353 protein-coding genes, 4 tRNA genes, 1 other RNA gene, 3 pseudogenes and 1 riboswitch are annotated in these 382,844 nt (G+C 40.3%); of the genes and pseudogenes, 157 read left to right on the forward strand and 204 right to left on the reverse strand.

The window, feature by feature from the left end; all coding sequences use genetic code 11:
* Together K0S23_RS08580 and K0S23_RS08585 are read left to right on the forward strand one after the other, a co-directional pair.
* Window positions 1–699 (forward strand): annotated as a pseudogene (locus tag K0S23_RS08580) (T9SS C-terminal target domain-containing protein); the annotation flags it as partial.
* On the forward strand, window positions 696–1,061 hold the full coding sequence (locus K0S23_RS08585) for a T9SS type A sorting domain-containing protein (RefSeq protein ID WP_300356207.1): 366 nt from the start codon (window positions 696–698) through the stop codon (window positions 1,059–1,061). The pseudogene K0S23_RS08580 and the gene K0S23_RS08585, both read left to right, overlap by 4 nt.
* Here K0S23_RS08585 and K0S23_RS08590 read toward each other — a convergent pair.
* From K0S23_RS08590 to K0S23_RS08615, 6 genes are all read right to left on the reverse strand, one after another.
* Complete coding sequence (locus K0S23_RS08590) at window positions 1,058–1,264, reverse strand: hypothetical protein (RefSeq protein WP_300356209.1); 207 nt, start codon at window positions 1,262–1,264, stop codon at window positions 1,058–1,060. The two genes, K0S23_RS08585 and K0S23_RS08590, sit on opposite strands and share 4 nt — an antisense overlap.
* On the reverse strand, window positions 1,261–1,824 hold the full coding sequence (locus K0S23_RS08595; RefSeq protein WP_300356211.1) for a sigma-70 family RNA polymerase sigma factor: 564 nt from the start codon (window positions 1,822–1,824) through the stop codon (window positions 1,261–1,263). The genes K0S23_RS08590 and K0S23_RS08595 overlap by 4 nt, the downstream gene beginning before the upstream one ends.
* Window positions 1,825–1,896: 72 nt before the next feature.
* Entirely contained in the window at window positions 1,897–2,574 is a 678-nt protein-coding gene (locus tag K0S23_RS08600; protein WP_300356213.1) for a DNA alkylation repair protein, read from the reverse strand.
* Window positions 2,575–2,577: 3 nt separating this feature from the next.
* The gene (locus K0S23_RS08605; protein WP_300356215.1) at window positions 2,578–3,204 is read right to left on the reverse strand and encodes a carbonic anhydrase; all 627 of its coding nucleotides are present in this window, start codon (window positions 3,202–3,204) and stop codon (window positions 2,578–2,580) included.
* Window positions 3,188–4,714 carry a SulP family inorganic anion transporter gene (locus tag K0S23_RS08610; RefSeq protein WP_300356217.1) on the reverse strand — a complete coding sequence of 509 codons (1,527 nt, stop codon included), beginning with the start codon at window positions 4,712–4,714 and terminating at the stop codon, window positions 3,188–3,190. Before K0S23_RS08610 ends, K0S23_RS08605 begins: the two co-directional genes overlap by 17 nt.
* Before the next feature lie 34 nt (window positions 4,715–4,748).
* Window positions 4,749–5,024 carry a hypothetical protein gene (locus K0S23_RS08615; RefSeq protein WP_300356219.1) on the reverse strand — a complete coding sequence of 92 codons (276 nt, stop codon included), beginning with the start codon at window positions 5,022–5,024 and terminating at the stop codon, window positions 4,749–4,751.
* Window positions 5,025–5,371: 347 nt separating this feature from the next.
* Here K0S23_RS08615 and K0S23_RS08620 point away from each other — a divergent pair, with 347 nt between their 5' ends.
* On the forward strand, window positions 5,372–5,938 hold the full coding sequence (locus tag K0S23_RS08620) for a 5-formyltetrahydrofolate cyclo-ligase (RefSeq protein WP_300356221.1): 567 nt from the start codon (window positions 5,372–5,374) through the stop codon (window positions 5,936–5,938).
* Between the two features lie 116 nt (window positions 5,939–6,054).
* Window positions 6,055–6,615, forward strand: a complete 561-nt coding sequence (locus K0S23_RS08625; RefSeq protein WP_300356223.1) for a hypothetical protein — start codon at window positions 6,055–6,057, stop codon at window positions 6,613–6,615.
* Window positions 6,616–6,667: 52 nt separating this feature from the next.
* Here K0S23_RS08625 and K0S23_RS08630 read toward each other — a convergent pair whose 3' ends face one another.
* The 3 genes from K0S23_RS08630 to K0S23_RS08640 form a co-directional block, all read right to left on the reverse strand.
* Window positions 6,668–8,557: a cellulose synthase family protein gene (locus K0S23_RS08630; RefSeq protein ID WP_366944302.1), complete on the reverse strand. Its 1,890-nt coding sequence runs from the start codon at window positions 8,555–8,557 to the stop codon at window positions 6,668–6,670.
* A gap of 227 nt (window positions 8,558–8,784) precedes the next feature.
* Window positions 8,785–9,975 carry a glycine C-acetyltransferase gene (kbl, locus tag K0S23_RS08635; protein ID WP_300356225.1) on the reverse strand — a complete coding sequence of 397 codons (1,191 nt, stop codon included), beginning with the start codon at window positions 9,973–9,975 and terminating at the stop codon, window positions 8,785–8,787.
* 120 nt (window positions 9,976–10,095) lie between these two features.
* Complete coding sequence (locus K0S23_RS08640; protein ID WP_300356227.1) at window positions 10,096–11,118, reverse strand: radical SAM/SPASM domain-containing protein; 1,023 nt, start codon at window positions 11,116–11,118, stop codon at window positions 10,096–10,098.
* A gap of 104 nt (window positions 11,119–11,222) precedes the next feature.
* Here K0S23_RS08640 and K0S23_RS08645 point away from each other — a divergent pair, with 104 nt between their 5' ends.
* Window positions 11,223–13,619 (forward strand): DUF5686 family protein, encoded by a 2,397-nt coding sequence (locus K0S23_RS08645; RefSeq protein WP_300356229.1) that lies wholly within the window; start codon window positions 11,223–11,225, stop codon window positions 13,617–13,619.
* On the opposite strand, the gene K0S23_RS08650 is transcribed toward K0S23_RS08645, so the two are convergent.
* From K0S23_RS08650 to K0S23_RS08695, 10 genes are all read right to left on the reverse strand, one after another.
* A complete protein-coding gene (locus K0S23_RS08650) occupies window positions 13,616–14,416 on the reverse strand; it encodes a sulfite exporter TauE/SafE family protein (protein WP_300356231.1) in 801 nt (266 codons plus the stop codon). The two genes, K0S23_RS08645 and K0S23_RS08650, sit on opposite strands and share 4 nt — an antisense overlap.
* A 12-nt stretch (window positions 14,417–14,428) precedes the next feature.
* Window positions 14,429–15,256, reverse strand: coding sequence for a glutamate racemase (murI, locus tag K0S23_RS08655; protein WP_300356233.1), 828 nt, complete (start codon window positions 15,254–15,256; stop codon window positions 14,429–14,431).
* 27 nt (window positions 15,257–15,283) lie between these two features.
* Window positions 15,284–16,162, reverse strand: coding sequence for a 4,5-DOPA dioxygenase extradiol (ygiD, locus tag K0S23_RS08660; RefSeq protein ID WP_300356235.1), 879 nt, complete (start codon window positions 16,160–16,162; stop codon window positions 15,284–15,286).
* Window positions 16,163–16,266: 104 nt separating this feature from the next.
* Window positions 16,267–16,791, reverse strand: coding sequence for an OmpH family outer membrane protein (locus K0S23_RS08665; protein ID WP_300356237.1), 525 nt, complete (start codon window positions 16,789–16,791; stop codon window positions 16,267–16,269).
* Between the two features lie 85 nt (window positions 16,792–16,876).
* Entirely contained in the window at window positions 16,877–17,395 is a 519-nt protein-coding gene (locus K0S23_RS08670) for an OmpH family outer membrane protein (RefSeq protein WP_300356239.1), read from the reverse strand.
* 42 nt (window positions 17,396–17,437) lie between these two features.
* A complete protein-coding gene (gene bamA / locus K0S23_RS08675; RefSeq protein ID WP_300356241.1) occupies window positions 17,438–20,044 on the reverse strand; it encodes an outer membrane protein assembly factor BamA in 2,607 nt (868 codons plus the stop codon).
* An 8-nt stretch (window positions 20,045–20,052) separates the two neighbouring features.
* The gene (locus K0S23_RS08680) at window positions 20,053–20,790 is read right to left on the reverse strand and encodes an isoprenyl transferase (protein WP_300356243.1); all 738 of its coding nucleotides are present in this window, start codon (window positions 20,788–20,790) and stop codon (window positions 20,053–20,055) included.
* A gap of 122 nt (window positions 20,791–20,912) precedes the next feature.
* Window positions 20,913–21,200, reverse strand: coding sequence for a F0F1 ATP synthase subunit epsilon (locus tag K0S23_RS08685; RefSeq protein ID WP_300356244.1), 288 nt, complete (start codon window positions 21,198–21,200; stop codon window positions 20,913–20,915).
* A 108-nt stretch (window positions 21,201–21,308) separates the two neighbouring features.
* A complete protein-coding gene (atpD, locus tag K0S23_RS08690) occupies window positions 21,309–22,811 on the reverse strand; it encodes a F0F1 ATP synthase subunit beta (RefSeq protein WP_300356246.1) in 1,503 nt (500 codons plus the stop codon).
* Between the two features lie 187 nt (window positions 22,812–22,998).
* Window positions 22,999–23,865, reverse strand: a complete 867-nt coding sequence (locus tag K0S23_RS08695) for an energy transducer TonB (RefSeq protein WP_300356247.1) — start codon at window positions 23,863–23,865, stop codon at window positions 22,999–23,001.
* A 274-nt stretch (window positions 23,866–24,139) separates the two neighbouring features.
* On the opposite strand from K0S23_RS08695, the gene K0S23_RS08700 reads away from it, so the two are divergent.
* Window positions 24,140–24,946 carry a hypothetical protein gene (locus tag K0S23_RS08700; RefSeq protein ID WP_300356249.1) on the forward strand — a complete coding sequence of 269 codons (807 nt, stop codon included), beginning with the start codon at window positions 24,140–24,142 and terminating at the stop codon, window positions 24,944–24,946.
* A gap of 357 nt (window positions 24,947–25,303) precedes the next feature.
* On the opposite strand, the gene K0S23_RS08705 is transcribed toward K0S23_RS08700, so the two are convergent.
* From K0S23_RS08705 to K0S23_RS08735, 7 genes are all read right to left on the reverse strand, one after another.
* On the reverse strand, window positions 25,304–26,917 hold the full coding sequence (locus K0S23_RS08705) for a tetratricopeptide repeat protein (RefSeq protein ID WP_300356251.1): 1,614 nt from the start codon (window positions 26,915–26,917) through the stop codon (window positions 25,304–25,306).
* A 185-nt stretch (window positions 26,918–27,102) separates the two neighbouring features.
* Window positions 27,103–28,005: a substrate-binding domain-containing protein gene (locus K0S23_RS08710; RefSeq protein ID WP_300356252.1), complete on the reverse strand. Its 903-nt coding sequence runs from the start codon at window positions 28,003–28,005 to the stop codon at window positions 27,103–27,105.
* A 4-nt stretch (window positions 28,006–28,009) separates the two neighbouring features.
* Entirely contained in the window at window positions 28,010–28,216 is a 207-nt protein-coding gene (locus K0S23_RS08715) for a hypothetical protein (RefSeq protein ID WP_300356254.1), read from the reverse strand.
* Between the two features lie 58 nt (window positions 28,217–28,274).
* On the reverse strand, window positions 28,275–29,135 hold the full coding sequence (locus tag K0S23_RS08720; RefSeq protein WP_300356256.1) for an energy transducer TonB: 861 nt from the start codon (window positions 29,133–29,135) through the stop codon (window positions 28,275–28,277).
* 2 nt (window positions 29,136–29,137) lie between these two features.
* Complete coding sequence (locus tag K0S23_RS08725; protein WP_300356258.1) at window positions 29,138–29,785, reverse strand: biopolymer transporter ExbD; 648 nt, start codon at window positions 29,783–29,785, stop codon at window positions 29,138–29,140.
* A gap of 14 nt (window positions 29,786–29,799) precedes the next feature.
* The gene (locus K0S23_RS08730) at window positions 29,800–30,486 is read right to left on the reverse strand and encodes a biopolymer transporter ExbD (RefSeq protein ID WP_300356260.1); all 687 of its coding nucleotides are present in this window, start codon (window positions 30,484–30,486) and stop codon (window positions 29,800–29,802) included.
* Window positions 30,487–30,517: 31 nt separating this feature from the next.
* Window positions 30,518–31,321, reverse strand: a complete 804-nt coding sequence (locus K0S23_RS08735) for a MotA/TolQ/ExbB proton channel family protein (protein ID WP_300356261.1) — start codon at window positions 31,319–31,321, stop codon at window positions 30,518–30,520.
* 351 nt (window positions 31,322–31,672) lie between these two features.
* Here K0S23_RS08735 and paaZ point away from each other — a divergent pair, with 351 nt between their 5' ends.
* The 5 genes from paaZ to K0S23_RS08760 all read left to right on the forward strand — a co-directional run bounded on the left by paaZ (window position 31,673) and on the right by K0S23_RS08760 (window position 38,510).
* On the forward strand, window positions 31,673–33,745 hold the full coding sequence (paaZ, locus tag K0S23_RS08740) for a phenylacetic acid degradation bifunctional protein PaaZ (RefSeq protein WP_300356262.1): 2,073 nt from the start codon (window positions 31,673–31,675) through the stop codon (window positions 33,743–33,745).
* Between the two features lie 83 nt (window positions 33,746–33,828).
* On the forward strand, window positions 33,829–34,992 hold the full coding sequence (locus K0S23_RS08745) for an energy transducer TonB (protein WP_300356264.1): 1,164 nt from the start codon (window positions 33,829–33,831) through the stop codon (window positions 34,990–34,992).
* Window positions 34,993–34,994: 2 nt separating this feature from the next.
* Complete coding sequence (locus tag K0S23_RS08750) at window positions 34,995–36,137, forward strand: energy transducer TonB (RefSeq protein ID WP_300356266.1); 1,143 nt, start codon at window positions 34,995–34,997, stop codon at window positions 36,135–36,137.
* Window positions 36,138–36,141: 4 nt separating this feature from the next.
* Window positions 36,142–37,260: a hypothetical protein gene (locus K0S23_RS08755; RefSeq protein WP_300356268.1), complete on the forward strand. Its 1,119-nt coding sequence runs from the start codon at window positions 36,142–36,144 to the stop codon at window positions 37,258–37,260.
* Window positions 37,261–37,283: 23 nt separating this feature from the next.
* Window positions 37,284–38,510, forward strand: a complete 1,227-nt coding sequence (locus K0S23_RS08760; RefSeq protein ID WP_300356270.1) for an energy transducer TonB — start codon at window positions 37,284–37,286, stop codon at window positions 38,508–38,510.
* A 372-nt stretch (window positions 38,511–38,882) separates the two neighbouring features.
* Here the strand turns inward: K0S23_RS08760 and K0S23_RS08765 are convergent, their stop codons facing one another.
* Together K0S23_RS08765 and K0S23_RS08770 are read right to left on the reverse strand one after the other, a co-directional pair.
* Complete coding sequence (locus K0S23_RS08765) at window positions 38,883–39,644, reverse strand: alpha/beta fold hydrolase (RefSeq protein WP_300356272.1); 762 nt, start codon at window positions 39,642–39,644, stop codon at window positions 38,883–38,885.
* A 28-nt stretch (window positions 39,645–39,672) separates the two neighbouring features.
* On the reverse strand, window positions 39,673–40,185 hold the full coding sequence (locus tag K0S23_RS08770; RefSeq protein WP_300356274.1) for a heavy-metal-associated domain-containing protein: 513 nt from the start codon (window positions 40,183–40,185) through the stop codon (window positions 39,673–39,675).
* 135 nt (window positions 40,186–40,320) lie between these two features.
* On the opposite strand from K0S23_RS08770, the gene K0S23_RS08775 reads away from it, so the two are divergent.
* On the forward strand, window positions 40,321–40,836 hold the full coding sequence (locus K0S23_RS08775; RefSeq protein ID WP_300356276.1) for a DUF2480 family protein: 516 nt from the start codon (window positions 40,321–40,323) through the stop codon (window positions 40,834–40,836).
* On the opposite strand, the gene K0S23_RS08780 is transcribed toward K0S23_RS08775, so the two are convergent.
* Together K0S23_RS08780 and K0S23_RS08785 are read right to left on the reverse strand one after the other, a co-directional pair.
* Window positions 40,823–41,434, reverse strand: coding sequence for a polysaccharide deacetylase family protein (locus K0S23_RS08780; protein ID WP_300356278.1), 612 nt, complete (start codon window positions 41,432–41,434; stop codon window positions 40,823–40,825). The two genes, K0S23_RS08775 and K0S23_RS08780, sit on opposite strands and share 14 nt — an antisense overlap.
* Before the next feature lie 9 nt (window positions 41,435–41,443).
* A complete protein-coding gene (locus tag K0S23_RS08785) occupies window positions 41,444–45,607 on the reverse strand; it encodes a DUF2723 domain-containing protein (RefSeq protein ID WP_300356280.1) in 4,164 nt (1,387 codons plus the stop codon).
* Window positions 45,608–45,790: 183 nt separating this feature from the next.
* Between K0S23_RS08785 and K0S23_RS08790 the strand changes: the two genes are divergently transcribed.
* The 4 genes and pseudogenes from K0S23_RS08790 to K0S23_RS08805 all read left to right on the forward strand — a co-directional run bounded on the left by K0S23_RS08790 (window position 45,791) and on the right by K0S23_RS08805 (window position 47,739).
* Window positions 45,791–45,863: transfer RNA gene (locus K0S23_RS08790), tRNA-Gln, on the forward strand.
* Window positions 45,864–46,245: 382 nt separating this feature from the next.
* The gene (locus tag K0S23_RS08795; RefSeq protein WP_300356281.1) at window positions 46,246–46,617 is read left to right on the forward strand and encodes a hypothetical protein; all 372 of its coding nucleotides are present in this window, start codon (window positions 46,246–46,248) and stop codon (window positions 46,615–46,617) included.
* A 15-nt stretch (window positions 46,618–46,632) separates the two neighbouring features.
* A pseudogene (locus K0S23_RS08800) lies at window positions 46,633–47,115 on the forward strand (DUF2971 domain-containing protein); the annotation flags it as partial.
* Between the two features lie 204 nt (window positions 47,116–47,319).
* Window positions 47,320–47,739 (forward strand): hypothetical protein, encoded by a 420-nt coding sequence (locus tag K0S23_RS08805; RefSeq protein ID WP_300356283.1) that lies wholly within the window; start codon window positions 47,320–47,322, stop codon window positions 47,737–47,739.
* Window positions 47,740–48,022: 283 nt separating this feature from the next.
* Here the strand turns inward: K0S23_RS08805 and K0S23_RS08810 are convergent, their stop codons facing one another.
* Window positions 48,023–49,591, reverse strand: coding sequence for a PQQ-dependent sugar dehydrogenase (locus K0S23_RS08810; protein ID WP_300356285.1), 1,569 nt, complete (start codon window positions 49,589–49,591; stop codon window positions 48,023–48,025).
* A 112-nt stretch (window positions 49,592–49,703) separates the two neighbouring features.
* On the opposite strand from K0S23_RS08810, the gene thiL reads away from it, so the two are divergent.
* Window positions 49,704–50,744 carry a thiamine-phosphate kinase gene (thiL, locus tag K0S23_RS08815; protein WP_300356287.1) on the forward strand — a complete coding sequence of 347 codons (1,041 nt, stop codon included), beginning with the start codon at window positions 49,704–49,706 and terminating at the stop codon, window positions 50,742–50,744.
* A gap of 52 nt (window positions 50,745–50,796) precedes the next feature.
* Here the strand turns inward: thiL and K0S23_RS08820 are convergent, their stop codons facing one another.
* The 5 genes from K0S23_RS08820 to K0S23_RS08840 form a co-directional block, all read right to left on the reverse strand.
* Window positions 50,797–51,060, reverse strand: coding sequence for a hypothetical protein (locus K0S23_RS08820; RefSeq protein WP_300356288.1), 264 nt, complete (start codon window positions 51,058–51,060; stop codon window positions 50,797–50,799).
* Between the two features lie 35 nt (window positions 51,061–51,095).
* Complete coding sequence (locus tag K0S23_RS08825; protein WP_300356290.1) at window positions 51,096–54,011, reverse strand: two-component regulator propeller domain-containing protein; 2,916 nt, start codon at window positions 54,009–54,011, stop codon at window positions 51,096–51,098.
* Complete coding sequence (locus K0S23_RS08830) at window positions 54,008–54,793, reverse strand: response regulator (RefSeq protein WP_300356292.1); 786 nt, start codon at window positions 54,791–54,793, stop codon at window positions 54,008–54,010. The genes K0S23_RS08825 and K0S23_RS08830 overlap by 4 nt, the downstream gene beginning before the upstream one ends.
* Before the next feature lie 464 nt (window positions 54,794–55,257).
* Entirely contained in the window at window positions 55,258–56,007 is a 750-nt protein-coding gene (locus K0S23_RS08835; protein ID WP_300356294.1) for an alpha/beta hydrolase, read from the reverse strand.
* Window positions 56,007–57,302 carry an aminopeptidase P N-terminal domain-containing protein gene (locus K0S23_RS08840; protein WP_300356296.1) on the reverse strand — a complete coding sequence of 432 codons (1,296 nt, stop codon included), beginning with the start codon at window positions 57,300–57,302 and terminating at the stop codon, window positions 56,007–56,009. Before K0S23_RS08840 ends, K0S23_RS08835 begins: the two co-directional genes overlap by 1 nt.
* A 239-nt stretch (window positions 57,303–57,541) precedes the next feature.
* Between K0S23_RS08840 and K0S23_RS08845 the strand changes: the two genes are divergently transcribed.
* The 3 genes from K0S23_RS08845 to K0S23_RS08855 all read left to right on the forward strand — a co-directional run bounded on the left by K0S23_RS08845 (window position 57,542) and on the right by K0S23_RS08855 (window position 59,330).
* A complete protein-coding gene (locus K0S23_RS08845; protein WP_300356298.1) occupies window positions 57,542–57,862 on the forward strand; it encodes a hypothetical protein in 321 nt (106 codons plus the stop codon).
* Window positions 57,863–57,959: 97 nt separating this feature from the next.
* Window positions 57,960–58,601: a hypothetical protein gene (locus tag K0S23_RS08850; protein ID WP_300356300.1), complete on the forward strand. Its 642-nt coding sequence runs from the start codon at window positions 57,960–57,962 to the stop codon at window positions 58,599–58,601.
* A 57-nt stretch (window positions 58,602–58,658) separates the two neighbouring features.
* The gene (locus K0S23_RS08855) at window positions 58,659–59,330 is read left to right on the forward strand and encodes a hypothetical protein (RefSeq protein WP_300356302.1); all 672 of its coding nucleotides are present in this window, start codon (window positions 58,659–58,661) and stop codon (window positions 59,328–59,330) included.
* Here the strand turns inward: K0S23_RS08855 and rnhA are convergent.
* The 9 genes from rnhA to K0S23_RS08900 all read right to left on the reverse strand — a co-directional run bounded on the left by rnhA (window position 59,327) and on the right by K0S23_RS08900 (window position 73,635).
* On the reverse strand, window positions 59,327–59,800 hold the full coding sequence (gene rnhA / locus K0S23_RS08860; RefSeq protein ID WP_300356304.1) for a ribonuclease HI: 474 nt from the start codon (window positions 59,798–59,800) through the stop codon (window positions 59,327–59,329). The two genes, K0S23_RS08855 and rnhA, sit on opposite strands and share 4 nt — an antisense overlap.
* Before the next feature lie 413 nt (window positions 59,801–60,213).
* Window positions 60,214–63,930 (reverse strand): PKD domain-containing protein, encoded by a 3,717-nt coding sequence (locus tag K0S23_RS08865; protein ID WP_300356306.1) that lies wholly within the window; start codon window positions 63,928–63,930, stop codon window positions 60,214–60,216.
* A gap of 108 nt (window positions 63,931–64,038) precedes the next feature.
* Window positions 64,039–66,705 (reverse strand): methionine synthase, encoded by a 2,667-nt coding sequence (gene metH / locus K0S23_RS08870; RefSeq protein WP_300356308.1) that lies wholly within the window; start codon window positions 66,703–66,705, stop codon window positions 64,039–64,041.
* Window positions 66,702–67,709, reverse strand: coding sequence for a homocysteine S-methyltransferase family protein (locus K0S23_RS08875; protein ID WP_300356310.1), 1,008 nt, complete (start codon window positions 67,707–67,709; stop codon window positions 66,702–66,704). The genes metH and K0S23_RS08875 overlap by 4 nt, the downstream gene beginning before the upstream one ends.
* Before the next feature lie 63 nt (window positions 67,710–67,772).
* A riboswitch (SAM riboswitch) is annotated at window positions 67,773–67,898 on the reverse strand.
* Window positions 67,899–68,093: 195 nt separating this feature from the next.
* On the reverse strand, window positions 68,094–70,571 hold the full coding sequence (locus tag K0S23_RS08880) for a DUF5686 family protein (RefSeq protein WP_300356311.1): 2,478 nt from the start codon (window positions 70,569–70,571) through the stop codon (window positions 68,094–68,096).
* Between the two features lie 94 nt (window positions 70,572–70,665).
* Window positions 70,666–70,884 carry a hypothetical protein gene (locus tag K0S23_RS08885; RefSeq protein WP_300356313.1) on the reverse strand — a complete coding sequence of 73 codons (219 nt, stop codon included), beginning with the start codon at window positions 70,882–70,884 and terminating at the stop codon, window positions 70,666–70,668.
* Window positions 70,885–71,012: 128 nt separating this feature from the next.
* Window positions 71,013–71,561 carry an LPS export ABC transporter periplasmic protein LptC gene (gene lptC, locus K0S23_RS08890; RefSeq protein WP_300356315.1) on the reverse strand — a complete coding sequence of 183 codons (549 nt, stop codon included), beginning with the start codon at window positions 71,559–71,561 and terminating at the stop codon, window positions 71,013–71,015.
* Window positions 71,562–72,917, reverse strand: coding sequence for a hypothetical protein (locus K0S23_RS08895; RefSeq protein ID WP_300356317.1), 1,356 nt, complete (start codon window positions 72,915–72,917; stop codon window positions 71,562–71,564). It lies immediately after the preceding gene.
* A complete protein-coding gene (locus K0S23_RS08900) occupies window positions 72,886–73,635 on the reverse strand; it encodes a type III pantothenate kinase (RefSeq protein ID WP_300356319.1) in 750 nt (249 codons plus the stop codon). The genes K0S23_RS08895 and K0S23_RS08900 overlap by 32 nt, the downstream gene beginning before the upstream one ends.
* 92 nt (window positions 73,636–73,727) lie before the next feature.
* Between K0S23_RS08900 and K0S23_RS08905 the strand changes: the two genes are divergently transcribed.
* The 4 genes from K0S23_RS08905 to K0S23_RS08920 all read left to right on the forward strand — a co-directional run bounded on the left by K0S23_RS08905 (window position 73,728) and on the right by K0S23_RS08920 (window position 77,514).
* A tRNA-Phe gene (locus K0S23_RS08905) sits at window positions 73,728–73,800 on the forward strand.
* A 548-nt stretch (window positions 73,801–74,348) separates the two neighbouring features.
* Window positions 74,349–75,167, forward strand: a complete 819-nt coding sequence (locus tag K0S23_RS08910) for an AraC family transcriptional regulator (RefSeq protein WP_300356321.1) — start codon at window positions 74,349–74,351, stop codon at window positions 75,165–75,167.
* 74 nt (window positions 75,168–75,241) lie between these two features.
* A complete protein-coding gene (locus K0S23_RS08915) occupies window positions 75,242–76,543 on the forward strand; it encodes a serine hydrolase (RefSeq protein WP_300356323.1) in 1,302 nt (433 codons plus the stop codon).
* Between the two features lie 107 nt (window positions 76,544–76,650).
* Window positions 76,651–77,514 (forward strand): alpha/beta hydrolase-fold protein, encoded by an 864-nt coding sequence (locus tag K0S23_RS08920; protein WP_300356325.1) that lies wholly within the window; start codon window positions 76,651–76,653, stop codon window positions 77,512–77,514.
* A 99-nt stretch (window positions 77,515–77,613) separates the two neighbouring features.
* Here the strand turns inward: K0S23_RS08920 and K0S23_RS08925 are convergent, their stop codons facing one another.
* Window positions 77,614–79,002, reverse strand: coding sequence for a T9SS type A sorting domain-containing protein (locus tag K0S23_RS08925; RefSeq protein WP_300356327.1), 1,389 nt, complete (start codon window positions 79,000–79,002; stop codon window positions 77,614–77,616).
* Between the two features lie 256 nt (window positions 79,003–79,258).
* Here K0S23_RS08925 and K0S23_RS08930 point away from each other — a divergent pair, with 256 nt between their 5' ends.
* Window positions 79,259–79,702 carry a nuclear transport factor 2 family protein gene (locus K0S23_RS08930; RefSeq protein ID WP_300356329.1) on the forward strand — a complete coding sequence of 148 codons (444 nt, stop codon included), beginning with the start codon at window positions 79,259–79,261 and terminating at the stop codon, window positions 79,700–79,702.
* A 171-nt stretch (window positions 79,703–79,873) separates the two neighbouring features.
* Window positions 79,874–80,467: a hypothetical protein gene (locus K0S23_RS08935; RefSeq protein ID WP_300356331.1), complete on the forward strand. Its 594-nt coding sequence runs from the start codon at window positions 79,874–79,876 to the stop codon at window positions 80,465–80,467.
* A gap of 321 nt (window positions 80,468–80,788) precedes the next feature.
* On the opposite strand, the gene K0S23_RS08940 is transcribed toward K0S23_RS08935, so the two are convergent.
* The gene (locus K0S23_RS08940) at window positions 80,789–82,276 is read right to left on the reverse strand and encodes a hypothetical protein (protein WP_300356333.1); all 1,488 of its coding nucleotides are present in this window, start codon (window positions 82,274–82,276) and stop codon (window positions 80,789–80,791) included.
* Between the two features lie 94 nt (window positions 82,277–82,370).
* Between K0S23_RS08940 and K0S23_RS08945 the strand changes: the two genes are divergently transcribed.
* Window positions 82,371–83,183: a rhomboid family intramembrane serine protease gene (locus tag K0S23_RS08945; protein WP_300356335.1), complete on the forward strand. Its 813-nt coding sequence runs from the start codon at window positions 82,371–82,373 to the stop codon at window positions 83,181–83,183.
* Here K0S23_RS08945 and K0S23_RS08950 read toward each other — a convergent pair.
* Complete coding sequence (locus K0S23_RS08950) at window positions 83,131–83,637, reverse strand: histidine phosphatase family protein (RefSeq protein WP_300356337.1); 507 nt, start codon at window positions 83,635–83,637, stop codon at window positions 83,131–83,133. The two genes, K0S23_RS08945 and K0S23_RS08950, sit on opposite strands and share 53 nt — an antisense overlap.
* A gap of 107 nt (window positions 83,638–83,744) precedes the next feature.
* On the opposite strand from K0S23_RS08950, the gene K0S23_RS08955 reads away from it, so the two are divergent.
* The 4 genes from K0S23_RS08955 to rnpB all read left to right on the forward strand — a co-directional run bounded on the left by K0S23_RS08955 (window position 83,745) and on the right by rnpB (window position 87,094).
* On the forward strand, window positions 83,745–84,320 hold the full coding sequence (locus K0S23_RS08955) for an RNA polymerase sigma factor (RefSeq protein WP_300356339.1): 576 nt from the start codon (window positions 83,745–83,747) through the stop codon (window positions 84,318–84,320).
* Complete coding sequence (locus tag K0S23_RS08960; RefSeq protein WP_300356341.1) at window positions 84,317–85,534, forward strand: outer membrane beta-barrel protein; 1,218 nt, start codon at window positions 84,317–84,319, stop codon at window positions 85,532–85,534. The genes K0S23_RS08955 and K0S23_RS08960 overlap by 4 nt, the downstream gene beginning before the upstream one ends.
* Before the next feature lie 40 nt (window positions 85,535–85,574).
* A complete protein-coding gene (locus K0S23_RS08965; protein WP_300356343.1) occupies window positions 85,575–86,651 on the forward strand; it encodes a T9SS type A sorting domain-containing protein in 1,077 nt (358 codons plus the stop codon).
* A 14-nt stretch (window positions 86,652–86,665) separates the two neighbouring features.
* An RNA gene (gene rnpB, locus K0S23_RS08970) (RNase P RNA component class A) lies at window positions 86,666–87,094 on the forward strand.
* Between the two features lie 552 nt (window positions 87,095–87,646).
* Here rnpB and K0S23_RS08975 read toward each other — a convergent pair.
* A complete protein-coding gene (locus K0S23_RS08975) occupies window positions 87,647–88,504 on the reverse strand; it encodes a hypothetical protein (RefSeq protein ID WP_300356345.1) in 858 nt (285 codons plus the stop codon).
* A gap of 50 nt (window positions 88,505–88,554) precedes the next feature.
* Between K0S23_RS08975 and K0S23_RS08980 the strand changes: the two genes are divergently transcribed.
* Window positions 88,555–89,133 (forward strand): hypothetical protein, encoded by a 579-nt coding sequence (locus tag K0S23_RS08980; protein WP_300356347.1) that lies wholly within the window; start codon window positions 88,555–88,557, stop codon window positions 89,131–89,133.
* Here K0S23_RS08980 and K0S23_RS08985 read toward each other — a convergent pair.
* The 10 genes from K0S23_RS08985 to K0S23_RS09030 form a co-directional block, all read right to left on the reverse strand.
* Window positions 89,125–89,739 (reverse strand): deoxynucleoside kinase, encoded by a 615-nt coding sequence (locus tag K0S23_RS08985; protein ID WP_300356349.1) that lies wholly within the window; start codon window positions 89,737–89,739, stop codon window positions 89,125–89,127. The two genes, K0S23_RS08980 and K0S23_RS08985, sit on opposite strands and share 9 nt — an antisense overlap.
* 272 nt (window positions 89,740–90,011) lie before the next feature.
* Window positions 90,012–90,827 carry a hypothetical protein gene (locus tag K0S23_RS08990; protein WP_300356351.1) on the reverse strand — a complete coding sequence of 272 codons (816 nt, stop codon included), beginning with the start codon at window positions 90,825–90,827 and terminating at the stop codon, window positions 90,012–90,014.
* A complete protein-coding gene (locus K0S23_RS08995) occupies window positions 90,820–92,352 on the reverse strand; it encodes a GH3 auxin-responsive promoter family protein (protein WP_300356353.1) in 1,533 nt (510 codons plus the stop codon). The genes K0S23_RS08990 and K0S23_RS08995 overlap by 8 nt, the downstream gene beginning before the upstream one ends.
* A 56-nt stretch (window positions 92,353–92,408) precedes the next feature.
* Window positions 92,409–92,537, reverse strand: a complete 129-nt coding sequence (locus K0S23_RS09000; protein ID WP_300356355.1) for a hypothetical protein — start codon at window positions 92,535–92,537, stop codon at window positions 92,409–92,411.
* A gap of 50 nt (window positions 92,538–92,587) precedes the next feature.
* Window positions 92,588–93,298 carry a zinc metallopeptidase gene (locus K0S23_RS09005; RefSeq protein ID WP_300356356.1) on the reverse strand — a complete coding sequence of 237 codons (711 nt, stop codon included), beginning with the start codon at window positions 93,296–93,298 and terminating at the stop codon, window positions 92,588–92,590.
* A gap of 93 nt (window positions 93,299–93,391) precedes the next feature.
* Window positions 93,392–94,120, reverse strand: coding sequence for a Bax inhibitor-1/YccA family protein (locus tag K0S23_RS09010; protein WP_300356358.1), 729 nt, complete (start codon window positions 94,118–94,120; stop codon window positions 93,392–93,394).
* A 39-nt stretch (window positions 94,121–94,159) separates the two neighbouring features.
* Window positions 94,160–96,061, reverse strand: a complete 1,902-nt coding sequence (locus K0S23_RS09015) for a DUF3857 domain-containing protein (RefSeq protein WP_300356360.1) — start codon at window positions 96,059–96,061, stop codon at window positions 94,160–94,162.
* Complete coding sequence (locus K0S23_RS09020) at window positions 96,058–97,722, reverse strand: hypothetical protein (RefSeq protein WP_300356362.1); 1,665 nt, start codon at window positions 97,720–97,722, stop codon at window positions 96,058–96,060. The genes K0S23_RS09015 and K0S23_RS09020 overlap by 4 nt, the downstream gene beginning before the upstream one ends.
* A 25-nt stretch (window positions 97,723–97,747) precedes the next feature.
* Window positions 97,748–98,338: a GTP cyclohydrolase I FolE gene (gene folE / locus K0S23_RS09025; protein WP_300356364.1), complete on the reverse strand. Its 591-nt coding sequence runs from the start codon at window positions 98,336–98,338 to the stop codon at window positions 97,748–97,750.
* Between the two features lie 32 nt (window positions 98,339–98,370).
* A complete protein-coding gene (locus K0S23_RS09030) occupies window positions 98,371–98,802 on the reverse strand; it encodes a 6-carboxytetrahydropterin synthase (protein ID WP_300356366.1) in 432 nt (143 codons plus the stop codon).
* 259 nt (window positions 98,803–99,061) lie between these two features.
* On the opposite strand from K0S23_RS09030, the gene rfaD reads away from it, so the two are divergent.
* Together rfaD and K0S23_RS09040 are read left to right on the forward strand one after the other, a co-directional pair.
* The gene (rfaD, locus tag K0S23_RS09035) at window positions 99,062–100,027 is read left to right on the forward strand and encodes an ADP-glyceromanno-heptose 6-epimerase (RefSeq protein WP_300356368.1); all 966 of its coding nucleotides are present in this window, start codon (window positions 99,062–99,064) and stop codon (window positions 100,025–100,027) included.
* Window positions 100,028–100,030: 3 nt separating this feature from the next.
* Window positions 100,031–100,423, forward strand: a complete 393-nt coding sequence (locus tag K0S23_RS09040; protein WP_300356370.1) for a VOC family protein — start codon at window positions 100,031–100,033, stop codon at window positions 100,421–100,423.
* A 78-nt stretch (window positions 100,424–100,501) separates the two neighbouring features.
* Here K0S23_RS09040 and K0S23_RS09045 read toward each other — a convergent pair whose 3' ends face one another.
* Window positions 100,502–100,939 (reverse strand): hypothetical protein, encoded by a 438-nt coding sequence (locus tag K0S23_RS09045; RefSeq protein ID WP_300356372.1) that lies wholly within the window; start codon window positions 100,937–100,939, stop codon window positions 100,502–100,504.
* Window positions 100,940–101,156: 217 nt separating this feature from the next.
* Between K0S23_RS09045 and K0S23_RS09050 the strand changes: the two genes are divergently transcribed.
* The 3 genes from K0S23_RS09050 (at window position 101,157) to K0S23_RS09060 (ending at window position 104,216) form a co-directional block, all read left to right on the forward strand.
* A complete protein-coding gene (locus K0S23_RS09050; RefSeq protein ID WP_300356374.1) occupies window positions 101,157–102,902 on the forward strand; it encodes a tetratricopeptide repeat protein in 1,746 nt (581 codons plus the stop codon).
* Window positions 102,895–103,629 carry a LytTR family transcriptional regulator DNA-binding domain-containing protein gene (locus K0S23_RS09055; RefSeq protein WP_300356376.1) on the forward strand — a complete coding sequence of 245 codons (735 nt, stop codon included), beginning with the start codon at window positions 102,895–102,897 and terminating at the stop codon, window positions 103,627–103,629. The genes K0S23_RS09050 and K0S23_RS09055 overlap by 8 nt, the downstream gene beginning before the upstream one ends.
* A 71-nt stretch (window positions 103,630–103,700) precedes the next feature.
* Window positions 103,701–104,216: an SRPBCC family protein gene (locus K0S23_RS09060; RefSeq protein ID WP_300356378.1), complete on the forward strand. Its 516-nt coding sequence runs from the start codon at window positions 103,701–103,703 to the stop codon at window positions 104,214–104,216.
* Here K0S23_RS09060 and K0S23_RS09065 read toward each other — a convergent pair.
* Window positions 104,213–104,722 carry a YciI family protein gene (locus K0S23_RS09065; RefSeq protein WP_300356380.1) on the reverse strand — a complete coding sequence of 170 codons (510 nt, stop codon included), beginning with the start codon at window positions 104,720–104,722 and terminating at the stop codon, window positions 104,213–104,215. The genes K0S23_RS09060 and K0S23_RS09065 overlap by 4 nt on opposite strands.
* Window positions 104,709–105,179, reverse strand: a complete 471-nt coding sequence (locus tag K0S23_RS09070; protein WP_300356382.1) for a peroxiredoxin — start codon at window positions 105,177–105,179, stop codon at window positions 104,709–104,711. Before K0S23_RS09070 ends, K0S23_RS09065 begins: the two co-directional genes overlap by 14 nt.
* Window positions 105,180–105,566: 387 nt before the next feature.
* On the opposite strand from K0S23_RS09070, the gene K0S23_RS09075 reads away from it, so the two are divergent.
* Both K0S23_RS09075 and K0S23_RS09080 read left to right on the forward strand, forming a co-directional pair.
* Window positions 105,567–106,193, forward strand: coding sequence for a hypothetical protein (locus tag K0S23_RS09075; RefSeq protein WP_300356384.1), 627 nt, complete (start codon window positions 105,567–105,569; stop codon window positions 106,191–106,193).
* A gap of 55 nt (window positions 106,194–106,248) precedes the next feature.
* Window positions 106,249–107,466, forward strand: a complete 1,218-nt coding sequence (locus tag K0S23_RS09080; RefSeq protein ID WP_300356386.1) for a TlpA disulfide reductase family protein — start codon at window positions 106,249–106,251, stop codon at window positions 107,464–107,466.
* 117 nt (window positions 107,467–107,583) lie between these two features.
* Here the strand turns inward: K0S23_RS09080 and rplI are convergent, their stop codons facing one another.
* The 4 genes from rplI to K0S23_RS09100 all read right to left on the reverse strand — a co-directional run bounded on the left by rplI (window position 107,584) and on the right by K0S23_RS09100 (window position 109,725).
* Window positions 107,584–108,030, reverse strand: coding sequence for a 50S ribosomal protein L9 (gene rplI / locus K0S23_RS09085; RefSeq protein ID WP_300356388.1), 447 nt, complete (start codon window positions 108,028–108,030; stop codon window positions 107,584–107,586).
* A 32-nt stretch (window positions 108,031–108,062) separates the two neighbouring features.
* Window positions 108,063–108,326 (reverse strand): 30S ribosomal protein S18, encoded by a 264-nt coding sequence (gene rpsR, locus K0S23_RS09090; protein WP_013685774.1) that lies wholly within the window; start codon window positions 108,324–108,326, stop codon window positions 108,063–108,065.
* 26 nt (window positions 108,327–108,352) lie between these two features.
* Window positions 108,353–108,700, reverse strand: coding sequence for a 30S ribosomal protein S6 (gene rpsF / locus K0S23_RS09095; protein WP_013685773.1), 348 nt, complete (start codon window positions 108,698–108,700; stop codon window positions 108,353–108,355).
* A 122-nt stretch (window positions 108,701–108,822) separates the two neighbouring features.
* Window positions 108,823–109,725: a hypothetical protein gene (locus tag K0S23_RS09100; protein WP_300356391.1), complete on the reverse strand. Its 903-nt coding sequence runs from the start codon at window positions 109,723–109,725 to the stop codon at window positions 108,823–108,825.
* A 219-nt stretch (window positions 109,726–109,944) separates the two neighbouring features.
* Here K0S23_RS09100 and K0S23_RS09105 point away from each other — a divergent pair, with 219 nt between their 5' ends.
* Complete coding sequence (locus tag K0S23_RS09105; protein WP_300356393.1) at window positions 109,945–112,716, forward strand: bifunctional aconitate hydratase 2/2-methylisocitrate dehydratase; 2,772 nt, start codon at window positions 109,945–109,947, stop codon at window positions 112,714–112,716.
* A gap of 142 nt (window positions 112,717–112,858) precedes the next feature.
* Here K0S23_RS09105 and K0S23_RS09110 read toward each other — a convergent pair whose 3' ends face one another.
* The 3 genes from K0S23_RS09110 to K0S23_RS09120 all read right to left on the reverse strand — a co-directional run bounded on the left by K0S23_RS09110 (window position 112,859) and on the right by K0S23_RS09120 (window position 115,882).
* Complete coding sequence (locus K0S23_RS09110; protein ID WP_300356395.1) at window positions 112,859–113,770, reverse strand: hypothetical protein; 912 nt, start codon at window positions 113,768–113,770, stop codon at window positions 112,859–112,861.
* Between the two features lie 87 nt (window positions 113,771–113,857).
* On the reverse strand, window positions 113,858–114,397 hold the full coding sequence (locus K0S23_RS09115) for a helix-turn-helix domain-containing protein (RefSeq protein WP_300356397.1): 540 nt from the start codon (window positions 114,395–114,397) through the stop codon (window positions 113,858–113,860).
* Between the two features lie 180 nt (window positions 114,398–114,577).
* The gene (locus tag K0S23_RS09120) at window positions 114,578–115,882 is read right to left on the reverse strand and encodes a T9SS type A sorting domain-containing protein (RefSeq protein ID WP_300356399.1); all 1,305 of its coding nucleotides are present in this window, start codon (window positions 115,880–115,882) and stop codon (window positions 114,578–114,580) included.
* Window positions 115,883–116,102: 220 nt separating this feature from the next.
* On the opposite strand from K0S23_RS09120, the gene K0S23_RS09125 reads away from it, so the two are divergent.
* Entirely contained in the window at window positions 116,103–118,379 is a 2,277-nt protein-coding gene (locus K0S23_RS09125) for an aconitate hydratase (protein ID WP_300356401.1), read from the forward strand.
* Between the two features lie 262 nt (window positions 118,380–118,641).
* Complete coding sequence (locus tag K0S23_RS09130) at window positions 118,642–119,592, forward strand: hypothetical protein (protein ID WP_300356403.1); 951 nt, start codon at window positions 118,642–118,644, stop codon at window positions 119,590–119,592.
* A gap of 36 nt (window positions 119,593–119,628) precedes the next feature.
* On the opposite strand, the gene K0S23_RS09135 is transcribed toward K0S23_RS09130, so the two are convergent.
* Window positions 119,629–120,447, reverse strand: coding sequence for a 2,3,4,5-tetrahydropyridine-2,6-dicarboxylate N-succinyltransferase (locus K0S23_RS09135; RefSeq protein WP_300356890.1), 819 nt, complete (start codon window positions 120,445–120,447; stop codon window positions 119,629–119,631).
* 170 nt (window positions 120,448–120,617) lie between these two features.
* Here K0S23_RS09135 and ruvX point away from each other — a divergent pair, with 170 nt between their 5' ends.
* The 7 genes from ruvX to dnaE all read left to right on the forward strand — a co-directional run bounded on the left by ruvX (window position 120,618) and on the right by dnaE (window position 128,328).
* On the forward strand, window positions 120,618–121,034 hold the full coding sequence (ruvX, locus tag K0S23_RS09140) for a Holliday junction resolvase RuvX (protein ID WP_300356405.1): 417 nt from the start codon (window positions 120,618–120,620) through the stop codon (window positions 121,032–121,034).
* A gap of 52 nt (window positions 121,035–121,086) precedes the next feature.
* Window positions 121,087–121,686: a peptide deformylase gene (gene def, locus K0S23_RS09145; protein WP_300356407.1), complete on the forward strand. Its 600-nt coding sequence runs from the start codon at window positions 121,087–121,089 to the stop codon at window positions 121,684–121,686.
* The gene (locus K0S23_RS09150; RefSeq protein WP_300356409.1) at window positions 121,686–122,249 is read left to right on the forward strand and encodes a hypothetical protein; all 564 of its coding nucleotides are present in this window, start codon (window positions 121,686–121,688) and stop codon (window positions 122,247–122,249) included. The genes def and K0S23_RS09150 overlap by 1 nt, the downstream gene beginning before the upstream one ends.
* 90 nt (window positions 122,250–122,339) lie before the next feature.
* Window positions 122,340–122,786 (forward strand): DUF1573 domain-containing protein, encoded by a 447-nt coding sequence (locus K0S23_RS09155; protein WP_300356411.1) that lies wholly within the window; start codon window positions 122,340–122,342, stop codon window positions 122,784–122,786.
* Between the two features lie 11 nt (window positions 122,787–122,797).
* Window positions 122,798–123,172, forward strand: a complete 375-nt coding sequence (locus K0S23_RS09160) for a DUF1573 domain-containing protein (protein WP_300356413.1) — start codon at window positions 122,798–122,800, stop codon at window positions 123,170–123,172.
* 166 nt (window positions 123,173–123,338) lie between these two features.
* Window positions 123,339–123,776: a DUF1573 domain-containing protein gene (locus K0S23_RS09165; protein WP_300356415.1), complete on the forward strand. Its 438-nt coding sequence runs from the start codon at window positions 123,339–123,341 to the stop codon at window positions 123,774–123,776.
* Window positions 123,777–123,942: 166 nt separating this feature from the next.
* Entirely contained in the window at window positions 123,943–128,328 is a 4,386-nt protein-coding gene (dnaE, locus tag K0S23_RS09170; RefSeq protein WP_300356417.1) for a DNA polymerase III subunit alpha, read from the forward strand.
* Between the two features lie 125 nt (window positions 128,329–128,453).
* On the opposite strand, the gene K0S23_RS09175 is transcribed toward dnaE, so the two are convergent.
* The 10 genes from K0S23_RS09175 to K0S23_RS09220 all read right to left on the reverse strand — a co-directional run bounded on the left by K0S23_RS09175 (window position 128,454) and on the right by K0S23_RS09220 (window position 136,162).
* Window positions 128,454–128,642 carry a hypothetical protein gene (locus K0S23_RS09175; RefSeq protein ID WP_300356419.1) on the reverse strand — a complete coding sequence of 63 codons (189 nt, stop codon included), beginning with the start codon at window positions 128,640–128,642 and terminating at the stop codon, window positions 128,454–128,456.
* 88 nt (window positions 128,643–128,730) lie between these two features.
* Complete coding sequence (locus K0S23_RS09180) at window positions 128,731–128,970, reverse strand: Ada metal-binding domain-containing protein (RefSeq protein ID WP_300356421.1); 240 nt, start codon at window positions 128,968–128,970, stop codon at window positions 128,731–128,733.
* A gap of 286 nt (window positions 128,971–129,256) precedes the next feature.
* Complete coding sequence (locus K0S23_RS09185) at window positions 129,257–130,009, reverse strand: SDR family oxidoreductase (protein WP_300356423.1); 753 nt, start codon at window positions 130,007–130,009, stop codon at window positions 129,257–129,259.
* Between the two features lie 65 nt (window positions 130,010–130,074).
* Window positions 130,075–130,926 (reverse strand): methylated-DNA--[protein]-cysteine S-methyltransferase, encoded by an 852-nt coding sequence (locus K0S23_RS09190; protein ID WP_300356425.1) that lies wholly within the window; start codon window positions 130,924–130,926, stop codon window positions 130,075–130,077.
* A 77-nt stretch (window positions 130,927–131,003) separates the two neighbouring features.
* Window positions 131,004–131,375 (reverse strand): hypothetical protein, encoded by a 372-nt coding sequence (locus K0S23_RS09195; RefSeq protein WP_300356427.1) that lies wholly within the window; start codon window positions 131,373–131,375, stop codon window positions 131,004–131,006.
* A 115-nt stretch (window positions 131,376–131,490) separates the two neighbouring features.
* Entirely contained in the window at window positions 131,491–131,970 is a 480-nt protein-coding gene (locus K0S23_RS09200; protein WP_300356429.1) for a group II truncated hemoglobin, read from the reverse strand.
* Window positions 131,971–132,055: 85 nt separating this feature from the next.
* On the reverse strand, window positions 132,056–133,507 hold the full coding sequence (locus tag K0S23_RS09205; protein WP_300356431.1) for a S41 family peptidase: 1,452 nt from the start codon (window positions 133,505–133,507) through the stop codon (window positions 132,056–132,058).
* A 44-nt stretch (window positions 133,508–133,551) separates the two neighbouring features.
* Window positions 133,552–134,346: an AraC family transcriptional regulator gene (locus K0S23_RS09210; protein ID WP_300356433.1), complete on the reverse strand. Its 795-nt coding sequence runs from the start codon at window positions 134,344–134,346 to the stop codon at window positions 133,552–133,554.
* Between the two features lie 70 nt (window positions 134,347–134,416).
* Window positions 134,417–135,238: a hypothetical protein gene (locus tag K0S23_RS09215; RefSeq protein WP_300356435.1), complete on the reverse strand. Its 822-nt coding sequence runs from the start codon at window positions 135,236–135,238 to the stop codon at window positions 134,417–134,419.
* A gap of 48 nt (window positions 135,239–135,286) precedes the next feature.
* Entirely contained in the window at window positions 135,287–136,162 is an 876-nt protein-coding gene (locus tag K0S23_RS09220; RefSeq protein WP_300356437.1) for a transglutaminase-like domain-containing protein, read from the reverse strand.
* A gap of 241 nt (window positions 136,163–136,403) precedes the next feature.
* Between K0S23_RS09220 and K0S23_RS09225 the strand changes: the two genes are divergently transcribed.
* Window positions 136,404–137,252 carry a hypothetical protein gene (locus K0S23_RS09225; RefSeq protein WP_300356439.1) on the forward strand — a complete coding sequence of 283 codons (849 nt, stop codon included), beginning with the start codon at window positions 136,404–136,406 and terminating at the stop codon, window positions 137,250–137,252.
* A 135-nt stretch (window positions 137,253–137,387) separates the two neighbouring features.
* Here K0S23_RS09225 and K0S23_RS09230 read toward each other — a convergent pair whose 3' ends face one another.
* The 4 genes from K0S23_RS09230 to guaB all read right to left on the reverse strand — a co-directional run bounded on the left by K0S23_RS09230 (window position 137,388) and on the right by guaB (window position 143,685).
* Window positions 137,388–138,344: an AAA family ATPase gene (locus K0S23_RS09230; protein ID WP_300356441.1), complete on the reverse strand. Its 957-nt coding sequence runs from the start codon at window positions 138,342–138,344 to the stop codon at window positions 137,388–137,390.
* Between the two features lie 17 nt (window positions 138,345–138,361).
* Window positions 138,362–139,741 carry a peptidylprolyl isomerase gene (locus tag K0S23_RS09235; RefSeq protein ID WP_300356443.1) on the reverse strand — a complete coding sequence of 460 codons (1,380 nt, stop codon included), beginning with the start codon at window positions 139,739–139,741 and terminating at the stop codon, window positions 138,362–138,364.
* A 141-nt stretch (window positions 139,742–139,882) separates the two neighbouring features.
* Window positions 139,883–141,838: a peptidylprolyl isomerase gene (locus K0S23_RS09240; RefSeq protein WP_300356445.1), complete on the reverse strand. Its 1,956-nt coding sequence runs from the start codon at window positions 141,836–141,838 to the stop codon at window positions 139,883–139,885.
* A gap of 374 nt (window positions 141,839–142,212) precedes the next feature.
* Entirely contained in the window at window positions 142,213–143,685 is a 1,473-nt protein-coding gene (gene guaB, locus K0S23_RS09245) for an IMP dehydrogenase (RefSeq protein ID WP_300356446.1), read from the reverse strand.
* Window positions 143,686–143,851: 166 nt separating this feature from the next.
* On the opposite strand from guaB, the gene K0S23_RS09250 reads away from it, so the two are divergent.
* Entirely contained in the window at window positions 143,852–144,484 is a 633-nt protein-coding gene (locus K0S23_RS09250) for a carboxypeptidase-like regulatory domain-containing protein (protein WP_300356448.1), read from the forward strand.
* A 57-nt stretch (window positions 144,485–144,541) separates the two neighbouring features.
* Here the strand turns inward: K0S23_RS09250 and K0S23_RS09255 are convergent, their stop codons facing one another.
* The 7 genes from K0S23_RS09255 to K0S23_RS09285 form a co-directional block, all read right to left on the reverse strand.
* The gene (locus K0S23_RS09255) at window positions 144,542–145,846 is read right to left on the reverse strand and encodes a deoxyribodipyrimidine photo-lyase (protein ID WP_300356449.1); all 1,305 of its coding nucleotides are present in this window, start codon (window positions 145,844–145,846) and stop codon (window positions 144,542–144,544) included.
* A gap of 40 nt (window positions 145,847–145,886) precedes the next feature.
* Complete coding sequence (locus K0S23_RS09260; RefSeq protein WP_300356451.1) at window positions 145,887–146,207, reverse strand: hypothetical protein; 321 nt, start codon at window positions 146,205–146,207, stop codon at window positions 145,887–145,889.
* A 39-nt stretch (window positions 146,208–146,246) separates the two neighbouring features.
* Window positions 146,247–146,651 carry a 6-carboxytetrahydropterin synthase gene (locus K0S23_RS09265; protein ID WP_300356453.1) on the reverse strand — a complete coding sequence of 135 codons (405 nt, stop codon included), beginning with the start codon at window positions 146,649–146,651 and terminating at the stop codon, window positions 146,247–146,249.
* Window positions 146,648–147,169: an isopentenyl-diphosphate Delta-isomerase gene (idi, locus tag K0S23_RS09270; RefSeq protein WP_300356455.1), complete on the reverse strand. Its 522-nt coding sequence runs from the start codon at window positions 147,167–147,169 to the stop codon at window positions 146,648–146,650. Before idi ends, K0S23_RS09265 begins: the two co-directional genes overlap by 4 nt.
* A 2-nt stretch (window positions 147,170–147,171) precedes the next feature.
* Complete coding sequence (locus K0S23_RS09275) at window positions 147,172–148,008, reverse strand: phytoene/squalene synthase family protein (RefSeq protein WP_300356457.1); 837 nt, start codon at window positions 148,006–148,008, stop codon at window positions 147,172–147,174.
* A gap of 9 nt (window positions 148,009–148,017) precedes the next feature.
* Complete coding sequence (gene crtI, locus K0S23_RS09280) at window positions 148,018–149,499, reverse strand: NAD(P)/FAD-dependent oxidoreductase (RefSeq protein ID WP_300356459.1); 1,482 nt, start codon at window positions 149,497–149,499, stop codon at window positions 148,018–148,020.
* A gap of 139 nt (window positions 149,500–149,638) precedes the next feature.
* Window positions 149,639–150,505: a MerR family transcriptional regulator gene (locus K0S23_RS09285; protein WP_300356461.1), complete on the reverse strand. Its 867-nt coding sequence runs from the start codon at window positions 150,503–150,505 to the stop codon at window positions 149,639–149,641.
* Window positions 150,506–150,665: 160 nt separating this feature from the next.
* Here K0S23_RS09285 and K0S23_RS09290 point away from each other — a divergent pair, with 160 nt between their 5' ends.
* Window positions 150,666–151,247 carry a hypothetical protein gene (locus K0S23_RS09290; RefSeq protein WP_300356463.1) on the forward strand — a complete coding sequence of 194 codons (582 nt, stop codon included), beginning with the start codon at window positions 150,666–150,668 and terminating at the stop codon, window positions 151,245–151,247.
* A gap of 42 nt (window positions 151,248–151,289) precedes the next feature.
* Here K0S23_RS09290 and K0S23_RS09295 read toward each other — a convergent pair whose 3' ends face one another.
* From K0S23_RS09295 to K0S23_RS09305, 3 genes are all read right to left on the reverse strand, one after another.
* The gene (locus K0S23_RS09295) at window positions 151,290–152,054 is read right to left on the reverse strand and encodes an OmpA family protein (RefSeq protein WP_300356465.1); all 765 of its coding nucleotides are present in this window, start codon (window positions 152,052–152,054) and stop codon (window positions 151,290–151,292) included.
* Between the two features lie 78 nt (window positions 152,055–152,132).
* Window positions 152,133–153,404, reverse strand: a complete 1,272-nt coding sequence (locus tag K0S23_RS09300) for an aspartate kinase (protein WP_300356467.1) — start codon at window positions 153,402–153,404, stop codon at window positions 152,133–152,135.
* A 201-nt stretch (window positions 153,405–153,605) separates the two neighbouring features.
* Window positions 153,606–154,229, reverse strand: coding sequence for a YceI family protein (locus tag K0S23_RS09305; protein ID WP_300356469.1), 624 nt, complete (start codon window positions 154,227–154,229; stop codon window positions 153,606–153,608).
* Window positions 154,230–154,380: 151 nt separating this feature from the next.
* Here K0S23_RS09305 and K0S23_RS09310 point away from each other — a divergent pair, with 151 nt between their 5' ends.
* The 6 genes from K0S23_RS09310 to K0S23_RS09335 all read left to right on the forward strand — a co-directional run bounded on the left by K0S23_RS09310 (window position 154,381) and on the right by K0S23_RS09335 (window position 159,328).
* A complete protein-coding gene (locus K0S23_RS09310) occupies window positions 154,381–155,271 on the forward strand; it encodes a permease-like cell division protein FtsX (protein WP_300356471.1) in 891 nt (296 codons plus the stop codon).
* 24 nt (window positions 155,272–155,295) lie between these two features.
* Window positions 155,296–155,544, forward strand: coding sequence for a DUF3098 domain-containing protein (locus K0S23_RS09315; protein ID WP_300356473.1), 249 nt, complete (start codon window positions 155,296–155,298; stop codon window positions 155,542–155,544).
* A gap of 3 nt (window positions 155,545–155,547) precedes the next feature.
* Window positions 155,548–156,360, forward strand: coding sequence for an undecaprenyl-diphosphate phosphatase (locus K0S23_RS09320; RefSeq protein ID WP_300356475.1), 813 nt, complete (start codon window positions 155,548–155,550; stop codon window positions 156,358–156,360).
* A gap of 1 nt (window position 156,361) precedes the next feature.
* Window positions 156,362–157,057 (forward strand): tRNA pseudouridine(55) synthase TruB, encoded by a 696-nt coding sequence (gene truB / locus K0S23_RS09325; protein ID WP_300356477.1) that lies wholly within the window; start codon window positions 156,362–156,364, stop codon window positions 157,055–157,057.
* A gap of 68 nt (window positions 157,058–157,125) precedes the next feature.
* On the forward strand, window positions 157,126–158,175 hold the full coding sequence (gene queA, locus K0S23_RS09330) for a tRNA preQ1(34) S-adenosylmethionine ribosyltransferase-isomerase QueA (protein WP_300356892.1): 1,050 nt from the start codon (window positions 157,126–157,128) through the stop codon (window positions 158,173–158,175).
* 79 nt (window positions 158,176–158,254) lie between these two features.
* The gene (locus tag K0S23_RS09335; RefSeq protein WP_300356479.1) at window positions 158,255–159,328 is read left to right on the forward strand and encodes a Fic family protein; all 1,074 of its coding nucleotides are present in this window, start codon (window positions 158,255–158,257) and stop codon (window positions 159,326–159,328) included.
* A 54-nt stretch (window positions 159,329–159,382) separates the two neighbouring features.
* Here K0S23_RS09335 and K0S23_RS09340 read toward each other — a convergent pair whose 3' ends face one another.
* The 4 genes from K0S23_RS09340 to K0S23_RS09355 form a co-directional block, all read right to left on the reverse strand.
* The gene (locus K0S23_RS09340; RefSeq protein WP_300356481.1) at window positions 159,383–159,742 is read right to left on the reverse strand and encodes a CoA-binding protein; all 360 of its coding nucleotides are present in this window, start codon (window positions 159,740–159,742) and stop codon (window positions 159,383–159,385) included.
* Window positions 159,743–159,851: 109 nt separating this feature from the next.
* On the reverse strand, window positions 159,852–160,817 hold the full coding sequence (locus tag K0S23_RS09345; protein WP_300356483.1) for an OmpA family protein: 966 nt from the start codon (window positions 160,815–160,817) through the stop codon (window positions 159,852–159,854).
* 97 nt (window positions 160,818–160,914) lie between these two features.
* Entirely contained in the window at window positions 160,915–161,841 is a 927-nt protein-coding gene (locus tag K0S23_RS09350; RefSeq protein WP_300356485.1) for a PorP/SprF family type IX secretion system membrane protein, read from the reverse strand.
* Window positions 161,841–163,130, reverse strand: a complete 1,290-nt coding sequence (locus tag K0S23_RS09355) for a gliding motility-associated C-terminal domain-containing protein (protein WP_300356487.1) — start codon at window positions 163,128–163,130, stop codon at window positions 161,841–161,843. Before K0S23_RS09355 ends, K0S23_RS09350 begins: the two co-directional genes overlap by 1 nt.
* A 158-nt stretch (window positions 163,131–163,288) precedes the next feature.
* Here K0S23_RS09355 and K0S23_RS09360 point away from each other — a divergent pair, with 158 nt between their 5' ends.
* The 4 genes from K0S23_RS09360 to K0S23_RS09375 all read left to right on the forward strand — a co-directional run bounded on the left by K0S23_RS09360 (window position 163,289) and on the right by K0S23_RS09375 (window position 171,253).
* Window positions 163,289–168,088 (forward strand): Ig-like domain-containing protein, encoded by a 4,800-nt coding sequence (locus K0S23_RS09360; protein ID WP_300356489.1) that lies wholly within the window; start codon window positions 163,289–163,291, stop codon window positions 168,086–168,088.
* 113 nt (window positions 168,089–168,201) lie between these two features.
* Entirely contained in the window at window positions 168,202–169,296 is a 1,095-nt protein-coding gene (locus K0S23_RS09365) for an Mrp/NBP35 family ATP-binding protein (RefSeq protein ID WP_300356491.1), read from the forward strand.
* Window positions 169,283–169,528, forward strand: coding sequence for a NifU family protein (locus K0S23_RS09370; RefSeq protein ID WP_300356493.1), 246 nt, complete (start codon window positions 169,283–169,285; stop codon window positions 169,526–169,528). The genes K0S23_RS09365 and K0S23_RS09370 overlap by 14 nt, the downstream gene beginning before the upstream one ends.
* 84 nt (window positions 169,529–169,612) lie before the next feature.
* Window positions 169,613–171,253, forward strand: coding sequence for a choice-of-anchor L domain-containing protein (locus K0S23_RS09375; RefSeq protein WP_300356495.1), 1,641 nt, complete (start codon window positions 169,613–169,615; stop codon window positions 171,251–171,253).
* An 89-nt stretch (window positions 171,254–171,342) separates the two neighbouring features.
* On the opposite strand, the gene K0S23_RS09380 is transcribed toward K0S23_RS09375, so the two are convergent.
* The 4 genes from K0S23_RS09380 to K0S23_RS09395 form a co-directional block, all read right to left on the reverse strand.
* The gene (locus K0S23_RS09380) at window positions 171,343–171,942 is read right to left on the reverse strand and encodes a superoxide dismutase (RefSeq protein WP_300356497.1); all 600 of its coding nucleotides are present in this window, start codon (window positions 171,940–171,942) and stop codon (window positions 171,343–171,345) included.
* 145 nt (window positions 171,943–172,087) lie between these two features.
* Window positions 172,088–172,531 carry an SUKH-3 domain-containing protein gene (locus tag K0S23_RS09385; RefSeq protein ID WP_300356499.1) on the reverse strand — a complete coding sequence of 148 codons (444 nt, stop codon included), beginning with the start codon at window positions 172,529–172,531 and terminating at the stop codon, window positions 172,088–172,090.
* Between the two features lie 27 nt (window positions 172,532–172,558).
* On the reverse strand, window positions 172,559–173,833 hold the full coding sequence (locus K0S23_RS09390) for an amidohydrolase family protein (RefSeq protein WP_300356501.1): 1,275 nt from the start codon (window positions 173,831–173,833) through the stop codon (window positions 172,559–172,561).
* An 18-nt stretch (window positions 173,834–173,851) separates the two neighbouring features.
* Window positions 173,852–176,887, reverse strand: coding sequence for an amidohydrolase family protein (locus K0S23_RS09395; RefSeq protein WP_300356503.1), 3,036 nt, complete (start codon window positions 176,885–176,887; stop codon window positions 173,852–173,854).
* Between the two features lie 115 nt (window positions 176,888–177,002).
* Here K0S23_RS09395 and K0S23_RS09400 point away from each other — a divergent pair, with 115 nt between their 5' ends.
* The 7 genes from K0S23_RS09400 to K0S23_RS09430 all read left to right on the forward strand — a co-directional run bounded on the left by K0S23_RS09400 (window position 177,003) and on the right by K0S23_RS09430 (window position 183,424).
* On the forward strand, window positions 177,003–177,440 hold the full coding sequence (locus tag K0S23_RS09400; protein ID WP_300356505.1) for a hypothetical protein: 438 nt from the start codon (window positions 177,003–177,005) through the stop codon (window positions 177,438–177,440).
* Entirely contained in the window at window positions 177,431–177,775 is a 345-nt protein-coding gene (locus K0S23_RS09405) for a cytochrome c (RefSeq protein WP_300356507.1), read from the forward strand. Before K0S23_RS09400 ends, K0S23_RS09405 begins: the two co-directional genes overlap by 10 nt.
* Window positions 177,776–177,778: 3 nt before the next feature.
* Window positions 177,779–178,960 carry a GTPase HflX gene (gene hflX, locus K0S23_RS09410; protein ID WP_300356509.1) on the forward strand — a complete coding sequence of 394 codons (1,182 nt, stop codon included), beginning with the start codon at window positions 177,779–177,781 and terminating at the stop codon, window positions 178,958–178,960.
* A gap of 455 nt (window positions 178,961–179,415) precedes the next feature.
* Entirely contained in the window at window positions 179,416–181,617 is a 2,202-nt protein-coding gene (locus tag K0S23_RS09415; RefSeq protein WP_300356511.1) for a tetratricopeptide repeat protein, read from the forward strand.
* Between the two features lie 3 nt (window positions 181,618–181,620).
* Window positions 181,621–182,247 (forward strand): carotenoid biosynthesis protein, encoded by a 627-nt coding sequence (locus K0S23_RS09420; RefSeq protein ID WP_300356513.1) that lies wholly within the window; start codon window positions 181,621–181,623, stop codon window positions 182,245–182,247.
* On the forward strand, window positions 182,244–182,729 hold the full coding sequence (locus tag K0S23_RS09425; protein ID WP_300356515.1) for a sterol desaturase family protein: 486 nt from the start codon (window positions 182,244–182,246) through the stop codon (window positions 182,727–182,729). Before K0S23_RS09420 ends, K0S23_RS09425 begins: the two co-directional genes overlap by 4 nt.
* Window positions 182,726–183,424, forward strand: a complete 699-nt coding sequence (locus tag K0S23_RS09430; protein ID WP_300356517.1) for a lycopene cyclase domain-containing protein — start codon at window positions 182,726–182,728, stop codon at window positions 183,422–183,424. Before K0S23_RS09425 ends, K0S23_RS09430 begins: the two co-directional genes overlap by 4 nt.
* A 485-nt stretch (window positions 183,425–183,909) precedes the next feature.
* Here K0S23_RS09430 and K0S23_RS09435 read toward each other — a convergent pair whose 3' ends face one another.
* The 4 genes from K0S23_RS09435 to K0S23_RS09450 all read right to left on the reverse strand — a co-directional run bounded on the left by K0S23_RS09435 (window position 183,910) and on the right by K0S23_RS09450 (window position 190,568).
* A complete protein-coding gene (locus tag K0S23_RS09435; RefSeq protein ID WP_300356519.1) occupies window positions 183,910–184,878 on the reverse strand; it encodes a polyprenyl synthetase family protein in 969 nt (322 codons plus the stop codon).
* Window positions 184,878–185,741 (reverse strand): glucose-1-phosphate thymidylyltransferase RfbA, encoded by an 864-nt coding sequence (rfbA, locus tag K0S23_RS09440; protein ID WP_300356521.1) that lies wholly within the window; start codon window positions 185,739–185,741, stop codon window positions 184,878–184,880. The genes K0S23_RS09435 and rfbA overlap by 1 nt, the downstream gene beginning before the upstream one ends.
* A 6-nt stretch (window positions 185,742–185,747) precedes the next feature.
* A complete protein-coding gene (locus K0S23_RS09445; protein WP_300356523.1) occupies window positions 185,748–188,429 on the reverse strand; it encodes an MMPL family transporter in 2,682 nt (893 codons plus the stop codon).
* A 108-nt stretch (window positions 188,430–188,537) separates the two neighbouring features.
* Window positions 188,538–190,568: a S9 family peptidase gene (locus tag K0S23_RS09450; protein ID WP_300356525.1), complete on the reverse strand. Its 2,031-nt coding sequence runs from the start codon at window positions 190,566–190,568 to the stop codon at window positions 188,538–188,540.
* A 407-nt stretch (window positions 190,569–190,975) separates the two neighbouring features.
* Here K0S23_RS09450 and K0S23_RS09455 point away from each other — a divergent pair, with 407 nt between their 5' ends.
* The 4 genes from K0S23_RS09455 (at window position 190,976) to K0S23_RS09470 (ending at window position 193,871) form a co-directional block, all read left to right on the forward strand.
* Complete coding sequence (locus K0S23_RS09455) at window positions 190,976–191,827, forward strand: hypothetical protein (RefSeq protein ID WP_300356527.1); 852 nt, start codon at window positions 190,976–190,978, stop codon at window positions 191,825–191,827.
* A 9-nt stretch (window positions 191,828–191,836) separates the two neighbouring features.
* Window positions 191,837–192,367 (forward strand): hypothetical protein, encoded by a 531-nt coding sequence (locus tag K0S23_RS09460; protein ID WP_300356528.1) that lies wholly within the window; start codon window positions 191,837–191,839, stop codon window positions 192,365–192,367.
* 94 nt (window positions 192,368–192,461) lie between these two features.
* Complete coding sequence (locus tag K0S23_RS09465) at window positions 192,462–193,163, forward strand: hypothetical protein (RefSeq protein WP_300356530.1); 702 nt, start codon at window positions 192,462–192,464, stop codon at window positions 193,161–193,163.
* Between the two features lie 12 nt (window positions 193,164–193,175).
* On the forward strand, window positions 193,176–193,871 hold the full coding sequence (locus K0S23_RS09470; protein ID WP_300356532.1) for a hypothetical protein: 696 nt from the start codon (window positions 193,176–193,178) through the stop codon (window positions 193,869–193,871).
* A gap of 80 nt (window positions 193,872–193,951) precedes the next feature.
* On the opposite strand, the gene K0S23_RS09475 is transcribed toward K0S23_RS09470, so the two are convergent.
* The 4 genes from K0S23_RS09475 to K0S23_RS09490 form a co-directional block, all read right to left on the reverse strand.
* Window positions 193,952–195,352, reverse strand: coding sequence for a P-loop NTPase fold protein (locus tag K0S23_RS09475; RefSeq protein ID WP_300356534.1), 1,401 nt, complete (start codon window positions 195,350–195,352; stop codon window positions 193,952–193,954).
* A gap of 75 nt (window positions 195,353–195,427) precedes the next feature.
* Window positions 195,428–197,272, reverse strand: coding sequence for a glutamine--fructose-6-phosphate transaminase (isomerizing) (gene glmS / locus K0S23_RS09480; protein ID WP_300356536.1), 1,845 nt, complete (start codon window positions 197,270–197,272; stop codon window positions 195,428–195,430).
* A 2-nt stretch (window positions 197,273–197,274) separates the two neighbouring features.
* Window positions 197,275–198,621: a DUF4270 family protein gene (locus K0S23_RS09485; protein ID WP_300356538.1), complete on the reverse strand. Its 1,347-nt coding sequence runs from the start codon at window positions 198,619–198,621 to the stop codon at window positions 197,275–197,277.
* On the reverse strand, window positions 198,618–199,448 hold the full coding sequence (locus tag K0S23_RS09490) for a glycogen/starch synthase (protein ID WP_300356540.1): 831 nt from the start codon (window positions 199,446–199,448) through the stop codon (window positions 198,618–198,620). The genes K0S23_RS09485 and K0S23_RS09490 overlap by 4 nt, the downstream gene beginning before the upstream one ends.
* A gap of 115 nt (window positions 199,449–199,563) precedes the next feature.
* Between K0S23_RS09490 and panC the strand changes: the two genes are divergently transcribed.
* From panC to rfaE2, 4 genes are all read left to right on the forward strand, one after another.
* On the forward strand, window positions 199,564–200,412 hold the full coding sequence (gene panC, locus K0S23_RS09495) for a pantoate--beta-alanine ligase (RefSeq protein WP_300356542.1): 849 nt from the start codon (window positions 199,564–199,566) through the stop codon (window positions 200,410–200,412).
* A 369-nt stretch (window positions 200,413–200,781) separates the two neighbouring features.
* Window positions 200,782–201,132, forward strand: a complete 351-nt coding sequence (gene panD / locus K0S23_RS09500) for an aspartate 1-decarboxylase (RefSeq protein ID WP_294858925.1) — start codon at window positions 200,782–200,784, stop codon at window positions 201,130–201,132.
* On the forward strand, window positions 201,132–202,148 hold the full coding sequence (locus K0S23_RS09505) for a lysylphosphatidylglycerol synthase transmembrane domain-containing protein (protein WP_300356564.1): 1,017 nt from the start codon (window positions 201,132–201,134) through the stop codon (window positions 202,146–202,148). The genes panD and K0S23_RS09505 overlap by 1 nt, the downstream gene beginning before the upstream one ends.
* Window positions 202,120–202,635 carry a D-glycero-beta-D-manno-heptose 1-phosphate adenylyltransferase gene (rfaE2, locus tag K0S23_RS09510; RefSeq protein ID WP_300356566.1) on the forward strand — a complete coding sequence of 172 codons (516 nt, stop codon included), beginning with the start codon at window positions 202,120–202,122 and terminating at the stop codon, window positions 202,633–202,635. The genes K0S23_RS09505 and rfaE2 overlap by 29 nt, the downstream gene beginning before the upstream one ends.
* Before the next feature lie 51 nt (window positions 202,636–202,686).
* Here rfaE2 and K0S23_RS09515 read toward each other — a convergent pair whose 3' ends face one another.
* From K0S23_RS09515 to K0S23_RS09585, 15 genes are all read right to left on the reverse strand, one after another.
* Window positions 202,687–203,358 (reverse strand): hypothetical protein, encoded by a 672-nt coding sequence (locus K0S23_RS09515; protein ID WP_300356568.1) that lies wholly within the window; start codon window positions 203,356–203,358, stop codon window positions 202,687–202,689.
* Complete coding sequence (locus tag K0S23_RS09520) at window positions 203,351–204,259, reverse strand: Stk1 family PASTA domain-containing Ser/Thr kinase (RefSeq protein WP_300356570.1); 909 nt, start codon at window positions 204,257–204,259, stop codon at window positions 203,351–203,353. The genes K0S23_RS09515 and K0S23_RS09520 overlap by 8 nt, the downstream gene beginning before the upstream one ends.
* Window positions 204,256–204,966, reverse strand: coding sequence for a hypothetical protein (locus K0S23_RS09525; protein WP_300356572.1), 711 nt, complete (start codon window positions 204,964–204,966; stop codon window positions 204,256–204,258). The genes K0S23_RS09520 and K0S23_RS09525 overlap by 4 nt, the downstream gene beginning before the upstream one ends.
* Before the next feature lies 1 nt (window position 204,967).
* Entirely contained in the window at window positions 204,968–206,041 is a 1,074-nt protein-coding gene (locus tag K0S23_RS09530) for a hypothetical protein (RefSeq protein ID WP_300356574.1), read from the reverse strand.
* Window positions 206,042–206,075: 34 nt separating this feature from the next.
* Window positions 206,076–206,633 (reverse strand): hypothetical protein, encoded by a 558-nt coding sequence (locus K0S23_RS09535; protein ID WP_300356576.1) that lies wholly within the window; start codon window positions 206,631–206,633, stop codon window positions 206,076–206,078.
* 58 nt (window positions 206,634–206,691) lie between these two features.
* Window positions 206,692–207,558 carry a hypothetical protein gene (locus K0S23_RS09540; protein WP_300356578.1) on the reverse strand — a complete coding sequence of 289 codons (867 nt, stop codon included), beginning with the start codon at window positions 207,556–207,558 and terminating at the stop codon, window positions 206,692–206,694.
* A gap of 25 nt (window positions 207,559–207,583) precedes the next feature.
* A complete protein-coding gene (locus tag K0S23_RS09545) occupies window positions 207,584–208,045 on the reverse strand; it encodes a hypothetical protein (protein WP_300356580.1) in 462 nt (153 codons plus the stop codon).
* A 24-nt stretch (window positions 208,046–208,069) separates the two neighbouring features.
* Window positions 208,070–209,923 carry a hypothetical protein gene (locus K0S23_RS09550; RefSeq protein WP_300356582.1) on the reverse strand — a complete coding sequence of 618 codons (1,854 nt, stop codon included), beginning with the start codon at window positions 209,921–209,923 and terminating at the stop codon, window positions 208,070–208,072.
* Between the two features lie 170 nt (window positions 209,924–210,093).
* The gene (locus K0S23_RS09555) at window positions 210,094–210,651 is read right to left on the reverse strand and encodes a hypothetical protein (protein ID WP_300356584.1); all 558 of its coding nucleotides are present in this window, start codon (window positions 210,649–210,651) and stop codon (window positions 210,094–210,096) included.
* Between the two features lie 5 nt (window positions 210,652–210,656).
* A complete protein-coding gene (locus K0S23_RS09560; protein ID WP_300356586.1) occupies window positions 210,657–211,715 on the reverse strand; it encodes a hypothetical protein in 1,059 nt (352 codons plus the stop codon).
* Between the two features lie 311 nt (window positions 211,716–212,026).
* The gene (locus tag K0S23_RS09565) at window positions 212,027–212,752 is read right to left on the reverse strand and encodes a LytTR family transcriptional regulator DNA-binding domain-containing protein (RefSeq protein ID WP_300356588.1); all 726 of its coding nucleotides are present in this window, start codon (window positions 212,750–212,752) and stop codon (window positions 212,027–212,029) included.
* Window positions 212,749–213,774 carry a histidine kinase gene (locus K0S23_RS09570; RefSeq protein WP_300356590.1) on the reverse strand — a complete coding sequence of 342 codons (1,026 nt, stop codon included), beginning with the start codon at window positions 213,772–213,774 and terminating at the stop codon, window positions 212,749–212,751. Before K0S23_RS09570 ends, K0S23_RS09565 begins: the two co-directional genes overlap by 4 nt.
* A gap of 5 nt (window positions 213,775–213,779) precedes the next feature.
* Window positions 213,780–214,586: a LiaF domain-containing protein gene (locus K0S23_RS09575; RefSeq protein WP_300356592.1), complete on the reverse strand. Its 807-nt coding sequence runs from the start codon at window positions 214,584–214,586 to the stop codon at window positions 213,780–213,782.
* Window positions 214,587–214,669: 83 nt separating this feature from the next.
* The gene (locus K0S23_RS09580) at window positions 214,670–215,284 is read right to left on the reverse strand and encodes a YdeI family protein (RefSeq protein ID WP_300356594.1); all 615 of its coding nucleotides are present in this window, start codon (window positions 215,282–215,284) and stop codon (window positions 214,670–214,672) included.
* Entirely contained in the window at window positions 215,268–215,687 is a 420-nt protein-coding gene (locus K0S23_RS09585) for a hypothetical protein (RefSeq protein WP_300356596.1), read from the reverse strand. The genes K0S23_RS09580 and K0S23_RS09585 overlap by 17 nt, the downstream gene beginning before the upstream one ends.
* A 383-nt stretch (window positions 215,688–216,070) precedes the next feature.
* Between K0S23_RS09585 and K0S23_RS09590 the strand changes: the two genes are divergently transcribed.
* Window positions 216,071–216,715 carry a murein L,D-transpeptidase catalytic domain family protein gene (locus K0S23_RS09590; RefSeq protein WP_300356598.1) on the forward strand — a complete coding sequence of 215 codons (645 nt, stop codon included), beginning with the start codon at window positions 216,071–216,073 and terminating at the stop codon, window positions 216,713–216,715.
* A 17-nt stretch (window positions 216,716–216,732) separates the two neighbouring features.
* Here the strand turns inward: K0S23_RS09590 and K0S23_RS09595 are convergent, their stop codons facing one another.
* A complete protein-coding gene (locus K0S23_RS09595) occupies window positions 216,733–217,494 on the reverse strand; it encodes an ATP-binding cassette domain-containing protein (RefSeq protein ID WP_300356600.1) in 762 nt (253 codons plus the stop codon).
* Window positions 217,494–218,132: an ABC transporter permease gene (locus K0S23_RS09600; protein WP_366944303.1), complete on the reverse strand. Its 639-nt coding sequence runs from the start codon at window positions 218,130–218,132 to the stop codon at window positions 217,494–217,496. The genes K0S23_RS09595 and K0S23_RS09600 overlap by 1 nt, the downstream gene beginning before the upstream one ends.
* Window positions 218,133–218,395: 263 nt before the next feature.
* On the opposite strand from K0S23_RS09600, the gene K0S23_RS09605 reads away from it, so the two are divergent.
* Both K0S23_RS09605 and K0S23_RS09610 read left to right on the forward strand, forming a co-directional pair.
* A complete protein-coding gene (locus tag K0S23_RS09605; RefSeq protein ID WP_300356604.1) occupies window positions 218,396–219,031 on the forward strand; it encodes a sprT domain-containing protein in 636 nt (211 codons plus the stop codon).
* The gene (locus K0S23_RS09610) at window positions 219,021–220,109 is read left to right on the forward strand and encodes a mannose-1-phosphate guanylyltransferase (protein ID WP_300356606.1); all 1,089 of its coding nucleotides are present in this window, start codon (window positions 219,021–219,023) and stop codon (window positions 220,107–220,109) included. The genes K0S23_RS09605 and K0S23_RS09610 overlap by 11 nt, the downstream gene beginning before the upstream one ends.
* A 66-nt stretch (window positions 220,110–220,175) precedes the next feature.
* On the opposite strand, the gene K0S23_RS09615 is transcribed toward K0S23_RS09610, so the two are convergent.
* The 4 genes from K0S23_RS09615 to K0S23_RS09630 form a co-directional block, all read right to left on the reverse strand.
* The gene (locus K0S23_RS09615; RefSeq protein ID WP_300356608.1) at window positions 220,176–220,889 is read right to left on the reverse strand and encodes a carboxypeptidase-like regulatory domain-containing protein; all 714 of its coding nucleotides are present in this window, start codon (window positions 220,887–220,889) and stop codon (window positions 220,176–220,178) included.
* A gap of 142 nt (window positions 220,890–221,031) precedes the next feature.
* Complete coding sequence (locus tag K0S23_RS09620) at window positions 221,032–221,634, reverse strand: NifU family protein (RefSeq protein WP_300356610.1); 603 nt, start codon at window positions 221,632–221,634, stop codon at window positions 221,032–221,034.
* 146 nt (window positions 221,635–221,780) lie between these two features.
* A complete protein-coding gene (locus K0S23_RS09625; RefSeq protein WP_300356612.1) occupies window positions 221,781–222,653 on the reverse strand; it encodes a cation diffusion facilitator family transporter in 873 nt (290 codons plus the stop codon).
* Window positions 222,650–223,090: a transcriptional repressor gene (locus K0S23_RS09630; protein ID WP_300356614.1), complete on the reverse strand. Its 441-nt coding sequence runs from the start codon at window positions 223,088–223,090 to the stop codon at window positions 222,650–222,652. Before K0S23_RS09630 ends, K0S23_RS09625 begins: the two co-directional genes overlap by 4 nt.
* Window positions 223,091–223,150: 60 nt before the next feature.
* Here K0S23_RS09630 and K0S23_RS09635 point away from each other — a divergent pair, with 60 nt between their 5' ends.
* The 3 genes from K0S23_RS09635 to K0S23_RS09645 are packed head-to-tail and all read left to right on the forward strand — an operon-like array spanning window position 223,151 to window position 226,271.
* Complete coding sequence (locus tag K0S23_RS09635) at window positions 223,151–223,594, forward strand: hypothetical protein (RefSeq protein ID WP_300356616.1); 444 nt, start codon at window positions 223,151–223,153, stop codon at window positions 223,592–223,594.
* Window positions 223,595–223,645: 51 nt separating this feature from the next.
* On the forward strand, window positions 223,646–225,862 hold the full coding sequence (locus K0S23_RS09640; RefSeq protein WP_300356617.1) for a TonB-dependent receptor plug domain-containing protein: 2,217 nt from the start codon (window positions 223,646–223,648) through the stop codon (window positions 225,860–225,862).
* A gap of 43 nt (window positions 225,863–225,905) precedes the next feature.
* Window positions 225,906–226,271, forward strand: coding sequence for a heavy-metal-associated domain-containing protein (locus K0S23_RS09645; RefSeq protein ID WP_300356619.1), 366 nt, complete (start codon window positions 225,906–225,908; stop codon window positions 226,269–226,271).
* Window positions 226,272–226,380: 109 nt separating this feature from the next.
* On the opposite strand, the gene K0S23_RS09650 is transcribed toward K0S23_RS09645, so the two are convergent.
* Complete coding sequence (locus K0S23_RS09650) at window positions 226,381–226,749, reverse strand: hypothetical protein (RefSeq protein ID WP_300356621.1); 369 nt, start codon at window positions 226,747–226,749, stop codon at window positions 226,381–226,383.
* 82 nt (window positions 226,750–226,831) lie between these two features.
* Here K0S23_RS09650 and K0S23_RS09655 point away from each other — a divergent pair, with 82 nt between their 5' ends.
* A complete protein-coding gene (locus K0S23_RS09655; RefSeq protein WP_300356623.1) occupies window positions 226,832–227,167 on the forward strand; it encodes an MmcQ/YjbR family DNA-binding protein in 336 nt (111 codons plus the stop codon).
* A gap of 9 nt (window positions 227,168–227,176) precedes the next feature.
* On the opposite strand, the gene K0S23_RS09660 is transcribed toward K0S23_RS09655, so the two are convergent.
* Together K0S23_RS09660 and K0S23_RS09665 are read right to left on the reverse strand one after the other, a co-directional pair.
* Window positions 227,177–227,821 (reverse strand): DUF4919 domain-containing protein, encoded by a 645-nt coding sequence (locus tag K0S23_RS09660; protein WP_300356625.1) that lies wholly within the window; start codon window positions 227,819–227,821, stop codon window positions 227,177–227,179.
* Between the two features lie 44 nt (window positions 227,822–227,865).
* Window positions 227,866–230,046: a cation:proton antiporter gene (locus K0S23_RS09665; RefSeq protein ID WP_300356627.1), complete on the reverse strand. Its 2,181-nt coding sequence runs from the start codon at window positions 230,044–230,046 to the stop codon at window positions 227,866–227,868.
* 237 nt (window positions 230,047–230,283) lie between these two features.
* Between K0S23_RS09665 and K0S23_RS09670 the strand changes: the two genes are divergently transcribed.
* Window positions 230,284–231,243: a DUF4476 domain-containing protein gene (locus tag K0S23_RS09670; protein ID WP_300356629.1), complete on the forward strand. Its 960-nt coding sequence runs from the start codon at window positions 230,284–230,286 to the stop codon at window positions 231,241–231,243.
* 114 nt (window positions 231,244–231,357) lie between these two features.
* Here the strand turns inward: K0S23_RS09670 and K0S23_RS09675 are convergent, their stop codons facing one another.
* The 5 genes from K0S23_RS09675 to K0S23_RS09695 all read right to left on the reverse strand — a co-directional run bounded on the left by K0S23_RS09675 (window position 231,358) and on the right by K0S23_RS09695 (window position 236,350).
* Window positions 231,358–233,637, reverse strand: coding sequence for a cation:proton antiporter (locus K0S23_RS09675; RefSeq protein ID WP_300356631.1), 2,280 nt, complete (start codon window positions 233,635–233,637; stop codon window positions 231,358–231,360).
* 102 nt (window positions 233,638–233,739) lie between these two features.
* A complete protein-coding gene (locus tag K0S23_RS09680; protein ID WP_300356633.1) occupies window positions 233,740–234,459 on the reverse strand; it encodes a LytTR family DNA-binding domain-containing protein in 720 nt (239 codons plus the stop codon).
* Complete coding sequence (locus tag K0S23_RS09685) at window positions 234,452–235,180, reverse strand: histidine kinase (protein ID WP_300356635.1); 729 nt, start codon at window positions 235,178–235,180, stop codon at window positions 234,452–234,454. Before K0S23_RS09685 ends, K0S23_RS09680 begins: the two co-directional genes overlap by 8 nt.
* Before the next feature lie 52 nt (window positions 235,181–235,232).
* Window positions 235,233–235,754: a 3'-5' exoribonuclease gene (locus K0S23_RS09690; protein ID WP_300356636.1), complete on the reverse strand. Its 522-nt coding sequence runs from the start codon at window positions 235,752–235,754 to the stop codon at window positions 235,233–235,235.
* A complete protein-coding gene (locus K0S23_RS09695) occupies window positions 235,751–236,350 on the reverse strand; it encodes an HD family hydrolase (RefSeq protein ID WP_300356637.1) in 600 nt (199 codons plus the stop codon). Before K0S23_RS09695 ends, K0S23_RS09690 begins: the two co-directional genes overlap by 4 nt.
* 199 nt (window positions 236,351–236,549) lie before the next feature.
* Here K0S23_RS09695 and metK point away from each other — a divergent pair, with 199 nt between their 5' ends.
* Entirely contained in the window at window positions 236,550–237,830 is a 1,281-nt protein-coding gene (gene metK / locus K0S23_RS09700; RefSeq protein WP_300356639.1) for a methionine adenosyltransferase, read from the forward strand.
* A gap of 265 nt (window positions 237,831–238,095) precedes the next feature.
* On the opposite strand, the gene K0S23_RS09705 is transcribed toward metK, so the two are convergent.
* The 5 genes from K0S23_RS09705 to K0S23_RS09725 all read right to left on the reverse strand — a co-directional run bounded on the left by K0S23_RS09705 (window position 238,096) and on the right by K0S23_RS09725 (window position 246,345).
* On the reverse strand, window positions 238,096–240,399 hold the full coding sequence (locus K0S23_RS09705; protein WP_300356641.1) for a helix-turn-helix domain-containing protein: 2,304 nt from the start codon (window positions 240,397–240,399) through the stop codon (window positions 238,096–238,098).
* 53 nt (window positions 240,400–240,452) lie between these two features.
* Window positions 240,453–241,793: a carboxypeptidase-like regulatory domain-containing protein gene (locus K0S23_RS09710; protein ID WP_300356643.1), complete on the reverse strand. Its 1,341-nt coding sequence runs from the start codon at window positions 241,791–241,793 to the stop codon at window positions 240,453–240,455.
* A gap of 51 nt (window positions 241,794–241,844) precedes the next feature.
* Window positions 241,845–243,146 carry a carboxypeptidase-like regulatory domain-containing protein gene (locus K0S23_RS09715; RefSeq protein WP_300356645.1) on the reverse strand — a complete coding sequence of 434 codons (1,302 nt, stop codon included), beginning with the start codon at window positions 243,144–243,146 and terminating at the stop codon, window positions 241,845–241,847.
* Between the two features lie 19 nt (window positions 243,147–243,165).
* Window positions 243,166–244,440: a hypothetical protein gene (locus K0S23_RS09720; protein WP_300356647.1), complete on the reverse strand. Its 1,275-nt coding sequence runs from the start codon at window positions 244,438–244,440 to the stop codon at window positions 243,166–243,168.
* 192 nt (window positions 244,441–244,632) lie between these two features.
* Window positions 244,633–246,345, reverse strand: a complete 1,713-nt coding sequence (locus tag K0S23_RS09725; protein ID WP_300356649.1) for a hypothetical protein — start codon at window positions 246,343–246,345, stop codon at window positions 244,633–244,635.
* Window positions 246,346–246,453: 108 nt separating this feature from the next.
* On the opposite strand from K0S23_RS09725, the gene K0S23_RS09730 reads away from it, so the two are divergent.
* Both K0S23_RS09730 and K0S23_RS09735 read left to right on the forward strand, forming a co-directional pair.
* Window positions 246,454–246,591, forward strand: a complete 138-nt coding sequence (locus K0S23_RS09730) for a hypothetical protein (protein ID WP_300356651.1) — start codon at window positions 246,454–246,456, stop codon at window positions 246,589–246,591.
* A 219-nt stretch (window positions 246,592–246,810) separates the two neighbouring features.
* Window positions 246,811–246,948 (forward strand): hypothetical protein, encoded by a 138-nt coding sequence (locus K0S23_RS09735; protein WP_300356653.1) that lies wholly within the window; start codon window positions 246,811–246,813, stop codon window positions 246,946–246,948.
* A gap of 44 nt (window positions 246,949–246,992) precedes the next feature.
* Here K0S23_RS09735 and lptB read toward each other — a convergent pair whose 3' ends face one another.
* The 4 genes from lptB to tatC are packed head-to-tail and all read right to left on the reverse strand — an operon-like array spanning window position 246,993 to window position 251,829.
* The gene (lptB, locus tag K0S23_RS09740; RefSeq protein ID WP_300356655.1) at window positions 246,993–247,727 is read right to left on the reverse strand and encodes an LPS export ABC transporter ATP-binding protein; all 735 of its coding nucleotides are present in this window, start codon (window positions 247,725–247,727) and stop codon (window positions 246,993–246,995) included.
* A gap of 34 nt (window positions 247,728–247,761) precedes the next feature.
* Window positions 247,762–248,529: a PLDc N-terminal domain-containing protein gene (locus K0S23_RS09745; protein WP_300356657.1), complete on the reverse strand. Its 768-nt coding sequence runs from the start codon at window positions 248,527–248,529 to the stop codon at window positions 247,762–247,764.
* 14 nt (window positions 248,530–248,543) lie between these two features.
* A complete protein-coding gene (locus tag K0S23_RS09750) occupies window positions 248,544–251,003 on the reverse strand; it encodes a DUF5686 family protein (protein ID WP_300356659.1) in 2,460 nt (819 codons plus the stop codon).
* 55 nt (window positions 251,004–251,058) lie between these two features.
* Window positions 251,059–251,829: a twin-arginine translocase subunit TatC gene (gene tatC / locus K0S23_RS09755; RefSeq protein ID WP_300356661.1), complete on the reverse strand. Its 771-nt coding sequence runs from the start codon at window positions 251,827–251,829 to the stop codon at window positions 251,059–251,061.
* Window positions 251,830–252,023: 194 nt separating this feature from the next.
* On the opposite strand from tatC, the gene recQ reads away from it, so the two are divergent.
* A complete protein-coding gene (gene recQ, locus K0S23_RS09760) occupies window positions 252,024–254,204 on the forward strand; it encodes a DNA helicase RecQ (protein WP_300356663.1) in 2,181 nt (726 codons plus the stop codon).
* A gap of 102 nt (window positions 254,205–254,306) precedes the next feature.
* On the opposite strand, the gene K0S23_RS09765 is transcribed toward recQ, so the two are convergent.
* Window positions 254,307–255,101 (reverse strand): thymidylate synthase, encoded by a 795-nt coding sequence (locus tag K0S23_RS09765; RefSeq protein WP_300356665.1) that lies wholly within the window; start codon window positions 255,099–255,101, stop codon window positions 254,307–254,309.
* A 129-nt stretch (window positions 255,102–255,230) separates the two neighbouring features.
* Between K0S23_RS09765 and K0S23_RS09770 the strand changes: the two genes are divergently transcribed.
* The gene (locus K0S23_RS09770) at window positions 255,231–255,608 is read left to right on the forward strand and encodes a hypothetical protein (RefSeq protein ID WP_300356667.1); all 378 of its coding nucleotides are present in this window, start codon (window positions 255,231–255,233) and stop codon (window positions 255,606–255,608) included.
* A gap of 177 nt (window positions 255,609–255,785) precedes the next feature.
* On the opposite strand, the gene K0S23_RS09775 is transcribed toward K0S23_RS09770, so the two are convergent.
* The 5 genes from K0S23_RS09775 to K0S23_RS09795 all read right to left on the reverse strand — a co-directional run bounded on the left by K0S23_RS09775 (window position 255,786) and on the right by K0S23_RS09795 (window position 261,567).
* Window positions 255,786–257,843 carry a CotH kinase family protein gene (locus tag K0S23_RS09775; RefSeq protein WP_300356669.1) on the reverse strand — a complete coding sequence of 686 codons (2,058 nt, stop codon included), beginning with the start codon at window positions 257,841–257,843 and terminating at the stop codon, window positions 255,786–255,788.
* Between the two features lie 49 nt (window positions 257,844–257,892).
* Window positions 257,893–259,158 carry a nucleoside permease gene (locus tag K0S23_RS09780; protein WP_300356671.1) on the reverse strand — a complete coding sequence of 422 codons (1,266 nt, stop codon included), beginning with the start codon at window positions 259,156–259,158 and terminating at the stop codon, window positions 257,893–257,895.
* 23 nt (window positions 259,159–259,181) lie between these two features.
* Window positions 259,182–259,757 (reverse strand): bifunctional nuclease family protein, encoded by a 576-nt coding sequence (locus K0S23_RS09785; RefSeq protein ID WP_300356673.1) that lies wholly within the window; start codon window positions 259,755–259,757, stop codon window positions 259,182–259,184.
* Window positions 259,758–259,859: 102 nt separating this feature from the next.
* The gene (locus tag K0S23_RS09790) at window positions 259,860–260,810 is read right to left on the reverse strand and encodes an electron transfer flavoprotein subunit alpha/FixB family protein (RefSeq protein WP_300356675.1); all 951 of its coding nucleotides are present in this window, start codon (window positions 260,808–260,810) and stop codon (window positions 259,860–259,862) included.
* Window positions 260,811–260,826: 16 nt separating this feature from the next.
* Window positions 260,827–261,567, reverse strand: coding sequence for an electron transfer flavoprotein subunit beta/FixA family protein (locus K0S23_RS09795; RefSeq protein ID WP_300356677.1), 741 nt, complete (start codon window positions 261,565–261,567; stop codon window positions 260,827–260,829).
* Window positions 261,568–261,825: 258 nt separating this feature from the next.
* Here K0S23_RS09795 and K0S23_RS09800 point away from each other — a divergent pair, with 258 nt between their 5' ends.
* On the forward strand, window positions 261,826–262,806 hold the full coding sequence (locus K0S23_RS09800) for a pyruvate dehydrogenase complex E1 component subunit beta (RefSeq protein WP_300356679.1): 981 nt from the start codon (window positions 261,826–261,828) through the stop codon (window positions 262,804–262,806).
* A 117-nt stretch (window positions 262,807–262,923) separates the two neighbouring features.
* On the opposite strand, the gene fabD is transcribed toward K0S23_RS09800, so the two are convergent.
* From fabD to K0S23_RS09835, 7 genes are all read right to left on the reverse strand, one after another.
* Window positions 262,924–263,805 (reverse strand): ACP S-malonyltransferase, encoded by an 882-nt coding sequence (fabD, locus tag K0S23_RS09805; RefSeq protein WP_300356682.1) that lies wholly within the window; start codon window positions 263,803–263,805, stop codon window positions 262,924–262,926.
* Window positions 263,806–264,105: 300 nt separating this feature from the next.
* Window positions 264,106–265,896, reverse strand: a complete 1,791-nt coding sequence (locus K0S23_RS09810) for a T9SS type A sorting domain-containing protein (RefSeq protein WP_300356684.1) — start codon at window positions 265,894–265,896, stop codon at window positions 264,106–264,108.
* 207 nt (window positions 265,897–266,103) lie between these two features.
* A complete protein-coding gene (locus tag K0S23_RS09815) occupies window positions 266,104–266,730 on the reverse strand; it encodes a hypothetical protein (RefSeq protein WP_300356686.1) in 627 nt (208 codons plus the stop codon).
* Between the two features lie 207 nt (window positions 266,731–266,937).
* Window positions 266,938–267,021, reverse strand: a tRNA-Leu gene (locus K0S23_RS09820).
* 48 nt (window positions 267,022–267,069) lie between these two features.
* Window positions 267,070–267,142: transfer RNA gene (locus tag K0S23_RS09825), tRNA-Gly, on the reverse strand.
* A 133-nt stretch (window positions 267,143–267,275) separates the two neighbouring features.
* Window positions 267,276–269,900 (reverse strand): DNA mismatch repair protein MutS, encoded by a 2,625-nt coding sequence (gene mutS / locus K0S23_RS09830; RefSeq protein WP_300356688.1) that lies wholly within the window; start codon window positions 269,898–269,900, stop codon window positions 267,276–267,278.
* Window positions 269,901–270,047: 147 nt separating this feature from the next.
* Window positions 270,048–270,602, reverse strand: a complete 555-nt coding sequence (locus K0S23_RS09835) for a T9SS type A sorting domain-containing protein (protein WP_300356690.1) — start codon at window positions 270,600–270,602, stop codon at window positions 270,048–270,050.
* Between the two features lie 53 nt (window positions 270,603–270,655).
* Between K0S23_RS09835 and K0S23_RS09840 the strand changes: the two genes are divergently transcribed.
* Window positions 270,656–271,189: an RNA methyltransferase gene (locus K0S23_RS09840; RefSeq protein WP_300356692.1), complete on the forward strand. Its 534-nt coding sequence runs from the start codon at window positions 270,656–270,658 to the stop codon at window positions 271,187–271,189.
* A gap of 297 nt (window positions 271,190–271,486) precedes the next feature.
* Here the strand turns inward: K0S23_RS09840 and K0S23_RS09845 are convergent, their stop codons facing one another.
* Both K0S23_RS09845 and K0S23_RS09850 read right to left on the reverse strand, forming a co-directional pair.
* On the reverse strand, window positions 271,487–273,415 hold the full coding sequence (locus K0S23_RS09845; protein ID WP_300356694.1) for a glycosyltransferase family 39 protein: 1,929 nt from the start codon (window positions 273,413–273,415) through the stop codon (window positions 271,487–271,489).
* Window positions 273,416–273,591: 176 nt separating this feature from the next.
* Complete coding sequence (locus tag K0S23_RS09850) at window positions 273,592–274,020, reverse strand: hypothetical protein (protein WP_300356696.1); 429 nt, start codon at window positions 274,018–274,020, stop codon at window positions 273,592–273,594.
* Window positions 274,021–274,251: 231 nt separating this feature from the next.
* Here K0S23_RS09850 and K0S23_RS09855 point away from each other — a divergent pair, with 231 nt between their 5' ends.
* The 10 genes from K0S23_RS09855 to K0S23_RS09900 all read left to right on the forward strand — a co-directional run bounded on the left by K0S23_RS09855 (window position 274,252) and on the right by K0S23_RS09900 (window position 283,604).
* On the forward strand, window positions 274,252–275,262 hold the full coding sequence (locus K0S23_RS09855; RefSeq protein WP_300356698.1) for an NAD(P)/FAD-dependent oxidoreductase: 1,011 nt from the start codon (window positions 274,252–274,254) through the stop codon (window positions 275,260–275,262).
* A gap of 199 nt (window positions 275,263–275,461) precedes the next feature.
* On the forward strand, window positions 275,462–276,187 hold the full coding sequence (locus tag K0S23_RS09860; RefSeq protein ID WP_300356700.1) for a DUF4197 domain-containing protein: 726 nt from the start codon (window positions 275,462–275,464) through the stop codon (window positions 276,185–276,187).
* A gap of 161 nt (window positions 276,188–276,348) precedes the next feature.
* Entirely contained in the window at window positions 276,349–276,666 is a 318-nt protein-coding gene (locus K0S23_RS09865) for a rhodanese-like domain-containing protein (RefSeq protein ID WP_300356702.1), read from the forward strand.
* Window positions 276,667–276,742: 76 nt separating this feature from the next.
* Window positions 276,743–278,086, forward strand: a complete 1,344-nt coding sequence (locus tag K0S23_RS09870; RefSeq protein ID WP_300356704.1) for a HAMP domain-containing sensor histidine kinase — start codon at window positions 276,743–276,745, stop codon at window positions 278,084–278,086.
* Window positions 278,087–278,252: 166 nt separating this feature from the next.
* The gene (locus tag K0S23_RS09875) at window positions 278,253–279,227 is read left to right on the forward strand and encodes an acyl transferase (RefSeq protein ID WP_300356705.1); all 975 of its coding nucleotides are present in this window, start codon (window positions 278,253–278,255) and stop codon (window positions 279,225–279,227) included.
* Window positions 279,228–279,344: 117 nt separating this feature from the next.
* Window positions 279,345–280,535: a M20 family metallopeptidase gene (locus tag K0S23_RS09880; protein WP_300356707.1), complete on the forward strand. Its 1,191-nt coding sequence runs from the start codon at window positions 279,345–279,347 to the stop codon at window positions 280,533–280,535.
* Between the two features lie 5 nt (window positions 280,536–280,540).
* Window positions 280,541–281,116, forward strand: a complete 576-nt coding sequence (locus tag K0S23_RS09885) for a DUF4230 domain-containing protein (RefSeq protein WP_300356709.1) — start codon at window positions 280,541–280,543, stop codon at window positions 281,114–281,116.
* Window positions 281,073–281,732: a DUF4230 domain-containing protein gene (locus tag K0S23_RS09890; protein WP_300356711.1), complete on the forward strand. Its 660-nt coding sequence runs from the start codon at window positions 281,073–281,075 to the stop codon at window positions 281,730–281,732. The genes K0S23_RS09885 and K0S23_RS09890 overlap by 44 nt, the downstream gene beginning before the upstream one ends.
* Window position 281,733: 1 nt before the next feature.
* Complete coding sequence (locus K0S23_RS09895; protein WP_300356713.1) at window positions 281,734–283,101, forward strand: CapA family protein; 1,368 nt, start codon at window positions 281,734–281,736, stop codon at window positions 283,099–283,101.
* Window positions 283,098–283,604 carry a dihydrofolate reductase gene (locus K0S23_RS09900; protein ID WP_300356715.1) on the forward strand — a complete coding sequence of 169 codons (507 nt, stop codon included), beginning with the start codon at window positions 283,098–283,100 and terminating at the stop codon, window positions 283,602–283,604. Before K0S23_RS09895 ends, K0S23_RS09900 begins: the two co-directional genes overlap by 4 nt.
* Before the next feature lie 124 nt (window positions 283,605–283,728).
* On the opposite strand, the gene K0S23_RS09905 is transcribed toward K0S23_RS09900, so the two are convergent.
* Window positions 283,729–285,393, reverse strand: a complete 1,665-nt coding sequence (locus K0S23_RS09905) for a T9SS type A sorting domain-containing protein (protein ID WP_300356717.1) — start codon at window positions 285,391–285,393, stop codon at window positions 283,729–283,731.
* Window positions 285,394–285,483: 90 nt separating this feature from the next.
* On the opposite strand from K0S23_RS09905, the gene K0S23_RS09910 reads away from it, so the two are divergent.
* Window positions 285,484–287,628, forward strand: a complete 2,145-nt coding sequence (locus K0S23_RS09910) for a type IA DNA topoisomerase (protein ID WP_300356719.1) — start codon at window positions 285,484–285,486, stop codon at window positions 287,626–287,628.
* Here K0S23_RS09910 and K0S23_RS09915 read toward each other — a convergent pair.
* Genes K0S23_RS09915 through K0S23_RS09935 form a run of 5 tightly spaced genes read right to left on the reverse strand, consistent with a single transcriptional unit; the run spans window position 287,625 to window position 292,976 of the window.
* Entirely contained in the window at window positions 287,625–288,362 is a 738-nt protein-coding gene (locus K0S23_RS09915; protein ID WP_300356721.1) for a LytTR family DNA-binding domain-containing protein, read from the reverse strand. The two genes, K0S23_RS09910 and K0S23_RS09915, sit on opposite strands and share 4 nt — an antisense overlap.
* A gap of 12 nt (window positions 288,363–288,374) precedes the next feature.
* The gene (locus K0S23_RS09920) at window positions 288,375–291,377 is read right to left on the reverse strand and encodes a sensor histidine kinase (protein ID WP_300356723.1); all 3,003 of its coding nucleotides are present in this window, start codon (window positions 291,375–291,377) and stop codon (window positions 288,375–288,377) included.
* A 42-nt stretch (window positions 291,378–291,419) separates the two neighbouring features.
* Complete coding sequence (locus K0S23_RS09925) at window positions 291,420–292,043, reverse strand: NAD(P)H-binding protein (protein ID WP_300356725.1); 624 nt, start codon at window positions 292,041–292,043, stop codon at window positions 291,420–291,422.
* Between the two features lie 8 nt (window positions 292,044–292,051).
* Window positions 292,052–292,507, reverse strand: a complete 456-nt coding sequence (locus K0S23_RS09930; RefSeq protein WP_300356726.1) for a GyrI-like domain-containing protein — start codon at window positions 292,505–292,507, stop codon at window positions 292,052–292,054.
* A 28-nt stretch (window positions 292,508–292,535) separates the two neighbouring features.
* A complete protein-coding gene (locus K0S23_RS09935) occupies window positions 292,536–292,976 on the reverse strand; it encodes a hypothetical protein (protein WP_300356728.1) in 441 nt (146 codons plus the stop codon).
* Window positions 292,977–293,438: 462 nt separating this feature from the next.
* On the opposite strand from K0S23_RS09935, the gene ssb (K0S23_RS09940) reads away from it, so the two are divergent.
* The 5 genes from ssb (K0S23_RS09940) to K0S23_RS09960 all read left to right on the forward strand — a co-directional run bounded on the left by ssb (K0S23_RS09940) (window position 293,439) and on the right by K0S23_RS09960 (window position 298,118).
* Complete coding sequence (ssb, locus tag K0S23_RS09940) at window positions 293,439–293,789, forward strand: single-stranded DNA-binding protein (RefSeq protein ID WP_300356730.1); 351 nt, start codon at window positions 293,439–293,441, stop codon at window positions 293,787–293,789.
* 11 nt (window positions 293,790–293,800) lie between these two features.
* Window positions 293,801–294,151 carry a single-stranded DNA-binding protein gene (gene ssb, locus K0S23_RS09945; RefSeq protein WP_300356732.1) on the forward strand — a complete coding sequence of 117 codons (351 nt, stop codon included), beginning with the start codon at window positions 293,801–293,803 and terminating at the stop codon, window positions 294,149–294,151.
* Between the two features lies 1 nt (window position 294,152).
* Window positions 294,153–294,464, forward strand: a complete 312-nt coding sequence (locus K0S23_RS09950) for a single-stranded DNA-binding protein (RefSeq protein ID WP_300356734.1) — start codon at window positions 294,153–294,155, stop codon at window positions 294,462–294,464.
* A 179-nt stretch (window positions 294,465–294,643) separates the two neighbouring features.
* Window positions 294,644–297,403 carry an outer membrane beta-barrel protein gene (locus K0S23_RS09955; protein ID WP_300356736.1) on the forward strand — a complete coding sequence of 920 codons (2,760 nt, stop codon included), beginning with the start codon at window positions 294,644–294,646 and terminating at the stop codon, window positions 297,401–297,403.
* Window positions 297,390–298,118, forward strand: coding sequence for a GLPGLI family protein (locus tag K0S23_RS09960; protein ID WP_300356738.1), 729 nt, complete (start codon window positions 297,390–297,392; stop codon window positions 298,116–298,118). The genes K0S23_RS09955 and K0S23_RS09960 overlap by 14 nt, the downstream gene beginning before the upstream one ends.
* Window positions 298,119–298,171: 53 nt before the next feature.
* On the opposite strand, the gene K0S23_RS09965 is transcribed toward K0S23_RS09960, so the two are convergent.
* Window positions 298,172–300,484 carry an ATP-dependent helicase gene (locus K0S23_RS09965; RefSeq protein WP_300356740.1) on the reverse strand — a complete coding sequence of 771 codons (2,313 nt, stop codon included), beginning with the start codon at window positions 300,482–300,484 and terminating at the stop codon, window positions 298,172–298,174.
* Between the two features lie 498 nt (window positions 300,485–300,982).
* Between K0S23_RS09965 and K0S23_RS09970 the strand changes: the two genes are divergently transcribed.
* A complete protein-coding gene (locus K0S23_RS09970) occupies window positions 300,983–302,422 on the forward strand; it encodes an alpha-L-fucosidase (RefSeq protein WP_300356742.1) in 1,440 nt (479 codons plus the stop codon).
* Here K0S23_RS09970 and K0S23_RS09975 read toward each other — a convergent pair.
* Window positions 302,412–305,048, reverse strand: a complete 2,637-nt coding sequence (locus K0S23_RS09975) for a glycoside hydrolase family 3 protein (protein WP_300356744.1) — start codon at window positions 305,046–305,048, stop codon at window positions 302,412–302,414. The two genes, K0S23_RS09970 and K0S23_RS09975, sit on opposite strands and share 11 nt — an antisense overlap.
* A 142-nt stretch (window positions 305,049–305,190) precedes the next feature.
* On the opposite strand from K0S23_RS09975, the gene K0S23_RS09980 reads away from it, so the two are divergent.
* From K0S23_RS09980 to K0S23_RS10180, 41 genes are all read left to right on the forward strand, one after another.
* The gene (locus tag K0S23_RS09980; protein WP_300356746.1) at window positions 305,191–306,111 is read left to right on the forward strand and encodes a T9SS type A sorting domain-containing protein; all 921 of its coding nucleotides are present in this window, start codon (window positions 305,191–305,193) and stop codon (window positions 306,109–306,111) included.
* Between the two features lie 311 nt (window positions 306,112–306,422).
* The gene (locus K0S23_RS09985) at window positions 306,423–307,484 is read left to right on the forward strand and encodes a 3-oxoacyl-ACP synthase III family protein (protein ID WP_300356748.1); all 1,062 of its coding nucleotides are present in this window, start codon (window positions 306,423–306,425) and stop codon (window positions 307,482–307,484) included.
* A 56-nt stretch (window positions 307,485–307,540) separates the two neighbouring features.
* Window positions 307,541–308,464, forward strand: coding sequence for a T9SS type A sorting domain-containing protein (locus K0S23_RS09990; RefSeq protein ID WP_300356750.1), 924 nt, complete (start codon window positions 307,541–307,543; stop codon window positions 308,462–308,464).
* Window positions 308,465–308,680: 216 nt separating this feature from the next.
* Complete coding sequence (rpsL, locus tag K0S23_RS09995; RefSeq protein WP_300356752.1) at window positions 308,681–309,064, forward strand: 30S ribosomal protein S12; 384 nt, start codon at window positions 308,681–308,683, stop codon at window positions 309,062–309,064.
* 15 nt (window positions 309,065–309,079) lie between these two features.
* Window positions 309,080–309,550, forward strand: a complete 471-nt coding sequence (rpsG, locus tag K0S23_RS10000) for a 30S ribosomal protein S7 (RefSeq protein WP_013685558.1) — start codon at window positions 309,080–309,082, stop codon at window positions 309,548–309,550.
* Window positions 309,551–309,553: 3 nt separating this feature from the next.
* Window positions 309,554–311,659, forward strand: a complete 2,106-nt coding sequence (gene fusA / locus K0S23_RS10005) for an elongation factor G (protein WP_300356755.1) — start codon at window positions 309,554–309,556, stop codon at window positions 311,657–311,659.
* 12 nt (window positions 311,660–311,671) lie between these two features.
* Entirely contained in the window at window positions 311,672–311,977 is a 306-nt protein-coding gene (gene rpsJ, locus K0S23_RS10010) for a 30S ribosomal protein S10 (RefSeq protein ID WP_013685556.1), read from the forward strand.
* A gap of 84 nt (window positions 311,978–312,061) precedes the next feature.
* Window positions 312,062–312,676 (forward strand): 50S ribosomal protein L3, encoded by a 615-nt coding sequence (rplC, locus tag K0S23_RS10015; protein WP_300356758.1) that lies wholly within the window; start codon window positions 312,062–312,064, stop codon window positions 312,674–312,676.
* Window positions 312,676–313,302: a 50S ribosomal protein L4 gene (rplD, locus tag K0S23_RS10020; RefSeq protein WP_300356760.1), complete on the forward strand. Its 627-nt coding sequence runs from the start codon at window positions 312,676–312,678 to the stop codon at window positions 313,300–313,302. The genes rplC and rplD overlap by 1 nt, the downstream gene beginning before the upstream one ends.
* 6 nt (window positions 313,303–313,308) lie before the next feature.
* Entirely contained in the window at window positions 313,309–313,602 is a 294-nt protein-coding gene (gene rplW, locus K0S23_RS10025) for a 50S ribosomal protein L23 (RefSeq protein ID WP_300356762.1), read from the forward strand.
* Window positions 313,603–313,612: 10 nt separating this feature from the next.
* Window positions 313,613–314,437, forward strand: coding sequence for a 50S ribosomal protein L2 (rplB, locus tag K0S23_RS10030; protein WP_300356764.1), 825 nt, complete (start codon window positions 313,613–313,615; stop codon window positions 314,435–314,437).
* A gap of 3 nt (window positions 314,438–314,440) precedes the next feature.
* Window positions 314,441–314,719, forward strand: a complete 279-nt coding sequence (gene rpsS, locus K0S23_RS10035; RefSeq protein ID WP_300356766.1) for a 30S ribosomal protein S19 — start codon at window positions 314,441–314,443, stop codon at window positions 314,717–314,719.
* 17 nt (window positions 314,720–314,736) lie between these two features.
* On the forward strand, window positions 314,737–315,132 hold the full coding sequence (gene rplV / locus K0S23_RS10040) for a 50S ribosomal protein L22 (protein WP_300356768.1): 396 nt from the start codon (window positions 314,737–314,739) through the stop codon (window positions 315,130–315,132).
* 10 nt (window positions 315,133–315,142) lie between these two features.
* Complete coding sequence (gene rpsC, locus K0S23_RS10045; RefSeq protein WP_300356770.1) at window positions 315,143–315,892, forward strand: 30S ribosomal protein S3; 750 nt, start codon at window positions 315,143–315,145, stop codon at window positions 315,890–315,892.
* Between the two features lie 24 nt (window positions 315,893–315,916).
* Entirely contained in the window at window positions 315,917–316,345 is a 429-nt protein-coding gene (rplP, locus tag K0S23_RS10050) for a 50S ribosomal protein L16 (RefSeq protein WP_300356772.1), read from the forward strand.
* 6 nt (window positions 316,346–316,351) lie between these two features.
* On the forward strand, window positions 316,352–316,546 hold the full coding sequence (gene rpmC / locus K0S23_RS10055) for a 50S ribosomal protein L29 (protein WP_300356774.1): 195 nt from the start codon (window positions 316,352–316,354) through the stop codon (window positions 316,544–316,546).
* Between the two features lie 26 nt (window positions 316,547–316,572).
* Window positions 316,573–316,830, forward strand: a complete 258-nt coding sequence (gene rpsQ / locus K0S23_RS10060) for a 30S ribosomal protein S17 (protein WP_124747812.1) — start codon at window positions 316,573–316,575, stop codon at window positions 316,828–316,830.
* Between the two features lie 12 nt (window positions 316,831–316,842).
* Entirely contained in the window at window positions 316,843–317,211 is a 369-nt protein-coding gene (rplN, locus tag K0S23_RS10065) for a 50S ribosomal protein L14 (protein ID WP_013685545.1), read from the forward strand.
* Between the two features lie 11 nt (window positions 317,212–317,222).
* On the forward strand, window positions 317,223–317,540 hold the full coding sequence (rplX, locus tag K0S23_RS10070) for a 50S ribosomal protein L24 (RefSeq protein WP_300356776.1): 318 nt from the start codon (window positions 317,223–317,225) through the stop codon (window positions 317,538–317,540).
* The gene (rplE, locus tag K0S23_RS10075; protein WP_300356778.1) at window positions 317,540–318,091 is read left to right on the forward strand and encodes a 50S ribosomal protein L5; all 552 of its coding nucleotides are present in this window, start codon (window positions 317,540–317,542) and stop codon (window positions 318,089–318,091) included. The genes rplX and rplE overlap by 1 nt, the downstream gene beginning before the upstream one ends.
* 4 nt (window positions 318,092–318,095) lie before the next feature.
* A complete protein-coding gene (gene rpsN / locus K0S23_RS10080) occupies window positions 318,096–318,365 on the forward strand; it encodes a 30S ribosomal protein S14 (protein ID WP_013685542.1) in 270 nt (89 codons plus the stop codon).
* Window positions 318,366–318,424: 59 nt separating this feature from the next.
* Entirely contained in the window at window positions 318,425–318,823 is a 399-nt protein-coding gene (gene rpsH / locus K0S23_RS10085; protein WP_300356780.1) for a 30S ribosomal protein S8, read from the forward strand.
* A gap of 66 nt (window positions 318,824–318,889) precedes the next feature.
* Complete coding sequence (rplF, locus tag K0S23_RS10090; protein ID WP_300356782.1) at window positions 318,890–319,444, forward strand: 50S ribosomal protein L6; 555 nt, start codon at window positions 318,890–318,892, stop codon at window positions 319,442–319,444.
* 11 nt (window positions 319,445–319,455) lie between these two features.
* Entirely contained in the window at window positions 319,456–319,809 is a 354-nt protein-coding gene (gene rplR, locus K0S23_RS10095; protein WP_300356784.1) for a 50S ribosomal protein L18, read from the forward strand.
* A 5-nt stretch (window positions 319,810–319,814) separates the two neighbouring features.
* Window positions 319,815–320,333, forward strand: coding sequence for a 30S ribosomal protein S5 (gene rpsE, locus K0S23_RS10100; RefSeq protein ID WP_294861411.1), 519 nt, complete (start codon window positions 319,815–319,817; stop codon window positions 320,331–320,333).
* Window positions 320,334–320,344: 11 nt separating this feature from the next.
* Complete coding sequence (rpmD, locus tag K0S23_RS10105) at window positions 320,345–320,521, forward strand: 50S ribosomal protein L30 (RefSeq protein WP_300356786.1); 177 nt, start codon at window positions 320,345–320,347, stop codon at window positions 320,519–320,521.
* A 20-nt stretch (window positions 320,522–320,541) separates the two neighbouring features.
* Window positions 320,542–320,988, forward strand: a complete 447-nt coding sequence (gene rplO / locus K0S23_RS10110) for a 50S ribosomal protein L15 (RefSeq protein WP_300356788.1) — start codon at window positions 320,542–320,544, stop codon at window positions 320,986–320,988.
* A 23-nt stretch (window positions 320,989–321,011) separates the two neighbouring features.
* Window positions 321,012–322,364: a preprotein translocase subunit SecY gene (gene secY / locus K0S23_RS10115; protein ID WP_300356790.1), complete on the forward strand. Its 1,353-nt coding sequence runs from the start codon at window positions 321,012–321,014 to the stop codon at window positions 322,362–322,364.
* Between the two features lie 3 nt (window positions 322,365–322,367).
* Window positions 322,368–322,586 carry a translation initiation factor IF-1 gene (gene infA, locus K0S23_RS10120; RefSeq protein ID WP_013685534.1) on the forward strand — a complete coding sequence of 73 codons (219 nt, stop codon included), beginning with the start codon at window positions 322,368–322,370 and terminating at the stop codon, window positions 322,584–322,586.
* 34 nt (window positions 322,587–322,620) lie between these two features.
* Window positions 322,621–322,737 (forward strand): 50S ribosomal protein L36, encoded by a 117-nt coding sequence (gene rpmJ / locus K0S23_RS10125; protein WP_013685533.1) that lies wholly within the window; start codon window positions 322,621–322,623, stop codon window positions 322,735–322,737.
* Between the two features lie 2 nt (window positions 322,738–322,739).
* Window positions 322,740–323,114 (forward strand): 30S ribosomal protein S13, encoded by a 375-nt coding sequence (rpsM, locus tag K0S23_RS10130; RefSeq protein WP_124744439.1) that lies wholly within the window; start codon window positions 322,740–322,742, stop codon window positions 323,112–323,114.
* A 9-nt stretch (window positions 323,115–323,123) separates the two neighbouring features.
* Window positions 323,124–323,510: a 30S ribosomal protein S11 gene (gene rpsK, locus K0S23_RS10135; RefSeq protein WP_300356795.1), complete on the forward strand. Its 387-nt coding sequence runs from the start codon at window positions 323,124–323,126 to the stop codon at window positions 323,508–323,510.
* An 84-nt stretch (window positions 323,511–323,594) separates the two neighbouring features.
* The gene (gene rpsD, locus K0S23_RS10140; protein ID WP_300356797.1) at window positions 323,595–324,206 is read left to right on the forward strand and encodes a 30S ribosomal protein S4; all 612 of its coding nucleotides are present in this window, start codon (window positions 323,595–323,597) and stop codon (window positions 324,204–324,206) included.
* Window positions 324,207–324,297: 91 nt separating this feature from the next.
* Window positions 324,298–325,290, forward strand: coding sequence for a DNA-directed RNA polymerase subunit alpha (locus tag K0S23_RS10145; RefSeq protein ID WP_300356799.1), 993 nt, complete (start codon window positions 324,298–324,300; stop codon window positions 325,288–325,290).
* 93 nt (window positions 325,291–325,383) lie between these two features.
* The gene (gene rplQ, locus K0S23_RS10150; protein ID WP_300356801.1) at window positions 325,384–325,962 is read left to right on the forward strand and encodes a 50S ribosomal protein L17; all 579 of its coding nucleotides are present in this window, start codon (window positions 325,384–325,386) and stop codon (window positions 325,960–325,962) included.
* Window positions 325,963–326,048: 86 nt separating this feature from the next.
* Window positions 326,049–327,722: a T9SS type A sorting domain-containing protein gene (locus tag K0S23_RS10155; protein WP_300356803.1), complete on the forward strand. Its 1,674-nt coding sequence runs from the start codon at window positions 326,049–326,051 to the stop codon at window positions 327,720–327,722.
* 180 nt (window positions 327,723–327,902) lie between these two features.
* Window positions 327,903–329,027, forward strand: coding sequence for a glutamine-hydrolyzing carbamoyl-phosphate synthase small subunit (gene carA / locus K0S23_RS10160; RefSeq protein WP_300356805.1), 1,125 nt, complete (start codon window positions 327,903–327,905; stop codon window positions 329,025–329,027).
* A 40-nt stretch (window positions 329,028–329,067) separates the two neighbouring features.
* The gene (gene eno / locus K0S23_RS10165) at window positions 329,068–330,351 is read left to right on the forward strand and encodes a phosphopyruvate hydratase (RefSeq protein WP_300356807.1); all 1,284 of its coding nucleotides are present in this window, start codon (window positions 329,068–329,070) and stop codon (window positions 330,349–330,351) included.
* A 157-nt stretch (window positions 330,352–330,508) separates the two neighbouring features.
* A complete protein-coding gene (locus K0S23_RS10170) occupies window positions 330,509–330,871 on the forward strand; it encodes a hypothetical protein (RefSeq protein ID WP_300356808.1) in 363 nt (120 codons plus the stop codon).
* Window positions 330,872–330,875: 4 nt separating this feature from the next.
* Window positions 330,876–333,491: a gliding motility-associated C-terminal domain-containing protein gene (locus tag K0S23_RS10175; protein ID WP_300356809.1), complete on the forward strand. Its 2,616-nt coding sequence runs from the start codon at window positions 330,876–330,878 to the stop codon at window positions 333,489–333,491.
* A gap of 152 nt (window positions 333,492–333,643) precedes the next feature.
* Window positions 333,644–335,644 (forward strand): urocanate hydratase, encoded by a 2,001-nt coding sequence (locus K0S23_RS10180; protein ID WP_300356810.1) that lies wholly within the window; start codon window positions 333,644–333,646, stop codon window positions 335,642–335,644.
* An 80-nt stretch (window positions 335,645–335,724) separates the two neighbouring features.
* On the opposite strand, the gene K0S23_RS10185 is transcribed toward K0S23_RS10180, so the two are convergent.
* Complete coding sequence (locus K0S23_RS10185) at window positions 335,725–336,900, reverse strand: OmpA family protein (protein ID WP_300356812.1); 1,176 nt, start codon at window positions 336,898–336,900, stop codon at window positions 335,725–335,727.
* Window positions 336,901–336,996: 96 nt separating this feature from the next.
* A complete protein-coding gene (locus tag K0S23_RS10190; RefSeq protein ID WP_300356814.1) occupies window positions 336,997–338,400 on the reverse strand; it encodes a DUF4403 family protein in 1,404 nt (467 codons plus the stop codon).
* A 502-nt stretch (window positions 338,401–338,902) separates the two neighbouring features.
* On the opposite strand from K0S23_RS10190, the gene K0S23_RS10195 reads away from it, so the two are divergent.
* Window positions 338,903–339,094: a hypothetical protein gene (locus K0S23_RS10195; protein WP_300356816.1), complete on the forward strand. Its 192-nt coding sequence runs from the start codon at window positions 338,903–338,905 to the stop codon at window positions 339,092–339,094.
* A gap of 164 nt (window positions 339,095–339,258) precedes the next feature.
* Here K0S23_RS10195 and K0S23_RS10200 read toward each other — a convergent pair whose 3' ends face one another.
* From K0S23_RS10200 to asnB, 8 genes are all read right to left on the reverse strand, one after another.
* Window positions 339,259–341,487, reverse strand: a complete 2,229-nt coding sequence (locus K0S23_RS10200) for an NADP-dependent isocitrate dehydrogenase (RefSeq protein ID WP_300356818.1) — start codon at window positions 341,485–341,487, stop codon at window positions 339,259–339,261.
* Window positions 341,488–341,686: 199 nt separating this feature from the next.
* Window positions 341,687–342,265, reverse strand: a complete 579-nt coding sequence (gene rdgB, locus K0S23_RS10205; protein WP_300356820.1) for an RdgB/HAM1 family non-canonical purine NTP pyrophosphatase — start codon at window positions 342,263–342,265, stop codon at window positions 341,687–341,689.
* 57 nt (window positions 342,266–342,322) lie between these two features.
* Window positions 342,323–343,354: a hypothetical protein gene (locus K0S23_RS10210; RefSeq protein ID WP_300356822.1), complete on the reverse strand. Its 1,032-nt coding sequence runs from the start codon at window positions 343,352–343,354 to the stop codon at window positions 342,323–342,325.
* A gap of 20 nt (window positions 343,355–343,374) precedes the next feature.
* Entirely contained in the window at window positions 343,375–344,181 is an 807-nt protein-coding gene (locus tag K0S23_RS10215) for an AraC family transcriptional regulator (RefSeq protein ID WP_300356824.1), read from the reverse strand.
* Window positions 344,181–344,996 (reverse strand): oxidoreductase, encoded by an 816-nt coding sequence (locus K0S23_RS10220; RefSeq protein WP_300356826.1) that lies wholly within the window; start codon window positions 344,994–344,996, stop codon window positions 344,181–344,183. The genes K0S23_RS10215 and K0S23_RS10220 overlap by 1 nt, the downstream gene beginning before the upstream one ends.
* A gap of 150 nt (window positions 344,997–345,146) precedes the next feature.
* On the reverse strand, window positions 345,147–345,581 hold the full coding sequence (locus K0S23_RS10225; protein ID WP_300356828.1) for a VOC family protein: 435 nt from the start codon (window positions 345,579–345,581) through the stop codon (window positions 345,147–345,149).
* Window positions 345,582–345,587: 6 nt separating this feature from the next.
* On the reverse strand, window positions 345,588–346,460 hold the full coding sequence (locus K0S23_RS10230) for an SRPBCC family protein (RefSeq protein WP_300356830.1): 873 nt from the start codon (window positions 346,458–346,460) through the stop codon (window positions 345,588–345,590).
* Between the two features lie 72 nt (window positions 346,461–346,532).
* Window positions 346,533–348,431 carry an asparagine synthase (glutamine-hydrolyzing) gene (asnB, locus tag K0S23_RS10235; protein WP_300356832.1) on the reverse strand — a complete coding sequence of 633 codons (1,899 nt, stop codon included), beginning with the start codon at window positions 348,429–348,431 and terminating at the stop codon, window positions 346,533–346,535.
* A 237-nt stretch (window positions 348,432–348,668) separates the two neighbouring features.
* On the opposite strand from asnB, the gene K0S23_RS10240 reads away from it, so the two are divergent.
* Entirely contained in the window at window positions 348,669–348,839 is a 171-nt protein-coding gene (locus K0S23_RS10240) for a hypothetical protein (protein WP_013685511.1), read from the forward strand.
* Between the two features lie 60 nt (window positions 348,840–348,899).
* Here the strand turns inward: K0S23_RS10240 and K0S23_RS10245 are convergent, their stop codons facing one another.
* The 6 genes from K0S23_RS10245 to K0S23_RS10270 form a co-directional block, all read right to left on the reverse strand.
* Complete coding sequence (locus K0S23_RS10245) at window positions 348,900–349,979, reverse strand: DUF418 domain-containing protein (RefSeq protein ID WP_300356835.1); 1,080 nt, start codon at window positions 349,977–349,979, stop codon at window positions 348,900–348,902.
* A gap of 12 nt (window positions 349,980–349,991) precedes the next feature.
* The gene (locus K0S23_RS10250; protein WP_300356837.1) at window positions 349,992–351,065 is read right to left on the reverse strand and encodes a glycosyltransferase family 4 protein; all 1,074 of its coding nucleotides are present in this window, start codon (window positions 351,063–351,065) and stop codon (window positions 349,992–349,994) included.
* Window positions 351,066–351,109: 44 nt separating this feature from the next.
* Complete coding sequence (locus K0S23_RS10255; RefSeq protein ID WP_300356839.1) at window positions 351,110–352,327, reverse strand: glycosyltransferase; 1,218 nt, start codon at window positions 352,325–352,327, stop codon at window positions 351,110–351,112.
* A 57-nt stretch (window positions 352,328–352,384) separates the two neighbouring features.
* Entirely contained in the window at window positions 352,385–353,317 is a 933-nt protein-coding gene (locus K0S23_RS10260) for an NAD-dependent epimerase/dehydratase family protein (RefSeq protein ID WP_300356841.1), read from the reverse strand.
* 2 nt (window positions 353,318–353,319) lie between these two features.
* Entirely contained in the window at window positions 353,320–354,441 is a 1,122-nt protein-coding gene (locus tag K0S23_RS10265; RefSeq protein ID WP_300356843.1) for an N-acetyl sugar amidotransferase, read from the reverse strand.
* Window positions 354,442–354,552: 111 nt separating this feature from the next.
* Entirely contained in the window at window positions 354,553–355,440 is an 888-nt protein-coding gene (locus tag K0S23_RS10270; RefSeq protein WP_300356845.1) for a glycosyltransferase, read from the reverse strand.
* 169 nt (window positions 355,441–355,609) lie between these two features.
* Here K0S23_RS10270 and K0S23_RS10275 point away from each other — a divergent pair, with 169 nt between their 5' ends.
* Complete coding sequence (locus tag K0S23_RS10275; protein ID WP_300356847.1) at window positions 355,610–356,722, forward strand: acyltransferase; 1,113 nt, start codon at window positions 355,610–355,612, stop codon at window positions 356,720–356,722.
* Here K0S23_RS10275 and K0S23_RS10280 read toward each other — a convergent pair.
* The 10 genes from K0S23_RS10280 to rlmH form a co-directional block, all read right to left on the reverse strand.
* Entirely contained in the window at window positions 356,694–357,614 is a 921-nt protein-coding gene (locus K0S23_RS10280; RefSeq protein WP_300356849.1) for a class I SAM-dependent methyltransferase, read from the reverse strand. The genes K0S23_RS10275 and K0S23_RS10280 overlap by 29 nt on opposite strands.
* Entirely contained in the window at window positions 357,614–358,732 is a 1,119-nt protein-coding gene (locus K0S23_RS10285; RefSeq protein WP_300356851.1) for a glycosyltransferase family 4 protein, read from the reverse strand. The genes K0S23_RS10280 and K0S23_RS10285 overlap by 1 nt, the downstream gene beginning before the upstream one ends.
* Before the next feature lie 24 nt (window positions 358,733–358,756).
* On the reverse strand, window positions 358,757–359,659 hold the full coding sequence (locus tag K0S23_RS10290) for an NAD-dependent epimerase/dehydratase family protein (protein ID WP_300356853.1): 903 nt from the start codon (window positions 359,657–359,659) through the stop codon (window positions 358,757–358,759).
* Entirely contained in the window at window positions 359,646–360,722 is a 1,077-nt protein-coding gene (locus K0S23_RS10295) for a glycosyltransferase family 4 protein (protein ID WP_300356855.1), read from the reverse strand. Before K0S23_RS10295 ends, K0S23_RS10290 begins: the two co-directional genes overlap by 14 nt.
* Entirely contained in the window at window positions 360,719–361,615 is an 897-nt protein-coding gene (locus tag K0S23_RS10300) for a class I SAM-dependent methyltransferase (RefSeq protein ID WP_300356856.1), read from the reverse strand. Before K0S23_RS10300 ends, K0S23_RS10295 begins: the two co-directional genes overlap by 4 nt.
* Window positions 361,602–362,729 carry a glycosyltransferase gene (locus tag K0S23_RS10305; protein WP_300356858.1) on the reverse strand — a complete coding sequence of 376 codons (1,128 nt, stop codon included), beginning with the start codon at window positions 362,727–362,729 and terminating at the stop codon, window positions 361,602–361,604. Before K0S23_RS10305 ends, K0S23_RS10300 begins: the two co-directional genes overlap by 14 nt.
* Window positions 362,719–364,449: an ABC transporter ATP-binding protein gene (locus K0S23_RS10310; protein ID WP_300356860.1), complete on the reverse strand. Its 1,731-nt coding sequence runs from the start codon at window positions 364,447–364,449 to the stop codon at window positions 362,719–362,721. The genes K0S23_RS10305 and K0S23_RS10310 overlap by 11 nt, the downstream gene beginning before the upstream one ends.
* Window positions 364,450–364,521: 72 nt before the next feature.
* Window positions 364,522–365,364, reverse strand: coding sequence for an FkbM family methyltransferase (locus K0S23_RS10315; protein WP_300356862.1), 843 nt, complete (start codon window positions 365,362–365,364; stop codon window positions 364,522–364,524).
* Window positions 365,365–366,699, reverse strand: coding sequence for a hypothetical protein (locus K0S23_RS10320; protein WP_300356864.1), 1,335 nt, complete (start codon window positions 366,697–366,699; stop codon window positions 365,365–365,367).
* Window positions 366,700–366,702: 3 nt separating this feature from the next.
* On the reverse strand, window positions 366,703–367,176 hold the full coding sequence (gene rlmH, locus K0S23_RS10325; protein WP_300356866.1) for a 23S rRNA (pseudouridine(1915)-N(3))-methyltransferase RlmH: 474 nt from the start codon (window positions 367,174–367,176) through the stop codon (window positions 366,703–366,705).
* A gap of 172 nt (window positions 367,177–367,348) precedes the next feature.
* Here rlmH and K0S23_RS10330 point away from each other — a divergent pair, with 172 nt between their 5' ends.
* Both K0S23_RS10330 and nadC read left to right on the forward strand, forming a co-directional pair.
* The gene (locus tag K0S23_RS10330) at window positions 367,349–367,726 is read left to right on the forward strand and encodes a DUF4783 domain-containing protein (RefSeq protein ID WP_300356868.1); all 378 of its coding nucleotides are present in this window, start codon (window positions 367,349–367,351) and stop codon (window positions 367,724–367,726) included.
* Window positions 367,727–367,826: 100 nt separating this feature from the next.
* Window positions 367,827–368,660, forward strand: coding sequence for a carboxylating nicotinate-nucleotide diphosphorylase (gene nadC, locus K0S23_RS10335; protein ID WP_300356870.1), 834 nt, complete (start codon window positions 367,827–367,829; stop codon window positions 368,658–368,660).
* Here the strand turns inward: nadC and K0S23_RS10340 are convergent.
* From K0S23_RS10340 to K0S23_RS10370, 7 genes are all read right to left on the reverse strand, one after another.
* Window positions 368,657–370,726, reverse strand: a complete 2,070-nt coding sequence (locus tag K0S23_RS10340) for a 7TM diverse intracellular signaling domain-containing protein (protein ID WP_300356872.1) — start codon at window positions 370,724–370,726, stop codon at window positions 368,657–368,659. The two genes, nadC and K0S23_RS10340, sit on opposite strands and share 4 nt — an antisense overlap.
* Window positions 370,727–370,827: 101 nt before the next feature.
* Complete coding sequence (locus tag K0S23_RS10345) at window positions 370,828–371,202, reverse strand: hypothetical protein (protein WP_300356874.1); 375 nt, start codon at window positions 371,200–371,202, stop codon at window positions 370,828–370,830.
* 4 nt (window positions 371,203–371,206) lie between these two features.
* The gene (locus K0S23_RS10350) at window positions 371,207–371,818 is read right to left on the reverse strand and encodes a DEAD/DEAH box helicase (RefSeq protein ID WP_300356876.1); all 612 of its coding nucleotides are present in this window, start codon (window positions 371,816–371,818) and stop codon (window positions 371,207–371,209) included.
* 18 nt (window positions 371,819–371,836) lie between these two features.
* The gene (locus K0S23_RS10355) at window positions 371,837–372,274 is read right to left on the reverse strand and encodes a hypothetical protein (protein WP_300356878.1); all 438 of its coding nucleotides are present in this window, start codon (window positions 372,272–372,274) and stop codon (window positions 371,837–371,839) included.
* A gap of 100 nt (window positions 372,275–372,374) precedes the next feature.
* The gene (locus K0S23_RS10360; RefSeq protein WP_300356880.1) at window positions 372,375–374,573 is read right to left on the reverse strand and encodes a M43 family zinc metalloprotease; all 2,199 of its coding nucleotides are present in this window, start codon (window positions 374,571–374,573) and stop codon (window positions 372,375–372,377) included.
* Between the two features lie 282 nt (window positions 374,574–374,855).
* Window positions 374,856–375,596, reverse strand: coding sequence for a geranylgeranylglyceryl/heptaprenylglyceryl phosphate synthase (locus K0S23_RS10365; RefSeq protein ID WP_300356882.1), 741 nt, complete (start codon window positions 375,594–375,596; stop codon window positions 374,856–374,858).
* Entirely contained in the window at window positions 375,580–376,215 is a 636-nt protein-coding gene (locus tag K0S23_RS10370; RefSeq protein WP_300356884.1) for a 4'-phosphopantetheinyl transferase superfamily protein, read from the reverse strand. Before K0S23_RS10370 ends, K0S23_RS10365 begins: the two co-directional genes overlap by 17 nt.
* Window positions 376,216–376,443: 228 nt before the next feature.
* Between K0S23_RS10370 and K0S23_RS10375 the strand changes: the two genes are divergently transcribed.
* Entirely contained in the window at window positions 376,444–380,217 is a 3,774-nt protein-coding gene (locus K0S23_RS10375) for a carboxypeptidase regulatory-like domain-containing protein (protein ID WP_300356886.1), read from the forward strand.
* Window positions 380,218–380,236: 19 nt separating this feature from the next.
* Window positions 380,237–382,844: pseudogene (locus K0S23_RS10380) on the forward strand (T9SS C-terminal target domain-containing protein); the annotation flags it as partial.

The raw sequence follows: 382,844 nt of genomic DNA on the forward strand, positions 1-382,844 counted from the left end.
AAGAACTGGTTGAGAACAGGAACCTACAATCCGGATCAGGCTACCGAGTGTGATCCATGGGCAGGCCCTGCCTATTTGAACCCATGTTGTTTCCCTGATGAAGTTGGACGTGATCCGAAAGAACAATACAACAAATTATTGGGCGGTGGAATTGGTCCGCACAAACTGACAGGATATCAGTGTGATTTCATGCCGCTTGCTTACCCTTCCAATTATACGGGAGCTGCAGTAGCGCGTTTGAATGCATCGATCAAATACTTGCCAAGTGTGGATATCGTAATGACACCGGATAAGTCCAAATGGACGCGTTGTGTGGTTGTTGAATTGGGTCGTGATGCCAACCTGAACCAGGGAGGCGGACAACCGGGAAGACTTCGTGCAGCACCATCGGTGAACAAAGAAGGAAATCCGGATGGATCAGGAACAACAGGTATGGGCTGGTTCCCAGGATACGCCATTGACTTGGAGACAGGAGCACGTTTGCACATGGCTTTCGGAGAGAATTCATTCCTTGGAGGTGACAATGGAGCAGACATGGTTTGGAATCCATCAGACAGAGAATTTGATGCGAATGGTCTTCCGGTATTCGGAGGTAACCAACCGATCTGGGTATTTGGAGTAAACATCAATAACGAAGGTTGTCCTTATTACGATGGGGTTAACACGTGGGTTTATGACCAATTCCAGACAGCTCTATGAATGACTTACAGACAACAACAGCAAGCAGAGATGTATTGGCATCAGCATTGGATCTGATCAATGTGGTACCGAATCCATACTATGCGTTCTCAGAATATGAGCGGAATAAGGTAGACAAACGCGTTAAGTTTGTAAACCTGCCGGAAGTGTGTACGGTTACAATTTATACGATGTCGGGTAAAATGGTGAATCAATTCAAGAAAGATAATGCTCTGACTTTTATGGACTGGACACTGGCAAATAAGGCAGGAATCCCTGTTGCCTCGGGAGTATATTTAGTGCACGTGGAAGTGCCCGGAATAGGTGAGAAGGTTCTCAAATCGTTTGTTGCAATGCGGGAACTGGATATCGAAGGATTTTAAGATTCCAGAAATACCAGCAAGAACATTAATCCTAAGATCAATAGGAGTAAAAACAACTTCGGATCTCTGTATAAGGGTTTCTTGGGACGTTTTGCCAAACGCTCATATTTATGAGAAAGCGAGGCAAAATCCTTGTAACGCACCATTTGTTCTTTGGTGGGTTCCTTTGATTTTTCGTTCGTTATTCTTTGAAATTTTCTCATGATTCGCGTTTCCAATTGGTGTTGATTTTTTCCAGTAAGCGATAAATTCTCATTTTTGCATTTGCTTCGCTAATTTGGTAGATATCTGCAATCTCTTTGAAACTGAGTTCCTGGAAAAACCGTAATTCTATTAAATCTGTTTGAGTTTCATCTAAGTTATTGATTATTTCAATCAGTTGATCTAAATCTTCCTGTCGAACAGTGCTTTCACCACCTTCTTCCAGGATGGAATAAAGCTGTCGGTCACTTATTTCAACCGAGTAATTCTTCTTCTCGGATCGGAAGAACATGTTTACTTCGTTTTGAGCAATCCGGTAAAGCCAGGCACTGAAAGGAAGCCCTCTGTCTTCGTATTTGACAATGTTTGCCATCGCCTTCATAAAACATTGCTGCACCAAGTCTCCGGCTACTTCTTCGTTCCCTCCAAGTCGTTTGAAAATGAAACGGAAGATTTGTTCGAAATACCGTTCGTACAATGGCCCGAAATGACGATGGTCTTTTTGAGCGAGTTCAATTTGCTGGGCTTCGTTAAATGCAGTATATGTTTTCTTTTTAAACAAAGTCTGGGTTTTGATAGAGAATGTAGTGTTTTGGAAAAGTAACAAGAAAAATTACGAATGCCTAATTCGTAATTAATCCAAGTATTTACTCGCTTCTCTAAGGGCAAGGCCTTTAATCGGATTGTTGGCAAGGATCCGCACCACTTCCTGCGGTTTGTATTTTGATAATTGTCTGAGTGACCAGCCGATAGCTTTTTGAATAAAAAACTCCTTATTTACATTCATTTGCCGGATCAAACTTTCCAGGTAGTCGATGTCAACCTGGTCTTTGTATTTTAACTGATAGATCAAGCAAGAACGCTGTAACCAAAAGGAGTCATGGTGACGCCATTTTTCAAAAGTTTCCCTTGCCTTTTCAGGAAACATCAAAGCCCACTTTCCAAGGTAATTGGAAGCAATGGCATCTACACTGTCCCACCAGGATTTTTCATTAAGCATCCATTCCAGTTCGACAGCATCTTCTTCTGAATAGCATTTTTTCGGCCAGGAGTTCAAGAAGTCTATTGCCACATAATGGTAATCGCGCTCTTCTTTATCCCAAAGAGCGCGAATAATTAACCATCTAAGCTTTCTATCTTCTAAAGTTTTGAGTGAATCGATCCAGCTTTTCTGAGCGCCCCTTCGAATTTCGGTTTTCATCCCAATGAATGAAAACTGGTCTCTCATGTATGCACTGGCTGTTTGAGCACGCCCGGCATTACGGAAAGGTTCGAAAAGTTCTTCCAGCTGGCGGATCGTCTCCTCAATCATACATTAAAACTGGTAAAACTGGAAAACAGGTTTCAGATCAGTTGCACTGTTGATGGATGTATTCAGGTCTCTTAATTTACCATCATTCAAACTGTAAACCAGCGCATGAATTTCCAACGGATTTCCTTGGCTCCATTCTTCCTGGATAAAAGAGATCTTAGCCATGTTGACAGATTGCTGAATCGCATTTAATTCAACCAGACGATCTGTGCGGTCATCCATATCGGAAATAGCTTCCAGTTCTGCTTGGTTCTTTAAATAAACGTTCTTGATACTTACCAGCCAGTTGTCCAGGAAACCGAAACTATTGTTGCTCATTGCAGCAGCAACGCCACCGCAGCCATAATGGCCTACAACTAAAATGTGTTTTACTTTCAGATACTTTACCGCGTAGTAAACCACGCTCAATAGGTTCATGTCCGAATTAATAACCTGGTTGGCAATGTTTCGTTGTACAAAAATACTTCCCGGGGGAAGATTTACGATTTCATTTGCAGGAACACGGCTGTCGGAACAACCAATCCATAAATATTCAGGTGTTTGTCCTTTAGACAAGTTGTCAAAAAAAGCAGGGTCTTTAGCAAGTGTATCTTCTACCCATTTTTTATTTCCTTCAAATATCTCTTTCATCTTCTAATTCTATTGGTTTAATAATTTCAATTTCAATGTTTTTGTCTTTTGCTCGTATTTTAAAGTCTTCGATAGACTCGATGATATCGTTTGACACGAATTTGGCTTCACTTTGGTCGATAATTACCGTCACACCATTCGGAATCTTCAACAGAGTCTCAATCAATGATGCTTTATTCAGGAAAGTCATGTGTTCCGTTAGGCGTACATGATAAATTTCTCCTTCTACGGAAAGGTAATGAGATAATTTATAATTGTAATACAGGATCACCAAAAATGAAACCGCCAGTCCAATCCCGATTCCGTAAAGTAAATTGGTAAACAGAATTCCACCGATGGTTGCTATGAACGGAATAAACTGAAGCCAGCCTTCCTTGAAAACCTTTTTAAATAAAGCTGGTTTTGCCAGTTTGAATCCAACCATGATGAGTATCGCTGCAAGAGATGCATACGGAACAAAGTTGAATACACTTGGAATGGTAAGAACTGTTACGGCGATCAGAAGACCGTGAAAAATGGTTGCCAGTTTGTTGGTTCCTCCTGAATTGACGTTGGCAGATGTTCGAACGACAACTTGGGTCACGGGAAGTCCGCCAATAAGTCCTGAAGCCATATTTCCGATTCCCTGCGCTACGAGTTCCCGGTCAACGGGCGTGATTCGTTTCTTCGGGTCCAGTTTATCCGAGGCATCCACACTCAAAAGTGATTCGAGGCTGGCTACAATTGCCAGGGTGGCTGCTGTCAGGTAAATTTTGTAGTTTCCTAAATGGCTGAAATCCGGAAATGTAAATAATTCACCAAAAGATTTTCCGTCGATTCCCAGATCCACCCGGTGGTTCGGAATTAATTCCCAGGAAGTCCCTTGAAGTGAAATAGTGGCAACAATCCCGATCAGTACAACGATCAGCGGGCCGGGAATAAATTTCAGAAAAGTGTTTTGAATACGTTTGTTATCCCATAAAATCAGCACAGCAATTGAAACTACGCAAATAAGAATTGCAGGAAGAGAGATGTAATTCAAACTGTAAAAAAGTTCCGAAAATGTATTGTGTCCGTCGGCTTGAAAGAATGATTCGTCTCCTTCAAAATCAGCGTCATAACCAACAGCATGCGGGATTTGCTTGAAAATGATCAGAAGTCCTATTGCCGCTAACATTCCTTTGATTACTACGTTAGGAAAATAGTAGGAAATAAATCCTGCTTTGACAATCCCGAGTATGATCTGAAAGACTCCGGCAAATACCACTGCGGAAAGGAATATCTCGTAAGAACCCAAATCGCCGATGGCGGTCGCTACAATGGCTGTTAATCCTGCTGCAGGACCGGCAACTCCGATAGCGGACCCGGAAATACTTCCAACAACAATCCCTCCTATAATCCCTGCAATCAATCCTGAAAATACAGGAGCCTCAGAGGCTAAGGCAATCCCTAAACAAAGCGGGACCGCAACTAAAAATACAACCAAGCCGGCAGGAATATCCTGCTTCCAGGTTTGAAATAAATTTTTCATGAAAAATTAATAATGAATAACTAAATAATTGGTGTTAGCTCAATTCAAAATCAATTTCTGGAGGATTGTCCAAGGGGGCTTTCTTGGAACCATTGGTTTTATCGGTGATAACCGAAAAATTGCTTTTCTGAATCCGTTTCAGATCGAAGTCGAAGCCAAAAAGTGAGGTGTGTTCTGCCAAATGAAGCTCTTCTTCCAAAAGATTGATGGCTCTTTTACTGCTTCCGTTGTTGTTTTCATCCGGATCGGAATCTCGCTCTTCACTATCATCCTCTTCGGAAGACAGGGCGATTGATTCTTTATTGTCCATATATGTCCAGACGAAATTTCCCACTAAATTGCTTGTTAGTGACAAAAAACAAATAAGAGAAATTAAACGTAATCTTCTAAACACGGTGTAAATATAATTACTAAAAGAAAGTTGCGGCAAAGCGCTTATACTTTTTTTGTTAAAAAAACAGTACGAGATAATTCCCCCACTTTTGTTTAATTACTGTCTTTCAACTAATTTAGCCGAAAAATTAGTAGATTGACAGACCTTGGTTTGTTAATCTAACCGAATGGTTTGAAATATTCACCGGTAAAACAGCAGAATTCTCCCAATAGAAATGAATCAGCTGAGGCTGGTAATCAGATGATTGGTTCAAAAGAACAAGTATGACAAAAGCAGATTTGCGTCAAAAATATAAAGAAAAGAGACTTCAACTTTCTCCGGGTGAGATTGAGCGGCTTTCGGAAACGATTGTCGAACAGGCATTGACTCATTTCCAACTTTCTGAAAAAACGATTTCTTTATTTCTTCCCATCGAAAGACAACGAGAAGTAAATACTTACATCCTTTTGGAAAGAGCTATGGGAATCGGAGCAACGGTGGCCGTCCCGAAAACGAATTTGGAAACCATGGAAATGCGCCATTATCTTTTTGAATCCACGGATCAACTGGAGGTGAATCAAAGAGGGATTCCGGAACCTAAAAAAGGAAAAGTAATTGCTGCTGACCGCTTCGACATTGTTTTTGTCCCTCTTTTGGCTGCCGACGTGAAAGGTAATCGGGTAGGCTACGGGAAAGGATTCTATGACCGTTTCCTTCGTAAATGCGCACCGAATTGCATCTTTGTCGGCTTACATTACTTTGATCCGGAACCTAAAATCGAAGATGTTTTGCCAACTGATATCCGTTTGAATGCTTTGGTTACTCCAACTAAAGTGATTCGTTTCGATTAAAATTAAACAGTTTTTTTCAGAATTTATTCGGTACCTATTTTGCAATTGGTTCACAATGAATTAAATTGTTTGTCCAGATAAGAAACAAATTTATCAAAACGCGCGTTTAAGGAAGTGTGAAATACGGTTTACTGATCATATGGCTTCTTCTTTCTGTTTCATTTTCCGAAGTGAAGCAGACCTCTTTTAAATATGTTTTTGGTGCACGTATATCGATAGGTGTAAATTCAAGTACGGTAAGTTTTGTAGCCATGAAGTACTCCGATGACGGGATTCTCAGAGCAAAACGATATTATACCAGCAGGGATGAATTTATTAAGGTTCTGAGTGGTTACTGGCCAAGTCCCTTCAACCCGGATAAAATTGACTATTTCAAGGCAAACAGGATAATAGGGGGTGTTTTTGTAAACGATACTATTCGGGTAGAAGTAGGCTATTGTCCTGCATTGGACAGTCTGTGGAAGATTCGCTTTTCAGATTGGCCATATCACGGAAGAAATGAAGCCGGTTGGAGCCTGAACAAAGCACGTCCGAGTTTGAAACAGGAAGAATATCTGGCTAAAAGATACAATATCAAACAATTGGATTTTGATTATATAGTAGATACCAATTTCTGGAAGCTGTTATATGATGTTACCGATTCAACCTGGATCGAGAACTACAAATTTATTCAATAAAAACGTAGAGGCGCGATTAATCGCGCCTCTACGTTTTTATATTTGATTGATTTTATCCTCTTCTCAATTCTTTTATTGAATTGAAGAATATAATTCCGTATCCGATTGTAAGCATTAAATGGAAGGGAACCATTCCCAAATCTCCGTAAATGGATCTGTTCACAACGGTAAATCCGAATACGCACATTAAAATTCCTTCTCCGATCGTGATCAGGGAAATACTTTTCTTATCGTATTTATTTCCTTTGAATTCATTTTTCTTGCTAACGTTGAATTTAGGCGTTCTGACGAACGAACTCTTAATTCCCATAAATCCTTCCAGTACTGCAATTGTATTGGCTAAGGACAGCCCCAGGGAGACTGTAAGGAATAAGAAGAAACGCCCGATGAAACGAAAGAATGAAGTGACCTTGTTTGCTGTTTTGTCACGGTATGCAAGCCAGTAATAATACATCAGGAACACCGTACTCAGGATAAACACCGAACCGTATTGGATTACGTAGTTCAAATCGGAGAAGCTGTCTTTAATTTGTAGAACCACCAAACTCAGTAATGACATGATCAAAATGAACATGAATACAGATGAGTTGAACAAATGTGCCATTCCATGAACCCGGTCGGAAAGCCGTACATTTTTAAATGTCAGGATCGTTTTCCACATTTTAACGAAACATTCAGCTCCGCCTTTCATCCAGCGATGCTGTTGTGCTTTCAATGCGGACATGGTAATCGGTAATTCGGCTGGAGCTACTACGTCTTCCAGGTACTTGAATTTCCATCCTCTTAATTGGGCACGGTAACTCAAATCCAAATCTTCAGTCAGGGTGTCGTGTTCCCAGCCACCTGCACTTTCAATACACTTTTTGCGCCAAATACCACCGGTACCGTTAAAGTTGATGAAATGTCCTGCTGCATTACGTCCTCCCTGCTCAGCAGCAAAGTGACCGTTCAAACCAAATGCCTGCAATTCGGTAAGCATGGAATATGTCTTGTTTAAATGTCCCCAGCGTGTCTGTACAACTCCGATGTTATCATCTTCAAAATAAGGCATGGTGCGTTGTAACCAGTCGCTTTCCGGAACGAAATCGGCATCAAAGATCGCGATAAACTCACCTTGTACTTTGTTCATCGCTGAATCCAAAGCTCCGGCCTTGTACCCGGTTCTGTCCACGCGGTGTATGTGTTCTATCCGGATTCCGCGGGCAGCTACTTCAGCTACTTTTTTAGCAATCAGGTCTTTGGTCTCGTCCGTTGAATCATCCAGTACCTGGATGTCGAATTTGTCTCTTGGGTAATCAAATGCTGCTGCTGCTTCAATGATCCGGTCGGCAACATACATTTCATTGTACATCGGTAACTGAATAGTAACTGTTTTGGCAGTGTCCGGGTTATAAACCGGTTTGACTTCCTCTGACTTGCGTTTTTTGCTTTTTGCATATGCAATAGACAGCGAAAGTTGTAGCAAGGAATAAATGAATACCAGAACCAAACAAAACCCGTAAATCACCAATACTGCTTTTGCTGTGAAGTGTGACCAATAATTTTCTGTTCCGTTCCAATCTCCCCAGTTAAACATCCACGTTACTTTCGTAGAAGTTTTAAACGGGTTTTTCGGATCCATTTTATATTCACCCGTATGATCAGAGTCTATTTTAATGGTGAATATTTCCTGCTTGTATTTTTTGTTTGACACAGATAGTTCAAAAACGGTCGTATCTGTATTTGCCAGCAATTCAACATTCTGAAACAAGAACTTACCATCTTCATTCGTAATGGCCTGATAGGTTTTACCTGTTTTTTGGTTGACTAATTGAACGGGAACATCTTCAGAAGGTCCTTTTGTCCTGTAATCCTGGTAGTAACCAGAAACATCGCGTGTGATTTGTCCGAAGACAGAAAGCGTGAATACCGCGCAAAATAAAACAAGTAAAGACCTTGTCATAGATTTTCTTTGTTAATTGTTCGATTACTAATACAAACCGGAACGTATTAGATTTTTAGCGCACAAAGATAGTTTTTATTCCATTGAACAGATGGTTTTTTTTGCGGAGTTTTGAAAGCGGGCAACTTACCTGGAAATGTTAGTTTTCAGGACAAACCAGGACAGGGATAAATGTTTAGGGCTGCGATTAATCGCAGCCCTAAACCTAATTTTATTTCTTTGGAACCTTATTTAATCACTTTCAATTCTTTCCCGACTTTAATAAAGGCAGCAATTGCTTTATCCAAATCTTCGATACTGTGAGCAGCTGATATTTGTGTTCTGATTCGCGCAGCACCTTTCGCTACTACAGGGTAAAAGAACCCGATTGCATAAACGCCTTCCTGCAATAATTTGTCTGCAAACTGTTGAGACAAAGCAGCATCGTATAACATAATCGGAACGATTGGGGAATCTCCCGGTTTGATATCAAATCCTGCTGCAATGATTTTCTCTTTGAAGTATTTGGTGTTGGATTCCAATTTATCGCGAAGCTCTGTTGAACTTCCCAGGATATCGAATACGGCATTGGAGGCTCCTACAATTGAAGGCGCCAGAGAGTTTGAGAATAAATAGGGTCTTGAACGCTGACGCAGCATTTCAATGATTTCCTTTTTTCCGGTTGTATAACCTCCCATTGCTCCGCCTAAAGCTTTGCCCAACGTTCCCGTGATAATATCTACACGATCCTGGCAGTTGTGGTATTCCGGAACTCCACGACCTGTTTTCCCAATAAATCCTGCACTGTGACATTCATCTGTCATTACCAGTGCGTCGTATTTGTCAGCCAAGTCACAAATTTCGTTCATTTTAGCAATATCACCATCCATGGAAAATACTCCGTCAGTAACAATGATTCGATGACGTTGTGCCTGTGCTTTTTTTAATTGTTCTTCCAGGTCAGCCATATCCGAATGCTTGTAACGGTAACGCTGTGCCTTGCATAAACGGATTCCGTCAATAATGGAAGCGTGATTCAGTTCGTCGGAAATAATTGCATCCTCCTCACCGAACAATGGTTCGAAAACCCCGCCGTTTGCATCAAAGGCAGCAGCATATAAAATAGTGTCTTCGGTACCGTAAAACTTAGCAATCTTTGCTTCCAGTTCTTTATGAATATCCTGAGTTCCGCAAATGAAACGAACAGATGACATTCCGAAACCATGTGTATCCAAAGCATCTTTTGCAGCCTTGATTACGGAAGGGTGGGAGGAAAGTCCGAGATAATTGTTTGCACACATGATGACTACTTCGTCACCCGAGCTCACATGTACTTTTGCTCCTTGCGGAGATGTAATAATGCGCTCTCTCTTAAATATTCCACCTTCCTTGATTGTATTTAATTCTTCGGAAAGGTATTCTTTCATTTTTCCGTACATGGTCTTATCGTTTTTTTTGTAAAGATAATAGAATTGCGAATTGCGTTCGTTAGCTGACAAAGCGAATATGCTTGTTCATCAATAATTCGTAACTCGTAATTCGGCATTAGGAATTCGAAATTAATCAATCCACACTTTTGCTCCTTCTGAACAATTGGTGCAGATCTCGATAGAGTTCCTGTCTTGCAGAACCGAATTTCGAAACGAACGGTAAGCAGGACTTTTCCAGATCGTTTCGAATGTTTGTTCCTGAAGACTTCCCAAAGTATGATGTGCATCCTTGTCAAAACAACAGGGAACAACTTGTCCGTCCCAGGTTAGAACACTCGAGGACCACATTCTCCAACAGCTGTTCCCGCCTTTGTATTTGAACCGGTAGGTTCCATCTTTCTGTTTTACATACCGGGAATAAGCCTCGTTGTCGGGAATTAACTCATTTCCATGTTCATAATCATAAACCTGGGCTGTTTTGAAACGCACTTCATCGATCCCTATTTCGGTGGCAAGTTCCTGTACTTCCGCAATTTGATGCTCGTTCGCTTTTACGACCAAAAACTGGAAGATCAGATGAGGCGTAGCACTTTGAGCTGTTTGTTTTGCCTGTACCAGTGCCTTGGAACCGGCGATCACTTTTTCCAGGTTCCCGTGTACCCGGTATGATTCATACGTTTCCTGGGTCAGACCATCAATTGAAATGATTAAACGGTCCAAACCGGATTCAACGATTTCCTGTGCTTTTTTCTCATCAATAAAATGAGCATTCGTTGAAGTAGCAGTATAGATTTTTTTGCGCTTCGCCTCCCGGATTAAATCCAGGAATTGAGGATGAAGGAAGGGTTCTCCCTGGAAATAATAATTGATATAAAAAACTGAATTTGCAACTTGGGAAAGCCAGTTTTGATGATTCACCAAATCAATTTTCCCCGTTGGGCGGCTAAATGCTTTCAAACCACTCGGACAAGCCGGGCAGCCTAAGTTGCAGGCCGTTGTTGGTTCGATACTCAGAGCAAATGGTTTACCCCAATTTTTTTGGATCTTAAAAAGCCGGGCCAACCCATATGAAAAGCGGAGCATAACAATATTCCAAACACGTTGAATGTTAAGATGTTTGATAATATTTCGCTGGTCCTTAAAAGTGCTCATTCTACTTTACGAATTTACGGAACTGCAATGAAACTTCTTGTTTTTTTTGAATAACTGTAACTTTTTTTGACTTAGTTTGTCTTACCGATAAGACAATGACTATTATGAAATATATTTTACTTAGCTTATTTACACTTCTTTTAACACACACATTCGCTCAACAAATTCAGATACAGGAAGATATATCACATGCTCCGATCCCATTCGTAAAGGTTTATCCCAAAACGGGAAAACCGTTTTTATCTGATTTGGATGGTCGTTTTGAAAATCCTCCCGGAAACACACACGTTACTTTGAAGATGACAAGCTTCCGGGACACCACAATTGAAATTACGGGCGATATGATTGTTTTCATGAAAGAACAAGCCAGTGAAATTGATGAGGTAGTGATTCTGCCGGGGGTGAATCCTGCGGAGCGGATTATGGAATTAGCCATTGAGAACAGGAAAAAAAATCACCCGAAATCGGATGTTGCGTTTAAATATGACAGTTACAGCAAGTTTATATTTACGATCAATCAGGATGCATTGGCGCAGATCTCTGATACTACTGCCGATACCAACCTTATTGACCTGAGAAAATTCTTTGATCAGCAGCATATCTTCTTATTGGAAAGTACTTCGACTAAGTACTTCAAACCGCCTTTTAAGGAAAAGGAAGTAATCAGTGCGTACCGGGTATCAGGTTTTTCAGATCCCATGTTTTCCACTTTTGCAAATGAACTGCAGTCATTCAATTTTTACGATAATCAATTCGACATTTTAGGAAGGTCTTACCTGAATCCTTTAGCTTTAGGATCAATTCGCCGCTATTTGTTTATCCTGGAAGATACTACCATTACGGCTCCGGGAGATACAACGTATACCATTCGTTTTCAGCCTAGGAGAGATAAGAATTTTGAAGGGATGAAAGGAACATTGTATATCAATACACGAGGATATGCAGTTGAGAAGGTGAACGCGGAACCTGCTGAAAGTAAAGGTGGAGTTCATCCCCACATCATCCAGGAATACACACTTGTAGATGGAAAAAAATGGTTCCCGTATAAACTGTCTACGGAATTAGTGGCTCCCGGATTATTATTGAGTTCAAAAATTAAGGACGCCTACCTGGTAGGAAAGGGAAATACGTATATTGATCATGTTGTCCTCGATGCGGATCTCAAGGATGAACGGTTCAATGCGGTTTTTGTGGAAACAGCACGGGACGCCAATGCGAAGGATAGTACGCACTGGGAAGCAAAACGAAAATACGACCTGGATAACAAAGATTTGAGAACGTATGAGTTCGTGGACAGTCTTTCGGAAAAAGAAAACCTGGATGGGAAATTGAAAACACTTCAATCCCTTTTACAGGGAAAAATTCCTTTGGGATATTTGCAGGCTGATATTTTGCGATTAGTCAATTTCAGGGATTACGAAGGTTTCCGTTTGGGAATAGGCTTGGAAACCAGTGATAAGTTATCTACGCGTTTCCGTGTCGGCGGTTACTTTGCATATGGGTTCAAAGATAAGATGTGGAAATACGGAGGCTATGGAAGAGTAACACTGATTCCGAAATATTTCCTCGATTTTGAAGCACGTTACCAGGAAGATATTGTGGAACGCGGGGGGACGGGCCTGACATCCGAACCGGTTATTACCCAGTTAAATTCTTTCTACCGAAATATTTATATCCGACAAATGGATAAACAGCGGATCGGTGAAATCGCCTTTTCAGGTTATATTTTCCCCCGCATGAAATTCAGACTTTCGGGTTCATACCAGCGAATCGGTTTTACGGAAGGTTACCGCTACCAATGGTCAAAACCGGAAATGGGTTCAATTGATCAGTATGATATTGCTGAAAGCTCTTTGGAATTGACCTGGGCAATCCGCGACAAAGTCATGTCTTTAGGAACAAAACGTGTTTCTTTGGGTTCCAAATGGCCGATACTAACATTGAAAGCTACAAAAAGCCTTCCTGGAGTTACTGCAGCTAAAATTGATTATACACGTGTCACCGGAGCTGTTCAGCAAATTGTTCCGATTCGTGCAGTGGGTAAGTTGACATATGTTTTAATGGGAACGGTAGTTGATGGTGATGCACCTTTACTGTTGCAGCAGGTCGGACAAGGTACGGGAGGAATGTGGAAGCTGTCTGCCGCAAATTCTTTTGAAACGATGATCGCTAGTACGTATTATTCTTCACGGATGACAGCCTTGTTTACGCGCTTCGATTTCAAAGCTGTTAAGACGAATAAAAGGTGGACAAAACCGCAATTTGCAATTCATCATGCGGTTGGGTACGGAAGCAAAGAAGATGCAAGTCGTCATTCGATTACTTTTAATTCACTGGATAAAGGATACGCAGAAACGGGCTTGCTTGCAAATAGTTTACTGGTGTTTAATGGAATTGGTTTTGGGATTGGTGGTTTTTATCATTATGCGGGAGGTGTTATTTCTCCAAAAGTTGAAGATAATATCACTGCTAAGTTCAGCTTGAATATCTCTTTATTCTAACGGATAGAGATAATTTCAGTAACGATAATTGAAATTCCTATCAGAAGGACAAAGATCCCGAACCCTTTCTTGAGGTTGGCGGATTGAATTTTGTGATTGAGCTTTAAGCCAATGATCAAACCTGCTGTTGCAATCAATGTAAATCCTAAGAGGATTACCCAGTTCAGTTCCAGGCCTGGCCTGAATAATTCTGCTGTGAAACCGCTAAGTGAATTAATAGCTATGATCACAATAGATGTGGCAATGGCATTCTTGATGGGAACTTTCATGAAAATAGAAAGGGAAGGGATGATCATAAATCCGCCTCCGGCTCCAACCAAACCGCTGATAAATCCGATAATGGCTCCGAAGATAACCAGGATAACAGGCCTGTTCTTTTTCAGGGAAGGATGCTCTTTTTGGCCTCTTATCATGGGAATGGATGCAAGGATCATCAGGATTGCAAACAAAGACATGATAAAGGTGTTTTTTTCAAAGACAATGTGCTCTCCCAAACGAATAACAGGTGGAAGTGCGGGAACAACCAGCAAGCGTGTAAGTGAAATACTGATCACTGCCGGAATCCCGAAGAGCAAGGTGTTCTTTGGATTGATCAGTTTGGATTTAAAATGCTGAATGGCCCCGAATAAAGAGGTCACTCCTACGATAAACAGGGAATAAAGTGTTGCGTTTTGTGGTTCCATTTGGAAGAAGACTACCAAAATTGGTACAGCAAGTATGGATCCGCCACCACCAAGTGTTCCCAGTACCAAGCCTACAAAAAGGGCTAAAAAATATCCGATTATTTCTAAAGTCAATGGATCTGTGATTTAATGTAAGGTTAGATGTTCGGCTTCAATCTGATCATTCATTAGCAAAGATGCTTTTTCACTGAATGCCTGGGCACTTTCGGTAGTCAGGTATCTGACGGAACCTCCTTTTGAACACTTCGCATCCATTTCAGGATGACGGATCAAATAATCTGCTAAGCTTTCTGCTACAATCTTCCCTTGTGCCAATACTTCAATATGTTCAGGAAGCAAACGCTGCAATTGATCCAATAAGATAGGGTAGTGCGTACAAGCCAATAAAATTGTATCGATCTTGGGATCCTTTTCAAGGATTGACACCAAATCATTCTGAATGAAGTAAACACCTCCGGGTGTATCGAATTGATTGTTCTCAATCAGTGGAACCCACATGGGACAAGCGTGTTGATTTACAACCAGGTCAGGCGCAAACTTCGCAAGTTCTATTTGGTAACTGTTGGAACGGATGGTTCCTTCTGTTGCTAAAACACCCACGTGTTTTGTTTTGGTGTGTTTATCCAATTCTTCGGTACTTGGTCTGATCACACCTAATACCCGTTTATCCGGATGCAATTCCGGTAATTTGATTCGCTGGATATTGCGCAATGCTTTCGCAGATGCTGTATTACATGCCAATATGACCAGGGAGCAATCCCTGTCGAATAAGGCCTGAACCGCTTGCCAGGTATATTGATAAATGACATCAAAGCTTCTGGAACCGTATGGAGCGCGTGCATTGTCTCCCAGATAAAGGAAATCGTATTCAGGTAACTTCTCACGCATTTCCTTCAAAACGGTCAAACCGCCGTATCCGGAATCAAAAACACCAATTGGACCTTTCACTGACATGGCCCAAAAGTACACAACGTTTCCGTTTTACCCAAATCGAACCGAAGTCATATTCAAAGAACCTGCAACCAATTCATTGTTGAATATTGCAATCTCATCTTTGTCGTTCGACAAGCCTAAACTATAAATAAGCGGGTAATAATGATCGGGAGTCGGAATGGCTAATTGAGCGAATTGTCCCAGTTTTTGGTAATCAATCAAAGCCTGGTGGTTCCGATCGATAATGAGTTTGTTAAAGGTCTCGTTTGCTTCAATAGCCCAGTCATATCCGTAGTTGGAAGTGTTTAATTTATCCCAGGCCACCATTCGCAGATTGTGAACCATGTTTCCGCTTCCGATAATTAGCACTCCTTTTTTGCGAAGTTCTTTTAATTCACGGGCCAAAGCATAATGGTAGGCTGCAGGTTTATTGTAATCGATCGAAAGCTGGATAACCGGGATATCCGCATCCGGGTACATGTGACGAACCACTGTCCATGTTCCGTGATCCAATCCCCATTCGTGATCCAATTCAACACTGGTACTTTTTACCAGGTCTTTTGTCTGCTTTGCCCATTCGGGGCTTCCGGGTGCTGGGTACTGAACTGCAAATAATTCATCCGGGAAACCGCCAAAGTCATGAATGGTTTGTGGTTTTTCCATTGCGGTAACATAGGTTCCGTTTGTCAACCAATGTGCTGAAACAACCAGGACCAATTTAGGATCCGGTAAGTGGTCGATCTCACTTTTCCATTGTTTGGAGAAATGATTGTCTTCTATTCCGTTCATCGGCGATCCATGCCCAATGAAGAAAACCGGGTAAGTATAATCTTCTTCATTTAATAATTTCCTAAGTGAACTAACGGAAGTCAATCCACCAAGTGCTGCAAATCCTAACATACCTTTTACAAATGATTGGCGTTTCATGCTATAAAGGTACATCTTTATTATTTACCATGGTAATTAAAGTGTGTTAAATAAAAAAGGTGCCCGAACGAAGTCGAAAGCACCTTTCAAATATATTGGAAATATTACTTACCTGTTTTCTTAGCTTCTGCTTCCAGTTTCATTAACTCAACGATTACTTCGTTAGTCACATCCACTCCTCCTACAGAATAAAGCGTTGTGCTTTCGTCAATGATGTAGTTGAACTTTTTAGCTGTTGCTACGATATTCACTGCTTTTTTAACACGGTCAAGAATTACATTGTTCATTTCCTGTGTCATCATTTGCAATTGCTGGTCGATTTGTTGTTGACGCTCTTCCAGGTTTTGTTGCATGCGGCGAATACGGTTTTCTTCATATTGTTTTACCGTTTCAGACATGGTATTCATCTTTTTCTGATATTCCATATAAGTGATCTGGATAACGCTGTCCGCTTCTTTTAACTCTTTCAAACCTGCATTTTCAATTTCTTTGATTTCTTTGATTGCAGCTTTTCGGGAAGGCATCGTATCTAATAATGCTTGAGATCTCACATGCCCGATTTTCGATTGAGCTTGAGTAGTTGCGATTGCACATACTGTTAGTGCTAGGGCAAATAGGATTTTTTTCATTTTTGGTTTTTGTTTCGTTGTTTTTGTTTACTGCACCGAGTCTGACATTGGGATCGATCCCATCTATCAAAAGCGATGCTTTTTCTTATTTGGTGCTAACACCCATTTCTCTCAGAACCTCGTCACTGATATCAAATTTACTATCGGCGTATACCAGGTTGCTTTGGTTTGACTTGTCAAAGATAAAACTATAATTTCGTTTTGAGGCAACAGTTTGCATTGCTTCGTAAACCCGGTCTTGTATCGGTTTAATTAATTCTTGTCGTTTTTGGAAATAATCTCCGGAAACTCCGAAGCGGGTCTGCTGCATTTGCATTGCTTCAGATTCCAATGTTTTGATTTCCTCTTCGCGTTTTGTTTTCTCTTCGGCAGGCAATAAACTTTCTTCTCTCAGAAAATTTTCCTTCTTCTTTTTGATCATCTCATAACGCTCTTCGATTTCTTTAGTCCAACGTTCGGCTAATTTATCTAAACGTTCCTTAGCCTCTTTATATTCCGGCATCTTCCCTAGAATAAATTCCGAGTCGATATAACCGTACTTCTGAGCTGAACTGACAAAGGTCATGCCAAAGACCATTAAGAAACATAAAACAAGAGTTTTCATAGGCGAAATCTGAAAGAACGACGAAGATAACATTTTTATTGTTTAAAGCTCACCAAGATTCATACCGATGGTGAATGTGAATTTAGGGAAATAACCTTTTGAATCGATTGATTGGTCAATTGACCCTCCGTAACCGGAAGAGTGTTTATCCAATTTGTCGAAGCCCCAGCCATAATCCAATCCGAGCATACCAAACATTGGCAGGAAGATTCTCACACCTGCACCAACACTTCGTTTTACATTAAACGGATTGAAGGTTTTGAAACTTGTAAAGGTATTTCCGGCTTCCGCGAATGCAAGTACGAAGAAAGTCGCTTGTGGATTTAAGGAGATCGGGTAGCGTAATTCCATGGTATATTTTGCAAGGATCGGATCTCCTCCGCTTGAAGACAAGGCATTGTCATCGTATCCTCTTAGCGCAATGATCTCACGACCTCCAAATTGATTTACCCCGGAAAGACCACTACCTCCCATGCTGAATCGTTCGAATGGAGTTAAGCCTTTAGCTGCATTGTATGCACCCATGTAACCAAAACCGATTCGTGGCATCAATACCAGTTTTTTATCCGGTGAAAGCGGTAAATAGTATTCAAATGTGAATTTCAATTTATAATATTCCAGGTATTTGAATGTTTCCTGGGCAGACATGGTGCTGAAATCTTTTTTCCCATCCATTAGAGAGTAGGGAAGTGTTCCTTTTGCCGTAAATGAAATTTTAGATCCTTCTGTCGGATAGATCGGTGAGTTGATCGAGTTTCTCTGCAAAGAATATTTCAAACTGATATCGTTTGCATACCCATCGTTAAAGCTTGGGAACAAAGAAGAGTAATTTCGAACATCGTAGTATTGGTAAGCCAACTCATAGTATGCACTGAAATAATCATCCGGGAATTTTTTACGTCTTCCCAAACCGACACCCATTCCTGTGATTCCGACACCTGAATAACTTGGATCGCGTTTCTTCAAAGTCAAGCTTGAAGAAAAGGAAGTGTGATTCAAATAAAAAGTAAAGGAATTCGGTTTCTTTCCACCTAACCACGGTTCTGTGAAAGAGAAGTTATATCCCTGGTAAATTCGGCCATTCGTTTGTGCACGAATCGAAAGTCTTTGTCCGTCACCTGTTGGAAGCGGACTCCATGAATTCGGTTTGAAAATGTTTTTAACAGAGAAGTTACTGAAGGTAAGTCCCAGGGTTCCGATCACTCGTCCTGCACCATAACCACCCGAAAGCTCGATTTGATCCGCTGATTTTTCTTCTACAATGTATTCGATATCCACTGTTCCGTCCTGGGGATTTGGAATCGGGTTTACCTGGAATCCTTGCTCATTGAAATATCCCAGCTGTGCCAACTCACGCTGTGTACGGATAATATCGTTTCGGCTAAACAGATCACCTGGTTTTGTGCGGATTTCACGACGGATAACGTGCTCGTTTGTTTTATAGTTTCCTTTGATGATGACATTCTTAACGCGTGCCTCTTTGCCCTCAATAATCCGCATTTCGTAATTGATGTGATTGTCTTTAACTCCGGTTTCTACAGGCTCCACACGGAAGAATAAATATCCTCTGTCCATGTAAAGGGAGGTAATGTCTCTGTTGTCAGGACTTTGAAATAAACGCTGATCTAATAAAGGTTTATCATAAATATCCCCGTATTTGATACCTAGAATCGTATCTAAAACACCGGAACTGAATTTGGTATTTCCAATCCATGTAATGTCTCCGAAATAGTATTTCTGGCCTTCTTCTACTTTTAAGTAGATTCCCAGGTTTCGGCTGTTTATTTTGTAAACGGAGTCAACTGAGAAACGAACATCTCTAAGCCCGACAGCTCTGAATTTATCCAAAACAGCCTCTTTGTCCCTGATGTAAGCCGTAGAATTGAATTTTGAACGTTTGAAAATCCGCATGATGGACCTTCTCTTCGTATCTTTCATCGCTCTGCGCAGCTTCCATGGCTTAACGGAAGTGTTTCCGTCAAAGATGATATGTTTGATCTTAACTTTTTTTCCCTTGTCAATGTCAATGAAGAAAATTTCGGAATTGTTGATCAACGTATCCTGAACCTGGGTAATGTTTACCTGTACGTTGTTAAATCCTTTTTCAAGAAAATAACCTCTGATCTTATTTTTGGTCTTGAATAATAGGTTCTCAGTGATTGTTTGCCCGGATGACAGGTCCACTTCTTCACGGATCTTATCAACTTCTCTTTTCGAAACACCTGTAAATCTGAAACGTGAAAGTTTTGGACGTGGCGTCAGTTTAATAACAAGGTAAATGACTCCGGCAACTTCTTTCTCGGCTTCAATGGCAATCTGAGAGAATAGCCCTTCATTCCAAAGGTTTTTAATCGCGTTACTGATTTTGTCTGAAGGAATTGTGATACTTTCTCCCTGTCTCAAACCGGCAATTAATTTAATGGCTTGTGGGTCGAAATTGTCTGCACCTTCTATTCGGATAGGACCTAATATGTATTTTTCTGTTTTGGAGTAATTAAAATCCAATCCGCCGCCGATTGTGGTAGCGGTTGATTTGATCGAATCAGTTTTATCTTTTGGTTGAGTTACGGCTGTTGTATCTGACGGATCAACTTGTCCGAAAGACGAAAGAGCACACGTAAGAAATAAAATTGATAGGATGTTTTTCATAGAATTTTTTATAATTGCTCGGATACCATTCCGAAGCGTCTTTCTCTTGACTGATAATCAAGAACTGCTTTATACAGGTCTTCCTCCCGGAAATCCGGCCATAAAACAGGTGTGAAGTGAAATTCACTGTAAGCCGCCTGCCAAAGGAGGAAGTTGCTTAAACGTTGTTCACCACTTGTTCGGATTAGTAATTCGGGGTCGGGGATATTTTTGGTTGATAAGGTAGCAGAAATTAATTCGGGTGTTAAGTCTGAAACTTCAATTTTACCCTCCTTTACCTGGGTGGCAAGTTCCTTGAAGCTTTCTGTAATTTCCCACCTGGAGCTATAATTTAGTGCGATAACAAGATTTACCCCGGTGTTGTTTTTAGTTGACTCGATTGCGTTGTGTAATTCATTCTGGCAATCTTCCGGCAATCCGGCAGTATCACCGATGCTTAATAAGCGAACGTTTTGTGAATTCAGTTCTGTGACTTCGTTTGCAATCGTGTAAACGAGCAGGTTCATTAGTCCTTCTACTTCATCCTGGGGTCTGCTCCAGTTTTCTGTAGAGAAAGCGTACATGGTGACATATTTGACACCAATATTTTTACATGCCGTCAGGGAAGCACGAACTGAGTCAACTCCGAAGGAATGACCGTATAGGCGCTCTTGCCCCTGTTTTTTGGCCCATCGTCCATTCCCATCCATAATGATGGCAATGTGCTTGGGAACGTTTGTCAAATCTATTTGATCCTGTAGATTCATGATTACAGAACGAAAATAATTAAAGAATCTTATGTGCTAGTGCAAAAATACGTTTTTATAACAGACCTTAACAAAAAAGGACCCGCCGCGGCGAGCCCCTCTTATCGGTTTATTACTACGTATTATTCAGCTAACACGATAATTTTGTTGTTTTGCATTTCCACAACACCACCTTTGATCGCAACATGGATGATTTTCCCGTTGTTTTCAGCTGTAATGTTAGGGTTAGTCTTCGCAGTAACTTTAAAAGCCTCTGTCAGATCCGCTTTAATTGTTCCGGCACTTAATCCGGAGATAATCGGAGCGTGATTGTTCAATACCTGGAATGATCCGTCTAATCCGGGAAATTGAACCGCAGTCGCTTCACCTTTGAAGATTAAAGTTTCCGGAGTTATAATTTCTAATTGCATCTTCTTTTGATTTTAAGACTTCAGGATTTTAGGATGTTAAGACTTTTCAGTTCTCGGAAGTTCTAAAAAGTCTTAATATCTTAATGTCTTAAAGTCCTGATGTCTTAATTATGCTTCAGCCAACATTTTCTCACCTGCAATTTTCACATCTTCGATGCTTCCTTTCAAGTTGAATGCTGCTTCCGGGTATTTGTCCATTTCACCGTCCAGGATCATGTTGAAACCTTTGATAGTTTCCTGAATGTCAACCAAACAACCTGGGATTCCTGTAAATTGCTCAGCAACGTGGAAAGGTTGAGACAAGAAACGTTGAACACGGCGTGCGCGGTGAACGATCATTTTATCTTCTTCAGACAACTCATCCATACCAAGGATTGCGATGATATCTTGTAACTCTTTGTAACGTTGTAAAGTGATTTTTACACGGGAAGCGGTGTTGTAATGCTCTTCACCTAAAATAGTCGGAGTAAGGATACGTGATGTAGAATCCAAAGGATCCACAGCAGGGTAGATACCTAACTCGGAAATTTTACGTGACAATACTGTTGTTGCATCCAAGTGAGCAAATGTATTTGCCGGTGCCGGATCCGTTAAGTCATCTGCAGGTACGTAAACCGCTTGTACAGATGTAATAGATCCTCTTTTTGTTGAAGTAATACGCTCTTGCATCGCACCCATCTCAGTTGCCAATGTTGGTTGGTAACCTACTGCCGAAGGCATACGACCAAGTAGTGCGGATACTTCAGAACCAGCTTGAGTGAATCGGAAGATATTGTCAACGAAGAACAAGATATCTTTTCCTTGGCCTTCACCATCACCGTCACGGTAATATTCTGCCATTGTTAGTCCGGAAAGCGCAACACGTGCACGAGCTCCTGGAGGCTCATTCATCTGACCGAATACGAAAGTAGCTTTAGACTCTTTCATTTCGTTCAAATCAACTTTGGATAAGTCCCATCCACCTTCTTCCATAGAATGAAGGAATCCTTCTCCGTATTTGATAATCCCTGATTCCAACATCTCACGTAGTAAGTCGTTACCCTCACGAGTACGCTCACCTACACCAGCGAATACGGATAAACCTCCGTGTCCTTTAGCGATGTTGTTAATCAATTCCTGGATCAATACTGTTTTACCTACACCGGCACCACCGAATAGACCAATTTTACCTCCTTTTGCGTAAGGCTCGATCAAGTCGATTACTTTGATACCTGTAAATAACACTTCAGTTGCAGTTGATAAATCCTCAAATCTTGGTGCTTCACGGTGAATTGGTAAACCATTTGAATTGTCAACAGCTCCGATTCCATCAATCGCCTCTCCAACTACGTTGAACAAACGACCTTTGATCTGATCTCCAATTGGCATTTTAATAGCGCTTCCAGTTGAAGTAACTTCCATCCCGCGACGGAATCCGTCAGTGGAGTCCATAGAGATCGCACGTACTGAATTCTCTCCAACGTGTGATTGTACCTCTAGTACTACTTTTGTTCCATCTGTTTTGAACACTTCTAATGCGTCATAGATGTTTGGAAGTGACATGCCTTTGTCGAATGTTACATCGACAACCGGTCCGATAACCTGTGATATTTTTCCTTGAATTTTGGACATTTTGTTGCCTTTTAAGTGTATTCCTTAATTTGGGCGCAAAGTTACGTTTTTTATTTTTTTATCCAATTTTTATTGAACAAAACTTCCTAAAAATTTAGAATTAAGCCAGTTCTAAGTTCTTCAAACAAAAAAAGGCGGGCAGCCGAAGCATACCCACCCTTTTTGACTATGAAAAAGAAATTTTTATTTATTGGATATTAATTGGAAGTCTGTAATAACTTTTAACCGCTTCACCGTTCACTTTTCCGGGAGTCCATTTCGGCATGGATTTCACCACTTTAATTGCCGCCTTTTCACATGACTTGCAATCGTCGGTTGTTTTAGTGACGATTACAGAAGAGATACTTCCATCCGTGTCCACTACAAATTTCAAAGAAACTTTAGCTGTTCCATCAATGGAATTAATATCGATGTTTTCCGCTATGAAAGCACGCAAAGCATCCATCCCGCCCGGAAACTGCGCTGGTTCATCAACCACATCAACCGGTTCTTTGATTTTTGGAATCTCAATTGTTGTTCCTCCACCTGTTCCTTTACCCGGAGGTACAATTACAGGATTATCCCAAATGGATTTACCATCTCCCTTTTGTTGTTCAAGACCAATGTTCTTGTCCGGCTCCGGAGGAGTGATTTTATTATCTATTTCCTTGTCGCTAACAACCGGTTCACGGAATGCGATGATTTCCTGCATGGACGGAGCTTCAGGTTGTTCAACTTCCGGCTCGGGAATTTCCGGCTCCTTCACATCATCTTTATACAACTCGGTAGTCCAGTTTTGTGTTACTATTATAGGATCTTTTCTTTGTTCGAGCGGTTTGAACAGGTTGGATGCTCCCCATAATCCACCGATTCCAAGTGTGACTCCCAGGAAGATCAGGATAATCCGTTTGTCGTAATCTTTCCGGATTTTGTATGCGCCATATTCCTTGTTGCGGTTTTCGAATACGGTTTCATTGCGTTCTCTTGAAGTAACCATTTGCCAGGATCTGGAAGAGAAATAATCATACAGCGAGAATGCTACGATGATTAACATGATTGAAAGTGTAAGTACCATGATTTGGTTTTTTTAAGTTTATTATCTAGCTAAACGTAATTCCAATAGGCCTTTTTGGTTTTACTATATTCTAATCTAATCACTAATTGAATACCTTTTTTTAAAAGAATTTTATCTGTCGAAATGCCTTACTTAACGGTAGCTTGCAGAGATTTAAAGAATATAGGAGTTTGTTTTTAAGCTGATTAACGGTAATTTATCCGTAAGCAAACCTTAAATGAAAGTGGATTGGCACGAATTTGGTAAGTTTGGCGAAAATTTAAATTTATAACCTATGAAAGTATTAATGATGGCTGGTTTCCTGGGAACAATGGCTCTTTCGGGAACTGTTTTTGGCCAGTATGAAAAAGTGTACTATAATGACACCACATTCGAAACGGATAATTACAAAGTAGAGATCGATAATATTGTGGCACTCGCAAAGGAGGTCAAGTTCAGAATGACGATCATCAATAAAACGAATGACTGGGTCTTGTATCTTCCCGAAGAGGGGAAATTCGAACTTGGAGGAAAGCCATTGGATTTCAAAGAGGATAAATTATTAATCCCGCCTTACGACAACAAGAAAAGAATTCTGCGTGCAACAGGAACAGGATTAAACGATGCCCGCGCTTTCAATTTTGTATGTGATGGGTTCTATAAAGTGCGCTTAAAAGATGCGTCAAAGTCTCCGGAATTCAAACTGCCTATTTCATCCAATGAATTTGTTGCTGAAAACTTTAAGGTGACTTTGGTTAATTCCTCTAAAACATCGGCAAGAACGGATGTGAAATTCAACGTGACTTACAACGGAGAAGGAATTGGTTTTGTTTCACCGGCAAAAATTTCGATGAGAATGCCTGACGGAAATGTCTATGCTACCGCAAAAACTAAAGCAGATGTAGTTGCCATTGAGAAAGGAAAAACAGAATCCATTACAGCTGTCTGGACTAAAATGGAAGGTGGTTCCAAGAATGATATGCAAATGGTTGAAATGTGGCTTTTGTTTAACGGGGTGTTCCAGGAAAGCACACAAGTGAAGCTCGAGAAAACAATTGTTCCTTTGAGATGGAATGAAGCAATGACTATCGGGAAAAAGTAATTTTACTTTAATAATAATTGATAGGTCCGGGCAATACGTCCGGACTTTTTTTTACCACATAGTTACAACACTTACGCAGAAGCTTGTGCCATCGCTATGCGCCTATGCTGAAGCTCCGGCGTAAGCATAAGCTATTGGCGACATGTGATCAGCGAAGGCGCATAGGTCAGATAGCATTTTAGTGTCTCCAAAAAGAACAAGAAATGTTATTCACCCGTCTTTCCTTCCTATGTTTTCTATGTGCACTACTGTGGTTTTAATTGAGTACCTATATAGCTCTATAAAACTTTTGAATTGGATCAAACAAAAATCCCTTCCACATAAGTGAAAGGGATTCGATTATCTATTCTTTCAGATTTACTTTTTAAAGTATGCTTTAGCTTGTGCGTCGTTCGGGTCTAGCTCCAGAACTTTGTTCCACATAGCGTCTGCTTTTGCTTTATCCTTCATCGGGGAGTTTACATAGTAATCTCCAAGATACTTGGAAGCTTCAATGATGTAAGACTTATAAGAACCTGTAGCAATATCCTCAGGAGTAAGTGCAGCTAAGAAGCTTTCATATTGAGGCTGTGCCAAATACTTTTTAGGCTTATTCGTAAGATCCAGCTGAACACGTGCACGTGCCTGCCAGAAATGTCCTCCGGGGAATGTAGGTGATGTTTCCACCAAACGTCCGAAGATCGAATCTGCCATTTTGTAGTCTTTTGGACCGAAATAGTAAGCTCTACCAAAATCGTAATATTCGATAGCCTGCATTTTAGCCGGGTACTGATTCATTTTCTTTGTATATACTTCTATCAGTTTCGGATAGTTTTTCTTTTCAGCATACAACTTCGCAATATCAGTAAGGTATTCGGAAGCTTTTGCAGTATCTATTGCAGCAGCTAAATAATATTGTTCGACCGTTTTGTCTTCCTGACCTAATTTGTCGTAGATCATTCCACGGTATTTATAGTCGGATGAAATGATCTTTTCTTTAGGAACGATTTTCAGGAAATTTTCGCTTTCATTCAAAGCCTGAACATATCGCAAGCTGTCAGCGGATTCATTGCATTCGTACAAAGAATAGTATAACATACGTTTCGTATACAAATTCACGAAACCATGTTTTTCAATTTGCTCGATTTGAGATAAAGCGTTACAATATTGCTTTGCTCCGAACAATGAACTTGCGTAACGGTAACGTGCTTCATCCGTGTCGTTCAATTTCAAATACTTTTCCCACGATTCGATCGCAGCGGCATATTGGTCGAACAGGATGTTCAACTCTGCATTTTCTCTGTATGCAGGTGCATAGTTCGGGTCGGCAGCCTGTGCTTTTTTGTATTCTTCGTTCGCCAGCTTGTAATTTTGAACGCGCTGATAAATTTGTGCTTTGCGTACAATCACTCTTGCTGAATTCGGGTCAATAGCCAATGCATTATTGTATTGTTCTGTTGCAGCAGTTGCGTTGGCATTGCTTTGAGCTAACAAAACATCTCCCAATAAAACGTATGCATCCAGGTTTTTCGGGTCTAAACGAACAGCATCACGCAAATAAGCTTCTGCCACCTTCAGGTTTTTCACTGGCCCTGTTGCATAAGTCTCGGCAATACGGTGAAGAACTACCGGGTTTTTGCGCTTTGTTTTTTTGATGATTTCACAGAATTGCTGACCTGCAGTTGTAGTGTCACCTTGAAAGTAAAGTGCTTTTGCAGCGGAGACCATTCCTAATTTGTCTTCCAGGTTGATTGTTCCTGCTTTTCTCCACATGGTAATAGCCGAATCTTTTTCTCCGATGATTGCATAGAAATTCCCAAAAAAGAATGCGTTCTCCACACTGTTCGGATCAGCCTGAATTAATTTTTGATATTCTTTACGCGCTAAATCATAACGCTCATTTTCCGTTTTTTTGTTTGCGTCCTGCAATGTTTGAGCCTGTGCGGCTGTTCCTAAACTCAGTGCAAAAACGAATAGTTTTAACTTGTTCATGTTATTTTGTCTTTTCAACGTATTGGTGCATTATACAATTCCTTTGCCAAATTAGTACAAACTGATTAAATCGTATGCTTTCTTAACGATTATTTCATTTTAATCGACTCGTATGTATTCCTGATTGAGCGAAATGAAGCAGGGAGGAATTGAATGATAATTTTCTAAAAACCAGGTGGATATCGCTATTCTGTGGTGAAATTGATTTCCCGTGGAGTTCCTCTTCCGGGTCCGAGCTCACATTTTTCCAATAGAAGCTGACCTTGGCGCGAATTCAGGAAAGTTACAAATCCGGTGTTTAATCCGTCGGGTGCCCCGGAGTTAATTGCCCAGATAGGTCTCCAAAACGGGTATTTTTTCTCCGTTATGTTTGCTTTTGATGGTCTCCAGTAAGATTTTTCATTTCCCTGGATTCCCACAACAATGAATTTTTTGAGCCTGGCTCTTACATCTGCATCGTCAAAATCACTAATAAAATTGTACCCGATCACACCCAATGTGTTTGGATGTTCCTGAACGTATTGGATTACATCTTCCGTGTTTTTGGCAGCATGAACCTGTTTTCCGAAATCTGTTCCGATCCAGTTTAGCATGTAGTTGAAGTTTGCCGACTGAACCCGGTCAAATACGATTTCTATCGGTTTTTGAGATCCGGGCCAGGTAGTGCTTTTTCCTGATAAAAATTCACGAAGCTGCTTCTGGGTAAGCAGGGTGTCTGTATTTCCAAGGTTAACAATGAAGGTGATTGCATCATGGGCAATGATCTCGGATGTAACTGTAATGTTTCGGGATCTCAGGTATTTTCTTTCTTCGTCGGTGTAGTCTCTTCCGGTGAAGATTGTTCGTGCGGTTCCTTCGGATAATGCTTTCATGGCATCGGATTCGCTGGTGTATACCAGGTTCAGTTCAGCATCCGGATAGATTCCTGAGAATACATCTGATGCGGTTTTGATAAGTGGTTTGAATGATTCATCCAGATACATTGTTTTCTTACCACGACGAGGGGTGTCATCAACCTGTTGATTGGTATTACACCCGAACTGAACTCCCAAAACAAGGATCAGACTTAAAATAACCAGTTTTTTCATAGTCCTATTTTTCTTCTCTGTCTTTTTTGATTGTCGTATATAAACGAAATGCTCTGTACGCGGCATAACCGAGCAGCAGAACAATAAATGCATTGCGTTTGAACCCGTAGATTTTTTCGATAAACAAATCTGTGAATAGCAGGTAATAAGTCATGACTAAACACATGATGATCATGAAACCTGCAACAATATGTGTGATGTTTTTATACATGTTAATGCGAAAAATCCCCCTCGGCATAGCTGAGGGGGACTATTTAAGAATAATGAAATTAATTCAATTTGAATGTTACCGGAAGGGAGAAGATACTGTTCACCGGTTTTCCGTTGTTCTTTCCTGGTGACCATTTCGGCATTCCTTTTACAACACGGATTGCTTCTGCGTCACATTCAGGACAGTCAGTTACACCTTTTTTCAATTTTACGTTGGAGATATAACCATTCTCACTTACGACAAACTGGATGTAACATTTTCCCTGGATTCCCATTTCCTGGGCAACCTGCGGGTAGTGAATGTTTTCACTCAGGTACTTCAAAAGAGCTGCACGACCTCCGGGGAAATCTGCCGGTTCATCTACGAATTCGTAAATTACTTCCTCTTTTTTCTCTACCTTTTCCTCTTTCGGTTTTGGAGGAGTCGGATCTACCTTTGCAAACGGATCGCCTTCGTTCTCATTGGTCTCAGTTGAAGCCTTCGTGTCCTCCACATCCGTTTGAGTTACCGGAGGAGTATCGACTTCGTCATCTGTTACCACAGGAGGTAGGAACTGAACGGTTTTTTCCATTGGCGGGATTTCCGGCTCAAGAGGTTCAATGATTTCCTCTTCCAAAGGAGCATCAACAGCAAATGCTGTTAAATCCAAAGGAACTTCTTTTGGTTTTTCTTCCGGAAGGTTCATAATTAACTTATAAATTCCGAAAGTCGTTCCAATGAACAGGATCACACCGGCCATAACAAGTATCAGGTTGCGGCTGTAATTCGTTCGGATCTGGTACGCACCGTATTCGTGGTTGCGGTCCTCAAAAACGATCTCATTACGCTCGTCAGATGTTACTTGCTGCCAGGTTTTAGAGCTGAAGTACTCGTATAACGAAATACCTGCTACTAATAGAATTACGATTGTTATTAACATATCTATTTATTTAATGCTTTGTCTAACAATGCCTGTTCGCTGTTCATGATATCTACCGGAGCAATTACCCCGACAGATGCAATATACAACTCATCAATTACATCAATAAAGTTTCTCGTCTTGGCCTTCATATCCGTTTTTACCAAAACTTTCAGCGCTCTCTTATCTTTTTTTGCCTCATTCAAATTTCTCTTGTAAATTGAATCTGCAATTTGATTACGCTGCAGTTTTCCGTCCAGTTCTACTTTCTTCATCAGAACAAATTTATTCTCTTCTACAAGAAGTTTTCTAAGACCAGTCGGACCAAAATCCGTTTCGGTCAACTGTGTAGGAGGTTCACCGTCCTTGTTTCCCTCTGGGTGAAACTCGCCTTTGTAGTAAAACAAACGATCATCAGATACGATAAATGTAATCGCGTTATTTACTAAACGAGATGGATCCTTTGGATCAGGCGGTTCCTGCTCTTTAGCTGGGTATACCAGGCTCATTACCTTTGGTTTCGCAAATGTTGAAGTCAATACGAAGAAAGTCAACAACAGGAAACCTAAATCCACCATGGGAGTCATATCGATACGCGCAGGTGCTTTCTTAGGACGTTTTTTACCACCTCCTTTTTTGCCTCCTCCGTCATCTTGTGCTAATTCTGCCATCTTTTCCTGTTATTTTATTTAACTACTGCTGATGCTTCTTGCGAAGTAATGAAGTTCAAGTTGTTCAGGTTCAGATCACGGAAGGTTTCGATAGCGCTTTTAACACGCACGTACTCCGCATCCATTGCTGCTTTCAATACAAACTTCGGTTTATAATCCTCTGCCTTTAAGGGCTCCTGACCTTTACCTTGTTTCGAACTTTCTTCTTCGAACATTTTCTTTCCGTAATCAAGCATTTCGCGGTTCGCGAAATTGATCCAGTCTTTCAATTCATTGTGCAAACTGTCAGAAGGAATCCCGACCTCAGTAGGGAATGCCTTTCTTCCTGCACCGTCCAATGAAAGATATTGGGGAAGTTGATTCATAGAACAGCCAATACTCGTAATTCTTACGAATTCCTTCATATTGTCTTCGCTCAATGGAACTTTGTACTTAGCAGCCATTTGGGTAAGCACTTTTCTACGCACCTCTTCTCCTGTACAGGAAAAGAAAATACGACCTCCTTTATCAACAGTCACTAATATCAACGTCTTTTCGGGAATATCTTTTTCTCCGATGGACGATGGAATAGAAACATCAACTGGTTCATCTGTACGGAATGTTGCTGCAAGCATGAAGAAAGTAACCAAGAGGAAAGCCAAATCCACCATCGGCGTCATGTCGATGGATGGGGATCCTTTGGATGTTTTAATTTCTGCCATTCCTTAATATTTTATACCGTTTAAACGGATATTAGTTGTTATTTGCATTGAAGTTCTGAACGATAGCAAATCCAGCCTCATCCATTGCGTGTGTCATTTGATCGATCTTCGTGTTGAAGAAGTTGTAAAGGATAGTTGCAATGGTAGATGCGAAGATACCTAAGAACGTATTGATCAAGGCTTCAGAGATACCAATCGATAATTTTGTAGTATCCGGAGTACCTTGTCCCATTGCAGAGAACGAACGGATCATCCCGATTACTGTTCCGATCAAACCGATCAATGTACCAACTGATACACACGTTGAAATAATTACAAGGTTTTTGGATAACATTGGTAACTCCAACGCGATTGCCTCGTCGATTTCTTGTTTGATGATTTCTGATTTTTCTTCTTTAGTCAAAGAAGGATCGCTTTTAACAGATTCGTATTTTTCCAAACCAGATCTGATAACGTTAGCCAAAGATCCTTTTTGTTTATCACACTCTTCGATAGCGCCTTCTAAATCGTTAGCATCCAATAAAGATTTGATGTTTTCTACAAATTTGTTGATGTTTCCACGTCCTTTTGTTTTTGAAATGCTGATGAAACGCTCAACAGAGAAAATAATCACGATAAGGTTTACCGCCATTAGGAAAGGTACGATAATACCACCTTTGTAAACAATTCCTAATACATTTCCTTCAATCGGATGTTCATTTGGATCGTTATTCACGAAGTTTGACGGATCTCCTAAAATGAAATAATAGATAAGAAATCCAATTCCTAATGCAATTGCAATAGATAATGAGGCAACTAATGATGAAAAACCTCCTCCTGTTTTTGTCTTGCTCATAATTTAGTCTTTATTGAAACTTTTTACATGTTTAAGCCTCAAACATACTAAAAAGGTTTTAATTAGTTTCAATCCTTTTAGTGAAATGAGTTGCCTTTTTTATCAAAATGTTTCAAAACACGTTTTAAGTACCTGAATTATCAATTAAACGAAAGAAATGATTGATTCTATGGAATGTTACGCTAAAATAAAGCCTGCATTAACCCCAAATGAACTTTTCAATTCTCAGGATTCTGTACAAGCAAGCTTATATTTGGTTCAATCGGAAGATTATTTGGAAAGAAATTACACTGTTTTGCAACCGTCCTGATTGAGCGTTGTATATTTGAAATGAAATTTCATAGGGATAAAATGATACAAGTAAAGAATTATATATGCGGCCAGTGGGTTGCCGGTGAAGGTGAGGAACAAAAGATCTACAATGCGATTACCGGTGATCAGATCGGTTCTGTTTCGAGCGCCGGATTGGATTATGAAGCTGTGCTTAATTACGGGAGAACTGTTGGTGGGAAGGTCCTGCGCAAAATGACTTTCCAGGAGCGTGGGCGCATGCTGAAAGCATTGGCTCTTTTCTTAATGGAACGCAAGAAAACATATTATGAGGTCTCCGCCTGGACCGGAGCAACAAAGGTGGATTCCTGGATCGATATCGAAGGTGGGATCGGGAATTTATTTGCGAACGCTTCTTTGAGAAGACAATTTCCGGACTTACCGTATTACGTGGATGGAACAGCGGCTCCAATGTCTAAAAACGGTTCGTTTATCGGGCACCATATCCAGGTTCCGAAACAGGGAGTAGCAATTCATATCAATGCGTTTAACTTCCCGATCTGGGGAATGCTGGAGAAAATTGCGGTGAACCTGATGGCAGGTGTTCCTGCGATCGTGAAACCTTCTGAGTTTACGAGTTATCTCACCGAGGTAATGGTGAAGGATATCATTGATTCAAAAATTCTTCCGGAAGGAGCATTACAGTTGGTTTCGGGTTTTGGCCGCGGAATTATCGATCACGTCATAAGTCAGGATGTGGTAAGTTTTACCGGAAGTGCATTTACCGGGCGCAAATTAAAGGCACACCCGAGATTATTGGAGGAATCGGTTCCGTTTAACCTGGAGGCAGATTCCCTGAATGCAATGATTTTGGGGCAGAAAGCTGCACCGGGAACGGAAGAGTTTGACATTTTTGTGAAGGAGGTCACACGAGAGATCACGATCAAAGCCGGGCAGAAATGTACGGCTGTTCGTAGGATCCTGGTTCCTGAAGATTTTGTTGAAGAGGTTCAGAAAGGAGTTTCGGCTCGTTTGGCATCTACAACGATCGGTGATCCGAAAGTGGAGGGTGTACGAATGGGATCTTTGGTGAACAGAACACAGGTTGACCGCGTGCGCGAAAATGTGGAATTGCTTGCGAAATCACAGCAAATCGTTTACGGTAACATGGATCAGTTTGATGTACTTGGGGCGGATAAGGATAAAGGAGCTTTCTTTTCCCCGATCCTGTTCCTGAATGATTCGCCTTTTGACAAACAGGACGTTCACAACATAGAAGCTTTCGGGCCGGTATCCACGATTATGCCTTACAAAGACCTGGATCAGGCAATTGAATTAACTAAATTAGGAAAAGGTTCACTGGTAACATCGATTGTGACCGCCGACGATAAAGAAGCACGCGAGTTTGTGGTTGAAGCAGCTTGTGTGAACGGACGAATCCTGGTTCTGAATAAAGATTGTGCAAAGGAAAGTACCGGACACGGATCTCCGATGCCGTTGTTAACACATGGCGGACCGGGACGAGCAGGTGGCGGTGAAGAAATGGGCGGAAAGCGCGGAGTGATGCATTATATGCAGCGCACGGCGATCCAGGGACATCCAACGACCATTACGGAGATTACACAGGTTTTCCAGCAAGGTGCAAAGGGAAATCTAAGTTCCGTTCATCCCTTCAAGAAGCATTATGAAGAATTGGTTGTGGGAGATCAGCTGATTACCGACAGCCGCTTAATTACTGCTGAAGATATTGATGCATTTGCTGCTTTGAGTGGAGACAATTTCTACGCTCACAAAAGGGAGACAAATTTTACAGGAACCATGTTTGATGAGCAGGTGGCGCATGGATACCTGATCATGAGTATTTCAGCAGGATTGTTTGTGGATAGTTACGAGATTAATCCGGTGTTGCTGAACTATGGTATTGATGAATTGCGTTTTACGAAACCGGTTTATGCGGGAGCAAACATCCACATTCGATTTACCTGTAAAGAGAAAATCAGTACGGATGTCACTCCGAATGATGAAGATCCGAAGACGCATATTCAACGCGGAGTAGTAAAATGGCTGGTTGAAATGCTGGATGATACGGATGAACCATTGGTAGGGATTGCTACTATCCTGACTATGGTTAAAAAACTAGATCAGAGTAAATAAATCTGTTCGTTTAATCAAGGAAGGGGAGACTGGAAATAGTCTTCCCTTTGTTTTTTATATCTTAGCAGGGTCAATCAATTTAAATGTCTAAATTTCAAGGAATCACCATGCGTATCTCAATCAATATAAGCCTGTTTTTAGTCCTCTTTACGTCACTGCCTGCAGGTGCTCAATCTGCAAAGGAATTGAATAAGCAGTTGCGTGCTGAACTGGCTGTGGAGCAGCAGAAACAGGATTCCTGCCATTCGGTTTTCCTTCGATCGTACCGGGAACTGGACAGTGTGAAAGAAAGCGTGTACATTAAACTGCAAAAATTGTCTGAAGCGGCAAGATCGATCAGGGAAACCTACAGTTCTGTTTCCTCCTCACTGAATACGTTAAAGAGCCTGGGCAGGTATCCGGATATGGATTTCAAAGAGTTGAATGCACTGAAGGATTACTCTGATTTTATAAAACCGATCAAGGGCTCGCTGAAAACAAAAGAACGCTTTGAGGTGGTTTTAAATAACGAAAATCTTGAAAAAGCTAAAACAAAGGAGCAAAATCAATTGTGGGGGCAGAAGCTTGTGGAGTACCGGGATAAGGCGGCGTTGAACGCATCCGGTTTCAGGAAAAATGAAGCAGCACGGATACAATTGCAAAGCTTTTCTCCGCAACTGGACTCAATTCTGATAGGATATCAGTATGTCACTGAAGATCTGCTGCCAAGAAAAGCGCAGTTGGAGAAGGAACTTGATGTACTTCGTGAGAATTACCGCTTGAAAGGTCCGGAAGGATTCTCGTTCGCGTATAGAGAAGCTTTTCCGGATATTCATCCGCTTCCTCCAAGGGAGAATGGTGATATTGTAATGGATGGAACAATCGAAAGTGAAGGCGATTATGATGCTGTACCGGTGCAGAAAGAGTCAAGTATCCCTGTTCAGGAACCTGAGATTTACGAAATCGTTGACGAACCGGCAATATTTCCGGGAGGTTATGATGCTTTGAAGAAATACCTGGCAGAGAATATTGTTTATCCTTCGTTTGCCAAAGAAGCCGGGATTTCCGGAAAAGTATTTCTGAAATTTGTTGTTTCAGATAAAGGGAGGATTTCAAATGTGAAAATCATGCGGGGAATCCCCGATTGTCCGGAATGTGATAAGGAAGCAATTCGCGTTGTAAAAGGAATGCCTGCCTGGATTCCGGGTAAGGTCAAGGGCAAAGCGGTGAACTCCGTTTTCAATCTCCCTGTTCAATTTAAACTATAGCTATGAAAAATCTACTATTTCTGCTTGTAATTATAATTTATTCGTTTAGTTACGGGCAATCCGCAAAGAAATTGAATAAGCGACTCTTGGCTGAGTTCGCTTCGGAACAACAAAAACAAGATTCCGCTTTTGCTGTTTTCTCGCAAACAAAGCGGGAATTTGATTCGCTCAAAAGAGTGACAAATGGAAAGATGGATTTGTTGTCCAACGAAGAACGGCGGGCTGTGAAATCAGTTGACAAAACTATTGAATTCATCAGTCAGTTGGAAGAGCTGGGATTTAATCCTTATGCTATAATCCCGAAGGATGATCCCAATAGAAAAGAATTCCCAAGGTACCGGGAATTTATCAGGCCGCTTAAGGAAATAATGAGAACAGAGGTGAAATTTGATAAGGTATCAAACAGGCTTTATTTGGAGGGCCTCAAACGAAAGGAGCAAAATGTCATGCTGACCGAAAAAATCAGCGAATATAAAACGCATTCGAAGGACAACGCTATCCACCAGGAGAACTTGGAGTCGAATATGGAAAAATTACTTGCCTTTTTTCCGAAAATGGATTCCTTGTCTCGTTACTATAAAGCGGTAACGGATGAATTCAAAATCAAAGGAGCTAAGTTGGAAAGTAAACTCGACGCATTGCGGGCAGAATATATCGAAAAAGGACCGCGTGGATTCTCTGATGCCTACAAAAAAGTCTTCTATGATGCATTTCCACCTTCGCCGGAAGAAATGATCCAGGAAGTTGAAATGACTAAAGCAGGATGGGGTGATGGTACTTACGATATGGTAATAGCTCCGCCGGTCGAGCCAAAAGATCAGGAGGTAGTATATGATTATGTGGAGGAACCCGCAAGTTTTCCGGGTGGGAGCGAAGCTTTGAAAACGTTTATTTCCAAAAACTTGCGTTACCCTGAATCAATGAAAGAAGCCGGAGTACAGGGGAAAGTGTATTTGAAATTCGTGGTTTCTGAAACGGGGGAGATTTCTGATGTTAAAATTGCAAGAGGTATTCCCGGTTGTAAAGAGTGCGATACGGAGGCAATCCGTATGGCCAAAACAATGCCGCTTTGGATTCCCGGTAAGAATAATGGGAAAGCGGTGAAGTCTTATTTTATTTTGCCAGTTAAATTTCAATTGGAATGATTTTATGAATAAGATTGTTATCGCAGTATCGTTCTTTTTGCTGAGCCAGTTGGTTTTGGGACAATCTGACCGGAAAATCAATAGTCAGTTAAAGGCAGATCTTTTGCGTTGCTGGGAAAAGCAGGATTCAGTTACGCAATTATTTAAGACCAAAGAGTATCCATTAGCCTTACTCAAGGGGGAAACAATGTATCACCTTTCCATTTTGGGCGGGGAGAAGAATTCAACAGAAGAGCTGATTCTGGTAAACACGCAATTGAAGGAGAACCTGGAAATGTTGGGTGTGGATTTGAAATCTTTGATCTCAACGGACAAAACTCCTGTCTTACCTGAGTACAAATTGTTAACGGATCCGATGCAAGAAATAATAAAAACGCATTTGGATATTGGTTTGCCGCCTGTTAAGGCCTATTATGACCATCTTCCGTTGGAAGAGCAGAACGAAATGTTGCGGAAAGAGATTAGTAAGAATGAATATTATTTAAATTACATTTCTTCCGAATTTAATCAGATAGAACCTCATAAAACACAGCTTGAGCAGCTTACCCCCAAACTGGATTCGATGCAAATCGGTTATCAATTAATGAGGAAAGAATTGCTTGCTGTGAAGAAAATATTGGAGGGAAAACTGAAAGAGATGCGAGAGAATTATGTCACCAAAGGACCAAATGGTTTTTCAGAGGCCTATAAAAAAGTTTTTCCAGAGATTGGAAGGACTGTAAGCATTGAAAAACGAATTTTTGAAATGCTTGAATCGGAACCTGAGCCTGATATGGGGCCTGGTAAAAGACAGGAACCAATTGTTTATGAGTTTACGGATGAACCGGCGATGTTCCCGGAAGGAAATTCAGCTATGTTGAAATATTTGACGGAAAATATCCGTTATCCGGAAGTAGCTGTTGAGATTGGAATTCCAAGTTCGAAGTGGTATGTTCAGTTCATAGTGAGTGAAAGAGGGTCAATTTCCAACGTTCAGGTAAAAGGTGGTATAACTGATTGTCCGGAATGCAATGCAGAAGTAAAGCGGGTAGTAAAATCAATGCCGCTTTGGATTCCTGCAAAAATTAATGGGAAATCAGTAAACTCATGGTTTATTCTGCCGGTTACAATTGGTTTGCGCTGAATAGAATGGTAAAATTATTTTTCATGAAACTCTTTATTTTATTCCTTTTATTTCTGTTCTCAGCAGCTTCAATTTTTGCCCAATCCAAAAAGAAGATCAATGACCAGTTGAATACTGAATTGGCAGCGGTTAAAACGAAGGTTGATTCCATTACTGTTTTAGTTTCACAAAAAGCATCTCAACTTCTGATCAAACAACAGGATTTTGAATCTGCGCAGTTGAGAAATACACAGCGGCAGGCAACAGATCTGAAGGATGCACTTAAAAGCGTGGAAAAATCCTATAATCAATTGATCCGTTTGGAAAAAGATCCCGCCAAACTCGTTAATTTGAATGCTTTGAAAGCAGAGATAGATCGTTTTCAGGAAAAGCAGTCGGCAACAGAGCTCCCAAAGGAGATTATGGAGCCTAAGGAACTTATTCTGATTAAAGATACCATACTTGAAAAAAAACGCAGCCGGAAAGCACAAAACGAGTGGCTGCGTGGAGAATTGGTTCGGTATTCATTGGTTATAGAAGAGAATAGGACTAAACTGAACCAAATAAATAACTATTCTGCGACCATTGACCGGATGCGCCCTGAATTGGATTCGGTTTACCTGAGTTACGAAGAAGTATTGTATAATTTGGCAATTGGAGAAGCTAACTTACGGGATAGTATTCATAAACTTCGGGAGTTTAGTCTTAAAAATTGGCCAAAGAATTTCTCACCGGTATTTGAACGGGAATTCGGAAAACCGGAGAGGAACGAAATTTCACAACCTACAGGCGAAGGATGGAGCACAAATGTGTGGTATGCTTATAATGAACCGGTTGAATTGGCAGTAGATTTTATCAGGTACGCCAACTCCATTCCGATTAATGAATTTAGTGTGGAAAGGATGAAAAGTCAGGGAAGTGTAATTCGTCGCTTTGATCCGGATCCTGCGATGATTTATTCCCACGTGGATGAAGAAGCAGAATTTCCGGGTGGTCGAAGTGCACTGATGAAATTTTTAGCTGAAAATTTTCAGGTTCCCGAAGTGCTTAAGGAAATGGGAATGTCGTTTAAGCTACGGATGAAGTTTGTTGTGCTGGAGGATGGAACACTTTCAGATGTTACGGTCTACAAAGGAATGCCCGGATGCCCGGAATGCGACAGGGAAGCAATTCGCGTCTTCAAAATTATGCCGAAATGGATACCCGCAAAGTTGCATGGAAAAACAGTGAAATCCCAGTACAACCTGCCGATCAATATTCATTTGAATTAATTGGATCGGATATCAAATCCAAAGGACAACTGATTGATACCCTAAGGAAGGGCGACTGGTAAGCGCCCTTTAAAATCTGTGCATTTGTGGTAAAAAAAAGGTCAATTGCGATTCATTCTCAACGCTTCGCGTCCCTGTCTTATCCTTATCTCAACAAAAACTCCAAAACTGCATGGAAAAACAGTGAAATCCCAGTACAACCTGCCGATCAATATTCATTTGAATTAATTGGATCGGATATCAAATTCAGGATAACTGGTTAATACCTTAAGGAAGGGCGACTGGTAAGCGCCCTTTAAAATCTGTGCATTTGTGGTAAAAAAAAAGGTCAATTGCGATTCATTCTCAGCGCTTCGCGTCCCTGTCTTATCCTTATCTCAACAAAAACTCCAAAACTGCATTCATGAATTCTTCCGGTTGTTCTGCATGAACCCAATGACCTGCATTTTCAATACTCACAAAGGAAGAATCCGGGAATTGATTTTCAATATCCGGAATATCTTTGTCCGGGATGTAATTGGAAAGTGATCCTTTGATAAACAGGGTTTGAACCAAAACTTCTTCTTCCGGGATGGCTTTCAGGATGTTTTCCATTTCTTTTTCAAGGACTTTGACATTCATCCGCCAGGCCAGTTTCCCCTTTTCGATCCAATACAGGTTCTTCATAAGGAATTGCCTTGTTCCGTTTTCGGGAACAAATGGAAGGAGGATTTCTTCGGCAGCTGAACGCGAATCCATTGCTGAGGCATTCACCGCAGCAATCCCTTTTAAAATTTCCTGGTGGTGCGGAGGATAGCTTTTAACTCCCATATCCACCACGATTAATTTTTCAATGCTGTCGGGATAGAGCTGTGCATAACGCATAACTGTCTTCCCGCCCATGGAATGCCCCAGGAGATTGACTTTTTCCAGTCCAAGATCGGTAATTAATTCATGAAGATCTTCTGCAAGAAGGTCGTAATCAAATTCTTCGCTCCAGTCTGTATGACCGTGATTGCGCTGATCGACTAAAATGACCTGGAAATACTCGGAGAAACGTTTGGCATGAGTTTGCCAGTTGTCTGAAGAACCGAAAAGTCCGTGAAGAATAACTAAGGGTTTTCCTTCTCCGATAATACGATGTTGCAGTTTCATCCTGCAAAACTACAAATAGGGATTGTTTTTAATTAACCAAATGAGAAAAAAACTCGAAAATATTGGGCATCTCCCAATCAGCTTCAGGAACTTCTACATTGATCTTGGTCGATTTCGTTTCGCTGACCACAGTAGTTGACGGACTGCTGGATTTTGTTTCACCGGCTAGATCCGTAGAACTGGATTTCCCTGTTGTGAATTGCTTTTCATTGATGGTTTCAATAATGGAAGCAATTTTGTCGGCAGAGATCTTTGATTTATCAAATGTAATGTATGCTGTGTTGGTCTTTCTTCCGGCTTCAAAATCATAGGAAACACGGTCAACCGCTCCGGTTTCTTTTAATGCCATCCGGATTGAGCCTCCGCAGGCATGCTCACAAGTCATTCCCGAAACTTCGATTGCCAGTTTACGATTAGCCTGAACCGGGTCTAATTTTTTATAGATCACTTTCTTTTCAACGGAAATAATCTTTTTCTCATTGGATGAACAGGATGCAAGAACTAGTCCGGTGGCAAGACTTAAAATAATGGCGTGTTTCATGGTTTAACTTTTATGGGCATAAATGTAAGGCAAACAAAACACGTGTTTCACTAATTTTTGTTAAAATGCCTGTCGTGGAAACTGAATTTAACATCTCCGGATTTCCGAAGAAGAGAAATCCGTAAATTTACATCCATGTCTGAGATCGTAAATAAAGTAGCACAAAGTGGATTGATTGCAATTGACCTGGCTGAATATTGTCCGAAGGATTCTGAGTTTGCAGGCTTTGATTTTGAACCTTCTTTATGGCAGGGATTGGTGTTGAAGGAAAAAGACTTCCGTGATTATGTGAAGAGTTTCGACTGGAACCAATTTCAGGGAAAACATGCTTACCTGTTTTGTTCTGTTGATGCTATTTTGCCTTCATGGGCTTTTATGCTGGTAAGTTCTAAACTGGTTGGTCTTGCGAACTCTGTTACGATCGGAAATTTAGCTGATGCGAAACAAAAAGCATTGGAGCTGAGTATCGAACAACTGGATATTGATCAGTTTACCGACGGGAAATTAATCGTGAAAGGGTGTTCTGACATCCCGAATCCGGAAGCGGCAATGTCGCAGTTCCTGGTGAAAGTACAGCCGGTTTGCTCCAGTGTTATGTACGGGGAACCTTGTTCTACCGTTCCGATTTACAAAAAGCCTAAGCAGAAATAACTTCGGAATGAAATCCCTTTGCTTTCAATAAGCGGAAGAGTTGGGGAAGCAATTGCTTTTGCCGTTCGGTGATCTTTGCATTGTCGTGCAAAACCAGGATATCTCCTTTTTTGATTCGCTTCGCTTCCGAAAGGATGCGTTCGTTACTGACATTCAGATCGTAATCGTATGACAACCAGGACCACATGATGATCCGGTGTGTTTTTCCTATTTCCTTCGCTACACTTGGTTTGATTCTTCCGTAAGGTGGTCTGAAGAGTTTCGTCTGAACCGTTTTTTCAAATTCCCGGAATGATTCCAGGTACAATGCATTTTCTGTCCTGATCGAATTCAGGTGCTTCATGGTGTGATTACCGATGGTATGTCCTTCCGAAACAATTCGCTGAAACAATTCGGGATGCCTGATGATATTTTGTCCTACGCAGAAAAAGGTTGCTTTCCACTTGTATTCTTTCAGCAGGTCCAGGACAAAGGGCGTGATCTCGGGATTCGGCCCGTCATCGAAGGTGATAAAAACGGTTGGCTCGGAAATGGAAAACCTCCACCTTAACTTTGGGAAAACCCAATTAGTCAAGCGTGGAGGTTTAAATAATTTCATTTTGAATGTTTATTGAATCATCGACTCACTGTCGGAAGCTGCAGCTTTACTTAGTACATCTTCGTTTAAAACAGCTTCATTTGGGATTCCATCCTGAGCTGGCGGTTGCGGAGCACTTGGAACTTGTGTTCCCGTCAATTGAAAAGTAAAATCAATGGCGTTCATTGTTCCTTGCAAACGTGCTTTTTTCGAAGCAAAGTTTCCATCGGTTCTGCTTTCACCGTTCTCCAAAGAAAGCTGATCCAGTTCAGTATAAATACGTCTCAAATCCTGGTTGTAAAGTGCTTCCAGGCCTTTTGTCGTTCGGCTGGCCAGGACTCCGTTCGGATTCCCGATTTGCGGATCACCTGCAAATTTGTGAAGCGTCGCATAATTAATTACTGCAGAGATATAATCGATATCATTGGATGCAGCAAATTCCGCCGGGCTGTTTTTGAAATAACCCAGGATACTTTCCAACTGGCGTGCTACTTCAGCTCCTAGTTTTTCCGCTCCTTGTTTGTCATTTGCCCTGTAAAGGAAGCCCACATAATCCTGCAGTACTCCGTCCTGGTATTGTGCATACTCTGCACCATTTGCATCCTTGATACCACCAGAAGGAGATGGCCTTTCACCGTAATCAAGTACAATGTTTGCCGGCATTACTTCCAGTGACTTGTAAATGACAGTGGCAGCTTTTTTACGTAATTGTGCCGGAGTCAGACCCATAGATCCTTTGAATGAATTCTCCAGTGAATCGGCAACTCTCGCCTGACCTGTAGCGCGAAGATTTTTGATCATCGGACCGTATTGTTCCTTGCTCATCTCCATTTGTTCTGCTTCGGTAATGTAATGTTCTGCCAATTGAGCAAACATCGTTCTGAATTGAACCGTTTGTCTTCTTGCATAGTAATCAGTTAACACATCAGGATCATTCATTTTACCGTAATGATATGTTTCCATCAGATGTTTATACATCAGTTTTTCATTGATTGGAGTTCTTCCCTGAGCCAAGATCGGTGTAATCTCCCAAGCCATACCATTCGTGCGTAAATGCCCGCTTTGATACATTGCCGTTGAAATTTCCGTGTTGCCCGGAGAAGTGAAATACATCGGTCTTTTCCAGTCGTTGTTTGCAAGCATATCCAGGATCATAATGTCTGACTTCGTGATTGCCTGAACGGATCTGGAATTAAAACGGAAACGGATTTCATCTTCGCAATTTGCCAATTCCTCTTTGGAAATGATCTTGGATGCCAACGCATTTTTCTTGTTAACCGGTAGAATGAAACCTGTACTTGGAATAACTCTTAAATATGCAGTTCCGTACTTGATCATGTTATCGTCGTCCTGCATAAAAGAGATTACCTCTTTGATTGGCAGGAATGACCATGCGTCTTCCCATGAACCGATCATTTCCTGCAATGCTTCCAATCCTTTCACATCAGCCTCAAGCATGTGGTTTCTGTATCCTTCAAAAATTTCAAGAATACCGTTTTCCATGCTTTCAACCACGTCAATTGTAACTGAATCTGGGTTTGCATTGCTGAATAATTGGCGAATCTCATTGATTCTTGGATCGTACGCAACGTCTTTTGCTTTTACGGTTGAAAGAACAGAAGTAGTTGTATTTACAAAGCTCGTGAAAGATTGTTTAAACTCTCTCGGGCTGTTCTTTAATTTCATATTGAACAATTTCTCCAGTGTTTCACGGTTGATTCCCTGGTTCAGCATTTGAGTTGTTGACATGAAGAAAGCCTGATCCGTTCCTCCTGCCCACTGAAGAATTTGATCTTCTCGGAAAGTAATAGGAAGTGGTTCTGACTTGTACATCTTCATTTTCATCTGGTTGGTATACCAGTCGGTATCGAATAGACTCGTGTTACAAACGCGTACATCTGTTCGTTCTCCTTCAACTTCCTGTAAGTACCACAAAGGGAATGTGTCGTTGTCACCAACTGAGAAAATGATCCCGTTTTCAGCACATGACTGCAGGTAATTGTATGCCAGGTCATGAGCAGATGTTTTTTGTGAACGGTCGTGATCGTCCCAACCCTGTTCGCCCATCAGATACGGAACAAACAATGTCAAAATAGTAAATAAGGAAGCCGCAATGGTTTGATTTGGCAATGCTTTCCTCAGTCCATAGGCTAAGCCGAGCAGGATTAGTCCGATAATTGCAATTACCAGCCATGTTTTTAATATGAAACCACCGCCTGCAATTGCAAAGATCAAAATGAACCCGGTAAGTGCACCATATCCGTACAACATGTTTTTCCAATCAGCCTTATTGAAGTTTTTATAGGCATCGTATAAGGCCAGGACGCTTAACCCGATCCAGAATGCAAAGGCATAGAAGGAGGCGGCATAAGCATAATCCCGCTCACGAGGCTCGAATGGTTTCTGATTCAGGTAAATGACAATTGCAATTCCTGTAAAGAAGAACGTTAAGAATACAATGAATGCGTCTTTAGGAGCTCTGTAGAAATGGAAGATCACCCCGATTACTCCCAGAATAATTGGAAGAAGCCAGAAATTATTGTGTGCCGGATTTTCCAAAGTGTAGTATGGAGCATGCTCCTGGTTACCTAAACGTTCGTCATCGATAAATGAGAAGCCTGAAATCCAGTTTCCGCGCATTTCATCACCATGTCCCTGGAAATCGTTCTGACGACCTGAGAAATTCCACATGAAATAACGCCAGTACATCCAGTTCATTTGGTATCGGAACATGTAATTCATGTTTTCACCGAAACGTGGCAGTCTTAAACCATCTGCTCCGTTTTCATCCGAATCCCTTACATCTGTCGGATCATAACCTGACCAGTATTTATATTGAACAATCTTAGGGTCGTTCGGATTATTCGATGTGTAGTACATGCGTGGCAGGAAAGTGTTTTGTGAATAGACCTGTTTGCTTTGCTTTCTTACACTTTCGTTACTGGAGAAGTACTTTTCCTTTACCGAATAGTTTCTGCCTTTTGATTTTGCCCAGGCACTGGCTTCTTTCTCAGTTTTAAATGCTTTTGCATCCATTCCTGTCTGATCGTTTTCAACAACAAAACGACGCAGGTAGAATGGACTTCCGTCCTTGAATTCACTTTGATCCGCCAAAGTAGAGTTCCAGTAATTACCGTTTAAGATAGGCCATGAACCGTATTGCTCGCGTTTCAGGTAAGCGTGAAGTGTTACCAGGTTTTCAGGGTCATTTTCATCCAATGGCGTGTTTGCATTGGAACGGATAACAATGACAGCGAATGATCCGTAACCGATCAATAGGAATGCTAAACTCCACAATGCGGTATTCAGGATAGGTTTTGCTTTTCTCTTAGCATATCGGAATGCCCACATAAAGACACCGATCAATAATAGGAAGAAGAAAATAGTTCCCGAGAAGAATGGTAAACCGAATGAATTGACAAACGTAACCTCAAAAGAGGAAGCTACGGCAACGGTTCCGGGGATAATTCCTTCCTGCACAAAGGCAAGAACCACTACCGAGATCAAACCGGTCAGGATGATTCCTTTCAGGTTTGTTTTCTCCCAAAGGTTGAAATAAATAACATATGCAATAGCCGGAACAGCAAGTAGCCCCAATAAATGGACCCCGATTGCCAATCCGAACATAAACCAAATCAGGATCATCCAACGCATAGGAGATCGTTTGTCAGTGATTTCACCGTGCTTGATACCGATCATTTCGGAATCCCATTTCAGGATCATCCAGAAGATTGCTGCAGTAAATAGGGATGACATGGCGTAAACCTCTCCCTCAACGGCAGAGAACCAGAATGAATCAGAGAATGTGTATGCCAAAGCACCTACAATTCCAGCTCCGAGAGTTGCAATTTGATCACCTCTCGACCAGTCTCTTTCTTTGCGCTGCATGATCTTTTTACCGAACATGGTAATCGACCAGTAAAGGAATAAAATAGTAAATGAACTACATAAAGCTGAAAGACGGTTGATCCATACTGCCACCATTTCAGGCTCGGCAAAGAAGGAGAACAAACGTCCCAGTACCATGAACAACGGCGCGCCCGGAGGGTGACCAACTTCTAATTTATTTGCTGCTGTGATATATTCCCCGCAATCCCAAAGTGAAACGGTATCTTCAATGGTTAGGAAATAAACAATCGTTGCGATTAAAAAAACAAACCAGCCTGTAAGGTTATTCAGTTTATTGTAATTCATGATTTACTTTGAAAGTTTGACTCGCGAAGTTATAAATATATTGCGACGATTCCTCATTGAAATGCTGAAAAATGCTAAATGGATGAATTTCAATGTTTTTTCTTCTTTTTGTTTGAAAAACTGAAGTTTTTTTATTGGTTTTCTTGTGTGAAAAGAATTTAGTATTAACTTTGCCCTCGCAATTGACCCATGGTGTAACTGGCAACACGTCTGGTTTTGGTCCAGAAGAGTCTAGGTTCGAGCCCTAGTGGGTCAACAATAAAAGCCTCATCGAAAGATGAGGCTTTTTTGTTTTCCACCCACTTAGGTGAGAAGTTTATCCCGGACATCCGCATGAGCGGATCGTCGGGGAGCCCTAGTGTTTCTCCAAACTCACACTCCCGCTCATACTTTTTAGCATGTTTTTTGAGTGTGAGAATTAGAGCGGGGGCAGCATTTTTCTGTTTCCCCCTTTGGAGGGGGATTAAGGGGGAGGACATTTTTAGTAATTTTTCTTTTTGTTTGATGTTGTGCAGTTTAGAAATAAGCTCCTTTTTTTGTGCTCATTGGTTTTGTGGTTGAATGGTGGAAATGTAGTTTTGTCAGTGGGGGCGGGATTTGGTATAGAATTGCTATATTGAACCATCTAATTGTTACAAATGAATAGCAATAATATTCCTAAGGTGTTTACAGATCAGGACACCATTTATCATTATACTTCTTTAAATATTGCAATAGAGCATATTCTTTTTGAAAAGCAACTCCGATTTTCACCAAGAATTCATTCAAATGATCCAATTGAATTTCTCAAATCTATGACAGGAAAAGGAGGTCAATATAGAGATCTGGAGCACATGCTAGAAGTTGAGGGGAGAACAGCAGACGATTCAAATAAAATTTCTCTAGGATTAAAGGAAAAGTTTAATCAAGTAAAACAATTGTGTTTTTGTCGGAATGAATCATTGGAAAAAACTCAAGGACAATCCAGTTTTTATGAGGAATATTATGGGTTTTTAAAACCAAGAATGTAGGATCAGTATGGGGATAAGTATAATGGAGTGTGCCTTTCGTTTTCAAAGTCTAAATTACTTGAAGTTCATAAAGATGAGAAGCGAGATGTTAATTACCTGCCTTACAGATGGTTATTTAAGGATAATTCTATTAGACTTAACGAGTTAGATAATTTAGGTTATCAGCAATACAGCAAGTTAGCTTTCGAAAATATGGTACGGGATTTATCAAAAAAACATATTGATTATTCAGGAGAATGTGAATTTAGGTTATACTCCTTTAATGAGAAGGAATACGAATACCCTGATGTCTCAAATGCAATCAATGGGATTATTGTACCAAGAAGAAATTTGTCAAAGTTTGCAGAGCAACAATTGATTCAATTTTCTAAGAATATGAAGATTGAAATGCTTTATTTAGAATGGAGGAGTGATGGAATATCAATAACGACATTAGAAGAAGATGAAAAGGTTTACAATATAATAATGAATAATTTGGAAACTGATAAATTGCAATAACGATGAAAGGTATTGTTATAAAGTAATATTAATCATCAGAAAAATCTGCGCCTTCTGCGAAATCCGCGGGAACCATAAAAATCACTGCAGTCTTATAATTTTCCTTACTTTCATCCCATGCATCCGATCAGACTTTCCCTTGTACTTATGATCTTCTTCTTCGCTTTCATGTGGATCATATTCCCTTTTTTAAACGATTTGCTGATGAAGCAACTAACCGGTTTATCAGGATCAATGGTATTCACCTCAACTTCTATGGGTGGTAAATCGAACCTGGCCTTAAAAACTGCGCTTTCATTCGGAATCCTTCCTTTACTTTCCCTGGGAGTTTTCCAGCTCGTTAAACGCTTCAAAAATCCGGGTTACCCGTCTCGTAAACTGATAATGATCTTATCCCTTGTTTGTGTAAGTTACCTTATCGGGTTCTTTTGTAAGGTTATCTTTATTTTGATTTCATTGGATGTGATTATCTCCGAACCAATTTCTCCCAATGTGAAGATGGATGTTCCTTTGAACCAGCTTTACTTTTATGACTATGCCTTGGTTTTTAGCATAATTGCCGGTTTGTTAGTATTCCTTTTTGCAAGAAAAAGGACTGATTCACAGGCTGGCTATATCGGCTAAGTTATTTTTTGTCCGAAAATTCTTTTTCCTTACCTTAGAGAGTACCGTAAAAGCAGGATCATGAAAAAGTATTATTATCGCGCAGAGGAAGGCTCGGTTTGCCCAGTCTGCAGTACTCCGATTCCCGACGGGGAACAAAAATGTCCCAACCCGGGATGTCCGTCAAATACAACGCCTCCGGTCCATTAATTCCATTTTTGGAAAGAGTTTTTCTTAGATCAGACATGCTATGTGACCTATGTATCTATGTGGTTATTTGATCACAATTGTTATGTAGTTTTTCTTACTCCTTCACAAAATTCTGGATGCGTTCCATGCTTTCCGATTCATATTTAAACCAGTAGAATCCTGCTGAGAAGGAAGAGAAATCCAGGTTGATGGTTTCGGTTTCTCCCTTTATTTCCTGCAGTTTGGCTCCACGGGAATCAAAAATTTGGATGGTATAGGGTTTCTCTTCGGGAACGAGGATCTGGATCATTCCGGAAGATGGATTGGGAGTGATCTTCAACCCGATTTCGGGATAGGGAGGGTTTTCTGGTTCTACATAAGTGTAAACAGTGATTTTGTCAAAATTTAAAGTTCCGCCGCCGTTGTTGATCAGGTAAATTTTCTTCCCATCAGGGGAAAAGGTAATATCACGCAATCGGCCGTTTAGTTGCTGATCTTCGACAAAATATTTTTTAGGATTTGGGTTCTGCGGAGTGGAAGCTTCAATTGTTCCTTGTGCATTTAGACGGAATTGATACAATTCCATGTTTGTAGCCTCGCCCTTTTTTAAAGTTACCAGGAGAATACTGTTTGTCCATTCCGGGATTCCTTGACTATTATAATAAATCCCATCGGATGGAGCAATTGTACACCAGGAGCTTCCGTTTCCGGTAAGGGGCATTTGAACTGTACAAATGGAATAAATGGGTTCTACTAAATGATCATTTTGGATCAGGGGGTGGGGAACATAGTTGCTTGCGTAGTTTGTTTCGCCGGGGAAATTGTTGTCGTTATGATAGCCGTGGATATTTTTCCATCCGTAATTCATTCCCTTTTCCAGAATATTGATCTCATCGTCAGTACGGTCCCCGTGTTCAATGGAATAAAGAATATCCAGATCGTTGTTGTAAACCAATCCCTGCGGGTTGCGGTGGCCTCTTGTGAAAAATGAGTTCCCTGCTATTGGATTATCTGAAGGAATGCTCCCGTCCATGTTGAACCGGTGAATTTTTCCGTTATCTGTAGTCGGATCCTGTGCAAAATTATTCGGATTGTCGGATTGGGGATTGTAACATTGCGGGTTATTGGTCTCAGAAGAGCCATGATCACCTATCGAAACAAACAGGTACGAAATATTACTTCGTTTAATAGCGAGTAATCTTCCTCCCCAATGATCATAGCCATTTGAAATTCCTGTTACGATATCCTGGTAGCCGCTTACTTGCTCTGTACTCGGATTCCATTTCAATCTGCGGATTTTATATCGGGTGTCCGGACTGCCGGACGTTCCTGAATTATAAGCATACATGAAATAAATGAACGCAGAATCGGGGTGAATAAAGTCAGGATGTAATGCCAGGCCCAGTGTGCCTCCTCCAATTGTAAGATTCGGACACAAAACAGAATTCTCCAGGGGGCTTCCGCCGAAATAATCGGCTGCTGCATGAATAATGGTTTTGCTTCCGCTCACAGGGTCGATTCTTGAAACTCTGCCGTTGCTTTCTGTTACCCAAAGCATGGAATCCGGTCCGTAAATGATTTCCCATGGACTTGAAACCTGCGTTGGGAGCTCTGTTCGGATAAATGTTTGTGAAATACCAGATAAGGAGTTCAGGGTGATAAGGAGGAAGAGAAATTGCTTCATGATGGGCGGAGTTGTGCAATAAATGTAATTATTTCTTAAATAACTTAGGGTTTTTACTTCCCGATACAGCTTCTTTTGAGTAAAGTGTATCTTTGTACCATATATTTAGCACATGTCGGAAGAAAAAAGAACGGATCTGGAATCCCTGGGAGAATTCGGAACCATTGAGTTATTGACTAAGAATTTTCTGATTACAAGAGAATCAACTGCTTTCGGGATCGGAGATGATGCAGCTGTACTGGAAAGAAATGAGGAGCAATTTACCTTGATTTCAACGGATATGCTGGTGGAAGGTGTTCATTTCAACCTGATGTATGTTCCTTTCAAGCATTTGGGATATAAGGCTGTTGCTGTAAATGTATCGGATATCGCTGCAATGAACGGAACTCCCGAACAAATTACTGTTTCGATAGCTGTTTCAAACAGGTTTCCCTTGGAAGCTTTGGAAGAATTATATGCCGGAATCCGTTTGGCCTGCCAGCATTATAAGGTGGATTTGATTGGTGGCGACACTACTTCATCCCGCTCAGGATTGGTTATATCGGTTACGGCCGTCGGTGTGGTAGATAAATCGAAGGTGGTTTACAGATCGGGGGCAGGAACCAATGACCTGTTGGTTGTTTCCGGAGATCTGGGTGCTGCTTATGTAGGTTTGCAGGTGCTTGAACGCGAAAAAAGTGTCTTCGAAAGCAATCCGGACATTCAGCCGGATCTCGACGGAAAAGATTACATTATTGAACGACAACTGAAACCTGAAGCTCGTGTAGATATCCTGAATTATTTGAAGGAATTGGAAGTAGTTCCAACATCCATGATCGATGTGTCGGATGGTTTGGCTTCTGAAGTACTGCATATCTGTAAAGCCAGCAATAAAGGGGTAATGATATACAATTCAAAACTTCCTATTGATTCCCTGACTTCGACTACAGCAATAGATTTTAATCTGGATCCTGTAACTTGCGTGTTGAACGGGGGAGAGGATTATGAGTTGTTATTCACGATTGCGCAAAGTGATTTCGATAAGATCAAGGGAAATCCGCATATGACGGTAATTGGTTATATGACGGATGCAAGCGAAGGAACTTATTTGGTGGATACCAATGAATCATTAATTCCCTTGCGTGCCCAGGGATGGAATCATTTTCAGAAATAGATAACGAATAAATAGAACAAAAAAAATCCCGATTCATTGAATCGGGATTTTTTTATTTATTGTCTTTCTGATCTTTCTTTCTTAATGGATCGGTAATATCTCCTCCGTTTGGATCCGGAGTATTCGGATCAACTGAAGAATCTGAACCTCCTCCTAAGGTGTTCGGATTTCCGCTGTTTGGATTCGGAGTATCTTGAGAAGAATTGCTTTTCAATTCCTGTGAAGAAGCCGGAGAAACAGTTCTCGGACGGATATCAGCTTTTTGACAAGCTGTAAACACGATTAATAATGATGCTATGAGTGTAATCTTTTTCATATTGTAAAACACATACAGAAACAAATATAAACTATTTAATCATTCATTTCCAAATTTTCATAAGGAATTTTGATTAAAACGCGTGTTCCCTTGATTGAACGGTCAGGATTCGTCATTTGAAAGGGACCGATCAGCTCGTAATCCTTGTTCCACATCTCACGAATCAGATCAATTCGCTTGGAAGTAATCTCCATTCCCTGCGATTTGTGATCGCCTTTGAATTTGGCTTTCTTGTTCAAACTGTAATCAATTCCGATTCCGTTATCGTCAATGCAAATTTCCAATTGATCTCCGAGCGCTTTGATCGTTACTAAAATTTCACCTTTTTTGGTTTCGTCGGGTAAAATTCCATGAATAATACTGTTTTCCACAAAAGGCTGAAGAAGCATGGCGGGAACAGTTACCTGTTCCAGGTCAATGTTCTGGTTGTCTATTCGGTACACAAACCGGTCTTTGAAACGCATTGCTTCCAGTGACAGGTACAATTCAAGGCGTTCGAGTTCCTGGTGAAGTGTCACCACATTATCGCCTTCCGAAGCACTGTCCAGGTTCTTCCGGATCAACTTGGCAAAACTGGTTAAATACCTGTTCGCAGATACGCGATCCTGGGTGTTGATGAAATATTGGATGGAATTCAGCGAGTTAAAAATGAAGTGCCTGTTCATACTTGCATTCAACGATTGTTGTTCCAATGCCAGCAAGCGCGACTTGTTCTCCAGGTTGATCTTATAGTTGCGATCTCTTTCGCGTTTGATTTGCAGCCTGAAATAATACCGGATTCCAAATGCAATAGCGATAAAAACAAGAATATAGAACCACCAGGTTCTCCAGAAAGGTGGTGTAATGGTAATTGCGAAGGAACTGATTTCTGAAATTTTCTTGGTTCCTGAAATAGCGCGGATATGCAGCGTGTAATTACCTGCATCCAGGTTCGAAAGAATAATGGTTGGGTTTAGGGTTGGTGGAGACCATTTGTCGGATTCACCATCAAGCCAGTATTGGAAAGTGACTGATTCCGGATCTTCCATTGAAATCCCGTCCAGGTCGATAATGAGGTTGTTTTTGGAATAATTGAGTTTTAATCCGCTGTAAATTTCAGAAGGATTGATCTCCCGGTAATTCACTAAAACACGTGCAATATTCAGTTTTGGAGGAAAATCCGAGAATACTTCACTTGAACCGATATGCAGTTTTGCAAGTCCGTCACTCGTGCCGAACCAAAAGTTCCCGTCTTCAAACAGCGAAGAGTTAATGTTGGATTCCAGGTTGATCAGTCCGTTATTGGTTCCGATATGTTTTATGAGGTCCTGTGAACCTTCATTGTTGTCAAATACATATAATCCGTCGTTGGTTCCTATGAAAATATTGCTTTCTACCCGGTGGATAAAATTGATGAAACGCGCACCGCTTTTTGAACTGTACGAAACATCTTTGTAATTGATGCCGTCAAAGATCACCAAGCCGTTTTCTGTTCCGATCCAGATCCTGTTTTCAACATCGATTTCTATGGAGGCGATACTTGCTTTAAAGTTCCGGAGAAGTTTTTGAGTGTTTTTGGAAAGATTTAATTCGTATAATCCTTTTGAGGTGGCAACAAGAATGTTTGAATAGTAAAATGCTATATCGCGGATGTTTCCGTTTTTACTCGGGTTGAATTTAAAATTGGAATAATGATGAAGCGTATTGTTTTCAATGTAGCCGATGCTTTCTTCGCTGGCTACAATCAGCCTGTTTCTGAATGGTTTAAGAACTCTGAATGTTTTTGTACGGCCTTTGAAATAGTAATTTATCGGCTCGGATTTGAAATCCCAGCTAAAAATCCCCATATCTGTAGCAAACCAGGCGAGTCCGTTGAAGTATTCGATATCCCAGATGGTGGTTGCCGGAATGGGAATTTTCTCACAAACTCCCTGGAGATTCATCTTAAATGCTCCCTTATCGTATGAACCGAACAAATATGTTCCGCTTTTTAGCTTGGTTCCGGACAAGATCAGATCGGAAGGCATCCCGGTCTTGGTGGAGTAAATTTGTAAGTTTTGATTTGCGAAGCGGATGAGTCCTTTTCCGTCACTTCCGAACCAAATATTTCCTTCTTTATCCTGGAAAGAACAATTGATCGTATTTACCGGGAGACCGTTTGTTTCGTTTAAATTGAGTTGCTTCATTTGAGAAGACAAACGGATAACGCCTTCCGGTGAAGAAAGCCAAAGCTGGTTGGATTTGTCGCTGTTGATCTTGCCGATATACAGATCCTCTGATTGAACCGGGATCGAATCGAACTTTTTGAAATTGAGATCTGATTTGAATAAGCCCTCAAAAGACGTTGAAATGAAAACGTGGGTCTTCGTTAAGGCAATTCCGGAAATACGACGATCTTTAAATGCTTCGACATGATTGAAATTGGTTAGGTCTTTGGTGAAATACAAACCGTCTCTGGTCCCGATGTATAATTTTCCGTTCACTACCTCAAGATCCCTGCACGTTGATGCATCTGCGTTTTTCAGGGTAACTTTTGAAATGTGATTGTTCGAAATAATATACAAGCCGCTTCCCTCGGTGGAGGCAATGATTTTCCCTTGGTATTGAATGAAATCGGTTACAATTACAGTTCGGTCATCATCCCCCAATGAATAGCTTTGTGCTCTGTTATTGGTAATTTGTGTAATTCCACCCTCGTGTCCGACCCAAATCGTTTTTTGAATGTGTTGCAGGCAGGAGATCCGGTTATTGAACAGTCCTTGTTCAAGCGGGAATGTCGTGAAGTTCTTCCCGTTAAATTTGGCCAGTCCACCCAATGTTCCTACCCAGAGATAACCGTCGTCGTCCTGGGTGATACATTGCACCTGCGACTGAGGCAGTCCCTGTCCGTTGGAATAGGTAATGAAAGAATAGTCCTGAGCCATTCCAAGGGTCGAAATGGCTGCGAAAACTATCAATGCGAATAATCTCATCCTTCTTTCAGCATTTTTACAAAATCAGTTACGCGATTTCTGGCAACCGGGATCCGCAATCCATTCTTCAGAACGGCGAAATGACCATCCTCGTTAATGTATTCGGCCAGGTTGTTGAGATTGATAATATGAGATTTATGGACCCTGAAAAACTTGGCTGGGTTCAGGATGTTTTCATAGATTTTTAATGTGCGGGTGTCGAGATAACGCGTGCCGTCATTGAAATAAATGGTCGTACAGTTTCCACTTGCTTCCAGGTGGGAAATGGTGTTGTCTTCCACTATTTTTAATCCTTTGGTATGACTGATCGCAATGCGGTTGTTCGGCTTGTTGCGAAGCAGCTGATCGGATAGGTTACGCAAACTTCTGAAGTAGGTCACATAATTTTCCGGGTCTTGCCCGAAAACATTATTGGCCTCAACGAGCTTCTCTACTGCAACACGCAAATCGTCAATGTCGATTGGTTTCAGCAGGTAGTAAACAGCACTCGCATTGAATGCGCGGATGGCATAATCCTTAAAAGCGGTTACGAAAACGACCAGGAAATTCTTTTCCTCAACTTCTTCCAGGAGTTCGAATCCTTCAGCACCACTAGGCATTCGGATGTCTAAGAAAACTACATCCGGCTTACTGGCTGTTATTAAAGCTTTGGCCTGATCTTTTCCGGAAGCTTCACCGATCACTTCAATCTCCGGACAGAAGTCGTCCAGCATCATTATTAAATTTTTGCGTGCGTATTCCTCATCATCAATGACTAAAGCGCGAAGTCTTTTCGGTTCCATAATGTAGTTTGTTATTTGTTCTTACCGAAATTTACGGGATTTAATAAACTGAGTGCTTGTTTTGAAACAGGACACACCCCGATTTTAACCGTTAAAAAATGCTGGTAAGGTTTATAATCAAAAGTTAATACCGTTAAAATTATTTATTTTTTGCTGAATATCCTTTAAAAAAAAGTTGTCTGCAAGAACCAAATGTTAATTAGTTGAAATTACGGAGATAGTTAACAATTAAATCTATCGAAGAGTATTTCATAGTTTAAGTACGGATAGAGCGACTTTACTCCCAGTATAAAGCATGGATACAGTATAGATACCCCACCTTGAGACGTAGCGACTGTAAAGTTTGCTACTGTCTCCTTTTACACTGCGAAACTTTAGTGCTGAAAGCCCTTACCGTAGCGTCAATGGAAGTAGTTTTACACATACGAAGTTCTCAGCAAAGAAGTAGATTTCTTCAGTGTCTCTTAAAAAACAGTATTCAGAATATGGATCACTTCTTCCCGGTTTTCTTCATGCGCCATGTGCCCCACATTCGGAAGGAGAATAGATGAGATTTTGTTCTGCTTGCAAAAGACATCCAAAAGACCAACCTGGATAAGTTTGTCATTTTCACCGCTGATCACCGTGAATTTCTCTGGGTTCTTCTCCATTAAATAGGCCAGGTCAAAACGGTTTTTCATGGCTAAAGATGCCCAGCCGATAGCTTTCGGGTCCATTTGTTCAGCAATTCGGATGTAATGTTCAATGGCATTTTGCATGCGTGCCGGGTCGTGAAATAAATTCGGAATAGCTTCCCGGATAAACACGGGAGCTTTGGTCAGGACCATGTTGGCTACCCGCTCACGGTCTCTTTTTTTATCTTCGGAATCACTCCATGGGTGGGAATGAAACAGGATCAGGTGTTCCAAGCCCGGAATGAGTTTCATTAATTCCAAACCAACATAACCACCCATTGAATGTCCCACGATCAAAGCATCTTTGAGCTTTTCCCGGACAATTATTTTTTCCACTTCTTTTGCCATAGACAAAATGGAAGGTGTTGCATTGAAATCGACCGGGCTTAAACCATGACCGGGTAGATCAACGCAAATAGCTTTCACAGGAAGGTGGGGAAGTAATTCATCCCACATGCTGTGATCTTCCATAAAACCGTGAAGAAAAACAACAGGATTTCCATTTCCGGAAATCCTGTAATTCAAAAGTTGTTCACTCATTATTTTTGATTCATCAATGTTTCTATTTCATCTGCCTCGATCGGGATGTTTCTCATCAGGTTGAACGGTTGCCCCGATGCCTGAATGACTAAATTGTCTTCGATACGGATTCCCAAACCTTCCTCCGGGATGTAAATCCCCGGCTCGCAGGTAAATACCATATTCGCCTCGATCGGAACATTCCACAAACCTACATCGTGGGTATCAAGTCCCAGGTAATGCGAGGTACCGTGCATGAAGTATTTCTTGTATGCCGGCCAGTTCGGATCCTGGTTTTTAATATCGGTTTGATCGAGAAGTTTTAAGCCCAGTAATTCGGATTCCATTAACCTGCCCACTTCTTTTTGATACTCGGCAAGCATGGTCCCCGGAATCAGCATTTTTTCCGCTTGGGTTTTTACGTTCAGAACAGCATTGTAAACTTCTTTTTGTCTTGGAGTAAAGCGTCCGTTTACAGGAATACTTCTCGACATATCAGATGAGTAATTGGCATATTCGGCACCTACGTCCAATAGAATTACATCGCCGTCCTGGCATTGCATGTTGTTTTCAATGTAGTGAAGAACACAGGCATTTTTCCCGGATGCTACGATCGGAGTATAAGCCCAGCCTTTTGATCTGTTCCGAAGAAACTCATGTGAAAATTCAGCTTCGATTTCGTATTCCCAGACACCTGGTTTTACGAAGCCGAGGATTCGGCGGAATCCCTTTTCTGTAATATTACAGGCTGTTTGCATCAGTTCCAATTCGATTTTTTCTTTAACAGAACGGATTTGATGCATGATCGGCGCACTTTTGTGAACCTGGTGTGCCGGGTAATCCTGTTTTACCTGGATAATGAAACGGTCTTCGCGCGTTTGAACCGTTGTGTCGGCACGCAGATGTTCATTGGTGTTCAGGTAAATTCCTTCCGCTTCTGCCATTAACTGTTTGAAGATCGTGGGAAATTGCTGCAGCCAGTAAACAGTTTTGATGCCCGCCGTTTCGAATGCCTGGTCTTTATTCAGTTTAGCACCTTCCCAAACTGCAATATGTTCGTTTGTTTCCTTTAAGAAAAGAACTTCCCTGTGTGCTTCGTTACTCGCATTGGGAAATAAAACCAGAATACTTTCTTCCTGGTCAACACCGGATAAGTAAAAGATGTCCCTGTGTTGTGTAAAAGGTAAGGTCCCGTCAGCACTTACCGGGTAAATATCATTCGAATTGAAAACAGCAAGCGTGTTTTTTACCATTTTTGCCGTAAATTTCTTACGGTTTTCAATAAAGAGATTTTTGTCTATTTGGAAATACTTCATGTTTCATTATGTAAGTTGTGGTGAAATTACAAAAATGCTTAGAGAAAATAATTCATAATTCATAATTCATAATTCATAATTCATAATTCATAATTCATAATTCATAATTCATAATTCATAATTCATAATTCATAATTCATAATTTTTTAAATGCCTTTGAATTTTTTTCGAACTGTTAGTAGATCGTAAGTAGTTTACGAACTACGGGGTGCAAATTTGTATCATCAAAGTCAAACAGTATGAAAACATTATTCGACAGCATCTTATTAAATCGTATTCAATTCGAAAGTTCATCAACAGAAGTTCAGTTGGATTGTTGTGTCTATGAAAACGGAAGTTCTTATGAAAGCCAGATTTTCATTAGTATGAGTGCATTTAATCAGCTGATGTGCGAATTGAGTGTAAGGGGAATTGACCTGGATATGGATGAGCATTTGGATACGATAGTGATCTCTGAAAATGAGATTATTTATTCAATGGATTTGACCGGCGAAACCGAGAAACCGGTTTTCTTGCCTTACTACTGTTTCCCTGAACAAAATAAGTTATTGAGAGCCTAGATGTGTGAGATTTTTAGAAATATCTTTGGCATAAGAAAAAAAGTTGTATTTTCGAATTGTGTTCGCTTAGAACATATTGGTTTGAAAAACATTATCTATGAAAAAAGTTATTGCGCTTTTTGCGTTTGGCTCGGTATTTTTAGCTGGTTGCCCGAAGCATGAAATTATTCCGGCACCGACACCAAAGGTGGAACTGGAGTCAAATTTTATTGGTATTATCAATGGAAGTCAGGTAGAGTTGACACAAAATGTTGACGGTTATTACCTCGATGCGACAAAGACCAAATATATCCTTCCATCACCAACTCCATCACAAGCTGCATATTATGCAAACATGAAATCATCTAATGGATTGGTTTCTATCAGAGTAGGATTGGGATCGATTGATTTTGACGGAAGTGCTTCCAGTGATCCGAGTGTGTCAGTATTTAACGCTTTCTTCAGCTCCAATACTACACCTGTGTATTCTGATCAGGCTGCTAACGGTTTTGAAGTGGTTTACCGCGATGGTTCTGGAAATATTTGGACTTCAGATGAAACACAAACTGGCCAGACGGTGAGTTTTACAGGAATTGTTCAGGAATCCGATGGTTCAGGAGATTACTCGAAATTCACATGTACGTTTAGTTGTAATGTGTATCGCGATACGCCGGATCTGAGTACTCCCGATCCGAATGATTTTATAACGCTTACACTACCAATCCAGAACGGAGTTTTGAAGGGTTGGTTTAAACGATAATAAATAATTTAAAGAAGCCATTTGTCAACCGATAAATGGCTTTTTAGTTGATTCCTTATGCAGCAACTGAAGATTGGGATTATTGGGGATTTTAATTTTACCTTCAATACGCATCATGCGACTAACATGGCTCTTGACCATGCCGGCCGTTTTTTGGAAGTGGAGTTGTCTTACTACTGGATTAAGATCAACGAGGTAATTAATATGAAACCACAGCAATTGTCAAACTACGACGGTTTTTGGTTTGCTCCGGGTCCTTATCTCAACTTATTTTATCTCAATGGTGTAATTGATCTTCTGCTTCAGCAGGAAGCTCCTGTTTTTATTACCGGAGAAGGATATAAAGCATTGATTGATGTTCTCATTCACAGGAATAATTTGAGTGCTAACGGAGAAAAACTGATCTCAGACAATCTCGTGGATGGTAATCATTTCGAACGCGTCTATGTAGTTCCTAATTCTTCTGCATTGATTCACTTATATGAAACGCGAAACCCGGAAGAATTAACGGCTACCCGCTACAGTTTGTATCCTCAGCTGATTGGAAGTCTTACGGAAACTGATCTGGATATTGAAGCATACAATCAATTTGAAGAGCCCGAAATTATAAGTCTCAAGAATCGCCGTTTCTTCCTCGCCTGTGGTTTTTGCCCGCAAATTAGCTCTACCAGGGAGCTTCCACATCCATTGGTCTATACCTTTGTGAAATCCTGTTTCCTGTCTAATTAATTTTCGTGCTGCTGAACTTCTTCGAAGTATTGATCAATTAAGAGGTTCCCGCCTAAAGCAGCCTGGACAGCCAATACATCACATCGTTCGTTTTCAGGGTGTCCATTGTGACCCTTTACCCATACAAATTCAATTTTGAATGATTTTGCAACGGAAAGATACCTGAGCCAAAGATCCTTGTTTTTTTTCTTGGCAAATCCTTTTGAATGCCAGTTATAGATCCAGCCTTTTTGGATGGAATCAATGACATATTTTGAGTCGGAATAAATTTTGACAGGAATTGCATTGGTTTTCAAGCTTTCTAAAGCACAAACCACCGCAAGCAGTTCCATTCTGTTATTGGTTGTCAGCCGGTATCCCTGAGAAATTTCTTTTAAGGATTGCTTGTATTTTAAAATGACTCCAAAACCTCCCGGACCCGGATTGCCTCTGGCTGAACCGTCTGTATATATTTGAATGTATTCTGACACTTCACAAAGTTATAAAAATCTCCCGTTTTAAAATTTCGGTTTTGAACCCCTTGCAAAAATTGATTTTTACCTAAATAGTTGTTAAAAATTCACCATGGTGGATTTTTTAGGATTCCAATAATAAGAACTGCTGAATAGGGATAAAATTCTTCTGAATGGGGTGTTTTAAGCGATAAAGCAGTGCTTTTTAATTCGGTAACAAGGGATTAACTTTCAAGATATGTTGGAAATGTTGAAAATTGCATTTTGAATTACGTAATTAATTGATCACTTTTGTAAACGAAAAGGAGCTGATATCTTCAGTTTCTGATTCAGTGAATAGTGGTTAGGTTAGGTTAACGAAAAGCGGTCAGCAATGACCGCTTTTTGTTTTTCACCCGATTCTACTCTAAAGAATCAACTATTAACTAAGTTTATCGGAATAATTCAACAAATCCGGATTTTTGGATTGAATTGTTGTCTTTCAGAATGCCGTTGAGCTTGTAGAAGTATACTCCTTCGCTGCACGGATCTCCTGCTTTTGTTTTTCCATCCCAGAAAATGGATCCTGTGACGTTTTTACCTTCGTGCACTACATTTCCCCATCGATTGAGAATAACGATGTCAAACGACTTAAAAATGTCGTATTTGAAAGAGAAGTATTCGTTCGTTCCATCTCCGTTTGGAGTAATGATGTTCGGCATTTCAAAATCTCCCACAACATTTATAACAGTTGTGTAAGTATCAAAACAGCCATTCGGATCTTCAATTGTAAGTGTCACTGTGTAGGATCCCGGAGTGTAATAATTGGTATAAACCGAAGATCCCGAATTGTTCGTTATCTGCGGGTTTGGATTCATATCCCATGTCCAGCTGGAAATACCATTTACACTAGATGACTGATCATCTAATTCAACCGTTGTACCTAAATCTATCGTTGTTGGGTTCACAACAAAATAAGCGTTCAATCCGATATCCGGAATGGTAATAGAATCCATCGGATAAACTACCTCACAATCATTGCTGTCGGTAACTGTTAAAGTCGGATAGTAGGTGGTAACATCCTGATACGTATGTGTGAAACTTGTCGAATCATTTATGCTTGTGCCGTCTCCGGGATTCCATACAATCGTTTCCAGGAAATTTGTAGCTCCGATGGTGAAATTAACGTCCTGACCGCAGCCATTCAGATCCTGTGTCCAGGAAGGATTTGCTACTGGTCCGAAAATGGTCAGATAATCAACGTATGTTGTATCTGATGTACAGCCGAATTCATCGGTGATTGATAGGGTTAAACTGTAAGTTCCGGGGAATACGTAAGTATTGTTTGGGTTTTCAAGAACGGAAGTTTTTCCGTCTCCGAAGATCCAGCTGTAGTTTGCAATGTTTCCGTAGGAAAGCGAAGAATCCGTCAAAGTAGCGAAAACCGGCGGACATAAATAATCTCCATTGGAATTTGTGGCAGCTCCGCTGAAAGAATACAGGGGAATTGCAACCGGTGTGGAGATCGTCAGTAAATCTGATAAAGTGTCCTTACAGCCGTTGGCGTCGGTAACGATCAGCACGTAGCCATGAGTAAAGTTCGAAGTGGAATTATTTAAACTTTCACTGTAGGAATGTGCATAATCTGTTCCGGTACTCACTTGGGAGCCGTCAACGATCCATTGATAGCTTAATGGGGCCAATCCGGAAGAAGCATTTACCGTGCTTACATTTTCCAGGTTACAAACAACAGAGTCTATTGTGAATAATGCTGTCGGTTTGGTAATTGAAACGGATGTGCTTGCCGGTGCGGAAACACAGCCGAATTGATCAGTAGCTACAATAGTGGCCGTAAATGTTCCTTCGGTATTGTACGTATGGTTTACAGTTGTTCCGACATTAGTAGTCGTTTGAGTTGTATTGTCATCATTAAAGGTAAAGAGAAAGGATGCTAAATTAACTCCATTGTTCTGCAAACTCGAACCATTACTGAAAGTGACCAGAAAAGGGGCGCAGCCCGCATTGTCGTTTGGTGTGATCTCGGCCAACGGAAGGGCTAATGCAATCATTGGGCTAAATGTGTCATCATCTGCACATCCCACACTATTCGTTGCGGTTAAAGTGATAGTATAAGTTCCGAAACTTGGATAAGCATAACTCGGATTTGGACCTGTAACGGTCTGACCGTTCCCCATATTCCAGGAATAAGTTCCGAAAGGATGGGAGGAAGTAGAGTTGTCTAAAAATGAAAAGGACGAATTCACGCAAACACTGTCGTTGGAAACGCCGGCAATATCTGCTGTGGTAGTAGAGATATGAATAGTTTGGGTAGTACTGTCCGAGCAGCCGGTCGTATAGTTGTAAATGACCTGCTTAATGGTATAAGTACCGTAAGCCGCATAATTATGGGAGGTAGTTCCCAGATCCGCATCATCAAAGACCGGATCGTCAAAAGTGGTATTCGCTCCGTCTCCCCAGCGCCAGATCATTAAACAATCATCCGGAATTTTTCCTATAATGGATTGATCATTCACAACAACATTTACCGGTAAACTGGCCGGATTACAATAAAGGGTCTGAGCCGGAGAAAACAAACTGATCGGTGCCTTGATATAAACAGCATCCTGGATCGTCAAAGTATCACTGCATCCTCTGAAAGTTACGATCAAAGTCACGTCAAAATAACCGGTATCCTGGGAATAGGAATAGTCGGGGTTTTCCAATTCTGAAGTACCCCCGTCTCCGAAATCCCAATGATAAGTTACCTCATCGGAAGTATGTGGTGTCAATACAACGGATTGATTGTGGAAATGAACGGTTCTTTTGGCACACTCAGGTGTTTCATCAAGGGTGAAATTAACGAGATCCACTTTCCCGACTTCAATATATGCCGGAATGGTCACGGTTCCCTGGCACCCGGTTTGGGTGGTGATGGTAAGTGTGACATCGTAAACTCCTAACGGATAAGTGTGTGGTGGTGGATTTTGTCCCACGAATGTTGTTCCGTCTCCAAATGTCCATAACCAGTTGGTGATAGGAATACTTGCCGATGAAGTATCGGTGAATGTTACTGTTAAAGGCTCACATCCCGCCGTATCTGTGCTTGTGAATCCTGCAACAGGAGGAGTAAGTGTAACGGCATTTAAGCTAACGGAGCCCGGACACCCGTTTGCTCCGGTCATGGTCAGCGTTACCGTATAAGATCCGTTGTTTTGATAAGTATGTAGAGGTGGATTTTGCCCGTTAAATGTTGTGCCGTCTCCGAAAGTCCACTGGAAATTTGTTCCTGCAGGGCTTGTGTTTGTGAAAGTGACACCCTGGGGTGCACAGCCAGTCGTTGGATTTGCAGTAAATGAGGGAACGGGAGTAGGCAAAATGGTTATTTGCTTGGTTGTGGATCCGGAACAACCCAAGCTTGTGTTTTGGGCCGTAAGGCTAATAGTATAGGTTCCGGGAGTAGAATAAACGACCGTATTATTTTGAGAACTTGAGTTGGCAGGTGAGCCTCCCGGGAAAGACCAGGTCCATGAATTTGAACCTACAGTAGAATTGTTTGTTATTGATACCGGAGTGTTTTGACAGGCAGTTACAGGTGCGCTTATTCCGGCTTGAAAATTAGAAATAACAATCGGCTTGATCATGGTATCCTTACAACCGAAACTGTTGGTTGCAATCAATGATACATTATAAGTTCCTGCAGTGGTATAATTGACAGCAGCAGGGTTTTGGAGGGCAGAGGTCTGGCTGTTTCCAAAGTTCCAGTTGTATGAAACGCCGCCCGTTGTGGTATTGCCGAAATTTACACTAACCGGAAGACTGCAGCCGTTTGCTGTAGTGGTGAAATTCGCTACAGGTTTCGGATTTACTTTAACATAGGCTGCCTTTAACTCGAAATCTGCCTGTCCGTTTGAAGCTTGAACCGTAAGCGTCACAGTGTAAGTCCCCGGAGCACTGTAAGTATGATCGGGATTTTGTGACGTAGAGGCATTTCCGTCCCCGAAATCCCAGGCATAGGATGTTATGGGTGAACTACCCGCTGTAGATTGATTGGTAAAATGAATACTTTGTTCCAGACAAACTATTAATGGCGATGCAGTGAATTGAGCAGTTGGGGGAGTTTGAGAAAATCCAAAAGAGGAAATTAACAAGCATAAGAGTAGTATACGCATCTTAGTTGAGTTTCAAGGTTCACAAATTGTGAGATTAACTATGCTTAACTGTTAATTTGTTAACAATTAAGCAATTAAAACGTTAATCTTCCTTGTAAAGATGCGAAATTAATCTATAAGGTTGCTTGACAACCAGCGTTTCATTTCATTTAAATCCATCTTTTTTCGACCAGCAAGGTTATCTGCCTGATCGACAGTTATTTTACCCAGTCCGAAATATTTTGAATTCGGATGAGCAAAATACCACCCTGATACAGATGCAGCAGGCCACATAGCCAGGGTTTCCGTAAGAGAAACTCCGCTTAATTCCTCGGCATTCAACAGGTTGAACAGGTTGGGTTTCTCGGTATGATCCGGACAGGCAGGGTAGCCGGGAGCCGGGCGGATTCCTGTGTATTTTTCAGCAATCAGGGCATCGTTATCCAATGCTTCATCGTTGGCATATCCCCATGTTTCTCTTCTTACTTTTGCATGCAAAAATTCAGCAAATGCTTCAGCAAGGCGATCGGCAAGTGCTTTAATCATAATCGAATTGTAATCGTCGTGATCTGCTTCAAAACGCTTCACGTGTTCATCAATTCCATGACCCGCAGTTACAACGAAAGCCCCGACGTAATCGATCAAACCGCTTGCTTTCGGAGCGATGAAATCAGCAAGAGAAAGATTGGGTTGTCCCTGTGCCTTTTTTGTTTGCTGGCGTAACGAGTGCTGAATTCCAAGTACGGAAGTTCGCTGCTCATCGGAGTAAATTTCGATATCGTCATCGATACTGTTTGCAGGGAAAATACCAAATGCAGCTTTAGCGGTGAGCCATTTCTCTTCAACAATCTGGTCCAGCATTGCCCGCGCATCTTCATAAAGTTGCGTAGCTTCTTTTCCGACTACTTCATCTGTTAAGATCCGTGGGAACTTTCCGTGTAATTCCCAGGTTTGGAAGAAAGGAGTCCAATCGATATAAGGAACCAGTTGTGCCAGATCCTGTTGTTCAATGACCTGAACGCCCAGCTGATTGGGTTTTTTAATGGTTTCGGAATTAAATTCCAGGACCAGTTTGTTTTTTAAAGCGTCGGCATAACTTAGTACTTGTTTTGCTCCCCGGTGTTTTTCGTGATGTTCGCGCACCCGGGCATAATCCGCCTGGATATCTTTTACGAACTGATCTTTCTTATGTCCCAATAATTGCTCTACTACCGTTACAGAACGGGAAGCATCCAGTACATGGACCGTTTGTCCTTTATGATAATTTTGTTCGATCTTAACCGCAGTATGTACTTTGGAGGTAGTTGCTCCGCCAATTAACAGGGGAATTGAAAGATTCGCGCGCTCCATTTCTTTCGCCATGTGAACCATTTCATCAAGGGAAGGAGTGATTAACCCGCTCAACCCGATCACATCTGCTTTTTCGTCAATTGCTGCCTGAATGATTCTCTCAGCCGGGACCATTACACCCAAATCTACGATCTCGTAGTTGTTACAGCTTAGAACTACCGAAACAATGTTTTTCCCGATATCATGTACATCTCCTTTTACGGTTGCCATGATTACTTTTCCGGCAGAACTTGATTTTCCGTCTTTTTGGGCATCGATGAAAGGCAGGAGATAAGCTACTGCTTTTTTCATAACACGTGCAGATTTCACAACCTGCGGCAGGAACATTTTTCCGCTTCCGAACAAATCTCCTACGATATTCATTCCATCCATTAAGGGGCCTTCAATTACCTGGATGGGCCGTTCGAATTGATGCCTGCATTCTTCTGTGTCTTCGTCAATGTAGTCTACAATTCCTTTTACCAGGGCATGAGCTAAACGTTCATTCACAGGTGCACTTCTCCATTCCTGGGAAACTTCTTTTTTCTTGTCTTCTCCTTTGAAACTTTCTGCAAAATCCAGCAATCGTTCGGTAGCATCGTCTCTCCGGTTCAAAAGCACATCTTCTACATGTTCCAGTAATTGCTTGTCAATATCGTCGTAAACCTCCAGCATGGAAGGATTCACGATTCCCATGTCCATTCCGTGTTTGATTGCATGGTATAAAAATGCCGAATGCATCGCTTCACGAACAGGATTATTCCCGCGAAAGGAGAATGAAACGTTTGAAACTCCGCCCGAAACATGTGCTCCGGGAAGATTTTCCCGAATCCATTTGGTTGCCCGGAAGAAATCCAAAGCATTGTTGTTGTGTTCTTCCATTCCCGTTGCTACCGGGAAAATATTGGGGTCGAAAATAATATCTTCAGGTGCGAATTTGACTTTGTCCACCAAAATCCGGTATGAGCGCTCACAGATTTCAATTCGTCTTTCATAACTGTCTGCCTGGCCTCTTTCATCAAAAGCCATTACGACAGTTGCAGCTCCGTAACGCTTGATCAGTTTCGCCTGGTTGATGAAGTTCTCTTCGCCTTCCTTGAGGGAAATGGAATTCACTATCCCTTTTCCTTGTATGCATTGCAATCCGGCTTCGATAATTTCCCATTTGGAACTGTCGACCATGATCGGAACTCTTGAAATATCGGGTTCTGCAGCAATGAGATTTAAGAATTTCACCATGGCTTCTTTACCATCGATCATTCCTTCATCCATATTGATATCGATCACCTGGGCACCTCCTTCCACTTGTTCACGAGCAACGGATAATGCTGCTTCGTAATCATTGTCTTTGATCATGCGCAGGAAGGCACGTGATCCGGTTACATTGGTTCGTTCACCGATATTAGTGAAGTTACTTTCAGGTGTGATGGTGATGGCTTCTAAGCCCGATAAGCGTAAATAGTTCATGCCTTTGCTGTTTCGCTGATTTTTCGCGGTGAATATTTCGAGGCAATTTCAGCCATTTTTCGGATGTGATCCGGAGTTGTTCCACAGCAACCGCCGATAATATTAATCAATCCTTCCTGGAGGAATTCTTCAATCTGAGCACCCATCATTTCAGGACTTTCATCGTATTGACCGAACTCGTTTGGTAAGCCTGCATTCGGGTGAGCACTGATTGCAAAAGGAGCCTCGTTTGCCAGAACTTGCAGGTATGGTCTCATGGCATCTGCACCCAAAGCACAATTCAGTCCGATACTTAAAAGTGGCATATGAGAAACTGAAACCAAGAATGCTTCTGTTGTCTGACCGGTTAAAGTGCGTCCGCTCTGATCGGTAATTGTACCGGAGATCATAATTGGAATCTCAATTCCGCGTTCTTCACTCAATTGATCGATAGCAAACATCGCTGCTTTTGAATTCAGAGTGTCTGTGATAGTTTCCACCAAAAGAAAATCAGCTCCACCGTCCATTAATCCTGTTGCTTGCTCTTTAAATGCGACAACCAATTCATTGAAAGTAATTGCTCTGAATCCGGGATCATTCACATCCGGTGACATGGATGCCAATTTGGTAGTCGGACCCATTGAACCGGCAACGAAACGCGGTTTATGCGGTTCTTTTGCAGTGAACTCATCGCATACTTCACGTGCTATTTTTGCTCCGTGATAATTGATGTCGTAAACAGCTTTTTCCAGGTGGTAATCTGCTTGTGCTACAGTTGTTGCACCAAATGTATTGGTTTCAATAATGTCGGCACCGGCCTCTAAATATTGTGCGTGAATTTCTTTGATGATATCCGGACGTGTCAATACGAGCAGATCATTATCTCCCTTTAATTTATAAGGGTGATCTTCAAACCAACCTTTGCGGAAGTCTTCTTCTTCCAACTGATAACGCTGGATCATTGTTCCCATAGCTCCGTCGAGGATGAGAATACGTTCGTTTAGTAATTGCTTGATGTCTTTCATAGCTTTGTTTATTCTTTACAAACTATGAAGTAGGGGAAGTAGTTTAAAAAAAAACTACTGGTATACTTATCTTTTCCTTCAGCCGTGGCTGATGGATCGGATTTGGCACCTTCTCCTTCCCAATCGTAATTGAGCCGGCAGGTTGCCAAGGTTTCACAGGGCCTGTCCCTCCACCTTTCTTCATAAGTTATATCAAAGATCTGCGGCAAAGATAAGCAGTAGATTTGATTTTGAAAAGGAATTGAAAGAAATGTACTAAAATTTAGATGGGCTGGATGATATTCTCACGCTGATTGCGCAGAAGTCGCAGATATAATTGTGGATAGTACCGGTTTGTATAGAAAATAATCTGCGGAATCCGCGGGAATAAATAAACTGATTTTCTTAAAAGTTAAACTTCATATTCCGGTCATCGAGTATGGCAAAGGAAATTTTCCCGGTCCATCTGGGAGGGATGTTGTTTCCGTCCGAGAAAACCCCGTAAAGGCCAATTCGAAGCCGTCTTTTTGAAAACTTGAAATTCCGCTCAATTCCGCCTAAAACTTCGTAGTGTTTCCAATTGTATTCGGCTACGTATAATGCTCCGAAACCAAAGACCAGCCCGATCCCGGTTTTTTTCATGAACGGAATTTTGTTTATGATGGAACCGTTGTCGTGATGGATGAAATGGGCTTCAATGAAGTAATCCCTGGATGGCAAAGACGAATCCTGGTCCTGGAACGAATACAGTGGATTGGAGAACCAAAAAGGATCACTTCTTCGCTGGTATTTGAAATCGGCGTCTTTCAGGTTTTTCGAACTTAAGAATTTCCCGGATTTGACGTGGTAGGAAGAGGTTCCGAAGGTTCCCAATTGAAAGTTCTGGTAGATTCCAAGCAATCCGTATTCGTGGTCCACATCACTGCCGAATAGTTTCGGAATTCCACGTTCATAATAAGCATACACAGAAGGCCATTTGGAACCCAATACCACTTTTCGATGAGGTTCGCGCATGTATTTTTGCCCGGGAGTGTAAGTAATGGTTACATCCGCGAGTAAAGCCTGGTAGCCGATGAAGGGTTGATACTGGTCATTCGGGATGAAGTCGTCGAAAATTTTCAAGGATTTGTAACCGGCAATGGACCTTCGTTCGCAAAATTCTGCAGTGAAATCAATATACAATCCGTTGATGTATTCCTGGCTTTGCCCGACATTGAGTGAGGTGGCTTCAATGAAATTACTCCGCTTATAGATCTGTGTTATGGCATCATATGAAACGATGGCATCGAATTCATGGTCAAATGCCAGCTTCCAGCGGGCCTGTTTAAAAGGATCGTAGAGGTAATTCGAATTGATACTTCCCTTGATGTCGTGATTTAGAAAACCATAGGAAATTTCCCCGTAGACATCCAGAGTGCGCTGATCGTTCCATTTCTTGAAATAATTGAATCCCGGTGCAACACGCGGACCTGCCGGATATAAAGGTCTGGCCGTGGCAGCCAGTGAATTGATTCCCCATTGCACTTTTTTCGGCCTATTCCGGTGCTCTACTCCAAACCAGACTACTTTCAGGAATGTGACTTTGTTAAAGACCTTGTCGATTGAATCCAGGTATTCTTTCCGGTTCAATGCATCGTGAATACTGTCTCTCACGATAATGAAACGCTGTTCTTCTGCCGTCAGAGCAACGGCGCGCTGTTCTTTCCAGAAGCTGGAGTCACGCTCATAAGCCTCTTCGGTTGTGACTGCTAATTCATTGTTGAAAAATCTGGGCGGGAAGTTTGGTTTAAAGTTGTAATTCGTAAACTGAGCAGTTGTTTTACAGGTTGAAGCCTGATTTTTGTATTTCACACCGTAATCCAGAACCTGTTCTTTTAGCACGCACATGGAATCTCCCGGAAGATCAAATTCCTGGTGAATGGAAAAGTAATCATACATAAACAGATTCCCCTTTTCCATGGTCAGATCCAATTTTTGAACCAGCCATAAGGAATCAATCACGTAAATGTAGCCGCTAAGCGTGGAAGTAGAACTCATCCTCGGAATGATCCGGATCTTATTGATCTTTCTCCCGTTTTCTTCATATTGGGCTTCCAGCCGGTAGCGATAAGACAAAATTCCCGGACCGGAGATCGGGCTCATCACAGGGGTGCTGTGAAGATCTTCCAGGTAAAGCAGGTTTTCGAAAAAGTTGAAGTTGGATTTTACTGTGGTGGTATAATAAAGCGTTTTATCTTCTCCGCGAAGTTCGTATGCATTGCGGATCTCTTTTACCTTATTGGGAGGGGAGTAATTGCGCGTAACCTGGATTTCCACAATATTCATATTTCCCGCCAGTTTGGCCATTCTCCGTTTCTCTTCTTCAAAGGGATCGCTCTCCTGCCGGTCGTTCTTTTCGTCCGACTCCTTTTCTTTTTCCTTCCGGGCGATCGATTCTGTGGCTTTGATATAAACATCCGTGGAATGAGGGTACGCCCAGGGATTTATTTGGTCTCTTTTTTTAACAACCTCCAGCATGATTTCCCTGCCGGGATTTCCGCGCTTAACGGATACTTCTGCCCCTTCCAGTTCTTTGATCTTTATCGGGAAAAGCTGGATATCTTTTACGGCGCCTTTGTTGGCAATGACTACATAGGTTTCGCGTTCTTCATATCCGGGCATGCTAACGATAATGAAGTACTCTCCGTCAAAAAGCTGAAGGGAGTATTTTCCGTTTTCATCCGTTTGAGTGCGCAGATCCGGGTTGTTCTTGATGTAAACGTTTGCGTAGGGAATAGGAAGCTTTTTTTCATCCACGATCTTCCCGCTCAAATTCCATTGTGAAAATGTGAGGGCAGGTAAACAGATAAAAAGTAAAAGTTGAAAAACCTTCAAAAGCTTCATTTAACCTGGAGTATATTGGTGAAACGAAAATAAGGAGATTTGAGTGCTAATCAGCTGAAAATTAGTTGAAAGTCCAAACTTTGAGTTTGAACGGTTATTTCTGTTTTTGATTGTTCAAAAAAGCCTGGTGTTTTTCCATGCGCTTTCTCATAAAACGTCTCAGGAAGTATGTTCCCAATGCCATTAAAGCAAAAACATAGTAAACGGCCCAGCTGCTGAAACTTTCTTTCAGGCACATAACCGTAACCATTATGATGATGATAATTCCCACTGACAGCCAAAAGAGCTCCATAATGCGATTATAAATTTTCATGTCTTTTATTTTAATTTATGGCACACTTCCGAATAGTTTGTGATCTGAAAATCACTTATATCAAAAGCAGCGTTTTATTTTTAAAACTGCACTAATGCTTGTTTTTTATCACCAGCCGTTGCTGGCTCTTATTTTTTAATTGAAATACGGCCCTGAGGTTCCAAAAACTCATAATAGGAAAAATCTTGTTTGGCACGAATGCCTTTTCCATAAATCAGTTCCGTGGGGCTTTTGATCATGACCATTTTGTCCGTAAAGATAAGACTATCTTTTTGATCCCAGTAAAGGGCTTCCGTGTACAGGGTTTGTTTTCTTGCAGGATTATACAGCTCAACAGAATCCAGGACGCGCATAGTTCCTTTCGTTTCGTTGATCTCACCGTAAAGACCTGTTAAAATAGATTCCGGGTTTCCGCCATCATCAAAGAATTCGACTTTTATTCCTTCTTTAAATTTGGTTACCTGTTCTGGTTTTGAATAAGCCTCAGCAAGGGGAGCATATAATTTGAACTGGGGAAAACCGCCTTCGGTTTGAAGGACATACAATTCTTCTGTTTTTTGCTCCGGATCCGTTGATTTGAATGTGATCTGCTTGATCTTATCGATATCATTCACACAAGAACCAAACACTATTACGCATGCTAAGCAAAGTTGAAACAATGTTTGTCGGTGCTTCATTTAATCCAGTTTATACTTTTTGAACCACTTTTCGTAAGAAGAAGGAGCAATAATAACTCCAAAGTTGATGGAATAGAATCGTTCTTTCAAATCAGCAGCATTTCCTGTTCCGCTGGAACCGTACTGGAAGCTGATATTGAGAGATGAGTTTGTTTTCTGACCAAGGAAAGGGAAGCCAAGACCTGCAGTGACCATGGTAGTTTTTAATTGTCTTCCGTTCATGGAGTTTGGCAACAATCCGTATTGACCTCCGATTCTGTATTTGACTTTGGAGAAGTATTTAATACCCTTTGATTTTTTTGTTGCATCAATATTCGGAATGAACTGCAAAGCGACTTTAGAACTGAATGTATTGGAGAATGCAGCACTTGCATGGGTGTCGAATTGTTCCGTATATGCTTCCCATTGCATCAAGTTAACTTCTGCAAAAACACCCAATTGGTATTTCATGCGGTCGTTGTTTTTCGTGGTATTGGGTGTAAAGGAATAACCTGCACCAAATGTTTGCTTGCTTGGAAAAACAATTTTCCCCTGGTTGTCTTCGATATAACTGATCGTATCTGTGTAAGAAAGCTGATTGTTTACATCAGTTGCATAGTACAGTGAGTAATCCCTATAGGAGTTCATGGAAATCTGTGGTGTGTATACCGCAGATAAAAACAACTGTTTGCGTTTGTCAATATCTAAAAAGCGCTGGTAACTTGCTCCGAATGAGTAATGGAATGCCTTCATGCGATAGGTCGTTAAGTCGACACCACCTGCCGGACTGTTCGCGTCAAATACACTGCTTCGCTGATTTGTTACCGATCCGAATAAATACCCCAGGTTAAAACCGACGCTTAAATAAGTCTTATCTGTTTTAATAATTGAATAAGCCAGGCCGACAAAAAGTAAGTTCGTTGATCCGTAACCCTGGTAATTGAAAGTGGTAGAATCATCGTAAGCATAAGATCGCTGACTTAAGTTGTATCCTTTACGAGTAAATGGTTTTAATCCAAGCCCGATTCCAAAACGGTTCCCGATAGGAATTGCCATGGTAATATTTGAAATTCCGGTGGTTTTTCCTTTAAAACTTCCCTGATCGTTGGAATAAGTTGAGAACCTGGATGCAACTCCGACTGAAAACAGGGGCTGCCCGAAGGACATTAAAGAGTAACTGGAAGGATTGTATGTATTGATCAGTGTTGAATCAAAAACAATGCTGGAAATATTTCCCATTCCGCCGTATTGAGCTTCAGGAAGGGCTCCTTCTTCGCCAATACCTGCAGTACTATAAGGTGATGATGAAGTGGTTTGTGCCCACATAGCGGAACACGAAATAGTACTAAATACTAGAAGAAAGAGTTGTTTGAGCATGTAAGAGTGCTATTAATAATCCTTTTAAGGTTAAATTCTCGTCGGCAAATATGCCATATTTATTGCCTAATTCAAAATATTGACTGTCACCACCGGTGAGAAAAATTGTTAATTCGGGGTAAAGTCTCCGATATTCTTCGATAAAACCGACCATTTCCAAATGCATTCCGTTCATTACGCCGCTTCGCATGGCGTCGAGTGTGTTCTTTCCAATGAACGGACCCTGGATCCGATCTTCGATCAGGGGCAATTTTCCTGTGAACTGGTTCATCGATCGATAACGAAGTTCAATTCCCGGCGAAATGCTTCCACCTTCGTAAATCTTCGGGTAACGGACAAAATCATACTTAATACAGGTTCCAATATCGATGATTAACGCATTTTTATCGGAAATATTTGCTGCTGCAATGGCATTTGCCAGGCGGTCGATCCCGAGTGTCTGCGGAGATTCGTAGTTATTGGTTAAAGGAATGGGAAGTGACTGGCTGAATAAAATGGAGTTCGGCAGGAGTCCTTTGATCCATTTGGTGTTCTTATCCGAGCGAACCGAGCTGATAATTCCGGGATTATTTTTGTGCTTCAGCAAATAAGATTTGAGCTTGTCCAGTTCATCATTTGAAAAAGCATGAACTTCTTGTAAATTAGAATCTTGGAATAAACCAACCTTGATCCGGGTATTTCCGGCATCCACTACAATTGATTTATTTCCCTGTTCCATCAGTGACAAAGATAGGATTGATTTAGAAAAATTTTCACTTTTTTTTAGGAGGAATGAATTCTATTACTATCTTTGCCCCCACAATTGAGGATGGTGATGTAGCTCAGTTGGTAGAGCAAAGGACTGAAAATCCTTGTGTCGGGGGTTCGATTCCCTCCATCACCACAACCACAGAAGTAGAAAGCCATCCTTAGGGGTGGCTTTTTCACTTCGTGGTTATTTTGTGGTGATGAGGTCCGTAGCGACTGACGAAGGAAGTCTGCTTCGGATAGAATCGAAACCACTAACTGGGTTTTTCTTGTGCAATCAAAAATTCAGAAACCGCTATTTCTTATTTCGGATAAATTTCTAACTTAAAGTATGGCGCAACCATTACCCAAAGGGATAGTTCGGTTGAGGACATAATACACATATATTTAACCACAAAGCACACAAGGAGCACGAAGTTTTTCTGTTTTATTCCATATAAAGTACCCGAAAACTACTACCATTGACGCTACGGTCGAGGTGGGGTACCTCAGGTTATAACTTCTGTTGAAGTTACCTTCGTCTTCAAGTGCTATCGCACTTTCTTCTATGCTTTATCCATACTTGATAGTGGGAGTAACCATACTTGACCCTTGCTTTATCAATAAGATAGATTTGGATTTCCGTCCACTCTTCTCCATACCCCAAGGCCCAAAGAAATTCGGGCTTTTTTGTATATTCACTTTATGACAATAAAAATATTCAGGCCAACAAACCCCCTGCTGAAAAAATATATTGAGTGTTTTTATATTCTCGAACAAACTTCTGAAGAAAAACCTGCGACTTATTTTACCTTTCCCAGCATTTATACCATTGTTACCATTAGTGAACAAAGCAAAACTTTGGAAAGTGAAAACAAAATAACCGTCAAATCCTGCCCTTCCAATGCGATTGAAACCAATCTAGTGAGCGATTTCAATGAACCGGTCCTGGTGAAATATGAAGGCAGGATTAATGAAATTACTACGTATTTCAAACCTCTTGGAATAAATGGATTTATTAATCATGATTTGAGCTATTATTCCGAAGGGACTTTCCCTGATTTTAATCCACACGATGATTATAAGGATTCCATGGCGGCTATTCTGTCAATTAAAAACCGGGATGAAAGAATCGGGAAGATAGAAAGTTACTGGATTTCAAAATTGAAGCCTTTTGAAGATCCCCTGTTGGAGGAAGTGCTCTCCGAAATGATGGATTCAGGCAACTTGAATCAATCGATGACGAAATTAGCTCATAAAACCGGGCGGTCGCGCACAACAATAAACAAACATTTTGACAGACATATTTGTAAAACACCTTCTCAATTCAAAAAAATAATCAGATTCCGGGCTGCTGTTGAAAGTCATATTGAAAACGAAGCAGGCTTATCTTATAATCTGGATTATTTTGACCAGTCACACATGATCCGGGATTTTAAAAAACTGACCGGCTTTACACCAAAAGCCTTCTTTTCAAAAATAGCAAGACTTGAAAACGGTGAGATAAAATGGATATTTGTATAGTGGGTTTACAAAAATACAATGCTGGAATTTTATTAAACAGTACCATTGCAGCTTAATTCTAAGATCAAATAAGAATGAAGCTGATAATAACAACGATGCTGTTCCCAATTTTAATTTTCGGGCAAAAAGAGATACCAACGAATCTTGCAAAATATATGCAGGCGCAAGTTGAAGTCAATCATTTCAGCGGGACGGTCCTTGTTACAAAAAACGGTTCGGTTTTATTGAAGAAATCATATGGTTTGGCAGATCGCGAATGGAATATCAAGAACACAATAGACACTAAATTCCAACTGGCTTCGGTAACAAAACAGTTTACGGCTGCAGCAATTCTCCTATTAGTGGAAAGAGGAAAACTGTCGCTTAATGATCGTTTAAGTAAATTTTTCCCGGATTATCCAAAAGCAGATAGTGTTACCATCCACATGTTATTATCACATTCTTCAGGATTGGCAATGGGTTTTAAAGAACTGGCATTAAGTACTGTTAGCCCGGATTCTGCTTATTCCGAAATAAAAAGGATGCCTTATGAATTTTCACCTGGAATCAAAAGCGCATACAGTAATATTGGCTATTACTTATTAGGACGGATTATTGAAAAAGTTTCAGGTGAGAAGTATGCCGTTTTTTTAAGGGAAAACATTTTTGAGAAAGCCGGAATGAAGCATACGGGTGTCAGCAATAACGATTCGATCATCTCAAAAAAAGCGAAAGTTTATTGTCGAACGGAAACAGGATTTATTCACAACCCTTACATTAATTGGGGATTTAACATTGGTCACGACGGTGTTTATTCTACTGTGGAAGATCTGGCTCTGTGGGACAATGCGCTTTATGGAACTACGATCTTATCGGAAGAAACGAAGAAAGGGATGTTTACTTCACATAACGACGAAAACTGGGGATATGGCTTTGTGATCAACCCCTTTTATAATCACGGACATCAATTGGTTGCCCATGACGGTGGGTTTTTGGGAACCATGACTTCTTTTAACCGCTTTACCGATGACAAACTTTTTGTAACCGTCTTGTCTAACAATGAATCTCAATCCTATATTATTGCTTACGGACTTTCTGGAATTGCTTTTCAAAAAGATTTTGAACTGCCATACACCCATTCTCAGACGAAAGCAGATACTGCAGCATATGATAACTATGCGGGGAAGTATGGGGAAACAGAGATATTAAAAATTAACGGGAAACTATACTATAATAGTGTGGAAATGGAGCTCCTTCCTGAATCCAAAACAAAATTTTTCAGAGCCGACAATAATGATCGGACCATTGAATTTATCCTGGACGACTTTGGTACCTGCATTTGTATCATTAGAACAAAAGGTGGAATCAAGGAAGTAGTAAATAGAAATAGGGAGTAAAAAATATAATCGCTGACATTAGTTCCTCAAACCTTCTGAATTTGATTTTTTACTGTCTTCAAACCGGAGAAAAGCGGATATTTGTATCAACTCAGAATAAACGGAAAATGAAAAAGATCGCGATACTTTTAACCTTCACTCTTTCGGCTTTAATCACTTTTGCACAGAAAAGTAAATCCCCAAAAACTACAAGCAAACCTTTTGTGTTGGGCTTAATTGATGAGATTCAGTCAAAGGAACTTGCAGAAAAAAGAACGGTGAACATCTATCTCCCGGAAGGTTACGATCAAAATGATTCTATTAAATACCCGGTAATTTACCTGCTCGACGGTTCGGCAGATGAAGATTTTATACATGTTGCCGGACTTGTACAGTTCTGTAATTTTGAATGGGTCAACCAGTTGCCAAAGTCTATTGTAGTGGGCATTGCAAATGTGGACCGGAAAAGAGACTTTACCTTTCCGAGTACTATCAAAGCTAAAATAGCACTTCCAACAGCGGGGCATTCCGATAAATTCATGGCTTTCATTGAAAAAGAATTGCAACCATACATTGAATCGAACTATCGTGGAAACGGGGATAATATGATTATCGGTCAGTCATTGGGCGGACTGTTCGCAACAGAAGTGCTCCTGAAGAAACCTTCACTTTTTAACAAATACATCATTATCAGCCCGAGTTTGTGGTGGGACAACGGTTCGCTTCTGGAGCAATCCTCCGCAATCCTCACAGAGAGTTTTACCCGGGAAACAGCTGTTTATATCGCTGTAGGAAAAGAGGGGCTGACACCAACCGAAATTCCGCGTGTAATGGAGGTCGATGCCAATCTGTTGGCTGACAAACTAAGGGGAACAAAGAGTAAAAAAGTAAACGTGTTTTTCGACTATTTACCGATGGAGAATCACGCTTCGATCATGCACCAGGCCGTTATGAATGCATTTAAATTTTTGTACCCGGTACAGCAGCACTAATCAAGCTGATCACCCGGAAAACGAAAGCTTTCCAGGTGATTCGTGCGCCCGTGGAAAAATCCGTGCTGCCCGACTTATCTGTTAATCGATGAGGTCAAATTATTCAATAAGCAGTTTCCCGCTTTTAAACGAATCATTTCTTCCGATCAACCGGTAGAAGTAAGCTCCCTTATGCCTTTCTGCTATATTGATCCATGTTTCACCTTGCGTGATTGACTGTGAAAGAATGATTCGTCCGGAGAGATCTGTCAATTCAAATTGTGCATCAATCGCAGCTTTGATGTAAAATGAACCGCTTGAGGGATTCGGGTAAATGCTGAAAGCGTCTGTTGTATTTTCTTCCATTCCTGTGGTTACAGGTGGCGGACACAGATTGGCCATTGCAGCTAAACTGGTCGAATTATTAAAGTTTCCGATACCCAGTTGTCCTCCGGAAGCATTTCCTCCGGCTGCCAGCCCTGTGCCATCGTCTTTCACAAAAAGGGAATAACATTCTCCTGCTGCAAGGTGTACGATATTTGTCAGTCCTGGATTTTGAATCGGAGTGGAAGACCCGGTGTTATTTCCCAACCCGAATTGCCCGCAGGCATTGCTTCCGCTCATCCAAACCGATCCATCATTTTTCAGGAAAAGCGAATGACCGCTCAGTGGTCCGGATGAAATTTGCGCAATTCCGGAAAGGGAAGGGATCATCAAAGGAGTACTTTGATCGGTCGTATTCCCGATTCCCAGTTGACCGCTGTCATTACTCCCGCAAGCCCAAACAGTTCCATCGTTTTTGAGGAAAAGGGAGTAAGACCACCCTGCGTCAATTTTGCTAATTCCTGTCAGTGAGATGACATCAAGGGGAACGTTACTTCCTAAGCTGGTTGCTCCGGTTCCAAGCTGTCCTTCCAGGTTTAATCCGCAGGCTTTCACCGTTCCGTCGTTTAGCAGGAATAAAGAATGCGCTCCACCAGCAGCAATTGCTGTTACATTGCTTAATCCGGGGATCTGTATCGGGGTCAATTCATCCGAGTTAGTTCCGTTGCCAAGTTGCCCGGCATTATTGAGTCCGCAAGCCCAAACGGTTCCGTCGCCTTTCAGGAAAAGAGAAAATTCAACACCTCCGGAGATTGCAATCACATTACTCAGTGAAGGAATTTGAGCGGGCTCCTGCAACGTAGTGGTGTTGCCCATGCCCAATTGTCCTTTGTTATTCAGTCCTGTTGCCCATACGGTACCGTCAGCCTTTAGGAAAAGAGAAAAATGATTTCCTGCAGAAACAGCAATAATTTGCCCGAGATCCGGAATACTGGTAGGGATTGCTTTGCTGGAAGTTATGCCTAAACCCAGTGGTCCGCTTGTAGCTTTTCCCCAGCTTCTGGGGATGGAGTCTTCACACAAATACAGCGAATGTTCCCTTCCTGCATCCAATACCTGGGCATTGGATACCTGGCTAAATGCTGCAATTAGTATAATGATCGAATAAGTAATTGTTCTTGCCATAGTACTTCGGTTTTATTTAAGATAAAGCAAAAGTAGCCCTCCTGGAATGACTTTGAAATACTGCATTTGACGTATATTGAACCAGTTCAACAGGTGAAATTTTATTGGTAAGTGTAAATGCTTCCCCGGTTCTGAATGTGATCAGGCACTAGCGCGATGAACTCAAAAAACATTTCTTATTTACCATTTCTTCACATATTTGTTGCCGATTTCAATTTCGCCTTTCGTAAATTAGAGAACACCAAAAACGAAGAGTATGACTGAGATCAGAAGAAATGAGATTATTACTGAGCTTGCAGAATCATTGCAGGACCGTGAATACGACAGATTCATTAAGTGTTTCGAAGAAAATGCAGTTTTGGAAATCCCATTCATGGCAGATGGCGGAATTGTTCACAAAGGATTACCTGAGATCAAAAAGCATTTTGAAAATGTTGCGGCAGATTCGATGACAAACCTCATCCGCATAGAAGAGATTATGGCAAAAACCTACCACAGCGAAGAGGTTGCTACTGTCGAGTTTTTCACGAAAGGAAGGCTGATCAGTACCGGAGAAACCTTTCATATTCCATCTGCAGTTGCTATTATCCGCTTTGGTGAAACTGGAATTGTTCATTACAAAGACATTCCCAATACCGTCTGTATCGCTAAAAAGGCCGGAGTACTGAACCAGGTGCTGGATTCCTGGAAAGAGAAATAGTTGTTTATCTGGCCTCCTCCTTTGAAGGAGGAACGAGGTCTGATGTCCCGATAGCTATCGGGGCTGACGAGTATCAGACTCCGGCAGAGAGGATGGCGACTTGATTTTTACTGAACCGTTTTGATAGGCTGCTCAATTGTCCTTAAGTTCAACCAGGATTAATTTTCTATTATGAAAGCTTGGAGCACATGTTTGTTATTTGCAATGGTCGCCTGCAGTTCCCCGGAAACAGATGCAGTTGAAACGGTGTCATTCGAAACGGTCGATGAGATCAGAACAGAGGATTCAATTGAATCTTCCGCTCGAGTCCAGGAGGCAAGTCCTTTTATCCTGCCCAATGAAGTGCTGGTATTGAGTTTTAAAACCAAAAAGAATAAGCAGTTGTTTATTTGCAGGGATAGGGACAATAAATACCTTGTTTACCGCTTTGGAAGCAAGCCCAAAGTTGAATTGCAGTATCCGGTAAAACCGGATTCTTCGAGTTTTAAGAAGTTTGATTACTCGGCTTACTTCCGTCCGGGCGGATTAGAGAACCTGGGAATGTCGCTGGATTATTTATCCTTTATAAACAAGGGATACCGGTACCTTATTTATAAAACATATATTGCCGAAGCTGTGGGCAATGAAAATGAAATCGGAATCCGTATCATTCACTTGAAAACAGGGAAGGAAACAATGATCGAAGGTGATTTTGATACCCTTGAAGGTGGTTTTTCAGCAGAAACAATGGAGCTGGTAAATCAAAGTGAGGAACTGTACGAATAAAAAACCAAGAGAAAGTATCCGGACTGCATTTTAGCTTGTGTGGATTTAATAAATGATTCACGGGTGCTTAATCCCTTGGAAAAAGACATGAATTAGCTTTGTGGAAATAAAACACGAGCAGAAATCATGAAAGAGCACAAACTGAGAATAATGGCTTTTGTAGACCGTACATTCTGGCTTTGGCTGGCAAGCGGATCCTTCATTATATTTTTAAGCTTTCGGTGAATAAGCCGAATTTCTAATATCCTTAAACCTTCATTCTTCTGATTCTCAAAAGTGTGAATGCAATGAATCCGGGAACAGTCAATTCGGAATTCTCAATCAGTTGTCTTCTTCCAATAGTTTCCCTAAAGTCAGTTCGATCATCAAACGATAGGAGTAAGCCTCTGTTTTCACTCCTGGCCCGTGATCACCCGTTAGTCCGTTTCGGGCTGCATTCGGAGTCGTGAAATCAACTGTGTAATTGGTTGTTTTCGGGAGCGCAAAACCAAATTCCATGACTATGGAAGCGCGTTTTCCACCTTTCAGGTCCAGGTTCCCGCCCAAAGCGAATACCATTCGGTTGTATTGAGAGGATTGAATGTTTTGCCTCGTAAATGTGAAAACCGGGTATCGGTTGTAGTTAAAATCCGTATGAGCGCCGAATTGAATCCCTGCTTTTTTGGAAACCTGGATTTCGACTCCGATTCCGATATTCGTGACAGGTCTTGATGCTTCGCCGTAAGAAAGGAATTTTTGGCCGCCAAATAATGCGACGATCACGGAATCAGTAATAAACTCCGGGTAATGCTGAGCTTCCGTCGGGTCATCGTGAATCAGGTAATAATTTTGTTTGAGAAAGGTTTCAGCCGAAGCATGCAGCCACACGTTTTCACTTATTTGTGCGCTGACCCCTAAACTGAATGAAGCCGGATTTTTATGTCTGACCTTTGTTCGTGTTGATTTTGATGCAATTGAAATATCAAAAGGAAGAAGGCCCTCTCCATCCAGGTTTACCGTAGAGAATTCCCTGAAAAAAGTACCTCTTCCCACGATGTTAAATGTTGGAAGCGTTGCTGCAAAACCCAGCCGGAACTTCGGGTAATGAAGTAAGACGGAAGGTTTAAACATGGCCTTTACATCCCAGTAATTAAATGAAATATTGGATGAAAACCGGGTGTCCTGGGAAGAAGAAGTGTCCTGGGGAAGTACCGTAACAGAGTAATCATTGTAATACTTGACACTCTTAAATATTCCCATGTGTGTTAACCCGAAAGATAAGTGGGGAGTTGCATCATAGGAAATTCCAAATCCCACGGAATATTCGATATTGCGGATTTCCTGGGCATAAGTGGAAACAAAATCTTCCTGGCCGGGAAGATCAATTGCATCGTATTGTGCCGAATGAAATGAATTCAATTTGCTGTTGTGAACATTTTTGGATAAGAGCATATACCCGACATGCCATTTCGGGAATTTTTTCGGGATCATAATCCCCGCTATCATATTAGGAACCACTGAAAACTCCGTACTATGAAGATCCTGTTCCGGGCCAAGAGCGTTTTGCTGCTTGAATTTTCTGATCTGGTAGGCATTTACGGAAAAGGAAAGCGCTCTTTTTCCTACCAGTGCCATGGCAGCAGCATTGTAATAGACCATTGAGTAATCATCTAAACCGCCAACAGCTGCTCCGCCTAAAGCAGTTGCTTTTATTCCGAATTGGTCATTCCAGTAATGATTGTCTTGTGCGTGTGATGTGAGAGGAAACAGGCATATCAATAAGAGTTTGCCCAGGCATAATGGAAGTGAAATCGAAATTTGTTTGTTCATATTCTCTAAGATAAAAATTAATCCCGGTTTGTTCTGTCAATTTGACAGGATAAATTATTCGGACTAGTTGTTGAGGGAAGTGGGTGTGAATCAAATGAAACAATTTTCGGGAAGGTCCGCGGAAGCGCTCATATACCCCTTGCTTTTATTGCTTGTTTGCTGGGCAATATGGCTTCTGGAAAAGACTTCCGGAGCGAGTGATTTTATCCAATGGGGGATTCGTCCGAGGCATTGGAGCAGTTGGAAAGGACTGTTTTTCATGCCATTATTGCATGATCCCTATAGTGTGAAACATATTTTGAATAATTCACTTCCGACTTATTTGCTGCTTGCTGCCGTCATTTATTATTACCGGGAAGTTGCACTTAAGGTGTTCCTGATCTCCTGGTTCGGTACTGGTTTGATCGTTTGGTGGGTTGCACAGGATAATGGTGCCTATCATATCGGGATGAGCGGGGTTATATATGCGCTCTTCGGCTTTTTGTTTATTTCCGGATTCTTTAGAAGAGTCAGAGCCCTGCAGGGAATTTCACTGGCAATCATCTTTGTTTACGGAAGTATGATCTGGGGTATTTTCCCGACTGAGCCGTCCATTTCCTGGGAAGGACATTTCGGTGGATTTATCGTAGGAGTCGGTTTGGCAATTGCATTTAGAAAGCATGGACCCGTAAGTCCGAAATATCAGTACGAAGTTGAAAAAGAACTGGGTATTGAACCTCCCGATTTGGAAGGAATGTGGAGAAGGAACCAGGAAGAAATTGCACACAGGCAGTATTTGGAACAATTGTACAGGGAGCAGGAAAACCAGCAGGGTTCACATCCGCCAGTTCAGATTATATATCACATAAACCCAGCTAAGAAACCACAGGATGAGGAAGAAAAACCTCAGGACGATACTGAAAAATAACAGCTGCTATTCCTTCGCTTAAATAATCCCACGATTCAAAAGGAATGGCCAATGACACCATTTCTGAAGTGCGGAGCGGAATAATTTCTCCGGAAAGATAACTGGCAAGTTGTGAGATTCCTTCGTTATGTCCGACAAGAGTTACAATCGGTTCATTCTTTCCGTGATCCGTAATAACCCGGATCATTTCATAGTGCGAAGCATCGTAGAGTTCTTTTGTGAGTTCGGAATTGCACCGTTCGGTAAGATGCTGGCAAATGATCGATTTGGTTTGCTGAGTTCTTACAGCACTGGAACAAACAACTTTCCCCAGGGAAATGTGATGTGTTTGTAAATAGTTGCCAAGTACGTTTGCCTGAGAGATACCTTTGGCAAGCAGCTCACGATCATAATCATTCCCTGTAGGTGATATCTGCTGCGTTTTCGCATGCCGAATAAGGTTCAGTGTTAACATTTTTACGTAATTTCCAACCAATCGTAAAGATATGACGTTATGTGTAAAAAGCAAGATTCAACTTCAAACATTTTGACTTGTTAATGAACAATTTTGAACCCAAGTAAATGCAAGTAACCAAACAGATATTGTTGGGGTCCGCTGAGAATGATAGACGTGCTCAAAAAGTACTCTATGAGTATTGCTACAGGCAGTTTATCCGCCTGTGCATGCGCTACTATGCAAATCACGAGGATGCCAGACATGCATTGAATAATGGGTTTTTGAAGATTGTGAACGGATTGCAGAATGTTGATTTGGACGAATTGAACTTTGCTGCCTGGGCAAAACGGATCATTGTAAACACCTTAATCGATGAATACCGGAAAAATAAAAACCACAACCAGGTAATAATAGCCAGGGAAACAGAAGCAGAACTGGCCAATTCGGCAGAGAAAGTTGAGAATTTAGGTGCGCTGGAATTGAATTACCAGGAAATTTTAGACCTGCTTAAAACCATTCCGCCAATTTCTGCACATGTTTTTACATTGTATGTGATTGACGGATATAACCACAAAGAAATCGGAGATTTACTCGAGATTTCGGAGGGAACATCAAAATGGCATCTTTCAACTGCACGGAAATTGCTGCGAGAAAGACTCGAATTGATGGAAAACAGATATGAAAAACGCTTTGTAATATGAGATATTCGGACCGACATATTAGCGACGAAGAGCTAGATCAGTTGTTCAGAGATGCACATGCCTCTGAAGGACAAGAGTCTCTTTTTGTCCCTGAATTCTGGTCTGAAATGGAAGCAATGCTTCCTGCTGAGAAAAAAAAGAAACGAGGATTTTATTGGATTCCGGTTGCAGCTACTGCTATTGTGTTTTCCATTATTTTATTCTACCCTTCCAAAACGCCACAGGTTGACATTCTTGGAGAAAATGAGAAACAGCATGAAACTGGTTCAAACCCGGATGTCAAATTCACGCTGAACCAGAATGAAAGACAACATGAGGAAGTTCGTACACTCAAAACTCAAACCGTCATTGCTGCTGATCTGCAATCTAGTTCTGCTAAAACATCTCATAAAAGCGTGAAAACCTATTTCCATGCGGAAAGAAGTAATCACTCCAATAATGCCAGATCTGATTTTAAGAAGGACACAGAACCTGCTAAGATTCTTTCTGTTATGGATGAACCGCAAATCCTGGATGCTCCGTCAGTTCAGGGATCATTGAGTGCTGATTTGGACTCCATTCGCCTGGAACCTCGAAACGAACGCATCATTCACGAAGAAATTGCCGCATTACCTAAGAAAACCTCGAATGAATCGAATCAGTGGTATTTGGAGTTAGGTCCGACAATTGGCCAGTCTCCTTATTTATCACCCGGTCAGAAAAGAAATGCAGTCGGTGGTGCTGTGTTGGGTGGCGGTTATACAAAAAGGATCGATAATGCCTTTGTAAGTTTTGGTTTGCAGGCACGCCTTGAAGGATTCGGGGGATTGGAATACCGGGAAACCAATTTCTCTCAGAATATTGTCAGAACAGTTTCCGTAAAACAGCTTTATTCATTGGAAATACCGCTGAAATTCGGTTATGTTTTCAGACGTTCGGAGTTTGCTTTTGCAGTAACTCCGGGAGTTCAGCTCTTTATTCACGGAAAGGAAAGGATTACGGAGAACCAGGTTCTTCAGCGTGAAAATTCATTTACAGGTAAAGTAGAGCATTCCAACTCATTGACTATGGAATTCGGGTTCCAGTACTATTATAATTTCTCTTCCCGCTTTGCTGTCGGAGCTAAGTTTAATGCTGATATCCTGAGACCTTTCCATACGGATTATTACCTTGGAAAATCTGCAGGATTGCCGGTGAACGGACAAATTGTCTTAAGAACAACAATCTCTAAGTAAGTTCGGGAAGTATTCATATATTTGTTGAAACTACTTTGTAATGAAACATTTGCTACTTCCTCTGCTTGCGTTAAGCTCTATTTCTTTCGGACAGATTACATTAACAGATCAGCACTTTGCAGGTCCGGCTGAATCCTATATTTTTAGTACATTGACTGATCCGACAATTGATTTTGCTACGACAGGTGCCAATTATACCTGGGATTTTTCAGACATGATTCCACAGGATCAAAGAGGTTTGGTTACGCGTCCCACAAGTCAATTGTCCGGCTTATCGGTATTGATGTTCGGAAGTTTTGCTCCCGTACCTTATAAAGCAAGTTATTTTAATGAGACAACCGATCTTCCGCTGGATCAGGCATCTGCTTTTTTACCCATTCAGATCGATGAACTGAACCAGTTCACAAAGAATGCGGCTAATGCAATTACCTCTATCGGGTATGAATTGGTCAGTAACGGGCAAGGCCTTGGTTTCCGCTCGGATACGATCGAAACGCGGTATGCACTTCCAATGACTTACGGGAATAATTATGAATCACGTGGATATACCAACCTGGATTTAAACCCGATTTACGACGCCAAGTGGAGACAGCACCGTCACCGGATTACGAATGTAGATGGCTGGGGAACTGTAAAAACACCATTCGGCCAGTTTGATGCATTGAGAATTCATCACGTAATCGATGAATTTGATTCGATCTACTTTTCGGTTCAGGGCTTTGGTATGTGGCTTCCGATTCCGGTCCCGCTGACGCATGAATACGAATGGAGATCAACTTCCGATAAAGAAGCCGTGATGAAGATCCGTACCAATGAAATTGGAGGAAACGAAACAGTTACAGCGATTGAATACCGTGATAATTTCAACGGACTTGGCCTGGTTGAAAGTGAAATGAATGTTTCCTTTTATCCGAATCCTGTTATCAATGAGCTTCATGTTTCAACTCCCGAATTAGCTTCGGCCTTCTTTATTGTGGATAATTCAGGAAGAATCCTGAGCCGTATTTCAGTATCTTCCAAAGACCAGGTAGTGGATGTTTCCGAATTAGCTTCGGGAGCTTATTCCTTGGTGGTTTTGTTCTCAAATGAATACACAGCAGTAAAATTCATTAAATAAGCGTAACTTTACAGTAAGCAAGCCGACTGTCGCGGTCCGCCTCGGCGGAACGAGGAAAGTCCGGGCAGCATAGAGTAACCGTGCTTCCTAACAGGAAGGATTCATTGTCCGTTTCGGCGGATGGTGGGTACAGAAAGTGCAGCAGAAAATAAACCGCCACGATAATGTCTTTTGGCTTTATCGGGGTAAGGGTGAAAAGGGGAGGTAAGAGCTCACCGTTCCGGTGGTGACATTCGGAAGCTAGGTAAACCTCACGGGCTGAAAGATCATGTAAACCAAGCGAGTAGGGCTGCTCGTTCTCTCCCTGACGATTCTGTCAGGGTGCTTGGAGGGTAGATCGATAGATACGGACGGTGACGTCCGTACTAGATAAATGACAGTCAGTTCTGATCCGCCACGGCGGATCGGGATGTACAGAACCCGGCTTATGGCTTGCCTTTTTTAAAATGCTGTTTATACGCATTCTTACGTTCCTGCAGGATCGTTTCAATTGTTCCGCCCTGCGTTGGTTTACCGCATAGAATAGTGTGGTACCGCACTCCGTCAAATTTGAACTTCAGAAAAGTAATGGATAAGCCCAGCATCGATATTGAACGGGCTTTTTTGATACAGATAAATTCCAGCACAAAAGAACGTTCCGACAATAATTTGATGATAAGCACATCATTTTTGATATACCCGGTAGCCAAAGTAGCCCGGATAATTCTCACCAGTAAAGAAAAGATAATTGCAAGACAAACAGTAGTTGCCAGTGGGATGAGAAAATGATTGGTCATTTGAATCGAAAGACCCACGAATAAGGAGCTCATAAACAAGTAGGAGATGACAAGTAATCCAAAGGTTTGTTTACGGTTATCCGGGTTTAGTAGTATTCGATCCGCATTGATAAGAACGGTAGAATTCATAATAGTAGCGATGAAGTGTTGCCTAAAAATAAACTAAATTTGAAATGCTACTGAAATTTTAACAAATTAATTTTTAGTTACTAAAGGAAATTATTGAATTTCAAGGCTTCGGATCAAAAAATTAGGTTGAATCGTTTTAAAAGTTGAGAGCTGATTTCTGTTTGAAGCTATTTGATGCTGGAAACGGGCATAAAACTCGATGAATTGCTGTGAGGCTACTTTGTTCCTGCTGTATTTATATAAGCTAACACTGGTGAAATTGGTCATGAATCGCTGTTTTTCAACCAGGTAATAAAAGCACTTTGATTTTTCGTAATGAATATCCCGATTAGAGAGTTCTACTATCTGGCTTAAGGTGTAGATAGTATATTTCTGGTTGTTCGGAACAGTGTTTTGTACGATGGATGAAAATTTGCTTGTTTTTTTCAGTTTCATCAAATAAGAACTCGCATTCGATTCGATGGCAATTTTGGGATGAATACTGTCTTTGTTAAACTTGTTCCAATTCATTGGACTGCAATTCGCACTGGAATCTTTTTCCGTGACCAAAATAAGCGGGTTGTGACATATGGGAACCCAATATCCGTGATTGTTATTAAACTGGCGATCGATGTTCCTGAAAAAGCTTCTTCCCCGTAATTGACTGAATAGGCTTTTGTTGTACAGGTTTTCTCTCAAACTGTCGGATGATAAGAGTAGTACATCTATCCCGGTATTGAATTTATTTTTCCGGATCGATTGTGCGATTTCATCCTGGGTTTGATAAATCATCTGAACGGAAACGTTTTTGGATTGCTCGAATTCCCGGATGATTAAACTGTCCGCCGGGCAATAGAAATCGGTGTAGACCACAATTTTTTCGTGGACACTTGGTTTTGCCTCATCCAAGACACAGGAATGAAGTACGGTAAAGAGTCCTGAAAAAAGGACATAAAACTTCCAATTCATAATGGACCAAAGATAGTGGTATTTCGTACTTTTGTAAAAAAAATAATCAGGTGTCGAAAAGCAATTTAAATAAACAGGACAAGTTAAAGATCAGTAAACTGTTAAGTGATTTACAAAGTAAGGATGAAATAAAGGTGGCAGGTGCGATCAAGGCATTTTCAGTTCACGGTCATGCTTCAGTTATCGAACCGCTTATAGAAGTTTGGAGATCCGGACTGTCGTCCGAAAATGAAGCACTGCTTATCGACTTACTTCAAAGTTTGAAGGATACTTCATCCATTGAGCCGCTGATGGAAGCGTTCAAAAACCCAGTAAACTCACACCTTCGCAGAAAACTGATCAGCACTTTCTGGAATTCCAAACTGGATTTTTCAGATTATTTGGCAGACTTCGTTTTGTTTGGAATAGAGGGCGACTTTTTGGATGCCCTTGAAGCAATTACCTTAATAGAGAATTTTGAAACGGTCGCACCTGAATCTGCAATCCTGGAATCACAGCTTCTGCTAACGGAATATTTCGGGCAGACGGAACACCGAAACGACCAAAAGGACGCAATCTTAACCGATTTGGCTATGCTTTTGAAAGATTTCTCAGAATTGGAAGGGACAGACGACTTATTCTTAGAATAGGCCGTTTATTTCAGCATCAATTGATTGAATGATTTTCCCTAAATCTTCCTGGTTTTCAGGAAAACGGTTGTTATCTACATCAATGATCAGTAATTTGCCATTGTCGTACGTTGAAATCCATGCTTCGTAACGCTCGTTTAAGCGTTTCAGATAATCCAAACGGATACTTTCTTCGTATTCTCTTCCGCGCTGCTGGATTTGATTTACTAAGGTCGGAACAGATGCTCTGAGGTAAATCAACAGATCAGGTGCCGAAACAAAGGAATCCATTAAGTTGAACAAGGAAAAGTAGTTTTCAAAATCACGCGTTGTCATTAAACCCATAGAATGAAGATTCGGGGCAAAAATGAAGGCATCTTCATAAATCGTTCTATCCTGGATCACGTGAGTTGTGCTGTTCTTGATCTCCTGGATTTGTGTAAAGCGGGAGTTCAAATAGTAAATCTGCAAATTGAAAGACCAACGCTGCATATCCTCATAGAAATCATTTAGGTATGGATTCATTTCAACATCCTCAAAATGAGTTTCCCAGTTATAATGTTTTGCTAACATTTGTGTCAGGGTTGTCTTTCCGGAACCTATATTTCCAGCTACTGCAATATGCATAATTTACGAGTTTTTCGGGCTGACTAAATTACAAAATCTGCCTACATAAACCGCCCTTTATGCAAAAAATAATTACTGCTGTGTAATTACCCGAATTGAAATGATAGATGGCAGATTTAAGTGGATTTCTCGCAGAATTGAAACTTCGGCTGGGTTCAGTTTCCTTTTGGTGGGAGTATAATTAATTGAAGGGTGAATCTGATCTAACTAAGGCGGCTGCTTCGCCCTTGACAAGCCTTTGGTGGCCGATGGAGCTGAGTCGAGCCACCGGATTAATTCGTTTGCAGAATATAACAGTAAAGGTGTTTTTCGGTTTGAATGTACAGACGGTCGCCCGAAACCTCCATTTTCAGCACTTTTGAGTCAAGTAGTGCATCTCCCGCAAAGAAAAAAGAAACGAATTGTGAATTCAAATCAACAGTCTGTATGTTTTTGCCTTCGGCAATTAAGAAATAATCCTGGATGGGGTAGATCGGTTTATTCGGCGTAAGTGTTGCAACATCTATAAAATTGCCGAACTGATCAAACCAGGCAACCTGGTTTTCCTCATCGAACAGGAACAGGCGGTTGTCGATTTCCTGCATATTCACAATGGACTTCATATTCAACAAGCCTTTTACATTTTGAACCTGCTGGTCCTGCCCGTTCCGAAGAGTGATCAATTCTATTCTTGAATTCGGTTCATCATACACCCAAATGCGGTCGGTTTGGATAGAAGCACTCATACTTGCCGCCAAACTGATATTCAATTCACTTAAATTAATACATTCCCCTTGCAGAGCTAATGCATTGTCCAAAAAGCAAATACTTTGCTGGTCTTCGGAAAATAGGGCAATTTTTAATGGGTTTTGTGCATCTATCTTCTGGATATTTCCCAGGGATTTGATGCTTTCCTGGAGCATGATCTGCCCTTTTGCGTCGCGTTTTTGAATGTTCTGGTTTTGGTAAATGATGCTTTGGTGAATCGGATCGATGTCCCAGATAGCGGTAGAATCGAGATCAATATGCCAGAGTTCTTTCCATGTTTGCTGACTGTAACCCAAATTTGGAAGAATCAGCAGGATGAATGAAAAGAGATGTCTATACATATTCATAGGTTTCGTAATCCGTTTCCTGCAAGATCTGTTCCACGATTTCACGCGAGTTCATTAAGCGGGGCACTTTATGTTGTCCACCTAATTTACCCTTTTTTTGTAACCAGGCCTCAAAACTTCCCTGTTTTAAAACATGCAGCAGGGGTTTGCCCAGTGCCATGTTTTTGGTTCGCTTGGCATCGTAATCGGAATTGACGGAGCGCAGGGATTCATCCAGGAGGAACATAAAGCGTTTCACATCATTCGGTTCTCGCTCGAATTCGATCAGCCATTCGTGTTTCCCCTGAACTTTTCCGTCCATGTAAATGGGTGCTACGGTATAATCGCGGATAATCGCATTGGTCCTGGAGGAAGCTTCGGCAATGGCAAAATCGGTATTATTGACAATTACTTCTTCCCCTACGGAATTAATGAAGTGCTTGGTCCTTCCGGATAATTTAAATCGATAAGGAGTTTTGGATGTAAAACGGATCGTATCACCGATGATGTATCTCCAAAGTCCTCCGTTGGTTGTGATCACAAGTGCATACTCTTCATCAAGCTGAACCTCATCCAGTTTATAAATGACTTTGGAATCGGTGTCTTCAAAAGAGTGCATGGGGATGAATTCATAAAAGATCCCGTAATCCAGCATCAATAAAAGTTCATTGGAGCCATCCACGTCCTGGATTCCGAAAAATCCTTCCGAAGCGTTGTAGGTTTCTACATAATGCATATCGTCAAACGGGATTAACTCTTTGAATGCTTCCCGATAAGGCTCAAAGCTCACCCCTCCGTGCATAAAGAGCTCCAGGTTTGGCCATACTTCCCGTAAATTGGATTTTCCTGTAATTTCCAATATTTTTCGGGCCAGTACTAAAGTCCAGCTGGGAACACCGGCAATGATATACACGTCTTCTTCAATGGTACTTCTTGCCATTCGCTCAATTTTCTCCTCCCATTCGGTCATCAATGCAATTTCCTTGGAAGGAGTTCTCCTGATTTCGGCCCACCACGGTAAGTTCTTCAAAATAATGGCAGACAAATCTCCCTGGTATGCATCATCTGCAACCGGTAAGACCTGGGCGCTTCCGCCAATAACAAGGTGCTTTCCGTTATAGAGTTTCCTGTTTGGGAAGTTCTCGTAATAAAGCGCAAGTAAATCTTTTCCGCCCTTGTAATGACAGTCTTCGAGTGATTCTCTTGTAACGGGAATAAATTTGCTTCTTTCGGAAGTTGTGCCTGAACTTTTTGCAAACCATTTGGTTTCCTGCGACCAAAGCAAATACTGTTCGCCCTCCATCAATCTTTCAATCCATGGTTTCATGGTTTCGTAATTGTTCAGGGGAACCAATTCTTTAAAATCCTGGTATGTGGAAATCTGGTGAAAGTGGTGCTGCTTGCCGTATACGGTTTGATTACCGTGTTCAATTAATTTTTCGAATAGCTCATTTTGAACATCTTCCGGGTATTTCCGGAAAAGCTCGATCTGATGCAAACGCTTCTTTATAACCCATGCAAAAATTGAATTGAATGGCATAAGCTTATATTCAGTGAAATAAAAAAAAGGAGGTCCACGATGGATGCCTCCTTATACTATCCGAATGCGTAAATCGATCCTATGATTGCCAATAAGATGATCGTGTACACAAACCCAATTCCTACTGTAGAACTTTCAAAGAAAGTGTCATTCTTATCGTGGTGTTCTGAATGGTGTTCTGACATAACTTCAAATTTTTTTCAAATTTAAGATTTTGTTTGAAACGAGAAACAAATTAATCATCGTTTACTCCAATTAAACGCAAAATATAGTAAAACATAGTTACAATGGCCCCCAGTGCGGCAACCACATAGGTTGATGCAGCCAGGTTCAGTGCTTTTTTAGAACGTTCGTATTCTGTTTTTGTTGCTGTTCCGGAATGCTCGATCCAGGCAAGAGCTCTTCTTGAGGCATCGAATTCCACCGGAAGAGTAACGAGACTAAACAAGGCAATTATCCCGTAAGCTATAACGATTGCCCAAAGAACCCATTTGATAGGGAAAGATTCAAACAGTATTGCACCCCCGATAAAGGTCAGCATCATCAGAATATTTAAGAATAATCCGGAGGCATGCTGCAGCGGCACTAATTTGGAGCGCCATTGAAGCGGGGCATAGGCCTTTGCATGTTGCACTGCGTGACCGCATTCATGTGCCGCAATTGCTGTGGAAGCTGCGTTGGTTCCGTGATATACTTCTTCAGAAAGGTTTACCGTTTTATCGGCAGGATTGTAATGGTCTGTTAATTGTCCGGGAATGCAGGTTACTCTGACATCGTAAATGCCATAGTCACGAAGCATGCGCTCGGCAACTTCCCGACCACTTAAACGACTTTGAGAAGGAATTTTGCTGAATTCCTGGAATTTGCTCTTTAAACGCCAGCTCACAATTAGTCCAATTCCCATGAAGACTAACCCAATGAGCATGGCTGGGCCAAAAGGTATCATCGATTCAAATTATTTTACTACAAAAATAAAGACAAAAAAACCTGCTATACTTGAATTTTAGCAGGTTTTAACTTAAAGAATGTTATGTCTTGACTAATCTCTGCTTCCGAATAAACGAAGTAAGGAAAGGAATAGGTTTACGAATAAAACATACAAGGTAAATCCACCCAAAAGTGCCAGTTTGTTTTTCTGATCTGCAGACAATTCCGAATCGTGGGCAAATTGTTTCAAGCGTTGCATGTGGTAAGCAGTTAAACCTGTAAAAACGATTACTCCCAAAATGGAAATCAAATAATCAAAAGCTTCGCTTTTCAGGAAGAAATTAACAATGGAAGCAATGAAAATTCCGATAAATGCCATGTACAAAATGGATCCCATTTTTGTTAAATCCACTTTGGTTACGTATCCCATAATAGCCATTACCGCAAAAGTGCCGGCAGTAATTCCGAAAGTAGAGGCAATAGAGCCCAAGGAATACTGTAAAAATATGGTTGAAAGGGCGAATCCGATCAAAATACTATAGATCGAAAATAATCCGAACAACAAAGGGAACGAAAGACGGTTAATCATTGTTTGGAATAATAAACCGACACCAATTGGTGCAAATACAACCACATAAAAAAGAATATTCGGCTGTGGGCCTTTTGGAGTAGCATTGGAAAAATATTTCAGGAAGAATGCTTCTGTTCCGTATTGGTAGGCAATTGCACCGGAAACGATCAATGCGAAGAACATAAATCCGTAGACTTTTCCAAAGAACTGTCTTGCTGCTGCCTGTTTTTCAGCTGTATCGAAGCTGTAATCGTCGATTATTTGATTCATATAATTGATATTTGGTTTTAAATTTACTTAAAATGGCAGTTATTCTTCCCGAATAATCCACTTTTTAATGACAATATTTGCCCATTCTTTCAGTAAATCTGAATATTCCTGGTTTTCAGAAGGCGTGGCAAGCAAGCGCTTGGTTAATTTGATCTCGTAATTGATCTTAATTGTTTTAGGGTTGGTTTGAATGATGTCACATTTAACAATTCCCACACTGTTTTCCTTTGAAATGGACGTGATATTGTCTGCCAGTTTGATGCTGTCTTGTGCTTCGATGTAGATTGCATACTTTTGATGTTTCGAATATGGGAGAATACTGTAAGTGCCTGGTTTTTCCTTTGTTTCATCTTCAAAATAAACGTAATTCGGAATAAGTTCTTTTGCGTTGAATGCATAGAGTTTGGTGTCAAATTCCGAAAATAAATTTTCAAGTGTGTCGTCTTGTTTAATACTTAAAGTATAAGGGTAAATATCTTTGACTTCTGCCGGTTTGACGATCGTATCCGAAACGTTCAAACGTTTGAAAGTACGGGCATCTTTCGGGTTACGGAACAGAATTGAGTATAAACCGCTGAATGAATCACGTCTGTTTAACAAGTGTTTTTGTTCGTTAAGTTTGGATGTTTTGATGATGATATTGGCTGTGTGCTTGTTATTGGTCCAGTCGCTTTGCGGAATGACGGCTTTACTCAATGCCAGTTTATCCCGGTCACCTGTGAAAATAATTGCTTGATTTCCTTCACACCACGCCGGAACCTCATCCATATAGTAGAAAGCGTTTTTTCCGGCGGGAGCAAATTGAAAATGTTCATTCCCGGGTGCTATTTCAATTAGCAGGAAGCGGTATTCCAGTTGGTGAAGAGCGACGTATCCATGCTCAAAAACACCATCGGAAATATCATTCGTAAATCCCACATGATAAGGAGTTTTGTTTTCTTCCAGGTAAAGTTGAATTAGCCGGAAATAGTTGGTGTAGTCGATCAGGTGGCGATAATAGAAATCGGAAGGTTTTACCGAGGCTGGTATGTTTGCATCGGTATTCCAGGTGGTTTCTTTCTCGAAATATTGCGTTATCCGGTTGATGTTTTCAAGCAGGCTCAGATCCGTTTTGGTAATACCTGCTGCGGATAACTCTTCTGAAAACGATTTGAACCCGTTTCTTACGTGATAACGGTCATAATCTCCGGAGTAAATCACTTCATAATCCAGTCGTTCTCCCGGCATCCATAAATTGTAAACAACCTTTTGTGCATTTTCCGGATAGGCCTGGAATGTACTCTCGGCGATTTTCGGAACACTTTTAACTTCCCAGGAAAAGACCGGGGATCCGCCTTCTTGTGTCAATTTGTAATTTGAAAGGGACTTGGAAGGAAAAACGGTGAGATCATACTTGCTGAAATTGCGCAGGGCAAGTTTGGAGTTTAAAGAGATCAGGTCACTTTCCAGGTAACGACAATCGGATAAATCATATGATTTGTAATCGATTTGGTAGACTACATCAATGACATCATTTACTTCCAGGGTTGGAAATATAAATTGAATGCGCTTGATATAGGAGGATTCGTATTTGGATTTTGAATCGATTGCTGTTTCTTTGATGTTTTCCGAACCCAGTTCAATAATAGTCCCGTCGGTTTTAATGATCCGGGCTTTCATGAGTTTAATAATTCCGCCGTTAAACTGGTACAAGTCATGGTTGATGTAGCTTTCAACCCCTTTTTTGGAGAGAATTTTAATGCGTTTGAAATTAACGTAACTCATTTCGTAATCAGGCATGAAGTCGATTGTTAGCCTGTTTTCAAGGTAAATGGCTTCTTCATTCTTAACGGAATCGGGAATCGTTACAGCACTGAATGTGGGCCAATTGTATTTGTCTCCGGCAAAGGTATAATTACCTGCGGAACAAAAAAGGAGTGTGATTAGAAGGAGGAGTTTCATGGTTGATAGATTGCTGGTTTAAGAATATAGGTTTTCCAATAGTTGACAAGATTTCCCTTGCTTCCGGTATTTTCCTTCGTAAGATGCATGTCGAAGGTGCTTTGGGTGCTGTTGGTCTTGAAGTCGATGTTCTTGCTCGTATCAAAACCCGACTTGAATTTCAGATGGTCGAATGAGAAGTTGAAATCCGCTGCAAATCGGGCACTGTCGTTATTGTAGACGACTTCCATTAGTTTCCCCATCTCAGGTAAGCATTTCAGGTCAATGTATTGCTGGTTATTGACGAGGTTGTAATAGGACGTAGGAAGATTACACGAAACATAAATTGTCTTTTGATGTTCATTCATAAATGAACTGTCGATTTTATGGTCATAAGGAATGAGATAATCAACCACTTTCTGCGTTTTATCATCCATTCCATTGAAGTTGTGGAGGTGACGGAAGATAAGCGCAAATTTTTCCTGGAAAACCATTTTCAGACGATACGCCGGCTGGCTTTTTTCGTTCATGTAAAACTGGTAATCAAAAGATAATTTGGGTTGAAAGAGCAAGCTTTCAGGAACTTTCTGATACGGATCTTGCTTTTTCTGAAGGAGAAACGCTTCTGTTCCTAAAATCTGCATACTTGGATCGCCAAACAAACATTGTTTTTCCGTACCGTCGAGATAGTAAATTTTGTTCTCCCAGATCAACGATACGATCATATGATTGGCCATTGCAATGGAGGGGAAATCATAAGTGTCCTTTTTAATTGAAGTTTTTGAAATGCTCAGGTAAGATTCAAAACCGAATGACTGCAGCATTTGGTGAAGGAGCATCGACATATCCTTGCAGTCACCGTATTTGTTTATCAATGTCTTATTGGCTTGTCTGGGGATAAGGGCATTCAATCCGTTTTCGATGTCCAGATAAAGGATGTTATCCTGCACATATTTATAACAGGCCTGAGCAAGTTCAAGTGATTTTCCTTTTTTGGCCAGGTTTCGCAGATCTTCAGGAAGTAAAGCCACATTCAAAGTTTCCTGGTCTTTTGTTTTCCCGATGAACCAATCATTGAAATACTGGTTCGGTTCCATTCCTTTCGGGTGGATTAAAAAGTAGAGGCATTCTTCATTTGGCTGGAAATCCTGGCTGGAAATTACAAAGTGACCGGATTTCTTCTCTGTCCGATGTCTGAATGAAGCTTCCAGGTTTACAGGAAGTGTAATATCGTAAAAGAAATCTTGCGCATCATTTATCCCATCCTTAAAAATATCAGTCAAAAAAATGGTTTCACTGGCAGAAGTATGATATTCGAACTTAAATAAACAATTTGCGGGAATTGTAAAACTGTATGTCCGAATTCCATTGAATACGGAGCCCCAATTAATTGTAGAAACACTCAGATTGGATTCGAAATTGATTTTTTTTGTTTTCCCGTTAATTGTAAATGATCCTTGCTTTGATAAAAGTGTTTCCGTTTCGATGATCGAGAAATAAAAGCGCTGGTCGTTATTTGTCTCATTTGAACCTTCAAAATAATTGGCGGTTTGATAAGAATTAATAGAATTTACCTGTACAATTGTTTTTTCAAGAGAAAATTTCAACTCTTCTCCAAAAAGGAATTCACTGTGAAAAAGAGAGACGAATGAAAGGATTAAAACAGCAGTGTTTCTAAGCATGTGGTTTAGGAAGGTTGGTTTTTATTTAATGTAATTTGGCTTGTACTAAATTAATAAACTCTTTTCTGGTAGAATCGTTGCTTAAAAATAATCCCGTAAATGCACTGGATGTGGTTACCGAATTTTGTTTTTGAACTCCACGCATCTGCATGCACATATGCTGGCATTCCAGAACCACGGCGACACCTTTTGGTTTAATTGTTTCCTGGATGCAATCGCGGATTTCAATTGTCAAACGCTCCTGTACCTGCAGCCTGCGACTGAAAGCATCTACTACGCGGGGAATTTTGCTTAATCCCACAATTGTTCCGTTCGGAATGTAGGCAATATGGGCTTTCCCGAAAAAGGGAAGCATGTGGTGTTCGCACATGGAATATACTTCGATATCTTTTACGATCACCATCTCAGAATACTCTTCGTTAAATAAAGCGCTTTTGAGGATATCTTCCGGTTTGATATCATATCCTTGGGTTAAAAATTGCAATGCTTTTGCAACGCGTTCCGGGGTTTTGACTAATCCTTCGCGTTCCGGGTTTTCACCGATCTGGGAAAGAATGGATTTGTAAATGTTGGAAATGTTTTCTGTCGTGTCGTCGTTGTAGTGAAATTCGCTCATGAGCTTTGTGTATGTGTGTGAAATGAATTAAATTAAAACGGTTCTTTCCCGCCAAAATATTCTACGTAATTGTTTTCGGTTTCTACCAGTTTGATTTTACAGAGCTGTCCGCCCGCCTCCCGGATCGGGGCATCGATGATTTTCCAGATCTCAATGGCCAGGTTTTCTGTTGAAGCCAGCATTCCTTTCAGAAAAGGAACATCCAGGTTCAGATTTTTATGGTCCAGTTGTTCGATTACCAGTTCTTTGATAATGACACTTAAATCTTTTAAATTGATTACGAAACCTGTTTCCGGATTTGGTTCCCCTTTTACAGTTACGAATAGTTCGAAATTATGTCCATGCCAGTTTTTGTTACTGCATTTACCGAAAACTTCTTCGTTTTTCTCATCAGACCATTCTTCACGCCACAATTTGTGCGCTGCATTGAAATGTTCTCTTCGGGTAATGTATACTGTTTCCAAGCGTTGAAAAATTGGATACAAAGGTAAGAAAAATGGAACTAACTGGTAAGAATTGTTTGTAAGGTAAAGCAACAAATATTTTGTTTAAAAACGGACCTGAAAATTGTTCTAGGGTTTATAACCCTAGAAGGGTGGTGTCAAAAAAAATGTTTATATTATATATCCGCGCATAAACCTGCAGGTATGTTACAATCACCAGTCTTTCCGCCTCGGCGCACTATCGCTTTTTCTTCTTACTTTTGTCTAAAATTCATCATATATGATCGTCATTACAGGAGCTGCTGGTTTTATAGGAAGCTGTATCGTTGGAACTTTAAATAACAAAGGGATTAATAATCTGGTTTTGGTAGATGATTTTTCTCAAACCGATAAAGCTGCCAACCTGGAAGGAAAACTCTTTGTGGCGATGGTACAGCGTAACGATTTTGATCAGTGGATGAAGGAATTCGGAGATGAGGTGACTTGTGTTCTGCATATCGGAGCGCGAACAGATACCACCGAGTTTGACAAGGCCATCTTTGATGAATTGAATGTGGAATATTCCAAAATGGTTTGGAATCACTGTGTGAATTATCAGATTCCATTGGTTTACGCAAGTTCGGCAGCTACATACGGACTGGGAGAATTGGGTTATGACGACAACGAGGAAACCATGCCGCGTTTACAACCATTGAATCCATACGGTTGGTCCAAGCAGTATTTTGATATGTGGGCCCTGGAGCAAAAGCAAACACCGCCGCATTGGTACGGATTGAAGTTTTTCAATGTTTACGGACCGAATGAATACCACAAAGGAAGAATGGCTTCCGTTATTTTCCACACCTTCAACCAGGTGAAGGAACATGGCTCCATGAAGTTGTTCCGTTCACACAATCCGAACTATACAGACGGTGGTCAGATGCGTGATTTCGTTTATGTAAAGGATTTGGTTTCGGTGATTGAATTTTTAATGAAAGGAACTGCGAAATCGGGAATTTATAATTTGGGTTCCGGAAAGGCACGCACATTCCTGGATTTGGCAACAAATACTTTTAAGGCTTTAGGAAAAGAACCTCAAATCTCATTTATCGATACACCGGAAGATATTCGCGACAAATACCAGTATTTCACGGAAGCAAATATGCAAAAGCTGATCGGGCAGGGATATAACGTTCCATTCCACACTTTGGAAGAGGGAATTGATGATTATGTGAAGAATTATTTGATTGAAGGAAAGTACATTTAGCACTTGCTTAAATCAATCCATCATATTGCCATTATCTGTTCGGATTATGAAAAGTCCAAACGGTTTTATACAGAGGTTCTCGGCTTCGAAATCTTAGCGGAAAATTATCGCGCGGAACGCAATTCGTATAAATTGGACCTGATCCTGAACGGCGTTTATTGCATCGAATTATTTTCCTTTCCAAATCCTCCCGGAAGAGTTTCAAAACCTGAAGCTAGCGGACTAAGACATTTGGCTTTTACGGTTGAGGATATCGAAGCAGCGATCAATGAACTGTCGAAAAAACAAGTGGTTTGTGAGCCAGTCCGAATCGATGAATTTACCGGGAAGCGTTTTACTTTTTTCGAAGACCCGGATGGTTTGCCGATTGAATTGGTGGAAAACCGAGGAGGTTAGAGATCGTTTTTCTCTTCCAATTACATTCAGTCCATAATATTTCCCTATTCAATAGCTTTCGGACTTAATTTGTAAGTGTTACATCACCCGAAACAAGATCTCAGCATAAATGATATCCTTTCCGATGAGAGTTTCTTCAACCTGGTAAAAAGCGATACTCATTTTTCGGGTGATCGGCTCGTATTCCAGTTCGTTCAGAATAAAAGGTTCCAGCATTCGCTCGGGAGAATTTACTACCATACTTCCCAAAAATTGGAACGTGATCACAAACGATTGGTTTCCGCTCTTATCCTTTATAAGTTTTAGAAAGGTATCCTTCTTGTAATCGATTCCCAAATCACTCAGGAGATTCTTGATCTCGGTAGTGAAGATTTCATCGTAATATTTAAAGTAGGACCGGAATTCCTGGACGTGAAATTCGGAATATCCACACAGGGTGTTCGAGTAGATTTTGCGGGTTAATTTGCTTGGTACTTCGAACACCCAATGTTTGAACGCTATAGTTTCTGTAAACATTGAATTACAGGTTTTGATTTGGTGATTAATTTGTTTTCATACATGTTGTGGTACGATGCGAATAATTGCAGCCAACCTTTGGAAATAAGGCGAATGGTGAATTGGTTCTTCATAACACAGATTGTGCCGCGAAATTCGTTAACGTGCGGTGCTTACTCAAAAAAAAAGGATGTACGGGGGGAAATTCTGTGTAAATGATGTTAATTTTGATGTGAATATGATTCGCTTTTTCCTCATCCTGACTTTTGCTCTCCGGGCAAGCAGTATTTTCGCCCAAAAGGATGCTGAGAAAATTGATTCGCTCAATTTCAAAAGCGAAGAATTGTATTCGAGTGATGTAAGCAAGTCCATCGAATTCAGCACCCTGGCACTTGAATTATCTGAAAAAATTGATTACCGGCCAGGTAAGGCCTTTGCGTTTTTGAACCTGGCTGTAGCAAATGATATCCGGGGAAACTCAAAAGTCGCGATCGGGTATTTTCAGCGTGCAATCCGCTTGTTTAAATTGGAAAATGACCTGGAAAACCTGAGCTATTGTTATTCTCAGATCGGAGTTTGTTATTTCTCTCAATACCAGTATGAAAACGCAGATTATTATTACCGGAAAGCGATTCCAATTTGCAGGAAACTCGGATTAGAGATTGACCTTGCAGATGTCCTGGTGAACCAGGGAATAACATTTACTTATCAAAATAAACCGGAAAAAGCGGAGGAGAACTTCAAGCAGGCAATTAAGCTTTATCATAAAAATGCTTACCCGCAAGGACTTGGTGGAGCTTACAATTCCCTTGCTAAGATTTATTATGACAGAAAAGAATTTACCACAGCGATCACCTATTTTGAGAGATCAATAGCAAATTTTGAAAAGTATCGGAATTATTTTAACCTGACATCGGCCTATGGGGGCCTTGCGAATTGTTACATTGATCTGAAAGAATTTCGCAAAGCAGAAAAGTATGCACTTAAAAGTTTAAAAGTAGCACAGGAAATCGGGGCAACCGAACGGGAAGTGTTTACGCATGAAACATTGTCCAGGATCTATTTTGCATTGGGCGATTTTAAAAAGGCTTACGAGAGTTTGAATAATTACACCGTCCTGAGTGATTCCATTTTTACCCGGGAAAAAAGCGATGCCCTGGCAGAAATGCAGGCCCGTTTTGAAGTGAAAGAGGTGAAATTGAAACAAAAGACCCAGGAGGAAAATTATAAATGGCAATTGGTGATCCTGGTAGTGATCATTTTTATTGTTCTCCTGGTTTCTGTCCTGCTGTTCTTTTTGTTTCGAAATAAAAGGCGGATCAATCTCCTGTTAGAGCAAAAATATCAGATCACCCAAGCTAGCCTGGAGCAAAAGGAATTGATGATGGGCGAGGTGCATCACCGGGTGAAGAATAACCTGCAAATGATCTACGCCATTCTGGATTTACAGTCCCGAGAGTTGAAGGATCCGGAATCTGTTCGCTTAATTGAAGACAGTTTGAACCGGATCAATGCAATTTCCATGATCCATCAGAACTTATATCAGTCTGACAATATTCGGGCGGTGAATATCCGTTCTTACCTGGATGAACTGGTGCAGGACCTGGTTCGCCATTTTACGAATAATCATGAACATACAATTGAACTTCATTCGGATTATGAGGAACTGAACATGGATATCGAAACGGCATTACCGCTTGGGTTGATTGTAGCCGAATTGGTTACAAATTCCTGTAAATATGCCTTTGATAAGCAAATAAAGCCCGAACTTTACATCAGTTTGAAAGAAGTGGGTGACCGGCTAGTCTTAAGTGTTTCGGACAATGGAACAGGAAAGAAAAGTACAGCATCGGGAACGAATTTTGGAACGAAGTTGATTCAGTCAATGTCCCGTAAACTGGATGCTACGCTTGTTGAAACAAATTCCGGAAACGGTTTGAAAGTGGAATTGATAAGTTCGAATTACAAAATATACCATGAGTAAATTGAAAATATTCATTGTGGAGGATGAGCCGATCATTGCAGATTACCTGGAACAGTGTCTGTTGGATGATGGTTTTGAAGTAGTCGGAATTGCGGATAGTTTTGATCAGGCAAAGAAAATGCTGGCGAATTGTCAGCCCGACTTACTGCTTCTTGACATCAACCTGGGAACCGGACCGGATGGAATTGATCTGGCGCATCTCATCAATCAGCAAATCAATAAACCTTTCCTGTTTGTTACCTCCAATACGGATTCCAACACCTTGGAACGTGTGAAACTGACGAATCCGGCCGGGTTTATCATGAAACCTTTCAGAAAAGAGGATTTGAGCACCCAGATTGAACTTGCATGGCATGCATTCCAGGTTCGGACTACTCATTCGCAAATTGATTTTACCAATTCCGTATTGGCAAACACTCACTTTTTTATCAAGGACAAACAGAAACTGGTAAAATTGGCCTATTCGGATATTACCCATGCGGAGGCTTGTGATAATTATTCCATCCTTTATACCAAAGAATCCAAATTCATTATCAGCTACAGCTTAAAGCATGTGGAAGCTAAATTACCGGTTAAAGAGTTTTTGCGCGTTCACCGGTCCTATATGGTCAACATCGGACAAATTTCACAGATCAACCCCAAATCATTGGTGCTCATTGATGGAAAAGAGATTCCGGTAAGTGATGCGCACCGCTCCGAATTGTTAAAACGAGTGAATTTGTTTTAGAAAGCGAAAAGGTTTTGCTTATATTTAGTTGGATTCATTAGGTAATGAATAAGCAGAACTAATTCAATAGTATGTATCAGCTCAGACGAACACAATTGATAAGGACTGACCTCCAGACCTGCTGGAAATATTTTTCCGCACCCGCCAACCTGCATGTAATTACACCGGATTACATCGATTTCAGAGTTCATTCTCCCGTTCCGGAAAAAATGTATTCGGGTTTGATCATCCGGTACACCATCCGGCCTATTTTGGGAATTCCCCTGAATTGGATCAGTGAAATCACAACCATTGAGGAAGGTGTTTATTTTGTGGATGAACAGCGCCGGGGGCCCTATAAATTATGGCATCATGAACACCATTTCAAAGAAGTGGAAGGCGGTGTTGAAATGACGGATATCATCAGCTATTTAATGCCCTTCGGGTTCATCGGTAAATTTGTTCATTGGTTATTCATTCGCAGACAGCTGGAAAACATCTTCGCATACCGGGTCAATAAGGCAGACGAATTATTTCATCCGCTTCGGAAAGATCCGGCAGTGAACGGAGTTGCTTCTGTCAACGGGACTGAAACAAAAAAGAATTAAATCTCTTTCTTCGAAACCGTTTTGTGAATTTCAGCTGACTTGATCAATGCCGCAGAACCGTACCAGGGATGCAATTCCATAACCAGTCTTCCGGCTTTGATCGCAGGGTCGGTTTTGGTTAATGCTTCAGCTTCCTCAACTGTTTCCACATCGAAAATATAGATTCCGCGAAGTTCCGTGTCATCCATGAACGGACCGGCAACAACCAGTTTCCGTTGTTCTGCCAGTTTGCCGATATTATCCATGTGTGCACGCTGCAAACGCTTCACTTCTTCGGCGCTTTGATCCTGGTTCGGACCTTTTTTCAGGAAGGCCATGACGTAATGTTTCATGCCATATTCGTCAGCTCCTAATTCGGTTGCCAAAGCCTGGTCGAATTCATTTCCCTTTTTTGGTTCAACGACTGTTTGCTCTTCTTTACAGCTTTGTTCGTCTTCACGTGCACAGGATCCGATCAGAAAACCTAAACTAAGGGTAGACAGGATCAAAAAATTAAGCTTCTTCATTGGTAATGGTTTTTACGGCGTTAATAGATTCTTCAATATGTCCGGCAGCATTGGTGAGTGAATTATAAATGTTCCGTACAATTCCTTTTTTGTCAATAATGTAGGTAACCCTTCCCGGTATTAACCCGAATAAGTTCGTAGGAACATCAAACAGCTTTCGAACGGTTTTCTTTGTGTCTGCAAGTAAAGTAAAGCTCAGGCGGTTCTTCTCCGCAAATTTAGCGTGTCGCTCGGCAGTGTCACTTGAAATCCCGATGACCTCACACCCCAGGTCTTTGAAATCTTCATAGCTGTCGCGAAAAGAACAGGCTTCAGCCGTACAGCCTGGTGTGCCGTCCTTGGGATAGAAATAAAGTACAATGATTTTTTTTCCAAGAACAGAGTTAATATTGAAGTCTTTGTTGTTCTGATCTTTTAATGTGAATTCCGGACATTTGTCTCCTACTGCTATTGCCATGACTGAGTCAATTAATTGTATAGCAAAGATGCAAAAAGAATGGTTTGATGGATGAAATATTTCACCGCTCGTATTTTTCAACTTTGCGTCCCTCGCTTCTTTGCGTTAAAAAATAGGAAAGTTGTTTTTATCAAACCGCAAAGAAAAGGAGGTCGCGAAGAGTGATGTCAAAATAGGTGTAAAACATTGCGCATATTTGTGTAATGTGGATTAATTTTGTATACTTGTTTGCTTAGTTATTATGCAGATGTTAAAAATTATTAAGGATGTAACAAAACAATTTTTTTGTAGTTAATAGGATACTTATTCACTATAAATGGCCATTATTCGTCTAAGTCAGCCAAAATCCCAGCTGATAATTAAATGGGAGACTCTAAATTAATCAAAATGAAAAAAATAGTTTTTGAATCATTTTTGATCCTATCTGTGAGTGTACTATTTGTTTTTTCTTGCCAAAAAGAAAATATCAAAAATTCGAAATCTAATACGCATGAAGTTTTTCAAGAAAAGCAATCGATAAACTCTGTTGAAATCGAGTGTAATGGAAACTGTTCCGGCTCATCCGGGACATGTTCAATCATGGGACAACTTGGTGGAGGAAGTGGACATAATTATGTGACCTGTTCCTGTTCTGGATGTACCATGAAAGTAACAAGTACCAAGAATGGAGTTACAACTGTGACAAATTTAATAGAGGCACAATTTGAAGTTTATTATTTGGATTTATTTCAAACGTATATGGCAGATAACTATCCTGGACAGACGTATACTCTTTTGAAGTATAATTTTACAACTGATTCTGAAGAATATGTAGAGATGTATTCCTTTGATTTAGGAAATGGACAAATTGAGACAGTTGTTCTAGTCGGTGACGCAAATGGGCTTATTGATAAAGTGAAAGTCTATGACTGTACAGGATCATGCGGTTGCAGGGAAGTTTATGATTTGAACACAAATAAGGCATCATGCTCATGTAATGATTGTCAAATGAAAGTCACAACAGTTAAAAAATAGATTACGTAAAAACCCTCCTTATTTTATGAGGAGGGTTTTACCAATGTTGTCGGAAATGAGAATTAATTTATTTGCACTATTCTTCTGTACCAATGCCTGTTTATCTTTTGCACAGGATTCTGATCTCAAACTATGGAACAATGCAGTGGTCAAATGCTCTGAAGTTGAAAATGGATCTTACGAAATGACTTATAAGAGCAAGTATTTGATGGGACGAGATACGGTCTCTAAAAAACTGAACTGTGTTTTTAGAAAAGAGCCGTCAGATTCGATCTTCGGATTTTGTTTTGATGTCGAAAGAACGATCGGTCAGGAGCAGGATTTTTATTCCTATTCCGGGGATTATTTCATTTCGGGTTCGAAAAGGAAAGCGCAATTGTTTCAGTATAAAAAAGCAATGACAGCGTTGGTCTCATTCAAGCATAATTATGACTTTTTCAATCCGCTGACCAATTTTGAGGATTCGGAAATGCCGGAAATAGACACTTCTTTATTACTACTTGTCGGTGAAGAGAAAATTGGTTCTTATGCTACCGTTCATTACAAGTACATTCCTCCAAAGGACACGAATGAAGCAATTGATATCCTGGGCTCAGAGTTGGATTTTTGGATCAATACAAAAGATTGTATTCCGGTTCGCTATACGGTTTACTATAAAATAGATTTGTCCGGTGATACCCTGGAACAATACGACGAGTTTAACCTGAGTTCCTATTCGTTAAACACACAACCGGATTATCGTTTTAAAACTCCTGATTCTTATATAATGGAAGGAATTCATGTAAATGAGTTCGTTCCGGATACTCCTGGTCCAGTCCAAAAATTGGCCGTAGGATCCAAGGTTCCCCGTTGGAATTTTGAGACAAATAAAAAAACAACACTATCCTCAGAAAACCATTCGTATGGACTCATACTGTTTGATTTTTATTACCAGTCTTGTTTTCCATGCTTAAAAGCCATTCCTGCTTTGAACAGGCTCAGCAAAAAATACGATTTAAAAGGGAAGGGTCTTTTGGTTGCCGGAATAAATAATGTAGACCCGGTTGATGATCGCTTTTATGAATTTGTTGAAAGGAAGCAGATTTCGTATCCTTTGGCGGTAAGCCCCAACGAGCTGAGTGAAGTATTCAAAGTATCTTCTTATCCAACTCTTTTTTTGATGGATGGTAAGGGAACATTGATTTATTCATCAGAAGGCTACAGCGAGCAGCTAGAAGCCGAATTGGAAGAGGTAATCATTGATCATTTGACGAAAGAAGGCCTGCTCAGATAAAATCCCGCTAATGATATATTTGCACGATCCCTCGTGATCTTCGTGTGCTTTGTGGTTAAATAAAAAAATCCCGCTGATCAATGACCAACGGGATTTCAATATGCAGTTTGGAAAATCTTATTCTCCTACAACTTCAAATTTGAATACCGGCTTAACACCTTTGTGTAAGTTCGCTTCAGCTTCGAACGTTCCAACTTCTTTGATTGGCTCGTCTTTAATTTTCAACGATTTACGATCGATGTCAAATCCTGCAGCTTTCAATGCTTCAGATAATTGAACCGTGTTAACTGATCCGAAGATCTTACCGTTCTCACCAACTTTCGTGCTGATTTTAACAGTAACATCAGCCAATTTAGCTGCAATTGCTTCTGCTTCAGCAACGATTTTTGATTCTTTATGAGAACGTTGCTTCATCATATCCTCGTGCGCTTTTTTCGCAGAAGGAGTAGCCAAAGAAGCGTAACCCTGAGGGATCAGGAAGTTACGTCCGTATCCTGGCTTAACAGTTACAACTTCGTCCTTGTAACCTAATTTATCGATATTTTTCTTAAGAATTACTTCCATGATTTCTTGTCTTTAAAATTAAAACGTGAAGACTATTTCAACATATCGCCAACGTAAGGCAAGATAGCCAGGTGACGAGCACGTTTAATAGCTTTGTTAACTCTCTTCTGGTATTTCGCAGAAGTTCCGGTAATACGACGAGGTAAAATTTTACCTTGCTCATTTACCAAACGCAACAAGAAAGTAGCGTCTTTGAAATCGATGAATTTAATCCCGCTTTTTTTGAAACGGCAATATTTATCTTTTTTAATCTCGATGTTGATCGGAGTAAGATAGCGAATATCGTTTTGTGACATGTTCTTAAATTTTAATGGTAAATTAATTAAGCTTCAACCGGAGCTCCGCTCATTTTCTTGCGACGTTTCTCTGCGTATGCGAAATGGTCTTTGTCCATTTTCACAGTTAAGAAACGCATAATGCGCTCGTCACGTTTCATGATCAATTCAAGGTCAGCGATCACAGATCCTTCGCCATCAAATTGAAATAAGAAATAGAAACCAGTTGATTTCTTTTGGATAGGGTAAGCCAATTTTTTTAGGCCCCAGCTCTCAGAATGCGTTAATTTACCACCCATGGCAGCCAATTCGCTTTCGTACTTTTGCACTGCTTCCTTTGCCTGGTCTTCAGACAAAACGGGAGTAAGAATGAAAACAGTTTCGTAAGAATTCATAATTAAACTAATTTGTTATTAATACTAAAATACCACTAAGACACACTTAGCGGGGTGCAAAGGTAGGAATAAAATCTTAAAAATAAAGAGGTTGAAGCTTTTTTTGAGGAATACCAGATCGATCAATAAGCTATAAGATCAGTTTTATGTAATAATAAACGCGTATTGGGCTTGTCTAAACTGTCTTGCCAGCCTACAAAATAAGCACTTATCGGTGAGATCATCAACTTTGAGATTTCTTTATGCTGAATTCGCATAATCTCATTAGGGTAGTTTTCTTCCAGTTCTTTGAAATTAAAATTCGGATAAGTGTTATTGGGATAAAGATCGACAGCTCCGAATAGATGAAGAATTTCATGACTGATCATTGCAGGATTCTTATTTGTAATGATCGAATATTCTGCAAAGCGGTTCGATTCGGAATTAAAGGTGTAACTGGGATGGTTTTCATAATAACCATTTACGAAAAATAGAATCGAAACATTCTCTCTCTGAAATTTGTCGCGTAGAGCCTGGTTGAGGGTTTGGACATTCATAATTCTCAAACGCTTACTGATTTTGGTTGAAGGGGTGTATTTTAGTCCTTTACCCGCAATTCGTGATATTCCGTCTGACCAGGAAATAAGTTGTTTTGTTTTTTTCTTTGTTTTTATAAAAAGGCCATTTATGCCCAGCGAAACCTTTGCAGTTTTCTCGTAAATTGTCAGTTTTCCTCCGTTGTGGTAATTGATACATTCAAAATGAAGGGGCTTGGAGAAATCAGCCGCTTTTTGTTGCAGCCACTTTGTCGCTTTCTCTAAGGAATCCATTGTTGTATTTATATCGAATTCCGTCCACGGGTGATAAATGTCTGTATCCACAAAAATGGCATAGATCAGGACAGAATCCTTCAATACATTACACGTGTTTTGATTTTTGGAGAATGGGACCTTGTCATATTCCCGGTAAATAATAGTTGGCTTAAAAAGCACGCAACTGCACACAATAAGCAGCAGAATGAAAGAAAGGGAAATAATTGTTCTCATATGTTTAAACCAGGGGGTTGTTTAAACAATATGTTTAGAACATGATAAGGTAAACAAAGATCTGTAATTTAGAACCAATCTGAATAAATAGGAATGATACTTTCCCTGAATCTTTTATGTTTCAGTTTCCATTGCTTTTAGCTAAATTCGCGCACCGAATAATTAGTTAAAAACACCTTAGTTTATATCCTTAAATACTGAAAAGTAAGACTTCTTTTTATGAATACCTATCAAGAATACATCAAAGAAATTGAAGAGCGCAAAGTGCAGGGACTTCACCCGAAACCAATTGATGGTGCAGAACTGCTAAGTGAGATCATCTCTCAGATTAAAGATGCCAACAACCCGTATCGGGAAGATTCATTGAAATTTTTCATTTACAATACGCTACCGGGAACTACACCTGCAGCAGTTGTAAAAGCACAGTTTTTAAAAGAGATTGTTCTCGGAGAATCAATAGTAAACGAAATCTCACCTGCTTTTGCTTTTGAGTTACTGTCACATATGAAAGGCGGGCCTTCTATCAGGGTGTTGCTCGATATCGCTTTAGGTGATGATGTTGCTGTTGCAAAGGAAGCTGCGAATGTTCTGAAAACACAGGTTTATTTATACGATGCAGATACGGACCGTTTGAAGGAGGCGTTCAAAAACGGAAATGCCATTGCGCTTGAAATTCTTGAAAGTTATGCAAGAGCGGAGTTCTTCACGAAACTTCCCGATGTTCCGGAGGAAATTAAGGTAGTTACATTCATCGCCGGAGAAGGGGATATTTCAACGGATCTTTTGTCTCCGGGTAACCAGGCACATTCGCGATCAGACCGGGAATTGCATGGGAAATGTATGATCACTCCCGAAGCACAGGATCAAATTAAAATGCTGCAGGTACAATATCCCGATGCAAGTGTGATGCTGATCGCTGAAAAAGGAACGATGGGTGTTGGCTCGTCAAGAATGTCAGGTGTAAACAACGTGGCGCTTTGGACGGGTAAACAGGCAAGTTCGTACGTACCTTTCGTAAACTTCGCTCCGATTGTCGGTGGTACAAACGGTATTTCTCCGATTTTCCTTACAACTGTTGATGTTACCGGTGGAATCGGTTTGGATTTGAAGAACTGGGTGAAAAAACTCGACGGAAACGGGGAGCCGATTCGCAATGAAAACGGAGATCCGATCCTGGAAGAAGCTTACTCTGTTGCTACCGGAACGGTATTGACAATTAATACAAAGAAAAAGAAATTATACAACGGCGATAAAGAGCTGATCGATATTTCGAAGGCGTTTACTCCGCAAAAGCTGGAGTTCATCAAAGCCGGTGGATCCTACGCGATTGTTTTCGGTAAGAAGCTGCAAACATTAGCTGCAAAGATTTTAGATATTGAAGCTCCGCTTGTTTTTGCTCCGTCAAAAGAAGTTTCTGTTGAAGGGCAGGGATTGACAGCGGTGGAAAAGATCTTTAACCGGAATGCTGTTGGAATTGCTCCGGGGAAAGTATTGCATGCAGGTTCGGATGTGCGTGTGGAAGTAAACATTGTTGGGTCGCAGGATACAACGGGATTAATGACTGCGCAGGAATTGGAATCCATGGCTGCAACTGTTATTTCTCCGATCGTTGATGGTGCATACCAATCGGGCTGTCATACGGCTTCGGTTTGGGATAAAAAAGCGCAGGCAAATATTCCGAAACTGATGAAGTTTATGAATGATTTCGGTTTGATCACTGCCCGCGACCCGAAAGGTGTCTACCCGGCTATGACGGATGTTATTCACAAGGTTTTGAATGATATTACCATTGATGAATGGGCGATCATTATCGGTGGTGACTCACATACAAGAATGTCTAAAGGTGTTGCTTTTGGTGCCGATTCCGGTACGGTTGCACTTGCGCTTGCTACCGGTGAAGCTTCCATGCCGATCCCGGAATCAGTAAAAGTAACATTCAAAGGAACCATGGAGGATTACATGGATTTCCGCGATGTGGTTCACGCTACACAAGCTCAGATGTTACATACCTTTGGCGGTGAAAACGTATTCCAGGGCAGAATTATTGAGGTTCATCTCGGAACGCTTACTGCTGACCAGGCATTTACCTTTACTGACTGGACTGCGGAAATGAAAGCGAAAGCCTCTATCTGTATTTCTGAAGATGATACTTTGATCGAATCACTGGAGATTGCAAAAAGCAGGATTCAGATCATGATCGATAAGGGAATGGACAACGAAAGACAGGTTCTTCAGGGCTTGATCAATAAAGCGGACAAACGAATTACTGAGATTAAATCGGGTGAGAAACCTGCTTTGACTCCGGATGCAAACGCAAAATATTATGCAGAAGTTGTTGTTGATCTGGATCTGATCGCAGAACCGATGATCGCAGATCCGGACGTAAATAATAAGGATGTTTCCAAACGCTATACGCACGATACAATCAGACCTTTGTCTTTCTATGGCGGAGAGAAAAAAGTAGATCTTGGATTTATCGGCTCGTGCATGGTTCACAAGGGTGATATGAAGATCCTTGCTCAAATGTTGAAGAACGTTGAGGCACAAAACGGGAAGGTTGAATTCAAAGCTCCTTTGGTTGTTGCCCCTCCGACATACAACATCGTTGACGAATTGAAAGCAGAAGGTGACTGGGAAGTCCTGCAGAAATATTCCGGTTTCGAATTTGACGATAATGCTCCGAAAGGCGCGGCGCGTACCGAATACGAAAATATGTTGTATTTGGAACGCCCGGGATGTAATTTGTGCATGGGGAACCAGGAAAAAGCGGCTAAAGGAGATACGGTTATGGCTACTTCAACGCGTTTATTCCAGGGACGTGTAGTAGAAGATGCTGATGGTAAAAAAGGAGAGTCTTTATTGTCGTCTACACCGGTTGTTGTATTGTCAACTATTCTAGGTAGAACTCCTACAATAGAGGAGTATAAAACTGCAGTAGAAGGAATTAGTCTTACTAAATTTGCTCCTTCTCACAGGTTGTTAGTGAATTAATTTTTGATTAAGATAAATGAAAGCCCCGGCATTAGTGTTGGGGCTTTTCTTTTAGCAGCTGAATAACTATCCCTATAGTTTAATCTTCGTTTAACCCATTTTAAATAGTTTCGTGGGGAACACCAGATTGAAGTACGTTTTTTTATTCTATTCCCATTTTATTCTGGATACAGTCAATGTATAGGCTATGGTTCAAAAACAGTTTATTCCCCAACATTCCTGTCATACCCGAAAACTTCATCATCAAATATTGGATCTGCGAAAATCCTTCCACATAAGTAACATGATTTAGAGGTACTTCCTGCTTGTTAAATATTATTTTCTGCTTGCAGTTGGCGGTAAATGTCGTCAAAACGTTCTCCCAGGATTGTGATTTTTCAATGGTGATTTTTGAATGGGGCAGTTTCAGTTCTTCCCATACTTCCTTGTTGCTTAGTAATTCGTAGGCGCTTGTACCTGAGTCGTATAAGAAGCTTTCCTCTTCTCCTTTCAAAATACCGGCAAGGATTATTTTTCTTTTTTTGAATTCGAAATAAAATAGGTTGGGTTTGAATTGAGTAGGCACTTTGGACAGATTTAAAGCAAGGTAATTTTCTTTAAAATTGATGATTGTTCTCCTGTTTTCCAAAATATCAGTTCCTATGGTCCCGATTATTTTTAGTGAATTAGTATCGGTGTCATCTCCTGAATTATAGATTTTGAATGTATCAGAACTGATTTTTGTTTTTCCAATATAGAATGAAGCTTTTGCAACTCCTTTGGTGATGGATATTTGAGGAATGCTCTTGATCGATTTTGAATAAAAGACGGTGTAAGGCGAACCCGTATCAAATTGCAAATAATAGTTGGTCGTGTCTCTTTCAAAATGTATGGGAAGGAGCAAGGCATTCTTTTCTACCCCGAACCAGGTTAGTGGTATCGAGCCGCTTTCGTTTTCTACCGTGAGATAATTTTTATCGGGTGTAAATTTTTGGTCAAAATAAATATAACCGCCGAGTGCAGCCAAAACCAAAACGACCAAAAAGGTCAACAGGATTCTCTTTAAAACTTTCATCAGATCACTTTTTACAAATCTCTGTTTTAGGAAACACTTTCTTTGCAAAAGGATTACGTCAGTTTTACGTCAATTTATCGGTGGATTTTATAAGTAATTGATTTTTAATTTTTTATGCAAATCGTTTTTCGTGTTTAAGCTGATGCCATTTACGATAACTACCAACAGTTTCAGACAAATAATGAATACCAATGGGAACACAAAAAGCGGAAAACGCAGCGATAATCCCTTTTGAATGAATGGGCTGGCTATTTGAGAAACAGCTAATGCCGATGCAAGTATGATTTGAACACTGACGATACTTTTTCCAAGTTCCTTGTTCTTTGCGTCCTTAGTTTTGTTGGTCAGAATTAATGGGAATATAACACCTCCCAGGGGTATCACAAGTCCAAGTAAACTTGAAAGGTTAATCAATTTTGCTCTGTCAAGTTTTGTGATTTCTTTGGAAGGTATGAGTTTGTTCGGCTCGGTTTCAAAAACACTTGCAAGAGCATTCAATGTAAATCCTTTTGGAATGTTGCCTGCTTCAATTCGTTGGATTGTTCTCAGCGAAAGTCCGCTTTTCTCGGCTAGTTCGCTTTGAGTTAAATTTTTCTCTTCTCTTAACTGTTGAACGATTGATTTCATTTTGTTTGAGGTTTGAGGAAACTTTCTGCTAACTTATACATGAGAAACTTCACGGTGCCTGGCATACCCAAAATTGGGAAATACGATCTGCAAGGTTTCGTCTAAGCAATTTAAACATATTCCGGGAAATAGTATCCCGATTAATTTCCTGAACGGCATGCTATTATGCTTCCGAGAGTGTCAGTTTTTAACGATCTTCTTTCGATAAGCCTCTCCATTATTTCCATAAATTAATAAGTAATATACTCCATTGCTAAGGTTGCTTAAGTCCACTTCAGTAATAGGAGTCTGTGTGGTTACTTGTGTTTTCTGTCCGAGGGGATTGCAGAGGTAAAGTTTATTCTCTGCAAAAGCGTCAGTGCCGAGTGTGATCATTATTTTACCACTTGTTGGGTTAGGATAGATTGCCACTTCTGAATCTGTTGAAATACCATTGACTAATAATGGCAGGCAATCCGGAACCGTTCCTGTTTGTTCGGAAAGAGTTCCGTTAGCAACACTCCAATGATACCAAATACCACCTGTACCGGACTGCCAATTATTTAAATTAAATGTTTTGCTGCCTGTCTCGTCTCCCTTTATTTGGTAAACTTTTAAGGCTTCCCCTCCCAGATTCCATGTCAAAGGATTTCCGGAACTGCAAGTTTCAGGTGTTTGGTTGGTAAGTTCGCAATTGGATTGGATAAAATAAGCATTGTCATCATATGTTGGATATCCTCCAAAAACCCTGGCAGTTCCATTCGTGTCGATGCACACAGCTGTGTATTCGTCACAGGCAATTGCGTTTGCATGACTTCCATAGTCATTTAAGATCCGCGCCAGGAACGTAACAAGTCTTCCCTTCCTGTCCGGATCGTCAAAATGAGTATCCGTTATGGTATTCGTTAGGAAGGTGTTTTGGATAAACGGTGATGAGTCTACTGTAACAAGGTTGTCAAATGGATTTGCAAGTGCTGTTGTTGAAGTAACAGTACCGTTTTGGGCAGAAAAATAGTATTCTCCCTGGATTGCCATACCTGCACTTGTTCCGCCGATTACGATATTTCTATTCTGAACGGCCAGATTCAGTGCATCGCTTACTGGCGTGTTTCTCCAGTAACTGATATAAGTCCATTGATCGCCGCCAGCAAACCAAATGGCTTCTGCCTGATTTATTTTCTGTAAAACATAAGGGTCTGTACTTGCCAAAGCGCTGGTGCAAACAATTGTTTCTACCGAATTTACTGTAATACCCAAATCCGAATACAAATAAGAATTATAACCATTGCTTCCGGTTGCTCGCAATACCAATACATCTCCTCCATTTGCTCTTTGAAGAAACCACTTCATTGCATTGTCATCTTCTGTTGCACCACCCATTAAACAGATACCTCCGGATGGACTGGTAACAAGATCAGTTGTATCACCGGTGAAATAAGACGTATAGTTCTGCCCGAACGTTATAAATGGAATCAATGACAAAGCTGAAAATAAAATGTTGTTCATGACATATGTTTTTTAATGCAATATAAAGTAATACACTGTTCCAAACTTAATCTTTTTAAGATACCTACTTACATCTGCGTAAATCTGCGCAATCTGCGTGCGGTTTCTTTGTTCGGTAAACAATCCGCCCACCCATCGAAAAAATCTATGCATTTATAAATACTATTTAGAACATGCGATTTCTTAAATGCTTAAATTAGACTCATTCAAATTTTATAAAATGGCTGTTTTCGATTTAGACATGATCAAAAAAGTTTACGCTTCTTACCCGGAACGTATAGCTGCTGCAAGAAAGGTTGTTGGTCGACCACTTACCCTTACTGAAAAGATTCTTTACACACACCTTTGGGATGGAAACCCTACGATCGTTCACGAACGCGGGAAATCTTATGTTGATTTCGCACCGGATCGCGTAGCAATGCAGGATGCAACTGCACAGATGGCTTTATTGCAGTTTATGCAGGCCGGGAAACCAAAAGTTGCTGTTCCGTCTACCGTTCACTGTGATCACCTGATCCAGGCAAAAGTAGGTGCTTCTGCAGACTTACAGCGTTCACTGAACGAAAACAACGAGGTCTTTAACTTTTTGTCATCGATTTCTAATAAATACGGTATCGGCTTCTGGAAACCGGGAGCAGGGATCATTCACCAGGTAGTTTTGGAAAATTATGCATTTCCTGGTGGAATGATGATCGGAACGGATTCACATACTGTAAATGCAGGTGGACTTGGAATGATCGCAATTGGTGTTGGTGGTGCCGACGCTGTGGATGTAATGGCCGGAATGGCCTGGGAGTTGAAATTCCCGAAATTGATCGGAGTTAAATTAACCGGAAGACTGAACGGGTGGACATCTGCAAAAGATGTGATCCTGAAAGTTGCCGATATACTTACGGTAAAAGGTGGAACAGGAGCGGTTGTTGAATATTTCGGCGATGGCGCGATCTCACTTTCTGCTACCGGAAAAGGAACGATTTGTAACATGGGGGCAGAAATCGGGGCTACAACTTCTACCTTCGGTTACGACGATTCAATGCGCCGCTATCTGAATGCAACCGGTCGTGCCGATGTTGTTGCTTTGGCCGATGTTGTTGCTGAACATTTAACGGGTGATCCGGAAGTATATGCAAACCCGGGACAGTATTTTGATGAATTGATCGAGATCAACCTGACTGAGTTGGAACCGCATATCAATGGTCCCTTTACTCCGGATCGTGGAACTCCGGTTTCAAAAATGAGAGCCGAGGCCGAAGCAAATGGCTGGCCGATGAAGATAGAATGGGGTTTGATAGGATCATGTACAAACTCTTCATATGAAGATATGTCCCGCGCAGCTTCAATTGTGGAACAGGCGGTTAAACACGGTATTACTCCGAAAGCAGAATTCGGGATCAATCCGGGGTCCGAACAGGTTCGTTATACGATTGAGCGCGACGGAATTATTGCGACATTCGAAAAAATGGGTACGAAAGTATTTACAAATGCCTGTGGGCCTTGTATCGGACAATGGGACCGTGAAGGTGCTGATAAGCAGGAGAAAAACACCATCGTTCACTCATTCAACCGGAACTTCTCGAAACGCGCAGATGGAAATCCGAATACACATGCCTTTGTAACATCACCGGAAATGGTAGCTGCTTTGGCAATCTCAGGTGATCTGGGATTCAATCCGCTGACCGATACTTTAACAAACGATAAAGGAGAACAAGTAAAATTCCTGCCTCCGCACGGAGATGAACTTCCGACAAAAGGATTTGATGTGGAAGATCCGGGATTCCAGGCTCCGGCTGAAGATGGTTCCAATGTACAGGTTCTTGTAAACCCGGATTCGACCCGCTTGCAGTTGTTGGAATCTTTCCCGCTTTGGGATGGACAAAACATACAAGGTGCGAAATTGCTGATCAAAGCAAAAGGGAAATGTACGACTGATCATATCTCTATGGCAGGCCCGTGGCTGCGCTATCGTGGTCACCTCGATAACATTTCCAATAACATGCTGATCGGCGCTGAGAATGCATTCAATGGAAAAGCAAATGAAATAGTGAATCAGTTGACCGGTTCGATTGGTGAGGTTCCCGCTGTTGCCCGCGCATACAAAAATGCAGGAATTCCTTCGATTGTTGTAGGTGATCACAATTATGGTGAAGGTTCTTCCCGTGAACATGCAGCAATGGAGCCGCGGCATTTAGGTGTTCGTGCGGTAATCGTGAAGTCATTTGCGCGGATTCACGAAACAAACCTGAAAAAACAGGGGATGTTGGGCTTGACTTTCGCAAATGAAGCAGACTACGAGAAGATCAGGGAAGATGATACATTCAACTTCATTGATTTGGTTGATTTTGCTCCGGGCAAACAATTGACTTTGGAACTCGTTCATGCAGATGGATCGAAAGAGGAGATCAAATTGAATCATACCTACAATGCACAGCAAATTGATTGGTTTAAAGCAGGATCTGCTTTGAATCTGATCAAATTGGAAAGCCAGAAAAATAGTTAAGAGATTTCTTGAATAGCTGAATCCCGCTTGTCATCTGACAGGTGGGATTTTTTGTTTTCAAAAGAATATGCAAGCATAATGAATATAGTCAGGTACTCAATGAAACCTGTATTTTACGAAATAAAGAGGTAAGCTCGGATGATGGGTGAACTAAAATTTTAATTTCGCTTCCATTAAAAACCAACGTATATAAATTGACCTTCTTTTGAAAAAGAGAGGGTTTTTATTTATATAAGAATAAAAACCAAAAACGCTACAACTTATGAAGAGAACTTCTACTCTTGCGGTAAGTGTTATGTCCCTTATGCTGGTCTTCAATGCAGCTGGACAGGCAAATACCAAATGGAATCTTGTGAATGATCCTTATTACGGATTTCCAAATTACACTAGTTTATTTCCAGGCTTAAAGAGTTCAATGCTGGGGGCTGTGAAAGATGATGACAATATTTCCAATATTGAAAGTCGTGGATCGGGCCCGACAGGCTTGCGAACTGAGTTTTTCCTCAACAATTGGTTCGGGGTTGGGGTGGATGCAATCTATAGTGGAAGCAGTGTGACGTATGACCGCCTGGATTCGGTTGTTGACGGAGTTTCCTATACGAATGCATATGAAAGAAAAATGAGCAGAGTGCGGATCCAGGCGCGTTTTAACTTCCATTTCCCGGTAAAAAACAAACGCCTGGATATGTATGGAGGAATTGGGATAGGCAGTAATGCAAAGTATAGAAAGTTATTTGTGAATGGTGTGGAAACGGAAGATAATACCGGTTTCTGGAAAGGATTTCCTACTATCCCGATCTCAATGCGAACATGCTGGGGATTCCGCTACTATTTTTCCAAGTTTGTGGGAATGAACTTTGAAGTAGGTATCGGCGGACCACTTATTTCGACGGGAGTATCTTCTCGTTTCGGATTTAAGTTGCCGAAAATACCAGGTATGGATGAGTTGAGCCCGGAAGGTGATAATCTTAGGAAAAAGGTTGAAGATGCGAAGAGAAAGCAAGAAGAGATCGAAAAGAAGGAAGGTGAGCTGAAACCTCAGGAAAATCCGGAAAAACAAAAGCTGGAAGAAGAGAAATTGCAACTCGAAAAAGAAAAGCTGAAACTGGAGCAGGAGAAATTAGAACTGGAAAAGCAAAAGTTCGAGGAGGAGAAAAAGAAGCTCGAAGAGGAGAAGAAGACTGAAGAGAAGAAAGAAGAGGAAAAACCATAAACAGTCGGGGCGCGATTAATCGCGCCCCGACCTATTTTATACTGCTACATGATGCTCTCTTAACGCATCGTTCAAACTCGTTTTCAGATCAGTTGAGGCTTTGCGTTTTCCAATGATCAAAGCACATGGTACTTGGAAATCTCCCGCAGGGAATGATTTGGTATACGATCCCGGAATGACTACCGAACGTTCGGGAACATATCCTTTTAGTTCAATCGGTTCTGGTCCGGTTACATCAATGATTTTGGTTGACATGGTCAGACAAACATTCGCTCCCAAAACAGCTTCTTTACCAACACGAACTCCTTCTACAACGATGCAGCGCGATCCGATAAAAGCATTGTCTTCGATAATTACAGGCGCCGCTTGCAAAGGTTCCAATACTCCGCCAATTCCAACGCCACCGCTTAAATGAACATTCTTACCTATTTGTGCACAAGACCCCACAGTTGCCCAGGTGTCAACCATCGTTCCCGAATCAACATAAGCTCCGATATTGATATAAGATGGCATCATGATTACGCCTGGAGCTACAAATGCTCCGTAACGCGCAATAGCATGAGGAACAACACGGACTCCTAATTCCGCATAATTTTTTTTCAAAGCCATTTTGTCGTGAAACTCAAAAGGTCCGACCTCAATAGTTTCCATCTTGCGAATCGGGAAATACATTACCACTGCTTTTTTCACCCATTCGTTTACCTGCCACGAGCCGTCATCGGTAGGTTCTGCCACACGCAATCTTCCTTTGTCAATATCTTCGATGACCTGTTCAATTGCCTGACGTGTTTCTGCCTGATCTAGTAATGCCCGGTTTTCCCAGGCAGCTTCAATAATGGAACGCATAATTTTGATTTTGGGACAAAAGTAGGGCTAATTGATAAAATGGAGAAGCGGAATAAAAAAATGATTTTGGTTTCGGGCACGTAATAATATAATCATTTTTTTTGACACCACCCTTCTAGGGTTATAAACCCTAGAACGTTTTTATCTATCTTTGAACGAACAATTTTTAAAATAATCTCTTGTCAAAAATCCTCGCAATTGACTTTGGTCTGAAAAGAACCGGCCTGGCTATCTCCGATGAACTCCAGATGTTTGCCTTCGGCTTAAAAACAATTGAGAGCAGAACCTTAATGGATGAGTTGAAAATACTGGTCGAAAAAGAAAAGATTGTTGAGGTCGTAATCGGTGAGCCGAAAAGATTAGACGCTTCCGACTCACACATTACCCAAAATGTACGTTTATTAAAAGAAGCGGTTCAGAAGAATTTTCCTGAAGTGTCGGTCAACCTCTTAGATGAGCGCTTTACTTCGAAAATGGCTTCGGCAGTGATTGCTCAAAGCGGATTAAAGAAAAAGGATCGTGAACAAAAAGGCTTGATTGATATGGTGAGTGCAGCAATTATCCTCCAGGATTACCTTCAAACCCGCATAAAATAAGGAAAAGTATTTCGAAAGAGTCTATTTCCTAACTTTGTAAAAAAAATCAAAAATGATATTGCCAATTGTAGCTTACGGTGATCCGATTCTAAAAAAAGAAGCTGTTGAAATTGATCAGGACTATCCTGAATTGAATAAACTGATCGAAGATATGTTCGAAACGATGTATGAAGCATCCGGAGTTGGCTTGGCTGCACCTCAGATTAATCGCTCGATTAGATTGTTTGTTGTTGACGGAAGTCCCTTTGCCGAAACAGATGATGAGGATGAAGAGGAAGATCCGAAAGCAATAGGAATGGAAGGTTTTAAACGCGTTTTTATTAATCCGATTATTGAGGAAGAAACCGGAGAAGCGTGGGGATTTCACGAAGGCTGTTTAAGTATTCCTAAAATCAGGGAAGAGGTTTACCGCAAGGAAAAAATCCGCATGACTTACTATGACGAGAACTGGCAATTCCATGATGAATGGTTTGACGGGTATAAAGCACGCATTATTCAGCACGAATACGACCATATTGAAGGGGTTTTGTTTACAGATCATCTATCTGTTTTAAAAAGAAGATTACTTACAAAAAGACTTCAAAATATCTCCCAGGGATTGATCTCTGTTGCATATAAAATGAAGTTTCCATCGTTCAAAAAAGGAAAATAATGAAATTATTGAGTGTAATTGCGCTTGGCTTTTTTCTGTTTGCCTGTTCTTCGAATACTGAAAAAAAGGAACAGACAGGTGAAAACGAACCAACGGGTAAAGATTTGCCATTAGCTATCAAGGAATTGAAGAACTTCGAGGATTCTTTAAGAAAAACGTCAGCTTCGGGGTCGCTCGAATATAGCCAGGAAACCGCAGTTGTTTATGCGGAGAAGTGTTTGGCTATTACCCATCGTTTTCCGAAATCCAAAGAAGCTCCGAAGTTTATGGACAAGGCACACATTATTTTTGCTTCGGCTAACTTGCACCAGCGCTCTGTTATTACTGCCGATTCATTGATCTTAATGTACCCGATGTATAAGAACCGGGCAATGGTGTTGGAAAGCCTGGCGGGAGCATACGATGTTTTTGTTGTTCCGAGACAAAAAGATAAGGTTAAGAAATACTATGAAATGCTGTTGAAAGAAAATCCGGATATGAATGTGGAGCAACGGAAACAGATAGAAGATCGTTTAAAGTATGTGGATTTGACCTTTGATGAATACGTTTCAAAATCAAATTAGTATTTTGGAATGATTTTCGTTAACTATGTGTTAAAGAAACCAGGAGGTAAAACTTTATAATCTATATTTACAACAACTAAAAGAAACAAAATGAAAAAGGTATTATTTACAATGATGTTAGCTTTTGTAGCTGTGATCGGTGCAAACACTGCGGTAGCTCAGGAAGTTCAAAACGGGGCTAAGATCGAATTCGCAAAAGAAACACATGATTACGGAAATATCAAATATGGAGGTAACGGAGCTTGTACATTTACTTTCACAAATACAGGTAACGCCCCTTTGATCATTTCAAATGCAAAAGGTTCATGTGGTTGTACGGTTCCTGAGTGGCCGAAAGAACCAATTGCTCCGGGAGCAAAAGGAGTAATTACAGTGAAGTATGATACAAAACGTTCTGGTGCAATTAACAAGAATGTGACAATCACTTCAAATGCTGTAAACGAGCCAACGAAAGTGATCCGCATCAAAGGAAATGTCGCTCCTCAACCGGAAGGAACAAGCCCTGTAAACGAAGGTGGAGCTCCGTCTGCTCACTAAAAGATAATCAAATGCGTTGTTTAGCTATCGCATTTCTCATAGTGAATTCCGCTTTTTGCATCGGTCAGAAAGCGGAATTTTCTGTTGATAAGGCTGTCTTCACTTTTCCTAAAACAAAAGAAGGTCCGGTCATTTCACACGATTTCGTGATTACAAACACAGGTGATGCACCGCTTATTATTTCAGAATACAAAGTTTCGTGTCCCTGCACAAAAGTCACCCTTCCTGATCCTATTCCACCGGGAAAATCGGCAGTACTCCACGTAACTTTTGAAACCAAAGGAAAGTATTACGAACAGGACCGTGCAATTATCCTTTCCACCAATACCAAAAAAGGAACTGAAAAAGTTCGTTTCAAAGTCTTCGTCATCCCCGAAGATGAGTGAAGATTAAGTCCTAAAATCCTGATGTCCTAAATGTCTTGATGTCCATCAAAAGGTTGTCTCAAAAATCAAATTTAACAGCTATTTAAGACTTGAGTTAAGGTCTTGTTAATCATTGGTTTTCCCTGGTTTTGATTGTGTAGATTGCTTCAATATTAAATTTCTACATATGAAAACAATCATTTTAAACATTGCATTGACTTGTGGGTCAGTATTCGGATTCTCTGACTTATTTGCACAGGAAGTAGCAAAAGGTCCTCAGATTTCCATTGAAAGTGAAACCCATAATTTCGGGGAGATCGATTATGCCGGTAATGGAGGTCATACCTTCGTTGTGAAAAATACCGGAAATGAACCTTTGCTTATTGAACGGGTAAATCCGAGTTGTTCCTGCTCCGTTTCGGATTGGACTAAAGAACCTGTTTTTCCGGGGGAAACTGCCAAGATAAACATCAGGTATGATACGAAACGAGCAGGACCTTTCAACAAAAGTTTTACCCTTGTTTCAAATGCTGTGAATCAACCCACAATGATCCTGAAGATCAAAGGAACGGTACTGCCGGCAAAGGAAGCCGTGCTGGAGTCGATTCCGGCTGTAACAAATTGATAGGTAATTGCACCCGTTCGTGATATAACGATATCATGTTATCGTTATATCCGGATATCACCCAAAACTTTCGAAGAATAGGGATGAGTTATTAACAAGCACCCGTCTTGTGTTTTATTCGTCCCTTTCTTTTAACTATCTTTATTGTCCCAAAAAAGGACTCACAATGTATTTGATTTTCGATACCGAAACAACCGGTTTACCTCGTGATTGGAATGCTCCTCTGACTGATTTAGATAATTGGCCCAGAGCGATCCAGATTGCCTGGCAATTACATGATGAGCTGGGGAATTTGGTCGAAGCAAAAGATTTCTTAATTCGCCCGGATGGTTTCGATATCCCCTACGATGCCGAGCGGATTCACGGGATTTCTACAGAACTTGCCATGGAACAGGGCGAGGCTTTGGAAGATGTTATCGCAGAATTCAACGAAGCCTTACGAAAAGCAAACTTTGTTGTCGGACAAAACATCCGCTTTGACCTCAATATTATGGGGGCTGAGTTCTTGCGGACTCAGGTTGCAACGAATATGCATGATCTCCCCGTTTTGGACACCTGTACGGAAGTTACTGCGGAACTGTGTAAAATTCCCGGGGGTCGTGGTGGTAAATTCAAATTACCGACACTAACGGAATTACACAATTACTTATTCAACGTTCCTTTCGGTGAAGCGCATAATGCAACTGCCGATGTGGAAGCGACTACGCGCTGTTTCTTTGAATTGATTCGACGGGAAGTTTTCACAAAAGAAGAACTGAAGGTTGAACTGGAATACTTCGATCGCTTCAAAATAGCGAATCCGGATTATATTCAGCCAATTGGGCTTACCCATCTGAATTTAAAAGAGGAAAGTGCCAAACTCAAAAAACAAACAAGTGATGATTCTGTTTCGATTGACGTCTCGGAAGCAAGGGAACGCTTAAAGGATGTTCCTTTTGTTCACTTGCACAATCATACACAGTTTACCATTCTTCAGTCTACAATGGATGTGAAAGGTTTGGTGAAACAAGCCATTAAGCACAACATGCCGGCTGTCGCGTTGACGGATATCGGAAATATGATGGCTGCCTTTCATTTCGAAAAAGCAATTGCCGGAATAAATAAAGAAATTGAGGCTGAAAGACAGGAAGCTGAGGAAAACGGACAAACGTATAACAGGCAGCCGCTCTTACCGATTATCGGTTGTGAGATGTATGTTTGCCGCGATCGTTTGGATAAAAGCGTAAAGGACAACGGATCACTGGTTGTTTTTATTGCGAAGAACAAGAAGGGTTATCACAACCTCATCAAGCTGGCTTCGATTGCGCATACTGAAGGAATGTATTATGTTCCGCGAATTGATAAATCGGCAATAGAACAATACCACGAAGACCTGATTGTCCTTACCGGGGGCTTAAATGGAGAAATCCCGAGCTTGCTCCTGAATGTAGGGGAAAAACAAGCGGAAGAAGCATTGATTTGGTGGAAGAATTTATTCCGGGATGATTTGTACGTGGAGATTATGCGCCACGGGCAGGAAGACGAAAACCGCGTAAATGCATCCCTGATCAAACTGGCCGAAAAGCATGAAATAAAACTGGTTGCCACGAATAATACCTTTTACGCTACAAAAGAGGATGCAAACACACACGATATTCTTCTTTGTGTAAGAGACGGTGAACAGGTAACGACTCCGAAAGGGAAAGGAAGAAATTTCCGCTTCGGATTGGAGAACGATGAGTATTACTTCAAATCATCCGATGAAATGAAGGAATTGTTCCTGGATTTACCGGAAGCAATTGAAAATGTAGCTGAAGTTTTAAATAAGATAGAACCTTATGCGCTTGCCCGGGAAGTTTTACTTCCGGCTTTCGAAATCCCTGACGAGTTTAAGTATCCGGAAGATGAGGTCGATGGCGGAAAACGGGGAGAAAATGCTTACCTGAGACATCTGACGTATGAAGGTGCGGCTAAACGTTATCCGGAAATCACGGAAGAGATCCGTGACCGTTTGGATTTCGAGCTGGCTACGATTGAAAAGACAGGATACCCCGGATATTTCCTTATTGTACAGGATTTTTGTCACGCGGCACGTGAAATGGACGTTTCGGTAGGTCCCGGACGTGGTTCTGCAGCTGGCTCGGCAGTAGCATATTGTACCGGGATTACCAATGTCGATCCGATTGCTTACGATTTGCTATTTGAGCGTTTCCTGAATCCGGATCGCGTTTCCATGCCCGATATCGATATCGATTTCGATGATGAAGGTCGTGGTCGCGTAATCGATTGGGTAATTCAAAAATACGGCTCAAACCAGGTTGCGCAGATTATTACTTACGGTACGATGGCTGCGAAGTCTTCTATTCGCGATGCGGGCCGTGTTTTGGATTTACCCCTGATCGAAACTAACAGTTTGGCCAAATTGATCCCGGACAACTTTTCATTGGATGCCATTTTCAATTGGGAAGAGCCCAAATTGGCAGAGAAATTATCCAACAGTCCGCAGGATCTTGCAAATGTCCAGGAATTGCGCTTGATTGCAAAAGGAACAGATATGCGTGCGCAGGTTTTGAGACAGGCTCAGCGCATTGAAGGTTCTGTCCGGAATACGGGAATTCACGCTTGTGGTGTGATCATTACACCCGATGATATCACCAATTTCGTTCCTGTCTCACTTGCAAAAGATACGGGAATGTGGTGTACCCAGTTCGATAACTCCGTTGCTGAAGAAGCCGGATTGTTGAAAATGGACTTCCTGGGACTGAAGACCTTGACTCTGATCAAGGATGCGGTAAAGAACGTAAAAAAACGACACGGTATTGATCTCGATCCCGATACTTTCCCGATCGACGATGAAAAAACATACGAGCTATTCCAGCGAGGTGAAACGGTAGGGATTTTCCAGTACGAGAGTCCGGGGATGCAGAAATACATGCGTGAATTGCGTCCTTCCGTTTTTGCGGATTTGATCGCCATGAATGCCTTGTACCGTCCGGGTCCTTTGGAATATATTCCCGACTTTATTAAGAGAAAGAACGGAGAACAGGAAATTAAATACGATTTGGATGCTTGTGAAGAGTATCTGAAAGAAACATACGGAATTACAGTCTACCAGGAGCAGGTAATGCTTTTGTCCCAGAAATTGGCAGGTTTCTCTAAAGGTGATGCCGATGTCTTGCGTAAAGCAATGGGTAAAAAGCAGCGCTACATCTTGGATAAAATGAAACCCCAGTTTGTTGAGCAGGGAGCGCAACGGGGGCACGATCCGGTAGTACTGGAAAAGGTTTGGAAAGACTGGGAAGCATTCGCATCCTATGCCTTCAATAAATCGCATTCCACCTGTTATGCCTGGATTGCTTACCAAACGGCCTATCTGAAAGCAAATTACCCTGCTGAATTTATGGCTGCGGTACTTTCCAATAACCTGAACGACATTACACAGGTGAGCTTCTTCATGGAAGAATGCCGCCGTATGGGAATTGAAGTACTTGGACCGGATGTGAACGAATCTTCGTATGAATTCACGGTAAACCAGGCCGGAGCTGTTCGCTTTGGTTTGGGTGGAATCAAGGGATTGGGAAGCGGACCGGTTGAAAATATCATCGAAGAACGTCAGAATGGGTTTTTCACCTCGATCTTTGATATGACCAAGCGACTGAATTTGCGTTTGGTGAATAAGAAAGCATTGGAGAGCATGGCCTATGCCGGTTGTTTCGATTCCTTCAGGGGAGCACACAGAGCACAGTACTTTGCTTTGGATCCCGGAGGGAAAACCTTTATTGAGAATGCGCTGAAATACGGAAACAGCTTACAGGATAACGAAAATTCTGCCCAGGTTTCCATGTTTGGCGAAGCAGCTGATGTGAAAATGCCCGAACCGACTATTCCACAGTCGGAAGAATGGAGTTTGTTATACAAATTGAACCGGGAACGGGAAGTAGTAGGAATCTTTATCTCCGGTCACCCGCTGGATGATTTCCGGGTAGAGATTGAAGCCTTCTGCAACGGAAACGTGGAACTACTCTCCAATGTGAAAAACCATTTGGGCCGCGATTTCACTATTCCGGCAATTATCACCGATGCTCAGCATTTGACGACTAAAACCGGGAAACCGTTCGGATTGATCTTAATCGAAGATTATACGAATTCACACAAGCAATACATTTTCGGAGATACTTATCTGAAATTCAAACACCTCTTGACCAAAGATTTGTTTGTTGCCATCAAGGGAAGAGTTCAGGAAGGGCCTTATCCGGACAAGATTACGAAAATGAAACCCATTGAGTTCAGCATTAACTCCATTGAGCAATTGCAGGATATGATGGGAACGAAAACAGCTACGATCAATATCACGGTTCCGATCAAACTCCTCGATCAGATGATGCTGAACAAGCTTGAATCCATGTTCAAGGAAAGCGAAGAAGGAAACTGTTCGGTTAAATTCACGGTGATCGACCATTTGGACAACCTGACAGTAAGCATGCCTTCCAAACGCTTGCGCATCAATCCATCCGCTAAAATGATCTCGGAAATGAAAGAAATGCAGCTGGAAGTGGGATTTGATACTAATTAAGTTGTGGCTTCTCCCCTTGAGGGGAGACTAAGAGGGGTGGGATTCCGTTATTTCTCCTGTCCACCATCGATTGTAATATACAAATTATTTCACCTTTCTATCATTAACATAAAAGCACTTTTGGATCACTTCCTCTTAATCCGATACTGATTGATTGAAAACCAAACTGTCCCGGTAAGAATTAACAACAAGGGCAAAGCACCTGGTTCGTCTTCAACTGTAATCATAAAAATAAGCAGGACAATTCCCAAGATCAGAATTGCAAGCGACAGGATTCTGCTTGTCTTTTGTGTCTGAGTCATTTCATTTTTCATCTTGTAAAGATTAGAACATGTCCATTAAAGTACTTTGAAATACAAAGTTGATGATAAAAAAGAAATACAGCAAATTTTTGTTGGGATATTAGTGTGTTTTCCATTTCATGTAAGCTTTTCCCATACAATGCCCACAAGGTCGGAAACAATGAATGCGGGATTCCTTTTCGGATGAAAAGAAAACCCTGTTTTCGCGTTTCATGCGTTTCCCTGATTTACAGTGAAGAGTTCCGTAAATCTTTAAACGGATATTCCCGGCAAAGACAATTTCGCCTTGTCTGATTTTTCTTCTCAGATCGCTGTTTGATAGGTCTGAATGCTTTATCATATTTAAAACCAGCTTGGTGAAAACGGCAGCGTTTGTAATCACCACCGTTTTTTAACTATTCATTTTTGTACCAGTGATTAATTCTGTCACCATTTTAAATTCTCTTGTGACGCTAAGGGGAGAACTTAAGAATTAAAATCTGCGTCAATCTATTAAATCTGCGAGCTATTTTGAATCCATTGGAATTTTCACACAGATTTCACGGATAACGCAGATTTTGAATCAACAATGGCTTTTTATGGACTTCTCTTTTAATCTTACGATCTTAATTTCCATTCAATAAGTGTTATTTCGTATTGGACAATCCACCATCAACCGCAATTTCTGCTCCGTGGATATAGGAAGCGTCATCGGAGGCAAGGAAAAGAACTGTTTTGGCAATTTCAGAAGCTTCTCCGAAGCGCTTGAATGGAAGTGTCGGGATAATCCCCTGAACTGCTCCATCGATTTGCTCAGCTGTAAGTCCGGTATTATTGAAGATGTTGGTTTTAATATATCCTGGGCTCACCCCATTCACGCGGATGTTTTTCGCGGTACATTCCGTCGAGAAGGTTTTAATAAAGGATTGAACAGCTGATTTGGCTGCCGAGTAAATGGAGAAATTATCGAATCCGAACCCGGTTACAATGGAAGTGTTCAGGATAATGGAACCTCCTGCGTTCATTAGCGGTAACAGTTGCTGAACGGTGAAAAATGTTCCTTTTACCAACAGGTTGAAAAGTTCATCGTAATGTGCTTCGTCTACTTGTTCGATGGAGGCGAATTTTCCATAGCCTGCGTTTACAAATAGAATGTCCAAATGGTTTGTGTGCAGCTTAACTTGATTTTGTAACTCGAAAAGGTCTTTCATTTTCCCTGAATCGGATACCAAACCAATCGCATTCGGACCTAGGGCTTTTACTGCTTTATCAACGGTTTCCCGGCTGCGTCCCGTTATAATTACTGTTGCTCCTTCTTGAATGAATTCCTGCGCTGTGGCAAAACCCATTCCGTTTGTTCCGCCTGTAATAAAGGCTACTTTGTTTTTGAATTTTTGCATGGTGTTTGTTTTAAACTTGAATGCAAAGGTTCGGATAGTTGGGTGGCGATAAAACCCGGAACTTGCTAAAGAAGTTCAGGATGTGCTTTTGTTCCTTCCCAGCCAATAATTGCTTTTTTGCGCGTGCTTCCCCACATATAGCCGCCGATTATTCCGGTAGATTGAATTACACGGTGGCAGGGAATCAGGAACGCAACCGGGTTACTACCGATTGCTGTACCTACTGCCCTTGAAGCTTTCGGGTGTTCAATTTGATTTGCAATGGTTCCGTAAGTTGTCAATTGCCCCATTGGAATTTTTAAAAGTGCCTGCCAAACTTTGAGCTGGAAGTCTGTTCCCTTCAGGTGCAGTTTGATCTCACTTAATTTGGTCCAGTCGTGGCTAAAGATGTGAATTGCATTTTGCTGAATGGGATCTGTCATTTGCCTGAAATGTGCATTGGGGAAATGCTGCTGCATGATTGAAAATGCAAGGGATTCATCTTCTGAAAAAGCCAGGTAGCAGATCCCTTTTTCGGTCGAAGCCACCAATATGTTTCCAAAAGGGCTTTCCGCAAAACTGTAATTGATAACCAGGTCTCTTCCTCCGTTTTTGTATTCGGCGGGTGTCATTCCTTCAATATTGATGAACAAATCATGCAAACGCCCCGTTCCCGAAAGCCCGGTTTCATATGCGGCTTCAAACAGCGTTGCCTGGTTTTCTTTTAAAAGGGCTTTGGCATATTCCACGGTGGTAAATTGCAGAAACTTCTTCGGACTGGTACCGGCCCATTCGCTGAAGAGCCGCTGAAAGTGAAAGGAACTGAGGTGAACTTTCTTTGCAACGTCTTCCAGTTTGGGCTGTTCTCTGAAATTTGCCTGAATATATTCAATTGCCTCTGCAATTCGCTGGTAATTGATTGTTTGCTGTTCGGTCATTGTATTCCGTTTTTTACCACAAAGTTCGAAGTAAAATAAACTTCATAAAACCCGGAACTTGCTTTATTTCGCCCTGCTTACGTCGATTCATGATTGCCACGATATCCGGGAATAGGAGTGTAGCCTCGTTTTTTGATGTCTTCGAAATCATCATTTCGCGTGGTTTTGATCTCCCAGGTCATAATATAGTCAGGGTTTTTAATGATTTCACCGGTCATTTTCTCACGGTATTCTCCTTCTTTTGCTTTTTTGATCGTATCCTTGTCGTAAGGTATTGTAAAAACACTCTTGTCTTCTCTGATTATCTTGAAAAACCCGTCCACGGTCAGTTTAGCAACAGTTCCATGTGTTTGGTACTGTTCAATTATTTCCCCTTCCTGGTCAGTAAAAGTAAGACCGACAAGAAATACTTTCCCTTTCAGATGATTTCGTAATTCGCTCCAATTCATACTGTCTCTTATTGATGTATTTTTTCAAGATACATATAATTTTATCGTCCGGAGGCAGATTAAATGCTATTATCTGTTAAGTTTTCTGATAATTTATAAAACGAAGAAAAGACATTTAATGGGTGTCGGGAATGTATGGTCCGCCAGTTTCTCCCCAGCCCCATTTCGGCATAGGTTCGTTGGTGTCCATCGGATTCTCTGTCAACTGGGAATTGATCACTGCAAGCCGTGTTCCCCACTCGATATAACCTACGAAAGCTGAACGGAACTCCGGATCGCTTTTAAGCCCGACCTCATCTGCGGTCTGTAATAACAGATGTACCCAGCGCTGCCGTTTTTCCTCTGTGAGCATCTTACCGATATGTTTGCCGATCATTTTGGCGTGACTGCCGTTGTCGTGTGTGCTGTACAATTTTTCCCCGCCAAAAACTTCTGCTACAAAGTTGGAAACGTGTTTCACATGTTCCGGCGACATATCCTTAAAAACCTCGCCCAACAGATCGTCCTTCAATACTTTGTCGTAAAACCGGGAGAATAAATTTTCAAAGGTTTGGATATCGCCTGCCCATTCGTATAAAGTGGGTATTTTTTTCATGTGTTGTTTATTGATCTTGATCAGGATCTAAAATACAAATTATTTGCCGCGATCGTTTGCCGGAATGCCCGGATCTGAGAGATTTTTAGTGCCGGATCATTTTTTTTGCAAATTCAAGCACCGTATCAACGCTTTGGAAATATTCTTCTATGCTTTGTTCTACCGGATAATCGGGTTTTATTCCGTCTCCGTATTTTTGATCGCTTAATTTTTGTACATCCTGCTCCAGGTCGACAATTGAAAAAGTGAGTAGCAAACCGGTTTTTGGAAGCTTGTATGTTACCGGAATGTGTCCGGTATGACCATAATATCCACCCAGGGTTTCCTGGCCGATGACAATGGATTCATCATCACTTTTTACCAGACTGGCAAATAAGGAACCTGCAGAGGCAACAAACGGACTGACTAAAAGATAGATTTTGCCGGAATACGCATTGGGTTTAGGAGTCCATACAGGGTTTGCTTTTTCATTCTGATAGTATTTTCTATTTCTCAAAACGGAATGCTCTTCTTGCAGGTCTTTTTCTAAGTCCCTGATCTCATTCTCTTCTTCTTCAAAATAATATTTCTTTAATGGCACTTTGTTGAAAAGCGTAAATGCGGAACGGTTTTCCCTGAAATTGCGTTTTGTCAGGTAAGAATAGAGTAGCAGATCGTTGGGATCATTTCCACCGCCGTTTTCCCGGATGTCCACAATCAGGTTCTGAATGTTCCTGGTCTTCAGGTCGGTAAAAACCGAATCAAGAAAGGCTGCATAATTTTTATGTCCTTCGCTTTTTGGTCCTCCCATACCAAAGGTGTTAACTGTCAGTAATGCGGCTTGGCTGCTGTCAATGTAATGAAAGGAATAATCGGCTGTTTTGTTTTTTTCGTACTCCGGAACAAATCGCTTTTTATAGTTTTCCCGGGCGTTTTTGTAGTCAAGGGATTTCAGAACTGTTTGTTGAATTCCCATGCTGTCTTTGTAACGAATGGTGAAAGCAGCTTGTTCTCCGTAAGCCAGGTAAATATGGAAAAAAAGGGCGCCAGTTTCAAGGAAAGCATATTTACCGCTCATGTTATGTCCGTCAGTGCTGGTGTATTTTGCAACTTCTGTCGCAAATTCGAAAGCATCTGCTCCATTGATCGAAAGGATTTCACTGCCTGCCGGAATGGTTTCGCAGGTGAGTGTTGAATACAGTTTGTTATTCAAAAACTTCAGAGGAATAGGGAAGAAGAGCTCTTGCTGACGAAGCTCCTTTTTCAGGGAATCGGGATAAGTCAGATCGTTGTGGCAGCTTCCCGTAAAGTCGATGACATTCCAAACCAGCTTGTAAAACTCGCGGTAGGAAGTTTGCTTCTTAATCTGCTTTCGATTTGCGGAAAATACACTGTCAATTTCCAGTTTCGTGTGGTATTTGTAAAGGCCTGCATTTGCTTTTTCGTAAATGCTTTGAAAAACATCAAAATCGCTTAAAAGGTTTCGTTTGCTGAATTGCTGGGCTTTGCATTCAAGGATTAGGAATACGAATATTATTGCTGAAAATAAATGCTTCATTTCACTTCTTACTGGAAGTCAAATTTAAACGAAGTAAACCGGCTTTACTTGTATAATATTGGCAATTTCAGGCTTAATTGATTTCTGTATTCTTTTGGTGAAATGCCTACATATCTTTTGAAGCTGTGGGAAAAGTGCGCGATATCTGTAAAATTGTAGGCGTATGCCAGGTCCGTAAGATCGCAATCCGGACTGATTTTATTTTTCGCAGAAAACACTTTTTTCATCAAAACATAACTCATCGGGGTCATCCCGGTAAGTGTTTTAAACTTTTTGGAAAAACCGAATTTGTTCAGATGAATGATTTTTGCAAGTTCATCCAGGTAAAGTTTGTCCTCTAAATTTTGCTCGATATAAGTGATGAGTTCTGTCAGGTAATCGGATTGAAAAGAAGAATGTTTTTCACGTTCCGGGGTTTGTGAATGAGGATAAAGCTGGTAAATGAGGTTCTTTAAAACTAATCCTGATTGGGAATGATCACCGGATTTTAGTTGCTTTAAGAGTTGAATAAAAGTGCTGTTGATTTGAGGATCGCGAATCTGCCGGTTTTTGAATTCAAGGTCTTTTCCGTTTAACAAATGTGATAGGAAGTCGCCGGAAATATAGAGCGTATCAAAACTGACTTTAGCATCGCGGTCAACCACCGGATTGGCATGTACCTCATACGGATTGGTAATTGAAATGCAGTTTGCCTGGCTATATAGAAAACCATCTTCCAATTCAATTTTTTCTATTCCGTTCCTGATCAGAGAGATACAAAATGTCTCATGGAAATGTTTGGGAAAATCCTGGTTCTGATTTTCAATGGAAATAAAACTGATTTCGTTTGATATTGTCACTTTGTAAAAGATTACAGGCACTAACTTTCCGTAAACCAAGATACAAATTCTTTTGTATGTTTATTTCCTTTTAATCTGCAAAAGCCTGACCGTAGAAAATGATAAATGTGTTGTTTCTCTTATCGTATTTTAGTGCTTCCCAGTTGTTGTAGACACTGCTTGTTGCAATACAAAGTGAGTTTGCAGTTTTCTTTTGGGAGATTTTTTTCGAAAAGCAACCCTCCTTTAAAATGAAATCGCCGTCTTTGGCAAGGTCTGTAATTCTCACCGGTGGATATTCCGTGTAGCTTTCAGGGTTTTTGATTAGTGATTCTTCTTGGTAAATGATCTCTCCGGCCAACTGGTAATCAATTGTTCCGAAAGAAGTGTAATTGCAATCTGCATGTTCAAGACCGTTCTCAACTTTCAGCTCCCGGAATAACTCGGAATAAGCGTTCTTTGCTTCCCGGTAAACCAAAATGGAAACCCGCTGATTCTTTTGATCATAGACAATAAACCCGGAGTCGTTTTTGTTTTCCTGGAATAGGTTTCCGTTTGCAACTGCCAGGATTTCGTAATTGGATTTTGTTTTAAAGTACTCCTGGTGTTTTTTTGCCAGCTTTTGGATCAGCTTTGTATGAATGACAGCAAAAACGTTCTTGTCGGAGAGTTTTTTTAAATCTTCCTGATGCTTTTTCACTTCATCTGCAAATTCCGGATCATCGTAAGTGGAAGTTTGGTATTCCGCTAATGTTATTTCACCTTCACTTTTAATTTCTTTCTTTCCGGAGTTTCCAGGAATCCTGTGTTCTTTTGGACTTTCCGATATTTCTAAAGAATTTGTTTTACTTGTTTCCTGAGAAGAACAAGCAATGAGAAAGGTTAAAATGAAAAACACAACAAATTGCTTCATAATGAGCGGTTTAATGTTAGAGATTTAAGAGGTGTTTTGAATTTTGAATTAATCCAGCAAACTTCTCAGCTCAATCAATTCGTTCACTTTCTCCAGGTTACCTACCTGTTGGAAGGAAGAGACCAAGTTAGTAAGCATTCTGCGAAGAATATCAGAATTGGAACACGGCTCGAAGTGACTTGCCTGCGGGGCAACCTGAATGCTGGATAAAAACTGAACAATATCGTCTTTCTGTAACATACTTCCTTTCGAAAAAGCATTGATATAGAACAGGACACCATATTCGTTTCCATTGGAGATAAACTGGTTTACTCCGTTGTTATCCATGTATGCCAGAATAAAATGATTGGGAAGGTTCACTCCATAGATCGGGAGTTTCAGTTCCTGGGCAACAATGCTGTAAAGAATACTTAAGCTCAGTGGATTTCCCTTCTTCGTTTCAATGACTGTATTGATGAATGAATTGAGCGGTGAGTTGTAGTTCTTTGAGTTTCCGGAGAACCCGTACTGACCGAAAAGTACTTTATTGATAATCCGGATGGATTCGAAAGCGGTCATATTCGGATTTAACTCCAGCCAGCAGTCCCTGCGAACGCGCTCAATGAACTCGTAAACATGTTTTTCATCCAGGCCTGGGTACTGGTATTTCGCAACGATTATAGCACCTTTCAAAAGGTCTTTGGTGGAACTGTGATACCAGGAAACAAGTTGTCGTTTACATTCTTCGAATTGAATTTCATGGATCAGCGTTTCAATGCGCGATTGAAAAAGTAATCCGTAATCTTTCTCTTCCCAGGAAGATTCCAGGAGTTGAACAGCATCAGGTCCTATTTCCAGCAAACGATCTCTTACATGCGCATAAACTTGCTCATCCGGGTCATCCATGAGTGCAATTAGGGCTTGTAAAGATTTGAGATCTTTCATAATACAAAGATACGGGAAGCATTAGTGAGATATTTGTTCCTTCTCCCCAAACTATTAATACTGAAATGTGAACAACAAAATGAAGCATCCCCAATGAAGGGTTTTTGCTCACTAAATTTTAACAGAACGTGTAACTTTCCGCCAAATAATCGGTTAAAAGTGATAAATACTCATTTATCTGAAAAACGTTTGGTATGTTATTTGTTATCAACGATATTCGCAACACTTAAACTACAACAACATGAAACGATTCTTAATTTTAAGCCTTTCTGTAGCAACTCTTGTACAGGTTGCATCTTGTAAAAAGAAATGGCAGTACGACGAAAGCAACGCCCCGAAAACAAACGCAATTGTAGAGAATGCTTTTGCTGAAATGGGAAACATGTCCGATCAGGCATATAAAGGTGGAGCCTTTGTATATGGAATTGACAAACCGATTTACAAGTATCAGGATAGTCATACGGTTACTGAATCCGAAAAAGCAAATTGCAATGTGATCATTACAATTGACACGGTTGGTTCTCAGGATACCATTACTATTGATTGGGGAACGAACAACTGTACTTGTCAGGATTACAAACAACGCCGTGGAAAGTTGATTATTTCTTACAACGGACCATATTACAATCAGGGAACAATTATTCGATACACGCCGGTTAACTATTACGTGAATGATCACAAAGTAGAAGGCTTGATGACTATCGAAAATATGGGAGCAAACAGCCAGGGTCAACCATATTACGATGTGGATATCGATGGGGTGGTTACTTTAAGCACTGGTGAAATTGCAACTTATGTTTCCGATCAGATCCGGACATTTACAACAGGATACAATACTGTTTTGAATATTTATGACGATGAATGGGATGTTACCGGAACAGCTACGGCACAGGTAGTGAATGGCGATGGTTACGTAGCTAATATTACGAACCCGCTGCATGTGAAAGTCGGATGTGCATACATCACAAAAGGTACCTTGGAAATTACACCTACAGGAAAATCAACGCGTACGATTGATTATGGAACAGGTGCTTGTGACGGAACGTTCACCATCGAGATCAACGGACATACATATACGATTGTCGTGTAAGAATATAAGTGATAAAAAAACAGAAAGGGACGCAATGCTTTGCGTCCCTTTCTGTTGATACTTGTTTTTATTAAAAACGTTGTTTACGACGGTACTGCCGCTTGTCTGTATCGAATCGTCAGCCTTGGCTGACTCTCATTTCATCAATTCCGTAATGATGCGGTCATTTGAATATCCTTCTGCTTCTGCCCGGTAGTTCCGAACGATACGGTGTCTCAAAATTGGTAAAGCTACAGCCTTCACATCATCAATATCCGGTGAAAACCTACCGTGCAATGCCGCATGACATTTTGCACCGACGATCAGGTATTGTGATGCTCTCGGTCCTGCTCCCCAGGAAACAAAGTCTTTTGTAAGTTGCGGAGCCATCGGATTGTCCTTGCGCGTTTTTGCAACCAATTTGACAGCGTATTCCAATACGTTATCGGCAACCGGAATACGGCGGATCAATTCTTGGTATTCGGCAATTTTTTCTCCCGAAACAATACGGTTTAAGGTGATTTTTGTATCTGAAGTAGTGCTTTTTACAATGGCCAGTTCTTCTACAAACGTTGGATAGTCCACCCAAATATTAAACATAAAACGGTCTAACTGAGCTTCGGGTAAAGGATAAGTTCCTTCTTGTTCTATCGGGTTTTGAGTTGCAAGTACGAAGAATGGGTGAGGAAGGGTATAAGTTGTCCCTGCTGCAGTTACTCTTCTTTCCTGCATTGCTTCCAAAAGGGCAGACTGTGTTTTTGGAGGTGTACGATTGATCTCATCCGCCAAAATGATATTGTTGAATAATGGCCCTTTAATAAATTTAAACTGACGGCTTTCATCCAGGATTTCAGAACCCACAATATCCGAAGGCATCAAATCGGGAGTAAACTGTACCCGGTTGAAAGATAAACCTAAGGTATCTGCGATGGTATTTACCAAGAGGGTTTTTGCCAACCCGGGAACACCTACCAGCAAACAATGGCCTCTTGAAAAAATAGAGATCAATACCTGGTCAACCACTTCTTCCTGACCAACAATTACCTGGTGAATTTCGTTTTTGAGAGCTTTATAGTCTTTTACTAGTTGTTCAATAGCAGCTACGTCTGACATAGTTTTATAGTTTTTCTTTAAGGTGCTTTGGGAATCCATTGATTTTCAAAATCGCAATCTTTGAAAGAGTCATCGATGCGAATATAAGCGGTTGAAATCTTGGATTTTGTCCAGGCAGCAATCGCTTTTTGTCTTTTCTCTTCCAATGCCATCATGCGGAACAAATTGTAGTCGTCCGTTAAATTCCCGACGTGTGGTTTTGTTCTCTCTGCAACCCGGACAATCCGGATGGCTTCTTTTCGCTCATTGAAATCGTAATATAAGATCGGTGAAGTAATTTCATTCAATTCTAATCCATCTGTTAACTGGAACATCATCGGATCAACCTGGTTCACTTGTTCTACGCTCCATTTGATCTCTCCGGTAATAGGATTGGTGATAAAACCTTTGTTTTCTTTCGTGTTTACATCATTCGAATAAATCTTAACCGCATCTTCCCAGGTCAGTTTATTCTCCTTTAATTCTTTGTAACACTTATCCATTCGCTTGCTGGAAGCATCTAAGCTGTCTAAACTGAATTTTGGGATAATAAGGATATGATTAACGATGTAATCGTCTCCTTTTCTCTCGACCAGTTGCATGAAGTGATAACCGAATTCGGTTTCAAACACCTCGCTGATCTCACCGACTTTTAAACTGTAAGCTGTAGCTTCGAAAGGACGAACCATCGCTCCACGTGTTGCTTCAATCCTTCCGCATGTTTTTGCACTTCCCGGATCTTCAGAATAAAATGAGGCAGCAGAACAAAAATTGGTTTTTCCCGAAACAATCTGCTTGCGTAAATCCGTGATCTGCTTAAAAGCAATTTCTTTGTCTGCTTTGGTGATCTTAGGGAAAATGGCTATCTGCTGGAAGGAAAGCTGGGAGTTAATGTAAGGTAAACTGTCTTTCGGGATAGTGTTATAGAAATTCTCTACATCCAGTGGTGAAACATCGATAGCTGATGTGATCCCGCGTTCAACTTCCTGACCCTGTAATCGCTTCTTAATAGTCGTCCGGAATTCTTCTTTGATCTGCAATTTTGTTTTCCCGTAGAAAGACTCGATAGTAATTGGATTTCCTTTATCATCTTTCACATTCTTCATCTGGCCTTCAATCATTCGAAGCCTGTTCTCCATCTCAGCGTCAACCTGTTCGTCACTGATCTGGATAGAGTCTAATTCAGCCTGATTAACCAGCAGGAAATTATAGAGCATTTGCTCCAGAATTTGACAGTCATTGATCTCTTCCGTAACAACTCCATTTTGTTTCATGGATTGTTTTTGCCCTTCGATCTCCGAATAAAGGACAATGTTATCACCTACTTGAGCAACTACTTTATCAATTATTTTAGGTTGGGCAAAGGTCTGGGTAAATACCAGGGTGAAGAGTAAACTAAGGAATATGCTGTATTTCATGTTCTTTTTATCAAGCGAATGAACTGCTAATTTCGTGTTCTTTTTTGAGATTCAATCAATAACGGTTAGCAAATTACATTATTTTAAGAATTAACTTTTTTTTAAAAAAGAAAAACCGGTCTAAACCGGCTTTTCATTATTTTATTTTCCCAGACTGTAAAGGACTTGTTCGTGTATTACAATCGGATGCTTTTTTGAAATTTCTGCTAACCATTCTTTTTCCAGGTAATTCTGATAATCGGAAGTTGCAGCTCCTTTTGCTTCTGCCATCGTTTTGGCAGTCGGAGCCAAAATTTCATCAACTTTTACAATGTAGTATTTGCCGTCAAATTGGTAAACAGGGTTCACACCTTTTTTCAAATCATGACCTTTCAAATAAGGAGTGGATTCAACTTCAAATTTACCGGTTCTTACACGCAGGTTTAATTCGGAATCTTTATTGATCGCATTGATAACCGTGCGTGAAGAAATCGTATCGCTTTTCAGCATTGTGGCAACTTTCTTGGCGATATCCTCATTTAGGCATTCATATACATATGCGTTGTATCTTTTTCCCCAGGTATAATTGCTGTTGTGCCCTTCAAAGAAAGTTTTCAATCCGGAAGTGTCTTTGATAGCTTTGTTCCAAACTTTGTCGGACATGATTTCATAAAGCAAAATTCCGTCGTGGTATTCCTGCATCAAAGCTTTGAAATCAGGATATTTATTATCTAATTTGCTTTCTTCGTAAGCAAGGATCTCACTGGTCTGCCACGCAGTGTATTGTTTCTGAACCAAGGTCTTTGCTTCCATGTTTTTGTAATTTCTGAAATTCTTTTGAAGGTAGGCAGCAAATTCTTTCTGTGTAAACCCTTTTTTATCCAGGGTAAACATGGTCGTGTTTGTTTTCAAAGCATCAGCTGTCCAGGTTCCTTTGAAATAGTTTGTATCGATGTTTTGAACAAACCACTTGCTTGTTTTGCTGTAATTATCCTTGAAAGTGTATGATTTTTTCAGTTTTTCAATGAATGATTGCTGTGTTACTATCGAACGCTCATCTTTGTTCACTTTCCCCTGAATTTCTTTTTTCAATTCGTCAAAAGTACGCAGTGGAGTCAGATCAAGTCGCTTAACAATATGATAACCATAGGCAGTTTGTACCGGTTTGGAAATTTCGCCGTTTGCTTTTAAAGCAAAGGCAGCTTCTTCAAATTCAGGTACCATACGTGTGGTGGTTCCTGTTCCGAAAAGTGGCAATTCACCTCCTTTTTCTGCTGTTTGCGCATCATCCGAAAATTCACTTGCCAATTTTTCAAACGATTCTCCTGCCTGTAATTTGGCATAAATTTCATCTACCTTCTTACGGGCCGCTTCAATCTCTTCAGGTTCTGCCTCTTTTCCGGTTGCAACCATGATATGTGCTGCTTTAATAGTACCTCTCGCTGGACGCAGATCGATTACTTTGATAATGTGGTATCCGAATTTTGTGCGAACAGGATTTGAGATTTTTCCTGCCGGAGTGTTATATGCCGCCTCTTCAAATTGATATACCATTTGGAAAGCAGTAAAATAACCTAAGTCTCCTCCGTTTCTTACGGCAGATGGATCATCGGATCCGTTTTTACCTTTGGCAACAGTAGCGAAATCCTCACCGTTTTCAATTCGTTTCTTGATTGCCATAATTCTGTTGTAAGCAGCAAGAGTATCTTCCGGAGAAGCGTTCTCGGCAATTTTTACCAGGATATGTGCAGCATGAATTTCGTTTTTCATGCGTTCATATGCCTGTTTCACCAAGGCGCTGTTTTTTGTGGAATCTATTAAATAGGGTTGTGAAAGTTGTTTCCTGTAACCGGCTAATTCCTTTTTCAATTTTGGAATGGTATCGTATCCAAGAGCTTCTGCTTCTGCAACCTTTAATTTGAATTTTTTAAACAATTCCATGTACTCGTCCAATGACTGTTTGTCGTACTTCGGATTGTTATTGTTCTTCAAATAAATTTGTAAAAATTCGGATTTAGTAACTTTCTTTCCGTCAATCTCCATAACAACGTTATCCGTCTGTGCCATGGTATTTAGGGAAAATAGAATTCCTAAGGCTAATATTAGTCGTTTTTTCATGTATTGTAATACTTTGTTCAAACCAAGAACGCCAAAAATAACACATTGTTTTGGGTTTGAAAGTAAAATCGAATGATTTAAGAAAAAATTAAGGTTTGGTGTTCTAAAGACACGGACCCTGTCGGCTTTTGGAGGAACAGAATAGAAGATAGCATTAGTCAGCGGTGGTAGATGGAAAGCAGAGTGAGTTTGCTCGCTTCATATTTCGTATTCAAAGCATATTCATAGCATGAATAAAGCATAAATGAAGCATAGATATAGTTACGATTGTACCTGTATTTAACATGGAAGTAAAAATATACACAACTGTCATTTGGGTAACATTCGTGCTAAATAAAAACGGGTTAATCTGTAGACTAACCCGTTTCTGAAAATTATTTCAAGCTGTAATTCGGAGCTTCCCGCGTAATCGTTACATCGTGTGGGTGCGATTCACGCATTCCGGCTGAGGTGATGCGAACAAATTCCGCTCCTTTTAGTTTTTCGATAGAACCTGCTCCGCAGTAACCCATTCCGGCTCTCAAACCACCAACGATCTGGTAAACCACTTCGAATAAATTTCCTTTGTATGGAACTCGTCCTGAAATTCCTTCCGGAACCAATTTTTTGATATCATCTTCCGCATCCTGGAAATAACGGTCCTTAGATCCTTTTTGCATGGCTTCCAAAGATCCCATACCACGGTAAGATTTGAATTTTCTTCCTTCGTATATAATTGTTTCACCAGGAGATTCTTCAACTCCTGCAAACATGGATCCGATCATCACCACATCAGCTCCTGCAGCGATTGCTTTTACGATATCTCCTGTGTAACGGATTCCCCCGTCTGCAATAACAGGAACTCCTGTTCCTTCAAGTGCCAGGGCAACGTCGTTTACTGCTGTTAACTGCGGAACTCCAACTCCTGCAATGATGCGGGTAGTGCAAATTGATCCGGGTCCGATTCCTACTTTAACTGCATCCGCACCGGCATCTACCAGGTATTTAGCTGCAGCAGCAGTTGCAATGTTTCCTACAATTACATCCAGTTTCGGGAACAGGGATTTTACTTCTTTTAATTTTATAACGACGCCTTCGGTATGTCCGTGGGCAGTATCAATAACAATTGCATCGACACCTGCTTCTACCAAGGCTTGTACGCGCTCAATCGTATCGTGAGTAACACCGACTGCGGCAGCAACACGCAATCTTCCGTATTGGTCTTTACAGGAGTTCGGATGTGTTTTCACTTTAATAATATCCCTATAAGTGATCAAACCAATCAGGGTATTGTCTGAATCAACAACGGGTAATTTCTCTATTTTCTTTTCTTGTAATATTTCTTCGGCAGTTGAAAGACTTGTTCCGTCTTTTGTAGTGATCAGGTTTTCAGTCGTCATGATCTCTCTAACCGGACGCGAATGATCTTTCTCGAAACGCAAATCGCGATTCGTAATAATTCCTTTTAATTTTCTGTTTTCATCGATTACCGGGATACCTCCGATTTTGAATTCCGACATTAAGGTAAGCGCGTCTTTTACAACTGCATGCTCGGAAAGTGTAACCGGATCCAGGATCATACCGCTTTCGGAACGTTTTACTTTTCTTACTTCCAGTGCCTGGTCAGCGATGGTCATGTTTTTGTGAATCACACCAATTCCTCCGTGTTGCGCCAGGGCAATTGCCAGGCTTGCTTCCGTAACAGTATCCATTGCTGCAGAAACGATTGGAGTGTTAACCTCAATGTTGCGCGTAATTTTACTTTTTAACTGAACGTCGCGAGGCAGAACTTGTGAAAATGCGGGGACTAAGAGTACATCGTCGTATGTGAGACCTTCTCTAACTGAATTAAGATTGGACAGTGCCATGTGTGAACCTATTTTTGAAATAAATTCTCGCAAAAGTAATTATTTTCAACCAGAAACAAATCGGTTTAGTTAAAGTTTCTGTTAACTTTCTGACTTTTTCCTGATAATTAATGTTAAAGGACGTGAAAGGTTTTATTGATTATCGAAAAATCCGTAACCTTGTGATATGAATAATTGGTTGAAATACGGACTTATAGGAATGGTCTTTGCCATTTCTCTGAACGCAAATTCTCAAAAACAGGAGAAATTGGTTCAATTGTCGGGTGTGGTTGTTTCTTCAGATAGTTTGCAGGAAATGCCATATGCCGCTGTTTATAATAAAACTGTTCACAGAGGAACAATTGCTGATATCTACGGATTCTTTTCCCTGGTAGTTCAGCCTGGAGATACCATTATATTCAGATATTACGGACATAAGCCATCTTCCTATATTGTACCGGATACTTTGAGTGAGGACCGTTATTCAATTATTCACATGATGACCATTGACCCGATTCAGTTGAATGAAGTAGTCGTTTATCCATGGCCATCCAAGGAAGCATTCGCGCGTGCGTTTGTAGAGATGGATCCTTATGAGGACGCGATGCTAAGGGCACAAAGGCAATTATCCGGACAATCTTTGGCACAAATTGCGTCACTTGTTCCGAATGATGCATCTCTTTCCTTCGGAAATGTGGTGAACCAAAATAACACGCGTTTGTATACCATGGGGCAATCTCCTGTGAATAATCTCCTGAACCCGTTTGCATGGGCAACTTTCCTGCAGAAATGGCGATCAGGTGAGTTGAGGCGTCAGTAAGAAGACAATTGGTCTTTTGGGATTTTTTTTCTAATTACTGGCTGCGAACAAAAAATCTTAAGTTTTTAATGCTTTTTTATAACGTTCCAAGACCCGTTCACGTGCCCATTTGTGTTCTACGATCGGATCAGGGTAAGACGAAGTGCCAAACTCAGGAACCCAGTTTTTGATATACACGAATTTCGGATCAAATTTTTCCTGCTGACTGGTTGGATTAAAGATTCGGAAGTAGGGAGCGGCATCCACGCCTGATCCTGCTGCCCATTGCCAGCCACCTGCGTTGCTGGCTAATTCGAAATCCAATAGTTTCTCCGCAAAATACCGTTCGCCCAAACGCCAGTCGTGGAGCAAATGTTTACACAGGAAACTGGCAACCACCATACGTACCCGATTATGCATATGTCCGGTTTCATTCAGTTCACGCATTCCGGCATCTACCAGCGGGTAACCTGTTAAACCATTACACCATGCCTGAAACTGAACTTCATCGAATTCCCATTCGATTCGATCGTATTCTGGTCTGAAAGCATGATCAACACTTTGCGGATACCAATACAAAATCATCTGATAAAAGTCTCTCCAAATCAATTCATTCAGGAATTTTTCATTGTTTAGGGTGATAACTTCTCTTATTAATTCCCGGATGGATAGTGTACCAAAGCGCAGGTGAATGCTCAAACGGGAAGTTCCCTCAATGGATGGGATGTCGCGCGTATTGTGGTAGTTCTTAATGATTTCCCCCGGGATTTCAGCAGCAGTAAATTCCTGTGTTTGTTTTTCACTGAAACCCAATTCAGCGATGCCCGGAATAGGAATCTCTATTCCTTTATTCAGATTGGAAACGTATTTTTCTACCGGATAAGAACTTAAATAAAAATCGCTTAAGTTTTCCTTCCAGCGTTTCATATAAGGGGTGAAAACATGGTATGGCTTTCCATCCGGTTTTACAACCTCATCTTTTTCAAAAATAACCTGGTCTTTCGATCCGGAAAAGCCGCAATTCAATTTTTGAAGTTCTTCGTAGATGATTTTATCCCGCTTGATGGCATTGGGTTCATAATCCCTGTTGCAGAATACCGTTTGAATAGCATGTTTCTTAACCAGGTCCGGAATAAGCATGATCGGATCTCCGTGGAAGACCCATAAACTGACTCCCAGTTTTTTATAGGAAGCATTTAGTTCTTTTATTGTCCGGTAAATGAACAGTACACGTTGGTCGTTTTTTGGAAGCTGATTTAAAATCCGGGTGTCAAAGATAAAGATAGGCTGAACTTTCCCTCCGTGTTTGAGTGCTTTGAAAAGACCGGCATTGTCGGAAATCCGTAAATCTCTCCGATGCCAGAATAATGCTAATTGTTCCATGATTGAATTCAATAATTGTTAAACAATTAGCAATTCGTGTTTAGTACCAGGAATGAATAATTCCCATGACCGCAGCCAGTAAGCCAAAGATGGTGCCCATTAAGGTCATCCGGGTTCTTTTTCTTAGGTAAACAAGTGAGCAGAATAGAACGGAGAAAACGCCAACAATAATACTGATCGTACTGATGAATAAAAGTTGTGTTTCATATTTTTGCCTCAATGCTGCCGTAAATTCATTGTCGAGGATTTCGTTGCTTCCGTTGAGGTCAGTTAAAAACGGAATGACAGCAAACTGGTTATAGCAAACCAAAAGCAAACCGATGATACTGATAACGAAACCTACTGCTGAAAGAGCTCTCATGATTATATGTTTTTAAATATATTTACTTCCGTTTAAACTTTAGTTTCCATCGTATTCAACTCCATTTTTCGGAGTTTCCCATAAGCGGACTTTTAATTTTAATTCCGCCGGTAATTTGTCGCGGAGAATATTCCAGCAAACGAATGCAATGTTTTCCGCCGAAGGGATCAGATCTTTGAATTCAGGACAGTCGAGGTTCAGGTTCCGGTGATCAAAACGTTCCAGGATCTCCAGTTTCATGATGTCGGAAAGTTTTTTCATGTCCAATACATAACCCGTTTCCGGATTAATGGGGCCATCTAATTCTACTTCCAGTTTGTAATTGTGTCCATGGAAATTGGGATTGTTACACTTTCCGAAAACACGGTCATTGGTTTCATCATCCCACTTAGGATTGAATAAACGATGTGCTGCGTTAAATTGTTCGACACGAAAGATTTTCATGAGAAAAGTATTTTTTCTATGGTTTGTTTGTGATCAGCCACCAATATTTGAAGCCAGGCGGTATAACGTCCCGGATTATGTGTAATGTCTTCGGTGAATTCAAACCAATCCATCCATTTATAATCCATTACTTCATCCGGATTCGGATGGATTTCCCCCTCGTATGTGCCAAATAGAACGTGATCCAGTTCATGCTCAATTAAACCATTGTCAAGCTGAGCTTTATATATAAAATGAAAGTGCGGCTTGACGCTGCAATCGATTCCCATTTCTTCTTTTAATCGACGGCTTCCTGCATTGGCCAGTGATTCATCCATTCGCGGGTGCGAACAACAGGTATTGGTCCATAATCCGCTTGAATGGTATTTATTTAGACTCCTTTGCTGAAGGAGTATTTTACCTTTTTGATGAATGAGAACAGAAAAGGCGCGATGTAATAAACCTTTTTGGTGTGCTTCCATTTTTTCCATGGAACCGATCACCTCGTCCTGCTCATTAACCAATACAACTGTTTCCAATGCTACAATAAATTCAAGTTATGGCGAAGATAAGAAGTAAAAAGCAAACGAACCTTTTTATTGTCCCGAATCCGGATGCGTTTTCCTAAAATTATCTCCGCATCAGTTTTCTGAATCTTATGAAATAATTTGATGTAATAGCGATAAGCCATATAAACTCCAAAACGTGCGTCTTTCGGAAGTAGTTTGATTCCCTCGTATCCTGCTTTAAAATCCAGTTCGATTTCCTGTTCGATCTTAGTTTTCATTGCCCGGTCAAAGAGCTCAAAGTTCATTTCAGGAAAATATGTCCGTCCCAATTGGTAGTAGTCGGCATTCAGGTCGCGCAGGAAGTTGATTTTTTGAAAAGCAGATCCTAATTTCATTGCCGAATCTTTCAGGCTTAGATAATGGTCTTCGTTTCCTCTTACAAAGACCTTTAAACACATTAATCCGACGACTTCTGCTGAGCCGAGTATGTATTGTTCATATACTTTTTGTTCGTAGTGTGTTGTTTCTAGATCCATTTCCATTGATTGGAGAAAGATTTCAATTAGTTCGGGGTCGATCTGGTATTTATTTACGGCCCATTGAAAACTGTTTAAAATAGGGTTCAGAGAAATTCCGCGTTCAAGTGCCTTGTATGTTTCCGCTTTGAATTCCTGGAGTAATTCTTTTTTTTCATATGCGTGAAAACTATCGACAATTTCATCTGCAAAGCGCACAAACCCATAAATCGCATGAATAGGGGCTTGTAAATCCTTATTCAGGAAATGGATTCCAAGTGAAAACGAAGTGCTGTACTTTTTGGTGGTTAGTGCACTCATGTCGTGAGAAAGCGTGTCGAATAATTGTTTCATAGTAGAGTCTTAATGCAGTTTTTCAATCCGTTTGATCACATGTTTTGCGACAACCTCTCCCGAAATAATTGATGGTGGGACTCCGGGACCCGGAACCGTCAATTGCCCTGTATAAAACAGGTTTGATAAATGCTTGTTTTTAATACGGGGTTTAAGCAAAGCAGTTTGTTTTAATGTATTTGCCAATCCATAAGCGTTTCCTTTAAACGCATTATAATCACTTACAAAATCGGAGATGCAATAACTACGTTTATAGACGATATGCGGATTGATATCAAAACCAATTTTTTCAAGTAAACGGTCTCTCAGGATTTCAAAGTATTGCTGCCGCTTTTCTTCCGTGTCTTTTAAATCCGGCGCGATCGGAATTAACAGGAATAAGTTTTCACCGGTTTCAGGTGCTACGGAAGGGTCTGTTTTTGAAGGACAGCTTACATAGAAAAGTGGTTTGCTAGGCCATTTCGGATTTTTATAAATTTCAGAAGCATGCGTATCAAAATCTTCGTCGAAAAATAAATTGTGGTGCTTTAAATTGGGGACTTTACAATCGAGACCTACGTAAAACAACAGGCAGGAGGGAGCCATAGTTCTTTTCTCCCAATAGGTGGAATTATAATTTGCCTTATTCTCCAGTAATTGTTCTGTATGCTGATAATCGGCTCCTGAAATAACGTAATCACATTCCATTTCCCCTTTTGAAGTGTTGATGGATTTGATCTTTCCGTTTGAAGAGTTAAATCCGAGAACACGGTTGTTAAGAGAGAAGCTGACTCCTTGTTCCAGTGCAATTTTTTCGAAGGCCCTCACAAATTCAAACATTCCTCCCATCGGATACCAGGTTCCTAATTGGATATCCGCATAATTCATTAAGGAATAAAGAGCCGGAGTGTCTTTTGGTGTTGCTCCGAGAAATAAAATAGGAAACTCCAGCAAGGAGATGATTTTCGGATTGGTGAAATATTTTCGGATGAAGGATGCAAATGAAGTGAACAGGTGCATTTTGAATAAACCGGCCAAAATCCTGGTGTCTGCAAATTCGCTTAATCTCAGGCTGGGTTTGTAAACCAGGTCCTTCATTCCAATTTGATACTTTTTTTCTGCATCGGCTAAAAACTGTCTCAATTTGATACTGCTTCCTATTTCCAGCTTTTCGAAATATTCTTCCAGTTCTGCTATGGAAGCAGGGATTGGATCAATATCATTGTTTTTCCAAATCACTTGGTAAGATGGGTCCAGGCGAATGAGTTCGTAGAAATCCGAAGTGGTGTAGCCGAATTGTTGGTAGAAATTTTCAAAGATATCGGGCATCCAATACCAGCTTGGCCCCATGTCGAATGTGAATCCGTTGTCTGTTTTAAACTGTCGTGCCCTTCCTCCAATACTATCGTTTTGTTCCAGAATAACAACTTCATGCCCTTCTTTTGCAAGAAATGATGCGCAAGACAAACTTGAGATCCCCGAACCGATAATTGCTATTTTTTTTACTGACATCTCGCAGTTTGTGTTGGTTTTTAGGCAAATAATGACCGGAATCTTACCTGCATTGAAATATACAATTTAAATTGATTCAACAGAATGCCTCTTTATTGTTTAACAAATATATAAAAAGATTAAACAAAAATGAATTGAGTTAAAGAGGATTTTCCAAATCCGAAAGTTTTTGGATTCGTTTAATTGTTTTTGGAAGCAAGGATTCCAGTTGGTCTATTTGATAACCGCCCGCCATAATAGTTAACGAACTGAGGTCTTTTTGAATTTGTTTAAAATAATCCAGGATACTTTGGGGTTCGATGGCGGTTAGCCAGCTGGATATTATTAATTGCGGTTTCAGGATTGTTACTGTTTGAAGCAAAGAATCATAAGGCAGAGCCTGTCCGAGATAAATACTGTTCTGACCATTAGCCCGGAGGTGATAATGATAAATCAGGAGACTTATTTCATGCCATTCGTGTTCAGGCAGATAGAGAATGATTTTGGGTTGTTTTGAATCGGGAACAGGCAATGCATCAATAGCTGCAATGATTTTTTGCCGGATTAAATTCGAAATGAAATGTTCTTGCGCCGGATTAATTGTTCCTACCAGCCACATAATTCCGATTCGCTGAAGAAAAGGAATGATATGTTCTGAGAAAACAATGGACAAACTGGTTTTTTGAGTTAATTCGTGGAAGGTTCGCTGGAAAAGCCGCTCGTCAAGTTGCAGGACACAAAGAATAAATTGATCTATGGCTGTGTCTGTGTCTCCCTGGTCCTGCAGTGATTTAGAGGCATCAAAGATTTGTTCCGGATTCATTCCGGCAATTCGTGAAATTTTATATCCTTTTTTATTTAAAAGTGAGACATTTAAAAGGAGTAAAAGTTCTTTGTCGGAATAAGTTCTTATTTGTGTATCTGTCCTTTGAGGTGTCAGCAGTCCATATCTTTTTTCCCACATCCTTATTGTATGTGCTTTGATTCCAGTCAGAATTTCTAAATCCCGGATTTTATATCCTGCCATATGAATTACTTAACAATCTAAACGAATTGATTCGATTCAATAATGATAAACTAACATTAAATGGAACCGTCAATTTTAATCCAAAATTGATAAAAAAACTATATTTGTCCTAATTACTTCTCCATTTGGAGTCTATATACATGGATTATTAAAAATAGGTATGAAAAAAATTTCAATCTTTTTATTGCTTTTAGCGGTGTCCTTGGTTGCGGTTCGCTGTGGTGATTCAGAGGAAAGTAAAGAATTGACAGACGAAGAATTGTATGAATTCCAGGGGTTTTCCATGAAGCCATATGATATTCCGATTATGATCATGCTTCCGGATGAAACCGCGAATATCGGTGCATCGACACAGCCTGAAATAGTGCATGTGGAAGATGATTTCAAGTGGGAGTTAATGGTTGGTCCAAACTTTCATATGATTATTGATGATTGGGGTTCTGATCGCGAGATGGTTTCTTCGGAGAAAAAACGTTTGGCGGGTTTGAATTTCTATAAGATCAAATATATAGTGGATGAGCCCGATTTCATCCTATACGAACGCGAGTTAAAAGTAGATGGAAAAAAGGGAGCTTCCCGTTCAGTAGGAGTTGAACATAAGACCTATCATGTTTACGGACAGAAAGTAATTGATGGAATCACTTATGTTTTCAGAAGCAGGGATGATGGCTTTGAAAAGATAATAATCGATTTAATGGCGAAATCAATCAAATCGGTCAAATCATTAAAAGGAAATTCATAAAATAAATGTCATAAAACAGTAGGCACGCCATTAATCGCGTGCCTATTGTTTTTTATAGAATGTGGCTTCCACTCTTCTGTTTGCCTGTCTATGTTCTTCGGAGTCTTCAACAAACAAAGGCTTCTTATTGCCGAATCCAATTGCAGTGATCCTGCTTCCGGAAATATTTCCTTCCATTACCAGAATTTGTTTGATTCGTTCTGCACGTTTCCCGGAAAGGTTTTGACCGTCTGTTCCGCAACAAACATGACCGGCGAGTGTTACGTTTAAGGACTTGTCAGCCTGGAGTGTTTCCATGAGAAATTGAATATCACCATACGAACTTTTGAGAACCTCATCGCGTCCGTAGACAAACTGAATCTCTAACTGGATCGGGACTCCCAATTCGAAACTTCGGGTCTTGCTGTTACTGGGAGTTGTTTGAGAACTTGAGACCAGGATGTCAACCCGTCTTTTATCTGCGTCTGATTTCGAAGAAAGGTCTTCACCAAGTGCAATTTCTGTACGTATGGAAAATTGTCCAGGGAAGTTCTCCTTCAGCCATTTATTGGTGGACGACAAACGTGTTTCTGCCAGTTTAAGGTTGTATTCTTTTGAACCTGTTGAATCTGTGTACGCCCGTAAAACAAGGAATTGATTCCTGAGTTTTGAAAGTTTGGTCTTCGTTTCTGTGTTGCGTTTGTTTTGAAGGCTGATCTCGTGACTATTGAATTCAAAGTAGAAAGACATTGAATCTGTGCTTGTTTTCGCTTGAGAGAACGAAAGAATAGGTACGAGGATGAAAAGTGAATGTAAAAGTCCTTTCATAAGTTTCAAAGTTAATAATGGAGCCTGTTTTGATTGGTTACAAAAAATCCCTTCTGCGCTGCGGAAGGGATTGGGAAATTATTTGTTTTTCATAACCATTCGAATGGTTTGCCGTGTTCTTTGTTCCAGGAGAATTTCTTTGGAGATTGTAACCCTATCGATTGTTGCCTGATCGTAATGCCGGATGGTAACCAATTCTAATCCTTCATTGTAGCGGATGGAGTATTGGTCTTTGAATTTCTCTACCAGTTTCATCGGGTCCGTTTTTGAGCGGTCAAATAAAATGGAAAAACTTAAGGCAGAATTTTGCATCAAATTGATTTTTACACCGAAAAATGCCAGCTGCTGGAATATGTCGCCTAAGTTTTCCTCTACAATAAATGAGAAATCTTTCGGGGTGAATGACATCAATACCTGGTCCATTTTGAAAATGAAAGAAGGTACCAGGTGATCGTAATCGGTTGATTCCTGGATTACGGTTCCTTCAGCATTCGGCTCAATAAAAGATTTTACATATAAGGGAATCCCTTTATTTTGAAGTGGTTTGATTGTTTTTGGATGAATCACACTTGCTCCATAGTAAGAAAGCTCAATAGCTTCTTTAAAAGAAATCTTTTCAAGTTTGATGGTGTCATCGAACCATTTCGGATCTGCGTTCAACATTCCCGGAACATCTTTCCAGATAGTCACTCCATTTGCATTTGTGCAATATGCCAGAATTCCGGCTGTAAAGTCAGAGCCTTCTCTTCCAAGTGTTGTGGTGAATCCTTCAGAAGTGTGACCGATAAAACCCTGTGTGACAGCAATCCGTTTTTCTTTGAATAGAGGCAACAAACGTTCATTCACAAGAGCTTCTGTTTTTGCCCAATCAACTTCAGCTTCTCTGTATTCGTGATTCGTGCGAATGATCTTTCTGCAATCAACCCAGACTGTTGCGTGTCCTTCTTCCTTCATAAAAGCTTCCACGATCATCGTTGAAAGCACCTCACCTAAGGATACAATCTGGTCGTATTCAAAATTGTAATTATCTGAAATCGGAAGATGGTAACGTTTTTTCAGCGATTCAAACAATTCTTCCATTTGCTGATAAATGAAATAATGCTTTTCATGAAATAATTCCGCAACGATCAATTGATGGAATTGATAGCGGTCTTCAATCAGTTCCATGTAACGTTTTTCATTTCTGCTCCACAAAGAATCCACAATTTCTTCCATTGCGTTGGTTGTCTTACCCATTGCGGATACTACAACAATCAGTTGGTCTTTAGGGAAAAGGGAAAGAATGTGAGATACATTCCTTACTGCATTGGCGTCTTTCACGGAAGCTCCACCAAATTTGAAAACGTTCATCTGAGAATTAATTTGTTGGCAAAAATAACTCAAAAATCATTCTATCGATCTGCTGTAATTAAATAATCACAATTTTTTAAATAAAAAACCGAATGTGTGAAAAATGCGCGCTATTTCTTATAGTTGTTAAGGATTGGCTTATATAAAGAAACAAAAAAGGCTTCCTTTAATTTGGAAGCCTCTCATTAAGTTTAAATAAGCTTATTCTCTTGTTTTTTCGGCTTTCATAACTAAGTTCAGATCAAAATCTACCCCTGGTTTGATGTATTGATTCTCTTTGCCTTTCTCTTTACCGGGCTGGAAGCCTTCTGCATTCATTGCAGAAAAATCAATAATGAATTTTCCTTTTGCAGTAAGTTTTTTATCCGTTCTTTTAACTTTCACAGGCATCTTTGCAGGAACTTCTTTACCGCCAACCTTCAGCGTAGCATTGATTTCCGTATCGGAAATACTGTTTACAATTACTTCCACGTTTGGAAATTGTGCAGTGTTGAACAATCCAGGACCGCTAATGGATTCCTTTAAATCATTCGCGCCTGTTTCCGGGGTCAATTCGCTTTCAATTGTTTTCATATCTACTATAAAGCTTCCGGATTCGAACGTATCACCTTTATAGCTTATAGATCCTTCCGAAATTTTTACAGTTCCGTTGTGAGAGTGTCCGTCCCCTGCATAAGTACCTTTCCACTTTAAAGTCGTTGCTTCTTCGTTTAACAGGTAAGTTACTGCCGTGTCTTCAGCGGTGTCTTCTGTTGAAGCTCCGCATGCAGTCATTCCGAAACCAATAAATGCAAGCGATGCTGCGTAAAAAAATGTTCTTTTCATGTGAATCTTAATTAAAGTTGAGTTAAATATACACTAATTCGCTTACCGTGGTAGTGAATTGATAAATCGACGAAACATTTGTTCATTTCTTCGTTAATAGCTTCTCAAATTAATAAAAAAGGATGTAACTAAAAAGTGTAATTTCGCATAGATGAGTAAAGGAATCGAAAAGACAGGAAAGAAGGGGCTACGAACTAGTTACATTTCAACCGTGATTGGAATTTCGTTGGTTCTGTTTATGATAGGTTTGGTTTTGGCAGGTGTAATCGGATTGGATTCACTGCAGAAACAAGCCCGGGAAAATCTGCACGGTGATTTGTTCTTTAAATCCGAATACAATACCGAAGATATTAAACAGGTAGAACAAGAATTGAAATCGTGGGATTGTTTCAAAGAAGTGGTTTTTGTTTCTCCTGAACGGGCAATTGAAGAATTTAAAGGTGCAGATCAGAATTCAGATGAGATACTTGCAATTTTTGAAGGTGAAAACCCACTTCCTCCAACCATTAATTTCAGACCGGTTAGTTCTTATGTGACGAAAAAAGGAATGAAAGAAATTGAAGAACGCCTCACTACTAAATACGGGGATATGCTAGCTGAAGTTAATTACGACAAAGTAGCATTGGAAGAAGTAAACCTTGGTTTTAAGCAGTTTGTTTTCCTGATCTTGCTGGTTGCGTCTTTGCTGATTATTATAGCGGTTGCAATGATTAACAATACGATTCGTTTGGCACTTTATTCGAAAAGATTCACGATCAAAACGATGCAGTTGGTTGGTGCTACTAGCGGATTCATCAGAAGACCCTTCCTGAAACAGGCGATTTATCAGGGTTTGGTTTCCGGAATTATTGGAATGGCATTCTTAATGACTGTTTTTTTTGCTCTGAATAATGTTCTGGATGTAGTTGAAATTGATTTGAAATTAATTGATATTCTGTTGCTTTTTGCTTCACTGCTTGTGATTGGTTGTGTTTTAACAATTGTTTCGACCTGGTTTGCACTGAACAAATATTTACGTGCGAAATTGGATGATTTATATTAATTTAGCCCCACATTCATTTATATCATGAACAATAAATTCGACTTTCCAATTAAAAAAGAAAACCTACGAATCATTTTCATTGGTTTGGCAATTAATATTATTGGCTATATCTTGATGATTGGCGGTGGTGCAGATAATCCGACAGAGTTTCATGAAAAAGAATTGTTTTCTACAGTTCGCATTACAGTTGCTCCGATATTAATTGTAGCAGGTTTCGTAGTAATGATCTACGGAATCATGAAAAAAGCAAAAGATTCCAACTCTCAAGAATAATCCATGAATTGGTTTGAAGCAATTATATTGGCTCTCATTGAGGGCCTAACTGAGTTTTTACCTGTTTCATCGACAGGGCACATGATCTTTGCAAGCTCTATCGCAGAGATTCAGGACAGTGCATTTATTAAAATGTTCCAGGTATCGATTCAATTTGGAGCAATTCTGGCGGTTGTTGTTTTATACTGGAAAAAATTCTTTAAAGAAACCTCTTTTCAGTTTTACCTGAAATTGGGATTCGCAGTTATTCCGGCTCTGGTTTTAGGTTTATTCTTTGATGATTTAATCGAAAGTGTTTTAGAGAAACCTATTCCAATTGCAATCACCTTGATCCTTGGTGGGATCGTTTTGATATTTATTGACAGGTTCTTTCAAAACCCGAAGATTTTGCGGGAAGAAGACATTTCATTTCGCAAAGCAATTACAATCGGTTTTTGGCAATGTTTGGCAATGATGCCCGGAACAAGCAGATCAGCAGCTTCAATTATAGGAGGAATGCAGCAAGGCTTATCCCGGAAAACTGCGGCGGAATTTAGTTTCTTTTTGGCAGTTCCGACGATGTTTGCCGTAACGTGCTATTCTGTTTTCCTAAAAGATTGGGAAGTCACTCCTGTACTTGAACAGAAAGGATATGAAATGATCTTTGCTTCAAGTGAGTCGTTATGGTTTTTCATTATTGGGAACATTGTTGCTTTTGTCGTAGCAATGTTAGCCATTAAGTTCTTTGTCGGAATCCTGAATAAATATGGTTTTAAAGTCTGGGGCTGGTACCGTATCGTAGCCGGAAGTTTATTGTTGCTTTATTTCTTATTATAAGATGATTACCGAATTTGCTCAAGGAAGTACCATATTGGTGGACAAACCTTTGAAATGGACTTCTTTTGATGCTGTTAACAAATTGCGTTGGCATTTGCGTCAACGACTCGGGGTTAAAAAACTAAAAGTTGGACATGCGGGAACGTTGGATCCGCTGGCTACAGGTCTATTGGTTATTTGCATTGGAAAACATACCAAACTGATTGAGGGTCTTACTTCGGATTCAAAAACCTATACGGGAACTTTCTTGTTGGGAAAAACAACACCGTCTTATGATTTGGAAACCGAATTCAATTCTGAAAAAGATACGCATGGAATAACAACAGAACAGATGGAAGAGATTCGCATGACTTTTTTAGGAGTTCAACAACAAGTTCCTCCTTTGTTTTCCGCAAAGCAAATTGACGGCAAACGCGCTTACGATTATGCCAGGGCAGGTATTGAGAAAGAATTGAAAGCGAATACAATTGAAATCATGGATTTTGTCGTGGATAGCAGTAGATTTCCTGAAATTGATTTCGAGATTTCTTGTTCAAAAGGAACATATATTCGCTCCATTGCACACGATTTTGGGCAAAAATTAGGATGCGGTGCAACCCTGATTGCATTAAGAAGAACCAAATCGGGAATTTACGATATTAAAGATTCCAGGACCGTAGAAGAATGGATATCATTCATTGAAGAACAACCTTTGTAAATCCCCTGATTTTTTATACTTTTGCGCTTTTGATTTAAAGCGCTAAAAATACAGCTTGTATGAATAAAATGAAGCTTTCTGAATTCAGTTTTGACCTTCCGGACGAACTGATTGCTGAGTACCCAAGTGAGAACCGTGATGAAGCACGTTTGATGGTGGTCCACCGCGACACCGGAAAAATTGAGCATCGCTTGTTTAAGGACATTATTAATTACTTTGGAGAAGGTGATGTAATGATCATGAACAACACACGTGTATTCCCTGCTCGTATGTACGGAAACAAAGAAAAAACCGGTGCTAAAATAGAGGTATTCTTATTAAGAGAATTGAACCGTGAAAGTCTTTTGTGGGATGTGTTAGTTGATCCTGCCCGTAAAATCAGAATTGGAAATAAATTGTATTTCGGTGACGATGACTCTTTGGTAGCTGAAGTAATTGACAATACAACATCTCGCGGAAGAACATTGCGTTTTTTGTTTGATGGTCCATACGAAGAGTTTAAGGCAAAGATTACTGAACTTGGAGAAACTCCACTTCCTAAATATATTAAGCGTGATGTGGAGGAAGCAGATGAAGAAAGATACCAAACGATTTATGCAAAAGAAGAAGGAGCTGTAGCTGCACCTACTGCTGGTTTACATTTCTCTCGTGAGTTATTAAAACGTTTGGAGTTAAAAGGAGTAAACTTTGCTGAAGTTACACTTCATGTTGGGTTGGGTACTTTCCGTTCTGTTGAAGTCGAGGATTTGACAAAGCATAAGATGGATTCCGAACAAGTTATCATTACCGAAAAAGCAGCGAATATTGTTAACGAAGCTAAGAAAAACAAGAAACGTGTTTGTGCAATCGGAACAACTTCTATGCGTGCGGTTGAAACATCGGTTTCTACAGATAATATGTTGAAGGCGTTTGACGGGTGGACAAATAAATTCATTTTCCCTCCCTACGACTTCAGTATTGCAGATAGTTTGGTTACAAACTTTCATACACCGCTTTCCACCTTGTTGATGATGATTTCTGCTTTCTGCGGTCATGACCTTATGATGGAAGCATACCATGAAGCTATTAAAGAAAAATATAAGTTCTATTCGTACGGCGATGCGATGTTAATTTTGTGAAAAAATTCCTCGAAGTGATTCGGGGATTTTTTTTAACCCGAAAAATTGACTAAATTTGTCTATTTAATAGATGTCAATAATGAAAAATTTAGGGGATTTACTGAAAGAAGCTCGTACAAACTTCAATTTAACATTGAAGGAATTGTCGTATCAGTCAACTATAGATGCTGCGTTATTGAATAAATATGAGAAAGGGGATAGACAACCTTCTGAAAAACACTTAGCACTTTTAATAGAGCATCTTAATTTGGATGAAGATACCGTTCGGTCAATATGGTTAGGTGAACGCATTTATGCTTTATTTGAAGAGGACAATCATTTGTTTGACCAGGCAATGAGTTTTGCTGAGAAGCGAGTAAAATATAATACACTCTCTAAGAAAAAGCAGGAAAGCTTTATTAGTTCCGAATTATCTGAATTATTGCAAGAGTGTTCGCGTTTACAGGGGATTTGGGCATCCAAAAAGCCTTTAAACCAGCTTCAGTTGCGTAAAATGGAAGAATATTTCAACCTGAATTATACTTATGAAAGTAATCGCATTGAAGGGAACACCTTGACCTTGCAAGAAACGTTTTTAGTGGTGAATGATGGAATTACCGTTGGCGGGAAATCTGTTCGGGAACATTTGGAGGTCATCAATCATACAGAAGCTATTCATTATTTGAGTGAGCTCATTCAGAAGAAGACCCTATTTTCAGAACGTGTTCTGAAAGAAATTCACCATTTAATTTTAAAAGGAATAGATCGTGAAAATGCAGGAGTTTACCGATCAATCGGAGTTCGTATTTCCGGGAGTTCTTATTTGCCTCCAGAGCCTTATATGTTACTTCCGCTTATGGAAGAGGTATTTGTGTTTTACAAACAGAATAAGCCAGTGCTTCATCCCGTAATTCTTGCAGCTGAAATGCATGAACGTATTGTTAGAATCCATCCATTTATTGATGGTAATGGTAGAACCTGCAGATTGATCATGAATTTTATTCTGATGCAAAATGGATATCCAATTGCAAATATTAAAGGAGAATTGGAAAACCGTTTACGCTATTATAATGCTTTGGAGACTGCTCCAAATGACCAAAAAAATGTATTTCATTGTCTAATTGCAGAAACTGTTATCTCTGCTTTAAAGGAGCATATTTCCCTTTGTGCTTAAGAACGTTGAATATTCAAAAAAAACCTTGCTTCAATTAAGCAAGGTTTTCTATAATTAATATGTACCTATTGATAACATCACGAGCGTGCATCCGATTTCAGGATGTATTTTAGCGGCTCTCAATTTTTCAATAAATCGCGGATTCTCAGTTCCGGGATTGAAGATCACCCGATTGGGTTTCAAGTCCAAAATCTTGTCAATATATGCTTCCTGGTTTTGTGGATTCAGATATAAGGTAACTGTTTCGATATTCCAATTAGGATCCCATTCTGTTTCGATCTCTACGTCTTCTACTGTTCCTGCTTTTTGCCCGAAGGCAACGACCGGATATTTGCGACTTCTTAATGCGCGAATGGCTCTGTTTGCGTATCGATCTTCTTTTGTTGTTGCTCCTATGACCAATGTTTGTTCCATGACCTGTGTTTTAAGACATTAAAATACTAAGATTTTAGGACATTAAAGACTCCTAAGTGCTAACTAATCTTAATATTCTAAAGTCTATAAAGGTCTTGAAAATTAGAATCTATTTTCCGTCTAAGATTTGATAAAGCTCATTTAAGTTAGGGGAAATAATTACCTCAATGCGTCTGTTTTTAGCTTTGTCTTTCACATCCACCGGGTGATATTCTCCTCTCCCGGCAGCCATCAATTGCATTGGATTCATTTTACTGTTCCCAATCATTATTTCCACAACGGAGGTAGATCGAAGTACACTTAGCTCCCAGTTGTTTTTTGGATGTGAGGCACTTGCTAATTTGTCTGTGTCAGTATGTCCTTCAACAATGATTTCTAAGTCTTTTTCGTTTTCCAATACCTTGGCCAGATCTACCAAGGCTTTTTTTCCATCTGGTTCTACAACTGTACTGCCGGATGCGAAAAGTAATTTAGCCTCCAATGAGACATAAATTTTCCCGTTTTTTTCAACTACAGTTAAACCTTTATTTTCAAATCCTTTTAGGGCGGTGGAGACGCGTGTCTTTAATTGTTTCATCGCGTCATCTTTGCGCTTAATCATTTCTTCCAGCTCGGTTACACGCTCTTCACGTTCGATGAGGAGCTTTTCTTTCGCTATCAATTCACTTTCCAAAGTCTTCAGCGCATCTTCCTTTCGTTGAAGTTCTAAATTCTTCGCATCAATATCAGCCTGGTAGTTGGCAGATTCTTTAGCTCCTTTCATTCGCATTTGATCGAGCTTTTGCTCATAAACCTCGTTCTGTGAAACCATCAGGTCGTATTGCGTCTGAAGAAAACGCAGATTGGAACCCAGTTCAAGAGTATCTTTCTTTAATGAGATTATGTCTTTACGAAATTGATCAGCCATTACCTGTAAATCCTTCGCTTTTCCTTCATTTTCGATACTTGAAGTTTTGTACTTATTCAATTCTTCGCTGCAAATCTTTTCTTTTTCGAGAAGCTCATTGTATTTTTTTGCAGGTACACATGCTGCGAGTGCACAGGTAAGTGCGATTATGGAAAGTTGTTTTTTCATTAAAAAATGCTTTATCCTCAAATTTCGAAAGAAAAAAGCCGGGATGGATAAGAGAAAGAGATACTTATAAACAGTGAAATCTGAATAGCTGAAAGAGTCAGTCGAAATCGGCACAACCTGAAGTGCTCTCCACGCGTTGTTTGCATGGAGAAAAAGAAAGGGTGATTTCATGAGAATGGAAGGTGTTCGGTCTTAGTTTGGAAAGAATGAAATCATAGGAATAGCACAGTTTCCATTTTTCTTTGAATCGAAATCCAACCATTGCGATTAGGGCATCCGTATTCCTCAAACCCAAACCGAGATTAAACTTTCGTTGGAACTCGATTATTCCATGAACTTGTAATTCTATCGGTGTATTCTTGGTATAAGCCACGTAAATTCCAGGGTATACATCTACCTTCGGGTTAATGTTGAATTTATATCCGCCGGTAACCATTGCGTGCATTTGTGACCCAGCGTTCATTCCAATAACATTCCACTTTTGAGGAATTAATTCATATAAAGTGAATCCTGCAAAATAATTTTTTCCATTCCACCAGGCACCAAATGTTGCAGTTGGAAGAATTTGTGAAGCACTTCCGTTGATTGTCGGATCCGGAGTTAAGGGTTTTGCTTCATTTAAGTCAAAAGAAAGTTGCCTTGCACCAACGGCTAAACCAAGAGATAAGCGATTTGTTAATGAGAAATTGAAATGTCCTGCATACGATAGTTGTACACGGATATCCTGAAACGGTCCGATATTATCTAAATAGACCATTCCTCCCAAGCCGTGTCTTCCGCTCAGGAATTTTCGTCTTTTTGCCTGTAAGGGAGCATGAACACTTACCCAACCAGTATATGGCGCACCATTAACTTTTACCCACTGGCCCCTGAAGGTTGATTGTGCTTCCAGACAGGTCTTGATTCCCGTATAGGCCGGATTAATAGCATACTGGTGGTGCATCCATTGTGACATATGACTCACTTGCTGTCCGTAGGAACTGGCAGCTACCAAAACAAGTATGCAGAAAATCGTATTTTTCATCAGTGGATTACGGTAATACTTCCTTTTAATGGTTTGGTGTCATTGTTTTGTCGAAGATCCAGGGAATAAAAATAAACACCGTCTGAAACCGGTTTCCCTTTATTTGTTCCATCCCAGGCTTTGATCAGGCTATACCCGGCGATTTCTGCGATTTTTTGTCCCCAGCGATCATAAATAACTACTTGTGCGTCAGGATAAAAACCAATTCCATCAATGATCCATTTGTCATTATGACCATCTCCATTTGGCGAAAAACTTCCCGGAATAGTTAGATTATTAGAAACAAAAACAGTCATTTCATCGGAAAGCGAACAATTGGTATTTAATGCAGTCAGTGTATAAGTAGTTGTTTCTTCGGGTGTTGCATATGTTGTTATTGAAAATGGAGTATTTAGCGTTTGAACGGGACTCCATGAGAAATCAGTGCCATTCGAGGTGCCGACAAGCTGTGCACTACTTCCTGCCTGAATCGTCAAATCGGGGCCAGCATCAACCGTCAAGGGGTCAACCGTAACAGCCGGATAGGAATAATTAAGTGTATCCGGGCAGATATCAAAGCAGCTGCAGACTACAGAAACCACATCTCCGTTTTGTAAGTTGCTTGTTATCCACAAAGAGGTAGAAGTAACTGCTGTTATTACACCATTTACAGACCAATAGAAATCGCTGGTATCGGTGCAATTGCTTAAATAAGCTGTGAAAGAGGTAGGTGACTCAGGGCAAACTGTGATTGTTGGTCCTCCAATTGACAAGCCTGGAGCTGGTCTGTCAAATCCTGTTCCTGACCCTATTAAATCAAATGTTGCTTCGGCCGGTAAAGTTGCTCCACCATTTGTTGCACCATTAATTACCATGTAGTAAGTCGTATTTGCCGGAAGTCCAAAAGCAGTAAGAGTAAACCCACCTGCAGCTCCGGCTTCACAATTGCTCACCATGGTGTAAGTTGCTGCGTCACATTGAACAAGGGCCTGAACAATAGTTGCTTGCAATTGCGTTCCGCGGGTTGGCTGTATGTTGAATGCTAAGTTGCTGAAATTAAAAGTAACATCACCTCCGGTTACATTGGTGTTAAATTGATACCAAACACTATTGGTTCCCGAAAAACAAAACGTAAAATCGTCCTCGCAGCCAGGGCATACAGTTGCGGTGGCTCCAATGTTAGAACCTGAAACACTAACATTCGGACATAAAGGAATAGCCGTCGCACAAGCATCATTTGTCAACTGGGAAAACCCGGAAGTAATACTTAAAAACGAGATTAACAATACTTTAACAGCTTTGAGATTCATGTGCAAAAGATGCGTATATGATTGTAAAACTAATACATTCAGGGATATTTTGATCGTTTTTTCGTAGTTTCGCGCCGTCAATTTTGTTAAATGGAATTCTTTTTGTGCTTTTTTGGCACAATGATGGTTAGGGCACAAAATAGATTAAACTTGAGACTATGAAATATTTTTACACACTAATTGTAAGTCTGCTATTATCCACGACCTTATTTTCCCAGAAAGTGAATTACGACAATGATAGTCGTTGGTTTTGGGGTTTAAATATCGGCGCTACCTGGACTAAAACAGATATTCCCCATAAACTGGATTTAGGATACGGTTTGATGTTGGGACATCAATTCAATTACAACTACGGAAAACCGATCAGTTTTGATGTGCGTTTGCGTTATTTGACCGGACTTTGGAAAGGATATAATTCCGATTCAACGAATGTTTCTTCAAATCCTGTTTATAATGATTACAACTCATCGAACCAGCCTGTAGTACTGAATTTCGGTACAAGGTTGCATGAGTTAAGTTTAGAATTGGCAATCCATTTCAATAAACTGCGTGAGCGGACAGGTTGGGACCCTTATATTTTCGGAGGTGTTGGTTACACATGGTACCAAGCCAAAGGAGATTTGTATGGATCTGATGGATTTGGATATGCTTACGATTCAACGAAATTAGCTTCAGGTTCATATTCTCAAAATGAGATTTATTCATTGACGGATAAGAAATTCGAAACAAACCTGAATTCACCTGCAAGTATGGGAAGATTTATGCCGAGTGTGGGTATTGGTCTTGGATACCAGGTCGGAAAAGGAGTTTCTTTAGGAATCGAACACAAAACTACCTTTACAATGACTGATAATTTTGATGGTCATGTGCAAGCGAAAGGAAAATATGCGAATGATTGGTATCATTATACGAGCTTCTATTTGAAGTTTCACATACGCAGTCATTACGATCACACAACTTACCAGGATACAGTTCGTCAGCCGGTAGTTACGAATCCTCAGTATACACAAGCAACAAATACTCCCCCGGTTGTTGATTTTATAAATCCGAGTGTGAGCGGAACAACTGTTAATTCAAGTAACTATGTGATCAGGGGAAAGATTCAGCATGTTAAATCGAGTTCAAATGTCGTTTTCAGACAAAACGGGAATTATGTTACAAACTTTACTTTCAACCCTTCTACACAAGAGTTCCAGAGTATCGTCACCTTGGTTCCCGGACAAAATACTTTTGAATTAACAGGAACAAATGATGCCGGTTCGGATATGGATCAAACGGTTATTAATTATATAAGAGAAACCCCAACTCCACCGGTAGTGACCTATTCAAATCCGGGTTCAAATCCAACAACTGTTCAAGCCCCGGTTTATAACCTTATTGGGACTGTGTTGAATGTTACAGGAAAGGATAAGATCACGATGACTTTAAATGGAAATCCGGTAGTCTTTACTTACGATCCTTCCACCAGGGGAATTAACTCAACTTTGAATTTAATTACAGGTTCAAATATTGTGACAACCACAGGTACAAATCAATATGGATCTGACAGCGAAACAGCAACGATCATTTATCAGCCGCAGCAAACGATCCAACCTCCGGTTGTTTATTTTGTGAATCCGAACATCAACCCGTATACGGTCAATCAAAACACTTTTGCTTTGACTGCTGATGTATTGAATGTACAAGATGCGCAGCACGTGAGTTTCAAACAAAATGGAACCATTAATAATAACTTTGCTTACAATGCCCAAACGGATAAATTCACAAGCAATGTGATTTTAAACGCGGGTCAAAACGTGTTTGAAGTTATCGGGACAAATGCTGCAGGTTCTGCTTCAGCAACAACGATTATTATCTACAACCGCATTGCTCCAAAACCTCCGATTGTTACAATTACAAATCCGGGGACGAACCCGTATGAAACATCCAGTAATGTGTTTAATTTGAATGCAACGGTGTTGAATGTAACTCAAAAGAGCCAGGTAAAAGTGAGCTTGAATGGAGTGAACTTACCTAATTTCACATACAATGCTGCTTCTAATGGAGTAACCGAGCCATTGAATTTAGTTACCGGAGCAAACGTGGTAAAAGTTACCGGAACGAATGCAGACGGAACAGATTTCAAACAAACAACGATCATTTACAAGCCGGCTGCAACTGTTCAGCCACCACTTGTTCAGTTCACGAATCCGAATGTTGATCCGTATACTACCTCTACCGGAACACACAATGTTGTAGCATCTGTGCTTCATGTGACTAATCAGAGTGGGGTGAATGTAAATGTAAACGGAACAAATGTTACCAACTTCACCTTTTCAAATAGTGCAGCATCTTTTCCTGTAACATTGATTGAAGGAGCGAATATTATCACGGTAACGGGAACAAATACTGCCGGAACAGCAAGTGAAACACAAACGATCATTTACAGAAAACCTGTTGCGGTTCAACCTCCAATAGTTTCATATATCGACCCGAGTTTGAACCCTGCGACTTCATTGAATGCATCTTATGCAGTAAAAGCACGTGTTCGCTTTGTAACTGCGGGTAATCAGATTGTATTGAAGATCAACGGACAAATCTCAACAAACTTCTCATACCTTGCTTCAAGTGAACTGATGGAATTCACCACTGGTTTGGTTAATGGTGCAAATGTGATTGAAATTACAGCAACAAATGCTGCAGGTTCGGATGTTGAAACAACGGTGATTAACTATCGGGCACCGAATCCTACACTGCCTCCGGTTGTTACAATTACTTATCCTGCCCTCAATCCTCAAACGGTGAACGTGGCAAGCAGCAATGTCAATGCAACAGTTTTGAATGTGGATAATCAACAGCAAATTCAGGTGTTGGTAAATGGAGCTCCATATTCGGGGTTCACTTATTCTACTGCTACAAAGGTGCTGACGATGAATTTGTCTTTGAATATAGGAGCAAACAATGTGATGATCACCGCAAGTAACAGTGCAGGAACAGCATCTGATGCAACGCAAATTATCTTTAAACGTGATGAGGTAATCAAACCTCCGTTTGTTACATTCATCAATCCGGCAGTCCCGGGTCAGGTAGTTTCTTCTTCTGCATTTGTTATGAAGGGTCATGTGACAAATGTGACTAACCAGTCTCAGATTGTGGTGAAAGAAGATGGTTTAATTGTTAATCCGAGTTTCTGGACATTTGATCCGGCAACTTTGGAAGTAACATTTAATCACACTTTAAATGCAGGTAATAATATTTTTGAAATTACAGGAACAAATGCAGGAGGAAGTCATACAGCATCTACTTCAGTTATCTATAAGAAAATTGAAGTTCCGTGTAATAAACCTGTCATTACATTCATTAATCCTACAACTCAAAATGCAAGTGTAGAAAACGCTGTATTCACTTTGAAGGCAAATGTAACGAACATCACTTCTGTGAACCAGGTTGAAGTATATCTGAATGGAAGCTTACAATCTGTTGGAACTTTGAATACAAATTCATTTGAATTTGAGAAAGCAGTAACTTTAATTGAAGGGGCAAATTCGATTGAGATCAAAGCAAGCAATTCATGTGGTGTAACAACCAATATGGTGGTTGTGATTATGAAACCAAAAGTGATTCCTTGTGTTGCTCCGGAGATTGTTCGCTTAAAACCTGCAGCAGAGGAAATGATTACGGAAAGTGAGTCTGTTTCAGTTACTGCAGCAGTAAGTAATATTGCACAAGCATCTCAAATCCAGGTCAAAATTGATGGAAATATTGTTCCGTTCACTTATGATGAGGGTTCGCATACAGTGGTTGCAACAGTAACTTTAAGTGAAGGAGAACATACCATTACTCTTTCAGTGAGAAATGAATGTGGGTCCAAACAATTGAGTTGGAAAATAACGCGTACGGTTTGCAGACCTCCTGTTGTGATTATTACAGGCAGCTCTGCTCCAAATAACTCGGTTGTTACTTCAGATGGGTTTAACTTATCCGGAACGGTATCAAATGTAGTAAGTCAGTCAGATATTTCTGTTACTCAAAACGGGCAAGTGATCGGATTTGTTTATAATCAGCAAACCGGAGTAATTACAATTGACCGAAACCTGGTGTTAGGGGCAAATGCATTTGTGATCCATGCGAAAAACAAATGTGGTGAGAACAGCAAAACAATCAATGTTTTAAGAAATGAGCTTGTAACCGTTGCTCCTCCGACCATTCAAATCACAACTCCATCTATAAGCCCGTTGGAAACAGACCAGTCTGCACAAACGGTTCAAATAATGACCACCGGAGTTACTTCTGCATCACAAGTTTCTGTTACGCTGAATGGTGTTGCTACAAACTTCGAGTATAAAGCTTCGGGAGGAGTTCGTTTCAATGCTTCGTATGTAAGCGGAGAAAATGTGATCGTAGCAACTGCAGTTACACCCGGAGGGACGGCCAGTGATACAAAAACGGTTATTTACAACGCTCCCGAAGTGATTCCTGCACCGGTTATTTTACTGACCAATCCTGGTCGTTGTCCTGCAACATTCCAGCCTGGAAATGTGACTGTTTCCGGCACGGTTCAACATGTTTCAAATGCCAGCCAGGTAAGTATTTTGTATAACGGAACAAATGTGGAATTTACTTCAAGTATAGAAAGTAATGTTTTGACATTCTCCTTCGTTGTAAATGTTACTTTATCAACCGTTTCGGTTCCTTTAGTTATTACAGCAACGAATCCAAGCGGTTCTGATACCAAATCTTGTCTGATCAATGTAGCCAGACCTAATGGGAATAACGGGCATGGCAACAATACAGACGGAAACGACGAATCGAACCCGGGAAATGGTTCCGGAGGTCCAAATGGTGAAGAAGGTGGCTCAACAGATGATGAAAATGGAAATGGAAAACCAAAAACCACTACAACACCTGTTAAACCAGGTACGGGTGTAAAACCAACAACACCAACAACAACTCCCGGTAGACCGGTTGTAAGACCATAAGCTGATAAATAATTTAAAAAAGTCCTCCGATATGAATTGTCGGGGGACTTTTTTTTGCTTTTAAGAGGAGTTCCGGGAACGAATGGCTATTTTTGCACTGTAAATTAATTACAATGACCAAGGAAGCAGTTTTGGAAGTATTGGGAACCATTTTGGAGCCCGATTTAAAGAAAGATATCGTAACGCTCAATTTTGTAGAAGACCTGCAAGTTGAAGATTCGAAAATTACACTTACGATTTATGTTTCTAATCCGGCCTTGCATGCGAGAAAGCGGATGCAGGAAGCTGTAGAGTTTAACTTGAAGCGTGTATTCGGAGAGAATCTCGAAATCACATGTATGGTTAAAGGCTTGCCTTCTGAGGCGCGTGAAACACATCGTAAAATTCTTCCTGAGGTTAAAAATATTATTGCCATTGCTTCCGGAAAAGGAGGAGTGGGAAAATCTACTGTCACGGCCAACTTAGCAGGAGGGCTTGCGAAAGCAGGATTCCGGGTTGGAATTGTTGATGCAGATATTTACGGTCCAAGTATCCCGACTATGTTCGATGTAGTAGGGGAACGACCGACAATGATCGATGTGGAAGGAAAACCAATGATCAATCCGGTAATGAGTTACGGGATTAAGATCTTATCTATGGGTTTCTTTTCTCAAAACGACGAAGCAATTGTTTGGAGAGGACCAATGGCGGCAAAGGCAATGACTCAATTGTTTACAGATGCTTATTGGGGAGAACTGGATTATTTATTAATTGACCTTCCTCCGGGAACAGGTGACATCCATCTGTCTTTAGTACAGACTGTTCCACTGGATGGTGTTGTGATCGTAAGTACACCGCAGGAAGTGGCGCTTGCCGATGCACGTAAGGGAGTAAACATGTTCAAATTGGACACGATCAATGTACCGATCGTCGGATTGGTAGAGAACATGTCCTGGTTCACACCGGCTGAGTTGCCGGATAACAAATACTACATTTTCGGAAGAGATGGAGTGAAGAACCTGGCTGCAGGAATGAATGAAACTTTCTTAGGACATATTCCATTGGTTCAGGGCGTACGCGAATCAGGTGACGTTGGCAGACCTGCTGTATTTCAGGAAAATACACCAACAGCATTAGCATTTGAAGAATTAGTGCGTATCTTTGTAGAAGAGGTGAACGTGCTCAAAGCACGTAAAGCATTAAAAACACAAAAAGATGGTGTTAAATAAAGCCGAATTAACTGATAAAATAAATCTTTCATTGAGTGAATTAAGACCTCACTTAAATGCAGATGGGGGAGATATGGAATTGGTTGATATTACGGATGAAGGTGTCGTACAAGTGAGATTACTCGGAGCTTGCAGCGACTGTTCAATGAGTGTGATGACAATTAAAGCAGGGTTGGAAGAAGCAGTGAAAAGAGTTGCTCCTGAAATCACCGCTGTTGAAGCAGTAAATTAGTTTTTTAGTTGTTGAAAAAATAGCTGTGCAACTTTTTTAGAACGAGTGGCGTCTAAGTCATGTCTAAAGAAAATGACCCGCGCTATGAAACAATTGAAAACTTTTTTTGCATTTACTCTCTTCCTCACTTATTCCAATTTTTCTAATTCCCAATTAATTTATTCCCCGGTCTCTGATCTGGAAGTTTTGGTCACTAATATTTTTGGTGTCCAATGCCAGGGAATCACTAATGTGGGAATCCAGGGTGCCCAGCCACAAATTGCCCGTTTTGAGAACGGACTTGCATTAGGTGTAAACAGTGGTTTGGTCCTGTCGACAGGATTTCCGAATATGTCAAATGCTCCGTCGGCCACATTCTCAAGCTACAATTTGAATATGCCCGGAGATTACGACATCATTCAATATGGTAACTTGACCGGACAAGGTGCATCGAGCTACGATGCAATCGCGGTTCATTTTGATTTTACACCGATCATTACAGATACGATTCGATTCAATTACATTTTTGCGTCGGAAGAATATCCTGAGTATTCAAATACTCCGTATAACGATCGTTTCTTATTTCTTGTTTCTGAAAACGGGGGTATTCCTGTGAATATTGCGAATGTTCCGGGAACCGCTATTCCGGTAGAGATCAATTCGATCAACCAATTTGTAAACTCACAATATTATATCGATAATATGAGCGGTCCAAACTCTGCAAATTTTGTCTTTGATGCTTACACTGTTCCTTTACAGGCAAAATTCTTCGCACAAGTTGGAAATACTTACCATATCAAACTGGTGATCTCCGATGTTTCGGATGGAATCTACGATTCTGCAATCTTCCTTGATGAACAGGAATCTAATAATGATATTTCCGGAAACCTGACAGTAAATGGTCAGCCGGCCGAAGGAGTATTGGAAGTGTTCAATTTTGTCCAGGATACATTAGTTGCAACTCCGGTTGAAACAGTGAATGTAACGAATGGAACATATGTTGCCGATAGTTTGCCTACGGGACTTTACCACGTTCGTTTTACACCGGATCCGGTTTTATTCCCTGGTGCAGTTCCGCTTTATTTTGCTACGAGCTCTACTTGGACAAGCGCAGATGCAATCGGATTGCCATGTTATTTAAACAATGCCAATATCAATGCAGATACCCTGGATGTATTGGACGCTACCGGAAGTGTTTCGGGAACAGTTGTCGTAGATACATCGTATTTGAAATCATTGAATGTACCATTTGAAAGAGCTTTAATGCTTTTAAAGAACGCACAGACACACGAAACAAGAGGTTTTGCATATACAGCTTCAGATGGAACTTATACAATTGATCATGTGGAAGCGGGATCGTATTATTTATTGGTGGATGTTCCTTATATTCCTCATACGGACAGTTTGTTTTTCGATGTTCCGCTTGATGGCGAATTATTGGGAGCAGATTACGCCATCCTTCCCGAGGGAATCACCGGAAATGGAACTCCTTATTTGGGATTGGATGAATACAAAGAAGTTCAATGGAGTATTTCTCCGAATCCGGCGAGTAAGGTCATAGAAGTTGCTTCCGATCAGGAATTGAAAGTAATTCAGGTAATTGCTATCGATGGGGCAGTAGTAATGGAAATCAATCCGTCAGTTAGCGGATTAAAAACAAGCTTCGATATCAGTCAATTGAAACAAGGTGTTTACCTGGTTCGCTTGAATCAGTCAGCACCGAAACGATTGGTTGTAACGAAGTAATAACTTAGTTATAGTTTATTTACGTTCAACAAAAATCCCCGATTTCGTATTTACGGAATCGGGGATTTTTCTATAATTTGATTTACGAATTACTTCGCCGCGTTGTATTTTTTAGCAACCGCATCCCAGTTAATCACATTAAAGAATGCATTGATATAATCCGGACGACGGTTTTGGTAGTTCAGGTAATAAGCATGTTCCCAAACGTCCATAGCAAGAATTGGTGTTCCTTTGCAACCTTCTCCCATTAATGGATTGTCTTGATTTGCCGTTGAACAAACTACCAGTTTTCCTCCCTCAACGCATAACCATGCCCATCCAGAACCAAAACGTGTTGTTCCTGCTTTTGCAAACTCATCTTTGAAATGCTCGAAAGTTCCGAAAGCGTCATTAATAGCCTGTGCTAATTCACCTGTTGGAGTTCCTCCGGCATTTGGTGCCATGATTTCCCAAAACAAGTTGTGATTCCAGAATCCGCCACCGTTGTTGCGAACAGCCGGTTTGTCTTTACAATTTTTCAAAATCTCCTCAATAGATTTGCCTTCTAAATCCGTTCCTGCGATTGCATTGTTTAAGTTTGTTGCGTATGCCTGGTGATGTTTTGAATAGTGGATCTCCATTGTACGAGCATCGATATGCGGCTCAAGCGCGTCGTATGCATATGCTAATTTTGGTAATTCAAATGCCATGATATTATATTTTATGTTCTCAAACAAAAATAGGAAACAAAATTGATAAAGCCCGTTGAATCCAAAAGAAGCTTTTGTTAGGAAAGGTTAAAACAAATTCAAAATGATGAATTCTGAATTCAAAAAAGGAATTAGGATCAAATGGTTAATTGGGACCTCCAATCTTTATTAGTGGTTTCTGTAAAAAAACAGTTTCACAAACGTTTAGAAAATCGTCTCCCAGATGATAAATTCCGTCATCACCCAATAAGTAAAATTTACCTTTGAAAGAAACTAATAATCCTAAATGATCTGAATGAATACTTCCAATTGGAAGTAGATTATCAGCGACTATTTTTTCTAAAACTGCTAAATATTCACTATCAATAAATTGGAAACCGGCATCCGGATTAATTCGAATATCAGAATAAGATTCATTATCATTTCTGAATTCTATTCTCAAATTTCCATATTCCATCAAAAAGCTTTGAATGAAATTATTTGGAATTCTGAAACCAAGTTGTTCGTATTCACTTATCATACAGGAAATATCGATATTCCTATTTTCGTACCAACCTGCTTGCTCCAAATAAAGTCTTACGTTTTGCATTTTGAATTCATCATTTTGAATTTAAACCTACTTCCCGTATTTCGCCTTATACTTCTGATACAGCTCCGTTTGAAAGTTGCTGGTAGGTACAAATTCCCCATTAATGAGGATCACAGAAGCCTGGTTTCCTTTCATTTCCAGCGCAGAGCCAAACGAACCGAATAAGGTTGCTCTTTTTCCGATCTCAATACTTCCGTAATTTTTGGAAATTCCCATGATCTCGCAAGCACTTAGGGTAATGGAGCGAACGGCTTCTTCTTCTGTTAAACCGTAAGACATAGCGGTTCCGGCAAGAAAAGGAAGGTTGCGTGCATTCATTGCCTCCATATCACCTTCATTCTGAAGACAAAATTGAACTCCTGCCTGCTGTAACAGGAAGGGAAGTTTATATGGCAGATCGTATGGGTCATCCTCGTGTTGTGGCAGTGAATGCAAACGGCCGATCATAACGGGTACTTTTTTGATCTTTAATCGCTCGGCTACCAGGTAGCTTTCATAACCACCGACAATGACAGGGAATTTAATTTCCAACTCCGAGATCAGGTCCAGGATATCATTGATTTGTTGTACTTCATTGGCGTGAAAGTAAAAACGTTTTTCTCCTGTAAAACATTCGCTCAAAGCAGTATATTGAAGCGGTGTATTCTTGTCCTTGGCATTCGTACTTGCTTTAGCGTTAGTTAAGTAAGCGATCAATTCACGTTTTTGTTCTTCATACGTTTCATTGGGTTTTGTGATAGGATCTCCCCAGGAACGGCTATAGGCAGAAGGCCATTCAATGTGGATTCCATCATCCGGTTTTACCGTTCCGTCCTCCCAGTTCCAGCAAGAAGTCGTCATCAGGCTTGACTGACCGGAGATTCTTCCGCCACGAGGAGTGGTTTGGACCATTAAAACACCATTTGTACGGACTGTTTCAATTACATCCGACTCACAATTGTATGCGATCTGTGCGCGGACATGCGGATTGAATGTTCCCATTTCGTGAAAATCCCTGGAAGCTCTTACCGCGTCAATTTCCGTTAAGCCCAAAGTAGAGTTCGGGGCAACGAATCCCGGGTAAATATGCTGTCCGCTTAAATTGATGATCGTGTCCCAATCGGATTTGTTGTAGGTATATGCCAATGAATTTCGGACGATGGTAATAATTCCGTTCTCAATTCCAATCGCTCCGGTGCTGATCACTTGTCCGTTCCCGATATGCAATGTGGCACTTTCAAGGAGGATTCTATTGTATTTCTTTTGTCCGTAGCTATTTATACTTGCAAGCAGGATCAAAAAAGTAGATATGAATGTTTTCATGTTCAATGTTTTGGGTGCTTAGTGTTCGTTTGCTTCGAATGATTCTTCTTCACCAAGCGTGTTGCAATGGAAATGGCCTCTGCGTTTGCGGTTGAATGGTTTTGTAGGTTCACCTTTCTTTCCTTCTTCCGTCATTTTTGCAATAATTCGTGCTCTCTCTGCTGCAATTTCCTGCTGTATCAGAAAGTCTTTTTGTGCATCGAACAAAATTTCTCCGTCTACGACTGTATATAGTGGTTTTGCAGTAATACTCAACGGATTATTTGTCCATAGAACGAGATCTGCATCTTTTCCAACCTGTACTGTTCCCATGCGGTCATCCAAATGCAACAATTTAGCAGGGTTCAGTGTGACCATTTTCCATGCCTGATCTTCTGTTGCACCACCATACTTAATGGTTTTTGCGGCTTCCTGGTTCAGGCGGCGGCCCATTTCTGCATCATCCGAGTTAATAGCAACGATCAAACCCATATTCGTCATCAGGGAAGCATTCTGAGGAATTGCATCCATTACTTCGAATTTGTATGCCCACCAATCGGAAAAGGTGGAGGCTCCTACGCCGTGTTCTTTCATTTTATCGGCTACTTTGTAACCTTCCAATATGTGTGTGAAAGTATTTACTTTAAACCCGAATGAATCAGCTACGTGCATCAGCATATTGATCTCGGATTGTACATAACTGTGGCACGTGATTCTACGTTCACCGGAAACAATTTCGTATAAAGCTTCCAGTTCCAGATCAACAGCCGGCGGAACAGTATTTTTGTCCTTGTGTTTTCCTGAGGCATCGCTTTTTGCCTGGTGATAAGCCAGAGCTCTTGAAAAAGCATCAATGTAAACCTGTTCAACTCCCATTCGGGTTTGCGGGAAGCGATTGCTCACACCCCAGTTACTTTGTTTTACATTTTCTCCAAGTGCAAATTTTACAAACTTCGGTGCATTTTTAATAATGTATTCATGCGGGTAATGTCCCCATTTCAATTTTATCAATGCAGATTGACCACCAATTGGATTGGCTGATCCGTGCAACAGTTGTGCAGCAGTGACTCCACCTGCTAATTGATGGTATACATCAATGTCTTCCGCATTAATGGCATCTTCCATGCGTACTTCACATGCTACGGCTTGTCCGCCTTCATTTACTCCTCTTGTCAGGGCAATGTGGGAATGTTCGTCAATGATCCCGGTTGTAAGAATTTTCCCACGGGCATTAATAACGACTGCATCGTTCGGTTTCATGTAGGTTCCCGAACCTTTGTGAATAGCTTTGATCTTTCCGTTTTCAACAATCACGGTTCCCTCCTGAATAATTCCTTCATCTGTATTCGTCCAGATTGTTGCCTGCTCGAAAATAATAACCGATTGTTTCGGTGATGAGGTAAAACCAAAAGCACTGTTAGGAAACCGGGCCCCAGGAATGGTTAATGTATCTGCTGTCCAGGCCTGTTTGTTTTCATCCTTTGCTTCAAACTTTTTGTTTCGCAAAGCACTCCATTTGATCCATTTCCCTTTGTCGTTGGTTCCTTCTCCTTCGAAAATGTAAACCCGAGGATTGATATCGCCTTTTAAACTGAAACTTTGTTTTTCGCCATCCAATTGCTGGATGAAGTGAATAGAGATATCGTTGTTGACAAGCGAAATTTTAGCGTTTGAAGTTAATGTGTCGGATTTATTTGCCAGTGTCAGTGAATCCTGGATCGTTCGAACCAATTTTACCTTTCCTTCCGGTTGGTTAGCTGTTCCGCTTATTTCCAGCCAGTATTTTGCACCATCAATATTCAAGCTATACGTTCCGCGAATATCTGAAACGGGAGTATTCTGATAAACTTTTCGTTCTCCTTTCGAAAAAACTTCAAGCACTTTTGCCTGGTGTAAGAAGGGGTTTTGATCATACAGGGTGAAATTTGCCCATTTATCCGTTTCAATTGTTCCCAATTCTTTTTGAACTCCAAGTAAGGTGGCCGGGGCAACGGTCAATGAACGGAGCACGTCGTTTACAGACCAGCCCATTGCCAAAGCCTGGTGAATGTGTTTCCAGAAATCGCCTGCAGAATTATGACCGGCTGCGGAAGTAATAAACGGAACTTTGTGTTTGAACAAAAACGCAGGATTTCTTGGAGCCATTTCCCAAATTTTCAATTCGCTGTAAGGAATTTCATGTGCTAGATAAGGGTCTTTCAAATCAAATGCTTCAGGGAAGTTGATTGGGATTACGAGTTGAACTTTCAATGTGTCCCATGCATTTCCTAAAAATTGTTCCTGTCCCGTTCCGATAACTGTAAAATCACGTTTGAATTCGCGCATAAAAGACTTTACCCGAAATACATCTGCTTTATCGTCCAGAACAAAAAATGCCGGTTTCTTTAACTGCATTGTTAGAGCATCCAAACTGTAATTGGCATCCTTTCCATATTCGGAATGCCATTGTGCATCATAAAAGGACTGTCTGAGCAAGGCAATAGAACCAACTAGGGAACTTGGGTAATCCTGTTGAGAAGTTCCTTTTCTGAATGAATAAAAGGAAGCAGCCTGGCTCAGGAAGGGTTGATTGTTTGTGCTGCTCGTCCCCAATTGCATTAGGGCACCATAACCCTGTGCCAAACCATCATTCCGGTGAATCAGAACCGAGCCGAAACCCATTTTCTGATATTCTGAAATCATTTTCTCATCTGACTTGTACCAGTCAATAGCGTCAAATTCCGAGCGAATAGCGTGGTTCCAGTAATAAGGACCGGTTTTGTTTTCCGCTTTTTGATCCGAAGGAATTCCCATTGTGGAGTTGACTTCAATAAATGAAGGAACAACCACCGCATGATTTCCATCGATGACCATCAAATCTTTCGGAGTTGTTAGAAGAATCTTGTCCACAGCTGTGATCTTTCCATCTCTCACTGTGATCGTACCATTTTCAATGGTCTTGTCAGGAGAAATAAAAATAGTCACATTCGTAAGTACAAATGAGTTCTGATTGGGAGCTTTAACCCCATTTTGAGGCCTTTCAGCTTGTGAAAAAACGCTCAGTGGAAATAAGAGAGCAAGTATATAGCGAATCATTTTTTTAACGACTTCTTGTTTAAGGGCTGAAAAATAGTGATTCTATGTGGAAATAAGTGATTCACTTAGACCAATGAGGTCATTTTTTCGGTAATTTTGCCAAAACTTACTTATTATGGGTGCATTAATACACGGACATTCGGGATTACGTTGGGTAGCTTTAGCTTTATTGGTTTTTGCAATTGTGAATGCCATATTGAAACTGAAGAGTGGAAAATACGAAAAAGGCGATAAGATGCTGAACTTGTTCGCAATGGTTATGTTACATATCCAGATTACTTTGGGAATCATTGTGTCTTTTGTTTCGGGGAAAATTTCCTATGCAGAAGGCTGGATGAAAAACCCGCAGTATCGTTTCTTCGGGCTGGAGCATATTTTACTGATGGTAATCGCGGTGACATTGGCAACGATCGGAAGAAAGAAAGCAGAGAAAGCATTGGATCCGGCCAAAAAACATAAAACCATTCTTATTTGGTATACTATCGTGCTGATTATCATTTTTGCAGCTATTCCTTGGCCATTCAGAACAGCATTGGGAGGATCATGGTTTTAAAGAAGAGCATACCGTTTTTTCTATCGGTTTGTTTACTTGCGGCTTGCGGAGAAGAAGCAAAACCTGTTGAAAACACCAAACCGGTTTCAAATGAGCCTATCTCGCTTGAAGATGCAAGAGCAGTTTACACATTGAATTGTGCTTCTTGTCACGGACCTGACGGAACATTGAAAGCTTCCAATGCAAAGGATTTGTCGATCAGTAAAATGAATGAAAGCGAAATAGAGCAGATGATCCGCAAAGGAAATGACAAAGGAATGATGCCTTACGAAGAGATGCTGAGTACAGCTGAAATAAAAGGATTAGTAAAATTCGTTCAAAATTTACGAAAATAACACATGAGTGAAGGTCACGTTTTAGTCGATGCAGTTGAAGAAACTTGCGTACTTGTTGGGATAATTACATCTACCGTGACGGACGAACAAGCTCACGAGTACCTGGACGAACTGGAGTTCCTTGCGGAAACTGCCGGTGCTACTACAGTCAAACGATTTACGCAGAAACTTCCAATGGCAAATCCGAGAACTTTCGTGGGAACAGGAAAGTTGCAGGAGATCAAAGAATATGTGAAGGAACATGGAGTTGAGCTGGTCATTTTCGATGATGAGCTTTCACCTTCCCAATTGCGAAACATTGAGCGTGAACTGGAGTGTAAGATCCTGGACCGGAACATCCTGATTTTGGATATCTTCGCTTCCAGGGCCCGGACTTCTCATGCAAAAACGCAGGTCGAACTTGCCCAGATGCAATACATGCTTCCCCGCCTGAAACGACTTTGGACTCACCTTGAACGGCAGAAAGGGGGAATTGGACTGCGTGGTCCGGGGGAATCCCAGATCGAAACAGATAGACGGATCATTCAAACACGAATTGCCCTTCTGAAGGAAAAACTGAAAGAGATCGATAAGCAAATGTCGGTTCAGCGAGGTAACCGTGGACAATTAGTGCGGGTTGCTTTGGTCGGATATACAAACGTGGGTAAAAGCACCCTGATGAACTTATTGAGTAAATCGGATGTTTTTGCAGAGAATAAATTATTCGCGACTTTGGACACGACCGTTCGAAAAGTAGTGATCGAGAATTTACCCTTCTTACTTACAGATACCGTTGGATTCATTCGAAAGTTACCTCATCAGCTGGTGGAATCGTTTAAATCGACCCTGGATGAAGTACGCGAAGCAGATTTGTTAATTCATGTAGTCGATATTTCTCATCCGAATTTTGAAGATCAGCTCCATATTGTAAACGAAACATTGGCTGAATTGGATAATAAAGACAAACCGATGATTCTCGTCTTTAATAAGATCGATGCATATCAGTATAATCCTGATGATGAGGATGGTGCAAACATGACTCTTGAAGAATTAAAGAAAACCTGGATGAGTCGTATGCCTGCTACCAAATGTGTATTCATATCTGCCACGGATAAAGAGAATGTAGAAGAGTTGAAGGAAACGATGTATTCTGAGATCAAACGTATTTTCGCAATCCGTTATCCCCGGAATAATTTCCTTTACTAGTGCTTAAGTATTATGCGTTTTGATTCCGATAAAAACAGGAATTAATCACAAGTCATACTCAGATTTTAATTTTCTACCACAAATCGCGAAGTGTCGGGACCTGAAAATTCAGGTGATTTTTCCATCTGAATCCCATTCAGACAAAGGGCTGTTTGTCCGCCGCGGCGGACGAACATGCAACTTCAGAAGCGATTAAAGCAACTTCTAACGTTCAAAAAACGATAATCTGTAATCACTTGGTTTAAGTATATAATTTCCACCGGTAAGCGCCTCTAACATTTGTGCATTTGTGGGACATATAACGCGATGGTATTTTAAAAAGTGGTTTGGGTGCGAATAATACATGTGCCCATAGAAATCGTACTCATTTGAATTCATATGAACCTTTCGGTTGATTATTCCGGTACATTTTCTGAATTTTTCCGTTTGAATTTTGAATTTCAGTATCTTCGACCATGCGAAGTTGGCTTTTGGTAATTACTCTGTTTACATGCTCTTTGGCGAATGGCCAAACGACATACCTGGACAGCTTAAAAAGCTCGCTTCAAAAACCCGTTTCTTCGGATACTATGCGGGTATTTCAATACAACGAAATTGCATGGACTTACCTCGATTATTCGCTGGATTCAACCTATCTCTATCTTCAAAAAGGACTTGCTTTAGCTAAAAAAAAGAATTATTCGAACGGGATAATGGATGCCAAAAATGTTCTGGGGATTTATTACCGTTTGACCTCACGTTATCCGGAAGCAATTCATATTTATGAAGAATTGATCCGTTTGCGTAAAAAATATCACCAGGAAGATAAACTGATTGGTGCTTACTCGAATTTAGGATCGGTTTATTACGAAAAGAAAGAGTTTGCCAAGGCATTGAAAAATTACCAGAAGTCCTTGGAGCAAGCTCAAAAATTAAAGGATGATGAGCGGGCATTGGTTCTTTACACTAACCTGGGAGTTACCTACAAAGCGATTGGTTTATATGATCAGGCAATTGTTGCGTTCGAGGATGGTCTGAAACTGAATAAAAAAGTCAAAGGAGATGAAGGTTCTCTATATCTCAATTTGGGAACAGTTTATCATGACCGCCAAATGTATCATCAATCCATTAAGTATTTCCTGATAGCAAAGAAGGCAGTGGAAAAAGCGGGAAACTACCGTTTGCTGGAAACGATCCTGTATAATTTGAGTTTGGATTACCGGCATACCAAGCAATATGCTTTGGCAAAAAGAATGCTCGGAGAATTGAAAGAAGTTGCTCAGCGTTTGGATGAAGATGCTGTTTGGTTTACTTATTATCGTAGTGAAGCAAATTATTTGTCGGATATCAAGAAGTATCCTGAAGCACTTAAATCTGCAGAACAGGCAGAGCTTATGTCGAATAAGGAAGCTGATCTGTTGAATTATGCGGAAATCCAATTGACCAAAGCAACGATTTACCAGGAAATGGGGCAGTCCAAATTAGCGATTCAGCATGCTGAGACAGCGCTGGAGGCGTTTAACGATAGCGAAGATGTCAATGCCCGGATAAGAACTTATAATTCACTCTCAGAGATCTTAAAAAAGGCGGGGGATCACAAGAAGGCCTTGGAATATTTCGAAAAAGCCAATTCTCTAAAGGAAAAAATGGACCTGGAGGCAGTGACGAATCAAATAGCGACTTTAAATTCCCTGAATGAATTGGAACGAAAGGAACAGGATCTGGCAATTTCCGAACAAACGAACCAATTGATCAGAGCGGAAAACAACCGGAAAAGCAACCTGATATTGGGTTTATTCCTGATCGGAGGACTGATTGTGATTTCCCTAGGAATCAGTTTTAAATCCAACCGGCAAAAAAAGAAGGCGAATACTTTGTTGAATGCGCAAAACGAGGAGATCGAAAACCAGAAATCGCTGATAGAAGAAAAACAGACCGAGATCCTGGATTCGATCCGTTATGCAAAACGTATCCAGGAATCATTATTGGTTCAGCAAAAATTGTTACACGAATCACTTCCGGAGTCCTTCATTTTCTTTCAGCCGAAAGATATCGTTTCGGGAGATTTTTACTGGGCAACAAAACGGGACGGTAAGTTTTACCTCGCGATTTGTGATAGTACCGGACATGGCGTGCCGGGGGCATTCATGAGTGCATTGAATATTACTTTTCTAAGTGAAGCCATCAATCAACTGGGAATTAGCGAACCGGGAAGGATCTTTAATCATGTGAGAAATCGCCTGGTAGAATCTATTTCCCACGACGGGGCAAAGGATGGAATGGATGGCGTTTTATTCTGCTTTGATGAAACGAGTCGAAAATTGACTTATACAGCTGCTTATAATTATCCGGTTATTATTCGGGGAGGTGAACTGATTAAATTCGCGGCGGATAAAATGCCTGTGGGGAAAAGCGATATCATGAATGATTTTCAAACTTATGTGATTGATATCGAACCTGGAGATGAATTGTTTGCATATACAGATGGTTATGCAGACCAATTTGGCGGAGAAAGCGGGAAAAAATTAAAACTGGCAAATCTGCATGCGTATTTACTGCGTATCTCTGATAAAACAATGACTGAACAACATGCTTTGTTGAAAGAATATTTCCATTCCTGGAGGGGTGACCTGGATCAGGTAGACGATGTATGCTTGTTTGGAGTTAAATTAATCTGATCAATGAATCCTTCAAAAAAACAAAACCTTCTCTTAGTCGTTTTAATTATTTTCTACACGGTTGGACTGATAGGTCTTCATACAAGTTCACGCCTGAGTTTTTTGGCACTGACACCATTTAACTTAATATTATCCTTTGCTTGTCTTTATTTGTCATACAAGGATTACTCCTTAAGAAAGCATATCGATATACTTCTGATTGCAGTTGCAGGATTTACAATCGAATGGATCGGTGTTCACACCTCGCTGCTTTTCGGTCATTACCAGTACGGAACATTTTTAGGTTACAAAGTAGGTGGAATCCCGTTAACAATTGCCCTGAATTGGGTATTACTTACATTTACTTCCACAGCAATTGTCAATAAATGGCAAATCCCGCTGATTTTGAAAGCATTGATTGCAGGAGCATTAATGACCGGTCTGGATTGGTTCATTGAACCCGTTGCCATTCGTTCCGGATTTTGGTCCTGGCAAAATAACATCATCCCAATTTACAATTATATTTGCTGGATGGCATTCTCATCGGTGTTTTGTTATTGGGTTTTAAGCAGAAAAACAGTAGAAACCAATAAAGTTAGTGTCGGATTATACCTGATACTGGTAATATTTTTTGCAATTTTAAACCGATGATTCCAACTTGGACCGGCATATTGATTTTTATCGGAACTTTTTTCCTTACCGAATTTGCAGCGTGGTCTGCCCATAAATTCGCAATGCATGGATTTATGTGGTATTTCCACAAGGACCATCACCAGGGAGAACAAGGTTTTTTTGAACGCAACGACGTCTTTTTCCTGATTTTTGCTATTCCCAGTTGGTTGGGGATTATGCTTGGCCTGATGTATAAACAATATGGTTTTGTTTGGATGGGATTTGGGATCATGGCGTATGGATTCACCTATTTCCTCATCCATGATGTCTTTATCCATCGGCGGTTTAAATGGATTCGTGAAATCAATACTCCTTACTTTTTAGCGATCAGACGTGCTCATAAAATGCATCATAAACATCTGAACAAAGAAGATGGCGAATGTTTTGGTTTGTTAATTGTCCCTTTCAAATATTATCTTGAAGCAAGACGTTCGTACAAACAAAATCAAGCTTCCAAATGAGTTTGTATTTTTGGATCATCCTGGGAACAATCTGTTTTCCTTTTTTGCTGAGCTTTGACAAGAAAATTCATTTTCATACACACTGGCGCACGATTTTTCCGGCAATTTTATTGGTTGGCTTGTTTTTCCTAATCTGGGATAATTATTTTACGGATCATGAGATTTGGGGGTTCAATCCAAAATATGTTCAGGGTATTTACCTGTTCCGTTTGCCCTTGGAGGAAGTATTGTTCTTTTTGGTAGTCCCATATGCCTGCCTTTTTGTTTACGAGGTCATTAAAGGTTATTTCCCGGATTTGAAACTTGCGCTTTTAGGCCGTGCTTTTGCTTTTTCGATGGTGCTTTCCGGTTTGTTGCTGACTACCTTTTATATTCGGAATTGGTATACCTTAACCGCTTGTTCACTATCTACTTTACTGATTATTGGAATCCATTTCAGGGCCAAAGCACCCTGGTTCAATTCATTTGCACTTGCTTTCCTTGTTTGCCTGATTCCTTTTTTGATTGTGAATGGCGCTCTGACGGGTTTATTTACAGATGAACCGGTTGTTTGGTATTCAGAAAATCACATCATCGGAATTCGAATAGGAACGATTCCTTTGGAAGATCTGTATTACAACCTGAGCATGTTGTTGCCAATTGTTTTGATTCACGAAGTCCTGAAACAGGCTAAAATGAAGAAATCCGAAACGTAACAGTTGATGTATTTTAAAAAACGAAACGTTAGAGATAAAATTTAGTGCAGTATCTTGTTTTTCCGAGCATTTAATCATGTAGACCAAGTATTGGTATAGCATGGATTAAGTATAGATAGAGCATAGATACCCCACATTTTACACTGCGAAACTTCAGTGCTGAAAGTCCTGACCAAAGCGTCAGTGGAAGCAGTGTTTACGTTCAACCTGCGAAGCTCGAAAGAGCGAAGTAGGGAATAACCTGCGAAGTCGACGACAAAGTAGGTTTCATACTACGAAGTTCGCAAGAACGCTGAAAGCCTTGACCGAAGCGTCAATGGAAGTAGGTTTCACATTCGAAACTCAAAAGAGTGCTGAAAGTCCTGACCGTAGCGTCAATGGAAGTAGTATTTTGCACTACGAAACTCGAAGAGTGAAGGTGTACTTTTTAATTTTCAAAGTTTGTAAGAGCAAAGGCGTGCCTCTAAATTAACTCCCAACTAATTTTAAAGTTTTCTTGTAAGCAGGAATTTTGCCAGTTCGCGAAGTGTATCTGTTCTCAGTCCCTTTTGTTCCAGTTGCTGTAAGTTTTCCATCGCCTGGTCATAATATGCATTCATTGTTTGCTGACTCGCGTTTTTAGCACCAATTTCTTCAAACAAGGTCTTTGCAAATTCAATTTTATCATTTGCAGGCTGCATTTGTACCAGTTTGTCAAATCTTGAATCATTTGTTGACAGCGCAATCTCCTTGGCTTTTAGAAAAAGCAGTGTTTTTTTATTCGAAAGGATATCTCCGCCAACTTGTTTACCGAATAATTCCGGATCTCCGTATAGGTCCAAAATATCATCCTGGATCTGAAAAGCTATTCCCAATGAAACACCAAATCCGTATAAGTTCCTTCTTGCTTCTTCGTCCTGATTTCCCAAAATGGCTCCGAGTTCCAGGGCACAACCTAACAAAACGGAAGTTTTCAGACGGATCATTTCAATGTATTCTGATTCCGAAACATCGGGGAGGCTTTCGAAATCCATGTCGAATTGCTGTCCCTGGCAAACTTCAATGGCAGTTTCATTGAAACGCTTCAGTAAAAGCGGAAATCGGTGGTCCGGATATTTTGCAAGTTGCTTAAAGGCTTCAACAAAAAGAACATCTCCGCAGAGAATAGCAGTTTTAGAATCCCATTTGATATGCACCGTCGGTTTTCCTCTTCGAACAGGAGCTTCATCCATGATATCATCGTGGATCAGGGAGAAGTTATGAAACAGTTCAATGCAGAGTGCGGCGTGGATGCTTTCTTCCTTGGGAATATTAAAAATCTCTCCGCTTATTAATGTTAAGATTGGGCGCATCCGTTTTCCTCCCAATGAAAGGAAATAACGCGGGGGATCGAACAAATTACGGGGCTCATCGTCGAGCTTTAGGTTCTTAATTTGATTTTCAAGGTATGCGGCGTATTGAGAAAGATCGTTCATTATTTTTTCAATAATTGCATCAAATATGCTCCGTACCCGCTTTTTAAAAGGGGCGTGGCAATTTCTTCAAGCTGACTCGCTGAAATAAACCCGTTGCGATACGCAATTTCTTCAATGCAACCCACTTTTAAACCTTGTCGTTCCTCAATAACCTGAACAAATTGTCCGGCTTGCATCAATGAAGGAAAAGTTCCCGTATCCAGCCATGCTGTTCCTCTGCTCAAAATTGCAACTTTCAATTTCCCCATCTTTAAATACGCAGCATTCACATCTGTGATTTCGTATTCTCCGCGTGCGGAAGGTTTCAGGTTCTTTGCAATTTCGATTACATCGTTATCGTAAAAATACAAGCCCGGAACTGCGTAATTGGATTTGGGGTTTGCCGGCTTTTCTTCAATTGAAAGCACATTCATTACCTCATCAAATTCAACAACTCCGTAACGTTCCGGATCACTAACATGATAAGCATAAACAACTCCGCCGTCTGGTGATGCGTTCTCTTTTAATAATTCATCCATCCCAACTCCATAGAAGATATTATCTCCTAATATAAGTGCTACCGAATCAGTTCCGATGAAGGATTCCCCAATGACAAAAGCCTGTGCCAGTCCGTTTGGTTCTGCCTGTTCCGCATAAGAAAACGTACAGCCCAGTTTACTTCCGTCGCCTAATAATTTTTTGAACTGAGGTAAATCGTGAGGAGTTGAAATGATCAATATTTCACGAATACCGGCCGTCATCAAAATAGATAAGGGATAATAAATCATTGGTTTATCGTAAATCGGCATTAATTGTTTGCTGATTGCCAATGTCAATGGGTGGAGTCTTGTTCCAGAACCTCCGGCAAGAATGATACCTTTCATTACCTCTTATTCTTTTGTTTCGTTGGATTTATCTTCTTCATCTGAAGTTCGTTTTTCCTGGTCCGAATCTTCTAATTTTTCAATTTCGAGCAAGTCCCAGTTAATATCAGAGTCTTCATCGTAAATTTCAAATAATGGCTCTTCAAATGATTTTGTTGTCAGTCTGCGTTCGTAACTTAAAAGCAAACAAGGAAGTAAGATCAGGTTTGTGAAAAGTGCCACGAAATAAGTAATGGCAGATAAATAACCTAAGGCCTGGGTTCCCCCGAAATCTGAAAATACGAATACAATAAATCCAAAGAAAAGAATCACGGAAGTGTAAATGATACTTAAACCGGTTTCACGGATAGAGATCGCGATACATTCTTTGAGATCCCATTTTTTCATTTTCAGTTCATTCCGGTAATGGGCCAGGAAGTGAATGGTATTATCGACCGTAATCCCCAGTGCGATAGAGAAAATCAATAAGGTAGAAGGTTTTAACGGAATTCCGAAGATTCCCATAATTCCGGCAGTTACCGCCATTGGAATCAGGTTCGGAATCATGGATACAACTACCATTCTGAATGAATAGAATAACAAGCACATCAATGCCGCAATGGAAATAGTTGCGAAGACAATACTGGAGGTTAAATTACTTACGAGATACTTTGTTCCCTCAGATGCGACAACTGAAGTTCCCGTGAGTGTTACATCGTAATATTCCTTATCGATTGCTTCACGAAGTGTATGCTTGAACTTTGGTTTGCCGAAATAGCTTCTTACCAATTCCGGATTAGAGTCAAAGGCATATTGTTTCTTGTCGTTTCCATTTGAAAGCAGGGCAGTGACATTGTTGTATACGCCACTTGATAATTCAAAAATGGAATCAATGTATTCTTTCTTCCCTTTTTTGAATTGGGCATAATAGGTCTCCAGTAAAGGTTTGTCAGGATTCATGATGCTGTCAATGCGGTGTTCAATTAAATGAACCTGATCTTCTACTTCATAAGATCCCAGATCTTTCATGGAAGTTCTGATTCGGAGAATATGATTGGTCGTATCAACCAGCTCTTTGATGGAAAAAGTAGCGTTGTTTGTTGTCGTGGACAGATTCTTTAAATAAGAATTCAGTCGCAGTTTGTCTTTTGTTGCAAAAATCTTGTATTGCTCCGGATTGTTGTTGTAATAAGCCATGTTAACGACTTTGACGAAATCAACAATGGAAAGACTTTTAGCAAACAGGGTGTCTTTTGAAAGCATTTCCTGAACCTGTTCTACACTTTGCATGGTGTTTTTCCCGAAGAGGCGTCCTTTTTCTTTGTAGTTGATCAAAACTTCAAAAGGAACAGCTCCGCCAAAATTGGCTTCCATGAATTGGATGTCTTTCAGAATAGGATCCTTCGCAGGTAAATCTCCTGTAATATTTCCGGTAACTTTCATGAAGAAAATACCTATTCCCGTACCAACTGTTAAAGCAATGGTAATGATATAAACTGTACGACGATTGTTTGTTGTAATGCTTACTAATTTTTCCAGGAACCTTACTGCAGCTTTTCTGTCCAGGTGTTTTAAATGACGCAGTTTCGGTTTTTTGGAGAACGAAGCGAAAATCGGAATCAAACACAATGAAACAACATAACAAAGCATGATGTTTAAAGATGAGATAACTCCAAATTCAAAGAATTTGGTCGAGTTTGTAAACAGGAAGGTCATGAAACCAATTGCTGTAGTAACGTTCGTTAGCCACATTGCGGTTCCCGTTTTGCGGATTACCTGTGTCAGTGCTTTGATCTTGTTTCCGTGCTGCCTGAATTCAAAATGGTATTTGTTAAAGAGATAAATACAGTTCGGAATCCCGATAACGATCATCAGCGGAGGAATCAGTGCCATCATGATGGAAATATTATAGCCCATCAAACCAATGGTTCCCATCGCCCAGATTACTGTGATCATTACCACTAAAACACTGATTAGTGTTACCCGGATGGACCGGAAGAAGAAATACATGATCCCGAAAGAAACCAATAATGAAAGTATCACAAAAATGTACATTTCGCTCATTACACGTTTCCCGATTAAGACCCGCATGTGCGGTAAACCAGCAAAATGGACCTTATTGAAATGCTTTTCATAAGTTTTAGCCAGCTCTTCAATTTCGACAACTACTTTCTGCTTTTCTTTATCAACCAGGAAGTTTTCGTCCAGGGTGACCATCATTAAACTTACGTTTGCAGAATCGTTATACAAAACTCCATTATAAATCGGGTTTCTCCTGATCTCATTTTTGATTTGTTCAATGGATTTTTCTTTAAACGAAATATCGGAGAAAATAGGTTTAATGATGAACTGACTTGAAGCGGTATCATTGATAAGGTTAAACAATTTTGCTTCTGAGATTACCGAAATTACGCCGTCGATCTGAAGAATCGAATCCCCCAAGTTTTTCCACAGTAAGAATTTCTCTTTCGTGTAAAGGTCTTTATCCTGTATGGCAATAATCAAGGCAGATCCATCCTCACCAAACATTTTTTTGAACTTCAGGTAGGTAACCTGGGTCGGACTGTCTTTCGGAAGCATGTTGCCATACTTATTGTCGATTTTTAAACCTGTAATGGCATAGTAACCGAACAAGACGGTCAATAAGGCCATAATGGCAAGAATAATAAAACGATTTCTTAGAATGATATTGGCAATTCTATTCCACATATCTCTTTGTTTTTATTTTTAATCGGACCGCATTAACGTATCCATTTTTTGTTACTTTCTTATGACCTGGACAATCCTCAACTGGCGATCTTTTGTCAAAAACCGTACTTATTTTAAATAAGTATTTAACCAGTCAAAAAACTCCCTGTTCCACAACATACTGTTTTGTGGTTTGGTAACCCAATGGCCTTCATCCGGAAAATAAAGGAATTTGCTTGGTATTCCTTTCAATTGAAGAACTTGAAATGCCTGCATACCTTCAGATTCCGGTACGCGGAAATCTTTTCCGCCATGAATCACCAGCATGGGTGTATTCCATTTGTCAACGAATTTATGCGGGCTATTTTTTGAGTACAATTCTTTATTCTCCGGCAACCAGTATGGCCCGCCGATATCCCAGTTTGCGAAGAATAATTCTTCTGTTGTGCCGTACCAGCTTTCCAGGTTGAATAGTCCGCAATGAGAAATAAAGGCTTTGAAACGATTTTCATGTATTCCTGCCAGGTAGTAAACAGAATATCCTCCGTAACTTGCTCCAACTGCTCCTAATTTATCTTTATTGATAGAAGGTATTTGTGCAACACAACTATCCGTTGCAGTTAAATAATCACGCATTGCCTGTCCGCCCCAATCTTTCGAAATAGCATCATTCCATTCCTGACCAAATCCGGGCAAGCCTCTTCTGTTCGGTGCAATAATGATATAGCCTTGTGAAGCCATTAAGCGGAAATTCCATCGGTATGAAAAGTATTGAGATACCGGGCTTTGCGGTCCGCCCTGGCAATAAAGCAAGGCAGGATATTTCTTCGTGGGATCATAGTCCGGAGGGTAGATCACCCAAGTAAGCATTTTTTTTCCGTCCGTTGTAGTAATCCATTTTTCCTGCACGGTAGGTTCCGCAATACCTTTTAACTCTTCTTTGTTTGCATGAGTCAGTTGCTCATTCAGGTTGGTTTTTGGTGTAAAGATCCAAATATCCGTCGGATGGATCATGTCTTGTTTCTCAAGCAAAACACGGTCTTTCATAACACTGAAGCTTACATAATCGCAACGGTCAAAAGTCAATTGCTGAACCTTCCCGGTTTTAATGTCGATGGAATACAATTGCTTTGTTGCTTTCGTAGTCGCAGTAAAATAGATGAGCTCTTTTGAAGGATGCCACGCGAAGTCGTTTACGCTCACGTCAATACCTGCTGTCAGGTCTTTCTCCTGTCTGCTTTCCAGGTCCATGATGCGGATCCTGTTTTTGTCAGCCTCAAATCCGTCTTTCTCCATACTCAACCATGCAAGTGTCTTTCCTGTGAAATTGACAGCAGGATTGGTATCGTATCCCTTGTGGGCAGAGGAAAGAATTGTTGTGATCTTATCAGATGTGCGATAAGCGTAAATTTCTGAGTTTGTGGATTGAGCAAATGTTTTCCCGGCCATTTTCTTGGTTGAATAAAAAATGGTTTGTCCGTCTTTACTGAAGCAAACGCTTTCTATACCTCCGAATGGACCTGTAACTGACGGATAATTTTCATTATCCATTACATCGGCCTTTTTCATGAACTTACCTTCCGCTGATGATTCGTACCAATACAAGTGAAGTGCTTCGGGTGAAGACCATTGGTTCCAGTGGCGGTACATTAAATCGGTTTCCACTCTTCCGGAAGTCTGGGGCAAATCAGAATATTTGTCTTTTACGGTTTGTTTCAGTTTCAGGGGTTCCAAGGTTGCGAATCTTTTTCCATCTGAGCTAAGAACGAGTCCTTCTACCTGAGTTGTGCCGAAATTATGGATTACTTTGACTGCTTTATTTGAGGGGTTCAGACTTTTCAATTCAATTTCGGAACCTGCAGTTTGAAGGAATACCAAGTGGTTTTCAGAATTCCAGCAGAAGTTCCAGGCTCCATCCAGATCTAACACACTTTTCTTCCCTGTCTTTAATTCAACCAGTATTGTATTGGTTGTTCCTTTATTGATTGTGTAATCGTATTTGGTGCTCTGATAAATCATCCATTCTTCGTTGGATGTACCCAAAGTTCCTGAAATTCGATTGAGCGACCACATCTTTTCAGGAGTAAATTCTTGCGCTTTTGACTGGAATTGTACAAAGGCGCCCGCAATCAGCGCAAGGAAAATAGAAAGTTTACCCATTAGCTTTTTTTCAAGTTGTTCAAAAATACCTAAAAAAGTCAATTTGGGGACTATAAAATACCGGAAATACTGGATTGTTTTAGGATTTAAGCTTCACCTTCTTTCTGCGGGAACTGTTTTGCAAGTATACGTAGGTGAATACAAATAAAGTGACGATTCCCGTAAAGATAAACGCATTGGAAAGAATGTCGGGCAACGAATAAGAACGCGAACTGGAATAGAAAAGCGAATTAATGGCTGCTAACAAAATTATTAGTGTTCTCTGAAATCGTTTTATTCGAATCATTAACAAACTGGTTTTAAACGAATTTATTAAAAAATCGGATTGATTTCTATCAAAGTTAATAATTAAACAAAATAGATTTGAACTTTTGAAGTTCTATACTGTACGGTTCAAAAAACACACTATGAAAGCAAAATCCATTCGATATTCAATCCCAACGCCGTGTCATGAAAGTTGGAATGATATGAAACCTGAAAACAAGGGGCGGTTTTGCGGATCCTGTGAAAAATCAGTAGTTGATTTTACTAGTATGCCTGATTTCTCAATTGTGAATTACCTTGAAAATCACAAGAATGAGAAGGTGTGCGGAAGATTTACGAAGCCACAACTTGACCGTGTGTACCGCTTAAACCAACCAGTATTTTCCTCTAGTTTTGACTTGCGTACAGTTGTTCTGGGTTTGGCATTGACTACTTTTTCTGCAGTTCATAGTTATGGTCAGACGGAACCTGCTGTAAAGCCACTAGTTATAGATACTTTAAGGGCTCCAGCGCCGGTTGTTGGAACCGTGCAGCAAGTTGAACCAATGATCATTGAGCCGGTTGATTTCATGGAACCCATGTTAATAGAGCTTGCAATGACTTATGACCACAGGTCGGAAAAGAAAGCGACTGGAATAATAATTACCCGGAACAAAAAATTCAAGGGAATTGTGATTCAATTAAAAGATGATAGCGGAAAAATTTTAAAAACGTACTATCCGGATTCAAAAGGGCGTTTCGTTGTGAAACTGAATTGGAAGTTAAAGCCAGCTTACCTGGATTTTTGGGGGGAAGGTAATGAACAGGAAACTATTAAGATCCGATACAAACAATCTATTCAGGATATGAAAATTGAATTAGGTGAGGAGCAGGGTGAAATGATCCGTGGTGAAGTTATCCAGGGAGATGTGAAAGCTACTGAAGACGCGTTCGATGATCTTATCCTGCAAAAGATATCTATCGGGAATGTTAGCATAGAAACAGAAGAAAAATAAAAAAATGCCATGAAAAAAGAAAAGATCATTTGTCAAACGACCAAACCAGCAAGCTCTTTTTCAATATGCGATCCCAGATTTATAGCGAATAAAATGGTTCGTGATTCGGACTTTGACTTGCGTGCAGCGCTCCTGGGGGTTACCTTAATTGTTTTTTCAACGGTTCAGGGATTTTCACAAACAGGATCTTCTCAAACGACTTTCAAGTTTGAAATCAAAGATACGAGCAACCTTCACACAGAACTTCTCAAAACTTCCTCCGTTGAATGTTTTGATCATCGTGAAGATTCCAGTATAAGTGGAACAATTCATGCTTCAAAGAAAGATTTTCAACAGATTACCATTCAATTGAAAAATTCGAGGAGAGAAGTCTTAAAAACACTTCATCCAAATTCTAATGGGAACTTTGAACTGGATTATAATTGGCAATTGAGTCCCATGTATTTGGAATTTTCTGGCCCGGATTATAAAACGCTGGTACTTTATATTCCTGGCCTCCGCTCTTTTTCGAACATTGTTGTTGAATTATTACCCGAATAAAGTCAAGCTTGCATCAAAACTCAACGAAATTTGAACGTTTTTCAAAAACTGCTGAACTATTTTCCGTTACCAATGTATTAAACCGAAAAGCGCCATGAAACCGAAGAAAATAAACTACAAAATTGAAGAACCTTGCCATGCAGACTGGGACCAAATGAAGCCGGAAGCGAAAGGACGGTTTTGTTCTTCCTGCAGTAAAACGGTGGTTGATTTCAGTACAATGTCTGATTTTTCAATTGTCAGTTTCCTGGAGAATAACAAACACCAGGCGGTTTGTGGTCGTTTTACGGAAGATCAATTAACTAAAACCTATTTATGGACGAAACCTCATCAATCTGTATTTCATTTCGATTTGAAAGCAGTTGCCTTGGGTTTAGCCTTGAGTACTTTTTCTGCTTTGCCATCTCAGGCACAAAATTCGGTACGGATCGAACAACACAATACGGCAACGGTTGAGCCGGTTTCAGTAAAACAGGGTGAAGTTGCAGTGTTTTATGATCACACAGATGAAACATTTGTAGGTGGAAAGATTAAATTCGAAGGAAAAGATTATAGTTTGGTGAAGATCACTTTGATGAATGGTGCATCTACTGAGCTTACATCCATCAAGCCACAGAAAAACGGAACCTTCAAAATCCCATTGGATTGGACAAAGAACCCGGTTTCCATTCGGGTAAGTTCTCCCGGCTACGGTTCTCAAACAGTTTATTTCAGCAATCATGAGTCTTTGGGTAATTTGACGATTACCTTGTATGAGAAAAGAATGAAAATGGGAAAAGTTGCTGTTGAAAAATAAATCAGACCGACCATGAAAGCGAAAACAGTCAAATACAGTATTGAAGAACCCTGTCACGAGGATTGGAACCAAATGAAACCCGAAGCAAAGGGGAGATTTTGTTCCTCGTGCAGTAAAACGGTTGTGGATTTCAGTTCCATGTCCGACTTTTCCATTGTCAGCTACCTGGAAGGAAAGAAGAAGGAATCTGTTTGCGGAAGATTCCGACCGGATCAGATGGATAAATTTTATACCCTTCCAAAACGAAATCATTCATTTTCATTCGACTTAAAGGCAGTTGCTTTGGGCTTGGCTCTGAGTACCTTTTCCGCTATTCATGTGGATGCGCAGGTTGCTCCAATTGACACTTCACAAGTGATTCAGCAGGAACCACTCGATGGAATGGTAAGTATGATTGAATACTACGACCATTCGGATGAGAAGTTTGTGAGCGGGACCATTTTGGTAAACGGGAAAGGTTACGGAATGGTAACGATTGAATTAATAGACGTTGCCGGAAAGGTACTCTTGAGGACGAGTCCTGACAAAGAAGGGGGATTTAAAGTTCCGGTTGATTGGAGTAAAAGTGAAGATCCACATTCTTTACTGATAAGTGGTCCGGGCCTGATTTCTCACAGTTTGTTTTTCCATGAAAAAGAATCTATCAAGGATATGAAAATCACGCTTTACGAAGAAATAATGTTGAAAGGGAATGTGATATCCCGCTAACTAAGTTCTACCAACCCCCCAAATATGAAAAAGAGAAAGGATCATTCGCGTATGGCTAATGATCCTTTTTTATGTCAAAACTAAAGACGGTCGAAATCTTTTAGCGGCTCCACTAAATCAATTTTTTTTAAAAGATAATCTATTGGGGTTCTACTTCGTTGATAATTATTCAGCTCCTGTTTGATACAATTTTTAAATGTCGATTGATCCTCGGAGGTGTCAAAGTATGATTTAATATTTAAAGGTTCGTTATCATTCACTTTTATTTTTTCTTCATAATCAAGATATTCATTATAACAAGTAAGTAGCATAGCCTCAATATTTATTCTAAAGTAATACCTGTTATTCTTTACTAAATCACCTTTTAACACTTCTGCGCATTTGTCGATAAGTTGTTGATGGGTTAATTCTCGTCTCCTAATTTGTGTGTAAAGATTATTATAGAAAAGTTTAAGATAAACGAGATATACCAATAGTTCGGGAATTATAAACGCATTTTCAAGAAAACTTCTTAAAACGACTCCTGTATGGCTCAATATTTTTTCTTGTTGGCGTAGAGTTAGATTTTTAAGTTCAAAAATAAATTTAGCATATTCAATAAACATTTTAGTATCTCTGGCTAATACATCATGTTTTCTTTTTCCAAGGTTGAAAAAAGAATTTAATCCACATAAATCGATTAAATGAATAATATATTCCTCGATTTCTGGTTCAGGAAGCGAATATTCAACATCAATAAATCGTCTTAAATATTCGTTTGCATCAATTTTATCACTTCCATATGCGCCGCAAATAGCATGTCCAAGTTGCTCCTTGTCAATTGAAAGCACGAATACAATTCCTTTTACGGAAAAGAGGTGTTTTACATTTTCTAAGATTGCCACTGCATAATTCGGTCTGCATCGATCCAATTCATCGATAATAAAAACAATTGGTTTTCCGTTCGAATTCTCTTCTATATAGTTCTGAAGTTCGTTTCGGAAATCTGACATTGTTTGTTTGCGATCGATGTATGAGTCAATATCTTCTTTAAACGCCTCAAGTACTCCCTGGCTATAACTTTCCATTATTTCCGCTGCATCCTCACCGGCATATTTTTTTACCACAGATTTTATTATGGAAGGGATGGTTGCTTGGGCGATTTTACTTCCCTTTTTTAGAATCTCTTTAAAAGTATCTGAACTCTCACTTTTCAGAAGTACTTTTAATTCTGCGGTTAATGCTATAAATGGATTGTTTTCGAAATCGTTTTCCCAGGCATTGAAATAGAGTGTTTGAAATTCTTCATTTTCTAAGTGTTGTTTCCACATAGAAATAAAAGTTGTTTTTCCAGCACCCCATTTATTATCAATTGCCAATACAAAACCATCCGAATTTGTTCTAACAATATCTGTAAGAACCTTTGCATATGGCTCTCTAGCCAATTTGCAGTTTAAAAAAGGGTTTTCTTTAGGGGTTTCTACAGCTGTGATTCTAGTCATGTGGTTAAGGATTTAATGGAAGTAAAAAACCAACAAGATTGCTTGTTGGTTTTTAATAATTAGAATTTATCTCATTTACTCTACAGTAACCGATTTCGCCAGGTTTCTAGGCTGATCCACGTTACAGTCTCTCATTACCGCGATGTGGTAGCTCAATAACTGGAATGGAATCGTTGCCAAAATAGGAACCAGGTGCTCATCCGTATCCGGAATTTCAATTACATGATCAGCCATGGCTTTTACGTCTACATCACCTTCTGTAACGATTGCGATGATCTTTCCTTTACGTGCTTTTACTTCCTGGATATTGCTGACTACTTTCTCATACGAAGTTCCTTTGGTTGCAATTACGAAAACCGGCATTTCTTCATCAATCAATGCGATTGGGCCGTGTTTCATTTCTGCGGCAGGATAACCTTCTGCATGGATGTACGAAATTTCTTTCAGTTTTAATGCTCCTTCCAATGCTACCGGGAAAGAACTTCCTCTTCCAAGGTAAAGTGCATTGTTCGCATCTTTATAGATCTTCGCGATCTCTTCTATCTCCGCATTTCTTTCCAAAACACGTTTCACTTTATCCGGAATTACTTCCAGTTCCGAAAGCATTGTTCTGAATTTAGACTCGCTTAAAGTTCCTTTTTTATGAGCTAAAGAAAGCGCCATCAAAGTCAAAACAGTTACCTGAGCAGTAAATGCTTTTGTAGAAGCAACTCCGATCTCCGGTCCTGCGTGTGTGTAAGATCCTGCATCCGTAATACGCGAAATAGAAGATCCTACTACGTTACAAATTCCAAGAATAGTTGCTCCTTTTGATTTTGCAAGTTCAAGAGCGGCTAATGTATCGGCCGTTTCGCCTGATTGAGAAACTGCGATTACGATATCATTTTCGTTGATGATCGGATTTCTGTATCTGAATTCAGATGCGTATTCTACTTCTACATTGATACGGGCCAGATCTTCGAATAAATATTCTCCGACCAAACACGCATGCCACGATGTTCCGCAGGCAACCATCACAATGCGCTGAGCATTGATCATTTTTTGTTCGTAATCTTTTATTCCTCCCAAGGAAACCCACCCTTCAGATGCATTTAAGCGTCCGCGGAAACAGTCTTTAATGGAACGTGGCTGTTCGTGGATCTCTTTTAACATGAAATGCTCATATCCGCCTTTTTCAAGTGCTTCCAGTTGCATTTCCAATTCCTGAACATAAGGTGTTTTCGGCTGGTTGCGGAGGTTTGTAATGTTTAATCCTGTGACAAGGTCTACTACTGCAATTTCTTCATCCTCCAGGTAAACAACCTGGTTGGTATATTCGATAATTGGAGTAGCATCAGATGCCAGGTAAAAATCATTCTCTTTACCGATTCCAACCACTAAAGGAGAACTCTTACGAGCCGCGATCAGTTGGTTTGGATTATCGGAAGAAATAACCACGATGGCATAAGCTCCGATCACATTTTGCAATGCCATACGAACAGCTGTAGCCAGATCAACATTTTCTTTCTTTTGAATATCATCGATTAAGTGAACCAATACTTCCGTATCCGTCTGACTTTTGAAATGATAACCGCGAACGATCAATTCTTCTTTTAAACTGTTATAGTTTTCAATGATCCCGTTGTGGATCAAAGCCATTTTTTCGTTGTTTGAAAAGTGCGGATGTGCATTGATGTCATTCGGGGCTCCGTGAGTAGCCCAGCGTGTATGCCCAATTCCAGCATGCCCTGCCAGATTTTGTCCGGCTGCAAATTCTTCTAAATTGGATACTTTTCCCTGACGTTTGTACAGATTTACTTTTCCTGCGTCCAGCAATGCAATACCTGCACTGTCATACCCGCGATATTCCAAGCGCTTTAATCCTTTAATTAAGATTGGATAAGCTTCTTTCTTTCCGATATATGCTACAATTCCACACATGTCTATTTGAATTCAGTGTATTTAATAACTAATTTAGGTTTTGCCTTAAAAGGTGAGGCAGGACCATTAAAGACTATTCGTTCCGCCGTACAATTAAAGTACAGGGAAGACTGATAAAGGTATAAGCCCCTGTTTTCTGCCTTTCCAGAAACAATGTCCTGGATGTAATCTCTTAAATCAAGAATAAATGCTTTCTGATTATTATCGTATGATGCAGTTCTGAAAGTTACAATTTTCCCACTATCCGTTTTGTATCCCAATTCCAGAGTTATACTCGGATAGTAGACGTCTTTGTTGTGATAGGACACTGGAATGTAAAGAAGTGCATTGTTGATTACAGAATTACTTTTCAAATCTTTAACGGATGGAAATTCTATTACTGCTCTGCTGTCAAAAGACTGCGTGTAGAATTGAGTCTGACCATTCAACGGATTTGCAAGAACATCCGCAATGTGATATGAAAGGTGATTAACCTCTACATGATTGAAATCACCGCATGAAGAATTTACTACTAATTCAACTCTGCGCTGAGTTGTCGGATTTTCTGAATGCTTAAAGTAGATGGTCATCTTCGTATCACTGCTTCCCAGGTTGAAATATAAAACGGCACCTTTACCGATCCCGGGTGATGCATTTGCAACATTTATTTTAAATCCTTTGAAGTAACCCGAGTTCAGAAATTCGTCACCGCTTACAAAAGCGCCGTTGCCGGCAATAATATCGTCTACGAACTGCTGGCCCAAGGTATTGTCCAGTTTCAATCTGAGCTGGGGTCTCAATGCGTCAATATCACCGTCGCCATCTTTATCAATATGCACAGAATCGGTGGTGTTTGGTGTCTGCGTAGCAGATCCCGGATCAACCAGATTTGATCCCATGGTTGCTTTTGTAGTATGTCTGTAATAAGTGGAATCTTTATGTAATTTTTCACTAAGCTGATGAATCTCAAAAGTTTGCGGGTCTAGTTTGCCGTAATAACCACCGTAAGCCAAACTTAAAACTACAGAATCCACGGTAGCTGTTCCATCTGGAAGCGTAACTGTTCCGCTGAGCGACAATTGTGTGTACAGGGAAGTATTTACAATTCCGAATTTCGGGTCATGGTAAGCTCCCAAAGTTCCATAAATCTGATTGTCGGTGGGTAAAGAGTCTTCCAAAACTGTATATGTTTTCAACTCGAAAGTATCCTTGCCACCTGCGGCCAATAAGTCATTAATATCCAGCACTTCTGTCCCGAATTCGGAGGATGTTTTTTTACAGCTTGGCAAAACGGAAACTGTAAATACAAAACAAGCGGAAAGTAAAATACCTTTCCGCCAGTTATTAGTTAGTTTTTTTAGATTCATCATTGGATCAAAATACCTTCTTCTATCACTTTATCAAAGAACTCTGATAGTCCTTTTGTTAAATGTTCTTCCGGCAAATAATTTAGTTTTAAACAAGTTGCGTCATCATAAACCTTCTGTAATTCCGGTTGAATTACCTCACTGCCTTGAATGACTCCATCGGAGAACGTTACTGCAGCTTTGGTTATTGCATCCAGCGTAGGCGATTTAACTAAATTTGTGACTTCCTCGTCAAATCCATCGAATTTCAATTTCTCATGGAAACGTTCGTTCCATGGAGATTCAAATCCTTCTTTGTTGTCATAAATACTGTAAACCACTTTTGTATCTGCGAAATGCGGATCCTTATTGTAGATTTTTTTGATGTACAAAGGCATTAAAGACGTCATCCAGCCGTGGCAATGGATTACATCCGGTTTCCAGCCAAGTTTTTTAACAGTTTCCAAAACACCACGACAGAAGAACATGCTTCTTTCGTCATTGTCACTGAAATCAGCTCCTTTATCATCAGCTACATTTGTCTTGCGTTTGAAGAATTCATCATTATCGATGAAATAAACCTGCAAGCGGGCAGCCGGAATTGACGCAACTTTAATGATCAAAGGGTGATCATTATCGTCAATTATGATATTCATTCCCGAAAGGCGGATTACTTCATGAAGTTGATGTCTTCTTTCATTAATACTGCCAAAGCGAGGTGTGAAAACACGGATTTCTTTACCGTTCTCCTGAGTTCCTTGCGGAAGTTTGCGAGCGTTGTGAGAAATTTCTGTTTTAGCAAGAAATGGGTATATTTCCTGAGAAACAAAGAGAATTCTTTTCTTTTCCATAGAATTCGATAGGGGAATTTTTGAATATTATAAGTGCAAAATTAAGAAAAAAAGACGGAATCTTCAAGATATTAATATAGTTTTGCCTGCTTGTTTTGAACGAAAGGGTAGAAATTTGGAAATAATCGACAAGGTAGAGGTGTTAAAGCAAGCTTTAAACTCAGCCCGAAAAGAAGGTAAAAGTATTGGTTTTGTGCCAACTATGGGTGCTCTGCATCAGGGGCATATGGACTTGGTAAGTCGCGCCAGTACTGAGTGTGACCTTGTTGTTGTTAGTGTTTTTGTTAACCCGACCCAGTTCAATAACTCAGCGGATCTAAAGCATTATCCGCGCACTCCGGAAGCCGATGCAGAATTGTTGAAAAAATTCGGATGTGATTTGGCTTTTTTTCCCTCAAATACAGAAATTTATCCTGAAAACTGGGTATCTCCCCGGGTAGATTTAGATGGATTGGACCTGGTAATGGAAGGAAAATTCCGTCCCGGTCATTTTAAAGGAGTGGTGGAGGTTGTTTCCCGCCTGTTTGAAATTGTAGAACCCGATAAAGCATTCTTCGGTTTAAAAGACTTTCAGCAGGTTGCAGTTATAAAAAAAATGGTGGAAGAACTGAATCTGCCACTGGAGATCGTTGCGTGTGAAACTTCCAGAACCGAAAAAGGACTTGCCATGAGCAGCCGGAATAAGCGTTTATCCGAAAGTCAAAAGGAGGAAGCCCTCATTATTTTCCGGACATTGTCGCAGGCAAAAGTTGATGCGGGTAAATTCTCTCCGAAAGAAACAACAGCGCGGGCAATTGAAAATTTTGAGACAGGAAGTCTCAAACTGGAATACCTGACTATTGTAAATCCTGATACCTTGCAGGAACTCACGGACAATTGGGTTCCCGGAGCTACTATGTGCATTGCTTGTTTCTGCGGAGAAGTAAGATTAATCGATAATTTGACATTAATTCCTAATTCCTAATGCAGAACTGAATTGGGACTGTAATTTAGAGTTTGGCTTATAGGTGGTTAAATATATTTCTTTGGCGTTAAAAATATATACAAACGTCGCTATATCTATGCTTTATCTATGCTTTATTCATGCTTCATTTATACCTGATTCATGCATTAAAGTCGGTTCAATGCTGTTCGAAAATCGTGATTAACTTTAATTAATTACTGATTTGAGGAATAGTGACGTTCCAGATTCGTAATCAGGGTCTTCATAATTCGTAATTTTTCCCAAATCACTTCCGTATTAATCCGTCAGCTGACGGATCGGGATTTAGTCTTTCCGCCGCGGCGGACTATCGCTTTTTCTTCTTATCTTTGCACCTCGATTTTTACAAACATGTTGATACAAGTAGTCAAATCAAAAATTCACCGGGTACGTGTTACTCAAGCAGAATTGAATTATGTTGGAAGCATTACCATTGATGAAGCTTTGATGGAAGCGTCCAATTTGGTTGAAGGAGAGCGCGTTCAGGTTGTTAATATCAATAATGGCGAGCGACTTGAAACTTACGTTATAAAAGGTGACAAAGGAAGCGGTACAATTTGCCTGAATGGGCCGGCTGCGAGAAAAGTTGCTGTTGGTGATATGATCATAGTGATCGGTTACGGATATATGACTCCGGAAGAAGCCCGATCATTTAAACCCGCTTTGGTTTTCCCGAATGAATTGACTAATTTGATAGTCTAATGAAAAGAGCAGCAGGTATTCTTCTAAAAACAGTTCTTCCACTGGCTCTAGGTGTTTATCTGATTTGGTATCTTTTCAATTCTATGGAAGCGGATGTGAAAACTGCTTTTTACAAAGCTCTTCGCGAAGCCAATTATTTCTGGATTTTCCTGTCCTTAATATTAAGTTTCATTGCTTTGCTTTCAAGAGCTTATCGTTGGAAATATCTATTGGAGCCAATGGGGTATAAAACCTCTTTTTGGAATCGGTATCATGCAATTATGATTGGGTACATTGTGAATCTCACAATTCCCAGGGCTGGAGAAGCCTCCCGTGCAGGAATGCTTTATCGTTCTGATGGGATTCCTTTCGCCAAATCGTTCGGAACTATTTTGGCAGAACGTGTTTTTGACTTGATTATGCTTTGTTCTGTTGCTCTTATAGCTTCTATAGTTGGAGCGGGAGATTTTTGGAAAATCAAAGCATTAATAGAGACCACTGACCCGGAGTCTGCATCCAAAGTTCAAGTGATTAAATGGATCATTATTGGAATTGTTCTTACGGTCCTTGGAGTCATATTTTCCATAAAAAGCATTCGTTTAAAAGTGATTGGTTTTGTGAAAGGTTTGTTCGCAGGCATTTTATCAGTTTTCAAGACAAAGAATCCAGGAGCATTTATAGGTCATACCTTGTTCATTTGGAGCCTGTATATTATTTATTTCGCGATCTGCTTTTTTGCTCTGGATGAAACATCAAATGTCCCATCGACCGGAATGTTACTTGCCTTTTTAGCCGGTTCATTAGGGATTACGCTCACAAACGGAGGGATTGGGGTTTTTCCGATAGTTGTGGGACTTGTTATTGAATATTACTTAAGAGATCAATACGGCAGCGAGGCGAAAGGAATCGGATATGCTTTAGGAATGATCATCTGGTCTTCGCAAACCGTATTGATCATTAGTCTTGGAGTATTGTCCTTTTTTCTCTTACCAAAAAACTATTCAAAAGATGGGGAAATTCGAGCAAATCAAGAATAAAGTCACTTCATTGGATGAAATGTCACAGCGGATCCGGGAATGGAAACAAGCCGGTGAAAAGGTCGTGTTTACAAACGGGTGCTTTGATATTTTGCATGAAGGACATGTTACTTACCTGGCAAAAGCTGCGGATTTCGGGTCCAAGCTGATCATTGCGATTAATACGGATGCTTCGGTAAAAAGGCAGGGAAAAGGTGAGGAGCGGCCAATTAACCCGGAATCTTCAAGGGCATTGATCCTGGCAGCTTTGGAATTTGTAGACGGCGTGGTGTTTTTCAATGAAGACACTCCTGTTTCCCTTATCGAATCACTGAAACCCGATGTTTTGGTGAAAGGTGCCGACTACGATGCGAATGAATCCGATCCTTCAAATAAAAAATATATTGTTGGCAGAGAGGCCATGCTTGCAAACGGAGGAGAGGTGAAAACCGTTGCTTTGGTTGAAGGTTTCAGCACAACGAATATTGTGAAGAAATTAAAAGCTTAGGACGCAGTTTATTCCACGTCCCAAACTTCTAATCAGTTCCAGAACTCAAAATCAGATCGCGATCGTAAGTACCAGCACAGTACTTGTTGTGTTGGAAACAGTTCCGGCTGCAGGAATTTGTGCCTGAATTGGTAATCCGTCTGCTGTTTCTTCATCTGTAATCACTTCATCATCCGGACTTCTTAATTCATAAGTGAATCCTAGGTTCTGAATCAATTCTTTCGTTTCTTCATTCCAATTTTTAGTAGTCAGGTCAGGAACGATTCGAATTTCAGACAGACTCTGAGGTGGTGGAACAGGAACTATTTTGAACTTCAGTTTCGCCATTGCATTTGATTGTAATCCGAAGCGGTTGACATTTCCTGCATTTAGCGGCGTTGCATTAATTGCATATTTGGACAGGGCATAACCCGCAACCGGACTGGATTGTTCGGATTTCAAATCAAGCGACAGGGAAATCTGTGCTTCAACTTCTGTTTCGGGAATGGTATAAAAAGTGGGTTGATATCCCATTCCACGAATTAAATTCAGGAGTTTCAGTTCTTCTTCGGTTCTTTCATCGTCTTTACTGAGGTCATAGATTTCCAAAGTTTGCTGAAGAGCTCCCTGATCCAGGGCAGCCTGGGCATCTCCGACTCCCTGACCTACAGAACTGATCAATTCTCCCAACGGACTGCCGAGCAGCTCGCTGAATAATTGTACTGGGTTGTTAGTATCACTCATGTTTGCTAAAAATTACGGTTATTAATTGATTGGGCTGAATGCTGTCTCCTGGAGCCGGTGATTGTTTGAAAGAATCGCCGTTCACGACATCCGTGTTATTTTGATACACGGGGTTCAATCTTAAATTGAGACTTTTCAGTACTCTTCGAACAGCTGTTTCGGTTAATCCGCTCAGATCAGGAAGCGTTGCCATTGTGGTTTCTCCACTTTGCGTAGGCGTGATATCAAAAGTGAGTTCACTGATGGCATTGCCGTTGATATTGTCTGAATTGGCAATATCCAATAAAGCAGCACTTACGGATTCTCCGTCTCTCTGAATTACTGCTTTCAATTTCAGTGAAATATTTGAAAGTTTGAATGCGGAAGATGCAGAAGCTCTTGTTGCGTTCTCTATTTCAGAAACAATATCGGTATACAGTTCATTAATAGGAACGGCAGTTGTTTCCGGCGTTTCCGGGCATTCACATTCAAAAGGAAAGTAGCTTGCAATAGGCTGAAAATCTTTGAAATTACCTGTAATACCGGTGATAGCGTCTTCTGGAGCCAGCCAGAGCGCACCGAAATCAAATTCATAGATATCACCGTCATAGACATTAAAGGCGAAAGTACTTGCAATGATCTTCGGAAGTCCGCTTCCAGTAGGAGGTGCAGCCGGAACAATGATCAACGGCGGGATCTGCTCGCTTCGGAGACGGTCAAAATAAGGAGCTTCTTCCGGAGTGGCAGTATTGATGGATCTTTGAATATAAAGTCCGCCTTTGGTGATCGTTTCTGCATAAAGTGTGACCCAGGTCTTACTGGAAGATTCGTAATACTTTACCAGAACAGGATAATTATCTGCTAATGATCCGTCTGAATTGCGAAGTGAAAGTTTGGTTAGGGTATTTTGAAAATCTATCATGGCTTACTAATTGCGATTGATGAAAAATGTGTTCCGCTGTTGGTTACAAAAACAAATGTTTTATCCGTGTCATAATCGGTATTGTCAATTTGAACGGAAACGGTGAATTTCCCGGTGCTGTCAGTGTAACCATCTTTTGCACCCAAAAAAACGGGAGGAGTAACAGGAGTGTCGGAATTGAAACCCAGTGAAGTTTGCTCATCAAAGTTAATTTCGATGCGTTGTCCCGCTACAGGTTCATTGTTTGCATTGACAACGTTGACTACTAATTGGTATTCAATGATATCCGGATCCTCATCGTTCAGTTCCGCAGAACAATTCAAAAAGATCTGCGGTAAGCCTTCATTTGGCATTACTGCAACAAATCTTCCCGAAATATTACTGGTGATACTCCCCAGGTTTTTTGATGTTGTTTCGGTACTTCTAAAGGGGGTGAAACGAATGGCATTCAGGGCTAAAACCGGTGATGTTGCCGTTCTTCCGGGAATCTCAAGTGTTCCATCAGTTCCACTTGTTTGTGTTGATTCGAATTGCGAAACAACTTCCAGGTTAAAATCCAGGTAGGGAAGCTGGTACAGGGTGTTAGGCCGTCCGTATTCGTCATACGGAGGCATACTGCGCAACTGCTGCTGCGCTTCGTTCAGGCTGTCGGCGATGCTGAGAACTATTTCATGCAAGGCCAGTGAATTATATGCTGATTGACTCATTTTAAATGTATTTATCTTTTTTACGTTCTTTCATTCTCTTTGACCGTTCTTCTTCTTTTCGTTCGGCCTTTTTTTGGGATAAGCGTTCGGCCTTTCGTTTTTCCCGGAGTTCGATTTCCTTTTCGGTCTCTTTCTGTTCGGATTTTTTAGAAGAGCTATCTTCGCGAACTTTATTTTGTCGGTCTTCCATAGACAATTCTTTTTTCAGGTTATCAGTCAGTTCTTTGATCTCAGGAACTTTTGATTCCAGGGATTCCAGTGAATCTTTGATGTCTGATTTCACTTTCTGACCGAAGCGTTTTGTTTCTTCCAGTTTTTCCGAAAGTTTTTTCAGGCTTACTTTTTCCCGGAGCTTTTCTGTTTGGGCTTCACGTTTTTCGTCCCAGTCATCTTTTATCCTGCGAATGCGAGTTGGAATCTCTGCAGCTTTTTTTACCTGATCCGGTTTCTTTTGAAACTTCACAAGATCCTTCTGTCCGAAAGAGTCTGATGTTTTTTTGAATTCCCTGATTTTGTCAGGGATCTTCTCTGTCTTTTTGACTCCTTCGGTTAGCACTTTTTTCTTTCTTTCTATTTCATCTTTCTTTTTCCGTATGAAATCGGTGTCAAACCGTTTTCTCCCGGAACTTTTGTTTACTGATTTCGGTGCTTTCAGGCTGGTTGAAGGATCTTGTTCCGTTTCTTTTTTCTGAAGCAGGGTTTTTCTTTGGAGAGCGAGCTTTTCTTTCAGACGGTTCTGATTTTGTTCCCATTTCTCCAATTCCCTGTTCTTTTGTAAGAGCCGCTCTTCGAGTTTTCTTTTCTGAGCGGCTCTGTTTTTTTCTTTCTCACGTTTACTCTTAAACGATTCGATAGTACCGGTGAACCGAGGATCTTCTTCTACAGGATTATTGGATTGAAGTAAATTGCCCATCTCATTTTCCAAAGACTTCCGTTCCTTCAACAATTCATCCAATTCCCGGTTTTGCGATGCAATTTCATCGAGGGTTAATTGGATACTACTAAAAGAGTTTTCGCTTCCGTTGTTTGAATCGGAATCAGTGGTTTTGACGAGTTTTTTCCAGCTTTTTGTCATAATCTGTGAATAGGGTTGTTATTTAATCTTCGTTCTAACCTTCCACTTCTTCTTCAGGTGGAGGTGGCATTTCGGCCTGAACTCTGGCGATTTCTGTTTCGTCCATCAATTGTTTCAAACGACTTTCAAACATGGCCGGAGCCGGAACCGTTACTAGTTTGGTACGCATTTCGGAACTTCCGCTTGCTTCATATTGGTATTTCTGGGAATAACTTGCGTTCACAGAGGCTGCAATGACACCAAACGGTGACCAGGCAGCTCCTCTGATAGAAGATTCAGCACTTACTTCCTCTTCTTTTTTCATCGAAATAGCCAATTTGAGTTCAATGTATGTTTCTACGAACTGGTAAAATGTAGGTGTGAAACCGAGAGCCAGTAAGCTCACTCCTTCATCGCCTTCTCTGAGTTTGATCAGCGAGGTTTCATCACGTTCCAAGTTTCCCGAATCATTCGTTACAAATCCCGCCATTAATTGCGCGATTCTGATAGAAACACGATCGAGAGCATATTGAGCCTCGGCAATCCCTACACCAAGCGTTCGAACCAATTCAGGAAACGGAGCATTTAATAACTCTCTTCCAACATTTATCATAAGCTTATTGATTAAGGGTTAATAGAGCAGCTGCCACTGTGACAGCTGCCCGGGTTAATTATGCCGTCGGTTGTGGTGGAGTGTTGTTAAACTCTTCCTCCATCAAGCGCTGAATACGTTGTTCCAGAACTGCAGGAGCAGGAATCGGCACCAATTTGGTGCGAAGCAAACTGGATCCTTCAGCTGAGTAACTGTACTTCTGAGCGTAGCTGGCGTTCACCTGCGTGGTTTGAACGGATCGTCCGAATTTGATTCTTCCCAACCCAAATCCAATGCGAGCTGCACTTGATCTTAAGTTGTTGTTTACTGCGGTGTTGGTAGATCCTTCTTGTGTGTAACGGATGGAAATTTTCACTTCAATGATCGTATCCACGAATTGATAGAAGGTTGGGGTGAAACCACATTCCAACATCGAGATTCTTCTTGGAAGGCTGACTGCCGTAGCAGGATCATTCGTACCGGCAAGAGCAATCTCCAGGTCCCCATAGGCTACCTGGACAGAGCCTGTTCCGCCTACGGTACCTACATGGTAAAAACCTTGATAATCGATATAAGTATCCTGTGGAATTGCTGCTCCAGGAGTAAATCCGGTCGGAACAGTAGTGGTTAACGTTGGTTTGTAACTGCTACCCAATACTCCACGAATCTCTGCTTTTTGCTGAATGTTGGATGTAGAATTGTGACGAGCAATCGCTTCACCTTTTGTGATGCTTTCCGTTCCGAAATACACACGGCTGTCCTGGAAAGTAACGTTCCCTGCTTCATCCGTAACGGTTGTTAAGCCGCCCATCATTTCGGCTACATCGATAGAGTTCTGATCCAGAACGATTTGTGCTTCTGCAATTGCAAAAGCCATTTGGCGAATCATGTCGCCCATAGGCACGTCAAGAAGTTCCTGACCAATGCGTGGTTTGTTGTTAAACATACTTTGTTGTTTTTGTGATTAATGATTACGTTGTTGTGTTTCCTTCTGAGCTTAAATTTTTCAGAAGTGTAACTAGGTTTTCGGGTGGAGGCAGTGAAACCATGCGGGCTGCAATACTCGAAGAGGCCGAAGCCGATTGATCGAATTTACGTGCGTAGCCTGCACTTACGGTAGTTGAAACTACCTTTGTTTCAACTGAAACCACACCATTGACATCGAAAGCAGTCGATTCTGACATAGCGAAGTCCATTTTTGCATCAAAACTTGCTTCCGTAAAAGCGTAGAAACTGGGAACGAAACCTAGATTTAACAGGCTTACTTGTTTTCCTCCGATTTCCACGGTGCTGGAAGCGATCTCCTTGAGCATTTTGATAGAATTGCCGTCTAAAGCTGCTTGCGCTGTTGCTATTGAAAGTCCCATGTTTTCGATCATGGATGAAAGCGGGGAGTTCGTTAGCGTACTTGTAATTGTTTCAATTGCTGCCATTTACTAGAAGTTAATAGGTGAATATTATTCTTCCGTAGAGCTTCCGTATTTTCTATCCAGAAAAGCACGGAACGCATCTGGTGCAGGAAGTGAAACCAATCTTGCTGACATGGAGGAGTTTCCTTCCATAGACATTTCAAACTGGCGCGACATTCTGAAATCCACACTTGCTCCGAAAGCGAATGACTTACTTTGAGTAGTGTTACTTGAGCTTTCGCTTTCTGTAGCACTTTCACTCTTGGTTTTCGCCCACAAGTAGGAACTTTGGTTTTCGCTTCCTTCGATTCCGCTTTCAGAGTTTTCTTCAATGGTAATCTCTTCTGCCGCATTGGAAAGCAAATGCAATTTGACAATTGCTTCGTTGTCCAGGGAGTAATGAAATCCTTCTGTCGTTTCTTCGTGCTTGTGGTTAGTCAATTTAATCTTTGCAGAATTCCAGATTTCCGTAAAATCGGAATTGGTAGCTACCAGACTAATTGAACCGTATTGAACATCCAATGAAGTAAATACACCACCTGGTGCCGTAGAGTCATCCGCATAAACGAATTTATTAACTCCGGTAGTTGGTGTTGCTTCTTTTTTCACATTACCACCGATAACGATCAGATAATCTGCATCCAATTCGATAGTAGCATTACGTTGCAGCAAATTACTTGGACCTGCAGTATTGGTAATCGCACCAATTTCTACATTGACCGGAGCTGAAGATCCGAAGATATGGTTGCATAGCTTTTCAGCACGTCTTTTAGCCAAACTTCTGTTTTTCGGATTGTCTCCACCTTTCGGATCTGTCATTCCTGTAATGGTAATTGACGCACCAGAATCGTGGCTTTGGATCAAGCGAAGTACTTTATGGATCAGTTTATGCTCCGGGTAGTTCTGATTATCGACAGCAGTGGTAGGAGCTTCATACGGAGTATTGTAATCCAGGACACTTGTTTCTGCGGGTAGTTTCAGATCTTCATTATACGTAATCTTATCGCTGTTGTACGGGAAGTAAAACTTACTTGAAATTTTCATCCAGCCTGTTCCATCATGCATGTGTAAAGTTCCACCTTTCGTCAAAGCATAAACAGCAGCTCCGGCTCCGGCTCCTGTAACAGCATTGTTTAACAATGTGTTATCAAAGGCAGTAGGCAAATTGAAAGGGGTAGCAGCCGTTGGTGTTGGACCATCAAGATCAATGGAAATGGTAGGTGCGTTAAAGTCTGTAATCTTTAATACTCCGACACCCTTCGCTGTTCCTCCAAAATGTAAACTTGGTTCAATTCGAATGAATCCTCCGTCTATCCAGACATCCACCCCGCGGCTTTTATTTTCGGTAAGCGTTCTGGACTGGATTTCTTCATACACCTGGTCAACGGATGCTTCGGTTTGGATTTTGTGTTTGAAATCCTCCAAACGGCTTTTTGAATCAAGGTACTCACTTTGGCTGACGAATTTGTTGTTGATCTTGATTGCCTTTTTTTCTTTTGCGCGAAAGTTCAATTGTCGAACAGATTTGTATTCTTCGGAAGTTTCCGAATAACTGTTTGAACTCAGGAACGTTCGGCTGGCTGAGGTGTATCCTTTTTGGTTGGCCAATTGGACATCGAGTCCAAATCCGAATTCCAACGCTTCTTTCAGACCCATTCTCAAGTTGATACTGGCACTGATGTCCGCATATTGGAATGCGTAAAAGACAGGAGCGAATCCTAAAGACAACAAGGATTCACCGTCGATGTTGGTTTCTGCCAATTTAATAGCCTGGGCTATCGAATTGTCATCTAGTTTCTGTTGAGCTTCTGCAATTCCCATTGCAAGGTTTGTAAAGATGTCGCTGACATCGACCTGCTGAAGAATGGAAGCCCCTTCACTGAATTTGGTTAAATCACTCATAAATTAATTGTTTTTAATGTTTTACGAAATGCAGGTGAATCGCTCTTGCCTGCCAAAATTTTTGGCGTGACAATCCTGGCCCGGTTCTTTTCAGGGAGGGAAGAGACAGGTGGATATTCTTAACTTCGCGCGCAGCTAAAACCGCCTGCGATTTCGTATAAACGTTTGTTTTAGAACGGATTGATCATTTCCGGCAGTTGAACTGCTATTTTTTCGTTGACATTTTCCTTACGAACAGTAAAGTAGTGATGCCTGTTTTGTAAATCACGCACTTTTTGGTGAGTAATTGCATAACCTCTTCGAAGCCAGTTTAATAGTTCTTTGCTTAAGGGCATATTAAAACCGGTTGCCTCTTTGAGCGCTGAATCGAAAGCTTCGATCGCCTCTGTTTTTTCATCCAGGTAGATGCACTGGATTCCTTTCCGTTCCCAGAGTGATGCGAGGTTTTTCCTGAACCAATCATCGTTTCGATCGACTTTTTTTGGTGTCAGGAAATCAATGCTTTTCTCACAAAAAGTGATGATTTCCTGGTGTGCCTCCATCAATTCCAGTGATTCCATTGCACACAAACTGTAATGCTGCAGGAAAACTTCTGAATTTTCGGCCGTTTGACACATGCGCATAGCCTCTTTGTAATGGCGTAATGCTTCTTTGTGATCTCCTCTTAAAGCGAGTACTTTTCCGTTTTCAGCGATTTGGAGATGGAGGTTAGGTTTGTTTTCGTTCATAGTGCTTAGTATTCGTATTCGATTTCACATCCAATGTATTCCAGCTGTTTTTCAAGCAGTCGGCTCAAAGTACCACCGAGGGGCAGAGGGGCTTTCCAGACATCTGTGATTTTGTCTAAACTGACATCTTTGTAAAATTTGCTCAGGATTTCCCTTGCTTTTCCTGAATCGGTAATGTTACTTACAGTGAGAAGATACTTTCCGAATGGGATTTGTTCTTCGGAACAATCCAAACCGGCTTGTTTGTAGGTGGCTAATTTTTCCTGAAGTGTTGCGTAGTTGACTGATTCGTCGAGCAGAACTGGAAGATTAGCGTGAATTTCTGCGAGTACTTCCGTCGGCATGCCGATTTCGCTGACCAAAAAGTTGGTCTGGGAAGTATTCGTCAGGTCAAAGTTATCCAGGAGAATACGAAACCTGGAATAGCTCTGATTGTAGATCTTAACCTCGTGCTGGGATCGGTAGCGTGTGAGAAACTGGTTCATTTGTTCGTAGGTTAAGTTGCGAACCCATTTTGTTTCTCCCTCAGGAATGGTAATTTCCTGATTTTTGAAGAGGTTAATTAACTTCAAGCGGTCATTTTCTGATTCTGCAGTGAATTCAATGGTGTACAAATCCATTTTCGGGTTACTTGCAATCACTTCGGCATCTACGCGTTTTTGCAAGCTTTCTGCTGTGGCCATAGATACTCCACCCAAAACCACGCATGGTTCCTGGAGCAAGAGTTGCAGAGATTCACTTTCATCGCAGCCCAGAAATTCTGACAGCTGTTTGTTAACGGTGCTTAATTTCACCGGATCATTGATGTGGATGGCGATATCAAGGGATTCTGTGGACAGAGGTGCTTTTTCATTCACATTTTGTATCTGAACTTCCAGCCCGAGTTCTGTTAAAATGGTGAATGCCTTTTCTGCCAGCGTTTCATCTGCATTGTCCAAAAAGACAGCAGGCGCATTGTAAAGAATTTTGAATAATAACTCCTGATTGATTTCAAATGCTTGGGAAAGCGCTTTGATAATTTTAGGGGTTGCCGTACCAACGGAAAGGATGATAATTCGTTTCACGATTCGATTTATAATGGTTAATAATAGGTTGTTTTTGCAGCTTTTTCTTTTACCGATTTGCTACCTTACAAAGATAAGAAATCTTTATTGATCTACCAAACTTTTTTGCAATTATTTTGATTATAATTTAATCTTTTTTATTAAATAATCAATATTTACAGGGATTTAAGGATGTAAAATAATTAATATTTATTGATTAGTTTTTAATCAAATCGAATTATTCTTCTATTTTCAATAGATCGATTTTAATCAAAAAAAAGCAGGAGAGTAAATTTTACTCTCCTGCCGGAATGCATCTATTTTTAGCCTTTTTACAATCCCAACCTGGATTTTAAATCACTGTATGAAGAACGTGAGATCGGAATGCTTGTACCGCTCTTTAAAATGGCAACGTAACTGTTTTTCTCGTAGGATTCGATTTTAGTTAATTCGTTTACATTCATAATATACGAGCGGTGGATCCGGATGAATTGATCTTTGGGTAGAACCTGTTCGAAGTGATTCATTGTTTGTTTCTTCAATACATATTTTTTCCCCTGATAGATTTTCACGTAGTCATCATATGCTTCAATATAATCCACTTCATTGATCGGGATGATCTTGATCTCGGTTCCGTCTTTAACGACTATCCGGTTTTGCTCGTGAATTATTTGAAGCGGAATATCTTTTCTTGAATCAGGATTCAGTTCAATGTTCCTTTTTTTGCTGATCGCCGAATCAAAACGTTCTTCCGAAAATGGTTTTAACAAGTAATCCAGTGCATTTACTTCAAATGCTTTTAATGCAAATTCGTCAAAAGCGGTGGTGAAAATAACCGCCGGATTTTCCGATAGCAATTCCAATAATTCAAACCCGTTGATCTTTGGCATTTGAATGTCGAGGAACAACAAATCCGGTTTTGCTTCGGGAATTAGCTTCAATGCTTCAAATCCGTCATTTGCCTCTCCAACGAGAAGAATGTCCGTGTATTTTTGTAAATGCTTTTTAACAAGCTCTCTTGCCAGTGGCTCGTCGTCTACAATGAATGCCTTAATCATTTCGGGATCAAAATTTTAGTAATGAATAGCTTATCTTGTTTTTCGGTGGTTAACAGATCGTATTGATTAAAGAGCAGCATGAGTCTGCGTTTGATACTTGTGAGTCCAAATCCTTTTCCGGCTTTGTATTGCGTGAAATCTGAATCAAAAGGATTTCTTACTTCGATCAGCAAACCATTTTCCTGGTGTTTCACGCCGACATAAATAACAACTTCTTCGGTAGAGCCGTATAATCCGAATTTAATCGCATTCTCAATAACAGGCTGAAGCAGCAGAGGAGGTACCAATGTCTGCATACAGCCTTCATCAATGTCGAATTCGGTTTTCAAACGATGTCCGAAACGGATCTTCTCGATTTCAAGATAGCGTTTTACCTGCTCGATTTCTTCTGCGATCGGCACTAAGGTTTGGATGTCTTTGCGCAGGGTTCCGCGAAGGAAATCACTTAATAATAAGATCATCCGGTTGGCTTCCTTCGGATTTATTTCAGTCAAAGCTCCTATTGAATTCAGACTGTTGAACAAGAAATGGGGCTGTAACTGCTGATGAATATTGTCCAGCTCTGCTTTGGTCAATGCGCGTTCCTGTTCGATAAGCTGCTGATGAACCTGTGACTGGATCTGTTGATTTTTATTTATCCACCAATACAAACTCACCGAAATGAGAATAAAGAAAACGATAAAGGCCCGTGCTCCTTCAAAGGGGCGAATGTATTCTGTCCATCTTTCATTCCCTAAGACCAGTTTGAATGCGCTGTTAATCAAAAGTTGGTAAATTGCTGTTAAAACCAATACCAAACCGAAATTGTAAAAATTAACTGGTCTTTTTGCATGGGAATAAGTCTGAATGAAATACAGGATCTGCGAAATAATCGAAATGATCAGTCCGGAAAAAAGTGAATCCTTCCAGGCAATATCAACCGGAAAACGATTCACTAACAGTAAAAAGAAGAGTACAAGACTTGCAATCACCGTCCAAACGATGAAAAGTAACTGCACTTTTGTACTGGTTCTTAAAAACATGTGCTTTATTTACTGAAACTGTTTACTTCAATTCCTCCGAACATACAGGTTCCTCTGAGTACCATGACTTTGGTTTGTTCACCGGCATCTCTTTGGTACTGTGGGCGTTTATCTTCGAATGATCCAAAGATGCTGGCAACTTCAGAAATTACTTCCCAGTTATTGGGGATCGTTAAAGTTGTTCCGCCGAAAACATTGGTTACATCAACTACGATCCGATCCTGAAAGTCTGCCTGCGAGAGATTTACGTCGGTTCCGCCGAAGAAAGAAACGATGTCAGCACCTTTGAAATTCTTGCTTACGACCGTTTTTGTAATGCCGCCAAAAAAGCTGACACTGTCGATGAAATCTTCTTCGTTCACATTGTAAGCGGCATAACCTCTTTTATGAGCTTCGTGGATGTGTTTCCAGTTTTCCTTTGAAAATCGCTGTCTTCTTTTGTTCTGTCCGCATTTCCTGTTTTTTGAAAAAACAATAAACAGACCGATGAGGATTAGTGCGATCGGGAAAATAATTTTGCCATTAATTAAATTCGGATACCATTCTGCCAAAAGGAAAAGTTTACCAACAATGATAAGCAGGTATCCATGAAATTTTCTGAATTTGTGTTTGATCAGTACAATGATCCCGATTACGATAAGGATCATTTGCCAGCTAAGTAAGTAAGATGGGATTTCGTAACCCAATTGTTTCAATAAGTAAACTACTCCAAAGAAAACAATGGCTAATCCACCTGCAATTTTTCCGCGACGATGACTTTTTTGTGCTTTTAAAATTTCGTGTTCGATTTCCGTGCGAATATCTGTTTCCATAATCTGAAAGATTTATGCAGCAAAGTTAAGAGACTAATCAGGAGTTGAATAATCAAAATCGGTCAACGGTGGACGAAAATCGGTTAACGCATGTATTTCCAGTCTTTTGATTTTCCTTCGAGCAGGTTTTCAAGGGTTTGCTGTAACCTTCGCTGCCTGGTTTCTTCCCGTTTAGCTTCAGTTATCCAATTGATGTATTCTCTTTGGTGGGAAGGTGGAAAGGAATCAAATGACGTTTTGGCTTTGGGATTTTTTTCGAGTAGTTCGACTAATTCCGAAGGAATTTCTGCAAGCGGTTTTTTAAACTTCGGATTTAGTTCACGGGGTATTGCTCCCTGCTCAATTAAGGACATTGCTTCCAATATATAAGCACCCAAATGTTCGCGTTTTGGCAGATCATCCAGTGAGGTGATCTTTCCCAGGCTACCCATTCCTCCTTCTGTAGAACGTTTGAAAATCCCATGCGGATCACTCATCTGAGAATGAAGCCAGAACCCGAAGGAACAGTGTTCTTTAAAAGAAGCTGTACTGCACAGGTTTTTACCGCGGTACATAAAATAGGGCATGCTCCATTTCATTCCTTCTTCAACATCGGGGCAGAAATCATGAACCAATTCCCTCAGGTAATTCATGATCGGTTGTGCAAAATCCGCTGATTTTGAAATGTATCGGGTTATTCTTTCATCGCGCCGTTTCATTCGTGTCCTTTTTTCGAATTAAAAAATAAGCAAGGTAACCTATCGGGATAAATACCAGGAAACTGGTGATCCACATCCATTTCGGGTGCGGGAATATGAACAATTGAATAAGTGTCAGAGCGTTCAGAACACCAACCACTGCAAGCATGGGCTTTGGAGAATTTCTTCCTGAAATGTAAGTGCTGACAATTGCGGCAACGAAAGCGGAAATGATCCAGTTGATAACAACCGTCACCTTGGAACCTAAGGAAACATCATTTTCGATATAATCAGCCATTAAGGTATGGTCTGTGGGGACCGGTGTTTCTACCGGGAAAACATACGTTGACAAAGCCTCACCAAGAGCTATGAATAATCCTCCGATAATAATTCCTGTTACAATTGCTAGTGTTCTTCGTTTCATGATTCGATTCTTTGTAGTAAATATAAGAAAAAGCGACAGCTTTTGAAGACTGAGATACGACAAACGTCAGTGCGGAAGTATCGATGGATAAGCGCTAGTCCGCCGCGACGAAAAGACCAAAATTACGATCCCGGACGTCCGGGATCAGTGCGGAAATAATTTAGGCGCGCTAGTTCGTTAAAACGCGAATTCTATAACTTTTGAAGACCAAATCACGATCCGTCAGCTGACGGATTAGTGCCGAAGTGTCGAGGGATAAGCGATCAACCGGGCCTAATCGCTGGCATCACTATTGTAAGAATAAAATTTAAAGATAAATTTGAAAAGGGTTCTTAGTATTTTGTACCCGAATTAATTTTTAGCGTTAGAACAAAAACTGAAAAATGATCAAGCTGTATTTTATTGCCGTCCTCTTATTTGTGTGCGCATGTACCTATAACCAGGCGCAAACCGCTCAACTAAATGCCAGTGAACCCCAAGAGATGCCTGTTGAATCTGATTATGATTCAAGCCGTTTTTTGCAGGTGCTGCCGCGACAGATCGAATCGCTTAAGAATTATATCAAAAGTAAAGGGTCGGTCTATTCGAACCGGAAGGCCATTTTGATCGATATGAAGATTCCATCCAACTATTATCGTTTGTTTGTAGTGGATTTAAAAACCAATAAAGTGATTTCCAAAGGACTTTGTGCACATGGTTCGGGATCGGAAATTGCCGGTACAGATTCTCTCCAGTTCAGCAATATTCCGAATTCCTATATGACTTCGCTTGGTTTGTATAAGATCGGCAGTTCATACCAGGGTAGTTTTGGAAAATCGTATAAGCTGGCAGGATTGGAGAAATCAAATGATAAAGCAGCGGCAAGAGCAATTGTACTGCACCGGTATAGCTGTGTTCCAGATGAAGAACAGTATTATCCTATCTGCAACAGTTTGGGTTGTGCCATGTTATCGGAGAATTATTTCGAAGAGTTGATCCCGATTATTGATAACGAACCGAAACCAATGATTATGAAGATTTATTATTAATTACGAATGATAATTAATTAGATCTTCTTTAACGTTTCCTTAATTTCCTTCATAAAGTCCGAAGCGAATACAAAATCATTGATTTCCGGGTTATCAGTCGTAATGATGGATTTACGGTCTCCCTGCCACCAGTTTTGGCCCTGATTAATGAAAGTTACGTTGTCACCGATTTCGATTACAGAATTCATATCATGAGTGATCACAATGGTTGTGATATCGTATTCGTAGGTGATTTCACGGATCAGGTTATCAATAAGAATGGAGGTTTGAGGATCTAAACCCGAATTCGGCTCATCACAGAATAAATATTTCGGGTTCATGGAAATTGCACGGGCAATAGCAATCCGTTTCTGCATTCCCCCGGAGCATTCTGCCGGATACAAACCGTTTTTACCAGTAAGGTTTACCCGTTCCAGGCAAAAATCCACGCGTTCCTGCATTTCCTTCTTGCTCATTTTGGTAAACATGGTCAAGGGAAACTTAATATTCTGTTCAACGGTCATGGAGTCAAAAAGTGCTGAACCCTGGAAAAGCATCCCGATTTCCTGTCTGATCTCCTTGCGTTGTAGGCGGTCCATTTTTGTAAAATCTCTTTCGTCGTAGAGAATCTGTCCGGAATCTACTTCATGCAGACCCACAATACATTTTGCAAGTACGGATTTCCCGGATCCGGATTGACCGATGATGAGGTTTACTTTTCCCTTCTCAAAGGTTGCGCTGACATCTTTCAGGATTTGGTTATCACCAAAAGTTTTATTGACATTGATAACTTCGATCATTACAGCAAGAACATTTGGGTTAGGAAGAAATTCGCGATCAAAATCGCAACACTTGCACTTACTACAGCTTCTGTAGAAGATTTACCCACGTCCAAAGATCCGCCTTTGGTGTAATAACCTTTGAAAGACGCGATGGAAGTGATTAAGAATGCAAAGACAACCGTTTTAGTCAAAGCGTAAACAATATCACTGTCTCTATAAAAGAAACGAATCCCGTAAATGTATGTTTCAGTTGATGAAAGTCCGGATAGTTTCAGGGATAACCAGCCTCCGATCAAACTTAAACCGATAGAGAAAATAATCAATACCGGAAAGAAGATCATTGCAGAAGTTACTTTTGGAAGAACCAGGTAACTTAAGGAATTTACGCCCATGATTTCCAGGGCATCAATTTGTTCCGTAACCCGCATGGTTCCTACTTCAGATGCAATATTCGAACCCACTTTTCCTGCCAGGATCAGGGAGATAATAGTTGGTGAGAACTCTAAGATGGTAGAAGAACGGGTGATATATCCGACGGTATATGCCGGAAGAAGCGGGTTGTCCATATTCGAAGCAGTCTGCAATGCAATTACAGCTCCCATAAACGCAGACATCAATGCAACAATTGGAATAGATTTTACTCCAATCAATTCCATCTCTTCAAAAAACCGTCTACGGAATATTTTCCATTTTTCTGGCTTAGAAAACACGATGTACATCATCATGAAATACTTGCCAATGTTTTGTATTATCCCCATTTCGGATATAAAGTTAAAAGAAATATGTTTTCAAGCGAATTCAAAATGCAAAATGTAGAATTCAAAATTTTCAGTTGTTCACTTTTGAATGTTCTTTTTGAATTTTACCTTTTGAATTTTGCATTAAAAAATGCCGTTTCTTTGTAGCGTTGGAAGCAAAATTGACAAAAAAAGAAAAGTATATTCAGCAGCTGAAAGCCTATTTGCCAAGTGGTTTCGAGGTAATGGTGGCGGATTTGCTGCTTAGTCATCCCGTGCGTTTTGCAATTACCAATCCGAGAACCACCAAACTGGGTGATTACCGGGCTCCGCAGCAGGGAGAAACCTTTCATCGGATTTCGGTAAATGGAAATTTAAATCCGTACAATTTTTTGATTACAACCCTGCATGAGTTTGCGCATTTGCGTGTGTACATCCAATTCGGATTCCGGATCAAACCACATGGTGAGGAATGGAAAGCTGAATTCCGGAGCTTATTGTGGCCGGCCATTCAGACAGGGTTACTTCCCAAGGATATTGAGATTGCCCTGATGACCAGTTTAACCAATATGAAAGCGTCTTCCTGCACGGATACACAATTGTCGCGTGTTTTGAGACAATACGACAAACGCGAGGGCGGGGAGATAATTCTTGAAGAGATTCCAAAAAATGCTACTTTTGTTTTGCAGGGAAAAACCTTTGTGAAAGGAGAGTTAAGACGTACACGCTTTTTATGTACCGAAGTGCCTTCGAAACGTCAGTTTTTAATTCATTCTCTTGCTACTGTTCAACTTTTAGAAAACATACATGAAAGATAATTATTGCGTTATCATGGCTGGTGGAATCGGAAGCCGGTTCTGGCCTATGTCAACTGTTCAACGTCCGAAGCAATTTTTAGATGTCCTGGGAATAGGTAAATCATTGTTGAGAATGACCTTCGAACGCTTATTGCATATTGCCCCGGCTGAAAACATCTATATTGTTACCAATGCAAATTACTTTTCTTTGGTGAAAGAACAGCTTCCCGAGTTAAGCGACGGTCAAATTCTGACTGAACCGGAAAGAAAGAATACTGCTCCATGCATTACTTACGCCGCCGCCAAAATATATGCGATCAACCCAAATGCAACCTTGGTTGTAGCACCTTCCGATCATTTGATCCTGAAAGAAGATAAATTCACCGAAATAGTGAATACGGCTATTGCAACTGCTAATGAAAATGATCGTTTGGTTACTTTGGGAATCAAACCTACGCGCCCCGATACGGGTTACGGCTACATCGAATTCGTTGAGGACGGGGATATTCTTCCGGGCCAGGTGAAAGATGTGAAGCATTTTACCGAGAAGCCGAATCGCGAATTGGCTGAGATTTTCCTTAGAAGCGGAAATTATTACTGGAACTCCGGAATCTTTATCTGGAGAGCAAAAACAATTCTAAATGCTCTGGAGAAATTCAAACCGGAATTGTTCCATTTGTTCACGGATGAATCTGCCAAGTATAACACTCCGGAAGAACAGGCCTATGTGAATGCTTCATTTGCTGCCTGCGAAGATATTTCGATCGACTTTGCAGTAATGGAAAATGCGAAGAACGTAGATGTAGTATTGTCAAATTTCGATTGGTCCGATTTGGGAACCTGGGGAAGTTTGTATTCGCATCTTGAAAAGGATTACAACGGGAATGCTGTTATCGGGGACAATGTACATATGATCAACTCTGAAAATTGCATTGTAAACTTGCCAAACGATAAATTGGCTTTGATCCAGGGCCTGGAGAATTATATCATTGTCGAATCGGACAATATGTTAATGATCCTGAATCAGCACGATGAACAGAACTTAAAGAAATACATGGCTCCGATGGAAGAATCGAGCCCGGCATTTTTTCCGAAATAATTTTAATGAAAAAACACGTAGGGCCGAGATTAATCTCGGCCCTACGTGTTTTTTGTAAAGGTTGGTTTACGGTCTGTTATTGTATTCGCGAAGTAAGTCGAAATAGCTTAAAGTTTCCATCACTACTACTCCGCCTGTGGTGTCTCCGTATTTTGCAGGAATTGCTCCTGAATAAACCATCACATATCCCAATGCTGCACTCGGTACATTCTGAACATCATTCATTTTTACTCCGTCGATGTAGTTGATCACGTCTCCTTTTCTTGCTCCGCGGAAGATCAGTTGTCCGTCATCAGATAGTTTTACATCAGAAGAAATAGAAGTGATCATTTGTTTTGCATCAAATTTATTTGCCATGTGTTTGATGTCTTTCGCTGTTAGTTTAATTTCAGGAGTTACACCTAATCTTAAACTTGGAAGCCCAGCATAGATGACCGGTCCACCAGTAATTTCATTAACTTTTGTCTGAACTACAACTCCGGTATTTCCATAACCATCGGGAGCCACATCTACCATATCCGGAGCAATAGTTGTGTCACCTTCCGCCGTAATAAAAAATACTTTATAGCTTCCTGCCGGAATAGCAGAGATCCGAAAGCGACCTTCTTCATTGGTGTTTGCCCCGAAAACCTGTTCACCTCTTGTGGTGACAACCCGAGCACCGTAAACCCCTTCTTTTTTGTCTGCGTCTACAAACGTTCCGATAATATCTCCAAATGTGTTTTGTGCGAAAGTTATTCCTGTAAGAAATAAGGTTGCGATAAATGTGATTGTTTTCATGATCTAAATATTAATTGATTTCTATAGAGATACAGGAGTTATAGAAATTCCATAAATGAACATGAAAAAAATAAAATGGGTGTAAACATGTAGGGGACGCGATTAATCGCGTCCCCTACATGTTTTTTATTTCTTCTAAGGATTACAATGATTCTGCAACCACTTCTTTAACATCCGGTAAATGCTGTTTCAATAAGTTTTCGATTCCACCTTTCAATGTTGCCGTACTGGAAGGACAACCTGAACAAGCACCGCGAAGCGCAACAGTTACAGTTCCTTCTTCAAATCCTACGAAATCGATTGCGCCGCCATCACCTTCTACTGCCGGACGAACATATTCATCCAATAGAGAACGGATCGCATCATCGTATTCTGACGGGGCGTATTCTTTGGCTGGTTTTGCATCGTCACCGCTTGCTTTTGGTTTTGCAACAGGCATTTGAATTAAAATGTCTTTTCCTTCAACGATCCAGTTTTTAATGAACTCGCGTAGTTCCATCGTTACGAAATCCCACGAAATCGTATCGTTTTTAGCAACGGTCACAAAATTTGCCGTGATGAAAACGGTTTTAACGAATGGAAAATGAAATAATTCTTCTGCTAATGGTGAATATCCTTTGGCTTCTGCGCCGGAATGAAATTCAACCGACTCCCCGTTAATAAGCAAATATTTGTTTGCTACGAATTTCATCGTGTTTGGATTGGGGGTCATTTCAACGTATACTGTAACTGGAACTGATGTCATGATGTTTGTCTGTTTATTTTTACAAAGATAGTTCAAATTGAAAATGTAGAATTGAAAATTGAAAAGGGAATGAAATAAGTTAGAAAGTTTAACAAGCAATAGTCATTTTTTGATGAAAACCGAACGTTCATTTTTTCAATTTTCAATTATTCCGAAGGTTCCACATGCACCAAAACATCTTCGATCTCAGGGATTTCATCCATTAAGTATTTTTTCAGATTGTGAGAGATAGTATGTCCTTCGTGAACACTTAGTTTTCCATCAACATGAATGTGCAGATCTACCCAATAGCGCATTCCGGATTTTCGAACCCAGCACTTTTCAGTTGTATGGATTCCATCAACTTCTTTTGCTTTCTCACGGATTACCGAAATAAATTCATCATGAACGTGTTCGTCCATGATTTCTCCCAATGCGGGCCGGAATATTTTGTAAGCATTGTAAAATATGATCAATGATGCAACCAGGGCTGCCCAATCGTCGGCTTGTGCCCAGGTGTCTCCCATGTAAACCGCAATTGCGATTCCGACAAAAGCACAGGCAGAAGTAATTGCGTCGCTTCGGTGATGCCATGCGTCAGCCTGTAATGAAGTGCTTCCTACTTCTTTCCCCGATTTGGAAACGAAGCGAAAGAATAATTCCTTGACAATAATGATTCCCCCAATAAACCAAAGTGTGTAAGAAGCTGGCGCTTTGTGAGGAGTTTGTATGTTGTGAATACTTTCAATAATAATCAATGTGGCAGAAGCGACCAGGAATCCCACGACCACAAAGGTGATTAAGGGTTCTACTTTTCCGTGTCCGTATGGATGATTTTCATCCGGTGGTCGTCTTGCATAACGAAAACCCACAATTACCAAAGCAGAAGCAAAAACATCGCCTGTGGATTCGATCGCATCGGCAATTAAAGCATAAGAATTACCGAAATAGCCGACCAAACCCTTTACAATGGCCATAATGAAATTGCCAACTAAACTGAACCAGGCAGTTTTTTCTGCTTTTTCGTGGTTAACACTCATTTCTCAGAGTCTTTGCAGTTCTTACAAATTCCGGAAATAGTAAAAAAGCTCTCTTCTGACTGAAATCCTCCGGGAAGAGCAAAGGAAGGAATCACCTGGTCAAGGCAGGTCAGTTCACCGCAAATTCTGCAGCTGAAATGAATGTGCTCATGATCGTGCTGATGATTGTGATTACAGGAATTGCAGGCAGCGTAATTTACAACGCCATTTACATTGACGATTTTGTGAATTAAACCGTCATCCAGTAAGCGATCCAATACCCTGTAAATAGTCACCCGGTCGCACAAGCCATTCAATTTGTGCTGGATAGCAGGTTGAGACAACGCCACGTTTGAATCGTTAATGAGTTCCAGAATAGCACTTCTGGCTGCTGTGTTTCTTGTTGTCTTCATTTTGAATTTCAGGATAACAAAAGTACGAAGTTTAATCCTTGGCATTTCAAGTTAATTGTTTTTTATGAATTTATCCGTACTTCTTTTTTCGTACTTTTGATTTCGATGAAACAAATACTTCAAATAGGAATGATTGTGGTAGTACTGATGGGAACCATCGGGATTCCATTTTATCAGCACACCTGTTTGCATGAAAACCGGGTGTTACAATCTGTTTTTGTTCCGTCGAATGAATGCTCCGAAGAGCATTTGAAAACCGAAACACCGGATTGTTGTGCAACTAAGCAAACGACCACGTCTTCCAATGAAGAAACAATTTCTGATAATTGCTGCCTCGATGAGGTTTCGAATTGGCAATTCTCTTTTTTCTTCTTCCAGGATGTGCATCCGATCTTTTCAGAATCTTTGGAAGAGCTTTCCGTTCTTTCATTCTTTTCGCATTTCGAAGTACTTTGGGTAAACGAAGATAAAGAGTTGTTTTCAGGATCCGATCCACCCACCTTAACGATTCTCGAACGATTAACTCATTTGTGTATTTGGCGTCTGTGATTCTCTTCCTTTTTTTGAAAAAAAGTGAAGTCGAATTAAACGTTAAAAACAATGAAGTATATTCTATTCGGGTTTTTCCTGTTTTTTCTTTCTTACAGTCAGGCCCAGCTTCAGGGGATTGTATTTGGAATTAAGGATGGTGGAAAAATCCCGCTTAAACAAGCAAAAGTAATTTTAAGAAAAGCTCAAACCCGGGTGTTCACAGAAGAGAACGGACGATTTGAGATGATACTGCCGAAAGATCTGCCGGATATGCTGGTGATTTCTGCTCCCGGCTATGAAACAGATTCCGTTCCGGTAACAAAAAATGACCGCTTCGCAGGCCTGGAGGTCTTCCTTTTTGAGGTAGACGAATTGGATGAGGTGATCATCGAGTTCAAACAAGATTCCAAAACTTTTTCACGCTTAAAACCTCTCCAGGTGGAAAATCTGGGGGAAGGAGAATTGAAAAAGGCAGCTTGCTGTAATTTGTCCGAATCTTTTGAAACCAATGCCACGGTAGATGTGAATTTCACTGACGCCGTTTCCGGTGCAAAGAAGATCCAGTTATTAGGATTGGACGGAGTTTACACTCAATTACAAATGGAAAACATACCGTTTCTAACAGGTTTGGAAAGCAGTTTCGGATTGAATTCTGTTCCGGGAACCTGGGTCGAATCCATCCAAATTACCAAAGGAACCGGTTCTGTAGTGAATGGTTATGAATCCATGGCCGGATTGATCAATGTTGAATTTCGCAAGCCGACAACCATGCAGCGTGTTTTCGTAAACGGTTACGGATCCAGCCTCGGAAGAGCAGAGCTGAACGTTCATGGCGGACAAATCATCAATGATAAATGGAGCACAGGAAGCTTTGCCCACGTCTCAACCCTTCAAAGTGAATGGGATAATAACAAAGATGGTTTTCGGGACGCGCCTTTGAGTAAATCGGGTTCCTTCATGAACCGCTGGGATTATCAGGGGAAAAAGTTTGAAACCAAATTCGGTGTAAACGGATATTACGATCAGCGATTGGGAGGACAGCTTTATGGAGTCGCAAACAGGTACAAAGCGGAAACAACAAATCAGCATGCGGAGTTTTTTGCAAAAACTGGTTTCTTATTCCCAAACAAACCGTACCACAGTTTAGGTATCGTCTACCAATTCAAATACCATCAATCCGACGGATTGTATGGCCTGAGAGATTTTGGGGGAAGAGAACTTCGCGGGTATATCAATGCAATTTTCGATGGTATTTTCGGAACAACAGCACATAAATACAAAGTGGGAATCTCGGCCGTCGGACAGGATTTACAGCAGCACATTGATTCGGTAAACTTTAACCGGAATGTGATAACACCGGGAGCTTTCCTTGAGTATACGTACACGGGAACGCGATTGGTATTGGTAGCAGGGATGCGTGCAGACTACCAGACTGCTTTCAGTGATCAGACCGAAAAATTCCAGTTTTCACCACGTGTTCACGCAAAATATACTTTGGATGAATTTACAGATCTTCGCGTTACAACCGGGAAAGCCTGGAGATTACCGACGATTGTGATGGATAATTCGTCCTTAATGGCTACTTCAAAAGCCTGGATCGTAAACAGCAGTAACGAACAGGAAGAAGTTTGGAACTCGGGAATCTCAGTGATCCGGACCATGAGATGGTGGAATCGGGCAGCGAGTATTTCAGCGGATTTCTATCATGCGCGGTTTACGAAACAACTGATCATTGATCGCGAACAATCAACGGATTCTATTTTCTTCGGATTTCAGCGAAATGTTTCGAGAAGCAGTACGTTCCAAACAGAGCTGAGCTTTATGCCCTGGAAAGCGATTACTTTCCGTTTAGCATATAAATTCCTGGAAGTAAAGGCCAATTATGCCGGAAGTTTGAGACAGCAGGTAATGATTCCGCAGCACCGGGGCTTGTTTAATGTGGCCTTCGCGAGCAGAAATAAGAAATGGGAGGTTGATGGTACGATTTCTGTATACAGTCCAATGCGTTTGCCGGATGTTACTTTACCGGACGGATCGCGTTTAACGAATGAGAAGAGTAAAGCGGTACCGGTTGGATTGGCACAGATTACACGTCACTTCAAAAACTGGGACGTATATGTAGGAGGAGAGAACCTGTTTAACTTCACACAGAAGAATCCGATAATCAGTTCGAATAATCCGTATGACCCGACTTTCGATGCAACACGCGTGTGGGCATCTGTAATGGGGACAGTAGTTTATGCAGGTTTTCGATATGAAATTAAAAGAAAAACAGAAAAAAAGTGAGAGTCAACCACTACGGATTGACAAAGTTTTAAATTAGAATAATATGAAAAGTAGTTTATTATTATTAGCCCTTTTGTTTGTAAGCAGTCTTGGATTTAGTCAAAAAACAAGCGCTAAAACAGAAACAGTAGTCATTATGACAAGTGCCGAATGCGGTGAATGCAAAGAGCGTATTGAAGGATCTTTGAATTATACAAAAGGTGTCAAATTCGCAGAATTAGATGTAGATTCTCGAAAACTGACCGTTAAATTCAAAAATGACGTGATTACTTTGGAAGAGATTAAAAAGCAGGTTTCACTTCTTGGTTACAACGCAGATGAAGTACTTGCAGATCCGATCGCATTTGAAAAACTTCCGGCTTGCTGCAAACCGAATGGAATGGAGCATAAAGAACATGGCGGACATTGATTTGACCGAATAGTTATATCCAAATAAAATTCGAGCCTCGTGCTCTTCGCGTGCTTCGTGGTTGAATGAACCATTAAGACCACGAGGATCACGAGGTTTTTTATTTCTGTTACCCGCCGATTTTGAATGAAGCATTACTGATCATCAGCAGAATCAATAAGGGAAGAACTAAAAGTATACTAGTCTGTGCCATGTCGATCAGAAGGGATTTCATTTGCCTGCTTTTAGCGTGTTTTACTATAAGTGCAATGTTCGTCCATAGCCAGAACAAACCAACGGAAACAGCACTGGTAATTAAATGACCCAAACCATTCAGGTAATCGTGCTGAAGCATAAGTGAGAATATGAAACAAACAATGACACTGGCCAGATAGACCATAATTACAGGAAGAATCAATTTGTTGTTTGCTTGGTTTATCAATCGATGAAACCAGATAATACACCCGGTAAAAGCGATGAGGTTCAGAAGAATAGCCATGGTTGTTTTAAAAGATTAAAACTAATTAAAATTTTATTAGTGTAAATTAGAAACGATATATTCGCTTATAAGTTGCTCTATAATGACAGATTTTTCCACACTTCATGATTATGTGATGTCACTTCCGGAAATAACGGAAGAGCCTCATTTTGAAAAGAGATCTTACCGGGTGAAAAAGAAAATAGTCGCTACTGTAAGTACGGATGAAGGCTTTTTTGTTGTCAAACTGACACCGGTTCAACAATCTTTATTTTGCAAATGGGATGAAAGTGCCTGCCACCCGATTCCGAACAAATGGGGGCTTCAGGGCTGGACCAGGGTTTATTTTGAGAAGGTAGATCCAGACTTTTTAAAAGACATTGTGAAGACTTCCTATTCGAATGTGGCTCCGAAAAAACTGGTGGATTTGATTGACTAAAATTCTGCTTTAGAGTCCTAGTTTTTTATAACCTTCGAATACTTTTGTTGTTTCGAAGTAGTATGTTTTCTTTTTACCTTCAACTTTCACGTCCATTCGATCGCATAACCCATCTTTACGGTCAATACTTTGTTCTTGTAATTTTGCATCCAACATCTGGAGAATAAAATATTCTTCAGTTACTTGAACAACTGGCCAGGCCGTAGCACAAGTTTGGCCATCTCCGTTTTTTACGATAGAGTTTAACAGCCCGAATTGAATGGTTTTGTATTTGCTTGCATTCACTGTATCGCCAATATTTTTGTAAGTCTGACGTAAAATTTTGTGTGCCATCATATCAGTATAGTCAATACTCAGAATTTGTTTTGTAAGGTTGATAATTTCCTGTGAATTGGAATTTCTCATTTGAGTATACATCTCTTTTTTGAGACTGTCCATTTCTTTGGATTTCCCGCTTGCAATTATGAATTGTTCGCTTTCAATAAAACTATAACGAAAATCCTGGTAATTGATATTTGTTTCGCCGGCTTCTAATTTTTTCACCGATTCAGAGTATTTATCTTTGAAAGTTGGGATGACTATTTCAACTGAATTTTGGCCGAAGGAAAGAAAATTTACAAACAATAAGCCAACTAGTAGTAATTGATTTTTCATGGTTTTGTTATTTCGGGATGAAGATATGGAAGTTTGACGAATTTTTATTCCTCATTCTTCTTAAACATTCCACCAACTTCTTTCGATAGGCGCTGGATGGTTTCGACACCTGCGGCAATCGGACTCCCGCTCATATCGTCATAAGCTGAATAAGACAGATCAGCCACACTTTGAGAAGGGTAAATATAGATGTGATCCAGGTTTGGATTTTCTTTCTCCATGCGCTGAGGTAAAGATTCCATTCCTGTAAATGCGGAAACAGATCCTGAACGGGCAAAAACGGATACAAATAATTGATTTTCACTGAAAGCAGGAAGTTTTTCCAGCATTTCTTCCGGCGATTCAATAGAAGTATGTGTCAGATCCGCACTGAATTTTCTGTAAGTCCGGTATGCCTTGAACTTTTCAAAGGTTTCGCGTGTGCTGTACACATCAATATCCAGGTTTAATTCCTTCGAAATGCGCATAATGCGTTCCAGCCATTGGTTACAATCCTGTTCCAGTTCAGCATAAGGCGGACAAATAACAGAGATCTTCCGGTAACTTGGGAAAGGATGATTGAAATGACAAAAGAAAACTGTTTTCTCACAGACATTCAACAAATGTTCACGGTCATCACCAATGAGGCGTTTGAGCAAACTGACTTTTGAATTGTCATTGATCAAAACGATATCAGCTACCAATTCTTTTGAGACGCGTGCAATCCCACTCGATAAATTATGATCGATTGTTGCCATGGCGTGTACATTGATTTCGCCGCTGTTGTAGTGTGTTATAAAGTCGTCAATGTGTTTCCTGGAACGGCGAATACGCATTTCAGCCTCTTCATCGTTTTCCAGAACACTGACTACCGAAATCGGGTTCATGACCGTTTTATCTGTGATCAGAACCGAAAAATCAAGCAAAGATTCGTTTCCCTTTAATTCATTTGCTGCAACCAAAACATGCTGACTGCGCATAGACGGGCCTTCCAAAGGTTCGTGCCTGGTTTGGGAGATCAGCAATTTCTTCCCGGCATTTTCGGTAACGAAAGAAGCTGTCATACTGGTGATCAGGATCAAAATAACAGTTCCGTTGACAATCTCAATATCCAGGATTCCCATTGTATATCCTACATTGATCACGGCTAAGGTTGCAGCTGCATGTGCGGTACTTAATCCGAAAATGATTTGCCGTTCCGGTCTGCTCAGTTTGAAAATCAATTGCGTGATCAAAGCGGCCAGGAATTTACTGAAGATAGCAAAAGCACTTAAGATTCCGGCTACTGCCCAAGCCCATGGTTCATTTGCCAATGCTTTTACATTTACCACCATTCCGATAGAAATCAAAAAGAAAGGAATGAACAAGGCATTTCCGATAAATTCGATCCGGTTCATCAAGGTGGAGGAATGGGGGATCAGGCGATTCATTACCAATCCGGCAACGAATGCTCCGATAATTCCTTCAATTCCGGCTACTTCCGCAAGAAAGGCAGCGAAGAAAAGAATAGACAATACGTAGATAAACTGGGAGGATTTTTCCGATTCAAGTTTACTTAGGAACCACCTGGAAATTTTGGGAACTCCCCAAAACATGATGAGACTAAAGATCGACAAGGTAATTGTAAGATGAACCAGTACACTGCCGTTAATTACTCCGTTGTCAGATCCTGAGATAACTGCAAGAATGATCAAAACTGCAGTATCCGTGAGAATTGTTCCTCCGATTGCAATTGCAACGGCTTCCATTTTCGAAATCCCGAATTTGGAAACGATCGGGTAAGCAACCAGCGTGTGAGTTGCAAACATACTTGCGGTCAATAAACTGGCCATTTCATTCAGCCCTAGTGCATATCTGCAGGTCGGGTAACCCAAAAGGAGCGGAATGAAGAAGGTGAGAGCGCCAAAAGTCAGGGATTTATTCCGGTAACGTTTGAATTCCTGCATGTCCAGTTCCAGTCCGGCCATGAACATGATATAGAGCAAACCGATTTTAGCAAACATGTTGACAAATCCCGTTTTCATGTTGGCTTCTGAGATCAATTGAAAGCCATTCGGGCCGATGATCACCCCGGAAATAATTAGGCCGATCAGTGCAGGAATCTTTACTTTTCTCAGGATAATAGGAGAGAAGAGAATGATTAGAAGGAGGATCGAAAAAGTAAGAATCGGGTTTTCTAAAGGCAATTTAAACTCACCGATCAAGTTTTGAAACTCTTTAGAAAATTGTTCGAATAACCCGTTCATTTATTTGGAATATCGCAACAAAAGTAATCGCATTTTTCACGAATCTATGCGTATTGCCTGCTTTGGATCAAAAAAACTTATTTTCCAATGGTTGTTTGGTGAATATTTGATGCGTTTTACTTTTATGGATCCCCGAAAATTCTCATTGTTTACCTAGTTTTGCGAACACGTTAAAGTAAGTTAATATCCTTTGGCATCGTTTTTGTCTTGGGCTTCCAAAATTTAAATTTAATTACTATGAAACAGTTATTTACCTTATTAATCTTAGTATTCATTTCACAGTTGTCAATCGCGCAACAGAATACGAACTTGGTCTTCTTTTCAGAACAGGGGCAGCAATTTTACATTATTTTGAACGGGATTCAGCAAAATGCAAACCCGGAAACAAATGTGCGGGTGACAAACCTCATTCAGCCTTATTACAAAGTGAAAGTGAAATTTGCGGATGGAATCACTCCGGATATAGATAAAACGATCAATTTTAATGCAGGCACAGAAACAACTTATGCTATCCGAAGTTCGAACAAGGGAGAAATTGTTTTGAGATGGATGAGTGAAGTTCCGATTCAGCAAGCTCCACAGCCAATGGCAAATCAACAGGTGATTGTTTATCACAGCACGCCTCCCACAACTGTTACTCAGACAACTGTTATTTCCAATACGACCACAACTCCATCTAATTCCGAACAAATTAATATGGGGATCAACGTAAGTGATCCGGCAACAGGAGGGGCAAATATTAACATGAATATCAATGTCAATGAAACCGGGATGAATACACAAACACAAAGTACCACGACTTCGTATTCCACCACAACTACCACCACTTCAGGGAATGTGGGGACTGTACAACAACCGGTGTATGTGATGCCTGGTTATAACGGAAATGTTGGCTGCAACGGTTACCCGATGACTGAAGCGCGTTTCAATGAAGTGGTTCAATCAATCCAGGCTAAGAACTTTGATGATTCCAAATTGACCATGTCTAAGCAGGTAATCAGTTCAAACTGTATGACGAGCAATCAGGTAAAACGATTGATGCTGTTGTTTAGCTTCGAAGATACACGTCTGGACCTGGCTAAATATGCTTATGGCTACACCCATGATATCGGAAATTACTATCAGTTGAATGATGCATTTACTTTTGAGTCAAGCATCGAAGAATTGAATGAATATACAAGCGGATTCAGAAGATAATTACGTCCCGATAGCTATCGGGATACGAATGCCGAATTCCTAATTTGGTATTGTAGATAGTTATTTTGAAAAGGCTGTTCTTAATCAAGAACAGCCTTTTGTCTTTAAATCAACTTACGGTTTTAAAATAAGCACCGACGGGGTGTTTGTGAGCCACAGGCTTTGGGTCTCCACCGCTTTTCTCCAGCTGTCGTGGCTGATCAGCATTAAATCCTGCTGATTCATAAAATCTTTATCCAAACGCGGTTCGGTATGTAATGAAATATGATTCGGTGCAACTTGTTCGATCATGCGGATAGATTCTTTTAATTCCGGATGTGTTTTGACTATCCCCGAGGAATCGATGATCGTTACGCGCGCATTGCTGTGGTGGATCAGTTTCTGTGCGTAAACCAGCAGGAAGCTATCATGAATGGAGAAGATCGGGAGAAATACATTCTCTACTTTTTCCAGGTCTTTATCTATTACAATACCAACGGGTAATTTCGCGTTTTTGATCAGCTGGCGCGTCCGTTCGTCAAATACCGTGTTTTCAAACAGCGGCTCCTTACCGGTGATTGTTTCGTATAAACGTTCCGGGTTGATCAGTTTGGTTGTGAATCCTAAAATTCTTCCGAGAAGAGATCCTTCAAAAACGGAACTTCCGATCCCGATCAGGAGTAAATCAAAGTTTCCGGCATTGGATGTGTCCGTGATTTCCTTGTCAATATCTACTGTCGGTTTGAACAAAGTCACTACCGGCATTTGCAGTTTCTGTGATTCTTCTGTAATAGGGGCGAAACTTTCCCGTTCGTATTCTTCCGCGTTAAACTGATTCAGGTCATTACTCAGTGAAACATGCAGAGCCGTAACATTTGCATTTTCGGGTGATTTCCGAATAAAACTGTTGGCCAATCGGAGCAGGGTTCTTCCTCTTTGGGGGCTTCCGAACGAAAGCAAGATCGAATATTTGGTGGAAAGTTTCCGGTTATCGCTTAATTCCTCCTCTGTTTTCTTTTCGGGAATCAGCCAGTTAATCAAATCAAGCATCGGTCCGGTCATAAAGGTGGTGATTAGTGCCATAATTACCAACATAGCAAAGATCTCATCAGAAAGAACCCCGAGGTCATACCCGATGTTCAAAACGATTAATTCCATTAACCCGCGGGTATTCATCAAAGCACCGATGATCAAACTGTCTCTCCAGGATTGCCCGACGAATCTTGCTGCCAGTGCGGATCCAAGGAACTTTCCGGTAACAGCAACGGCAATAATCACAAAGGCGATGAGCCACAAATGCCAATCGTTCAATAAACCGATCTGTGTCCGGAGTCCGGTGAAAACAAAGAATAAAGGAAGAAGTAAAAGCACTGAAACATCTTCAATCTTTTCAATAAAGATCTTTCTGAAATTCATGTTTGACGGCATAATTACACCTGCCAAAAATGCTCCGAACAAGGCGTGAATTCCAATTACTTCCGTTGCGAAAGCAGAAATTAATAGGGTTATAAAAAAGATCGCAACCACCGGTTTACTTAAACTTTCCTTGTTTGAATGTTTGTCGCCCAGGCGTTTTAGGAAAGGTTGAACAATCTTGATCATCAGGAAAACATAGGCAATGGCCATGAGAATAATGTAGATCGCGCTCAAGACAGAACCTGCTTTCACGATTGCAATAACTGCAGCCAGAATACACCAGGCTGTAATGTCATCGGCAGCTGCACAGGTAATTACAATGGAACCGAGTTTGGTTTTGCTCAATCCGCGTTCCTGAACGATCCGGGCAAGGACCGGGAAGGCGGTGATACTCATTGAAATACCAATGAATAAAGCAAACGACAGGAAATTTACATTTGCCGGGGCGAATTCGGAATAGATAAAATATGCTAACCCAACACCTAATGTAAAAGGAAAAATGATACTGGCATGACTGATTACTACAGCGTCATTTGCTTTGTTTTTCAATGTTTTCAATTCCAGTTCCATTCCAACAACGAACATGAACAGGATCAACCCGATCTGACTTAAGAATTTCAGGTTGTCCATTGATTTTTCAGGAAAAACAAAGTGGGAAAACTCCGGGAAATACATCCCGATAAAAGACGGGCCAAGAAAAATCCCTGCGATAATCTCACCGATCACAGAAGGTTGTCCGATCTTCTTGCAGAAAAAGCCAAAGATCCGGGCTACAATGATAATGGTGACGATTTGAAGCAGGAGAATCGCCAGCGGATGCGTTAAGTTGTGGTAATAAGTTTCCGTGAATTGCTGCCAGGTAGATGCGGTAGCCTCCGGTTTGAAAGTGGTTACTTTTCCAGCTTCCAGGGGTTTTCCTGATAAGATTACACCAAAAATGACGGCGGCGAATCCACCAATCGTTATAATGTAAAACAAGAGATTTCTGAGATTGCGCATAGCCTGAATTTTGAGCAAAAATAAGCTTGTAAAACAGGAAAGAAAACACCCTTTTTTAAGAATGTACTGAAACCTGTTTTAATTGTACCGAATCCAGTATTCTTATTGTTTGAAGGCTTCCAGGAAGGTTTTCCGGTAGTTTTCACTTAAACCGAATTCGCGGTATTTTCCGTCTTTGTTCCGGATCTTGCCCAGGATAATGTCTCCATGATAACCCTGAATAAATCCTTTCGAAAGCAATTCGGATTTTGAAATGCGAATGAAAGTAATTGTATCCAGTTCCTGCAGCAGCTGATCAAAGGATTTATTCTTTACGATCAATTCATCCCCGTTTTCCAAAAGCATCAGTTTATCTCTTCTGTCGTAGGTGTCTGATGAGAAACTCACAATTTTTGAAAGCTGGATCGAGAATTTTCCTTTATTGGTATTTACTGACCAAACAGCCTGGTTTTTGGATTGATTGATCCGTGTGCGAACTTTTTCGATGGCTCGTTCCAGGCGTTCTTTTTGCACGGGTTTTCTCAGGTAATCAATGGCTTCGATATCGAAAGCATCCGCAGCATATTCGTTATGTGCTGTTGTGAAAATGATCGGTTTCGAACCGAGTTTTTCAGCAACTTCCAATCCGCTGAGATGCGGCATTACAATGTCTGAAATACAAAAGTCGAATGAAAGATTGGAGACCTCAGACAGGAATAACAAGGGATTATCGAAAGCCTTCACGACCTCAATGTCCGGGATGCCTTCACACAAAGTCCTCAGGTAACCGAGTGCAAGTAATTCATCGTCCAGCAGAACCACCCGAAGTATTGATCTATCCATTGAGTTTCAGTTTGAGCCGGGCATGAAAAATGGGTTTCTCATTTTTCAGAGAAAGTTCATATGCATTAGGATAGGCGATCTCCAGACGTTCTTCCAGGTTTTTGATCCCTAAGCCACTGCGCTCTTTTTTCATCGGAGTGCTTTCCGAAATGCGGTTGCTGACTTCGAGAACAAACTCATTATTTACTATTTCCAAATGAATGGAAATAAATGATTCGCTCTTTTGAAAGTCAGTATGTTTGAATGCGTTCTCGATTAAGTCGACGGTAATCAGCGGCAGAATTTTCAGATTACTGATCCGTTCGTCCTGTAAATTAATGGTGTTGCGAATACGCAAATCAAACAGGGGACTCAATTTCAAGCGATTGATTTCAATGAAATTCGCCGCAAAATCCATTTCTTCGCGTAAGCTCACCAAAGGTTGGTCACTTTCGTACAGAATGTAATCCAGGACCCCTGAGAGCTTGTCCATCGAATAATACGTTTGATACGCATGTGATTGAATGGAATTCAGTGCGTTTTTAAACAAGTGCGGATTTAATTTATAGCGGATCGAACTCAGTTCATTCGAATGAACGAGCGCATTCAGTTCGTGATTTTTGCCTGAAAGTTCGGTGTTGTTTTTCCGTGCTTCCTTTAATTTCAAATACAGGATCCTGCAATAGACCATCAATGCTAAAGCGAGGACAGAAATAATGAAAAACAGGATCTGAAATATCATAACGGGTCGAAGGTAAGGAATTTGTGGTTTCGAAGATTCTTTCGTTTAATTCTTATTTAAGACTGATTTTAAGGTCCATTTCGTTTTTCATATAGAGTAGAACTTCAGCATTTCCTCTTGCGTCATCTACCGGATTGTGGGTATGTTCCGTTTTTCGCAAATGTTTCCACTGTGCAAATGTGTCTTTGACCAGTCCGCAATACAGATCAGATATTCGTCTCGATGAATAGCCGAAAGGATTTCTTTTGATGAAATGATGAAAATACCAACAGATGAACATCCAGTCGAAGCCATTATTGTCGCTTACAAAGATTGGACGTCCTTTCGAATTGGTTTTAATCCACTCTTCAAATTCGAGCATTGTTTTTTCCGGATCATCAAATTCCAGAGTTTCCTCCCTGGTAAAGCCGGAAATTGCTAACGCATCAGGATTGTAATTTTCAGAAATAGGTTTGATTTTTCCGTAAAAAGTTTTGTCAAGCTTATCATCTACCAGAACGGCGCCAAAACAAATCATTGAAAAGTCACCTGGGATTGGACCGTCGGATTCGATATCTACTACTATGTAACTCATGATTTATCTTTCTTTAAAATCCCTTTTTCCACACTGTCATTGATTAATCCTTCGGCAAAGTTCCAAAGTGTTTCGGATCCTTCTTTAATGATTTGCTTCTTTTCGTACACTTTATCGTAATTGACTCCAAATTCATTCCAGGTGCCACCGTTGTTAGAAATATTTTGAAGTAAGGGTTCCAGGCGGTCCATTGATCGGGCAAACTTTGCCTCGGGGCTTTCTCCGGCTTCAAATTCTTCCCAGATCGCAATGAGTTCATCCCTTTGTTCCTGCGGAAGCAGGCCAAATATTCGCTGTGCTGCCAGTCTCTCTTCGTCTGTGTTGGAATGGTTTTTCTGAGAATCGTAGATGAAAGTGTCTCCGGCATCGATCTCCACGATGTCATGGATCAGAACCATTTTGATGACTTTCAGAATGTCTATCCGCTCATTGGAATGTTCGGTGAGTATCAGTGCCATCAATGCCAAATGCCAGCTGTGTTCCGCGTCGTTTTCATTCCGGTCGCTGTTAAACAATTTGGTTTTTCTTTGGATGTATTTGACCTTGTCAATCTCTTTAATGAAATCAATTTGTTTCGCTAGTTTGTCTGAAAGCATGTGGATATTCTTTAGTGAATTGCAAAGTTAGGGTATAATTGTTAGTTGGTAGCATGAGCGCGAAACTGGTTTGGAAAGTGATGAGGGACTAATTGTCTACTAATTTAATAGAATATTAACACCTGTTTTTTCAACATTCGGGAATCAGTTTCTTTTTTTTCACTAATTTCGCACCCAATAAATTTTATAATCAAGGACTATGTCATATTTGTTTACCTCAGAATCGGTTTCTGAAGGACACCCTGATAAAGTAGCGGATCAGATTTCCGACGCGCTAATAGATAACTTCATGGCTTTTGACCCGACGTCGAAAGTTGCTTGCGAAACCTTAGTAACAACAGGTCAGGTTGTTTTGGCTGGTGAGGTAAAAACAAATACTTATTTGGATGTTCAGGCAATTGCTCGCGAAGTAATTCGTAAAATTGGTTATACGAAGTCTGAATACATGTTCGAAGCGAACTCTTGTGGGATTCTTTCTGCAATTCACGATCAGTCATCGGATATCAATCAAGGTGTTGACCGTAAAGTTTCCAATGATGACTTCGAAGCGAAAGCAGATGCTCAAGGAGCTGGTGACCAGGGAATGATGTTCGGTTACGCAACGAAAGAAACGGAGAATTATATGCCTTTGGCTTTGGATTTGGCACACAATATCCTACAGGAATTGTCTAAAATTCGTAATAACGAATCTCATATCATTGGTTATTTACGTCCGGATGCAAAATCACAGGTAACTATCGAGTATTCTGATGACAATGTTCCGCAACGTATCGATTCAATCGTAGTTTCTACACAACACGATGATTTCGGAGCAGAAGCAGACATGTTGAAAAAGATTAAAGAAGATATCATCAGTATCGTAATTCCTCGTGTAAAAGCGAAATTGAAACCAGAATTGCAAGCTTTGTTCAACGATCAGATCACTTACCATATCAATCCAACAGGAAAATTCGTTATCGGAGGACCTCACGGAGATACAGGTTTGACAGGTCGTAAGATCATCGTTGATACATACGGTGGGAAAGGTGCTCACGGTGGTGGTGCATTCTCCGGAAAAGATCCTTCTAAAGTAGACCGTTCTGCTGCATACGCAACTCGTCATATCGCTAAGAACTTAGTGGCTGCTGGTTTGTGTGATGAGGTTTTGGTTCAGGTTTCTTACGCTATTGGTGTAGCTAAGCCTTGTGGTTTGTTCATCAATACTTACGGAACATCTAAATCAAACATGACAGACGGAGAAATCGCTAAGAAATGTGCGGAGATCTTCGATATGCGTCCTTATGCTATCGAACAACGTTTGAAATTGAGAAACCCGATCTATTCTGAAACTGCTGCTTACGGACACATGGGGCGTAAGAACGAAGTAGTGAAGAAAACATTCAGTGCTCCGGACGGATCACAAGTTGTGAAAGAAGTGGAGTTGTTCACTTGGGAAAAATTAGATTTCGTAGATAAAGTAAAAGCTGCTTTCTCTTTGTAAGAAATAGCTGATAACTATATTACAATTTTAAACCCCGGTCATTGAGCGTAGTCGAAATGTCGGGGTTTTTTGTTTTTGTTACTTTTTGCGCTTATTGTATTCTATTGGAGAACAAAGTCATTTGAGTTGGTTGAATGACGAGTGGTTACTGGTAGTTTGGTGAAATCACAGATTCGCTTGCGGACTGTGATTTTTTTTGATACCATGATATTATGAATTCGTGATATAACGAAGGCCGGACAGGCTAAGTCTTGAAGGTCTGTTTTTACAACATCTTCGAAGCCTGGACCAGTTTTAATTCCCCATAGGTCACTTTATCTCCCAATTCTTCTTTCAAAGTTCCCAAAGTCTTTCCTTCTGCATCTTCCAGGTAGGATTCGATCTCGCTGATGCGTTTCGGATCTAAAATGTCCGTGATATCAATTTTCTCCTGCTGGACCAGCTTGGCGAAATGCCCTTCAATAGTGGATAATCCCAATTGACGTTCATTGGCGATTTCTTCTATGGTTTTTCCCTGTTCAAATAACTCGAAGGTGATTTCGTAAGTATTCTTCTTAATGACTTTCTCCTCCTTGACCTTTTTGGGTTTCACCAATTGAATAACATCTACAAAATCTTCTTCAACCATTTCCTCCAGCATAGATCTGTTAGCCCTCAATTCCTGTTGAATACTATGTGTTTTTGCAATTACGTAATTCAGAATTTCCGGAGATTTGATTGTCTCTTTTGTAAATGGTTTTCCGTTAACAATGGCTTCCATCAGCAAACGGCCTTTCATTAGACGATGAACCACGGCAACTACTTCTTGTTCCAGCTCTTCCAGTTCTTCAAAATATTGCTTTGTTTTTTTGATTTTAGCTACCTCATAACGTCTTTTCATGATGGAATAAACCTGTGCGTCCAACGGTTTGTAAAAATATTGGTAAGCAGCCTGTACGCGTTCGTGAATAAATTCCCATTCCGGTTTTTCTTTTGAGAAAAGATTTGAAAGCTGATTCTGAAATTTCCTTGCCGCATCAAAAGTAGACTGAACAGTCTGCAGCTGGTTTGCCACCCATGACTTATCTTTCCCTTTTTCTGTTTTTGGTCCCTGGGATTTAAAGCCCAATTCAAAAGTTGCCCATTTGGTAGTATAGTCATACCAATCAAAAGCCTGGATAAGGCTGTTATAAACGAAGCGGGCTGTTTCCTGATCCAGGTACAATTTCATCTGGTCTTCCGGGGCTTTGTTCGAGGCATAGGAAACAACCTGGTGATCATTTACCAAACCATTCATGGAGAGCGGCTTTAAAAGAACCAATCCCTCGAGGCTGCGAAGCCTGGATAAGGCAACATATGCCTGGCCCGGAGCAAAAACGTTCGAGACGTCCAAAACCGCTTTATCGAAGGTTAAACCCTGGCTTTTATGGATTGTTATAGCCCAGGCCAGTTTGATCGGATAATGAACAAAAGTTCCCAAAATTTCTTCTTTGATTTCTCCGGTTTGATCGTCAAGTGTGTATTTAATGTTGTTCCATTCGTATTTCTCTACTGTAATGCTTCGTTTTTCATCCGTGAAAAATACTTCGATCTCATCCGGTGTTAAGGATTTGATAACTCCCATCTTGCCATTGTAGAAGTTCTTCTCAAATGAAATGTCATTTTTGATGAACATGATCTGAGCACCCACCTTCAATTCCGTTTCTTTCTCCAGGGGAAAAAGATGGGGAGGAAAATCTCCTTTGATCTCTGCAGAATAGATAATTGATTTTTCATTCAGCGAATTCAACGCTGTGGCATTCATCTGATCTGCTTTTGAATTGTGAGTGGTCAGGGTAATATAACCTTCTTCTTTCGTAGAATCGAATGCCGGATTGACATATTTTTCAAGCAGTTTCTGATCCTCAGTCGTTACCTGGTTGTTCCGCAAGTTGTTTAAAAGGTCGATAAAGAGCTGGTCATCCTGCCGGAAGATCTTATCCAGTTCAATATAGACGGGGGCTTGTTCCTGGAGAACCTGCGCATTGAAAAAGAAAATTCCGCGGTAGTATCTTTGCAAAACACTCCATTCTTCGGGTTTGATAACCGGTGGAAGCTGCAACAGATCCCCGATAAACAGTACCTGAAGCCCGCCAAAGGGGTTGTTGTTTTTGCGTACATTTCTGAGTGTCCAGTCAATTGCGTCCAACAAATCGGCGCGCAGCATGGAAACTTCATCAATGATCAGTAATTCGACATTCCGGATGAGGTTCTGTCTTGTTTTATTGAAATGAAAATGACGCTTCAGTGTTTCTTTCGATTCGAATTTGGTATTCCCTGCAACCAATCCGTCCGAAACAAATTCCGGGATAAAAGAACTGAACGGAAGCTGAAAAAAGGAGTGGATGGTCACGCCTCCTGCATTCAAAGCCGCAATTCCGGTAGGAGCAACAATGACCGTGTTTTTGTGAGTGGTCTCAACAATTTTTCGTAAAAGCGTGGTTTTTCCTGTTCCTGCTTTTCCTGTTAGAAAAACCGGACTGTTCGTTTGATTGATAAATCGTTCTGTAAATTCAGCAGGATTGCTGATGGATTCTGTATTATTTTTCATCTGTTACTTGAAGATAAGCAAAATTAGCGTGTCCGCAAGCTGAATTTTAATCTTTATCGATTCGTTAAATGTTGTTTGAAAATATAGTGCATACTCTGGTCCAGGTAATCCTTGTAAACATAGTAGATGAAATCTTTCCGGATCTGGATGTGCTCGGGATAAATATGGTCTTTGATCTGAACTACTTCTTCTGTTTTTCCCGTTGTTAAATTAATTTTTCTTAAGCTGGTGATTCCGTCTCTTTCGAAGCGTGCATATACATGTGTTTTCTCAATATTCGGGATCAGTTCATTTTTCCAGCCTCTGAAATATTGATAAGAAATGGGAAAACTGCGCACCCGGACACCGGATTTGGTGAATACAATGGCGGAATCATTCGGGTGATCAAATATGATAAGGGAATCGTTTAATTCAAATAGAGGAGCATAGATCGGTTTTAAAAGAATCAAATCGTAAAATTGCTGGGTGCTCCATCTTTCCCGTGCTTTTTTTAGCTCCTGGTCATGGTTTGAAAGTTTATCGCTGTGATTTGCATTCGATTCTCTCAGAATCTCCATAACGGTCTGTTTGTTTTCTCTTTGATAATCTTTCAACTGCCTGTTCTTTTGCCGGTCCTGGCTAATGTAAAGTACTTTGCTCGATTTCGTTTTTTTTGTGATCAGCTGGTATTCCAAATACTGTTTTTGATTCATGTATGAACGGATAATGATCGAGGTATCGTCGGAGTAGGAGCAATTGTCCAAAATTCCAATGGATTTGTAATAGGGGGAAGGAGAAAAGATCCCGACTGAATGTCCGACGATTGAGGTTTCGTAAATACTATCGGTATAAACCAGGTGAAACTTTCCGCCACAATCCTGTCTGATTTGCTTCGGGTGTTTTCTGATAGGGGCTTCATAAACCTTGTCTCCCATTTCATTCAGATGCCTTAAAAAATAACGATGCTCATCGCTGCAGCACAGCAGGATGTTTCCGTCGGGTTCCACTTTGAAATCCAAAACGTTTGCCTGCTTGCGTGGATAAACCCCAAATTTATTGGCTCCGTTAATGGTGACTTCTTCCAATTGCGTTTCTTTTGAGACCATAACCACTTGCAGTTTCATGGTATCTTTCCATCTTTCCGGGAATAAGAGAATATCCGTGAAGTCGTTGTATTGGTTGTTTTTTACAGTGATCTGGGCAGGGAAATTGCCGTTTCTGATGATGAAAAAACCATGGGAGTTGGTACGCGCATTATGAATATCTATCTGTACCGATGCATTTTTAACCGGACTTCCTGCTTCATTTACGACCTTTCCTTTAATGATAATATCTCCTTGTGCCCAGCCCGGATTACATAACGGTAGGAGGAAAGAAAAAAGGAATAAAAATCGAATTTTCGACAGGATCAACATAGGGTGTGTATATTGAAATTCATATAAAAATAAGAAGAAAAAGCGAGAGCCTTACTCAAGACGTTGTTTGAAAATATAATGCATGCTCTGGTTCAGATAATCTTTATAGATGTAATAGATGAAATCTTCGTGAATCTGCAGGTGCTCAGGGAAGACGTGTTTTTCGAGTTGGATGATTCGCTCTGTTTTCCCGTTTGTCGTGTTAATTTCCCGTAGGGTGGTTATTCCCTCCGAATCATACCGGGCAAAGATCTTTGTTTTTTCAAGGTTTGTAATAAGTTCCTTTTTCCAGCCGTCGAAGTATTGATAGACAATCGGAAATGAGCGTACACGCATACCATCCCTGGTGAAAACCACTGCTGAATCATTGACATGATCGAAAATGAAGAGCGAGTCATTTAATTCAAACAGTGGAATATAGACCGGATTAATCACAATGAGGTCATAGTATTGTTTTTCGTTCCATATTCCGCGGGTTATTTTGAGTTGCTCCGAAGTTTGAGAATGGAACATTTTTTCATCAGCCATGTAATGTTCGTATGCGTATTCCTCCATTTGTCTGTATTCTGTACGATCTTCCCCAACGTAAAGTGTTCTTGATTGTTTGGATTGGATATCGATGGCAAGGTATTCAATACGTTGGTCTTCATTGGAGTAGTTGTATTTTACCAGGTTCTTATCGTCTTTGTAGACACAGGATTTTAGTAAGTTGAAAATCCCCATTACCGCTTTTGCCTGGAAAATCCCGATGGAATTATCAATAAATGCAGTTTCATAGATGCTGTCAGAATAGATCAGGTGAATGGTTTCCATGCAATCCCTGTAGAGTTTTTTTGGATGGTTCCGGATAGGTATTTCGTTTGTTTTTTCTCCCTTTGCATTCAAACTTCGTATGAAATAACGGTTCTCATCACTGCAGCATAATAAAATCCCATTATCAGGTTGCACGAGAAAGTCCAGGACATTGGCCTGTTTTCTGGGATACACCCAGACCTTTTCGGCTGAAATGGTTACTTCTTCAAGCTCCTTTTCCTTTCCGGTCATTACTACAAACACTCGGATTGTATCCTGCCGCTTTTCAGGAAGCACCACCATGTCCAGGTATTCTGCATATAAAGAATGAGTTACTGTCAGTTTTGCAGGAAATGTACTGTTTTTGACGATGAAGAAACCTGAGTTGTTGGTTCGTGCATCGCTGCTTCCCAATTTCACAGAGGCATTCTTAATCGGTGCTCCGTTCTCAGTGACTACTTTTCCTTTAACGATTGCTTCGACCTGTGACCAAGTGGTATTGATTGCCCCTCCTGCGAAAAGCAATAAAAAAATAAGTCCGGTGTGATTTAAATGTTTCATAGTGATTCAGTAAAAGTGATTATTCCTTCAGCGGCTGCTTATAGAGATAATGAATACTGTTGTCCAGGTAATGTTTATACAGGTAGTAAGCGTAATTGTTCCGGATCTGAATTTGCAAGGGATAAATATGTTTTTCCAGGATATTCAGGTTTATTACTTTGCCTGTTGAAGGATTGATTTGCCGGAGCGCAGTTAAACCATCGGTTTCATACTTGGCATATAGCTTTGTTTTTTCCTCGTTGATGAGTAGTTCACTTTTCCAATTCTCAAAATAATGGTAACTGATTTGGAAGGAACGGACATAATTCCCGGAAATGGTAAAAACCAAAGCGCTGTCTTTGAAATGGTCATAAACAAATATGGAATCGTTGATCTCGAAAATGGGTGCGTATAAGGGTTTTTTCAAAATCTGATTGTAAAATTGCTGGTTGTCCCATTTTTGTCTGTCATTGGTAATCGTCATTTGAGGAGGCTGTCTGTAGTTCGGATTGAATAAAGGAACAGGAATATCATTTGCCATCGCGAATTCATCCAGATCACGCATCGCAGCTTGATCATTCGTAATATAAAGTAAATCGGGTTTTTTGGTGTTGCGGTTGATCTTCACATACTCGACCAATTTATTGTGAGGACCCAGTCTTTTGACGATGAAATTGTCTTCGCTTGAAATGACGCAGGGGCTTAAAATGTCCATTACTTCGATATAGGAGTTCCCCGAAAGCATGGCTGTGGAGTTTCCAATCAATTTTAATTCGAAAACGCTATCTGCATAGGTCAAATGTATTCCTCCGGTGCAATCCTCGAATAAACCGGAAGGATTTTTTTTGATTTGAACATCTCTGATCTTTTCTCCGACCGAATCGAGCCGTCTTAATAAGTAGTTATTATTTTCCCTGCAAACCAGGAGAATTTCATTATCTCTGAGTGCAAAGTCAATGATATGCGTGTTTTTTTTCTGATAAACCCAGATAACTTTTGAGGCACTTACCGTTACTTCATCCAGTTCGGTTGATTTGTTCTCAAGAATGATATCCAGAAATATAGTATCTTGTTTATTCACCGGAGCACGCACAACTTCGAGGTAGTCGTTGTAAAGCCTATGTTTGATCGTTAACGTCGTAGGGAACTTATTTACTTTGAATGTAAAGATGCCTTTTGAATTTGATTTACCGTTCAATTGCCCCAGTCTGACTTCAGCACCGGTTACCCGGAGGTTTTGTTCGTTTGAAATGGTTCCTGTAACAACGATATCCTGGGAGTAGGCGAGTTGATAAAACAAAAGAACTAAAGCCATTATTGAAATGGATTTACACGATCTTTTCGATATACATAAGTAGCTCATTAGCACTCAAGATATAGAAAAATCTTCATGGATCGCAACAGATTGATTAAAGTGTTGTCTTCGTTGATTTTAGATAATCGCTATCGATTTGTTCTTAAAACGTTCGAATTATTGTATTAGAAATTAGAAATTAGAAATTAGAAATTAGAAATACGCTATATACCCGAAATGCACTTTTGAGTCTCTGAATAAAACAGGATTGGAAAACTGTTGTCCGAGCGCATAGGTCAGGGAGAAGATCCCGATATTGGTTCCAAAACATAAACCTGCACCAAAACCTTTCGGGGAATCATGCCTATAGAGCTGAACATTGCGTTCGTACCAGCTTTGGTCGTAGAACACGAAGAGATACGAATTTTGATCCAAAATAAACCGGGGCTCAATGGTGAATGTCGCACGGAAAGTTCCCAATAACTCATCTTCCATAAAACCGCGCTGGGACAGGTTTCCTCCGAAACGCAGAAGTTCGTTTTGCTGTATGTTATTCGTGTAAAAGGATTCACTGATTAAACCGCCTTTGATGACAAAGCGTTTTCCGAGGGATTGATAATATTCGATCTGTACTTTTCCTCCATAGATCAAATAATGATTCGTGATGGAATCTTTGACAAGAGTTCTTTTCCCGACATTTCCTTCCAGGTACCAGATAAATCCTTTTCGCGGATTGGGTAAATAATCTACTGTCTGGTTCCGGAATGAGAGTCCGTAAAGATTGCTTTTCGAACTCCCGTAAGCCAGGCCGGTGTTTGCTGCCCCAAGTAAATTCGATTGTTGATTCTTATAGAAGCCTGTGAGTGTTTTTCCGCCGGAAACAAAGTAAGTAACTCCGATACTGGTTTTAAGCTCGAGGAAAGTCGAATCTCTTTTGAAGAGTGAGAACTGGCCGTCTAAACCGAAAGGTGTATTAAACAGGAAAGGATATGCCGCCTGGATCTTCAGTTGCGGGCTGCCCGGTTGAATGGAACGCCAGTTCAAATCGAACAATTCTCCGTGCTTGAATGCATTCTGAAGTTTCAGCCTCAGATCCCCGGTGAGCTGGTATTTTAATTTGACCGGATCCTGCTGAAGACCAATGGTACCGTTGAATAAAGAAACGGGTTTCGTTTCAATGTAAAGGTAGAGATTCGCTCCTTCGGGTGTGAACAAAATTTCTGCAGGTTTTGTCTGTTTGACAAAAATGAGCTGTGTGAGGCGGGTATTGATCAGGTCCACTTGATCCTGGTTGTACCAATCTCCCTTTTCGATGTTCAAAAAATTCTCCAGGTATTTTTTAGACAGTTTGACTTTCTCTCCCGAAACGATGAGGTCGTTCCACTTAACTCTTGAGTTGGGGATGACAATTAATTCTGCAAAAAGTGTTTCTTTCTCAACTCTCAGATCCTCAAATGAAATGGTAGCAAAGGGATATCCTGCAACCTCAAAATCGTGCAGAATGCGTTCCAGGTTTCTGGAAATCTCAAACGGGGTGGGAGGAAGTGTTTCAATGGTGCGAGGACTGATTCCTATTTCCCGCAGGGAACGTTTACTGTTGTCTGATAGGGAAAGCTTTAATTCCTTGTACCGTAAACCAAGTGTGAACCAGGCTTCGCTATTCAGACTGTCGGTAGGAATGATGGAATCTACCCCGAAAGTTAAATAGCCTTTTTTATAAGCCAGAAATTGAATTTCCTGCAGCTGATTTTTCAGTGAAAAGGTATCTGAGTAAGTGAAACTGTTTTTTTTACTGATCTTTTTAAATGCAGGATCAGAAAAATGAACGGTTTTTTGTGCGTGAAAAATTGTGGGTACGAAAAGCAGCAGGATGATCAAAAGACCAACCCTCCGTTTTTCCTGAGTAAATTTACCGAAATGCTTCAATTTCAATTATTTCCTTTGACAAATGTCAAGAATATTCTATAATATAACGCTGAAAGTAGTAAGTTTGTATAGAAGTTACAATTAGTATGAACCATTAAACTGGAGATCATGAAGAAATTATTGGGAATTCTTGCTATTGCCGTGTTTGTCGTTTTGGCAAGTGCATCCTGCAAAACAAAAGCAAACTGTGATGCATATAGTGCAATGGCGGATCAAAATCAGCATTCGGAAACAACAGACCGATAATTGTTCAGAACCTATCGTACTTAAAACATAGAAAAACAGGAAGTTTACCGGTTTTTCCCTGGCATTGGCGTTAAGAAAAAATAGCGATTTTCAATTAAATCACAACTAATCAACATTATAAAAAAAGGAATGTGGATAATATTTTATGTGAACTAACGTTAAAAAATGATAGCTTTGTAACCAACAACAACTAGTAAAACTAAAAAACAAGCAATAACTATGAAGAAATTTTTTTCCTACGCGGCAGTAGCTGCTTTCTTAGCGGTAGTTCTGGCATCTTGCGGATCCTCAAGAGGACACTGTGATGCTTACGGAAGTGTTGATAACACTGAAAACGCTGATTTAGCATCGAAATAACGAAACAAACCAAAAGTCTCTTCCCACGGAGGCTTTTTTTATGGTTACCTGTTTTTAGTGCGTAGAACAAAATTTTGACCCAGATAAACTTTGCGTACTTGTTCGTCTGAAGCCAGCTCTTCAGCTGTTCCCGATTTCAAAATACTCCCTTCAAACAAAAGATAAGCTCTGTCTGTAATAGATAAGGTTTCCTGTACGTTGTGATCTGTGATAAGGATCCCGATGTTTCTTTTCCGTAAATCGGAAACAATACTTTGAATATCTTCTACCGCAATCGGATCTACTCCGGCAAAAGGCTCATCCAATAAAACGAATTTCGGATTGGTAGCCAAGGCACGGGCAATCTCAGTTCTTCTTTTCTCACCACCCGAAAGCCTGTTCCCAAGATTTTTCCTCACTTTCGTAAGACTGAACTCTTCCAGCAACTGTTCCATTTTTTCCTTGCGTTCCACTTTGCTCAGGTCGGAAAGTTCCAGAATCGATAAGATATTGTCTTCTACGCTCAGCTTTCGGAAGACCGAAACTTCCTGGGGAAGATAGCCTATTCCTAATTGTGAACGCTTGTACATCGGATAATGTGTGATTTCCAGGTCGTCCAGGAATACATGGCCTTCATCCGGTTTTACCAAACCTACCATCATGTAAAAGGAAGTGGTTTTCCCGGCACCGTTCGGACCCAGTAAACCTACAATTTCTCCCTGGTTCACCTCAATGGAGACTCCTTTTACTACGTTTCGACCTTTATAGGTCTTTTTGATATCGTGCGTATGTAATTTCACCTTGCGAAAATAAGATAATTTAGTCTAGCTTGACTTATTTTGTATGCTTACCCTTTTCGAGTTCTTTTCTTTTGGCAATGGATTGACGAATCCAGAAGATGTGATTTCGTTTTCCTCTGTAGCCCATATTTCTTGATTCGTCAATGGCAGAATCTAAAAGTTGAGTTGCTTCCATAAATCGCTGCTGGTTTTCTAAGAAGCAAGCATAAGTATATTTCCCTTCAAAATCTGCATAGCGCGTATTGAATTGTTCGTATTCTGTTTCAGCTTCTTTATACTTTCCCAATTTCTCCAGGGATCTGGCATATGATAGATGAGCTTGTGAACGGATGAAGTTCGGATGTTTATTTACCAGCTTGGCTAAGTCATTTACTTTTTCATACTCGTTGACTGCGTAATTTGAACGCATCATAGCAGTAATCAATTCCGGTTCATTGGCAAAAAGTCCGTGACGGTTTTGCTCATACAATGCAAGCGCTTCTTCATCTCTGCCAAGGGCTTGGTAATAATTAGCAAGAGACATTCGGTTTTGAAATGTGTCAGAGAACTTTAAATTGCGCTCAAGCTGTTTCAGATTGCCATGCGGACGAACCACTGTATTCACATTGGAAGTCACTGAATTTAATTTGTCCCGGGTTAGAACAATTGTGAAAAGATAAATCAGGCTGCCAATAAACGGGAGAAAAATAATAAGCCATAACCACTGGTTTGAATGGCCTTTACGCATACAATGGAATACACAAAATCCCTGCAGGATTAAGGATATAAAATAATTGGAATACAATAAGTGTATTAGATTCATGGCTGAAAAAGAAATTAAAAAGCGAAGGACCAACGTGCCCGGATTCCCAAAGGAGAAATCCCTGCATACAAATGGGTAATTCTCCAGACCAAATCGACCCGGCCCAGTTTGAAAATGTTTTCAATCCCCACTGAAGCCTCTGCATATGGAATGTTCCCGAATTGTTTGGTAAAAGATGGAATGATCATTACTTCATTATGTCTTTGACTGATGGCACCATAAGTTATCCGTCCGGTTGTGACTAAGCGCCATTTCAACTTTTTGATCAAAGGAATACGGTCGAATAATAATCCCTGCCAATGCTGTTCGATAAATCCGCCAACGTACCTGTCTGAAATAAATTCAAAATAAGACATGCGGTTGAATGAATTCGTATACAGCCAATAGGATTGACTTCCTTCGTGAACTTTTAAAAAAGGATAAGCAACTGTTCCTAATACGACACCGGCGTTAACTCCATAACGCAGTCTGCCTAGAACTCCCACATTCCGATTGTGCTCCAATGCAAATTCCAGTTTCTGGTAATTGTAGTCACTCCCGAAAACACCTTTCATCCCAAAGATCCCCTGGATGGATAAAATAGGATATTTGGAAGGAAGTGTTGTACGGTCAAAATTTCCTGAAATAAACTCCTCATCCTTACACCATCTGAATCGCAGTGTTACTTCAGAACTTTGAACGTGTCTGATCGTATCTAAGCCTCCGGATTCATTTCTTCGTTCGTAGGTGGCAAGACCCAAGGGAGTATATTCTTTCCATTCAAAGCCACCAAAGATCACAAAATCTTTCCCGAGATCTTTTTCCAGGTTAATCCCGGCCTTGTCGACAAAGGTTAGTTTGTCTAAGGGGCCTGTGCGTAAAAGCGAACTGAAAGTGGACCCGACGGCTGCCGCAGTAGGTGAAATCCCGATTTGTTCGATATCCCTGTTTCCATAGAATATTAAAAGTCCACGCTTCTTTGGGGTAATATTGATCCGGGTAGTTAAGCCGTATTTGAATCGTTCGTCGCCAAACCCATAATACAATCTTCCTCCGAATTCAATCCGTTTGGAAAAAGCGTTGGAAGTTCTGATGGCTAATCCTGTCCGGAATTTCTCTACGGGGTTAACAGAGATCAGGGAATAAATGGATCCCAGTTCTATTTTCCCTATCGGGTAATAACCGGAGGCAAGCATGTAGGTCGAGTTCTTCAGGAATTTAAAGAAGGGATCCTGGTTCAGGGAGTCAACCATCTGATCAATTCCATTTTCCTGTTCATTAAGTGGAATGTGCCTGTGTGCTATCCAATAATCCCTGCTCCGTGTTTTGGCGCTGTCGGCTAATTCAACGGTAAAGTCGCTTTTATAAAAGTCTTCGGGCCGGTCTTTGTTGATTACAAAATTCTTTCGGGATGAATATTTCCGGCCATAGAATCCGTATAATTTGGTCCCCTTGGTAACCTTCAGATCCAGGATCATTTTCTCTTCGGTAAGCATCCACACTTCGGGCATCACCTGGTCGAAATGATGTTCCATGTACATATCCTGCACATAATTGATGTTTGCCCAGGGCGAGAGTTTTGCTTTGAAGGATTTTACAGCATAGGTGGTGTCGTTGATCCACATTTCTCCTTCAAAGGTCATATCACCAGTCCTTTTCGGAGCAAAACGCAGCTTATAACACCAGTTGTTGTCAATAAACATACTATCTTCCAGGTAAAACTTATAATAGTTTCGGGCAAAGTTTGCCACCGGACTGATAAATGCTTTCTGGAAGATATTCAGGTAATTGTCGTAGATATTGAAATCCAGGTACATTTCTCCTAAAAACTGGTTCAGCTGCAGGTTCTCTATTCCTGAAATCCGGGTTGCAGAAACTAATTCGCGTTTCTTTTTGGGATTGTTTTTATAACTGAATTGCGAAATGTTTTCTGATAAAATAACCGGCAAATAGGTCTTTCCACCATCCACGGAATCTAAGTAATCCATAACCAGATCCAGTCGCTTTACAATATCGCGATCTTTGAACTTATCACCGATATTATTGAGATCGATTTGGATCTTGTTGTATAGCTCGTATTCGTAGGAACTTAATTTTTCCTTGTTGTTGGCGTCCTTATGAGCGATCACTTTCTTATGCAGGGTTGTGGAAGGAAACTCATCGGGAGGTTTGATGGTCACTTCGGTAATATCCGATACTGATTCCGTGAGTTGTACATCAATAAGCTGCTCATGGTCTTTTTTTACGGCTTTTGTAACCAGTTTAAACTCAGGCATGAAATAGGTGACACTGTCTGTAGCATAGTAAGACTGCAGGACATAAAATCCAAGACTGTCCGTGAGTACACCTATTTTCGAGTATTGAAACTGAACCCGAACGTCAGGCATTCCTTCTCCGGTTGCTGCGTCAACAACGCGTCCTGAAACCTTCGTCTGTTGTGAGTAGACAAAGCTGTGAGTCAGGCAGAGGAAAAATAGAATCCTTAGTTTGAACATAGATGGCATAAAACTAAGAAAAACTCAAAGTAAAAACAAGACGAAGGTTACAGCTTTATTCTTCATTTAACCGTGTTTTTTCAACACGTTTCACAACAATAATACCGATTTCGTAAAGGAGTAAGATCGGGATACTTACGATCACCTGGGAAATAATATCCGGGGGAGTAATAATTGCTGCTAAAATAAGTACAACCACTATGGAGTGTTTACGGTACTTTTTTAAGAATCCGGATGAAACGATTCCCAGTTTCCCCATCAGGTAAGCTACTATCGGAAGCAAAAAGAACAAGCCGGAATAAAATACAGTAGAAAGAACCGTACTCATATAAGAATTGATCGTAAAGTCATTCTTGATTTCTTTGGTAATCTGGTAAGTTCCGAAGAACTGGACACTCATCGGGGCTACAATGAAATAACCGAATAAAATTCCAAGAAAGAAAAGCAGGCTCACATAAACGACAATTCCTTTTACCATTTTCTTTTCATTCTGCTTCAATCCCGGTTTTACGAAAGACCAGAGCTGGTGAAAGATATAGGGAAATCCGATCACCACACCGCCCAGGAAACTCATCCAAAGCGCATAAGAGAATTGGCCCCCCATGGTGGTTGACTGAAAATTGATTGGAATTTCATCCACGCACATGAAGTTCATGTACCTACAAAAGATATCGAAAGTAAGGAAGTCGGGTTTACTCATGGAAAGGAAAACATGACGCATGATCCAGTCCTGGTTCCACCAGAGAACAACCGCTAAAACAATAATTACAGCTGCGCATCTGACCAGTCTCCATCTCAATTCTTCGAGATGCTGTAAGAATGACATATTTTTTTCCTCTTCCATACTTCGGCGCAAAGTTAATAATTCATCAAAATTTTCAGGTAATGAAATGTTAATAGTTGTTTTTTATTGATTTATCTTGTATTTTAGTGTAGTTGCCGATTTTATAGCGCTTTTGCGTTTTATTATCTGTAATTTCGATTTATTAAATTTAGGTAATCCTCTAATATTCAAACTTTATGGATCAGAATGATCTAAAAGAAGCACTAAGGAAATTCTTTGGTTTTGATCAATTCAAGGGACAACAGGAAAATATAATTACAAATGTCTTACAAAAGAAGAACACGTTTGTAATCATGCCCACCGGTGGTGGGAAGTCTCTTTGTTATCAGCTTCCGGCACTTTTATCAGAAGGTACAGCAATTGTAGTTTCTCCATTGATTGCACTGATGAAAAATCAGGTAGATGCAATTCGTAATGTGAGTGATCACAATTCGATTGCACATTTCCTGAATTCTTCTCTCAGCAAAACTGAAATTAATCGGGTGAAGGATGATATTCTCGCCGGCAAAACCAAATTACTTTATGTAGCCCCCGAATCACTCACCAAACAGGAAAATATTGATTTCTTAACTTCTGTGCCAATTTCTTTCTTTGCGATCGATGAGGCTCACTGTATTTCGGAATGGGGACATGATTTCCGTCCCGAATACCGGAGGTTAAGAGAGATCTTTGAGAAAATTTCGGATGTTGCGATCATTGCTTTAACAGCTACCGCAACACCAAAGGTCCAGGCGGATATCCAAAAGAATCTCAACATGATGGACGCGAAGTTATTCAAGTCGTCATTTAACCGGGATAATTTGTATTACGAGATCCGGGCAAAAAAGGATGTTGAAAAAGAGATTATCCGGTACATTCGTCAGCGCCAGGGAAAATCCGGGATTATTTACTGCCTTTCCAGGAAGAAAGTAGAAGAGATGGCGGAGTTGCTCCAGGTGAACGGGATCAATGCTTTGGCTTACCATGCCGGTTTGGATGCAACAACGCGTGCGCGCCACCAGGACATGTTCCTGATGGAAGAAGTGGATGTGATTGTTGCTACAATTGCTTTTGGAATGGGAATCGATAAACCGGATGTGCGATTTGTTATTCACCACGATATTCCAAAATCACTGGAAAGTTATTACCAGGAGACCGGTAGAGCCGGCCGCGACGGAGGAGTAGGTGAGTGTATCACCTTTTATTCCTACAAGGATATAGAGAAACTGGAAAAATTCCTTCAGGGAAAACCGGTTGCGGAACAGGAGATTGGAAAACAGCTCTTAAGCGAAATCGTTTCTTATTCTGAAACTTCGGTTTGTAGGAGAAAATTCATTTTGCATTATTTCGGAGAAGTATTCGATGAAAAAGGATGCAACGAAATGTGTGACAATTGTAAGTACCCACGCGAAAAATTAGAAGGGAAAGAATTTGTTCACCAGTTGCTTCAGGTTGTTGATTTCCTTCAGGAACAACAAAAGTCGAAACACGTATGTGCCTTTTTATCAGGTGGCATAACAGCCGAGATTAAAAGTTACCGGCATGACCAGGCTCCTTTGTTCGGGGTCGGGAAGGAGCGCGATGAGCATTTCTGGAATGCTGTAATCAGGCAAACAGTCGTTGCTGGTCTTCTTTATAAGGATATTGAAACTTACGGAACGCTGAAATTTACAGAGAACGGGAAAGAGTTCTTGGCAAACCCGGTATCGTTTACCTTGTTGAAACAACACGATTATTCTGCTTCGGACGAAGATGAAGGAATCGTTTCTCCCGGAAAGGGTGGTGCTTTCGATGAGGTGTTATATGATATGCTGATCGATCTGAGAAAGTCGCTTTCAAAACAAAATAACATTCCTCCCTTTGTGATATTCCAGGAACCATCGTTGAAAGATATGTGCTTCCAGTACCCGATCACAATTGACGAATTGACAAATTGCCAGGGAGTTGGAGCCGGGAAAGCACAAAGATACGGTAAGCCCTTCGTTGAATTGATCCACAATTATGTGGAGGAGAATGATATTGACAGACCGCAGGATCTGGTGGTTAAATCACTGATCAATAAATCGGTTCTGAAAGTTCAGCTGATCCAGAATATTGACAGAAAATTACCCCTGGAAGATATTGGGAGAGCTCAGGGAAAATCAATGGATGAAGTAATTGAAGAGATCGAGGCAATTGTTTCTTCCGGAACAAGGGTGAATATCAATTACTACATCGATGATATCCTGGATTCGGATAATCAGGAAGAGATCTACGAGTACTTTTCTGAAGCTGAAACAGATGATCTTGCCACGGCTTATCATGAATTCGACGGTGATTATACCGAAGAAGAATTGCGCCTGATGCGGATCAAGTTTATGAGTGAAATGGCTAATTAAAGGATTAGTAGACTACAACACTAAGACTTTGAAATTGCTTGCGTAAAAAAAGACATATGAAATAAACAAGTAGGGGTGAAAAATTTTTCACCCCTACTTGTTTTATACCGCTACTGCCGCCTTAATATGCGGATGCGGATCATAGTTTAATAATTCAAAATCTTCGTATTTAAATCCGAAAATGTCTTTTACATCCGGATTGATCTTCATCGTTGGAAGCGGTCTGAAATCGCGTTCCAGTTGCAATTTTGCCTGGTCCAAATGATTGGAGTACAAATGTGCGTCACCAAGTGTGTGAATAAATTCTCCGGGTTTCAGATCGCAAACTTGTGCTACCATCATGGTTAATAAAGCGTAAGAAGCAATGTTGAAAGGAACCCCTAAAAAGGTGTCCGCGGATCGCTGGTACAATTGACAGCTTAATTTTCCTTCGGCAACATAAAATTGGAACATGGTATGACATGGAGGTAAAGCCATATTGTCTACATATGCGACGTTCCATGCATTCACGATCAGTCTTCGGGAATTCGGATTTTTCTTGATCTGCTCAATTAAATTGGAGATCTGATCAATGGAACCACCGTCAGGAGTGGGCCATGAACGCCATTGGTAACCGTAAACAGGTCCCAGGTTTCCGTTTTCATCCGCCCATTCATCCCAAATAGAAACATTGTTTTCCTTCAGGTATCGAATATTCGTATCACCCTGAAGAAACCACAATAGCTCATGTATGATCGAACGAAGGTGTAATTTTTTCGTTGTCAGGACAGGAAATCCATCTTCCAGGTTGAAGCGCATTTGATATCCGAAAGTGGATAAAGTACCTGTGCCGGTGCGGTCTCCTTTGAAAGTTCCCTTGTCCAGAATGTGCTGTAATAAATCGTGATATTGTTTCATTTGAGTGTTGAAATGAGCATTCGAAAACTAATCCCGAAGTTAGGAAAATTAATCGCTGGCATCATGATTTGGTTGATAATTCGATCGCTTTGTTGATTCCTTTATCTATTTTTGCCCAAAAGGAAGACAATGCGTTTTTATTTATTACTTCTGGTCTTTACTTACTCCTTTAGCGGAAATTCACAGGAAATCAAAAAGAAATATTTTGGAACATACGCCGGTGAAATTCCTTCTTATGCATTGCAATTGGGGGAAGAAGTTTTCGAGGTTCAGGCTGCTCCGATTGAAGTTCAGTTGAAACCGGAAGGGATACTGCTGGAAAAAATAGCTTCAAACGAAATTAACGGAACTTATCAGTTTATAAAAGAGGACAAGAACAGAATTTACTTTGAAGTAAAGCTTGAGGGACAATTTATTCCCGAAAGTTATGTTCTCTACAAAAAAGATAAGCGCCTGGAACGGAAAGGGATTTACCCGCAGCCAGATGTCTTCCTGAGAAAGATTTAGCACAAGCTCTTTTTGACCGCAAGGATCACAAAGCACACGAAGAAATAATTCCTCATTAATATACAGTTATAAGTTATAGTCTTTCAAACGGATATTTCATCCATAAGCTATAACATTCACAAGTCATATAATCCTAAAATAAAAAGCCTCGTGCTCTTAGTGTCTTCGTGGTAAAAATCAATTTTTCACCACTTTTATTCTGCTTATTGAAGTTCCTTCCTGGATTTCCACCCAATAGATTCCACTGCTTAATGCACTTGATAATGTGTTCAGTTTGACTTCATTCATTCCGTATGCCGGAGTTTTTTCCATGGAACTGATCTCACTTCCGTTCAGATCAAACAGTTTAATCCGTGTATTGCTGATCCCTGCCGAAAACCACGATACATGCAGATCTTCATTAAAAGGATTCGGATAAACGGATAAGGAAGCAATTTCCTGCTCAATAATTCCCAAGTGACATGTTCCGGGAATGTTATTATCGATCCATGTTGCACGGTCGAGGATCCACGCTTTTAGCGCAGCAACTTCTCCGGGATAATCCGCTGGAATCGGGCTTGGATTTGGCCAGGTGTAAACTCCCAAAAGCGGCCACTTGTCAAAATGACGGTCTTTTGCAAGCCCGATGTATTGTGCGATGGAATCAATTTTACCATAAAGTGAATCGTTGGATAGAAAGCTTTGACGAAGTGTTGTCCAGCGACATTTTAATTCGTCCTGGAACCACGGATCTTCAAGCATACGTGTCCACCAGGTAGGTACCTGCCATCCGCCAGGACAGGTGTTGGGAAAGTCGTATTGCCATCCGGTAACGTTGTCACCGCTGCAGTAATCTGCATTCCACCAGGATAAATTAAAGTCCCACATCGGGCCCATGCGCAGTTTCCCGCCATTGGAATCTTTCTCTTTATGAAGAAATGTGCTCAAACGGTAACCGTCTACATTCTTGCTTATTTCATTTAAGATCAGGAAATCAATAAAGGTTTCCGGAATAGTGTACTTTCGGTAACCTGTGTTCGGATCTGCAAAAGACGGGCCAGCCAAGGCTGTTTCAAATGAATCTACATATGCCTGGATATAGTCTTTTTGCTGCTGTACGATCTCATCGGCTTTCGGATAGTGGTACAGGAAAGTAATGTCCGAATTGTCCTCGGATTGATATGGGGAGGTCCAGCCATCGTTATTTGAGCCGGTTGTTTTGTCGATTTTAATAATGTATCCGCCCGTCACGTCATCACCGGAAATATCAGTTGGGAGCAATTTTGCAATATCCACCCGGTTCGGGTCACGCTTTATTTTTTCCATTAAAGTGTAAATCCCCTGGTATTGTCCGTTGAGTACCAATTCACACAGGATCGTTCGCGAAGCATAATGCTGCATTTTGTTTGCTAATTCGTAGGTTAAAATATTGCGCATACAACTTTTGTCATTGTACGGAGCATAGAGGATCCAATCGTGCTCCGAAGGCATTCCAAGTAGGGTAGTGTCTTTTACGGTACCATTGATGTCGCGGGTTTCAAAACCATAGGATTTCTGCGGGAAATCACCTGATGAAGAACCTCTGCGTTCAATTCCGATCTGATTGTTGTAAGCATTCGGAAAATCACTTACATAATTGATGTTCCCCGGACCATTATCAATAAGCTTCATGTGAGCATCGATCTTGGGTTCGTCCGGAATCCCCTGGTTGTTTGTGTTCAGGATAACAATTGGAAGATTGCTGCTTAAAAAGGGCTGATAAGTAGCCGGATCATTTCCAAAAGTGATCGACCAGGAATCCAGTGTTCCTTCATCCCCGTTTGCCGAATCGTAAACTCTCAGTTTCCAGGTTCCGTTGGGATTTTGATTGTTGTTTGCAGCTCCAAGCGGATTCATGGGTTTGAATGTTCCGCTAAACGGGGCGTTTTGAGTAACGATGGAAGCACTCGCGTCTTCGCGTAAACAAGTTCCGTCAAAATCGTCTCCGTCTCCGCCTACAGCAGAGAAAAGGGCGATTTGAGTTCCGTCCGGAGCTTCGAGTGTAACTGTTACATCTGCGTCCCAGGAATGGGTAATGCTTAAACAAACCTGTTCCAGACCGAAGGTGGTTTGATTAATGGAAGTTGGCAATCCGTTTACGTTTACGGATCTTATCAATTCCTGGTTGTCCTGGATGTTTCCGGATGTACCGTTGAAAGTTTGGCCAAAAGAAATGACACTTACTAGAAGTGCAAGAGAGGAGAGTGTAGTTTTCATTCAATGTTATTGAAACATTAAATTACTATTAAATTATTTAGTAAACAATTTAGTGTGAAAATTCCGACAATTCTGCCGGATTATGTTTATGTCTGAAGAATGCTGCAAAAAGAATGGATACGACCAATGCATATCCTGCGAAACTTAACCAGATGTGGTACCAGTCTTTCGCTCCGTTTTCAAGGATAAAAAACTGTTCGATGATCCATCCACTGATATAACTTCCCATGATTGCTCCGACTCCGTTGGTCATCATCATAAAAAGTCCCTGTGCACTGGATCTGATTTTGGAATCGGTTGAAGTTTCAACGAAAAGTGAACCGGAAATGTTGAAAAAATCGAATGCCATGCCATAAACAATGCAGGAGGTGATTATCATCCATAGATTTTCTTCCGGGTTTCCGAATGCAAACAGTCCGAATCTGAGCACCCAGGCAAACATGCTGATTAACATTACCTGTTTGATTCCGAATCGTTTTAAGAAGAACGGAATAGCAAGAATGAACAGGGTCTCCGAAATTTGAGAAATGGACATGATTACCGTAGAGTATTTCACAACCACCGAATCGGTATACCGGGGAATGTTTTTAAATTCTGAGAGATACAAATCACCATACATATTGGTAAGCTGCAGGGCTGCTCCCAATAGCATGGAGAACAAAAAGAAAAGTGCCATTTTATAAGTTCCGAATAACTTAAATGAATCCAATCCCATAATTTCTACAAGCGATCTTTTTTCCGCTTTGGTAGTATTCGTTGGAGGGCACTTTGGAAGGGTAAAAGAATAGATGGCTAAAGCAATTGCGGCTATTCCGGCAATGACAAATTGATTTGCCGAAGCTTTGTTTCCTGTCAGGTTGGTAAACCACATTGCTGCAATAAAGCCGATGGTTCCCCAAACCCGGATTGGCGGGAATACTTTTATGACGTCAAACTGGTGATTTTTAAGAACTGTATAACCAATTGAATTGGATAGTGAAATGGTTGGCATATAAAATACCATTGCCAGAAAGATGACCCAAAAAAAATGATTGGATGTTTCGACAAATGGTAAGAATAGTAATACGATGCCTCCGAATAAATGAAGTATCCCGTAAAGTTTTTCCACATTGATCCATCGATCGGCGATAATACCTGTAAGTGCAGGCATGAAGAGGGATGAAAGCCCTAAAGTAGAAAATACTCCTCCGAACTCTGCTGGTCCCCAATGTTTTGTGTCAAACCAATAATTTGCAATGGTAATTAGCCAGGCTCCCCAAACAAAAAATTGGAGGAAACTCATGACAATCAGTCGAAATTTGATGGATTTCCCCATAATAGTAGTAGCTTAATGCCGAATTATTCTCCGCGTTTTTTGATCTCGTCCCGGATTTTAGAAGCTAACTCGTAGTCTTCATTATCAATTGCGTTTTGAAGCTGTTCTTCCAACTCCTCTTTGTTCATTTTGGTGAATTCGTTTTCATCCGTATCTGCGATCTCAACTTCGTCATCGTCTTCCAGGAACTCATCGGAAAGGATTCCTGCTGAAGATAAAATGGATTCAAAGGTGTAGATCGGGCAGTCGAATCGAACGGCTAATGCAATCGCATCGGAAGTTCGTGCATCGATGTCTGAAAACACACCTTCTTTTTCGCAAACCAGTTTGGCAAAGAAGATTCCTTCCTGTAAATTGTAGATTACTACTTCTTTCAGCTGGATAGAGAACGTTTGAGCAAGTGATTTAAACAAATCATGAGTAAGCGGTCTTGTCGGAGTCATCTTTTCCAGCTCAATGGCTATTGCCTGGGCTTCAAATCCCCCGATAATAATCGGCAAACGGCGTTTACCGCCTGATTCTGCTAAAACCAATGCATAAGCACCACTTTGAGTCTGACTGTATGACAGTCCAATGATATCGAGTTTAATCTTGTCCATTCGAACGTTTTCCTTACGAAGGGTTTAAATAAGGAGGGAAGCATTTGAATGTGCTTCCCTCCTTCGGATTACTTTACGTAAAAATAATTAATTTGATTAATCTTAGTGCGGTGTTGAGCGGAATTTTTTTACAGCCTCCGTTAATTTCGGAAGTACTTCGAAAACATCACCCACTACTCCGTAATCAGCAGCCTTAAAGAAAGGGGCCTCAGGATCAGTGTTTATAACTACAATTACCTTCGAACCGTTTACTCCTGCCAAATGCTGGATTGCTCCCGAAATACCGGCTGCAATGTATAAATTCGGACGAATGGCAACTCCCGTTTGTCCTACGTGTTCGTGATGAGGTCTCCAGCCAATGTCAGCTACAGGTCGCGAACATGCTGTCGCTGCACCCAATGCTTTCGCTAAATCTTCTACGATTCCCCAATTCTCCGGACCTTTCAATCCACGACCCGCAGATACAACCAATTCGGCTTCCGGTAACGGAATTTCACCTTCTGGTATTTTCGTTTCTACTACTTTGATTGCTGCAGTTCCTGCTGCTCCGTCAAATGCTTCTACCGGACAAGCTGAACCTGTTTTTTCCGGTTGGAATGAATTCGGAAGAAGTGAAATGATTTTCTTCGGAGATTTTACGGAAACAAATCCGAATGCCTTTCCTGAGAATACATTTACTTTCACCGTAAATCCGTTTGCTGTGTTCGGAACATCAACGGCACCTGAAATCAAACCTGCTTTCAAACGAACCGATAAACGCGATGCAACTGCTTTGGCAACCAAGTCATGAGAGAAAATGATTAATTCCGCTCCCGTCGATTCTGCCGCTTTTGCAATCATGCGAGTCACTTGCTGCGAATCTTCAGTTGCAACCGAACGGTCTACCAGTACTCTTTCAGCACCGTATTCACCTAAAGTTGCTAAAGTTGAATCATCTACCGATCCGGTAGCAACAACTGTGATTGTTCCACCAATTTTCTTGGCATAAGTAACAGCTTCAAGCGCACTTTTTGCAAGGTGATTGGATGAATTGATATAAACTAAAATATTCATAATTCTTTCTTATCGATTAAATAACTTTAGCCTCGTTATGTAACAAAGCAACTAATTCGTCCATATTGTTCGGATCGATCATCTTCACTGCAGATTTAGCAGCCGGTAATCCATATTCAACATATGCTGTAAGGTCCTCTACTGCTGCCGGAGCCACTACTGTAAGCGGTTTTGTACGTGCGGCCATAATTCCGCGCATGTTCGGGATGCGTTGTTCTGCCATCCCTTTGGCACAGGAAACTACTAATGGAAGACTCGCTTCAACAACCTGAACACCACCAACGATTTCCTGCTCCATGCGTGCAGTTGTACCGTTAATGTCCAGTTTCGTTGCCAATGAAACAAATGGAAGATCCATCGCTTCTGCAATCATTCCTGCTACTTGCGACCCATTGTAGTTGATTGTTTCTTTTCCTGTAAGGATCAGATCAAATCCGTTTGTTTTTGCATATTCAGCGATTTGAACTGCCGTAAAATACGCGTCTTTCGGATCAGCATCAATACGAACCGCATCATCAGCACCAATTGCCAGTGCTTTTCTGATGATAGCCTCATCAGCAGCGCTCCCCACCGTGATGATCGTTAAGTTTCCACCCAACGTTTCTTTCAATTCCAACCCGCGAACAAGTGCATACCACTCATCGTATGGATTGACAATGTATTGAACCCCATTTTCGTCAAATTGCTTGTTCCCGTCCGTGAAAGCAATTTTCGAAGTAGTATCTGGAGATTTACTGATACATACAAGAATTTTCATAATCTATTTTATTTAAACGTGAACTGCATGTAGTAAAATTACTCCACACAGTATTTGCTTGTTAAACTTAGTTTCGGTCACAAAAATAATCAAATCATCCTAGGAAATAAAATGTTATGCATACATAGTAAGGCTAGGTTTTAAACAATTTGTTCACTATTTCCTGAAAATGTGTCTTCTTACTCCTCATTTTGATACGCCTGAAACGAATTTTGATTAATTTTGACCTGCTTTAAAGCGAAATAAAAAAAGATAAGAATGAAGACTGTTCAATTTAGAGAAGCCCTTCGTGAAGCTATGTCAGAGGAAATGCGCCGTGATAAGGGTGTTTTCTTAATGGGTGAAGAAGTTGCTGAATACAATGGAGCGTACAAAGTATCTCAGGGAATGTTGGATGAATTTGGTCCACAACGTGTCATTGACACCCCGATTGCTGAATTAGGATTTGCAGGTATTGCTGTAGGAGCTTCCATGAATGGCCTTCGCCCGATTGTTGAGTTCATGACATGGAATTTCGCAATTTTGGCTGCGGATCAGATTATCAACTCTGCTGCAAAAATGCTGCAGATGTCTGGTGGTCAGTACGGTTGTCCGATCGTTTTTAGAGGAGGGAACGGTACTGCGGGGCAGTTGGCTGCAACTCACTCTCAAAGTTTCGAGGCGTTTTATGCGCATGTACCCGGATTAAAAGTAATCACACCATCCAATCCATACGATGCAAAAGGTTTATTGAAAGCTGCCATTCGCGATAACGATCCGGTTGTTTTCCTTGAATCGGAAAAAATGTATGGTGATAAGGGAGAGATTCCGGAAGGAGAATACATTATTCCAATCGGAGTTGGAGATATTAAACGCAAAGGAACGGATGTAACGATCGTTTCTTTTGGTAAAATCATCAAAGTGGCTTATGAAGCAGCGGAGGTTTTGCAAAAAGAAGGAATCTCTGTTGAGATTATCGATTTAAGAACCATTCGCCCGATCGATTATCCTTTGATCGTTGAATCCGTTAAGAAAACAAACCGTTGTGTTGTATTGGAAGAATCATGGCCTTTAGCTTCTATCTCTTCTGAAATTGCTTACCATTTGCAGCGCTACGCATTTGATCATCTGGATGCACCCGTGATGCGTGTGACTCAAACAGATACTCCATTTGCTTTTTCACCGACATTGATCGATGCAGCATTGCCAAATGTGGAAAGATTGATTAAAGCGGTAAAAAGTACATTGTACCGAAATTAATTTAATATAGATTAATAAAATAAAGAAAGGGACGCGATGCATCGCGTCCCTTTCTTTATTTTCTCGGTTCCCTTCTTATTTTGCCGGGTCCTTTTCTTTTTTATGCCTGATTCTATTTTAGATCTCCGCGCTTGATGTTGGAAATGCACGATCCACCTTTTTGAAAAGCCCTTGTAATACTTTTCCTGGACCGACCTCGATCACTTCTGTTGCACCGTCAGCGATCATTTGCTGCATCGTTTGGGTCCAGCGAACCGGTGCTGTTAATTGCTCGATCAAATTCTTCTTGATCTCATTTGGATCTGTTACCGCAGATGCTGTTGTGTTTTGATAAACCGGGCATATCGGCTTGCTGAAAGTAGTTGCTTCAATCGCTTTGGCCAATTCTTCTCGTGCCGGTTCCATCAAAGGTGAATGGAATGCGCCGCCAACCTGAAGGATCATAGCGCGTTTTGCACCTGCTTCGGTCAATTTGGCACAAGCTTCTTCCACTGCTGGAATAGCACCTGAGATTACTAATTGTCCGGGACAATTGTAGTTTGCCGGAACCACGATTCCATCAATGGATTTGCAAATATCTTCCACGATATGGTCTTCCAGTCCCAGGATAGCTGCCATCGTTGATGGAACTGCTTCACAGGCAGCCTGCATTGCCAGGGCTCTTTTGGAAACCAGGCGCAAACCGTCTTCAAATGAAAGTGTTTTGTTTGCAACCAAAGAAGAAATTTCTCCCAGGGAATGTCCAGCAACCATATCCGGTTTAAAACTCTCTCCCAAACACGCAGCCAGAATAGTTGAATGCAGGAAGATTGCAGGTTGTGTCACTTTCGTCTGTTTCAATTCTTCGTCTGATCCCTCAAACATAATTTTTTGGATATCAAAACCAAGGATTTCATTCGCCTGGGCGAGTAATTGTTTTGCCAGATCAGAGGAGTCGTAAAGGTCTTTTCCCATTCCTGAGAATTGAGCACCTTGTCCGGGGAATACATATGCTTTCATAATTTGTTTTTTCGAGGGGCAAATATAAGAAAAAGCGATAGCTTTTGAAGACTGAGATACGACAAACGTTAGTGCGAAAGTATCGAGGGATAAGCGATAGTCCGCCGCGGCGGAAAGACTAAGATACGACACTTACGAAGTATGCACTGCAGGTAAACGTTGCGCCTACGCTGAAGCTACTGCGTAAGCGCTAGTGCGAAAGTATCGACGGATAAGCGCCAGTCCGCCGCGGCGGAAAGACTGAGATAAAAAAAGCCCGGACGATGAATGTCCGGGCTTTTCCAAATATTAGAAAGAAGTTTAGTTCTTAACAACCATTTTCTTAGTAACTGTTCCTTTTTCAGTAGCAACATTCACAGTGTAAACTCCTGCAGAGAAGTTAGCTGTAGAGAATGATACTTTAGAAGTGCCTTCAGTTGCGTTTGTAGTGTAAACTACTTTACCTGCTACGTCAAGAACAGTGATTGAAGAAGCAATAGCTCCGTTCACTTCAATTGTAGCTTCACCCACAACCGGGTTAGGATATACGTTTACATCAACGTTTGCTGCATTTTCAGAAACAGATAAGTTAGTACTGAAGTTCATACGAACCATTGGAGTGGAAGTAGAGTAGTACCAAGTACCTGTGTTCTCATTTCCGTCCAAATAGAATGTCGTTTGTGCCTCAGAAATACCTGAAGTTCCAACAACGAAATCATCTGAAACACCACCGTCTCCGTATGAACCAACAACCAATAGGTACGAATTACCCGCAGTTAAGCCGAATGAAGAAGTTAATGGAAGTGTAATCATTGTTCCTAGTTCTCCTGAAGTAACTGTATGCAATGCTGTAGGCTGACCGTAAACAAAGTCACCTGTTCCTGCATCAATTGTATACAACAAACCGTAGATTTGGCAACCAACTGTTGAAGTTGAAGCAACAAATACGTCAACACCTGTTAAAGTTGCATTTGAAGTAACATCAAAAATGTTCCCCATTTCGTAACCTTCACCTTCGTTGTAAGATCCTGCCTGAAGAACTTGTGCATCACGTGCGTAAGTTGTTTGAGTTGTAGCGAATGCCAATGCCGGAGCTACGTTGTCAGCTGGGTTAGCATCTGTTTGACCTGAAGTTGTTCCGCCTGTAACAGTGAAATTTGCAACAGAAGCAGCTGGTGTAAATGTAGCTGCAATGTCAAACGTATCGCTTTGGTTCGGAGCAAGAATTCCTTGTGGGCTTGTTCCAGTATATCCTGCAGAAGCAATTCCAGCAGTGAATGTTACGTCAGATTGAGACATAGCACCTTTGTTTTCAACAAGTCCTGCAAAGTGAATCGGGTTGATTTGAGCAATTGGAGTTTGGTAGTACGGTAAACGTGGTCCCCAAGTTCCTTCAACACCCCAGTAATATCCTGTAGCTGCCAAGTCATAGTTGTCAGTCTCTACTAACTGTACGTCATCAACTGCCCAGAACCAGTCATAAGCACCAACATAACGGAAACCAACTTTTACATTCGCCTGGTTAGCTGCAACTGAAGAAATATTCACCTGAGCCAAAGAAGGGTTTGCAGAGTTTGTGTTAACCGCCATACCTGTATTTACCTGGAAATCTGTCCATGTTGTTCCACCGTCGTTCGATACAACTACAAAGTATAACTCCTGGTAATGACGTGTAGATTGTTGGAAAATGATAGAAACATTTGCTTTTCCACTACAGTCAATTGCTGATGCTGTTACGATTCTGGCATTTTGAGTCTGACCGCTTCCTGCTGCATCCGAGTTAATCAAAGCATAACCTGTTGCTGCTGTTGTATGTCCTGCCGGAGTCAAAGCTGCAACCGGAATAGCATTCACGTTCGTTGTGATAGTCCAGTCACCCGCTGTGTGAGCTGGTGATCCTGCACCTCCTGCATTTGAAATAACCCAGTCAGATGCAACTGTAAAGTTGTTCTGCCAAAATGGAACTGCCTTCTCAAGGTTGTGATTAACCTTAGCAGGAACTTCTCCGATGTTTTGGATTTTCTGCGCACTACGCAAATTTTTGTTCATTAGCTGAGCCGAAGCTGAACCAGCGATTACAAATACAAATAAGCCTAAGTATATTTTTCTCATAGTTTTTTTATTTGATGTAAAAATAGGGATTCAATTATTAAATAAAAAATTTTTATGACTCATAAGCGGTAAAATCACTGGATAATAGGTTTTTATAAGGGATATTCACCTGCTTTTTTAGGGGTTACATAGTTTGGGGGTAGAATGTTAATGCATAATTGAACAGACTATTCTCAAACGAAAAATCAAAAAATCCTCAGTTAAGTTCTAAAACCTTGATTTAATCCCTTTCATAATTCGGTTCAATTTATTTTGATGCTTTCTTGTGAATTCCCGTTCAAGTGATACCGTATGAAATTGATATTCTGAATAATTATATATTCTTTTCCTTGTATTTGGATTATAATAGGATCCTTGCTTCCATGCATCTTCTCTTTTTAATGGCAGCTTACATTTGTATCTATAACCGGCAATTTCTGCATAATGGGGACGGGTAAGAAATACCCTGCGTTGCTTGTTGATGTAAACGGTGTCGATCTCTATTCTTTGTGATAATTTCTTATCTAGTTCATTCCAAACAATTGTATCCATTGAAATGCGTATAACACTTATCGTTCCCTGTATAAAATGTATTTCCGACGAAAGGTTTGGCTTTTTATAAAAATAGCTTGAATGGTTTTTTATTCTGTTTTCGTATACTTGATGTCCTTTCTCACCGAATAAATCAACATACTCCTTTTCTTCAATAATTTCTTTTTTGAATCCAAAATTGATAAGACTTTCTTCTGAAACATTTTCGGGGATATCAAATAGACTTTTTACTGTTATCACCTCTTTTTTATCAGAGCAACTGGATAAAAAAACAAGAAGGATGCAACTGATAAATAATTTCATATTGATAGATTTCTTTTCATATATAAGATATACAAATATATCAGGATAGAATTGATCTTTCATTGCTTTATATGCTGTAGCATAAAATGAAAAATCCCGCAGATGTAAACACCAACGGGACTTAACTTTCCTGTGAAAGGTGGAAGCCAATTCACAAGCTTTTTAGAATAAAAAAAGGAAGACCAAAGTCTTCCTTCAATTCTCTTGTACTCGGAGCGGGACTTGAACCCGCACGCCCATACAGGCACAGGATTTTAAGTCCGGCGTGTCTACCAATTCCACCATCCGAGCGGACTTTAAAGAATAAAGGCCATTTCAAAAATGACCTTTATTTCTTTGAGCGGGAGACGAGATTCGAACTCGCGACCCCAACCTTGGCAAGGTTGTGCTCTACCAACTGAGCTACTCTCGCGTATTTTATATTACCGTTCCTCTTTTGGAATCGGGTTGCAAATCTAATAATTCCTTTGTTCAATTTGCAAGGTTTGACCGACTTTTTTTTAATTTTTTTTAATTTCAGTAATGAATTCGGAAAAAAGTAAGGATTACCCTCCCGTTAACTTCTTGATTTCGTTTAATTTCATCAGTGCCTCCACCGGGGTCAGCGTGTTGATGTCTATCGAAATTAATTGGTCGTGTATTTGTTCCAAGACCGGGTCGTTCAACTGGAAGAAACTCAATTGCATATCTTTCGACTGACCGGCCTGTACTACTACTTCTTTGAGTGTTTGCACCTCGCTTGACCGGTTATTCAGTTCCAGCTGCTCCAGCATGAGTTCTGCCCGTTGGATCACTTTATTTGGCATACCGGCCAACTTGGCTACGTGGATACCGAAGCTGTGTTCGCTTCCGCCTTCCACCAGTTTCCGCAAAAAGATTATCTTTTGTCCAACTTCTTTTACGCTCACATTGTAGTTGTGAATGCGTGGGAATTGATGGGCCATCTCGTTCAATTCGTGGTAATGTGTCGCGAAAAGTGTTTTTCCTTTGGCTTGCGGGAATTCGTGAATGTATTCCGCGATCGCCCAGGCAATCGAAATTCCGTCATAAGTACTTGTTCCGCGGCCGATCTCATCCAGCAGGATCAGGCTGCGATCCGACAGGTTGTTCAGGATGCTGGAAGTTTCGTTCATTTCCACCATGAAGGTTGATTCACCGGAAGAAATATTATCCGACGCACCGACGCGCGTAAATACTTTGTCTACTATTCCCAGGATTGCAGCATCAGCCGGGATAAAACTTCCCATTTGAGCCATCAGCACAATCAAAGCGGTTTGACGCAGTAAGGCACTTTTACCCGACATATTTGGCCCCGTGATCATAATGATCTGCTGTTCGTCCTTATCCAGGTAAACATCGTTGGGAACGTATTCTTCCCCGGGTTTTAACTGGCCTTCAATAACAGGGTGTCTCCCGTTTTTGATATCGATCACATAACTGTCGTTGACCGTTGGTTTTGAATAGTTTTTTCTGATAGCAAGGTCTGCAAAGCCGGTAAGGCAGTCAAGCTGTGCGATGAGGTATGCATTTCGCTGGATCGGACCAACATAAGAACCCAATTTTTGAATCAGTTCGAAGTACAATTTAGCCTCAATAGCAGAAATTTTATCTTCTGCACCCAGGATCTTGGTTTCGTATTCCTTTAATTCGGGTGTAATATATCGTTCGGCACTTACCAGGGTCTGTTTGCGGATCCATTCTTCCGGAACTTTGTCTTTATGTGTATTTCGCACTTCCAGGTAATACCCGAACACATTATTGAATGCAATTTTTAAACTTGGAATCCCCGTTTTCTCGGATTCCCGTTCCTGCATGGCTTCCAGGTAGTCTTTTCCGCTTTCTGAAATGGCGCGCAGTTCGTCCAGTTCAGCATGAACACCGTCCGCAATGACAGGCCCTTTCCCCAGCATAACTGCAGGATCTTTAAGCAGGAATTTTTCAACCAGCTGGATAAACTCCTCGCAAGGTTCAATGTGTTTTGAAAGCTGGTTCAGTAAATCGCTTTCACTATGCGAACAGGCATCTTTCAGCGGAGTCATGTGTTCCAGGATGCGCGAAAGAACCCGCAGTTCTTTGGGATGAATTCTCCCGACTGCAACTTTGGAGATCAAGCGTTCCATATCGCCGATCTCACTCAGTTCGTGTTCGATTTCCGAGCGCAGTGCATTCTTTTGTACCAGGTCTGCAACGGCATTGATCCGCAGACTGATCTGCTCGGGATGTTTTAAAGGCATCACGATCCAGCGTTTCAGTAAGCGGTCACCCATTGGGGTCTTTGTTCCGTTAATTACATCGAACAAGGTTTTCCCGCCTTCATTTAAAGGATTGATCAATTCCAGGTTGCGGATGGTAAAACGGTCCAACCAGACATATTTTTCTTCTTCGATGCGCTGGATTTGAGTAATGTGACCCAGTTTATCGTGCTGTGTCTCTCCCAGGTAATGCAAAATTGCACCGGCAGCAACAATTCCGTATTCCAGGTCATCGATCCCAAATCCTTTCATAGAGTTGGTCTGGAAATGACTGGTCAGCCGTTCTTTTCCGAAATCAGCTGTAAATACCCAGTCTTCCAGTCGGAAAGTATAGTATTTGGTTCCGAACAGTTCCTGGAAAAGCTGGTGTTTATTTTTTTGATAGATGATCTCACTCGGCTCAAAACCCTGGATCAGTTTATTGATGTATTCGGTATTTCCCTGTGCTGTGAAAAATTCACCTGTTGAGACATCCAGGAATGAAATCCCGTGAGTCTCTTTTCCGAAATGGATTGCTCCCAAAAAGTTGTTATGATGACCGTCCAGGATCTTATCACTGAAAGCAATTCCTGGAGTTACCAGTTCGGTTACCCCGCGCTTCACAATTGTTTTGGTCATTTTAGGGTCTTCCAGCTGATCGCAGATTGCTACCCGGTGTCCGGCACGAACCAGTTTGGGAAGATAAGATTCCAGTGAATGATGGGGAAATCCTGCCAATTCAATTTCAGAAGGAGATCCGGCACCGCGTTTGGTTAAAACAATTCCCAGTGTTTTTGATGCGGTTATGGCATCTTCACCGAATGTCTCGTAAAAATCTCCGACGCGAAAAAGCAATAAAGCCTGGGGGTGTTTGGCTTTAATCTGGTTGTATTGCTTCATTAAAGGCGTTTCCGCTGGATCTTTTTCTTTTTTCGACACGTGAATAAGTTTCGTTCAGGCCAAAAATACGAAGCGAACTTTGAGTTTGGAGAATTTTACCCGTACGAGTTTTCAACATAACTGTTCATTTGGCACATTGTTTCCTGATCCTATGCCTCGGAATAGATCAGTTGATAATTGGTTGCATCATAATTTAACAAATCGCTGGAATTGCCTCGTTCCGTCTTTATCGAGTATCAAAATGTAATTTCCTCCTTCGAGCTTTGAAACATCTATCAGTGTATTCGGTGAAGCGGAAAAGGTCAGAACGCAGGAACCGGCAGTTGAATAGATTTCTAGACGGTCATAATTTACCTCGCTTAATTGGAGATAGTCATTCACAGGGTTGATTTGAAGCAATTCATTATTTTCAAGGCTTGTTTCGGAAATGCCTCCTGGCCAGCAATTGATAATCACAATCACATATTTGGCTGAATCATCCGAACAGCCTAAGTCCGATACGATGTACCTGTAAGTGTACTGTCCGGGAAAGATTAACGATGTGGTAGTGGATGACATGGTATCACCTGCCGGATCAATGAATATCCCGTTAAGGTCCGCGTCGGATGAGCGAAGATTTGCGAGGTCAAAAACCTCTTGTTTGCAATAGCTGGTTGTGCTGTCACGTCCTGCTATCGGGCATTGAGCGAAAATAGTTCCAGAAAGAACCAGGAAAAACAAAATGATTAAGGTTGTTTTCATAATGTGAAGTATAAGTGATTTTTCTGCTTCACTAAAATAGGTATTTTTGTCAGATGAACCGAAAATTAAAATTGTGGGAACTCGATCGCGTAGACGAGCAAACGTTTAAAGGACAGGAGAAATTCCCCTTGATTATTATTTTAAACGATATCCGCAGCCTGAATAATATCGGTTCATTTTTCCGCACTGCGGATGCCTTCAATGTTGAAAAAGTTTATCTCTGCGGAATTACCGCTCAGCCACCGCACCGTGAAATTCATAAAACCGCATTGGGTGCCACTGATACGATTAACTGGGAATACCGAAAAGACATTGATTCCCTGGTTTCCGAGCTGAAACAGGAAGGAGTTGCGGTTTGCAGTATCGAACAGGCAGAGAAAACGGTGTTGTTGCATGAAATTTCCACATTGAATAAGCATAAATTCGCCCTGGTATTTGGAAACGAGGTGGATGGAGTGGATCAGTCCGTAATAGATGCATCCGACTACATTATAGAAATCCCGCAATTCGGAACAAAACACAGCCTGAATGTTTCTGTTTGCGCAGGAATCGTTTTATGGGAATTCGCTAAGAGATACATTTCATAATTACGAATGCCGTTTTTTTTAAAAATTCCGGACTCTTTTCATAAATGCAATTAAGCTCCTGGTTTAAATTTCTAATTTATTGAACATGGCAATATTGCAATGTTGCAAGATTGCAATATGGCAATGTTGTTATTTTGCCATTTCTTAAGTAAATAAGTCTTCGGCCTCATGTCACCAGTCCTAAAATCCTGATCTCTTTAAGTCTTCAGTCTAAAGTCTCAAAATCTTAATATCTAATTATTTTTCTCAAAAGTGTAAACCTATCCCTCAAAAAAAAATCTTTTAAGTAATTCGTAATTATTCCACTATAGGCTCGTACCAGGAATAAGTCAGCGGATTGTCCTTTCTGTAAATCACCCGGAACGATAAAATGTGCAGAGGCTTTTTATCCCGGTTCCAAACATAAGTATTCAAAGTTGGCTTTTCGAACTTCGTGTGTTTTGAATCGATGAATTTGATCGATTGAACCAAAGTCACCGTGCTGTCTTTCAGGTTGATAGTGTGCTGGGAAACCGAACTTGAAGCGTAATGGATGATCGAATCATTGGACTGAACCGCGAGCACCAGTAAAGGATCTTGTGTCAGATCCGAAAGTTTCAGTTTTACCACTACATCCAGGAGATCGGAAGGTCGTTTTACGAGTTCTGTCATTGGCTTGGAATAGCCGGGACCCCATTCTTCGTCTTTTTCGAAATGATAGGCGCCATCGTAGCGTTTTCCGGGATTGTAACCGTTAAAACTGCCTGGGTTTTTGAAAAGATCTGCAAGCGGCTTTTCGCTTGGTTTACCTTTCCCTGCCAATAAGGTTGAGGCCGAGAAATAGTTTCGCTGCCAGATAATATGTGGATATTTTTGCAAAATGATCGCCCTGAAGGAGGCGGGCATACTGCTTGTTGCCGCCAGGCAAATAGTTTCTGCCGAGTCGTAATGTTTTTCCAAAAGTGAATCCAGGCTCTTCTCCGTGAATTCCGGAACGGTAATAAACAAGTAGGAATCCGGAATTGTGAGTTCCCCTTTTTCGGAATAGAACCTGGTTTTAGGCTCGTCTGAAAAAATAATCGTCAGTGTATTGGGGTGATTTTTTCTTGCGTCATTTGCATCCAGGACTAATTGTTTGAAAGGGGTTTTGTAAAAAGTGATATAATGTTTTCGCTGGGAAATAAGCACGAAGCAATTCAATAAAACAAGCGCCACTATGAAAACCAGGTTTATCTTTTTGGTCTGTTCTTTTGCCCATCCGAACAAAAAAATCAGTAAAAAAGGATAAGCAAAAATCAGAACGGATGTTTGCAATACAGGCGCAACTTTGATCGAATAGAAATAACCGATAAAGTATACCGAAAAGAAAAGGATTCCTGAAAACAGGATGGCCTTTGATTTTCGTTTGACCTCCTGGCCTGAAACGCGTGTCCAGATAATGATGATAAGATAAAGACCAATCAAAACCGAAGAAAACTGGAAAATATAGTGGATGTAATGAGGCAGGAATCCTGAATCAGGTTTTCCCAGCCAGCCCGACAATCCGCCCATGTTGAGTTGAGCCTTTAAAATGCCGAAATGCGGAGAGTAGAGTACGAGGGCAGTCAGACAAAGCAATAAGTACTTCCACAAAAAATCTTTGTAAGTATAAGCGATCCCGAACAATCCGATCAATCCTGCAGTGAGCATACTGAAATGGTGGTTGTAAGCACAAAGTGCTGCTGCAATGGGGAACCAAATGAGGTGTTTTCGGGCGTAGTTCTTAAAGAATACAATTTCTCCCCAGTGATAAGCAAATAGTAAAGTGAAGAAAAATCCGGAAGTGTAAGGTCGCGCGATTTGGCTGTACATGACAGGGTATTGACTTGTTGCAATAATCGCTGCTACGATCAGTCCTGTTGTTACATTCGACCAGCGTTTCCCGATCTTGTAAGCGAAATAAACTCCACCAACTCCTGAAAGGATGAAAGGTAATTTTACTACCCATTCTGCAGTTCCGAATAGCTTCGTCCAGTAATAAAGGAAAACTTGCACGAATGCAGGATGTCCATCCACTTTCACCCCTTTGACGATCAGCTCACCGAATGAATCAAATCGGGTGCGGAGCAATCCGCTTAATTCATCATGGGTATAAGGAATGGAAAACAAATCATAGCATCTGAGTATAAGCGCAAGAAGAAGAATTCCAATAATGATGAAATGTTCTTTTACAAAATTTGAAAACCGCTTTTCTTCTGCTTTAATCACCTTAATACGCTTTACTTTTATTATTTCCGTGGATGCGCAGATGCTGGCTCACTTACCGAATCCGCTGATTCTAAGCAAGACGTCCGGTAGGCGTCTGTAAAATCTGTGCATCTGTGATAAAACGACCATCTGGTTATTCGGGTGCTTTACTTAGCAAAAATAGCAAAGCTTCCCAATTACTCTTTGAAAATATCTCTGTTTGAAAGTTCAGCAAGAAGAAAAACATCTAAAGAACCCAATTTGTCAAAAAGATTGATCTGATATTGGCCATTCTCCAGAGCGAAAATTTCAAAGTTGATAGTCTTACTTCCCAGACCGCTGGGAGCAAGATAAAAACTGGTTTTTTCTCCCGTTTCGGTTTTCGTTGTGGTATAGTTTTGTACTAATCCTTGATAAAAAGTGACTTTGCCACGACTCCGGTAATTGATGACCGCCTCACCATTTTCTATTTGAAGGTAATTGATGTCATTGTCCATCGGGAATTCCTTCGGACTCTGTTTTCCTTTTACGGAAATAAGGGAATAAATGCGATTTTTGATTTCCTGGTCCTGGGCTTGTGAAAAAAAGCTGAATAGGACGATGGTTAAGAGTGTAATTGATTTCATGTGGTGTATTTTGGTGAAATATAGTAAATAAGAAGAAAATGTGAAAGCACTAATTTCTGTTTTCACCCAGAACATTTTCCGAATTTGGTTTTGAAATGTTGCATCTGTATCAGTGTATGAAAATCAGATCGATTTACCATTTTTTAGCGATGCGAATCTGAGAAACAATCGTTATTTTTGTGCCGGCGCTGAAGCCATTGCATAAGCGTTGCAGCACTTTTAACAGGAATAATGATTGAAACTGATATAATTATAATTGGTGCAGGTCCCGTTGGACTTTTCACCATATTTGAAGCCGGATTGCTGAAATTACATTGTCATTTGATTGATTCATTGCCTCAGCCGGGCGGACAATGTTCGGAGATTTATCCCAAAAAACCGATTTACGATATTCCGGGATTCCCATCCGTTTTGGCCGGCGAACTGGTAGATAATTTAATGGAGCAGGCAGCCCCGTTCAAACCGGGGTTTACTTTGGGTGAAGCTGCAATGACGATCGATAAGACAGAGGATGGAAAATTCATCGTCACAACGGTTAAAGGAACTAAGCATTTGGCTCCGATCGTTATGATTGCAGGTGGATTGGGTGTTTTCGAACCGAGAAAACCACCTATTTCAAATCTTGCCGACTTTGAGGATAAAGGAATTGAATACATCATTAAAGATCCTGAGTTTTATCGGGGGAAACGTTGTGTGATTGCAGGTGGTGGTGATTCTGCCTTGGATTGGTCGATCTTTTTGGCTGAAAAGAAAATTGCGAAGGAAGTGGTCCTGGTACATAGAAGTGCCTCTTTCCGCGGTCACCTGGATTCTGTTCAGAAAGTAATTGATATGGCTGAAAGCGGTCAGATCAACCTGATTACTGAAGCTGAGGTTGTTGGTGTGGAAGGAAACGGAGCTTTGAGTCATGTGAAAATCCAACACAACACGCAGGGAGAAATTATTCGCGAAACGGATCACTTTATTCCACTCTTTGGTTTGAAACCGTCTTTAGGTCCTATAGCTGACTGGGGATTGGAGATCGAGAAAAATGCAATCAAGGTAAATACCCTGGATTATTCCACGAATATCCCGGGAATCTATGCAATCGGTGATGTAAATACCTATGAAAATAAATTGAAATTAATCCTGTGTGGTTTTCATGAAGGTACCTTGGCTGTTCAGTCTGCATTTGCACGGATTCACCCCGATAAGAAAAATATCCTGAAGTATACAACGGTAAACGGAGTACAAGGATTTTAAATAGAAATTATAATTATTATTGTAGGGACGCGATGCATCGCGTCCCTATTTTATTTACAAACCGCGTCCCCTATTTTACGCATCTCGTCCCCATATTTTTTATGGAACAATTTTTGGTATTGTCAAACGTTAAAATGAGCAGGCTGCTAAACCTTCTTTATTCTGCAGCTCTCATACAATTGAAATTAAATCATAAACTATGAAAATCAGTATTGCAATCGCATTAGTTATCAGCACGAGTTACCTGACAACTGCTCAGACCTTTGGGAAAGTCCTTTCAAAAGGAAAAGAATTGACTACCACAACTCCCAAAACTTCATTGACAAATGATGAGGTGGTAAGTGGTTTGCGTGAGGCCTTAACTACCGGTGCAAAAACGGCTGCTGGTAATGCCGGAGTAACGGATGGTTTTTATAAGAATCAAAAGATCTTTATTCCCTGGCCGGCAGAAGCGAAGGCTATGAAAGACAAGTTAGTCATGCTGGGTATGCAAGGCCAGGTTACTGCGTTTGAAGAATCGGTGAATCGTGCAGCGGAAGAAGCTTCCAAAAGTGCGTTCGATGTATTTGCTACGGCTGTTAAAGGAATGTCCGTTGGAGACGGTTTCGCTATCCTGAATGGAAGTGATACTGCCGCAACACACTACCTGCGTGAAAAAACAACTGCTTCTTTGACGGAGAAATTTACCCCGATTGTGAAAACTGCAATGGAAAAAGTACGTGTTACGGAATATTGGAATCCACTGGTTACCAGATACAATAAAATACCGGGTGTTACAAAACAAAATCCGGACCTCGAGGCATACGTTACTGCAAAAGCGATCAACGGTCTGATGTTGCTGATCAGTGAGCAGGAAGCTAAAATCCGTAAAGATCCGGCTGCACAGGTAACAGATCTGTTGAAAAAAGTATTCGGGAAAGGCTAAAAAACAGTTAAACCGCTTGAGAGTGAATGTTCTTTAGTGCTTATTAAGTAAATTTGTAAAGCGATCACTTTGGTCGCTTTTCTTTTGAGGTTACCTTCGACTCCGTTCAGGCAACTTTCAGTTAGGTGGCAGAGCGGAGTCGAAGACACATTATAGAATATATGAAAAGTATAACAGTTACAGAATTGAAATCCTGGATGGATGGGAACGAAGACTTTCAATTGGTTGATGTACGCGAACCCTACGAAAATGAAATCTGCACCCTGAATGGAGTGTTGATTCCTATGAATGAAGTTCCCGCAGAATTCGGACAGATTGATAAGGATAAAAAAGTGGTTGTTCACTGCCGTTCCGGAAAAAGAAGTGCAAGTGTGATTTCTTATTTGGAACAGAGTCACGGCTATACAAATCTTTACAACCTGGAAGGTGGGATTTTAGCCTGGATCGAACAAGTGGACCCTTCAATGGAAGCTTATTAAAAAGACACTTCAACTCCGCTCAGTGTCCTCCTTTATTTTAGAAAGTGATTGAGCGGAGTCGAAATCACCGATTTACATGAATCGTAAAACAATTAATACCGTAATTATCCTGGGGATACTCTCTTTGCTGAGTGTTCTGAGTATTCAATTGTTCTGGATTCACAAAACAAATGAGGCGCAGCGGCTTACTGTTCAGATCCAGGAAAGAGAGGATAGTTTGAATCTGAAACAGTTCTCGGAAAGAGCACACATTGCTTTGAGAGATGTACTGGAACAACTCAATACAAAGGATGATATCAGTGCGAACTTGTATGGGGCAGTAAAACAGATCAGGCCAAATTATTTCTCGGTAGATATTGAAGAGGAATTACATCCCTTCTACCTGGAACAGCTGTTGAAACGGGAGTTCGATAATCAAAGTCTGAACCAGGATTTCGTTTATGGGATTTATGATTGCTACTCTGACTCAATAGTTTTCGGCAACCTGATTAAATACACGAAAGATTCGTCTTATTCGGTAACAAAAAACGATTCGCTAGGTAAGACATCCAATCAGTTGAAATGGAAGAATGATGGACATTATTTCACCGTCCTTTTCCCAAACGTTAGTTCGTCTTCGATTGAAGTGACCAAAACAGATTTCTATCCATGGTTTTATTTGGTAGTTCTCTTGCTTCTTTTGTTTTTATTCTTTGTGTTTACGCTGAATGTTATTCTTAAACAGAAAAGACTTTCTGAAGTGAAGACGGATTTTATCAATAATATGACACACGAATTGAAGACACCGATCTCAACTATTGGTCTTTCAAGTGAATTGCTTTTGAGAGGTGATTTTAAAGAGGATCCTGATCGCTTGCACCGGTATGCCGAGATCATTTACAAGGAAAATAAACGCTTGGAAAACCAGGTTGAACGTGTCTTGAATGTCGCAAAGCTGGATAAAGAAAAGTTGACATTGAAGAAGGAATCCTGTTCTATCCATGATTTGATTTTGGAAGCAAAGGAAAGTTTTGACATCAATCAGACTGATCAGGGGGGAGAAATTGAACTGGTGCTGGATGCAAAGCGTGAAACGCTGATGATGGATGAGGTACATATCACCAATGTAATTTATAACCTGCTCGATAATGCAGTGAAATATTGCAGTACCGTTCCGCATATCAGCATCCGGACCTGGAATGATTCTCAATGCTTTCATTTGTCAATTACCGACAATGGAATTGGAATAAAGCGGGAAGACATCAAGATGATCTTTGATAAGTTTTACCGTGTACCAACAGGGAATTTACACGATGTAAAAGGATTTGGTTTGGGGCTTTATTACGTGAAGTTAATTGTGGAAGAACACGGAGGGAACATTCAGGTGAAAAGTCAGCCGGGTAAGGGAACTACCTTCTCGTTGAAGTTTCCTTTGAAGTAAGAGAAAGCACATCTGTCTTGGCAGAAAGACTGAAGAAGTGTAAGGCTATTCTGAAAGAAAAACAAGCTATCTTTACAAAGAATAGAATTCGGGAATTCTCGAGCTTACCTGTGGTTAAACAATTGATTTTTAAAACTTTTCAACTATGTTGAGATAAAAAACACCAATGCAAGGACTTGTCGATCGCATCTTTTCAATTCAAACAGAACAGGATTTTAATCACTGCGCTTTGGAGGTGTTTCATTTTCAGAAAGATCAGGTACCTGTTTATAAAACTTTCCTGGAACTCATTAATCGAGCGGATCCGACGCATTATTCGGAAATCCCGCATTTACCAATTGCTTTTTTTAAAACACATCAGATTGTTGCAGGGAACAAACCGATTCAGCAGGTTTTCAAAAGCAGTGGAACGACGGGCATGGTAAGAAGTGCTCATTATGTTTCCGACCTTTCTGTTTATGAGCGCTCTTTTATTCCAACATACGAACAATTCCTGGGTAAACTGGAAGATCAGATCATTTTTGCCTTACTACCCAATTATGTTTCGCAGGGAGAATCCAGTTTGGTCTATATGGTTGACAAATTGATCGCGGAAACAAAAAATCCGTTGTCGGGTTATTTTCTCGAAAATACCAAAGATTTATTGGCAGCTCTTGCAGAGGGAAGAAAAACCGGGAAGAAATTGGTGCTATTCGGTGTATCCTATGCCTTACTTGATTTGGCTGCCTTGAAACCGGATCTGCACGATGTAACAGTGATCGAGACGGGTGGAATGAAAGGAAGACGGAAAGAAATGACCAAAGAGGAAATGCATCGGGAACTGCTTGCAGGCTTTGGTTGTGAATACATCGCGTCGGAATACGGAATGTGCGAATTACTTTCCCAAGCTTACAGTGATAAGAATGGTTTGTTCGAATTGCCTGCATGGATGAAGATCTCCCTGAGAGAAGTAAATGACCCTTTTGCCTTGGTGACGAAGGAAAAAACGGGAGGTGTAAATGTAATGGATTTAGCCAATATTTATTCCTGTGCCTTCATCGAAACGCAGGACTTGGGAAGAATGGAAGCCGGGAAACTACGTCTTATGGGGCGTTTTGACCATTCGGATATCCGTGGTTGCAACTTGCTCGTCGCAGAATAGGTAGTAAGTCAAAGCCAACTTTTCATAATTCGGCATTCATATCCCGATCCGCCGCGGCGGATCGGGACGTAATTCGTAATTGTTTTAGTATTTTTGATTAACAGTCATAACCAAGAAATGGATTCAGCAATTCATCACATTATCCGCACACGCTCCACGGAATTATTTGATAAGGTCAAAGGATACCGCGAGCACATGCATCGTTTTCCCGAATTATCTTATTCAGAGTACAATACGATGAGTTTCGTTGCGGAACAATTGGCAAAGATTGGAATCCCTTATCAAAAGGAGGTGGCAGGAACCGGAGTGCTGGCAATAATCCGTTCGGATAAGCACAAAGAAACCGATTCTTGTATTGGTTTGCGTTCCGAATTGGATGCCTTACCGATCCATGAGCAAAATAATTCTGCTTACAAATCAACCAATGATGGTGTAATGCACGCTTGCGGACACGATGTACATACTGCCATTTTATTAGGGACTGCGGAAATTCTTTGGGAAAACAGGAACTTATTGAAGCATCCGGTAAAGTTATTCTTTCAGCCGGGTGAAGAAAAAAACCCGGGAGGTGCTTCTCTGATGATTGCAGATGGTGCATTAAAAAAACCACCCGTTCACGAGCTTTTTGCCTTGCATGTTTTCCCGGAAATGGAAGTTGGAAATGTAGGATTCAGACCTGGTTTGTATATGGCATCCTGCGATGAGATCTACATCACGATAAACGGGAAAGGTGGGCATGGTGCAACTCCGCATCAAACAATTGACCCGATTATGATAGGAGCACATTTATTGACGGGGCTGCAGCAGATCGTCAGTAGAAAGTGTGATCCGAAGATTCCTTGTGTATTGTCTTTCGGACATTTCGAAGCGCTTGGTGCAACGAATGTAATTCCCGAAAAAGCAGTGCTGAAAGGAACTTTCCGTACCATGAACGAAGAGTGGAGAAAAGAAGCTTTGAATATGATTGCGGGTCATGTAGATGCTACCTGTGAGCAATTCGGGGCAACTGCAGACTTGGAAATTTCCAAAGGATATCCTTATTTGGAGAATGATCCGGCACTGACGGCAAAAATGATGAAACGAAGTAAGGATTTCTTCGGGATAGAGAAGGTAGAGGAATTGCCTATTCGCTTAACATCAGAGGATTTTTCCTTCTATGCGCAGGAGATTCCGGTGTGTTTTTTCCGCCTGGGAGTCAGAAATGAAGAATTAGGCATTGTTTATGGAGTACACCATCCGAAATTTGATATTGACAGTAAGGCACTGATTGTTGGAATGCAGGCAATGTGCTTAGCTGCTTTTGAATAAGAACCATGAGAAATAGCTTGTTTTTATGTCTGGTTGTTTTATTGCTTGCTTCTTGCGGAGACGAAAAGGAAGTGCATGAAACTGAAATATACCAGATTCGTGCAATCGGTACGCTTTCCACCACGGAATATACTCTGGGTAAGATTATTCATTGGAATGATGAGGGGGAATGGTACAAGTTCGGTGACCGGAAAATTCTAATGAGTTGTAAAGCTACGGTTAAAGCCGGGGTAAACTTAAATTCCATTAGGGAAGAGGATATCGAGGTTAAAGGAAACAAAATTACTATTCAGCTTCCTCCTCCGGAAATTGTTTCCTTTGAAATGGACCCCGAGTTGGTCAGAACCGAAATGGTCGACGTAAATGGTTTCCGATCGGATTTTTCCCAGGTTGATAAATCAAAAGTCCTGAAGAAGGGAGAAGAATCAATTCGTAAAGACCTCAAAAAATTACATATTCTCGATGAAGCGGAGCAGAATGCAAAGATCTTTATCATCGATTTTTATAAGAACTTAGGATTTGAACAAGTAATCGTACATGAGACGCCAAAAGATAAGAGAAATACGAACGTTGATCGTTAGATTGGGGCTTGTTGCAGCAATAGCCTTTATAGGGTATTGGGTGTATCAGTTGTTCTTCAAAGGCGAATCTGCAGATGAAATCGTCTTGGAAGAAACTCCACTGAAGGTCGAACAGATTCGTTCGATCCTGGAATTAAACACCTTGAAGTTCCAGGATGAAACCGTAGTGGATTCTGTTGAATATTACAAATCTGAAAGTGATGCCATTTGGGGGACTTTGGATAAGTTAACCGATCCCGATCAATTCAAGCATGGCATGAAGCCAAGCGCAATAAGAAGACGTTTAACACTTATTGTAAGGGGGGAATTGCTTTATGGTGTTGATCTTAAAAGAAAGGATTTTCAGTTTATTCCGAAAGGAGATACGCTCACGATTATTATTCCTCAGCCTGAATTACTTTCCATTTCATTAAATCCGAAAGGAACAGAAGTTTATTTGGAAAATGGTGATTGGCAGGATTACGAACGTACTCACTTGCAGCGGAAGGCGCGAAATAAAATGATTGCTTCCGGAAACCTTTTAAAATTACCTGAACGTGCAAAAGCCCCTTTGGAAAAAGCTTTGAGGTCTTTGGTGAAAACAGACAAAACATTGGTCATTAAATTCGAAAAGTAATATGAGTAAATTTCTAAGTGTCCTGCTGACGATTTTCTGGTTTTCCCTTTCATTCGCTCAATCGGATTCCTCCAGTTTGAATTTCCTGTTTGTGGGCGATATCATGCAGCATGGCGGACAAATAGCCGGAGCATATAATGTTAAAAAAGATGCTTACGATTACCGCGATTGTTTTCAGTATGTGAAACCGCTGGTAAAAAACGCTGATATTTCCATTGCGAATTTGGAAGTCACCCACGCCGGAAAGCCTTATAAAGGTTATCCGCAATTCTCAGCTCCGCCTGAGTTGTCTGAAAGTTTGGTCGATGCAGGGTTTAATGTCATTATCACTGCCAATAATCACAGTTGTGACGGAGGTTCGAAAGGTGTTGTTAAAACCCTGGATGTCCTGGATAAATTAGGGGTGAAGCATACCGGTACTTTTCGGAATAAGCAGGAACGAAACACGAATTATCCTTTGCTTATTGAGAAAAACGGAATGAACGTCGCAATTCTAAATTATACTTACGGAACGAATGGATTGTCAGTAGCTGCTCCATTGATCATCAATTATATTGATAGTGCGGTTATGCAGGCTGATTTTAAGAAAGCAAGGGAAATGAACGTGGACTTAATCGTTTGTACTTTGCATTGGGGAACAGAATACCAGTCCCTGCCGAACGCATACCAAAAGAATTGGGAGAAATTCTGTTACGATCAGGGAGCCGATATGGTCATTGGTGGACATCCGCATGTTTTGCAGCCGGTAGAAGTGAAAGAAGTGAAGGGTGAGAAGAAGCTCACTGCCTGGTCACTGGGGAATTTTGTTTCCAACCAGCGCGACCGCACCAAAGACGGAGGAATGATCCTGATGGCGGAAGTGAATAAAATTGCCGGAAAGGCGGTCCTTGGGAAAGTAGAGCACGTATTTACATGGGTTTATCCAAGACAGGAGGCAGTGGTCAAGCCATTTTATATCTTACCTGATTTTGACTACAACAAATACCGTCCGGGCTTCATTGATGCTGAATCCAAAGTAAAATACGATGTATTCTTTTCTGATTCACGGGCTTTGTTTAAAGAACACTCCAGAGGAACTTCAGAGTTTAAAGTTTCGGGAGACGCGGTTATTGAAGGGTATTATGGGAAGTTATTGAAAGGGTATTATGCCCAGGAATATCCTTACGAAGTTTTTAAGAATGCGGAGATTATTGATTCCGGATTGAAGCCCCTGATCCATAAAGTTCTTGGAGCAGACGGTGAATATCACTGGGTTGTAGGATATTTTGAAACGGAATCAGATGTAAGAAAGGCCCATATTACGGAGGCATTTATTGCCCGGCCTAAATTCGTGTTTATTTCACCAACAGAATATAAAGTTATTCCATGAAAGTATCATTGATCGTTGCAATGGACAGCGAAAGAGGAATAGGTAAAAACAATGATCTGATGTGGCATTTGCCGGCAGATATGAAGTTTTTTAAAGAAACTACAAGCGGTCATATCATTGTTACAGGCCGCAAGAATTACGATTCCATCCCGGAACGGTTCCGGCCTTTGCCTAATCGGGAGAATGCTGTTCTAACCCGGAATTCGGATTATGATGCTCCCGGAGCGGTAGTTTTTTCTTCTTTGGAAGATTGCCTGGAGCATTATCGAAATGAAACCGAGCGAACTGTTTTTATTATTGGTGGCGGACAGATCTACAAGGAAGCAATGGCTTTAGGTATAGTGGATGAACTATTCATTACACACGTCAATCATACTTACGGTGCAGATACTTTCTTTCCTTCCTTTAATGAATCAGATTGGAAGATAGAGACTGTTTTTGAGCAGGAAGCCGATGAGAAGCATGCGGTGAGTTTTCAGGTGAAGAAGTATACCAAAAAATAGTCAGGTATCAGGCAGCTTACAATTGTTGAAACATTTCCTCATTTTGTTTAAGCGACCTTACGACCGAATCTCAATAAAAAAACCGCACCAGATTGATGCGGTTCGCGTGAAAAGTATTTTAAACTCAACCTTTAATGAATTTACTGCGTTTCAAACCGTTTTGGATGAAATATGCACCTGCTTGTAAATTTGCTATATTGATAACAGATGTCGGCTTTAAGATTGCTGTGAGTAGCTTTCCGTTGATGTCGTAAAGATATACGGGTTGAGAAAAATCAACTTCCGATAATTGTAATTCGTTTTGAGCCGGATTTGGATAAATAAACCAGGTGCTTTGATCTTGTTCGTTTAATCCAGCATAGTTTAATTCACCTAATTTAATAGCAAAAGGATTGTACACTCCTTGTGCACTTGCATAGTTGTTGACATTGTTGTTGATGTTCAAGTCTGCCTGGCCGGAGTAATGTCCTCCAACATAAGTTGATCCCGCAGCACTGTGTGTAATGTTGAAAACCGATGTGATTCCACTTCCAAGTAAGGAAAATTGTTCCAAAAAGATTCCCGTATTCGAAAGTTTACAAATGAAGGATTCTGATGTTGTGGGACTAGTCAGCGAGTAATTTAAATCCGGATAGCTGATTACTTGTTCGAATCTTCCGGAAGCGTACACAGTGCCGTTTGCACTTAGATCAATTGAACGACACGATTGATCACCTGAGCCAGTAATAGAATTAACCCAATTGAAGTTTCCATTCAAATCCAAACTTAAAAAATAAGCATCTATACCGTCAGAAGCAATATTTTGTACACCGGTCCCGAAATCGAAATCAAAAGATCCGGAAACGGGTGTATTGAATTGTCCGGCAAAAACTACTGAATTACCAATGCTTTCACAATCATAGCCGGAACCTTGCGGAATAGTGTGAACCCAATTTAATGAACCATCTGGAAGCAGGCTCAAAAGAAATGCAGCGCCATCTGGCTCAGTTACATTTGAAACGGATGCTGAAGGGTCAAAGTCAACTGTATTCGTGAATTTTCCAGTTACATAAACCTGGTCATTTCCTGCTACACATAAACCTGCTACCTGGTTGCTAAACTCCTCTGCAAATTCGATTTGAGAAAACCAAACATAGTCACCTGTTGCAGAAAGGTGTAAAATGAAAAAGGCTCTGTTGCCGGTTATAGTTACATGTGTTTGTGTTCCAGTTGATGGATCCCAATCAAAAGACCCGTTAAACTCACCCGATAAATAGACGTCTCCGGTTGAACTTACCGAAATCTGTCGCGGAATAATTGAACCTCCAGCTGTATTGGGTGCTTGAATCGACTTGGTCCAAAGTAAGTTTCCGGAAGCATCGAGTTTAAAGATGAATATTCCTCCTTCATCAATTGGGGTGGAATTAATTGCAGACCCCGGATCTAAGTCAATGCTATTTGTAAATTGTCCTAACCCATAAATATTGCCATTTGGATCTGTATCAACCGAAATCAGATAAGCCATATTATTTGATTCCCAATGTTTGTACCAGTTCAGATTTCCTATACTGTCGTATTGGACAAGGAAAGGATTAGGCTCTATGGATGTTGCAGAATCACCAATGTGAGATGGATTAAAAGAGGTTGCTCCTTCAAACCACCCGCCAAAATTTAAGCGGCCATTTTGATCTGCTGAAGCAGCATAACCATGTCTGGGGGAATTGATCGTTCGAATCCAACCATATTGGGCAAACATGGAAAATGGAAGGCAACAGACAAGTGAAATTAATTTAGATGTTAAGTTTTTCATTAGGTAGATTTTTAACCAAATCTACAAATAAAAGCAGATTTGAACAAGTGGTTTTGTTTCTGGACTTTCAATTCGATTATCTTTGTTCTTATGAAATTGTGCATCGCCGAAAAACCCTCCGTAGCTCGTGATATCGCAGAAGTCATTGGTGCCAAACAGCGTCATGATGGCTTTTACGAAGGAAACGGCTATTGGGTGACCTGGACGTTCGGGCATCTTTGCACACTTAAGGAGCCCCACGATTATCACGAGAAATGGAAGTATTGGAAGTTGGAAGACTTGCCAATTATCCCTGATAAATTCGGGATTAAACTCATTGATGATTCCGGGGTAAAAAAACAATTTTCCATTATTGAAAAACTGGTTGCTTCTTGTGAGGAAGTCATTAATTGCGGGGATGCCGGGCAAGAAGGAGAATTGATCCAGCGCTGGGTTCTTTCAAAAGCAAAATGTAAAGTTCCGATCAAGCGCTTATGGATCTCTTCTTTGACGGAAGAAGCTATTCGCGAAGGATTTCAAGCTTTGAAAACCGGTGAACAATATCAGAATTTATATGCTGCAGGGAGTGCACGCGCAATTGGAGACTGGCTTTTGGGGATGAATGCAACCCGCTTGTTCACGAAGAAATTTGGCCAAGGGAAAGCAACCTTATCTATTGGCCGTGTTCAAACTCCGACACTGGCAATGATTGTTAATCGTCAGAAGGAAATCGATGCTTTTCGCTCAGATGAATATTGGGAATTGAAAACGCTTTATCGGGAAACTGAGTTCTCTGCAACTATTGATCGTTTAAAAACACAAGATAAAGCCGATAAGGGTTTGGCTTACCTGAAAGAACATCCTTTTGAGATTACCTCTTTTGAAAAGAAAGAAGGAAAAGAGGGGAATCCGCGTTTGTTCGACTTAACATCTTTGCAAGTTGAATCCAATAAGAAGATTGGTAATTCTGCGGAAGAAACCTTGAAAATGGTTCAGAGCTTGTACGAAAAGAAATTGGTTACCTATCCGCGTGTCGATACCACTTATTTGAGTGAGGACTTACATCCCAAGATCGAAGGGATTATGAAAGGCTTAACTTATTATTCCCGTTTTACCGAACCTGTTTTAGGGAAACCGATCCCGAAATTAAAAACTGTTTTCGACGATAAGAAAGTAACCGATCACCATGCGATTATTCCAACTGGAGTTCAGCCAAGTGGTTTGAGTCACCCGGAGCAACAGATCTATGATATGATCGTTCGCCGTTTTATTGCGGCATTCTACCCGGAATGTAAGGTGTCGAATACTACAGTTTTAGGTAAGGTAGGACAAATTGAGTTCAAAGCTACCGGAAAACAGATTCTTGAACCGGGCTGGCGCGTGGTTTGGGAGGAAACAAAGGAAGAAGAAGCATCACTTCAGAAGACGGAGGCTGCATCTGGCAAAGATGAAAAGCTGAAGGAACAAACCATGCCTCACTTTGAAGAAGGGGAGAGTGGTCCGCATGCTCCGTTTATTCACCAGGGAAAAACAAGTCCCCCGAAACCATATACGGAAGCTACATTGTTGAGAGCAATGGAAACTGCCGGTAAAATGATCGACGACGAGGAGTTGCGGGATATGATGAAGGAAAATGGAATCGGGAGACCGGCTACACGTGCCAATATTATTGAAACTTTGTTTAAGCGAAAATACATTGAAAAAAAACGTAAAAATCTGATTCCAACCAGTACAGGAATGGGATTGATCGATACGATCCAGAATGAGCTTTTGAAAAGTGCAGAGCTTACCGGACAATGGGAACGGAAATTACGCTTGATTGAAAAAGGAGAATACGACCTGGAGCAATTCAAACGTGAATTGATGATTATGGTGCGTGAATTAACTGATGAGGTGATCTTTTCACAGGCACCTGTTCGGATTCAGCTGCATACAGATCAGCCGGTTGAAGTTGTAAAGGAGAAGAAGGAGCGTAAGAAGGTTGAAAAACAACAGATGGAAGACCTGGATTGCCCGAAATGTAAGTCTAATAAACTGATGACCGGGAAAAAAGGCGTAGGCTGCAGTAATTTTAAGGTATGTGGATTTATGGTTCCCTTTGAACTTTTGGGGAAGAAGTTAAGCGAAAAGCAGCTTACTGATTTGGTGTCCAAAGGAAAAACAGGAAAAATGAAAGGCTTGCTCATTCCGGGATCTCACCAGGTAATTGAAGGCTCGATCGCCTTGGATGAGAGTTTCAATATTACTGTTCTTTAAACATGCATCAAACGCTGCATCAATAGGTCTTTTCGCGATTTGGATACCGGAATTTGAACTCCGTTTTCCAAAACCAGGGTGTTGTATTCCTTTTGAAATTTCTTGATGTATTTCAAATTCAGCAAAAATGAGTGGTGGACCCGCATGAATTTGGATTCCGGAAGCATTGTTTCAAAAACCTTTAAATTTTTAGAGCTGGTAATGTGCTCCGTGGTTGTTTGAATCATGGTATATTTTCCATCAGCTTTGAGATAAACAATATCGTCAATTTTCAGGAAAATAATTGCATCTAAGCCGGTAATCCCGATTAGATCCGAATTGATTAAGTTTTCTTCGTTTTTATCCGAGTTTGACGGAATGCTCTGGACATCCGCTGTTTGAGCATCCACATCCTGGATACGCTGAATACAATTTCGCAGATCTGAAGAATTAATCGGTTTTAATAAATAATCAAATGCACCTTTTCGGATGGCAGCAATAGCATGTTCGTCATAGGCAGTAATAAAAACAACTTTGGTTTCAAAAGGGATTTCATCTACCAAATCGAAACTGGTTCCGGATTGTAATTGAATATCCAGGAACGCCACATCAATACTCATCTCATCGAAGACTTGCTTTGCTTCTTCCACAGTTGCGACACTTGCAGCAATTTCAATTTTCGGATCGATCTTATTCAGCAATGTTGCCAAACCTTCTCTACTTATCCGGATATCATCTAAAATGAGAGCTTTCACTTACTTCAAGGATTAAATTTCTAGCATTTCGTCGGGCATCAATGGAATTTTAAAAATAACAGTTGTTCCACTGTTGTCCGGTTTATCTATAATTTCAAAGATAACGGAATATTGATACTTTGCCTTTAATAAATTGATCTTGTCAAGAACCATATTCCATCCATGTGAAATGTGATTTGCACGGTAAGTATTGATTCGTTTGGCTTCCTCTCTGCCAATTCCATTGTCTTCAATCTTCAAAAGGATCGTGTCGCCTTCCTGGTATCCTTCAATAATTAATTTTTTATCACCTTTTTTATGTGCCAAGCCATGAAGGATCGCATTTTCAACAGTTGGCTGGATCAAAAGCGTCGGGATTTTCAGGTGGAGTAGGTTTTCGGGGATGTTTACTTCCACATTCAGACTCTCCTCAAAACGGAAACGCTCCACTGCAATATATGATTTCAATAGTTCAACTTCATCGCGGAGTGTAATGAATGAATTGTCACTTTGCTGTAAGAATTTTCTTAAAAGACTTGAAAAATCACTTAAAGCATATTCAGCTTCCTCTTGTTTTCCCATGACAATCAGGTATTGAATGTTGTTCAGACAATTGAAGATGAAATGTGGATTCATTTTAGCTTGAATTGCCTTTAGTTTCAGTTCGAACATCGTGTTTTTATGTTCACTGTCTTTTAATTCCTGGTCTTTGGATATTTGAATGCGTTTATAAGTTATCAGGAATATCAGCAAGAAAACCAATCCGAAAGCGAGGAGTCTGAACCAAAGTGTTTCATAAATATGTTTCTCAATTTTAAAGTCATAAACAATTTCGTCCGGGTTATGATCATTGAACCCGTCAATTCCACGCATGTAAACTTTGTATTCACCGGGAGGAAGCATTTTGAAGCTGATTTCTCCTTTTTTAGTAGGAATACTCCACTCTTCCTTAATGTCCGGACCAACTAATTTGTATTGATAGTGCAGGTTGTAAAACGGAGTAAAACTGGGGCAATAATATCGGATGTTTATGGTGTGTGTATTCCGTGGGAAAATGTGATTTGAGATTTTTTGAATTTTATCATTTACCACGACTTCTTTCAAAAACGGTCTCAATTTCCGGTATTTTGGCACTTTAAAGAAGCTAATTAAAACTCCCTGGATGGTTGGGAAGTAGAAATGTTTGTTATCGCCTGTATAATAGTTGTTTTGGAATCCGCCATTAAATTCGGTGTTTAAAATGCCATCGTCATGCCCTAATCGAAAAGGGATTAAGAAATTAGCTTTGTGTGAGATGAAATCCTCGATTTTACGCTCACTGATAACATATAGTCCATGATTGGAAGAAATGTATAAATTGCCCTTATTATCGGGTGCCAGGGTGAAAATGTCATTATCAAGCAAGCAGTTTTTCATTCGGTTGAGCGGACGAAGCTTTTTATAATCCCAATAGTACAAACCACCGCCATAAGTCCCGATATAAAATGTGCCGTCTTTCTTTTCATAAAATGCACGCACTTCTTTTCCATGCAATCCATTTCGGATACTGAACTGCCGTTTGAGTTTTAAATCCTCTGAAATTATGAAAACCCCATCTTCCCCTCCAACCAGGATGTCTCCGTTTCTGAGCTGATAGAAGCAGATCACAAACCCGATGTTTAATGATTTGAACAGGGGTCTGAGCTTGAATGGTGTTTCTCCAAATGAAATACCGTCTTCTTTTCCGATCCAGATTCGTTTCTTTCGATCCTGAAAAATAGCGTGGATTGATTTTTTGTAAAACCCTTTATTAATGATTCGTTGAAGTTTACGGTTCTTCAGAACAAGGATTCCCTTTCCCCATGTTCCAGCCCAAATTTCCCCGTTGATATTTGCAAGACATGAGAAATCAGTACGGTGCTTATAATTATAGTAAGATGAAATTGATTTCAGGTTAAATTTGAAAATGTTAGAGTAAGTTCCTGAAACAATTAGTCCATTATCAGGAGATTTAATGATTGAACTGAATGAGGATTCCTTTAATGTAGGTTCATTATAAACTGATAAGCACTGCTTTACTTTGAGCTGTAAAAGTCCCTTGTCATTACTTCCTGCAAAAAGAAAATTCTCCTCCGAATTATAGAACAAAGACAAGATTATTTTACTGGGGAAATTGGCATTTTGAGATTCGAAAGGGGAATAAGGACTGTTTTTGTAAAAAATCCCTTTGTGTGTAGAGAGAAATATTTCATTGTGCGGACTAAAGGCAATATCGGTAAAGTGGACGCCTGCCGTACTTTCTTTAAACGTTTGGGGGAATAGTTTACCTTTATAAAAGATTGAAACCAGGTTGAAACCAAGTAGATAATTTTCGCCCGTATAGGGATTTTTTTTTGCTTTGTAATAAATTTCCTTGGTTAATCTGTCCCATTTGGAGTTTCGAAAAAAATAGGTTCCGGTTGAATCGGAATAGAAGGGTGTTTTGCCAATCAAGCCAACCCCGCAGATTGCTCCTTTACTTGCTATTGTTGAAATAAAGCGGTTTTTCCTTGAACCAAGCCTGGAAATCCAAACTTCTTTCTTTTGATTGATATAAATGATAGAGTCATGGTAAAAAGCCGCGTTTAAGTTGTCTTCTTTTGATAGACCTTTTGTAACAGGAGATATTTGAAAAAGTCTGTTCTTGTTGTTTAAACCATAAAGAATGTTTGATTTTGGATCAAGGAACATTTTAGTGCAAAGGATCTTCCTGCTTTCATCTGTGGGATTGATATCTGTAAACGTTTGCCCGTTGAACTCCACCAATCCGTTTGCCGTACCAATGATCAGGTTTCCCGTTTTATCGGGAGTCATTGTTGAAACCTGGTGTTGGGGAACCCCATCTTCCGTACCGTAAACCCGAATAGTAAAAGGAGAAGAGCTGCTTAAAGTTGATTCGATCAGTTTTCCAAGCAGCTGGGCATGAGCAAAATTGCTCCCAAGGAAGATGAAACAGGTAATACCAAAAAGTAAACGATAAGCCGGTTTGTAATAAAGGTATTTCTGTTTCAGACTCATATTGCGAATTTAATACTACTAAATCAATTTTACCGGATAGATTTAAATGTAGTGTATACCTTTTCCTTGTGAGAAAGTGTTCTCAATTAAATTTCGGGCTACTTTCGAAGCGTGAATACCCCTGTATTTTTTTGCTTTGCCTACTAATAAAGGGCTTATCAGAAAGAGAAGACCTTGAATGATTTTCTCGCTGAAACGTTTTTCCTTTCTCGGGCCAATTAAAAACGAAGGTCTGATGAAAATGGTGTGTGGAATTCCGAGTTGAATAACTCCCTGCTCCATTTCACCTTTTGTACGCAAATAAAAGTTCGAAGATTTTTCATTTGCTCCGATGGAGGAAACAATACCGATTTTTTCTACACCGGCTTTTTTGCAGAAACGTCCGAATGAAATAACATATTCTCTGTCTATCTCCTGTTGCCGTAGCTTGCTTCCTGCTTTTTTGAGAGTAGTTCCCAAAGCACAAAAAGCGACGTCTATTTTCTCCGCTACTTCCAATTGATCCAATTGATCGAAGGAAACAAGTACAACTTGCATTTTGGGATGACCGAAACCCAGAGGATTTCTTGCGAGAACGAGCACTTTTTCGGTTTGTGGATCATTCAAAATTTGGATCAAAATTTCATTTCCCACCAGTCCGCTGGCTCCTGAAATACAAATCGTCATGAGTTTAGCTATTTTTTGGAAATATAAATTTCAACTTCTGATTCTTCTCCTAACCGGGACCTGTGATCGTAAACTTCATAATCGTAGGTATAACTGCGATTTAATTTGTCGTCCTGGCTCCAGATCGTATGCCATGCGTCGATGATAGCCTGGGGTAAATCACCCTTAGCCAAAAATGTCTGGAAGTTTCCACCATCGAATTCACGTCCAACTAATCCGGAAGGAATATGATCCAGGGAAGAAACTTTCAGACCAAGAATACAGGTGTATTTTCCGGTATAATTACTTTCATAATCGGTGTAAATGCAGACAATGTCAGAATCGAGACGATTCGGAATTTTTTCCAGCAAATTCTCTGATATAAACTGTCCCCAGAGTGCACCGATTGCTGTTGAAGCTTCTCCATCTTTATTTGAAGTTTCTGTTGAAATGCCGATAATTTTGAATCCTTTTTGCTGTGACATAATGAATGCTGTTTCTGAAATATATCGCTTATTGGATGACTAATTCATTTTTACTGTCCAGATTGACTCTCCGATCGAAATGAAAATCCACATATTTTGCCTCATCCTTTTTTCCTTGTACTTCCACACTTGATCTGCCCATTTCCAGCTTTTTATCGTCAAAAGCCTTAGCTGTTAATTTTCCTTTGAAGTTTTGATTGAAAATGACATAAACAGTCAATAAGTTATCCGTTCCCGCAGAATCACTGGCAACCTGTGTTTTTCCAACTTCAATTCCTTTGGTTTTTAGCTGTGGATCAATGGAGACTTTTACATCAAATGCTTTTTGAATACCTTTTGTAGCTCCTTCAAAGAATTCACCTGCAGTTTGACCCGTAGCGTCACCGGCGTCATTAATGGATTCTTTGATTTCGCTTGTTGAACAAGCGGTCAATAAAATGGAGGAAATGATAAATACAAATGGTTTCATGTTGTTGAATAATAATTTGAAGTGAATTTAATTATTTCCTGCGAAATGAATTGACTATTTAGTTTACACGAATAATGTGGATATCGAAATCGGTGAGATCAGTTATTGAATCACTCAACTGATAGGCTTTCTCTTTGTTATTCTTTTCATCGTTCAATTTATTCTGATTGTTTGAGCAGCCAAAAATCACTAAAAGAGAAAGGGAAAGGATAAATGATCGGCACGTAAAGTCTGAAGATTGATAATTAAGACGAATATAATCATTCGAATTTGAAAAAAATTCAGTGAATTAACATATTGAATATCAGTTACAAAAACGATTTCAATTGCTTGTAAGTGAAAAATAGTCGACAGTAAGTAGCTAATAACCGAGTTTGATTTTTCCACTCCCACAACTTTGCATCATCAATCGGTTGAAGGTCAATCGAATCAAATTTTTACAAACGTTTAAAACAAACAAGTATGAACACACTAAAAAACAAAGTGAATTTAATCGGACGATTAGGGGCAAAGCCCGTAGCACAAACTTTTGACTCGGGAGCAAAAAAAATCCGCCTGTCAGTTGCAACAAACGAACGCTTCAAGAATAAAAAAGGAGAGTGGGAGGATAACACCCAATGGCATACGGTAATTGCCTGGGGCAGGTTGTGTGATCGCATTGAGAAAGTTTTGGATAAAGGTTCGGAGGTCGTTATTGAAGGAAGAATCGTCAATCGATCATATGAAACCAAAGAAGGTGAGAAACGCTTCTCAACAGAAATTGAACTCAACGAGTTTGTATTGTTGAATGGAAAAAAACAAGAGAATAACTAATAGGAATAGCTATGAATACTACTATTAAACAAGATCAGGTTTTGCATATGAACCATGTAAACATTATCGGAAAGATAAGTTCTGAACCCAAAGTGAGTCTTTTGCCGGGTGGAAGAAAGGTGGTTAATTTTTCTCTGGCTACCAAGGAACATTACCTGGATAAGGATGGAAATCTTCAGGTCAAACAAGATTGGCACCGACTAACCGCTTTCGGAAGATGGGTAACCATTCTGGAAGAATTGTGTGCGAAAGGTATTAATGTTGCGGTGGAAGGCAGATTGGTTAGCCGTTTTTATAAAACAGAGTCGGGAGAGCGTAAAATGTTCTCTGAAATTGAAGTCAACGATTTAATTATTTTATAATATGTTGCGAAACCAAGTTACGTTGGTGGGGCGTCTGGGATCAGACGCCACCATCACCACCTTTGAAAATGGTTCTATGGTTGCCCGCTTTCAATTTGCGGTAGATAACCAGCTAAAAATAGTTGAGTCTGATTCCAAAGCGTTATACCGGATGTTTGCATGGGGGAACACTGCTGATTTTCTGACTAATTATTGTAAAAAAGGAAACAAATTGGCTGTCTCGGGGAGATTAGTGAACAGAACGTATGTGGATAAAGAAGGACGTTCGCAAAGAGTTACTGAGGTGGAAGTCAGACAAGTCGTTAAGTTTTAAAGGGTCAGATGATCATTGTTCTTAACGATATGCAGTTGAACGGGGGTCATTTTGGCTCCCGTTTTTAGATTCCGTTAAACTGAAATCTTAGCCATTCATCTATAATTAAGTAACCTTTCGTATATTTTTCATTAAATCCAAGAATTTCCGGCTAATTTTGTATCATCAAACTTGACACATTGAAAAAAATTGTACTTCTATTCTTCTTGCTCATCTCGTATTTTGGTAATTCCCAAACGATGACTATTAAGGCGAATGTCATTGACACAAATTCGCAAATGATTGTCAGGAGCGCTGTTGGTATTGTAAAACGCGTTCGTGATTCCGTGTTATTGGATTTTAAGCGATCGGATAAATTCGGTCATATAGAGTTTACGCTACCCATTGATACTGTAGAGTTTACCGTTATTCATCCCGAATATGGAGTTTTCAGGGCATTCTTTTTTGGTTCAAAGGAAAATAATTCCTTTGTGATGGATACTTTGGTAATGCCTGACAAGAGCACTGCATTGGATGAAGTGTTGATCTATGCGAACAGAAATCCTATTTATTATCGTGGGGATACTTTGGTGTATGTTGCAGATTCCTTTAAAGTAAAGGAAAATGCAGTGGTTGAAGATTTGATACGGAAATTACCCGGGATGACCATCGATGAAAACGGAAAGATCAAGAACCAGGGAAAGGAAATCGGACAGGTATTGGTTGACGGAGACGAATTCTTTGGAAATGATCCGACTATTGCGACGAAGAATTTAGCTGCAAAAGGAGTTGAAACCGTTGAAGTTTATGAGAAGGACGCTGAAGACGGGAGTGATGATAAAGTCCAGGTGCTTGATCTGAAACTCAAGGACGAGGCCAAGAAAGGATATTTCGGGAAGGTCAGTTTAGCTGGAGGGATTAATAAATTCACGAGCCCTAATCAGGGGTTTTACGAAGGCGAAATGCTGGTGAATTCATATAACAAGAATCAAAAACTTGCGGTTTATGCTTTGGGTTCAAACACTCCGAAAACCAATCTTAACGGCAGTGATTTATTTAAATTTGGATTGTCAGAGGGAATGGATTGGATGGCTGAAAATGATGATATCCAGTCATATAGCCAGGATGGGCAAAATGAGAATGAGGGGATTCCAAATACTTTTAAAGCCGGGTTCTATTTTGATCAGAAATTCAAAAAAGGAGCGAAAATCCGTTTGAATTATGCTTTTAATCAATATGAAGTAAAAACACAAACAAACAGCAGGTCTCAATATTTATTGACAGATACTTCCTATACAACAGATTTGAATAGTTATACAAGAGAGTCGTATATGCAACATCAGATCGGAATTAAGTATTCTCAGCAAATAGATTCTCTTACACGTTTCGAACTAGAGCCTAAATTACAGTTGAATGATAACGATCAGAATTCATTTTCCAGAACGGATTTCTTATCTCAAAGAGATACGTTAACCCGCTTTACGACAATTGATAACAGAAATAAGGCAAGTGGAGCAAATTTGAATACAACTTTCAGATTGTTTAAGGATTTCAAGAAGAAAAACAGAAAGTTAATTGCCCGGTATAATTTCGTTGGGATCAATAACAGCTCAAATGGTAATTTACTTTCAACCGATACAAATGCAATTACTTATTTGTCGAATGACAGCTTGAGGTTTGATCAATTAAAGGAAAATAGAAGTAATTCTATGGCACATACTGCTTATGTGGATTATTTTGAACCTCTTGGAAAAAGATTCAAATTAGAATTTGATTATGAGTTTTATGGGAATAACAATAGTCAAAGAAAGACGACATTGAATCCAATTAATGGAGAATATGTTGATGTAGATACAACTTATTCCAATCAATTTAAAACCAACAGACAACAACACAGAGCTGGAGCCTTCCTAATCTATGAAAATGCAAAATTGAGAGTATCTGTAGGTTCGAGATTCAGAACAATTTCGATTGACAACCGAAACATCTTTACAGATTCATTGATCAATCAAGACTTGAATAATATCTTGCCTCGGGTTGTATTCAGATATAAGTTCAGTCAAACGACCCGTGTAATGATCCAATACAATACAAATTCAAGTCTGCCTTCAATTGATCAGTTACAACCGGTTCTGGACAATACGAATCCAAACTTTATACAAATCGGTAATTCGGCATTAAAACCGAATTATACACACAGTATCAATGGTAACTTCAATACGTGGAAAGGACTGAGTGGTTTCTATATGTATTCCGGTTTCAGCTATTCACATATTAAGGACAACTTTAGTACGAATACCATCTTCGGTCCGAACGGAGGATCCATCTCTCAGGCAATTAATGTGAAGACTTCCGATTTCCTTTATTATTGGGCAGGAGCCGGAATCCCAATGAAAGGGGTAAAGAATTTGAACTTAAGAGTTAATGGAAACGGTAACTTCACATCTTCCATGAATCAGATCAATTCGGTTGACAATGACACCAGAAACACAGGGGTTGGAATAGATTTGGATCTGGATTATAACGGAGATTCATTAAGAGCAGTTATCGGTGGGGGAATTAATTATAATATACCTTACAACTCTTTAACTACACAATCTAACCAGCCATATACTACCTACAATTTCAGAGCGGAAATTGACTGGACCTTACCATACCGATGGTTTATTCAATCAGATGCTACTTATAATATCAATACAGGTAGAACAAGTGGTTATAATATCAATTATGTGATCTGGAATGCTTCCATTCAACGTTCATTCCTGAAAACCGGCAACCTGTTGTTTGGTATTGAAGCTTACGATATCTTAAATCAGAATATCAGTAACTACAGAACGGTTAACAATAATGTGATCGTCGATCAGAGAACAAATATTATTCGTCGTTATTTCATGGCAAAAATGACACTTAGATTTAATAATTTTAAAACAAAAGAAAATGATTTCGATGGCTGGAATTAGAACGTTGATCCTTTTGGGATTCCTATTTCTGGGAGGATCGATCCAAGCTCAGACACAACTTGTGCGGGAAGGTAAAATTACTTACGAGCGAAGAACGAATGTTTGGAAAATCTTTGAAGATGAGCGAATGAGACAATTCATCGGTGAAAAAAACAAAATTAAAATAGAAGAATTTACTTTGTACTTCAATGATTCGTCGTCTTTGTTTTCTTATGTTGTGCCAGATCAACCGGATCCTCAAAGTTGGCTAACAATGAAGAATACGGTATACAATCAGTTCAATAAAGGGCAGCGTTTTGTATACATGGATATGATGGGGAATTCAATGACTGTTGGTGACAGTTTGCTGAAGCATACCTGGAAAATTACAGACAAAACACGTAAGATTGCCGGTTACGAATGTACCCGTGTGATTTGGCAAAAGGATGATACAACCCGCATTTATGCATGGTATACAACAGATATTATTGCAACGGTGGGACCTGAGAATATTCAGGGTTTACCCGGAGCAGTTCTTGGATTGGCAACTGAAGACGGAAGTATTGTTTATTTTGCAAAAAAAGTAGATGTAATTACCCCAACTGCAGAGCAAATCGCACAACCGAAGAAAAAAGGAAAGCAATATACCCAGGCAGAATTGATTGCTGATTTGACAGAGAAACTGAAAGGTCAGCCATACGGTGATCGAATAATTACCGGAATGTTTTACTGGTAAGCATTCAGATAAGGAAAATGATTGAAAGGTATTTGGTTAGCAAATACCTTTTTTTATTCTATATCCAGAATAGTAAGTTTGGCAAATTTCAACAGCAAGGTTTTGGCTCCTGCGTGAGGGAAGAAGATCGTTGCTTTTCGGTCTACGCCGCTTCCTTCCAATTTCGTTACCTTTCCTTTTCCGAATCGTTCATGCTCTACATTGTAACCTACTTTGATATCAATGTTGGTATCTCCGGTGCCGGATTTTGAATTTAATTCCGACATACTTTTCAAACCTCTTGGGGCTGTTGTTTGAGTGCTTGTTGATCCCGGCATACGGTTTAGTCCCCCGGTGAAAGGTTTGTCAAAACCACCTCGACCGGAATTTAAAGACCGTCCTCCGCCTTGAGAGGCACCATAAGCGGTTTCAAAGCTTAAATAATCAGGATCGATTTCCGAAATGAACCTACTAGGTTCGGAGGAAATTAAATTCCCCCACTGAAAACGGGATGCTGCATAAGAGATCGTGCAGTTCTTTTCTGCTCTCGTAACAGCTACGTAAAATAAGCGTCTTTCTTCTTCCAGTTCCGTTCTTGAATTAATAGAAAGTTGAGAGGGGAATAGATTCTCTTCCAAACCAACCAGGTAGACATGTTTAAACTCCAAACCTTTACTGGAGTGAATAGTCATCAGGCTTATTTTGTTTTTGTCCTCTTCTTTTTCATTATCAGCATCTGTCAGGAGTGCAACGTCAATCATGAAATCCGCTAAAGTAGCGGGATCGTCTTCTCCTCTTTGAACTGTGAATTCTTTGATCGCTGCCAATAATTCTTCGATGTTCTGGTAACGTTCAACCTCTTCCGGACCTTTGTCTTTTTCAGAATAGAGCTCTTTCAAAATCCCCGAACTTTTTGCAATTGTCTGAGCCAACTGATATGCATTTTGAGAATTTAATTGCGCTGTGAAACTTTGAATCATGATCACAAACTCGGAGATCTTTTGTTTTGTGGCTGCCGGAATGGAAACCGGGTATTTACCAAATTCAGAAATAACATCCCAAATGGCCACATCGTGATGATTTGCTGCAATAATGATATTCTCCCAGGAAGTTTTTCCGATTCCGCGTTTCGGATAATTGATCACACGTTTAAGAGCTTCTTCATCTTTTTGGTTGGCGGTTAGGCGGAAGTATGCTAAGATATCTTTGATCTCTTTGCGCTGATAAAATGAAAGTCCGCCGTAAATCTTGTAAGGAATATTCATCTTTCGAAGTGCTTCCTCGAATGCACGGGATTGACGGTTGGTTCTGTAAAGAATAGCAAAATCTGTCCAATCCCCGCTCTCCTGATGCTTGACATCAAAGATCTTATTTGCAATAATTCTACCCTCCTCATTATCCGTCATTGCGCGAACTACGCGAATCAGGTTTCCCTTATCATTATTTGTCCAGACACTTTTTTTGATCTGGTCTTTATTCTTCGAAATAACACTGTTTGCGGCATCCACAATGTTTTGAGTACTGCGGTAATTTTGCTCCAGTTTATATAAATGATAATCCGGGTAATCGTTTCTGAAATTCAGGATGTTTTGAATATTCGCTCCACGGAATGAGTAGATACTTTGAGCATCATCCCCAACCACACAGATATTTTCATAAACAGCTGCCAATTTCTTTACAATCAAATACTGGGCGTAATTGGTGTCCTGGTACTCATCCACCAGAATGTATTTGAATTTATGCTGGTAATAGGAAAGAACATCCGGGAAATCGCGCAGAAGCACATTTGTTTGGTACAACAAATCATCAAAATCCATTGCCCCGGCTTTGAAACATCTGACGGCATATGCTTTATAGATCCGGGCAAGATCCGGGCGCTGACTGATCTTGTCTTCTTCCATTATCTCCGGATTCTGAGCGTAATCATCTGCAGAGAGCAAATTGTTCTTTGCTGCCGAGATGCGTCCGTAAACCATACTTGGTTTATAAATCTTATCATCCAGGTTGAGTTCCTTGATAATATCCTTCAGTAAGCTTTTCGTATCCTGAGTATCGTAAATAGTAAAGTTTTGAGGATAACCCAAGCGGTCTGCATTAATTCTGAGAATGCGTGCAAAAACCGAGTGAAAGGTACCCATTGTAATATTTTTCGCCTCGCTGGATCCGATAATTGAACCGATTCGTTCGGTCATTTCTTTTGCAGCTTTATTGGTGAAAGTAAGCGCTAAAATATTGAAGGGATCAATTCCGTGATCAATCATAAAAGCGATCCGCATGGTAAGTACCCTTGTTTTTCCGGATCCCGCTCCGGCGATCACCATCGTTGGTCCTTCAAAGTTCTCTACTGCAATGCGTTGACTTTCGTTTAATCCGTCCAAATAATTCATGTTTACAAAGTTAGAACATTGAAGCTTTTAAACTAGAATATCGGAGGTGTAATTTCCTTAAAAGTTTAAACAGGCAGCAGTTATTAGTGAATATGCAATAGTTAATTACGATTAATTGAAGTTAAATACGCCTGGTCATTGTTAAATAAATATACAAACGTCGCTATATCTATGCTTCATCTATGCTTCATCTATGCTTTATTTATACTTCAATCATGCTTCAATCATGCGTGAAAAGTGGGGTGCCTATGCTACAACTATGTTATGTCCCTCGGCTATTCAGTCTTGACCAAAGCAGATCAAACAAATGATCGCTTCGGATCGAGTGAGCCAGAGCCTCAGTCTTCGTCCGCCGCGGCGGACTATTGGCTTTTACTTAAAAACAAGGAATATTGATCAGCCGCAGCGAACTTGCGATTGATTTATGCGGTATTATGGATCTTCGTAGTGGTGATTTCGTTTCTATTTTTACTTTTGGCAGGATTAAAGAAACGGATGATGAATTTAAAGAAGCGTCTTGCTATTGGAATAACTTGTTTGACAACCTTGAGTACATGGGGACAAGTTGAAGGGATTCATCCCATTTCAAACGATTATCAAAAGCCTTCTGATCCCTTGGTGCTTCAAAAACTGGATCAATGGCAGGATAAGAAATTCGGAATTATTATTCATTGGGGATTGTATGCAGTACCCGGAATTATTGAATCGTGGTCTATCTGTTCCGAAGACTGGATTACGCGAGATTCAACTTCCAATTACGAAGATTACAAGCGTTGGTATTTCGGATTGAAAGATTCGTTGAACCCTGTGCGCTTCAATCCTGAAAGATGGGCTGATATTTCGCGCAAAGCTGGAATGAGGTACCTGGTTTTTACAACGAAACACCACGATGGTTTTTGCATGTTCGATACCAAGCAAACGGACTTTAAAATTTCGGACGGACCATTTGCTTCCAATCCGAAAGCTGATGTATTGAAGCACGTTTTCTCAGCTTACAGGGACCAGGGATTTATGATCGGGGCGTATTTTTCCAAGCCCGACTGGCACAATGAAAATTATTGGTGGCCTTTGTATGCAACTCCGAATCGGAACAACAATTACGACACGCGAAAACACCCCTGGCGCTGGCAGCAATTCCAGGATTATACATTCAGACAGATCCAGGAGATTGCGACCGGTTACGGAGGTGTAGATATTTTATGGTTGGATGGCGGCTGGGTAAGACCGATGAATACCATTGATGAAGAGGTGTTGATGTGGGGAGCGCCAATCCCGCAGTGGAACCAGGAATTGGATATCGCTAAAATTGCAAACATGGCCCGTTCAAATCAACCTGGATTGATCGTGGTAGACAGAACAGTTCAGGGGCCTTTTGAAAATTACCAAACTCCTGAACACACGATCCCCGAAAAGCGAATTGAGAATCCGTGGGAAACCTGTATGCCATTGGGGAACGATTGGGGGTATGTACCGAATAACAATTGGAAATCTTCGGACCGGGTGATTCGCACGTTAGTTGAAGTAGTTGCCAAGGGCGGAAATTTATTATTGGGAGTAGGTCCGAAACCGGATGGAACATTTCCTCCCGAGGTGGAAGAAAAGTTGTTGGAAATAGGGAAGTGGCTGGATGTAAACGGTACTGCAATTTATGAAACGCGCAGTATGTATCATTACCAGGATGAGAAAGTGTTTTTCACCCAGTCCAAAGACGAGAAAACGGCTTATTTATTCATTCCATCAGATTTAAATCCCGGGAAAGTAAGCTGGATAATCAATCTCCCTAAAAAAGGTTCCAAGATGATTTTTGTTCCAACAGGAGAAGTTATTCCGTATAAAATTATAGATCAGGAAGTAGAATTGACTTTACCACAAAAATGGATTCAAGCAAACAAGAATAACCCGGTTTGGGTGTTCAAATTTGAGCAGGCTACCGAATAGTTAAAACTGTTCTCAGTTTCAGGTCTTTGGAAGAAGAACCGATAAGCAGTTCATAATCACCTGATTCAATCAATTCTTTCAGATCAGCAGAAACATGAGTGAAAAGTTCGGGAGTCAACGTGAAGGTTACTTGCTTGCTTTCTCCGGAGTTTAGCAGGATGCGCTGGAAACCTTTTAATGCGATGACAGCTTGGGCTTGTTTGCTCAATTTGGTTTTCAGGTACAATTGAACGACTTCTTCACCGGATCTTTTTCCCGTATTCGTTAAGGTGAAAGAGAGGCTCGCGGATTCATTTTTTGCGATCTGTTGTTTATCCAATTTCAAATCAGCGTATGTGAATTGCGTATAACTTAAACCGAATCCGAAGGGAAAAAACGGTTCACCACTCAAGTTGTAATAATCATCACTCCTTCCGGTTGGCAAATGATTGTAAGTAAGCGGGAGCTGAGCTTCAGAAACGGGGAAGGTGACCGGTAAACGTCCGGCAGGATTAATCTTTCCCGTAAGTAAATTCGCCACTGCAGGTCCACCTGCTTCGCCAGGATACCAAATGCTTACAATGGCATCTGCATCATTGATCCATTCATTCATTGTTATTGCACTTCCACCAACCAGTAAAACAACTACCGGTTTTCCTGTTTTATGCAATTCCCGGATCAAACGTTCCTGGTTCCCGGGTAAACGCAAAGAAGCGCGATCCTGGAACTCTCCTTCATGAATACCGGCAACAATTACTGCCAAATCTGATTTCCCGGCTATTTTGACAGCATTTTTAAGTTCCGAATCAAACGAATCGTTCGATCCGTAATTCCAGATCAGGCGAATTTTACCGTTTCCTTTCGGCTCTTTGAATTCAATCCGGATGGGATAACGAGTGTCTTTTTTGAAGTTGAACGGAACCAAATCTTTATGATAGCTGACTTTTTCCCAGCGGTCGATAAATAACTCGTTATTGAGATAAAGCCGGTACCCGTCATTTCCTTCCAGTCCGATTTCAATCTTTCCCGTTTGAGGCGCCAGCAGGTTTCCTTCCCATTTTGCAGAGTAGAAGTGATTATCCAATTCATTGGAAGGACCATACAATGTCCAATTGAAATCTACCTCCAAATCGGTTCTGCTTACAAGAGGTTCACCCGAAAGATCGACGTTGTTGAAATAGGTTCCGGCCAAACCGCTTTTCCCATTGTTTTCGAGGTAATTGTTGGCAACGGGAAAATACAATGTATCGGAATAACTTACCAGTTCCCGGTAGTTTATGTGAATGGAATCTCCAAAGGTTTGTTTTAGTCCGTCCAGGATACTTACCGGTTTATTCCCCGGCCCGCTGTATCCACCTAATCTGACATGGCTTGCATCCGATCCGAAAAGTGCTATTGTGCGGACAGATGAATTCAGGGGCAAGACCTGTTTTTCGTTCTTTAATAAAACAAAGGATTTTTCTGCTGCCATTTGGGCAATTCTTTTCCCCTGAGAAGAAACAGAATCCAATGATACAGGAATGGCGATATATGGATTTTCAAACAATCCCAATTCAAATTTCGCACGTAATACCCGCGAAACCGCATCGTTCAGGCGGTTGGTATCAACCTGCCCCGATTCGAAAGCAGGATAGAAAAGTGCTGCATGATTATAGTCTGTTTGGAAAATGACATCCAAACCACCTTCGAGTGCATGTTTTCCGCTCATTGCATAGTCGGCGGCAGTTTGATGTAAAACAACTTCACCACCAACTGCGTTTGCATCAGAAATCACAAAGCCCTTAAATCCCCATTCTTTTTTGAGTTTTTGATTCAGCAGCCAATCGTTTGCCGAACAAGCCGTTCCATTAAGTGAGTTATATGCCGTCATAATCGAACGGGCACCACCTTCCTTTATCAACTTTTTGAAGGGGATAAAATGACTTTGCTCCAGGTACCATTCGCTCAGATGGATTGGATAACTGTCGCGACCACCTTCGCCCACATTTGCAACGAAGTGTTTGGGAGTTGTAATAATTCCAAGCTGTTCGAACGAGCGGATAAAAGCCAGTCCGATCTCAGTGCTTAAAAACGGATCTTCTCCGTAAGTCTCCTCCGTTCTTCCCCAGCGAACATCTGTTGCCAGGTTTACAACAGGTGAAAGGATTTGCCGGATCCCACGGATTTTGCATTCAGTTGCGATTTGTGTTGCAACCCGGCGAATAAGTAAAGTGTCCCAGCTTGCGGCTAAACCGATAGCCTGTGGAAAAGCCGTCGCACCATGTCTTACCAATCCGTGTAATGCCTCGTCAAAAGGGATTATGGGAATTCCCAAACGGGTCCTGGTAACGAAATAGTTTTGCAGCTCATTGATTTTTTTGGCGAGAATAACAGCATCTTCAGTCGTATTGTAAGAGAGGAGTTGTCCGCCTGCATCGCCTTTTGACCCGGCACTGACCTGCAGACCGAAGATCCCGTGTTTTAATTTCCCACCGGTAGTATCTCCGTCCGAGGGAATCATGAATACCTGCCAGAATTTTTCTTCAGTCGTCATCCGGCTCACCAGATCCCTGACGCGAAGTTCAACAGCTTGAGTCGAATCTCTGTAAAGTTGCGCGAATCCGACCGTTCCCGGAATCAATAAGAGGAAAAAGAGGAGAAGTTTCATGTGATAAAATTACATTATTTGATTGATTTCAACATGAACCCTTATTCTCACTGATGATTCAGGATGAATTAGAGGTGAAGCGGATTTTCTTCTTTGAAAAGAAAAGTATATATTCGATCAATCAATCAATCAAATTGTTGCCATGAAAAATCTTTTACTTAGTTCCATTCTCTTGTTTTCTTCCATCAGCTTTTCGCAATTGATGCGCAGTGAAGTGTATGATTTTTCTGTGGGGAATTATTACGGAGTAGTTAGAAAATCTAATGCTCCTTCTAGTGGCATACAATCGCCAATTATATCAGGTTATCAAATGTTTCATATTTTGACCAAACAACTTTCAGTTACAGGTGATTCGGTTACTTATTCAGCTCAAAGACAATCTTATATTCCGGCATTACCGAACGGATCCGGTGGAGGCACGCCCCCAAGTTATTCGATAGACACGTTTACGTTTATACACACGGATTTAAACACCCCGTTTTCACCTGAAATTTGGGATCATGTTTTTGGAAATACTGCTACCCATTTTTGGGACGCAGACACGAATGAATGCTATCTGTCACTTGATACCCTAATTCCTTCTCCATGGTGTTTCAATAATTCCGGACAGGCATATCATTTTGGAATGCATCCTGACAATATAGATTCTTGCGACCTTGAGTCACTGATTTCTGATTACTATGCTTATTCACATGCGGGTGGTCCTTATGGGGGGAAGCAACGTCCCGGAGATCCCACAGAATTCACTATTTTGTATGAGTTATTTTATGTAGTTCACAACGGTATTGAATGTGGCCAATTTCCTGATTTCTTTTTAGGACTGGGAGATTATCAGCAGTTATCAATTGAAATTTATCCTAATCCGGTTAACGATAAACTTACAATCCGGGGAGTTGAATCCATTCAATCGTTTTTAGTAACGACTTCAGACGGAAAAACGGTGGGGGAAGTGACTCTTGAAAATGGGACTGTTATTGATGTGAGCAATCTTCAGAAAGGAATTTATTTTTTACACCTGACAGATTTCTCAGGGAGAAAGGGAACTATTCGTTTTGTGAAATAAGTTGCTGTCAGGAATTCGCATTCGTCAAAAGAAAGAATGATTTCTTGACTTTGTAAATTGAAACAGTTTATCAAATGATATTCAGATGGTTGGGTTCTACTGGTCTGAGGTATTCACAAATAAATATTTTCGAACGATCCGATTAACGGATTATTTCCCTCCGGAAACCTTCCATAAAAAAGATTAAAAAAAATTTCATCCAATTAAATTGTTCTTACCTTTGGTATAGCGCCCCACTTCTGAGCGGAAAAATAAAACCCCGGAAGCTTCTGTAATTATTTAGTTAAACCTTTAAGTTTTAAGTATTAAGCATGAAAAGTGTAATTACAGGTATCGGACGATACATTCCTACAGTAGTTAAAACAAACAGTGATTTTGCACTTCATAAATTTTATGATGAGCACCAGGAAGCTATTCCATTAAGACCCGAGGTTATTGCAAAGAAATTCGAAACCATTACCGGTATCGAAGAAAGAAGATATGCCACTGCTGATCTGAACTGTTCTGATATGGCAACGATCGCAGCTGAGGATGCAATCCGGGATGTGAATTGTGACCGGGAAACGATCGACCAGATCATAGTAGCTCATAATTTTGGTGATGTTATTAAACACACCATTCAAACGGATATGATCCCATCCATTGCATCACGGGTAAAGCATAGTCTTGGGATCAAAAACCCCAACTGTGTGGCGTACGACCTGATCTTCGGTTGCCCAGGCTGGTTGCAGGGCTTAATCCAGGCACACGCATTTATCCAGGCAGGAATGGCAAAGAAATGTTTGGTGATCGGTGCGGAAGCATTGAGCCGTGTATTGGATCAGCATGACCGGGACAGCATGATCTTTTCGGACGGAGCAGGGGCAACCATTCTCGAGCAGCAGGATTCCGACTCCGGGATACTTTCCTTTAGTGCCCAAAGTCACTGCGAAGATGAGGTAACTTATCTGAATTTGGGCAAATCCAATTTCCCCGAATCGGACCCACGGATTCGCTACGTGAAAATGAAGGGACGTAAAGTATATGAATACGCGATCAAAAATGTGCCCGTTGCCATGAAAGATTGTTTAGATAAAGCAGGTGTATCCATCCGGGATGTAAAGAAAATATTCATTCACCAGGCAAACGAAAAGCTCGACGAAGCGATTGTCCGGGAACTATTCAAACTTTATGACATCCAGGAAATGCCGGAACACCTTATGCCGATGAATATTCATAAGCTTGGAAACAGTTCGGTGGCAACCATTCCTACCTTATTAAGTATGGTGAAACGGGAAGAGATGAACGGGTATAAAATTACAGCGGGAGATATTGTTTTGTTTGCTTCCGTCGGAGCAGGTATGAATATCAATGCGGTTTGTTACCAGGTTTAATTCCAACCTTTTTGACAACCCGTATCTATGAGGTATTAACCTCATAAATCATCCACATGAAAAAAAGTTTACTATTCATTTTTGCATTGGTCAGTTTGTCTTCGTTGGCACAATCCAACTGGATCCATGGGAATGCTGTTTGGCACTATAAATATTTTAATTTTAGTATGCCTGGATCCGGCTATATTAAAGTGTGGGACGACGGTGATACATTGATTCAGAATAAAGTTTGCACCAAGTTGAAATCTGTTAAACATGCTTTTGAACCAATCAATGCACAATGGGAACTAGCTGAATATATTTCAGATTATATATCCGGAATCGTTTATTATTCCAATGACACGGTTTATCGCTGGTACAATAATGAATTTCAAGTGTTGTATAATTTTTCAGCTCAGACAGGGGATTCTTGGATTTTATCTACCGGAAACGCTCCTTTTGGCTGTAACGATACTTCATACTGTGATGTGGAATCTGTAGGAAGTGTCAATCTGGGAGGTAATATGTATAACGAATTACAGGTGAATTATACAATGGATGCGTATGAATATTTTTATGGGAACATAAATACGCGTTTCGGACCAACTCAGAGATACTTGTTTCCATTAACCAGAGTGTGTGATAGTATGACGATTCTCGATATAGACCAGATCACATTTATCTGTTTTGAAGATGACAGTTTGTATTACAACCCAACGAATGAAGCTTGTGAGTATTATTTAGGATTAAAGGAATCTGCGTTGAATCCCGTCAGTATTTTTCCAAATCCTTCTTCCGGAAAGGTCGAATTGTTGTCAGCTATTCCGTTAAAGACTATCCAAGTAATGAATTTGCTGGGATCAACTTTGAAAGAATTTGATACAGATCTTACTTTGAAAGAAATCGATTTAACAGAATTGCCGCAAGGAACGTATTATTTGAAAATTGAAAATTCGAAGGGGGAACATCGTATTAAACGCATTCAACTTTCGGGAAGATAATTGATTAAATTTGTTCTATAAATTAAAAGCGGCTTTCGGGTCGCTTTTTTCATTTAATGTTTTCCCTGGATAAATTCATCAACATTAATTTGTTCAAAAACAGCACTTTTTTAGCAATTCGTTTGCATCCTAAGAATTTCTATCTATCTTTGCACCCCTCAAAGTGTGTTCTTTGGGGAAAACTATATTTATTAATTATCAAAATTTGAGTACTGTATGCCAACTATACAACAGTTAGTGCGAAAGGGAAGGACTGCGGTAGTAAAGAAGTCAAAGTCAGCGGCTTTGGACTCTTGCCCGCAGCGCAAAGGAGTATGTGTACGTGTGTACACCACTACACCTAAAAAGCCGAACTCAGCTATGAGAAAAGTAGCGCGTGTTCGTCTTACCAATGGTAAAGAGGTGAATGCCTATATCGGAGGAGAAGGTCACAACTTGCAAGAACACTCTTTGGTTCTTGTGCGTGGTGGAAGGGTTAAAGATTTACCAGGGGTTCGTTACCACATCGTTCGCGGTGCGGAAGATACTGCGGGTGTTGAAGGCCGTTCACAACGTCGTTCTAAGTACGGAACAAAACGTCCAAAAGCTGCTAAGAAATAATAAAACTTTGAAGAGATGAGAAGAAGAAAAGCGAAAAAGATAGCCATACTCCCAGATCCAAAGTTTAATGACGTTGTAGTAACAAAGTTCGTCAACAACTTAATGTATTCTGGTAAGAAGAATTTGGCATTTAAAATTTTCTACGATGCTTTAGAGATCGTAGATAAGAAATTAGAAGATCAAGAAGGATTAGAAGTATTCAAAAAAGCATTAGATAATGTAACTCCATCTGTGGAGGTTCGTTCTCGTCGTGTTGGTGGAGCTACTTTCCAAATCCCTACTCCTGTTCGTGAAGGACGTAAACAATCATTAGCTATGAAATGGTTGATTGGTTACGCTCGTAAACGTAATGAGAAATCTATGGCTGGTAAATTAGCCTCTGAAATTATTGCTGCTTCAAAAGAAGAAGGTGCTGCTTTCAAAAAGAAAGAAGATACTTTAAGAATGGCTGAAGCGAATAAAGCATTTTCACATTTTAGATTCTAAGAAATGGCAAGAGATCTTAAATACACAAGAAATATTGGTATCGCAGCTCACATTGATGCTGGGAAGACAACCACTACCGAGCGTATTCTTTACTATTCTGGTGTAAACCACAAGATTGGTGAGGTTCACGACGGTGGAGCTACAATGGACTGGATGGAGCAAGAGCAAGAGCGTGGTATTACCATTACTTCTGCTGCAACAACAGTAAATTGGAAATACAGAGGAGATAATTACCACATCAATATCATTGACACACCGGGACACGTTGACTTTACAGTTGAGGTGAATCGTTCGTTACGTGTATTGGATGGTTTGGTATTCTTGTTCTCGGCAGTTGACGGTGTTGAGCCTCAATCTGAAACAAACTGGCGTTTGGCGAACAACTACAATGTTCCCCGTATCGGATTCGTTAACAAAATGGACCGTCAGGGAGCTGATTTCTTAAACGTGTGTGCACAGGTTAAAGAAATGTTGGGTAGCCATGCTTTACCATTACAAATTAATATTGGTGACGAAGATAACTTCAGAGGAGTTGTTGACTTAATCAATTTTAAAGGAATTGAGTGGAACGAGCACGATATGGGAATGACTTTCCAGGAAGTTGAAATTCCAGCAGATATCGTTGACGAAGCAAGACGTTTAAGAAGCGAATTATTAGAAGCAGTTGCTGAATTTGATGAAACTTTGATGGAGAAATTCTTCGAAGATGAGAATTCATTAACTGAAAGAGAGATTTTGAATGCATTACGTGCAGCTACGATCTCCGGGAAAGTAGTTCCGATGATGTGTGGTTCATCTTTCAAAAACAAAGGTGTACAGGCAATGTTGGATATGGTAATGGAAATTCTTCCTTCTCCATTGGATAACGGTTCTATTGTTGGGATCAATCCGAAAACAGATGAAGAAGAAGAGCGTTTACCGTCTTACGATGCTCCATTTGCAGCATTGGCATTTAAAATTGCAACTGACCCATTCGTAGGTCGTTTGTGTTTCATCCGTGCTTATTCTGGAAAATTACCTGCAGGATCATACGTTTACAATACACGTTCGAACAATAAAGAGCGTATCTCACGTATCTTCCAAATGCACGCAAACAAGCAAAATCAGATTGATGAGCTAGGTGCAGGAGATATTGGTGCAGTAGTTGGATTTAAAGACATTCGCACAGGAGATACATTGTGTGCTGAAGGTCATCCGATTATTTTGGAATCAATGAACTTCCCTGAGCCGGTTATCGGTATTGCAATTGAGCCTAAAACTCAGGCAGATGCTGACCGTTTATCAAATGGATTGAATAAATTGGCTGAAGAGGATCCGACGTTCCGTGTGAACACAGACGAAGAATCAGGACAGACAATTATCTCAGGAATGGGTGAGTTGCACTTGGATATTATCGTAGACCGTTTGAGACGTGAGTTCAAGGTTGAAGTAAACCAGGGAGCACCTCAGGTAACATACCGTGAGGATATTACTGTTGGAGTTGAACACCGTGAGCAGTATAAGAAACAATCTGGTGGACGTGGTAAATTCGCGGACATTTTGGTTAAGATTTCTCCACAGACAGATGCGGAAAAAACAGGATTGGAATTCGTTAACTCGATCAAAGGTGGTAACATTCCTCGTGAATTTATTCCTTCTGTAGAGAAAGGTTTCAAAGAATCTATGAAAAACGGAGTTTTAGCTGGTTTCCCTGTTGAAGCGATGAGAGTAGAATTGATTGATGGTTCATTCCACGCTGTCGATTCAGATTCATTGTCGTTCGAGATGGCAGCGAAAATGGCTTACCGTCATGCATTGAAAAACTGTAAACCAATCTTGTTGGAGCCAATCATGAAGTTAGAAGTGATTTGTCCGGAAGAAAACATGGGAGATATTGTAGGTGACTTGAACCGTCGCCGTGGTATGATGAAGGGTATGGATGACAAAGCAGGAGGAAAAGTTGTTAAAGCTGACGTTCCTTTGTCTGAAATGTTTGGATATGTAACGCAATTGCGTACGTTATCATCAGGTCGTGCAACGTCTTCAATGGAGTTTTCGCATTATGCAGAAGCGCCTAAGAACGTAGCAGAAGAAGTGATTGCAAAAATTAACGGAAAAGTATCCGCTTAATACAAACGAGTAATGAGCCAGAAAATTAGAATTAAATTAAAGTCGTACGACCATAACTTGGTTGACAAATCGGCGGAAAAAATCGTTAAAACGGTTAAAGCAACAGGAGCAGTAGTTAGTGGTCCAATTCCACTTCCAACTCACAAACGTATTTACACTGTATTACGTTCTCCACACGTTAACAAAAAAGCGCGTGAGCAGTTCGAATTGTGTTCTTATAAGCGTTTGTTGGACATCTACAGTTCTTCTTCTAAAACTGTTGATGCGTTGATGAGATTAGAACTTCCTTCAGGAGTTGATGTAGAAATTAAAGTGTGATGACCCGGCAGTAGTCCCGATAATCCTATCGGGACACTGCGGATACCATCACTTTAATAATTTATAATTTATAATTAGTAAAGTATGCCTGGAATTATTGGTAAAAAAATCGGAATGACTAGCGTCTACAGTGCCGAGGGTAAGGCAACACCATGCACAGTAATAGAAGCTGGTCCTTGTGTAGTAACTCAGGTTAAGACACAAGATCGAGATGGGTACGAGGCAATTCAATTGGGATTCGGAGAGCGTAAAGAAAGAAACACTCCGAACGCATTGAAAGGTCATTTCAAAAAAGCTAAAACAACACCAAAATCAAAATTGGTAGAGTTTAAAGGTTTTGACGGACTTAATCTTGGAGATGTAGTAGATGCGACAATCTTCGAAGAAGGAGAATTTGTTGGAGTAGCTGGAACATCTAAAGGAAAAGGTTTTCAAGGAGTTGTTAAACGTCACAATTTTGGTGGTGTTGGACAATCGACTCACGGTCAGCATAACCGTTTGCGTGCTCCGGGTTCAATTGGTGCTTGTTCATATCCTGCACGTGTATTCAAAGGAATGCGTATGGCTGGACAAATGGGTAACAAACGCGTAACAGTGGAGAACTTAGAGGTATTGCGAATTTTGGCTGACAAAAATTTAATCGTAGTTAAGGGTTCTATTCCAGGACCTAAAGGTTCAACCGTAACAATTCAGAAATAATGGAAGTAAAAGTAATTGATAGCAAAGGAAAGGCTACTTCCAAAAAGGTAACCTTGTCTGACGGAATTTTTGGAATAGAACCAAATGATCACGCAATTTATTTAGATGTGAAGCAACACCTGGCAAATCGTCGTCAGGGAACTCACAAGTCTAAAGAAAGAGCTGAGATATCTGGATCTACCAGAAAGATTAAAAAACAAAAAGGTACGGGTGGTGCTCGTGCTGGTAGTGTTAAATCTGGTACTCGTGTAGGAGGTGGACGTATTTTCGGACCACGCCCACGTAACTACCACTTCAAATTGAATATCAAGTTAAAGCGTTTGGCACGTAAATCTGCTTTCGCATACAAAGCAAAACTGGATTCAATTTTAGTAGTGGAGGATGTAGCTCTTACAACACCAAAAACAGCAGAATTCAAATCGATGTTATCGAACTTGAACTTGTTAAACGAGAAGGTGTTGATGATCGTTGGAGCGGGTAATGACAATGTTTACTTGTCTTCACGTAACCTACAACGCGTTAAGGTTGTATCTGCTGATTCGGTTAACACATATGATGTGTTGAATGCGAAGAAAGTTGTATTAACAGAAAGTTCAATCGAAGTAATCGAAAAGATTCTAAATTAATTGATGATGAGTACTATTATCAAAAAGCCAATTATAACAGAAAAAGCAACTGCCGCTAATGACAGAGGTAGTTTTGCTTTCGAAGTTGATCGCAAGGCGAATAAATTGGAAATTAAAAGCGCTGTCGAAAAGATGTACGGAGTTCACGTTGTGAATGTACGCACACTCACTTATGGCGGTGGAAAACCCTCTACGAAATTTACGAATAGAGGTGTCGTTGAGCAAAAGAGTCGCGTATGGAAAAAAGCCATCGTAACCGTTGCTGCAGGAGAAACGATTGATTTGTTTAATAATTTTTAAGTAAAAACTGATGAGTCTTAGAAAATTTCAGCCTATTACTCCAGGGCAAAGACACAAGATCAACAGTACGTATGCTGAAGTAACAACGAACGTTCCTGAAAAGAGCTTAGTTGCGAAGAAAAGCAAGTCTGGTGGTCGTAACAATGATGGTCGTATGACCATGCGTTACATCGGTGGTGGACACAAGCAAAAGTATCGTATCATTGACTTTAAACGCGACAAGCACGGAGTGCCAGCGGTAGTAAAGACAATTGAATATGATCCAAACAGAACTGCGCGTATCGCGTTGCTTTATTATGTGGATGGAGAGAAACGTTACATCGTTGCTCCAGAAGGATTGAAAGTTGGTGATACAATCGTTTCAGGTGCAGGTGCCACTCCAAATGTTGGAAACGCATTATTTTTATCCGATGTTCCTCTTGGATCTGTGATCCATAACATTGAGTTGCAGCCTGGAAAAGGTGGAGCAATTGCTCGTGGAGCAGGAACATATGCTCAATTGAACGCTCGTGACGGTCGCTTTGCGATTATCAAATTGCCTTCTGGTGAGACTCGTATGATTTTGACTACTTGTATGGCAACTATGGGTGCTGTATCGAATGGAGAACATTCATTAGTAGTTTCTGGTAAAGCTGGTCGCTCACGCTGGCTGGGTCGTCGTCCACGTGTACGTGGTGTTGTGATGAACCCGGTAGATCACCCGATGGGTGGTGGTGAAGGGCGTAACGCCGGTGGTCACCCTCGTTCACGTAATGGTATGCCTGCTAAGGGATACAAAACGCGTTCGAAAAAGAAGTATTCAGATAAGTTTATCATCGAGAGAAGAAAGAAATAAGGTATGAGTCGTTCGTTGAAAAAACCACCTTTTGTACACTATAAGTTGACAAAAAGAGTGGACGCAGCACAAGAAAGCGGAAGCAAAGCAGTTATCAAAACATGGTCGCGCGCTTCTACAATCACTCCTGACATGGTTGGGTTGACGTTTGCAGTGCATAACGGGAATAAGTTTATTCCTGTGTTTGCAACAGAGAACATGGTTGGACACAAGTTAGGGGAGTTTTCTCCAACTCGTAACTTCCGTGGTCATGGTGCTAACAAAAAGGATAAAAAAAGATAGTTTAAAATTCAAGTGACATGGGCGCTAGAAAGAAATTAAGAGCTGATCAAATTAAGGAAGAGAATAAGTCAATAGCTTTTGCTAAGTTGAATAATTCTCCGATTTCTCCTCGTAAGATGAGATTGGTTGCAGATCTTGTAAGAGGAGTTGAAGTAAATAAAGCTCTAAACATATTGCAACACAATGCGAAAGACGCATCGTTAAGTTTATCCAAGTTATTGCGTTCAGCAATTGCTAACTGGGAAGCTAAAAACGAGGGTAAGAGCATTGAGGATGAAAAATTAGTGGTGAAATCTATCGAAGTAGGTAGCGCAGGAATGTTGAAACGTATTCAAACTGCTCCTCAAGGTAGAGCTTACCGAGTTCGTAAAAGATCAAACCACGTGACTATCGTTGTCGATGGTTCAAAATAATTGAAGGAAAATGGGACAAAAAACAAATCCAATTGGAAATAGATTAGGTTTCATCCACGGATGGGAGTCTAACTGGTACGGTGGAGATAATTACAAAGATAAGATCATTGAAGATGATAAAATCCGTAAGTATTTACACGCCCGTTTATCCAGAGCAAGTATTTCGAAAATCATCATCGAGCGCACCCTCAAGCTCGTTACTGTAACAATCAACACGGCTCGTCCGGGAGTGATTATCGGTAAAGGTGGTCAAGAAGTAGACAAATTGAAAGAGGAGTTAAAAAAATTGACGAAAAAAGAGATTCAGATCAACATTTTCGAAGTGAAACGTCCGGAATTGGATGCTCGCTTGGTAGCTGATGGAATCGCTCGTCAAATTGAAGCTCGTATTTCATTTCGTCGCGCAATCAAGATGTCTATCGGTTCAACCATGCGAATGGGTGCTGAAGGGATCAAAGTGAAAATTTCAGGTCGTTTGAATGGAGCTGAAATGGCTCGTTCAGAGATGTACAAAGATGGACGTACTCCGTTACATACGTTCAGAGCTGATATCGATTATGCAGTAGGAGAGGCATTAACTACTTACGGTTTGATCGGGATCAAAGTATGGATCTGCAAAGGTGAAGTTTACGGTCGTCGTGATCTTTCTCCAAATGTTGGAATGGCTGCTCAGGGAGCGAAAGGTGGTGCGCCATCCGGAGACCGTGATAGAGGCAATCGTCGTCCGGCTGGAAAAGGCGGAAACCGTAAAAAGAAGTAAAAACACATTTAAAATTTTCAGAAGATGTTATCTCCAAAGAGAACCAAATTTAGAAGAGTTCAAAAAGGTCGTAATCGTGGTGAAGCACAACGCGGAGCTACAATTGCATTCGGATCTTTTGGACTAAAAACATTGGAGCCAGGATGGATTACATCACGCCAGATCGAAGCGTCTCGTATCGCGGTAACGCGATTCATGAAACGTGAAGGTAAGGTGTGGATTCGTATCTTCCCTGACAAACCGATCACATCGAAGCCTGCAGAGGTTCGTATGGGTAAAGGTAAGGGAGCTCCTAGTCACTGGGTGGCAGTTGTTAGACCAGGTCGTATTATGTTCGAAGCTGATGGAGTTCCTTATGAAGTTGCTAAGGAAGCACTTCGTTTAGCTGCTCAAAAACTTCCAGTAAAATGTAAGTTCATCGTTCGTAACGATTATGTTGTACCAGGAAAATAAGAGAAGATGAAACAACAAGAAATTAGTAAACTTTCAGTTGATGATTTGAAAAAGCAAGTGTCAAGCGAAACGGAAAAATTGGCGAAAATGAAATTAGGACATACAGTGACTCCACTTGAGAATCCGATTCAGATCCGCGACGTTCGCAAGCATATTGCTCGTTTAAATACAGAATTGAGAAAACGTGAAATTCAAGCTTAAAGGCTTGAAGTAAAAAGAAGCTTGAAATGGAAAAGCGTAATTTAAGAAAAGAACGTATTGGGACTGTTACCAGCGATAAGATGGAAAAATCTATCGTAGTTTCTGTAGAAAGAAAAGTAAAACACCCGAAATATGGTAAGTTCGTCAAAAAAACTACTAAATTTGTGGCCCACGATGAAAATAACGATTGTAACATTGGTGACACCGTTAAGATCATGGAGACTCGTCCCTTGTCTAAAAACAAGAATTGGAGATTAGTAGAAATTTTAGAAAGAGCTAAATAATAATTAGTTGCAATGATACAACAAGAATCAAGACTTGCAGTTGCGGATAACTCCGGAGCAAAAGAGGTGTTATGTATCCGCGTATTAGGCGGGACAAAACGTCGCTATGCTTCAGTAGGAGATAAGATCGTAGTAGCTGTTAAGAGCGCAATGCCCTCTGGAGCCGTAAAAAAAGGATCGGTTGCCAAGGCGGTTGTTGTAAGAACACGTAAGGAGGTTCGCCGACCAGACGGTTCTTACATTCGTTTCGATGATAACGCTTGCGTTATCTTGAATCAGGCGGGGGAGATGAGAGGAACCCGTATTTTTGGACCAGTAGCTCGTGAGCTTCGTGAAAACAATTACATGAAAATTGTTTCACTTGCTCCCGAAGTACTTTAATTAGTGAAGTCATGCAAAAGAAATTACACATCAAAGTAGGCGACACTGTTAAAGTATTAAGCGGTGAGTCTAGAGGTCAAGAAGGAACAGTATTGACTATTGACAGAAACAAAGAACGTGCTACCGTAGGTGGTGTGAACATGGTAAAACGTCACACAAAACCAAGTGCGTCCGAGCCACAAGGCGGAATCGTCGAAAAAGAAGGAACTATTCATATTTCCAACTTAATGGTGGTTGTTAAAGGACAAGCTAGTCGCACCGGCCGTAAGGAAGATGCTAAAGGTAAGTTAGTTCGTTATTCTAAAAAATCAGGAGAGGAGATCAAGTAATGAGTTATTCACCAAGATTAAAAAAACAGTACAGAGAGGAAATCATTCCTGCACTTACTGAGAAATTTGGGTACAAAACCATTATGCGTGTACCTAGATTACAAAAAATTGTTATCAGCCAAGGATTGGGTGATGCAGTTGCTGATAAGAAAATCGTTGACAATGCGGTTGCAGATGTTTCTCGCATCGCAGGTCAAAGAGCAGTAGCTACGATGTCTAAGAAAGACGTTTCGAACTTTAAATTACGTAAAGGAATGCCAATTGGTACGAAAGTTACTTTACGTGGTGATAAAATGTACGACTTCTTAGATCGTTTCATCTCTGTTGCTTTGCCTCGTACACGTGATTTCCGCGGAATTAACGCAAAAGGATTTGACGGTCGTGGTAACTTCAACTTAGGAGTTAAAGAGCATATCATTTTCCCTGAAATCGATATCGACAAGGTAAGTAAGATTTTAGGAATGGATATCACTTTTGTTACATCAGCTGAAAGCGACGAAGAAGGAAGAGCATTGCTTGACGCATTCGGATTCCCTTTCATAAAAAAATAAGAAGATGGCTAAGGAATCAATGAAAGCGCGTGAGCGCAAAAGAGAAAAAATGGTAGCTAAATACGCAGCAAAAAGAGCTGAGTTGAAAGCTGCCGGAGATTGGGATGCATTACAACAATTGCCTGCGAACTCATCTAAAGTTCGCGTACACAATCGTTGTGGTTTAACTGGTCGTCCTCGTGGTTATATGCGTCAATTTGGTGTTTCACGTGTTACTTTCCGTGAAATGGCATTGGCTGGTAAAATCCCGGGAGTTAAAAAAGCAAGTTGGTAAAAGTCTCTGTCAGTTGACAGATTGAAACTCTACCGAGTAATTAATAAAAGAAAAAGGACATGTATACAGATCCTATTGCAGATTTTCTTACACGAATTCGTAACGCGAGTATGGCTCGTTTGAAAACAGTTGAAATTCCTGGTTCAAACACAAAGCGTGCTATGACAGCAATCTTGTTTGATCAAGGTTATATCGCGAATTACAAATTCGAAGAAGATGACAAACAAGGTGTGATTAAAATCGCATTGAAGTACAACCAATCAACAAAAGTTCCGGCGATTACTAAGATAGACCGTGCGTCTCGTCCAGGTCTTCGCAAGTACTCCAGCGCATCAGAAATGCCGCGTGTATTGAATGGTTTGGGAATCGCTATCGTTTCTACTTCTCGTGGAGTAATCACGGATAAAGAAGCAAGAAAAGAAAACGTTGGTGGAGAAGTTCTCTGCTACGTATATTAAATTAATGTAGAGATGCAGATTGTGTGAAGTTCGCTTCATCTTTCGTAATCCATAATTAAAAAAGTAATGTCAAGGATAGGTAAATCCCCAGTAACAATCCCGAGTGGAGTTGAAGTAAAAGTGAACGGTACTACAGTTACCGTTAAAGGTCCGAAAGGAGAACTGACACAAGAAATTGATTCTTGTATAACAATCCAGATTGAAGATTCAACAATCACTTTTAGCCGCGCGTCTGATGCGCCAGATCATAGAGCAAAACACGGTTTATACCGTTCGCTTTTGTTTAACATGATAGCTGGAGTATCCGAAGGGTTCAAAAAGGAGTTAGAAGTAATCGGTGTAGGTTACCGTGCAACAGCAACTGGTCAGCAGTTGGAGTTAGCATTAGGTTATTCTCACCCGATTGTTATCGAGCTTCCTAAAGAAATTAAGGTATCTGCAGATACTCAAAAGGGTAAGGCACCATTGGTAACATTGGAGTCTTACGATAAACAACTTTTGGGCCAGGTTGCTGCCAAAATTCGTTCCCTTCGTAAACCAGAGCCGTATAAAGGAAAAGGTATTCGCTTCTTGGGCGAAGAGATTAGAAGAAAAGCTGGTAAATCTGCAGGTAAAAAATAATTTTAAAAGTTATGGCATTTAGTAAATTAAACAGAAGAGCAAAAATTAAGAGAAGAATCAGAAAGAAAATTTCTGGTACTACTTCAGTGCCTCGTCTATCTGTGTTCCGTTCAAACAAGCAAATTTATGCTCAGTTGATCGACGATACAAAAGGCGTTACATTGGTCGCTGCTTCTTCTTACAAAAACAAAGCTGCTGATAAGAAAAACAAATCTGATCAGGCTGCTGTTGTAGGAAAAGAAATCGCTTCTAAAGCGGTTAAAGCTGGCGTAGAAACAGTTGTATTTGATCGTAACGGGTATTTATACCACGGTCGTGTTAAATCATTAGCTGATTCAGCTAGAGAAGGTGGACTTAAATTTTAATCATCATGGCAGCAATTATAGGAAATAGAGTAAAAGCCTCTGATATAGAGCTTAAAGATAAATTGGTATCTGTGAACCGTGTGACTAAAGTAACAAAAGGTGGTCGTACATTCAGTTTCTCAGCTATCGTAGTTGTTGGGGATGAAAACGGTATCGTAGGTCATGGTCTTGGAAAGGCAAAAGAAGTAACAGAAGCGATTACAAAAGGAATCGATGATGCGAAAAAGAACCTTATTAAAGTTCCGATCTTACGAGGTACAGTTCCTCACGCTCAAAAAGGAAAATTCGGTGGTGCAGAAGTTTTATTGAAACCTGCAACAAATGGTACAGGAGTTATCGCTGGTGGTGCGATGCGTGCAGTTTTAGAATCTGTAGGTGTTCACAACGTATTGGCAAAATCTCAAGGATCATCCAATCCACATAACGTTGTTAAAGCAACAATCAATGCATTGGCGTCTATGCGCGATGCAGCAGCTGTTGCACGTCAACGTGGAATTAGTATGGACAAAGTGTTTAACGGTTAATAAAAAATAGTATGGCAACAATTAAAATAAAACAAGTTCGCAGTGCTATCAAACGCCCGGCTCGTCAGAAAAAGACGATCATTGCGTTAGGATTTAGCCGTTTGAACCAAGTAATTGAGAAAGAAGCAACTCCGCAAATTCTTGGCATGATCAAGAAAGTTGAGCATTTGGTACAAGTTGTAGATTAATACTTTAAAACGAATTATCCATGAATTTAAATAATTTAACGCCTGCGAAAGGATCCGTTCTATCTGATAAGAGAATTGGTCGTGGACACGGTTCTGGTGGCGGTGGTACTGCTACGCGCGGTCACAAAGGAGCGAAATCTCGTTCTGGTTATTCTAAGAAAATTGGATTCGAAGGGGGACAAATGCCGTTACAACGACGTGTTCCTAAGTTCGGATTCAAAAACATCAACAGAGTTGAATACAAAGCAATCAATTTGGATGCTATTCAATCTATTGTTGAACGTAAGAATATAACTGATATTACTATCGAAGTACTACGTGAAAACGGTTTGGTATCTCGCAATGACCTGGTAAAAATCCTTGGTCGCGGAGAGCTTAAAACTAAAGTAACAGTAAGTGCTCACAAGTTTTCTTCTTCTGCAAAAGCAGGAATTGAAGCTCAAGGTGGTAGTATTTCAGAAATCTAATTAACTTTGCCGACATTTTTTTTATGAAACGGTTTATACAAAACATAAAAAACATCTGGAAAGTAGAAGAGTTAAGGAAGCGTATCTTATTGACGCTTTTCTTAATTCTTGTATACCGTATCGGATCGTTTATCATGTTACCTGGCGTGAATGCTGAGGCTGTAATGGCTAATGCATCCAGCAAAGGAGGTGACAACGTGCTTGAATCATTGTTATCGATGTTCTCAGGGGGTGGATTTACCAACGTGTCAATCATGGCACTGGGGATCATGCCTTACATTAGTGCATCGATTATTATGCAATTACTGGGAATGGCTGTACCGGCTGTTCAGAAAATGCAGAACGAAGGTGAATCTGGCAGAAAACAAATCAATACGTATACTCGCGTACTTACAATTATAATTTGTGCTGTTCAGGCACCAAGTTATATTTCATTGTATGCGTCTAGTATTAAAGGTGCATTGCCTGCCGATCAATCCATGTTATGGTGGACAACGGCAGTGTCTTGTATGGTTGCCGGTTCAATGTTTGCTGTATGGTTAGGTGAGCGCATTACAGATAAGGGAATTGGGAATGGTATTTCATTATTGATTACCGTAGGGATCTTATCCCGTCTCCCATCGTCTTTCCTTGCTGAAATGGCTGCTAACAAAGATTTCCCGCTTAAGATTGTTTTGGAGATCATCGTATTCATGCTTATTGTACTTGGAACAATCCTTATTGTTCAGGGGGTACGTAAAGTTCCTTTAAACACTGCAAAACGTGTTGTAGGAGCAAGAGCTGTGGATGAGCAGGGTGCCAGAAATTATTTGCCTTTGAAGGTGAATGCTTCAGGTGTAATGCCAATCATTTTCGCCCAGGCGATTATGACTATTCCCGTGATGATTTTCTCTCAGCAAGATCCCAAAGGGGGAGGAAGTGTTATTCAATATGCTTTAGGTGATACACATGGTATTCCTTATAACGCATTGTTGGCGCTTTTGATTATCGTATTTACGTACTTCTACACTGCAATTATGATCAACCCACGTAAAATGGCTGATGATTTAAAGCGCAGTGGAGGCTTTATCCCGGGTGTTCGCCCAGGAGATGAGACTGCTGAGTATATCGACTCGCTGGTATCCCGCATTACTTTGCCAGGATCTATGTTCCTTGCATTGATTGCAATCCTGCCTTCGATAGCATATGCTTGTAATATTACTTCTGGTTTTGAGTATTTCTTCGGAGGAACTTCGTTGTTAATCATGGTGGGAGTAGTTTTAGATACCCTTCAACAAATTGAGTCTTATTTATTGAATCGTCATATGGATGGTTTGATGGAAGGTTCACGAGTTAGAGGAAGAAGAAGTGTAAACGAAATGTCATCAGGTTTCTAGATTATGGCTAAACAGGCATCAATAGAACAAGACGGAACGATCATCGAAGCATTGTCAAATGCAATGTTTCGTGTCGAATTGGAGAATGGACACGTCATTACGGCGCACATTTCAGGAAAAATGAGAATGTTTTACATTAAGATTTTACCTGGTGACCGTGTAAAGGTGGAAATGTCTCCATATGATTTAACTAAAGGACGTATTTCTTTCCGCTACAAATAATTTGTAAGAAAGAACTCCGATAAAAAAGCAAAATATGAAAGTAAGAGCTTCAGTAAAAAAACGATCTGTAGATTGCAAGATTGTGAAGAGAAAAGGAAGAGTTTACGTGATTAACAAAAAGAATCCTAAACTAAAACAAAGACAAGGGTAATTATGGCACGTATCGCAGGTATTGATCTACCAAAAAACAAGAGAGGTGTAATCGGTTTGACATACATCTTTGGAATTGGTCGTAGCACGGCTAAGAAAGTACTAGTTAATAATGGAATTGATGAAAACATCAAAGTACAAGATTGGAATGACGATCAGATTGCTTTGATTCGTACATCTATTTCAGAGATTAAGACAGAAGGACAATTGCGTTCTGAGATCCAATTGAACATTAAACGTTTGATGGACATCGGATGTACACGTGGAATTCGTCACCGTGCTGGTCTTCCATTGAGAGGTCAACGTACGAAAAACAACTCTCGTACTAGAAAAGGTAGAAGAAAAACAGTTGCTAACAAGAAAAAAGCAACTAAATAATAGTTAGAAATGGCAAAAGCAAATCAAAAGAAGAAGAAAAACGTCAAAGTAGACGCGGCGGGTGAAGCGCATATTCAAGCTACCTTCAACAACGTGATTATTTCTTTGACGAACAACGCAGGTCAAGTTATTTCTTGGTCTTCCGCTGGAAAAATGGGCTTCAAAGGTTCTAAAAAGAACACTCCATATGCTGCACAAATTGCTGCTGAGGATGCATCTAAAGAAGCACATGACTTCGGATTACGTAGAGTGCGTGTATTTGTGAAGGGACCAGGTGCTGGTCGTGAATCAGCAATACGTGCGATTCACAATCATGGTATCGAGGTAATCGAGATCATTGATGTAACTCCACTTCCGCACAATGGTTGTCGTCCACCAAAAAGACGTCGCGTTTAATAATAGTAATTTAATCTTAAGGGGAAAAAATGATTATCGAAGGACAAGCCTTAATTCATAATCCCCCTTTTATAGTTTTATAGTATGGCAAGATATACAGGCCCAAAATCGAAAATTGCCCGTCGTTTTCGCGACCCAATTTTCGGTCCAGATAAATCTCTGGACAAAAGACAGTACGGACCGGGACAACACGGACCGAACAAACGTAGAGGAGGAAAACAATCGGAATATGCGATTCAGTTAACTGAAAAGCAAAAAGCGAAGTACACTTACGGAATTTTAGAGCGTCAATTCTCTAATTTGTTTAAAAAAGCACAACGCATGAAAGGTATTACAGGTGAAAACTTGTTGCAATTATGTGAAATGCGTTTAGATAACACTGTATTCCGTTTAGGAATTGCTCCTTCTCGTCGTGCTGCTCGTCAGTTGGTAACTCACAGACACATTGTAGTAAATGGTGATGTGGTAAACATTCCATCTTATACTTTACGTATCGGAGATGTTGTAAGCGTTCGTGAAAAGTCAAAATCGTTAGAAGCAATTACTTCTTCGTTGACTACATCAACAAACAAGCGTTACGATTGGTTAGATTGGGATTCAGCTTCAAAAACCGGAAAGTTCTTAAGCATTCCTTCTCGTGATATGATTCCTGAGAATATCAAGGAACAATTAATCGTCGAATTATACTCTAAGTAATAAATCATATTGAAGCACAGCTAAAGGGTTTGATTGACTTTCTTCAATCTTTCAAACCGCGCAACTGTGAAACAATTAAAAGAAGAAAAAAATGGCAATTTTAGATTTTCAAAAGCCTGACAAGGTAATAATGATTCAGTCGGATGAGCGCAAGGGACAATTTGAATTTCGTCCTCTTGAACCTGGCTATGGAATTACAGTAGGAAACGCATTGCGTCGTATCTTACTTTCTTCTTTAGAAGGTTATGCTATTTCTTCTGTGCGTATCGAAGGTGTAGACCACGAGTTCGCAACGTTGAAAGGTATCGTTGAAGACGTAACTGAAATCGTATTGAATTTGAAACAAGTTCGCTTCAAACAACAAATCGAAGGTACAGATAACGAAACAGTTGTTGTTTCTATATCCGGCCAAGATAAGTTGACTGCTGGTGACTTAGGTAAATTCACTTCCGGATTCCAGGTTTTGAACCCGGATTTAGTGATCTGTAACATGGAATCTTCTGTGAAATTGGAGATGGAACTTACAATCGTTAAAGGTCGTGGTTACCTTCCTGCTGAAGAGAACAAAACAGGTAATTCACCATTTGGAACGATTTTTATCGATTCAATTTTTACTCCGGTTGTAAACGTTAAATACACGATTGAAAATTACCGTGTAGAACAAAAAACGGATTACGAGAAACTGGTTTTGGAATTGACTACAGATGGTTCAATTCATCCGAAAGATGCCTTGAAAGAAGCTGCAAAAATCTTGATCCATCACTTTATGTTGTTCTCAGATGAGCGTATCACTTTAGATAGTGAGGTGAAATCTGAAACTGAAGAGTTTGATGAGACATCTTTGCATATGCGTCAATTGTTGAAAACAAAATTAGTGGATATGGACCTTTCGGTTCGTGCTCTAAATTGTTTGAAAGCAGCAGATGTTGAAACACTTGGTGACTTGGTTTCTTACAACAAGAACGACTTATTGAAGTTCCGTAACTTCGGTAAGAAATCATTGACTGAATTGGAAGACTTAGTAGATTCTAAAGGATTGAACTTCGGAATGAATGTAGCTAAGTACAAATTAGATAAAGACTAGAATCGCAGATACAATTTAATAATGTCGTAATAGGTGGTAAGAACGATGCGATTATAGTTCTTACTAACCGTTACTTACGAAATTTCAAGAAAAATGAGACACGGTAAAAAATTCAATCATTTAGGTAGAAAAACTGCGCACAGAGGTGCAATGTTGTCTAATATGGCTTGTTCGTTAATCGAACACAAACGTATTTCAACTACAATCGCTAAAGCAAAAGCTTTGCGTGTATATGTTGAACCTATTTTGACTAAATCAAAAGACGATACAACACACAATCGTCGTACAACTTTCTCTTACTTAAAAAGTAAAGAAGCTGTTACTGAGCTTTTCAGAACAATTGCTCCGAAAATTGCTGACCGTCCGGGAGGATACACTCGTATTATCCGTACAGGTTACCGTTTAGGTGATAACGCTGAAATGTGTTTGATCGAGTTGGTTGACTTCAATGAAGTTTACACAGCTGGTGAGAAGAAAACAACAACACGTCGTTCTCGTCGTGGTGGTTCAACTGCTAAGAAAGCGGATGCAGCTCCGGTTGCTGAAGTAGCAGAAGAAGCAGTAGTTGTTGAAGAAGTGAAAGCGGAAGAAGTTGCTCCGGCAACAGAAACACCTGCTGAAAACAACGAAAAAACTGACGAAACTTCAACAGAAGAGTCGGAAGAAAAATAAGATTTTCGAATCGGAAAGGAATGGACAGTAAGTAATTACTGTCCATTTTTTTTTGGATATTTGTATAACCATTATATAAAAGTCTTATGAAACAATTTTACTTAATTGCAACTTTATTTTGTTCCCTGATTGCTAATGTTGGTTTTAGCCAGGAGACAGGACAAAAGAAACCCTTTAGTTCCACACAACACCTTTCGCCTGGACATTCAACAAACAAATCCACTTCATGTGGTGTTGATACGATTGTCTATCCTTATTTGAAAGAACTTACTTTTGCTTCGCCTTCCGATTCTTTCTTCGTAGATGCGATGGTTGGAAATGTTCGTACAGCGGCTCAGGCATATCATATAGATGATCAAATCCAGATTCACGGTGTACAATTTTGGGGTGGAGCATACAGTACTTCCTCCGCACCTCAAACTCTGCAGGTTCGTGCCTACCTGTATTCGGTTGATGCCAGCAATATGCCGTTAGTAAAGCTTGATTCTGCTGATGTAAACATTACGAATACGTATGATTATTATGAGGCGATTTTTGCAACACCTTACGTTTATGGCCAGAATTTCGCAGTTGCAGTGAGATCCGTACCGAATGACACGCTGGCTGTGATAACAAATAACGCAGGCAATACATGGACTGCTACTAATTATGGGGAAAGCCTTTCCTGGCGTCGTTTCGGATCAGGTGCGTGGAACGCGACATTGGCCTTTTTCGGTCAGGATCTGGAATATATGATCTTTCCAATCGTAAGCTATGATATCACTGCCGATTTCACTTCAGATGATCCAAGTTGTACGAATACGGTATCTGAATTTTACAGTACCTCCTCTTCCAATCTGGGCAACCGGATGTTGAACCTCAACGCCTTTGATGCTTACTGGAATATTGCGACAGCAGACTCGACCTTTACCTGGACGAATAACAGTATGGAGCAAATCGGTGAAGAAGCAACTTATACGTTTACATCACCAGGAGTAGAGACGATATCCCTGACAGCCGAAGTGCAGGGTTATTATACCAGCTGTTCGGATACATATTCGGATAGTATTATTGTGACTGAAGTGCCTGTTGCACAAACGAATCCTTCAACTCCAATCGTTATTTGTGACGGTGAGATTGCAGAGATATCGGCGCTGCCTTCAACAGGGGTAAGTTATCAATGGCTTATGGATAGTGTTGCGGAAGTTGATTCTACAAATGCGAATTATTCTACCGGTATAGCAGGTGGTTATGCTGTTATTACCTCAAATATTTGTGGTACCGACACGAGTGATGTGGTGAATGTTGTCGTTAATCCATTACCGCCAACACCAATCATTACCGAGTCCGGAGTATTTTTAATTGCTTCACCGGCCGGTGGGGTGTACCAATGGTATTTGGATGGAGCAGAAATTCTCGGAGAAACGAATGACTCTCTTACTGTTCTGCAAAACGGTACTTATACAGTGGTTGTAACCAATGCATTCGATTGCTCTTCTGAATCTGCAAACTTCGAAGTCGATTATGTCAGTTTAGCGGAAAATTCCCTGGATTTGATTTCTGTTTTCCCAAATCCTTCTTCCGGTCAATTTACTATTAAAGCGAAGACCAGCGGATTGATTTCAATTACTACTTCTGAAGGGAAACTTATTCATTCAGAACAATTGAGTGAAAACTCAGACATGTCAATTAATCTTTCCGAATACGGAAGCGCGGTATACTTTATCCGTTATTACGGAGAGGAAGGAGAGACAAGACTTCGTCTCGTTGTAAGTAAATAAGATCCATATAAGATAGGTCTTAAGTACCGAGCTGTAAGCATTTTTATCCGACCTGATGTTTTAAAAAAAACTCATCTTTCCAGACATGCCCTCTTATTACAAGGGGGCTTCATTTATTTCATGAATGAAATTCGTGAGAAATGGTTTTTTAATCCTAATTTTGCAGAAAATTATCATTGCATGGAGGAACGCAAACCAGCTTTACTGGTCCTGGAAGATGGAACAGTATTTTATGGAAAAGCAACCGGGAAGATAGGTACAACAACCGGAGAAATTGCTTTTAACACGGGAATGACCGGTTATCAAGAAGTATTTACAGATCCTTCCTATTACGGACAAATACTAGTCATGACAACATCCCATATTGGTAATTACGGTGTGAACTCGATTGAGGTGGAATCCGAAACTGTGAAAATTGCAGGCCTGGTGACCAAAAAATTTGCCCATAATTTCTCAAGAAGTTCAGGAGAGTCAAATTTGCAAGATTATTTAGTTGAAAATGACAAGGTTGGTATTACAGATATCGATACGCGATCCCTTGTTCGTCATATTCGACACAAAGGTGCAATGAACGCCATTATTTCATCTGAAATTTTGGATGAGAAAGCGCTTCAAAAACAAGTAAAGGAAGTTCCATCTATGGATGGTTTGGAATTGTCTTCAAAAGTGGCAACGAAAACTGCATATGAAGTTGGGGATCCCAACAGCTCATTACGGGTAGCATTGCTCGATTTTGGTGTGAAGAAAAATATTGTACGCTGTTTGGCTGACAGAGGATGTCTGGTAAAAGTGTTTCCAATGAATACTTCTATCGATGAGATGAAAGCATTTAACCCGGACGGTTATTTATTGTCCAACGGTCCCGGAGACCCATCTGCAATGCCAACTGAAATTGCGCTGGTAAAAGAATTGGTCGAAGTCGGAACCCCGATATTTGGGATCTGTCTCGGACACCAGATCTTAGGTTTAAGCCAAGGCTTGAAAACAGAGAAGATGTTTAACGGACATAGGGGGATTAATCACCCGGTAATGAACCTCATAACAGGGAAAGGTGAGATCACTTCACAAAATCATGGATTTGTAATTGATAAGGAAAGCGTTAAATCAAATCCTAGAATTAAAGTCACTCACGAACATTTGAATGATCAGACGATTGCAGGTATTATGTTGACTGACAAACCTGTCTTTTCAGTACAATACCACCCGGAGGCATCTGCCGGACCACATGATTCCCGCTATTTATTCGATCAGTTTATCACCAACATGAAACATGAGAAGCAGCGCTTCGAAGGGGACAAACGTTAGTGCGGACCAAATAAGAAACAAACAATTTCAAATAAAAAACATGAGTTATATCGCGCGCATTGTCGGAAGACAAGTTTTAGATTCAAGAGGTAATCCAACTGTTGAAGTGGATGTTTACACAACAAACGGTGCAGTCGGAAGAGCTGCTGTTCCATCGGGTGCTTCGACAGGAGTTCACGAAGCAGTGGAATTACGTGACGGAGACAAATCCATGTACCTTGGTAAAGGAGTTTTGAAAGCTGTTGAGAATGTAAATACGATGATAGCTGAAGAGCTTCTTGGAATGGATATTTTCGATCAGAAATTGATTGACCGTGTTTTGATGGAATTGGATGGTACTCCGAACAAATCAAAATTGGGGGCTAATGCCATTTTGGGAACATCTTTGGCGGTTGCTAAAGCCGCAGCGCAGGAAGCAGGATTGAGCTTATTTAAATACGTTGGGGGTGTTGGTGCTACTACCATGCCTGTTCCGATGATGAATATTTTGAATGGAGGATCCCATGCAGATAATTTAATTGATGTTCAGGAATTCATGGTTATGCCATTCGGAGCGTCTTCTTTTTCTGAAGGGTTGCGTTGGGGAACTGAAATATTCCACCACTTAAAATCTGTTCTGAAAGAAAAAGGAATGTCTACGAATGTTGGTGACGAAGGTGGATTTGCGCCGAACCTTGGGTCAAATGAAGAGGCTATCCAGGTGGTGTTACAAGCGATTGAGAAAGCAGGATTTAAACCGGGACATGATGTGCACATTGCTTTGGATGCAGCATCTTCTGAATTTTATAATGCAGAAAAAGGATTGTACTTATTTGAATCGACCGGTGAGGCGCGCACTTCTTCTGAGATGGTTGATTTCTGGGCTGACTGGTGTAAAAAATATCCGATTGTTTCGATCGAAGACGGATTAGCTGAAGATGACTGGGCCGGTTGGAAAGAAGCAACTGATAAACTGGGGAATAAGGTACAGTTAGTTGGAGATGATTTATTCGTTACAAATACAAAACGTTTATCACAGGGAATCGAAAAAGGAATTGCCAATTCAATTTTGGTTAAAGTAAATCAGATTGGTTCGTTAAGTGAAACGATTGAAGCAGTTCAGATGGCGACACGCAATAGTTATACATCTGTCATGTCGCATCGCAGTGGTGAAACGGAAGATAATACGATTGCAGATTTGGCTGTGGCTTTAAACTGCGGACAAATTAAAACAGGTTCTGCATCCAGAAGTGATCGTATGGCAAAATACAATCAACTTTTAAGAATCGAAGAAGAATTGGGAGAAACAGCTTATTATCCGGGAAAAAACTTTCGTTTTTTGTAGGTATAAAAAATAGGAATCATCTGATTATTGAGGGAGTTCGCCGAAGCGAGCTCCCTTTTTCTTTTATATTTTAACAAAATGTTTATAATTAGTGTGTTTTTATGAAGTGAAAGCAACCAAATTGTTTTTAAATCGTTTACAAATCAAAGCACTAATTATGAAGAATTTAATATTAAGTTTTGTTTTTGCGATGTTTGCCTTGTGGGGGAACACTCAAACCACTACTTCCCCAACAAATGCACCTGCTTTCTTTGCTCAATGTATGGTGAATTTGAACAATCAAAACGATTTGACAACATTGGAAAATCAATTGCGATCCATACCTTATGTTAGCGTAGTTCGAGTTGATGTTCCAACACACAGGTTGTTCTTAGTTACAAAAGATATCAGCAGCTTTACAGCGGCAGAATTTACATCCTGGATGGGAAGCTACTCTTCCTCTTACAGTTGCCTTCAAATAGGCTTACAAGGAGTAGATCCAATCAATCCATATCCATTTACTAATTGTTCTGAAAACTAATCCGATGAAAGCACTTTTATATTCTTTAATATTGTTTTGTTCATTTGGAGTTTGGGCTCAACAATTACCTGTGAACTGTAACCTGGCAGTACCTGGCTGTTCGACACCACAATTTCCGATTGTAGGTCAGCAACCTCCGTACAATACTCCTGATTTTGGTACAGGAACAATTTCTAACCCAAGTACAAATCCTCAGAATGGAAACAGCGGGTGTTTGTTATCCGGTGAAACAGTTTCAACATTTATTACGATCAATGTAGTAACATCCGGAACCTTACAATGGTCCCTAATCGGATTGAATCCTAATGGAACTCCATCCGGAAGCGGATGTTTCGACTGGATCATGTGGCCAAATGTGAACAACAATGGTTGCGCAGGAATCAATGGAAATACCCTTCCTCCGGTTGCCTGTAACTGGAATGGTATGTGTAACGGGAATACCGGGATGTCTACACCGGCAAATTATCCGCCAAATGCTTCCAACACAAGTTATCAGCCACCATTGAATGTAACAGCCGGGCAATCATTTATCCTTTGTCTATCAAATTATAGCTTTACAAATCAAAATGTTGACCTGGATTTCTTTGGTTCGGCTCAGGTTGTATGTGGAGTATCAGCTGCAGATCAAACAATTTGTCTCGGAAACTCAGCATCAGTAACAATTGCAACACCAGGGTATACCAATCCTGCATTCAATTGGCTGGTTACGACAGGTGTAGCTAATCCTACAGCAGGTACAACAACAGTTACACCAACAGTTACAACTACTTATTCGGTAGAAGTTACACAGCCGGCTATGGGATCGACTCCTGCATTGCGGGATACGGCAACATTTACAATTACAGTTGTGAATCCACCGGCACCGAATGCAGGTCCAAATCAAACAGTTTGTTTGGGACAACCGATTCAATTGACAGGTACTGTCGGCAGTCCGACAAATACTGCAAACTGGCAGGCAATTGTTCCAACTGGTTTAACACCTCCGGCAACAGCTTCCTTTTCGCCAAGCTTTAGTTCAATGAACCCGACAGTTACAGTAAACCAACCGGGTATTTATAAATTCGTATTGAGAGAAACAAGTACTATCTGCGGTATTATCAGAGATACAGTTGTAGTTACGGTTTCACAACTTCAAATTGCAGCCGCTACGACAAATCCAATTTGTAACGGATCAAGTGATGGTACAATTACGATTACCAGTGCAGGTGCAAGTGAATATAGTTTTAATAACGGTACAACCTGGCAAGCTTCAAATACCCTTGGAGGTTTTAGTGCAGGAACATACACTGTTTGCGCAAGAAATACTTTGGGATGTCAAAAATGTACAACGGTAACTTTGACTAATCCACCACTGATCGTTATGTCGGTTTCCAATGACACACTTATCTGTCAGAACGGTACTGCAACGATTTGGGCTTCTGCAACGGGAGGATCAACATATTCTTATCACTGGGATCACAGTCCGGCTTTAGTTGCGGTAACACAAGTAAATCCTTCTGCGAATGCGTATTATCCTGTTCAGGCTGAAAGCAACCTGGGATGCTGGTCAAACAGGGATTCGATCTATGTTATGATGAATCCTGTTCTTTCTGCAACGATGTCAGCGGACGCATTTACTTGTCCGGGATATGAAGATTCACTGACGGTTTATGCCTCAGGGGGAATCGGTGCACCTTATACAATTACCTGGTCAACCGGACAAACGGATGTGGGTACAGAAAGTACTTTGAATGATTCACCATTGCAAACGACTACTTACAGTGTGACGATTGACGATGTTTGTGAGACAACTCCTGTAACAATCTCCGGTATTATTAATGCATACCCGGTTCCTGTTCCGCAAATTGCTGTGGATCAAGCTACAAAATGTGAGCCTGCTGTATTTACACTGTATAACTTAGATTCGTTAAATACGGTGAGCACTATTTGGAGAATTAGCAACGGAGACGAATTTGTTGATATGGATTCGATCCTTACTTCTTCAACTATGAACGGAGCCTACGATGTTCAATTGATTGTTACATCTCCGGATGGCTGTATTGATTCAACAACATTCCCTGCTTATTTAACAGTAATGCAAACTCCGGTAGCTGATTTTAAATGGAGCCCGGATCCGATAACTATGTTTAATACACAGGTATTGTTTACACAGTACTCATTGTATGCAAATACTTACGAATGGAGTTTCCCGGGAGCATCACCGAATTCATCGACAAATGATGATCAAACGGTTTTGTACCCTGATGGTCAGACAGGAAGCTATTATGTTACTTTAATTGCGACTTCTTATTTGGGCTGTAAGGACACTGTCACGAAAGAGGTGAGAATTCTGCCGGAAGTAATTATTTATGCACCGAATGCATTCACACCTGATGGAGATGAATTCAACCAAACATGGAGAGTTCACATTGAAGGAATCGATAAATACGATTTCGACCTTCAGATCTATAACAGATGGGGAGAACTTATTTGGGAGTCACATGATGCAAATGCAGGCTGGGATGGCACCTACAATGGAAAACTTGCTCCTCAGGGAACATATACGTGGGTCATTCGAACCAGAGAACTGATTTCCGATAAGAAATATACCTGGAACGGAACGATAAACATGTTTAAATAATAATTGATCCGTATGGTAAGGGGCTGTTTGAATTTCAAATAGCCCCTTATTGTTTTTAAGTGAAACGACTTAAGAACCCTTTGTAATTTCGTCTTTCCGCCGCGGCGGACTATCGCTTTTTCTTCTTAATTTCGTAACATAAGTGGTACTTTATGAATCTGAACGAATTTCAAAACGATATAACAACAGGGATTCCTGCAACTCTTCCTTCAAAGAAAGAATTTGAACCGGCAATTAATCATGCTCCGAAACGAAAAGAAATTCTTTCACCCGAAGAGAAAATCTTAGCTTTAAAAAATGCCCTGCGGTATTTTCCAAAGAATCAGCATGCTGAGCTCGCACAAGAATTTTCCGATGAATTGGAAAAACATGGGAGGATCTACATGTATCGTTTCAGACCGGATTATAAAATGTATGCCCGCCCGATCGATGAGTATCCAGGTAAATCATTGCAGGCAAAAGCAATTATGCTGATGATCCAAAACAATTTGGATTATGCGGTTGCCCAGCACCCTCATGAATTGATTACCTATGGCGGAAACGGTGCTGTTTTTCAGAACTGGATCCAATACCGCCTGACGATGAAATACTTGTCTGAGATGGAAGATGATCAAACATTGGTCATGTATTCCGGACATCCGCTCGGACTTTTTCCTTCTCATAAAGACGCACCAAGAGTTGTCGTAACAAACGGAATGATGATCCCAAATTATTCGAAACCCGATGATTGGGAGAAATTCAATGCTTTAGGAGTTACGCAATACGGTCAAATGACAGCCGGTTCATATATGTATATCGGTCCGCAGGGAATTGTTCACGGAACAACAATCACTGTGTTGAACGGGTTCCGGAAAATTAAAAAAATGCCTTTGGGTTCTCTTTTTGTTACTTCCGGTTTGGGAGGAATGAGTGGAGCTCAGCCAAAAGCAGGAACAATTGCAGGTTGTATTACAGTTTGTGCCGAAGTAAACCCGAAAATTACGCGGATTCGTCATGAACAAGGCTGGATTCATGAAGTAATTGAAAACCTGGACGAGCTGGTGAAAAGAGTCCGCAAAGCACAAGCCGATAAAGAAGTTGTTTCGATCGCATATTTAGGAAACGTGGTCGATGTATGGGAGAAATTCGACAAAGAAAATATTCATATTGATTTGGGATCAGATCAAACATCACTTCATAACCCATGGGCAGGTGGTTACTATCCTGTCGGAATTGATTTCGATACTGCAAATGCCATGATGTCAAGTGATCCGGATTTATTTAAAAAGGAGGTTCAGCGATCACTGATCCAACACGCAAACGCCATTAATGCCCATACAGCGAAAGGAACTTATTTTTTCGATTATGGAAATGCCTTTCTGTTGGAAGCATCCCGTGCGGGAGCAGATGTTATGGCAGAAAATCAGATCGATTTCAAGTACCCTTCCTATGTTCAGGATATTATGGGGCCAATGTGTTTCGATTATGGATTCGGGCCATTTCGTTGGGTTTGTGCTTCAGGCAAAGTGGAAGATTTACAAAAGACAGATGCGATTGCATGCGCAGTTCTGGAAGAGATGAAACAACGAAGTCCGGAAGAGATTCAGCAGCAGATGGCAGATAATATTCAATGGATCAAAGGCGCACAGGAGAATAAACTGGTTGTTGGTTCACAGGCTCGAATTCTGTATGCTGATGCTGAAGGAAGAATGAAGATCGCTGCTGCATTTAATGAGGCGATCTCAAAAGGCATTATCGGGCCGGTTGTGCTTGGACGTGATCATCACGATGTTTCCGGAACAGATTCCCCTTATCGCGAAACATCTAATATTTACGACGGTTCGCGCTTCACTGCTGATATGGCGATTCAGAATGTAATCGGGGATGCCTTCCGCGGAGCAACCTGGGTTTCCATACATAATGGCGGTGGAGTAGGCTGGGGAGAAGTAATCAACGGCGGGTTCGGAATGTTACTGGATGGTTCCGAAGATGCATCCAGAAGATTGAAATCGATGTTACACTGGGATGTGAATAATGGAATTGCCAGAAGAAACTGGGCACGGAACGAAGGTGCTATTTTTGCAATTAAACGTGCTATGGAAGCAGAACCCAAGCTGAAGGTAACTATTCCTGAGTTTGTGGATGAAGAGCTTTTAAAAGGCTTAAAACAATAAAACTGGACTCAGGTTCGTTTCCTGAATTATGTTTTGGAATGGAAAGGTGATTAAGAGGGAGTTGAACTCCCTTTTTCTATTTAGAGTACCTTGATTTCCACTCTTCGATTACTTTGTTCCTCCGAAGCGAACTTTGCATTGGGGAAAATAGGCATTGTATTTCCGTACCCAACAGTTGTTAAGCGGTTTTTATCGATTCCGTTTTCAACCAGGTAATGAAAAACTCTTTTTGCCCGGGCTTCAGAAAGTTTTTGTGCTTCAAAAGTATTTTCTCCATTGGAATGCACGTGACCCTGGATTTCTACTCTTATTCCGGCGTTTAAAGCCAGGAAATCTTTTAGCCTTCTTAATTTCGGTTCTGCACTTTGAAGAAACTCCGAGGATCCCGGAATAAATTCTATTTCATCAATCTGCATGCTCTTTCCTTCCCCCAGGGGTTCGATCCAAACCACAATTTCTGTTTCCGTATTAGCGGATACAGGCTCTTCCCGGTCAACAAAGAAATAACCTTCAGCATCAATTTTCAATTGTACTTTACCCGACTTTTCTATTGAGAAACGGAAGTCTGAACCTTGATATGCGGCGGTGATACCTTTGATTCCGCCAATGGTAATATTTGCAATGACCGGTTTTCCGGTTTCGTAATCACGAACCAGGATTGATAAACCCGGTTCTTTCTTATCTGTTCTAAGATCAAAAAGCTTACCGCCTTCCGATGTTTCCTGAAGTTCACCATTTATTGGTTCAAAGGTGAAGTTGACATCTACATACCCTTTCATCTTTGGCGTACCAATGAAACAAATAATCAGTTCCTTTCCTGAAGCCAGGTCAATGGGATATAATGTACTTGCCGAAACGACCAAATCCAGTCCAAGTTCAAGTGAGGGTTTAGTGATAATTCTTCTGATCTCCGCAGAACCCTTCGCAATTTCTTCACAAGGATATTTTGTTTCGCCCTCAAAAATGATCATTTGAATGGGTTGGGGGCATGTTGCTTTCAGTGAGAATCTTCCATTGTAGGAAGCTTTAAATGAGCAGAATAGAGAGTTTTTTTCTTCGAGATCGCTTAACATGTCGTAAGCCTTGAAGTCATTTACTTTTCCGCCTTTTCCGGAGAATTGCATTCGGTATTCTCCTGTCTGAAGCACATTCGTAGCGCCCGTACAGTCAGAAATAGCATCTGAGCTTTCAAGAATCTGCTGGCCAAAGGCATTTATGGCAAAAAAAGAAATAAATAAAAGGAAAGCAGATTTCATCAGACTGCAAAGATAGTTTTTTCATCAGTTTTGAAAAAGATCCTTTTTTTCGACTTTCTGAATGGGCTGAATGAGCGTATTAACTGTATTTTCTGGTTATTGTTTAACATTTAGCTGCGCTTTAAGGCAAGTTCTAAGGTACAAATGATCCGTCGTGGGGAAAATATGTACAACGCTTACATCATGTGTTTTTCCTTGTAAACTGAAGTCTCCTGTTTTCTTTTGGAGATTCCGGTCTATGCTTTTCTTTAATTCGTTAAACTGAGTGCTTAAATCCAATTTGGTGGCTTTTTCCAGCTCCGAATATATTCGGTTTGAAAACAGCCATTTTGCGCTTTTGAGAAGAATGCTTTTTGTTTTTAAATCGTACTCGAGTTCGGTAAGTTCCAGGATCTTTGTCTTGTTATCAAAACTAGGAATCCCCTGAAGGTATAAAATTCCTTTTTTTGTTCCGCTGAATTGGATTGCCAGGATTAATTTCTTTTGATCCAATCCGCTTACTTTCACCCCAAGAAATTCAAAGTGATTTTTTTTGAAATCAATGGTTTTACCTTTGACTTGTTCGGTGAATAATTGTGATATTGAATCGTAGTTTAATTCGAAATCAGTGAAAAGATCAAAGGTATCCTTCGGTGTACTTGGGATTATATTCAACCTAGGAAGATCTGATACCGGAGTTTTAGCTGAACTTTGATTCAGGTAAGTTTTGCAATTCAGTACAAGTGTAGTATACAATTTGTTTTGGTCTAAACGGGGTTTAACCAGGGAAAGCGAAATCGGTTCGAAATGAATATAACCCAGATAGGGGATTCTGACAGCTTGATTCATATTCTTCCATAAATCCCCAGCTTCTTTCTGGAATGAAATAGCAGACAATTGTTTGTCGGTCTCTTCACACTGTTTTTTCAATGTTTTCTTAACCTCTTTAATCACTTCATCCGTGGCATCGAATCTGAAAAGTGTTACTTCACAAGGATTTAGGGATTTTAATTCATCAATAGTTGTGTGTGTGCTTAGTCCATAATTTTCATTAACGGATAGTTCTGTTGCGAAACGAATTCTTAACGAGGGTCTTTTTTCGTTGATTCCGCAAGAAAACGGAATGGGCGGGTTTAAACAAAAAGGTGTTTCACTTAACAATCCCGAACATGCAGCGCAATATTCCATCTTGATCCAGTAGGAGCCATGTAATTCGGATAACAGGTGATTATTAATTGTAGTGATATTGAACGAATCTTTTTGAAACTGAAATTCATAACGGATCCCACTGCACGGTTTGTCGGAGCCGGTAGTAAATTCGGGAACATTTTTATTGGCTTGCTTAAAATAAGTTGAAAGATTTATTTCCACAGGAACAACAATGCTGTTGATCATGGAATTGATTTCAGGTGGGCTGTCAGCTAAATTAAGACTCGTTGGGGCTTCCGGCTGAATAGAGCGGCAGGAACTGCTGAGAAATAAAAGAGAAATAATCGCGATTTTGAATTTTAATACGTGCACAATGTCGAAATTTCATGATTGACATTTTCAAAATTAGTATTAACTTCAGGTTATGAAGCCAATTTTTTATTTTGTTATTGCATTATCAGGACTTCTGTCATGTACAAAGTCGAGAACCTGCGAGTGCTCGGATGGATACAATTACGCTGTTAATACCTCAAAAAAAACAGCCGAGGATGCTTGCGAAAAGTATTCAACGGAAGAAGTTGATTGCAGTATCAACTAATCAGATTTTCTTTTTGAATTTTACATCAATTAAATGAATAGTTGTTCATTTTTGGATTTCCATAAAATAATCAAGGCTTATTTCAGTGAGTTTTTTTTGATTAAAAACAGCCAGAGAGCTCTGTAATCGGGGTTTTCGCTTTTTTGATATTGAAAAATCGCTGTAGATGAAAATATTGCATTCTAACAATTGTCTTTATAATCGTTTGTTGAATAAAAAAAAGAAACTATATTCGCGGTGTTAATTTATATTTTATAACCTTCATCTCAAATTAGTATGAAAAAATTTATTTTGGTTGCTGCAGTAGCAACATTCGGATTGGCTTCTTGTAAAAAAGATTATGTATGTACGTATACAGATGCTAACGGGAATACTCAAACAACAAGCTACAACGGATTGAACAAATCTGGTAAAACTGCAGCTGAGGCTTCATGTGCACTTTCTGGAGGTACATTGTCTAAAAAATAATAAATATTCTCGGAATATTATTATTCAGGTATTCAAAAGGGCTGTTTCGAAAGAAGCAGCCCTTTTACTTTTAATGGGTTTTTGAATTCCCCTTAAATTATTCATTCAAAAAAAACACCCACTAGTTGCGGGTGCTTTTTCTGTTTATGAATAGATCCGTAAAATCAAATCGTTTCAATAATGTTGTTGAATGTTTCGCTGGGTCTCATAGCTTTAGTTGCTAATCCAACATTTGGCTTATAGTAACCACCGATATCTGTTTTTTTGCCTTGAGCCCCGATCAACTCGGAATTTATTTTGGTCTTGTTGCTTGTCAGTAATTCAGCTATAGGCGTGAATTTTGCTTTCAATTCGGCATCATTGTTTTGGTCAGCCAAGGCTTGGGCCCAATAAAGAGTCAAAAAGAAATGACTTCCGCGGTTATCGATCTCTCCAACCTTTCTTGCAGGAGATTTATCGTTTTCCAGGAATTTTTCAGTTGCTGCATCCAAAGTTTCAGCCAATACTTTCGCTTTTTTATTTCCGGTTGTATTGAACATATGCTCGAAAGAAACTGCCAATGCTAAAAATTCTCCTAATGAATCCCAACGCAGATATCCTTCTTCTAAAAATTGTTCTACGTGTTTCGGAGCGGAACCTCCTGCACCGGTTTCAAATAAACCACCTCCATTCATCAAGGGAACAATAGAAAGCATTTTTGCAGATGTTCCGACTTCAAGGATAGGGAATAAATCCGTTAAATAATCACGAAGAACATTTCCGCTTACTGAAATCGTATCCAAACCTTTCACAATGCGTTCCAGAGTAAACTGAGTTGCCTGATCCGGAGAAAGAATGCGAATATCCAATCCCGATGTATCGTGATCCTTTAAGTATAATTCCACTTTCGAGATTAGTTCCGCATCGTGAGCACGGTTTTTATCCAGCCAAAATACGGCTGGAGTATTGCTCAAACGAGCTCTTGTCACAGCTAATTTTACCCAATCGCGAATTGGAGCATCCTTTGTCTGGCACATTCTCCAGATGTCCCCGTTTTCAACAGCATGTTCCAGCAAAACGTTACCATCTGCATCGATTACACGAACTTTACCGTCGGCCGGGATTTGGAATGTTTTATCATGCGAACCATATTCTTCTGCTGCTTGTGCCATTAAACCAACGTTGGGAACAGATCCCATTGTAGTTGGATCAAGCGCACCATTTTTTTTACAGAAATCAAGAACCGTTTGGTAAACACCGGCATAAGATCTGTCGGGAATGATCATCAAAGTATCCTGCAGTTGTCCGTCTTTGTTCCACATTTTACCGGAAGTTCTGATTGCTGCGGGAACTGATGCATCCACAATCACATCACTGGGAACATGTAAATTGGTGATTCCTTTTTCGGAGTTAACCATTGCAATACCCGGATTTTTAGCGTAAACCGCATCGATGTCCGCTTGAACAGCAGCTTTCTTATCTGCAGGAAGGCTTTCAATTTTGTCGTATAAATCCCCTAAACCGTTATTCGGATTAATACCCAATTTAGCAAACTCATCAGCATGTTTTTCAAACACATCTTTGAAGTAAACTGAAACAACGTTTCCGAATATAATCGGATCCGAAACTTTCATCATAGTCGCTTTCAGGTGAAGGGAAAGCAACAGGTTTTTCTCTTTCGCTTCTTCAATTTCCTTCGCGATATATTTACGTAAAGCCTGTTGGTTCATTACCGAAGCATCGATGATTTCACCGGCCTTTAAAGCTGTTTTATCTTTTAATATTTTGGTTGTTCCGTCATTTTGGACCAATTCAATTTTTACATCGGTAGCGTCAGGAAGCACCACTGATTTTTCACTTCCGTAGAAATCGCCCTCCGGCATACTTACTACTTTGGTTTGTGAATCGGCAGTCCAAGCCCCCATTGAATGCGGGTGTTTTTTTGCGTAATTTTTTACTGCTCTCGGTGCACGTCGATCGGAATTTCCTTCGCGAAGCACCGGGTTTACAGCACTTCCTTTAATTTTATCGTATTTGGCTTTTGCATTTTTTTCTTCCTCGGTTGCAGGAGTTTCAGTATAGTCGGGAACCTTGAAACCCAAAGCCTGTAATTCAGCAATAGCCTCTTTCAATTGAGGAATGGAAGCCGAAATATTGGGAAGTTTAATAATGTTTGCTTCAGGAGTTGTGGCTAATTTACCTAATTCAGACAATGAGTCCGGAACGCGCTGTTCCGCTGTTAAACACTCGGGGAAAGTTGCCAGAATTCGTCCGGCAAGTGAGATATCTCTTGATTCCACTTTAATTCCTGCCGTTGCAGCAAAAGCTTTTACGATTGGTAAAAAAGAATACGTTGCTAAAGCCGGAGCTTCATCAGTAAGTGTATACAGAATTGTTGAATTTGAATCTGCCATAATTTGATTGTTATAATTGATTGCTGTTAGGAATAGTTCCTAAACTGATGATGGCAAATTTAATGGTTGGGGATTGGAATATCAATAAATAAGTGGCTTAATTTTGAAGAGTTTGTAACAGTATCAATGGAATTGTTAATTTTCAATTTTAAATTGTTGGTTTTAAGGCTTTTGTATGTTTCGAATTCGCGAATTTACCTTAACCTATTCGTTTCAAGTATTCAGTCATTTTTTCTAAGGCTTTTCCACGATGGCTCATGGCGCTCTTTTCATCGGTGCTCATTTCAGCAAAGGTCTTATCACTTCCTTCAGGAACAAAAATCGGATCGTAACCAAAACCATTGGTTCCCCGCTTTTCCTGGATGATCGTTCCGTTAATCCGTCCTTCAAAAAGATGTATTTTGTGGTGAATCGATAAGGCAATTACTGTAGTGAAATAAGCGCTTTTATCCGATTGATGGTTTAATTTTTCGATAATCAAATCCATGTTATCATTAGCGTCTCGCTGGGGACCGGCATAACGGGCGGAATACACTCCGGGTTCGCCATTCAAGCTCGGAATGACTAGGCCGGAATCATCTGAGAAACACGGGACGTTCATTCTCTCTGCTATAAAAGTGGCTTTTTGAATCGCATTTCCTTCAATGGTATCCGAAGTTTCGGGGATTTCATCGTGAAAATGAATCTCTTTCAAAGAAATCAACTGTATACCGAGGGGTAAAATCGCTTTGATTTCAGCGATCTTGTGCTCGTTGGATGAAGCGAAAAGTAGTTTCATGCATTGAATTTTGATGTAATGTACGGTTTTTTCAAAAAAATAATGGTGGTACTATACTTATATCAGGGTGAAATGAATGATTTTTTTTCTTAGTATGGAGTCTGGATTACTAACAGTGATAAGAATGGAACATTTGGTTCCGGGTTTTAATTTTTTCAGTTTACGTATTACTGAGATGGGAATGATACTACCACCTCCATAATGACCCTTGCTTCCGGAATACCAAATTTCCCAACTGTGAATGGTAAAACGATCAGGTACTAAACACGGTTTCTCGTAGTGCATACTTAGAACAGATTCTTTATTTAGATCTGAAATTCTTAAAGTACTATCTAGAAGTTCTTCCTCGAAGTATAAAGCCGGAGGACTAAGATTTTTAAGATTGAAGATATACCGTTGGACTTGTCCATCGGCAGTTTCTACAAGCAGAGTGTCGTATTTTACGGATCCGGGAGCCCGGTATCTGAGTTGGATTTGATTAGAAGCCAGACAGCTGTCTGCTAAGTACAATTCACCTTTACTTTTAATCGAAATTGTATCTGTCTTGGCAAATGTTCCGTATTCAAGTGCGATGAGGTTGTTGTATCCTCGATAAAGTATTGTCGAATCAATATGCTGCAGGCCCGTGATATGAATGTCATTATGATTTACGGCTCCCTCTTTTTTAATAGAGATTATAAACTTCATTCCTGTTCGGCTAAAGTTTTCAAACGCTTTAAAGGAACAATATTCTGTTATGCAATTTGCAGTTTCCCGATAAGTAGTTTCCTTTCGGTACAGAAGATTGCTATATGCAGCATCTACTTCCTTGTCAAAACGTTCTTTCCAGTCAGAACCATATTGTGCTTCCAGTTTGAGGTAAGTTTTGTTGTTTAATTGTTCTATACTGTCAATAAATTCATCTGTTACTAAACAACCTGAAACAGGAAGGTACACGAGATTCCAATTTTTGGCAACTGAATCTATCGCGATATCATAGTCATCCCATGATTGAAATCCGTATGTACGAATGACAAAACGGGTGCTATCGTTTTGTGACAACAGGGAAAGATGAGTCAAAAGAAAACAAAGTGCGATAAGATGCTTCATAAATTATTCAAAAGTAAATTTCAGGAATTGGTAACCGTTGATGCATTGTAACCAAAGTAATTTTTAAAAGCATTCGAAAAATGCGAGAAATTCTCGAAGCCCACATGCAGGTAAACGTCGGAGGGTCTTAGCTTTGTGGATTGAAGCAGGTTCCTTGCCTCAGCCAATCGTTTTTGTTTCAACCATCTTTCCGGGGTTTCACCAAACGTTTTAGCGAAATCACGCTTAAAAGTGGAAAGACTTCTCCCTGATAAACGTGCAAACTCAATGATGGGGATATTGAACAAATAGTTCTTCTGCATAAATGCTTCCAGATCTATTTTGAAGGGTTCACTAAAATCGAAAAGGAAACCATAGAAAAACTGATCCAAACGCAGCAGGAGCTCTATAGCTTCTTCCGTTTTCAAAGCTGCCATTTTGGAAGTAAAGAAATCGGGTTTGTCAAAATAGGGAATAAGCGATTGGAAAAATCCGTGTATGAACGATTCCCGGGAGATCTCATACAGCGGATTTCCGGTAAAACGTTCTTGTACAGGGATGTTATTTTGCAGTCCGAATTGCCGCAGAAAATCTTCGGTCAGAAAGATCGTGAAAGACTTGAAGGGCTTTCCGTCAGCTGAAGGATGTTTACGTGTTTTCAGCAAAGTATTCTTGCGCATAATTCCCATTTCACCTTCTTCAAAAAAGCGGGATCCTTCCGGGGTGAAAATTTCCATTCTTCCGGATATCACAATACTTAATGCATGATGAATAACCATTTGCTCGGTTCCGAAATGCTGTTCATGTACACAGGAGAACAGCATGTTTTCCTGAAGTTGATCTGCCATTATTTGGGAAGTTGACTCAATAATATTTTATCCATTGTTTTATCTCCGACCCATTTGCGGAAAAACAGAGCTGGTTTTGCCATATATCCACCTGAATAACGGGTCTTTGGTTTCTTTTCAGCAATGGCTTTTGAAATCAGGCGCGAAATAACTTCCGGTTCTGCATTTTTTGAAATCGTGGTTTCAAATGCTTTTTTGAATTTGTTGGCCATTTCACTGTAAGCTGTATCCTGGGTGGTTTTGATAAGGTTCTCATATGCAATAGTTGCCCATTCTGATTTTACTCCACCCGGTTCAATCACAACAACATCTATTCCGAACGGTTTTACCTCCATACGCAAACTATCACTCATTCCTTCAACAGCAAACTTGCTTGCGTGGTACCAGGCTCCAAAAGGAGTTGCTATTTTTCCTCCAATGGAAGAAATATTGATGATTTTCCCGCTTTTTTGTTTCCGCATGGATGGAAGAACAAGCTGTGTCATGCGCGCCAATCCGAAAACATTGACATCAAACTGACGTTTTGCTTCTTCGATTGAGACATCTTCTATGGTTCCATATGAGCCATAGCCGGCGTTATTTACCAGCACATCGATTCTTCCTTCTTTTTCCAGGATTGTTTTAACGCACGACTGCATGGATTCATCATTCATTACATCGAGCACGATGGTTTTCACTCCTTTTTGGGCAAGTTCTTTCAGCAGATCAACTCTTCTTGCCGCACCGTAAACAATGTGTCCTTCTTTTGCCAGGTCCTGCGCGAAGACTTTTCCCATTCCGGAAGAGGCACCGGTAATTAAAATCACTTTTTTCATACTATTGAATTTGATACCGCAAAGTTCAATTGAATATAAGGAAATGATTTTGTTTAGCAGTTCAAATTGTTTTGTTCACAAGTCCAGATTGAAATTGAAAAATGGTAGTAGGTGCGCAAAGCATTGCGTACCTACCATTTTTCAATTGAATTATTTCTGGTTCTCGTTGAAACTCATCATCCAGTTGATGCCGAATTTATCTTGCCACATACCGAAGTAATCTCCCCAAAAAGTTTGATCCATAGGCATGGTTACTTTTCCCCCGGCGGATAAACCATTAAACAAGCGATCTGCTTCCTCTTTGGTATCAGCATTAATTGAAATTGAAAAATTGTTTCCTTCTTTGAAACTGGCGGCCCATTCTCCTCCGGTATCACTTCCCATCAAACAGGTTTCCTTACTGATTGGCAGGGAAATGTGCATGATCTTTTCCGCCAACGCAGGATCCGCCTTGTTTCCGCCTTCCTGGGGCATGTCTTTGAATCTTCCCAAATATGGGAATTCTCCTCCGAAAACAGATTTGTAAAATAGAAATGCTTCCTCGCAGTTTCCATTAAAAGTTAAATAAACATTTACAGTTGCCATGTGATATTAATTATTGGTTTCACTTAATTCTTTTACTTTTTCCAAACTTTTCGGGAAGCGTTTTTTCATAAATTCAATGTGAGGATCCGTAACATCCACTTCTACTTCCAGTTCGGTGGTGTTTGCATTAATTTCTACCAGGCGGTAGATTTCAAAAGCACCTGTCCAGCGTTTCGTTTCTTCATTGATCTCCTGTTCCTGAAAATTATTGATATCTCCGATATGTTTGAAAACAACCAGTTCGTTTTCTCTGAAGAAGACGACATCACTATACATTCCATTTCCATCCGGCATTAAAAAATGAATCCGGGCATTTGGTCCCAGATCCCCGGAATAGTATGATCCTTCACCAAATGGTAAAGTCCAGATTTTATAGCTGTCTTTTTCCCAAAGTGTCCTCCATACTTTTTCTTTTGTTGCATTGATATTGATCGAAAAATGAAGTTTCTCTATCAGATACAGGTAATTCCTTAAGGATGTTTTAATGATAGCGTCCCAACCCATTTGATAATTTTCAGCAGAGAAATTTGATCCGGCATCGGAAAAAGATTCCACCCCTTCATGAGTTAAGGTTAATTTCGAGTGTTTCTCATCGATGGGTTCAATCAGCCAGCTTACAACGGATGAACCTTTCGATTGTTCCGGGTGTTCCCAGGTATGCACAAATTTCCTGCCTTTTTCCAGTTCAAGCACGGTGCAATGGTGCCTGAACTTCCTGGCTTCTGATTCGTAAAAATCAAAACTTTCACCAACTGTTGTGGTGAAGTGAGGTATATGGAAATACCATTTCTTAAAATGTGAAGGATTTGTAATTGCGTCCCATAGATCACGAGCGGGGACATCAAATTCCATGATTGTTTTAACTATCGTATTCGTCATAATCCCACTTTTTAGATTTCAAGTCCCGATAGAGATTCGGATTTCAAGATTTATCCCTAACTATCCATTAATTTATTTCCCCCATTTCTCATACCACATCAGGTAAGAAAGCAGATACCAGATTTTTACACCAAATTCTTTTTTTCCGGCTAAAAACCCGGTTTTTAACTTCTCAATTTCTTTCCAGTTGAAAAGTCCGGTTTCATTAATTTTATTTTCAGACAAATAAGTTTCCAATAAATCGCGCAATTCATTTTTTAACCAGGATTCGATTGGAATTGCAAAACCCATCTTTGGCCGGTCCATTATTGATTTGGGAACGTATTGATGGACAATTTCTTTCAAAAGCCATTTTTTTGAACCGTCGCGGTATTTTAATTCATCAGGCAACTGAGCAACATATTCAATCAATCGGTGATCCAATAAGGGTTCCCGGCTTTCCAAACTAACTGACATGGATGCCCTGTCTACTTTTTGGAGAATATCATCCAATAAGTAGGTTTGATAATCCATTGCTTGGGCAAAAGCTAACGGACTGTAGTTTTTTAATTCCGTGCTGTCAAAATAAGTGCTTAGCTTTTCGAATCGTGTGTTACACAGTGCATTAATTTGGTCTTCTGTAAATAATTGACTCACACTGAGCATGATATTTTGGTCACTTGTGTTTCGAAGGATTGATTTGGTTTTTTCGTAGCGCTGTGCAAAGTTGTACTTGTTCTTCAAAACCGGTATAGATTCTGCAGCAACCAAATTCATTACTCCAGCCATACTTTTTCGTGCAAAGCCAGGAATTTTATTCAATTTTCCTCCGTACTTGATAATCATTTCGTACCGGTTATACCCGGCAAAAACTTCATCACCTCCATCAGCACTCAATGCTACTGTAACGTGTTGCTTGGCAATTTTAGAGACTAAAGTTGTTGGTATTGCGCTGGAATCCGCAAAAGGTTCATCATAGAAATAGGGAAGTTGTGCGATCAGATCAATTGCATCTTTTGCAGTGCATTCCGTTTCCGTATGATTTGTCTGTAATCTTCCTGCAATTTCCTTCGCATATGGAGCTTCATTTAACCCGATATCCGGGACGGAAATAGTGAATGTACGTAAAGCCTCCGTTCTTTCTTTCTGAAGTAAGGCTGTTACACAGGTACTGTCATAACCGCCACTTAGAAATACTCCGACCGGCACGTCAGAGATCATGCGGTATTCACAAGCGGATTTTAAAATGCGTTCGGTTTCCTGTTTTGCTTCTTCAACGGAAATTGTCAGTTTGGGTTTGTTGTAATAATCGTAAACGTTCCAGTACTGTTGAGGAGTGAAATTGAAATTTTCCAAGGAAGTGAGGACATAGTGACCCGGTTCCAGTTTGGAGCAATGTTCAAAGATGCAGTGCGGAGTAGGAACACTGCCATATTGCAAATAGGCCTGAACTGCTTTGGTATTGATTTTCTTTTCGAAACCCGAATGTTTGTGGAATGCCTTTAACTCGGAAGCAAAAAGAAACAGCCCGTCTTTATGATAAATAAATAATGGCTTTATTCCTGCGCGGTCCCTCGCAATAAATAATTCTTCCGATTTCGAATCGTAAATAACAAAGGAGAACATTCCGATAAAGCGATCCAGGCAGTTTTTACCCCATTCACCGTAAGCGTGCAAAATGACTTCCGTATCTGATTCAGACAGAAAAGAATGACCCAGGTTTTCAAGTTCGATTTTGATCTCGGAAAAGTTATAGATCTCCCCGTTAAAGACAATGGTAAACTGATTCCATGACATGGGTTGTCTGCCCAGTTCCGAGAGTTCAAGAATGGAAAGCCTCCGGTGGCCAAAACCGATTTTATAAGTCGATGTTCCAAGAATAAAGGTCCCGAATCCGTCCGGTCCGCGATGCTCAAGTGCGTGAGTCATGCCTTCCAGTTCCTGTTCTGAAGAAGCTCCATTGAAGTCAATAAATCCAGCTATTCCACACATGCCTTTGTCTTGTTTTTATTCACTTTTGAGTAGCTAGTAAAGATATGAAAAAGACTTTAAGATATTAGGATTTTAAGACATTAAGACTGTAAAATAAAAGTTTAGGATCTTAAAATCATGAAGTTCTGATATCTGACGTAAGCCTGTTAAAAACTCTGCTGATAAGTCTTGAAAACAAGCCCGTGATCGAAAAGACTAATTTTTTAATTTTCTGGAATCATTTTAAACCCTTCAAAAATGGAAAACACACAAAAATTACAAGAGGAAATCACAGTGCTTGAAGCACAGTTGACGGGTGACATGTTTGCAGATATGGACATCAAAGACAAAATCCACAATTTGAAAATGCAGGTAGAAGGGGTTCGTCCGATGGACAGCTACATCGAATGTGTTGGTTGCGGTTCTTAGAAAAAGTCACGTCAATTATTTAAAGCATTCATCTGGTGGTGGATGCTTTTTTTTATGATTTCATCCTGAGATCTTTCTCATCAAAGATTCAAATGGCCCATGGTTGAATCTTTTTCTCCAAAGAACACTGAAAAATACGGAGAAAATATAAAACAAAACGGCGTAAGCAAAGATATAAGCAGGAGGAGTCGGTTTCTCATCTTCTAATAAGCCGGTATATGTTTTACCCGTTAATAAACCCAAAATAATCATACCAAGTGTCAAATGAATTACATAGAGTGAAAGTGTCATTTGACCGGTTTTTTGGAGTGCCAGAATGAATTGATTGTTGGAGAAACGTTCTCCCAAAGCGATACAAACCGGGATTACCATCAATGCAAAACCAATTGTGATCAACATAAAAGGTAAATAAGGCGGGAAATATTCAGCCAAAATGTAGTTTGTCCAAAAAGGATCAAAATAATCATGGAATGCTAAAAACCTACCGAACTTGATTAGTAAGAAAAGGCCTAATCCAATTAAAAACACCCTGCGTTTTAGAGCGATGCCATTCCAGTTTAATTTCCCCAACCACATCCCTAGCAGAAAATACGCAACCCATGGAAAGAATGAATTCCACCCATTGTAAAATGTATTTCTGAGGAAGCCTTTCAGAGACCAAAAATCAGTGTATAGAAAAAAGTTGAAACCCCAACCCGTTTCAATCGGGATGATGAGGAGAAGAATATGAAAAACGATTATTGCTAAAAATGCAAACAAAAGATATAAGCGTTTGTTCAGGAATAGCAAAAATGCTGCAAGATGCATATAACCTCCGTAGAAGTGTAAAATATCACCCGACCACCAGCTGTAAAGAATCAGTCCTAATGCAAATAGAAACCAGGACCGCTTCAGTACTTTGGACTTAATCTTTCTTTTTTCTTCCCGGGTGGAAATATCCTTTGAAGTCATTAATGACAAGCCCATCCCGGCACAGATAATAAAAATTGCCGTAGAATTTCCGGTAAAGATATTCAGGAAGCGTCCAAATGAATCGGTCGGACTCATTAAAGACCCAAAACTGAAATTGAAGTTTACGATGAACATGCCAAAGATGGCGTAAGCTCGTGCCAAATCAAAACCGATTATCCGTGAGTTCATGTGAAGAAAAAATTACTGGAGTAAGTTCAAATACTTTTCTTTCCATACATCCACACTCCATTTCTGTTGAATGGATTCGAGGGCATGATTGCCCAATTCGGATCTTAATTGCTTATTCTCCAACAAAAGCCGAAGTGCATCTTCCCATTCCTGAGTTGTTTCTGCAATAAACCCGTTTTCGGTATGCTGAATGATTTTGGTATTTACACCAACCGGAGAAACAATGGCAGCCATTCCCAGGGCCATGTATTGCAATGCCTTAAACCCACATTTTCCTTCGGACCATGCGTCAAGAACGAGAGGCATGATCCCGATCTGGATTTCTGCCAAATCTTCCATTTCCGTTTCTTCCTTCCAATCCTGATAGAGTAAGGATTTCAACTGGTAATTTGGCTTTTTATTCGAGATTACCTTGAATATGAAATCAAATTCATTTTCCAGTTTTCGCAAAATTGGAATTACAAAGTCGAGGTAATGCATGGTGGAATGGGTTCCTGTCCATCCGATCACCATGGGTATTTTTTTGTGGTCGACTCGTTTTGTATGCTGGTTTTTTGTGTCAATGGTTGTAGGGATCACTTCCACACGGGAGTTGAACTGTTGTGCGTAAGCAGCAAGGAAATCATTTCCTGCACTTACTTTACTTGCCCATTTGATGAGGTAAGGAACTTTCCAATAACATTTGAGTTTTTGAAAACGTGCATTAGCCGAGCTGTAATTCGGGATCCAGATCGCATCATCGAAATCATAGACGTATTTTTTGCGCATGATCTTCACCAGGATCCATTCAAATACCGGTGGGCCGAGATGTGTCATTTCCCGATGCATGAAGATGTGTTTTGCACCGATCAATTGAAATAAAAGAATCCAGCGACGAAGGAAATTGTAGTTCAGATCCACGAATTTCTGAATAAACCGGCCTTTCTGATAAAGTCTGTTCCAGCTTTTTGGGGTGTGAAAAGAATGATACCGGATTTCAAAATGATGCTTCTCCAAAAAATGAATGTATTGCTCGAATCGAAATCGTTGGGAAGGGGCTTCTCCTTTTGGATACGGGGCAATAATATGGAGTTTTTTCACTTTCACGGAAGCAAAAATGAGCTTTTTTTTTGAGATTACAGGCAAAGAAATTAACCTGCGAATTTATCGTAAATATCAAAGTAGGATTCAACTCCACGATCCAGTCCAAAATATTCCCTCGCTCCAAGCATTGTTTTTTTTCGGTCAAAAGTTGTGAAGTCCAGGGAGAAAGCAGAAAGCGTTTCTTCAGAAGTGTCTTTTAAAACCACCCCGGAACTGTAACGGAAAACGATTTCATCGGTGTCGCCAACTCCGGCATTGCAAATAAGCGGGATTCCCATGGCCATAATCTCGCCTTGTTTCGTTGGGGAGGAAGCTTTTTTGGAAAAACTCGGACGGATAAAAAAGATTGAACAATCAAAGAGAGCGAGAAAAGAAGGAACTTTCTGATGCTGCACGGAAACGATCCGGATTGAATCTGAATTGATACCCAATTCCTTTGCTTCCAGGTGAACAATGGATGGAGCTTCCTTCGTGACAAATAAAAAAACCGCATTTGGTTTCAGATGAGTAATGCGTTTGAAGGCCAGAAGCATTTCTCTTAGCTGGTACCAGGTTCCTATGGATCCGACATAACCAACCACAAATTTGCCATTCAATTGATATTCCAATTTCTTTTTATGAACCAGATCCGGATCTGTTTTTTCAGGGTCGAAGAGTTGCAAATCAACACAGCAGGGGATAACCTTGATTTTATCCGAAGTAACATTTTTCAGGTTCCATGACAGAATCTCAGCTTTTCCGATTTCAGTTAAACTGACAATTGCATCACTTTCTTCGAGGTAAGCCCGCTCTTTCTTTTTGAAATAGGAATAAATAAACTTGTAAAGCGGATTTTTTAAATTCCAGATTTTTCCTTCTACCCGTTCATCTGCCCAAAAACCACGCATATCGAAAAGAAATTTCACGCCCTTTTCCTGCTTCAGCTTCAATCCAACCAGGGCGCTGATATAACTGCGGCAGTGCACTAATTGAAAATGTTTTTCCCGGTGTAGGGCAAAAGCGGTTTTTCTCATCTTCCTGATATCCAGGATCGTTGACAGAACCGGTGGATTTTTGGTGTAGAGGAGCGGTTTCCAATGAATGTTGTGTTCAACGCAAAGTGCTTCAATTTTATTTTTTTCCTCGGAATACCTGTCTGGTTTTTCAAAGCTGATGAGCGTGATCCGGAATCCTTTTTTACTTAACCCGGCTAAATAGGGAAGTACCTGACTTTGTCCAAGGGGGTCTGTCATACCATCATAAGACAGGTAAAGTATATTCTTCATTTTTTCAGGATTCAGTTAGATGCCTTCCGACACATTCACATCATGTCAAGATACACTTTAAACAAGATTATTCAAAATAATTTGAATTCCTTCTTCGAGGCTTGTGAAAGGTTTTCCCAAAAGTTCATTCATTTTAGCAATGTCCGGCTGTCTTCTGGTCATATCACCTTCTTCCAGTGGGGGTAAATGAACGATTTTGGATTGAGATTTTGTTAGCCGGATAATAATTTCAGCAAGTTCTAAAATGGTAACAATGGTTCCGTTTCCAATATTTGCTACATCATTCACTATCAAATCTGCTTCCATAGCCTTTGTGCAGGCATCCAAATGATCTTCGATGAAGCAGAATGTTCTGGTTTGCGAACCATCACCGTAAACCGGGATGTCCTGATTTGCGAGGGCCAGTCTGATGAATCGGGACATTACAAAATCAGTACTTTGTTTTGGTCCGTATGTATTGAAAAAACGGAAAATCGTGTAATCCAGGCCATATTCCTGATGATAGGAACGGAAATAAGATTCCCCCACATTTTTCACAACTGCATAGGGAAGTCTTGAGTTTAAGGGAGTGATCGTTTCATGTTGCGGCAAATGTACCGGCTCACCGTAAACTTCCGATGAAGATGCATAAAATACCCGTGTTACACCGGTTCGTTTTGATAAATCTAAAATGTTCCGGATTCCATAGATGTCATCCAAAACCATGATGGGGTTCTCCAATGTTCTTTTTACGCCAACTACTGCTGCATAATGAAAAACATAATCAAAATTGTATAGACTGAAAACGGGTGCAATGTCATCGAAATTATTGACATCTCCATGAATAAACTTGCAGTTCTCATGCTGAGGAATGTTTTCCTTTTTTCCGGTTAGGAAATTATCCACTAAAACTACAAAGTAATTGGGGTTTTGGAGAAGTCTGTCGGCTAAGGATGATGGTATAAAACCGGCTCCTCCGGTGATCAGAATATTTTTTTTTGACTGAGTCATTGTCATTTTTTTTGAAATAAAAAGCGATAAACACTGTATACGAAATTAATCCGCTTTTTTGAATTTGGGAAATCTTTATGCGTTAAAGGTCTTTGAGCGAGTATTAAATCAAATTCTTCGACGGAAAGTTGTAGTTTTTTTCGGATGAATAACTTCTCTTTTTCAATCGTTTCCGGATCGTATGGAAGAGATTTGAGTTGTTCCAAAGCTTCTTCACGGGTAATTTGCCCGGAGCATATTTGTGTGGAGAAAGTGGCCAGGCGGTAATCAAATCCATACTTTACAGGCATAATGTAGGATTGCCAAAAACGAGTATAGCGCGATTCGTGATGTTTTCTATATGGGAATTGACAGCCTAATTCCTTTTCTAAAATCAATCGGGCTTCATCTTTGTGATAATTAATGAAATTTAAGGGATAGTAAGTTTTGATTCCCTTGATCATTTTATAGTAGAATTCTTCCCAAAGACCGAATCCGGGTGTTTTCTCTCTTTTTACTTTACTGAATTTGCGAACGATGTATTGATAAAGTTTCATGTCTTTCATGACATGATATCCCCACTGTAGCGGGAGAATCCCTTCCGAAGAATAATTGCCTCCCGAGAGAATTGTTTTCACACCATATTTTTCTGCCATTTGATGAAGAGCCGCCGGAATCGCCAAATCGGTAGGGATTTCAATATCCACGATGGAAGATCTCAAAAAGGCAAGTTGAATTTCTCTGAATTCCGACCAGTCAAGTACGATTGTTTCCAGGTCAAGATCTAATTTTGTAGCAATAGTATGAATGTTTTGAACAGCAAGTTCTGTATTCCATCCGTTATCCAAATGCACCAGAAGTGGGTTCAATCCATTGATTTTGGCATAATAAGCAGTATAACAGCTATCAACACCACCACTAATTCCAATAATTGAATCGTACGATTTTCCTTTGCCTTTGGATTTTATCTGATCAATAAGATTACGGACCTTTTCCTCGTTTTTCTTCGGATCATCAAAAAGCGGATTAATACGCAGCATATAATCGGTGCAATGATTGCACGTGCCATCTTCATTAAAAACAATATCAGGATCACTTGTATCCATGACACATCTTACGCATTGTTGATATTGGGAATCAAGCATACGACAAAATTAACAGCATCTGCTTATGAAAGGACATTTCTTGCCGACTAAAAGAATAAGTAGATGCAACGAATGAATATTTGACAAGATCAGGTGAACGTTTAGAGGAAATCAAAACAGGAGATGTTTTAATGTTGCCCAAAATACTCGCTGTAAAACAGCTTGTTTACTGTTTTTGAATGCTTTGAAAAGATACTTCCTTGCCTTGTGCCGATGTCCTTTTGATGCCAGATCCACAGCAAGAATTAAAAAATTTCGCATTCTGAAGTAAGCCAGTTTGTCACCGATGAATTGTGTTACATCTTTATTAGTGCTAATAGAATCGATAAATGTGTTGAATCTGATTTCTAACTGATCCAGCTGTTTCATAGTTAAAACACTCCGTTCAGGGTGGTGGACAATTACTGAGGTAACAACATTGACTCCCAATATCTGGTGATTTGAAGCCAAACGCAGCCATAATTCATAATCTTCACTTGCACTCAATTGCCTGTTTTCATTGAAAGGATTGTTTAACGCCACAGATGTTTTAACCACAACAGCATTGCAGGAAAAGAAATTTCCTTTGATCAGTTGTTTATTGGAGATGTTGATCTGACCAGGCTGTGTATGACTCTTTGAATAGGATTGAGTGGAAGTGAAATAATTTTTGTAGTCAAATACCAGAACATCCGGAAATTCATTTTCAATAGCTGATTGTTTTATTTGAGAAACATGATTTGGTAACAAAAGATCGTCACTATCCAGCCAATTGATGTAAGTTCCTCTGGCTTTGCTACTCCCGAAATTTCGGGCGGCACCGCGTTCGCTGTTTTCAATCCGGTAATAATGGATATTGTCGGATAAGTAGGAGGAGACTACTTCCGAAGTGTTATCGGTACTTCCATCATCAATAATGAGCACTTCGTAATCCGGGGAGGATTGACCAAGTACACTTTTCAGGGTGTCCTCAATCAAATGCGCGCGATTGTATGTTGGGATGACGATAGAGAGAAACATGCAATATAAATTTCTGGTACAATATAATCATCAAAACTAAACAATTCAGAGACGTATACCGGACAGGTCAGCTTATTTCTCATTAATTGCTTGTTTAAAAGGCGTTTTACGAATTAAGCGAAAGACCATCTAAAATGATAATTTTGTGTTACAAAACTGAAGGAATTAAATGAGCGGGAATTATTTACCGGGATTGCATGGGATTCGGGCAATTGCAGCAATTGCGGTTATTTTTTCTCATACGACTGTAGGTCTTCAAAGATTCGGGTTGAATAATCGCCTGTTTGGGGTCGATCGGTTTGGAAATATTATTTCAACAGATTTAGCGGGTTTTGGAGTCTCCATGTTTTTTTCATTGAGCGGTTTTCTGATCACTTATTTATTGCTCAAAGAAAAAGCTGCCGCGGGTTCAATAGATATTAAGCGATTTTATATGCGCCGGGTATTGCGAATTTTTCCGCTCTACTATTTGTACCTGGGATTAATACTCCTGGTATTGAATTATTTTCAGATGGAAATTAATTCCGAAAGCTTTCTCATGTATGTGTTTTTGCTAGGGAATATTCCCTTTATATTGGGCACTTCCATTGATTGTGTCGGACATTTCTGGTCGCTGGGAGTGGAGGAACAATTCTATTTGTTCTGGCCGATAATCATAAAAAAAATCAGGAAGCCTCTAAAATGGGTATTTGTATTGCTGATTTTTTTACTGGCTCTTAAACTGGGGGCGAGAGTCTGGGATATTTTGTACAACGGATCCCGGCCTTCAGTTTTTTACACAATTCTTCATGTAAATAGATTCCAGTGTATGATGATCGGGGCATTGGGAGGAATCTTATTCATCCAAAAACATCCGATCCTAAAAATTGTCAGAAATCCGATTGCTGAAATCATTGTTTGGGGAATATTAATCCTGGTTACTTTTAATCAATTTCATATTGCATCTGTTTTCGACAATGAATTTATTGCATTACTTACACTTGTATTGATTATTCAGCAAATCTCTTATGACGGAAAACGGGTTAATCTGAACAAAGGAATTTTTAACTGGTTGGGGGATATCTCCTACGGATTATATATTTTTCATCCTTTAGTTCTCTTGCTCGCTTCCAAAATGATTCATTTTAACGGAAAGAGCAAGCTGACAGATTATTTGATCTGTTATGGAATCGTTTTTTTGGGAACGATACTCGTTTCCTATCTGTCATATATCACATTTGAACGATTCTTTCTTCGAATAAAGGAGAAAAGATTCAGCGTTTTACAAAAGAAATCAAAATAGTCTGACCCTTAATTTTGTTTTTAGAAATACGGACGCTCCATTCAAAGGGTTTGTACATTTTTAATTTCCAAACAGCCTTCGTCAGAAAGTGATTTTTGAAAAGCAAGCGATGAACCAGATTCCATGTGTAGACAGAAACATTATCGTTGACCATAGGTTCGTATTTTACGTCTGTATATTCAAGTTCAGGGAAGATTTTTTCCAGCGAACGTAAACTTTCATAAGTCCATCTTCCCATATGGTGTGGAGGTTCGTTTAAAATACGGCTCAAATGCAAATTCGATCCGATAAAAGAATCGTTGTTAGGCACACCAATTATTAATTTTCCTCCTGATTTGAGTAACTCAATTTGCGCTTTAAGAAATTCATAGGGAGTTGAAACATGTTCCAGGACCTGAAAGGAACACACAAGATCAAATTGTCCCGGATTCTCTTTGGCATATTCTTCAACAGGTGTGTTTGAAACATGAAATCCGCCGGAGCGAAGTTGCTTGACACTTTCCGAATTAAGTTCCAGTGCTTCGATAGCACAAGAGGTTTTGGATACAACATTTTTCAAAAATGCCCCGCTTCCGCATCCTACTTCAAGTATTTTTTCGTTTTTCAATTCTTTGATGACTTCAATGTGTTCCCATCTGTCAGGATGGTAATACCATGCCTTTTGTCCCAGTTCCTGATAATAAACATCATCTCCGGCAATAGTTAAAGGCCAGAAAAATTCAAATCCGGATGAATTGCAACGGTATAGTTCGATTGTCTCTATTCCCGGAAACAAGCGGGAAATATCCATTTGTTGGTCCAGCCTGTAAGTGTCAACAATTCGTTTAACAGGGATTTTAGCAACTAAACTCACATCATTTGAGTAGGTCATTGGACTGAAAACAGTTTCCATTAAGGTTGTTTTAAAAGTGAAAAATAAGCGTTTAAATTGAAAGATTGAATTCCGAATTTTGTTTGAACTGTTTCTCTTAGTGAATTTCCGTTTTCTTTCAAAGATTCAGGATTTTTAAGAATACGATTCAATAGTTCTGCGGTTTCTTCTGTGCTCTGAGTAAGTTCCATTTTCCAACCGTTTTTTTCTGAAACAATGTAATCATCGAAATCTCCGACTCCAGCTGTTACTACGACGGGTTTGCCCAATAGACCCATTTCCTTAACAGTACTACTCGAAGTTTCGGTTAAGGAGGGATGAAACAAAAGATCTGAAGCCGCCATGTAGTTTACAAACTCTTTCGTGAATCCGATGATCTCAACATGATCATTGAGTTTAAGTTCACTGATTGTCTGCTTTATTTCTTCCAGAAGTGGTCCGTGATCAAGTAAGAGCAATTGAATATTCCATTGATACTCTTTAACTAAAAGCGATAAAACTTCTAAAGCATAGCGGTGGCGTTTACTTGCTACAAACCTGGAACACATAAGTAATATGAAATCGCGTTGCTCATACCTGGATCTGATGATTTTAACACGTTCGGGATCAGGTTTCGGATATTTGTCAAAATCATAGCAATACGGAATCACACGATATTTTTCGACATGAATTGACTCGAATTTTTGAATGTTTTGCAAGACACTTGGTGAAGCTACAACGATTTGTTTTCCAAAACGATCAATTATCCAATCAAAGAGTTTCTCAATCCTTGAAATTTTTTCAACTCCCGGAATTGTAAGATGGTGTCTAAAATAAGTTGTCGGCTTTTTGTGAAAATAATAAGCGATGACTGCAATGAAGTTTGAGTGCTGTAAATGCGAAAACAGGTGATCAATTTGATGCTCTTTCACGAATTTACTTAAGAATCGAATATGCTTCCAGTAATACATCAGACGATTTTTCGAATGATATTCGACCGTGTAACAAGGGATTCCGGATGCTTCCAGGTTTGAATGAAAATCACCCTTTTCACAAGAGGTTAAGACAACAATTTCAAGCCCGTTTTCTTTTAGCAGCTTCAAATAAGTTTCAAGTGAATTTGTCTGGGCATTTGAAGGATAATAATGCAGAATTCTCATGACCGAATATTATAGTTACAATACTTAAACATGATTCAAATGTGTCGTGATATAATCCTTTAGTACCTGGTTCGGTCTCCAATTGAATGCTTTCTGAACTTTTTTGCTTGAAAGCTGGATTTGACAAACATCAAATTTCTTTTGGTCTTCAAAATTGCATTGTAAAGAATATCCTAGATCGCTTATCATTTTTAATAATTGTCTGGGAGTGTAATATTCTTCTGAGCATACATTGAAAACACCAACTCTTGTTTCATGGTCCTGAAGTGTAAGAAGTATTAAAGCGTTCAAATCATTGACATGAAGATATCCTTTGAGTCCATTTCCATCACCCCAAATCGTAAAATTCCGCTGTAGCTTACTGCAAAGGATTAAATGATTTACAATTCCGGTAATTCTATCTGGTTCCTGGTCGCCATAAACATTGGAAGGTCTTAGGATTAAAGTGCTGAAATCTGCGGTTTTACTGTTTTCAAGCAATAAATCTTCAATCCGTTTTTTAGATTCTCCATAAGCAGAGATCGGAGCCCTTAAGTGGGATTCATCCACCAGTTTTGTTTGAGGCAAGCCGTAAACCGCACCACCACTGGATAGATATACAAATTTTTTGCATGCTGATCCCTTCAATTTATTCAGAACCTGATTAATCAGCTTAAGATCACCATCCGTTTGCACATTGTATTCCCGATCGCCTGGCCGGTCATGGTGGGCTGTATAAATAACAAAATCAACTTCCTGCCAGATCCCATCATGCTGCAGGGCTTCATTTATCTCCATCCGATGCAGTTCTGCCGATTTTGAATCAAGCAGTGGCGGGTGCCTGGAAATAACTCTAACACGATACTCAGACCGCAGTAATTGGTTTAAGAGCGCTGTTCCGATAAATCCGCACCCAATCAAGAGAACCCTAGGTTTATCCGTTTCCATTTACTTTTGTAATAATGGATAAGATACGCCGATAATTTAGATGAGAATTCTTTTCGGTATAAGATTGAACGGCATTTTGCACTTTTTCCTGCAGGATTTTTTTCTCTGTAGATGTTAATCGGAAATATTCTTTGATCTTTTCACCACAATCCTCAATTTCGGTTTTGCAGACCAATAAATTTGTTGCTTTAAGAACAACTTCCCGGGTGCCTGTATCTTCCGAAACAAGACATGGCAAACCGGCGTGCATAGCTTCGATAGAAGTTGTTGGGAACGCATCACCGCGTGCAACATGCAGATAAAGATCTGAATTGGCATAATAAGCTTCCAGGTTTTTCTGATATCCTTCAAAAAAAATGTGTTCACGCGTGTTTGGCTGAAGCTGTTTTAGAATTAGCTCCCGATTAACAGTCCCGAAATCACCGATAAGAACGAGTTTTAAGTCAGGAAATTCGGACAAAGCAAGCTCAAAGCCCATTAGCATAATGTCAATTCCTTTGTAATTCCAACGAAAATCATTGTCTTCAACCTGGGAAATGTTTAACAGTGTTTTGCCATTCAGTTCGGGTTTAAGTTTTTGAAGTGCGGCCACTTTTTCTTCTTTGGGACCTAAAAAGGAATAATGTATATGTTGCTTTGAACCCACAATTTTCTCAGCAATATTTAGAGAGTATTCACCTTCACAAATAATCTCATCGTATTGTCTTAAGGCCCAGCAATGCAGTTTTGTAGCGAATGATCCAAAGAGATTCCGGGACATGAAGTACAAAGTATGGCTTCCCATATGGACCACCATCTTTTGATTTTTCTTTATGATACCAAGTTTTCGTGCGATAACCGGGGAGAAATGTAAGTTGTCTACCAAAATCACATCGTATTCGCGGTATTTTCGATAAGAAAAAGCATTCCGGATCCAAAACCAGGTTCTTTTCGCGGCAGACATTTTTTCATCTTGCCACTGAAAATCCTGATCTACGAAATAGAAATCTGCATCCCAGGTTTTTGCAAGGTCCTGATGAATATAATGTGCACTTGGTCTACCATGCAGATAGGCAACTTTCATAGTTTTTTCGCTTTAAGCAGAAATACATTTCCATAGTTCTTAGAAAGCATGGTTCTTTTTCCTAATGAACAAAAGAAGTAAATAAGAATAGACCTGATACTCTTACAATCTTTCCATTTTTCAGCAAAAGGCCAAAAACCCTCTCTTACTTCAAATGTGGTGATTTCTAATGGAAATTGACGAAAAAAATCAAGTTGATTTTGTCGATTGCTATATATTGTATGCGTTGGAGCATGGCTTGTTGAGTAGGAGGAACGCAATTTTTTTCGCAACTTCAAATATCCCCACTTCAACCAGTTGGTCCAGCTCCAATTCATTTCTATCGGACCTTCAATAACCAGATATCCGCCTGATTCCAATTTATCAATAATAGCTCCAAGTTCTTTTTTCGGATTCGTGAAATGTTCCAACACATTGCTCATCCTGATTACCCGGTAGGTTTTTGGATTTGCTAAAAAATCAGCTACTGTCGAGAAATTGGAACTCGGTAGTAATGATGCCAGTTTTTCTATTGTTTCGGGATTAAATTCAACTCCGTCAAAGGGAATTTGATGCTGCGCCATCGAACGAATAAAATGTCCGTCGCCACAACCGAAATCCAGATTGGGACCCTGAGTAATATTTGGGATTTCAGTGATTTGTTTTTGATAAGTGAATCGCAAGCCGGGAAGTACATAATCCAAAGGAAGAATTTCCGCCAATTCGACCTCGTGATAAGATTCCGAATGATACATCTTTGATAACAATTCGGGTGAAGGAATCGGATCAATTTGAATCAGCTTGCATTTCGTGCACTGATAATAATGAAAAGTCACCCCTTCAAATTGATTGGGAGGTAATTTGCTATACAGGCTTGCTGACTGATTACAGAACAAACAATTAAATGAGCTCATTTATTTTTTTTTCATACAATGTTAAAGGTTCTCCGGGCGCATACGCATAAGATTCCAGAACTGTTTGCCTTGCAGCATTTCCAAGTTTACTTCTTTTTTCGCAATCTGAAATTAAGATTTCAAGTTTGGCCGCGAGTTCTGTCGGATTACCCAATGAATAAACCAATCCGTTTTCATCGTTTCTGATAATACTCGTTAATTGAGGGATGTCGCTGATGACAACGGGAAGGCCATAAGCCATTTTCTCCAATAAAGCCAATGGTAAGCCTTCTGATTTTGAAGGGAAAACTGCTATGTCGGCATTTAATAATAATTCTGAAACGTCCGACCTGTTTCCCAGGAAATCAATATTCTCGGCAAGGTAGGGCGCTAATTCAGATTGATATTGTGAGTTTAGTTCATTCGGACCGATCAACTGAAGAGTGATCTCTTTTTTGTTCAGTATTGCCCATGCTTTTAGCAATTCCGAATGATTTTTCACGGTACTTATCCTCGCAACATATACAATTCGTTCTACCTTTTCGCGGTAGTTTATTTGCTGGGCAGGAAGAATTGTTTTATTGGGGCAATGGTACAGGTTTGTTAGTCTGTTTACCAACTTGAATTCGTGGAAAAAACGGGTAACACTTTCTGAAACAGTAATTACAGTTGTGTTTTTTAAATAAAACGAGTAACAACTCTTCTGAATTAAGAAATTAACCGGATTTGCCGGCTTACTTGAGATCAGCAAATGAGCCACAAAAATCACAGGAAGTTTTGTTTGCCTTAAATAAGGTACATACTGGATATGGCAGTGAGCAAATAAGAGGTCTAATCCCAAATCTTTCACGAAAGCGTTGAAAGCAGAGTCGTTCTTTTTTAGGGAGACTTTTAGCCGATTGACAAACTGACCGATGGAATTGCTCTCATTGTAATAGGGTATATTAAAATCAATAATTTTTATACCGGATTTTCTTAAAGAATCTTCAATGAAGGGATCTTTTTGTCCACCCAAAACAATGAGTTGATATTCAAAATCAGAGTAGTCTAATTGGTTGCAATAACTTAACAGAAACTGAGAAACGCCGCCTTGTATAAGGTCATTTACAACAATACCTATTTTCCTAGGTTTCATTAAGTATCGTTCCAGCGTTAATTCGTATTATTCGTTCATACAAATGTAACGAATTCTGTTTATGAGTAACTATGATTATCGTTTTTTCTAACTTTTTGAGTGCCTGGATTTCCTGCAGTAAGGTGTTTTCGGTTTCAGCATCCAATGCACTTGTTGCTTCATCAAACAGAAGGATTTCACCGCCGTGATACAAGGCTCTTGCAATGGCTATTCGTTGTTTTTGACCGCCGGATAAATTGGTCGTTCTTTCGTTGACCACATTTTTTAATCCTAAGGGAAGCGAGGCAATATAACGTGTAAGATTTGCCTGTTCAATCACTTCCCGGATACGTTGCTGGTTTCTTTCGCTGGGAGGAATTCCAAAACAGATATTGTCTTCCAAAGTTCCTTCAATCAGCTGAACCTTTTGCGGAACAACAGAGATCAGTGAGAGGTAAGATTCCTTATTGGATTCGTTTATGACAACTCCGTCAACTGAAAGACTTCCGGTGGAATGATCAGGAATATCTCCGTACAGCATACTTAGTAAGGTACTCTTTCCGCTTCCGGATTCTCCAATGATTGCTACCGATTCATTTTTACGGAATGTCAGTTCCGGAAATTCCAATACGACCCTGCCGTCAAATTCAATTTTGACATCTTTTAGCTGTAATTTATCTCTGAACTCTAAGGATGCTTGGTTTCTTGACTTAACATCTCTCCAAAGTTTTGACTCTAAAAACTGATCCACAATGTAGGCACTGCTTTTAATGTAATTGGTGTTCAGAACAACTTTATTCAATGAAGGAATTAAGCGGAATGAAGCGATGGCAAATACAACGAGAAAGTTGGCTATTTCAGGGATGCTGGTATGTGATATTTGTCCGAAAATATATACTCCGACAATTGCAAAAACACCAATAGTTTCAATGATTTTCGGGGAGATTAAATTCAGGAGATTAAATTGCTTATTGATCTCCGAAAAATTTTCCATGGAAGCTTTGAATTCCTTTTCAAAATAATCCCGTTTGTTAAATAATCGAATTTCCAGAAGAGATTCCAGGAGTTTATTTGTGCTTTTAAAGACAGCCTTGCTGGTGGCATCCTTTTCATTATTCAGTTTCAGCAGTAGTTTTCTGCTTCTCCAGGAAGACAAAAAATAGAGGGGAAGAATGAGGAGGATAATAGAAACAAACAAAGGAAGATTAAAAATTGCAATTCCTGCTGTTATTAAAACGATGAGAAAGAGTTCATTGATAAGATTAATAACCGGAAGTGCATGATAAATCATTAATTCGATAGGAAGTTGAATAATGTTTCTCATTTGTTCGGAAGTACCCTGGTTTACTTCGTGGAACATGGAATGGTTTAACTGTGTTTGCATTTTCCGAATGGCTAAATCATTTGCTATTTGGAACGTTTTGTTCAGTAACCAAAGATTGATAAAGTAAAAAATGATATTCTTTAAAATAAAGATTACAAGCACGGAAATGAATAGGAAGCTTAAAAAGGTGTTATTCGATTCGAAATGAAAGTAATGATACAATGAATTCGCCCAATTTGTTTCTTTTATTTTTTCAGGAAAGAGCGTAAAGTTAATAACCGGGAAAAGAATACTGATACTAACTGCGTCCAGCAAGGAACTAATGAAAGCTATCGGAAGTGCTCTCCAGATAAAGGAACCTATTTCCTTTGGAAGTTCTCTGAAAATACGTTTGATTAAATGTAATTGACTCTTCAAGGATATGAGATTATTTCAAGTAGATACTCGCTACCAAATTACGTAAAAATCCGAACTTGAATTAAGGAAATGTTACTGGGGAAGACATATTAGGTCGGTTTGAATTTCCAATTGTAAAATAGCGTTTAAGTCACGCACACCTTCTTTGGTACTTATTCTATAGTTTAATTCTGTGAGTTCAGCCAGAGCCTCTCGAATATTTCCTCCCTGGGCCAACATATTCTCTACACTGTATTCGAACACAAGGGCTGGTCTGAATTGTCGGATTGATTGCATGGCGCCTTTCAAAACTTGCAGTTCATATCCTTCGACATCGATTTTAATAAAATCAATTCGCGGGATTTTTTGTTCCGAAACAAATTCATCAAGTGACGTAACTGAAACCGATACGCTGTTCTGAGTATCTGCAGTCATACGGGTTGCTCCACTATTTGAAGGGCTGTGTTTCGCCATTTGCAATGTTCCTTTCTGATCACCTAACCCCAGGTTATATGCACGGACCCCCGTAATTTTATTATTCAGGTTTATGTTTGATTCAAATTTATCAAATGTCTGAGGATAAGGTTCAAAAGCATAAATGAGGGGATTCAACTCTTTTCTTGTTTGAGAATGATAGATATTGAAAGCTGTCTGACCAATATTTGCCCCAATATCAAAGATTATTTCTGATTTCCCCAGATAGTCCAAAACATGATCACTTGAATCTGATTTACAGTAAAAATAAATTAACCATTCCTGATAATCTGAAATATCCAATTCGTAATAAACTCCGCTTCGTTTCACTTTTCGCATAGTATTCACCGGGTAATCTGTGTTGGATGGAACAAATTTGAAAAACCAGGTCTGTGCGTTTACAAGCCGAATCAGAACCAGAAGAATTTGTTCTGCGAATTTATTGGTAAGAAGTTTTTTCATTCAAGTTAATTTTTTGGGCTTGTTTTCCGTCATTCGATGAAAAACAAAGAGCAGGAAGAAGGGGATGATCGGAGCTTTAAATCTTACCAAAGTTCCGAATAACCCGGAGGTTAATCCGACAAAGTAGCCTAAAATAAAAACAAAAACCAAACTGAAAAGGATATAATTTTTAAGATCGATGCTTAAGGGAATGGCATGTTTATTTCGTCTGAACAGGGAGAGAGTGAGCAGCAGAATCAGGAAATTTTCAATTCCATTTAAAAGCATGAATGGATTTTCTGCTTCCCAAATGTAAGGTCGAAATAAACTCACATTCAAAGCTGCAGGAATAACTTTGATCAAATTGGCATTCGTAAATTCTGTGATTCCTAGATCGTAACGTTTTCCTGTATATCCGGCGTTATTCATCATGTCTTTTTGAATGATCTCCGCAGTTTCAAAAACAGAATTCGCTGAGAACTCTCCAAAAGCAGCATCACTTCTGAAGTACAGAACCAAAGCAATGATAGAAATGCCAATGCCGACAAACCTGGTGAGACTGCGCACAATAAACGGTTTTTGACTATTCAGTTTGAATACGAATAAAATGAACATTGGCAGGTAACTGGCTAAGATTAGAAAGGGCCTGATCGATATCAGGAAATAACTGGATATAATAATTGCGACAAATGTCCAGAATAGCGAATTATAATCTTTCCGGATTAATTTGAATAAACTCATTGTAAGGACAAGAATGCTGGATAAAGCGACGGTATCTTTGATAATTCCGCTGCACCAAAAAGCCACTGATGGTACAAACAAACATGCGATTGCAATGAAGGATGTTTTTATTTCCAGCATTTTATTCATGTATCTGAAAAAGCGCCACGAAATCCAACTGGATATTATTGTGAAAAAAAGGTTTAGGACCAGGTAACTGCCAAAAGTGAAAAACGACAGGAAATTGGCTATTTTGCAGACGAACCAGGAGTTGGGTTCATTGTAAATCCAAATAGGAGGAGGCCCAACGTTTTTAAAATAGGCTGGAATAATGTCTCTTTTAGGAGTTGAAAATAACTCGTGAAAATAAGCTGATGGATTATCAAAAAATAACTCGTTTAGTTTCTGCGCTCCTTGCCAATAAAAGACAGTATCCCCATGTCTCTCGTAGTAAAGAATGTAGACCAGCCCAAAACCAAGTCCGGCAAATAGTTTGAAATAAAAATGATAGTAATAATATTTGAATTCGGGATTTGATTTGTTTTTTTGATAAACGAAAAAGGCCCCTATTGCAAAAAGGGTGAACCAACCTAAAAAGGAAAGGATATCAATGATGCTAAAAAAATCAAACATCATAAGCTACTGATGATGATAAGGTTCGTTCCGTAAAATGGTCATCGCGCGGTAAACTTGCTCTATGAAGAAGAGGCGGATCATTTGGTGGGAAAATGTCATTTGAGATAAGGAAATCATTCCGTTTGCCCGCTGATACACCGCGTCACTGAAACCATAAGGGCCACCAACAACGAAATAGATTTGTTTTCCTCCGCGATTGAATTGCTCCTGGAGATAAGCAGAGAATTCGGTAGAAGTGTATTCCTTTCCTTTTTCATCCAATAGGATAAGAGAATCCGTAGAGCCTATTTTTTCAAGAATCAGTTCTCCTTCCTTTTGTTTGATCTGATTTTCTGATAAGCTCTTGGCTTGCTTAATATCAGGAATAATGTGCAGTTGAAAAGAAATGTAATGCCGAAGCCTTTTTAAGTACTCTTGTTCTCCTTCTTCCAGAAATTTCTTTCCCGTTTTACCAATACAAAGTAGTGTTACCTGCATGCAACGAATATACGAAAATTGTGAATAGGCCGGAATTGAACTGCTGTTTCTCTTTTATTTCATTTTTTGTGCGGCTTACAGAAACAATATAATCTATAAAAACAGTAGAGAATTGACGCGATTCCATTTTAGGCACTATATTTGTTGTTGCGGTCAAATAATAATTTGAAATATGGGCTTTGTTTTATCATTGATAGCTTCTTTTATCTTATCGTTTCACTCTGTCTCAGATGCGAATTTCACTGCTGTTGAACAAGCATTTAACAGAGAGGATGCCGGCAAGATTGTTTCTTACGGAAAAGATAAATTATTACTGCAAATTCAAGGTAAAGAAGGCGTTTATGCGCAGTCTCAGGCCACACAATTGCTGAAAGATTTTTTTAACCGGAAACCGGTTTCAAGTTTTCGTTTTACTTTCAAAGGGAAAGAAAACGACGATTCTCCGCTGACTACCGGAACTTATATCTCTAAAAACGAATCTTTCCGGGTGACCATTAAATGGAAACACATCGGCTCAGAGCTCCGGATAGAATCATTATCTATCGAATAATTCAACATTCAAAAGCAATTGAACCGAATCTTTTCAATTTTGTCCCGATAGCTATTGGGATTTTCATTTTGACTTTTGAATTTTGAATTACCTTTGTCCCATGTTCGATGAAATTGTAAAAAATGCTCTGAGCGAGGACTTGGGAGACGGTGATCATTCTTCTTTAGCTTGTATTCCTCAAAATGCATCCGGGATTGCCAAACTATTAGTCAAAGATTCAGGTATTCTTGCCGGTGTTGAAGTTGCGAAAAAAGTATGTGAATTGGTGGATCCTGCCTTGGTTTTTGAGGAATTACTTACTGATGGCACCTCTGTGAAACCAGGTGATATCGCATTTTACCTGAAAGGAAGCGCTCAATCCATTTTAGCAGCTGAACGAACCTTATTGAATTTCATGCAGCGCATGTCAGGGATTGCAACTCAAACCAGGAGCTACGTTGATCTGTTGGAAGGTACGCAAACAAAACTGCTGGATACCCGCAAAACTACTCCCGGAGTCCGTTATATGGAAAAATGGGCCGTGCGAATAGGTGGGGGAATGAATCACCGCTTTGCACTTTACGATATGATCATGCTGAAAGATAACCATGTGGATTTTGCAGGTGGAATCAAACAGGCTATTTTGAGAACCCATGAATACTTGAAGTCTACAGGAAGGAAATTGAAAGTTGAGATTGAAGTTCGCAATTTGGAGGAACTTGATGAGGTGCTTGAAACAGGCATGGTAGACCGCATCATGCTGGATAATTTCACTCCGGACTTATTGGAAAAAGCGATCCTTAAAATAGACAGGCGTTATGAAACGGAAGCTTCCGGTGGAATTACGAAACAAACTATTCGTGCCTTTGCAGAGACAGGAGTGGATTTCATTTCTGTTGGAGCTTTAACACATAGCTTTAATAGCCTGGACATGAGCCTGAAAGCAACATTCTAATTCAGGTCAATAAGCATCATACAGATATCGTCCAGTTGTTCTTCCTGTCCCATCCATTGAAACAAACCTTGTTCAATTTTTCGCAGGTGATTCTCCGGGTTGGAATCATATTGTTCCAGCACCATTTTTTTAAGACCGGGAGTTTTTAATTTTTTACCCGATTCTTCACCGAATTGATCGATACACCCATCCGAAAACAGGAGAATTCGCTGGTTTTCCTTATACTTCATTTCGTGAAGTTCAAAAGCCAGGCTGGATTCTGATTTACCCACCGGTCTTTTGGTTGGCGGTACAACCCGGATCTCGCCTTCATCTAATATCCACAAAGGATTATTCGCCCCGCAAAAACGCAGGATCTGTTTTTCGGAATTGTAACAGGCTACTGAAATATCCATTCCGTCAGACAATTCCAATCCATCGGTCAGAAGATAGTTTTTCAAATAGGAACTAACCCGTGTAAGCAGATCTGCAGGGTCCGCATCCTCAAGCAACCGGGCGGATTCATTTAAGGCATTCATGCATAAAACGCTCATCATGGCTCCTGGAACACCATGTCCGGTACAATCAGCAACGGCAACAAATTTCCAGGTATCTTCTCCGATCCTGATTCGTTTCACCCAATAGAAGTCCCCCGCCACAATATCTTTCGGATAGTAAAAAACATTCAGATTCGGAACCAGTTTTGAATAATAGGAACTGCTCGGAAGCAATGCGTTTTGAATCCGTTTCGCATACAAAATACTACTGGTAATCTCTTCGTTCTTTTGTTCCAGTTCATTCCGTTGCTCAATCACTTCTTTTGTTCTCAGTTCGACTTCCGCTTCCAATTGAATATTCAGATTTTCTTTCAGCTCATTCGCTTCGGCAAGTACAGAAATGGAAGCATCATTCATAAGTTTGAAACGCTGCAGGATACCAAATGTCAGAATGATCATTTCTACTGCGAAGCCGATTTGCAAACCATTGTCGGCAAGAAAGCTGTTTGGAATAACTCCGAAATTTCGAAGGACAAATGCAAATACCGAGATCTGTAAGATGGAGAATGCAAGTAAATAGGATTTGGCAGTTCGCGAACCGGTTCTTAAAGTTACGATCAGGGGATAAAGAATGAACAGGTTTAATACCAGAGTTGTTGCATTGACTGTGATCGCTGAAATGTTCATGAATGCAGTACCGGGAATCAGGCTGATACAAACATTGCTAATCAGAATAACCTGGAGCGCTCTTACGATGGGCTTGATTTTGGGCGTATTGATATGTAATTCAAGGTACCTGTATGTGAAATTCAGGAAAAAAAGAACTCCTAAAGATGCAAATACCGGATTCGCTCTGTTTGAAATAAAATAGTGATCTGTCCACAACCAAGTTGTTCCGAATCCGAGCAAGGATAGCTGGAGCAGGGTAAAAGAGGCTCCATATAAAGTGTAGATATATGCAATTCGTTGACGAAACAGGATTCCGATTGCCAGGTTGAGAATAATAATGAAGATCATGACTCCGAACAATAAACCATAGAACACTTGTTTGTTTCCATGTTTTACCTGGATATAGGAACCTTTCTCCAGTGAACTTTGAAAGTAGAACTGCTCGCCTCCGTTGTTTACCCGGAATAAAAAACCGTTTGTACTGTGCGGATCTAGTTTTAAGGGAAAAATTAATTCGCGGTTTCCGTTGTAACGCCAGGCAAATGGACGTTGATCCCCGCCTTTTGATACCAGGATGAAAGTACTGTTTCCAATTCGTTTGTATACATCTACTTCGTCAATGATGGGATTACTTAACTTAAGCATTCGGATAAGCCGTGCATCAGACAGGTTTTTAGTTTCAAAGTAAAACCAGACATCCTTTGTCTCAAAGCCTAAGTTCACCATCCTTGAATTGATCGGTTTGAAATCCTTCAGGTGAGATTTTACAGACTGGATTGTGGATTGATTCTCCGGAGCAATAAAATAGTTCAGTTGCTCGCCTTCCAATTTGAGAAAGTCATCGTGCTGGGTTATTGAAACCTGCGAGCTCGAGATAAAATGAATGAAGGAAAAAAGAAGTAGAAGGATGTAATTTTTCACAATGCTGGTTTAGTGCAACGTTTCAGTATAGTAAATACGCAACAACCAAGTAATTGGTTTACGCTAAATTAAAAATATTTTGAACAATGGTTGAGTTTGAATCAGTTATCCAAAAGTTCGTCTTCCTCGTCTTTATCCCGCTTGAATGGATTTACGAAAAATGAAAACCCGGTGATGGCCAAACCTGCAATTAAAATATATGTTGAATAATGCAGTCGCATGGTCTGTATCACGAAACCAATAAATAATACCAAAGATCCTATCCAGAATAAGAGATTGAAATCTTCCCATTTATCTTCGGGGAGAAAACGAAATTGCAAAAGACTTAGAATCAGTCCGGCACCTCCGAAAACATAGAACCCTATTCTTACGGCACTTGGGACTCCAAAAGTATGATGGGTGTAAAGTAAAACAGCACAAAGCATTCCCAGGAGATAACAAATCGTGGAAATAGTCTTTATTTGTTTGGCGAACATACTTTTATAATTCAGAAGTTTCGTAAAAGGTACAAATATCTTCGCAAAAAGAATCAAGTCTTGAGTGAGTGCCTTCCGTCAAAATGATTTTTTGGCATTTAGGTAAACTTTCGGCAATTCTTCTGATGGATTGAATTGTGATGGGATTTTTACAAAGTGTTTCTGCCTGATCAATAATAACCAGACTTAGCTGGTTCACATGGAATCCGTTCTGAGTGTATAATTCCAAAAGTCGTTTCGGGTTTCCGATTATGATTTCGGCACCTTCAAAAATTGCATTGCGTTGCTCAATGATCTTTCCCTTGTCGTCGGCAATTTCAATGGTTACATCCGTCCGTTTCATTAAGCGATGAAAGGATTTTACTTTTTCCCGTGCACTTTCCCAGTTTGGTGTAATCCAGAGAACTCTCGGGGAGCCTTCCAACATTTCCGGAGCTCTCATAAAAGAGATAAAATGCAGTCCGTCAATTAATTCCTGATCAAGGGAAGTGAAAATTAGTTGGTTTTTTCCTTGTTTGGATAGCTTGATTAATTTTTCCTGTCTTTCGGTATAGCCTTCATGGCCCAACTCGGTAAGCACCTTTTCCAGTCGATTATCTAATTCTTCAAACTTCATGCTACAAAATAAGACAATTTATTTTGTTTTCGGGCGGGTTAATGTAAAGACTCCTTTGTTTATTTTGTAATCCCAGCCTGTTAAGGTTTTAAATAATTGAACATATCTGAGAAACAGGATAGATCTGCGATTGGATAACTGATGGTTCTCCGAAACGGGGACAAATTCAATGCTTTGGCAATAAGGTGTTTGTGTGATGAAGTCCAGTAAAACAGAAATGACTGTAGCCATTACTTTGTAAACATCTCCGGTATTCATGGTTTGATACTCGTCCTGATCCTGATCGTAGTTTTTTAAGCTTAGATCAACGATATAGTTCATGATATGATTGTTTTTCTGAACAAACTGGACGCTGTATTTATCCCCATGTGAATTAACAAAACTGTATTCACGAATCCCAATAAACGCAGGTCTTTGAAATGGATATGGGGTAGCAAATGTAACACGATGGTTCATGAAGTGAAAATACTAATTTCCAGAATAATAAATATCGTTTGCATAAAAAAAGCCCCGACATGTATCGTCGGGGCTTTATATAATGTAAGTTGAATCTTAATTAATAAACTACTACACGGTGTGTAGATTTTGCAGCTCCCTGAACAGCAGACAGGATATAACATCCTTTAGCAACGTTCATAGGAATGTTTACTGTTTGAACGCCTGAAGCAGCAGGAACCTCAGTAGTTGAGATAATCGCTCCTTTCAAATCCATTACAATCAGTTTCATTCCAATTTCCGTGTTCGGAACTTCAACTGACAAGTCGGACCCTGTAGCTACAGGATTCGGAGCAATTGAAATCGATGATAACATTCCGTTGTCCTCAATTCCTAATGTTCCTGAAACATTGAAGTTGTCGAAATAGAAGTTGGAAGACAAATCAGAAGCAATAAACTCAAATTTGAATTTGGTTTTGTTATCAGCAGCTGTTGGAGTGTGAGTAAAACTAACTGTTTTCCAATCCAGATCATTATCAGGAACGAAGTCTGAATTTCCAACATATCCTACAGTTACCAAAGCAGCACCTGTATAAGATGTTTTCTGGATCCATGTTTTACCACAGTCTCTTGAGTAGTAAACTACCAATTTCTCAGTAATATCTGCCGTAGAAGTTGCTTTTGTACCGTAAGCATAATCAAATGAAATAGTAACATTTGAAGTACTTCTTAAATCAAGAGCGGGAGAGATCAAATAGTCTTTGGAGTTTCCAAGACGATCGTAATAATACCAATCTTCAGTAAACATTTGAGCTCCGGCAACATTTTTGAAGTTGTTTAACTTGAAACATGCTGAATTTCCTCTTCCGCCTGATGTTACACGATTAAATGATGCGAAATTGTCTTCCGGGTTGTGGCTGATCCAGAAGTTTCCGTTTTGATTGAAATCTTCTACTCTTGGACCAACATATTCCGCCCACTCACCTTGAATATAAATCATGTGATTAATTGTCTTGGTGTTTGAACCTGCAGAATTGGAGACAGTTAATGTTACATCATACCATCCCGGAGCAGCATAAGTTACTATCGGATCCTGATTTGTTGAAGTTGCCGGGCTTCCACCAGGGAAACTCCACGACCAGGAAGTTATTCCTGCCTTCCAGGAAGCATCTTTAAATTCAATCGGATTATTTACACAAGCAGTGATTCCATTTGCGTTTGGACCTGAGTTACCAAGAGCACCGTTCGCATCGACGTAAAAGTCCGCTACCGGAATACAAGTTACAGGAGTTAAAGTACTGGTTCCTGTTTCTTCCAGGTTATCAGCAGTGTATAAGTTATTACGACCACTTGTTTCCTGGTCCAATACGTTGTTCATAAAGTTCGCTTGCCCTTCAGTAAACATCACAGAACAGTATGAATAATCCATGAAATTTTGAGCATTGTCTACCGGATCATAAGAACCCCAATATGAATCTACTGAAAGAGTATCGTTACAAGAGTTTTGAGCAAGGTTACAAGAAGTCATACCAATACAATTCGGAGTATCGCGAACCTCGTCATCCTGATTACAGCTTGAAGCATTTCCAGGATCGTTGTCATTCCCCCAAGTGTGAGCCAATCCTAAGTAGTGACCGATTTCGTGAGTTAATGCTCTTGAATTATTTGCAGAACTAGGGAAAAGACTACTAACGTAATCATAAAGAATGATAATACCATCTCTGAAGAAACCAGTTCCTGTAGTACCTGTTGGGTAGTAAGCGTAACCGGCAACTCCTGCAGATCCAATAGTTTTAGTTAACCAAACATTTAAGTATTTGTCTCTGTCCCATTGGTTTAATTTGGAATAATCATCTCCCTGGTTGGTGTTGTGATTGTAAATATGCTCAATCCCATTCGTACAATTTCCCCAAGGGTCTAATGTTGCTAAGCGGAATTCAATATAAGCATCTCCGATAATAGTATCGAATGGGCTTATAACTACATTGGTATCAGCATTTAATTTACGGAAATCCTCATTGAGGATATCCATTTGATTATAGATATTCTGATCGGAAACATTTTCTTCTCCATACTCATGAACAATATGGAAAACAATTGGAATAATACGTACCGTTGTAGATTTTCCATTAACAACACGGTTTTCCTTGTAACGATTTACTAATTTTCTGTAGTCTTCCTCCAAACCTGGATTCTCGGCATACAATTTTTTCATTTGTGTATGACTTCCGCAACTGAAATGTGTTTCCTGAGCAAATGATTTCCCAGTTGAAATCACACCAATTAAAGAAAATACACCCAAAAGTAATTTTTTGCGCATGTTTAACAATTTAATAGATTCAACATTGTTTTTTTCAACTTAATTAACATTTTACAAGAAAATGTAATGTGCAATCTGTGTCGAATTTGAGAGTTTTTTTTGGCTTTGTTACTTAATTAATATGCTTATATTCAGGGTTTTAAATATCCTTAAAAAGCATATAACTCCTAGTTTTCGTAGTTCACACCTGGTAAATATAGTTGAATTATTTTTAACAATGTGATTAAACAACTTCTCATTTATTGAAGTGTCTTTGAGGATGATTAAACGGTATTTGATGTTTTAATCCTTTCTGCTTGAACTTTTCTGATAGATCTCAATATCAAGAAGGAAATCAATGTTTTCCTCGATTTTGTTTCCAATAACAATCACGTTGGCACCTGCTTTTTTGTAAGATTCGATTTGCTCCAGGGAACGGATTCCGCCGCCAACAATAATTGGAGTATCAATTTTTTTCTTTAGTTCAATGATTAACTCGGGTGGAACGGCTTGAAGCGCTCCGCTTCCCGCATCGAAATAGGTGAGCTTTTGCCCCATTAAATATCCTGCGATCCCTGTCTTTAAAGAAATGGAACTGTTTTCCCTCGGGATGGGAGTTGTTTGGCTAACATAAGCAACGGAAGTCATTTTCCCACCGTCAATTAAAATATAAGAGGTCGGAATGACTTCTAGATTCATTTCCAGTACTTCTTCTGCACAGGTAACATGATGACCGATTAAAAAATCCGGATTTCTTCCGGAAAGAAGGTTTAAGAAAAGCAATGCATCCGCCTGTTCTGAGAGTTGATTGCTGGATCCGGGGAATAAAACGATGGGGATCGAAGAGTTTTTCTTTAGCCTGGAAACCACCGATTCGATTTCTTTTCGGGTGACAGTGCTTCCTCCAACAAAAAAGAAGTCTATAAGTGCGAACTCAGCTTTCCGGATAAGCTCAAGCAGGTGATCTTCGTTTTTTGTCTTTTCGGGATCAATTAATAGAGCCAGTTGCCCGCTTTTAGATTGGATTTTATTCAGAATATTCATGTAGTAGTTTTCCTTTTCCTAAGTTGAAAGTTATTAAAATATTTTGATAGTTTTCAACATGGAGTTCGTATTCATAGACTCCGGATGTCTTTTTAATACTTCCGAAAAGCCGGTTTTCCCTTTTATAGACAAGGATGTCCTTTTTGAAGATTAATTTTTTCCGGTCAGAGAGTTTATACAGGCATTCTTTCAGTGACCAAAGCGTAGACATGTCTTTTTCATTGTGAATATCAAAAATGATTGCTTCGTTTTGTGTCGTGAATTTTGAAGCCAGAAGAATTGCCTTCTCACGGATTTCCTCGATGTCCACTCCGATCAAATGTTCTTTACAGGTAGCTAATACCACATGAGAGTTGCAATGTGATAGCGAAATGTATCCGACATCCTGAATTTCAGGTGCCCCGGTAGAATCATATTCAATATTAGCTTCACCGAAGAGGTGATGTTTCAGGTATCTTGAAGCGGCAAACTCCAGTTTTTTCTCCGGATGCTTAATCGTGTCCAATCTGGAATACTCCAGATCATTTAAGGAAGATTTATATGTTTCAAAATAAGAAAAATCTATTTCCATTAAATAAATAGAAACCGCATTTAAATTAATAATCGAAATGGTAGACATAATGCAAATGTAGGTCAGAATCGCCTAAACGAGTGACTATTCCATTTAATATTTAGTTACAATTCCTTAAAAATAAGGGCTTTTGGAAGCTTCAAAAGTTAATAAAGAGTTAATAGACATTGATTTGTTACAAAACATAAAAGTTTTTTAGGAAATGTTAACAAATCGAAAATTACTATATTTACAGGCTTTGTTACAATAAAAATGATGTAAAATTAAACTGTACTTATGTTACGTAAACTCAACTTGTTAATTGCAAGTATCTTGTTGACAGTGACTTACGGTTATTCCCAATCAGGTTTGGGAACGATCCGAGGTAGTGTTGTTGATAAGGACAGCAAAGAGGCTATATACGATTGTATCATAGTCCTCAAGCAAAATGGAACAGTTAAGGGGAATACGACCACCGATACGGATGGTAAATTCCAACTTAACTCGTTAACACCGGGTGCCTACGATGTTGAGATCAGTAATCCAGGGGAAGGCTATCAGCCAACAGCAATTAAAGGTGTTGTTGTAAATGCTGACCGCATTACCTTCTTGGATAATACTGTTCTGGGACTTCCTGGCAACGCCAAGGAAATCGAAGAAGTCGTCGTGGTGGCCTACAAAGTTCCATTAATTAATAAAGATGGTGGTCCTTCCGGGGCGACTATTACCCGTGAGGACATCTCGCGTCTACCGACTCGTTCTGCAGCTGGAGTTGCAAGTACAGTAGGTGGGGTTCAAACAGACGAAGGGACCGGAGATATTTCGGTTCGTGGTTCCCGTTCTGACGGTACGTATTTCTTTATTGATGGTATTAAAGTACGAGGGTCTTCTAACTTGCCTAAATCAGCAATTGAAGAGGTATCCGTAATTACCGGTGGTTTGCCAGCTAACTATGGTGATGCAACCGGTGGTATTATCGCTGTAACAACGCGTGGACCATCTGCTAAGTATTTTGGTTCATTGGAAGGTGTAACTTCAGGTTTCTACTTTAAAGGAAAAGATCCGAATGGTTATGACGGGAAAGTGATCGGATTGGATAAATTCGGATACAACTTAGTTGAAGGACTACTTTCGGGACCACTTTTAATGAGAAAAGATTCTACCGGTAAAAAAACAAAACCAATTTTAGGATTCTTATTGTCGGTAAACTACACGAATGAATTGGATAGTCGTCCTTTGAATGGTGGATCATACCGCATTAAAAAAGAAGCCAGAGATTATTTGTTGGAAAACCCGGTAAGAGCAAGTGCTACAGGTAACGGAACTTTCCACAATGCAAACTATTTAAGAGAAAGTGATTTCGAAAAGACTGCATGGAGAATGAACGCTGCTCGTTCCACAATTTCTGCATCTGCTAAAATTGATGTGAATACAGGGCCTTCTGTTAACTTAACGTTCGGTGGATCTTTGAATTATTCTTACGGAAGTAATTATAATTACGAAAATTCATTAATGAACTTCACCAATTTTGGAGTTTTCAATCAATTGGACTACCGTGTTTACGGACGTTTCACTCAGAGATTCTCTAACAACAAGGAAGGATCAAGTTCAAAAGTGAAATCAGCATTCTACTCCATCATGGTGGATTACTCGAAAACAAAAACTGAGATTTATGATAAAAATCATAAATACGATTTGTTTAGCTATGGACACGTAGGGAAGTTTTATAGATATTTCCGTCCAACTTACGAGTTTAGAGATGGTGATTATTACCAGACAGCTACTCCTCAAGAGTACCTTGTTCAATTCGAGGCTTCTGAAACAAACGCTGCCTTAGCTGCAATTACTCAAAGCTACTTTGATCTTTATGCAGGTAACCCAACCGATCATTACGAAACTTTATTGCAGGTTCAAAACGGACGTGCATTAAGAAACGGTGACGTTCCAACTTCAGTTTACGGAATTTGGAATAACATTGGTACACCAAATAATGGTTTCAGCAGACAAGAACAAGATCAGTTCCGTATTACAGGGTCAGGTTCGGTGAACCTCGGTGACCACTCAATCTCTTTAGGTTTTGAGTATGAGCAACGTTGGGATAGAGGTTGGTCTAGCGGAAATGCTGGTCCGATCGGACTTTGGACAACTGCTCGTTTGTTAGCAAACAGTCACTTGACAGAGTTGGATGATGAAGCTACTGTAGTTAATTTCGGTGCTTATCAGCAATACAGCTATGATCGTTTGAATACCGGTTATGCTTATACATCCGGTACGGGTGAATACGGTGGACAGGAAAATGATGACAAACAATCGTTCTTTGATTATAATCTTCGTCAAAAACTTGGATTTAACCCGGCTGGAACGGATTACCTTGTAATTGATCAGTATGATCCAAGTGTATTCTCATTGGATATGTTCTCACCGGATGAGTTGTTCAACCAGGGAGATAATTACGTTAATTATTTCGGTTATGATCATACCGGGAAAAAAGTAAAAGGAAATACAGATATTAATAAGTATTTCAATGAATTTGATGAGAATGGTAACTATAAAAGATTTATCGGTGCATTCCAGCCAGTTTATATTGCTGGTTATATCATGGATAAGTTTGCATTTAAAGACATCGTTTTCAACGTTGGTGTTCGTGTAGATGTATTCGATGCCAATCAACCGGTTTTAAAGGATAAATACTTGGTTTATACTGCAAACAATGTTACGGAAGCAAGATCGTTGATCGCCGGTGATCCGACAAAATATGCAAACATGACAATCCCTGAGTCTATGGGGGATGATTACGTTGTATATGTTGATGATGTTAACAATCCGACAAGAATTAACGGGTTCAGAAACGGAGATCAGTGGTATGATGCAAACGGTATCGCAATTGAGGATCCAAAATTGATCCGAGGTGTTACAGGTATCGCTCCTTGGTTGAAAGATCCTTCTGCAGCAATGAATTCAAGAGTAAATTCTGATGCATTTCAGGATTACAAACCTCAAATTAATGTGATGCCTCGTATTGCATTCTCATTCCCTATTTCTGATGAAGCATCGTTCTTTGCGCATTATGATATCTTGACAAAACGTCCTACAACAGGTAACCGTTTTAATCCGATTGATTATCAGTTTATCGAATCGCGTACAAATACGATCAACAACCCGGACTTGAAGCCGGAGCAAACGATCGATTACGAAATCGGTTTCCAGCAAGTTTTGACTAAAACTTCATCTTTGAAAATCTCTGCATTTTACCGTGAACAACGTAACAACGTGCAATTAATGAATGTATTTGAGGCTTACCCGAATACTTACCGCACATTTGGTAACCGTGACTTCGGTACTGTGAAAGGTTTGACAGTGTCTTATGACCTTCGTAGAACAGGAAATGTTCGTATGACTGCTGCTTATACATTACAGTTTGCAGATGGTACCGGTTCGGATGCAACTTCTGCAGCTTCATTGCTGACAGGGCTTCAAACTGCAGGATTACCTAACTTACGTAGTGTATTCCCTTATTCATACGATCAGCGCCATACATTTGCAATCACTTTTGATTACCGTTACGGTGAAGGAGCTGATTACAACGGACCAATGATTGGTGATGCTAAGATTCTTGAAAACACAGGTTTGAACTTAATTACAAACATCTATTCAGGTTCGCCTTATAGTTCTCAAACAGGTGTTACAGGTGATGCATTGATCAATCCGAATACTTCAGGTATTACCGGAACAGTAAACGGATCAAGATTACCTTGGCAGTATCGTTTGGATCTTCAATTGGATCGTACATTTGGAATTGATTTTGGAAAAGAGGGTAAAAAGAAATCAACGTATTTACAAGTATACGTTCGAGTTACCAACCTTTTCAACACAATGAACGTTCTTGGTGTATACAGAGCTACAGGAAACTGGAATGATGACGGATATTTGGCAGATGCTCAATACCAAACATCTATCCAAAACCAGCTGGATGAGCAATCTTTCAGAGATTATTACGCGATGAAGGTGGCAAATCCATTTAACGTTAGTCCGCCAAGAACAATTCGCTTAGGGGTTAAGTTTGATTTCTAAGAAAGAAAAAAATTAAAGTATGAAACGAACATTTAAATACTTATCGCTCGCAATTACGATGTGCTTCATTGGTCAGGCCAATGCGTACAATCACGATTTTGGGAAAGGGAAGTCGGCTGGAAACAAGCCGAAGCCCACGGTAACAACAAAGGCTGCGAACTGTGCACCTGCGAATTACCGTAAAACTATGGACTTTAATGATGTTAGCTGTCAGTTGGAAACAGGAGGTTTATTATTCCTGGATCGTGCTAATGGATTGGCAACATATACTGTTCCAAAAAAGAAAGGAAATGAAACGGTTGTAACAACCATTTATGCTGGAGCATTGTGGATGGGTGGAACCGATATTAACGGTCAATTAAAATTGGCGGCAGTTAAATTCCGGGAAGGAAACGATTTCTGGCCTGGTCCGCTTTCTGTGGATTACGGTACAGGGAATTTTGATCCGTCTGTTCCACAAGGAGATACTGCAAGACGTGATTATGGTGCAGGAACGATTGATCCGGACCAATGTTTGTTGTATGACAACATTTTCACGATCACGAAAGCTGGAGTTATCTTGTTCATTACATATGGCGAGTGTACAACAGGTGATTGCCCTCCTCCATCAAACGAAACTTTGGCTCAGATCAATGCTTGGCCAGGTAACGGAGATATCGGTCGTGGACAGGATCAGTTTTTAGCACCGTTTTACGATGTGAATAATGATATGTTCTACGAACCTGAAGAAGGAGATTACCCTTGGTATGATGATATCTTAGGTCGTGATGACATTGAATGTGGTAAAGACAGACGTGTGACTTTATTCGGAGATATCACCAACTGGTGGGTTTTCAATGATAAAGGAAACATCCACACTGAATCACAAGGTGAACCGATCGGAATGGAAATCCATGCTCAGGCATTTGCTTTTGCAACGGATGATGAGATCAACAAAATGACTTTCTATAACTACGAGTTGATTAACCGTGGTACTCAAACATTGTATGACACGTATTTCTCGCAATATATTGATGCGGATTTAGGAAACTACAATGATGATTATGCAGGATGTGACGTTACACGTGGTTTAAGTTACATGTACAATGGTGACTTGAATGATGAACCGAACTCAGGACGTCCGGGATTTGGTGCAAATCCGCCGGCAATTGGTGTTGACTTCTTCGAAGGACCTTACCAGGATGCTGATGCTGCGGACAATCCGGGACCTGTTTTTGATACAATCAACCAACAGTGGATTATTCCTACAGTAGCGAATGCTATTGCAAATAAAGGAATTGTCTATAGAGGTTTGGGAATCGGTTACGGAGATAATATCGTGGATAATGAGCGTTACGGAATGCGTAACTTTACGATCTATACAGGAACAAATGCACCGGCAGGTCAGTCGGATCCAAACTCATCAACCCAGTTCTATAACTATATGCAGGGGTTATGGCAGTTTGGTGATCAATTGTACTACGGTGGAACAGGTTTCCCTGGTGCACCATGTGTTGGAGCAATTGAAACAAACTATATGTTCCCGGCAAATTCAGATTCTTTGGATTGGGCTACAGCAGGAGTAGATCCGGGATTTGACTGGTCAGAATTTGAACCTTGCGGAACAGGATCTACATCCAATCCATCAGGTGACCGTCGTTTCGTTCAGTCTGCAGGACCATTTACATTGCGTCCGGGTGCTGTAAACAACATTACAGTTGGGATCGTTTACGCAAGAAGTTTCGAAGGAGAAATTTTCTCTTCTGTAGATGCATTAAAGACAGCAGATACAAAAGCTCAGGCATTGTTCGACAACTGTTTCCGTATTTTGGAGCCACCAAATGCTCCGGTTATGACTATCCAGGAAATGGGTAATGAATTGATCATTATGCTGGATAACCCTGTAAACTCGAATAACTACAGAGAAAAATACATCGAAGAAGATATCATTGGGATCGTTGATCCGAACGGTGCAGGCGATACTTTACCGAATGGTAACCCGATCATTTATGATAAAAACTACCGTTTTGAAGGATACCAGATCTATCAGTTGAAAAATGCACAGGTTGGTATTACAGATTTGGAGGACGAAACAGTTGCCCGTCTGGTAGCACAATGTGATGTTAAAAATGGTGTTAAACGCCTGATTAACTTTGAATTTGATGAAGAGTTAGGTTTTTCTTTCCCGGTAGAGAAAGTGAAAGGTGCTGATCAAGGAATTCAACACACATTTAGAGTTACTGAAGATTTATTTGCATCGGGTGACCGTAAGCTTGTGAACTTCAAAACTTATTATTACCTGGCAGTTGCTTATGGTTATAACAACTATAAGCCTTACGATCCAAGTGATGCACAATACCTTGACGGACAGAAAAAACCTTATTTACGTTCACGTATCAATGCTGATGGTACACCATTAGCAGGTGTGCCGGCAATTCCTCATAATATTGCTCCGGAATTAGGTGGTTCGATGGCAAATTCTGTTTACGGACAGACTCCACGTATCACACGTTTGGATGGAACAGGAAACGGCGGAAGAGAATTACAGTTGACAACAGCATCAGAGAATGCGATCATTGCCAACGGATTCAAGGATGAAGTAGAATACGACTATAACGGTGGACCGATCAATGTGAAAGTTGTTGATC

It is taken from the genome of Fluviicola sp. (assembly GCF_029266855.1).
Taxonomy (GTDB): domain Bacteria; phylum Bacteroidota; class Bacteroidia; order Flavobacteriales_D; family Crocinitomicaceae; genus Fluviicola.

What these genes read in the sequence shown, in the direction of transcription:
- K0S23_RS09190 (WP_300356425.1), bottom strand. Translation starts at nt 130,926, where the DNA reads ATGACCGAACAGCAAACAATCAATTACCAGCGAATTGCAGAGGCAATT.
- nadC (WP_300356870.1), top strand. Translation starts at nt 367,827, where the DNA reads ATGTTCGATGAAATTGTAAAAAATGCTCTGAGCGAGGACTTGGGAGAC.
- K0S23_RS09935 (WP_300356728.1), bottom strand. Translation starts at nt 292,976, where the DNA reads ATGAAACCATTTGTATTTATCATTTCCTCCATTTTATTGACCGCTTGT.
- K0S23_RS09855 (WP_300356698.1), top strand. Translation starts at nt 274,252, where the DNA reads ATGATTGAAACTGATATAATTATAATTGGTGCAGGTCCCGTTGGACTT.
- K0S23_RS08875 (WP_300356310.1), bottom strand. Translation starts at nt 67,709, where the DNA reads ATGAAAGACATCAAGCAATTACTAAACGAACGTATTCTCATCCTCGAC.
- K0S23_RS09595 (WP_300356600.1), bottom strand. Translation starts at nt 217,494, where the DNA reads ATGATCGAAGTTATCAATGTCAATAAAACTTTTGGTGATAACCAAATC.
- K0S23_RS09865 (WP_300356702.1), top strand. Translation starts at nt 276,349, where the DNA reads ATGAAAAGTATAACAGTTACAGAATTGAAATCCTGGATGGATGGGAAC.
- bamA (WP_300356241.1), bottom strand. Translation starts at nt 20,044, where the DNA reads ATGAAAAACATCCTATCAATTTTATTTCTTACGTGTGCTCTTTCGTCT.
- K0S23_RS09485 (WP_300356538.1), bottom strand. Translation starts at nt 198,621, where the DNA reads ATGATGAATCTAAAAAAACTAACTAATAACTGGCGGAAAGGTATTTTA.
- asnB (WP_300356832.1), bottom strand. Translation starts at nt 348,431, where the DNA reads ATGTGTGGAATAGCTGGATTTATTGACTTCAATGGAGCTTCTTCAGAA.
- rplX (WP_300356776.1), top strand. Translation starts at nt 317,223, where the DNA reads ATGCAAAAGAAATTACACATCAAAGTAGGCGACACTGTTAAAGTATTA.
- K0S23_RS08785 (WP_300356280.1), bottom strand. Translation starts at nt 45,607, where the DNA reads ATGAATTACAATAAACTGAATAACCTTACAGGCTGGTTTGTTTTTTTA.
- K0S23_RS09205 (WP_300356431.1), bottom strand. Translation starts at nt 133,507, where the DNA reads ATGAAGCATTTATTTTCAGCAATAATATTCGTATTCCTAATCCTTGAA.
- K0S23_RS08780 (WP_300356278.1), bottom strand. Translation starts at nt 41,434, where the DNA reads ATGAAATTATTTAAACCTCCACGCTTGACTAATTGGGTTTTCCCAAAG.
- K0S23_RS09565 (WP_300356588.1), bottom strand. Translation starts at nt 212,752, where the DNA reads ATGATTAAGGCATTCATTGTAGACGACGAGCCACTGGCAAGAGAGCTT.
- lptC (WP_300356315.1), bottom strand. Translation starts at nt 71,561, where the DNA reads ATGAAGCACCGACAAACATTGTTTCAACTTTGCTTAGCATGCGTAATA.
- rplB (WP_300356764.1), top strand. Translation starts at nt 313,613, where the DNA reads ATGAGTCTTAGAAAATTTCAGCCTATTACTCCAGGGCAAAGACACAAG.
- K0S23_RS10300 (WP_300356856.1), bottom strand. Translation starts at nt 361,615, where the DNA reads ATGAGCTCATTTAATTGTTTGTTCTGTAATCAGTCAGCAAGCCTGTAT.
- K0S23_RS08830 (WP_300356292.1), bottom strand. Translation starts at nt 54,793, where the DNA reads ATGGAACCGAAAAGACTTCGCGCTTTAGTCATTGATGATGAGGAATAC.
- K0S23_RS09470 (WP_300356532.1), top strand. Translation starts at nt 193,176, where the DNA reads ATGAAAGCGAAAACAGTCAAATACAGTATTGAAGAACCCTGTCACGAG.
- K0S23_RS09540 (WP_300356578.1), bottom strand. Translation starts at nt 207,558, where the DNA reads ATGTTTAACAACAAACCACGCATTGGTCAGGAACTTCTTGACGTGCCT.
- K0S23_RS09610 (WP_300356606.1), top strand. Translation starts at nt 219,021, where the DNA reads ATGAAAGATAATTATTGCGTTATCATGGCTGGTGGAATCGGAAGCCGG.
- K0S23_RS09785 (WP_300356673.1), bottom strand. Translation starts at nt 259,757, where the DNA reads ATGGACAAGATTAAACTCGATATCATTGGACTGTCATACAGTCAGACT.
- K0S23_RS08755 (WP_300356268.1), top strand. Translation starts at nt 36,142, where the DNA reads ATGAATAAGATTGTTATCGCAGTATCGTTCTTTTTGCTGAGCCAGTTG.
- K0S23_RS08880 (WP_300356311.1), bottom strand. Translation starts at nt 70,571, where the DNA reads ATGAAGCTTTTGAAGGTTTTTCAACTTTTACTTTTTATCTGTTTACCT.
- K0S23_RS09715 (WP_300356645.1), bottom strand. Translation starts at nt 243,146, where the DNA reads ATGAAACATTTAAATCACACCGGACTTATTTTTTTATTGCTTTTCGCA.
- K0S23_RS10225 (WP_300356828.1), bottom strand. Translation starts at nt 345,581, where the DNA reads ATGGCAACTGTAAATGTTTATTTAACTTTTAATGGAAACTGCGAGGAA.
- K0S23_RS10375 (WP_300356886.1), top strand. Translation starts at nt 376,444, where the DNA reads ATGTTACGTAAACTCAACTTGTTAATTGCAAGTATCTTGTTGACAGTG.
- K0S23_RS09435 (WP_300356519.1), bottom strand. Translation starts at nt 184,878, where the DNA reads ATGAACGATCTTTCTCAATACGCCGCATACCTTGAAAATCAAATTAAG.
- K0S23_RS09520 (WP_300356570.1), bottom strand. Translation starts at nt 204,259, where the DNA reads ATGATAGATTTTCAAAATACCCTAACCAAACTTTCACTTCGCAATTCA.
- K0S23_RS10260 (WP_300356841.1), bottom strand. Translation starts at nt 353,317, where the DNA reads ATGACTCAGTCAAAAAAAAATATTCTGATCACCGGAGGAGCCGGTTTT.
- K0S23_RS09360 (WP_300356489.1), top strand. Translation starts at nt 163,289, where the DNA reads ATGAAATATTTTTACACACTAATTGTAAGTCTGCTATTATCCACGACC.
- tatC (WP_300356661.1), bottom strand. Translation starts at nt 251,829, where the DNA reads ATGTCATTCTTACAGCATCTCGAAGAATTGAGATGGAGACTGGTCAGA.
- K0S23_RS09180 (WP_300356421.1), bottom strand. Translation starts at nt 128,970, where the DNA reads ATGATAAAGCATTCAGACCTATCAAACAGCGATCTGAGAAGAAAAATC.
- K0S23_RS10290 (WP_300356853.1), bottom strand. Translation starts at nt 359,659, where the DNA reads ATGGAAACGGATAAACCTAGGGTTCTCTTGATTGGGTGCGGATTTATC.
- K0S23_RS09370 (WP_300356493.1), top strand. Translation starts at nt 169,283, where the DNA reads ATGGTGTTAAATAAAGCCGAATTAACTGATAAAATAAATCTTTCATTG.
- K0S23_RS09835 (WP_300356690.1), bottom strand. Translation starts at nt 270,602, where the DNA reads ATGAAAACAACCTTAATCATTTTGTTTTTCCTGGTTCTTTCTGGAACT.
- K0S23_RS09260 (WP_300356451.1), bottom strand. Translation starts at nt 146,207, where the DNA reads ATGAGAGCTCTTTCAGCAGTAGGTTTCGTTATCAGTATCATCGGTTTG.
- K0S23_RS10195 (WP_300356816.1), top strand. Translation starts at nt 338,903, where the DNA reads ATGAAAAAATTTATTTTGGTTGCTGCAGTAGCAACATTCGGATTGGCT.
- K0S23_RS10275 (WP_300356847.1), top strand. Translation starts at nt 355,610, where the DNA reads ATGAGCGGGAATTATTTACCGGGATTGCATGGGATTCGGGCAATTGCA.
- K0S23_RS09055 (WP_300356376.1), top strand. Translation starts at nt 102,895, where the DNA reads ATGAGTAAATTGAAAATATTCATTGTGGAGGATGAGCCGATCATTGCA.
- rplI (WP_300356388.1), bottom strand. Translation starts at nt 108,030, where the DNA reads ATGGAAGTAATTCTTAAGAAAAATATCGATAAATTAGGTTACAAGGAC.
- K0S23_RS09745 (WP_300356657.1), bottom strand. Translation starts at nt 248,529, where the DNA reads ATGAATCTAATACACTTATTGTATTCCAATTATTTTATATCCTTAATC.
- K0S23_RS10180 (WP_300356810.1), top strand. Translation starts at nt 333,644, where the DNA reads ATGAATCTGAACGAATTTCAAAACGATATAACAACAGGGATTCCTGCA.
- K0S23_RS09335 (WP_300356479.1), top strand. Translation starts at nt 158,255, where the DNA reads ATGAAAAATTTAGGGGATTTACTGAAAGAAGCTCGTACAAACTTCAAT.
- K0S23_RS09385 (WP_300356499.1), bottom strand. Translation starts at nt 172,531, where the DNA reads ATGCAAAACGTAAGACTTTATTTGGAGCAAGCAGGTTGGTACGAAAAT.
- K0S23_RS10305 (WP_300356858.1), bottom strand. Translation starts at nt 362,729, where the DNA reads ATGAAACCTAGGAAAATAGGTATTGTTGTAAATGACCTTATACAAGGC.
- K0S23_RS09920 (WP_300356723.1), bottom strand. Translation starts at nt 291,377, where the DNA reads ATGAGTCTGAAACAGAAATACCTTTATTACAAACCGGCTTATCGTTTA.
- guaB (WP_300356446.1), bottom strand. Translation starts at nt 143,685, where the DNA reads ATGGCACTGTCCAATCTTAATTCAGTTAGAGAAGGTCTCACATACGAC.
- K0S23_RS08950 (WP_300356337.1), bottom strand. Translation starts at nt 83,637, where the DNA reads ATGTTAACACTGAACCTTATTCGGCATGCGAAAACGCAGCAGATATCA.
- K0S23_RS09870 (WP_300356704.1), top strand. Translation starts at nt 276,743, where the DNA reads ATGAATCGTAAAACAATTAATACCGTAATTATCCTGGGGATACTCTCT.
- panD (WP_294858925.1), top strand. Translation starts at nt 200,782, where the DNA reads ATGTTGATACAAGTAGTCAAATCAAAAATTCACCGGGTACGTGTTACT.
- rpsG (WP_013685558.1), top strand. Translation starts at nt 309,080, where the DNA reads ATGAGAAGAAGAAAAGCGAAAAAGATAGCCATACTCCCAGATCCAAAG.
- rplC (WP_300356758.1), top strand. Translation starts at nt 312,062, where the DNA reads ATGCCTGGAATTATTGGTAAAAAAATCGGAATGACTAGCGTCTACAGT.
- K0S23_RS08585 (WP_300356207.1), top strand. Translation starts at nt 696, where the DNA reads ATGAATGACTTACAGACAACAACAGCAAGCAGAGATGTATTGGCATCA.
- K0S23_RS08855 (WP_300356302.1), top strand. Translation starts at nt 58,659, where the DNA reads ATGCAGCAACTGAAGATTGGGATTATTGGGGATTTTAATTTTACCTTC.
- rplW (WP_300356762.1), top strand. Translation starts at nt 313,309, where the DNA reads ATGAGTACTATTATCAAAAAGCCAATTATAACAGAAAAAGCAACTGCC.
- K0S23_RS09450 (WP_300356525.1), bottom strand. Translation starts at nt 190,568, where the DNA reads ATGGGTAAACTTTCTATTTTCCTTGCGCTGATTGCGGGCGCCTTTGTA.
- K0S23_RS10360 (WP_300356880.1), bottom strand. Translation starts at nt 374,573, where the DNA reads ATGCGCAAAAAATTACTTTTGGGTGTATTTTCTTTAATTGGTGTGATT.
- K0S23_RS10265 (WP_300356843.1), bottom strand. Translation starts at nt 354,441, where the DNA reads ATGCTTGATTCCCAATATCAACAATGCGTAAGATGTGTCATGGATACA.
- K0S23_RS08775 (WP_300356276.1), top strand. Translation starts at nt 40,321, where the DNA reads ATGTCTGAGATCGTAAATAAAGTAGCACAAAGTGGATTGATTGCAATT.
- K0S23_RS09750 (WP_300356659.1), bottom strand. Translation starts at nt 251,003, where the DNA reads ATGTTCAAACTAAGGATTCTATTTTTCCTCTGCCTGACTCACAGCTTT.
- K0S23_RS09315 (WP_300356473.1), top strand. Translation starts at nt 155,296, where the DNA reads ATGAACAATAAATTCGACTTTCCAATTAAAAAAGAAAACCTACGAATC.
- K0S23_RS10350 (WP_300356876.1), bottom strand. Translation starts at nt 371,818, where the DNA reads ATGAAGTTTGAAGAATTAGATAATCGACTGGAAAAGGTGCTTACCGAG.
- K0S23_RS09735 (WP_300356653.1), top strand. Translation starts at nt 246,811, where the DNA reads ATGAAGAAATTTTTTTCCTACGCGGCAGTAGCTGCTTTCTTAGCGGTA.
- K0S23_RS08955 (WP_300356339.1), top strand. Translation starts at nt 83,745, where the DNA reads ATGCAAGTAACCAAACAGATATTGTTGGGGTCCGCTGAGAATGATAGA.
- rpmD (WP_300356786.1), top strand. Translation starts at nt 320,345, where the DNA reads ATGGCAACAATTAAAATAAAACAAGTTCGCAGTGCTATCAAACGCCCG.
- rpsQ (WP_124747812.1), top strand. Translation starts at nt 316,573, where the DNA reads ATGGAAAAGCGTAATTTAAGAAAAGAACGTATTGGGACTGTTACCAGC.
- K0S23_RS10365 (WP_300356882.1), bottom strand. Translation starts at nt 375,596, where the DNA reads ATGAATATTCTGAATAAAATCCAATCTAAAAGCGGGCAACTGGCTCTA.
- K0S23_RS09965 (WP_300356740.1), bottom strand. Translation starts at nt 300,484, where the DNA reads ATGAATTATTTGGACGGATTAAACGAAAGTCAACGCATTGCAGTAGAG.
- K0S23_RS09105 (WP_300356393.1), top strand. Translation starts at nt 109,945, where the DNA reads ATGAATACCTATCAAGAATACATCAAAGAAATTGAAGAGCGCAAAGTG.
- K0S23_RS09320 (WP_300356475.1), top strand. Translation starts at nt 155,548, where the DNA reads ATGAATTGGTTTGAAGCAATTATATTGGCTCTCATTGAGGGCCTAACT.
- K0S23_RS09230 (WP_300356441.1), bottom strand. Translation starts at nt 138,344, where the DNA reads ATGTCAGACGTAGCTGCTATTGAACAACTAGTAAAAGACTATAAAGCT.
- folE (WP_300356364.1), bottom strand. Translation starts at nt 98,338, where the DNA reads ATGAGCGAATTTCACTACAACGACGACACGACAGAAAACATTTCCAAC.
- truB (WP_300356477.1), top strand. Translation starts at nt 156,362, where the DNA reads ATGATTACCGAATTTGCTCAAGGAAGTACCATATTGGTGGACAAACCT.
- K0S23_RS09525 (WP_300356572.1), bottom strand. Translation starts at nt 204,966, where the DNA reads ATGAGTCAATCAGCATATAATTCACTGGCCTTGCATGAAATAGTTCTC.
- K0S23_RS10295 (WP_300356855.1), bottom strand. Translation starts at nt 360,722, where the DNA reads ATGAAAGTTGCCTATCTGCATGGTAGACCAAGTGCACATTATATTCAT.
- K0S23_RS10145 (WP_300356799.1), top strand. Translation starts at nt 324,298, where the DNA reads ATGGCAATTTTAGATTTTCAAAAGCCTGACAAGGTAATAATGATTCAG.
- rplP (WP_300356772.1), top strand. Translation starts at nt 315,917, where the DNA reads ATGTTATCTCCAAAGAGAACCAAATTTAGAAGAGTTCAAAAAGGTCGT.
- K0S23_RS09930 (WP_300356726.1), bottom strand. Translation starts at nt 292,507, where the DNA reads ATGTCACAGCAAAAAGGATTCAAAATTATCGGCATTTCAACAGAAACT.
- K0S23_RS10270 (WP_300356845.1), bottom strand. Translation starts at nt 355,440, where the DNA reads ATGTTTCTCTCTATCGTCATCCCAACATACAATCGCGCGCATTTGATT.
- K0S23_RS08610 (WP_300356217.1), bottom strand. Translation starts at nt 4,714, where the DNA reads ATGAAAAATTTATTTCAAACCTGGAAGCAGGATATTCCTGCCGGCTTG.
- rpsR (WP_013685774.1), bottom strand. Translation starts at nt 108,326, where the DNA reads ATGTCACAAAACGATATTCGCTATCTTACTCCGATCAACATCGAGATT.
- K0S23_RS09285 (WP_300356461.1), bottom strand. Translation starts at nt 150,505, where the DNA reads ATGGCAGGATATAAAATCCGGGATTTAGAAATTCTGACTGGAATCAAA.
- K0S23_RS09810 (WP_300356684.1), bottom strand. Translation starts at nt 265,896, where the DNA reads ATGAGAAAAATATACTTAGGCTTATTTGTATTTGTAATCGCTGGTTCA.
- K0S23_RS09195 (WP_300356427.1), bottom strand. Translation starts at nt 131,375, where the DNA reads ATGAATTGGAGCGAATTACGAAATCATCTGAAAGGGAAAGTATTTCTT.
- K0S23_RS09235 (WP_300356443.1), bottom strand. Translation starts at nt 139,741, where the DNA reads ATGAAATACAGCATATTCCTTAGTTTACTCTTCACCCTGGTATTTACC.
- K0S23_RS09795 (WP_300356677.1), bottom strand. Translation starts at nt 261,567, where the DNA reads ATGAAAATTCTTGTATGTATCAGTAAATCTCCAGATACTACTTCGAAA.
- rpmC (WP_300356774.1), top strand. Translation starts at nt 316,352, where the DNA reads ATGAAACAACAAGAAATTAGTAAACTTTCAGTTGATGATTTGAAAAAG.
- K0S23_RS10315 (WP_300356862.1), bottom strand. Translation starts at nt 365,364, where the DNA reads ATGAAAAAACTTCTTACCAATAAATTCGCAGAACAAATTCTTCTGGTT.
- K0S23_RS09515 (WP_300356568.1), bottom strand. Translation starts at nt 203,358, where the DNA reads ATGAGTGATACTAACAACCCAGTACAATTATTCAGCGAGCTGCTCGGC.
- K0S23_RS08940 (WP_300356333.1), bottom strand. Translation starts at nt 82,276, where the DNA reads ATGAACAAACAAATTTCGATTTCACTTCCATTATGCCTGGGCAAACTC.
- K0S23_RS08770 (WP_300356274.1), bottom strand. Translation starts at nt 40,185, where the DNA reads ATGAAACACGCCATTATTTTAAGTCTTGCCACCGGACTAGTTCTTGCA.
- K0S23_RS09010 (WP_300356358.1), bottom strand. Translation starts at nt 94,120, where the DNA reads ATGAATCAAATAATCGACGATTACAGCTTCGATACAGCTGAAAAACAG.
- K0S23_RS08795 (WP_300356281.1), top strand. Translation starts at nt 46,246, where the DNA reads ATGAATAGCAATAATATTCCTAAGGTGTTTACAGATCAGGACACCATT.
- K0S23_RS09395 (WP_300356503.1), bottom strand. Translation starts at nt 176,887, where the DNA reads ATGATTCGCTATATACTTGCTCTCTTATTTCCACTGAGCGTTTTTTCA.
- K0S23_RS10320 (WP_300356864.1), bottom strand. Translation starts at nt 366,699, where the DNA reads ATGATGTTTGATTTTTTTAGCATCATTGATATCCTTTCCTTTTTAGGT.
- K0S23_RS09075 (WP_300356384.1), top strand. Translation starts at nt 105,567, where the DNA reads ATGAAAAAAATAGTTTTTGAATCATTTTTGATCCTATCTGTGAGTGTA.
- K0S23_RS08920 (WP_300356325.1), top strand. Translation starts at nt 76,651, where the DNA reads ATGAAAAAGATCGCGATACTTTTAACCTTCACTCTTTCGGCTTTAATC.
- K0S23_RS09590 (WP_300356598.1), top strand. Translation starts at nt 216,071, where the DNA reads ATGATCAAGCTGTATTTTATTGCCGTCCTCTTATTTGTGTGCGCATGT.
- K0S23_RS08685 (WP_300356244.1), bottom strand. Translation starts at nt 21,200, where the DNA reads ATGCAATTAGAAATTATAACTCCGGAAACTTTAATCTTCAAAGGTGAA.
- rpsM (WP_124744439.1), top strand. Translation starts at nt 322,740, where the DNA reads ATGGCACGTATCGCAGGTATTGATCTACCAAAAAACAAGAGAGGTGTA.
- rpsE (WP_294861411.1), top strand. Translation starts at nt 319,815, where the DNA reads ATGGCAGCAATTATAGGAAATAGAGTAAAAGCCTCTGATATAGAGCTT.
- K0S23_RS09065 (WP_300356380.1), bottom strand. Translation starts at nt 104,722, where the DNA reads ATGAAGAAGCTTAATTTTTTGATCCTGTCTACCCTTAGTTTAGGTTTT.
- K0S23_RS09250 (WP_300356448.1), top strand. Translation starts at nt 143,852, where the DNA reads ATGAATAATTGGTTGAAATACGGACTTATAGGAATGGTCTTTGCCATT.
- K0S23_RS09225 (WP_300356439.1), top strand. Translation starts at nt 136,404, where the DNA reads ATGAAACGATTCTTAATTTTAAGCCTTTCTGTAGCAACTCTTGTACAG.
- K0S23_RS08735 (WP_300356261.1), bottom strand. Translation starts at nt 31,321, where the DNA reads ATGAGCAAGACAAAAACAGGAGGAGGTTTTTCATCATTAGTTGCCTCA.
- K0S23_RS10345 (WP_300356874.1), bottom strand. Translation starts at nt 371,202, where the DNA reads ATGTTCGCCAAACAAATAAAGACTATTTCCACGATTTGTTATCTCCTG.
- K0S23_RS09990 (WP_300356750.1), top strand. Translation starts at nt 307,541, where the DNA reads ATGAAAAAAAGTTTACTATTCATTTTTGCATTGGTCAGTTTGTCTTCG.
- K0S23_RS08840 (WP_300356296.1), bottom strand. Translation starts at nt 57,302, where the DNA reads ATGAAGTATTTCCAAATAGACAAAAATCTCTTTATTGAAAACCGTAAG.
- ygiD (WP_300356235.1), bottom strand. Translation starts at nt 16,162, where the DNA reads ATGAAACGCCAATCATTTGTAAAAGGTATGTTAGGATTTGCAGCACTT.
- K0S23_RS09775 (WP_300356669.1), bottom strand. Translation starts at nt 257,843, where the DNA reads ATGAAAACTACACTCTCCTCTCTTGCACTTCTAGTAAGTGTCATTTCT.
- K0S23_RS09850 (WP_300356696.1), bottom strand. Translation starts at nt 274,020, where the DNA reads ATGAAATCAATTACACTCTTAACCATCGTCCTATTCAGCTTTTTTTCA.
- K0S23_RS09645 (WP_300356619.1), top strand. Translation starts at nt 225,906, where the DNA reads ATGAAAAGTAGTTTATTATTATTAGCCCTTTTGTTTGTAAGCAGTCTT.
- K0S23_RS09505 (WP_300356564.1), top strand. Translation starts at nt 201,132, where the DNA reads ATGAAAAGAGCAGCAGGTATTCTTCTAAAAACAGTTCTTCCACTGGCT.
- K0S23_RS09375 (WP_300356495.1), top strand. Translation starts at nt 169,613, where the DNA reads ATGAAACAATTGAAAACTTTTTTTGCATTTACTCTCTTCCTCACTTAT.
- rpsS (WP_300356766.1), top strand. Translation starts at nt 314,441, where the DNA reads ATGAGTCGTTCGTTGAAAAAACCACCTTTTGTACACTATAAGTTGACA.
- K0S23_RS09985 (WP_300356748.1), top strand. Translation starts at nt 306,423, where the DNA reads ATGAAAAGTGTAATTACAGGTATCGGACGATACATTCCTACAGTAGTT.
- K0S23_RS09445 (WP_300356523.1), bottom strand. Translation starts at nt 188,429, where the DNA reads ATGTGGAATAGAATTGCCAATATCATTCTAAGAAATCGTTTTATTATT.
- K0S23_RS09815 (WP_300356686.1), bottom strand. Translation starts at nt 266,730, where the DNA reads ATGAAATTATTTATCAGTTGCATCCTTCTTGTTTTTTTATCCAGTTGC.
- def (WP_300356407.1), top strand. Translation starts at nt 121,087, where the DNA reads ATGATATTGCCAATTGTAGCTTACGGTGATCCGATTCTAAAAAAAGAA.
- queA (WP_300356892.1), top strand. Translation starts at nt 157,126, where the DNA reads ATGAAGCTTTCTGAATTCAGTTTTGACCTTCCGGACGAACTGATTGCT.
- atpD (WP_300356246.1), bottom strand. Translation starts at nt 22,811, where the DNA reads ATGTCCAAAATTCAAGGAAAAATATCACAGGTTATCGGACCGGTTGTC.
- K0S23_RS09580 (WP_300356594.1), bottom strand. Translation starts at nt 215,284, where the DNA reads ATGAAACGGCGCGATGAAAGAATAACCCGATACATTTCAAAATCAGCG.
- K0S23_RS09455 (WP_300356527.1), top strand. Translation starts at nt 190,976, where the DNA reads ATGAAAGCAAAATCCATTCGATATTCAATCCCAACGCCGTGTCATGAA.
- K0S23_RS08910 (WP_300356321.1), top strand. Translation starts at nt 74,349, where the DNA reads ATGACAATAAAAATATTCAGGCCAACAAACCCCCTGCTGAAAAAATAT.
- K0S23_RS09680 (WP_300356633.1), bottom strand. Translation starts at nt 234,459, where the DNA reads ATGGATAGATCAATACTTCGGGTGGTTCTGCTGGACGATGAATTACTT.
- K0S23_RS09255 (WP_300356449.1), bottom strand. Translation starts at nt 145,846, where the DNA reads ATGGAACAATTAGCATTATTCTGGCATCGGAGAGATTTACGGATTTCC.
- K0S23_RS08850 (WP_300356300.1), top strand. Translation starts at nt 57,960, where the DNA reads ATGAAAAAAGTTATTGCGCTTTTTGCGTTTGGCTCGGTATTTTTAGCT.
- secY (WP_300356790.1), top strand. Translation starts at nt 321,012, where the DNA reads ATGAAACGGTTTATACAAAACATAAAAAACATCTGGAAAGTAGAAGAG.
- dnaE (WP_300356417.1), top strand. Translation starts at nt 123,943, where the DNA reads ATGTATTTGATTTTCGATACCGAAACAACCGGTTTACCTCGTGATTGG.
- ssb (WP_300356730.1), top strand. Translation starts at nt 293,439, where the DNA reads ATGAACACACTAAAAAACAAAGTGAATTTAATCGGACGATTAGGGGCA.
- K0S23_RS10200 (WP_300356818.1), bottom strand. Translation starts at nt 341,487, where the DNA reads ATGGCAGATTCAAATTCAACAATTCTGTATACACTTACTGATGAAGCT.
- rpmJ (WP_013685533.1), top strand. Translation starts at nt 322,621, where the DNA reads ATGAAAGTAAGAGCTTCAGTAAAAAAACGATCTGTAGATTGCAAGATT.
- K0S23_RS09310 (WP_300356471.1), top strand. Translation starts at nt 154,381, where the DNA reads ATGAGTAAAGGAATCGAAAAGACAGGAAAGAAGGGGCTACGAACTAGT.
- K0S23_RS08820 (WP_300356288.1), bottom strand. Translation starts at nt 51,060, where the DNA reads ATGAAAAAGATTACACTCATAGCATCATTATTAATCGTGTTTACAGCT.
- K0S23_RS10185 (WP_300356812.1), bottom strand. Translation starts at nt 336,900, where the DNA reads ATGAAATCTGCTTTCCTTTTATTTATTTCTTTTTTTGCCATAAATGCC.
- rpsH (WP_300356780.1), top strand. Translation starts at nt 318,425, where the DNA reads ATGTATACAGATCCTATTGCAGATTTTCTTACACGAATTCGTAACGCG.
- K0S23_RS09415 (WP_300356511.1), top strand. Translation starts at nt 179,416, where the DNA reads ATGCGAAGTTGGCTTTTGGTAATTACTCTGTTTACATGCTCTTTGGCG.
- K0S23_RS08945 (WP_300356335.1), top strand. Translation starts at nt 82,371, where the DNA reads ATGAAACAATTTTCGGGAAGGTCCGCGGAAGCGCTCATATACCCCTTG.
- K0S23_RS09110 (WP_300356395.1), bottom strand. Translation starts at nt 113,770, where the DNA reads ATGAAAGTTTTAAAGAGAATCCTGTTGACCTTTTTGGTCGTTTTGGTT.
- K0S23_RS09690 (WP_300356636.1), bottom strand. Translation starts at nt 235,754, where the DNA reads ATGAGTTACATAGTAGTAGATATCGAATCCGACGGTCCAATCCCAGGT.
- K0S23_RS09600 (WP_366944303.1), bottom strand. Translation starts at nt 218,132, where the DNA reads ATGGAATTGATTGGAGTAAAATCTATTCCAATTGTTGCATTGATGTCT.
- K0S23_RS09630 (WP_300356614.1), bottom strand. Translation starts at nt 223,090, where the DNA reads ATGCCAAGGATTAAACTTCGTACTTTTGTTATCCTGAAATTCAAAATG.
- metH (WP_300356308.1), bottom strand. Translation starts at nt 66,705, where the DNA reads ATGAACTATTTACGCTTATCGGGCTTAGAAGCCATCACCATCACACCT.
- K0S23_RS09960 (WP_300356738.1), top strand. Translation starts at nt 297,390, where the DNA reads ATGGCTGGAATTAGAACGTTGATCCTTTTGGGATTCCTATTTCTGGGA.
- K0S23_RS09695 (WP_300356637.1), bottom strand. Translation starts at nt 236,350, where the DNA reads ATGCTTTCAGACAAACTAGCGAAACAAATTGATTTCATTAAAGAGATT.
- K0S23_RS08725 (WP_300356258.1), bottom strand. Translation starts at nt 29,785, where the DNA reads ATGGCAGAATTAGCACAAGATGACGGAGGAGGCAAAAAAGGAGGTGGT.
- rpsK (WP_300356795.1), top strand. Translation starts at nt 323,124, where the DNA reads ATGGCAAAAGCAAATCAAAAGAAGAAGAAAAACGTCAAAGTAGACGCG.
- rplO (WP_300356788.1), top strand. Translation starts at nt 320,542, where the DNA reads ATGAATTTAAATAATTTAACGCCTGCGAAAGGATCCGTTCTATCTGAT.
- K0S23_RS09555 (WP_300356584.1), bottom strand. Translation starts at nt 210,651, where the DNA reads ATGAACGAAAACAAACCTAACCTCCATCTCCAAATCGCTGAAAACGGA.
- K0S23_RS09570 (WP_300356590.1), bottom strand. Translation starts at nt 213,774, where the DNA reads ATGTTTTTAAGAACCAGTACAAAAGTGCAGTTACTTTTCATCGTTTGG.
- K0S23_RS10355 (WP_300356878.1), bottom strand. Translation starts at nt 372,274, where the DNA reads ATGAACCATCGTGTTACATTTGCTACCCCATATCCATTTCAAAGACCT.
- thiL (WP_300356287.1), top strand. Translation starts at nt 49,704, where the DNA reads ATGTCGGAAGAAAAAAGAACGGATCTGGAATCCCTGGGAGAATTCGGA.
- K0S23_RS09535 (WP_300356576.1), bottom strand. Translation starts at nt 206,633, where the DNA reads ATGATAAATGTTGGAAGAGAGTTATTAAATGCTCCGTTTCCTGAATTG.
- K0S23_RS08975 (WP_300356345.1), bottom strand. Translation starts at nt 88,504, where the DNA reads ATGAATTGGAAGTTTTATGTCCTTTTTTCAGGACTCTTTACCGTACTT.
- K0S23_RS09380 (WP_300356497.1), bottom strand. Translation starts at nt 171,942, where the DNA reads ATGGCATTTGAATTACCAAAATTAGCATATGCATACGACGCGCTTGAG.
- K0S23_RS10255 (WP_300356839.1), bottom strand. Translation starts at nt 352,327, where the DNA reads ATGAAGAATATACTTTACCTGTCTTATGATGGTATGACAGACCCCCTT.
- K0S23_RS08895 (WP_300356317.1), bottom strand. Translation starts at nt 72,917, where the DNA reads ATGCTCAAACAACTCTTTCTTCTAGTATTTAGTACTATTTCGTGTTCC.
- K0S23_RS09120 (WP_300356399.1), bottom strand. Translation starts at nt 115,882, where the DNA reads ATGAACAACATTTTATTTTCAGCTTTGTCATTGATTCCATTTATAACG.
- K0S23_RS09625 (WP_300356612.1), bottom strand. Translation starts at nt 222,653, where the DNA reads ATGAGTGTTAACCACGAAAAAGCAGAAAAAACTGCCTGGTTCAGTTTA.
- K0S23_RS08600 (WP_300356213.1), bottom strand. Translation starts at nt 2,574, where the DNA reads ATGATTGAGGAGACGATCCGCCAGCTGGAAGAACTTTTCGAACCTTTC.
- ssb (WP_300356732.1), top strand. Translation starts at nt 293,801, where the DNA reads ATGAATACTACTATTAAACAAGATCAGGTTTTGCATATGAACCATGTA.
- K0S23_RS08750 (WP_300356266.1), top strand. Translation starts at nt 34,995, where the DNA reads ATGAAAAATCTACTATTTCTGCTTGTAATTATAATTTATTCGTTTAGT.
- K0S23_RS09125 (WP_300356401.1), top strand. Translation starts at nt 116,103, where the DNA reads ATGGCTGTTTTCGATTTAGACATGATCAAAAAAGTTTACGCTTCTTAC.
- K0S23_RS08825 (WP_300356290.1), bottom strand. Translation starts at nt 54,011, where the DNA reads ATGAGATTATTCGCATTGATAGTTTTCGCAGCCATTTCGACCCTTGGA.
- K0S23_RS08640 (WP_300356227.1), bottom strand. Translation starts at nt 11,118, where the DNA reads ATGAGCACTTTTAAGGACCAGCGAAATATTATCAAACATCTTAACATT.
- K0S23_RS08590 (WP_300356209.1), bottom strand. Translation starts at nt 1,264, where the DNA reads ATGAGAAAATTTCAAAGAATAACGAACGAAAAATCAAAGGAACCCACC.
- K0S23_RS09640 (WP_300356617.1), top strand. Translation starts at nt 223,646, where the DNA reads ATGAAGTATATTCTATTCGGGTTTTTCCTGTTTTTTCTTTCTTACAGT.
- K0S23_RS09340 (WP_300356481.1), bottom strand. Translation starts at nt 159,742, where the DNA reads ATGGAACAAACATTGGTCATAGGAGCAACAACAAAAGAAGATCGATAC.
- K0S23_RS08900 (WP_300356319.1), bottom strand. Translation starts at nt 73,635, where the DNA reads ATGGAACAGGGAAATAAATCAATTGTAGTGGATGCCGGAAATACCCGG.
- K0S23_RS08695 (WP_300356247.1), bottom strand. Translation starts at nt 23,865, where the DNA reads ATGGTACTTACACTTTCAATCATGTTAATCATCGTAGCATTCTCGCTG.
- K0S23_RS09530 (WP_300356574.1), bottom strand. Translation starts at nt 206,041, where the DNA reads ATGACAAAAAGCTGGAAAAAACTCGTCAAAACCACTGATTCCGATTCA.
- K0S23_RS09275 (WP_300356457.1), bottom strand. Translation starts at nt 148,008, where the DNA reads ATGAAACAATTATTCGACACGCTTTCTCACGACATGAGTGCACTAACC.
- K0S23_RS08845 (WP_300356298.1), top strand. Translation starts at nt 57,542, where the DNA reads ATGAAAACATTATTCGACAGCATCTTATTAAATCGTATTCAATTCGAA.
- K0S23_RS09405 (WP_300356507.1), top strand. Translation starts at nt 177,431, where the DNA reads ATGGTTTTAAAGAAGAGCATACCGTTTTTTCTATCGGTTTGTTTACTT.
- K0S23_RS09420 (WP_300356513.1), top strand. Translation starts at nt 181,621, where the DNA reads ATGAATCCTTCAAAAAAACAAAACCTTCTCTTAGTCGTTTTAATTATT.
- rpsN (WP_013685542.1), top strand. Translation starts at nt 318,096, where the DNA reads ATGGCTAAGGAATCAATGAAAGCGCGTGAGCGCAAAAGAGAAAAAATG.
- K0S23_RS10330 (WP_300356868.1), top strand. Translation starts at nt 367,349, where the DNA reads ATGGGCTTTGTTTTATCATTGATAGCTTCTTTTATCTTATCGTTTCAC.
- K0S23_RS08865 (WP_300356306.1), bottom strand. Translation starts at nt 63,930, where the DNA reads ATGCGTATACTACTCTTATGCTTGTTAATTTCCTCTTTTGGATTTTCT.
- K0S23_RS09790 (WP_300356675.1), bottom strand. Translation starts at nt 260,810, where the DNA reads ATGAATATTTTAGTTTATATCAATTCATCCAATCACCTTGCAAAAAGT.
- K0S23_RS09800 (WP_300356679.1), top strand. Translation starts at nt 261,826, where the DNA reads ATGAAGACTGTTCAATTTAGAGAAGCCCTTCGTGAAGCTATGTCAGAG.
- K0S23_RS08965 (WP_300356343.1), top strand. Translation starts at nt 85,575, where the DNA reads ATGAAACATTTGCTACTTCCTCTGCTTGCGTTAAGCTCTATTTCTTTC.
- murI (WP_300356233.1), bottom strand. Translation starts at nt 15,256, where the DNA reads ATGTCAGTGAAAGGTCCAATTGGTGTTTTTGATTCCGGATACGGCGGT.
- K0S23_RS08930 (WP_300356329.1), top strand. Translation starts at nt 79,259, where the DNA reads ATGACTGAGATCAGAAGAAATGAGATTATTACTGAGCTTGCAGAATCA.
- K0S23_RS09905 (WP_300356717.1), bottom strand. Translation starts at nt 285,393, where the DNA reads ATGAAAAACTTAACATCTAAATTAATTTCACTTGTCTGTTGCCTTCCA.
- K0S23_RS09080 (WP_300356386.1), top strand. Translation starts at nt 106,249, where the DNA reads ATGAGAATTAATTTATTTGCACTATTCTTCTGTACCAATGCCTGTTTA.
- K0S23_RS08760 (WP_300356270.1), top strand. Translation starts at nt 37,284, where the DNA reads ATGAAACTCTTTATTTTATTCCTTTTATTTCTGTTCTCAGCAGCTTCA.
- K0S23_RS09970 (WP_300356742.1), top strand. Translation starts at nt 300,983, where the DNA reads ATGAATTTAAAGAAGCGTCTTGCTATTGGAATAACTTGTTTGACAACC.
- fabD (WP_300356682.1), bottom strand. Translation starts at nt 263,805, where the DNA reads ATGAAAGCATATGTATTCCCCGGACAAGGTGCTCAATTCTCAGGAATG.
- K0S23_RS09115 (WP_300356397.1), bottom strand. Translation starts at nt 114,397, where the DNA reads ATGAAATCAATCGTTCAACAGTTAAGAGAAGAGAAAAATTTAACTCAA.
- rpsF (WP_013685773.1), bottom strand. Translation starts at nt 108,700, where the DNA reads ATGAATTCTTACGAAACTGTTTTCATTCTTACTCCCGTTTTGTCTGAA.
- K0S23_RS09000 (WP_300356355.1), bottom strand. Translation starts at nt 92,537, where the DNA reads ATGTCAGAACACCATTCAGAACACCACGATAAGAATGACACTTTCTTT.
- K0S23_RS09475 (WP_300356534.1), bottom strand. Translation starts at nt 195,352, where the DNA reads ATGACTAGAATCACAGCTGTAGAAACCCCTAAAGAAAACCCTTTTTTA.
- rfbA (WP_300356521.1), bottom strand. Translation starts at nt 185,741, where the DNA reads ATGAAAGGTATCATTCTTGCCGGAGGTTCTGGAACAAGACTCCACCCA.
- eno (WP_300356807.1), top strand. Translation starts at nt 329,068, where the DNA reads ATGAGTTATATCGCGCGCATTGTCGGAAGACAAGTTTTAGATTCAAGA.
- K0S23_RS09770 (WP_300356667.1), top strand. Translation starts at nt 255,231, where the DNA reads ATGCGTTTTTATTTATTACTTCTGGTCTTTACTTACTCCTTTAGCGGA.
- rplV (WP_300356768.1), top strand. Translation starts at nt 314,737, where the DNA reads ATGGGCGCTAGAAAGAAATTAAGAGCTGATCAAATTAAGGAAGAGAAT.
- K0S23_RS08680 (WP_300356243.1), bottom strand. Translation starts at nt 20,790, where the DNA reads ATGAATCTACAGGATCAAATAGATTTGACAAACGTTCCCAAGCACATT.
- K0S23_RS09130 (WP_300356403.1), top strand. Translation starts at nt 118,642, where the DNA reads ATGAAGAGAACTTCTACTCTTGCGGTAAGTGTTATGTCCCTTATGCTG.
- K0S23_RS09675 (WP_300356631.1), bottom strand. Translation starts at nt 233,637, where the DNA reads ATGCGCAATCTCAGAAATCTCTTGTTTTACATTATAACGATTGGTGGA.
- K0S23_RS10245 (WP_300356835.1), bottom strand. Translation starts at nt 349,979, where the DNA reads ATGAACTCACGGATAATCGGTTTTGATTTGGCACGAGCTTACGCCATC.
- K0S23_RS09585 (WP_300356596.1), bottom strand. Translation starts at nt 215,687, where the DNA reads ATGAAACGAAGAACACTAGCAATTGTAACAGGAATTATTATCGGAGGA.
- K0S23_RS10170 (WP_300356808.1), top strand. Translation starts at nt 330,509, where the DNA reads ATGAAGAATTTAATATTAAGTTTTGTTTTTGCGATGTTTGCCTTGTGG.
- K0S23_RS09925 (WP_300356725.1), bottom strand. Translation starts at nt 292,043, where the DNA reads ATGACGATTTGTATTTCAGGAGCCAGCGGACTGGTGGGAAATGAAATT.
- K0S23_RS09720 (WP_300356647.1), bottom strand. Translation starts at nt 244,440, where the DNA reads ATGGCTTTAGTTCTTTTGTTTTATCAACTCGCCTACTCCCAGGATATC.
- rplD (WP_300356760.1), top strand. Translation starts at nt 312,676, where the DNA reads ATGGAAGTAAAAGTAATTGATAGCAAAGGAAAGGCTACTTCCAAAAAG.
- glmS (WP_300356536.1), bottom strand. Translation starts at nt 197,272, where the DNA reads ATGTGTGGAATTGTAGCATATATCGGAAAGAAAGAAGCTTATCCAATC.
- K0S23_RS08620 (WP_300356221.1), top strand. Translation starts at nt 5,372, where the DNA reads ATGACAAAAGCAGATTTGCGTCAAAAATATAAAGAAAAGAGACTTCAA.
- crtI (WP_300356459.1), bottom strand. Translation starts at nt 149,499, where the DNA reads ATGTCAGTAAAAAAAATAGCAATTATCGGTTCGGGGATCTCAAGTTTG.
- K0S23_RS08715 (WP_300356254.1), bottom strand. Translation starts at nt 28,216, where the DNA reads ATGTATAAAAACATCACACATATTGTTGCAGGTTTCATGATCATCATG.
- K0S23_RS09165 (WP_300356415.1), top strand. Translation starts at nt 123,339, where the DNA reads ATGAAAACAATCATTTTAAACATTGCATTGACTTGTGGGTCAGTATTC.
- K0S23_RS08605 (WP_300356215.1), bottom strand. Translation starts at nt 3,204, where the DNA reads ATGAAAGAGATATTTGAAGGAAATAAAAAATGGGTAGAAGATACACTT.
- K0S23_RS08915 (WP_300356323.1), top strand. Translation starts at nt 75,242, where the DNA reads ATGAAGCTGATAATAACAACGATGCTGTTCCCAATTTTAATTTTCGGG.
- K0S23_RS08805 (WP_300356283.1), top strand. Translation starts at nt 47,320, where the DNA reads ATGAAGCAACTAACCGGTTTATCAGGATCAATGGTATTCACCTCAACT.
- rdgB (WP_300356820.1), bottom strand. Translation starts at nt 342,265, where the DNA reads ATGAAACTACTTTTCGCTTCATCCAACGAGCACAAGATCGCTGAAATC.
- K0S23_RS09460 (WP_300356528.1), top strand. Translation starts at nt 191,837, where the DNA reads ATGAAAAAAGAAAAGATCATTTGTCAAACGACCAAACCAGCAAGCTCT.
- K0S23_RS08705 (WP_300356251.1), bottom strand. Translation starts at nt 26,917, where the DNA reads ATGAACAAGTTAAAACTATTCGTTTTTGCACTGAGTTTAGGAACAGCC.
- K0S23_RS08720 (WP_300356256.1), bottom strand. Translation starts at nt 29,135, where the DNA reads ATGTTAATAACAATCGTAATTCTATTAGTAGCAGGTATTTCGTTATAC.
- K0S23_RS10230 (WP_300356830.1), bottom strand. Translation starts at nt 346,460, where the DNA reads ATGACGAATACGATAGTTAAAACAATCATGGAATTTGATGTCCCCGCT.
- K0S23_RS08670 (WP_300356239.1), bottom strand. Translation starts at nt 17,395, where the DNA reads ATGAAAACTCTTGTTTTATGTTTCTTAATGGTCTTTGGCATGACCTTT.
- K0S23_RS08645 (WP_300356229.1), top strand. Translation starts at nt 11,223, where the DNA reads ATGAAATATATTTTACTTAGCTTATTTACACTTCTTTTAACACACACA.
- K0S23_RS08710 (WP_300356252.1), bottom strand. Translation starts at nt 28,005, where the DNA reads ATGAAAAAACTGGTTATTTTAAGTCTGATCCTTGTTTTGGGAGTTCAG.
- rlmH (WP_300356866.1), bottom strand. Translation starts at nt 367,176, where the DNA reads ATGCAGGTAACACTACTTTGTATTGGTAAAACGGGAAAGAAATTTCTG.
- K0S23_RS09200 (WP_300356429.1), bottom strand. Translation starts at nt 131,970, where the DNA reads ATGAAAAAAATACCCACTTTATACGAATGGGCAGGCGATATCCAAACC.
- K0S23_RS10240 (WP_013685511.1), top strand. Translation starts at nt 348,669, where the DNA reads ATGGAAAACACACAAAAATTACAAGAGGAAATCACAGTGCTTGAAGCA.
- K0S23_RS09465 (WP_300356530.1), top strand. Translation starts at nt 192,462, where the DNA reads ATGAAACCGAAGAAAATAAACTACAAAATTGAAGAACCTTGCCATGCA.
- K0S23_RS09070 (WP_300356382.1), bottom strand. Translation starts at nt 105,179, where the DNA reads ATGGCAATAGCAGTAGGAGACAAATGTCCGGAATTCACATTAAAAGAT.
- K0S23_RS08885 (WP_300356313.1), bottom strand. Translation starts at nt 70,884, where the DNA reads ATGAAAATTTATAATCGCATTATGGAGCTCTTTTGGCTGTCAGTGGGA.
- K0S23_RS09545 (WP_300356580.1), bottom strand. Translation starts at nt 208,045, where the DNA reads ATGGCAGCAATTGAAACAATTACAAGTACGCTAACGAACTCCCCGCTT.
- K0S23_RS09060 (WP_300356378.1), top strand. Translation starts at nt 103,701, where the DNA reads ATGTATCAGCTCAGACGAACACAATTGATAAGGACTGACCTCCAGACC.
- K0S23_RS09100 (WP_300356391.1), bottom strand. Translation starts at nt 109,725, where the DNA reads ATGAGAACAATTATTTCCCTTTCTTTCATTCTGCTGCTTATTGTGTGC.
- K0S23_RS09885 (WP_300356709.1), top strand. Translation starts at nt 280,541, where the DNA reads ATGAGAAATAGCTTGTTTTTATGTCTGGTTGTTTTATTGCTTGCTTCT.
- K0S23_RS09425 (WP_300356515.1), top strand. Translation starts at nt 182,244, where the DNA reads ATGATTCCAACTTGGACCGGCATATTGATTTTTATCGGAACTTTTTTC.
- K0S23_RS08615 (WP_300356219.1), bottom strand. Translation starts at nt 5,024, where the DNA reads ATGGACAATAAAGAATCAATCGCCCTGTCTTCCGAAGAGGATGATAGT.
- K0S23_RS09710 (WP_300356643.1), bottom strand. Translation starts at nt 241,793, where the DNA reads ATGTTGATCCTGTCGAAAATTCGATTTTTATTCCTTTTTTCTTTCCTC.
- kbl (WP_300356225.1), bottom strand. Translation starts at nt 9,975, where the DNA reads ATGTACGGAAAAATGAAAGAATACCTTTCCGAAGAATTAAATACAATC.
- rplQ (WP_300356801.1), top strand. Translation starts at nt 325,384, where the DNA reads ATGAGACACGGTAAAAAATTCAATCATTTAGGTAGAAAAACTGCGCAC.
- K0S23_RS08745 (WP_300356264.1), top strand. Translation starts at nt 33,829, where the DNA reads ATGTCTAAATTTCAAGGAATCACCATGCGTATCTCAATCAATATAAGC.
- K0S23_RS09160 (WP_300356413.1), top strand. Translation starts at nt 122,798, where the DNA reads ATGCGTTGTTTAGCTATCGCATTTCTCATAGTGAATTCCGCTTTTTGC.
- recQ (WP_300356663.1), top strand. Translation starts at nt 252,024, where the DNA reads ATGGATCAGAATGATCTAAAAGAAGCACTAAGGAAATTCTTTGGTTTT.
- K0S23_RS08935 (WP_300356331.1), top strand. Translation starts at nt 79,874, where the DNA reads ATGAAAGCTTGGAGCACATGTTTGTTATTTGCAATGGTCGCCTGCAGT.
- K0S23_RS10280 (WP_300356849.1), bottom strand. Translation starts at nt 357,614, where the DNA reads ATGGAAACTGTTTTCAGTCCAATGACCTACTCAAATGATGTGAGTTTA.
- rplN (WP_013685545.1), top strand. Translation starts at nt 316,843, where the DNA reads ATGATACAACAAGAATCAAGACTTGCAGTTGCGGATAACTCCGGAGCA.
- K0S23_RS09350 (WP_300356485.1), bottom strand. Translation starts at nt 161,841, where the DNA reads ATGAAAAATACGATTTTCTGCATACTTGTTTTGGTAGCTGCCAGTTCC.
- paaZ (WP_300356262.1), top strand. Translation starts at nt 31,673, where the DNA reads ATGATACAAGTAAAGAATTATATATGCGGCCAGTGGGTTGCCGGTGAA.
- K0S23_RS09265 (WP_300356453.1), bottom strand. Translation starts at nt 146,651, where the DNA reads ATGAAAATCTTTCGTGTCGAACAATTTAACGCAGCACATCGTTTATTC.
- K0S23_RS09390 (WP_300356501.1), bottom strand. Translation starts at nt 173,833, where the DNA reads ATGAAAACATTCATATCTACTTTTTTGATCCTGCTTGCAAGTATAAAT.
- K0S23_RS09660 (WP_300356625.1), bottom strand. Translation starts at nt 227,821, where the DNA reads ATGAAAAATCAATTACTACTAGTTGGCTTATTGTTTGTAAATTTTCTT.
- K0S23_RS08925 (WP_300356327.1), bottom strand. Translation starts at nt 79,002, where the DNA reads ATGGCAAGAACAATTACTTATTCGATCATTATACTAATTGCAGCATTT.
- K0S23_RS09050 (WP_300356374.1), top strand. Translation starts at nt 101,157, where the DNA reads ATGATTCGCTTTTTCCTCATCCTGACTTTTGCTCTCCGGGCAAGCAGT.
- K0S23_RS09150 (WP_300356409.1), top strand. Translation starts at nt 121,686, where the DNA reads ATGAAATTATTGAGTGTAATTGCGCTTGGCTTTTTTCTGTTTGCCTGT.
- K0S23_RS09910 (WP_300356719.1), top strand. Translation starts at nt 285,484, where the DNA reads ATGAAATTGTGCATCGCCGAAAAACCCTCCGTAGCTCGTGATATCGCA.
- K0S23_RS09015 (WP_300356360.1), bottom strand. Translation starts at nt 96,061, where the DNA reads ATGAAACTCCTCCTTCTAATCACACTCCTTTTTTGTTCCGCAGGTAAT.
- rplE (WP_300356778.1), top strand. Translation starts at nt 317,540, where the DNA reads ATGAGTTATTCACCAAGATTAAAAAAACAGTACAGAGAGGAAATCATT.
- K0S23_RS09240 (WP_300356445.1), bottom strand. Translation starts at nt 141,838, where the DNA reads ATGAAAAAACGACTAATATTAGCCTTAGGAATTCTATTTTCCCTAAAT.
- K0S23_RS08960 (WP_300356341.1), top strand. Translation starts at nt 84,317, where the DNA reads ATGAGATATTCGGACCGACATATTAGCGACGAAGAGCTAGATCAGTTG.
- K0S23_RS09980 (WP_300356746.1), top strand. Translation starts at nt 305,191, where the DNA reads ATGAAAAATCTTTTACTTAGTTCCATTCTCTTGTTTTCTTCCATCAGC.
- K0S23_RS08810 (WP_300356285.1), bottom strand. Translation starts at nt 49,591, where the DNA reads ATGAAGCAATTTCTCTTCCTCCTTATCACCCTGAACTCCTTATCTGGT.
- K0S23_RS08835 (WP_300356294.1), bottom strand. Translation starts at nt 56,007, where the DNA reads ATGAGTGAACAACTTTTGAATTACAGGATTTCCGGAAATGGAAATCCT.
- K0S23_RS08995 (WP_300356353.1), bottom strand. Translation starts at nt 92,352, where the DNA reads ATGCCATTCAATTCAATTTTTGCATGGGTTATAAAGAAGCGTTTGCAT.
- K0S23_RS09155 (WP_300356411.1), top strand. Translation starts at nt 122,340, where the DNA reads ATGAAAAAGGTATTATTTACAATGATGTTAGCTTTTGTAGCTGTGATC.
- K0S23_RS10210 (WP_300356822.1), bottom strand. Translation starts at nt 343,354, where the DNA reads ATGAAGCATCTTATCGCACTTTGTTTTCTTTTGACTCATCTTTCCCTG.
- K0S23_RS09185 (WP_300356423.1), bottom strand. Translation starts at nt 130,009, where the DNA reads ATGCAAAAATTCAAAAACAAAGTAGCCTTTATTACAGGCGGAACAAAC.
- K0S23_RS09575 (WP_300356592.1), bottom strand. Translation starts at nt 214,586, where the DNA reads ATGGAAACAGATATTCGCACGGAAATCGAACACGAAATTTTAAAAGCA.
- K0S23_RS09650 (WP_300356621.1), bottom strand. Translation starts at nt 226,749, where the DNA reads ATGGCTATTCTTCTGAACCTCATCGCTTTTACCGGGTGTATTATCTGG.
- K0S23_RS09875 (WP_300356705.1), top strand. Translation starts at nt 278,253, where the DNA reads ATGCAAGGACTTGTCGATCGCATCTTTTCAATTCAAACAGAACAGGAT.
- K0S23_RS09950 (WP_300356734.1), top strand. Translation starts at nt 294,153, where the DNA reads ATGTTGCGAAACCAAGTTACGTTGGTGGGGCGTCTGGGATCAGACGCC.
- K0S23_RS09635 (WP_300356616.1), top strand. Translation starts at nt 223,151, where the DNA reads ATGAAACAAATACTTCAAATAGGAATGATTGTGGTAGTACTGATGGGA.
- K0S23_RS09730 (WP_300356651.1), top strand. Translation starts at nt 246,454, where the DNA reads ATGAAGAAATTATTGGGAATTCTTGCTATTGCCGTGTTTGTCGTTTTG.
- fusA (WP_300356755.1), top strand. Translation starts at nt 309,554, where the DNA reads ATGGCAAGAGATCTTAAATACACAAGAAATATTGGTATCGCAGCTCAC.
- K0S23_RS09670 (WP_300356629.1), top strand. Translation starts at nt 230,284, where the DNA reads ATGAAACAGTTATTTACCTTATTAATCTTAGTATTCATTTCACAGTTG.
- K0S23_RS09175 (WP_300356419.1), bottom strand. Translation starts at nt 128,642, where the DNA reads ATGAAAAATGAAATGACTCAGACACAAAAGACAAGCAGAATCCTGTCG.
- K0S23_RS09005 (WP_300356356.1), bottom strand. Translation starts at nt 93,298, where the DNA reads ATGATACCTTTTGGCCCAGCCATGCTCATTGGGTTAGTCTTCATGGGA.
- rfaE2 (WP_300356566.1), top strand. Translation starts at nt 202,120, where the DNA reads ATGGGGAAATTCGAGCAAATCAAGAATAAAGTCACTTCATTGGATGAA.
- rplF (WP_300356782.1), top strand. Translation starts at nt 318,890, where the DNA reads ATGTCAAGGATAGGTAAATCCCCAGTAACAATCCCGAGTGGAGTTGAA.
- rpsJ (WP_013685556.1), top strand. Translation starts at nt 311,672, where the DNA reads ATGAGCCAGAAAATTAGAATTAAATTAAAGTCGTACGACCATAACTTG.
- K0S23_RS09305 (WP_300356469.1), bottom strand. Translation starts at nt 154,229, where the DNA reads ATGAAAAGAACATTTTTTTACGCAGCATCGCTTGCATTTATTGGTTTC.
- K0S23_RS09765 (WP_300356665.1), bottom strand. Translation starts at nt 255,101, where the DNA reads ATGAAACAATATCACGATTTATTACAGCACATTCTGGACAAGGGAACT.
- K0S23_RS09490 (WP_300356540.1), bottom strand. Translation starts at nt 199,448, where the DNA reads ATGGAAAAGAAAAGAATTCTCTTTGTTTCTCAGGAAATATACCCATTT.
- K0S23_RS08700 (WP_300356249.1), top strand. Translation starts at nt 24,140, where the DNA reads ATGAAAGTATTAATGATGGCTGGTTTCCTGGGAACAATGGCTCTTTCG.
- K0S23_RS09890 (WP_300356711.1), top strand. Translation starts at nt 281,073, where the DNA reads ATGAGACGCCAAAAGATAAGAGAAATACGAACGTTGATCGTTAGATTG.
- K0S23_RS09665 (WP_300356627.1), bottom strand. Translation starts at nt 230,046, where the DNA reads ATGAACGGGTTATTCGAACAATTTTCTAAAGAGTTTCAAAACTTGATC.
- K0S23_RS09345 (WP_300356483.1), bottom strand. Translation starts at nt 160,817, where the DNA reads ATGAAAAAACAACTTTCCATAATCGCACTTACCTGTGCACTCGCAGCA.
- K0S23_RS09620 (WP_300356610.1), bottom strand. Translation starts at nt 221,634, where the DNA reads ATGACATCAGTTCCAGTTACAGTATACGTTGAAATGACCCCCAATCCA.
- K0S23_RS09655 (WP_300356623.1), top strand. Translation starts at nt 226,832, where the DNA reads ATGACAGATTTTTCCACACTTCATGATTATGTGATGTCACTTCCGGAA.
- K0S23_RS09300 (WP_300356467.1), bottom strand. Translation starts at nt 153,404, where the DNA reads ATGAACGTTTTCAAATTTGGTGGAGCTTCCGTGAAAGACGCCAATGCA.
- K0S23_RS10285 (WP_300356851.1), bottom strand. Translation starts at nt 358,732, where the DNA reads ATGAGAATTCTGCATTATTATCCTTCAAATGCCCAGACAAATTCACTT.
- K0S23_RS09290 (WP_300356463.1), top strand. Translation starts at nt 150,666, where the DNA reads ATGAAAAAAATTTCAATCTTTTTATTGCTTTTAGCGGTGTCCTTGGTT.
- K0S23_RS09685 (WP_300356635.1), bottom strand. Translation starts at nt 235,180, where the DNA reads ATGATATTTCAGATCCTGTTTTTCATTATTTCTGTCCTCGCTTTAGCA.
- infA (WP_013685534.1), top strand. Translation starts at nt 322,368, where the DNA reads ATGGCTAAACAGGCATCAATAGAACAAGACGGAACGATCATCGAAGCA.
- K0S23_RS10215 (WP_300356824.1), bottom strand. Translation starts at nt 344,181, where the DNA reads ATGGCAGATCAACTTCAGGAAAACATGCTGTTCTCCTGTGTACATGAA.
- rplR (WP_300356784.1), top strand. Translation starts at nt 319,456, where the DNA reads ATGGCATTTAGTAAATTAAACAGAAGAGCAAAAATTAAGAGAAGAATC.
- K0S23_RS09975 (WP_300356744.1), bottom strand. Translation starts at nt 305,048, where the DNA reads ATGAAACTTCTCCTCTTTTTCCTCTTATTGATTCCGGGAACGGTCGGA.
- K0S23_RS09365 (WP_300356491.1), top strand. Translation starts at nt 168,202, where the DNA reads ATGACCAAGGAAGCAGTTTTGGAAGTATTGGGAACCATTTTGGAGCCC.
- K0S23_RS09895 (WP_300356713.1), top strand. Translation starts at nt 281,734, where the DNA reads ATGAGTAAATTTCTAAGTGTCCTGCTGACGATTTTCTGGTTTTCCCTT.
- K0S23_RS08765 (WP_300356272.1), bottom strand. Translation starts at nt 39,644, where the DNA reads ATGAAACTGCAACATCGTATTATCGGAGAAGGAAAACCCTTAGTTATT.
- rfaD (WP_300356368.1), top strand. Translation starts at nt 99,062, where the DNA reads ATGATCGTCATTACAGGAGCTGCTGGTTTTATAGGAAGCTGTATCGTT.
- K0S23_RS09215 (WP_300356435.1), bottom strand. Translation starts at nt 135,238, where the DNA reads ATGAAGCAATTTGTTGTGTTTTTCATTTTAACCTTTCTCATTGCTTGT.
- K0S23_RS09295 (WP_300356465.1), bottom strand. Translation starts at nt 152,054, where the DNA reads ATGAAAGGACTTTTACATTCACTTTTCATCCTCGTACCTATTCTTTCG.
- metK (WP_300356639.1), top strand. Translation starts at nt 236,550, where the DNA reads ATGTCATATTTGTTTACCTCAGAATCGGTTTCTGAAGGACACCCTGAT.
- K0S23_RS08985 (WP_300356349.1), bottom strand. Translation starts at nt 89,739, where the DNA reads ATGCATATTGCAGTAGCTGGAAATATAGGTTCCGGAAAGACAACCCTG.
- K0S23_RS10370 (WP_300356884.1), bottom strand. Translation starts at nt 376,215, where the DNA reads ATGTCTACCATTTCGATTATTAATTTAAATGCGGTTTCTATTTATTTA.
- rpsD (WP_300356797.1), top strand. Translation starts at nt 323,595, where the DNA reads ATGGCAAGATATACAGGCCCAAAATCGAAAATTGCCCGTCGTTTTCGC.
- K0S23_RS09550 (WP_300356582.1), bottom strand. Translation starts at nt 209,923, where the DNA reads ATGAGTGATTTAACCAAATTCAGTGAAGGGGCTTCCATTCTTCAGCAG.
- K0S23_RS10175 (WP_300356809.1), top strand. Translation starts at nt 330,876, where the DNA reads ATGAAAGCACTTTTATATTCTTTAATATTGTTTTGTTCATTTGGAGTT.
- K0S23_RS09705 (WP_300356641.1), bottom strand. Translation starts at nt 240,399, where the DNA reads ATGAAAAATAATACAGAATCCATCAGCAATCCTGCTGAATTTACAGAA.
- K0S23_RS09880 (WP_300356707.1), top strand. Translation starts at nt 279,345, where the DNA reads ATGGATTCAGCAATTCATCACATTATCCGCACACGCTCCACGGAATTA.
- K0S23_RS09400 (WP_300356505.1), top strand. Translation starts at nt 177,003, where the DNA reads ATGGGTGCATTAATACACGGACATTCGGGATTACGTTGGGTAGCTTTA.
- K0S23_RS08630 (WP_366944302.1), bottom strand. Translation starts at nt 8,557, where the DNA reads ATGACAAGGTCTTTACTTGTTTTATTTTGCGCGGTATTCACGCTTTCT.
- K0S23_RS09840 (WP_300356692.1), top strand. Translation starts at nt 270,656, where the DNA reads ATGAACCGAAAATTAAAATTGTGGGAACTCGATCGCGTAGACGAGCAA.
- rpsC (WP_300356770.1), top strand. Translation starts at nt 315,143, where the DNA reads ATGGGACAAAAAACAAATCCAATTGGAAATAGATTAGGTTTCATCCAC.
- K0S23_RS09355 (WP_300356487.1), bottom strand. Translation starts at nt 163,130, where the DNA reads ATGAATCTCAAAGCTGTTAAAGTATTGTTAATCTCGTTTTTAAGTATT.
- K0S23_RS09220 (WP_300356437.1), bottom strand. Translation starts at nt 136,162, where the DNA reads ATGAAAGATCTCAAATCTTTACAAGCCCTAATTGCACTCATGGATGAC.
- K0S23_RS09020 (WP_300356362.1), bottom strand. Translation starts at nt 97,722, where the DNA reads ATGCTTAGAAACACTGCTGTTTTAATCCTTTCATTCGTCTCTCTTTTT.
- carA (WP_300356805.1), top strand. Translation starts at nt 327,903, where the DNA reads ATGGAGGAACGCAAACCAGCTTTACTGGTCCTGGAAGATGGAACAGTA.
- K0S23_RS08730 (WP_300356260.1), bottom strand. Translation starts at nt 30,486, where the DNA reads ATGGCAGAAATTAAAACATCCAAAGGATCCCCATCCATCGACATGACG.
- K0S23_RS10220 (WP_300356826.1), bottom strand. Translation starts at nt 344,996, where the DNA reads ATGAAAAAAGTGATTTTAATTACCGGTGCCTCTTCCGGAATGGGAAAA.
- K0S23_RS09045 (WP_300356372.1), bottom strand. Translation starts at nt 100,939, where the DNA reads ATGTTTACAGAAACTATAGCGTTCAAACATTGGGTGTTCGAAGTACCA.
- K0S23_RS09615 (WP_300356608.1), bottom strand. Translation starts at nt 220,889, where the DNA reads ATGAAAACAATCACATTTATCGCAACCTTATTTCTTACAGGAATAACT.
- K0S23_RS09430 (WP_300356517.1), top strand. Translation starts at nt 182,726, where the DNA reads ATGAGTTTGTATTTTTGGATCATCCTGGGAACAATCTGTTTTCCTTTT.
- K0S23_RS09780 (WP_300356671.1), bottom strand. Translation starts at nt 259,158, where the DNA reads ATGGGGAAATCCATCAAATTTCGACTGATTGTCATGAGTTTCCTCCAA.
- K0S23_RS10155 (WP_300356803.1), top strand. Translation starts at nt 326,049, where the DNA reads ATGAAACAATTTTACTTAATTGCAACTTTATTTTGTTCCCTGATTGCT.
- K0S23_RS09860 (WP_300356700.1), top strand. Translation starts at nt 275,462, where the DNA reads ATGAAAATCAGTATTGCAATCGCATTAGTTATCAGCACGAGTTACCTG.
- K0S23_RS08990 (WP_300356351.1), bottom strand. Translation starts at nt 90,827, where the DNA reads ATGTATAGACATCTCTTTTCATTCATCCTGCTGATTCTTCCAAATTTG.
- rpsL (WP_300356752.1), top strand. Translation starts at nt 308,681, where the DNA reads ATGCCAACTATACAACAGTTAGTGCGAAAGGGAAGGACTGCGGTAGTA.
- K0S23_RS09900 (WP_300356715.1), top strand. Translation starts at nt 283,098, where the DNA reads ATGAAAGTATCATTGATCGTTGCAATGGACAGCGAAAGAGGAATAGGT.
- K0S23_RS08665 (WP_300356237.1), bottom strand. Translation starts at nt 16,791, where the DNA reads ATGAAAAAAATCCTATTTGCCCTAGCACTAACAGTATGTGCAATCGCA.
- hflX (WP_300356509.1), top strand. Translation starts at nt 177,779, where the DNA reads ATGAGTGAAGGTCACGTTTTAGTCGATGCAGTTGAAGAAACTTGCGTA.